We start from the raw sequence: 461,373 nt of genomic DNA on the forward strand, positions 1-461,373 counted from the left end.
GTAGCGGGCGGCGACGTCGGTGCCTTGGCCGGCCTGGTAGGGGACGATGATCTTGACGGGTTTGGAGGGATAGCTGTCGGCGGCCGAGGCAGGTTGCGCGAACAGCAGCGGCGCCGCGAGCGCGGCGATGAGGCGTATGGTCTTCATGGTGGTCTCCTCGTTTTTTATGGTGTGCTGCATGCGGGTGCGGCTAGGGCTTGGGAGGCGGCCATCGCGGCAGGATGCCCTGTTCCTGCAACGCCGCGATTTGTGAGTCGTCGAAGCCGGCCTCCCGCAGGACCTCGACGGTGTGTTGCGCATAGGCGGGCGGCGGGCGCTTGACGCGCGCGGGCGCCTGCGACAGCCGGACTGCCGGACCGATGCCGTGATAGCCATCACGATCCACGCGCATGCCGCGATGCGCGGTGTGCGCCTGCGCAAAGGCTTCGGGCACGCTGTTGACCGGGCCCGCCGGTACGCCCAGCTGCATCAGCTCGGCGCATAGCGCGTCCCGTGAACGCGTCGCCAGCGCGTGTTCGATGGCGTCGCGCAATGCATCGCGGTGCGCCAGCCGCGACCGGTTGGTGGAAAAGCGCGGGTCTTCGGGCAATGCCGTCAGGCCGGCGTAGTCGCAGAAGCGGCGGAACTGGCGGTCGTTCACCACGCCCAGGAAGATCTCGCCATCGCGGCAGGCATAGCGGTCATACGGCGCAATGTTGGGATGCGCGCTGCCCAAGAGGCCGGGCGTTTGCTGCGTGTGCATCCAGTTGGCGGCGTGCGGCACCAGCAGGCTGAGCGCGGTGTCGAACAGCGTGACCTCGACCCGCTGGCCCAGGCCGGTGCGCGCCCGGTGGTAAAGCGCCAGCAGGATGCCGGACTGCGCGGTGTAGCCGGTCAGGTGGTCGACGATGGGTACGCCGATGCGGGTCGGGCCGCTGGCCGGTTCGCCGTTGATGCTCATCAGGCCGCACATGGCCTGCAGCACCGCGTCGTAGCCGGGCAGGCCGCCCAGCGGGCCGTCGTCGCCAAAGCCCGTGATGGCGCAGTAGATCAGCTGGGGAAAGCGGGGTTTGAGGTCCGCCTCAAAGTCCAGCCCCCATTTGGCCATCGTGCCGGGGATGAAGTTTTCGATCAGGACGTCGGCATCGGCCAGTAGCGCAAAAAGCACGTCGCGTCCGGCGGGCCGGGACAGGTCCAGCCCGATGGCCCGTTTGCCGCGATTGACGGCGGTGAAGTAGGCCGCGTCGCCTGCTTCGTTGACCGGCGGCCCCAGGCTGCGGGTCTCGTCGCCGCCGGGCGGCTCGATCTTGATGACGTCCGCGCCCTGGTCCGCCAGCATTTGCGAGCACAGCGGACCGGCCAGGACCCGCGACAGGTCGATGACGCGCAGGCCGTCCAGCGCGCCCCGCGCGCGCGGCGCGGGGCTGGGTGCAGCTTGTTCCGATGAATCAGACATCGCCCACCTCGTCTGGGGGTTGCCGCCGGTCAGGCGCGGGTAGGCAATTCGACCACACCGGAGCCGAGTACGGACAGCTCGTCGTCCTGGTTGCGCGCTTCCTGTTCGATCTCGACCAGGTGCCGGCCATCTTCGACATACTTGCGCACGACCTTGCCCTTGAAGAACAGCATGTCGCCCTCGGGATTGTGGCGGCGGATCTTGCACGTGGACTTGCGCAGGAACCCCGCATCACCCATCCAGTTGGTGAGGTGATGCGTCAGCCACGAATTGCGCTCGGGACCGTAGTCGTAGGCGCCGGGCGCGCCGACTTCCAGCGCGAAGTCTTCTTCCCAGTGGACGCGCTCGGGCACGTCGGGAATGCCGAAGCGGTTGGTGATCCCCACGCCCGGATGCGCGTCGATGAGCTGCCACGCCAGTTTGTTGGCGCGGATGTACAGGCCGCCCCAGCCCTGCGCGAAGGCGATGAAGCCGGTCACCGTCATCGGGCCCTTGAACATCACGGGCAGTTCTTCGCCTTCCTTCACGTCTTCCCAGTAGCGCGGCGTGGCGCCGCGGACTTCTTCCTGGGCGTAGAGCTTGTAGGCTTCCTTGATTTCCTCGGGGCTGTAGCGGCGCGGCTCGCGTGCGCGGACTTCCGCGTACTTGCTGCCCTGTTCGCGCGCGTGGTCGCGTTCGGTGCGAAAGCACCAGCTGTCGGCCTCGGCGACCTTGTCGCCGTCCTGGTTGAAGAAGTCCACGTGATAGATCTGCTGCACGGCGCGGCCGGCAAACCGGGTCTGGTGTTCGATCAGGTTCTTCAGGTGCGCTTCGGTGGAGATGGTGTCGTTGCGCTTGACGGTCTTGTGCCAGGTCCAGTCCGCGCCCGACCACATGGCGTGCACGCCGGGCAGCCCGCCCACGTAGCCGGACACGATGCGGCTGGTGGCAAAAAGGAAGCTGGGCAGCGCGATGATGCCGCCGTGCTGGGTCTTGGCCGCGTATTCCGGGTCCGTCCACAGGGGGTTGTCGTCGCCGATGCCGTGGGCGTAATGGCGGATGTTGTCGCGCGTGGCCTCGTAGCACCACGGTTCGGCGGTGGCGCCGATCTTCACGCCGATGCGTTCGCGCAGCTCGTCCAGCCCGCGTTCGGTGATCTTGGGAAAGCTGCGTTCGGTCTTGGTCTGGGTCAGCATGATGTCTCCTGGTTTTGAAGATGGCCTGTGCCGGACTGCCCTAGGCGTGGGCGGCCCCGGCGGGCGTGGTGTTGGCGGTCGCAAGCTCTTGCTCCCGCAATTTCCTGCGATGGATCTTTCCGGCGGGCGTTTTGGGCAGTTCGGCCACGAACACCACCTGGCGCGGATACTCGTGCTGCGCGAGGCGGCTGCGCACGGCATCCTGGATTTCTTCCACGAAGGTGTCGTCGCCCTGGCGCGCCGACACCACGAAGGCCTTGACGACCTGGCCGCGCAGCGGGTCGGGCACCCCGATGGCGGCGGCCTCGGCCACGTCCCGGTGCTTGAGGATGGCGTCTTCGATCTCGACGGCGCTCATGGTCCAGCCGGCCGAGATGATGACGTCGTCGGCGCGGCCGCCGTGCCAGAAGTAGCCGTCTTCGTCCACGCGGCCCAGGTCCTTGGTGGCGACCCAGGCGTCGCGGCGCCAGAGCTTGAGTTCGCCGGTTTCGCCGGGCGCGCAGGGCTGGCCGTTGGCGTCCTGGACCTCGACGCGCAATCCCGGCACGGGCTTGCCCAGCGAGCCGGCCTTGACGGTGAAGTCCGGCGCGCCGGGGTAATTGACCAGGCATACCCCGATCTCGGTCGTGCCGTACATGCTGCAGACCGGCCGGCCGAAGGTCGCTTCCACGAAGGCGGCGGTCTCGCTGTCGATGGGTTCGCCGGTGAAGGACACCTTGTCCAGGTGATAGCGGTAGCGCCCGGCCGCGCCGCTGTTGCGCATCATCCGGTAATGGGTGGCGGCAGCCGATATGTTGTTGAAGCGGTGTTCCTGCAAGGCCTGCAGCAGGCGCTCGGCGTTGAACTTGCCGGCATACGCGCCGATGGTGACGCCCAAGGCCAGCGGCGCCAGCGTGCCGTGCCACAGCCCATGTCCCCAGGCGGGCGAGGACGGGCACATGTAGCGGTCGCCCGGCCGGATGCCGGTGCCGTACAGCGCGGCCAGCATCAGCGTGACCAGGGCGCGGTGCGTGTGCTTGACGGCGTCGGGCAGCTCGCGGGTCGTGCCGGACGTGTACTGGAAGATGGCCAGATCGTCGGCGCGCGTGCGGCATTCGTAGTGCGACGGGTAGGCGGCCAGCGTGCCGAGGAACGCCTCGTCGGCGATGACGACACGCATGTCCTCGCCGCCCGCGGCCAGCGGCGCTTTTTCCGCGTTGGTCACCAGCATGCGCGGCTGGCAGTCCTGCACGCGCAGCCGGATGCCGTCGGGGCCGAACAACGTGAACAGCGGCACGGCGATCGCGCCCATCTTCATGGCACCGAACATGGCCACGTAGAACGGCAGCGACGGTTCGAGCATGACGGCCACGCGGTCGCCCGGGCGGATGCCCTGTTCGGCCAGGTAGTGCGCAAAGCGCGAGGATTGCTCGGCGATCTGGCGGAACGTGTAGGTCTCGTCCCCGCCCGCCGCACGCACCAGGATGATCGCCGGCTCGGCCTTGTCCGCGTGCCGATCGATGCATTCGTGCGCGATGTTCATGTGTTCACGGTTGCCGTCGAAAAGCTCCCAGAGCTTGTCGGGGGCGCAAAGCGCCTGGGCGTCCGCATAGGAAAGGGTCTCGGTCAGCTTGGTCATTTCGTCGTACCTGTGTGGGTCGGCAACCTGTGGACTCACTATGCGCGCCGCCAAATAAATTGTCAATGGCGTTTATGAATTGTATATATACAATTAAGGTGCGTTGGGGCGGACCCGCGACGTGGTCGCCGCACGGTATGCTTGCCGCAATAAAAACGGAGAAACCGATGAGTGAAATCAGTACCCCGGACCCTGCCGCCGCCGGCCCGCGCGTGCGGCCCGTGCCGGCCGTGACGCGATCGATTGCGATCCTGCGCCTGCTCGGGCGGGGCGGCGAGCCCATGACGCTCAAGGCCATCTCGCAGGAATTGGGCATGGTGACCAGCACCTGCCTGCACATTCTTCGCGTCCTGGTGGAAGAAGGCCTGGTCAAGGTCGATCCCGGCGCCAAGCGCTACAGCCTGGGCGTGGGCATGCTGACGCTGGCGCGCAGCGTGATCGAGAGCAATCCGTTTCCCGCGCTGGCCCAACCCGTGCTGGACCGGATCGCCAACGCGGCCAGCGTCACCGCGATCGGCGTCGAGGTGTCAGGCAGCGATCACATGGTCGTGCTGGCGTTGTCGCGGTCCAATGCGCCGTTCCGGCTGCACGTGGACGTGGGCAGCCGCTTTCCCGCGCTGATCAGCGCAACCGGCCGGCTCGTCGCGGCCTTTGCCGACCTATCGGAGAAGGAACTGGAGCGGCGATTCAAGGCCTTGCGCTGGGATCAGGCGCCCGAGTTTTCGGCCTGGAAAGCCGACGTGGACGCGGTGCGCCGACAAGGCTACAGCGTGGACCGCAACAACTACATCAACGGCGTCGTCGTGATCGCGGTGCCCGTCTTCGACAGCCATCAGCGCCTGACGCATGCGCTGGTGGCCGCGGGATTGGCCGAACAGCTTGATGCGGCGCGCGTCGAATCGCTGGCGCGCGCGCTGCAGGACGAGTCGCGCGCGTTGTCGCAACTGATGGCCGCCAGGAGCTGAGCGCATGACCACGCAACCGGATGTCGAACCGCCCGTGCCGCAAGGGTGGCGCAAAAGAGGGCTTGCGGGCTTTGCGGGCCTGATCGGGCCGTTGTGGGTGCGCAAGGAGGACGAGGGCTGGGCGTACGGCCTCCTGGCCACCGCCGATCATCTGAATCCGGCTGGCGTGGTGCATGGCGGATTGCTGACGGCGTTGCTGGATCACGGCATCAGCGCGATCGCTTGGGAAGCGCTGGGCCGGCGCGCCTGCGTGACCGTGCAACTGGACACGCATTTTCTGGCGGCGGCGCGCGAGGGGCAGTTTCTGGAAGTGCGCGGCCGCGTGGCGCGGGCGACGTCCTCGCTGGTGTTCATGCAAGGAGAGCTGAGCACGGACGGGCAGGTCGTTGCGACGGCCGTTGCCGTGCTCAAGCAGGTGGGGGCAGCGGCGGCGGGCGGTCCCGCGGCGGGCGCTCCCGCGGCGGGCGGTCCCGCGGCGGGGGCCGCGGCGAAGTAAACCCCGCCCCGGATCCCGCCAAGCACGCCCGCGATCAGGCCGGCAGCGCGATCAGCCTGGCCGAACCCGCCGCTTCTTCCTCGCGCAGCTTGAAGCGCGCCACCGCATCGGCCAGCACGCGCGCCTGGTCGCTCAGCATGCCGGATGCCGCCGTGGACTGCTCGACCAGCGCGGCATTTTGCTGCGTGGCCTGGTCCATGTCGGCGACCGAGCGGTCGATCTGACCCAGCCCCGTGCTTTGTTCGGCCATTGCGCCGTGGATCTCGCTCACCATCCGTTGCACGCGGTTGATGCCATCAACGATCTCGGTCATGGTCGAACCCGCGGCCTGCACGCGTTGCGTGCCGCTCTTGACGTTCTGGACGGACGCCTCGATCAGCGTCTTGATCTCCTGCGCGGACGCGGCGCTGCGCTGCGCCAGCGTGCGCACTTCACCGGCCACCACCGCAAAGCCGCGGCCTTGTTCGCCTGCGCGGGCGGCTTCGACCGCCGCGTTCAGCGCCAGGATGTTGGTCTGGAACGCGATGCCGTCGATCACGCGAATGATCTCGGTAATGCGCTGCGACGACTTCGAGATCTCGTCCATCGTGCTGACCGCGTCGTTGACCACCTGGCCGCCACGGGCGGCGACGGCGCTGGCTTCGTCGGCCAGGCGCGTTGCGTGCTCGGCGGTTTCCTCGGTCTGGCGCACGCTGGACGCCAGTTCGGTCAGCGCCGACGAGGTTTCCTCGAGCGAGGCGGCCGACGTTTCCGTGCGCTGCGACAGATCACGGTTGCCCATGTCGATTTCTCGTGTGGCGGCGCTCATCGAATGCACGCCGCTGCGCACTTCGCGCATGACGTGGGTGATCTTCTCCACGAACGCGTTGAACGAGGCGGAGATCTGCGCGACTTCGTCGTGGCCGACCACGGCCAGGCGGTGCGTCATGTCGCCGTCGCCCGAGCCGATGGTGCCCATGGCGTCGCGCACGGCGGACAGGCGCTTGAACGCCCGCGACGTGATCACGCTGGCGATGGTCACGGCGATCAGCGTCAGGACGACCAGCGAGATCAGGGTTGCGTGCAGCACCTGCGTCAGGCCGACCGTGGCTTCGGCCTTGTCCAGCGCCACGACCAGATACCAGTCGGTGCCGGGAACGCGGCGCGCCTTCAGCAGCTTTTGCGCGCCGTCCAGCATGATGTCGGCGGGGGCGGCGCCGTCGCGGGCCAGGGATGCCACGACATCGGCCGTCAACGCCGGGGAAATGTCGGTCGACGGCTTGAGCGCCAGCTTGTCGTTCAGGTGCGAAATCACCTGCCCGTCGGTCGCCACCACGAAGGCGCTGCTGGACGGCGTGGGGTGGATGGCCTTGATGATGTCTTTCACGCCATCGAGCGGCACGGCGCCGCTCAGCACGCCCGTCGTCTGGCCGTTGCGGATCATCGGCGCGGTGAATGCGACGTACAGCACGCCGGTGGTGGAATCGCCGTAAGGCTTGGTGACCGTCAGCTTGCCGGCGGCGACGGCGCTCTTGTACCAGGGCCGGGCGGTAGGATCGTAATCCGCCGCGGTCTTGGTGGTGGAAAAGAAGGTCTTGTCCGACCAGCCGATGGTGGTGATGGGAAAGCCATTGGTCTGGCCCATGAGCTGGGTCAGGCCGCGGGGATCGCCCTTTTCGACCACTTTCGCGGTGGCGTCGACCGCCTGCGCCTTGTCGGCCGACCAGCGCTCGATGGCGCTGGCGTTGCCCGAGGCCACGGCGTCCAACGTGGCGGCGATGGTGGACATCATGTTGTCGCGCACGATCTGGTAGGTGATGAGGCCGGAAAGCGTGAGGGCTCCCACCACCGTAAAGCAGGTAATAAGCAAAATGCGGTTGCGCAGCGACGTTATCTTCATGCTCGTGTACTGGATACGCCGGCGGGGAAGGCCGGCGGGTTGCAAGTCGGCCAGGAAACCCCCGGCCGCAACCCGCTAACGGCAGATGCAGGGGGCGACTTTAGGGGGGCGCGCCAGAACCCGAGCAATATCGTCGCGGCGGTTTCAGCCGGCTTTCACCCCTCGCGCGGCACGTGCACGCGGCCTTCCATCAGCACCCGCGCGCTGCGGCTCATGATGGCCTTGGTCACTTTCCATTCGCCATCCACCAGCTGCGCCTGCGCGCCGACACGCAGCGTGCCGGACGGGTGGCCGAAGCAGACGTTGTCGCGCTCGCCGCCGCCCGCCGCCAGGTTCACCAGCGTGCCGGGCACCGCGGCTGCGGTGGCGATGGCGACGGACGCCGTGCCCATCATGGCGTGGTGCAGCTTGCCCATCGACAGGGCGCGAACCAGCACGTCGATGTCGCCCGTGCCGATCTTCTTGCCGCTGGAGGACACGTATTCCTTCGGGGAGGCAACAAACGCCACCTTGGGCGTGTGCTGGCGGCTGGCCGCCTCGGCGATGTCCTTGATCAGTCCCATGCGAACGGCGCCGTGTGCGCGGATGGTCTCGAAGCGCGCCAGCGCGGCGGCATCGCCGTTGATGGCGTCCTGCAGTTCCGTGCCACTGTAGCCCAGCGCGTCGGCTTCCAGGAAGATCGTGGGAATGCCGGAGTTGATCATCGTGGCCTTGAACGTGCCCACGCCGGGGACTTCCAGGTTGTCCACCAGATTGCCGGTGGGGAACATGGAGCCGCCGTCGCCTTCCTCGGCAGGGTCCATGAATTCCAGGCGCACTTCGGCGGCCGGGAAGGTCACGCCGTCCAGTTCGAAGTCGCCGGTCTCCTGCACCGCGCCGCCGGTGATGGGCACGTGCGCGACGATGGTCTTCTGGATGTTGGCCTGCCAGATGCGCACGATGGCAATCCCGTCCTGCGGGATGCGGGCGGCGTCGACCAGGCCGTTGGTGATGGCAAAGGGCCCGACCGCCGCGGACAGGTTGCCGCAGTTGCCGCTCCAGTCCACGAAGGGCTGGTCGATGGAGACCTGGCCGAAGAGGTAATCCACGTCGTGGCCGGGGCGCGTGCTTTTGGCGACGATGACGGTCTTGCTGGTGCTGGAGGTGGCCGCGCCCATGCCGTCGATCTGCTTGCCGTAGGGGTCGGGGCTGCCGATCACGCGGAGCAGCAGCGCATCGCGCGCCGCGCCCGGCACGCGGGCCGATTCGGGCAGGTCGTCCAGCTTGAAGAACACGCCTTTGCTGGTGCCGCCGCGCATGTAGGTGGCGGCGATCTTGGTTTGGGGAGCATGTGACATGAAACGATCCTGAAGTATCGGAGTAGGGCGGCGGGCGCTGCAACCGCCCGCCGGTCTTTACAGCGCGGGTCAGGCCAGCTTGCCGGCGTCCGACGCGGAGGCGGCTTCCAGGAAATCCTGGGCAAAGCGCTGCAGCACGCCGCCGGCTTCGTAGATGGACACTTCTTCGGCGGTATCCAGGCGGCAGGTCACGGGCACCCGTTCGGTGCTGCCGTTGCGGCGGTGGATGACCAGCGTCAGGTCCGCGCGCGGCTTGCGCTCGCCAATGACGTCGTAACTTTCGGTGCCGTCCAGCGCCAGCGTCTTGCGGTTCACGCCCGGCGTGAATTCCAGCGGCAGCACGCCCATGCCGATGAGGTTGGTGCGGTGGATGCGCTCGAAGCCTTCGGCCACGATGGCTTCCACGCCGGCCAGGCGCACGCCCTTGGCGGCCCAGTCCCGCGACGAGCCCTGGCCGTAATCGGCGCCGGCCACGATGATGAGCGGCTGCTTGCGGTCCATGTAGGTCTCGATGGCTTCCCACATGCGCATGACCTTGCCCTCGGGTTCCACGCGCGCCAGCGAGCCTTGCTTCACGGTGCCGTCGGCGTTCTTCACCATTTCGTTGAAGAGCTTCGGGTTGGCGAAGGTGGCGCGCTGCGCGGTCAGGTGGTCGCCGCGGTGCGTGGCGTACGAGTTGAAGTCCTCTTCGGGCAGACCCATCTTGTGCAGGTATTCGCCCGCGGCGCTGTCCATCAGGATGGCGTTGGACGGCGACAGGTGGTCGGTGGTGATGTTGTCGCCCAGCACAGCCAGCGGCAGCATGCCGCGCAGCGTGCGTTCGCCGGCCAGCGCGCCTTCCCAGTACGGCGGACGGCGGATATACGTGCTTTGAGGACGCCAGTCGTACAGCGGGCTGACGGCGGTCTGGCGGTCGTCCTTGATGCCGAACATGGGGGCGTAGACCTTGCGGAACTGCTCGGGCTTGACCGCCGACTTGACCATCGCGTCGATTTCTTCGTCGCTGGGCCAGATGTCCTTCAGACGGATCTCGCGGCCATCGGCGGCCACGCCCAGCACGTCGCGTTCGATGTCGAAACGGATGGTGCCGGCAATCGCATAGGCCACGACCAGCGGCGGCGAGGCCAGGAAGGCCTGCTTGGCGTACGGGTGGATGCGGCCGTCGAAGTTGCGGTTGCCGGACAGCACGGCGGTGGCATAGAGGTCGCGGTCGATGATTTCCTGCTGGATCTTCGGGTCCAGCGCGCCAGACATGCCGTTGCACGTGGTACAGGCAAACGCCACGACGCCAAAGCCCAGTCGTTCCAGTTCGTGCGTGAGGCCGGCTTCTTCCAGATAAAGCTGGACGGCCTTGGAGCCGGGCGCCAGCGAGCTCTTGACCCAGGGCTTGCGCGCGAGACCCGCGCGGTTGGCGTTGCGCGCCAAGAGGCCCGCGGCGATCACGTTGCGCGGGTTGCTGGTGTTGGTGCAGCTGGTGATGGCGGCGATGATGACGGCGCCGTCGGGCATCAGGCCAGGCTGGTTCTCGACCACGCCGGCGATGCCGCGCTCGGCCAGGTCGGACACCGGCAGGCGGCGGTGCGGGTTGGACGGGCCGGCCAGCGTGCGCACGACGGTAGACAGGTCAAAGCGCAGCACGCGCTCGTACTGCGCGGTCTTCAAGCTGTCGGACCACAGGCCGGCGGTCTTGGCGTAGTTTTCCACCAGCGCAATCTGCTCGTCCTCGCGGCCGGTCAGGCGCAGGTAGTCGATGGTCTGCTGGTCGATGGAAAACATCGCCGCGGTGGCGCCGTACTCGGGCGCCATGTTCGAGATGGTGGCGCGGTCGCCCAGCGTCAGGCTGGAGGCGCCTTCGCCGTAGAACTCCAGATACGCGCCCACCACCTTTTCCTTGCGCAGGAATTCGGTCAGCGCCAGCACGATGTCGGTGGCGGTGATGCCGGGCTGCGCGCGGCCGGACAGTTCGACGCCGACGATGTCGGGCAGGCGCATCCACGACGCGCGGCCCAGCATGACGTTTTCGGCTTCCAGGCCGCCCACGCCGATGGCGATGACGCCCAGTGCGTCCACGTGCGGCGTGTGGCTGTCGGTGCCGACCAGCGTGTCGGGGAAGGCCACGCCGTCCTGCGTGTAGATGACGGGCGACATCCGCTCCAGGTTGATCTGGTGCATGATGCCGTTGCCCGGCGGCACGACTTCGATGTTTTCGAAGGCCTGCTTGGTCCAGTCGATGAAATGGAAGCGGTCTTCGTTGCGGCGGTCTTCGACCGCGCGGTTCTTGGCAAAGGCGTCCGGGTCGTTGCCGTCGTATTCGACGGCCAGCGAGTGGTCCACGATCAGCTGCACCGGCACCACGGGATTGACCTTGGCCGGGTCGCCGCCCTTGTCGGCAATGGCGTCGCGCAGGCCCGCCAGGTCCACCAGCGCGGTCTGGCCCAGGATGTCATGACAGACCACGCGCGCCGGAAACCACGGAAAGTCCAGATCGCGGCGGCGTTCGATCAGCTGCTTGAGCGCGTCGGTCAGCAGCGCGGGATCGCAGCGGCGCACCAGGTTTTCGGCCAGGACGCGGGACGTGTAGGGCAGGCCGTCATACGCGCCGGGCGCAATGGCCTCCACGGCTGCGCGGGCGTCGAAGTAGTCCAGGCGGGTGCCGGGCAGGTTCTTGCGGTACGACTTGTTCATCATGCCTCCGTGCGCTGTTGGGTGCTTTGCGCGATCTGTTGTTCGATGTTGATGCGGGATGCGCGGATGTGCCGGCGCATCAGGAGTTCGGCCAGCTCGCCGTCGCCGTCGGCGATGGCGTCCAGAATGCGGTGATGCTCGGCGTAGGCCTGCCGCGGGCGATTGGGCGTCGTCGAATACTGGATGCGGTACATGCGCGCCAGCTGATAAAGCTCGTCGCACAGCATGCGAAACAGCATCTGGTTGCCGCTGCCCTTGACGATGCGGTAGTGGAAATCGTAATCCCCTTCCTGCTGGTAGTAGCCCAGGCCGGCCTGGAAGGCTTCGTCGCGTTCGTGGGCTTCCAGCACGCCGCGCAGCTCGTCGATTTCCGACGGCGGCATGCGTTCGGCGGCCAGGCGGCAGGCGGTGCCTTCCAGCGATTCACGGATTTCGTAGAGTTCGATCAGTTCCTGGATCGACAGGGACACGACGCGCGCGCCGGCGTGCGGCACGCGCACCAGGAGCCTCTGGCCCTCCAGCCGGTGCAGGGCCTCGCGCAGCGGGCCGCGGCTGACGCCGTGGATGCGCGCCAGCTCGGGCTCGGAGATCTTGCTGCCCGGGGCGATCTCGCCCTTGACGATGGCGGACTGGATCTTGCGGAAGATGTGGTCCGACAGGGTTTCGCCGATGGGTTCGCCAGCGGGGGCGCCATCGGCCGCCTGCGCGCCCGGCAAGGTGAGCACTTTGCTCATGGTGTTGACAATTCGTTCCGTTAAAGGGGTATTTTCGGAAGAAAGCGCGCTTGTCGCGCTGAATTGTCAACAATTTACTCCCGGCAAGGGCGCGGGTGCAAGCGGCCCCCCGGTCCCGGGAGTGGGCGCCGGGCAGGGCGCGGGCGCGGCCGGTTCAGGGCCGCCTGCGCAGGCGGGCCATCACCTTAGAGGTCGACCCGCACCTTGCCCGCCTTCACCAATCCGGCCACGTCCCGGATTTCCGCCAGCAGCGCGTCCTGCAGTTGCGCCGGCGTGCCGCCGGTGGGCTCGAAACCCTGCTCGGCCAGCTTGGTGTGGACGGACTCGGTTTTCAGGGCGCGGTTGATGCCCTGGTTCAGCGCCGCGATGGTGGCCTCGGGCGTGCCCGCCGCGCAGTACGTGCCGAACTGGATCTGCGCCGAAAATCCCGCAAAGCCGCTTTCGGCAACGGTGGGAATGTCCGGGTATTTCGGCAGGCGCTGCGGGCTGGTCACGGCCAGCACCCGCAGCCGGCCGCTCTTCAGATACGGTTCGACCGCGGCCACCGTGGCCACCACCACCTGGATCTGGCCGCCCAGCAGGTCGGTCATCATCGGGCCGGTGCCGCGATATGGCACGTGCAGCATCTCGATGCCGCAGGCGGCTTGCAGCAGTTCGGTGGCCAGGTGCTGGGGCGTGGCGTTGCCGGGCGTGCCAAAGGTCAGCCCCTTGGGCTCGCGCCGCGCCTGCGCGACCAGTTCGGCCAGCGTCTTGGCGGGCAGGTCGCTATTGACCGCCACCATGTAGGGCGAGCGCGCAATGGGGCAGACGGGCGCCAGCTGCTTGAGCACGTCTTCGGGCGGGCGGGCGTAGTAGCGCACCGACGGCACCAGGCCGGCAAACAGCAGCATGCTGCCGTCTTTCGCGCCATTGGCCGTGTAGTCCGCGCCCAGCATGCCGCTGGCGCCGGGTTTGTTTTCCACGACTACGGGGCGATCCATCGCGCCTTCCAGCGAGGCGGCGATGACGCGGCCCAGCACGTCGGTGCCGCCGCCCGGCGGGAACGGCACGATCACGCGCAGGGGCGCTTCGCGCGCGGCGGCCAGGCGCGGGGCGGCGGCGCCCAGCGGGGCCAGCGACATTGCCGCCAGGGTCTTGATGAGGGTTCTGCGGTCCATGTGTCTTGTCTCCGTCCCCGCGTCGTGGCGGGGTTGTCGCGCATCGTCTCTGTCGGCGGACGATGTCAGGGTTCGGGGGAAATCAGTGTGGCGATGCCGTCGGCTAGGCCTTTGCGGCATGCGCCTGCGTCGAGGACGTCTGCGCGGGATTCGCCACCACCGGATGCGCCGACACGAAGCTGCGAAGCGCGGCGGCCACCGTGCCGGGTTCCTCCACCGGCAGCATATGACGCTGGCCGGGGGCGACGCGGGCGCAGGCGCGGGGCAGGGCGCGCGCCAGATCTCGCGTCATCCGCGGGTTCGAGCCGACGTCGTGTTCACCGGTCATGACCAGCACGGGGCAGGCAATGTCCGGCGCGGCCTGCGCCAGCAGCGGGTCGCCCAACGCGAACAGCGCGTACGCGGACAGAAAGCTCTGGCGGTCGTTGCCGAGCAGGCGCTGTTCGATCTGCGCCACGCGCGCGGGGTGCGCGGCCTGAAAGGCCGGCGTGAACCAGCGCGTCAGCGACACCTTGGCGGCAGCTTCGGGGTCTTGCGTGGCCGCGGCATCCAGCCGGGCGCGCACGGCGGCGGCTTCTTCGTCCGTGCGCCGGAACACCGTGTTCAGCAACACCAGCCGGCTGACGCGTTCGGGGTGCGCCGCCGCGTAGGCGCCCGCGATCAGGCCGCCCATGGAATAGCCCAGCACGGTCGCGTGTTGCCAGCCCGCGTGGTCCAGTTCGGCGTCCAGTTGCGCGATGAAGTCCTGGATGTTCGCCGGGCCGCGCAGCGCGGGCGCGGCGCCGTGGCCCAGCAGGTCATATCGCAGCACGTCGAAGTCCGGCTCAAGCAAGGGAGCCAGGTCGTCCCACAGCGTGTGGTCCAGGCCGACGCCGTGCAAGAGGACCAGCGGTTCGCCGCGGCCGGTGCGCCGCCGTTGCATGGTCATTTTGCGCGCGCCTCCTGTGCTTCCTGCTCCAGTTCCTTCATGTCCGAATAGCGGTTGCCGATGCGGTGATGCGGACGGCCCGAGGTGGCCGCGCCCAGCGCGATCACGATCTCGTCGGGCGCCGGCGCGTCGTTGATGGTGGTCTGCACCGTCAGGTAGTGCGAGCGCAGGCCTTCGTCCAGCTTGTGCATCAGCGGCACGGAGATCACGCAGCCCGGGCCGCCGCGCATGTTGGTGAAGCTGAGATAGCTGGTGCCGCCTACCGCGTTGCGGTAGAAGTTGCCGAAACGCAGCGTGTGGATCAGCGCGGACGCATGTTCGACTTCGCCCGCGGTGCCGACCACGGCCGCCTTGCCGTAGGCCTCGATGTTGTCCGCCGAACCGGCCTGGCGCAGGATCTCGCCGACCAGCAGTTCGCCCAGCGGCGGCGCGGCTTCGAGGATGCCGGGCCGCAGGTCTTCCTGAAACGGCAGGCCGGCCCACGGATTGCGGATCACGGCGGCGGCCACGATCATCACTAGCGGGCGCTCGGCCGCGCGGCCGCCTTCAATGAGGGTTTTCTCGACGTAACTGACTACCTTGCGCACTTGCAGCGACATGCACTTGCTCCGAAATCGTGGGGATGAATGACAAATCCATTGTTCGACGCTGCGTGCGATTTTGACAATCCAAATTAACGTGAGCTAATTTCAGAAAATCCGAATTCAAGGCGGCTTTCCCCATGCCTGCGTCCCTGAAGATCCAGCACCTGCGCCAGTTCCTGCTGGCCGCCGACCACGGCAGTTTTCGCATCGCCGCGCAGGGCACGTTCCGGTCGCAGGCGGCGGTGTCGGCCGCCATGCAGGACCTGGAGCAACAACTGGGCGCGCCGCTTTTTGAACCCGGCAAGCGCGCCCAGCTGACGGCGTTGGGCCACGCGGTGGCGCCGCTGTTTCGCGAATTGCTGGCCACGCATGACCGGGTGCTGGACGCGGCGCGGCAGTTCGGCACGGGCAGTCAGGGGCCGGTGGCGATGGCCGTCATGCCGTCGCTGGCCGACGAATGGCTGCCGCGGCTGCTCGCGCGCTTTGCGCGCACCCATCCTGACGTGCGGATCCGCGCGTTGGACGAAACCTCGCCCGAAGTGCACCGGCTGGTGCTGGCCGGCGAGGTTCAGGTGGGCGTGGCCGGGCAGGCCCCGCGCACGGACGAGGTGGCATTCACACCCGTGGCGCGGGACGCCTTCGGGCTGGTCTGCAAGAAAAGCCACCCGCTTGCGCGGCGGCGCGGCCCGGTGTCCTGGGCGGCGCTGGACGATGAGCGGCTGATCGGCAACGCAACCTTTGAAACGTTGAAGAACCGTCAATTGGGCAGCGGCATCGACGACCCGGCGATCGTGGTGTCCAACCGGGCTTCGCTATTGGCCAGCGTGGTGGGCGGCCTGGGCGTGACGGTGCTGCCGGTGCTGGCGCGGCCCGCGGCCGGCAGCGGGCTGGCGTTTGTGCCGCTGGCCGAACCCGTGGTCGAACGCATCGTCGGTGTGCTGACGCGCAAGGACGAGACGCTGCTGCCGTCGGTGGCCGCCATGCACGCGCTGGCGCTGCGGTCGCTGGCGCAGTTCACGCGGCGCAAGGGTGCGGTGCTGGTGTAGGGCCGGTCAGCCTGCGGCGTCGGCTGGCGTCATCCCCCGCACGCGTAGATCATGAACTGCCGGAAGGCTTCGGCCGGCTTGGCCATGGCCGCGCGCGGATGCCACAGCAGGCCGGCCTCCATGGGCGGCACGGCGTCGGTGATGGGCACGGCTTCGATCTTGCGCCCCTCCAGCGACCAGGGCCTGTAAACCATGTCCGACAGCATCGTGACGCCAAAGCCATGCGCGACCAGGCCGCGAAGCGCCTCCATCGACCGCGTGCGAAAGGCGATATCGGGCTGCAGGCCGTGACCGCGCCAATAACCCAGCGTGGATCGCTCGCCTTCGTCCATTTCCAGCAGGATGTAGGGATAGCGCGCGATGTCGGCGAGCGCGGGCGCGGCCGCCTGCGTCAGCGGATGCCCGGCCGCGGTCCAGAGCTGGCGCCTTGATCGCACCAGCACGTGGTGGCCGAAGCGTTCGCGCTTGTCCACGTTGGACAGCAACGCCACGCCCAGCTCCACGTCGCCGCTTGCCACGGCCTGTTCGATCTCCGGGCGGTCAAGGTCCACCAGGTCCAGCACGACGTCCGGATAGCGCCGCCGGAACCGCGCCAGCAGGTCGGGCAGAAAGTACCCCAGCACCGTGTAGGACGCCGCGATCCGCACCGAGCCGCGCAGCGCATAACGCTGAAACCCCGGTTCGCGCAGCGCGTCGTCCAGGGAGTCGAGCACGTCGCGGGTGCGCTGGTGGAAGTTGTGGCCTTCGGGTGTCAACGTCACGCCGTGCGCATGGCGGTCGAACAGGCGCACGCCCAGTTGCGCTTCCAGCGCCAGCACGGCGTTGGTGACCGCCGATTGGGACACGTGCTCGTCGGCCGCCGCCATGGAAAACCGCCCCGTGCGGGCGGCGGCGGCGAAGTACCGGAGTTGGCGGAGCGTGACGTCATTAGCCATGTGTTTTTCACATACCAGCTAGTCGAATATATGAATATACGATGGCTGCACGCGTTCCTACACTGCGGAAAACACGTAAATGCCCGCACCGCAGATTGCAGGAGACAACCCCCATGAACGCCCCTCTACCCCCTGGCGTGGCCGACACCCATGGCCTGTCGCTGGACGACAAATACGCGCAGCCCACCGGCCGCGTCTACCTTAGCGGCACGCAGGCGCTGGTGCGCCTGCCCCTGATGCAAAAGCAGCGCGACCAGGCGGCCGGCCTGAACACCGCCGGCTATGTGTCGGGCTACCGGGGATCGCCGCTGGGCGGCCTGGACCAGGCGCTCTGGAAGGCCAAGCGTCATTTGAAAGACAACGACGTGGTGTTCCAGCCGGGCTTGAACGAGGACCTGGCCGCGACCGCCGTCTGGGGATCGCAGCAGCTCAATCTGTTTCCCGGCGCGCAGCGCGATGGCGTGTTTGGCATGTGGTACGGCAAGGGGCCGGGGGTGGACCGGTCGGTGGACGTGCTCAAGCACGCCAACTCGGCCGGCACGTCCGCGCATGGCGGGGTGCTGATGCTGGCGGGCGACGACCACGCCGCCAAGTCCTCGTCGGTGGCGCATCAGTCCGAACACGTGCTGATCGCCAGCGGCATTCCGGTGCTGTACCCGTCCAACGTGCAGGAGTATCTGGATTACGGCCTGCATGGCTGGGCCATGAGCCGCCACACGGGCCTGTGGGTGGCGATGAAATGCGTGACGGACGTGGTGGAGTCCAGCGCCTCGGTGGACGTTGACCCGTCACGCGTGCGGATCGTGCTGCCCGAGGACAGCCTGCCGCCAGGCGGGCTGAACATCCGCTGGCCGGACTCGCCGCTGGCGCAGGAGGCGCGGCTGCTGGACCACAAATGGTATGCGGCGCTGGCCTATGTGCGCGCCAACAAGCTGAATCGCGTGGTGCTGGACTCGCCCAACGCGCACTTCGGCATCATGACGGCCGGCAAAGCGTATCTGGACGTGCGCCAGGCGCTGAACGACCTGGGGCTGGACGATGCGGCCTGTGCGCAGGCAGGCATCCGCGTGCTGAAGGTGGGCTGCATCTGGCCGCTGGACGCGCAGGACGCGCGCGAATTCGCCACGGGTCTGAAGGAGATCCTGGTTGTCGAGGAAAAGCGCCAGATCCTGGAATACGCGCTCAAGGAAGAGCTATACAACTGGCGCGACGACGTGCGGCCGCGTGTCTTTGGCAAGTTCGACGAACGCGAAAACGGCGGCGGCGAATGGTCCACGCCGCGCGGCGGCTGGCTGCTGCCGGCGCGGTATGAGCTGTCGCCCGCGCTGATCGCCCGCGCCATTGCGGCCCGCCTCGAAAAAGCCAACCTGTCCGACGCGTTGCGCGCGCGCATTGCGGCGCGCCTGGCCGTCATCGACGCGAAAGAGCGTGAGGCCAGCCGCCCCACGCTGGTCGAAGAACGCAAGCCCTGGTTCTGTTCGGGCTGTCCGCACAACACCTCCACGCGCGTGCCGGAAGGATCGCGCGCGGTGGCGGGCATCGGCTGCCATTACATGGCGATGTGGATGGACCGCAATACCGACACCTTCAGCCAGATGGGCGGCGAGGGCGTGGCGTGGCTGGGCCAGAAGGACTTCACGTCCGAGCGCCACATCTTTGCCAATTTGGGCGACGGCACGTATTTTCATTCGGGCCTGCTCGCCATTCGCGCGGCCATCGCGGCGCGCGCGCGCATCACCTACAAGATCCTCTACAACGACGCCGTCGCCATGACGGGCGGACAGCCGGTGGACGGCGTCCTGACCGTGCCGCAGATCGCGGCGCAGATGCTGGCCGAAGGCGTCGTCAAGACGGTGGTCGTGACGGACGAGCCCGACAAGTACACGGGGGCGCAGACCTTGCCGGCAGGGGTGGAGGTTCACCACCGCAAGGCGCTGGACGACGTGCAGCGCGCGCTGCGCGACATTGATGGCGCCACGGTGCTGATCTACGACCAGACCTGCGCGACCGAGAAGCGCCGCCGCAGAAAGCGCGGCGAGTATCCCGATCCGCCCCGGCGCGCCTTCATCAACGAAGCGGTCTGCGAAGGCTGCGGCGATTGCTCGGTGCAGTCGAACTGCCTGTCGGTGGAACCGCTGGATACGCCGCTGGGCACGAAGCGGCGCATCAACCAGTCGTCGTGCAACAAGGATTTTTCGTGCGTGGAGGGGTTTTGTCCCAGCTTCGTGACGGCCGAGGGCGCCACGCCGCGCAAGCCCGGCAAGCAGGGCGGCGTGCCGTCGCTGGCTGAGGTCCCGCTGCCCGGCCAGGCTGTCATTGCACCGGGCGCGGCGTATCGCGTGGTGGTGGCCGGCGTTGGCGGCACGGGCGTGGTGACGGTTGGCGCGCTGATCGGCGCGGCCGCGCACATCGAAGGCAAGGGCGTGACCGTGCTGGACATGGCCGGGCTGGCGCAAAAGGGCGGGGCGGTGCTCAGCCACGTGCAACTGGCCAACCGGCCCGAGGACCTGCACGCGACGCGCGTCGCGCTGGGCGAGGCCGACCTCGTGATCGGCTGCGATGCCCTGGTGTCGGCGTCGCCCGAGGTGCTGTCGCGCCTGCGGCCCGATCATGGCCGTGCGGTGGTCAACAGCAGCGCCGCGCCGACGGCCGCGTTTCTGTCGCAGCCGACGTGGCGTTTTCCGGGGGCGCAGGCGCAGGCCGCGCTGACGCAGAGCACGGGCGGCAACTGCGACTTCCTGGAAGCCGGCCCGCTGGCCGAGGCCTTGCTGGGCGACAGCATCTACGCCAATCCGCTGCTGTTGGGATACGCGTGGCAAAAGGGCGGACTGCCGCTGTCGCTGGACAGCCTGCGCCGTGCGATCCAGATCAACGGCGTGTCGGTGGACAAGAATCTGGCCGCCTTCGAACTGGGCCGCCAGGCCGCGCATCGCGGCGTGGACGCGCTGCGTCCCGCGGCGGCCGAGCGGGTGGTGACCATGCCGGAATCGCTGGACGCGCTGGTCAAGCGCCTGGCGGCGCACGTGCGCGACTATCAGGACGAGGCCTATGCGCGTCGCTTCCTGACGGCGGTAGAGTCCGTGCGCGTGCGTGAAGCCGCGCTGGGCGACAAGCGGCAGGACGTGACGCGCGCGGTGGCGCGCAATCTTGCCAAGCTCATGACGTACAAGGACGAATACGAGGTGGCGCGGCTGCATGCCGATCCGGCATTCAAGGACCGGCTGCGCGCGCAGTTCGAGGGCGAGCCGGGCCGCGACTACACGCTGCGTTACTACCTTGCGCCGCCCATCCTGGCGCGCCGCGATGCGCGCGGGCGGTTGCAGAAGCGCGCGTACGGCGCCTGGATGGAATCGGCATTCCGGCTGCTCGCGCCCTTGAAACGCGTGCGCGGCACGTGGCTGGACGTGTTCGGCAGAACGGCCGAGCGCCGCATGGAACGCCAGCTCGCGGCCGACTATCTGGCGCTGGCGGACGAATTTGCCCGCACGCTGGACGCCGGCAATCGCGACGTGGCGCTGGAACTGGCCAACGTGCCGGATGCGATCCGGGGGTACGGGCATGTAAAGGAAAAGAGCGTCGAGCAGGCCCGGGTCCGGCAAGCCGGCCTGTGGGAGCGGTATCGCGGCGGCGGCGCGGACCGGCTGGCGGCCTGAGTGCGACACCGGGACCTGCCGGCCGCGAGGATGGCCTTCACGGCGCGGCGGGACCTCCCGTCTCATACCGCGAGGGGCGTGGTGTACGATCCCCGGTCGATGCGGGGGCCGTCCCCGCCGCTCTCGTCCGATCCGCCATGGAAAGCATCCTACGCAAACTCGACCTGACCTCGCTGCGCCTTTTTGTGGCGGTGTGCCAGGAGAACAGCATCGCGCGGGCGGCCGAGCGCGAGTTCATCGCGCCGTCTGCCGTCAGCCGCCGCATCGCCGACATGGAAGCGCTGATCGGCCTGCCGCTGATCGCCCGGCACACCCGCGGCGTCTCGGTGACGCCCGCCGGGCAGACCGTCCTGCGCCACGCGCGCCAGATCATCGGCGACGTCGAGGCGATGGGGGCGGAGCTGTCGCGCTTTTATGAAGGCGTGAAAGGGCACGTGCGCGTGGTGGCCAACCTGTCGGCCATCGTGCAGTTCCTGCCCGAGGACGTGGCGGCGTTTCAGCGCCTGTTTCCCGACGTGGATATCGACCTGGAAGAGCAGCACAGCCCCGACGTGCTGCGCCTGGTGCGAGAGCGCGCGGCGGACTTCGGCATCTGCAACCGGATCGCTGGCGCGGACGGGCTGGAACAGCTGGATTACCGCCGCGACCGGCTGGCGGTGATGCTGCCGGCCGGGCACCCCAAGGCGGCGGCGCGGCAGCTCAGCCTGCAGGACATCGCCGGCGAGACCTTTGTCGGCCTGCGCGAGAACAGCGCGTTGACGCAGCTGCTGGCGGCGCGGGCCGCCGAACTGGGCAAGACGCTATCGGTGAAGATCCGCGTGGCCAGCCTGGATGCGCTGTGCCGCATGACGCACGCGGGCCTGGGCATTGCCGTGATGCCCCAGCAGGTGGCCGAGCTCTACCTGCAGGCGTTGGACGTGGTGGTGCGTCCCCTGTCGGACGATTGGGCAAGGCGCCAGCTTTGCATCGTGTTTCCCAGCCAGGCGCAGCTGTCGGCCACCGCCGGGAAGCTGGTCCGGTTTCTGTCGCAGCAGGGCTGACGGGCCGCACCGTCGAAACCCGCCGTCGCAACCAGCCCTCGCCATTCGCGATGGCGGGGCTGCCGAGATGACACTTCTCCGTTTCCGGCGGCGTTCGTATAGTCAAGGCGCGTTCATCGCCGATACGGGGCATCCAGACCCCGCTGCGTCCCATACGGAGACATCATGACCCCCACCAGATTGCTCGCGAGCTGTGCGCTTGCGCTTGGCGTCCTTGGCGCGGCGCCTGCCGCGTCGGCGGCCGGCTACCCCGACCGTCCCATCCGCCTGATCGTGCCCACGTCGCCCGGCTCCACGGCCGACGTGGTGGCGCGCGTCGTGGCCGAGAACTTGGGCAAGACGCTGGCCCAGCCCATGATCGTGGAGAACCTGGCGGGCGCGGCCGGCATTCCGGGCACGCGCCAGCTGGTGTCGGCCAAGCCCGACGGCTACACCCTGGGCATCGTGTCGTCCAACCACGCCATCAATCCCAGCCTGTACAAGAGCCTGCCCTACGACTCGGTCAAGGACATCACGCCGATTTCCGTCATCGGGACGACACCGCTGGTGGTCGTGGTGGCGGAGAACTCGCCGTATAGAACGATGGGCGACCTGCTCAAGGCCGCAAAGGAACAGCCCGGCAAGATCAATTACGGCTCGTCGGGAACGGGCAGCGTGCTGCATCTGGCCGGCGAGCTGCTCAAGTCCAAGGCGGGCGTGGACATGATGCACATCCCGTACAAGGGCGGCAACGCACTGATCACCGACGTCATGTCGGGGCAGATCCAGGTCGCGTTCCTGGCCTCCCCGTCCGTGCTGGCGCAGGTGCAGGCCGGCAAGCTGCGCGCGCTGGCCGTCAGCACGCGCGAGCGCCTGGCCATCCTGCCCAACGTGCCCACGCTGGACGAGGCCGGCGTGAAGGGCTATTCGTACGATGCCTGGATCTCGCTCATCGGGCCGGCCGGGCTGCCCGCCGATATCGTGCAGAAGTTGCAGACCGCCACGCACAAGACCATGCAGGAGCCGGCGGTGTTGAAGGCGCTGTCGCCGCAGGGTTTCGTGTCGCAAGGCACCACGGCGCAGCAGGCGGCGCAGACGCTGGCCGCCGAGATCACCAAGAGCCAGGCGCTGGTCAAGGCTGCCGGCGTCACCATCGAATGACCGGATTGCCATGACTGCCGTATCTGTACTCGACGCCCCGGCCCGCCTGCTGTTTCTGACGCAGGACCCGATCCGCGTGGCCGCACAACTGGGCGGCGCGGCGCTGACGCTGCTTGACGCCGTGCCACTGCGCGACGACATTTCCACCGACGAGATCACGCCGGTGCCGATCCTGACGCACTTCGACGAGAAACTGGGGCGGTATCCGTACACGGGCTATCGGGCGGGCGACTCCCAGCCCATCGGCATCGACGCGATCCGGCAGGCAGGCATCAACGTCGTGGTCGCGGGCAAGCGGTATGGCAAGGGCTCGTCGCGCGAGCACAGCCCGATGGCCGAAAAGTCCGCCGGCGTGCGGCTGGTGATCGCCGAGAGCTTTGAACGCATCTACCGCCAGAACGCCGACAACATCGGGCTCTACACCAGCACCGACATGGGGCTGGTGGCACGTCTGCAGGCGGGCGAATGCATTACGGTCGACGAAATCGTGGCGGGTCGCGACGCGCTGGCTGCGGCCATCGTCAAGGCGGGCGGTCTGCTGGCGTTTGGGCAGGCGCAGTTGCGCGATGTGTCGGTGGCGGCCGGCCCCGTTGCCGGGCATCCCGCAGCCGATCCCGCCGCGCCGGACGTCGGGCCGCCGCGCACCCTGTTTGAAAAGATCATCCTGCGCCATCTGCTGCAAACGCCCGCCACCGCCGCCGACCCCCGGCAAGGCGACGGCGTCTTCCTGCGCGCGGACTGGCGCTTCATCCATGAGTACTACACCGGCATGGCGGCCCATATGCTGCATGCGCGGTTTAGCCGGCCCCTGCGTTTGGTGGACCCGGATCGCATCGTGGTGTTCGAGGACCACACGTCCTACGTCGAGGAAAGCCCCAATCACGTGCGCGCCGGCATCGTGCCCAACGTGCGCGCCATGTGCCAGGCGCAGCGCGACTTCGCCGACGCCTACGGCCTGCGCCAGCACCGGACGCTGACCGAGGCCGAGGCCGCGCGCGACACCGGCGCCAACGTGGCGGGCATCTCGCACGCCATGATGGCCGAACACTACGCGCTGCCGGGGCAGGTCGTCGTGGGCACCGACTCGCACACGCCGCACAGCGGCGCGCTGGGCTGCGTGGCCTTCGGCGTGGGCACCACCGACATGGCCAACGCGTTCGTCACCGGCGCGGTGCGGCTGACGCTGCCCGCGTCCCTGCGCGTCGAGCTGGACGGCGTGCTGCCCGCCGGCGTCACGGCCAAGGACATCGTGCTGCATCTTCTGGCGCTGCCCGAGATCCGCGCGGGCGCGGGCGTGGGCAAGGTGTTCGAGTTTGCGGGCCAGGCCATCGCGGCCCTGTCCATCGACGAACGCGCCACGCTGACCAACATGACCGCCGAATTGGGCGGCCTGACGGGCATCGTCGCGCCCGATGCCGAGACCGCCCGATTCCTGCGGGAACGCCGCGGCGTGGATGCCGGCATCGCGCCGTGGATGCGCAGCGACCCGGGCGCGGTCTACGCGGCCACCCTGCGCGTGGACTGTGCGGCGCTGTCGCCGCTGGTGGCGGCGCCGGGCGACCCGGGCAATGGCGTGCCCCTGTCCAGCCTGACCGCGCGCCCGCGCATCGACATCGCGTATGGCGGCTCCTGCACGGCCGGCAAGCGCGAGGATTTCGACTACTACCATCAGGTGCTGGCGTGGGCGGTGGCGCGCGGCGTGCGGCTGCCGGACGGCGTGACGCTATATCTGCAATACGGCACCACGGCCGTGCGCGACTACTGCGTGGCGCGGGGCTACGACAAGACCTTTGCCGCCGTGGGCGCGCGCATCCTGCAGCCGTCCTGCGGCGCGTGCGCCAACTGCGGACCGGGGTCATCCACCGACGCCGCGCAGGTCACGATCAGCGCCATCAACCGGAATTTTCCCGGCCGCTCGGGCCCCGGCAGCGTCTGGCTGGCCAGCCCGCCCACCGTCATGGCCAGCGCGCTGGCCGGAGAGCTGGCGTCGTTTGCCGAGCTGCAGGCGCGGTACTAGGGTTCCCCCCACTTCGCCCGCCGCGAAGCCCAGCTTCACAAATCCTTAATTGGCAGCCAATCCGGGCTGCGTCAGAGTGCGCAACAGAGAAAACGGCCGCCAGATGCCGTTTCCGGCCACGCGCTGCGCGTGGCCCCGCCGCAAGGCGCCTTCGCACGGAAAACACCTGTCGACGATGTCAACCCGGGACACACCGGGAGCTTGCTGATCGGCCGCGCCGTCCGGGCTGCGGCTTCCCCTGTTGGTCCGAGGAGACAACAATGCGCAAGAGCTGGAAGGCAATGGTTGGGGCGGTGGCGGTCATGGCGGGCGGATGGGCACACGCCGCCGACGCGCCGCCGGTGGACGTGAAGCTGATGCAGCTGTCGGTGGGCAAGATCGAGCTGGACAAGGGCTTCATGACCGCCATGGTGGACGTGGGCACCAAGATCAAGATTCCGGTGCCGGCCTATGTGATCCAGCACCCGCGCGGGCTGGTGCTGTTCGACACCGGCATGAACCAGGCCACGGCCGATGGCAACTGCGCCAATTACTGGGGGCAGGGGCTGTGCGGCGCCTTCAATTCCATCCAGGGCCGCGACGAGGTCATCGACCGCCAGCTCAAGGCCGCCGGCTTTGACGTCAGCGACGTGAAGTACGTCGTGTACTCGCACTTCCATCTGGACCACGCCGGCAACATCAAGATGTTCCCCAAGGCCAAGCACGTCGTGCAGAAGGCCGAGCTGCGCGCCGCCTGGTGGCCAGAAAAATTCCAGCGCGCCGCCTACGTCATGAAGGACTTCGACACCACGCGCGACTACGACTTCATCCAGGTGGAAGGCGACTTCGACCTGTTCGGCGACGGCACCATCGTATTGCTGGACACCAAGGGCCACACGCAGGGCCACCAGTCGCTGCAGGTCAAGCTGCCCAAGACCGGCACGGTGCTGCTGGCCGCGGACGCCATCTACACGGGTGAAAACGAGGCCGGTGTCATTCCCGGCATCACCTGGAACACGGCCGCGTCCATGCAGGCCATCGACCGGCTCAAGCAGATCCGCGATGCGCGCCAGGGCCAACTCTGGTACAGCCACGACGCGGAGCAGCACGCGCAGAACGCCAAGACCAAAGTCTTCGACTGAAGGCCCCATGGAGCCCGCCGTCGCCTTGCATCAGGTCAGCAAGTCGTTCGGATCCCGCCAGGTCCTGGAATCCCTGAGCCTGTCCGTCAGGCCCGGGGAAATCCTGGGCCTTCTGGGACCGAACGGCAGCGGCAAGACCACCACGCTGCGCCTGATGGCGGGCTTTTACACGCCCGACAGTGGGCGCATCGCCATCCGGGGCCGCGAGCCCGTGCCGGGACGCGGCAACGCCGACATCGGCTATCTGCCCGAGCGCGCGCCGCTTTATGACGCGCTGACGGTCACCCAGTATCTGGAGTTCGGCGCCGGCGTGAAGGTGCAGGGCGGCGCCCGCGCCCGCCGCCAGGCCATCGAACGCGCCATCGACGGCTTTGACCTGCAAGGCGTGGCGCGCTCGGTGATCGGGCGGCTGTCCAAGGGGCAGCGCCAGCGCGTGGGACTGGCGCAGGCCGTGCTGAACGACCCGCCGGTGCTGTTGCTGGACGAAGCCACCAACGGGCTGGATCCGGTGCAGATCGTGGAGGCGCGCGACATGATCCGGCGCTGCGCCGAGGGCCGCGCGGTGGTGTTCAGCAGCCATTTGATGCAGGAAGTCGAGGCGCTGTGTTCGCGCATCGCGATCCTGCGGCAGGGCCGGCTGGTCCAGGACCAGCCGCTGGGCGAATCGCAGGCAGCGCTACAAATGCAGCTGTCCCTGCCCACTGCCAAGCATGCCGCCTTGCACGCGGCGTTGTGCGCGTGCCCGGGCGTGAAGGCCGTGGACATCACGCTGCTGGATGCCGGCACCAGCAAGTGGCGGGTTACGTGGGACCCGCCGGGAGCAAGCGCGACGCCCAACCCGACCCCCAACGCCGCCGCGTGCGACGCAGTCATGCGCACGGCGCTGGCGCACGCGGAACTGCGCGCCGTGCTGCCCGCGCAGGAAGCCGTCGAGGCCCGCCTGCTGGCGGCGCTGGCGCCCAACGATCCCCCGTTACGGAGACGCGCATGAAGGGTTTCGCGGCCTTGTACCGCAAGGAACTGCGCACCGACTTCGGCTCGCCCGTGGCGCTGGCCGTGGTGGCGGTGTTCTGGGCCCTGTCGGGCTATCTGTTCAGCTTCAACCTGTTCTTTGTCAGCACCGGGCAGATGGTGACGGCGTTTCACAACATGACCATCCTGCTGATGCTGGTGATGCCGCTGGTCAGCATGCGCGCCTTCGCGGAAGAGGCGCGGCAGGGCACGCTGGAATTGCTGCTGACGCTGCCGTTGTCGGACTTCACGCTGGTCGCGGCCAAGTATGCGGCGGGGCTGACCATGCTGGCGCTGATGCTGGCGGGCACCATGTCGGCGGTGTTGCCGCTGGCCTGGTACGGCGAGCCCGACTACGGCCCCATCGTGGGCGGCTACATCGGCGTGTTCCTGTATGGCGCGCTGTTCCTGGCGATCGGTATTGCCGTGTCCAGCGCCTGCTCGAACCAGATCGTGGCCGCCAGCGCTACGTGGGGCATCCTGGTGCTGTTGTGGTTCATCGACTATCCCGCCGCGCTGGACGCGTTTCCGGCGCTGTCGCCGTTCTTTCAGGCCTTGTCGTTGTCGGCCCAGCATGTGGACTTCATCCGGGGCGTGCTGCCCGGACCGGCCACGGTGACGCTTGCCAGCGTCACCGTGCTGGCCCTGATGGTGGCCTCGGTCAACCTGAAGCGCTGGAGGTTGCGATGAGCCCCGCCGTGCGCCGTGCCGGGCGGCGGTTGTCGCTGTGGCTGCCGGTGCTGGCCGTGGCCGCGCTGCTGCTGGCGCTGAACCTGTGGGCGTCGCGCAATCTGGGACGCATCGACCTGACCGCGCAGCGGGTCTACAGCCTGGCCCCGGAAAGCCTTGAGGTCGCGCGGCAGATCCGTCAGCCCGTCGAGGTGACGTGGTTCTACGACTTGCGCAACAAGAGCATGGTCGACGCGTTGGAACTCCTGCGGCAGTACGAGCGCCAGAATCCGCTGATCCGCGTGCGCGGCGTGGACCCCGCGCTGCGGCCCGCCGAGGCGCGCGCCGCCGGCATCCAGTTTGCGGGCAGTGCGGTGCTGGCCTCGGGCGCGCGGCGCACCACGATCAACGGCGGCACCGAAACGGACTTCACCAATGCGCTCATCCGCATCAGCCAGAATGGGGCGCAAACGGTCTGCTTCACGCAGGGCCATCGCGAGGCGACGCTCGACAGCCTGACGTCGCTGGACGACCTGGAAGATCACAGCAGCGACGAAAACCTGGTGGCGCGCGTCGAGGTGCACGAACAGCACGGCATGGCGATGGCGCGCAACGCCTTGCAGACGCTGGGGTTTTCCACGCGCGCGGTGGGTGCGGGCAGTCTGGCGCAGGCCTTGCCGGGCTGCGCCGTGGTCGTCGCGGCCGGTCCGCGCACGCCGTTCGGCGACGACGACGCGCAGGCGCTGCGCCGCTGGACCGGCGCGGGCGGCAAGACGCTGTTGCTGCTGGAACCCGACACGCGGCATGGGTTGGACGGCCTGCTGGCGGACTTCGGCATCGCGCTCGCGCCGGGCGCGCTGGCCGATCCGGGCAGCCACTACCGCAACGATCCCGGCAGTCCGGCAGTCAGCGACTACACGCGCCACAAGATGACGCGCGGCTTGCCGCTCAGCTTCTTTCCCGGCGCGGCGGGACTTGAGCCGGCGGCAGACGCCTTGCCGCCAGGCGTGGTGGTGACGCCGCTGGCGCAGACGTCAGGCGCAGCGCATCCTCCGGGGCTGCCTGCCTCGCGCTACACGCTGATGGCGCTGGCCACGCGCAACGCGCAGGCCGCCAGCGCGGAAGGCGCGGCCCATCCCACGCTGCTGGTGGCGGGCGACAGCGACTTCGCCATCAACCGGCATTTCGCCACGCTGGGCAATGGCGCCCTGTTCACCAACGCCGTCACCTTGCTGGCGGGTGAAGACGCGCTGCTGACGATCCGGCCCCGGCACTACGAGAACCGCCGCGTGGAACTGACCAACCGCCAGATGCGCGCCGTGTTCTGGACCAGCACGGTGGCCCTGCCGCTGCTTGCGCTGCTGACGGGACTGCTGTTGTGGTGGAGGCGCCGTTGAAGGCCGGGCGCCTGCTGTGGCCCGGGCTGCTCGCCGCTGGCATCGCGCTGTCGGCATGGCAATGGCAAGAGGCCGCGCATGCCCCCGCGCATCATCACGGCCATACCCATCTGCATGACGACAGCGGCAAGCCTGCCAGGCTCTACGCATGGGAGGCCGGCAAGGCCGCGCTGGTCACCCTGGACGGCCCGGGGGGCTCGGTCCGCCTGACACGGCAGGCGCAGGGCTGGGTCGCATCCCCGGAGGGCACGGCGGCAGGCTTTGATGCGGCGGGCTTTGTGGCGCTGTTCTCGCAGGCGCGCAGCGACCGCACGCTCACGCCCGAGGACGGCGAAACCTATGGACTGGCGCCGCCGCAGTTGCGCATCGCCATAAGCGATGCCGCGGGCGCGACGCTTGCCCGGCTGGACGTCGGCGCGCTTGCGCCGGATGGACTAGGCCGTTATGTACGCCTGCCGGACGAGGCGCAGATCCGGATTATCCCGGACTATCAAACGCGGGCGCCACTGGCGGCGTTGGGGCAATCCACACCCACTCCATCGCTTGTTAAACCCGCCTTGCACAAAGATAAATAGCAGGCCGATTCACCCCTACCTATACTTCGCACACATACACAGGCGGACGTGCCCACGCCGTAGCGGGGCGGGCCCCCAGCCTGCAATAAAAGGGCCTTCCGGCGGCTGGCGCTCTGCGCAAGTCAGCACGGAAAGGTTGATAACGAGACATGGGCGCGCCGGGCGCGCCCGGGCGCAAGCCCGCACGCCGCGTGTGGCATTTGGAAATCGCCGCCGCCGTGCTCAGCGTATTGGGAGAAGACGCTTGACCTTGGATCTATTGCCTCTCGCCTTGGTGGATGGCGTGGCATACGCCAGTCTGCTGTTCCTGGTATCGATGGGGTTAACCCTGGTGTTCGGGGTGATGGGCATCCTGAACGTCGCGCACGGCGCGTTCTACGCCTTTGGCGGCTATGCCGCGGCCAGCCTCGTCATGTTCCTGGCGCCCAAGACCGACTCGCCCATCCTCCTGTTCGCGGCCTTGTTCGTGGCCGCCATCGCCATCGGGCTACTGCTGGGCAGCATCATGGAATTCGTCCTGATCCGCCGCGCGCAGAACTACGACCCCATCCTCAAGCTGCTGCTCACCTTCGGCGCCTTCCTGATGCTGGAAGACATCCAGCGCATGCTGTGGGGCGCGCAGCCCTATAGCGCCAGCGAAGTCGTCAACCGCCTGGGCAACATCGAGATCGGCGACATCACCTACACGACATATCAACTGGTGGTCGTGCCCGCCACGGCGCTGCTGGCCTACGTGTGCCTGGAATTCTTCCTGCGTCACACCAAGCTGGGCAAGCAGACGGTGGCCACCACGCACAACCGCGAAGTCGCCACGTCGCTCGGCATCAACGCCAAGAAGATCGGCTACGTCACCTTCGTGATCGCGACCATCCTGGGCGCGCTGGGTGGCGCGCTGGCCTCGCCCACCACCTCGCTGGTGCCGGGGGCGGGCACGGACATGACGGTGCTGTCCTTTGCCGTGGTCGCCACCGCGGGCCTCGGCCAGATCACCGGCGCGCTGATCGCCGCGCTGCTCATCGGCATCATCCGCGCCATCGCCGTGTACGCGGCGCCGGAACTGGAAGTCGCCGTGCCCTACATCATCATGGTGCTGGTGCTGATCATCCGCCCGCACGGCCTGTTCACCGTTGCCCAAGCGAGGACGATCTGATGAAAGTCCCTGTCCTGAGCGTGCTGGCCGCGCTGTTCACGCTGTTTCTTGGCTACACCTATTCCTGGACCATCACGCCCATCGTCATCGGCCTGACCTACGCGATTGCCGCGCTGGGCGTGTCGGTGATGGCGCGCGCCGGCCAGATCTCGTTCGGCCACGCCATGTTTGCCTGCATCTCGGCGTACACGGTGGCGTTCCTGGCCAAAGCCATGCCCGGCCTGGACGCGCTCGTCCTGATCCTGGCCGGCGTCGTCGCCAGCTTTGTCGCCGCCGTCGTCATCGGCCTGTTCGTCGTGCGTTACCGCGGCATCTTCTTCGGCATGTTGAACCTGGCGCTCAGCATGGTGCTGTTCGCGCTCCTGGGCAAGCTCTACACGCTGACCGGCGGCTCGGACGGCATGCGCATCGTGCGCCCGACCATGGCCGGCATCGTGATGGAGCGCGAATCCTTCGAACGCGCGTTGCTGGTGCTGACGCTGGTCCTGTCGCTGGTGCTGGCCTGGTGGGTGCAGCGCTACTTCCGCTCGGGCAGCGGCCAGGCGCTGTCGGCCATCAAGACCAACGAAACCCGCATCGAATACCTGGGCTTTTCCGCCTACTTCATCATGTGGAAGGGCTACCTGCTGTCTGCCGTGGTGGTCGGATTCTCGGGCGCGATCCTGGCGCTGATGCAGGGGCTGGTCACGCCGGAAATCGGTTCGTGGCTGCGTTCCGGCGAGTTCGTCTTCATCACCATCCTGGGCGGCGCGGGCCATGCCGCCGGCGCGTTCCTGGGCGCGGTGGGCTTCGAATCCGTCAAGCTCGTGTCCGCCGCCTACTTCCCCGGCCTGTGGCAATTCCTGCTGGGCCTGACGCTGATCCTGGTCATCTTCATGTTCCCCACCGGCTTCGTCGGCCAGATCACCAAGCGCATCCGGTCGCGGGAACGCGCCCAGCGCCGCGCGCAGGCGCCTCTGCAGGCCGCGGCAAGGAACTGACGATGAAACCGCTCATTCAAACCACCGACCTCTATTTGGCCTTCGGCGGCGTGGTGGCCGCCGACAACATCAACTTCGAACTGCACGAAGGCGAACGGCTAGCCGTGATCGGCCAGAACGGCGCGGGCAAGACGACCTTCATCAATATCTGCACCGGCTACCTCACGCCATCGAAGGGCAAGGTCTATTTCGACGGCAAGGACGTCACCGCGATGGCGCCGCGCAAGATCGTGCGGCTGGGCATGGGGCGCTCGTTCCAGCTTCCGCAGCTTTTTACCGAACACACCGTGCGCCAGTGCGTGCAGATCGCGGCCGCCCGGCGCAACAAGGAACTGAGCTGGTTCCGGTCGCTGGAAAGCACCATCGACGCACGCGAGGTGGACGCGACGCTGGACCTGGTGGGCCTTCTGCCCGACGCCGACGAAGCGTGCATCGAGCTGCCCGAAGGCAAGCGCAAGCTGCTGGACGTGGCGATGGCGCTGGCGTTGCAGCCCAAGCTGCTCATCATGGACGAGCCCACCAGCGGCGTTGCATCGGAAGACAAGTTCGCGCTGATGGAAACCGTCATGCACGCGCTGGACGAGCGCCGCGTCACCAGCTGGTTCGTCGAGCACGACGTGGACATCGTGTCGCGCTACGCCACCCGCGTGGCGGCCTGGATCGCGGGCAAGGTGGCCGCGGACGGCTCGCCCGAGGACGTCTTGAACAATCCGCAGATCAGAAGCGAAGTGCTGGGGGCCTGAACCATGTTGAACCTATCGGCCATCAACGTCGACCTGGCGGGCAATCGCATCCTGCGCGACGTCAGCGCCAACTTTGAAGCGTCCCGCACCATCGGCATCGTGGGCCGCAACGGCGCGGGCAAGACCACGCTCCTGCGCACCATCATGGGCCTGACGCGCATTCGTTCCGGCAAGATTGCGTTCGACGGCACCGACCTGACGTCGCTGCCCGGGCACAAGCGCGCCGCCATGAAGGTGGGCTACGCGCCCGAGGACCGCGTCATCTTCCCAACCATGACGGTCGAGGAAAACCTGCATCTGCCGTGCGAGGTGCAGGGCCAGTCCAAGGCCGAGATCCAGGCCCGCATGGACACGGTGCTGAAAGTGGTGCCGCAGCTGGAACCGATGCTCAAACGCTCGGGCTCCGCGTTGTCGGGCGGGCAGGGCAAGATGGTGGCGCTGGCGCGCGCCGTCATGGTCGGGACCCGGCTCTTGATGCTGGACGAGCCCTTTCAGGGGCTCGCGCCCAAGCTGGCGCGCGATTACACCGAGGCGCTGGGCCGCCTGAAGGAAATGCAGCCCGACCTGTGCGTGGTCATCACCGAATCCAACGTGAAGCTGCTGGGCGACATTCCGGACCAGATATGGACGATCGAGCGCGGCTCGATCACGCTGAACTGATACCCAACGGAGAATTTTCCATGACGCAGATGATTATCGGCGGCCGCCAGGTCGACGCCCAGGACGGGCGCACGATCGAGGTCGTTTCCCCCGTGGACGGCGAGGTCTTCACCACCATCCCGCGCGGGCAGCAGGCCGACGTGAACGCGGCGGTGCAGGCCGCGCGCGACGCGCTGGAAGGCGCATGGGGCGACATGACCGCGCTGGAGCGCGGCCGCCTGCTGATGCGCCTGGGCGAAAGCGTGCTGGCGCACCACGAAGAGCTGGCGCAGCTGGAGTCGCGCGACACCGGCAAGCCCATGTCCACCGCGCGCGGCGACATCACGGTGCTGGCCCGCTACTTCGAGTTCTACGGCGGCGCGGCGGACAAGGTGCATGGCCAGACCATCCCGTTCCAGAAAGACTATTCGGTGCAGCTCATCCGCGAGCCGCTGGGCGTCACCGCTCACATCATTCCGTGGAACTACCCCGCGCAGATGTTCGGCCGCAGCGTGGCGCCGGCGCTTGCCATGGGCAACGCCGCCGTGGTCAAGCCCGCCGAGGACGCCTGCCTGTCGATCGTCCGCGTGGCCGAACTGGCCCTGGAAGTCGGCTTTCCGCCGGGCGCGCTGAACATCGTGACGGGCCTTGGCGAAGAAGCCGGCGCCGCGCTGTCGCGCCATCCCGGCATCAACTTCATCACCTTCACCGGCTCCAACGAAGTCGGCGTGCTGGTCCAGCAGGCGGCCGCCCTCAATGCGGTCAAGTGTGTGTTGGAACTGGGCGGCAAGTCGGCGCACATCGTGTTTGACGACGCCAACTACAAGCTCGCCATTCCGGCCATCGTCAAGGGCATCGTCCACAACACCGGCCAGACCTGCACGGCGGGCAGCCGCCTGCTGGTGCAGAAGGGCATCTACGCGGACTTCATGAAGGCGCTGGGCGAGGAATTTTCCAAGGTGCGCGCCGGCACGCCGGACATGGACCTGACCTGCGGACCCGTCGTCAACAAGGCGCAATACGACCGCGTCAACCGCTACATCGCCAAGGGGCTGTCCGACGGCCTGAAAGTGGCTGCGGAGGGCGGCATTGCGGACGGCGTGCCCAAGGGCGGCTTCTTCGTCAAACCCACGCTCTTTGCCGCTGCCAATCACGACAGCGACCTGCTCACGCAAGAGATCTTCGGGCCCGTGCTGGTTGCGCTGCCCTTCGCGGACGAGGCCGAGGCCATCCGCCTGGCCAACGCCACGGACTACGGCCTGTTGGGCGCGGTCTGGACCGAAAACGGCGGGCGCCAGCAGCGCGTGGCGCGCGGCATCAAGTGCGGCCAGGTCTACATCAACGGGTTTGGCGCCGGTGGCGGCGTGGAGCTGCCCTTCGGCGGCGTGAAGAAAAGCGGTCATGGCCGCGAGAAAGGCTTCATCGCGCTGGAAGAAATGAGCACGACCAAGACCCTGATTCAGTTCTATGGCGAGTGATCGCCGCGCACAATACGGAGACAGAAAATGAGCCAGTTGCAAGGCAAGGTTGCCATCGTCACGGGCGGGGGCAACGGTTTCGGCGAGGGCATCGTCAAGCTTTACGCCAAGGAAGGCGCCAAGGTCGTGATCGCCGACATCAATAAAGAGGCCGCCGACCGCGTGGCTGCTGAAATCGGCGATGCCGCGCTGGCCGTGAAGGCCGACGTGTCGAGCCGCGCCGACATCGACAACGTGGTGCGCGCCGCGCTCGACAAATTCGGTACCGTGGACATCGTGGTCAACAACGCCGCCATCACCCACAAGAACCAGCCGATGCTGGACGTGGACGAGGCCACCTTCGATCGCATGTTCGACATCAACGTCAAGTCGATCTACCACATGGCGCAGGCCGTCGTGCCCGTCATGCGCAAGCAAAAGCGCGGCGTGATCCTGAACATCGGATCGACGGCCGGCATCCGTCCGCGCCCCGGGCTCAGCTGGTACAACGCGTCCAAAGGCGCGGTCAACGTGCTGTCCAAGTCGATGGCCGTGGAGCTGGGCGGCGAAGGCATCCGCGTCAACGCCATCTGCCCGGTCATGGGCGTGACCGGCATGTTCGAACTCTTCATGGGCCTGCCCGACACGCCCGAGAACCGCGCCAAGTTCGTCTCGACCATTCCGCTGGGCCGCTTTTGCCAGCCGTCCGACGTGGCCGCGGCCGCGCTGTTCCTGGCCAGCGACGCCGCCGAGTTCATCACCGGCGTGGAGTTCCCTGTCGACGGCGGGCGCACGGTGTAGGGTTGGGCGCCGGCTTGCCGGGGTCGCAAGGCCCCGCTCGCGCCGGCATGCCGGATGCCGCGACCGCCCGCGGTCCGGATCACTTCTGTGGATGAAGACGCATGAAAATCAAAGCGGCGTTATTGCGGCAAGTGGGGGTCGAAGGACCGTACGCGCAGTCCCGGCCCCTGACCATTGCGGACATCGAGCTGGACCCGCCGGGCGGTGGCGAGGTGCTGGTCAGAATCCGTGCGGCGGGGCTGTGCCATTCGGACCTGTCCGTCATCAACGGCGACCGGCCGCGCGGCGTGCCGATCGTGCTGGGGCATGAATCGTCGGGCGAAGTCGTCGAGACCGGCCCCGGCGTCACGGACCTGAAGGCCGGCGATCACGTCGCCATGGTGTTCGTGCCCAGCTGCGGCTGCTGCAACCCCTGCATGGAAGGCCGGCCCGCGCTGTGCGAACCGGGCGCCGTGGCCAACACCAAGGGAACATTGCTGGGCGGCGAGCGCCGGCTGCACATCGGTGACGAGTACATCAACCATCACACCGGCGTGTCCTGCTTTGCGGAATACGCCGTGGTGTCGCGGCGCTCGTGCGTCAAGGTGAATGTGGAACTCAGCCACCGCGAGGCCGCGCTGTTCGGCTGCGCCGTGCTGACCGGCGCCGGGGCCGTCATCAACCGCGCCCGGATCAAGATGGGCGACACGGCCGCCATCGTGGGCTTGGGTGGCGTGGGCTTGAGCGCGCTGCTGGCCGCGGTGGCAGCGGGCGCGCGCCGCGTGGTGGCGATCGACCTCAGCGACGAGAAGCTGGCGCTGGCGAAAGAACTGGGCGCCACGCACCTCGTCAACCCAAAGCAGGTCAAGACCGACGACGACCTCATGGATATGGCCGGCGGACGCGTGGACTTCGGCTTTGACATGGCCGGCGCCGTGCCCGCCTTCGAAACCGCCTACAAGCTCACGCGCCGCGGCGGGGCGACGGTCACCTCCGGCCTGCCCAATCCCAAGTTCAGTTTTCCGCTGTCGCTGTCGCAGATGGTGGGCGAAGAGCGCGAGATCCGGGGCAGCTACCTGGGCTCGGGCGTACCCGCCATCGACATCAGCCGCTACATCGACCTGTACAAGGCCGGCCGCCTGCCGGTCGACAGGATGATGGGCCAATCGTTTTCGCTGGACCAGATCAACGAGGGGTTCGATCACCTCGCCACCGGCGGCAGCCTGCGCGACGCCATCGTTTTCTAAGGGCACAGACCCGATCAACAACACTGGAGACAACACCATGAAGACCTCAAGACTGGCGTCCCTGCTGGGTGCCACCCTGCTGTCGGGCCTGGCCACGCTGGCCATTGCCGCCGACAAGCCCAAGGAACTGAACGTCGGCATCTCGACCTTCCTGTCGGGTTCGGCGTCCGTGTTCGGCGTGCCGGCGCGCGATGCGGCCGACATCCTGATCGAAGAGATCAACGCGGGCGGCGGCATCGACGGCGTGAAGATCGTGCCCAGCTACATCGACGAAGGCGGCGGCGGCGAAAAGCTCTTGTCCGAGTACCGCCGTCTGGCCGAAGGCGGCACGCGCGTGATGCTGTCGGCCATTTCCAGCGGCCACTGCAACATCGTCGCGCCCGTGGCCGAGGACCTGAAGGTGCTGAACGTGCTGTGGGACTGCGGCACCGAGAAGGCGCTGGAAGGCAAGAAGTACAAGTACGTCGTGCGTACGCAGGCCAACGCCACCACCGAAATGGTCGCGCAGGTGCTGTACCTGATGAAGGTCAAGCCCGACTTCAAGACTATCGCCATCGTGAACCAGGACTACGCCTGGGGCCGCGATTCGCGCGACATCTTCCTGGCCGCGCTCAAGAAGTTCAAGCCCGACGTCAAGGTCGTCGCCGAGATGTTCCCCAAGTTCGGCGCCGCCGACTTCTCCACCGAAATCAGCCGCCTGCAGGCGCTGCGCCCGGATGTCATCGTCTCCACATCGTGGGGCGGCGACCTGGACAACTTCGTGCGCCAGGCCTCGCAACGCAACCTGTTCAAGAACTCCACCTTCGTGCTGTCGCTGGCCGAAAGCTCGCTTGAGCGCCTGGGCAACGCCCTGCCCGAAGGCGTCCTGGTCGGCGCGCGTGGCGATCACTACTTCTTGCACCCGGAAACCAAGGACGATCCCAAGCACCAGGCCTTCGTGAAGAAATTCCACGACAAGACCGGCGCCTATCCGATCTACTCGGTCTATCACATGGTGCAAGGCATCTACGGCCTGAAAGCCGGCTACGAAAAGGCCATCAAGGACAACGGCGGCAACTGGCCGACGCCTGAACAGGTGGCCGCCGCCATGCACGACGTGACCTTCAAGGGCTACGGCCGCGAAGTGAAGATGCACCGCGCCGACGGCCAGGCTTTGGAAGCGCAGTTGTTCGGCGTGACCAAGAAGAGCGACAAGTACCCGTTCAAGGTCCTGTCCGACATCACCATCGTGCCGGCTGAGCTGGTGACGCCCGGGGTGACGGATACGTCGATGGCGTGGATCGAAAAGAGCCTGACGCCTGAGGTATTGAAAAGCGACCAGATCAAGGTGTTCCCGAACTGATCGGGACGGACTGAGCAAGCAGCAGTGTGTGTAGTGCAGGGATGGCCCCGGCGTGAGCGCCGGGGCGTTTTTTTCTACAGCTCCAACACCACCGTCTTCCCCCCGCAAGACCGCGAGCAGCACGCCATCATCTTGTTGTTCGCCTCGCGTTCCGCCCGCGTCAACACCACGTCGCGGTGGTCGATGTCGCCTTCCAGCACGCGCACCTCGCACGACCCGCACAGCCCTTCCTCGCAATCGCTCTGCACATCGATGTTGGCGCCACGCAATGCCGTCAACAGTGTCTGGTCCGCGGGCACGGTGATGACGATGCCCGAATCCTTCAGCACCGCCTCAAACGCCTGTTCCTTCGACGGATCCAGCGTCCCAAGCGTGGAATGGAAGTGCTCCACCCGCAGCGCATCTTCCGGCCACGCCGCGCAGCATCCCGCCAGCGCGTCCAGCAGGCCCTGCGGACCGCACGCATACACCTGTGCGCCCGCGCGCGGTTCGGCAAGCAGGGCCGCATAATCGGCGCGGCTTCCTTCGTCCTTGACGTGCAGATGCAGCCGGTCGCCGTGCAGCGTCGCCAGTTCGTCCGCCAGCGCCATGCAACCGCGCGATCGCCCGCTGTAATGCAATTCATAGTCCAGCCCCAGTTCACGCGCACGCCGCGCCATCGCGCTGATCGGCGTGATGCCGATGCCGCCCGCGATCAGAATGAGCTTGGAAGCCGACTCGTCCATTCGGAAGTGATTGCGCGGGCCACGGATGCGCAGGCGCGCGCCGGGCGTGGCGTTCGCGTGCATCCAGGCCGAGCCGCCACGGCCATCCGCCTCGCGCAGCACGGCAATTTCAAACACGCTGGTCTCGGCCGGGTCACCGCACAGCGAGTACTGGCGCGACAGGCCGGTGTCGCCGCATTCCACGTCGATGTGCGATCCGGGCTTCCAGCGGGGCAGGGGCTTGCCGTCGGGTGACACCAGACGCAGCCGCAGGATGCCGTCCGCGGCCTGCTCTGCGCTTTGCACGACGACGGGCCGTGTGATGGCGTGCGATGAAGGCTCGCCGATGCGTACGGGATGCCTGTTTTCAAGCAGGGATGGGTTCGCGCGCTCCGGGTTCTGCGCCGGATCCCATTCCACCCACAGGTGCTCCGGCCCGCGGAAGGAGGTGTTGGGCACATAGGTGAAGGACTGTTCTGCCAGCTTCAAATGCGGCAGCCGCCGCGTCAGTTCTTCCAGAAAGATCTGCATCTCCATCCGCGCGAGGTTCTTGCCCATGCACTGATGCGAGCCATAACCGAACGTGAGTTGATCGCTGGCGTTTTCGCGGCGGATGTCAAAGAGGTCGGCGTCTTCGAACTGGCCTTCGTCATGGTTGGCCGACGAGGTCACGATCAGCAGCTTGGAGCCGGCCGGAATCGCCACGCCTGCGATTTCCACGTCGCGCGTGGCCAGGCGGCGCCACGCGGCAACCGATCCGTTGTGACGCAGGCATTCCTCGACCGCATTTGGGATCAGGTTCGGATCCTCGCAGATCTCGCGCCAGGCCTGCGGATGCTGCAACAGCAGCTTGATGGCATTGGCCGACGCATTGGCCGTGGTCTCGTGCGCCGCCACGATGCCGGCCATCATCATCGAATGCAGGTATGAATCGGTGACCACCTCCGGGTGCGTCTGCTGCTTGCGCAGGCCGTATTGCATCCAGCCGGGACCCGACGGATCCTGCCGCATCTTGTCCAGGATCTTGCCGGCCAGCTGCCAGAAGTTGCCCACTGCATGCGCGACGGCGACCTGCTCCTCGGGCTTGGGACGGCCCCAGGTGTTCACTGTGTGCGCGATGGAATATTGCCGCAGCAGGTCCATGTCTTCTTCGGGCACGCCCAGAAAGTGCAGCGCCACGGTCAGCGGCACTTCCCACAGCATCTGGTCGACGAGATCGGCGCGCCCGTCGTCGATAAAGCGGTCCACGTATTCGCGCGTCAGGCGACGCACCATGGGTTCATGGTGCTTCAATTCCTCGGGCGTGAACGGGTCCATCAGTACGCGTCGGCGCGGCATGTGCGCGGGCTCGTCCTCGTTTACCAGCGTGCGGTTCATGGCGTAGCCGTACGATGCCAGCACCGCGTTGGCCTCCGGCCCCGTCGGCGTGATCTTCTCCAGCGCGATCGACGGGCTGAAGGTGATGTTGTCCCGGAAGATCGCCTTGATGTCGTCGTAGCGCGTCACGACCCAGTAGCCCAACTGCGGACTGTAGAACACCGGCTCCTGCTCACGCGCCCAGCGCACGTATTCGGGCGGGTCCTGTTGATAGCCGTCGCCAAAGGGGTCGAACGCGGCGGCGCGCGCGCTGACCGGACAGCCCGTCGGGCTTTGCGCGGCGGACAGCGCGGCGTGATCGATGGGACAGCCCGAGGGGCGCGGCGTGGCGGATGCTTGGTTCATGAGGTCGTTCCGTGTGTTCGTCTTGCGGGCCCGCCGCGGGGTGCGGCACATGTTTGCGGCTTTGGATGCGGCGGGCCGGTGGTGCGGGGTTCAACGTGATGCGGTCGAGCGTGATGCCTAGGCCGGCATGACGCGCATTCCCGCGTAATGCTCAATCCAGCGTGATGCCCAGATCTTTGATCAGCTTCTGCCAGCGGGCGCGTTCGGCCGTCAGCATCTCGGCGTACTGCGCGGGCGTGTTGCCAATCGGCTCGATGCCGAACTCCACCAGGCGCTGGCGCGTGGCCGGGTCATTGATGGTCGCGACCACCTGCTTGTTCAGGGCGTCGATCACCGGCTTGGGGGTGGCGGCCGGCACCACCACGCCGACCTGCGCGGCGGCTTCCACGTTCTTCAGGCCGATCTCCGCGAACGTCGGCACGTCGGGCAATTGCGGCAGACGCGTCGGATTGGCGACCGCCAGCGCCTTGACCTTGCCGCCGTTGATGAAGCCGGCGCCGGCGGCCAGGTCCACCATCATCGCGGGCACCTGACCGCCGGCGACATCCGCCAGCGCGGGCGAGGCGCCACGGTACGGCACGTGGGTCATCGTCAGGCCGGCCTCGACCTTCAGCAATTCCATCGCCAGGTGGTGCGGGCTGCCGGCGCCGGCCGAGGCGTAATCCAGGCCTTCCTTGCGTCCCTTGGCTTCGGCCAGGAACTCCTTGGCCGAGTTGACCTTCATGGCCGGGCCGACCACCAGGATCATCGGAAACCGTCCCATCAGCGTGACCGGCGCCAGATCCTTCGCCGGGTCATACGACAGCTTCTTGTAGAGGGCGGGGTTGAACACCAGCGTGCCGTTGTCGGCGGACAACATCGTGTAGCCGTCGGCCGGGGCGCGCGCCGTTTCCGACGCCGCGATTGCCGTGTTGCCGCCCGGCTTGTTCTCGATCACCACCGGCTGGCCCAGGCGTCCGGTCAGGCCTTGCCCGATGCTGCGCGCCAGGAAGTCCGACCCGCCGCCAGCGGCATACGGCACGATCCAGCGCACGGGCTTGGACGGGTAATCGGCAGCCGCCTGCTGCGCGGACGCGCTGGCACAAGCCAAGAGGGGCAGGGCCATCAGGCCGGCCAGGATGTGGTGTTTAACACTGCGCATGGACAAGTCTCCTCGTTGTGGAATGTCAAAAGTGCATTCCTTATTTGCGTAAAGCATATACGCAATGCGTAATTTTTGAAGAAGGGTTAACCTTAGTCCCGCTCCAGGCTTTCGGTCCCTCGGTTGCCGGCGAGCCCGCTGTTACGGAGCCGTATTTCCAATGAGCAAAGCCGCCTTGCCGCCCAAATCCGACCTCGCGTCTGATCTTGAATCCGCCGAAGCCCCGGCCGTCCGGCCTCGCGAACGCCGGCAGCGGGTCCAGGCCGCGGAAACCGGCATGTCCGTCCTGAAAGGGCTTGCCCGCCTGGGCGGCCGCGCCAGCCTCACGGCGCTGGCCGCCCACGTCGGCGAAAGCCCCGCCAAGGTGCACCGCTACCTGATGAGCCTCATCGCCGAGGGCCTGGTCGACCAGGAAGTGGCGACGCAGCAATATCACCTGGGCCTCGAAGCGCTTTATGTAGGGGTAGCCGCCATGCGCCAGGCCGACCCGCTACGCATCGGCGAACCCGCGCTCGTGCGCCTGCGCGAAAGCCTGGCGGTCACGTGCTTCATCGCCGTCATGGGCAACAAGGGGCCGACTATCGTGCGATTCGAGGAACCCGGCTTGCCGGTCACGGTGAACGTACGCGTGGGGTCGGTGCTGTCGATGCTGTGGTCGGCGACGGGGCGGGCCTTTCTGGGTTTGCTGGACGAGGCGCCGGTGCGGGCGCTGGCGGAAGCGGAATTGGCCGGCGCGCCTGCCGATCAGCGAGAACTGCTGGATCGCGACGATCCCATCGGCGTCTTGCGTCGAGACGTGCGGGCGTTGGGGTGCGCCACGGTGAAGGACACGAACCTGCGCGGCATCAGCGCCGTCTCGGCGCCGCTGTATGACCATACTGGACGGGTCTGCGCGGTATTGACGGCGCTGGGCGCGACCGGCGGTTTTGACGTTTCCGAGAGCGGGGCGGTGGTGGCCGCGGTAAAGCGCGAGGCGCTGGCGGCCAGTGTGGCGTTGGGGTATTTGGTGGGATAAATTTATTTCACTGCACCCCCTAAACCGAATTGTGGATAGGTGGATAACTTAGGAATGTAGCGGCGCGGAAGGCGCGCCGCCCAACTCCTTCTGTTTCACCATGTCCCGCGAAATCCAATGGTTATGGCCTACTCCGATAATGCACTACAACCTGCGCGAAAGCGGGCAGGTGGGCGCGGAGCTGCATGAAGCGCTGCAAGCTTTCTCCGAGCAGAATCAGAGTCGGCTTCTAAACGACGAACGTCGGTCCGCCACGATCGAGACGTTGTATACGCGCTACGACACGGGAATTTTCAAACGCTCTCGTAATCCGAATTTGAAGACGATTCGTGAACTGCTATTGTCCGAATGCGACAACTACGCGCACGAAGTCTACGGGGACCAGATTCGCCAAGCGCAACGCCATCACACTATGTGGTTTGTCGTTCAGCGCTCCGGTCAAGCGAAAGATGCCGTGCATGCCCATTATCACGAAGGCTCCGATATGGCGTTCGTCTATTACTTGACGATGCCACGAGACGGAAGTGGCCAACTAGTCCTGATGGACCCTAGAGGGACGGTGGGCCGGGGTGGATTCGTCGTTCCACGTCACGCATTGGTGAACATTATCCAGCCGAAAGAAGGCGATCTGATTTTGTTCCCCCGCTATCTCATGCATTACACAACCCCCAACTCCGACAATGTAACAAGACGGGTTATCGCGGGAAGCGTGAAATATGAACAATCCGCCTGAAACCTGAAAAAAATCGAACTTTTCCTATAGAGGAATGTTTTTTTTGGGTTTCAACTGAAATGTTTGGCTGTGTATGGTTTCTTATTGTAATTTTCAGGGGCCAAACCTACACTCCGCCGAATAATCAAGTTTTTTTGGCTGTTAATTCGGCGCATCCATGTATTACCTGTTCCGCCCGATAAAGCATTTGAAGCCCATTCGTGAATGGGCGCTTGCGCGCGGCGCAGATTTATTGATTGCACCGGAAACATTCGAGCTGACTATTAATTTTTGTGGGCGTCGTACCGTCATGATCCCCCGCTTTGTTCGAGAGCATGAGGGTCGAACCATTTACCAGCGCGATTTTGCCGAGGACGGTGATTTTATTGGCTGGATGCCCTATCCCGTAAAATCGTGGCCCTTGTCTACGGATAAGATGCTGTTTAAGCAATATGCGCTGAACAATGGGTTGAGGGTAACGGCAAGCTGGACAGACGGCGATCCGTTGTCACCGGATTTCATCATCAAGCCGGCCATCGGATCCTTTGGCGTCGGTATTCGGGGGCCTTTCGGGCCCCTCGCCCCGCTGAACGACGGCATAGCACTACGGGAAGGTGAATTCTGCGAACAGTTCATTCGTGGCCGTAGCGCCAAGGCCTGGTTTTGGAACGGGGAGCCCGTGGCGTTGGAAATACTCAGCCCGCCGCAGATAACTGGAGATGGTCGGCGGACGCTGCGCGAAATTGCCACCCAGCCCCGCGGCAATTTCGACTTGGTCATGAATCTGGACGACTCGGTGCAGATCTTGGCTTGGCAAGGGTACCAGCTCGACGATGTCGTCCCGCAAGGTGTCCACGTCATGCTGGATTTTCGCTACCTGACGCCGCATGACCGCGTCACGCTCAAGAATCGGGATGTCTGGGATAAGACATCGCCGCAGATTGCGGCGCAGTTTTGTTATGCAGGGCCTGTTCTGCAGCGGGGCATCAGCGAGAGCGTGCGTCCAAACTCCGTATTCACGCTGGATGCCGTGATTGACGAGGACGACAAGGTATGGCTGCTAGAAATGAACAGCCATCCCATGATTCACCCGAATGTCTACCCCAGAATGCTGGCGTCGATATTCGACGGTGCCGAAACGCCCGACCATGAGTCGAGCGAAATGGCAGAAATCGAGGCGGCGGCCGAGTCTGAACACGAGGTGATGAAAGACCATGCGGCCTGATCTAGCCATTCAGTTGATGAGTGATCTGTTCTGGACAGGTCTTTTGATCTGCGCCCCAGTACTGCTGCTCACGCTGGCCGTAGGCGTGGTCATCAGCATTCTGCAGGTTGTGACGCAGGTTCAGGAAATGTCGCTGACCTTCATTCCCAAGATCGTTGCAGCAGTCATCGCCATGGCGATGTTCGGCCCCTGGATGCTGCGAACGCTCATGCAGTATGCAACGACGCTGCTGCGAGATGTCCCGGGCTTGAGGTGAGGCTTTGACTATAACTCCCGAGCTTTCCGCCCTCACGGTTGTCGTCTTGATTTCGATCCGAATTGGAACGATGTTGGCTTTTACGCCCGTGTTCACCATGTTTCCCATCCCAGCTACCGCGAGGGTCCTCCTCGTGGCGATGCTGTCCGTCGCGACTGCGGCAGCGCTGCCGGCCACAGCTCATTCTGGGCCGTCTTCGGCGGGGACATTCATCCAAAGCGCGGCTTTGGAGTTTTCGTTTGGTCTGTTGCTTGCCTGCGGGATTTTCTGCACATTTTCCGCGATTGCATTTGCGGGCCGAGCCCTGGATATCCAGATTGGCTTCGGCATCGGCCAGGTATTCGACCCTGTCAGCCGTACGCAAGTACCGATCATCACCTCCATCTTCCTTTACGCCAGCGTATTGCTCTTTTTCCTGCTGGACGGGCATCACACCTTGTTGCGAGGAATTGCCTACACGCTAAGTGTGGTCCCCGTCGGAGGGTTCTCATTGCGGGATGTGAATCTTCGCGCCGTGCTGGGCGCTTGGGGCAACGCGTACGCGTTCGGCTTCATGCTGGTCGCACCTGTGGCCGCGATCTTGTTGTTGGTTGAGCTTGGCTTGGGCGTGTTGGCGCGCGGGCTGCCTCAAATGAACGTCTTCGTGATCGCCTTGCCCATCAAGATCATTGTGGGGCTCGCCGCCCTGGGCGTCTGGGTAAAACTCATGCCGTCTGGACTGTCGCGGATTTTCCGGCTGACTTCGGATGTGTGGAATGGGGCGGTGCGCTGATGCAGGAATTCGACAAGAGCGAAGCAGCTACCCCCTACAAGCTGCAGCAGGCGCGCCGACGTGGCCAGGTTGCGCGCAGCCCCGATCTCACGGGCGCCGTAGCACTCCTGACTGCAGCCGCGGCCTTGTACGCATGGGGACGGGAAGCCATGCATGGGATGACTGCCCTCGCGCGCGCAGCCCTGATACAAGGCCTGGCAATGGACCTGAGCGCAGTGTCTGTCGTATCGCTGGTAGGACATGCTGGGGCGGGTGCCCTCCAAATCGTTGCGCCATTTGCATTGACAGTCGGCGCAGCGGCATTGTTGGCCAGCCTGGCGCAAACGGGGCTGGTCTGGAGCTCGTTTCCGCTCAAGCCGGACCTGACGCGCCTCAACCCCGTCACTGGCCTCAAACGACTGTTCTCGATCCGCACAATCTACGATGCGTTCAAGAGCGTCATCAAGGTTTGCATACTAGGCTGGGTGCTGTATGTCGTCGTGCGGGACCTGTTGCCGTCGCTATATCTTCTAGGCGAGCGGGCTCCATTCGACGCCTTGAGCGATCTGATGGCGATGCTGGGTTCGATGGCGTTGAAGCTGGCGTTTGTTGCCTTGCTGTTGGCAATGCTGGATCTGGGTTACACGCGATTCGAGTTCAAACGCAAGATGCGTATGAGCCGCCGCGACGTCAAAGATGAGGTGAAGCATCGCGAGGGCGATCCTCGGGTGCGGTCCCGTCTGCGCGGTCTGCGGGTCGAAATGCTGCAGAAAGCCGCATCTGTGCGCCATGTCGGCCAAGCAGATGTGTTAATCGTCAACCCTACCCATCTGGCCGTCGCGCTGGAGTACAAGCGTGGGGAAATGGCGGCGCCTGTGATGCTTGCGAAGGGCGCCGGATCGTTGGCCGCGCGTATGCGGGCAGAGGCTGCGCGCTGCGGGGTCACGATCGTAAGAAATCCCCCGCTTGCTCGTGCCCTCTACTTTCAAGGAGACATGGGACAAACAATTCCCGCAGCGCTCTATGCGGACGTTGCCCGCGTCATGGTGTGGCTGCTGGCGCAGCGAAACGCCCGGTCTGCACTGCGGGGTGCGCGATGAACCGCCTGTCAGTCTGGCTGGCAAGCAATCGCGACGTCATCATGGTGCTCGTGGTGATGGGCGTATTGATTGTCCTGTTCCTGCCGATCCCTCCTTGGGCGCTCGACTTCCTGATTCTGGCCAACTTCAGTTTCGCATTTCTTATCTTGCTGCTGACGTTCTACATGACGCGTCCGGTGGAATTCTCCACGTTTCCATCGTTGCTACTGATCGCCACGCTGTTTCGCCTGTCGCTGAACGTGGCGGCGACGCGGCTTATCCTTTCCGAGGCGAACGCCGGCAGCGTGATTTCGGCAATTGGCGGCTACGTCGTTGGCGGAAATTATGTGATCGGCCTGATCGTATTCTTGATCTTGATTGTTGTGCAGTTCGTGGTGGTCACCAGCGGCGCACAACGCGTGTCGGAAGTCGCTGCGCGTTTCACGCTGGACAGCATGCCTGGCCAGCAGATGAGCATCGACGCAGATTTGAACATGGGATTCATCACCCAGGAGCAGGCTCAAGTTCGCCGAAAGACTCTCGAGAAAGAGGCCGCATTCTATGGCGCGATGGACGGAGCGTCTAAGTTCGTGAAGGGCGATGCCATTGCTGGCATCCTGATCATGGCCATCAACATTGTCGGTGGCTTGGTGATCGGCGTAATGCAGCTCGGGATTCCCTGGAGCGAAGCGATACGGATCTACACCCTGTTGACGATCGGCGATGGCATTGTGACTCAGGTGCCGGCACTCGTAATCGCGGTTGCCACCGGAATTATCGTGACCCGTTCTGCGTCCGATGGAAACTTCAGCCAGGAAGTCGCGCGCCAGATCACGCTGTTTCCCAAAACCCTGTTCCTCGTTTGCGCCGCACTGTTTGCATTGATGGCGCTGCCCGGCATTCCAGCATTGCCGGCGTTCGTACTCGCCGTCATGGTCCTGGGTCTGGGCTGGGCAGCAAGACGCGCGATGCAATCTGCTGATGACGCAGGCGGCACAGTGGACGGACCTGACGCGCTGCCCGCGGCGCCCGCTTCCGGCGACCCGTATGAGGCCTTGAAGGTGGAGCCCATCGAAATCCAGGCTGGCGCGCACCTGCTGCCGTCGGTGGTGGACCACAGCGGGTTCTCGGATCGCGTAACTGTCTTTCGAAATCAATATGTGCTGGAAATGGGCCTGGTGCTGCCGGCCGTACGCTTCCGTGCCAGCACGCGCCTGGCGCCGGATGAATACGAAATCTTGATTCACGGGGTTCCTGTGGGCAAAGGTCAGGCCATGGCAGATCGCTGGCTCGCCATTCATCCGGCGGGGGTGACCAAAACCGTGCGCGGGATTGAGACTCGCGATCCCACCTATGGCTTGCCGGCAGTCTGGATTGAAGAATCCGAAAAAGCGAATGCCCAACAGGGACGCTATACGCTCATCGACGGGCTTACCGTGTTGATGACGCATCTGACTGAGGTCTTGCGCCGGGAGTCCGCCACACTGCTGACGCGTGGCGAAACAGACAAGTTGCTGGAGAGGGTGCGGCAGACCCAACCGGGCCTGGTCGAAGAGTTGATCCCGGGCATCTTGTCGACGACCGAAGTGCAGAAAGTTCTGCAGTCGCTGGTGCGCGAGAAGGTCAGCGTGCGCAATCTGGAAGCGGTCCTGGAGGTGCTTGCGGACGCAGGCAGACATCAACACGACAGCGGACTCCTGGCGGAGCAGGTGCGGCAGCGTCTTGGCAATGCTATCTGCCGCTCGCTTTCTGGCGATACCAGCACCTTGCATGTAATCACACTGGATCCGCTGACGGAAGCGCACCTAGGCCATGCCTTGAGGGCGTCTTCCGAAACCGGCGGGCGGTTAGCGATTGAGCCGCGCTTCGCGGACCAATTGATCGGTGGTTTGGTGCAGCAGGCTGAAGGGATGATGAAGGCAAATCTGCTTCCCGTGCTGTTGTGCTCGCCGGACTTGCGCCGGCACATGCGTATGTTGACGGAGCGCGTGCTGCCTCATCTGCGCGTGCTGTCGATGTCCGAGGTCCCCAACAGCATCGACCTCAAGGCCTTTTCGGCCGTTTCCGTGGCCGCAGTACACGAAGCCGCAGCTGCGTGACGGGCAATGTCACGAATTAGTCAGTCTGAATCGGAGAGCCAATCTTGGAAATCATGAGTGTGATTGCGCAGGGCATGGGCGTGGACCAGACGCGTTTGAACGCGATCGCCGTCAACCTGGCCAATGTCCGTACCCCTGCCTATAAGCGGGAAATGGTGAATGGGATCGACTTCGACGCTCAAATGAAGGCACTGGAACAGCGTGGCTCAGCGGTAAGTCCGGCTTCCGGGGCGGCTGCGTCCTATTCGGATATGCGCCTGGGCGGAGTTCAGTACACCGGCCGTCCCTTGGACGTGGCGCTGACCGGCGTGAATGTTTTTCTGGAGTTGTCCCGGGATGGAAAGACGCTCTATGGCCGACAGGGTGCGATGCACACGGACAGCCAGGGACGTCTGGTGAATGCACAAGGTGATCTGGTGATGGGGCTAGGGGGAGAAATTCGGCTGGTATCGAGTTCGCCGCGGATCGATCACCTGGGAAACGTCTATGACCAGGGACGCTTCGTGGACAAGCTGAGCATGATGTCGTTCAAACAACCAGAAAAATTGGAGCGACTGGGCGCCGGCGTCTACCGCGCCGAGAGCGAGGGAGGCTCGGCGGCGCAGGAAGGCGAATTCTCGGTGCTGCAAGGATATCTGGAGGGATCCAACGTGGATCCTGCGCGAGAGATGGTCGGAATGATTGACGTGATGCGTCATTTCGAGAGCCTGCAAAAGACTGCCCAGTTCGTGGACGAGATGACGGGCCGCGCGGTGCAGAAGCTCGGCGAATTCTAAAAGGACAGAAATGATCGATTCCCTGTATATCGGCGCAACCGGCATGCACGCCCAGCAGACTGGCGTCGATGTGGTGGCCCAAAACTTGGCCAACATGAACACGACCGGCTACAAAAAATCCTACGTCGTGTTCGAGGACCTGATGACACGCGCGGCGATGCCTGGGCTTCCCGCCGGAGTATTGGGTATGGACCCCTCGGCCAACTTGGGGCTGGGCGTGGCAATTTCGCGCAACGCGAAATCCTTCGTCGCCGGGGAGATCAAACCCACCGGCAAACCTCTCGACCTCGCGATTCGCGGAGAAGGGTTGCTGGAAGTTGCGATGCCGGATGGCAGCGTGGCCTACACGCGGGGCGGCACGTTGAAGGTCGACCCGGATGGTCTGCTCACAACGCAGGCTGGATTGCCCCTGAATGCCATGATCTCGGTCCCCGCGGACAGCGAACAACTCACGATTCTGCCTGACGGCCGCGTCATGGCATGGCGTAATGGCGGCCGCGATTCGGACGAACTAGGCAAGCTGGATATTGTCCGCTTCAACGCGCCCGAAGACCTGGCAGCGCTGGGTGATGGCCTCTATCAAGCGACGGAACGTTCAGGCGATCCCATCCTGGGACGCCCGGGTGAGGACGGCATGGGGCTTTATGCCCAGGGCTATCTTGAAGCGTCCAACGTGCAATTGAACGAAGAGATCGTCAATCTGATGGTCGCGCAGCGTGCGTATGAGGCCAACGCCAAGATTGTCCAGGCGTCGGATGACATGCTCGGCTTGGTCAATAACCTCAGGCGCTAGGCGGCGGACGTGCGAAAGCAGCTTTTCTTCCTTCTTCTCCTGTTGCCGATGACGGTGGCCGCGCACTCTCCTGCCGCCCCTGGGGTGTTTGTCCGCAAAGCGGTTCAGGTGCACAAGGCGACCTTGACGTTGGGCGACGTTGCCGCAATTGAAGGGGCGTCGGATCGGGTGAGCCGCCTGGGTAGGCTGCCGATCGGCCCCGCGCCGACAACCCAATCGGTGCGGGAGATTGGAAGAGAGGAGCTGCAGCGCTGGATAGACACGGCGCCCGGCGAGCTGGGCTCGGTGGTGTGGCGAGGGAATGCGTCTGTGCGCGTCACGCGCAAGCAGGCCGCCCTGGATCAGGACGCCGTTGCCGAAGTCGCACAGGCAACGGCCGCACGAGCGTTACGCCAGAAGTTCCAAAGGTTCGAGGTCGAGCTGGCGGGAAGCCCGTTGCCGGAGCTGATTGCCGCGGGCCAATACGAATTGCGGGCCCGTCCCGTTGAACTTGGCGCGGAAATCCCGTCGCGCTTGGTGGTGTGGATAGAACTCTGGCGGGAAAAGCGCCTGTATCGCGCGTTGCCCGTAGCACTCAATGTTCGCGCGATCGCACCCGTTTTTCGCTTGAACGCGAGTCTTCCCGCGGGAGCATCGCTGTCGCCACAGGACGTGACCATCGAGGAGCGCGATGTCGCGGCGTTGGGAGCCGCATATTGGCCGGCGGAAGAGCCGCTGAGTGCAGTGCGCACCAAACACGCGGTAGCAGCGGGATCCGTCCTGCTGCGATCGCAATTGCAAGCGCTGCCCGACGTTGAGCGCGGCGACCAGGTGGCGTTACGCGTGCGCTCGGGCACCGTCATGATCGAGACCACGGCGCTTGCGATGCAAGATGGTTGGGCCAGCAGGACCGTTCGGGTGCGTCCGGCGCAGGGGACCGAAACCGTGCTGGCGCGCGTGGTACGCAACGGGTTGGTGGAGATACAGGAATGATCAACCCTCGGTTGCTGGGCCGTCACCGTGCGCGTGCGAGTGTGTTCTTGTTGACTATGGTCATCATGGTCGCCGGTGCCGGCGCCGAAAGCCTGTACGACCCTTCTCTGTATCGCTCGCTGGGGACTGACCGCAAGGCCAGCCGTGTCGGCGACGTGTTGACGATTCAGGTGGTGGAAACCTCTTCAGCGACGAGTTCGGCCGATACCTCGACGGGCCGCAGGGCAGGAATCGACGCGGAGTTCAGCTTGTCGCGTCACCCGACGACCGCGGCAAGCGTGAACGTGGACGGAGATTTCGAGGGCGGCGGGAAGACCCAGCGGTCTGGGCGGCTGCTTGCGCAGATGTCTGTCAGCGTGGTCGACATCGCGCCCAACGGCGATTTGTATGTAAAGGGCGACCAGCTGCTGACCGTTAATGATGAACAGCAGAAGATTCATGTCAGAGGTCGGGTGCGTCCGCAGGATATTTCGCCGGCCAATGTGGTGGTATCGACCCGCCTGAGCGATGCAGAGATCACATATGTTGGCGAAGGTGAACTGGCGGGAAGGCAACGACCTGCCTGGTGGAACCGCTTTCTCAATTGGCTGGGATTCTGATGCGTGGATTGATCGCGATTTTGACGCTGAGTATGTTGGCGTGGGCGGGCGAAGGTCTGGCGGCAAGGTCTGCCGCCTCGGACGTAGTCCGTATCAAAGACCTTGGAAAGCTCAAAGGCTGGCGTGAGAACTCGCTCGTGGGCTACGGCATCGTTGCGGGCCTGGCCGGCACGGGTGACTCTCCGTCCAACAAGACCACCCGACAGGCGATGGCGAACGTGTATTCGCAGTTTGATCTGACCGTCGCTCCAGAACAGGTGCAGAGCCGAAACGTGGCGGTTGTGATGGTTAGCGCGATGCTGCCGCCATTCGCCCGCCCGGGCGACGCCGTGGACGTAGTGGTGACTTCTGCAGGTGATGCGCGAAGTCTGGTCGGCGGAAACTTGCTGGTCACTGCGCTAAAGGCTGCCAACGGAAAGATCTATGCGCTGGCGCAAGGGCCATTGTCCGTGGGCGGGTACCGATACGACATGAATGGCAACGTGGTGCAGAAGAATCACCCCACCGCAGGTTCGATTCCCAGCGGTGCGCTGGTCGAGGTGGGAGTCAGTGCGCAAATGATCAACGAAGAAGGCGTGCTCACGTTCCTGCTGGCCAACCCTGACTACACGACCGCGGGCCGGGTGGCGGCGGAGATCAATCGCGCCTTGGGCAGGCAAGTGGCCAGGGCTCGCGACGCGGCCGGGGTCGACATTCACGTGCCGGAATTCGAGCGGAACGACCTGGTGGCGTTTGTCTCGCGAATCGAAGCGCTTTCCGTTGCGCCGGATCAGCGTGCCAGGGTGATTTTGGACGAGCGAACCGGCACGGTCGTGTCCGGCGGCGACGTACGCCTGTCCAAGGTCGCGATTTCGCACGGCGACCTGCGGATTTCGATCGTGACTGACAACCAGGTTTCTCAGCCGATTTTCGTTCGCCAGGCGGGCGGAGGCATTCGCACCGAGGTGGTATCCAATTCCACCGTGGACGTACGCGAGGGCGAGGGCAATGCGTTTGTCATGTCGGAAGGCAGCACCGTTGCCGAGCTGGTGCAAGCCCTGACGAAAATCCGTACCAGTACGCGGGACATTATTTCGATCCTGCGCGCCATCAAGACATCTGGCGCACTGCACGCCGATCTCATCATCCAGTAGTCCGCTATTCCTTTTGTGAGTGTTCATCGACATGATTGATCCGGTCACATTAAGTGCGCTCGGCGCCGCCCTCGACGCAGCCAGTCTTAGGCAACGCGTTGGCGCCGCGAACATTGCCAACGTCCATACGGCGGGTTATGTCCCCGTTCGCGTGCAATTTGAATCGTTGATGCCCTCGGCGGCTACAGCCTTGGATCGAGGCGGGAGGCTTGACCCACGGGCCTTGGCCGCAGCGCGCCTGACCAATTCTCCGTCGGAAACTTCGGTTCCCTACGGCGCAAATGCGGTGTCGATCGACCAGGAAGTCGCGGGCCTTGCGCGCAATGCGCTGCATTTCCAGGCGCTAGTCAAATCTCTGAATGGGCAGGTCGCGCTGATCGATGCTGCGTTGACGGACGGGAGACGCTGACCATGGACTACCAAAGTGCATTTGCCATCAGCGCCGCCGGCATGAGTGCCGAAAGGTTGCGCGTCGATGTCGCAGCCTTGAATCTTGCCAACGCAAACACCCCCTGGGCCGCAAACGGCGCCGGCTATCAGCCGTTGCGCGTGCAGGCTTCGGTTCGAGCCGCACCAGGAGCGCGCAGCTTCGAGACGTTGATGGACCAGGGCATTGAGGCAGCCCGGACCTTGAGCGTGGCGCCATACCGCGCACCGGCGCGCCGCGTCCATGAGCCCGGCCATCCTCAGGCGAACAAGGATGGTTTCGTCTTGTACCCCGGGGTGGACTCTCTGACCGAAATGATGACGTTGATGGTGGCAAGCCGCGCATATGAGGCAGACGTGGCGGCGTTCAATGCCGCCAAAAGCATGGCCATGAAAGCGTTGGAGATCGGAGGCCGCTCATGAGCATTCCGGCGATTGAAGCCGTAGAGGCGATATCGGTACCTATGGCTTCTGCATGGTCGCAGACGCCCAAGGGTTCGCAATTTGATGCATTGGTTAGCGGGGGTCTGGACAACGTCAATCATGCCCTGCTTCGCACAGAGACAGACGCGCAACGCCTGGCAGTAGGGGATGTCCAGAATCTGCACCAGGTCATGATCAACATGGAAGAGGCAAAGGCCAGCTTCCAACTCCTCCTGCAAGTGCGCAACCGTTTGTTGGACGCATATCAGGAAGTTATGCGCATGCAAATCTGAAACAGGATTTATCGCAAATGTCTCTCTCGGAGTTTTGGATGCGCCTGGACAGGCGTCACCGCTATACGCTGGCTTTCGGTGCCGTCGCGATCGTCGCCGCGGTTGCGATTGCGGGCTATTGGCTCACGCGCGGCAATTATCAGGTGCTGTTCTCTAGCGTAAAGCCGCAAGACGCCTCGGTAATGCTCAGTGAACTGGACAAGCAGAAGATCCCCTATCGGCTGGAGGCGGACGGTACTGCCATTCTGGTTCCGCAGGAACTGGTTCACAAGACCCGCATCGGACTGCTCGGTCAGGATCTGCCGCTGCACGGTGCCGTCGGGTTCGAGCTATTCAACAATGCCGACTTTGGCATGACCGAGTTCGCGCAGCGGATCAACTATCAGCGCGCACTGCAGGGGGAAATCACCCGCACCATTCTTTCCCTGTCGAACATCGACTCCGCGCGCGTGCTGATCGCCTTGCCAGAGCAAGGGCTGTTTCATCGCACGGGCGGTGTGCCGACGGCGTCGATTGCCGTCGCGCTGCGGGACGGACGTAGCTTGACGCCGGAGCAGGTGCTAGGGATCCAGCGCCTGGTGTCGGCGTCGATTCCCGACATTGAGTCCCGCAACGTAACCATCGTCAATCAGAACGGGGTCGCGTTGACAGCATCGGGCGACGACGGGGAGGGTGCAAGCGCAGCGGATGCGCGGCTTGCGCTGAAGCGCTCGACCGAGGAGTACCTGACGCGGAAGGTCTCCGGCATGCTGGATCAGACGTTCGGGCCGGGGGCTGTCGTGGCGAGCGTGGACGTGTTGCTGAACATGGATCGGATGCGCACCACGACGGAAGACATCTTGCCCTATTCTCCTGCCGGCAAGGGACAGCCGACAGGCGTTGTCGTGCGCGAGCGGCGCTCAAATCGAGAGGGAGAGTCGGCTTCCGGAAATGGCAACCGAAGGGCCGGGGGCGATACGGAAAGTGAGACCGACTACCAACCAGGCAGAAAGGTGGAGGAAGTGGTCTCGACACCCGGCGTAATCATGAAGATGGGCGTCACGGCCGTTGTGCGCGGTCCGATGGACGGCGGCGCCCTGGACCGGTTGAAAATGCTCGTGGGGAACGCTGCGGGGGCTCAGCCAGAGCGCGGTGACACCGTCGTCGTCTACAGCACCGACCAAATGGCCGCTCGCGGCGGCGATCCCGTGGCCCAAAAGGGTGCTCTGACGGCTGCAGCGGCACCTCCGCCAGCCTTGAGGACGGAGTTCGAGTGGACGCCTCGCTTGGCCATTGCGCTGCTGTTGGCGGCAGGTGGCGTACTGGTCGTGCTGCTGTTGTTGTTGAGCTGCCGGCGTCAGCGGGCGCCACGCTTGTCGGTGGAGCAGCGCGAATTGCTGTTGCAACAGTTGCGCGGCTGGCTCACGCCGTCCCCGTCCGACACGAAGGCGGAAAAGCCATGATGGACGGTTTGCGCCTGAGTGCATTGGCTTTGCATGCGGTCGCGGACCGTGACCGCGCTTGGCTGCTATCGCGGTTGCCTGCGGATCATCGCAGGCAACTATCCTCGCTGTTGAGAGAGCTGCGCGGTACGGGTATCCCCGCCGATCAGGAGCTGCTGAACCAGCTCGTGCTCGAAAAAGAAGCGCTTGCGAGTAATCCGATGCCCGACGCTCCCGCAGCAACGGTGCTGCGCGCGCATGCGCAAGATATCTGGGCGCTGCTGCGCGGTGAGCCTGACATGCTGGTTGCACGTATCGTACGGCTCAACGACTGGCCCTGGAAGGCGGTGTTCCTGGAGCTTTGCGGTGCTGGGCGAGCCAAACGCGTCGAGGAGCTGTCCGCGCGACTGGCCTCTGCCGCAGCGCTGGATAAGGCGCTGATCGAAGAACTCGAACAGCGCTTGGCAGTTCGGCAGTCCTCCGCAGTCCGTATGCAACCGGCGCGATGGCAGTTCCTGCGGCGTGGCAGGAGCCTGACATGAAGACAGCGCCCATTCTGCGGCAAATGCCGGTGGCGCCCTCATCGCGCTTGGTGGGTCAGGCGTCACCGCTGCCGCAGCGAACGTCGACTCTGGCTGCTGGCACTCGCTCGCAACCTGAGCCGGCTGCCAGTGCGCCGGTGTTGCCCCCAGCCGCGTCGAACGCAATGAGCGAGTTGGAAATAGAACAGCGTAGTCTGGCTATCGCTCAGCGCATGATCCAGGCTGAGGCAGAGAAGGTGCGCAAGGCAGCGCATGTAGAGGGGTTCCGATCAGGAATGGAGGAAGGGCTGCGCGCCGCGCAGACGCAGGTGGCTGAACAGTTGCGGGACCAGCAAACCAGATTCGTTGCGGTTGGGGATGCGTTGGTGCAGGCGCTCCAGCGCGAGCGCGGCGCTACGGAGGATGCTGCGTTGGAGCTGACGATGGCTGCCTTGGCCAGAATCCTGGGAGAGCCCCCGGACGCTGAGCGCGTCGCCAACATCATCCGGAAGGCAGGTGAGCAGTTGCGGGATCCCTCGCATGTACGCGTCAGGCTGTCGCCTGCAGACATGGAGCTCTTGCGCGCCGCCAGCGTCGACGTGGCGCTGCTGGTGCCTCAGGCCGCCGACGTTCAATGGGTGTCGGACCCGACGATTGAAGGCGGCTGCGTGCTGCAGACCGCATCGGGCAATCTCGACGCCAGGCTGCAGAAGCAGGTGGTCGTGTTGGCCGAGGCCTTGTCGCGGACTTATCGCTCGCGAGGAGTTCACGCGTGAGCGACGCATCCATGACCGCCTATTTGAAGGCGCTTGACGCCGCTGTGCTTTACGCGCGGGAGGGGTTTGTTCGTCAGGTCGCCGGCTTGGTTGTAACGTGTTCAGGTCCGGACGCCAGCCTGGGCGCGTTGTGCCGCATCACGCCCCAGAATGGTGGCGCGGACATTCTTGCGGAAGTGGTGGGCGTCAAACCTGACGGCGTGGTTCTCATGCCTTACGGCAGGCTGGATGGCGTATCCGCGGGCTGCCGTGTCACCGTTGCCGGAAGTCTTGCTGGCGTGCCCGTCAGCGCTGCGCTGTTGGGCCGGGTGGTCAATGCCTTCTGTGAACCGCTTGATGACGGGCCGCCCGTGGAGTCGGCATCCTGCGCGCCGCTCAAGGCCGCGCCGATCAATCCGCTGCACCGAAAGCCAATCGACACGCCCCTGGAAACCGGTGTCAGAGCTATCGACGCCATGCTGCCGTTGGGGCAGGGCCAGCGTGTGGGGATTTTCGCGGGCAGCGGCGTTGGAAAAAGCACGCTGTTGGGTATGTTGGCGCGAAGCGTAAAAGCGGACGTGAACGTAATAGCGCTGATCGGCGAACGTGGACGGGAAGTCCGTGATTTCATCGAGCAGCAGTTGGGGCGGCATGCGTTTGCGCGATCCGTCGTCGTGGTTGCGACATCCGATGAGCCAGCGCTGATGCGCGCCCGAGCCACCTATGCGGCGTTGGCCATTTCGGAGTACTTCCGAGACCAGGGCAAGAATGTATTTTTGACTATGGATTCGGTTACGCGATACGCAATGGCGCGGCGCGAAATTGGCTTGGCCGCGGGAGAGCCGCCGACCGCGCGAGGATATACGCCGTCAGTCTTTTCGGAGATTCCGGAGTTGTGCGAGCGTTGTGGGCGGCTGGAAGGCGGGGGCTCCATCAGCGCGGTTTTCACTGTGCTGGTAGAAGGCGACGACTTCAACGAGCCGATTGCGGACAGTCTACGCGCCACGCTGGACGGCCACATCATCCTGAGCCGCGATCTGGCGCATCGCGGACATTACCCAGCCATTGATGTGCTGCGCAGTGCCAGCCGTCTAGTTAGCGAACTCACCACAAAGGATGAACGCGCAGCCATGGTTCAGGCGTCGGCGTGCCTCGCATTGCTCGACAGAAACCGGCAGATGGTCGACATCGGCGCGTATCAGCCCGGGTCGAATCCAGCGCTGGACGTCGCTCTAGCTGTTGCGCCCGCGCTCGACAACTGGCTGAGGCAGGACACGGACGCGCCAGACACCCGCGCCGGCGCGTTCGCGGCGCTGGCCGATGTTATTCATCCGCTCCGAAAGGATATGGAATGACGGCCACCCAAGCACGCTATCGATATCCACTGGTGAAATTGGAAGCGCTCTACGCCCATCGGCTGGAGCAGGCCCGGCTGTCGCTCGCTGCCGCGCAGCGGCGCCTCGACCAGCACCAAGAACAAATCGAACAGTTGCGGTCAGCGCTTGGCCGCAGCCTGAAAGATTGGAACGCTGCAAGTGAACGCGCCCCGCGCTTCGACCCCGCGAGCCATGCTGCTGTGCGCGAGTCCCTTGCCGCGCACCATTCGAGGCTGAGAGTTGCCTTGGCACATGAGCGGGAGTTAAGGGCAGAGGTCGAGCGGTCCCAGGAACAGACGGCGCAGGCGTATCGTCGTACGCAGATCGTGGAGCGCCACAAGAATCAGTCGAAGCGCGAGTTCGAACTCGAAGTGGTGCGGTCCGATCAGCGTGAGGCCGATGCGGCGTGGCCATCATGGAGAGAACGGCTGTGACAGCATTTGATGCATTGATGCCCAGTGCGCAAGGGCCCGCAACGGTAGGAGCGAATTCCGGGCGACGCACCGCCTCGGGTGACTGGCGCCAAGCGGTGGAACACGCTCAGTTGCGATCGTGGCTGGAAGGACGAAACACGGAAGGTGGCCCTGGGCCGCAGCCAGGCTTGATCGATCCGCGCATTGCGGACTTGAAGGGTCGCAGAGAGGTTCCGGCACCCATCGTCGGACAGCATGACCGTGGTCAGAATTCGCGACATTCAAGTCGACAGGCGGACGTCGGCAGCGTCGGACCCGCGCCCGAGGCAATCAGAGCCTTGCCCGCTCCTGCACGCATCCCTCTGCCCGTGACTACCGCCTCTGTCGCGGTGTCTTTGGCGACGCCGACGTCCGCCGGTCGAACCTCTTCCGCCCACGGCTTCGATCAGGCTGCCGTGCTGACCCAACTGGCGAGCACGCTGGGCGTGCGAACACGCAAGCAATCGGTGCATATCGAACGCGGTGAACAGGGCGTCTCGGTGTGGGTGCGGGATACCCGCATGAACAGCCAGCAAGTGAACCATCTCGCGGCATCAATTGCCGCCAGCCTGGGCGATGGCTCGCAACGCCTGGCAGCGCTTTACCTGAACGGGCTGCCGGTCTCCGATTCCCGCACGTCTCATTCACACTCGTTGTCTACACCCTCTCTGTCGGAGTAAGAAAAATGGCAATCGATTCGACCGGGGCGGCAGCCTCGACGCAGCTTGGCATGCAGGATCTGCTCAAGGTGCTGTTGGCCCAGCTCACCAACCAAAACCCCCTCAAGCCGATGGAGAACCAGGACTTCATCGGACAGATAGCCCAGTTTTCGTCCCTGGAGCAAAGCCGTCAGACCTACTCCAAGCTGGATGAACTGGTCGGGTTGCAAGCGACCCTGCAATCGGTCGGCTTGATCGGAAAGACTGTCGACGTGACATCGCAGACCGGCAGCCTTACGGGTACGGTGACTGCGCTGAGCTTTGCTTCCGGATCGCCCATGTTGAGTATCCGTACGACGAGCGGCTCGGTCGTCAGCGATCTGAGCCTGGGTGCCGTGACGGCCATACGCTAAGGAGCGAACATGCTGGACAGTATCTGGTTGAGCCTTGCGGGGATGAACGGCTTTTCGAAGGGCCTGCGCACCATCAGCAACAACGTGGCGAACATGAACACGCCGGGATTCAAGAAGTCCCAGGTGCTGTTTGAAGAGCAGTTCAGCGCCAACGTGCCGTACAAGCACGACCGGCAAGGACCCGGCAACAATGGGGCGGGCGGCGGCGTCAATACGTTTGGCACGCGGATAGATTTCAGTCCGGGCGAGGCGCGCCAGACAGGAAGCAGTCTTGATCTTGCGCTGGATGGAGGCGGCTACTTCATGTTGAGGGGGGACGACGGAGAGCTCAGGTACACGCGGGCCGGCCAGTTCGATTTTGGCGACGATGGGATCCTGCGAAACAAAAGTGATGGCTCGTTGGTGTTGGGCTCGGACCGGGACGGAAAGGGGGCGCAGGGAGAGATATCGTTGGCTGGCCTGATGACGTCACCTGCAAGCCCAACGTCGTCGATACAGTTCACCGGATATCTTTCTTCGACCGGCACAGATCATGAGCTGACGGCCGTCAAGATCTACGACAGGACCGGCGCCGAGCATCTGCTTAAGGTGACGTTCGTCAATCAGGGCGCAACCCAGCCGGGCACTTGGAAAGTGACGATCGCCGATGGTCCAACCAACTTGGGCGAAGGAACGCTGGTGTTCAAGGATGGCCGGATAGACCCCAATTCCGCCAGGATTACGGTGAACTATCTGCTGCCGTCTCAAGGAGCCCAGGCCATCACCTTGGACTTCAGCGACGGGGTGACGTCTTTCGCGTCAGGTACGACATCGACGCTGACAGTTCAGAAGCAGGATGGATATGCGGCCGGTAGCGCGACGGGTGTGGCCTTTGACGCGTCGGGTGTGTTGTCCATCAGCTACTCGAATGGGCAGTCGGTCCAGGGCAGACGGATCGCGCTTGCGCGATTCTCATCCGAAGATCTGCTATCGCCGGTCGGCGGAAGCCAGTTTGTGCTGACGAACCCCGACGCGCGCGTCCTGGGCAATCCTCGAGGGGATGGATTCGGGCGGCTGGAAAGTGGCAAGGTTGAGGGATCGAACGTTGACCTGTCGCAGGAATTCAGTGATCTGGTCGTCATGCAGCGAGGATATCAAGCGGCATCTCAGACAATTTCCACGGCGAACGATTTGATCCAGTCGCTGTTCGACATGAAGGGCAGGCGTTGATGACGGTTTGGACGATTGCCTGGTGGACCCATGCGGAAATGGAGCGAACGGCAGACTCCGTAAGGAAGGCTCTCCTCGGTTGGTGTGGACAATGGGGTGTCGCCGCAGACGCTCTGCGTGTGGAACCCGCGTCCTTGCCCGACACGGCCAACTCGGCCAGTTGGCAGTGCGTGACGGGTGATGGTGACGAGGATGGGGTCTGGGTGTCGCATCCTGAAACTGCGGCGCGCGCGCTGGCGGTTGCCGTGTGCGATGACGATCGGAACGCTTCGCCGATGACGCGTGCTGCGGGCCCGATGTCGCTGTCTGTCGCGCGCCAGGCGGGACGCGCAGTGGTGGAGACGTTATGCGCACATTTCGCCTGGATAGCGAGGGACGATGCGCAAGCTTCGTCCCTGCCTCCGAGGCTTGAAAGCGGGAGCCTGAGCGTGTCGGTGAGGATCGGCGATGCGGCATTGTGGATTGTTTTAAGCGCCGGCGTGGCCAGGTCGATTGCCGGCCGCGTGCCGTTCTCTCCTTCCTCGCCGTTGGTCCCCATACAGGATGTCCTGGGCGCGCGAGCGATTGCGCTCGCCGTGGCACTGCGTCCGGTTCGGCTTGAAATCGGCAGCTTATGTTCGCTGGCGGTGGGCGACGTGATCGCGCTCGACCACAAGCTCGATGAACCAACGACCCTGTACGCGGAAGACGCGTCCCCGGTCGCGCAAGCGCATTTGTCTCGGATCGGACCTCAAAAGGCAATTCGTCTGGACCGTGCGGCGTCCTGATACCGCCCACGATTCTTCTTCGACTTCATTAGGAGTACAGCGTTGACCATCAACCATGGCGATCTTGCAGGCGCAATGGCTCAGCCCCTCGATTTCCCGGAAAACGTGGAAGCGTCGGCTGATCTGACCCCCTTGGCCATTCGCAATCTCAACCCAATTCACAGTGTCAAGGCGACGTTGTCTGTGCGCGTAGGCGACGTTGAGTTGACGGTCGGTGACCTGATTAACGCGAAGTCGGCTCAGGTGTTCGCCCTGAACCGCAAGGTGGATGAACCCGTGGATCTGATGCTGGAAGGCAGCATCGTGGCTCGGGGCGAGCTTGTGGCCGTCGGTGATCATTTCGGTATCCGGGTGACCGAACTGCCCTTGGACCTGCGTTCGCTGGCATGAGTCCGGGCACACCGTTGGCATGGGCGCGCGATGGCGCCCTGACGTCCGGGCTGCAGTCATGGTCCTGGGCACTGGCTATCGTGCTTGCGCTGTTGGCTTGCGTGTCGGTGCTTTGGTGCCGCAAGCGCGGCGGTATCCGCAACTGGGCCAAACCAGCCATTCCGCCGGTTCGGAGCCTGGGCGGAACGCGCCTGAACCAGAATGTCAGGCTCGAGGTGGTCGAGTTCGGCGGTCAGCGGATCCTGCTCTCCGTCAGCCAAACTGAAGCTCGTGAGATTGCGCGTGACGCTTTGCCCGGCGACGCCGAGGGGAGCGTTTCATGAGATCCACAGTTCGCACGTTGACAGCGTCGTGCGGCGTGGCGATGCTCGTGTTCGCGGGCGGTGCGCTTGCCGCCACGTCGGGCGGACCGGCGGTGGAACTGAACGCCGCGATGGGCTTGTCGGCCGGCTCCAGTCCGGAAACCGCCACGGCGCTTCGAATCGCTATCGGACTGACTGTCCTGAGCTTGCTGCCCGCCATGCTGGTGTGCATGACGGCGTTCCTGCGCATCATCATTGTGTTGTCGATGTTGCGCCACGCGTTCGGCATGCAAGAGACTCCTCCGAACGCTGCGCTCCTCGGACTCGCCCTGTTCCTGACGCTATTCGTCATGTCGCCGGTGATTCAAGAGGTGAATCAGCACGCGCTGCAGCCCTTCATGCAGGGCACCCTTTCTGCCGAGGACGCATATGACCGCGCGGTGCGCCCTATGCGGGCGTTCATGGTCAAGCAGACTCGGGAAGAAGATCTTGCGCTAATGCTGGATCTTTCAGGGGCCGCAAAGCCAGAAACGCTTGAACAGGTCAGCAACGTGCAGCTCATTCCGGCTTTCATGTTGTCGGAACTCAGAGTGGCGTTTCAGATCGGCTTCGTCATTTTTCTCCCATTCCTGCTGATCGACCTGATTGTCTCCAGCGTGCTCATGGGCCTGGGAATGATGATGATGCCACCAGTAACCGTTTCCTTGCCGATCAAGATTCTGTTGTTTGTGCTAATTGACGGTTGGGGGCTGGTGCTCCGGTCGACGATAGGATCCTTCCATTGAGCGCCGAGGTCACATGACAGCTACCCTTCATGATCCGGAATGGCCTGTTCCTGCGGACGATGATGCGCTTTGGCGGATCTACCGCGCGCAGCCAAATCAAGCGACGCGCGACCGGTTGGTCACCCGCTATCTGCCCTACGCGCGGGCGATCGCGGCGCGCATGTATGCCCGCCGCGGCGGGCAGGATTTCGAGTTCGATGACTATTTGCAGTACGCGTCGCTCGGGCTTATGGAATGCGTGGATCGTTATCAGCCCGGCTTGGGTGCTTCTTTCAAGACCTATGCGACGACACGTATGACCGGCTCCATCCTGAACGGGTTGGAAAAATTGACGGAACGACAGCAGCAGGTGGCCATTCAGCGCCGGCTGGCAAATCACGAAGAGCGCGCGGCGTCACTTGCTGAACTTGATGATGACGTCGCGGCAGGAGAGTCGGCCGAGGACCTGTTCCGGCGGCTCGCCGCCGTAGGCGTTGGCGTGGCGCTTGGCGTGCTGCTGGAGGGTTCCGGCTTGATCGAATGGCAGCAGTCGGAAACTGGAAACGGTTTGGGCGCCTACGAGCAGGTCGAGCTCAAGCAGTTGAGGGACCGCGTCATTGCATTGGTATCCGCCTTACCGGAACGCGAGCGCCACATCGTGCGGGCGCATTACATGCAAGATGTCGCCTTCCAGGATATCGCTGCCGAAATGGGCCTGACGAAGGGAAGAATTTCGCAGTTGCATAAGCGTGCACTGGAAATGCTTCGCCAGGAGCTAGGGCGATATCAGCAATCCTCCGTTGATTTTTAGCGTCGCGGATCGCGTTACGCTTGATCGTTGAATGAACCTTGCTGCATAGGAAGCCGCATCATGTCGAATCCCATTGACCGTCTGGACCGCTACGACGGATACCTACAGCAAGATCCGGACAACACATCGCTGGCTGTAGAAGCCTTTGAACTGGCGTTGACCCTGGGGCTGCACGAACGGGCGGAGGGTTACTTGGACCAAGCGCAGGCTGCAGCGGGCGAAGATCCGTATCTGCAATACCGGCGCGCTTCGCTGCGGGCAGCCCAAGGACGTTGGGATGAGGCTCTGGCGTCGCAGGCGGAGCTTTGCCGGCGGTTTCCACAGGATCCAGACGTGCGTGCGGCGTTTGCCGGCTTACTGCATTACGCGGGGAAACATGATGAGGCCGAGACCATCTGGTCTCAGTTCGAGGGGATAGGCGATCTGCCCGACCATGCCTGGGCGAACCGGCTGCGGACCCTGCACTTTACGGGGCGATTGGAAGCGGCGCTATCGGCGGGGGAGGGAAACGCGGGAACATTGGAGCGTAATCCTGAGGCGGCTGGTGTGCTGAGCCTGATAGCGATCGATTCCGGTCAGTTCGAGGCGGCTCGGCGTTGGTCTGCCGTCGCCTTGGCCTCGCTGCCCGATTCGCCCGAAGCGCTGACTGCCGCCGGGGCGTTGGCGCTTGCGGCGAAGGATGCTTCGGGTGCCATCTCGACGTTGACGCGGGTGGTGCAGCAAAGGCCTCGGGAAGGGCGCGCTTGGTCGTCGCTCGGCATTGCCCATTTGCTCATGCAGGATGGCGCCGCCGCTGCCGCGGATTTCCAGCGTGCGACGATGCTGATGCCGGCGCACATAGGAAGCTGGCACGGGCTAGGGTGGGCAGGCCTGTTGCTCGGCAACGTCGCGCAGGCAAGGGCCGCGTTCGAACAGGCTTTGGCGCTGGACCGGAATTTCGGCGAGAGTCATGGCGCCGTCGCAGTTGCCTATGCGCTCGAGAACAGAGGCGCCGATGCCGCGCGCCATATTGAACTTGCATTGCGGCTCGACCCGGCGGCGTTGTCCGCCAGATTCGCGCAGGCCGTGCTGGCCGGCGCACTGCGTCGACCAGAGGAGTTCCAGGCGATGGCGGACAGGGCTTTGAGAGGCGTGGAAGCCCCAGACGGCCGTTCCCTCATCGACTGGATCAAGCAGTAACGACCTAGGCCTCCGTGGGTATGTCCAGAAGCAGCCGCGCTGCACGCCGGCTAGCCGCCAGCAATTCTGGTTGGGCTTCCATGCGTTGCTGCACGATGTCCACAAGCTGATGAAATTTCGAATCGTTGATGAGATTCGCGCCCAGGTCGGAGACGAGCGCTGCTTCCAGAAAATATCGAAACGCCTTGCGCTCGCGTTCCGGGTCGTCCGGCGCCAGGCTTGCCACCCGCTTTAGCAATTCGGTAAAGGCGGGAGGCTCCGCCGCCTTGGAGGCCGTGACAGACTTGCCCGTCCGGCCGGTGTTTGCAGCGCGCGAACCAGATACCGCGCGCTGCTGGATAAGCTGGGCCAGCCGCCCAATGCCGTCAATCATGATTGGCCCTACAGATTCTGCTTGTAGGATGCCAAGACAAACTGGGTCGCGGCCTCGTCTTGCGGAGCGTCGGACGTATGGGTGCGTAACGCCTCGATCTGCCCAACCAGCATGCGCATGTCATGATTGAGCGGTGCATTTTCCTGATTCGCCGCCATGCCCATATCCAAGAGCCGCAAAGTGTCCTCGAATGCGTCAATTGCTAGCGTAGCGAACGCGCGTTTAAACAGGACTAGATAATGCGATTCGCCCAACGATTCCAGGGGGTGCCAGGTCTGGAACGCGGTTTGCGGGCGGCCACTCGTGTATTGCAGCAACCCGAGCTGAAATCTCGTCGTCGCAAGGTCAGGGGACAGTTGAAGGGCGGCGATGTACGCCGCCTCCGCTGCGTCCGGAGCACCCATTTGCATATGCTGGGCGGCAAGCAGCGCGAGCGTCTCTCCGGAGGCGGGATGATCTTCGCGGGCCTGAAGCAGGATATCGAGCGCACGGTCGGCGTCGCCCTCGTCAAGCGCCCGGGCGTATTGATCTAGAAATGGAAGACTGGGAATCGGGGTAGTCATAGAGGATCAGTGAGGAGGGAAGCCTCAGAGGGGGGCCAGCGACGACAAACGCATGTCACTGACCAGCGATTCCGCAAGTCGGGCGCATTGGGTGGCGTCCTGCCCGGTTACCGCAAACATGGGCCACGCATGACCCAGATCGAAGGGACGGTTTGAATCGTAAGCGACCTCTTCAATCAAAGGGACACATCCGGCGCCGAACCCGACTTTTCGGCGGCCATGCTCCAAGGGTAACACCACGCGGCGAATGCCTACATAGGGGGCGACCCAAGTGAAATCAAGGGAGTCGGCACTTCCCAGCATGTAGGCCAATGCAGCCTGATAGAAAGGCAAGCCCAGGCCATGGAATGCGCGATCGGGCATCGTCCCCGGGCGCAGATTGATGTCTATCGCGCACAGTTGGCCGTCCTTTTCGACGCATTGAATATAGATGACTGAGTGGCGCAGACCGATGTCATAAAGCGCTTGAATCATCTCACCGATTTGGTCGTGGCGAGCATGACGGTCCCCGAGTAGCATCCACTCGCACTGCAGCGCCTCGCCAGTGAACCGTAAACGGCCGCATTCGTATACGGAAACGCCATTCGGACCTGCGACGGCAGCCGCGGTATACACGTCGCTGTCGCCGATATATTCCATCGTGAGATAGCGGCCATACCACGAATTAGGATCGTTCTGATAGGCCAGGAACGCTTCCAGCAACTGCTGCTCGACCAGCCAGTCATGGAAGTGTCGCAGGCTGTCGTAGCGTTGGTAGGCCCACGGGTGTTCGGCAAATGATCCGCTCCCCTTGTCGGGTTTCACAATGATGGCGTACGGGAGGTCCGGCTTCAGGTCTTCTGTCCGAAGCGGGGCGTGTGCCCAAAGTGACGAGAAGCCTCGTTGGGCAAAGAACCGGTAGGCGAGAGACTTCTGCGTGGCAATTGTGGTCGCCAGCACCTCGGGCCCGGGCACGCCGTGAAGTGCAGCCAAATTGGCGGCATCCACGCTGCGGAAGTCGCTGCAGGCAAAGACTCCGAGCGTGTTCGAGTCCGGGTAGCCAGCCACCTCAAGATCCAGCCTGCTGGCGGCAGCCCGATACTGCTTTTCCTTGGCGGCGCTCTCCCGGCTATGGGAAGAGAGAAGAACAATGTTTCTTGTCATGCGGATGCCTTCAAGGCAGGGTGCAGTCTGCCGCTACGCAACAGATCGAACGGGTGAGTCTTGCCAAAGTGCGAATTGGCGACCCAGCTGTCGGTGTCGGCGTCATGTTCGAACCAGGGGGCAAAGCCGAGGACCAGGTGGATGCGTGGCGTACTGCTCGGTTCCTTCACGTACACCCTGTGTGGAATATTGGTATTGAAGGTGTAGGCGCAGCCAGGCGCAAGAAAGTGTTCCGTCATCGTGTCGGATTCGGGCTGTGGTGTGTCCTTGTCGTGCTCGATCTGCAGGCGGTATGCAGGGTCCGACGTAAGCGGAATGTTCAGCCGCAGATTCTCGAATACGGGCTCGTCGCGGTGCCACCCATCCATGAAATCGCCCGTAACTCCTCGCTCCCCGATCAGCACCGATAAGCGCGATCGGATCAGCTTCAGCCCGCACTCATTCAAGAATTTTCCCAGTGCTCCAAGGTTTGACGCGGGGGTACGGACGCGAAAGCCGTAAGAGTCGAAGTAGGTGTTCTTCAAGCCCCGATGGCGCTGCACCGAATTGTAGAAAAACTCGTTGATGGGATTCAGCGACGTCCCCAAGGTCGACTGATGCACATCGTCGACCCACGGGTCTTGCATGTCGGGGTTGTAGACCAGCGACAAGGATTGATAGTTGTGGTCGTGATGCCGCCCTTCCGCCGACAGCCAGCCGTGCAGACCGTGCGTGGCAATGGCCTCATGTGCAGCGGCCTGCAGGCCTTGATAGAGATCCGGCGGGAGCTGTATCTCCAGTAGTTGGGAGGATGACTTTCCATTTAGGGCGGCACTGGCCTCAGCAAACGGGGTCTGCGTTTTCAAGTGCTGAACGATAGTGAGCGCGTCAGGAGCGTCTTTAACGGAGAACATTGACATGGTCGTTGCCTATCAATTGAATGGGTGTGGGAACGGCCGCCCGCGCCCCTGCTCGCCGCCCCGTCGGATCAGGGAGAGATAGGCAGGGTGCCCGGCCGGTTCGTTTCCGTAGCCGAATTTGATGGGGATGAGCCCGGGTATGAAGGCCTTGATGGTGGGCGTACGGCACGGAGCGCCGTCCGTCAGGTCGACGGCAATCAACCGGTGCTCGTCGCCGCGAAGCTGCCGTAAAAGGGTCGGCCAATCGTGCGCCAAGTCGCGCTGCGTCCGCTGTAGGTTGGTAGGTTCTGCTAGGGCGTCGGCGCGCCTGAAGGTCGATCGTTGGCTGTAGAGCGTGGCATGATCGGAAGCGTTTCGCACCTCTGAGGGCCGAATCGGCGGCGGCTTTGGATTGTGGAGCGAGACATAGATCTGCGATTCGAGTTCCATCAGTGCGTGGTCCATCGCGAGTTCGAAGTCGTAGCCTGCGCAGGTGGCGACGCGGGTAAAGTGATGCTCAACTGACTGGGCGAAACAGAAGGCGACGTGGCAGTAAGCGTGACCGATATCGCGCAGAACAACACGCATTCCAGCTTGGCGAAGGCGCCGCAATCTCGCTTGTAGGGACGCCGACAGATCCGCTTCCCGAACTTCGATGGCTGGCTCGCCCAGCCAAAGGCGCATGAATGCATCGCGCTCGATGAGTTCCAGAACAGCGTTCTCCAGCGCTGATGCGATGCTGGTGTGGGAGGCTGTTCCCGAGGTGTTGGCGCTGGTATAGACCGATGCACGGCTATGGTTCGCGAGGCCCTCATCAAGGTAGATCAGGTCTGCCAGCATGTGGCACGGTAAGTCGTCCAGGATGCTATGCGCCGCCTTCCACAAATATTCCTCTCTAGGGTCGAGAGGGCGGTATGGAAAATCAGGGCGTCGGTACTGCGCTGCGCTGTACCGCAATATGTCGCCAGGGTCTACGGCGTTCGCAAGCTCCTGTGCACATGCACTAATAAGGCCTTGCGGTTTGCATAAGGCGGCACGTTCGCGGGATTCCATGGTCGCCTTGGTGCGAGCGCGTCCAGCGTCCACGTCACGGCCCCACGACCAGGGGTGGGTGGAATCCTGGCGAGCACGGCACAGAAAAAATCCCCGCGCTCCTTCGACGTCCCGTACGTCTACCCAGTCGAACTCAGCCGGACCCTCGCTCTCGCGCGCCGCGCCGGGCGAGCCCAGAACTACGGTCGTGATGGGAACGATGTCGGCCGCGCATCCCAACATCTCAGCCAGATCGTCTTCGAGAAACCCGCCAACTTCCACGGCATTGCAATTGCCGGCCGTCGCCGCCAATAATGCGTTCTGCGCAGAATGACCAGCCTCAAGCGGCACGTATGACAAGGCGCGCGGACCGTACTTCATGGCGCTATCAGAAAACTGTGCCGCAATAACGAGTACACCCTGTGCTTGATCCAACAGCTCCGGAGTAGAGAACGCTGCTTGCAACGCGGACAGATCGGACATCAGTGGCACGTAGTGCAGGCTGGTCCCGCTAGCCGCGGACAACGCGTACGCGCCAATTTTCAGGGCGCCGGTTGGTCGGAGATTCAGGTAATAGTGCCGCAGCGGATACAGCGCGCCGGCGGAGGGCGTCACGGTGCGAAATCGGTCGCGGTCTGGTACGACTCCTGCGGCGGCCCAAAGCACGGCGGTCAATACTGAAGGGGGGAGTGGGTCTTGCCCAAACGCGCGATTGGACACGCGCTCGCGCAGCAGCCGATGGAAGTCCTCTGCGCAGTTGCCGCTGTCCAGTGTGATCGCCCCAGCTGCCGGAACGCAAGATAGCCTGATCTGCGCTGCGGCCATCCTTTCCGCCAGCTGAGCCGGAAGAGGGGCCTCGCCCATCGTCCTTGGGTTCGACGCGTGCACCCAGAGTTGACGCGGCACGTCATGGACGCAAACCAATACCTTTTCTTCGATTAGCGCTTGCAGGAGTCCTGACACCGCAGGCATATCCCACTGCCGCTTCTGACAGGCGTCGAGCCAGCGGCGAGGGGTCATGACGCCGTCAAAGTCATACAACGTGCGCAACACCGCATTGGGCGCCCGCACGGCATAGGTACGCGAGACCTGGCGGCATTGCAGGACGGAGCCTTGCAACAGGCTTCCGGGCATCAACACATGGGGAAGATCCAGTTGCATGACAAAGGTCTGCGGGCGGAGGCTTCCGCCCGCATTAGTTCGCATTTACTTGCCGCTGCTGCCCGCCGGCACCGGCATGGCTTGGCTCCGACGCTGTTGGCTGGATGCGCTCCAAGTGAAGCGTTTGGGGTCGTTCTGGCCGGCGACTGGTTGCGGCGTGTTGATGGGGGTCTGGCTCATGGTTTCTCCGGATTGGATACGTTGGCTCGCCTGACGGTCGGCCATAGGTGAAAGATCGGCCATCCGCTGGCTCAGACAACTTGTCCGGTTGGTTTCATGCAGGTTTAGGCCCAGCGAGGAGAGATTGCGAAAGACCAAGCGGACACACTAAACCGCCGATGCGCAAGATGGAGAAGTTGATCACGGACAGTGCGCCCTCGAAATGAGCGGCCGGAAATAACAACTGAAAGGACTTCCGAGATATGGTCGCCATCGTTAGTGGTAATAGCCTGGGTTTGAACCTGACATCGCTGGGCGTATTGGGGGACCGGGGAGCGTTTGGCAACGCCAATCTTGGCCGGAGTTCGGAACAGATTTATGTCAACGTTGCCAATGGAAATCTGGTCTTCCGCAGTAAAGATGATCAGCTTGCTGGCGTAGGTGCTTTGTTCGGATCGGTCCGTACTTACAACAGTCAAGGAAACCTAGGGCATGCGGACGCCTGGTCCATCGGATCAGCGCTTAAGAAAGTGCGCCTAGTGGGGCAACTGAACCAACCCGGCAGCACGATGATTCGCGTCGATGACGACGGATCGGAGCAGACCTATCATTACGACGTGCCCTCCGGCTCCTACTTTTCATTTGAGGGAGGAGGTGCCTACGACCATATGTCAATGGACGCGACGACCGGCCAGTACGTCTGGAAGGACGGGAATAGTGGTCTGGAAGAGCGATACGAAGGCACAGGGTCTGGCAGGGTACTCAGCGCCACGGACACCAGCGGCAATACGCGAACCTACACGTACGCCGCAAATGGCAAGTTGGCCAGCGTGACGGATGCCAGCGGTGGAATCACGTTTTACGACTATTCCGGTGAAAACCTGACTCAAATCCGCACCGTCACCGTCGAAAACGCCGTTGAGGTCGTGCAAACGCGTGTGCGCTATGGATATGACAGCGTTGGCCGACTCTCTGCCGTCGTGGTCGATTTGTCGCCGGAAGATAACTCCATTGCGGACGGAAAGGTTTTCCAGACGTTTTATACCTACGACGGAGCTAGCGACCGGATTGCTTCGGTCTCGCAAAGTGACGGCACTCAGATTTCGTTCGGATATACGCAAGTAGGCAATACGTATAAAGTCGCTTGGTCCGTCGATGCGCTCGGGCGTGTCACCACCTATGGGTACAACCCTGGGCGATCCATGTCCTATATGGTTGACCCGCAGAATGGACAAACTTACTTCGAGTATGACGGAACCGGCAACATAACAAAGGTTCGCGTCGTAGGCGCTGGGCTTAATGGCGACGACCACAACACGCTGTTTTCCTATGACTACGTGGGGAATCTGACAAAAATTACAGAGCCTGGTGGGAAGACAACTACCATGGCCTATGACACGCAGGGCAATCAACTGAGCTGGGTTGATTCGGCTGGGAATGCGATGTCCCGCACCTACGACAGTGCAAATCGAGTCATTACCGAAAACGCCTATGTTGCGCCTAGGCTGAACGGTGGCAGCGCTTATGGCAATCTGACCACGCGTTATGTCTACGATTTGGCGGGACATCTGCGCTTTCAACTCTCCCCCGCAGGAAATGTCACGGAGTATCGGTACAACGGTTTCGGTGAGCGGGTCAGTACGCTGCAGTACGCCGGGAACATCCATTCGCTGACCGGGTTGACGACAGCCACGGCGCCAAGCGAAGCCGAAATGGTGGCCTGGGCAAGTGCGGCGGACATGAGCCGGGTTTCCCGAGTGGACGCGGTATATGACTACCGCGGGATGTTGCAACAGACGATTGCCTATCAGGAAGTCAGCAGCGCCGGCGAAGGTGTGCTGGATGGCAATCAGGTGTTGACGCGTTATGTCTACGACCAAGCGGGCAGGCTTCTCACCACGGTCTCACCTACGGGTGGAGCAACGTCGTATACGTATGACGGTCTGGGACGTTTGTTATCGGTCCAGGATGCGCTTGGCAACATCAGCTACACCCAGTACGACGATGCCGGGAACAGCGTGGAGGTGACGCACGCCAATGGCTTGAAGACCATTTCGACCTACGACAAGGGTGGCCGGAAGGTCAGCGAGGTGGCTCAGGACGCGGGCGGTCAGAACCTGGGCGAAACCAAGTTCGCCTATGACAATAACGATAATCTGATCATGACCACCGACCCCAGCGGGGCGCGGACGTACATGGTCTACGATCGGTTGGGGCGCAAGGTTGGAGATGTGGACGCGACCGGGGCGACCACCGAGTACGTATACAACGCAGCCGGGCAGGTTTGGCGCACGAATGTCTATACCGGAAAGGCATACCTTGAGCGGCTTGTCGATGCGCAAGGCAAGGCCCTCAATCCGCCGATGCGCAGTGTGGTGCCTAACACGGGCGCTGCCACCGTGTGGAACCTGTACGACACGTCGGGCCGACTGGCCAAGACGATTGATGCCACCTATGCGATCACTGAATACCGCTATGACGGAGCGGGCCGGCTGATTGAAGAGATTCGTTATGCGAACCGCATGACGACTTGGTACGTGGCGCAACCGAGCCGTCCAGAGCACGCGGTAGTGACAGCGTCGCCGGCGGACGCCAAGACATCCTATTTCTACACCGCAGATGGCAAGCTGCGCGGCACGGTTGATGCGGAAGGGGGCGCGGTCGAGTACGTCTATGACGGCGCAGGCCGCCAGGTGCAAAAGATCTCGTATGCGACGAAGACGTCGGTTTCCTCCAGGACCGGAACGACGTCCTTTGACAGCGTCAAGCCTGCGACATCCACGGCGGACATTCGTGAGTACTGGTTGTACAACGCGCAAGACAAGGTGGTAGGACACGTTGACGGAGAACGCTACCTGACAGAGTCGGTCTACGACGCCAGCGGCAATCTGACGACCAAGGTCCGCTACGCCAACGCGGTATCGGAAGCGACCCCCGCATCCACGCTCGCGCAATTGCGCCCCACATCGAATCCGAACGACAAGGTCTGGGCATACACCTACACCCGCCTTAATCAGGTGTCGTCCGAGCGCAATGCGGAAGGTTCGCTCACGCTCCATGTTTACGACAATATGGGTCGGCGCACCTCGACCATCAAAGCTGCAGGAACGGCGATCGCGCGTAGTCTGTTGTCGCGCTACGACGTGCAGGGCAGGTTGATCGCCGAGCTCGCCGGAGAGGGCGCAGCCAAGCTTGACGGGAATCTGACCCAGGCCGAGATCGATGAGATCTGGAAGGAGTACGGCACGACCTACACCTACGACGCCGTCGGCCGGCGTACGTCCATGATGGATGGGCTTGGACACAGGACGTTGTACTACTTCGACCAGGCTGGGCGAATCACTCACACCGTCAACGCGCTGGGCTTCGTGGAGGAGCGCGTCTACGACAACGTGGGCCAGCTGGTAGAGACAATCAAGTACGGGTCCGCTATTTCGCTGCAAGGTCTGAATGGCGGACTGGTCAACGATGCTTTGCGTGTGGCCATCTCTTCCAGAAGCAATGCAGATTCGGATGTCCATGCGACCTATGGATATACGGCAGATGGCAAGGTCGCTGTTGAAACCAACGCCGCCGGCCAGTTGATTAAGCACACTTACGACGCGTTCGGCAACGAGATATTCAGGCTGACTCAAATAGCGGGAGCCATCAGTCGCACAGACGCGACGACGTACGACCGACTGGGCCGAGTCACCCAGATCACGGAAGATGCGACGGGCTACGCGCGCAGGACCACGCGCGAGTATGACGCGTTTGGGCGCCTGATTAGGTCGCGCGATGGCTACAACGTCGCGGTCAATCGCGTCTACGACAAACTCGGGCGCGAAGTGATCACGTATGACGCGATCGGCCAGAAGTCTACGATGTACGACGCATTCGGCAATGTGCTGTCGCGCATCGACGAACTCGGGCGGCGAACGAGCTACTCGTATGACCTTGGAAGTCGCAGCGTGACCATGACCACGCCAGACGGCGTTTCGGTCACAACAATTCAAAACGCTTTCGGGCAGAGCGTGGAGGTGCGCGATGGCAACGGCAATACTACAAGGCATGCCTATGACGCCAACGGAAACCTGATTCGTTCCGAGGACGGCGGGGAGGTTTCCACCAATAGCTACGACGCGCTGAGCCGCTTGATCGAAAGTGTCGACGGACGCGGCGTGAAGACGGTGTATGTCTATGATGCCTTGGGGCAACGTCTGAGCCGGGAGGTGGATCCGGGCGGCATGGGCTTGCGGACCGAATATCGCTACGACGGGTTTGGTCGGCAATACCTGACCATAGATCCCGCCGGTCATCAAACACTCGTGACGTTCGACAAGGCCGGACGTGTCGTGTCGTCCACCGTGGATGCGAGCGGCTTGAACTTGGTGACCCGCTATACGTACAACGAGAGCGGTCAGCAGCTCACAGTGACTGCGCCGAACGGCGTGGTGACCCGCTATGCCTACGACAGTCTCGGTCGCAGGAGTTCTGAAACGCTGGATCCAGACGGCTTGGCGCTCACTACCGCCTACGTCTACGATCTGAACGGAAATTTGATTTCCAGAACCGAGCCGGGCGGCGCCCGGACGATATACGCGGTGGATCAACGCGGCCGGCAGGTCTTGACGGTCAACCCCAACGGCTTCGTCGTCGAGGCCCGCTATGATGCGGCGGACCAAGTCACCGGCACTATCGCGTTCGCGACTCCGGTCGCGTGGGGTGCCAGCGCCGCACCACCGAGCGAAGCTCAATTGCGGGCGTTGATTAAGCCGAATTCGGCTGATATATCCGAATACCGCTATTACAACGCCGATGGCCGCATGGCGATTACGGTGAGCGGTACCGGCAATATGGTGTCCTATCGTTACGACGGCAACGGCAACGTCGTCGAACGCATCGCGTACGCAAATCGCCTTCCAGCCTCGAGCATCGGCTCGGCACAGATGCCGGCCGCTCCGCAGGTCAATTCCTTCTACGACGAGCGAGTGCGCACCGTCTACGATGCGCTGGATAGAGCAATCTTCCAGGTCGATGGCGCTGGGGGCGTGGTGCGGCAGCGTTACGACGCTGTTGGTAACGTCGTCGAACGCGTTCAGTACGCCGCTCGTGTTCCGCTCGAAGTTGCGCTTGACGTTGCTGCGCTGGAGGCCGCGCTCGCGACTCTGGCCGACGGGCACCGCGATCAGCGCAGCGTGAATGTCTACAACGGCGCGGGTTGGCTGACCTATTCGATGGATGGTTTGGGCACCGTCACGCACAACGTCTACGACGCCGCAGGGAATGTGTTGAGGCAGACGCGTCATGCCACGCGCATGCCACTTGGCAGCGATCCCGCCAGTGTGCCGTCCAATGCGGCCGACATTACCGTCTCGCACGTTTATGACGGGGCCAATCGTCGCGTGGCGTCGATCGATCCTAATGGCAACGTCACCCGGTATGTGCTGGACGCCGCAGGCCGCGTTGTTCTTCTGATCAATCCCCTGGGCGCGGTGGCGGAAAGCGGCTATGACGCTGCGGGTCGCCTCACGTTCTCCCGCGCGTACGCCTCGCCCATTTCCCTTGCCGGACTCGGACAGCGCGTCGGTGAGGCCGACATTCGTGCCTTGCTGGAACCGCAGTCCAACGATCAGGCTGAATATCGCTATTACGGCGTAGATGGCCGACTGGCGATGACGGTGAATGCGCTGGGTGCCGTAGTGACCTACCTCTACGACGCCAACGGCAACGTCAGCGAACGCACCGCGTACGCCAACCGCCTTCCAGCCGCCAGCATCGGCGCAACGGAGATGCCTTCCACACCCGCAGTGGACATGGCCTACGACCAACGGGAGCGCATGGTCTACGATGCTTTTGGCCGCGTCGTGCTCCAGGTGGACGGAACGGGCGCCGTCGTGCGCCAGCGCTACGACGCCAATGGGAAGGTTACGGAACGCATCGCCTATGCAGTACGGGTGCCAGCCAACATTGCGCTGACTGCCGCGGCAATCGACGCCGCGCTCGCCTCGGTAGCGGATGCGGCGCGTGATGTGCGGACCGTGAATGCCTACGACGGGATCGGACGACTGACCCATGTGATGAACGGCCTCGGCGCCGTCACTGAAAGCATCTACGATGCCGCGGGGAATCTGGTGCGCCAGATCCAGTACGCGACTCCCGTTGCAACGACTGCGGATCCCCGAAGCGTTCAGGGTGGATTGAAGGACCGCGCCAGTGACTGGGCATACGATGGTCTCGGCCGGCAGATTCTTGCTGTGGACGCGACGGGAGCGGCCACTCGGCGGGTGCTGGATGCCAACGGTAATGTTGTGCAGATCATCAGCTATGCCACACGGCTTGGCGCAAATGTGCCGCGCACGGCGGAAGCGATGCTCGGTGCGCTGTCGCCCAACGCACAAGACCGCGCGACCACGACGGCGTACGACGCTGCTGGACGCGCTGTTCTTGTGGTTGATGCGCAGCTGGGTGTCGTGCGTAACACCTACGACGCTGCCGGCAATCTGTTGTCCGTCATGCGATACGCGGAACACCTGTCGGGTGGTAGTCTGGCCGGCGTCGAGCTGGCGGGACTGAGTCTGGACGCATTGAATGCGCGCCTTCCCGCAGCCAGCTTGCAGGATCGCGTCGAGCGCAGCGTATACGGCGCAACCGGTTTGCCGCTGTACAAGATCGATGCAGCGGGCTTCGTTACGCAGTTTGAGTACGATACCCGCGGCAATGTGCTTCGCAGCCGCATGTTTGTGACGGGTGTGCTGTTGGAGGGCAATCCCACCGCCGCTGCCGTGGCAGCGGCTTTGACGCCAGACAACGCACGGGACAGGGTGGACACCTTCGTCTACGACTCCAGCTCCCGTCTGTTGGGTAGCACAGATTCGTTGGGGAAATCCGAATCGTTCACCTATGACGGCGTGGGCAACAAGCTTAGCTTCGTCAACAAGGCGGGCAATCAGTGGCTGTATGAATACGACGCAGCAGGCCGCCTGACCGTCGAGAAGTCGCCATTGATAAACGCCGTGGGGACCGTGCTGGGCGATGCGGGGAACCTGGTGCTGACCGCCGCTCAGGCGGTTTCCATGGTGACTCGCAATGTCTACGACGCACTGGGGAATCTGGTTGCACGCACCGAAGGAGATGGGCGCCCGGAAGCTCGCACGACTCGGTATGTGTTTGATGCGGCAGGCCGCCAGATTCGTACGATCCTGGCACCGGTCAATGTCTACAACGCGCAAGCGGACAACCTGCTGACCAACGGCGCTTCCGGCGTTGCCGGCCGCACTGAAACAGCTGCCGTATCCCTGACTTCGGACGTGCTGTACGACGCATTTGGCAATGCGGTGGTGGGCCGCGATGTTGCAGGCGCAATCAGCTACAAGGTCTACGACAAGAACGGCGCCCTGAAGTATGAAGTCGACGCCGAAGGCTACGTGACGGAGTACGATCGCAACGCCCAAGGTGATGTCACGCTGCGTTTGCGCTACGCGACGAAAACAGGGCTGACGGCGCACGGCTATACCGCATTGTCGGCTGAGACTGTGGCGGCTGCGGTCAACGCCACCGGCATTGATCACAGCGGCGACCGCGGCGTGGTGACCAGCTACGACAAGCTGGGTCGGGCCGTGGAGGTAAGCCAGTCGCAGATCTACGCCTACGATTCGTCGGCGGCCGCCGGGGCGCAATACTTCACCAGCAACAAGCTCACGCGCACCGAGTACGATGCCTTTGGCCAGGCCGTCGCCGTGCGCGAATTGGTTAATCCCGTCTCGCAAGTGTGGGCCACCACCACGCAGTACTTCGATCGGCGCGGAAGCGTGATTGCGAAGGTAGATGCGTTGGGTTATGTCACCACGATGTCTTACGACGGGCTGGGCAACAAGACATCCGTGCGCGAGTACGCCAAGGCGGCCAGCTTTTGGGACGCGAAGTCCTACACATTGCCGGCCACCGACATGAACGACCGGCTACTGACCTATACCTACGATGCGCTAGGCCGAAATACCTCTGAAACCCGAGTTGGCGTCGAATATAGCGCTCAGTCGAATGGCATGGCAGGCCGGGGAGATTTGAAGACCACCTTCGGCTATGACGTGCTGGGCAATCGTACACGCGTCACTGATGCGAACGGGGCGTCCACCTACACGTACTACGACGCGCTGGGTCGGGTTACCGCAATCGCCGAGCCAACGCGGTTGTCTCCGATGTCCGGGGTAGCCCTGACGCCGTTGACGACGTTCCGGCACGATGCGCTGGGCAATGTGATCGCGACCGTCCAACAGGGCGGCGGCGCGGCTAACGCCAACGAGTTGGCCTATACGGTGGTCGCAGGTCACAACCGCGCCACTATCTCGCGTTATGACAGCCGCGGCAACAAGATTCATACGACCGACGCCAATGGTAGCAGCATGTTCGCCTCGTTTAACGCTTCGGGTCAGATGGCCAAGCAGTGGCGTGGCGTGATGGGCAACGACGGCACCGTGAAGACCTGGTTTCAGGCGTTCGAGTATGACCGGCTGGGAAATCAGACTCGGGTGATCGATCCCGCGTCGACATCGGTGTTGAAGAGCGGTATTCAGACAGGATGGGCATCGTCCAATAAGGAGTTCCGTCAGAACGACAAGTACGTCATGACTGGTACTAACACCATCAACTTGAACTGGTCGTCCTTGATCGATGCCGCCGGCGGTTTGGTTCGGGTTCAGGTGTACTACAGCACCGTTAGTACCCTCCACAGCGAGACGGTCACGGACGAAGGCGGCGAGTGGGGCGTATCCCCAGGTGGGACGACTGTCACTTATGGATCGCCTAGCGTTGCTACCAGCCGCACGATGGATTTCGGCGCGGCCGCGGCGGCCTCAGGCATTTCAATCAGTTGGAACGACTACCGTGTACAGCAAGGCGGGATTTCTGAGCTGAGCTATTTACGTGTATGGCAGCAGGATGCAGCCGGAAATTGGGTCAGCAAATGGGAAGGGAGCAATGCGCAGGCCAACGGATCGGGAATTTCCGAGGTGTCGCAACAGGAGGCTGGATGGTCCGACACGGTCACGGAGTACAACGCATTTGGGGAAGTCATCCGCCGCGGCGTAAACGGCGGCCGGCAGGAATATTTCCAGTACGACAATGCCGGAAACTTGATTCGCTCCAACGCGAACTCCGGGAAGGATCAGATCACCCTGTATAACCTGCAGGGCAAAGCCACGGCGAGTATGACCAGCGATGGCGCGGGTGGTAGTAACGTCAACGTTGCGGCTATCGGGTCCATTCAGCAAGCGGCGAGCATGAACAATCTGCGCCGGGAAGACTTGGTGTACGACTTGTTGGGCAATGTTGTACAGAGTCGGGCGCCTGTGCGGACCGTTTTCGAAGGCGGCGTTACCGTAAATCGCGACTTCACCTTTGCCACCATCTCATCCTCGGCCACGCTTTACTACATTCCCAATCCAAATTCGGGCAGCAACGAAGGGGGGGGAGGAGAGGGAGGGGGGCAGGAGGATCCCGGGACGCCTGCCTGGCGCGGAACCAACAGCGTCCACCTCGGTTGGACAAGCCTAGCCGGGTTGGGCGACGGTGATGTCCGAGTCGTGATGACTTACGAAAGCGCGGGCGGGACGCGCCGCGTCCTTTCCCACGACTATCCTTCTAGCGCCTCGACTTCGGGCGTGGTTATTAGTTGGGACGGTACGGCGACCAATACGACGGATGGAGGCGTAAGCCGTGTTGTTGCCATGGCGGTCTACAAGAAGGACGCGAACGGTAGTTGGCAGACCGTCATCAACCAACAGGAGACTTTTGGCAACACGGGCAACTTTATTGATGTCGCTGCGCCGGTAGATCCTTCGACACGGGTTCGGCTGGAGATTCAGGTTCCAAATGGCGGGTGGTCCGAAGTTGGGCTGATCAACTTCGGCAATTCGTATCGCTACGACGCGGCAGGCTTGCCCGTTGGGAACTATGAGTATCGCGTTTCGCAAATTGGACGCGACGGAATTGCAAAGGTCACGGGCTTCGGTACGCTGGCCTTGTCCGCGCCCAATCTGGCCTCCGTCGGTGGGTCAATGGGCTTTGGCGCAGTGGGCAATGATGTGTTTAGCTGGCCATCGTTCGGGGCCGGCGTGGACGCGCAGTTCCGCTATCGTCCGGCGGGGGGCGGGGCCTGGACTCAGCTTCCTGTATCGGCCCGCAACGCAGGCCACGATGGAGTTGATTGGGTTCCGATGAATCCGGGCCAGTTTGAGTACGAGCTGCTGCTTATCGATCGAGGAACTGGCGCGGCATACGCCCACGCGACGGGGATCATCAGTAAGGCCGCCGCCATTCCGGATCGTTGGGTGCCGCCGGTCGGAACTCCGCCCATAGAGCAAAACTTGCATATGGATGCCGTCAACACCGGCATTTCGTGGACGACCTACGATGGTCGTGACCAGAACGGGACGGCCGTATTGAAGTACCGCGTCCAGGGAAGTGCGGCTTGGAACTCGGTGGTACTGAATAAAAGCCCGACATCGCAGCCCTTTGGTCCTGTTGGTAGTGACGGTGTGGGAGAGGGTGGCGAAGGAGGTGAAGCCGGTTCAGGCGTCACGACCTATTGGGTTCGCCTGGGTCGTTTGCCGGTAGGCAATTACGAATTCGACCTTGTCTTCACTCCAGCTGGCGAAGCCGAACCTAGTAAACACCGGATTGGCGTTATCTCCCAGGGTGCCACTACGCCCGGCTACTACTACACGCGCTACTACACGGTAACCGTGCCTTATCAGGTCTGGGTGCCGCTAACCGGCAACGGAGAGGGCGGCGAAGGAGGAGAGAACGGCTCGGCAGGCTACTGGACGACGGAGTACCGGCAGGAGCAGCGTTCCGAACAGGTCTGGGTGAATGCTGTTGTGCCGCTGCCTGGTATGTCCCAGACCACGGCCACTTATGTCCCCGGATACGTCGTCCCCGGACGACCCACCAGCTATTCTCTGATCAGCACTACCGGCCAGAATCCGGCGCCTATCAGCACCCAGACCTCGGGCGCTTTGGGGGTTGCCGCTACTTGGACGCCGGTAGGCGCCAATGGTGGATATCAGTCCACTCGTCCGACCGTTGAGCGGACCTTCGATCGTTGGGGCAACGTTGCGACGGTGACTGATCCCCGGTCTCCGTACTGGATCACGCGATATACCTACAACGCGAACAATCAGATGACTTCTGAAGTCCGTCCGAACTCGGACGGCGCGGTAGGTGCCGGTCCGGCTACCTATCTCTACTACGATGCTGTCGGCAACAATGTCGCTACGCGTGATGCCAACGGCAAGGTAAATGGCGTCGAATACGATGCGGGCGGCAACCGCATTCGCGAGATACATGCCGATGGCGGTATTTATCGGTACGAGTACAACCTGTTGGGTGACAAGGTCGCGTGGGTCGACGCTTTGGGGAACACCACCCGGTATACCTACGACACTATCGGCCGTCTTATCCTGACATCCGTTGACGCGATCGCCAACTACGGCATCGCAGGCAATGCTGTAGACCTTGTTCACACCGGGTACAAGAGCGTCATCGAAAGCGTGACCTACGATGTGCTGGGCAACAAGCTAAGTTCCACCAATGGCGCCGGAGAAACCACCTACTTCCGCTATGACCTGCGTGGCAACGTAACCGGTGTGCGAAAACCCGGGCAGGCGACGGAATTGCGTACAGCGTACGACGCACGCGGCAACAAGACGTTCGAGGCCGATGGCAATGCCAATGCGTCGACCTGGGCCTATGACTATTTTGGCCGTCTGGTCGCGCACACTGACATCGGAGGCGCTAAGTACTTCTACACCTACGACAATGCCCGTCAGCTGCTGGCCCAGACAAACACGCGTGGCCAGAACCTGAACTATAGCTACGATGCCGCGGGCCAGATTACAAAGATCCACGATGCCGCCATTGGACAGGTCACGGACTACGCGTACGACCATGCGGGCAACAAGGTGCGCGAGCGCACTACGCAGGGGGGAAGCGTCTACCAAAACAACATCATGGCGTATGACGCGCTGGGCCGGCTCCGGCAGGTCACGGACAACTACCTGCGCCAGAACATCGATTACGACGCCAATGGCAACCGCACCCGTGTGCAAACCCAATACACCGATGCGACCGATACCTGGCGCAACCGCGATTATTGGTACGGCTATGACTCCATGAACCGGCAAACCACGGTGGAAGCCGTGAATGCCAACATGGAGATCAATGCGGCACAAGGTCACAAGCTGACCTATGACGCCAACGGCAATCGCGTGAGCGACCAGTATTGGGATAAGGTGATCTACGCCGACGGCGGCACCGCCGCCGGCTTCACGACAGAGACCTACAGCTACGACACGCTCAACCGCCTGACGACGCTGCGCCGCGATGGGCTGTTGCTGGATACACGCTATTACGATGGCGCCGACCGTGTCGTCATGAGCGGTATCGATGGGTCGCTGAGCAAGGCGTTCTTTGATAGGTCCGGCCTGGCGAACGAGCAGAAGCGCAACATGTACGACCCGGCAGGTCGCCTCGCGAACGTGCGCGTGATGCACATGTCGGCGGGCGGCCTTGCCAACCGCTACAACAGCGCATACACCGGCTACGACCAGGCCGGCAACGTGACCCAGTACCGCATGGATATGTGGGATGGGACCGCGTACACCAACACCTACACCTACACGCACACGCGTTACGAAGGCTACCGCGAGGCGACGCTGTCGGGGGTGAGCACCGAGCTGGATCCAGGCCAGACGACGTACCAGTACGACGTCAACGGCAACATGGTGGGCGTCGTCGATAGCAAGGACAGCAAGAAGAACCAGACGCTGATCAACGACGTCAACGGCAAGATCCTGATGCGCGTGCAGAACGGCACAACCATGCGATCGCTGGTTGTCAATGGTGAATTGATGGGCACCACTGGGCCCACGGTGGGGGCCGACGATTTTTCACCGTCGTTCCGTCCGATCGACGGCGGCAACCCGTCGGCGAGCCCGGGTTCGTATCGTATTCAGCCAGGCGACACGCTGCAGACCATTGCGCAGCAGGCCTACGGCGACAGCCGCCTGTGGTATCTGGTCGCCGAAGCCAACGGCCTAGCAAGCGATCGAGACCTGCGCGTGGGCGCAACCGTCACGATCCCGAACCGCGTGACGGGCAACCACAACGACTACAAGACCTTCAAGCCGTACGACCCGGGCAAGCTGATCGGCGACACCCAGCCGACGATGCCAGTGCCTGAGGCGGATAGCGGTGGGGGTGGGGGATGCGGCGGGATCGGAAAGATCTTTGTCGCGGTGGTGGCGGTGGTGGCGACGGTGTTTACCGCGGGGGCGTTGGCCGCGCCCGCTGCTGGGCTGGTCGGGATGATGACAACCGGGGTTTCGGTTCTGACCGGAGCGTCTGCGCTCTCTGGTATTGCCGCCGTGGGCATTGGTTTGGCGGCCGGAGCGGTGGGTAGCATCGTTAGCCAAGGCGTCGGCATCGCAATGGGAGTTCAAAGCAAGTTTAGTTGGGGGGGCGTTGCGACGAGTGCGTTGGGGGCGGGTGTGTCGGCAGGAGTCGGCACCGCTTTCAATAGCGGGAATTTCTTTAGTTCAAATGCGAGCTTGGTACCGAGCGGCACTGCACACGCCGGCACGATGATTGCACGGGCCGCCGTCAGTTCTACCGTGAGCCAGGGCATTGCTGTCGCGACAGGCTTGCAGTCCAAATTTAGTTGGACGAATGTGGCTGCTGCCGGGGTAGGGGCTGGAGTGGGATACGCGGTGGGCGCGGCGGTGTTGCCCAACGCCACGGAGTTTGGCGAGAAGCTGACTCGTGGATTTATCTCTGGGGCGGTTGGGGGAGTTGCGGCAACCGTGCTCACTGGGGGCAAGGCGAACTACGTTCAGATTGCCGTCGACGCCTTCGGAAACGCATTGGGAAATTCGATCGTCGATTCGATGGCGCCCCCATCTGTGAAGGCGGTGCCTCAAACTGAGCTGACGGATAGCACCATCCCAGAGGCCGTTAAAGCAAAGTTCCGAGCCGGCACCATGGCTGACATTCGCTTTGCAGCGGGCAGTGAAATCGTCGCCGACATTAATGACGTGAGCATCCTCAAAGAGCTATCGCGGGGAAGCGATGGCAGCATTAACTGGAATATGGGCCCCACGTCATTCCCTGTGAAATCACCGTCCGATTTAGTGGTGGGACTATTGCCCGAGGTTGAGCCTTCCCCGGTCCTGGATACTCCCTCGCTTCAAGGAACAGCACGAACGCTTGCGGATATCGAATATCTCAGGACGCAGGCGATCGCTGGGTTCACGAAGAATATTAACGATCCCAATGCGGGATTTGGGCAGTCGTTATCTAACCGATCTTGGCGTGCGATCACGAATACCGGATATGACTTTGTCTCCTCGGGAGTCGCAACCACTGGACTGATCTTTGACGAAGTATATCGGGGGCAGACGGTCGCCGGCGTGAAGTACGTCGCCGAGCAGGTTGCGAATGACCCGGTTGGTGCTGCCAAGCGCGTTGCCGCGAAGGCGGCCGTCTATTGGAACGAAAACTCGGTTGGCCAGATCGGTGAAGACGTTGGACGAGTGGGCATAGGGTCGCTAGCGGGCAGTGGCACAGCTGCAATCGGCGGGAAGGCGATTGGAATCGTGGGTACAGGAACTGTGGCTGCTGGTCGGCAAATGGCGCCAGTAGCAGCGGAAATGGCTGAGGCGGCACTGCGAAAGCAAGGCTTTGCGCTTGGAGTGATGCCGAGCGACTCCAAGCTGCTTCTGGCGGGTGATATAGTTCCAAGCAGCCGGATGACCTTGCCAAACGATACGCTTGGTTGGAGAGTTGGTGATCCTATAAATAATTTGACATCAAAAGGAAATGTTCCATCTTGGAGTGCGGTGCGCGCACGTATATGGAAAAATGAAGCCTTTCTAAATTCTGAAGGTTATCGTGAGGTAAATCTTTCTAGGATGGAAAGAGGATTGGCTCCGCAGCGTGTTAATCCGCTAACTGGTCGAGTGGAGAGTATGGAGCTGCATCATGTTCCCCCTCAACGTGAAGGTGGTCTTTTTGATGTGCAGAAGGTGTGGCCAGATCAGCATGCGGCAGTGGACCCTTTCAGGAGACTAGGAAAATAAAATGATCAATTTGGAGAGCTTGTTTATTGAGTCTAAAGGCCAGCCTGTTGAGATTTCTGGAAAATTGGTTTACATGGTTGATCGTATTTCTATCTCCAAGTCTCAAAGAGTTACAGTTAGTTTTGAGTCTAAGTCATCAGTCTGGAGGCAAGGAATTCATCTTTCAACTGTAGGTATGTTTGAGGTTAATGGCCAAAAAATAAGAAACGCAATTGTTTTGTGGGAGGACTCTGCGCCGCAGTCAGTTGAATTTTCAATAATATCAAGAGATGGTCTGTGCAATATAAAGAATGTTTGGGATGTCGGGGATGGTGTTATGCATTCTTGGCATGGAGGCGCTGGCATGCAGATTGTGGAGGATGAGTTCGGTCGGCATTATTTCTGTAATGATGGGCATGCAGAATTGCGCTTTGATAATTTGGTATTTTCGGTAAAGCTAGGCGAGGGCGGGGTTGGGAGAGTAGTGACATAAAACCCCGCCCCTTGAACTGACCCCCAGAAGTTGGACGGTCAGAAGAAGCTAAAGCCCGAAGGCCTGACCTTCCCCCACAAATTGGACAGTTCAAAACTGGAAAGTGGCTGCCTCTTTGGGTTGCGCTGACCACTTTTGAACGTACTCACTCGGGGTCAGATGGCCGAGTGAACCGTGAGGACGGTGATGGTTGTAATCGTCCTGCCAAGCTCGCAGTTTTTGCTGCAGGTCGTGCAACGTGATGAATTCATGCACATTCAGGAATTCATCACGCAATCGACCGTTGAACGACTCGATGAGCCCATTATCCGTCGGCTTGCCTGGGCGTGTGTAATCGAGTTTGATGCCGTGTCGGTATGCCCAGTCGTCTAACGCCCGAGACGTAAATTCCGTTCCGTTATCGACGGTGATCGCCTTGGGCCAGCCGCGCAGAACCGCAGACCGGTCCAGTGCCTGACCGACGCCCCGGCCCGTTTGCCGAAAGTTGGCCTCTAGACACACACTCTCGCGACTCCATTGATCGATGACGGTCAAGATGCGAACGCTGCGCCCATCGAGCATCTGATCATGAACGAAATCCATGCTCCAGTGCTGGTTCGGCCCGGTTGGCACCGGTGGCTTGCCCCGAAGTAGCGCAATGCGCTTGCGACGTTTGACCTTCATTCGCAGTTGCAAGCCTTCCAGGCTGTAAAGGCGATACACGCGCTTCTTGCCTACGTTCCAGCCTTCGCGTTGCAGCATCACTAACACGCGCCGGTAGCCGAACCTCGGACGACTCAGGGCAATGTCGCGAATGCGCTGACGCAGCGCGCTTTGGTCCCGCGCATGGCTCTTGGCGTACCAGGTCGACCGTTGCAGCAACGCCAGTGCGCAGGCGCGCTGCACGCTGATCCGGAAGCGCTCGTGCATCCAAGCCGCCAGCTCGCGCCGCTTGGCGGCCTTCAGACTTTTTTTCGCACCACCTCCTGCAGGATCTGCTTGTCCAGTGTCAGATCAGCGACGATGCGCCGCAGCCGTGCGTTCTCATCCTCGAGCTGCTTGAGCTTACGCAGTTCGCTTACACCGAAGTCGGCGTACTTCTTCTTCCAGGTATAGAAGGTCGCCTCGGACACACCAAGCTGCCGACAGACGTCGACCACCGGCGTACCGCTATCTGCCAGTCGCAGCGCATACGTGATCTGCTCTTCGGTAAATCTCGACCGTTTCATGGCTCCTCCTCGCCCCGTTCGGGGCGCTGAGAAGCAACCATACCTCTAGTTTTGACCTGTACGGATATTCCGGGGGCACGTCACCCTGCGGGGTTTTATGTTCCAAAAATTGGAAACTCGGCAAGTCGCAGTCCGGCTCTTAGCGGCTTCCAGTGCGAGTTGCTCAAGCGGGACCCTCTTCGGCAAGGGATTCAATACGCCGAAATTGCGAACTTAACGATTTTGGAGGGTTACATGTCGCCCGCCGGCCCGGTTAGTACACGGGGCGAATGGCGTGCATTGACCGGCACTGCTGCATCTGTGGAGAGAGCGACTGCGAAGGCCATTGACCGATGGTCATGGTCCCTTCACGACGTGGCCCGGAAGGGCTGTCTCGCCTTTCTTGCTGGATAAGGATGCCTCGGTCAACTCAAGTCTGGAGCGTCAAGCGCAGAATTATCCACTTGCCTACAAGCCAACGCGTTTCATTTACGAAAAGGATATAAGTTGGACTGGAAGCGGGAGTTGGTGATAGCGCATTTGGTGAAGCAGAAGGTGTCGGAAGTAGACGTTGACGGCATATGGGAGAACACCCTTCCCGAAGTCGCGGCTTCAGAGGAAGAGTTGCATGAACTTGAAGCAAGGCTTGGCTACTTTGTGGATTTCAAACATAGGGCCTTTTTGTCGCACGCGAACGGATGGCGCGCTTTCAGGCATCGCATCGATGTTTTTGGAACCAGCGATTTTATCGGGGGTCCGCGCGCGGCTCGAGCCTTGGAGCTAGTAGAGTCGCTTGAACCGCTTAAGGAATTATGTGGTTTTGATAAGGCGGATTTGCTTCCAATAGCTGTGTCCTCAGATGATATCGACCTCATGCTCATTACACGACCGCATACGGGTAAACCGGGCCACGTTATTCGGCTCGCTGGGGGAGTTATCGATACTTTTCCCGGATTCGATGAATGGTTCGTTGCGATGGTTGACTACAATCGCCTCGATTATCGGTATCTTGTTGAAAAGCATGGTCGTTGATATCTTCAACCCCGGGGAGAATCCCGCACTGTAATACCCGTCACCCGCCTCGACATGCGCGTCGACAAATTATCCCGTTCGACGCGTAGATGTTTCGAGTATGGCCGAGATCCGGCACGGCGGTGTAGGGGGCAGTAGGGGGCTGCGAGTCGACGATGGAGAAGGCGCGAATGGGATGTGGTCGCTCAGTTCCGTGTATTGGAAATTGAAAGAGCAGTATAAGCTCGCGAACCTGCCGCGGCTGGCGGAATGTCCCAAGGAGCTCCAAGCATCGACGAACTGCTCGTAGGTTCGCGCGAGGTCCACTTGCGAAAGGAGACGGGAACGGTCAGGAGGGCTCACCGTCGTTGCGGTATTTTGCTTAAGCTTGGAGAAGTTTTCGTCATTGACCTCGTCGCATTTGCGCATCATGCGCTTGTCAATGAGAGTCCAATGCGCGCTGCCCGGCTGCGCTCGAGGTGAATCGCTTCTTGAGCGTTGGTACTGGGCGCGTTCATGCCTACATCCTAGATGTTGGTGCGATCGCGGAGACGTTGGTCTGGTCCTTGAAGAATGCGGCGTCGTGTTTCACGATTATTGTTGCTCCCGTTCCCATCGCAGAGAAATGCTTGTCTTATCTATTCGGCCGACTGCTTGCAGAGACAAGCGCGGGGCGGAAAATGAGCAGCGGTCATCCGCTGTGCGATCAATTATCAAAGGTCGTGACCGTTTGCAATGGCATGTCGATGTTGCCGCGGCTAGTGCGAGAAAGGCGCAGGGTAAGCGAGCTGACAACGTGACCAAGAATGTAACCATGTCTACGACATCGCGGGCCATGCGATGTGTATCTATTGCGGCAGTCATCTGTCAGGTCATCCATAACCCCTAAGGGCGTGTGGGAAGATTGTTCGCGAATGCAACGCGAAACGTACAGCGAGCTATTAAAGAAAATTATGGCGCACGACGCGCTGTGCCTCTTGCGGTGGGCTTCTGGCGGGTTAGTTTGCAACTGTCGCCATTGGCGTCGGACGATAACCTTGATTCGGGGCTGTTCCATTCGACTTGAAGCAGTTTGGCTGCTTTTCAACCCTCGCTGTGCGGTAGGATGCCGGCCTCAGTCATAACGACCACAGAGGCCGGTCGTAGCAATCAACTCAGCGCGCAACCGGCGGGTATTCTAACTCGCCAAAAGTGTATTCTCCGTTGCTTTTGGCCTTTTGTAGTTGGGCGCGCACTTCCTGCTCGGTCAGGTAGGACGATTGCGGAGTAACCGCCGGATAGTCCAGCTCACCAAAAGTATATTGGCCGCTGGCCTTGGCTTCTTGTAGTTCCGTTGCGACCTGAGTGCGGGATTTGGCGTGACCGGCTTCAGTGGCTTGCGCGGAACCGAAGACTGCCAGAGAAAAAAACAGGGGGGCAGCGAAAATTTTCATCTGTGAGGAATCCAAATAGATTTAACTTGAGACCGATGTCGGCGGCCGCTCGAGGTGAATCGATAAGCAATCTCGCATCGAACTGCGCGCCGTCTACGTAGGGAAGAATCCCGGTTTCATGAGAGCATTTCTACGAATAGCCCGACAATAGGACTTGTTCGAAAAGATGTTCTTAAAAATCGTTCAGAGCACAGTTTTGACATTTGCTAACTGAGATTTCTCTCTTTGCGTGGCGGCGAAAAATGGCTTTCGTGAAATCGTGTGATGCGTTTTAGCGGTGTTTTGATAGGTAGATGGTTCGTATAAGCGGCGCAACGAAACGCTGGATTGCAAGGCGCCGAAGCGTCCTTGGGTAGTCGATAGGTAAGGGAATGCGCGCCATAATCAGACGACATTACGCAGACAGGCGCGCTGGCATTGTGGTGCCGCGACCACTCAGAGCGAAGAAGGGCGTCTGAGCGTTGGAGGTGGGTGTGCGCCGCGCTGTCCTCAGGCCCGGGCGTCAATATGAGGAAGCGTTCGGATATTTGTTTTCGGGTGGCAGCGTACAGCAGCGTGCATGCAAACCTACCTCCCCACCTCCAACTTCCCCAACGCATCCCGGAAATCCGGATACTCCTTCAGAAACGCCTGATTGCGCTCGAACCGCCGGACCAGCCGATCATCGATCGTCAGATTCAGGACCGTTTCCTTATCCCACACCCGTGGCCGACGTTTCACCGGAATCGGCACCTTCTCCGTGAATTCCTTATACGAATCATGCGGTTCGCACTGTTCGTAGTCCGTCGAGATCCGCTGCACCGTGCCCGCCTCCAACCCCGCCTGCCGCGCTTTTTCCTGTAGCCACGACGCCGGTAGCGTCTGAAGGCTTCCATCCTGATATCCGCCACCCACGTCGGAATGCGCGCCGATGAACCAACGTTGCTCGACGGGCAGGTTTGCGGGTCGTGGCGGCGAGCCCGCGCGGCGGGTCCAGAGCGTGGGGAAGTACGGCTCGCGGTATTCGTTGGTGGCGATGGCGTGGTACGCGTTCAGGACGTGGTTGCTGAGTTCCGTGTCGTGAAAGTTGTAGAAGCTGGAAAAGCCGGGAAACGAGATGCCGCCCACGGGGATGCCCAGGCTGCCCACGGTGTCCCAGACGCCGACGAAGTGCAGGTCGGTGTCGCGCGAGAAGCGGTCGCGGAAGGCGGCGGCTTCCAGGGATGACGGGGTGCAGTCGTCGCGGTACAGCGCGTAGGCCTCGGACACGTTGGCCTCGGTGGCTTCGTTGAGCAGGCCGCATTTGCGCACCATGCCCGCGAGGCTGCGCGCGGAGTAGGCGCCGCGGCTGAAGCCGAAAAGGAAGATGCGGTCGCCGGGCTGTTGACGCTGGCAGAGCCAGCGGTAGCCTTGCCGGATGTTGGCCGACAGGCCTGCACCGAACGCGCCGCCCATGAATTTGTCGATGGCTGCCCACAGGCCCTGGCCCTGCGTGCCCACGCCCTCGATGTAGAGCGTTTCCTGCGTGCTGGTCTCGGGCGCGGCCTTGTAGAGCTCGTAGACGTTGGTGCGGTCGTTGGGTTCGTTCCACGTGCCGTCGAAGAAAACGGCGAGGTTCTTCTTGACCATGATCGTCTCCCCACACACAGATAAAGGCTTGCGATACCTATGCCGCTGGCCGGGACAACGCCTGCGTGAGGCAAGCTAGCATGCGCGGCGATCGCAGCAGGGCGCGGGGTTTCCCTGCTGCATGTCCGTACACCACCTTTTTGCCTAGCCCGATGCGGGGGGCATCCTGAATTGCACGGGAAAACAGCCGATCCGCCGATTGCTGGAGTACGCCGTCACTACCGAATCAGTAGCAATCCAAGATAGGCGAGGTTGGTATCCGATCAGCGCGAAAAGCGGCCCGCAGGCCGCTTTTCGGGGCGCTTGGAACCGGGTCGGACGATCTGGAACTGCAAAGCCCCGTCATTGGCGGGCAAGGCGCCATTGGAGTATGTTGCGCGCTGGCGGCACGGGCCGCGCAACGCAACGATCACGGAAACACCACACATGGGACGTCTCGCCATTCTGGGCGCGCTGCACGAAGAGATCGCCGACCTGCTGGCGGCCATGGACCCCGGCGCGCAAACGCGCCGCATCGCCATGCGCGATTTTCAGGTGGGCACGCTGTGGGGCACGCCGTGCGTCATCGCGCTCAGCCGCATCGGCAAGGTGGCCGCGGCGGCGACGGCGTCCATCGTCATCCAGGAATTTGGCGTGACGCGCGTGCTCTTCACGGGCCTGGCGGGCGGCCTGCATCCGCAGGTGCGCGTGGGCGACGTGGTCGTGGCCGACGCTTTGATGCAGCACGACATGGACGCACGTCCCTTGTTCGGCCGCCATGAAATCCCGCTGTTGGGACGCGAACGCTTCGATACGGATGCCGCGCTGAGCGCGCTGCTGCTGGACAGCGCCCGCGACTTTGCGGGAAAGGGCGGCCTGCCGGCCGCAAGCGCCACGCCGCGCGTCCATCATGGCCTGATTGCGACGGGCGACATTTTCGTGAACGACAACGACCTGGCGCACACGCTGCGCGAGCGTCTGCCCGATGCCCTGTGTCTGGAGATGGAAGGCGCGGCGATGGCGCAGGTGTGCCACGAGTTCGGCGTGCCGTTTGCCGTGATGCGCGTGATTTCCGACAGCGCCGATCACACGGCGAAGACGGATTTCACGGACTTTCTGGTGAATCTGGCGCGGCTGTACACCGCCGGCATCCTGAAGCCGTTGCTGCAATCGGGCGCGCTGCGCGACGCCTGACCGTCAATCCTTGGAAGGCAGCGGCGCGATGCGCACTTCGGCCGACAGGCCGCCGCCATCGCGGTTCGACAGGATCAGCGTGCCGCCAAGCGCCTGCGCCAACTGGTGCGCGATGGCCAGCCCCAGCCCGGTGCCGCCCGTGTCCCGGTTGCGGGAGCCTTCCAGGCGGTAAAAGGGTTGCAGCACGGCGTCCAGCTCCGCCGCCGGGATGCCCGGGCCGCGATCCAAGACAAGGATGGACAGGGTGGCGTCGTCCCGCGCGGCCACCCGCACCTCGGCCGCGCCCGCGAACTTGAGCGCGTTGTCGATGAGATTGCCCAGGATGCGCCGCAGCGCATGCGGGCGCGTCATCAAGGGCGGGACGGAGTCGCTCAGAAGCGTCACGGCCTTGCCCGTGTCCTGGTAATCCCAGACGAGGCTATCCAAAAAAGCGTTCAGATCGATGCGGGCAGGCTGCTCGGCCTTGCCGTGCGCGCTGCGGGCGTAGTCGATGCCTTCGCGTACCAGCCGCTCGACTTCGTTCAGGTCCTGCGCCAGCTTGTCGCGGTCGGCGGACGGGTCCATGAATTCGGTGCGCAGTTTCATGCGGGTGATGGGCGTCTGCAGGTCGTGCGAGATGGCGCCCAGCATCTGCATGCGTTCGGCCAGATGCGCCGCGATGCGGTCCTGCATGGCGTTGAAGGCGACGGCGGCGTGGGCAACCTCGGCGGGGCCGGCCTCGTCGAGCAGCGGGCTTTTCTGGTCGGGGTCCAGTTCCTCGGCGGCGCGCGCCAGGCGCGTCAGCGGCCGCACGGCCAGACGCACCGCCAGCCAGGCGCAGCCGGCCAGCAGCAGCAGTTGCACGGCAAGCACGCCGAAGAGCCACGGCGCCGGTTGCATCCGCGACAGCTCGATGTCCAGGATGGCGGGCTGTCCGTCGGTCAGCACGACGCGCGCCTGGATGTGGCGGGGGTCGTCCGCCATCGCGCGGACGGTGACGGGGCGCGCGGGGCCGAGCGCGGCCTCGATCGACTGCGCGGCGGTGCGCGCGGCATCCAGGGAGAGCGGCTGGTCGGCCTTGCCGTCGCCCAGCAGGTACTGACGGTTGTTGCTGGACAGGCGCGGCAGCCACGCCCGGCGCTCGGCGGCGGGCAGGCGGTCCAGGATGTCCATGGCGATGGCGACGTCGCGCTCCAGGTCGCCCAGCATCATGTTGCGGGTGGCGCTGTAGCGCTCGTAGAACAGCGAGGCGAACGACAGCCCGTAGGCCAGGACCAGTCCGGCGACAAAGATCAGGAACAGCCGCACGACAAGCGTGCGGGGCCAGGCGTGCCGGCGCGCGGACGTGCCGGTCATGGCTCGCCTTCCGAGACGTCGACCGCGGCGGAAAACACATAGCCTTCGCTGCGCACGGTCTTGATGTACCGGGGTTCGCGGGCGTCTTCGCGCAGGCGCTGGCGCAGGCGGCTGACCAGGAGATCGATCGAGCGCCCGAAGAAGTCGGCGTCGCGGCCCTGCGTCAGGTTAAGCAGCTGGTCGCGGTTCAGCACGCGCTGGGGATGGTCCAGGAAGACGCGCAGCAGCCGGTATTCCGCGCCGCTGAGCGCCACGATGGTGCCGTCGGCGTCCAGCAGATGGCGCGCCGTGGTGTCCAGCCGCCAGTCGCCGAAGGCGATCTCGCGGCCCGGCTCGGTCACCTGGAAGTTGGGCGGCAGCATCCGGGTGCGGCGCAGGATGGCCTTGATGCGCGCCAGAAGCTCGCGCGCCACGAAGGGCTTGACCAGGTAGTCGTCCGCGCCCATCTCCAGACCCAGCACGCGGTCCATGTCGTCGCTGCGCGCCGTCAGCATCAGGATCGGAATGCGGCGATGCTTGCCGCTGCGCAGTTCGCGGCACAGCACCAGGCCGTCGTCGCCGGGCATCATGATGTCCAGCACGATCAGGTCGACCGTCAGGCTGTCCAGCAGCGACCGCATCTGCCGCCCGTCGGCCGCCAGCGTGACCGTCAGGCCGTTCTTGCGCAGAAAGCCGCCCGCCAGTTCGCGAATCTCCCGATCGTCGTCCACGATCATGACGTGGTCTATGTGGTCCATTTGCGGATGCCTTCTTGGTGGGTGAGGGCGGCGCGCGCTGCGCGCCGGCGGGGTTCAGGAATTCTATCGGCCTAGCGGTCGCCCGGGGGCAGGGGATCGCGGCGCGGACGGCTGTTGGAAATGAGCTGGCATTGGAAGGGCTTGGCGGCCTCGGCGGTAAAGCCGCCAAAGAGCAGCAGCAGGACGGCAAGCAGGCGCTTCATGAGGGGCTCCGGTGCGGGGTGTGAACGGGTTATAGCGCCGGGCCGCTCGCGGAGTGTGTCGTACTGTATACGCCCGGGCGGCGGATACACGCGCTTGAAAAAATCCGCCGATCCGGCACAAGCCGGATACGTGCGGCGGGTGCAATGGGGTCACTTTCCCAAGGACGACCCCATGGACCTCATCAATACTCCCATCGCGTTGCTTGCCGGCATGCTGACCATTGCGTCGCCCTGCGTGCTGCCTCTGTTGCCCGTGCTGCTGGGCACCTCGCTGGAACGGTCCGGCCGCCTGCGTCCCTTGTTTGTCGTGTCCGGCTTCGTACTGGCCTTTGCGGGCCTGGGCATCGCGCTCAGCCTGATTTCCAACCTGAATGAACACGTGCACGAGGCCGTGCGCTCGACCTCGATCGTCCTGTTGGCGCTGTTCGGCCTGGCGCGGATCTGGCCCGGCCCTTACGACCGCCTGATCGCCCGCATCGGCGGCCCGCTGCAGCGCCTGTCCGCGGTGGGCGGCACGGGCAGCGGCAATGCAGGCGGCTTCGTGCTGGGCCTGTCCCTGGGCGCCGTATGGACGCCGTGCGCAGGCCCCGTGCTGGCTTCCATTCTGGTGCTGGCGGCCAAGGCGCAGGACCTGGTGCAGTCCAGCACGTTGCTGCTGGTGTTCGCCATCGGCGCGGGCGTGCCCATGCTGGTGATCGCCTACGGCGGGCAGGCCATCGCCACTCGCGTGCGTGGCCTGTCGCGCTACACGCACCGGTTGCAGCAAGGCTTCGGCGTGCTGCTGGTCCTGACCGCCATCGCCATCTACTTCCAGTACGACGTCCTGGCCTACGCCTGGATCACCAACCTTTTCGCCTGACCTTCAAGGAGTTCGCCATGTTTGCCATGTTCAAGAAGATAGCCCTGGGCGCGCTGATCGGCGCCTGCCTCATGCAGGGCGCCGCGCAGGCTGCGCCGGCGCAGGCCCCGGAATTCACGGGAATCGAAAAATGGCTCAACAGCGAGCCGCTGACCATGGAATCGCTGCGCGGCAAGGTCGTGCTGGTGGATTTCTGGACGTACACCTGCATCAACTGCATCCGCACGCTGCCCTACGTGACGAGCTGGCATCAGAAGTACAAGGACCAGGGGCTGGTCGTCGTGGGGGTGCACACGCCGGAGTTTCCGTTCGAGCGGTCCACGCCCAATGTCGAAAAGGCGCTGCAACGCTTCGGCATCACCTATCCGGTGGCGCAGGACAACCGCTACGCCACCTGGACCGCCTACCGCAACCAGTACTGGCCCGCGGCCTACCTGATCGACAAGCAGGGCAAGGTGGTCTACACCCACTTCGGCGAGGGCCGGTACAAGGAAACCGAGGCCGAGATCCAGCGGCTGCTGGCCCAACCCGGCTGAGCCGGGGCCAGACCCCGCGCAAACCAGATATGCGATCCCGCGCATAGCCCCAGCCCGGTCCCGCGCCTACCATGCTGCAAACACAAGAACGAAGTTTGGAGACAGCATGAAAATCGCAAGTGCGCTGACCGCGGCCGGGCTTTGCCTTGGCATGGGGCTGATTTCCGCGGCGGGGGCCGCGTCCACCTATCCCGACCGGCCCGTGCGGCTGGTCGTTCCGTTCCCGGCGGGCGGGGCCACCGACCTGATGGCCCGCGCCCTGGCGCAGGGGCTGGGCGAGAAACTGGGCCAATCCGTCGTGGTGGAGAACCGGGGCGGCGCCGGCGGTGCGATTGGCGCCGAGGCGGTGGCCAACGCCGCGCCGGATGGCTACACCTTGCTGTACTCGACCATGGGGGTGCTGACGATCAACCCCACGCTGTACGCCAAGCTGCGCTACGACCCGCAGAAGAGCTTTGCGCCGATCGCGATGACCAACCTGACCGCGAACTTGCTGGTGGTGAATCCGGCGCTGCAGGTGAACTCGGTCGCGGAGCTTGCGGAACTGGCCCGCAAGAAGCCGGGCGAGCTGACCTTCAGTTCCTCGGGCAGCGGCACCACCAGCCATCTGTCGGGCGAGATGTTCAAGTCCACGGCCGGCGTGGATATCCGCCACATCCCGTACAAGGGCACGTCTGGGGCGATCAACGACTTCATGGCCGGTCGCATCTCGATGATGATCGACACCTCGTCCAACTTTGTCGAACAGGTCAAGCAGGGCAAGGTCAAGGCGTTGGGCGTGACCAGCCGCCAGCGTCTGGCGGCGTTGCCCGACGTGCCGGCCATCTCGGAGTCGCCGGGCTTCGAATCCTTCGAAGTCAGCTTGTGGTCAGGCGTGCTGGCGCCCGCGGGCACGCCGCGCCCGATCATCGACCGGCTGAATGCGGACATCAAAAGCGTGATGCTGGCGCCGCAGATGGTCGAGCGCATGGCCGGATACGGCATCCAGACAACCTACAGCACGCCCGAGGCGTTTGCCGAACGCATCCGCGCCGATACGCAGAAATGGGCGCGGATCATCGAGGCCTCCGGCGCACGCGCCGACTGAGCGCCAGCCCGTCTCGCCATCGCCGCTTTCACGAAAGGACCTTCCATGCCCTCGATGCTTCGAATCCTGCTGACGGCGGCGGCCGCGCTGTCCGCCGTCTCGCTGTCCGCGCCGGCCGCGGCGGCATATCCCGACCACCCCATCACGCTCATCAATCCTTACGCCGCCGGCGGTCCGGCCGACGTGGTGGCGCGCAGCCTGGCGCGCGCCCTGGAAAAGCGGCTGGGCCAGCCCGTCGTGGTCGAGAACAAGCCGGGCGGGGGCGCGTCCATCGGCACGGGCTTCGTGGCCCGCGCCAAGCCTGACGGCTACACGCTGCTGCTCGGCACGTCGGCCGGCCACGTCGTGACGCCTCTGATGCAGAAGACCACGTACGACGGCATCCAGGCCTTCGAATTCTGTTCGGTGGTGGCGGTGCAGCCCATCATGCTGGTCGTCAACCCGTCACGCGGCATCAAGACGGTGCAGGCGCTAATCGCCCGCGCCAAGGCCGAACCCGGCAAGCTGAGTTATGGGTCGGCGGGCGTGGGCGGCGCCACGCACCTGGGCGCCGAACTGTTCCAGCAGGCCGCGCACGTGCAGCTCAATCACATCCCCTACGCGGGCGCGTCGCCGGCGATCAATGACGCCGTCGGCGGACAGATCGACCTGGCCATGCTGAACCTGTCGGCCAGCCTGCCGTTCATCCGCCAGGGCCGGCTGGTGCCGCTGGCGTACGCGGCCAGCGAGCGCTCGCCGCTGCTGCCCGATGTGCCGACGCTGGACGAGGCCGGGGTGCCGGGCGCGCAGGCCGCCACTTGGTACAGCCTGGCTGCGCCCGCGGGCACTCCCGCGGACATCGTGCAGACGCTGAGCGATACCGTCCGGCGCGTGAACGACGATCCCGACTACCGGCGCGTGATGCAGGATCAGGCGATATCGTTGATGGCGTTGTCGCCCCAGGACGCCGGCGCTTATGTCCGCAAGGACCGCGCAGACATGCAGCGGCTGCTCGGCACGCTGGGGCTGCTGGCCAAATGACGATGAACCCTCCCGCGCCATGAACTTCGATTTCAGCAAACTGGCCTCGGCCGACGCCTTCAAGCTGCTTTCCAGCGTGGTCGTGCCGCGGCCCATCGCCTGGGTGGTCAGCCAGTCGCCGCAAGGCGCGCGCAACGCCGCGCCGTTCTCGTTCTTTAACGTGGTCAGCAGCGATCCGCCCATCGTCGCGCTGGGCATCGGCCCGCGCGGCGGCCAGTTGAAGGACACCTCGCGCAACATACTGCAGACGGGGCAGTTCGTGATCAACCTGGTGTCGGCGGAGCTGGCCGAGCAGATGAACCACACCAGCCTGGACTACGACGCCGGCATCGATGAATTGGTGCGCGCCGGCCTGTCCACCGAGCCGTCCCTGATGGTGGCGCCGCCGCGCATCGCGCAAAGTCCCGCGGCGCTGGAGTGCGAGGTCTGGCAGGTGCTGGATGCCGCGCCCCAGCGCGTGATCGTGCTGGCGCGCGTGGTGGCGCTGTACCTGCGCGACGACGCCTTGCTCAACGCCGAAAAGTTTTACGTGGACACGCCCGCGCTGCGCCTTCTGGGCCGCATGCACGGCGCGGGCTGGTACGCGCACACCAGCGATCTCTTTCAGATGCGCACGCCCGACGCGGCCAACGATCCCGCCGTGCGGCCCGCGCAGGGGCATTGAATGCGCGAGAAGACCTTGAACCCTTTTGGAGCCTGTCGATGAAACTGCATTGGTCGCCGCGATCGCCCTTCGTGCGCAAGGTGATGATCGTCATTCACGAGGCCGGCATCGAGGACCGCGTGACGCTCGTGCGCACGCCGGTCGCGATGGATAAGCCCAACCTGGACCTGGTGCCCGACAATCCGCTCATCAAGTTGCCGACGCTTGTGCTGGACGATGGCCAGCCGCTGTACGACTCGCGCGTGATCTGCGCCTACCTGGACGCGCTGACGGGCTGCGGCCTGTTGCCGGCCGACCCGCAGGCGCGCCTGACCGCCGAACGGCGCCAGGCGCTGGGCGACGGCTTTCTGGACGCGCTGCTGCTGTTCCGCCAGGAACGCAACAAGCCCGAGGCGCGTCAGACGCCCGCGTGGCTGGACGCCTTTGCGCTGAAGACGCGTGCGGTGCTGGCCGCGCTGGAGGCCGAGGCGCTCGCGCTGCAGGCAAGCCGCTTCGACCTGGGCCTGATCGCCATCGGCTGCGCGCTGTCATACATGGACTATCGTTTCCCGGACATCGCCTGGCGCGACGGCCACCCGGCGCTGGCGGCCTGGCACGCGCGGTTTGCCGCGCGCCCGTCCGTGATGCGCACGCAGCCCGACGAAACCCCGTAACGAGAGGACGAAGATGAGCCGTATCCCGCTGCCCACGCCAGACACCATGACCGACGACCAGAAGCGCGTGTACGAGAAGATCGTCTCCGGTCCGCGCGGACGCCTTGTCGGCCCCTTGCGCGCCGCGCTGCACAGCCCGGAATTGGCCGAGCGCTGGCAGGCGCTGGGCGCGTTGCTGCGCTTTGGCACCAGCCTGGCGCCGCGCGTCAGCGAACTGGCCATTGTGGTGACGGCGCGCCGTTGGAACAGCCAGATCGAATGGCACATCCATGCGCAGGCGGCGCGCGCCGCCGGTATCTCGGACGCCGTGCTGGACGCGATCCAGGCCCGCGAAACGCCCGTGTTCGACAATCCCGACGACGCGGTGGTCTACGAGTTTGCGCGGCAGATCCAGGAGACTGGCCAGGTCGACCCCGACCTGTATGCCCAGGCCGTCGCGCGGTGGGACGCCGTGGGCGTGGTGGAACTGACCGCCGTGATCGGCTACTACACGATGGTGTCCATGACGCTGAACGCGCACGAGATCCCGATGCCCGACGACGCGCCGCCGCCGCTGGATACGCCGCGCCAGGCGGGCGCGCCGGTGCTGAGCCGGCTTGCGCCCCTGACCGGGAGCCAGCCATGAGCGCCGCCGCAAATCCCGCCGCAGGCGGGCAGGCCCGCGCCTATGTGCCGGACAGCGTGGAAACGCCCCGCATGCCGGTGACGCCGCGCCACGCCCTGCCGGCGGGCGCGTGCGACACGCATTGCCATGTCTTTGGTCCCTACGACCGTTTTCCCCTGCAACATCCCTCGTCCTACGCCGCGCCGGACGCGCCGGCGTCGCGCTATCTGCGCATGCTGGACACGCTGGGCGCATCGCGCGGGGTGCTGGTGCAGCCGGCGCCCTATGGCACGAACCCGGATGCCTTGCTGGACGCGCTGCGCGAAGGCGCAGGCCGCCTGCGCGGGATCGCGGTGGCAGACCCGTCCGTCACGGATGCACAGCTGCAAGCCTTGCGTGACGGTGGCGTGCGCGGCCTGCGCTTCGTCGAGGCGCGCGACCCCGCGGGAAACCTGTTTCCCGGCAGCGTGGGATTCGATCAGGTCGCGGCGCTTGCGCCCCGCATGAAGCAGTTCGGCCTGCACGCGCAGCTGTGGGCGCCGTGCGATACCTATTTGCGCCATCTGCCCGAGCTGGCAAAGCTGGACTTGCCGCTGGTCATCGACCACCTGGGCAGCCTGGTCCCGGCGCGCGGCGAGGCCGATCCGGTGTTCCAGCTGCTGCGCGGGCTGCTGGCCGACGGCAGGATCTGGATGAAGCTGACGGTGTGCCGGGTGGGGGCCGCGCCCGATTATGAAAACGCGCGCGGCATCCACGATGCCTTCACTACCGCCAATCCGGATCAGGTGCTCTGGGGATCGGATTGGCCCTTCGTGCGCATGGGGGCGGCGGCGCCGTCGGCCGACGCGCTGGTGGACCTGGCGCACGATTGGCTGGGCAACGACGCGCTGCGTAAGCAGGTCTGGGTGGACAACCCCGAGCGTCTGTACGGCTTTGCATGAATACAAGCGGGGGCTCGCTGAGCCCCCGCGCTGAACCCGCACCCTGAACCCGGTGGTGGACGCCGCTTACGGGCTGGCGTGCCAGACGCCTTCGCCGCCGATCTCGCGCACCAGCGCCTCAATCTGAGTGGCAACTTCCGTGACCGTGCGTCCGGGTCCCTTCGATCGCGAGAACGCCATCGAGATGATGCGGCTCATCGTGGGATCGCGCAGCGCGGCGATGCTCAGGCGTCCCTCCTGCACTTCCTGCCAGACGGCGTGCAGCGGCAGCACGGTGTACATCTTCTCGTGTTCGACGATGGACTTCATGAGCGGAAGCGAGTCGGCCTCGATCAGGGGCGCGATGGTGATCTTGCGCGCCCGCGCCAGGCCGTCCAGCGCGTTGCGCAGGCCATTGGGCGCGCCGGGCAGGATGAACGGCAGCCCGTCCAGCTGATCGAAGGTGACCTCGCCGGCCTGCGTGCGCGCGTCGCCCGCCGCGCCGACCAGGTAAGAGTCCACGGACGCAAGCGCTTGCTCGCCGGGCGGGCATTTGTCGCCGTATCGGTACAGGATGGCGATGTCCACACGGCTGTCGGTCAGCCATTCCTCGATCTGGCCGCTGGAGCCTTCCAGAATCTTCAGATGCACCTTGGGAAACTGCTGGCGCAGCCGCGAAAACAGCCGGCGGATGAGCGGGTGCGCGGTCGATGGCAACAGGCCCAGCGTGACCTCGCCGGCAGGTTCGCGGGCCTCGCCGTTCAGTTCCAGCTCAAGCCGTTCGGCGTCGCCCAGCAGCGTTTGCACCAGCGGGAACAGGCGCTCGCCCACTTCCGACAGGTTCACGCCGCGCCCGGTGCGGTTAAAGAGCCGCGCATTGCACTCGCGTTCCAGCGCATTGATGCGGCGGCTCAGCACCGACTGGTCCTGGTCCAGATACAGCGCCGCCCGCGTGATGCTGCCCAGTTCCGCGATGGCCAGGAAGGCGCGCCATTTGTGAAGGTCGGCGGTCAGGTCCAGGCTCAGGCCCGTGGCTTTTGCGGATGGCATGGTCGATGGCGCAGGTCGGCAGTCGGTGGAATCGGCATAAGCGTACGGCAAAAGCGCGCGGGCATGGCGTTATTGCAGACCCAGCTTGCCGCGCTTGATGACCTCGCCCCATTTCTTGGACTCCGCCTCCATCAGGGCGCGATAGGCGTCCGGCGACGTGGCGACGGGGATGGCGCCCTGGTCGATCATTTTCTGGCGCAGCGCCGGGTCGGCCAGCGACTTGGCGATCGCGTCCGACATCTTGTCCACGATGTCCTTGGGCGTGCCGGCGGGCGCGATGACGCCGTAGTTCGATTCCACGACGATGCCGGGAAAGCCGGCCTCCTTGGTGGTGGGCACGTCGGGCAGGCCCTCGAAGCGTTCGGGGCTGGCCACGGCCAGCGCGCGCAGCTTGCCCGCCTTGATGAAGCCCAGCGCGGCCGAGGCATCGCCGGGGAACATCTGCACTTCGTTGGACAGCAGCGCGGTCACCGCGGGCGCGGCGCCTTTGTAGGGCACGTGCATGATGTCGATGCCGGTCTGCTGCTTGAGCAGTTCGCCGCCCAGGTGCGGGGTGGTGACATTGCCGGCCGAGCCGTAGTTGTATTTGCCGGGGTGCTTCTTGGCGCTGTCGACAAAGGCGGCCAGGGTGGTATCCGGCAACGACGGGTTGACCATGATGACCTGCGGAATGCGCGCGACCAGCGACACGTACTGGATCTTGGACACGTCGTACGGCACCTTCATGACGTGGGGCAGTCCGGTGATGGCGCCCGGCACGCCAAAGCCGAACGTGTTGCCGTCGGGCGTGGCGCGCACGGTGGCGTCCACGCCGATGGTGCCGCTGGCGCCGGCCTTGTTCTCGATCACGATGGTCTGGCCCAGGCGCTCGCCCAGCGACGGCGCAAGCAGGCGCGCCAGGTTGTCCACCGAGCCGCCGGGCGGGTAGGGCACGATCAGCCGGATCGGCTGGCTTGGCCACGGCCCTGCCGCGTGGGCGGCAGGCGCGGCGGCGCCGCCCAGGATCATTGCCGCCACCGCCAGTACGGTTGCTTTTTTCATGTGTCTCTCTCCGGTTGCGCCGGCTCGGGCCGGCGCGTTGTCATTGTCAGGCGCCCTGCAGGCCCAGAACCTGCTTGGCGTAGATGTTGCGCTGGATCTCGTTGGTGCCGCTGAAGATGGTGGCTGCGAGTGCGTTGACGTAGGGCGCCAGCGCCTGCACGCCGCCGTTGCCATAGCCCAGGCGCATCGCCGCGCCGCCGTATTCCTCGGCGATCTGGATCAGCAGGGCGCCCAGCCGCTCGTGCGTCTCGGTGGCCCAGATCTTGAGCAGCGACAGTTCCGGCGGCAGCGGGCGGCCGGCCTTGGCCATGTCCGCAAACACGCGGTACATGGCGGTCAGGTCGGCGCTGTCCAGCCGCAACTCGGCCAGCCGGTCGGTGAACGCCGGGTCGGCCAGCAGGCCGCGCTGGCGCGCCAGGCTGAAGATCTGCTGCAGGGCGTGGCTGGCGTGCTTCGGGCTGCCGCTGAACAGGCGCTCAAACCCCAGCAGCGCCTTGGCGATGCCCCAGCCCGCGTTCAGTTCGCCGACCACATTGCCCCGCGGCACGCGGACCTGGTCGAAGAAGACCTCGCAGAACTCCTCGTGGCCCGACAGCGTGCGGATCGGCCGGCGGCTGACGCCCGGGCTATTCAGGTCCACCAGCAGGAAGCTGATGCCGGCCTGTTTCTTCACGGTCTTGTCGGTGCGCACCAGCATGAACATGTGCGTCGCGTCCTGCGCCAGCGTGGACCAGGTCTTCTGGCCGGTGACCACCAGTTCGTCGCCGTCGATCACCGCCTCGCAGCGCAGCGAGGCCAGATCGGATCCAGCGTCCGGTTCCGAGTAGCCCTGCGCCCACACCGCCTCGCCGGACAGGATGCCCGGCAGAAACCGCGCGCGCTGCGCCTCGGTGCCGTAGCGGATGAGGATGGGACCCAGCATGACCAGGCCCTGGTCCGGCGCGCGCGCCACGCCGTAGCGTTCGGCTTCCTCGATGAACGCGATCTGCCGGGCGGGCGACAGCGCCATGCCGCCATGCTCGCGCGGCCACGACGGCGCAATCCAGCCTTGTCGCGACAAGGTGAAGTACCACGCCTTGATCTCGTCCCAATGCAGCCGCCACGGCACGTGCCGCAGGTGATCGGGGTAATGCGCGCGGAAGAACCGGCGCAGCAGCTTGCGGAACGCCGCTTCCGGCATGGCGTTCCAATCTGCGTCGCGCGGGAAATCGGTGGTGTCGTTGCCGTCGGCGGCATCCTCCGCCGTATCGTCCGTCTCCGGCGCCGGGTCGGCTGCCAGCACGCCATAACGCTGTCGATGCGCCGTGGCGTTGCCCAGCCAGGCGGCCAGGTGCAGGGCGCTGCGGAAATACAGGCTGACGTCGCATTCGTCGGTGTAGCCGATGGCGCCATGCAGCTGGATGGCCAGCCGCGCCGCGTCGACGCCGGCGCGCGCGGCGCGGGCCTTGACCCGGCTGGCCGCCGCCTTGCGCGCCTTGACGTCGCCCGGCGCCGCGGCAAGGGCGTTCAGCGCGTCCAGCAGGCTGTTGGACGCCAGCTCGACCTGCAGGGTCGCGTCCACCAGACGGTGCTGCAGCGCCTGGAACGACGAGAGCGTCTGGCCGAACTGCTTGCGCGTGTTCAGGTAGGCCACCGAATCGGCCAGCACTTGCCGCGCGATGCCCACAAGTTCCGCGGACTGCATCAGGCGGCCGTAGTCCAGCGCCTCGTCAACAGCGTCCAGCACGCCCTCGCGCGCCAGCAACGCCTCGCCGCCAACCACCGCGGACTCGATCGTCAGATGGCAGGCCGGCGAGCCGTCCGCGCGTTCGTGCGTCTGCACCGTGACGCCGGGCGTGCCGGCGGGCAGATGGAACAGCGCAGACCCCGTTTCGCCATCGGCCGTGACAAGCCAGCCGTCCACGTCCGCGCCGGGGACGACGTGGCGCTTTTCGCCGTTCAGCACATAGGCGCCTTCGCGCGCGGTGAACGTGACGCCGAACGCCCCGGCGGATTCGCCGGCTTCGAGCTGCCCTTCGGTTTCCTGCCAAGCCAGGCCCACCACTTTTTCACCGGCGCACAAGGCTTGCAGCATCGCCTCCCGAACGGCGGCATCGCCCGCCGGGGTAATGCGCGCCAGCAGCGCCGTGCTGAGCACGCCCGCTCCGACGAGGGGCTCGGGCAATTGGGCGCGGCCCGCTTCTTCCAGCACGGCGGCCATCGCGTGCCAGCCCAGTCCCAGACCGCCCAACGGCTCGGGCACGCTCATGCCCAGCCAGCCGACTGAGGCAATCTCCTGCCAGTACGCGCGGTCGCCGCCCGGGGTGCGGCGCTTGCGTTGCCGCTGGTCGCGGCGCTGCAGAAAGTCGCGCGCGCTGTCGCGGATTTCCTCGATCAGTTCGTGGTCGGCGGCGCTCATACGATGCCCTCAGCCTGCAGTTGCGCGATCGCCGCGTCGGTCAGACCCAGCTCGGCGCGCAGGACGTCGGCCGTGTGCTCGCCCAGCATGGGGGGCGGCAATCCCAGTGCGATGGGCGTGCCGGAAAAATGGATGGGATTGCGCACAACCGGCATGCGGCCCAGCGCCGGATGCGTCACGCTGCCCAGTACTTCGCGATGCCGAACCTGCGGATCCTCGAACACCTGATCCATGGTGTAGATCGGCCCGCAGGGCACATTGGCGGCTGCCAGCGCCTGGTTCCAGTCCGCCACCGTTCGCGCCAGCATCGCCGGCTCGATCTGACGGGACAGATCGGCCTGCGCCGCGGCGCGCTTGGGGTTCGTGTCAAAGCGCGGATCGGCGGCCAGGTCGGGCAGGCCGATCACGTTGCAGAAGCTGCGGAACTGCGAGTCGTTGCCCACCGCCACCATCAGATGCCCATCGCGGCACTCGAAGGCGCGGAACGGCGCGGTGATCTGCGAGGCCGATCCCATGCGGGCAGGCAGCTGGCCGCTGGCCAGGTAGTTCATGCCGATGTGCGAGATGGCGGCGATCTGGGCGTCCAGCAGCGCCAGGTCGATGTGCTGGCCCACGCCGGAGATCTGGTCGCGGTGCCGCAGCGCGGCAAGAATGGCCGCCACTGCATAAAAGCCCGCGGTCAGGTCCGACACGGAATAACCCGCCTTGACCGGTCCCGCCCCGGGCTCGCCGTCCGGCACGCCGGTCACGCTCATCAGGCCGCTCATCGACTGGAAGATCGGATCGTAGCCCGGCAGATGGCTGTAGGGCCCGGTCTGGCCAAAGCCGGTGATCGAGCAATACACCAGCCGCGGATTCACTTCCGACAGCGACGCATAGTCCAGCCCGTAGCGCTTCAGGTCGCCCGCCTTGAAGTTCTCGATGACGATGTCGGCCTTCTGCGCAAGCTGGCGCACCAGCGCCTGGCCTTCGGGCCGCGAGATATCGAGCGTCACGGATTTCTTGCCGCGGTTCATCGCGACGAACGAAGAGGTCTCCCGGCTGGGCTTGCCGTCGCGGTCCGGCATGGGATAGCCCTGGTGCCGCACGTCGTCGCCGCGGCCGGGGCGCTCCACCTTGATGACCTCGGCGCCGAAGTCGGCCAGCATCTGCGCGGCCCACGGCCCGGAAAACACGCGGCTCAGGTCCAGGACCTTCACGCCTTCCAATGCACTGGTCATGGCGGCTCCCTTATTTGCCCTGGAACACCGGCGCGCGCTTTTCCAGGAAGGCGCGGCGCGCCTCCTGCGCGTCCTCGGTCTTGGCGATGGCCGCCGTCATGTCCTGTTCGTAGCGATAGCCGTCGCGCAGGCTCATGTCTTCGATGGCGTTGAGCGTCTGCTTGGCCAGCACGGACGCCAGCGGGCTCTTGCTGGCCAGCTCGCGCGCCAGTTCCATTGCGCGGTCCATCAGTGCTTCAGCAGGGACGCTGGCCTCGACGATGCCCAGCCGGTAGAGTTCGTCGCCGTCCACGCGCAGACCCGTCAGCATCATGCGGCGCAGACGCGAATGGCCAAAGAGCCGCATGCCGTGGCGGCCGCCGCCCAGCAGTCCGACGTTGATTTCCGGCAGGCCCACGACCGCGGTGGAGGCGGCGATCAGGATGTCGCACGAGGCCACGATGGCCAGGCCTGCGCCCAGCGCCGCGCCGTTGATCGCGCCCACCACCGGCTTGGCGCACTCGCGGATCGCATGAAAGCATTCCCGCGTGCGGCGCGAGTGTTGCGGCAGGTCGCCCGGCCCCTTGATGGTGGCCGCGCGGTTCTTCAGGTCGGCGCCCGCGCAGAACGTCTTGCCCTGGCCCGACAGGACCACCGCGCGCACCTCGGGCGTTTCCGAGATGCGGTCCAGCACCCAGGACAGCTCGTTCATCATCTCGGTGCTGAGCGCGTTGACGGGCGGGTTGGCCAGCAGGATGGTGGCAACGCCGTCGGCGATCGCGACGTCCAGCGCCGTGTAGGGCCCGGCCAGGTTCTCCGGCATGCTCATGTCTCTCTCCTTGGTTGTTCAGATGATCTTGCGGTCGCGATAGTCCTGGATCTGCTCGGCGGACAGGCCCAGCTCGGCCAGCACGTCGGCGGTGTGCTGGCCCAGCAGCGGCGGCGCGGCATCGGCGCGCAGGGCCGAGCTGCCGAATCGCAGCGGGTTCATCACCTGCGGCACCGAGCCGGCGGCCGGATGCGGCAGGCGGCGCAGCATGCCGCGGTGCACGACCTGCGGGTCTTCGAAGACCTCGGGCACGGTATTGATCGACCCCGCCGGCACGCCCGCCTTTTTCAGCGCGGCCAGCCAGTGGGCACGCGGCTGGCTGGCGAAGATGGCGTCCAGCACGGGATCCAGCGTGTCCTGATTGCGCACGCGCTGACTGTTGGTGATGTAGCGCGGGTCCTGCGCCAGTTCGGGCTTGCCCAGCATCTCGCACAGCGTGGCGAACTGCCCGTCGTTGCCCACCACGATGACGATGTCGCCGTCGGCGCAGGCAAACGTGCGCTGCGGCTGGATGTTCGGGTGCGCGGTGCCGGTGCGGCGCGGCACCTTGTTGCCCAGCAGGAAGTTCATGGCCTGGTTGGCCAGCAGGCCCACCTGCACGTCCAGCATGGCGACGTCGATGTACTCGCCCTTGCCGGTCTGCGCGCGGCGCAACAGCGCGGCCACGATGCCCAGCGCGGCGTACACGCCGGTGGTCAGGTCCACGATCGGCACGCCCACCTTCTGGGGGCCGCCGCCGGGGCGGTCGTCGCGTTCGCCCGTGACGCTCATCAGGCCGCCCATCGCCTGGATCAGGAAGTCGTACGCGGGTTCGGCGGCGCGCGGTCCGGTCTGGCCGAAGCCGGTGACCGAGCAGTACACCAGGCGCGGATTGATCTTGGACAGCGACTCGTAGTCCAGCCCCATGCGCGCCAGCGTGCCGACCTTGTAGTTCTCCAGCACCACGTCCGCGTCGCGGCACAGGTCCTTGACCAGCGCCTGGCCTTCGGGCGTCTGCAGGTCCAGCGTGATGGAGCGCTTGCCGCGGTTGGTGGCAATGAAATAGGCGCCGTCCCGGGTGTCCTGGCCGTCTTCATCCTTCAGGAACGGCGGGCCCCAGGTGCGCGTGTCGTCGCCCTGGCCTGGCCGCTCGACCTTGATGACGTCAGCGCCCAGGTCGGCCAGGATCTGGCTGGCCCACGGACCGGCCAGGATGCGGCTCAGGTCCAGCACTTTGAGATTCGATAACAGCGGCTGCAAAGCCTTCTCCTTGACTGCGGTATGTGCAGGCAGTCTAGGATTTGGCGGGCGCCGCGGGAGGGGCCCGCGGGCGCAAAGCTGTTATGCGGTTCGGGCCGTCACTGCGGCGGCAGGGTGCCCTGCACGCCGGGCGGGTACGGCGGCGTCAGCGGCCGGTATCGGGATAGTTGGGCCCCGCGTCACGGAAGCCGCCGGTGCTGTAGGGATTGACCGCGCCGGGGTGGGGCGGTCCGCCGGGGCCAGCGCCGCAGCCGGCCAGGAGCAGGGCGGCGGCAACGAGAGAAAGCAGGCGCGTCGGGAAGGATTTCATAAAGGTCTCCTGCGGCTGCCCCTCAGCAGGCGCGTTACTCGCAGCGTATGGGCAGGATTATAGGCCTGCCGTCTTGGCCTTGATCCGCGGTTTCGCGCAGCGTGCGCGATAGTCGTTCACCGCATCGGAATCCGCGGGCAGGAAGTACGGGTGCGGGTATCCCGCCTCCCGCAAAGCGGCGTGCATGCGCACGCCCCACACGCATTCGCGCTGCGCCTCGTCCCACAACCGCGTGGCCTGGTCCCGTTGCCCGCTACGCCACAGCGCAAGGCCGTAGTCGGCCACCATCTCCTCGTCGCGCGGCAGGTCGCGGTACGCCGTGTGCATCAGGCGCAGGCCATCGGCGGTCTGCCCGCGCAGGGCCAAAATCCACCCCAGCGTGCCCTGGTTGTACGGACGCGGGCCGACGCGGTCGAGCGAGCGGCGGGCCTGCTCCTCGGCTTGCGGCAGGTAGTCCGGGAAGTCCGCCAGGTAGTAGGCCGTGTTGTTCGCCAGGTCCACCGCGCCGGCGGCACGCGCGCCGCGTTTGCCGGCCGCACGGTCCTGCAGGACGTTCGACTCCTGCAACACCAGATCCGGCATGCCCAGCAGGCGCGCCACGTCCAGCCGCTTGCGCCGCTCGCCCGGGTCGACGGGCTTGAACATGTCCGGAAATGGCCGCTGGCGTGCCTGCAGCAGCCAATGGCGCGCCAGGCCAGGCTGGCCGGCAGCCAGCAGCAGCCGCGCCAGGTCCAGCTTCTGGTCGGCGCTGCGGGTGCAGCGCATGCCGTCGATCAGGGCGCGGGCGCCCTCGGCGTCGTTCCGGGCGAACGCGCGGTTGACGGCGTCCAGCTCGGCAAAGCACGGCCCGTCGCGCGTGACCTGCGCGTCGATGTGCAGCGAGATCGCACCGGCCGGCACGTCGTGGCTGAAGTAGGCCGTCGCGCCCTGGCGGTTGGTGTAGCCCAGGTCCACCCAGGCTTCGCCCCAGCGCTGGCGCATGGTCATGATGTACGGCCAGCCGGGCAAGGGCTCGGGGGAGCCGCTGCTGTGCAGCTGAAAGAAGTGGCCCCACGGGCCATCGCCGATGCGGCGGATCAGGGTGAAGTCGTCCTCCGCGTGCGGCAGCGTCGTCCGGATCGGCGCCGTGCGTCCCTCGCCATCGGTGACGCCGTGCAGGATGCCGTCGCCGGAAGGCGTATCGAGGATGGCGTCGTCCTTGCCGGTGACGAAGGCGCGGTACGGCGTGTTGGGCGCGGGGGCGGCGCGCTTGCCGTCCCACAGCGTCAGCGTCAGGCTGCGCGTGGTGCGCAGGGTGTCAGCCGCCGGCGCCGCCGGGGTGTCGGACACCGCTTGCGCGGTGTTCTGACCCGCGGCGTGCGCGGCCGGGCCGGTCAGCCATGCTGCGGCCGCCAGGCATGACGCCGCGGCCCTTATGCGCCAATCTGCGCGGGCCGGGATCAGGCGGCGATGGAAAGTGGCGGGTTGTCCGGAACGTTGCTGCGGGTGCTTCATGGAGACTGCCAGTGGCGCCGGGCGCGGCGGGCGCCACGGCGGTATGGGGTGACCTGCGGGGCAGGGCGCCGCCTTGCGGGCGCGAGGCGGATTGTGCATCACAAACCCGTTCCACGCCCCGGCCAGCGCTCGGCAGGAACGTATGGCATCCTCCCGCCACGCCTTTGCCGCCATCCGCTCATGCCCAAACTCCTAGCGCGAACCCTCGACCTGCTTCTCCTGTCCTTCGCCGCCGCGCTGTTCGGCGCTTGCCTGACCTCCGTGCTGACGACCGGCGCCTATGGATGGGTCGTCCCCGTCGCGCCTTACCTGTACGGCGTGCGCGACTTCTACGCCGAGGCCGTCCTGGCCGGGCTGGCGGGCGTCATCGTACTGATCCTGGCCGAGCGCCCGGCCCGGCTGCGGCGATCCCCCCCCTGGCGCCTGCTGGCGACCTTTGCCGCGGCCCTCGTTGCCCTGTATCTGGCGCCGCCGTCGCCGCAGGTGTTTGGCAACACCTGGGCGCCCGGCGAGGCGACACGCGAGCTGTTCCTGGCGCAATGGCCCATGGTGCTGCCCATTGCGGTGGCGGCAACCGCGCTGCGGTGGGGATTGCACCGGGTTTTGCGCTAGGATTGTCGTCACCCAACCCCGCCTGCCCCGGAGAAACCCCGCATGTCCTCCCTAGACGACTTTGCCATCACCAAGAAGTGGCCCGCCCAGCACCCCGACCGCATCCAGCTTTATTCGCTGCCGACGCCCAACGGCGTGAAGGCGTCGATCATGCTGGAAGAGACGGGTCTGCCCTACGAGGTCCACCGTGTCGCCTTCGATACCAAGGATCAGTTCACGTCCGAGTTCCTGTCGCTCAGCCCGAACAACAAGATTCCGGCCATCCTCGACCCGAACGGGCCGGACGGCAAGCCGCTGGGCCTGTTCGAGTCCGGCGCGATCCTGGTGTACTTGGCCAGCAAGGCCGGCCAGTTCATTCCTGCCGACGCGGCCGGACGCTTTGAAACGCTGCAATGGGTGATGTTCCAGATGGGCGGCATCGGACCGATGTTCGGCCAGCTGGGCTTTTTCCATCGGTTCGCGGGCAAGGACTACGAGGACAAGCGGCCGCGCGACCGTTACGTCGACGAGTCCAAGCGCCTGCTGACGGTGCTGGACCAGCGCCTGCAAGGGCGCGACTGGGTGATGGGCGACCAGTACACCATCGCCGATATCGCGATCTTTCCCTGGGTGCGCAACCTGGTGGGGTTCTACGACGCCGGCGATCTCGTCGGCTTTTCGTCGTTCAAGAACGTCGCGCGCGTGCTGGACGCATTCGTTGCGCGCCCGGCCGTCGCCAAGGGACTGACCATCCCGGGCTGACCCATGGAACTGCGCCAGCTTCGTTACTTTGTGCGGGTGGTCGAGGCAGGCAGCATCGGCCGGGCGGCCATGTCGATCGGCATGGTCACCTCGGCGCTCAGCCAGCAGATCAGCCGCCTCGAAGGCGAGCTGTCCACGCGCCTCTTGCAGCGCAGCGCCAGCGGCGTCGTGCCCACGGACGCGGGGCTGGCGTTCTTCCGGCAGGCGCAACTGGCCCTGCGCCACGCCGACGACGCCGTCCAGGCCGCCCAGCAGGCGCGGCTGGCGGGCCACGTCAGCGTCGGCCTGCCGTCCACCACGGCCGCCGTGCTGGGGGCGCCGTTCCTGCAGGCCATGAACGAGCGCTACCCCGATATCCGGCTGCACCTGGTCGAGGCGCTGTCCGGGCATCTGACCGACATGCTCAACGGCCGCCTGCTGGACCTGGCCATCGTGTTCCACGCCGAATCCGCGCGCCGCTGGAGCGTGATGCCGCTGCTGGACGAACCCCTGTTCCTGTTCGCCCGGCCCGACATGCCCGGCGTGCCGTTTGGTGACACGACGCGGCTGGAGGCAATTGCCGACCTGCCGCTGGTGCTGCCCAGCGGCCGCCACGGCCTGCGGGCGCTGGTCAACAACGCGTTCCAGCAATTGGGGCGCACGCCCCGGGTGGTGGCCGAGGTCGACGGCCTGTCGCTGCTCATGGACGTGGTGCGGCAGGGCGGCGCGGCCACGATCCAGCCCAGCTCGGCCACCGCGCGCATCGCACCCGGCCAGTTGCAGATGGCGCGCATCGACGATGCCCACCTGTTTCGCTCCAACCTGCTGGCCAGCCTGTCGGACGAGGAGCTGTCGCCCGCGGCGCTGGCCGCCCGCCTGGTCATGGCCGATGTCTCCCGCACCCTGGCGCGGGAGGGCAAGTGGGCGGTGGTGACTCTTCACGAATCGTGAACACCCGTTGACGCCCGCCTGATATCGCAGCGTGGCGCCGCTGCGTAGAGTCTTCCCCTTGAACTGGGGAAGATGGCATGGTTGACGTCTTGGTGATTGGTGGGGGCAATGCGGCGCTGTGCGCGGCCCTGATGGCGCGCGAAGCCGGCGCCAGCGTGCTGCTGCTGGAAGCGGCGCCAAAGGAATGGCGGGGCGGAAACTCGCAGCACACGCGCAACCTGCGCTGCATGCATGATGCGCCGCAGGACGTGCTGATCGACGCGTATCCCGAAGAAGAATACTGGCAGGACCTGCTCAAGGTGACGGGCGGGCAGACCAACGAACACCTGGCGCGGCTGGTCATCCGCGAATCCTCCACCTGCCGCGACTGGATGCGCCGCCACGGCGTGAACTTCCAGCCGCCGCTGTCGGGCGCGCTGCACGTGGCCCGCACCAATGCGTTCTTCATGGGCGGCGGCAAGGCGCTGGTCAATGCCTATTACCGCAGCGCCGAAGCGCTGGGCGTACAGGTCCGCTACAACGCGCCGGTCGATTCGCTAGAGCTGGACAACGGCCGCTTCGTGGCCGCGCGCATCGGCGCCGAACGCATCGAGGCCCGCGCCTGTGTGCTGGCCGCGGGCGGCTTCGAGTCCAACCGCGAATGGCTGCGCGAGGCTTGGGGCCAGAACGCGCGCGGCGAATGGCCGGCCGACAACTTCCTGATCCGCGGCACGCGCTTCAACATGGGCGTGCTGCTCAAGTTCATGCTGGACGCCGGCGCCGACGGCATCGGCGACCCCTCGCAATCGCACTGCGTGGCGATCGACGCCCGCGCGCCGCTGTACGACGGCGGCATCTGCACGCGCATCGATTGCGTGTCGCTGGGTGTGGTCGTCAACCGCGACGCCGAGCGCTTCTACGACGAAGGCGAGGACTTCTGGCCCAAGCGCTACGCGATCTGGGGCCGCCTGACCGCCATGCAGCCCGGCCAGATCGCCTATTCCATCATCGACGCCAAGGCGATCGGCCGCTTCATGCCGCCCGTGTTTCCGGGCGTGAAAGCCGACACGCTGCCCGAACTGGCCGAAAAGCTGGGCCTGGATCCGGCCACCTTCGCCAAGACCATCGGCGACTACAACGCCGCGTGCCGCGTGGGCAAGTTCGACCACACGGCGCTGGACGATTGCCATACCGAAGGCGTGACGCCCGCCAAGACGCACTGGGCGCGCCCAATCGACACTGCGCCGTTCTACGGCTACGCGCTGCGTCCCGGCATCACCTTTACGTACCTGGGCCTGAAGGTGGACGACACCGCCGCGGTCCGGTTCAACGACACGCCCAGCGACAACCTCTTTGTCGCCGGCGAAATGATGGCCGGCAACGTGCTGGGCAAGGGCTATACCGCCGGGGTGGGCATGTCCATCGGCACGGCATTTGGCCGCATTGCCGGCACCCGCGCCGCGGCGGCGGCGCTCAGCCAGAAACATGCGGGAGCACACCATGAAGCAGCTTGAAGCCCTGGCCCGCGAGGCGCAGTCCTTTTCCAGCAGTCAGACGGGTTCAACGCCTGCCCAGCCCGCGGCCCCGGCCGAGCAGCCGGTGCGCTTTCATGCCCGGGGCGCCAAGCCGCTGACCGAAACGCTGACCGGTGACGAAACCGAAGTGGCGCGCGTCATGCAGATCTGCAACGCCTGCCGCTACTGCGAAGGCTTCTGCGCGGTGTTTCCCGCCATGACCCGCCGCCTGGAATTCGGCAAGGCGGACCTGAACTACCTGGCCAACCTGTGCCACAACTGCGGCGCCTGTCTGCACGCGTGCCAGTACGCGCCGCCGCACGAGTTCGCCGTCAACGTGCCGCAAGCCATGGCCAAGGTGCGGATGCAGACGTACACCGACTATGCCTGGCCGGCCGCGCTGGGCACGCTGTACAAGCGCAATGGCCTGGCGCTGTCGCTGGCCACGGCCGCAGGTCTGGCGCTGTTCCTGGTGCTGGCGGTGGTGATGGCGGGCGGCCTTTTCCATGAACCGATGGCCGGCAACTTCTACGCCGTCTTTCCGCACAACACGCTGGCGTTGATGTTCGGCGTGGTGTTCGGTTTTTCGATGCTGGCGCTGGCGGTGGGGGTGACCCGCTTCTGGCGCAACGTCAGCCCGGGGGCGGCCTCCGGCGCGGCGGTGGCCGAGGCGGCGCACGACGCGCTGCGGCTGCGCTACCTGGACGGCGGCCACGGCAAGGGCTGCAACAACGCCGACGATGCCTTCACGCTGTGGCGCCGGCGGTTCCACCATTTCACGTTCTACGGTTTCATGCTGTGCTTTGCGGCCACCTGTGTCGCCACGCTGTACCACTATCTGCTGGGCCAGCAGGCGCCGTATCCGATCCTGAGCGCGCCCGTGCTGCTGGGCACCGCGGGCGGCATTGGCCTTCTGATCGGGCCGGCCGGCTTGCTGTGGCTGAACGTCAAGCGCCATCCGCTGCAGGGCGACGCGGCGCAAAAGCCGATGGACCGTGGCTTCATCGTGCTGCTGTTCCTGACCAGCGCGACGGGCCTGGCGCTCTTGGCCGGCCGCGACGGCAGCGCGATGGCGCTGCTGCTGGCGATCCACCTGGGCGTCGTGATGGCGTTGTTCCTGACCTTGCCCTACGGCAAGTTCGCGCATGGCATCTACCGCTCGGCCGCGCTCTTGAAGTGGTCCATCGAGAAACGCCAGCCCAACAAGCTGCAGCTGGGTTCGGACTGACCGGACCGGCCTTATCGCCAGCCTGACGGCGCCCGCACGAGGCGCCGCAGTCGGCCACAACCCTGGAGACATCAATGTTCCGCACTCGTTTGCTGGCGCGCTGCGCGCTGGCCGCCTGTCTGACGCCCGCCCTGCCTGCGGCGATGGCGCAAACCTATCCCGCCAAGCCGATCACGCTGGTCGTGCCCCATTCGGCCGGCGGCACGTCCGATATCCTGGCGCGCACCGTCGCCGCCGAAGCCGCCAAGACGCTGGGCCAGACCATCGTGATCGACAACAAGGGCGGCGCCAACGGCACCATCGCCGCCAAGCAGGTGGCCTCGTCCGCGCCGGACGGCTACACGCTGCTGCTGGCCACCGCCAGCACGCACGGCATCAACCCGTCGCTCTATTCGCGCATTTCCTACGACGCGATCAAGGACTTCACGCCCGTCACGCTGCTGGCCACCGTGCCGAACGTGCTGGTCGTCGGTCCCAACGTCAAGGCCGGCAACGTGCAGGAACTCATTGCCTTCATCCGTTCGCAAGGCGACAAGACCAACATGGGCTCGGCAGGTGCCGGCACGCCGGGGCACCTGGCCGGCGAGATGTTCAAGAGCGAAGCCAAGCTCCAGTTCACGCACGTGCCCTACAAGGGCGGCAGCCCCGCCATCACGGATCTCATCGGCGGGCAGATCGATTTCATGTTCACCACCATTCCGGGCGTGCTGCCGCACGTGAAGGCAGGATCGCTGCGTGCCCTGGCCGTGACCTCGCCGGAGCGCTCGTCCGCGATGCCCGACGTGCCGACGATGGCCGAGTCCGGCCTGCCCGGCTTCCAGGCGGTGTCCTGGCACGGCATCGTCGCGCCGGCCGGCACGCCGGACGCGGTGGTGGCGCGGCTGAACCAGGCGCTGACCGGCGCGCTGGCGGCGCCCGAGGTCAAGCAGCGGTTGATGGAAGAGGGCGCGCGCGCCTCCGGCGTGAACACGGCGGAATTCGGCAAGTTCATCCAGACCGAGATGGCGGCCTGGGCCAAGGCGGTCAAGGATTCGGGCGCCACGGCCAACTGAAGGGCAGGGCGGTCCCCGCGGGCCGCCTTTTTCTGGACGGCGAGCATGCCGATCGGCACGCGGGCGCCATGCTAGGATGCCCCGCATGCTGATCGCCGCCCTGCTCACCTCGCTGGCTCTCACCCCGGGCCACGCCGTTGAATACGACCTCGCGTGCTTCTTTGCGGACAGGCAGGCGCAAGGCTCGCTGGAACACGTCGAGCACTGCGCCCGCGCCACGAAGGACAGCGTCGAGTTCAGGCCCGCCGTGCTGGCGCGCATGGATTTCAGCGACGATGGCCTGTCGCCCGCCACGGCCAACGGCTCGTGGCACTGGGTGCGGCCCGACGGACGCGCCGTGGCCGTGGTCACGTTCGACAACAGCGCCGACGACTTCGAGGAAGGCCTCACCCGCGGTCCTTGGGCCGGCGGCATGGCCTACTACGACAAGCAGCTCAACCGCGTGCTGGCCACGCCCTACGATTGGGTCGACCGCTTCGAAGGCGGCCTGGCCGCGGTCTGCAAGGGCTGCCGCATCGAGCGCACGCGCGACGGCGAACACAGCGTCGTGACGGGCGGAGAATGGGGCGCCATCGACCGCCAGGGCCGGCTGGCGCTGCCCATGCGGCCGGACGCGATCTCGTTGCGGACGCAGATGCAGGCGCAGCGCAAGGCGCCGGGACGCTGAGAGAACGGCCGCATCAATACATATGCTGGCCGCCATTCATGGCCACGTTGCTGCCCGTCATGAAGCCGGCCGCATCGCTGCAGATGAACGCGACGAGCGCGGCGATTTCATCGGGTTCGCCCAGCCGCCCCACCGGGATCTGCGGCAGGATCTTTTCCTGCATGACTTCCGGCGGCACGGCCTGCACCATCCGCGTGGCCAGATAGCCGGGCGACACCGTGTTCACCGTCACGCCCTTGCGGGCCATTTCCAGCGCCAGCGACTTCGTGAACCCATGAATGCCCGCCTTCGACGCAGCGTAGTTGGTCTGCCCGAATGCGCCCTTGCTGCCGTTCACCGACGAGATGTTGACGATGCGGCCCCAGCCCCGATCCGCCATCGGACCGCACAGCGGCTGGGTCATGTTGAACATGGAATCCAGATTGCTGTGCATGACGTCCGCCCAATCCTGCGCGCTCATCTTGCGCAGGCTCGCGTCGCGCGTGATGCCCGCGTTGTTCACCAGGATGTCGATCTGGCGGCCGTCCTCTTCGAGTCGCCGGGCCAGCGCCTGGCAGGCGTCGAAGTCCGCCACGTCCACCTTGTACGAGGAAAAGGTTCGGCCTTTCGCCGCTTCTTCCTTGATCCAGCCGCGCGTGGCGGCCTCGCTGGAATGGTAGGTGACGATGACGTCGTGGCCCGCGTCGTGCAGCGCCACGGCGATGGCGCGGCCCAGGCATCCGGTGCCGCCCGTGATGAGCGCGGTGCGCTTAGAGGTCATGGCGGCCTCCTTGCTGGTTGGCGTCCTGCATGGCGGCGCAGGCGGCCGCCATCTGCTTGGTCATCACGGACCACATCTGCGCGAGCGGTGAATTGTCGGCAGCCGCGCCGTTGGCCTGCTTGAACCATTCGCACATCGCTTCGCCCACGCCGGCGGCCAAGGTGGCCTGCTCCTGCAGCGCCGCGTGCGTGAGGGCCTGGCTGGCTTCCAGCTGGGTCTGCCAGCGCTTGCGCGCGAGTTCGCCCATGGCGGGCATGGCGTCCTGCCAGTTGGCGGTGGGGGGCAAGGGGGAAAGGGCGGCAAGGCCGGAGCTGTCGCTGGCCAGCCGCTGGCCCATTTCGAGCCAGCGCTGCTGGCTTTCCTGCGCAAGCTGGGCCAGGCGCTGGCAGAAGGCGACGTTGGCGCCGGTCAGGCCATCGGGCAGGGAGGCATTTGCTTTCTTCATCATCCGTCCTTTTATGAAAGTGGTAAGGGGAAACGAATACACACGGGCCTCATGCCATCTGGCTGAGGGTCTTGCGAAAACGCGCCAGGGATAACGCAAACAGGACGGCGCCGATCAGCGCCAGCGCCAGGAAGGGTTGCCATACGACGCTGATGCCCGCGCCGCGATAGAGGATGGCTTGGCCGAGTTCCACGAAATGCGTCGTGGGGGCGGCCAGCATGATGTTCTGCACGAACGCCGGCATGCTTTCGCGCGGCGTGGTGCCCCCGGACAGCATCTGCAGGGGCAAGAGCACTAGTACGAGCAACATGCCGAATTGCGGCATGCTGCGTGCAAGCGTAGCCATGAAAATGCCCATCGAGGTCGTGGCGAACAGGTGCAGCGCCACGCCGGCCAGAAACAGCGCGACCGATCCTTCGATCGGCACGTGCAGCAGGCCCCGCACCACGAACGTCAACGATAGCCCAGCGGACGCCAGTACGACCAGCCCCATCGACCAGACCTTCGCGACCATGATTTCGGTGGGCGTGACGGGCATGACCAGCAGGTGCTCGATGGTCCCGTGTTCGCGCTCGCGGATCAGCGCGGCGCCGGTCAGGATGATGGACAGCATCGTGACGTTATTGATGATCTCCATCAGCGCGCCGAACCACGACTGGGTGAGGTTCGGGTTGAATCGCATGCGCACCGCCAGTTCAACCGGCAGCTCGGTGGGCGCGCGATAGCGCCTGACGAACTCGTTGATCTCGTCGGTGATGATCTGCTGGCTGTAGCTGCTGCCCGTGAACGCCTGGCTCATCCGGGTGGCGTCGACATTCAGCTGGATCTGCGCCGGCCGGCCGGCCAGCACGTCGCGCTGGAAGTTGGGCGGGATGTTGACGGTAAACGTTTGGCGGCCCGCGTCCATGTTGGCGTCCGCCTGCGCCGGGGTCACAAGCTGCGGCGGCGTGAAATGCGGCGGATAGAAAGCCGAGACGATGCGCGCGGACAGCGGCGACTGGTCCTCGTCCACGACGGCGATGGGCGCGTTGTGCAGCGTTTCGGGCACGGCGGTGGCCGCCGTGTAGATCATCAACGTGAACGACACGACGATCAGCACCAGCATCATCGGGTCGCGCGCCAGGCTCCAGAGCTCTTTCACGCCAAGGCGGTAGATGTTCGCCAGGTGCCGCATGTCAGGTCTCCTGCTTTTTCAACAGCAGCGCCGACGCGCCCAGGATGATGGGAATGGAGATCAGCAGCGGCCAGAACGAGGGGTAAAGGTCATGCAGCCCCAACGCCTTGCTGAACACGCCGCGGCTGATGATGAGCATGTGGGTGGCGGGATAGACCTGTCCGATCAGCCGGCCCGCGCCTTCCAGCGACGACACGGGGTTGAGCAGCCCGGCAAACTGCACGGCCGGAACCAGGGTGCCGATCATCGTGAAGAACAGCGCGGCGATCTGGCTGCGCGTGAACGTGGAGGCCAACAGGCCAATGGCGGTGGCCACCACGTTGTAGATCAGCGCGGCGAGCAATAGCGTGCCGAAGCTGCCCTTGATGGGCACGCCGAATAGCGTCACGGCAAGCAGGGCCATCAGCAGGAAGTTCAGCATCGCCAGCGCGACATACGGCGCCTGTTTTCCCAGCAGGAATTCCAGCCGCGTCACTGGCGTGACGTAAAGATTGGTGATCGAGCCCAATTCCTTTTCGCGCACGACGGCCAGCGCCGTCAGCATGGCCGGCATCATCAGCAGCAGCAGCGGAATGACGGCAGGCACCATGGCGGGCAGGCTGCGCACATCGGGGTTGTAGCGGAACCGCGTCTCCACGCTGACGGGAAGCTGCGCGCTGGCGCCCAGCCGCTCGCGCGCCTGCTGCGCCAGCCAGCCCTGATGCATGCCCAGCACATAGCCGCGTATGGTCTCGGCCCGTTGCGGCATGGCCCCGTCGATCCAGACGCCGATCTGCACGGGCTTGCCGCGCTCAATGTCGCGCGCGAAGCCCTGCGGAATCTCGATGGCCAGCGACAGCTCGCCGCTGCGCATGCGCGCGTCCAGGTCCGCGTAATCGGCAATGGGCGGATGTTCGATGAAGTAGCGGGACCCCGACAGATTCAGGCTGTAGTTCTGGCTAAGGCCCGTCTGGTCGCGGTCCATGACCGCATAGCGCAGGTCCTCGACGTCCAGGCTGATGCCGTAGCCCATCACGAACATCAGCAAGAGCGAGCCCAGCAGCGCCAGCGTGGCGCGCACGGGGTCGCGCTGCAGTTCCAGCGATTCGCGCCACATGTAGCTGAACGCGCGATGCAGGCTGAACCCGCGCCGGGCCGGCTGGGCGGGCGGGGCGGCGTCCTCGATGGGTGGCGCCGCGCCCGTGTCGGCCGCAGTGCCGGCGCCTGCGTCGATCAGGTAGGCAATGAAGGCGGCTTCCAGCGAGCTTGCGCCGCGCAAGCGAATGATTTCGTCAGGCGCGGCGCTGACCAGCACCTTGCCCGCGTGCATCAGCGAAATGCGGTCGCATCGCTGGGCCTCGTTCATGAAGTGCGTCGAGATGAAGATCGTGACGTGATCCTTGCGGGCCAGTTCGATCAGCAGGTTCCAGAATCCGTCGCGCGCGACCGGATCCACCCCCGACGTTGGCTCGTCCAGGATAAGCAGCTCGGGCTTGTGCACCATCGCCACGGCAAGCGAAAGCCGCTGGCGCACGCCCATGGGCAGGTTCTGCGGCAGCGCGTCCAGCACGCCGTCCAGCCCGAAGCGCGTAACCATCTCCTGGACGCGCGCGGGGATGTCGGCCTCCGGCACGTGGAACAACCGGGCGTGCAGCACCAGGTTCTGCCGCACGGTCAGTTCGCCGTATAGCGAGAAGGCCTGCGACATGTAGCCCACGCGCCGGCGCGTGTCGATGTTGCGCGGATCGACCTCCTGCCCGAATAAAAAGGCCTGGCCTTCGCTGGCGGGCAAGAGGCCCGTCAGCATCTTCATGGTGGTCGACTTGCCGCAGCCGTTCGAGCCCAGGAACCCGAAGATCTCGCCGCGCCGGATGCGGAAGTTGACGTGGTCCACGGCCACGAAGTCGCCAAAGCGCATGGTCAGGTCGCGCGCCTCGATGGCGATGCCGGCGTCCTCGTCCAGGGCCAGCGGCACGATCTCGACGGGTTTGTGGCCGCGCCGCTTTTGCTCGGGCAGCAGCGCAATGAAGGCCGCTTCCAGCGTCTGCGCGCCGGTGCGGTCCTGCAATTCTGCGGGCGTGCCGGTGGCCAGCACGCGGCCGTCGTCCATGGCGATCAGCCAATCGAAACGCTGCGCCTCGTCCATGTAGGCGGTCGCCACGATCACGCTCATGCCGCGCCGCTGCGCACGAATCTCGTTGATCAGATCCCAGAACTGCGCGCGCGCCAGCGGGTCCACGCCGGTCGTGGGCTCGTCAAGGATGAGCAGGTCCGGATCATGGATCAGCGCGCAGCACAGCCCCAGCTTCTGCTTCATGCCGCCCGACAGCTTGCCCGCGGGCCGGGACAGGAAGGCCGACAGGCCGGTGCTGCGGGTCAGGCTGTCGATGCGGCGGCGGCGCTCGGCCGCGTCATGGCCGAACAGGCGGCCAAAGAACTGCAGGTTTTCTTCCACGGACAAGGTGGGGTAGAGATTCTTGCCCAAGCCCTGCGGCATGTAGGCGATGCGCGGGCAGACGGCCTCGCGGTGCCTTCGGCTGGCCATGTCGCCGCCCAACACCATGACCTTGCCCTGCTGCACGGCCCGCGCGCCCGCCACCAGCGCGAGCAGGCTGGACTTGCCCACGCCGTCCGGGCCGATCAGTCCGACCATGCGTCCGGCGGGAATATCCAGCGTGATGCCGTCCAGCGCCTGGGTCTTGCCATAGCGCAGGCCGACATCGGACAGCGAGGCGACGGGCGGGACGGCCGGGGACATCAGGGCACCTTGACGTCAAGATAGCCGGGCCATTGGGCATCCGGGTCCAGTTTCAGCCACGCCACGCCGGGCAGCCCGGTCTTGACCTGCGTCAGGTGGCGGCGCAGCAGGTCGGGGCTGATCTGCGCCTTGACGCGGAACATCAGCTTCTGGCGTTCGCTGGCGGTTTCGACTGTCTTGGGCGTGAATTGCGCGGTGCTGGCCACGAACGACACCGTGGCGGGAATAACGTATTCCGGCGCGGCATCCAGGATGATGCGAACGTCCTGGCCCAGCGCGACGCGGCCCGCGGCCTGCTCGGGCAGGAAGAACGTCATGTAGACGTCGGCCAGGTCGACCATGTTGAGTACCTTGCCGCCCGCGCCCAGGACCTCGCCCGGCTGCGCCACGCGGTATTGCACGCGGCCGGCGCGCGGGGCCCGTAGTTCGCTGTCGGCGATGTCGGCGTCTATGCGCGACACCGTGGCCTGCGCGGCCGCAATTGCCGATTGGGCACCGACCTGCGCGGCCCGGGCCGCGTCGATGGCTGCGGCGGCTGCCGTGACCTGCGCACGGGCGGCGTTCACCGCCGCCTGCATGCTGCGCACGCGGGCGCGGTCATCGTCCAGTTCCTGGATCGACGAGGCGCCCTCCTTGGACAGCGTCTGCGAACGGGCCAGGCGCCGGCGCGCCGCGTCCAGCTCGCTTTCGCGCTGCACCACGACGGCTTCGGCGGCGCGTTTGTCGCTCTCGCGCTGCGCCACCTGCGCCGCCGCGCTGGCCGCGCCATTGACCGCCTGCTGATGCTGCGCCCGCGCTTCCTCGCGCTGCGCCTGCAGCGTGTCGATCTGCATGCGCGCCAGCGGCTGGCCCGCCGCGACGAAGTCGCCCTCCGTGACCAGCACTTCCTGTACGCGGCCCGCCAGCTTGGTGGCCACGTCGATCTCGGTGGCTTCGATCCGGCCGTTGCCGCTGACAAAGCCAGGCCCCGGCCCGTTGTCCGCCAACATGCGCCAGCCGTAGTAGCCGGCGGCTGCGGCAACCACAAGGGCAATCAGCAAGACCAGTTTTCGTTTGGGTAGAGACATGTCGGCGTGTCCTTGATCTTTGGGCTTTTCAGCGTCGGGCCCGTCAGCGTTGGGCCGTGCCGGCGTCAGGCGCTTCAAGCGCCAGCGACCCGCCGCCCAGCGCGGCATACAGGCCGATGCGGCTGGACAGGAGCGCGCGGCGCGTTTCCACTAGCTGCTGCTGCGCGGCCAGCAGATCCCGTTTGGCGTCGAGCACTTCCAGGTACGGAGAGGCGCCATGGTCGTAGCGCAACTGCGCCAGGCGGGTCCGCTCGGCCTGCGCCGCCACGGTGGCGCGCAGCACGTCTACCTGTTCGGCCAGCCAGCGGCGCGACGCCAGCGCGTCGGACACGTCCCTGAATGCGCTTTGTATGGTCTGTTCGTAGCTGGCGACTGCCAGATCCCGGCGCGCTTCGGTCAGGTCCAGCGTGGACTGCCGGCGGCCGGCATCGAAGATCGGCAGGTTGATGCTGGGCGCGAAATTCCAGGCGCGGCTTCCCCCCGCGAACAGTCCGTCCAGTTCGGCGCTGGCGGTGCCGAAGGCCCCGGTCAGCGTGATGCTGGGCAGAAAGGCGGCGCGGGCCGCGCCGATGTTGGCGTTGGCGGCCTTTAGCCGATGCTCCGCGGCCAGGATGTCGGGCCGGTCGGTCAGCAGGTCGGACGGCAGCCCCGCCGGCAGGTCGCGCATCACGGCCTCGTCATTGAGCCGCGCCGGACCGGCGGGCAGATCCAGCGGCGCACCCACCAGCAATTCCAGGGTGTGCGCCTGTGCGGCGCGCGAACGTTCCAGTTCCGTGCCCAATGCCTTGGCCTGCTGCCACAGCGTCTCGACCTGCGTCAGGTCCAGCTTCGAGATGGCGCCTTCCTCGAAGCGGCGGCGGAAGATGCGCAGCGATTCCGCGCGCGAGTCGATGGTCTCGCGGGTGAGCTCCAGGCGTTCGTCCAGTTCGCGCAACCGCAGGTAGCCGTCCGCCACCTGGGCGATGAGGCTCAGCGTGGCCGCCTGCGCCGCCGCCTGCGTCGATAGATAGTTTTCCAGCGCCGCATCGCTAAGACTGCGCACCCGTCCCCAGAAATCCAGTTCCCAGGTCGCCATGCCCAGGCCGACCTGATACTGGCTGGACACCTGCGGCTGGCCGGTCACATTCAGGTCGCCCGGCACGCGCGCCCGCGAGCCTTGCGCCTGCACGCCCACGGTGGGGAACTGGTCGGAACGTTGGATGCCGTACAGCGCCCGCGCTTCCTCGACCCGCAGCAACGCCGCGCGCAGGTCGCGGCTGTTTTCCAGCGCGGTGGCGATCAGGCCTTGCAGCGCGGGGTCGGGAAAGTAGGACTGCCAGGCGATGCGGGCGGCGGCGGGCGCGGCGATGGACGCGGGCGCCGCCGCGGGCTGGGCGGCGTCCAGCTGTCCGGCTGGCGGCTGGCTGTCGCGGGGATATGCCTGCGGCACCGGCAAGGCAGGGCGTTGGTATTCGGGCGCGAGCGAGGTGCAGCCGGCGGCCATCAGCAGCGTCAGGGCGGCGGCGGCTCGACGAGGAGGTATCGAAGCGGAAAACGCGGTTGCTGTCATGCGGCGGGTCTCCGGCTCGGGGGGCGGAAGCGTCTCGCGCGCGGCAGGCTTTTGGCCTTGCGGCACGGACGGTTCCGGCGCCAGGGCGTGTGCCTATTGTGCCCATCCGGCCGCAAAATTCCTTGACGCGAATCAATTTAGCGACTGACTGGTCGGTATGTAATGGGCGCATCGTGACCCTGGAGCAATCAGACATGGACAGGCCGCGCACTCGCCTGCCGCCGCCGGTACGGATCGGCCAGATCCTGGACGCCGCGCTGCGGGAATTCTCGCGGGCGGGCTACTCGGGCACGCGCATGGACGACATCGCGTTGCGCGCCGGCGTGTCCAAGGGCGGGCTGTACGCGCATTTCGCAAGCAAGGAAGCCATCTTCGAGGCGCTGCTCGAACGCCACCTCGCGCCCGCGCCCCTCGATATCCCGGCCATCGTCGACAGCGCCACCTCGGTGCAGGCATTGGCCGAGCGCATTGCTGATCATCTGCATGAAAGCCTCGCCAATCCCGCCATGATCAGCACGCTGCGGCTGCTGCTAGCCGAAAGCGGCAGGGTGCCGCATCTGGCGGCGCGCTGGCGCCACGAAACCGCCGAGGCGCATCTTGCCGACCTGGGCCGTCTGCTGGCGCTGGCCCGCCGGCGGGGGCTGTGCCGCGACAGCGTTGCGCTGCGCGAACCCTGGCTGCTGCTGGCGCCGGTGGTGCACACCGTGGTCATGGCCGCGCTGCTGGGGCCGGACGACGAGCTCGGCCTCGCGGCGCGCCGCGAGGCCCATGTGGCGATGATCGTCGAACTGTTGGCCCCGGCGGCCCGGCAGCGGCGGGCTGCACGCAGTTCTTGACGCCGCGCCGCGCATGGTGTCCCATCGCATCGATGCACCCGCACTAATGGCCCCTTTACTGCCGCGGAGACCCCTTGCCGACACCAGGCCTGATGGAACGCGTACCGTCGTGGCGTTATCTGCCCGTGGCCCTGGCGCTGGTGCTGCCAGTGATCGTCTGCGTGGCCTGGACCTGGTGGCATGCCCAGAAGGAACAGCGCCATGACGCCGAGTCGGCCGCGCGCATCGTTCAAGTCCAGACGCAACTCATCCTGACGCAGTCCTGGGAACTTCTGGACCGCGTGGCGCCGCTGACCGCCCTGTCCTGCGACGAGGCACTGCCCGATCTGCAACGCTGGGGTTCGCTGAACCCATATGTCCGGTCCCTGGTGCTGGTCCGCGGCGAGCGCATGTATTGCTCGTCGGCGGTCGGCAAGGTCGATTACGCGGTGTCGGAATTTCGCAGATGGTCGGTGGGCGGATCCCCGGACCGCTGGCTCATCACGGTGTCCGGAACTCCGCTGGCGCCGGAACGTCCCGCCGTTCTGTTGGGCCGGCCCGGGGTCGAAGGCCACAGCGCGGTCGTGGTGGTCGACGGCAGGTACGTGCAGGATCTGCTGAACGCGCTATCCAATCTGCGCGATTACCAGATCGACGTGCAAGTGGGAGAGGGCGGCGTGCCCATCCACAATGATCTCAAGGGGGCAGCGGGCGCGCCCCGCGAAGTGATCTACACCGAGACGACGAACCCCGACGGCCGCGCACCCGTCACCCTCAGTGTCAGCGCGCCGGCCGAAGCGGTCGTGCAGGCGTGGCAGCAACTGCTGATGACCTACCTGCCCGCCGCGGCGCTGCTCGGCCTCGGCCTGGCCGTGGCGGCGTTTCGCCAGCAGGTCAACCGCCAGTCCTTCAAGGAGCAACTGCGCCGCGCCATTGTCGCTGATGAATTCCGCGTGCATTACCAGCCCGTTTTCGGCCATGCGGTGGGCCAGTGCAGCGGGGTCGAGGCCTTGTTGCGCTGGGACCGGCCGGGCGTGGGCGCCGTGCGGCCCGACGTCTTCATCGCCGCCGCCGAAACCAATGGCATGATCGTCCCGCTGACGCGCCATCTGTTCGCGCTGATTGAGCGGGACATGCGCGACTGGGACACGCCGCCCGGCTTTCATGTGGGCGTCAACATTGCCGCCGCGCATTTGTCCTGCCCCGAATTCACCGGCGACATCGAGCGCTTTGCGGCCAACATCGCCCAGCGTGAACCGACCCTGGTGCTGGAGATCACAGAACGCAGTCTGGTCACCGACGACGGGCAGGCCCGGCGCAATATCGAAGCGTTGCGCGCGCAGGGCGTGCGCGTGGCCATCGACGATTTCGGCACCGGCCATTGTTCGCTGTCGTATCTGCAGCGGTTTCCGGTGGACTACCTGAAGATCGACAAGGGGTTCGTGCATGCCATCGAACCCACGGGCGAAGACGCGCCGGTGCTGGACGTCATCATCACACTCGCGCACCGGCTGGGTCTGGCGGTGCTGGCCGAGGGCGTCGAAACCGACCTGCAGTTCCGCTATCTCAGCGGCCGCGGCGTGGCGTTCATCCAGGGTTACCTGTTTGCGCGGCCCATGCCGTCGGATCAATTCGTGGCGTGGTATGCGCGGCACGCGCCGTTGGGCGAGCCGCAGCTGCGGTCAAGCGGGCTTGGCGTCGGTTGATGGCTTGGCGAAGAACAGGTCGGTGATGGCCTGGCTGTCCATGGGCTCGCCGTTGATCGCGCGGGTCAGCATTTCCGCGCCCAGCAGTTGCACCGAAAACACCAGGTCGGGCTGCACCCGGCGGATCTTTTCGAGGTGCTTGCTGGTGTTGACCAGCGCCACGGTCTTGGCGCCGTCCGCGCCGGTTGCTTCCTTGGCGGCCAGCACGATGAACGCATTCTCGGCGTCGTCGTCGCGCAGCGCCAGCACATAGCGCGCCCGCGCCACGCCCGCTACGTGCAGCACGTCCACGCTCGAGGGGTCGCCTTCGATCAGGTCGGTGGCGGCCGGGTAGTCGTGCGCCACGCCGGTCGGGACGATGACGGTGACTTCTTCGTTGCGGCTGCGCAGGCCCTGGTAGACGCTCAACGCGAGGGGCGTGGCGCCGGCGATGATGATGTGGTTCTTTCTCATGGCCGAGGAAAACCTGCCTTTGACGAGCCGTTTCAGGTTGCCGCCGATCACCGGGCCGGCGATCGCGCTGACGGAGGTTGCGAAGACGGTGATGCCGAGGATGATAATCGACGCGGTGAACAGCCGCGCCGTGCCGCTGTGCGGCGTGATGTCGCCATAGCCCACCGTGGACATCGAGACGATCGAAAAGTAGAGCGCGGTGCCGGCATCCAGGATGGGCGGATTGAATTCGTTGCCCAGGTATAGCGTGCCGAACACGGCGTAGATCATCAGCGACAGCACGCTCACCAGGGCGAAGAGCGACCCGGCCGTCACGCTGGCGCGGTCGAAACGGCGCCAGTAGGCCACCAGCGCGATCACCAGCACCAAGGTATAGATGCCCAGTCCCGCGCGGCCGCCATCGCCCAGGATGGCGAACGTGCCGATGCCGATCAGCAGCACCAGCGAGAACGCCCACGCAATGCGCGCTTTCAGGATCAGACCCAGCGCAATCACCTGCAGGCCCACGCCAAGCACCAGGCGCGGAATCTCCAGCAACCCGACCACGCGCATGATCTCGTGCCAGTTGTCCAGCGCAAGCCAGAACGAATATTCGCGTGCGCGGACTTCGCGCAGCACCGGGTGCATGAAGGCGTATCCGTCCAGCGCCACCAGGAAGGCGAGGCACCAGTTCGGCGGGAAGAACGCCAGTATCTTACGGAGCCGATGGCGCAGGGGAGGCTGGGGCAGGGGCATCGAGGGCACAAGCTTCCTATATCAATATGGTATGGAAGACTATCAACAAAGAATTACTGCAAACGCTTCCGAGGTCATAAACTTTCCTCATCAGGCGGCTATCCGGAAGGAACACCGCCGATATGGCAGTAAAGCCTACCAGCAGTCAGGGTGGACGAATTGCCACGCGTTGATCACGTTGCAGCCAGTGCAGGGACTAGAGACCCGGCGCGGGCCACGGTTGGACCGTGCGTGAGTAGTATGAGGCACGAATGTTGGAATCGCGTGATCCAGGTAGAAGGCATCGGTGCCGGCCGATGACTCCGGGTTCACGTGTTGTTTTAGCGCGGCGTCTTACCCTTCGGGGGCAGCGCCGCGTTTTTTTCGCCCGGCGATTCGCGCCGGGCCACCCTTGCAGCCACGCGTGGCGCGTCCGCTGCTTCGGTTACACGGACGCGTTCGCGTCCGCTTCTTCGCTGCGCCAGGCGTCTCGCCCGTCGGCGCGCGGGGTCGGCGCCGTGACCCGGTATTCCAGATCCAGCGTGATGTCGGCCGCAAACATGTAGCCCCATCCGTGCACCGCGCGGATCGGCAGCGTCATCTGGTTGGCCGCGGCCTTGCGCCGCAATCGGCTGATCATCACATCCACAAAGCGCCGGCGCGTGATGCCGCTGTCGGCTTCGTCTGCCCCATCGGCAAGAAATGCGTCGCGGCTGACCTTGCGGTCCGGCGCGTTGACCAGTCTGGACAGGAAGTCGCGTTCGCCCGTCGTCAGCCCCAGCGTCCTGCCCTTGGGACTGATGAGTGTCCACCCCTTGTTCGCCAGCCGCCAGCCTTCCTGGGCCGATTCCTCGGCCGTGTGCGGATCCGCGCCGGTCTCCAGGCCATCCAGCCCGACCGCGCGACGCACCAGCGCCTGCAGGACGGCTGCGAGTTCCAGGCCCGTGACATGCGGCGGCAGACACGCGTCCGCCCCGCACAGCAGCGTGCGGATGCGGCTTTCGGCGTCGAGGAATGGAGCGATGGCCACGATGCCCAGGCTGCGGTCGATCGCGCGCAGGCGCACGGCGGCGTTGTGCACATCGGGAAGCGGCGCTTCCAGGACCACCAGCGGGCTGGGCCGGCGGGAAAATCTGTCGTAGACGTCCACCAGATCGGCGCAGCGGCGGACGTTGAATCCCAGATGGGACAGGGACTCGACCAGTCTGGCATGCCTGGCGTCGTCGCTGCCAAGAAAAATGACATCCAGCGTGTTGTTCATTGATGCTTCCAATGAGGCGGCGCGGGCAGGCCGTGGGCGCCAGGAAAATGCCGGACGCCTGGCTCATGCCATGCCGTTGCCGGCCGTTGTGGGCGCGAGTCCTCATGGGAGGCACGCCTGTGTTTCATTTAAACACGGGCGTGTTTTTTTGTGAAGATACGTTTCTATGGTTTCGGACAGTAACAGTCCGTCCGGGGAGAAATTCGCCTGCAGCCATTGAAACGGCGTTTGATCCCCAATTTGCATCAGAAAAGTATTATGTATTACCGATACATTATTTTCTCTTCCGCCAGCGGCCGCGCTCATAAACTCATGCGTCTTTTTTGCTCACTGCGCTTGTCGCAGGCCGGCTCGTGGGGCCGGCGCGATGACTGGTGAAGTATTGCAAGCCGATGAAATATATGAATTTTTTAAGGGCGGCTTGCATCGGAAGGGGCGCGTACGCAGCAGCTTGTACGCGGGGCCAGGGGGGCCTCACGGCGATTTATGGATTAGCCCGGAAATAGGGGCCTAATCCGTTTATTTGGCCGCGGAACTGAAATGCTTTAATCAAATAAAACCAAACAATTAATGTCTCGGGTTGATCGATTGGACACGTTTAGCCATCGTCTGCGCAACGCAAGAATGCTTCAGGGATGGACTCAAAAAGACTTGGCGGTCGCAAGCAACCTGTCGCAAAGCGCCATCGGCAACTACGAAAGCGGGCAGCGCCAGCAGCCTTCCAGCGATGCGCTCATCAAGCTGACGCGCGCGCTGCGCGTCAATCCCTTGTGGCTGAGTACCGGCGAAGGCCCCATGGTGGACGCACCGCACGGACACACTGCAGCCGGCTCCGCCGCCGAGACCCCCAACCCCGCCGCCTGGCCCTTCGAGACGATCTCGTATTCGGCCTACGCCCGCCTCAGCCAACAGGAAAAGCGGCAGATCGAGCTGGTGCTCAGCGCCTACATCAAGGCACGCGGTGAATAGTCCCTATTGGCTGCGCGGGCGCTTGCGGGCGCCGCGAGGCGTCCGCGGGCGCGGTGCCGCCCGCCGGATCGGTACGTAGACGGCTGCGCAGGCGCTCCACCGGATCCGCGATCAGGTAGTTCAAGACGGCCGAGAATCCGATGCAACCCGTGATCGACATGGCCGCAAACAGCATGGGCTGGTGTTCCTGCACGTCGTGCATCAGCCAGCTGAACGCCATGATCACCAGCATGTGACAGATGTAGAGCGGATAGCTCAACTCGCCGATTGCCTTGTCCAGCCGGTGGCGCGACTGGAACAGGAACGCCAGCGGCAGCAACGCGGCAAACAGCAGGACAGCCAGGCCATCGCGCACGGTCGGATTGATCCCGATCGAGAAATGCGCCACGACGTAGAGGAACAGGATGCCCGTGCCCAGCTCGGGCAGGCGCTTGACGCGCTGTGTCCACGCCTTCATTCGCGGCAACACCACCTGGTGCGACAGCGAGCCGATCAGGAACAGCGCCAGCTCCGTGGGGAAGAACCGGTAGGTCCAGGGATCGGAACGCCCGACCCCGGTCCAGATCAGGATGGCGCGCAGGGCGAGCGATGCCGCCAGCAACGCCAGCAGCTTGCGCGGCGAACGCAGGATGAACGGCGCCACCAGGTAGAAGCTCATTTCGACGCCCAGCGTCCAGGCCTGCGGCACCAGCAGGCCCTTGTACAGCGGCACGTCGCTATTCGCGAAGCTGCCCGTGAAGGCCAGGGCCGAGTCGCGGATGCCGAAGAACATCAGCCAGTCCTGCCCGAAGATGAAAAGGTTCGACAGGAACAGGAAGACTTCGGCGCTGAAGGGCAGGGCTTCGTAGATGCGGAAGAACGAGCCGCCGCTCACGATGTGGGCCGTGAGCGTCAACGCCGCCACCGACAGGTAGATGGGGAAAAGCCGCAGGAAGCGGTTTGCGTAGAATTTGCCGGTGGCGCCCTGGTAGTGGTCCGTGGCCGTCAGCACGTACGAGATCAGGAAGCCGGAGATGACATAGAAGAGCTGCACGGCAAGCCTGCCGCCGACCAACTGGTCGGCGTAGCCGCCACCCAGATGGTCCAGCACCACTGACAGTGCCAGTAAGGTTCTCAAAAAGCCCATCGCGCATCTCCCCGTTGGATATTGTTCTCAGGCCCGATGGGCCGGACACTGCGCATGCGGTCGTCGCGGGCTCCGCTCCTCTTTCCCTGTATTACTTTTTAGGCCGGAGTCATCAACTGTCATCGATTCTGCGCGTCGGCCTGACCCCCCGCCATGCGGCATTCGATGCAGAACCGGAGATCATCAGCGTTAGAACCTCCGGCTCAATCGTGCATCTTTTGGATACCGCTGTCGGACGGAGAAAATCGCGTCTCTGGGCGAGGCCGGTTACAGTACGACGGTACGAACCATTGGAGTCCCGTCCATGCCCACCCTCCTGTCCCCGCACGGCAGATTGCTCTGCCTCGCGCTGCTTACCGCGGCGTTGGCCGGTTGCGCCGGCACCGGCGGTGCGCGCCCTGAAGGCGCCGCAGCCGCCAGCGCCGCGACCAGCAAGGATTCGCTGGCGCAGACGAGTTGGGAACTGGTCCGTTGGGCGCAGCCCGGCGGCGCGCTGCGCGATATTCCGCACGGCGACAACGGCGAACCCATTCGCCTGACCTTTCTCGCGCAGGGCAAGCAATACCAGGTCAACGGATTCTCCGGCTGCAACCGTTACACCGGCACGTACAAGCTCGAGCGCAACAAGCTCGTCATCGACGCGCCTGCCTCCACGCGCATGGCGTGCGTGCCCGCCGAGCGCGCGAAGCTGGAAGCCGATTACCTGCGCGCGCTGCGTGCCATCGACACGTTCACGCTGGATAGCGGTGGCGCGCCGCGCCACCTGACATTCAATCTGCGTGGCGGCGACGTGCTGGAGTTCGAGCGCCGCCAGGATCCGCCGACACCCTGACCCGACGCCCAGGCGCGATTCGAGAACCTGCATGCGCAACCCAACTTTTCTGCGCCGCCTGGCGCCCGGCCTGCTGTGCGCGAGTCTCGTGGCGTGCTCGTCGCCGCCGATGCGCGCGGCCGATGGCCAGGATCCACGGTTCCAGCCGGCCTCGGCATCCGACGTTCTGGTGCAGACGAACTGGGAGCTGGCGCGCTGGACGCTGCCCGGGGGCGCGCTGCGCCCCGTGCCGCATCCTTCGGCATCGCAACGCCCCATCACGGCCGCGTTCATCCATGACCAGGGCTCGCCGCGCCTCATGGGTTTTGCCGGCTGCAATACCTACAACGCTCCCTACACCATTGCCAACGGACTGTTGATCGTGCGCGCCGATCCCGTATCCACCCGGATGGTCTGCGCCCCAAACGTCATGCAGATCGAGCACGCGTATCTGGCGGCGCTCACTCGCATCACCGCCACGTCGTTCGACAACACCAATAACCCGCAGCGCATGACGTGGAAGCTCAGCACCGGCGACACGCTGGATTTCGGACGGCGCGTGGATCCGGTCGCGGGTGGCCAGCTGGGCGCCGCCAAACTGGTCTATGTGAACGCCGAGCGCGTGCCTTGCCAGACCGGCGCTGGCCGCGCCCTGTGCTATCAGGTCCGCGACAGCGTATCGCAACCCTGGCAGGTCTGGCACGGCGAGATCACCGGTTTCAACTTCCAGCCCGGGGTGCGGTATCGCCTGCGGGTGGTGGAAATCGAGGATCCGAATCCGCCGATGGGGGCGTCCCCGCTGCGCTGGGTGCTGGACGCCGTCGTGGAGCAGCAGGTCGTCAGCCCTTGAGTGCTGCGGCCGGGGCAGCGGCCGGGAAGGCGTGCGCCGCCCAGCGATTACTATTACGGGCTTCATCGCCCATCTTCACTGCTTTGCCATGACTGCCGTCGTCAATATCGCCGCTTACAAATTCGTTTCGCTGGATAACCTGCCCGACCTTCGCGCACGCTTGCTCGCCGAGGCCGCCGCCGCCGGGCTCAAGGGAACGATCCTGCTGGCCGAGGAAGGCATCAACCTGTTCCTCGCGGGGGCGGCCAACGGCATCGACGCCTTTTTGCGGGGTCTGCGTGCCGATCCGCGCTTCGCGGACCTGGAGGTCAAGTTCAGCCACAGCACCGAAGTCCCGTTCCGCAAGCTGCTGGTCAAGATCAAGCGCGAGATCATCCGCATGAACCATCCCGCCATCCGTCCGGCGGCGGGCCGCGCGCCCGGTGTCGACGCCCACACGCTGGCGCGCTGGCTGGCGGCAGGCGTGGACGACGAGGGCCGTCCCGTGGTCATGCTGGACACGCGCAACGCCTTCGAGGTGGACGAGGGCACGTTCAAGAACGCCATCGACTGGCGCATCGACCGCTTCACGCAGTTTCCTGCGGCGGTGCAGGCGAACCGCGCCCAGCTCGAAGGCAAGACCGTCGTCAGTTTCTGCACGGGCGGCATCCGCTGCGAAAAGGCCGCCATCTTCATGAACGAGGCCGGCATCGAAAACGTCTATCAGCTCGACGGCGGCATTCTCAAGTATTTCGAGGAAACGGGCGGGCCCGGCTACGAAGGCAAGTGCTTCGTTTTCGACGAGCGCATCTCGCTGGATCCGGCGCTGGCGCCCAGCAACGCCTGATCCGATCCGGCGCTGCAACGAAAAAGAGCCCGCGTTTGCGGGCTCTTTGCATGGGGGGGCGCCGCTTAGCGCACGCGCATGCCGGGCTTGGCGCCGGGGAACGGTTCCAGCACGTAAATGCCGGCGTCCACGGCTTCATCCGCATGGCTGGCAGCCAGCACCATGCCTTCGGACACGCCGAACTTCATCTTGCGCGGGGCCAGGTTGGCGACCATGACGGTCAGCTTGCCAATCAGGTCTTCGGGCTTGTAGGCCGACTTGATGCCCGAGAACACGTTGCGGTGGCGGCCTTCGCCCACGTCCAGCGTCAGACGCAACAGCTTGGTCGAGCCTTCGACGTGTTCGCAATTGACGATCTGCGCGATGCGCAGGTCGACGCGCGCGAAGTCGTCGATGGAGATGGTCTCGGCCACCGGCGCGCCGCCGGGCACCACGACGGGCGCGGCGGGCGGCTCGAACAGGTCTTCCAGCATCTGCGGCTCGACACGCTGCATCAGATGCTTGAACGGCGCGACGCGCTGCGGCAGCACCGCGGCATCGGCCCACGTGAACGGCGCCTGCGCGCCAAACAATTCCAGGGCGACGCGTTCGGCGAGCTGGGGCAGCACGGGGGCCAGCATCACCGACAGGGCCTTGAAGCCGGCCAGCGAGCGCGAGCAGATGTCCTGCAGCGCGGCCTTCTGCGCGTCTTCGGCCGTGGCCAGACCCTTGGCCAGCACCCACGGCTGCGCCGTGTCGAACGCCTGGTTGATGCGGTCGGCGTAGGCCATGATTTCGCGGATGGCGCGGTTGTATTCGCGGGCCTCGAATGCGGCGCGGATCGACTCGGCCTGTTCGGCGTATTCGGCGGACAGCGCGGCCGTGTCGCCCGAATAACCCAGCACGCCGTCAAAGTGCTTGGTGATGAAGCTGGCGGCGCGGCTGGCGATGTTGACGTACTTGCCGACCAGGTCGCTGTTCACCCGCGCGATGAAGTCCTCGGGATTGAAGTCCACGTCTTCGACGCGCGCGTTCAGCTTGGCGGCGATGTAGTAACGCATCCATTCGGCATTCATGCCGAGTTCCAGGTAGCGCAGCGGCGAAATGCCGGTGCCGCGGCTCTTGGACATCTTTTCGCCGCTGACGGTGATGAAGCCGTGCACGTTGACGGCGTCCGGCGTCTTGCGGCCGGCGAACTTCAGCATGGCGGGCCAGAACAGCGCGTGGAAGTACACGATGTCCTTGCCGATGAAGTGAACCTGTTCGGTGTCGCCGTTGGGGTCGAGCAGGGCGTCGAAGTCCATGCCCTTGACCGCGCAATACGACTTGAGCGACGCCAGGTAGCCCACCGGCGCGTCCAGCCAGACGTAGAAATACTTGCCCGGCGCGTCGGGGATTTCGATGCCGAAGTAGGGCGCATCGCGGGAAATGTCCCAGTCGCCCAGCTTGGCCTCGCCGTCTTCGCCACCCAGCCACTCGCGCGTCTTCGCCAGCATTTCGGGCTGCAGATGCTTGCCGCCGTGCCGGTTCGCGCCCGTGGTCCACTGCTGCAGGAATTCAACGCAGCGCGGGTCGGACAGCTTGAAGAAGAAATGGTCGGACGACTTCAGGACGGGCGTGGCGCCCGTCAGCGCCGAGTACGGGTTGATCAGGTCGGTGGGCGCGTAAACCGCGCCGCAGACCTCGCAGGAGTCGCCGTACTGGTCTTTGGCGTGGCACTTGGGGCATTCGCCCTTGATGTAGCGGTCGGCCAGGAACATGCCCTTGACCGGATCGTAGAACTGCTCGATGGAGCGCGTTTCGATCAGGTCCTGGGCTTTCAGGGCGCGGTAGATGTCCTGCGACAGCGCAACGTTTTCCGCCGAGTCGGTCGAGTGCCAGTGGTCAAAGCGGATGTGAAAGCCGTTCAGATACTGGGGGCGCTCGGCCGCGTAGCGCGCAACCAGCGCCTGCGGCGTGATGCCTTCCTTTTCGGCCTTCAGCATGATCGGCGCGCCGTGCGCGTCGTCAGCGCCCACAAAGTGCACCGTGTGGCCCGCCATTCGCATCGAACGAACCCAGATATCGGCCTGGATGTACTCCATGATGTGGCCGATGTGGAAGGATCCGTTGGCGTAGGGCAGCGCAGTGGTGACAAAGAGGGTGCGAGACATGGTTGTCGACTGAGGTTGAGGGGAAAAGGGATTTGGCGGCCATTTTAGGGCAAGCGCGCAGGCCTGCCCGAAGCCGGCCCCGGAAAGCACACAACCCGCCCATCGCATCGATGCGAATCAGGCGGGTTGAGGGAAAAGTGGCCGTGGCGTCTGGTGCGACCTTGCGCAACACGAAACGGCCAGCTTGCGCGCAGTGACGCGCAAGCCAGTGGAAAACCGCCGTCAGCGGATTTCGCGGGCCTCGACGTCGATCACGTCGCCACGCGGTTGCGTGGCAAACGGAGCGGTGGCGGACTGGAAGGGTCCAGGGCGGGCGCCTTGGCGCTGGCTCCAATAGGCGCGAACGCCGAAGGGCTTGCCGCGCACCTTGGCGACCACATAAAGGATCGCCACGGCGAATGCCGTGGAAAGCATGAACACCAGCGCCATCGCCATGCCGATCAAGGCCAGGGCGGCGAATAGGACGGCACGAAAGAAGCGGATAAGTGTGTTGGTCATGAATGTCGGATGCAAAACGCAGCGAAAGGTTCCCGTGTATCCGCTATCCTTTAGGGGATGGCGGCCCGCAGACGCCGCGCTGCCTACGGAACCATAGTGACATGAGTATAACGATAGAAAACATCCGCGCCGCACTGCGCGCCGCGCAAGACCCGAATACCGGTTTGGATTTGGGCGTTTCTGTAAAAGATCGTGACATTCAATTGGCTGGCGGCCGTGTCGCGTTGACGCTCGAGCTGGGATATCCCGCCGACGCCGTCCGCGAACAGGTCCGCGACATCGCCGTGCGCGCGCTGGCGCAAGCCGGCGCGCCCGATGCGCAGGTCACCGTCACCTGGAAGGTTGCCGCCCATGCGGTGCAGAAGGGCCTGAAGCCGCTGCCCAACGTGCGCAACATTATTGCGGTCGCTTCCGGCAAGGGCGGCGTGGGCAAGAGCACCACCGCCGTCAACCTGGCCCTGGCCCTGGCGGCCGAGGGCGCAAAGGTCGGACTGTTGGACGCCGATATCTACGGCCCCAGCGTGCCGACGATGCTGGGCATCTCCGGGCGTCCCGAAAGCCTGGACAACAAGAGCATGGAGCCCCTGACCGGCCACGGCCTGCAGGCCAACTCCATCGGTTTCCTGATCGACGCCGATTCCCCCGCCATCTGGCGCGGTCCGATGGTCACGCAGGCGCTGGAGCAACTGCTGCGCCAGACTAACTGGCGCGATCTGGATTACCTGATCGTCGACATGCCGCCCGGCACGGGCGACGTGGCCCTGACGCTGGCGCAGAAGGTGCCGGTCGTGGGCGCGGTCATCGTCACCACGCCGCAGGACGTGGCGCTGCTGGACGCGCGCAAGGGCCTGAAGATGTTCCAGAAGGTCGAAGTGCCGATTCTGGGCGTGGTCGAGAACATGGCCATTCACATCTGCTCGCAGTGCGGCCACGCCGAGCACATCTTCGGTGAGGGCGGCGGCCAGCGCATGGCTGAGCAGTATCAGACGCCGTGGCTGGGCAGCCTGCCGCTGACGCTTGCGATTCGCGAGCAGACCGACGCCGGCACGCCGACGGTGGTGTCCGACGCCGGCAGCGAGGCCGCGTCGCTGTACCGCGCGATCGCTCGAAAGCTGGCCGCGGGCGTTGCGGCGCTTCCGCGCGACATGGCCGGAAAGTTTCCTTCCATCGTCGTCCAACAACCGACCTGAAGCATGCGGTGGGCTGCCCGCGCCTTTTTGGCAGGACTGTGCATGCTGGCGGGCGAGGCGTTGGCCAAGCGCCCCGAAGTCATTGTGGACCCGGGGGGCGTGCCCCCGGCCGCGCTACAGGCGATCACCCAGGCGGTCGATGCGATTGCGCGGCTGGCCGAAGACCAGGACGGCGGTGAAATCAACCGCCTGCGCCGGCGCGCGCGCGATGCGACGCTGGCGGCGCTGGCCACCCAGGGCTATTTTTCGCCCAAGGTCACGCTCGAGGCCGGCACCGATATCGGCGGCGAAACCTGGGACATCGCCATCGTGCCCGGCAAGCGCACGACCGTCGAATCCGTGAACCTGGCGTTCACGGGCCGCATCACGCGCCCCGAGTACGCGCAGCGCGTGCAGCGGCTGCGCGACGACTGGAGCTTGCGCAAAGGGCAGCCCTTCATCAATAGCGACTGGAACCGCGCCAAGGCCACGCTGCTGGACGAGATTTCCACGCGCGATTTCCTGCTGGCGCGCATGACGTCCTCGCGCGCCGACATCGACGCCGACAACGCGGTCGCGCATCTGCACGTCACCATCGACAGCGGCCCGCAGGTGCGCATGGGTGAACTCAACACGCAGGGCTTGAAGCGGGTGCCCGAGACGCTGATCGATCGCTACGTCCGCTACAACGTGGGGGCCGCGTTCGACCAGAACCGGCTCGATCAGTGGCAGCAGGACCTGCAATCGACCGCCTTCTTCCGCGGCGCGTTCGTTTCGCTGCAGGAGCCGCCCAGCCAGACCGATCAGCCCACGGACCCGGTTTCTGACCGCGCCCGCGGGCCGGGCGCCGAAGACGCCGCCGCGGCCGCGCCGGCGGGCGATCCCACGGTGTCGGGAGGCCTGCCCCCGCCGCCCGCGCAGTTCGATTCGGACGGCGAAATCACGCTGCCCGTGCAGGTGCGCGTGGTCGAGGCGCCGCCCAAGCGCTTTTCCGCGTCGATCGGCGTGGACGACGAGGCCGGCGTGCGGGTGGAGTCCCTGTATCGCCAAAACGTCGTATTCGGCCAGCCCGTTACGATGGAAACCGGTTTTGGCGTGGACCGGCTGCGCCAGCGCGCCTTCATGGATATCCTGCTGCCGCCGTCCGAGCGCGGCTACCGCGATTCCTTCGGGATCCTGGCGGACCGCTCCGACATCCAGGGGCTGGAGGTGACCCGCTACGCGCTGGGCGCCACGCGAACGCAGGAGCGCAAGGGCGCGGGCGACAGCCGGGTCGAATACGAAACGCGCTACGGCGTGCTGCTGGCGCAGGACCACGTCAAGATCGACGGCGGCGACAGCTACACGCTGCCCACCGTGACCACCACGGCCGAGTGGCTGCGGCGCGACGTGGACAACAAATACGATCCGCGCGAAGGCAACCTGATTGCCGTGGGCGGCGGCGTGGGTATTACGCTGGATACGGGCGAGCCCTACACACGCCTGCGGCTGCGCGGCCAGAAGTGGTGGCCGATCGGCAAGCTGGACGTGCTGACGATCCGCGGCGAAGTCGGCCGCGTGTGGTCCAACGGCGACGTGCAGGTCCCGGACGACTTTGGCTTTCGGACGGGTGGGGCGCGCACCATCCGCGGCTACCGTTACCAGAGCATTGGCGTGCACCGCGACAACGCCGTGGTCGGCGCGCCCACGCTGCTGGTGGGCAGCATTGAATACGACCACTATTTTGACGAGCGCTGGGGCATGGGCGTGTTCGTGGATGCGGGCGATGCCGCCGAATCGTTCGGCGACATGAAGATGTCCGTGGGCTACGGCGTCGGCGCGCGCGTGCGCACGCCGGCCGGCCCGTTGTTCCTGGACGTGGCCTACGGCCAGCGCGAACGCGACCTGCGCCTGCATTTCTCGTTGGGGATCGCGTTTTGAAGTTCGTGCGTAAATTCCTGCGCCATGTGCTGGTGTGGTGGCTGCCCGGGCTTGCCATGCTGGCCGCACTGGCGGCCGGATTCATCTTCTGGCTCGTGGCCTCGCAGAACGGCACGCGCCTCTTGCTGACGACGGCCGCGCAGCAGCTGGACGGCCAGGCGCTGGACGTGAATGGCTCGCTCCTGCGCGGGGTGACCGTGGGCCAGCTGACGCTGACGGCCGGCGGCACGCACATCGATATCCATGATCTGGACCTGGCCGTGCATTGGCGCGCCCTGGGCGACCGGCTGCTGCACGTGCGCAATCTGTCGGCCAGTTCGGTGCGCGTGGACATGGTGTCCTCGCCCGAGGCGCCGCCTGCCGAAGACGACGGCGAACCCTTCACCCTGCCCAAGCTGCCGGTGACCATCGCCGTGGACCGGCTGGCGTTGGGCGATTTCCAGTTCACCCAGGACGGCCAGCCGCTGCCCGTCACCCTGAACGACCTGAACGCCACGTTCGCCGCGGGCCAGCAGGGCGCGCAGTTGCGTATTGCCAGCTTGCGGGTCGGACACGACGTGGGCGAGGCCGATGTGACGGGCCAGGCGCAATTGCAGGACCTGGCCGACCCGTGGCCGTTCGCGGCGCGCCTGGACGTGACGGCGCGCGGCGCGGGCCCCGATTCCCCCTTGTGCCAGGCCGACCGGTTGAGCGGCGTGTTCGGGCCGGTGGCCGGGCAGGCGCAGCCCGGCGCCAAGGCCGGCGAACCGGTGAAAAAGGTGGAAGCGCCCAAAGCCCAGAACGGCGCGAAGCGCGCAGGCGCGCGTGCGGCGGATGCGGGGGGCAAGGGCGCGAAGGGCGCAACTGCCGTCAAGCCGGCAGCGGCGGCCAAGGCCCCTGCCGACGCCGCGGAAGGCGACAAGAGCAACAAGGACAAAACCGAGCCCGCGGCGCCGGCGATGGGCCCGCCCGCGCCCACGTGCCTTGTCGTGCTGCGCGCCGACGCCGCCGGATCGCTCGACGGCATTCAGGCGAAGGTGGACGGCACGGGTTCGAATTTGGTGCTGGATGTGGTGGCCGATCTGGCGCCGCGCACGGCGCTGGTGCTGCGCAGTGCCCGGGCGCGCGCGCAGCTGCCGGACAAGTCCACGCTGGCCGCGCAGTTTGACCTGCAGGCGGGTGATGCGCCCGGGCGCAACCGGATCGTCGGCTCGCTGGACGCGCAGCGGCTGGATCTTGCGCCGTGGACGGGCCCAGCCATTCCGCCGGCGCTGCTTACCGTACGCGCCGATGTACAGGCCGATATCGTAAACCTGAGCGAGCTGCGCCATGCGGCCGTCAGTCTGCGGTTTGAAGAAGGCAGCCGCTGGAACCGGCAAGCGCTGAGCGGGAATCTGAAGGCGCAGGTGGACGTCGCTGCGCCAGCCGGTGCTGCGCCAGCCGGTGCCGCGGCAGCCGACGCTGCGCAACCTGCTGCTGCGACCAATGCCGCTGCAACAGGCGCCCCGCCGGCGCCTGCCCGCAGCGCCGCGCCGGATCCGTCGGTAGACCCGCTGGCCGGCCTGCGGATCCACGACCTGGACGTGGATTTGCGGCTGGGCCGCAACCGCGTGCGCGCGACGGGCGAATTGGGCGCGGCAAACGGCGCGATCACGCTGGACGCCCAGGCCCCGCAGCTAGACGCCTTCTGGCCGGATGTGCCGGGCGGCGCGGAGGTGCGCGCCCGCATCGACGGCACGGTGGCCGCGCACCGCGGCGAGATCACCGCCAGCTACACGCCGCCCCGGCCCCGGCCGGGCATCATCGGGCAATCGCGCGCGCAGGCCAACCTGACCTTCAACGGCGGCTGGGGCAGGGGACCTGCCGGCCAGCCGGATGCGGCGCTGGTGGGCTGGCGCGGCACGTTCTCGCGGCTGGGCGCGGATACCGCCGGGTTCGCCGTCTCCGTGGACCGGCCGGTCACGTTGTCCTTCCTGCCTGCGGCGGTGGCGCCGCAGTGGCAATGGCAGGTGGGCCAGACCGCGCTGAGCCTCGTCCTGCCGGGCAAGGAGCGCCTCACCGTGGCGCACCAGGGTTCGCGCGGCGGCGGCAAGCGCTGGGAAACCGCCGGGCAGTCCGACAATCTGGTCATCACCGCGACCGTGGCGCGCCAGGTGATCGGCGCGTTCGACCCGGAAGCCGCGGCCAAGCTGGGCCGCAATGCCGGCCGCGTGAACGCGGTGGTGCCCGACGGCCAGCGCCGCATTGCGCTCGACCTGCTGTGGGATCTGAAATTCGACGGGCGCCTGGCGGGCCGCGCCCGGATCGCGCGCCGTACGGGCGATCTGCTGATTCCGGGCGACCCGCCCATCCCCTTGGGAGTGAAGACGCTGGTCGTCGACGTGACGGCCACACCCACGTCGGCCAACGCCAGCCGGCTGGATGCCCGCCTGGATCTGTCGACGGACAAGATGGGCTCGATCAACGGCACCGGCACGGCGGTATTGCTGGTGGACGCCCAAGGCGGCATGGCGCTCGATACGCGCCAGCCGCTGCGGGCGCGGCTGAACGCGGATATCGCTGACCTCGCCTGGGTGGGCCTCTTCGTGGGCGACGCCATGGAGGTCGGCGGCACGCTCAAGGCCAACATCGACGTGCAGGGCACGCTGGCGGGCCAATGGGGCGCGACGGGCACCATCCGGGGCGACAAGCTGCGGCTGGTCCGCATCGACGACGGCGTGCGGCTGATCGACGGCACGCTGTCCGCGCGTCTGGACGGCCAGCGGCTGATCCTGGACAGCCTGCGCTTTCCGGCGTCGCTGCGCGTCATGCCGGCCGAATGGCGCACCAAGGAATGGATCACCACGAACCCGGGCGCGAAGGGCGGTTACGCGGAAGCCAAGGGCGACTGGAGCATCATGGACGGCGGCGGCGCAATCCGGCTGACGCTGTTCCGCTTCCCGGCATTGCAGCGCTCGGACCGCTACGCCATGGTGTCCGGCACGGTCGACGTCCGGGCGGCCATGCCGCGCCTGGAAATCGTGGGCGACCTGAGCGCAGACGCCGGCTGGTTCAGCCTGGAAATCCTGCAGGGCGTGCCAACGCTGGACGACGACGTGCGCGTGATCCGCGCGGGCGACGAACCCGGCAAGGTGTCCACGCCCCTGCAGACCAGCATGGACCTGAAGTTCGACATGGGGCCGCGCTTCTACATCACCGGCATGGGGCTGGACGCCGGTCTGCTCGGCTCCATCCAGATCCGCCTGAATGAGGGCCGGCTGACGGGCTGGGGCCAGTTGCGCACGCGCGGCGGCGGCATCGAGGCCTATGGCCAGCGGCTGCGCCTGAGCCGCGGCACGCTGACCTTCCAGGGCCGGCTGGACAATCCCATCCTGGACATCGAGGCCCTGCGCACGGGCGAACTGGTCGAGGCCGGCGTGCGGGTGGTGGGCACGGCCCAGCGGCCGCGCATCGACCTGGTGTCCTATCCCGAAGTCAGCGACGTCGAAAAGCTGTCGTGGCTGCTGCTGGGCCGGGGGCCGGACGAAAGCGGCGGCGACGCGGCCCTGCTCGTGTCGATCGGCACGGCGCTCCTGGGCGGCGGGCAGCCGTTCTACAAGCAGTTCGGCCTGGACGACGTGGCCGTGCGCACCGGCAACATGGGCAGCTCGGGCAGCATCCTGCCCGACCGCACGGTGGCCGGCAACGTGAACCGCGATATCGGCAGCGACCTGTCCACGCAATTCCTGGTGGCCAGCAAGAACTTCGCCAATGGCATCACGCTGAGCGTCGAGCAGGCGCTCTCGGGCAGCGACACCGTGGGCCGGGCAAGTTACCGGCTGGCGCGTGGTCTGTCCCTGGATTTGAAGGGCGGCTCGGTCAACGGGATTTCGCTGGTCTATCGCACGCTGTTCGGCAATTGAGCAGACGCCCAAGCTTGAGGCGGGACAAGCCTGTCCCGCCTCAAATCAAGGCGGCCGGCGCGGTCGGGATAAAATGACGCCCATTCAAATCCCTAGCACCACACCCACCATGAGCATCAAGAGCGACCGCTGGATCCGCCGCCAGGCCGAAGCCGGCATGATCGAACCCTTCGAACCGGGTCAGGTCCGTACGGCCAATGGCGGGCGCATCGTCAGCTACGGCACCAGCAGCTACGGCTACGACGTGCGCTGCGCCGACGAATTCAAGATCTTCACCAACATCAATTCCACGATCGTCGATCCCAAGAATTTCGACGAAGGCTCGTTTGTGGATTTCAAGGGCGACGTCTGCATCATTCCGCCCAACTCGTTCGCGCTGGCGCGCACGGTGGAATACTTCCGCATTCCGCGCAGCGTCCTGACGGTCTGCCTGGGCAAGAGCACCTACGCGCGCTGCGGCATCATCGTCAACGTGACGCCGCTGGAACCCGAATGGGAAGGCCACGTCACGCTCGAGTTCTCCAACACCACGCCGCTGCCTGCCAAGATCTACGCCGGCGAAGGCTGCGCGCAGATGCTGTTCCTGGAAAGCGACGAGGTCTGCGAGACCTCGTACCGCGATCGTGGCGGCAAGTACCAGGGCCAGCGCGGCGTCACGCTGCCGCGCACCTGATCCCTCAGCCTGCGGCCGGCGGCCGCAGGTATTCGATGTCCCATTCCCCTTCGCCGGTCTGCACGAAGCCGTGCCGGCGATAGAAGCGGTTTGAATCGCTGCCCCGCAACGCGCTCAGGGTCACTGCCTGGCGGTCGCGGTCGGCGTCCCGCAAGATCCGGCGCAGCACCTGGCCGCCCACGCCTCGTCCTTGCGCACAGGGATGCACGTACAGATGATCCAGCCGCAACCCTTCGCCGTCCGGGCGCAGGCAATAAAACCCGATGCGATCGCCGTCAGCCTCGATGTGCCAGGTGCACTCGGGGCGGAAGGTGCCGCGCAGCCGCTCACGGGCCCGGTCCGGATCGAAGCGGCCCAGCCGCTCCAGGCTGTCGCGCATGGCGTCGATCCGCAAGGCCAGCAGCGCCTCGAAATCCGCCTGCGTTGCGGGCGTAAAGCGCAGCGGCGCGGCGCCGGCCTGCGCGTCGCTGGCCAGTTCGTCGTAGCCGCGCCCCAGGAATTGCAGGATGCAGATGCCGTGGCCGTAAGGGTCCGCCAGATGCGCGATGCGGCCCCAGGCGTGCGTGGCGGGCGGATCCTCCAGGCGCGCGCCGGCGGTCACCGCGCGGGCGACCGCGCTGTCCACGTCGTCCACCACCACGTCCAGATGCACGGGCGTCCAGTGCCGCGCGTAGTCGCGCGGCTGGCGCACTGCGCCGGCCGCCGGCGTGCCCGCGGCTTTCTCGAGCAGGTAGATGGGGGCGTCGGCGCCCAGCAGTTCGGCGCCCGTCGCGCCCAGCCGGCGGTTCAGCGTCAAACCGAAGGCGGCCTGATAAAAGCCGATGGCGTGTTCGAGATCAGGAACATCGATATTGACCAGGATTCTCATGGAGGCCTTGTGATGGTGGAGCGCCGCGTCGTTACGCGGCCTGCGCTAAAGAACCTCCTGCCGCGTCCGTAAAAAGATTACATGTGTTTGCCGATTTGGCGACGTCATTTCTGCAAGCGTTAGCAAGGCCCAATCCGTGCGTTACCCCCACATCCCCTGGTTGCCCCTGTTGTTCTATCCCGCGTTGCCGGTGGCCGCCGCGATCGGACTGCTGTTCTGGCGGGAATGGCCGCCGGCGTTGAGCCTGATCGTGCCGTTCGTGCCGTGGGTGATGGCGCTGATCGGCTCGGCAATCTGCCTGATGTATCAGCGCTCTCAAACGATGGCGCTGATGCTGTGCGTGCTGGCCGTCACGGCGGCATGGCCCACGCTGGTTCGGGACGCGCCGTGGGCGATGGGGCCTGTGCTGGCCTGGTGGTCGCTCGTCTACACCATCAACGCCATGTGGTCCGAACGGTCCAGCATGCTGATCGACGTGGCGCTGCGCGTCGGCCTGATGGCCGCGGGCGCGGCGATCATCGCGCTGGCCGGCAAGGACGGCGTGGACGAGCTGTTCAGCACCATTGCGCTGCAGGGCACGCTGGCGCGCATGGGCGTGCCGGCCGAGGCGCTGATTGCGCTGCTGGCCACCGGCCTGACATTGACGCTGTTGCTGTTGCGCTATGGACGTCCGCAGCAGGCGGGGCAGTGGCTGGGCTTTGTCTGCATGGCGTGGGCGCTGCCCCGCGGGGCGGCCCAGCCGCTCGAACTGGCCCTCATGTCCGCCGCGGCGCTGACGTCCCTGTGCATCTCGCTGGCGCATGAAGGCTTTCACATGGCGTTTCGCGACGAGCTCACCGGTCTGCCGGGCCGCCGCGCGCTGAACGAACGGCTGCAACGCATGGGCCGCGTCTACACGCTGGCGATGGCCGACGTCGACCATTTCAAGGCGTTCAACGACACGCACGGCCACGACGTGGGCGACCAGGTGCTGCGCATGGTGGCCTCGCAGCTGCGGCGCGTGCCGGGCGGCGGCCAAGCCTATCGTTACGGCGGCGAGGAATTCACGCTGGTGTTTCCCGGCAAGACCGCGGCCGAAGCCATGCCGCATCTGGAAACGGTCCGGCGCGCCATCGAGGCCTACCAGATGCGCCTGCGCGACAAGCCGGCCCGTCCCAAGGCGGACCAGATCGGCCAGCGCCGGCGTGGCGGCCGGGGAGGGCGTGGCGCCCGGCCATTGCGCGTCACGGTCAGCATCGGCGTGGCCGAGCGCAGCGATGCCCTGCGCGCGCCCGACGCCGTCATCAAGGCGGCCGACCAGGCGCTTTATAAGGCCAAGGACGGCGGGCGCAATCAGGTATGCGCGTTCGGCGCGCGGCGCCGGGCTGGCGCGGGCTGACCCGCCGGGTCATCCGTCCGACAACGGCATCGCCATCAGCGTTTCATCGTAGAGCTGTCCGTTCACGCAAAGCGCTTCGGGTTCGTGGCCGTACACCGTGAACCCCAGGTTGGCGTACAGCGCGGACGCCGCGGTGTTGTTGGCGGTCACGCTCAGTTGCACCTGCCGGATGCCGCGCATGGTTGCCGCGTGGTCGATCGCCGCGCGCATGAGCAGCCGGCCCAGCCCCTGTCCGCGATGAGCGGGCGCCACATACATGCTCCAGATATGCGCCTTGTGGCGCAGCTTCAGCTTGCGCTGGCGGCTGACGCCCACGATGCCGGCCAGCGTGCCGCCCAGGAACACGCCATACATGGCGCCGTCGTCGGCCGGCGAGATCCACGCGCGGATGTCCGCCAATGTCAGCGTGTGTTCCTCTTCGTAACTCGATCCGAAGGACTCGGGCGTTTCGACCAACGCGTTCAGACGCAATTGCCGCAGGGCGGCGGCATCGGGGGCGGTCAGGCGGCGGACGGCAGGGGCGTTCATGGCGGAATCAAAGTGTTGGGAATAGGGAACGTTTGGGCAGTATAGGAGGACGGGCTTGCCTATAATGGCCCCATCGCCGCTTGCGGTTTTGAACAAGGAGCCACTGATGTTCGGTTTCCTCAAGACAAACCAGGATGCGACGCGCCATGAGGTGCAGGAAGAGTTCGTGGCACGTGTCGCGGGTGCCGCGCAGGACTTTGTAGAGGCAGCCGGTTCCACCGGCGCCGTGCTGGACTACTCCCCGTCCAGCGTCCATGCGCTGGACGACGCGCTGGAGGCCGCCCATCTGGGCACGCTGCCTCTGACCCCCATGCAGACGGTCGGCGCCGCCGCCTATCTCTACGAAGTCGGCCGCCGTGCGCACGGTGGACTGTACGAGGTCTGCGACGACGAAGATCCGGTGGTTCTCGTCTGCGGAGAACCGGGCTCGGAAGTCTGCTTTGGCGCCATTGCCAAGGTCGAACGGCGCATCCGCTATGGGGCCGCCGAGGCCATCCCCGCCTACTTTGAAATGTTCATGACAGCCCTGCAAACGGGCGAAGCCCGGACCATCAGATAGGCCGATCCGGCGCTTCTGGGGATTTCCCTTAGGGCTGTAAGAAAAACAGCCCTACAATTCCGCAATTCCCGCCGCCGGCGGGTGCTCGCGCCGTCTGACTTCGGACGGTTTTTTACTCGCAGTACATTCGCGCCGCGATACGCGTCCGATTCGCCATGCCCCCAGGAGCGCCTGCATGAAATTCCGCTTCCCCATTTTCATCATCGACGAGGACTACCGTTCCGAGAACGCGTCCGGTTTGGGTATCCGTGCCTTGTCCGCAGCAATCGAGGCCGAGGGCGTCGAGGTGATCGGGGTGACCAGTTACGGCGACCTGAGCTCGTTCGCGCAGCAGCAAAGCCGCGCCAGCGCCTTCATCCTGTCGATCGACGATGAAGAGTTCGACGTGGACTCGCCCGAGGACGTGGCCAGCGCGATCAAGAACCTGCGCGCCTTCATCGGCGAACTGCGCTTTCGCAACGCGGACATTCCCATCTACCTGTACGGCGAAACCCGCACGTCGGAACACATTCCGAACGACATCCTGCGCGAGCTGCACGGCTTCATCCACATGTTCGAGGACACGCCCGAGTTCGTGGCGCGCCACATCATCCGCGAGGCCCGCAGCTACGTCGACAGCCTGCCGCCGCCGTTCTTCCGCGAGCTGGTGAAGTACGCGCAGGACGGTTCGTATTCGTGGCACTGCCCGGGTCACTCGGGCGGGGTGGCGTTCCTGAAGAGCCCGGTGGGCCAGATGTTCCACCAGTTCTTTGGCGAGAACATGCTGCGCGCCGACGTCTGCAACGCCGTGGACGAACTGGGCCAGCTGCTGGACCACACCGGCCCGGTGGCCGAGTCCGAGCTGAACGCCGCGCGCATCTTCCACGCGGACCACTGTTTCTTCGTGACCAACGGCACGTCGACCTCGAACAAGGTCGTGTGGCACGCCAACGTTGCGGCCGGCGACGTGGTGGTGGTGGACCGCAACTGCCACAAGTCGATCCTGCACGCCATCACGATGACGGGCGCGATCCCCGTGTTCCTGCGCCCCACGCGCAACCACCTGGGCATCATCGGGCCGATCCCGCTGGAAGAGTTCCACCCGGACAACATCCGCAAGAAGATCGAAGCCAACCCCTTCGCGCGCGAAGCGGTCAACAAGAATCCGCGCATCCTGACGCTGACGCAAAGCACGTACGACGGCGTCATCTACAACGTCGAAATGATCAAGCAGCAGCTCGGCAGCTACGTCGACACGCTGCACTTTGACGAAGCCTGGCTGCCGCACGCGTCGTTCCACGAGTTCTACCAGGACATGCACGCCATCGGCCAGGATCGCCCGCGCAGCCAGGACGCCATGGTGTTTGCCACGCACTCCACGCACAAGCTGCTGGCCGGCATTTCGCAGGCCTCGCAGATCATCGTGCAGGAGTCCGAGACCCGCAAGCTGGACCGCAACGTCTTCAACGAGGCGTACCTGATGCACACGTCCACCTCGCCCCAGTACGCGATCATCGCGTCCTGCGACGTGGCGGCCGCCATGATGGAGCCGCCGGGCGGCACCGCGCTGGTCGAGGAAAGCATCCGCGAAGCCCTGGACTTCCGCCGCGCCATGCGCAAGGTGGAATCCGAGTTCGGCAAGAACGACTGGTGGTTCAAGGTCTGGGGCCCGAACCGCCTGGTGTCCGAAGGCATCGGCAACCGCGACGAATGGATCCTGGAAGCCAACGACCACTGGCACGGCTTCGGCGAAATGGCCGAAGGCTTCAACATGCTCGACCCGATCAAGGCCACGGTCATCACGCCGGGGCTGGACATGTCGGGCAGCTTCGGCGAAACCGGCATTCCTGCCGCGCTGGTCTCCAAGTACCTGACCGAGCACGGTGTGGTGGTTGAAAAGACCGGCCTGTATTCGTTCTTCATCCTGTTCACCATCGGCATCACCAAGGGCCGCTGGAACACGCTGTTGACCGCCTTGCAGCAGTTCAAGGACGACTACGACCGCAACCAGCCGCTGTGGCGCATCCTGCCGGAGTTCTGCCGCGACCATCGCCGCTACGAGCGCATGGGCCTGCGTGACCTCTGCCAGCAGATCCACGAAGCCTACCGCGAGCGCGACGTCGCCCGCCTGACGACCGAGATGTACCTGAGCGACATGGTGCCCGCGCTCAAGCCGTCGGACGCGTTTGCCCGCATGGCGCACCGCGAGGTCGAGCGCGTCGACATCGACAAGCTGGAAGGCCGCGTGACGGGCGTGCTGCTGACGCCGTATCCCCCGGGCATTCCGCTGCTGATCCCGGGCGAACGCTTTAACCGCACCATCGTGCAATACCTGCAGTTCGCGCGCGAGTTCAACGAACGCTTCCCCGGTTTCGAAACCTACATCCACGGCCTGGCCGACGAAGTGGGTCCGGACGGCGAAAAGCGTTACTACGTTGACTGCCTGATCGAAGAGTAAGCACGGGCGGGCCGGAAATCTTGATGTTCGATGTTGCAGTGCTTGGCGCGGGCGCCGCGGGCATGATGTGCGCGGCGGTCGCTGGTCAACGCGGCCTGCGCGTGGTGCTGGTCGACCACGCGCAGCGCCTGGCCGAGAAGATCCGCATCTCCGGCGGCGGGCGCTGCAACTTCACGAACATCGGCGCCGGCCCCGCCAATTTCCTGTCGGAAAACCCGCATTTCTGCCGTTCGGCGCTGTCGGCCTACACGCCGCAGGACTTCCTGGCGCTCATCAAGCGCCACCGCATCGCCTGGCACGAAAAACATCGCGGCCAGTTGTTCTGCGACGACTCAAGCGAAAACATCATCGACATGCTGCGCGCCGAGTGCGGCGCGGGCAATGTGCAGTGGCGCATGGGCTGTTCGGTGGCCGAGATCGCGCAGGGCGAGGCCGGCTTCGAACTGCGCACCAGCCAGGGTGTCATCCGGGCCGCCAAGCTGGTCGTCGCGACGGGCGGCATGGCGATTCCCCAGTTGGGCGCAACGGACTTCGGGCTGAAGATCGCCCGCCAGTTCGGCCTGAAGGTCGTTGAGCCGCGCCCGGCGCTCGTCCCGCTGACCTTCGACCCCGTGCAATGGCAGCCGCTGTCGGAACTGTCCGGCGTCGCGCTGGAAGTGAACCTGCAAACCGGGCAGGGCAAGGCGCGGGGCGAGTTCCTGGAAGACCTGTTGTTCACGCACCGGGGGCTGTCCGGTCCGGCGATCCTGCAAATCTCCAGCTACTGGAAGCCGGGCGAACCCATCGTGATCGACCTGGCGCCGGGGCGTGACCTGGCGCAGGAACTGCTGGCCTCCAAGTCCGGCAACCGCCAGCAGTTGCACACGGTGCTGGGGGGATTGTGGCCCAAGCGGCTGGCCGACCGCTGGCTGCACCTGGCCGAGCAGGGCGGCAAGCCCGGCCTGGCGGCCCTGCGCCTGGCCGACGCGCCCGACAAGACGCTGCGCGCACTGGCGCAGGATATTCATCAGTGGACGCTCGTGCCCAGCGGCACGGCGGGCTACAAGAAGGCCGAAGTCATGCGCGGCGGCGTGGACACGCGCGGCCTCGATCAGAAATCGATGCAGGCCAAGTCGGTTCCCGGTCTGTACTTCATCGGCGAAGCCGTGGACGTCACCGGCTGGCTGGGCGGCTACAACTTCCAATGGGCGTGGGCGTCGGGCGTCGCCTGCGGGCAGGCGCTTTGATTTCTCGGCGCGGTTAGCGTCAATCTGCAACGCGCATTCCGCTGCGGTGGACACCGCTGCGGCACGCATCGCCAATCCGGCATTGTGATATCAAATAGAAATACATATCATTTATGTTTTGATCTTTATCAAGCTCGTCCCGCCCGGGACGGATCAGCCGGAGACTCGCATGGCCTACACCCTTCCTCCCTTGCCGTACGCCTATGACGCGCTGGAACCCCATATCGACGCGATGACGATGGAGATCCACTACACCAAGCATCACCAGACCTACGTCAACGGCCTGAATGCCGCGCTGGAAGGCGCCGGCATCGACACGGACGAGCCGGTCGAGGCGCTGGTCGCCCGCATCAAGGAATTGCCCGACGCCGTGCGCGGCGCGGTGCGCAACCACGGCGGCGGCCACGCCAACCACAGCCTCTTCTGGTCCGTCATGTCGCCGCAGGGTGGCGGCGAGCCGAACGGCGCGCTGGCCGCGGCCATCGACGCCGACCTGGGCGGACTGCCCGCCTTCAAGGAAGCCTTCACCAAGGCGGCCCTGACGCGCTTTGGCAGCGGTTGGGCCTGGCTGAGCGTGACGCCCGCCGGCAAGCTGGTGGTCGAAAGCAGCGCCAACCAGGACAGCCCGCTGATGGACGACAACACGCCCATTCTGGGGCTGGATGTCTGGGAACACGCTTATTATCTGAAGTACCAGAACCGCCGGCCGGAATACATCGGCGCTTTCTACAACGTGGTGAACTGGCCCGAGGTCTCGCGCCGCTACGCCGCAGCACGGGGCTGAGCGCATCTTCACGAAGGAGCGCAGCCGCCTATGAATACCTTCAGCCGTCATCGCGTACGGCCGGCAGCCACCAGCATCAGCGTCTGGACGCTGGCTGTGATGGTGTCCTGCCTGGCCCTATACCAACTCTGGGTTTACCTGGACGTGCGGGCGCCGCACGTGGCGGACGCGCTGCTTGGCGGGCTTGTCGCGGCCGGCGCCACCGCGCTCGGCACGTTGCCCATTCTCTTTGCCCGCACCATTCCGCAAAAGGCGCAGGACAGCATGTTCGGCTTTGGCGCCGGCGTCATGCTGGCCGCCAGCGCGTTTTCGCTGGTGGTGCCGGGCATCGCCGCGGGCGAGGACCTGGGTTACGGCCCGTGGGGCGCGGGCCTGACCGTGGGCGCCGCGATCCTGCTGGGCGCAGGCGTGCTGCTGCTCATGGACCGGACGCTGCCGCACGAGCATTTCATCAAGGGCAGGGAAGGGATGGAGGCGCACCGTCTGCGCCGCACCTGGCTGTTCGTCTTCGCGATCATGCTGCACAACCTGCCCGAGGGGCTGGCGATCGGCGTGGGCTATGCCGCGGGCGACCCGGTGCGCGGCACGGCGCTGGCCACCGGCATCGCCATCCAGGACATCCCCGAAGGACTGGTGGTGGCGGTCGCCTTGCTGGCCGCCGGCTACAAACGGACCTTCGCGGTGGCGCTGGGCATGCTGTCCGGGCTGATCGAGCCCGTGGGCGCGGTGCTGGGCGCCGCGGTCGTCGGGTGGTCCGCGCCGCTGCTGCCGTGGGGGTTGGGCTTTGCCGCGGGCGCCATGCTGTTCGTCATCAGCCACGAGATCATCCCGGAATCGCACCGCAAGGGGCACGAGGTCTACGCCACCTGCGGGTTGATGCTGGGTTTCGTCCTGATGATGTTGCTGGACACGGCGCTGGGCTAGCGCCGCCCCGCGCGCGACAGGCCTAGGCTTACCCCAGGCTTTCGTTGTATGCTTTCGGCGCTGTCACGCATGCTGCGGGAGAGAGTGGCCGAAGGCATCAAGCCCGGCCGCCGCCGAAGGCGCAATTCGCCCAGAATCGCTCAGGTAACCGATACCGCGCAGGCTTGCCCCGTCCCGCATTTGTTGCCTCATGGCCATGCGGATGCGGCAAAACAGTACTCTGGAGAGACCTGGCGCCGCCCCTGAAACAGGGACATGGCGAGCAGCCCAGGCGCCGAAGGTGCAAACCCGCCACGCGGGGCAACTCTCAGGCAAAAGGACAGAGGGGCGGAAGATTCAGCCGTTGCGCGGGCTCCATCCACCCGCAATCAGCGGCATTCCGTAACCCTGGCATCACGCCGTCCCGGAGTTCCCCGCATGTCCGCACCCCTCAAACGCACCCCGCTGGCCGAAGAACACATCGCCGCCGGCGCCCGCATGGTCGATTTCGGCGGCTGGGACATGCCGCTTGCCTACGGCTCGCAGCTTGAAGAGCATCACGCGGTGCGCCAGGACGCCGGCATGTTCGACGTCTCGCACATGCTCAACGTCGACGTGAAGGGTCCCGACGCGTTCGCCTTCCTGCAGCGCCTGGTCGCCAACGACGTGTCCAAGCTGACGGTGCCGGGCAAGGCGCTCTACAGCTGCATGCTGAACCCGCAGGGCGGCGTCATCGACGACCTCATCATCTATTTCTTCGCCGCCGACGAATGGCGCGTGGTGGTCAACGCCGGCACGGCCGACAAGGACGTGGCCTGGATGCAGCGCGTCAAGCAGGCCGGCGCGTTCGACGTCGCCATCACGCCGCGCCGCGATCTGGCCATGGTGGCCGTGCAAGGCCCCAACGCCCGCGCCAAAGTCTGGGCGGCCCGCCCGGCCTGGCAAGCCGCCACCGAACCGCTGACGCCCTTCGTCGCCGCCCGCCTGGGCGACGACACGCTGGTCGCCCGCACGGGCTATACCGGCGAGGACGGCTTTGAAATCGTCCTGCCCGCCGCCGACGTGGTCCAGCTCTGGCGCGACCTGACCGCCCAGGGCGTGCGTCCGGCAGGCCTGGGCGCGCGCGACACGCTGCGCCTGGAAGCCGGCATGAACCTGTACGGCCAGGACATGGACGAACTGACCCAGCCCGGCCAGGCCGGCCTGACCTGGACCGTGTCCCTCAAGAACGCCGAGCGCAGCTTCATCGGCCGCGATGCGCTCGAGCAATTCGCCACGCCCGCCACGTTCATGGGCTTAAAGCTCAAGGACCGCGGCGTCATGCGCGCGCACATGGCCGTGCGCACCCCGCAAGGCATGGGCGAACTCACCAGCGGCACCATGTCGCCCACGCTGGGCGTGTCGATCGGCTTTGCCCGCCTGCCGCAAGGCGTGGCCCCGGGCGATACGGTCGAGGTCGATATCCGCGGCAAGTGGGTGCCCGCCGTGGCGTGCAAGCTGCCCTTCGTGCGTAACGGCAAAGCCGTCGAACACTCGTAAACTCGAAGCTTCGCGCGTGCGCCGCCCCTGTCTGGGCGACGGCCGCCCGCGCGAGGCGCGCAACACCATTCATCTACCCGCATTCCCTCAGGAGTTCCCATGAGTCTGCCCACCGATCGCAAGTACACCGAGTCCCATGAATGGGTCAAAGCCGAGGGCGACGTGTTCGTCGTCGGCATCACCGACACCGCCCAGGATCAGCTGGGCGATCTGGTCTTCGTCGGCGACGTGAACGTCGGCGCGAAGCTGAACGCGGGCGAAACCGCCGGCGTGGTCGAGTCGGTCAAGGCCGCCTCGGACATCTACGCGCCCGTGTCCGGCGAAATCGTTGCCTTCAACGAAGAACTCGAAAGCAACCCCAACCTGATCAACGAATCGGCCTTCACCGCCTGGATCTTCAAGATCAAGCCGGACAACGCGGCCGACGCCGACAAGCTGCTGGACGCTGCCGGCTACGAAGCCGTCGCCAACGGCTGATGCCGCCCGCGAGGGAGGCGGGCCGCCTTGGCGCCGCCGCCCTCGCCAGACGCAATACCGTCCGTCCCCAGGACGACACCCGTTACCCCGAGATCTCCCCATGTCGCGCGCCCTAGACACCCATACCGACTTCATTCCCCGCCACATCGGCCCCTCCGACGCCGACCAGGCCGCCATGCTTGCCGTGATCGGCAGCGACAGCCTGGACGCCCTGATCGAAGAAGTCGTGCCTCCCAAGATCCGCAGCCAGGCGCCGCTGGCGCTGCCCGCCTCGCGCAGCGAAGCCGACGTGCTGGCCGAACTGAAGCAGGTGGCGGGCCGCAACAAGGTCTACCGCAGCTACATCGGGCAGGGGTACTACGGCACGCAGACGCCCAACGTGGTGTTGCGCAACATTCTTGAAAATCCCGCCTGGTACACGGCCTACACGCCGTACCAGCCCGAGATCTCGCAGGGCCGCCTGGAGGCCCTGCTGAACTACCAGACCATGGTCGCCGACCTGACCGGCCTGGACATCTCCAACGCCTCGCTGCTGGACGAAAGCACGGCCGCCGCCGAAGCGATGACGCTCGCGCGCCGCAGCGCCAAGTCCAAGAGCCCGGTGTTCTTCATCTCGCGCCACGTGCATCCGCAGACCATCGAAGTCGTGCGCACGCGCGCCGAAGGCCTGGACATCGAGATCCGCATCGGCGACGAAGCCGAAGGCCTGCCCGAGTGCTTTGGCGTGCTGCTGCAATACCCGCACAGCACGGGCGCCGTGTCCGACTACCGCAAGCTGGCCGAAGCCGCCCACGCGCAAGGCGCCGTGGTGGCGTGCGCGACGGACCTGCTGGCGCTGGCCGTGCTGGCCGCCCCGGGCGAGTGGGGCGCCGACATCGCCGTCGGTTCGGCTCAGCGCTTCGGCGTGCCGTTCGGCTTTGGCGGCCCGCACGCGGGCTTCATGGCCTGCAAGGACGCCTTCAAGCGCAACATGGCCGGCCGCCTGGTCGGCGTGTCCAAGGACGCGCAGGGCAACCCCGCGCTGCGCCTGGCGCTGCAGACGCGCGAACAGCACATCCGCCGCGAGAAGGCCACCTCCAACATCTGCACGGCGCAGGTGCTGCTGGCAGTGATGGCCGGCATGTACGCCGTGTGGCACGGTCCCACCGGCATCCGCCGCATCGCCGAGCGCGTGCAGCGCGCCACCGCGATCCTGCGCGCCGAACTCATCAAGCTGGACGTCAAGGTCGTCAACGACACCTTCTTCGACACGCTGCTGCTGGAAACCGGCGCCGCGACGCCTGCCATCCTGACGGCCGCCGACTGCGCCCACATCAACCTGCGCCGCGTCGACGGCGCGCGCCTGGCGGTTTCGCTGGACGAAACCGTCACCGTGGACGACCTGCAGTCGCTGGTCAACGTCTTCGCCGCCGGCCTGGAGCGCGATGACGTCGAACTCGACATCGACGCGCTCGACGCCGCAGCCCCCAGTGGCATCCCCGCCTCGGTGGCCCGCGAAAGCGCCATCCTGACGCATCCCATCTTCTCCAGCGTCCAGTCCGAAACCGACATGCTGCGCTACTTGCGCAAGCTGGCCGACAAGGACCTGGCCCTGGACCGCACGATGATCCCGCTGGGTTCGTGCACCATGAAGCTGAACGCCACGGCCGAGATGATCCCCATCACCTGGCCCGAATTCGCGCTGATCCACCCGTTCGCGCCCGCCTCGCAAAGCCAGGGCTACGTCGAACTGATCGACCGCCTGTCGGCCGCGCTGTGCGAAATCACCGGCTACGACAACATCAGCCTGCAGCCCAACTCGGGCGCGCAGGGCGAATACGCGGGCCTGCTCGCCATTCGCGGTTACCACCAGGCCAACGGCCAGCACCAGCGCAACATCTGCCTGATCCCGTCGTCGGCGCACGGCACCAACCCCGCCTCGGCGCAGCTGGCCGGCATGGACGTGGTGGTGGTGGCCTCGGACGCCAATGGCAATGTGGACCTCACGGACCTGCGCGCCAAGATCGCGCAGGTCGGCGACAAGCTGGCCGCGCTGATGATCACGTACCCGTCCACGCACGGCGTGTTCGAAGAAGCCGTGACCGAAATCTGCGATCTGGTGCATCAGGCCGGCGGCCAGGTTTACCTGGACGGCGCCAACATGAACGCAATGGTCGGCGTGGCCAAGCCCGGCAAGTTCGGCTCGGACGTGTCCCACCTGAACCTGCACAAGACCTTCTGCATTCCGCACGGCGGCGGCGGTCCCGGCGTGGGCCCCGTGGCGGTGCGCGCGCACCTGGCGCCGTATCTGCCGGGCGTCGTGAACGAACAGGGCAAGCTGCCCGGCGACGCCAAGGTCGGCCCGGTCTCGGCCGCCCCGTTCGGCTCGGCCGGCATCCTGCCGATTCCGTTTGTGTACATCGCGCTGATGGGCGCGGACGGCCTGCGCCGCGCCACCGAAGTCGCCATCCTGAACGCCAACTACATTGCCACCCGCCTGCGCGACCACTATCCGGTCCTGTACGCGGGCCGCAACGGCCGCGTGGCGCACGAGTGCATCCTGGACGTGCGCCCGCTCAAGGAAACCAGCGGCATCAGCGCCGAAGACATCGCCAAGCGCCTGATGGACTACGGCTTCCATGCGCCCACGATGAGCTTCCCGGTGGCCGGCACGCTGATGGTCGAGCCGACCGAATCCGAAGGCGTGGCCGAACTGGACCGTTTCATCGACGCGATGATCGCCATCCGCGAAGAGATCGCGCAGGTCGAACGCGGCGAACGCGACCGTGACGACAACGTCCTGAAGAACGCGCCGCACACCGCCCAGATGCTGCTGGCCGAGGAATGGCTGCACGACTACCCGCGCCAGCAGGCCGCCTACCCGGTGGCCACGCTGCGCGACGGCAAGTACTGGCCGCCGGTCGCCCGCGTGGACAACGCCTACGGCGATCGCAACCTGGTCTGCGCCTGCCTGCCGATCGAAGCGTACGCATAGTCCTCGGCATTTGAAGGTGTCTGACACCCTGGGGAGAGTCGCTTCAGCCTGCCCCAGCGTCTCATCGGGTGTCAGACACCCTGGCAGCAGGATGAAAAAAGCCCCCGTCCTTCACAGGCGGGGGCTTTTGTCTGGGGCCGGCGCCAGGCCGGCCGCGCATTACTTCGCGGGCGCTTTCGCCGCGGCGCCGAAGTCTTCGGCGATGCTGATGAAGGTGTTGAGCAGGATTTGCAGGTTGTCCTTGCCCAGCCCGCCTTCGGCGTTCATGTCCATCTGCAGCACAGCCTGGTTCTTGTCATCCAGGTAGGCGCGGCTCCAGCGGTATTCCTGGTTCCAGGCGTTGATCGCCTTGAGCGACATCGGCTTCTTGGTGGCATACGTGGCGGTTGCCACGAGGTCCAGGCACTTTTCCGTGAAGTCGTTGCACAGGAACTCCAGGCGCAGATCCGTGGCGCCGGTGGTGCCCGGGTTCAGGACCAGCACGGGGCCGTCGGTGCCATCGGTGCGGGTGACGGTGTAGCCCATGTCGTCCAGCATGTTGGCGACGTCTTCCAGGTTGAAGTCCTGCATGACGCCCGCCACCGGTGCGGCGGCGGTGGATTCCTCGTCGGAATCCATGCCGATGCCCGACAGCTCATCGTCATCGTCCATGCCGTTCATGCCGGTGGCGCCCAGCAGGCCGCTGAACAGTTCATCGGCGGGGATCTTCTGGCCGTTCAGGTCGCCCATGCCATCGGCGAACGTGAACTTGCCGACGATGTTGTCGCCGTCGTTCTTGCCGACGTTCATCATTTCGGCCATGCCGGCCATCTGGCGGATGCTCTCGTCGGCGTCGGCCGCGGCCTTCTCGGCGGTCAGGCCTTCCTTCTTCATGGCGTACTGCACCATCAGGTCCTGCACCATCGGCTTGGAGATCACCAGCGAGGCGTCGATCTTCTTGATCGCCTGCACCGCGATTTCCTGCGGGGTCAGGTCCTTGGCGTTGGCCGGGTTGGCCATTTCAAGCGTGAACGTCAGCTTGCTTTCGCCCTTGGCCGTTTTCCAGCTCAGCGGATCGATGCTGAACGACGGATTGCCGGCCAGCAGCTTGCCGGCGTTGTCCAGCAGGACGTCGAACTGTTCGTCCTTCAGGCCTTCGTCGCTGGCGCCCAGCATGTACTGGCGCATGAGCTGGTTGTAGGTGTCCGACAGTTGCTTGACTGCCTGGCCGTCCAGGCGGGCAAGCTTCACCACGGCCTGGCCGTTGCCCAGCACGACGTCATTCACGGTAAGGTCGCCCGTCTGATAGGCGGCCTGCACGTTGATCGCCTTGTCGTCCTCGGACAGCTTCACGCCATAGCTGAAGTTGTCCAGCGCCACCTTCATGTCGTCGGTGGGGCGCAGGACGTCCACGCGCTTGATCTTCAGGTCCGAATTGCCCATGGAAATGCCGAACTTGCCCATGCGGCTGTCGACGTCCATGGTCAGGCCCGCCACGGTCATCTTCACCGGGTCGCTGCTCTTGGTGCCGTCGACGGCCAGCTTGTCCATCACGCCGTGCGCGGTGACCGCCTGGGTGGCGCGGTCGAAGGTGCCTTCGATGCGCATGCCGCTGAAGTCGAGCGCGTTGCCGTCGTGCGTGACGGTAACGGGAGCGACCGCGGCGGTCGTCACCGCATTGCCGCTATAGCTGACGATCGCGTCGCTCATCAGCGGGGACACGTCCTTGGTCAGCTCGAAGACGGGCTTGATGTTGTCCGTCTTGGCGATTTCGGTGTGGATGAACGCCAGCTTGGGCGCAATGGCGCCGCGCGCCAGGGCGCTCTTGGGGAAGGGGCCGTGCTCGACGTTCGCGTCGAACTCGATCATGCCGCCGGGCAGGTCGTCCAGGCCCTTGTCGTTCTTGATGAACGACACGCCATAGCGCGCCTGCGTGGAGAACAGGCCGCGCTCGTACTTGAGCTGGTCGATGCGCAGACCGAACAGGGGGGTGACCTTGGCCAGCTTCTCGTTGGCTTGCGCCAGGTAACGCTGCGCGTCTTCTTCGATGCGCTTGCCGGTGTACCACGTGGCGCCGACCCAGCTTCCCGCTCCCACTATGACCACGCCCAGGGTGATCGCTACGCTCTTTTTCATCGCTCTGCTTATATCGTTGATTGTCGAGTCATATCCGGCAGCGGCGGCCAACTGCGCCACCCGCGTCCGCGCGAGCGGAACCGTTCCTGGATACGCGTGTTCATCGGCCTGTCAGGCCCGCGGCGGAGTATACCGAGACACGTGTCCCGCCAAGCAGGCGCGCAGTTACCGAAGATTTCAAAATGAAAGCCGGCGCGGGTGCGCCGGCTTTTTTGTCGACAAAGTGCCTGGATTCAGATGGGGTCCAGCGGATAGATCGGTCGCCGAACGTGCTTGAAATCAAGCTGGGCATAGTCGGAGGTCGTGACGCCCACGCCGGTGCATTCGATGATCTCGGTGGCCATGTCCGAGAATCCCGCGCGCCAGTGGATGCGGCTCTTGAGCACCACATACCGCTTTTGCAGCGGATCGATGCCGGCCGACAGCAGGCAGTTGATGTCGAAGGGCTCCTGGTGGCGGGACACCACCACGATCTCCAGCCGTCCGGTGTCGATGACCACCGTCAGGCCCGTGTCGTTGCGCACGCCGCGATACATGGGGCCCCGGTTCAGGTAGACGCCGTCGAACACCAGCTTGACGCGGCCGGTGACCTCCAGCGGTTCACTGGGCTGCTTGATGGCCGGCATGGGCAGCTTGCCGCCCAGCTTGAGCGTGATGGTGTTGCCCACGCCCGCGGCGGCGGCTTCGCGCGCGGCCTGCGGATCGCAGATGGCGTAGAAGACGACGTTGTCGAGTTCCTGGCGCAGCACTTCGGCCAGCACGGCCGTCGTGTCCATCGTGCCGCCCGAGCCGGTGTTGTCGTAGTGGTCCAGCAGCACGGCCGGGCCTTGTTCGATGGCCTTGGCGCGCGCGATCGTGGGGGCCAGCGGCTCGGAATGGAACACCCAGTCAGCGCGGCCGCGCCAGGCGCGGTCCAGCAATTCGTCGCGATGCTGTTCGGCTTCGGCCAGGTTGCCGTCGGTACAGACGACGGCGCTCAGGCCGGCCTCGCGGATGTCCGCGTGGGGAAAGCCCACGAAAACCGAGGCCGCCAGCACGCCGCCGGCCTCCAGTTCCTTGCAGCGCTCCTGCAGCGGCTTGTTGGGCGCGGCATGCGTGCCCTGGCACATGATGTGCGGCAGCATGGGCTTGTTGGCCCAGGTCATCACCGGCTTGATCTCGCCCTTGAGCGTGCGGACGATGACGTTCGCCGCGCGCACGCCCGCATCGCGGATGTCCACGTGCGGATACGTATGAAAGCCGCTGATCACCGTGGCGTTGCGCACGATGTCGTCGTAGATGTTGGCGTGCATGTCCAGCGTCACGGCGACGGGCGTCGTGGGATCGATCTCGCGCAGGCGGCGCAGCAGGTCGCCCTCGGCATCCTCGACGCCCTCGGCGACCATCGCGCCGTGCAGGTCCAGCAGGATGGCGTCGAAACCGCCGCGCTTGACCTCGTCCAGGATCAGCGTGCACAGGCGCTCGTGCGTCTGCGCGCTGGCGGGACCGCTGGGCCAGGACTCGGCCGCGACCGGCACGACCATTTCCGCGCCTTCGCGGCGGGCGACCTCGATGTAGCCGCCCAGGCCGCTGTCGGTGTTCTCGTAGGCCTTGATGGCGCGCTCGCCGGCCAGGATCTCGGGACTGCCGCGAAAGAAGCGCTCAAGGGGGGTGGGCACGGGCGAAAACGTGTTCGTCTCGTGCTTGATCATTGCCAAAAGCCAACGCATGGGATGTTCCTGTGGGTTGCCGTGGAAAGTCAGTGGGCCGACACCGGCTGCGGCCAGGGGCGCTGCGCGGGACGCATCTGTTCCCACGCGCGCGCCACGCGCAGCACGCCCAGATCGTCAAAGCGCGCGCCGGCGATCTGCAGGCCGATCGGCAGGCCCGCCTTCGTGTAGCCGCAATTGACCGAAGCCGCGGGCTGCTCGCTCATGTTGAAGGGCAGCGTGAACCCGATGTGGTGCATCGTGGTGGCGACCTCGTTGGTGGGCGAGGGCCACTCGGCGTTGTAGGCCACCACCGGCGCCACCGGCGACAGCACGTAGTCGAACGGCGCGCAGGCGGCGACCGTGCGTGCCCGCACGTTCAGCGTTTCGTAGTAGCTGCGAAACACGTCTTCGCCGCTGTGGCCGCCGCCGCTTTCGGCCCAGGCGCGGATGAAGGGCAGGATCTTCGCGCGGCGTTCTTCGGACAGCGCGGCCAGGTCGATGGCCGAACGGGTGCGCCAGAAGCGGTCCACGCCGTCCAGCATGCCGGGCGTCATCCAGGGCTGCATGGGCGTGACGATGGCGCCCGCCGCTTCGAAGGCGCGCGCGGCGGCTTCGACCGCATCGCGGGTTTCCGGATCCAGCGGCAGTCCGCAGCCTGCGTCCAGCAAGAGGCCGATGCGCAGGCCGCGCACGTCCTGATCCAGGTTCAGCCAGTCGATCTCCTGGAAGGGCAGGCTCATGTGGTCGCGGGCGTCCGGCTGCGACAGCACGCCCATCATCAGCGCCGTATCGGTGATGGTGCGCGTCATGGGGCCGGCGCAGCGGCCCATGAAGGGCGGATCGATGGGAATGCGGCCCAGGCTGGGCTTGAGCGTGGCGATGCCGCACCAGGCGGCGGGCAGGCGTACCGAGCCGCCGATGTCGGTGCCGATATGCAGGGGGCCATAGCCGGCGGCGGCCGCCGCCCCGGCGCCCGCGCTGGAGCCGCCCGGATTCTTGGTCAGGTCCCAGGGGTTGCGCGTCAGTTCATGAAAGCTCGACAGGCCGGAGGACAGCATGCCGTAGTCGGGCATGGTGGTCTTGCCCAGCAGGACGGCGCCCGCCTCGCGCATGCGCGCCGCCGGCGGGGCGTCGGCCGCCGCCGGGGTGAGGTCGGTGGCCGCGGTGCCCAGCGGCACGGGCACGCCGCGGGTGGCGATGTTTTCCTTGATGGTGGCGGGCACGCCATCGAGCGAAAATCCACCGCAGGACTGCGGCTCGCCCCTCATCCAGCGGGCTTCCGAGGCACGGGCCATGGCCAGCGCGCCTTCCGGATCCAGCGCATAGGTCGCGTGCAGCCGGGGCTCCCAGCGCTCGATGTGATCGAGCACGGCACGCGTGGCCTCGACGGGCGACAGGGTCTTGCTGCGATACGCCTGCAGGAGTTCCTGGGCGGACATTTCATGCGGTTGCGGCATCTCGGTTCCAGTGATGCGAAAAAGGCGTCAGGCGGCCGGGGAGGCGGCGTGGGGAGCGACAGGCAAGAGGCCAGGCGCGATCGGCCGGAAGTTGCGGAAGTCCCAGTCGCGCCCCGGGGCGGCATCGATCAGGGCGCGGGTATACGGGTGGCGGGGTTCGGTCAGCACGGTTTCGGCCGAGCCGGTTTCCACCACCTGCCCGCGCTGCATCACCATGATGGTGTCGCAGATCTGCGCGGCCACGCGCAGGTCGTGCGTGATGAACAGCACGCCCACGCCGGTGCGCTCGCGCACCTGTTCCAGCAGCTCCAGCACCTGGGCCTGCACCGACACGTCCAGCGCCGAGACGGCTTCGTCGGCCACCAGGATTTCCGGATCCATGACCAGGGCGCGTGCGATGCAGATGCGCTGGCGCTGGCCGCCGGAGAACTGGTGGGGATAGCGCCGCATCGCGTCGGGGCTCAGCCCCACCACACTGAGGGTTTCGCTGGCGCGCTTTAGCGCCTCGTCGCGCGGCACGCCGAAATTCAGCAGGCCTTCGATGATGGATTCGCCGACCGTGCGGCGCGGGTTGAGCGACCGGTACGGGTCCTGGAACACGATCTGGATGCGGCGGCGCACGGGACGCAGCGCCGATCCGGACAACGTGCTGAGGTCTTCGCCGCCCATCATCATGTGGCCGGCGGTAGGCTCGATGAGCCGCACGATGCAGCGCGCGACCGTCGACTTTCCCGATCCCGATTCGCCGACGATGCCCAGGATCTCGCCCTTGCGCAATGTCAGGTTGACGTCGGTGGCGGCAATGACGTGCTGCGCCGCCTTGCGCGAGAACAGCGAGCCCTTGGCGCCATAAGTGCGGCCCAGGCCCTTGACGTGCAGCACCGGCGTGCCGCCGGGCGGCTCGCGGCGCGAGGGCACCAGGCTGGGCACCGAGGACACCAGCCGGCGCGTGTAGGACTGCTTGGGCTCGGCCAGGATCTCGTGGCGCGAGCCGCTTTCGATCAAGTCGCCGCGGTTCATGACGACGATGCGGTCCGCGATCTCGGCCACCACGCCGAAGTCGTGCGTGATGAACAGCACTGCCGTCCGGTGCTTGACCTGCAGCTCCTTGATGAGCGCGAGAATCTGCTTTTGCGTGGTGACGTCCAGCGCCGTGGTGGGCTCGTCGGCGATCAGCAGCTTGGGTTCCAGGATCAGCGCCATCGCAATGACGATGCGCTGCCGCTGCCCGCCAGAAAGCTGGTGCGGATAGGCGTCGTAGATGCGTTCGATGTCGGGCAGGTGCACAGACTGGAACATGTCCAGCACCTTGGCGCGGCGCTCGGCCGCCGACATGTTCTTGCGGTGCAGGCGCAGCACCTCGTCGACCTGCTTGCCCACCGTGTGCACGGGATTCAGCGCGGTCATGGGTTCCTGAAAGACCATCGCCATGCGGGTGGCCCGCAGTTCGCGCAGCCGGCGCTGCGTGGCCGTGGCCACGTCCTCGCCCTCGACGCGGATCGAGCCCGCGCTGATGCCCAGGATGCCTTGCGGCAAGAGGCCCATGACGGCCAGCGACGTGACGGACTTGCCCGAACCGGACTCGCCGACCACGCACACCGTTTCGCCGGCGTGAACGTCAAGGCTCAGGTTGCGCACGACGCGGTTGCCCGCGCCGGCGACCTCGACCGACAGGTTGCGGATGGCCAGGATGGCGGACGAGGTATCGCCCGCGGGGGGATTAGGGGAATAGTTCATCGGCATCAGATCCTGCGCACCATTTTCGGGTCCAGCGCGTCGCGCAAGGCGTCGCCCAGGATGTTCACGCTGAGCACGGTCAGCGACAGGAACAGTCCGGGGAACAGGATCAGGCCGGGCAGCATGCGGAAGTACATGCGGCCTTCGGACATGATGTTGCCCCAGGACGCGATCTCGGGCGGGATGCCCGCGCCCAGGAAGCTCAGGATGGCCTCGGTCAGCATGGCGGATGCAAAGACGTAGGTGCCCTGCACCGTCAGCGGCGCGATCGTGCTGGGCACCATGTGCCGCCACAAGAGCAGCGGCAGCGGCGTGCCCAGCGCCAGCGCGGCCTCGACGTAGGGTTCGCCGCGCACGCTGAGGATCTGGCCGCGCACCAGGCGCACCACCCGCGGGATTTCCGGGATGGTGATGGCCACGAGCACGGTCGTGATGCTGGCGCCCGTGACCGACACCAGCGCGATCGCCAGCAGAATGCCGGGGATCGCCATGATGGCGTCCATGGTGCGCATGATCGGACCGTCCAGCGACCGGAACCAGCCGGCGATGACGCCGATGACCAGCCCGATGACCACGCTGACCACGGCGGCGCCCAGGCCCGCGATCAGCGAGATGCGCGCGCCGTAGGCGACACGCGACCACACGTCGCGGCCGAACGCGTCCGTGCCCAGCAGATAGTCGGTAAAGGGCTGCTTCAGGCGCGCGCCCGGATTGAGGAGGGTGGGATCGACCGTGCCCAGGAGCGGCGCGAACACGGCGACGAAGACGATCGCCGCCAGCACCACCAGCGCGAGCATGACGGGCCAGCTCTTGAGCCCCTGGCGGATCTGCCGCCAGGCGGTGATGTGCGGGGTGCCGCCTCCGGGGAGGTCGGCGGCCGCCTGCGCGGCGGCGTCGGTTGGCGTTTGCATGCTCATGGTGTCAGTACCTGATCCGCGGGTCGAACACCGTATAGGCGCAATCGACAACAAGATTGATGAACACGTAGACGAACGCGAAGAAAAGCGTCAGGCCCTGGATGACGGGGTAGTCGCGCGCCAGCACGGCTTCGACCACCAGCCGGCCAAGGCCCGGGATGTTGAACACCGACTCGGTGACGACGACACCGCTGATCAGGAGCGCGATGCCCACGCCCACGACGGTGGCGATGGGCACGGCCGCGTTACGCAGGGCATGGCCCAGCAGCACCCCGGTTTCGCCCAGGCCCTTGGAGCGGGCGGTGCGGATGAAGTCCTCGCCCATGACCTCGATGACGCTGGTGCGCGTGATGCGCGCGATCAGCGCCACGTAGACCGTGGACAGCGCCAGCGAAGGCAGGATGAGCCGGTGCAGGAACGGCCAGAACCCCTTTTCCAGCGGCACATAGCCCTGCACGTTGAACCAACCCAGCTTGATGGCGAAGGCCCAGATCAGCAAGTAGCCGGTCACGAACACCGGCACGGAAAATCCCAGCACCGAGAAGCCCATGACGGCGCGGTCCAGCAGCTTGCCCTGGCGCCATGCCGCCAGCACGCCAAGCGGAATGGCGACGAGCAGCGTGAACACCAGCGTGAGCACGGCCAGGCTGAGCGACGGTTCAAGGCGCTGCGCGATGAGCTTGGTGACCGGCACGCCGGACATCAGCGAGGTGCCCAGGTCACCCTGCAGGAGCTTGCCGCCCCAGATGAAGAACTGCTTGACCACCGGCTGGTCCAGGCCCATCGTCTGCCGTATCTGGACGATACGTTCGGGCGTGGCGCCGTCGCCCGCCATGATGATGGCCGGATCTCCGGGGCTGAAACGCAATATCGCAAAGACCACCACCGCGACCATCACCAGGACTGGGATGGTCGCGAGGAGCCGGCGTGAGACAAATGCCAGCATGTATTTCCCCCTGTACCAATTAGGCCTGCGCGGACTGCTTGCTGCGGCGCGCAGGCCCCGAGCCCATCAAGGGGCCTTTTTGACGTTCCAGAACGCGAAGACCGGCGCGTGCACCAGGCCCGACAGCTTGGTCGAGTAGACGGTGGGCACGGACATCTGGCCCAGCGGCACGTACAGGCCTTCGTCGATGCCGATGCGCTGCACTTCCTCGGAGATCTTCTTTTGTTCCGCCGGGTCCGAGGTCAGGGCCATCTTCGTGCGCAGTTCTTCGATCTGCGGGAAGTCGGGCCAGCCGAACCACGCGTTGTCGCCGTTGGCGGCCGCGGGGGCGGAGCGCACCGGGTCCATCACGTCGGTGGCGTACCAGTTGGTGTTGTGGATGTTCCAGCCGCCTTCGGCCGGTGCGGCCTTCGAGGCGCGGCGCGTGGCCACGCTTTGCCAGTCCATCGCCGCCAGGTTGACGTTGAAGCCCGCCTTGCGCAGCGCCGCGGCCATCACGACCGGTTGCGCCGACAGCGTGCCCACGTCGGTGGCGTGCATGACCAGGATGGGCGTGTTGTCGTAACCCGCTTCCTTGAGCAGCGCCTTGGCCTTCTCGATGTTCGACGGGACGATCATGTCCTTGCCGATATCGCTTTCCAGCGGCGTGCCGCAGCCCCACAGCGAGGCGCAGGTCTTCCAGTATTTGGGATTGCCGACCAGCGCCTTCATCACATCTTCCTGGCCGATCGCGTACATGGCGGCCTGGCGGATCTTCTTGTTGTTGAAGGGCGGGTACTTGAAGTTGAAGCGGTACATCGTGAAGTAGCCGACCGGGCTGAGCGACTCTTCCTTCAGGTCCGGGTTGCCTTCGATCATCGGCAAGAGGTCATACGGGAACTGCTCGACGAAATCGATCTCGCCGCCCAGCAGCGCGTTGGCAGTGGTCAGGGCGTCGGGCATGACGTCCCACTCGACCTTGTCCACGTGCACGACCTTGCCGCCAGCCAGGCCGCTGACGGGCTCCTTGCGCGGCACGTAATCGGTGTTCTTGACGTAGACGGTCTTCACGCCCGGCTTGAATTCGGCGACCTTGAACGGGCCGGAGCCCGTCATGTCGGTGATGGGCTTGCCGATGGCTTGTTCGGCGATGCGCTTGGGCATCATGAACGGCGCGGTGCCGGTGGGCTTGGACAGGGCGCGCAGCGCCAGGTCCGTGGGTTCCTTCATGACGATGCGAAAGCTCTTGTCGTCGATGACTTCGATCTTGTCGGTGAACTTGAGCAGCGTGCGGCCCATGCCGTCGCCGGCGGCCCAGCGCTTGATCGACGCCACGCAGTCCTCGGCGGTCACCGGCTGGCCGTCATGCCATTTCTGGCCGGGGCGCAGCGTCATGGTGTAGGTCTTGCCGTCGGGCGAGACTTCCCACTTCTCAAGCATCTGCGGCTGCACCTTGTTGTCGGCGTCGGTGGCCAGCAAGGTGTCGTAGATCATGTAGCCGTGCCACGTCGTGATGTAGGCGGTGGTGGCGTGCGGATCGGTCAGGCGCAGTGGCGAGTGCATCACCGTCTTGATGACGGTCTCGGCGTAGGCGCCGTGAGCCATCGCGAGAGTGACGCCGGCCAGCGCGGCCGCTCGGACAAACTTGAGCATGTATTTCCCCTTGAAGCGTTGTGAGCGGCGCATGGGCCGCTACGTCGTTGACGCGCCGCACTGAAGCGGCGCGCGAGGGTCAGGCTGTCGCTGCAGACCGGCCGTCGAACACCGGCCCGCAAGGCGCCATTCTGATGCCGGGACGCAACCGTGTCCATGGTTGTTTTGCCGCATCCATCAGCATGGAACCGGGCGCCGCGCACACCAGGATCGTGTGCGCGATCGGGGTGAAATCTGCGCGAAAGTGCGCCGAACTCTTGACCACCAGGATCGCGGCGCGCGTGGGTTCCACGCCAGCGAACCGGAACATCTCCTGGTCGGCCATTTGCACCTTGTTGGAGGCCAGAATGATGCGCACGCCGCCGATGCGCAGGCACGCGCTGGGGCCCAGATCCATGTGAAAGCCGCGATAGAACGCACCATGCGTATCGAAGCGTCCATCGGAAGTTTTCTCGACGATGAACTCGGTGTCCAGGGGTTCGTCGTGGGGAATACCCGAATGTCCACCCAGTGCAATCCGAATGGTATTTCCAGCGCCGGCGCGGTGCGCGGCCAGCGCGGCGGCCGGGTCCACAATCAGACCAATCGCCGTATCGCGCGCATCGTGGCGGATGAGCGCGCGCAGCACGCCGGTGGTGTCGGAACTGCCGCCCGCGCCCGGGTTGTCCTGCGCATCGGCAATGACCACGGGCTTGGACGCATCGCGCGCCAGGCGCAGCGCTTCCTGCACGGCTTCGTCCGGCGTGTAGAGCTTGCCGCCGAAGTCCTGTTCCGCATTCTCGACCGCGCGCGCCATCTCGTCGGCGGCGGCATCGGCTTCGGCTTGCGTCATGCCGTAGGCCCAGACCGTGGGGGCGCATTCGGGAAAGTCCGCGGCCGGAAATCCGGTCGCAAAGGAGATGCTGCTGGCCGCGCCGCGCGCCTCCAGATCGCCCAGCAGCTGGTACAGGCTGCGGGCCGGCTCGATGTCGGTGGACTGCCAGCACAGCGGAATCAGGAAGGGCAGGCTGCGCAGCGCCACGTAATGACGCGGCATGCCGCCCAGCCGCTGCGCCAGCAGGTTTGCGGCGCGCTGGCCGGTCTCGGCCATGTCGATATGGGGATAGGTGCGATAGCAGACCAGCGCATCGGCATGGCGCACCATCGCGCGAGTCACGTTGGCGTGCAGGTCCAGGCTGGCGACGATGGGCACATTGGGGCCGACCAGTTCACGCACGCGCTTGAGCAGTTCGCCTTCGCCGTCGTCCAGATGCTCGGTGACCATCGCGCCGTGCAGGTCCAGATACACGCCGTCCAGCGGCATCGCCTGCGACAGCCCTTGCAGAATCATCGCGCTGATGCGCTCGAACGCATCCCGGGTCACATGCCCGGAGGGACTGGCCGCCGCCCACGTCGTGGGTATCAACGCATGCTCGCCCATCGCCTCGATAAATCCCGCCACCGGAATATTGGCCCCCGCCACCGCCTCGAACATTGCAGGGCCACTGACCAGCTTCGGCCACCCCCCACCCTTGTCCGCAAAATCCTCCCACGCCGCGCGCGACGGCGCGAACGTATTGGTCTCATGCTGAAAGCCGCCGATCCCGATGCGCATCAGGTTTCCCCCTGTCGTACAGATATTCGGAAGGCGCGGCGAGACGCCGCGCAGTGTCAGTGCTTCAAGCGACGCCCCTTAACCCCAAGGCAAGAACGATGCGCCCCAAGTCCGGCAATCCCTGCCAAAGCGGGGTCGCGCGGATCCGGGCTCCGCCGGTCCGCTGCGACGCCCCCTGGGGGGAGGCGCTCCGCGCCTCGGGGGGGGCGTCACTTAGCGACGGGCATCGTGAATTCGGCGCCCTTGGCGATGCTGTCGGGCCAGCGCTGCATCACGCTCTTGTAGCGCGAGTAAAAGCGGATGCCTTCCTCGCCATACGCATGATGGTCGCCGAACAGCGAACGCTTCCAGCCGCCAAACGAATGCCACGCCATGGGCACGGGGATCGGCACGTTGATGCCCACCATCCCGACCTTGATCTGCCGCGCGAACGCGCGCGCCACGCCGCCGTCGGACGTGAAGCAGGCCACGCCGTTGCCGAACTCGTGCGCATTGATGAGGTCCACCGCGCTGGCGAAGTCCGGCACGCGCACGATGCACAGCACCGGCCCGAAAATCTCTTCGCGGTAGATGTTCATGGCCGGCTTGACGTTGTCGAACAGCGTGCCGCCCAGGAAAAAGCCCTTTTCGTTGCCCGGCACCGTGAGGTCGCGGCCGTCCACCACCAGGTCGGCGCCGCAGGCGATGCCGTCCTCGATGTAGCCCATCACCTTCTTGCGGTGCTGCGCGGTGACCAGCGGACCCATCTCGGCGTCCGATTGCATCCCGTCCTTGACCACCAGCGCCTTGACGCGCGGCGTCAGGCGTTCGGCCACCTTGTCGGCCACGTCGCCCACCGCTACGGCCACCGAAATGGCCATGCAGCGCTCGCCCGCGGAACCATAGGCCGCGCCCATCAGCGCGTCGGTCACCTGATCCAGGTCTGCGTCGGGCATGACCACCAGGTGGTTCTTGGCGCCGCCCAGGGCCTGCACGCGCTTGCCGCGCTTGGTGCCTTCGGCGTAGATGTATTCGGCGATCGGCGTGGAGCCGACAAAGGACAGGGCTTCCACGTCGGGATGCACGATCAGCGCGTCGACCGCCTGCTTGTCGCCATGGACCACGTTGAAGACGCCGGGCGGCAGGCCCGCTTCGGTAAGCAGTTCGGCCAGGCGCACGGACGCGGACGGATCGCGCTCGGACGGCTTGAGCACGAACGTGTTGCCGCAGGCGATGGCCACCGGGAACATCCAGCACGGCACCATCATCGGGAAGTTGAACGGCGTGACGCCGGCCACCACGCCCAGCGCCTGGCGCATGCTCCAGTTGTCGATGCCGCCGCCGATCTGGTCGGAGTACTGGCCCTTGAGCAGTTGCGGAATGCCGCAGGCGAACTCGACGATCTCGATGCCGCGCATCACTTCGCCCTTGGCGTCCGAGAACACCTTGCCGTGTTCGCGGGTGATGAGTTCGGCCAGTTCATCCTGGTGCTGGTCCAGCAGCGCCTTGAAGTTGAAGAGGATGCGGGCGCGCTTGAGCGCCGGGGTTTCCGACCAGGCGGGAAAGGCGGCCTTGGCGGCGGCCACGGCCATTGCCACGTCGTCGTTCGATGCCAGCGGGATGGACGAGGCGATCTCGCCGGTGGCCGGGTTGAAGCCGTCGGCGTAGCGGCTGCTGCCGCCATCGTAGGGCTGGCCGTTGATGAAATGCGGAATCTTCTTCATGGGTGCAAGGCTCGATGCGGGAATACGTCAGAAAATGCAGCGGGGCGGCCGGTGGCCGCCCGTGTGCGGATGGCGCGCCGCCAAGGGCGCGCGACAGGATGGCAACTCAGGCAACCTCTTTCAGGATCTTGCCGATCTGCTCGAAGATCTGGCCGATCTGCGCCTCGTCGATGATCAGCGGGGGCGAGACGGCGATGATGTCGCCGGTGTAGCGCACCATCAGGCCGCTGTCGAAGCAGCGCTGGAAGACTTCGGCGGCGCGTGCGCCCGGGGCGCCTGCGCGCGGCGCCAGTTCGATGCCGGACACCAGGCCCAGGTTGCGCACGTCGATGACGTTGGGCGCGCCCTTCAGGCTGTGCGCGGCTTCCTGGAATGCGCCCGACAGTTTGCGGGCACGGCCGAACAGGTCTTCACGGCGGTAGATGTCCAGCGTGGCCAGGATGGCGGCGGCCGCCAGCGGGTGCGCCGAATAGGTGTAGCCGTGGAAGAACTCGATGCCGCCCGCCGGGCCGTTGACGATGGCGTCGTGCACCTCGCGTTTGACGGCGACCGCGCCGGCCGGCACGGCCGCGTTGCTGACGCCCTTGGCCATGGCGATGATGTCGGGCGTCACGCCGAAGAATTCGGATGCCGTGGCGGCGCCCAGGCGGCCGTAGGCGGTGATGACCTCATCGAAAATCAGCAGGATGCCGTGCTTGGCGGTAATTTCGCGCAGCTTTTCCAGATAGCCCTTGGGCGGAATCAGCACGCCCGTGGAGCCGGCCATCGGCTCGACGATCACGGCGGCGATGGTCGAGGCGTCGTGCAGGGCGATGATGCGCTCAAGTTCTTCGGCCAGGTGCGCGCCCCACGCGGGTTGGCCCTTCGAGTAGGCGTTCTGCTCAAGATTATGGGTGTGGGGCAGGTGGTCCACGGCGGGCAGCAGCGCACCCGAGAACGTCTTGCGGTTGGCCGAGATGCCGCCCACCGAGATGCCGCCAAAGCCCACGCCGTGATAGCCGCGTTCACGGCCGATGAGGCGCGTGCGCTGGCCTTCGCCGCGCGCGCGGTGATAGGCCAGGGCGATCTTGAGCGTGGTGTCGACGGATTCGGAGCCGGAATTGGTGAAGAACACGCGGTCCAGGCCCTGCGGCATCAGGCCTGCCACCGCGGTGGCGGCCTCGAAGGCGAGCGGGTGGCCCAGCTGGAAGCCCGGCGCGTAGTCCATGACGCCGGCCTGACGGGCGATGGCCTCGACGATTTCCTCGCGGCCGTGCCCGGCATTGACGCACCACAGTCCGGCCGTGCCGTCCAGGATCTGGCGGCCGTCGGTGGACGTGTAATACATGCCTTTGGCCTTCGCCAGCATGCGCGGCTGGGCCTTAAACTGCTTGTTGGCAGTGAAGGGCATCCAGAGATGGGACAGGTCGGGCAACTGGGCGGGGGCGTTCATGGTGACTCCAGAAGAGGGACGACCGTGGCCGCCGCAACACGCGCGCGGCCAGCGGGATTCGGACGATTCTGGAACGTCCCGCCGGGAATGAAAATATACGATCCGCGCATTTGCCGCTAACTGTATAGTTGTCAGCACCACAACTGTACAGTTTGCTCGTGATCGACTTCCAACCCGTCCGCGGCCGCGGGGCCGCGCCCACCCTCGTCGAACAGCTGGTCGCGGCGATCCTGCGCGCCGTCGAGGCGCAGACCCTGCGTCCGGGTATGTCCCTACCCTCGGTCCGGGAGTTCGCGCGCCAGTACGGCGTCAGCACCTTCACCGTGGCCAGCGCCTACAGCCGGCTGGTGTCGCAGGGCTGGCTGGCCGCGCGGCCCGGCGCGGGCTATCGGGTGGCATCGCCCGACGCGCCCACGCGCCGCGCCGAACCGCTGTCCTGGGAGCCGCCGCGCCTGAACGCGGGGTGGCTGCTGTCGGACATCTTTGCCGACCACTCCATCCCCATCAAATCGGGGTGCGGGTGGCTCCCCGGCGAATGGCTGAACGAAGAAGGCCTGCACATGGCGCTGCGTCACATGGGGCGGGTGCCCGCGATGCGGATCGCCAATTACGGGCATCCCTATGGCTACGCGCCGCTGCGCGAGACCATCGCGGCCAGCCTGAGCGCGCAGGGCATGGAAGTCGAGGCGTCGCAGGTGCTGCTGACGCAGGGCGTGACCCATGGGCTGGACACGGTGATCCGCACGCTGCTGCGGCCGGGCGACACGGTGATCGTCGAGCAGCCGGCCTACGCCAATCTCTTGCAGATGCTGCGCCTGGCCGGCCTGCGCGTCATCGCGGTGCCCCGCACGGCCGACGGCCTGGACTGCGATGCGCTCGAGCAGGCGGCGGCCCAGCACCGGCCGCGGGCGCTCTTCATCAACACCGCGCTGCAGAATCCGTCGGGCGCCAGCATCACCATGGCCAATGCGTTCCGCATCCTGCAAGCGGCCGAGCGGCACGGGCTGTGGGTGGTGGAAGACGACATCTCGCGTGAGCTGGCGCCGGGTGTCACGCCCATGCTGGCGGCGCTGGATGGCGCGCGCAGGGTCGTGTACCTGGGCGGCTACTCAAAGGTCATCAGTCCGTCCGTGCGCGTGGGCTATGTGGTGGCGCACCGCGATCTGGTGCGCGACATCGCCCGCACCAAGATGGCGGTGGGCCTGACCACGCCCGAGATCATGGAGCGCATCGTGCACCAGGTCATCCGGGAGGGCCGTTACCGCGCGCATATCGCGCGTACCCGCGAGCGGCTGGCCGAGGCGCATACCGAAGTGGCCGAGCAGATGCGTCAGCACGGCTTTGAAATCCATGGCAGGCCGCAGGGCGGCCTGTTCCTGTGGGCAAAGGTGGCGGGGCAGTGGCGCGAACGCGGCGCAAACGGCCTGGCGGAACTGGCGCTCAAGGACGGCATCTGGCTGGCGCCCGGCTCCTACTTCGAAGCGGACGAGGCCGACACGGCGTGGGTGCGCTTTAACGTGGCGTATTCGGCGGCGCCCGCGCTGTGGCGCTTCATGCGCAATGCGGGCGCGGCCTAGGAGGAAGTCGTCAGGCGCGTTCGTACGTGACGAAGTCGTAGTCGTAGCCGTTTTCGGCGGGCTGCGGTTCGCGCGCCGTTTCCTTCCATTGGAACGAGGGCAGCAGCGGGAAGAACGCATCGCCCTCGACGTCGGCATGGACTTCCGTGGCCAGAACGCGCCTGGCCAGCGGCAGGGCCTGCGCGTAGATCTGCGCGCCGCCGATCACGAAGGCTTCGTCGATGTCGCCGCACGCGGCCACCGCCGCCTCAAGGGTGGGCGCAAGGATGGCGCCGGCGGCGCTGAAATCGGGATTGCGGCTGATGACGATGTTGCTGCGGCCGGGCAGGGGACGGCCCAGCGAATCCCACGTCTTGCGGCCCATGATGATCGGATGGCCCAGCGTGCTGCGCTTGAAATGCGCCAGGTCGCCCGGCAGTTTCCAGGGCAGGGCGTTGTCGCGGCCGATGGCGCGGTTGGTGGAATAGGCGACGATCAGGGTAAGGCTGGCAGGCATGCGTGCTTTGAACGGGTAAGGATTTGGCCGGAAGAATGCCGTAAGCGTAGCAAATTGCGGCGCCCGCCCCGTCAGTTTTCCGCGTGTTCCAGGAACTCGGTGGCCGGCATGGGCTTGCCCAGCAGGAAGCCCTGCAGCGAGTCGCAGCCCAGCCCGGTCAGGAATTTTTGCTGCGCGGCGGTCTCGACGCCTTCGGCCACGATGCGCAGGTTCAGCTGCTGCGCCAGCGCGATGATGGCGGACACGACGGCCGCATCTTCATTGTCGTTGTCCAGCTGGTTCACGAAGCCCCGATCGATCTTCAGCTCGGTCGCCGGCAGCCGCTTCAGGTAGAGCAGGCTGGAGTAACCCGTGCCGAAGTCGTCGATGGAGATCGTGACGCCCAGTTCGGACAGGCGCTTGAGCACCGTCAGGCTCGTCTCGGCGTCGCGCATGGCGGTCGATTCGGTCACTTCGATGGTCAGGCAGGCAGGCGGCACGCCATGGCGCGCCAGCGCCGACCGCACGGTTTCCACCAGGCTCGAATGCGAGAACTGCAGCGCCGAGATGTTCACGGCGATGGTCCAGTGCCCCTGGCCGACATCGATCCACTCGCGCATCTGGCGGCAGGCCTCGTTGATGACCCATTCGCCGATGGAGAGGATGAGGCCGGTCTTTTCCGCCGTCGGAATGAACTGGTCCGGGCCCACCAGACCGCGCGTGGGATGGTTCCAGCGCAGCAGCGCCTCGGCGCCCATGATCGGGCCAGCCGGCGCCTCGTACTTGGGCTGGTAGTGCAGGACGAACTGGCCGCGCTCCTGCGCCAGGCGCAGGTCGTGCAGCAGCTCGATCTGCTCGTGCGCGTCCGCGTTCATGGACGGCTCGAAGAAGCTGTAGCCGGTGCCGCCCAGCCGCTTGGCGTGGTACATCGCCGCGTCGGCATTGGTCAGCAAGGAGTGGGTGTCCTCGCCATCGTTCGGGAAGACCGCGATGCCCACGCTGGAGGTCACCAGCACGTCGTGGCCGTACACCGTGACCGGACGGCCGATGGCCTCGATCAGCCGGTCCGCCACGTTGGCCGCGTCGGTCGGTTCAATGACTTCGCTCAGCACGATGAACTCGTCGCCGCCCAGCCGGGCGACGGTGTCCTGCGTGCGCAGCGCCTGGCGGATGCGCTGCGCCAGATCGATCAGCAGCGCGTCGCCGGTATGGTGGCCGTAGGCGTCGTTGACGGCCTTGAACCCGTCCAGGTCGAAGAACAGCACCGCGAAATGGCCGCGGCGGCGGGTCGCGCTTTCGATGGCCTGTTCCATCCGGTCTTCGAGCAGGATGCGGTTGGGCAGTTTGGTCAGGGTGTCGTGCAGCGCCAGTTGCACCAGTTCTTCGTTGGCTTCGGCCAGGGACGAGGCCAGGGCGGACGTGCGCGCCTCAAGACGGTTGTCCAGCACCGCCACGACCAGGGCGATGGCCAGCACGCTCAGCGTGACCGCGGTCACGGCGATGGCCAGCCAGCCGGCCGAGATGCCGGCGTCGGCCGCCATGCAGATGCTGCCGGCCGGGAACCCTGCGGCTTCCATGCCCGTGTAGTGCATGCCGACGATCGCCAGCCCCATGACACCCGCGGCCGCCGGGCGCGACAGCGCCACGCGCGGCCCGTCCTGCCGCAGCCGGTACGTGATCCACAAGGCCGCGCCCGACGCGGCGACGGCAATCACCACGGACAGCGCGAACCATGTCGGGTCGTAATCGATGCCGGGCGACATGCGCATGGCCGCCATGCCGACGTAGTGCATCGCCGCGATGCCCGATCCCATCAGCAGCGCGCCGGCCGCCAGCCTGCGCCACGGCAGCTCGTCCTTGCAGACCATCCACAGCGCGAAGGCGGAGCAGGCGATCGCGATGGCGAGCGACAGCACGGTCAGCGGCAGGTCGTACCCCATCGGGATGGGCAGGCTGAAGGCCAGCATGCCCACAAAGTGCATGGACCAGATCCCGATGCCCATCGCGAACGCGCCACCCGCCAGCCAGAACTTCGCGGCAGGCAGGCCGCTCGATGCCTTCACGCGGTTGGCCATGCCCAGCGCCGTATACGACGCCAGGATGGCGACCCCTAAGGATACGAGGACGAGCGAAGGGTTATAAGTTCCAACGAGCATTTGTGGGGTCCTGTCCTAAGCGCATGCGGCGGCGGCGCGGGGCACGATTTTCAATTCAATTGGTAGTCAACAGTTGCATTACGGTCGCAAGGAGGATCCTGCTCTCGTCGCTGGCGATTCTCACACTCTCTTTATAGGGATGGGGGATTGGGCGGGGCAACGCCAGCGGTCGGCGCGGTTCGGGCGTTCGGCATGGCGCGCCGCGAGGGCCGGTCGATAGCGACGGGGCGCGCGGCATGCTGGACGCGCGTCCGAGGCTAAGGGATGGGTTATACCGAAATCACGCTTCCAGAAGCTCACCAATCTTCACCTGCTGCGGGACGTGCAAGGAATGGGGCGCCGGACGGTCGTCCGGCGGGTTGCGGATCAGCCCTGAAAGGCGGGCGCCGGGCCAGGCCGGCGCCGGGGTCAGACGGCCATTGCGGCCGTGAGGGGCGCGTGGTGCGTGTAGCCCGACAATGAGAAATCGCCAGGTTCGACCTTCTCGAGCCACTCGGGCTCGTAGCGGCCGGTCACGGCGAAGTCGGGAATGCGGTCCGACAGCACGAGGCGGGGCGACTCATAAGGCGTTCGCGTCAGTTGCTCGCGCAGCATCGGCAGGTGGTTCTCGTAGATGTGCGCATCGCCGATGAAATAGGTGAACCAGCGCGGGGTATAGCCGGTCAGGCGGCCGACCAGGTGCAGCAGCGCCGCGCCTTCGGTCAGATTGAACGGCGTGCCCAGGCCCACATCGTTGGAGCGGATGTACAGGCACAGCGAGATTTCGCGGGTCGTCGCGTTGGGCAGGAACTGATAGAGCAGGTGACAGGGGGGCAGCGCCATTTCCTCGATCTGCGCCCAGTTCCAGCCATGGAACAGGATGCGCCGGTCGCCCGGGCGTTCGTGGATGGTGTCCAGGCATTGCCGCAATTGGTCGACCGCCTTGTACAGCAGCACCTTCGGCTCGCCGTCCTGAACCAGGTCGGCCACCTTGGCGTAGCCCCGCGACAACGCGTCCTCGATCTGCGCGGGGCGGTTGGCATCCAGCATCTTGTAGGCCGGCCATTGGCGCCACTGCACGCCGTACACGGGCCCCAGGTCGTCCGGGCCTTCGCGATAGGGGTTCGCCAGCCACTGGGCGTTCTCGTTGGCATTCTGGTCCCAGACCTTGCAGCCCAAATCGCGGAATTCCGCCGCGCTGCGCGAGGCGCGCAGAAAACCCACCATTTCGCCAATGGCCGACTTGAACGCCAGCTTTTTGGTGGTGACGGCGGGAAAGCCCTGCTGCAGGTCAAAGCGCAGCGAGGCGCCCGGCATGCTGAGGGTGCGGATGCCGGTCCGGTTTTCCTGCCACGAGCCGGTGTCGAGGATGGATTGAACGAGGTCCAGGTATTGTTTCATGGCGATCCTTGTGCCCGCTGTCCCGGTCCGGGAAGCAAGCGCGCCGCCACGAACGCGTCGCGGCGGCGCCTATATATAGTGAATGCCGAATTACACCACGGCCGCGCGAGGCGGCTCAGGCGGTGGCGGCGGCTTCCTGCGTGTCGACGATGTCGACGGAAAATGTCATGGCGGCCGTCTTTTCCAGCATGGCCGAGGCCGAGCAGTACTTTTCGTGGGAAAGCTGCACGGCGCGCTCGACGGCCGCGCGCGGCAGATTGCGGCCGGTAACGGTGAAGGCGAAGTGGATGCGGGTGAAGACCTTGGGGTCGGTGTCGGCGCGCTCGGCCTGCAGCTTGACGCTGCAACCGGCGACCGCGTGGCGGCCGCGCTTGAGGATCAGCACCACGTCGTAGGCGGTGCAGCCGCCCGTGCCCGCCAGCAGCATTTCCATGGGGCGGGGCGCCAGGTTGTGGCCGCCGCCGTCCACGGCGCCGTCCATCACGGCCACGTGGCCGCTACCCGTGCTGGCGGTAAAGAGCATGCCGCTTGGGCCGCCCCAGTCGATCGTGCATTCCATTTTGGTGAGTCCTTGAGCTTGAGCGCAGTCAATGGCTGATGATACCCGTTGCGTACAATCCCGGGCATGAGAACCCCGCCTCGCATCAGGGGTGCGGGGTGTCCGATTTGCCAGGAGATGCCATGTCCACCACGTTGTCCCAATCCGGTCCCGTTTCCCTGCGCCGCCGCCACGGTCCCCTGGATGCCCTGCTGGCCGAGACCGACCGGGCCTTGCGTGTGCTGACCGGCAACGCCAGCGCCGGCCGGGCCTATCCCGCCACCGCGGAGGAATCGCCGCAAACCCTCTCTGCACAGGAAAAACGCCACGCCGCCGGGCTCATGCGGGTCAACCATGTCGGCGAGGTCTGCGCGCAGGCGCTCTACCGCGGCCAGGCGTCGGTCTGCAAAGAGCCCGCGCCGCGCGCGCTGCTGCTGAACGCCGCCGCCGAGGAAGTCGACCATCTGGTCTGGTGCAACGAGCGCCTGAACGAACTGGGCAGCCGGCCCAGCTTGCTCAATCCCGTCTGGTACGCGGGCTCGTTTGCCTTGGGCGTGATGGCCAGCGTGGCGGGCGTGCCCCGCAATCTGGGCTTCATGGCCGAAACCGAAAAGCAGGTCGAGGCCCATCTGGACGAACACCTGCGCACCTTGCCGGTGCACGATGAGCGCTCGCGCCAGATCGTCCAGAAGATGAAGGACGACGAGGCCCAGCACCGCGCCAGCGCCGAGCAGGCAGGGGGCGTTCCGTTGCCCGCGCCCGTGAAAATGGCCATGCGCGCCATGTCCAAGGTCATGACGACCACCGCCTACTGGATCTGAAACCGCGCCTGCAAAAAATGTTGCAATGCGCAAATTCCGCCGCCTCATGGTGCCTGAGGCACCATTTTGGTGCGGCGGCCAGGGTGGGATTACCCGCGATGATTCAGGGTTATTCCGCAAGGGGTAAACCCGTTTCGCAAAAACCCGGTTTTGGGCAAGGTCGTTGATTGGCGCGGCTTTGCGAGAGGGCCGCAAAAAATTTGCAGCAAAAAAGCAACGCGTCCCGGGCCCTCTAAAATAGATCAAAAAAAATCTTGCAACGCACAAAAAACGTAGGTACTATTCACACATCGGATGTTGAAACGCAGACGGCGCGGTGAAAATCCCGGAAGCGTAGCGAGCAGAAAGCCAGCTCCCAACATGCCACGGTTGTCTCCTCCACCCTCCTCCTTTGGTGGATTTAGCCCGAGATCTCACGATCTCGGGCTTTTTTTTGTCCCGAATCGTTGTGTCCCTATTTGTAAGCGATAGCGGCAATTCCCGCGCGTTGCCACGCCGCGCGGATGCCGTCAGGCCCCCGCGTTTTCCCTCGGATAATTCGCGTGCCCAGAGGCGGAACGCTCTACAATCTCCCACATGAAACCAGTACTGCCGGGCGCTCGCGCGCCAGCGCGTTCCAGTCACATGCGCGGCGGACGGATTGCCCGCCTGCGCGCGTTACGTTCTGTGCCGCGGAATTGCACTTCTTTATCCCTCCCATATATGGGCGTTACACCTGCCTCCGATAATGGCGGGCCTGTCTCGATAGACCAACCAGAGGTGATCCAGTGACCTGGCTGTACATATGCGTGGTCGCGTTCATGGTGGGGGGACTCATCGTGGCGTCCGAGCGCTGGCATGGCGCGTTTACCGGCGATAGCGACCTCAACAAGCCCCAAGCCAATCATTCCCGCGCGACGCCCCGCGTCGGCGGTCTGGCGGTGCTTGCCGGTACGCTGGCTGGCCTGCTGGTCCTCGGACCCAGCAACATGACCCTTACCTGGCTGTGGCCCGCGCTGTTCGTCGCGGCGTTGCCCGTTTTCGTGGCCGGCCTGCTTGAAGACATCACCAAGGACATCGGCGCCAGCAAGCGTTTGCTGGCCGCTTTTCTATCCGCGGCCATCGCGTGGTGGCTGCTGGGCGGCGTCAGCCGTGTCGGCATGGCCCCTGTGGATTACGTGCTTTCGTTCTGGCCTGTTTCGCTGCTGTTCACCATGTTTGCGGTGGGCGGCTGTACCCATGCCTTGAATATCGTGGACGGCATGAACGGCCTGGCCGGCATGGTCGCCACGCTGATGGCGGTGTCGATCAGCCTGGTGGCCCTGCAGGTCGGCGATGTGCCGATCTTCCTGGTCGCCGCGGCGCTGGCGTCGGCCACCCTGGGCTTTCTCGTGTGGAACTTCCCGTTTGGCCGGGTCTTCCTGGGCGATGGCGGCGCGTACTTCCTGGGCTTCATGCTGGCCGAACTGGCCGTGCTGCTGGTTGTGCGCAACCCGTCCGTGTCGCCGTTCTACGCGCTGGCGGTCCTGTTCTACCCCGTCTTCGAAACCGGTTTCTCGATCTGGCGACGCCGCTTCAAGCGCGGCGTGCCGGTGGATCAGCCCGATGCGCTGCACTTGCACCAGCTCGTGTTCCGCCGGCTGGTCCGGGTCACCTTCAGCCGCGGCCGGCGCCACGCCGTCCCCGCGCTTTGCAATGCGCTGGCGTCCCCGTACATGTGGGTCCTGGCGCTGATCGGGCTGGTGCCAGCCACGATCTGGTGGGACAACGCCTGGGCCCTGAGCGCCAGCCTGGTTGTCTTTGCCAGCGTCTATATCTGGCTGTACGCGCGCCTGGTCTCCTGGCGCCGCCCGGGGTGGCTCTTGCTGCCGTCCGTGCTGCGAACCACCGATTAGTTTGAGTGCCCCGGCGATAGCCGCCGGGGGCTCGGTATCCATCACCAGACCATCTTTAAAATGCCGTAAACGTTCTACGGTGAAGGGAGAGTTATGTTGCGAATCCAGGATGTGAAACTCGCTGTCGTCGGCCTTGGCTACGTCGGTCTGCCCCTGGCCGTGGAATTCGGCAAGAAGCGCCCGGTCATTGGCTTTGACATCAACACGCGCCGCATCGACGCGCTGAAGGCGGGCCACGACCACACGCTGGAAGTCAGCGACGCCGAGCTGGCCGAGGCCAAGCAGCTGAGCTACACCGCCGATCGCGCCGAACTGGGCGAGGCCAACGTGTTCATCGTGACCGTGCCCACCCCCATCGACGAATACAAGCAGCCGGACCTGACCCCGCTGGTCAAGGCCAGCGAGACCATCGGCGCGGTGCTCAAGCGCGGCGACATCGTCATCTATGAATCCACCGTCTATCCCGGTGCCACCGAGGAAGACTGCGTGCCGGTGCTGGAGCGCGTGTCGGGCCTGAAGTTCAACGAGGACTTCTTCGCCGGCTACAGCCCCGAGCGCATCAACCCGGGCGACAAGGAACACCGCGTCAGCACGATCAAGAAGGTCACCTCGGGCTCCACGCCGGAAGTCGCCGACCTGGTCGACAAGCTCTACAAGGAAATCATCACCGCCGGCACGCACAAGGCGTCCAGCATCCGCGTGGCCGAAGCCGCCAAGGTGATCGAGAACACCCAGCGCGACGTGAACATCGCGCTCATCAACGAACTGGCCCTGATCTTCAACAAGATGGGCATCGACACCGAAGCCGTGCTGCAGGCCGCCGGCACCAAGTGGAACTTCCTGCCGTTCCGTCCGGGCCTGGTGGGCGGTCACTGCATTGGCGTGGACCCGTACTACCTGACGCACAAGGCGCAGTCGATCGGCTACCACCCCGAGATCATCCTGGCGGGCCGCCGCCTGAACGACTCCATGGGCAGCTACGTGGTGTCGCAGCTGGTCAAGTGCATGACCAAGCGCCGCATTCACGTGCAGGGCGCCCGCGTGCTGGTGATGGGCCTGGCCTTCAAGGAAAACTGCCCCGACCTGCGCAACACGCGCATCGTGGACATCGTCCGTGAACTGGGCGACTACAACGTCGACGTGGACATCTACGATCCGTGGGTGGACGCCGACGAAGCCATGCACGAATACGGCCTGACGCCGGTGGCCAAGCCCGAGGAAGGCAAGTACGACGCCGTGATCCTCGCCGTGGCGCACAACCAGTTCAAGGACATGGGCGCCGAAGGCATCCGCAAGCTCGGCAAGCCGCAACACATCCTGTACGACCTGAAGTACGTGCTGTCGCCCGCTGAATCCGACCTGCGTCTGTAAAGGATTTCGCCATGACCACACGATTCGAGACTGTCACCCAGGAACTGTCCGCCGCGCCGCGCAAGTGGCTGGTGACCGGCTGCGCCGGCTTCATCGGCTCGAACCTGCTGGAAACCTTGCTCAAGCTCGACCAGACCGTGACCGGCCTGGACAACTTCGCGACCGGCCACCAGCGCAATCTGGATGAAGTCCAGGCTTCGGTTTCGCCGCAGCAGTGGGCGCGCTTCACCTTCATCGAAGGCGACATCCGTGACTTGGACGCTTGCCGCCGCGCGGCCGAAGGCGTGGACTACGTGCTGCACCAGGCCGCACTGGGCTCGGTGCCGCGCTCGCTCAATGACCCCATCACGACCAACGAAGTCAACATCGGCGGTTTCCTGAACATGCTGGTCGCGGCGCGCGATGCCAAGGTGAAGTCGTTCGTCTATGCGGCGTCCAGCTCCACTTACGGCGACCATCCGGCGCTGCCCAAGGTCGAGGAAAACATCGGCAAGCCGCTGTCGCCGTACGCCGTGACCAAGTACGTCAACGAGCTCTATGCCGACGTCTTCGCGCGCTCCTACGGCTTCGAGACGGTGGGTCTGCGTTACTTCAACGTGTTCGGCAAGCGGCAGGATCCGGACGGCGCCTACGCCGCCGTGATCCCGAAGTGGACCGCCGCGATGATCCAGGGCAAGGACGTCACCATCAATGGCGACGGCGAGACCAGCCGCGACTTCTGCTTTGTGGAAAACGCGGTGCAGGCCAACATCCTGGGCGCGCTGGCCGCGCCCGAGGCGCGCAACCAGGTCTACAACGTGGCCGTCAGCGGCCGCAGCACCCTGAACCAGCTGTTCAGCTTCCTGGTGCAGGCCCTGGGCAATCAGGGCGTGAACTACACCAAGCAGCCGGTCTACGCTGACTTCCGCGCGGGCGATGTGCGCCACTCGCAGGCCGACATCGGCAAGGCCGGCCGCCTGCTGGGCTATGCGCCCACGCACACGGTGCTGCAAGGCCTGGAAGTCGCCATGCCCTGGTACACGCAGTTCCTGCGTTGAAAGCACTCGTCCGAAAACTCGGCAACATCCACCCGGATCATCAGCGCATCTTCAAAGGCGCGTTCCGGGTGGCGGTGTTTCTGCTGCTGGGCAAGGCTGCCGGCGCCATCAAGGAGATGGCGGTGGCGTACCGCTACGGCGTCAGCGACGCCGTAGACGCCTACCAGTTCACGATGACCATGGGCACCTGGCTGCCCGTCACGATCGTGGGCGTGCTGTCGGTGGTGCTGATCCCGGTGCTGGTGCGCCTGGCGCGCACCGGCGGGGCCGAGAAGGAACTCTTCATTCGCGAACTTCAGGGCTGGGTCGCCGCCGCCGGCGTCGCACTGGCCCTCTTGACGTGGTTCGCCTGGCCGTATGTGGTGGATTGGCTGGGGCAGGGCCTGTCGGCGCAAGTGCGCGCCATGACGGGCGACCTGCTGATCGCCTTTGCCCCCGTGGCGGCGTTGCTGCTGATCGCCGGCATCAGCGCCGCGCGGCTGCGCGCGCAGGAACGCCACGTCAACACGCTGCTGGACAGCGTGCCCGCCGTGGCAACGCTGGCCTGGGTCATGCTGGCCGCCAGCGCCGAGGGCGTGGGACCGCTGCTGTGGGGCACGCTGGTCGGATACGCCATCCAGACCGTCTGGCTGGCCTGGCTGGCCGCGCGCGCCGACGGCGGCTTCTGGGGCGCGCCGTCACTGACACTGAAGTCGCCGCATTGGCCTGAACTGATGGGCGCGGCCGGGGTGATGCTGATCGGCCAGGTCGCCATGAGCTTTGTGGGTCCGCTGGACCAGTACGCGGCCGCCAACCTGGGCGCCAATGCCAACGCCACGCTCGGCTATGCCAGCCGGCTGCTGTCCCTGTTGCTGGGCATCGGGGCCGTGTCCGTGGGCCGCGCCGCGCTCCCCGTGCTGGCCGACGTGCAGGCGCGCGGCGACACGGCGCGCGCGCGCAGCATGGCGCTCAAATGGTCGTTGCTGATGGTGGGCGCTGGCGCCGGCGCCGTGGCGCTGGGCTGGGTTTTGGCGCCCTGGGGCGTGTCGGTGCTGTTCCAGCGCGGCGCCTTTACCGCCGACAACACCGAAGCCGTCGCGCACGTGCTGCGCTGGGGCTTGCTGCAGCTGCCGTTCTACTTCGGCGTGCTGATCCTGGTGCAACTCCTGGCCAGCCAGAACCGCTACCGCATCATGGCCGCCATCGCGGTCGCCAATTTTGCGCTGAAGGCCGTGCTGAACACCGTGCTGGCGCCCCGCATGGGCGCGGCCGGCATCATGCTGGCCACCAGCCTCATGTATGTGCTGTCCTTCGCCTGCTACCTGGCCGTGGCGATGCGCAAGGCCGAACCCAAGGAGGCCGATTGAATGTCCGTAGCCGACCCCGCCCGTCCGGCGCGCGTGTTGCTGTTCATCCATTCCCTGCACGGCGGGGGCGCTGAGCGCGTCGCTGCCGACCTGAGCGCCCACTGGGCGTCCGAGGGCAGCGAGGTCATGGTGGTCACGCAGGCCAGCGCCGACGGCGATGTCTATGCGCTGCATCCCAAGGTGCGCCGCGAAGTCCTGCACACGGCGGGCGAGGGCGGCGGCCTGCGCGGCATTCTCAGCAACCTGCAGCGCGTGCGCGCGCTGCGCCGCGTGATCAAGTCGTTCCGGCCCGACATCGTGCTGGGCATGATGACCACGGCGTCGGTGCTGGCCGTGCTGGCTTCCGCGGGGCTGAACTGCCAGGTCATTGCAACCGAACACACCCATCCGCCGTCCCAGACGTTGTCGGGCTTCTGGCAGCGGCTGCGCCGGCTGACCTATCCGCGCGCCGCGCGCGTGGTCGCGCTGACCCGCGGCACCGCGCAGTGGCTGGAACAGCATGTGCCGGGCTCGCGGCTCGCAGTCATTCCCAACCCGGTACACTTCCCGCTGCCGCGCGCCGAACCGCTGTTGCAGCCGGCTCCCCGGGATGGCCGGAAGCGCCTCCTGGCGGTCGGGCGGCTGCACGGCGACAAGGGTTTCGACCTGCTGATCCAGGCGTTCGCGCAGTTGGCGCCGTCGCATCCCGGCTGGGATCTGGTTATTCTGGGCGAGGGCAGCGAGCGCCAGGCGTTGGAAGCGCAGGTGCGCGAGGCCGGGCTCGAATCGCGCATCTCGATGCCGGGACGTGCCGGCAATGTCGGCGACTGGTACGACAGCGCCGATCTTTACGTGCTGACCTCGCGCTTCGAAGGGCTGTCAAACACGTTGCTCGAGTCCATGGCTAGCGGTCTGGCGGCGGTCTCGTTCGATTGCGACACGGGTCCGCGCGAGATCATCCGCCACGGCATCGATGGCGTGCTGGTGCGGCCCAACGGCGACGTGCCCGCGCTGTGCGAGGCGCTTGGCGTGGTCATGGGCGATGACAATGGCCGCGCGCGCCTGGCGCAGGCGGCCACTGACGTGCGCGACCGATTCTCGGCCGTGCGTGTGCTGCGGAAATGGCAGGAACTTTTTGACGGCGTGCGGGCGAAGGGCCGCTAGGGCCCCGCGCGCGCCGTTGCTACGGTGACCACGAGAATCTCATCATGTGTGGAATAGTCGGAATTTGGGGCCCCCTGGGGAACAAGGATCAGGTGCTGGCGGACAGCTGCCGGCGCATCCGCCACCGTGGGCCCGACAGCAATGGGTTCTGGGAAGATACTGACGCCGGCGTCGCGCTGGCGCACGTGCGCCTGGCGATCCTGGACCTGACCGAAGCCGGCCATCAGCCGATGACGTCCGCGTGCGGGCGCTACGTGATGGTGTTCAACGGCGAGGTCTACAACCATCTGGACATCCGCAAGCAGCTCGAGGACTCGGCGCGGGCGCCGGCCTGGCGCGGCCATTCGGACACCGAGACCCTGCTCGCGGGCTTTTCCGCGCTGGGCATCGAAGCCACGTTGCAGGCCGCGGTCGGCATGTTCGCCATCGCGCTGTGGGACAAGGCCGCGCGCAAGCTCGTGCTGGCGCGCGATCGCATGGGCGAAAAGCCGCTCTACTACGGCTACTCCAATGCCGAACTGGTGTTCGCCTCGGAACTCAAGGGCCTGATGCCGATTCCGGGGTTCGGGCGCAACCTGAACCGCAACGCGCTTGCATCGTTCATGCGGCACAACTACATCCCCGCGCCGCAGTCGATCTACGAAGGCATCGCCAAGCTGCCGCCCGGCACCTGGGTCGAGTTCTCGGCGGACGACACCCGCAGCCGCCGCATGCCGGAGCCGCGTGTGTACTGGTCGGCGCGCGAGGCCGCGGACACGGCCGCGCAGCACCGCCTGTCGTTCGATTCGGACGCGCAAGCCACCGACGCGCTGGAACGCGTGCTGTCCAAGGCCGTGGGCGGACAGATGCTGTCCGACGTGAGCCTGGGCGCCTTCCTGTCCGGCGGCATCGATTCGTCCACCATCGTGGCGTTGATGCAGGCGCAGAGCTCGCAGCCGGTGCGCACCTTTGCCATCGGCTTTCACGAGAAGGGCTACGACGAGGCGCAGCACGCGAAGGCCGTGGCCACGCACCTGGGCACCGATCACACCGAACTCTACGTCACCGCGGACGACGCGTTGGCGGTCGTGCCCACGCTGGCCGACATGTATGACGAACCCTTTGCCGACTCGTCGCAGATCCCGACGTCGCTCGTCACGCGCATGGCGCGCCAGCACGTCACGGTAGCCTTGTCCGGTGACGGCGGCGACGAACTCTTCGGTGGCTATTCGCGTTACTTCCGGGTGGACAATTGGTGGCGCCAGTTCGAACGCGTGCCCGGCCTGCTGCGCAAGCCGGCCGGCGCGATGCTCAGCGCCTCCACCCATCTGCCCGGCCGCGGCGCCTGGCGCGGCAAGGTCGGCAAGCTGGGCGAACTGCTGCGCGCGGACACGCAAGGCGAGTTCTACCGCCTGTTCGTGTCGTATTGGTCAGACCCCGCCCGTGTGGTCAAGGGCGGCGTCGAACCCGAGTCGGTGTTCGAACGCGCCATGCAGGGGTCGTTCTTCGAATCGATGATGAAGCTGGACACGGTGACCTACCTGCCCGACGACATCCTGGTCAAGGTGGACCGCGCGGCGATGGCCGTCAGCCTGGAGACCCGCGTGCCCCTCATCGATCACCGCGTCTATGAATTCGCCTGGAGCCTGCCGCACCAGTACAAGGTGCGCGGCAACACCGGCAAGTGGCTGTTGCGGCAGGTCCTGCATCGCCACGTGCCGCAGGCGCTGGTCGACCGCCCCAAGCGCGGCTTTGCCGTGCCGCTGGCCGCGTGGTTGCGCGGTCCCTTGCGGGAATGGGCCGACGCGCTGCTGAATCCGTCGCGCCTGCGTCAGGAAGGCTGGTTCGAACCCGAGCCCATCCTGCGCAAATGGCGCGAGCACTCGTCGGGGCATCGCAATTGGGACAGCCATCTGTGGGGCGTGCTGATGATGCAGGCCTGGCTGGACCGCTACCGGGCGGGGATGGATCAAGGGGGACCGATTGAGGACCGTTGAGGAATGAAAATACTGATGCTGGTCAGCTCCATGCACGCCGGCGGCGCGGAACGCGTCGCGGCGACCCTGGTCAACGCATGGTCCGAGCGCGGAGACACCGTCATCCTGACGCCCACCTACTCATCCAAGGGCACCTGCTTTTATCCCCTGTCGGACAAGGTCCGGCTCGCGTGGCTGGCGGATCTGGCCGGCACCCGGGCGACGGGCGCGATGGCGGCGTTCAAGCGATTGCTGGTCCTGCGCAAGCACATCCGCGATTCCCGGCCCGACGTGGTCGTGTCCTTTCTCACCAACGTCAACGTGGCCGCCATTCTGGCCACGCGCGGCCTGAATGTGCCGCTCATCGTCTGCGAGCGCACCAATCCGATCGCCGATACCACCACGGGCTCTGTCTGGCGCAAGCTGCGCCGCGTGCTGTATCCGCGCGCCGACATGGTGACCGTGCAGGCGGAAGACACCGCGGGTCCTTTCGCGCGTCAGGTGCCCGGCATCCGGCGTCTGGCCGTCATTCCCAATCCGCTGCCCGCGCCGCTGCTGGATGCGCCGCTGGTGCAGCAGCGCCAGGACGCCGGCCCGCGCGAGCTGATCGCGATGGGACGGCTGGTGCCCGACAAGCAATTCAATCTGCTGATCGACATCTTCGCGCAGCTTGCGCCGGAGTTTCCGGACTGGAACCTGCGCATCTGGGGCGAAGGCCCCGAGCGCGGCGCGCTTGAACAACAGGTGGCGCGCCTGCGCCTGCAGTCGCGCGTCAGCCTGCCCGGCCGCACGGAAGCGCCGTGGGAAGAACTGGCGCGCGGCCAGGCCTTCGTGCTCAGTTCGCTCGTCGAGGGCTTTCCCAATGTGTTGCTGGAAGCCATGTCGCTGGGGCTGCCGTGCGCGGCGTTCGATTGTCCCAGCGGTCCGCGCGAGATGACGCGCGACGGCCAGGATGCGCTGCTGGTGCCGGCGGGCGACCGCGTTGCCATGACCGATGCCTTGCATCGCCTGATGAGCGACGCGTCCTTGCGCGAGCAACTGGGCGCGCGCGCCGCCGCGGCCGTGCGCCAGCGCTACGCGCTTGCCAGTGTGCTGACCGAATGGGATGAACTGTTCGAAGCGGTGCGGGAGGGGCGATGAGCACCCGGCCGCTGCGCATTCTGCACGTCATCACCGGGCTGGGGCAGGGGGGCGCGGAATCCGTGCTGTTCCGCCTGACGACCTGGCCGCAGGCGGACGTCGAGCACACGGTCGTATCGCTGACCGATGAAGGCCTTTACGGCGAACGCCTGCGCGCCGCTGGCGTCGCGGTGCACACGCTGGGCATGAAACGCGGGCGCGTCAGCCTGGGCGGTTTTCTGGCGCTTCGCCGTCTGATCGCCTCGATTCGTCCGGACGCCGTGCAGACCTGGATGTACCACGCAGACCTGATCGGCGGCCTGGCGGCCCGCCTGGCGGGCGTGCGCGCCATCGCCTGGGGCATCCGCAATTCCGGGGCACACCTTGAACGCAGCAGCCGCTCGGCGCGGCTGGTGCTGCGCGCATGCGCCATGCTGTCGGGCAGCGTGCCGCGCGCCATCGTGTGCGCCGCGCAAAATGCCGCGCAGCGCCACGCTGAAAAAGGCTACCGCCGCGACCGCATGGTCGTGATCGCCAACGGCTACGACCTGTCGCGCTACGCGCCGGATCCGCAGGCGCGCTCGCGCGTGCGCGCCGCATGGGGACTGTCCGAGGACGTGCCCGTGATCGGCTGCGTGGCGCGCTGGGATCCGCTTAAGGACCACGCCAATCTGCTGCGCGCCGTGGCCGCGCTGGTGCGCGATGGCCGCGACGCGGGGCTGCGCTGCGTGCTGATCGGGCGAGACATGACCGAAGGCAATGCCCAGCTTGGCGCCTTGCTCGACAAACTGGATCTGCGCGACCGCGTGGTGCTCAATGGCCCCAGCGACGACGTGCCCGCCGTCATGAACGGACTGGACCTGCACGTGCTGTCCAGCTGCGCCGAGGGCTTTCCCAACGTGGTGGCCGAGGCCATGGCGTGCGGCGTGTATTGCGTGGTGACGGACGTGGGCGACGCCGCCTACATCGTTGGCGATACCGGCGTGGTGGTGCCGCCCGAGCAGGCCGAGGCCCTGGCCCGCGGCATCGAGTCCGCGCTGTGCGACGTGGCCGCGCGAGGCCGCGAGCGCGCGGGCGAAGCCGCACGCGCGCGCGTCCTGGAACATTTCGATCTTGCACGCATGGTGCAAAGCTATATCGCCGTCTGGCGCCGCATTTCTGGAGTCCAAGCATGAGCGCCGGACGCTGCCTGCTGTTTGTCGTCAACAACCCGGCGTTCTTCATGTCGCACCGCGTGCCGGTCGCGTTGGCCGCGCAGAAGGCGGGCTACGACGTCCACGTCGCGACGATGGACGGCCCCGCCGTGGCCGACATCCAGGCGCTGGGCATGACCCATCACGCCATTCCCATGACGCGCAGCGGCAAGCGCCCGCTGCAGGAACTGGGCACGTTGCTGGCGCTGGTCCGCCTGTTCCGCCGGCTGCGGCCCGACGTGGTGCACCTGGTCACCATCAAGCCCGTGCTGTATGGCGGCATCGCCGCGCGGCTGGCGCGTGTGCCGGGCATGGTGGCGGCGATTTCCGGATTGGGATTCGTGTTCCTGTCCAATTCGCTGAAGATGCGCCTGGTGCGCGCGGTGGTGGCGCGCCTGTATCGCATCGCGCTGGGCCATCCGAACAGCCGGGTGATCTTCCAGAACGCCAACGACCGCGACCTGCTCAAGTCGCTGGGCGCGGTACGCGATGAGCAGGTGGTCATCATCCGCGGCGCGGGGGTGGACCTTGACGCCTTCCGTCCTACGCCCGAGCCGCCTGCGCCGCCCGTGGTCGTCACGATGGTGGCGCGCCTGCTGCGCGACAAGGGCGTGCAGGAGTTCGTGCAGGCGGCAAGGCTGCTGCGCGAACGTGGCGTGCCGGTGACGATGCAACTGGTGGGCGGCCTGGACGCCGGCAACCCGGCTTCCGCCACGCAGGCCGATGTCGACGCGTGGCAGCAGGACGGCTGCGTGCAGGCGCTGGGCGAGCGATCGGATGTGGCGGCGTTGTATGCGGCCGCGCACATCGCGGTGCTGCCGTCCTACCGCGAAGGCCTGCCCAAATCCTTGATCGAAGCCGCCGCCTGCGGGCGCGCAGTCGTGACGACCGACGTGCCGGGCTGCCGGGACGCGATCGAGCCCAACGTCACCGGCCTCCTGGTGCCGGTGCGCGACGCCGCCGCCCTGGCCGACGCCATTGCCCGCCTGGCCGAGGACGCGGCATTGCGCCAGGCGATGGGCGCGGCGGGCCGGGCGCTCGCCGAGCGCGAGTTCGACATCAACCAGGTCGCGCGCATTCACGTTGCGCTGTACGACGCGCTTAGCGCCTGATCGCGTCGATCCAGAAGCGCGTGGACGGGTCCTGCTGGCTGGGCTGGGGCGCGTCCAGCTCGCGCATGATGTTCTTGGCCAACACCTTGCCAAACTCCACGCCCCACTGATCGAAGGGGTTGATGCCCCAGATCACGCCTTGCGTGAACACCTTGTGCTCGTACAGGGCCAGCAGCGCGCCCAGCGTATAGGCTTCCAGGCGCGGCAGCACGATCAGCGACGACGGCCGTCCGCCCGGGTGCACGCGGTGTTGCGCCAGCAGGCGCGCGCGTGCCGGATCGCGTTCCGTGGCGGAGGTTTCCGCCAGGGCTTCTTCAAAGGTCTTGCCGCGCAAAAGCGCCGAACGCTGCGCCAGGCAGTTGGCAACCAGCAGTTCGTGGTGCCGGGCGTACGCATGGTCCGGCTGTTCGCACAGGATGAAATCCACCGGCGCGCCGGCCGCATCCTGATGCAGCCACTGGAAGAACGTGTGCTGGCAATCGGTGCCCGGCATCCCCCACACCGCGGGACCGGTCGGCACACCGGCCGGACTGCCGTCGGCCGTGGCGACCTTGCCCAGCGATTCCATTTCAAGCTGCTGGGCCCACGGCACGATGTGATGCAGCCGCGAATCGTAGGGCGCGATCACCAGCGAGTCATAGCCCAGCACGCTGCGGTTGGCCACGCCGGCCAGCGCCAGCTGCACGGGCGCGTTCTCGTCCGGCGGCGCATTGCGGAAATGGTCGTCCATGGCCGCCGCGCCCGCCAGCAGCCGGTCGAAGGTGTCGTTGCCGAACGCCAGCGCGACCGGCAGGCCGATCGCGGACCACAGCGAATAGCGCCCGCCGACCCAGTCCCAGATCTGGAAGATGTGGTCGGGCAGGATGCCCAGGTTGAGCGCCGCCTCGACGTTGCAGGTGATCGCCACGACCTGCTTGATCGGATCGGCGACGCCGGCTTCGCGCAGCCAGTTCATCGCGACCTCGGCGTTGGCCAGCGGCTCTGTGGTGGTGAACGACTTGGAGGCGACGATGACCAGCGTGTTGTGCGGATCCAGGTGGCTCATCGCTTCGGCAACCGAATGCGAGTCCACGTTGGACGCAAAGCGCACGTCACGGCGCGCGCCCTCGTGGCGCAGCGCGCGGGTGACCAGGCGCGGTCCCCAATCGCTGCCGCCAATGCCCAGATGCAGCACGCCGCTGTAGCGGCCGGCCGCGTCGGCGGCGCGCACGAATTCGCGCAGGCGTTCGCGCTCGGCAAGCACCGCCTTGGCCACCATTGCAGGCGGCTCGGCCGCGCGCAAGGCGGTGTGCCAGGCGGCGCGTCCTTCCGTCCAATTGGCTTGGCCGCCATCGAACAGGCGCGCGCGCCAGGTATCGAAGTCCTGCTGCGCCAGCAGCGCCCGCGAGGCGGCCAGCAGTTCGGGCGATTGCGCCTGTGCGCTCAGGTCCAGGCGCAGCCCGGGCGCATTGATGACGCGCAGCTTTTGGCCATCCCGGGATGCCGTGCGTGTTGCGGCGGTGAACTGCTGCCACGCGGGGCTGTTGGCTAACGACATGAGCGGATCAGAAAGGCAGTGTGGCGTTCGGGGCGAGCTTGCCCAGTTCGCGGCGGAAGTCGGCCTGGATGCGCGCGAGGGCCGCTTCGCTTTGCGCCTCGAACCGCAGCACGACGACCGGCGTGGTGTTGGACGGCCGCGCCAGACCGAAGCCGTCGGCGTACTCGGCACGCACGCCGTCGATCGTGATCACGCGCTTGGCGTCGGGAAACTGGCCTTGCTCCTGCAAGGACTTGACCAGCGTGAACGGCTGGCCTTCTTCCATTTCCAGCTTGAGCTCCGGCGTGGACACGTCTTGCGGCAGGGCCTCCAGCGGGGCGCAGGCGTCGGCTGCGCGCGACACGATTTCCAGCAGGCGGGCGCCGGTGTACAGACCGTCGTCAAACCCGTACCAACGTTCCTTGAAGAAGATGTGGCCGCTCATTTCGCCGGCCAGCGGCGCGCCGGTTTCGGCCAGCTTGGCCTTGACCAGCGAATGGCCCGTCTTCCACATCAGCGCGGCGCCGCCGGCGGCCTCGACCGACAGGCCCACGTGGCGGCTGCACTTGACGTCATAGATGATGGTCGCGCCGGGATTGCGTTCGAGCACGTCGCGGGCAAAGAGGACGAGCTGGCGGTCGGGCCAGATGATCTGGCCGGATTTGGTGACCACGCCCAGGCGGTCGCCGTCGCCGTCGAAGGCCAGGCCAAGTTCGCAATCGGTCTCGGCGACGTGCTTGATCAGGTCCTGCAGGTTCTTGGGTTCGGCCGGATCGGGGTGATGGTTGGGAAAGTTGCCGTCCACGTCGCAGAACAGTTCGTCGACCTCGCAGCCCAGCGCGCGAAAGAGCTGCGGCGCCACTGCGCCGGCCACGCCGTTGCCGCAATCGATGGCGATCTTCATGGGACGCGCCAGTTTGACGCCCGAAGCCACGCGCGCGATGTAGGTCTGCGCCAGATCGAGCTGGCGGCGCGTGCCGGGTTCGGGGGCGGGGGCCAGGGCTTGCCCGTTCATGGTCTGCGCCAGCTGCTGGACGTCGTCGCCAAACAGCGCGCGGCCGCCCATCATCATCTTGAATCCGTTGTACTTGGGGGGATTGTGGCTGCCGGTAATGGCCACGCCCGATCCGGTCTGCATGATGTTCGCGGCAAAGTAGACGAGCGGCGTGGGCACCATGCCAATGTCCAGCGTATCGACGCCGCCTTCCAGCATGCCTTCCTGCAGGGCCAGCGACAGCATGTCGCTGCTGAGGCGGCCGTCGCGCCCGACCACCAGCGTCTGCACGCCCTGCTCGCGGGCGCGGGCGGCAAGCGCCACGCCGAGCGAACGGGCAAAGGTTGCGTCGATCAGGTCCGGCACGGTGCCGCGAATGTCATATGCCTTGAAAACAGAGGCCGGAAATTGTGTATTGTTGCCCACGACGGTTCCTTGTTGAGGGGGACAGCGCGGCGGCTGCCGGGTAATGGTAAACCCGTACATCCAAGCCGCTATGGCAGGGGTCAAAGTTGGATTATCCCCCATCGGCGCGGGGGGCTTCATCCTTCGGGCGGAGTAGGGCATTTACCCGGTGCCGCCTGCCCCGCCGTGGTGCGGCGCCCGGCGCGCCGCCGCCTGTTTGCGGTGCATGGCGGCGGGCGCAAAGGCCGGCTCCCGGGCTGCCGCGCATGGCACAAAAGTTGCTCGTCATCCGAAGGTGATACGCTTGCCGGGCAAGCAGAAAGACCAGGAGGGGCCATGGGCGCCAAAGTATCCACAGTCATGTCATCGGGCGGCGCCACAAGCAGGCGGGGACCGCCCACGGACTTTGCCGGCCCGGCCGCGGGCCGCGAGCGCCGGCTTGATATCCACGTGTCTGCCGCCGCGACAGGCGAATTGGCCACCGGCCGTGCCTGGGAACGCAGCGTCTGGCGCGACGCGCGCGTCCTCATTGCGGAGTGCCCCGCGCCGCATCTGGCGGCTTCGATCGAAAGCGCGTTGCGCACGGTGGCCGCCAGCGTGGCGCGCGACCGCGGCTGGCAGGCCGCCGGCACCGTGTCGTTTTCGCTGGACGACCGCAGCGGCGTCTTCCGCGTCATCGACGCGCAGACGCAGGCCCGCGGGCACGACATGCCGCTTGCCGAACACGATCCCATTGCGCCGCACGTGCTGGAAATGCGCATCGACGGCTGCGGCGACCGCCGCCTGCCGTGCACCCATTTGATGGTCTGCGGCGCCACCCGCGGCGAGGTCCTGCGCCGCGCCTATCGCGCCCTGTCCGAACTGCCCGGCCCCGCCGGCGTGGACCGCGCCTTCCTGATGGAGCGCATTGCCTCCCGCGCCTTCTGCTCGGGCATGACGGGCACCCGGCTGGATCAGGCGGTCGGCTGACTGGTCCGCCAAGCGGGGCTTCGGCGGGCGCCGTCCAGCCCCTACAATAGTCCGCACATCCGATGAACTGCGCCCGGCCCCAGCGGCCGGGCCGACTTCAAGTGCGGCATCCATGACATTGCTGAGCGATCTACAGGCCCTCCTGGGCGACTCCCACGTGCTGACGGGCGCGGACGCGGATTCCTATGTGCTGGATTGGCGCCGCCGCTATCGCGGCGCGGCGCTGGCGGTGATCCGCCCCGGCTCCACCGCCGAAGTGGCGGCCGCCATCAAGCTGTGCGCCCAGCATGGCGTGCCGGTGGTGCCGCAAGGCGGCAACACGGGCCTGTGCGGCGGCGCCACGCCGGACGATTCCGGCACCGCGATCGTCCTGTCCACCGCCCGGCTCACCGCCGTGCGCGCGCTGGACACCGACAACGACACCATCACCGTGGAGGCCGGGTGCATCCTGCAGGCCGTGCAAGAGGCGGCGGCGGCCGCGAACCGCCTGTTCCCGCTGAGCCTGGCGGCCGAAGGCAGCTGCACCATCGGCGGCAACCTGGCCACCAACGCCGGCGGCACGCAGGTGCTGCGCTATGGCAACACGCGCGACCTCACGCTGGGCTTGGAGGTCGTGACCGCCGAAGGCGAGATCTGGGACGGCCTGCGCGGCCTGCGCAAGGACAACACCGGCTACGACCTTCGCGACCTGTACATCGGCAGCGAAGGCACGCTGGGCATCATCACCGCCGCCACCCTTAAGCTGTACCCGCGCCCGGTGGCTTCCTGCACGGCGCTGCTGACGCTGGACAGCATCGATAACGCCGTGGAAGTCCTGTCGCGCGCCCGCGCGGGGTTCGGCGCCTCGCTGACCGGTTTCGAACTCATGAGCGGCGCCTGCCTGCAAGGCGTGGTGCGCCTTTTTCCGCAGCAGCGCCTGCCCTTCGAAGGCGAATCGGCGGCCTCGCCGTGGTTCGCCCTGCTGGAGCTGTCCGACAGCGAGAGCGAAACCCACGCCCGCGAGCGTTTCGAGGCCGTGCTGGGCGAGGCCATCGAGGCGGGCCTGGTGAACGACGCCGCCATCGCCGCGAACGTCTCGCAGAGCAAGGCGCTGTGGCACCTGCGCGAAAGCATCCCGCTGGCCGAAGCGGAGCTGGGCAAGTCGGTCAAGCATGACGTCTCTATTCCCATCTCGTCCATCGCCGGATTCGTGCACAAGACCAACGCCTTGCTGCAGGCGCGCTTTCCGGGCGTGCGCCATGTGATCTTCGGCCATCTGGGCGACGGCAACCTGCACTACAACGTGGCGCATGCGCCGGGCCAGAGCGAAGCCGAGCTGCTGGCGTTGCAGGGCGAGATCTACGGCGTGGTGCATGACAGCGTGCACGCGCACAACGGCTCCATCAGCGCCGAACACGGCGTGGGCCAGCTCAAGCGTGACGAGCTGCCGCGCTACAAGAATCCCGTGGAGCTCGCGCTGATGCGCCGGATCAAGCGCGCGCTGGATCCGCAGGGGCTCATGAACCCCGGCAAGGTGCTTTCCACGTAACGCGGCCAGGATCGCAGAACATGGCAACCCCTCCCGCAGCGGGCGCGAATCACCGGGTGCTGATCGTCGAGGACGACCACATCATCGCCGGTAACCTGTACAGCTTCCTGGAGGCGCGCGGCTTTCTTCCCGACGTGGCCTACAGCGGACCCGCCGCCTTGCAGCAGTTGCAGGCGCAACGCTTTGACGCCGTGCTGCTGGACATCGGCCTGCCCGGCATGGACGGCAACGCCGTGCTGCATGCCATGCGCACGGAACGGCGGCTGGCCGTGCCGGTGCTGATGCTGACCGCGCGCGACAGTCTCGAAGACAAGCTGGCGGGATTTTCGCACGGCGCCGACGACTACCTGACCAAGCCGTTCGCGCTGCTCGAGGTCGAGGCCCGGCTGCTGGCGCTGATCCAGCGCGCCAAAGGGTCGACGGTGGACGCCGAGCGCACGTTCGGCCCGCTTCAGTTCGACGCGCGCAGCCGTGTCGTGTCGGTCAGCGGCGTGCCGGTCCATCTGACCCGCAAGGCAAGTCTCATCATCGAAGTGCTGCTGCGCGATCCGGGCCGCGTGGTCACGCGCGAGGAACTCGAATCCGTGTTGTGGGGCAACGAGCCGCCCTCGTCCGATGCGCTGCGCAGCCAGGTGCACCTCTTGCGCCGCGCGCTGGCCGACGCGGGCTTTGACGGCATCGAGACCGTGCACGGCACCGGCTGGCGCCTGGCGTTGCCCGGCGCCGCATCATGAGCCGCGCCGCCTCCGGCACCTTGACCCAGCGCGTCGTCTGGGCGCTGACGGGCGCGGTGGCGCTGTTTGTCACGGCGCTTGCGCTGCTGGCCTACCTGACGTTCGACCAGATGGAGGACGATCTGGTCAACGACATCCTCAACACCGAAATGGATCGCCTGGTCCAGCATGCGCGCAGCAGCGACGAATTCCTGCCGCGCCGGGGCGCGCGCGAGCTGGGCGGATCCATGCGCGCGTGGCTCAGCGTGGACGGCCAGCCGCCCGTCGGCATGCCGCCCGAACTGCTCTCGCTGGAAAACGGGCTGCACCTCATCGAACCGGGCGCGTACACGTGGCACGTGATGGTGGCCGAAACCGACCGCGGCAAGGTGTATCTGCTGTACGACGCCACCGACAACGAAGAGCGGGTGCACGACTTCGGCCTGATCGTGCTGGGCGTGGGCGCGCTGTGCGTGGTGTTGGCCTACGCGCTGTCACGCCGCGTGGCGGCAGTGGCGGTCGGGCCGCTGCTGGACCTGACGGACCGGCTGTCGACCTGGGCGCCCGGGTCGCCCGACATGGCGGTCACGCGCGACGACGAGGCCGGGCGGCTCATCGAAGCCTTCAACCGCGTGCAGGGCCAAGTCGACCGGTCGATCGCCCGCGAACGTGAGTTCGCCGGCAATCTCAGCCACGAAGTCCGTACGCCGCTGGCGGCGATCCGGTCCGACAGCGAACTCATGCTGCTGACGCAGGCGCTGACGCCGGACCAGCAGCAGCGCCTGACGCGCGTGGTCGACAACGTGGACCACGTGATCGTCAGCCTGGAAAGCGCGCGCGCGATGGCGCGCGACCAGTTGCGCGAGCCGGAGCCCGTCGACATTGCCGCCTGCATGGAAGACGCCTGGCGCGGCTACGCCGCCCAAGCCGCGCTGGCAGACCTGCGCTTCGATAACCAGATTCCGGCCAGCCAGGTGCTGTCGCTGGACCGCTACGCCCTGCTGACCGTCCTGCGCAATCTCGTGCGCAACGCCATCGAGCACGCCGCGCCGGCCACGCTGACCGCGTCGCTGGATGCGCAGGGCGGGCTGGAACTGCGCGACGACGGCAAGGGCATCGCCGCCAGCGACCTGCCGTTCCTGTTCCGCCGGTATTTCAGCGGCCGCATGCGCGATTCGGGCGAGTCGGGCAGCGACGAGGCGGCGCGCGGGTTGGGACTGGCGATCGCCAAGCGCGTATGCGACATGCAGGGCTGGTCGCTCACGGTCGAGTCCTCGCAAGAGGGGCCTGCGCGCGGCACCCGCTTCCTGTTGCGATTCCGGCAGGCCGAGACGGCAGCGCCTACCACGCGAATTTGACGAATTTTCGACTGTCGGCCCCGTAAAGTGCGCAGGCCCGAACCGTCCGGAAAATCCCGATCATGCCGTCCCCATTACTGCCGGCGCCGCACGCGCCGACGAGAGCCTTTTACCTGCTCACCCATGTCGGGGCCGTGACACTGCTGCTTGCCTGCTTGGCGTGGTGGGCCAAGGAGTCGGGGCTGGACATGTACATCGCGCGTGCGCTCTTTGATCCGGTAATCGACGATTTTCCGCTGCACGGAAGCCGGTGGCTGGAGTTGCTGGGCCACCGCATCGTGCTCGCCCTGCCGATCGGCGTGGGCCTGGCCGCGGCCGGCATCGCGGCCGCCAGCTACCGCATCCCGGCATGGCGCCGCTGGCGCGGCGCGGCGATCGCCGTGGCGGCATCGTGCCTGACCGGGCAAGTGCTCATCAACCAGCTCAAGCATCACACGACGCTGCCGCGTCCCTACGATCTGGAGACGCTGGGCGGCTACACGCCGTATCCGGTGCACTGGTGGACCTGGGCGCGTGCGCGCGCCGGCGGCGCCTTGCCCAGCGGCCATGCCGGCGCGGGCTATGCGCTGCTCAGCCTGTACTTCGCGGGATGGGCGCTGGGCCGGCCTGCGTGGCGCTGGAGCGGGCTGGCGATCGGGGTGGCGGCGGGCGTGGGCTTTTCCGTCGTGCGCATCCTGCAGGGCGCGCACTTTCTCAGCCAGACGCTGTGGTCCGCCGCCCTGATGTGGCTGCTGGCCGCCATCTTCTTCTATCCGGTGATCGTGGGACGGACCGCGCACGGCCCGTCCCGCGCGCCGCGCGTCAGTTGAGCAGCACGCCCGGCAGCCACAGCGAGAACGCCGGCACGTAGGTCACCAGCGCCAGCGCGGCCAGCAGCGCGCCGTAGAACGGCCAGATGGTGCGCATCACTGTTCCCACCGATACCCCGCCGATGGCGCATCCCACGAACTGCGTGGTGCCCACCGGCGGCGTGTTCAGCCCCAGCGCGCAGTTCAGCAGCAGCACCATGCCGAACTGCACGGGCCCCATGCCGTACTGCATGCAGATCGGCAGGAAGATCGGTGTGCAGATCAGGATGGTGGCGGCCATGTCCAGGAACGTGCCCAGCACGAACAGGATGATGTTGACCATCAGGAAGATGGCCCACGGCTCCGTCGAAATCGACGCCATCAGCTGCCCGGTCTTTTCGGCCACGCCATAGAAGCTGATCAGGTAGCCGAACGTGGCGGAGATGCCGATCAGCAGCAGCACCACGCCCGTGGTCTTTACCGCCTTGCTGGCCGCGCGGACGAACTGGTCCCAGGTCAGCGAGCGGTAGACGAAGATCGTCAGCGCCAGCGCATACAGCACCGCCACCGCTGCGGATTCCGTCGCGGTGAAGACGCCGCTCAGGATGCCCGCGATGATCAGCACCACCACGAACAACCCCGGCGCCGCGGCCACCAGCGAGCGGAACACGATGTGCCAGCCCGGGAAGGTGCCTGCCGGGTAGCCCCGGCTGCGCGCCACGAAGTAGGCGGCCGCAAGATTGCACGCGGTCAGGATCAGGGCGGGCACGACGCCTGCCGCGATCAGCGCCGCGATGGACACCTTGCCGCCCGCGGCCAGCGTGTAGATGATGATGTTGTGGCTGGTCGGCATCAGCGCGCCCACCAGCGCCGCGTGGGTCGTGACGTTTACCGCGTAGTCGGCGTGATAACCCTCGCGCTTCATCATCGGGATCATCACCGACCCCATCGCCGACACGTCCGCCACCGGCGATCCCGACACCCCGCCGAACAGCGTGCAGGCCACCACGTTGGACATGCCCAGGCCGCCGCGCACATGGCCCACCAGCGACTTGGCGAACGCCACGATGCGGTCGGCAATGCCGCCGTACAGCATCAGTTCGCCGGTGAAGATGAAGAAGGGGATGGCCAGGAACGAAAACGCGTTCATGCCCGAGGTCATCTGCTGGAAGGCCACTGCCAGCGGCAGGTCTTCGTACATGATGGCCGTGATGGACGACAGCCCGATGGCGAAGGCCACCGGCACGCCGATCACGAGGAACCCCATGAAGGTGAAGGACAGCAGTGTCAGCGCCATGCCGGTACCACCTTCTGGTTGCGCAGGATCGCGATGATGTGCTCGACGGAAAAGAGCGCGATCAAGGTGCCCGACAGGGTTGCAGGAACGTACTTCCACGCGTTGGAGATGCCCAGGTTGGGAATCTTGTAGGCCGCGACAGACTCGGCCAGCACGCCGCAGTTCCAGGCCATCAGCACGCCGAACAGCAGGACGAGCAGATGGATGAAGATGCGCAAGCGCCGTTGCCCGGCGGCGGGCAGGGCGTCGAGCAGGGACTCGAAGCCGATATGCCCGGCGTCGCGCACGCCAACCGCCGCGCCCAGCATGGTGACGTACAGCACCAGCAGGAGCGCCAGGCTTTCCGCCCAGGTCGGCGTGCTGTTCAGCACGTGGCGGCCGAAGATCTGCAGCGAGACGGCGACAATCAGGCAGATCAGCCCGAATACGCTCGTCCACATGCAGATCCGCGCCAATCGGGCGCAGGCGCGGGAGTAGGCATCCAGCGGGGCAGCCAGGGCTTCTTCCCGGCCCCCCGCGGCGACATCTGGTTCATTCGTGGGTGTGGCCAACATGATGTCCTCACTGCACGGCCTGGATCTTGGCGACCAGGTCCTTCATTTCAGGCGTGGTGACGAAGCGTTCGTAAACCGGCTTCATCGCGCCCTGGAACGAGGGTTTGTCGACCTGCGAGATCTGCGAGCCCGCCTTCTCGACCACCGCGCGCGACTTCTGCTCGCGCTCGTCCCACAGCTTGCGCATGTAGGGCACCGATTCGCGCGCCGCTTCGCGCAGGATCTTCTGGTCGTCGGGCGGCAGCTTGTCCCACTGGCGCTTGGAAAAGATCAGGATCTCGGGCGTCATCGTGTGCTCGGTCAGCGAATAGAACTTGGCGACCTCGTAGTGATGCGCGCTTTCGTAGCTGGGGAAGTTGTTCTCGGCCGCATCCACCAGCCCGGTCTTGAGCGATGTGTACACCTCGCCCATCGGCATCGGCGTGGCGTTGCCGCCCATCGCCTCGACCATTGCCACGGACAGGTCCGACTGCTGCACGCGGATCTTCAGGCCCTTGGCGTCGGCCAGGGTCCTGATCGGTTTCTTGGTCGTGTACATCGAGCGCGAACCGCTGTCGTACCAGGCCAGGCCCACGAAGCCGGCTCCCTCGCACGAGCGCAGGATCTGATCGCCGATCTCGCTGTCCAGCACCTTGTGCAGATGCTCCTTGGAACGGAACAGGAACGGCAGCGACGGCACGCGGGTGGTCTGGCAGATGTTGTGCATCGCCGCGCTCGACACGCGGGCCATGGCCAGCGCGCCCAGTTTCACCTGTTCGATCGAATCGTCTTCGTTGCCAAGCGCGCCGCCAGAGAACACCTTCACGGTGATGCGGCCGTTGGTCCGTTGCTTGACCAGATCGCCGAAGTGGCGCACGGCCTGCACAGTGGGGTAGTCGTCGGGATGGATGTCCGCGGAGCGCAGCTCGGCGGCGTGAGTGGCGGGAATCAGCGTCAGCAAGGCGGCCGCGGCCAGAACGGCGCGGCTCAGGTGAGGGTGCAGCATGTCTACCTCCGGATGGGGTACGGCGTTTCGTTGAGGGCCGGGACGGCCCCGAAGCTCTTTGATATGCACTGACCTGCTCGGGGTGGGCGCAAAGGGGCGCGCCCGTCGGGTGCTAACCGGCGCTGGCGGTTTCCTCCAGGCCCTGCACGCCGGGGTGCAGGGCGAACACGGCGCCGTCCAGCGCGCCGGGCGCGGCATTGCCCGGGCGGATCGACGTCACGAAAAGCGTGTCCATGCGGGAGCCGCCGAAGGCGCACATGGCGACCTTGGCGGCGGGCACGTCCAGGGTGCGGTCCAGCCGGCCGTCGGGGGTGTAGCGATACACCTTGCCGGCGTCGTTGCCGCAAATCCAGTAGCAGCCCGCCGCGTCCACCGCGGCGCCGTCGGGACGGCCGGTGGGCAGGGCGTCAATGAAGACGCGGCGGTTGGACGGCACACCCGTCTCGGTGTCGTAGTCGAACGCCCACACGGTGGCGCGCGACGGGTGCGAATCGGACAGGTACATCGTCCGGCCCTGCGGGCTGAACGCCAGTCCATTGGGCACGATCAGGCCGTCGAGCAGGACGGTCACGCCGCGCGCTTCATGGCGGTACAGCGCGCCGGCGGGCGAGGCCAGGGCCATGTCCATCACCATGGTGCCCGCCAGAAACCGGCCTTGCCGGTCGCAGCGGCCGTCGTTGAACCGCATGCCGGGCGCGGCATGGGCAACGGATGCGAGCGGGCGCACAGCGCAGGCCTGGCCTTCACGCAATGCGTCGCAAGCATAGAAGCCATCTTCCATCGCCAGCAGCCAGCCGTCTTCCCGCATGGCGATGCTGCCCGCCATCTGCGGCAGCGCCCACTGCGCGAACGCGCCGGTTTCCGGCGTCCAGCGCCAAAGGGTCTTGCCGGGAATGTCGGTCCAGTAGAACGCCTGGTCGGCCCGGCGCCAGATTGGGCTTTCTCCGACGCCGCACAACACAGTTCCCAGACGTTCGGCGGTGGTGGACATGGGAGGCTTCAGGCGTTCGGGAAAGGGAAGGGGCCGGCCTTGACGAAGGCGCCGCCCTGATACCGCGCGGCGGGGTCGTCCGCGGCCAGCGCGGGCTGCGCTTCGACCTTTGCGCGGAATGGTTCCGATGAATCCTTGGGCGCAAAGCCCAGCACCGCCGCGCCGCTGTTGTCCCACCAGCTGTCGCGGTTGGCCGATGCGCCATACACAATGAGGTGGCCGACGTCCGGCGTGAACAGGGCGCGGACGACGAGGTCGGTCAGGTCGTCATGGCTGAGCCAGGTGACCAGCATGCGCCGGTCCTTGGGTTCGGGAAACGACGAACCGATGCGCAGGCACACGGTCTGGATGCCGTAGCGGTCGAAATAGAAGCGGGAGAGGTTTTCGCCGTAGGCCTTGCTCAGGCCGTAATAGCCGTCGGGCCGCAGGGGTACGCCCGCGTCCAGCGTCTGGCCCTGCTCGTAGAAGCCGATGACGTGGTTGGAACTGGCGAACACCACGCGCTGCACGCCATGCAGGCGGGCGGCTTCGTAGACGTTGTAGACGCCCTGGATGTTGGCGGGAAGGATTTCCTCGAACGGGCGTTCCACCGAGACGCCGCCCAGATGCACGATGGCGTCCACGCCGCGCACCAGTTCCGACACGGCGGCGGCGTCGGCCAGGTTGCAGGGAACGACTTCCTCGCCCGTCTGCGCGGGCGCCATGGCGGCCACGTCCGACACGCGCAGGATGTCCGCATGGGCTTTCAATCGGGGACGCAGTACCAGGCCCAGGTTGCCGGCGGCGCCGGTCAATAACAAACGATGACACCGGGAAGATGCAGGCATGTTGTTGACAGCTCGGCTCATGACGCAACGCTCTGTGATGGCGCGGTGGAGTGGACTTGTCTGGTACGTTATCGTACAACTGTCGCGAAGTATAATGATCGCCATTTTCCAGCGTCAAGCGCTGCGCAACCGTCTTCGGATAATCCCTGATGAACGCTCCTGTCGATACCCCTGTCCTGCCGCAGCGTCGTCCCCGCAACCTGGCGCAAGGCCTGGTCGAGAACATTTCCGAACGCATCCGCAGCGGTGAAATCCGTCCCGGCGACAAGCTTCCCACCGAATCGGCCATCATGCGTCAGTTCGGCGTCAGCCGCACAGTCGTGCGCGAGGCGCTGTCGCGGTTGCAGGCCTCGGGCCTTGTTGAAACGCATCACGGCGTCGGCACGTATGCGCTGGAACCCAGCGGGGGCGGCGATTTCCGCGTGGACCCGGCCGACATCGCCACCGTGCGCGATGTGCTGGTCCTGCTGGAACTGCGTATCTGCCTGGAAAGCGAGGCCGCGGGCCTGGCGGCCATCCGCCGTAGCGAAGACCAGTTGCAGGCGATGCGGCGGGCGCTCGATGCCTTCAAGCTGGCGCTGGACAGCGGCGGCGACACCATCACGCCGGATTTCCAGTTCCATCTGCTGGTGGCCCAGTCCACCGACAATCGCTACTTCGCGGACCTCATGGCGCATCTGGGGTCCGCCATCATTCCCCGCACCCGCATCAACTCGGCAAAGTTTGCCCACGAAGACCGTGCGGCGTATCTGGCGCGCGTGAACCTCGAGCACGAAGACATCTACAGCGCGATCACACGGCAGGACCCCGAGGCCGCGCGCGCGGCCATGCGCACGCACCTGAGCAACAGCCGCGAGCGCCTGCGCCGGGCGCAGTAGTGCGCTCGTGGCCTTGCTTGCTGCAAGTGTGATGTCGTACAACGTTTGAACAGCACGGGCCGCCGTCTATGAATCCAAAGCCGCGTTACTCTTGGCGCGGTTATTTTTTTGATCATCGAAACGGCATGGTTTTGCGCGGCACACACGGCAGTACGCATTCTTCATGGGGGCAGGCATTGCTCCACGCGCGCGAGGGGCTGGCATGCGTCGCCTGACTCTTCGATTCATCATTGCCATCCTGGCGCTCCTGACGCTGTCGCGCTTGGGGCTGGCCTTCTGGATGTGGGACCGCGTCGAAGCGGCCGGAGGCCTCGGCCCGCTCCTTTTTGGCGGACTGCGCATCGACGTGTGCCTCTTGTCGATGGTGATCGCGCTGCCGGCGGTGTTTTCGCCGTGGTTCGGTCACCGGCCGCTTGCCGTGCGCATCACCGCCTGGTGGTTCCGCGTCTGGTGGATGCTGTATGTGCTGCTGGAGGTTTCGACCCCGCAGTTCATCGCCGAATACGACACGCGGCCCAATCGCCTGTACTTCATCTACCTGCTCAATCCGAAGGAAGTGGGCTCGATGCTGTGGCAGGGCTACAAGGGCGTGCTGCTTGCCGCGTTCGTGGTGCTGGTCCTTGCGGCGTGGCTGGCGGTCAAGTTCTTCCCGACGCGCTCGCGCGATTCCTTCATGGCGTGGTGGAAGCGGCCCATCGCGTCCTTCGTGATCCTGGCGCTGGTGTTCCTGGGCGCGCGCGGTACGCTGGAACACCGCCCCATCAATCCGGCCAAGGTGGCGTTCAGCTCGGACGCCATGGTGAACGCGCTGGCGCTCAATTCGTTGTACAGCGTGTTCGATGCGGCGTACCGCATGCGGGACGAGCGCTCGTCGGCCGCGATGTATCCCAAGATGGCCGTGGACGAGATGAACGCCATCGTGCGCGAGAAGGCCGGCATGACCGGCGCGCCCATGGATCCCAAGCTGCCCAGCCTGCATGAACAGAAGGCGACCGTGCGGCGGGACAAGCCGCTGAACGTGGTGATCATCCTGCAGGAAAGCCTGGGCGCGCAGTACGTCGGCAGCCTGGGCGGGCGCGACCTCACCCCGAACATCGACCGCTTGGGCAAGGAAGGCTGGATGTTCCACCGCGCCTACGCCACCGGCACGCGCTCGGTGCGTGGCATCGAAGCCGTGACGGCGGGCTTTTTGCCCAGCGTCGCCGATGCCGTGGTCAAGCTGCCGCGTTCGCAGACGGGCTTTTTCACGCTGGCGCAGTTGCTGGGCAAGCATGGCTATCACTCGCGCTTCGTGTACGGCGGCGAGTCCCACTTCGACAACATGCGCGCCTTCTTCCTGGGCAACGGCTTTGACGAGATCGTGGACCGGCCCAAGTTCGTCGACCCCGTATTCGAAGGATCGTGGGGCGCCTCTGACGAAGACATGTTCAATCAGGTCGACCGTCTGCTGCGCGCCGATGGCGACAAGCCGGTGTTCACGCTGGCGTTCTCGGTGACCAACCATTCGCCCTGGGAATATCCGTCCGGGCGCATCCAGCCCGTGGGCGATCCGGCCACGGTGGACAACACGGTGCGCTATGCGGACTGGGCGCTGGGCCAGTTCTTCGAGAAGGCGCGCAAGGCGCCGTATTGGGACAACACGGTTTTCCTCGTCATCGCCGACCACGATTCGCGCGTGTACGGGTCCATTCCCGTCCCGGTGCGGCACTTCCAGATTCCTGCGCTGATCCTGGGCGCGGGCATCGCGCCGCGGCAGGACGATCGCCTGGTCAGCCAGATCGACATGGCCCCGACGCTGCTGTCGCTGATCGGCCTGGACAACGTGAACCCCATGCTGGGCGTGGACCTGACGCAGCGCGATCCCGACCGCGCGATGATGCAGTACGCGGACAACTTCGGTTATCTGAAGGGCGATCAGCTGCTGGTGCTGGAGCCCGCCAAGGCGCCCCGGCAGTTCAGTTACAAGGCGGCGCCGGTTGGGCAGGATGAAACGTACGCGCCGGTCGAGCCGGCCGACCCGGCCTTGACCCAGGAGGCGCTGGCGCACGCGCTGTGGGCAAGCTGGGCGTACCGCGAAGAGAAGTACCGCCTGCCTTGATCCTACTCAAGCCTCATTCCGCGGGCCGATAGCACACTGGCGGCCATGACAACGCCGAACCCCTCCACGGGAGCCTCCCGCGCCGCATCCCCGGCGCTTTCGCACGCCCAACCCGCGGCGCCGCAATCGCGGCGCCGCCTGGCCATCCCCGTGCCGCGCGGCCGGCTGGCGTGGATAACCGGCGTGCTCAGCACCCTCTGGCTGGCCGTCAACACGCTGTTCTGGTGCCTGCTACTGTTCCCGGTCTCGCTGCTGAAGCTGGCGTTGCCGTTTGCCGCGGTCAGGCGGCGCATCGATCCCATTCTCAACGGCATCGCCACGGCGTGGGTATCGTGCAATACGGGCTGGTTCATGCGCATTCAGCCCCAAGCCTGGGATATCCAGGGCAATCAGGGCCTGCGCTACGCGGACTGGTATCTGGTCAATTGCAACCATCAGTCGTGGGTCGACATCTTTGTGCTGCAGTACGCGCTTAACCGGCGCATCCCGCTGCTCAAGTTCTTCCTCAAGCAGCAGCTCATCTACGTTCCGGTCATCGGACTGGCGTGGTGGGCGCTGGACTTTCCCTTCATGAAGCGGCACGGCAAGGCGGCCCTGCGCAAGAACCCGGATCTGGGGCGCCAGGACCAGGAAGCCGCGCGCCGCGCCTGCGCCAAGTTTTCGCTGGTGCCCACCAGCGTGATGGTATTTGCCGAAGGCACGCGTTTCAGCCCAGCCAAGCGCGCGGCGCAGGGTTCCCCGTACCGCCATCTGCTCAAGCCCAAGGCGGGCGGGCTGGCGGTGTCGTTGAATGCGATGGGCGCGCGGTTCCGCTCGATGATCGACGCGACCATCGCCTATCCGGACGGCGTGCCCAGCTTCTGGGATTTTGCCTGCGGACGCGCTGGCCAGGTGGTGGTGCGGATGCGGCAACTGCCGGTGCCGCCGGCCTTCTGCGAAGCCGATTACTCGCGCGACAAGGCGTTTCGCACCACGTTCCACCAATGGCTCGGCCAGCAGTGGCAGGCCAAGGACGACGAGATCGAGGCGCTTGTCGCGCGGCCAGGATCGCCTGCCGCAGGATCGCCTGCCGCAGGATCGCCTGCCGCCGGTGCGCCGGCCGCCGGACGGCCGGCCCCCGGATCGCCGGCCGCCCCAAACCCTTCCTCCGGCTAGCGGGTTTGCGGCTGGCGCAGCCTTAGACGCGCGCGGGCAGCACGACGCCCGAGCATTCCCCGAAGCCGATGCGCGGATAGCCGGCCTTCACGCATTCGGCGCGGATGATGATCTGGTCACCGTCCTGCAGGAACGTGCGCTTCTCGCCCCACGGCAGTTCGATCGGCGCCTTGCCGCCATTGCTCAATTCCAGCAGCGAACCTGCTTCCGCCGGGCGCGGTCCGGACAACGTGCCGGTGCCCAGCATGTCGCCCGGTTGCAGATTGCAGCCATTGACCGTGTGATGCGTGATGAGCTGCGCCACGTTCCAGTACGCATCGCGGAAGTTGCTGCTGGACAGCTGCACCGGCGGCGTGCTTGCGGCGCGGGATTGCTCGGTGGTCATCAGCACTTGCATCTGCACGTCATAGGCGCCCTTGGCGCGGTTGGCGTCCGACGACAAGTACGGCATCGGCTGGGGTTCGCCCGCGCCGCGGTTCCATTGCGTGCGGAACGGCTCCAGCGCTTCCATCGTGACGATCCACGGCGAGATCGTGGACGCGAAGTTCTTGGACAGGAAGGGGCCGAGCGGCTGGTATTCCCAAGCCTGGATGTCGCGCGCCGACCAGTCGTTCAGGATGCACAGGCCGAACACGTGCGAATCGGCATCGGCCAGTTCGATGCGTTCACCCTGGGCGTTGCCCGTGCCCACGAAAATCCCCAGCTCCAGTTCATAGTCCAGGCGCGCGCAGGGGCCGAACTGCGGCGTTTCGCCTTCGTTGGCGGGGCGGGTCTGGCCGACGGGACGCGGGAATTTCTGATTCACGCCGATGCTGGAGGCGCGGCCGTGATAGCCGATGGGCACCCACTTGTAGTTCGGCAGCAGGGGATTGTCGGGGCGGAACTGCTTGCCCACGGCGGTGGCGTGATGCACCGAGATGTAGAAGTCGGTGTAGTCGCCGATGCGGGCGGGCGTGGTGTATTCGGCGTCGGCCTGCGCGACCAGCAGCGGCTCCACGGTGGCGCGCAGGGCGGCGCCCTCGCGCAGCGCGCGCGACAGGGCCAGGCGAAGCGCGCTCCAGTGCGATTGGCCCAGGGCCATCAACGCATTCAGGCTGTCGGTGGCGCAGGCGGCCAGGGCTTCAGCGGCCAGGCCTTCGAACGGCTGCTTGCCGGCCAGCGCGGCCAGGTCCAGGATCTGGTCGCCGATGGCCACGCCGGGCCGGAAGGATTCTTGCGTGCCCTTGCGGCGGAAAGCGCCGTAGGGCAGGTTCTGCACGGGGAAATCCGACGTGTCCGAATTGGCGCTGGCGACCCAGCTCTTCAAGGACGGGTCGTGGGTTTCGTTGATGGTGGTCATGGCTGCGTGTCTCGGTCAGTGTGGTTATGGGAGCCGGCCGGGCGCACGGGCCTGCCGCGCGCCGGATGCATGAAACGCCAAACGGCGATGCGCTCTTCGCGCATCGCCGCCGGCAATGAAGGCTGACGCGGGCGCGTCACGCCTTCTTGGGATCGAAGTGCTTTGCGATGCCCTGCCAGCACCGGTAGTAATCGCCCTGCAATTCTACCGACGCCAGCGCCTGCTCCGTCGGGCGGATCACGCGGCGGGTCTCGAACATGAACGCCATCGTGTCGCGGATGTAATGCGCCTTGCTGGTGTCCGCATGCGAGGCCTTCTCGAAGGTCTCGGCATCGGGGCCGTGGCCGCTCATGCAGTTGTGCAGGCTGGCGCCGCCCGGCGCGAAGCCATCGGCCTTGGCGTCGTACACGCCCTGGATCAGGCCCATGAATTCGCTGGCGATGTTGCGGTGGAACCAGGGCGGACGGAACGTGTTCTCCATGGCCAGGATGCGCGGCGGGAAGATCGCGAAGTCCATGTTGGCCGTGCCCGGGGTGTCCGACGGCGCCGTGAGCACCGTGAAGATCGACGGATCCGGATGGTCGAAGCTGATCGAACCGACGGTGTTGAAGTTGCGCAGGTCGTATTTGTAGGGGGCGTGCGTGCCATGCCAAGCCACCACGTTCAGCGGCGAGTGATCGATCGAGGCGCGCCAGAAGCCGCCCGTGAACTTGGCGATCAGTTCAAAGTCGCCGTCCACGTCTTCGTACCAGGCCACGGGCGTCTTGAAGTCGCGCGCGTTGGCCAGGCAGTTCGAGCCGATCGGGCCCAGTTCCGGCAGACGCAGCGCCGCGCCAAAGTTCTCGAGCATGTAGCCGCGCGCGGTGCCGTCCAGCAGCTCCACGCGGAACCGCACGCCGCGCGGAATGACGGCAATCTCCAGCGGTTCCAGGTCGATTAGCCCCAACTCTGTGGCCAGGCGCAGCCGGCCCTGTTGCGGCACCAGCAGCAGTTCGCCGTCGGCGTTGTAGAAATAACGGCCCTGCATCGAGCGGTTGGCCGCGTACAGATGGATGCCCACGCCGCCCTGTTCGTCGGGGCCGCCATTGCCGCCCCACGTCTTCACGCCTTCAAGGAAATCCGTGGGCGCGTCCGGAATCGGCATCGGGCTCCAGCGCAGCTGGTTCGGCGTGACCGGGCCGTGGCCAAACGTGCTCAACCAGCCGGTGGCGCCGTCGAAGGCTTCAAAGGGCTTGTGCTGCGCGCCCGGGCGGATCCGGTACAGCCACGAGCGGCGGTTCTCGGCGCGGGGCGCTGTGAAGGCCGTGCCGGAAAGCTGCTCGGCGTACAGGCCGTAGGGACATTGCTGCGGCGAATTGCGGCCGATGGGCAGGGCGCCGGGCAAGGCCTCGGTGGCGCAATCGTTGCCGAAGCCGGTCTGGTATTGCAGTTCCATGGAATCCTCCTGGGGCGGCGGGCGCGGTGCTTGGCCGCGCGGCTTGGTGTGGTGGCCGGCGCGGGCGTTGCCCGAGCCGATGTGCCATTGTCGGAAAAAATCCCTGTTGCGGCTACGGGAATGCAAAAATAGCGACTATAAATTTTGTGAATAGTAGGGGGCCCCGATGGCCGAGCTGCGCGACGTCGACCTAAACCTGTTGCTGCTGTTTCAACATCTGCTCGAAGACCGCAACCTGTCGGCGGTGGCGCGGCGCATGGATCTGTCGCAGCCGGCGGTCAGCAATGCCCTGCGGCGCCTGCGCACGGCGTTCGGCGACGAACTCTTTGTGCGCACGGCGCAGGGCATGCTGCCCACGCCGCAGGCCCAGCGGCTGGCCGGACCCGTCAGCGAAGCGCTGGGCCTGCTGTCGCAGGCGTTGCAGGACCAGGACGTGTTCGATGCGGCCACCAGCAACCGGCGCTTTCGCGTGGCCATGACGGACGTCGGCGAAATCCACTTCATGCCGCGCCTCATGGAAGTCTGTGTCCAGAAGGCGCCGCAGGTCCGGATCGACTCCGTGCGCGTGCTGGGCCCCGACCTGCCGCGCGAGATGGAGTCGGGCCGGGTGGACTTGGCGATCGGGGCGTTCGATGAAATGGGGGCGGGCACGTTGCAGCGGATGCTGTTTCGCCAGGGCTACGCCACGCTCTTTCGCCAGGCGCATCCCACCGCGCATGCGGGCATGGGGATCAAGGCGTTTCGCGCGGAACGTCACCTCATCGTGTCGCGCGCGGCGCCCTATGGGCAGGTCAACCAGTCGATGGAGCGGGCGGGGGTGGACCTGGCCGAGCATTTCAGCGTGCCGCATTTTTCCGCGGTGCCCTACATCGTCAGCGCCACCGACCTCTTGGCGACCGTGCCGGAAAAGCTGGCGGCCAGCGCCGCCGCGCCGTTTGGCTTGCGCTTCATGACGCCGCCGCTCAAGGTGCCGGCGCTGCAGACCAACCTGTACTGGCAGCGCCGGGTGGACCGCGACGGCGGCAATCAGTGGCTGCGCGCCCTGATCGTCAATACCTTCGCGGTCGGTTCCTAGCGGCCCGCGTGGCGCCGCGCCGTGATGGCGGGGTCGGCGGCTCAGGCCGTTTGCGTCACGGAAGCGCGTGCGTGATGCAAGGCTTCCTTCAGCAGCGCCAGATCGCCCAGGTGGTTCGCCAGGAGCAGGATCAGCGCCGCATTGAGCTCCTGGCTCTGCTCGTTGGACAGGTCGCGGTGGGCGTCGATCAGCGCTTCGTAGAAGTCGTCCGGCGCGGCGAGGTTGGTGTCGGTGATAAGCATGGGGATAACCTCTGAAATCACGCGCGGCCGGTCGCACGATGAACGGCGGCGGCGACGGCGTCGGGATCGAAGGCGCGCCAGCGCGCGGCGACGTGCTGATCGGGGCGGATCAGGTAGGCGGTGCCCGCCTGCGCGTCGTAGCGCTTGGCCAGGCAGCCTTCGCTGTCCCGCACCACCGCCACCTCGGCGGGCAGCGCGGTCACGTCGCACTGCGCATCGGCCACCAGCACGGCCTTGACGGGCACCGGCGCCATGCGCAGCGCCTGCAAAGCGGCCAGCGTCTCGCGGGCGGGCAGCGCGGCGCCGCAGAACACCGCCAGCACAAACTCGCCATCCAGCTGCGACAACCACCAGCCCGGTTCACCCTGCATTTGCACCGGCGCATCCAGCGCCACCGCGCCCGGCACCATGCGGCCGGTGAAGGCGCCGGTATCCGGCGTGTTCAGCGGCGATCCGGCGTAGGTGGCCGGCAGCGACAGGCGGCCGCTGTTCACCAGCGATCGCGCGAACGGATGGTCCTTGGCCAGATTCAGCACCGCATTGCGGAAGCTGCGGCTGATCTCGCTCTTGGGCGTGATGAAGTCGGTGGCGCGCGACGAGTTCAGGATGTTTTCGTCGGCGGCGAACTCGCGTTCGGCGCTGTAGCTGTCGATCAGCGTATCGGGCGCAAGCCCCGCCAGCACCAGCTTGAGCTTCCAGGCCAGGTTCTCGGCATCCTGCACGCCGCTGTTGGCGCCGCGCGCGCCGAACGGCGACACGCGATGCGCGGCGTCGCCCGCGAAGACGATGCGGCCGTGGCGGAACTTGTCCATGCGTTCGCACGCAAAGGTGTAGACGCTGACCCATTCCAGGTCGAACTGCGCGTCCGGCCCGAGCAGCGCCCGGATGCGGGGCAGCACGTTCTCCGGCTTGACGGCTTCGACGGGGTCCGCATTCCAGCCCAGCTGAAAGTCGATGCGCCAGACATTGTCGGGCTGCCGGTGCAGCAGCACGGATTGGTTGGGGTGAAAGGGCGGGTCGAACCAGAACCAGCGCTCGGACGGGAAGTCCGCCGTCATCTTGACGTCGGCAATAAGGAACCGGTCGCGGAAGATGCGGCCGTGGCTTTCCTGGCCGATGAGCTTGCGCACGGGCGAGCGCGCGCCGTCGCAGGCGATCAGCCAATCGGCATGCAGCGAGTACGGGCCTTCCGGCGTTTCCACTGTCAGCGTCACGCCATCGTCGCCTTGCATGACGCCGGCGACCTTGTTCTTCCAGCGCAGCTCGATGTTGGGCTGCCGGCGGGCCGCTTCGTACAGATAGCCTTCGGCGTAGTACTGCTGCAGGTTGATGAACGCCGGACGCCGGTGGCCGGGCTCGGGCAGCAGGTCAAAACGCCACACTTCCTGCTCGCGGAAAAACACCTTGCCCACGTTCCACGACACGCCCTTGTCGATCATGCGCTGGCCCACGCCCAGGCGGTCCCAGATTTCCAGCGTGCGCTTGGAAAAGCAGATGGCGCGCGATCCGGTGGACAGCCGGTAGTCGTCGTCCAGCACCACCACGTGCACGCCTTGACGCGCCAGGTCCAGCGCCGTCGTCAGGCCGACGGGGCCGGCGCCCACCACCACGACCTGATGGCGCGCGAGGCTGGCCGCCGTCTGGTCCGCGTGCTTTTCATAGGCGAACTCCATCGCCTGAAAGTCGATGTCTCCCACGGTTGTCTCCTGTGTGGGTCATTTTCTAGTTATGCGGACACGCTGCGCCGCAAGGGGTCGCGCGTGTCCGGTTCTTGCTTGTCGAGGCAGGGTGGGGGGATCAGCCTTCCAGCTGCGCCCACATTTCCAGGTCGCGCTTGTCGGTCCAGATGCGCGGGTGCGTGTAGCCCGTGGCTTCGTCGTAGGCGCGCGACACGTCGAACGGCATGCAGTGGTCGAAGATCACCCAGTCGCTGTAGCGCGGCTTCATGAAGTCGTAGACCTCGCGGTAGATCGTCTTCAGGTCCTTGCCTTCGGCCACGCCGCGGTTCACGGCGCCGTACAGGTCCGTCAGGAAGGCGCGCGTGCCGGCCAGGCCCTGGCGCACTTCGGTGGCGTTCTTGAGGGCGGGGCCGCGGCCCGGCACCATCTTTTCGGCTTCAAAGCCCGCCAGCGCGTCCAGCGTGGTGGGCCAATCGCGGAAGTAGGCGTCGCCGCAGTAGGGCGTGGACTGGTATTCGACCAGGTCGCCGGCGAACAGGATCTTCTGTTCGGGCAGCCAGGCAATGGTGTCGCCCTTGGTGTGGCCGCGGCCGACCTGCAGCAGCTTGACTTCCAGGTTGCCCAGGTTGACCGTCATCTCGCCCTTGAACGTCATGGTCGGCCAGACCAGGCCCGGCGGAATCGACTCGGCGTTGCGGAACAGGCGCGGGAAACGGCCGATCTCGCTGGCCTTGTCCTGCTCGCCGCGTTCGGCGATCAGGTCGTAGGTGTCGCGGCTGGCCAGGATTTCCTGGGCGTTGTAGGCCGAGGCACCAAACACGCGCACGGCGTGATAGTGCGACAGCAGGATGTACTTGATGGGCTTGTCCGTCACTTCGCGGATGCGGCGGATCACGTCTTCGGCCATCACCGGCGTGGCTTGGGTGTCGATCACCATGACGGCCTCGTCGCCGATGATCACGCCCGTGTTGGGGTCGCCTTCGGCCGTGTAGGCATAGGCGTTGTCGGACAGCTTTTCGAACGAGACGACCTTGTCGTCCATGTCCGCGTGCGAGGCAAATTGCTTGCTCATGGAGGCTCCTTCCACTTTTCTAGGAATAGGGTGTGTGGAAGGAAATATAGTCCTGCGTTAGTTTTCGTGCAATACGTTTGCTATAAACGAATTCCCGAGTTGTAACGGCGATTTCGCCAGGCGCGTCGTCACGCCGCCCATCAGTTCCGTTGGCATTTTGGGCAGTAGTAGGTGGCGCGCTGCCCCTGGACAAAGCGGCGGATCGGCGTGCCGCAGACCCGGCAGGGCAGCCCTTCGCGCTCGTACACGGCCGCGTGGATCTCGAAGTAGGCGCCCGGTTCGCCGCTGGCGCCCACGTAGTCGCGCAGGGTGCTGCCGCCGGAGGTGAGGGCGTCGGCCAGCGTGGCCCGCACCATGTCGGCCAGGCGCTCGCAACGGGCCAGCGACAGCTTGTTGGCCGGGGTCTTCGGGTTGATGCGCGCGCGAAAGAGGCTTTCCGACGCGTAGATGTTGCCCACCCCCACGACCGCGATGCCGGCCAGCAGCACCTGCTTGACCGCGGCACCGTGGTTCTTGAAGTGCCGGTGCAGCCAGGCGCCGTCAAAGCGCGGGTCGAAGGGTTCGATGCCCAGCTTGGCCAGCAGCGGGTGGGCTTCGAGGGGGCCGTCGGCATCGTCGTGCCACAGCACGGCGCCGAATCGGCGCGGGTCGTGCAGGCGCAGGACCGCGCCGTCGAAGATCCATTCGACATGGTCGTGCTTGCGCAGGAATTCGCCGGGCGCCACGCTGCGCAGGGAGCCCGACATGCCCAGATGCACGATCTGGGTGCCGTGTTCGAAGCGCAGGAGCAGATACTTGCCGCGCCGCGCGCATGCCAGCACGGTGCGTCCGCCGATCAGGGACGGCAGCTCCGGCGGGATGGGCCAACGCATGCGGGGTTCGTGAACGACCAGTCGCGATAGCGTCCGGCCGGTGATGATGGCGTCGATTCCTCGGCGCGTGGTTTCGACTTCAGGCAGTTCCGGCATGAGCCAGTGTAAGATCATCAATTGCGTGTACGAAGATTGTGCCATCAACCGGACGGGCCGCGTGAAGTCGTCTTTTAAACAAATGAATATCGGGATCGCCGCGTTGGGGCTTGCGCTGGCAGCAATCATGGCCCCGCCGGCCCAGGCCGCCGACGGCCGGACGCGTGACGCGACGGGTCCACGGATGGCTCCCCAGAACCGCCAGCCTGAAACCGAAGTCATCCGCCTGCGCCCAGGTCAATTGCCTTATGTGTCGCTGACCGGCGATATCTTCTACCGCGTACTGGCTTCCGAGATCGCCGCCCAGCGGGGCATGTACGGCACCGCCGCCACCACCATGGTCGGTCTGGCCCGCGACACCGGCGATCCCCGACTTGCCCGCCGCGGCCTCGAGTTCCAGCTTGCCGGGGGCAATCTGCCGGGGGCGCTGGATGCCGCCCGCGTCTGGGCCCGTCTGGCTCCCAACGACATCGAAGCCAGCTCCACCGAACTGGCGCTGGCCGCCGCCAATGGCCAGACCAAGGGCCTGGCCCAAGCGCTGCGCAAACGCATCGATTCCTCGCGCGACAAGCCGGCCGCCATCGGCCAGGCGCTTGCCGTGCTCAGCCGCCTGAACGACCGCCGCCTTGCACTGCGCATCCTGGACGAATCCCTGAGCGACAGCGTGCGCAAGCTGCCCGCCGCGCACCTCGCGCTGGCCGACGTGGCTTCCGCCGCCGGCGACTACGAGCGCGCCGCCCAGGAATCTCGCGCCGCACTGGCCGCCGAGCCCAAATCCGAAGGCGCCGCCCAGCGCGTGCTGGAGTACGGCTCCAAGGTCGATCCCAAGCGCGCGCAGACCGAGGCCCGCGCCTTCATCAACCGCAATCCCGGCGCGCGCAAGGTCCGTCTGATGCTGGCCGGCCAACTGGCCGACAGCGGCGACTACGACGCCGCCCTGGCCGAGCTTCAGGCCATGTCGCGGCGCTCGCCCGAGGATTTCGACCTGCTCTTCATGCAGGCCCAACTGGCCTACAAGTCCGGACAACTCGCGCAGGCCAAGACCCTGCTGCAGCAGTATCTGGACGTCCAGAACCAGCGCCAGCGGGCCACGGTGCCCGGCGCCACTGACGCCGGGGCGGCTGCCGCCGATGCGCACGTGCTGCTCGCGCGCATCGCCGAAGACCAGGGCCGCTACGACGAAGCCATCGCCGAACTCGGCCGTATCGACGACCCCACGCTGCGCTATTCCGTGCGCATGCGCCAGGCCGCGCTGCGCGCCAAGAGCGGCCGCGTGGACGACGCGCTGGCCATGATCGACTCGGCCGGCCCGCAGGACGAAGAAGAACGCGCTCTGGGCTCGCTGACCAAGGCGCAGATCCTGCGCGATGCCGACCGCATCGGTCAGGCGGTCGCTGCCCTGGAAGCCGCGGACCAGGCGCTGCCGGACACGGTCGAGATCAAATACGAACTGGCGATGCTGTACGAACGCCAGAACCGTCTGGCCGACCTGGAGCGCATGCTGCGCCAGGTCATCGCCCTGGATCCGGACCATGCCCACGCGTACAACGCGCTGGGCTACACGCTGGCCGACCACAACCAACGCCTGCCCGAAGCCCTCGATCTCATCACGCAGGCGCTGGAGCTCTCGCCCAACGATCCGTTCATCCTCGATAGCATGGGCTGGGTCAAGTTCCGCATGGGCGACACCATTGCGGCGGCGGACTACCTGCGCCGTGCTTACAGTGTGCGTCCCGAAGCCGACATCGCGGCCCATCTGGCCGAGGTGCTTTGGGCGCAGGGCAAGCGCGATCAGGCCACGGACCTGCTGCGCGCCGCCTTGCAGAAGGATCCCAAGAACAAGACGGTCCAGGACGTCGTGAAGCGCCTGGGGGTCAATCTGTGACGGCAGTCTTTGCAGGATTTCGCGGCGCGGCGTCCGGCCTGCGCTGGGTGGCGCTGGCGCTGCTTGCCTTCACGCTTGCTGCCTGCACGTCCTTGCCCAAGCCCATCGAAGGGGCCAGCGACGACGCGTTCTCGCGCATTGGCCGCTTTGCCATCACCGTCAACGAAGAAGGCGGCAAGCAGAATGCCGTGCAGGGCGGCTTCTCGTGGTCCGACGATGGGCGCCGCTATGTGCTGGACCTGACCAACCCGCTGGGGTCGACCGAAGCCCGCGTGGAAGGCCGCCCCGGCGCCGCCAGCCTCACCAAGGCCGACGGCACGCGCCTGGTCGCCGACAACCCCGATGCGCTCGCAGAGGACGCCCTGGGCAGCAGCATGCCCGTGTCGGGCTTGCGCGACTGGCTGCGCGGCAAGCTGGCGGCAGATCCGCAGGCCTCTGACGTCAAGCGTGACGAATTGGGCCGCCCCATCGCCTTCGAGCAGGGCGGCTGGCGCGCCAACCTCTCCCGCTACGATGAAAAAGGGCCCCAGCTTCTCGTGCTGGAGCGTCTGGAGCCGGGCCGCCGGATCCTCGTCCGGCTGGTCGTCAATCAATCGTGATCCCGTGCGGCTTTACGGCCGCACGGCGCATCCAGCGCCATCGAATGCGGGTTAACCCTTATCACACCGCCGGATTTCCAATCAAGCGAATAAGCGCCGCAAAATGGGGCGTGTTACCGCTTGAAATATATTGCCTTGGCTGAATAATTCTCCCTGCCTTAGCGCGAGGTACTTACGCGCAGCAGCAATCGGGGTCGACGCGAGTCTGCCGCCCACCCTTTTGGAGAATGGCCATGTTCAGGAACACCCGCATCGCGACGGTGCTATTGGGAATCATCGCGATCTTTTTCACCTTCCAGCTGGTGATCGGCGCAATGGGCTTTGCCGCCCTGCGCCAGACCAACCAGGATGTCGCGCAGCTCTATCGCCTGTCGCAGCAGCAGGTCAACGCGGTGAACGCCGCTTCGCTGTCGCTGGTCGCGGCGCGTACCGACCTCAGCCGCTACGCCACCCGCGTCGCGCAAGGCAACACCGACGACAAGACCTCGCTCGTCGCGGCGCGCCAGCGCATCGTGTCGGCCGACCGCGCCTTCCAGGGCTTTTCAAGCGGCCTGACCGCCGAGGAAAAAGCGGAATCGGCCGCCATCATCGACGCCTACACCAAGCTCAGCACCAACCTGCAGAACGTGGGCCGCGTCCTTGAAGCGGGCGACATGGAGGCCTACTTCAAGCAAGGCACGCAGTCGGTGCAAGAGCGCCTGGTGAGCGAGCGCGATGCGTTCATCCAGCGCGCCGAGGCCACCGGCCAGGCGGTCATGGACGAAATCTCCATGTTCAACTCGCTCTTCACCGGGCTGCTCGCCGGTATTCTGGCGCTGGGCCTGCTGGTGGCCGTGGGCGCCCACGTGCTGATCCGCCGCATGATCGTGCGTCCGCTGGTCGAGGCCGGCGAGGTCTTTCGCCGCATCGCCGAAGGCGACCTGACGCGCCGCGTCGCCGACTTCGGCAAGAACGAAATCGGCGCGCTGCTCAGCGCGCTCAAGGGCATGCAGGACAGCCTGGTGCGCACCGTGTCGGCCGTGCGCCGCGGCGTCGACGAAATCAATGTCGGCGCGTGCGAGATCTCCTCGGGCAACACCGATCTTTCCAGCCGCACCGAAGAGCAGGCCGCCTCCCTCGAGGAAACCGCGGCCAGCATGGAAGAGCTGGCCACCACCGTGAAGCAGAACGCCGACACCGCGCGTGAAGCCAACCGAATGGTCGCCGCCTCCGAGGCCGTCGCGCAGCGCGGCGGGCAAGCTGTCTCCAGCGTGGTCGAAACGATGCGCGCCATTTCGGGCAGCTCGTCGCGCATCGCCGACATCGTGGGCGTGATCGATGGCATCGCATTCCAGACCAACATCCTGGCGCTGAACGCGGCGGTGGAAGCCGCACGCGCGGGCGAGCAGGGCAAGGGCTTTGCTGTCGTCGCCAGCGAAGTGCGCACGCTGGCGCAACGCAGCGCCGCGGCCGCCAAGGAAATCAAGCAGCTCATCGAGGACTCCGCGCAGAAGGTCGGGGTGGGATCGGAGCAGGTTGAAAACGCAGGCGCCACGATGCGCGAGATTGTCGAGTCCGTGCAGCGCGTGACCAGCTTGATGGCCGAGATCTCGGCCGCTTCCGAAGAGCAGGCCACCGGCATCGACCAGGTCAACCGCGCCGTGTCGCAGATGGATAGCGTGACGCAGCAGAACGCCGCGCTCGTCGAAGAGGCGGCCGCCGCGGCCGGTGCGCTGGAAGAGCAGGCTCGCCAGCTGGCAGGCGCCGTGTCGGTCTTCAAGCTGCCCGACGGTCAGGTCATCGACGCGCCCGCTGCCAGGCTGGGCGCCAGCATGACGCCGCAACTCGCGTAACGTCACCTCGCAGTTCCGCCATCAGCGCGTGTCCGCACGCGTTCGGCGCACGGGCCGGCCCGCCAATTTTCCTGGCGCGCCGGCCTGTCTGGCTAGAATGGCGGAATCCTTTCGCACCGGTTGTTTTTCGTGACTCTCTACGACGTTCCCGCTCCCGCCAAGCTGAATCTCTTTCTGCACGTCGTGGGCCGCCGCGCCGACGGCTATCACCTGCTGCAGACCGTGTTCCGCTTCATCGATCTGTGCGACACGCTGCACTTCGAGGTGCGAGCCGATGGTGTCATCAGCCGCGCCACCGACCTGCCGGGCGTCCCGGAAGATGAGGACCTCACCGTGCGCGCCGCGCGCGCGCTGCAAAAGGCTACAGGCACGCGCCAGGGCGCGCAGATCAGCCTTGAAAAACGCATCCCGCAAGGCGGCGGCCTGGGCGGCGGCTCCAGCGATGCGGCATCAGTCCTGATCGCATTGAACAGGTTGTGGAACACGGGGCTGACGCGCCGCGAGCTCATGGCGCTGGCGCTGCCGCTAGGCGCGGACGTGCCCGTCTTCGTCTTCGGCCAGTCGGCATTCGCGCAGGGAATTGGCGAAGATCTCACGGCCGTGACGCTGCCCGAGCGCGCCTATCTGGTGGCGCAACCGGATGCCAGCGTGCCGACTGTTGGCATTTTTTCCGCACCCGATTTGACAAGGGATTCTTCTTACATCACAATAGCGGACTTTCTTGCTTCGCAAACATTTTTGCCTAGCGGATCTGGCGGTGAATTTGCCAAAGGATGCGCGCTTTACGGAAGAAATGATTTGGAGCCGGTGGTCTACCGTCTTTATCCTGAAGTACTTGGGGCATCGCGGTGGCTTGCTGAGCGGGGTTTCCCTGTTCGCATGTCGGGATCAGGCGCATGTTTATTCGCCGAATTTTCCGACACATCGCAGGCCGTTTTGGCAGAACAAGAAATAACCGCTATAATGCGCGGCGCTGATAAAACATTCAGCCAAACGCATCCACGGTTTCGGTTAGTGCAGGCATGTACTGGATTAGCTGAACATCCGTTGCGGAATTGGATTGCAAGATAGTTGGGGAGTCGCCAAGCTGGTTAAGGCACCGGATTTTGATTCCGGCATGCGAAGGTTCGAATCCTTCCTCCCCAGCCAACCGAATACATAAAAAAGCTGTTGAACACGCCTGTAAGACACTGGCCCGGGTTCAGCAGCTTTTTTATTTTCCGGATTCGCTGGTGCAAGTTGATTGTGCTGCACTAGGTCTCACCCGCAGGTACCACCCCGCATCACTCGTTAGTGTCTCAAACGACCATCGCATCATCCATCATGGCAAACGATAGCTTCATGATTTTCACGGGCACCGCCAACACTCGGCTGGCCGTGGACGTAGTCAACCACCTCGATATGTCCCTGGGAAAGATGACCGTCGGTCGTTTTTCGGACGGCGAGGTGATGGTCGAGATCAACGAGAACGTGCGCGGCAAGGACGTCTTCGTCCTGCAGCCCACCTGTGCGCCCACCAACGACAACCTGATGGAAATCATGGTGATGGTCGATGCCCTGCGCCGCGCGTCGGCCGGCCGCATCACCGCTGCGATTCCCTACTTCGGCTATGCCCGCCAGGACCGCCGCCCGCGTTCGGCGCGTGTGGCCATCTCGGCCAAGGTCGTGGCCAACATGCTGCAGGTCGCTGGCGTTGACCGCGTCCTGACCATGGACCTGCACGCCGACCAGATCCAGGGTTTCTTCGACATTCCCGTGGACAACATCTACGCCGGTCCGATCCTGCTGGGCGACATCTGGCGCCGCAATTTCTCGAACCTGGTCGTGGTGTCTCCGGACATCGGCGGCGTGGTTCGCGCCCGCGCGCTGGCCAAGCAGCTCGAAGCCGATCTGGCCATCATCGACAAGCGCCGTCCGCGCGCCAACGTGTCGGAAGTGATGAACATCATCGGTGAAGTCGACGGCCGCACCTGCATCATCATGGACGACATGGTCGACACCGCCGGCACGCTGTGCAAGGCGGCCCAGGCCCTGAAAGACCGCGGCGCCGGCGCCGTTTACGCCTATTGCACGCACCCCGTGCTGTCGGGCGGCGCCATCGACCGCATCGAAGCGTCGGAACTCGACGAACTCGTCGTCACCGACACCATTCCGCTCTCCGAGCAAGGCCAAGCCAGCAGCAAGATCCGCCAGCTGTCGTGCGCCGCGCTGCTGGGCGAGACCATCCTGCGTATTTCCAACGCCGAATCGGTCAGCTCGCTGTTTGTCGATTGACGCGTTCGCGTCGATCGGATCACAGCCCGAATTTCCAGTTATTTGCGCCTTGCTGGTCGCGGCAAGGTGCAAACAAGCACGGCGCGCCCTTTGCGCGCCGTGATTTCAACCGGTGAAGTCTCTTCACCTTTATTGTTTCGGAGTTATCCATGAAATTTACTGCCACTGCGCGTAGCGTCCAGGGTTCGAGTGCGAGCCGCCGCCTGCGCCGCGCGGGCCGCGTTCCCGCCATTGTTTATGGTGGTACGGCTGCCCCCCTGAACATCGAACTCGACCACAACGAGATCTACCACGCGCTGCGCAAGGAAGAATTCCACGCATCGATCCTGCAAATGCAGCTCGAAGGCGCCAAGGATGAGCAAGTTCTGCTGCGTTCGGTTCAATGGCACGCCTACAAGCCGCAAGTCCTGCACGTGGACTTCCAGCGCGTCGACGCCAACCAAGCCCTGCGCACCAAGGTGCCGCTGCACTTCGTGAACGCAGAAATCTCGCCGGCCGTGAAGCTGAGCGGTGCGATCATCAGCCACGTGACGACCGAACTGGAAATCACCTGCCTGCCGTCGGCGCTGCCCCAGTTCATCGAAGTCAACCTGGCTGACGTGCTGGCCGGCGGTTCGATCCACCTGGCCGACATCAAGCTGCCCATGGGCGTGACCTACGTCCCCCACGGCGGTGAAGACAACCCCCTGCTGGCCGCCGCTGTCACCAAGGGTGGCGCTGCCGCTGCCGACGAAGCCGAAGAAGCTGCTCCGGCCGCCTAAGTCCTGCGGGAAAGCCCTTGCGGCTTTCCCGCGGCTTACGCCCGAAACCCTGCGTGTGCATTTGCATGCGCAGGGTTTTTTGGTTTAAACACCCCCATCATGTCTACTCCCATACGCCTCATCGTGGGACTGGGTAATCCAGGTCCCGACTACGAAACCACCCGGCACAACGCCGGCTTCTGGCTGGCCGACCATCTGGCGGACGATCTGCGCACTTCTTTTGCGCTCGAGAAGTCTTTTTTCGGCATGGTGGCCAAATCACGCCAGGGCGCGGACAACATCCTGCTGCTCAAGCCCAACACCTACATGAACCGTTCCGGCCAGGCGGTCGGCGCGCTGGCGCGCTTTTACAAGCTGACGCCGGAAGAAGTGCTGGTGCTGCACGACGAACTGGACCTCATGCCCGGACAGGTCAAGCTCAAGCAGGGCGGCGGCCACGCCGGCCACAACGGCCTGAAGGACATCCAGGCCGCGCTGGGCAGCCCCAACTTCTGGCGCCTTCGCATCGGCATCGGCCATCCGCGCACGCTGGGCCTGGCCCAACAGGTTGCCGACTTCGTGCTGCACCCCCCGCGCCGCGAGGAACAAAAGGAAATCGAAGCCGTCATCGACCGCTGCCGCGCCGTCGTGCCCGCCATGCTGGCAGGCGACTTCGCGTTGGCCACGCGCCAGCTGCATAGCGGCAACGAGTCCTGATGAGCCTAGGCCAGCCCACCCGGAAGCTGCGCTTTCGCAGCGAGATCGCCGACTTCTGGCGCTTCATCCGCCATCCGCATCCGGTGTCGCGGCTGCCGCGTCGCGCCTGCGGCAGCGGCCTTGCCGCCGACTGGTGGCCGGGCATCGGGCCGGGGCGCCTTCTGGCCTGGGCCGCCGTGCTGTGGGCGATCAACCTCTTCGCGCTGGGGCCCGTGGCCGTGGCCGCCGCCGGGCTGGGCGGCGTGACGCATCGCCTCGATCCGCACAACATTCCCTGGTTGACCGCGGTGCTGTGGGCGCCGCTGGTCGAGGAAATGCTGTTCCGCTACGGACTGCGCCGGCCGCGCCAGGCCTTGTGGCTCATCCCCGCGCTGGTGCCGGTCGTGCTGTGGGGCCCCAAGCTCTGGACGGGGCTGCTGCTGGCCGCGTTCATTTTGCTGGCGGTGTGGGGGCTGCGCGCACGTCCTGAGCCGCTCAAAGGCTGGGACACCAACTGGCGCAGGTATTACCTGCAGCACTTCGGCGTCGTGTTCCATCTGGTCGCGCTGACGTTTGCCGCGGTGCATCTGACCAATTTTGTCTACAACAAGACGCCATATTGGCTGCTGCCGCTGCTGGTGCTGCCGCAATGGTTGACCGGCCTCGTGCTGGGCTGGATGCGCGTGCGCCGCGGCATCGGAGCCGCGATCCTGCTGCATTCCGTGTTCAACGCCGGCCCCATCCTGATGATCTGGCTGGTGATGCGCTACGCGCCGGCCGCGGCCGGTTAAGGCTTCAGGCCGGGGCGCGCGGTCTGAAGGCAAGGGCGCATGCCCGGTAGCGATGTCAGCGGCGTTTCGCCGGCGGCGTCCTCGGGGCCGCATCACGTCCGCCAGGAAGGCGTCGTTTCACCCCGCCGGGGTAAACTACGCCGTTAACGCTCAATACCGTACTTACACAGGATTCCCATGGCTCTGCAATGCGGCATCGTCGGCCTGCCCAACGTTGGCAAATCGACACTCTTCAACGCTCTGACCCGCGCCGGCATCGCCGCCGAGAACTATCCGTTCTGCACTATCGAGCCCAACGTCGGCGTCGTCGAAGTGCCGGATCCGCGCCTGCAGAAGCTGGCCGAAATCGTCAAGCCCGAACGCATCCTGTCCGCCACCGTCGAATTCGTCGACATCGCGGGCCTGGTCGCCGGCGCGAGCAAGGGCGAAGGCCTGGGCAACCAGTTCCTCTCGCACATCCGCGAAACCGACGCCATCGTCAACGTCGTGCGCTGCTTCGAAGATCCCAACGTGATCCACGTTGCCGGCAAGGTCGATCCGATCGCCGACATCGAAGTCATCGAAACCGAGCTGGCCCTGGCCGACCTGCAGACCGCCGAAAAGGCGCTGCAACGCCACCAGAAGACCGCACGTTCGGGCGACAAGGAATCGCAACGCCTCGTGGCCGTGCTGGAAAAGTGCGTCGCCCAGCTCAACGAAGCCAAGCCTATCCGCTCGCTGGACCTGACGACCGAAGAAAAGGCCGACATCGCCCAGCTCTGCTTCATCACCGCCAAGCGCGCGATGTACGTGGGCAACGTCGCTGACGACGGCTTCACCAACAACCCGTTGCTCGACCGCCTGACCGAATTCGCCGCCGCTCGCAACGCGCCCGTGGTCGCGATTTGCGCCGCCATCGAATCCGAAATCGTCGACCTCGACGACGCCGACCGCGAAGCCTTCCTGAAGGACATGGGCATGGAAGAACCGGGCCTGAACCGCCTGATCCGCGCCGCCTTCAAGCTGCTGGGCCTGCAAACCTACTTCACCGCCGGCGTGAAGGAAGTGCGCGCCTGGACCGTGCCCATCGGCGCCACCGCGCCCCAGGCCGCCGGCGTCATCCACACCGACTTCGAACGCGGCTTCATCCGCGCGCAAACGATCTCGTACGAGGACTACATCACGTACAAGGGCGAGCAGGGCGCCAAGGAAGCGGGCAAGATGCGCGCGGAAGGCAAGGAATACATCGTGCAGGATGGCGATGTGATGAATTTCTTGTTTAACGTGTGATTTACCCGCGAGACCTGGGCAGGCTTCGGCGGTAGCCAAGCATGCTGGGGCGCGCGATGCAACGCGTGCCAACTTGCTTCATCAATGAGTCCACTTCGTGGGCTCATTTTTTTTCCGCGGCGCGATCAGGCCGCAAATAAGAAGCTTCCTATATACGCCTGTCGACGCGACGGGCACGATCCTGACGGTGTGTTATGTCCACTTCCGGCCCCTGTGCCGTGGACTTAGAACCCATCTCGGTCTGCACCCAAGTGGTTGGTGCGAGCCGTAGCCGCAGGAGCGCCCCGTGCCCGTCCAATCTGATCTGCGTTTTACGTTTACTGCTGGTGCCGACGAGTTCGATGTCATCGAGTTTCGTCTAGTTGAAGCGCTGTCCGAGACCTTTCTGCTCGAGGTGGACCTGAGCTGCGCGAGTGCCGAAGTCGACTTTGCCGGGATACTGGACCAGCCCGCCTTGTTCACGATCTGGGCGGGCGGACGTGCCGTCAGGCTTGTCCATGGGCTGGTGTCTTCGTTTCAGCAAGGTGACACCGGCTTTAGGCGGACGCGTTATCGCGCCACGGTGGAACCTCGCCTGGCGCGTCTGAAACTCGCTTCAGACTGGCGCATATTCCAGGCGCTTGCTGTTCCCGACATTGCCAAAGCCGTCCTCGGCAAACACCGCATCACGCAAGCTTACGAGCAATGGAGCACCGAATCCCATCTTCCGCGGGAGTATTGCGTCCAGGCAGGCGACAGCGATTACACCTTTGTCGAACGCATCATGCGCGAAGAAGGATTTTTCTACGGTTTCATGCACTCGGCTGATGGCCACCGCCTGATCCACTGTGACCGCCTATGGGTATTCGGCAGAGCCGACGGTCCACCCGTCGAATACAACCCCATGCCCGGCGGAGACCGCCCAACGCCCGCGCTTCACAGTTTTCTGTACACGGAACAGGTACGCACGGCGCGTCATGCCCAGCGTGATTACGACTTCAAGAACCCGCGCTACGACCAACACACCGAACGAGCAGTAGAAAAAGCACACCAGTCGCTCGACTATGAACGCTACGACTACCCGGGACGCTACAAGAACATCGCGGGTGTGCAGTTCACCCGAGACCGCCTGCGCGGCCTGCGGGGCGGGGCTTGCATGGCGGTCGCCCAAGGCGATGATGCGCGACTGACGCCAGGCGTTTCCTTCGACCTCGTGGGCCACCCGCGCGAGGACATGAATCGCGGTTGGCGGCCGATCCGCCTGGCGCACCACGGCAAGCAGTACACAAGCCAGGCTGAAGACAGCGCAGACGCCGAGCAAGGCACTCACTACCACTGCACTGCCACTCTGGTACCCGACGATGTCGAGTGGCGCGCGGAACCGCTGCCCAAGCCTCGCATCGATGGCCCTCAACAAGCGACAGTGGTGGGGCCGCCGGGCGAGGAGATCTACTGCGACAACTACGGACGCGTGAAAGTGCAGTTTCCCTGGGACAGGGAAGGCAAGCTGGACGAACACAGTTCCTGCTGGATACGCGTGTCGCAGAACGTGGCCGGCGCCCTGTGGGGCCACATCGCCATCCCCCGCATCGGGCAGGAGGTCATCGTCAGCAACTTCGATGGCGATCCGGATCAGCCGGTCATCACGGGAAGGAGCTACAACGCACACCAGTTGCCGCCGTACGATCTTCCGGCGCACAAAACGCGCATGACCATCAAGAGCCAGACCCACAAGGGAGACGGTTTCAATGAAATGCGCTTCGAGGATGAGGCGGGACGAGAGGAGATCTACCTCCATGCGCAGAAGGACCAGAATATCCACGTCAACAACGACGAGAGCACGTTTGTCGGACACGACCGCAGGGAGCGGGTCGAGAACGATGAAGCCATCGTCATCGGCCACGACCGCACGGAAACCGTCGGCAACGACGAGCGGGTCACCATCGCGCGTGACCGGAGCCATGACATCGGCCAGGACGCCTCGCTTGCCGTGGGACGTGACCACACCATCTCTATCGTCAAAGACCGCATCGAAGAGGTTGGCAACCACCGGCGCGACAAGACCGCCGCGAATCACTGGACGGAGATCGGAGGGCACCTGGAGCAGCGCATCGAAGGGCACGCGCATCTGCGGGCGGGCCAGGAAATCCGAAACCTGACCAAGGTCTACAAGGTTCAGGTGGAGGATGAAATTGTGCTGGAGGGGCCGGGTGGGTCGTTGCATATCAACCGGTCTGGCATCACGCTCAGCGGCGTGGCAATACATCTCAAAGCTCCCATAAGCCAGCAAGCAAACGGGGATGGCGCCTTCCTTTCATTGGCAAGCGCGCCCGATCAGGGTGAGCCGATTTGCGTCAGCTGCTGGTTGAAGGCCGCCCGGGAACGCAAGGCATTGATGAGGATGGGCGCATGATCTCCCGCGACTTGATCAGGGCGCTGAACCAAGAGATCCATGACGGCGAGGGTTCACGGTCGTGCCACCTCACGGCATTGATCGACATGGCACTTGTGCCGGAAGACCAGCGGCAAGAAATCGCCGAGCATATCGCCGGTGATGCTCATCCATTACTAATGGACCCGCAGTTGGATGCACTGAAGCCGCTGGGCCCGATCCTCATTGGCGCAAACGGATTCGGACCAGCGCAGTATGAAACCGTGCTGGCGAAAGTCGGAGCCCGCTGCGCCGCGTACGTGAATTCCTGGATCTCAAGCGTTGTTCCGCCGCAGGAGCTTGCGTTGCACTTTAGCGGAGCAACTTACGCCATCGGCGAGTCGAATCAGCAATATTTGCTGCGCTACTACGATCCGGCGATCACGCCGCTTCTGTATGCGCATGCCGACCGCGAATGGGTGTCCCGGTTTTTTGGTCCGGTCCTGTCCTGGTGGTTCCAGGACGCGACGCAAGCGTCCTCGTTGTGGCGCCGGATCCGTGGCAGAGGTCGAAGCGATGGCTCGTCGCCTGCGCAGCCGCTGCACCTGAGCACCGCTCTGTGGCAAGTGTTGGAATCCGACCCCCTCCCTCACCGCCTGCTGCACACCCTGGAGGCGCAATTGCCTCACGTTTTCGATAGCACTTGTGGCGGGGTCAGGCTTGCTCAGGTCGAGGCGCAACTCAACGCTGGACGCCGGTCAGGGCTGACGCGCCACGAAGATCTTACGACCTACGTGATCGTCGGTATGAATCGTTCCTGGAGTCAACGCGTGCTGGACCGTCGATGGCAGAACGCGTTGGATCGCGCCGCGACGGGTGCCGAGACGTTGAACGAATCGCTCGCCGCTCTGGCGCGGGCAAGCGTTAAGGACGTGCAGTCATGAGTCAGGTGTCATTGGAAGAGCTGCTATCGCAGGCAGTCGACGTCGCGCGCAGTACTCGACGGGACGAGGCGCCCAGTCCGTGCGTCGACTGCAAGTCCGAAGTTGCCATTCTTCCGCTGCGCTATGCCGTGGTGACAAGCGAAGATCCGGAAGCGCTTGCCGCGCTGGCGCCGGATCTGCCTCGCAATCTCGGCCTGGGGTTGCCCGCGTTGCGCGCCAAAGGCGTCCGCTACGCCGTGCGCGCCATGCGCCAGGGTTACCTGTACGCGTTCATCAAGCGCCTCGGGAAATGGAATTGCGAAAGCGCGTGGCGAGCGACAGGGACAGGGGTGTTCTCCCCATTCTGGCCTTACTCGCCAGATTCGCAGTACGCGCCCGAACCGCGCCGCCTGCTCGGATATGGCGGCTGGACCATTCTATTCAAGGCCCCGGAAGACATCCAGGAAGCGCGCCTGCTGTTCACTCCGGACGTGCTTACCGAGCGCATGCTCGATAAGTTTCGCGATACCGATTCGTTGCGCAGCAAGCTGCAGGCATTCGACATCAAGGAAATCGCCAGCAGCTGCTCGTTTGCTCCCGACGTGCTCGACATGTCTTCCACGAACAATGGCATTGCCGAGAGCATCGCCGCGGCCCATACCCGCCTGGCGCCCACACTTGCCGATCAGCTCTATTCCGACCCGGATTATCACCACGCCCCGCAATTGGTCGCGTCGGATTTGAGGCCGACGGTCACCCGAGCCCGCGGCGCCGCTATCGTGCTGCGCGACCCCATCGGCATTACTCAGCAACTCAACGCCTGGCGAAACGAGGCCGTCGAGACGCTGAAGGACTACTTGAACAGGGGTGGGGCGAACAACGGCATCAGCAACGAACGCAAGATTCTGGTGGCGCAGGCGTTCGGCGATGTTCGGAATCAGTTTGAAGAAAGGTCTGCTGCCTTGGAGGCGCAGCATTACATCGAGATCGAACGGGACAAGGTGTTCAATCCCGAGATGGCGCGGGGGCGCAACTGGATCCTCGACGAGGCGCAGCAGAAACGCTGGGAAGCGGCAGCCCAGGAGCACGTGCGCAACTACGAAGCCACGATAAGGGCGCGGGTGCAAGCCAAACTGGACAGCGGCGAATACCGCGCCCGCTTCGAAAGCAAGTACGTAACTCCGCCGGACCCGAAAGCGGCGTTGCAGATCTACGCCATGAAACAGGCGCTCGCGGGTTTCGAGACCCAGTGTCGAATTGCGGAACAGGAAGCGGCGCGTCGGGCACTGCCATACGAAGTCTGGTTGCAGAGCGAGCAATTACTGGATGGGTTGGAAGTCTATGACGATGCCGATCTTGCCAGCGGCTGGCGATTTGCGGGTCAGACAGGACTGTGCGTCTTCGGTGCGGAAGGATGCGAAAGCAGTGCCAACGTCATACAGCAGTGGTGGCAGGGTGGGGCGCAAGACCGCAAGAACCTCGCGCTGCGAAGCTTTGGACTGAATCAGGATGCCATCCTGGCGGAAATGGACCGCATTCGCGAATCCGCGAAATCCGAGCCGGCGCTCGCTGCCGGAGACACCATTTACCAGTACACGCGGACGGGCCTCGAAATGGCAAAGACGCTAGGGCAGCTCTTTGACAAGGCCAATAGCGTGTACGAAGCGATGGACAAATCGAGCAATGCGGGACTGTCAGGCGGAGTCCTGGCCTGGTACGCCAGCCTGGGCCGCCAGACCTTGCGCCACGCCTCGCGAGGCAACGAATGGTTCGTCCACAGGGCCACCCGCAGCTGGCTCGCCGCCAGCATCGGCGAGCGCGCCGTCAACCTCAGGCTAGAGGACCTGCAGGCCATCGGCCACAGCGCGGACCGGACGGTCATGCGAGGCCAGATCAAGCAGAACGTCCAATTCGCCTTCGCGACGGAACTGGTGGATGCGCGCTCCAGCGAGTTCTACAAGGTAAGGGCCAGCGGGTGGCTGCTGTTGCTTGAGGCTGGGCTGCTCGGATTAAGAATGCACAGCCTGCCTCAGGACGACAGGCAGAGAGCCGAGCTGGCGGCCGCCGTGCTGACCGCCGGCGCGGCGGGGATCGAAATGCTGGCCTGCGGGACGGAGCTGGTGTTGAGGCACTTCAATCCCGGAAGCACGACCGGGGTGGGGGCGACGGTGTTCTTGGGGAGGCTGCGGCTGTGGGGTGGGGCGTTGGCGACGGCGGGGAGCGTTGTCCTTATCGCTTACGAATTTGAAGATTTAAAGTCAGCGATCAAGGACAAGGAGGCGATCCTTGTAGGGGCGTATAGCGTTCGTCTCGCCGTTGCCATGGCGTTGACTGCGAGTCAAGCCGGTCTGGCTATCGCAGCAGCCGGCCCGATGCTGAAAATCCTGGCCGAACGAGCAGTGGAGAGCAGATTTCACTTCCTCTTCGACATCTTCGTCAAAATTTCGGGTGCTCTTGCCAGGAAACCTGTGATGCTGTTCTTGAGGCGAGTGCTGCTGCGCGGAACGTTGATCACAGCCGCTGTATCGGTAGTTATTGCGATTTTTGACATCGATGCGCTTGAGAAATGGTGCAAGCGGACCATTTATCGCGCGCCGAAGTTCAGGACAGAAGCGTCATTCGCTGACGTGGAAAAGGAATTGGGGGCGCTGTACGGAGCCCTTACGGAGATCATTTGATGTACGTCGCCGAATGGATTGCCTGGTTGGGATGTTTGAAGTCGGATTCGTGGCTGAAGAAGAACTTGGAAGAGCATGGAAGTTCACCGATACCCATAGTGCAGCCGGCCTACGAGGACAGCGTAATAGAAGATCGTGCGCGCCAAGCTGCGAAGCGATTCGCATGCGCCAAATCGCAGGGACCCATCTACACATGCAATGACACGTACCTCGAAATGCGCTGCGGCGGATTGGAAGATAAGCGAGGATTGATATCGCTAGTCACCTTAATCTTCGTGTACTTCGCGGTTGGCGTGTGGATTGATACTGCCGGGCGAATTATGTGGGCAGTCATATCCGGTTCTGGCATCGTATATAGCAGAGAAATCTATATCGGGGATCTGTTCTTTTTTGTGCTATTGACCGGCATGATGGGGGGGGCGCTATGGCTTTACTTCAAGTATGCATTTCGCTTCACGCGCCTTGAAATGCTCACATCACGGCACCTTCTGATCCGCTTCAACCGGATCACCCGTCAAGTTTTTCTTCATCGGCCGGCGAGCTGCGGGGGGATTCTGGTTTTGCCTTGGGAGGGTGTGCATACAGAGGAAATACCTGGATTGAGGCTGGTGATGGGTTGGTACCCCGGAGATAGCACGGACTTGCCTTTTCCGACCATCGTGTTCATCGGAAGGCAAAGCAGCCGTCTATCCGACCTACAGTCTGAATGGGAATTCATCCGCCGGTACATGGACGAGGGGGGTCTGCAAGCGGTCGAGAAGCCGCGCATCAGCTCGCAGCTGCCTTTGCCCTGGCCAGCCTTTACGGCGCAGTTCGAGGCGCTAGGTCCGTTTCTGCGCAATAGCGGCCCGTTGACGTGGTTGGGTTGCGTGCTGATCTCTCCCGCCTTCGTCATTATTGGCTTAGCGCATTGGGCTTCTTTGCTTCTGTGCTGGCGTCCACGTTGGCCGCGCGTGATTCGTGAGGCAGGCCAGCCGGGAAAGCCGGCGCCCGCTTTCACTACCGTCGCTGACTATCCGCCGAACGTTCAGGCACAGTTGCTGGCCAACGCGCACCGCTGGAAATTGCGGCCGGGGAGGGCCCCTGTGAATTCGTCGCGCGTGGGAAAGCGCGGCGGGTGAGGGCGACTCGCCGCTCCTACGCGCCGCCATTTTAAAAATCTCCTCCAACACTCTCAACACGCTTGCTCTGGCTTATCAATTGCGGCCCGCGGTGGTTGTCGCCTTGGCTGCAGGACAGTTCGCTCGCCCATCGCCACCGCCCATCGGATGTTCAAAGTTCTCACTGAGCGCGCAGGGATAACCTACGCGAACCGTTTTCATTGTCCGAAAGTTTCATGGGCTAGAAATAACGAAGATGCTCCTGCCGAGTTAGGAGCGCTTCACAGCGCTTTGGTGGAGATTCTGTAATGTACGTTTCGGAATGGTTGCTATGGCAGGGGTGTCTGAAATCGGATGCCTGGATAGGACAGCATGGCGGAGAGGATAGGAGGACGAACTCTCCCCCGCCTAATCGTATTCGTCGGTCCTGCCTAGAAGAGGATCGTGCGCGCCAAGCGGAGAAGAAGTTTTCGATCGCCAGGACGAGGGGGCCGGTGTACGCATGTAATGACACCTATGTGGAAATGCGCTGCGGAGGCATGGAGGACAAACGAGGATTGATCACACTGACTTCGCTTTTCCTAGTTTGCTTCCTTGGCGGCATGTGGATTGACTTCGACGCGCCGATCTTTTGGGCCATTGCAACAGATGGCGAAGTGGACGGTCGACCATGGGACGGCGGCGATTTGGTATTTGCCCTTCTTGGCACTTTGCTCTGTGGAATCCCACTAGGGCTCTATTTCAAATATGTCTTCCGCTACACGCGTCTCGAAGCGATAACATCCCGCCACTTGCTTATCCGCTTTAACCGAATCACGCGCCAGGTATACCTGCACCGGCCTTCGAATTGTGGCGGAAACTTGGTGCTGCCCTGGCAGGGTGTGTATTCGGACGAGGTCGTGGGGCAACGGCTCGTGCTTGCATGGCTCGCCTTCGACAACACCTCCTTGCCCTTCCCTACGGTGGCCTTTGTCGGAAAGCAAGGCAGTTGCTTATCTGACCTGCAGTCCGAATGGGAATTTATCCGCCGATACATGGACGAAGGCGGACTGCGAGCTGTCGAGAAGCCGCGCATTAGCTCGCAGCTGCCTTTGCCTTGGCCAGCCTTCACGGCGCAGTTCGAGGCGCTAGGTCCGTTTCTGCGCAATAGCGGCCCGTTGACGTGGCTGGGTTGCGTGCTGATCTCGCCTGCATTCGTTATCGTTGGCCTCTCGCATTGGGCCTCGCTGTTGCTGTGCTGGCGGCCCCGATGGCCGCGCATTATTCGTGAGGCAGGCCAGCCGGGAAAGGCGGTGCCCGCTTTCACGACCGTCGCTGACTATCCGCCGAACGTTCAGGCACAGTTGTTGGCCAATGCGCACCGTTGGAAATTGCGTCCGAGCCGTGCCCCTCTTAATTCGTCGTGCGTGGGAAAGCGTTGTGGGTGAGGGGCGAGTACCTGAGTCAGGCGGGCTTGGCCATCGCGACAGCCGGGCCGATGTTCAAGATACTGGCGGAACGAGCAGTCAGTAGCTCCGCTTCTCTTATCTATCGCGCTTCGGCTGAGCTGTCGGCAATTTTGAGCCGAAGGTCCGTGACATTGTTTTTGAAGCGAGTTCTTTTCCGAGGAACGCTAGTCCTTGGCACCGTCACGATGGTGATCGCGATTTTCGAGGATGATGCTTTGGAGAAGTGGAGCAAGCGTACGCTTTATCGCGGCCCTAAATTCGCGAACGAAAAACTGTTTGAGAGCCTGGAAAAAGAGCTTGGGGCGCTCTATGGCGCGGTTCGGGAGGTCCTCTGAATGTACTTCGCGGAATGGGCAATGTGGTTCGTGTGCATCAAGCCCGATTGTTGGATCAGAAAAAACCTCGAAGGCTTCGGGATTCCCGGCACTCCGGTTGGAGATCCTACGTACGAAGATACTCGCAAGGAAGAACTTGTACGCCAAGCCGCCAAGAGATTCGATCACGCCAGAGCCAGGGGGCCAATCTATGCGTGCAATGACACATACCTTGAAATGCGCTGCGGCGGTATGGAGGAAAAGAGGGGAGCGATTTCACTGATCACGATCGTGCTCCTGTACTTTCTCATCGGTCCATTAGTAGACATACCAGGGCGAATTCTATGGGCAGTCGTCTCCGGATCGGGGATGGTATTCAACAGGGATTTGTATATCGGAGACCTTTTCATCTTTGTGCTGTTGACCGCCACGTTAGGTGGCGGACTTTGGTTGTATTTCAAATACGCCTTCCGGTTCAGCCGCCTGGAGTTGCTTACGTCACGCCATTTGCTCATCCGCTTCAATCGGATCACTCGACAGGTCTATCTTCATAGACCGGCGAGCTGTGGCGGCATTCTTGTTTTGCCCTGGGACGGTATGCAGTCGGAAGAGATTGCGGGGTTGAGGCTGGTATTGGCGTGGGCTCCGGGAAAACGTACCGAGTTGCCGTTTCCGACCTCTGTATTTGTCGGCAGGCAGAGCAGTAGACGCTCGGATTTGCAGGCCGAACTGGAGTTCATCCGCCGCTACATGGACGAAGGCGGATTGCAAGCGGTAGAAAAGCCCCGCCTCAGTTCGCAGCTTCCTTTGCCCGGGCCAGCCTTCACCGCTCAATTCGAGGCGTTAGGCCCGTTCTTGCGCAATAGTGGTCCGCTGACGTGGTTCGGTTGTCTGCTAATTTCACCGGCCTTCGTCATTGTCGGCCTATCGCATTGGGCCTCTTTGCTGCTGTGCTGGCGGCCGCGTTGGCCGCGCATCATTTGTGAGGCGGGTCAGCCGGGAAAGCCGGTGCCCGCACTCACAACCGTCGCCGACTATCCGCCGGACGTTCAGGCACAGTTACTGGCCAACGCTCACCGCTGGGATTTGCGGCCGGCTAGCGTGCCTGAGAAACGAGAGCGAGGATCTGATGTACGTCGCTGAATGGATCGCTTGGCTCAGCTGCGTCAAATCTGATGCATGGTTCAAGAAGAACCTGAAAGAGGATGGAAATCAGGTGTACCCGACCGTCCAGCCCGCATACGAGGATAGCGTTGCAGAGGATCGTGCACGGCAAGCCGCAAAGCGTTTCCAGCGCGCATCAACAATGGGGCCGGTCTATGCGTGTAACGACATATTCCTCGAAATGCGATGTGGTGGCATGGAAGACAAGCGCGGCCTTCTAACGCTTTGCTCATTGATTTTCCTGTGCTTTCTCATTGGGACTTGGGTTGACTTCGATGCGCCCGTTTTATGGTTCTTGTTTGGAGGAGGCGAGCCGAGTGCCACCTGGAGCTCTGGCGCTATCCTTCTCTCGTTGCTAACGACGCTGGGTACCGCCATCCTTCTTTGGCTCTACTGTAAGTACGCTCTCCAGTTAACCCGCCTTGAAGCGTTGACTTCTCGGCACATCCTTATCCGCTTCAATCGAATCACGCGCCAAGTCTTCTTGCATCGACCGGCAAGTTGCGGTGGCGTTCTGGTAATGCCTTGGGAGGGGGTTCACACGGACGAAATCGCCGGATTGAATTTGATGATGGGTTGGTATCCCGGTGACAGCACAACATTGCCGTTTCCGACCATCGTGTTCATCGGAAGGCAAAGCAGCCGTCTATCCGACCTACAGTCTGAATGGGAATTCATCCGCCGGTACATGGACGAGGGTGGTCTGCAAGCGGTCGAGAAGCCGCGCATCAGCTCGCAGCTGCCTTTGCCCTGGCCAGCCTTTACGGCGCAGTTCGAGGCGCTAGGTCCGTTTCTGCGCAATAGCGGCCCGTTGACGTGGTTGGGTTGCGTGCTGATCTCTCCCGCCTTCGTCATTATTGGCTTAGCGCATTGGGCTTCTTTGCTTCTGTGCTGGCGCCCGCGTTGGCCGCGCGTGATTCGTGAGGCAGGCCAGCCGGGAAAGCCGGCGCCCGCTTTCACTACCGTCGCTGACTACCCGCCGGACGTTCAGTCACAGTTGCTGGCCAATGCGCACCGCTGGAAGTTGCGGCCGGGGCGCGCCCCGGCGAATTCGTCGCGCGTGGGAAAGCGCCGTGGGTGAGGGGCGACTCGCGGCTCTTAACCGCCCCGATCCCCCGCCGCCCTGACAAAATTCTCTTCCAACACGCTCAACACCCGATTCAGCGTATCCACATCCGCCGCGGACAACCCTTTAAGCGACTCCTCAAAAAACTGCGCCCGTTTCGGCAGCGCCTCATTCACCACCGCCTGCCCTTCAGCCGTCAGCGTCGCATTCGTCAGCCGGTTGTCGTCGGCATCCACCGCCCGCGAAATCCATCCCAGCTTTTGCATCGCCTGCAATTGCCGCGTCAATGACGCCGGATCCAGCCGGCAGCGCTCGGCCAGATGCTTTTGCGAACATTGTCCGTTTTCATGCAGCGCCAGCAGAATCCGCCAGCGCGGCAGCGCGTGGCCTACCTTGCTGCTGAAGGCGCTTTGCATGACGCGGTAGGTTTGGCCCATGTGCTGGATGACTTGCAGGCCTTGTTGTTGTTTGGGCAAAAGCTACTCTCCGACGCCGGCGGGCTCCGGTTTGGATGGCCGGACCAGTTGCACCAGGGGCACGCGCCGCACGCACCAGATTGCGAAGACGGCGACGGCGAGGGCGATGAGTTGCCCTTCGTGGATGGCGCCCACCAGCGCAATGCGCGCGATTTCGATAAGCGACGTTCCGTCCTGGCCTTGATGGGCCAATTGTGCCAGGAACTCGGTCTGGGCCGCGGGGTTGACAAGCATCTGCGGGTCGTTGAGTTTGGGAAGCCATTGGGCGGACGCGCCGCGCAGCGTGGATTCCACACCGTTGAAGTAGCTGTGGCTGACCATGGTGCCCACAACCGCGGTGCCCAGCATGCCGCCGATCATGCGCAGCGATTGCAGCAGCGCCGTGGCGATGCCCAGGTGGCTGCGGCCGGCGGTCTGTTGGGCGAAGACGGTGAGGTTGGGCATGATGAAGCCCATGCCCAGGCCGGCCATCAGCATGTAGCCGGCGATCAAGAGGTGCGAGGTGTAGTTGTGCGTGGTGACGATGCCCAGGCACGAGAACGCCATGAGGATGAAGCCGGCGTACAGCATGCGGTTGGGGTTGCGGATGCGGGTGATGATGCGGCCGTTGACGATGCTGCCGACGGTGATAAAGACCACCATGGGCGTGATGAGCAGGCCCGCCTGCTGGGGCGACAGCCCGAAGCCGCCCTGCAGGAGCAGGGGGGCGTAGAACAGCAGGGAATACATCGTCACGCCGACCAGCAGGGCCAGGGTGAAGAGCGTGGCCAGGCCGCGGTTGCGGAACATGTCCAGGGGCAGAAGGGGATGCGGGCAGCGGCGCTCCCACCAGATCAGGGCGGCGAAGGCGGCGATGCTGCCGGCCCCAAGCATCACGAGGGAGGGGGTGAAGCCGTCCTTGGGCAGGAGTTCCACGAGCAGCTGCATGGTCCCTAGCGCCACGGCAATCAGCAGCGCGCCCTGCCAGTCCAGCCGGACCTTGCCGGGGCTTTGGTTGCGCAGGTGCGGCAGGTAGCGGGCAACGAACCACAGGCCCAGGATGCCGATGGGCAGGTTGACGTAGAAGACGGAGCGCCAGCCGTAATGTTCCGTCAGGGCGCCGCCTAGCGTGGGGCCGACGGCGTTGGCGATGCCGAAGGCGGCGCTGAGCATCACCTGCCAGCGCAGGCGCACGTGGGGATCGGGGAAGAGATCCGGGATACAGGCGAAGGCCGTGCCGACCAGCATGCCGCCGCCAATGCCTTGCAGTGCCCGCGCCAGCACCAGTTCGAGCATCGTGTCAGCCGCGCCGCACAGGACCGAGGCCAGCGTGAACAGCACGATGGCGGCCACGACGAAGGGTTTGCGTCCGTAGTAGTCGCCCAGCCTGCCGAAGATGGGCACGGTGATGACGGAGGTGAGGAGATACGACGTCGCGACCCATGCGTAGAGTTCGAAGCCCCGCAGCTCCGCCACAATGGTGGGCAGCGCGGTGCCCACCACGGTCTGGTCGATGGCGACCAGCATCATCACGAAGCACATGCCCAGCATGGCCAGCAGGGTTTGCCGGAAGGGCAGGATCTGGCCGGGCGAGTGTGGAGAAGTGGGGGCGGGGGCGGTCATTGTTGGACGCATCAATAATTGATCGATCAATCATTCTAGTCCTACAATCCGCCCGACAGGAAGCCGTCAGCTTGGCCGATCCCGCTGACCGGCCTGATTTGTTACGATAGCGGTTATCTGCACGCTGGGTTACCGGCGTCTTCAGCAGGCCTTCCTCGGTAGCACCTTCCTTTGGCGCCCATGCCGCAGGCTCGGCAGGCGCGAGGACACGTCCTGAAAGGCAAACCCTTCGTGGCAAGCCCTGGAATGCAGACAGTTCAATAGGCCGGCGGACTTGCGCCGGCAACGCACCTTCCCCCGCGCTTGGCGCGGAGGTCGGCATCAAGGATTTCCAGTCGAGGTACCGACGGGGCAGCAATGAAAACGTGGTTCAAGCGCATTTTGATAGGCCTGGTAGTGTTGGTTGTCGTGGCCGTCGTCGGCCTGGCCATCTTCTTGCTGACATTCGACCCCAACGCGTACAAGTACAAGCTGGAAGAGCTTGTCCAGGAACGCTATCAGCGCACGTTGACGATCGACGGCGAGATCGAGCTTTCGCTCTTCCCGCGGATCGGCCTGTCGGTGCAGGGCGTGTCCCTGTCCGAACCCAATAGCACGGACACCTTTGCCTCCATCGAAAGCACGCGGCTGGCCGTGGCCGTGTGGCCGCTGCTGTCCAACAGCTTCGTCGTGGACCACGTTGCCATCAGCGGGCTGAAGGCACGCGTGGTGCGCGACAAGCAGGGCCAGTTCAATTTCAGCAATCTGGTGGGCGGCACGCCGCCTGTCACCGATGCCCCCGGCAATCCGGCCGAGGCCCTGGTGGGCGCGGCCCAGACCGCCGCGCAGGCGATTACCGGCGGCCCCCTGCCGACGTCGCGCAACAACATGCAGATCGACATCGCCGGCCTGGATCTGAAGGACGGCGAAGTGCAGATGCAGGACGCGATCACCGGCATGGCGGTCGCGGTGACCCGTATCAACGCCAATACCGGCCGCGTCACGTTCAATCAGCCTTTCGATGTGCGGATGTCGGCCCGAGTCGAAGGCGGTTATCCGCGCGTCGACGCCAACCTGACCGGCCAGGCATTGCTGACGCTGGACCCCTCGGCCAAGCGCTATGCCGCGCAAAAGCTTGATTTGCGCATGGACGGCAAGTTGCCCGGCGCGGAGGCCAAGAGCCTCGTGATGCGCGGCAACCTGGCCTTCAATGGGCAGAAGTCCGCACTGGACGTGGCTGGGCTGGAACTCCTGTTCCAGGGCGACGTGACCGAACCTTCGGCCAAGGCGACCAATGTGGAAGCCAGCGTGGCAATTCCCAAATTGGCGATCGATCCGCACAAGAGCCAGCTCCAGATCGAAAAACTGGCCGTGCGCGCCAAGGGCGGCGTGGCCGATGGTCCGTTTGAACTGGCGGTCGATGCGCCGGCGCTCAATATTTCGCCCGCCTCCGCCACCGGCGAGGCCCTGACCGGCCGCGTGCGCATCAGCGGCCTGGACGCCAGCTTCGGCCTGAACGGCATCAGCGGCAACGCCGGCGAACTGGACATCAAGGAAGCCAAGCTGGACAGCACGTCCAAGAAGGGCGAACGGGTGGTGAAGCTGAATTTCGCGTCGCCGCTCAGCCTGAATCTCTTGATGCGCAGCGGCGCCATGTCGGCGCTGCGCGGCGACGTGAACATCACCGATCCGGGCCTGCCCAAGGGCAGCCTCCAGATCCCGGTGATCGGCAGCCTGACGGTGGACCTGCTCAAGGACCAGGCCACCAGCAAGATCAACGCGGTGCTGGAAGGCGGCAAGTTCGACCTGAGCGCCGACATCACCAAACTGTCTGACACCCCGCAGATGAAGTTTGCACTGGCCGTGGACACGCTGGACCTGGACAAGCTGGTGCCGCCGGTCTTGGCCGCGCCGCCCAAGCCGCCTGCGGACGGCAAGAAAGACGACAGCAAGCCCGCGCCGGCGCCCGCACCGGCCGCGCCCCCCGACGACACGATCAACCTGTCCGCGCTGGTGGGTCCCAGCGTGAACGGCACGCTGAAAGTGGGCAAGCTGGTCGTGCGCGGCCTGAAGGCCGACGAAGTGTCGGCGGCGGTCAAGCTGGACAAGGGCAAGCTCGACATCTCCAACCTCGCGGCAGGGCTTTACGGCGGCAAGCTGGCCGGCGCCCTGTCGGTGGACGCGGCGCAGGGCAATCAGATCGCGACCAAGATGACGCTGGCCGATATCGCCATCGAGCCGCTGCTGATGGACCTGGCCAAACGGAACGTGCTGAGCGGCACGGGCAACCTGATGCTGGACCTGAAAACCGGGGGCGCCAACGTCTATGCCATGAAGAGCGGCCTTACGGGCGCGTTGCAAGTGCGCCTGCGCGATGGCGCGGTCAAGGGCATCGACCTGACGCAGACGCTGCGCGACCTGAAGGCCCGGTTCTCGCCGGACGCGCAGAACGAGACCGTGGCTGCCGACACCAGCAAGCAGACGCAGTTCTCTGAAATGGATGCGGACCTGGCCATCGCCAAGGGCGTGGCGACGGTCAAGCGCCTGAGCTTCGTGTCGCCGCTGTTGCGCGTCACGCAGGGCGATCCGGCCACCATCGACTTCGTCAAGAGCGAGCTGGATCTGGTGGCGCGCGCGCGTGTCATCAACCCGGCGGCCAATCCCGACGGCAAGGAACTGATCGACCTGAAGGACGTGACCATTCCCGTCCATTTCAAGGGCCCGTTCGACAATCCCTCGTATACGCTGCTCTGGAAGGACGCCATCGGCGGCATCCTGAAGCGCAGCCTGGAGAACAAGCTCAAGGAAGCGGTCTCCGGCAAGGGCAAGAGCGGCGCCGCGGTGGACAAGGCCTTGAAGGGACTGTTGGGCAAATGAGCGACGACCAATTCCAGCCCATCGCCGAATGCGGCGTGACGACGCAGGCGCAGGCCGCCGCCTACCATCGCCAGTGGCTGGTCGCCAATGATTCCGGGCAGTGGCTGAACCGCGAACTATGCCCCAGGCTGGCCGACGTGTCGGTGGAACTGCGCCTGGGCTACCTGGTGTTGAAGGCGCCGGGCATGCTGCGCATGGATATTCCGCTGGACGTGATCGAAGACGACGACAGCGTGCGCTACAGCATGCTGGTGGGCGAGCAGACCATCGATGTCGTCGACGAAGGCGAGCTGGCCGCGGCCTGGATTTCGAACTTCGTGCAGGTGCCTTGCCGCATCATGAAGGTCCACCCGGACACACCCGTGACCAACTGGCCGGCCTGAAGGCGGCCAGCGCCGGTTTTCAAGCGCCCGCGCGGGTGCGCTTGTACTCGAAGGCGGTGTGGGCCACGAGGCCCGCCGCCAGGCCCCAGAAGGCCGAACCAATTCCCCAGAAACTGAATCCCGAGGCCGTCGCCAGCAACGTGATAAGCGCGGCCTCGCGTCGTTGCGGGTTGGCCATGGCAGCGGCCATGCCGCCCATGATGGTGCCCAGCAGCGCCAGGCCGGCCAACGCAGCCAGCAGGGCGGCAGGTAGCGCCTGGAAGAAGACGGCGACCGCGCCCGCAACGATGCTGAGCGCGACGTAGCTGACCCCGTAAGTGGCGGCGGCGATGTAGCGCTTGCCCGGATCGGGATGCGCTTCGGGCCCCGTGCAGATGGCCGCGCTGATCGCGCCCATGGTGACGCTGTGCGCGCCGAAGGGGGCGGCCAGGAGGCCCAGCAGGCCCGTGGCGGCCACGAGGCGCGAGGCCGGCGGCCGGTAGCCGGCGGCCTGCAGAATGGCCAGGCCGGGCAGGTTCTGCGAGGCCATGGCGACGACAAAGAGGGGAATGCCCAGGCTGACCGCCGCCTGTGCGCTGAAGGCGGGCGTCGTCCACACGAATTCGGTCAGGCGCCAGTCCAGCTGGTCGACCTGCATGAGGCCCATTGCGGCGGCCATGGCCACTGCCACGGCCATCACCACCAGCACGGCGTAGCGCGGCGCCCAGCGGCGGCACAGCAGGTAGGCGGCGCACATGGCCAGAACCAGCGCGGGCTGTTTGTTGATGTTGCTGAAGATGCCCATGCCGAAATTGAGCAGCACGCCAGCCAGCATGGCAGCGGCGACCTCGCCGGGAATGCGGCGCAGGATGGGATCGATCCAGCCGAACAGTCCGCACGCGAGCGTCAGGCCGGCTGCCAGCACGAAGGCGCCCACGGCTTCATTGAAGGGAACGCCGGCCAGCGCGGTGACCAGCAGCGCCGCGCCGGGCGTGGACCACGCCATGACCACGGGCAGGCCCGTGCGCAGGCTGTAGAACGCGCCGCCCAGGCCCAGGACGAGGCTCAGCGAGCCGATCCAAGAGCCGATGCGCGCCGCGTCCAGGCCGGCTGCGTGGCCCGCCTGCACCATCAGCACGGCGGTGCCGCCGAAACTGACCAGGACGGCGACCAGCCCCGCAGCGACCGCGGACGCGGAGAGGTCGCGTCGGGCGTGGTGTGGGGAGGGGGAAAGGTTGATGCTTGGTGGCGCCGTGTCGCTCATGCGGCACCGGTCAAGCGGCGGTACTTGGCCATGAGTTGCTCCTGGCCTTCATTCCATTGCGGGTGCAGCTCGATGCATTCCACCGGACAGACCACCTTGCACTGAGGCTCGTCGTGGTGGCCGACGCATTCCGTGCATCGGTCCGGGTCGATGACGTAGTAGTCTTCGCCCATGGAAATCGCTTCGTTCGGGCACTGGGGCTCGCAAACGTCGCAATTGATACATTCTTCGGTGATGGTCAGGGCCATGATGGGCTGCGGAAAGGCGAGGGGCCCGGCCATTGTAGCGCCGGGCGGCCGGGGCCCGGAAAGCACGAAAAGGGCGCCTTCGCGCCCCTTCGGGGATGATGCGGACGGGGCGTCTCAGCCCGGCCAGGACTGTTCGCGGCGTTCCTTGGCCTTTTCCTGGAGCCAGCGCTCGACGGAGGGGAACACGAACTTGCTGACGTCGCCGCCCAGTTGCGCGATTTCGCGGACGATGGTGCCCGAGATGAACTGGTACTGGTCGGACGGCGTCATGAACAGCGTCTCGACGTCGGGCAGCAGATGGCGGTTCATGCCGGCCATCTGGAATTCGTATTCGAAGTCGGACACGGCGCGCAGCCCGCGCACGATGACGCGCCCATTCTGTTCGCGAACAAAATCCTTCAACAGGCCGCCGAAGCTTTGCACTTCCACGTTGGGATAGTGCCCCAGCACTTCGCGCGCGATGTCCACGCGCTCGTCGATGCTGAAGAAGGGCTTCTTGTTGCGGCTAATGGCGATTCCCACCACGACTTTGTCGAAAAGCGTGGCTGCACGGCGAACCAGGTCCTCGTGGCCCCTGGTCAGCGGGTCGAAAGTGCCGGGATAAACAGCGATGATCATGCGAGCTCCGTACCGTTATTAGTGGTCTACACCATCCTCCGAAGCCGGATTATTGATCGATTTGCGCATCGCAGCAAATTCCAAAAGATGGAAGTGGACCGCGCCGGCCTTGTCCTGCCGCAGAATCTGGAATCCTTCGGGGGCTTCGATGGCGGATTCCGCCTCGACATAGACTAGCCCGTGATCGGTCAAAATGCCCGGCAGGATCGGCCACAGGCGCGGCAGCCAGCCCTGTCCAAAGGGCGGATCCAGCAGGATGAGGTCGAACCGCGAGGCATCCATCCGTTCGGCGACCTGCATCGCATCGCCCACATGGATGCGTATCATGTCGGCTTTGAGCTTGTCGCGCAGTGTCCGCAGCGCGGACGCGGCGGTCTTGTCCCGCTCGACCATCTGCACATGCGCCACGCCGCGCGAGGCCGCCTCGAAGCCCAGGGCGCCGCTGCCGGCAAAAAGATCCAGCACCTGCTTGTCGGCGAACTCGCCGCCCCACAGGTGCGTAAGCCAGTTGAACAGCGTCTCGCGGACCCGGTCGGGCGTGGGACGCAGCGTCTCCACGTCGGGCACGGCGATGGGGGTGCGCCTGTATTGGCCCCCGACGATACGAATATACTTGTTACCCATGTTTAGCCGCTTCTTCAAGAAAAAATCCCCTCCGCCCGCCACGCCGGCTCAGCCCGCGTCGCCGCCGGAGGTTGCCGACGCGCCAGTCGCGCCCGCGGAGCCGTCTTCTGCCCCGTCCAGCCCGTCGCCGGCGTCGTCTTCGCCGGAGCTTCGGCCGGAACCTGCGGCGCCGGTCGCCGCGCCGGTCAGCGCGCCTGTGACGGTGCCTGTGACCCCGGCGGTGACCCCGGAGGTAACCCCGCCGGTGGCCCCGCCCGCGGCGCCGCCGGTTCCGGCTGCGCATACGTCTACGCCAGCGCCGTCCGTCTCATCCGCGCCTGCCCCAGTGGCGACGCCCGCGCAGCCTGCGCCGTCCCCGGCACCGGCCGCGCCGTCCCTCACGCGCACCGCACCGGCTTCCGCACCGGTCGCGGCGCCTGCAGCAGCCGCTTCCGCCGCGCCAGCGGTTGAGCCATTCCGCGCACCGCAGCCGCCCGCACCCGTCATCGCGCCCGCACCCGTGGTCCCGGCGCCTGCGCCGGTATCAACGCCTGCGCCTCTGCCGGTATCAGCGCCTGCGCCAGTTTCCACGCCTGCCCCTGTCGCAGCACCCGCACCCGTCGTTGCAGCCGTCCCGGAACCCGCACCTGCCGAAGCGCCCAAGAAAGCCTCCTGGCTGTCGCGCCTGAAGCAAGGCCTGTCGCGCACCGGTCAGAGCATTGGCGGCATCTTCGTCGGCGTGAAGGTCGACGAGAACCTGTTCGAGGAACTCGAATCGGCCCTCATTATGGCCGATGCCGGCCTTGAGGCCACCGAGAAGCTCCTGACCGCGCTGCGCGCGCGCGTCAAGAAGGAACGCATCGAGGACCCGGCCAAGGTGAAGACGGCCCTGCGCCAGTTGCTGGCCGATCACCTGCGCCCGCTGGAGCGCGCGTTCGACCTGAAGCGCACGCAACCGCTGGTGGTGATGATTGCCGGCGTCAACGGCGCGGGCAAGACGACTTCCATCGGCAAGCTGGCGCATACGTTCCAGCGCCAGGGCGCCAGCGTGCTGCTGGCCGCCGGCGACACCTTCCGCGCCGCCGCGCGCGAGCAACTGGTGGAATGGGGCAGCCGCAACAACGTCAGCGTGATTTCGCAGGACGGCGGCGACCCGGCCGCGGTGGCGTTCGACTCGGTCAATGCCGGCCGCGCACGCGGCATGGGCGTGGTGATGGTGGATACCGCCGGCCGCCTGCCCACGCAGCTGCACCTGATGGAAGAACTGAAGAAGATCCGCCGCGTCATCGGCAAGGCGGATGCGTCCGCGCCGCATGAGGTGCTGCTGGTGGTGGATGGCAACACGGGTCAGAACGCGCTGGCGCAGATCCGCGCGTTTGACGCTGCCATCAACCTGACCGGTCTGGTCGTGACCAAGCTGGACGGCACGGCCAAGGGCGGCACGCTGGCCGCCGTTGCCGCGGGCAGCCAGGGCGTGCGTCCGGTGCCGGTGTATTGGATTGGCGTGGGCGAGAGCCTGGAAGACCTGCAGCCCTTCGTGGCGGACGAGTTCGCGGCCGCATTGCTGGCGGATTGAAGCCGTTCATTCGGCGGGCTGAAACGCCCCTCTGAAGGCCCCTGGCGGGACGACGCGCAAGCGCCGTCCCGCAGTCGTTTGCGCGCCCGCCACACGGCAGGCGCGCGATGCGTGTCACTTCCAGAATGGCTTGCTGCGCGCCAGATCATCGAAGGCCTGCTGCGCCTCGATGACCAGTTCGTCCAGGCGCGCACTGATCCAGCCCAGCGCAAACCAGGCCTGCGGATGCGTTGCCGTACACGACTGGTAGTAGTCCTTGGCCATCGCCAGGTCGTTGATTTCGCCCAACACGTCCTGCACGCGGGACAGCAGCTTGCGATAGCCGCGCAGCTTGCTGGCGGGCAGCAGCGATTCGGCGAAAGACAGGCCGTAGCGCAGGCGTTTGCCGCGCTTGCGCAGCTCGTGGCGGGTGGGGATGTCCAGCGAGGCGAAGTGAGTGCCCTGGTCGGCCACCTTGCCGTGCCAACGGTGCAGGCGGCGGGCCAGGAGCTTGTGCAGACGCTGCGGCTGCGGCTCCGGCGTCAGCATCGGGATGATGGTGGGCTTGACGACGGGACCGGCCACGCCGCCTTCCAGCCGGATGGCGGGTTCGGGCGCGGCGTCGCTGGGCGTGCCGTTGGCGATGGTCTGGCCATCCGCTTCCGGCTGGACCGCCGGCACGTCGAGCGACCATTCCAGCAGTTCCAGCAGCCATGCCTGAAACGGCTGGCCGCCCGCAATGGTCTGCGCATCCGCCTCGGGCGGCGCGGCTTCCATCGGGATCACGGGCATGCCGGCGCGCAGCAGCGCGGGGGCGACCGTTTCGTTCAGCACGTCCTGGTCGCGGTTGGCGCCGAACGCCGCAAAGTGGGTGCGCACGCCTTGCAGCAGGGAACCGGGCACCGGCGCGATCCAGCCATCGAACAGCTTCCAGGCCGACCGCAGCCGGCGCACGCCCACGCGCAATTGATGCACGTGTTCGGAATTACCCGCGCGGTACACGCCTTCGGTGTCGACTTCGGCCAGCACCGCGGCATTGCGGCAGATCTGGTCCAGGCATTCGGCCGCAATCGCGCCCATTGCCTGGGACGGCGTCATGTCGTTGCGCAGCTTCACGGCGGCGGCGCCGCGCGGTGCCCAGAACTGGGCGATGGCCTGCGCACGCCGCGCTTCGTGATCATCGCCGGCGGCGGCGTCCACCTCGGCCAGGCGCTGCGCAAGCTGGGCCAGGGCGTCGCCGCGTTCTGACTTGCTGCGCGGATCCAGGATCAGCGCATGCCGCTGCTGCCAGCCGCGCGCGGCGGCGAAGATGGCGGCGGGGCGCCCCGACACCAGTTCGAATTCCAGTTCGGAGATCGGCAGCTCCAGCGCGCCCGCGCGCAGGATGCCGGTGTCGTAGGCCAGCTCCACTGTGCCGTGACGCGTGCGGATCTTGCGCAAAAGGCGCTGCACGTCGGTTTCGTAGCGCAGGCCCAGTTCGCCTTTGATGGCGGATAGCGGGCCTTCCACTTCGGTGCCGGCATAGACCGACAGGTCGAGCACGGGACCGGGGCGCGGATGGTTCATCTCGATGCGCGAGATCGCGTCGGCGCCGGGCATCTTCAGCGTCTGCACCCAGTCGGGCCCTTCCTGGCGCAGCCGGATGGCGATGCGCGCCCGCGCAAGCTCACGCTCTGGCGTGTCGAAATACATGGCATGCAGGCGAAGGCGCGTGGCCTCTCGCTGCTTGACTTCACGCAACACGGCCTGGCGCGAAGCCGTGGGCACGTGCAGTTTCAATTCCTGTTCCGACATGGCAGCGGGTGTCCAACGGCAAAAGCCGAGATCTTAATCAAGGCGCGGGTGCGATTTGATGACCGGTCATATTTTGTTCACATGGAGGATAGACGTGATCGCGCCGCAAAAACAAGGCGGCTGATCAAGGACGTTGACGCGCTTTTGCGTTGCTTGCGAACAGAAAGGAACCCGCCAATAGAAAACGCCGCCCCACAGGGGGCGGCGAAGGAGCGCTGTCAGGGGAAACCGACAAGCGTAAAGCAGGCTACAGGATGCGTTTGCGCGCCTGCGTGATGATGACTTCGGCCAGGACAACGACCACGAAGATGGCGGCCAGCACCAGGGCAACGCGGTCCCACTGGAACAGGTTCAGCGCGGTGTCCAGCGCCATGCCGATGCCGCCGGCGCCCACCAGGCCCAGCACCGCGGATTCGCGCACGTTGATGTCCCAGCGCAGCAGCACGATGGACCAGAACGCCGGGCGGATCTGCGGCCAGTAGGCATACCAGATCACCGATGCCTTGCTGGCGCCCGTGGCCGTGACGGCTTCGATGGGGCCGCGCTGCGCTTCTTCGATGGCTTCGCCGACCAGCTTGCCGACAAAGCCGATCGAGCGGAAGGCGATGGCCAGCGTGCCGGCCAGTGCGCCCGGTCCGAAGATGGCGATGAACAGCAGCGCCCAGACCAGCGAATTGACCGACCGGCTGGACACCAGGATCAGGCGGGCCAGCATGTTGATGGTCTTGCTGGGCGTGAGGTTGTTGGCCGCCAGCAGGCCCACCGGCACGGCCATGAACACCGACAGGATGGTGCCAAGCGTGGCGATGTGCAGCGTTTCGATCAGTGCCGCGTGCACGCCATCCGGGTAGTAGGCCCAGTCGATCGGCCACATCCGGCGAAAGAGATCGGCCATCTGCTCCGGCGCGTCATACAGGAACTCCGGAATGATCTCCACGCCGCGGATCGCTTGCACGACGGCTGCCACCAGCAGCAGGTACAGCGCAAAGCGCAGCAGGCGCTGGCCCATGCTGTAGCGTTGCCAGACACGCGGCTGGCCAGCGGGGTTCAAGGGGGAAACGTGGGCGGTCATTCGTCCACCTCCGCCTTGCGCGCCGCTGCCGGCTTGCTGGTGCCCAGGCCCCGCGCGCCGGCGAAGCGGCTTTGCAGGATGCGGTCGAAACCCAGGTTGTCCAGGAACACCGCCCGCACGAAGCCAGCCAGGATTTCGCCCAGCATGATGATCGCGATCAGGGTCAGCAGGATCGCGCTGACGAAGTCGTAATCGAAACGCTGGAAGGCCGAGAACAACGTGCCGCCCACGCCGCCCGCGCCCACGATCCCCACCATGGTGGAGTTGCGCAGGTTGGAGTCGAATTGGTAGGTGGCAAAGCCGATGAAGCGGGCGAACACCTGCGGCAGCACGCCAAAGACGATGACGTTGGAGAACGACGCGCCGGTGGCGCGCACGGCCTCGACCTGCTTGAGCGAGATTTCCTCGATAGCCTCGGTGAAGAGCTTGCCGATGAAGCCGATGGACGCGACGGTCAGCGCCAGGATGCCTGCCAGCGCGCCAAAGCCCACGGCCTTGACGAACAGGATGGCGACGATGACCGGGTGCAGCGCACGGCACAACGCGACGATCGACCGCGCGGGCCACGAGATCCACGCGGGCATCAGGTTGCGTGCGCCCAAAAGGCCCACGGGCAGGGCAAGAAAGATGCCCAGCATTGAGGCCAGGACCGCGATTTCAAGACTTTCCGCGATGCCCTTCCACAAGGTGGCGGGCTTCTCGAAATTGGGCGGGAACATGCGCGCGAGGAACGTCGAGGCGTGCCCCATGCCGGCCTCGAAACGCGACCAGCTGAAGTCGAGCTGCGTGGCCGCATAGACCGTGTAGAGCACCAGCAGCAGCAAGCCCAGCTTGGCGCGTCCGGACATGGCGAAGGGGCGGATGGCGCCCCGGGGTTGCGTCATTCCAGCCAAGACTCGCCTCCGTAGATGGTCTTGAGCATGGTGGCGTCCAGGCCCTGTCCGTTGCCGTCATAGACCACGTGGCCGCCCGACATGCCGACGATGCGCGTGGCATAGCGGCGGGCCAGTTCGACGTCGTGGATGTTGACGATGACGGGGATGCCCGTGGCGCTGCCCTGCGCGGACAGCAGCTCCATGATTTCGACGGAGGTCTTGGGGTCGAGCGACGACGTCGGTTCGTCGGCCAGCAACACCTGCGGGCGCTGCATCAGCGCGCGGGCGATGCCCACGCGTTGGCGCTGGCCGCCCGACAGCGCATCGGCGCGCTGGTCGGCAAACCCGGCAAGGCCCACGGTATCGAGCAGCTTGTAGGCGTGCTCGATGTCCTCGGGCTCGAAGCGGCGCATCCAGGCCTTCATGGCCGAGGTATAGCCCAGCCGGCCGGTCAGCAGGTTTTCCATCACCGTCAGGCGTTCGACCAGGTTGTATTCCTGGAACACCATGCCGATGCGGCGGCGCGCGCGGCGCAGCGACGCGCCGCGCACTTTCGCCAGATCGACGGTGCCGTCTTCGGACTGCAGGATGATCTCGCCCTTGGTGGGTTCGATCAGCCGGTTGATGCAGCGCAGGAGCGTGCTTTTACCGGTGCCCGACGGCCCGATGATGGCGGTAAGCCCCTGTCCGGCGATCTGCAGGTCAATGCCGTTCAGTACCGGCCGGCCGGCCCGGTATTCCTTGACCAGGCCGGAAATGCGTAGCGACGTCGTCATGCTGGATTACTTCTTGCTCTTGGCGGATTCGCGGTCGTAGGCCGCGCGGTTGAAGCTTTCGCCACCGGACTCGGCGACCTGGCGGACGATGGCCCAGTCCTTCTGGTACGTCACCGGATAGAAGCGGTCGGCGTTGTCAAAGGCCTTTGACATCTCCGGCGGGAAGCGGTAGTCGTAGAAGCACTTGAGCATCTGGTCGCGGAACTTCGGCTCCAGGTCGTGCGCGTAGGCGAACGACGAGGTTGGGAATTTCTCGCTGGTGTAGATGATGCGGAAATCGGCTTCCTTGACCTGGCCGCGTTCGACCATGCGCTTGAAGACGTCGGACGCGACGGCCGCGGCGTCGTAGTCGCCGGAGTTCACGCCCATGACCGATTGGTCGTGCTTGCCCGAGAAGATGACCTTGTAGTCCTTGTCGGGCGTCAGGCCTTCCTTGGGGAACAGGGCAACGGGCGCCATGTGGCCGGAGTTCGACGAGGGGGCGGTGTGCGCGAGCTTCTTGCCCTTCAGGTCGGTCAGCTTCTGGTAGGGGCTGTCCTTCTTGACGATGACGATCAGGTTGTAGCCCTGGAAGCCGTCGGCGTAGCCCTTGACCGCGAACGGCACGGCGCCCGCGATGTTCACGGCGAAGGCGGTGGGGCCGGTCGAGAAGCCGCCGACGTGCAGGCGGCCCGAGCGCATGGCTTCGATTTCAGCCGCATTGCTCTGCACTTGATAGAACACGACGCGCTTGCCCGTGCACTCGGACAGGTGCTTGGTGAAGGGCTTGAAGATGTCTTCGTACACGGCCGGGTCTTCCACGGGCGTGTACGTGAACACCAGCGTGGAAGGCGTCTTGAGCTTGGACGGATCGGTCGGCGTGTCGGCCACCAGGTCCTTGTTCGAGTCGCAGTACATCTGGTCCAGGTCGCCGCGGTTGGAGCAGGTGTCGGCGGCCTGGGCGGCGGAAGCTCCAAAAGCGAATGCGGCCAGCGCGGCCGCCTGCATAAGACGCAAGGCTTGCATCGTGTGTCTCCTCGTATGGGTATTAATTGAATGTTTGCTGAATTCAAACACACAACCGGGGACGGCACACTCGGGAAAGTCCCTGCCTTTCTTTTCGTCTTTTGTTCGTTTTGTTCGCTTTGTTTTCGTTTTTGCGCGAAAGCGCGCTCAGCCGCGGAAGCCCAATTTGCGGGAGATTTCCTGCGCGCAGGCCAGCAACGGCCGGGCGATCGCGCCGTCCCACGACACGTCGAACAGGCCCGTGGGGCCTAGGCTGGTCAGCGCCAGCACGATGCTGCCCGTGTTGTCGAAGACCGGCACGGACAGCGCGTCCACGCCCGGCAGCGGATTGCCCAGCGCGCGGGCCATGCCGTGCACGCGAATATCCGCCAATTGCGCGTCGATGTTGGCGCGCGAGGCCTTGCGCGGGGGCGGCACGCTGGCGATGACGGCGGTGTCGCCTTCCTCGCGCGCGATGTAGTGTTCGCTGACCTTCGGGGGCAGCCAGGCCGCAAACACCAACCCGGTGGCGGTGTGCAGCATGGACATCACCGTGCCCTTGCGCATGTTCACGTGGACCGGATAGCTGGCTTCGGTCATGTGGATCATGGTGGGACCGTGCGAGCCCAGCACCGCGATGCCCAGCGTGTGGCCGATCTCGGATTGCAGCTTGGCGATCTCGGGCATGGCCACGCGCACGGGATCCAGGCGCTGCAGGCTGACCAGCCCCATCTGCAGGGCAAAGGGGCCCAGTTCGTACTGGCCGGTGGTGGCGTCCTGCTGCACCAGTCCGACGCGGATGAAGCTGACCAGATAAGGATGCGCCTTGGCGGAGGTCATGCCCGCGCCCGCCGCGAGATCGCGCAGGGTCAGGGGCTTGCCGGCATCGACCAGGGCGGCCAGCAGCGGCACGCCCACTTCGATGGACTGGATGCTGCGGCGGCCGTCATTGGCGGGCGCCGCGGTCTTGGAAGTTGCCACGGTGTGCTGACCTCAGGCCGGCTGGACTTGGGAGGGTTGGCGCGCGGCGAGCAGCCGGTCGGCCATTTCGACGAAACCGCCGCCGCCATGGAAGGCGGCCACGAAGGCGGGGCGGTGCGTCAGGCGATGCAGTTGGGCCTGGATGTTGGCCACGCCGACCGAGATCGGGAAGTAGGCGAACATCGGCTCGTCGTTGGGCGAATCGCCAATGAACAGCGTGCTGTCCAGCGCGTCCGCCACGTCCTCGCCGAACTCGCGCTGGAACATGGTGCGCGTCATCGTGAGCTTGTCGTAGTCGCCGAACCAGCCATTGACGTGGATGGAGCTGACCTTGGCCTGCGCGCCGGCCTCCTGAAAGATCTGGACGATGCGGCTGATGGCGGCGTCGGGCAGGGCGGGCACGTCTTCGCAGAAATCGATGGCCAGGTCGGCCACGCGATAGTCCTGGTCGCTGGCGACGGCGCTGCCGGGCACCTCGGCCAGGACGCGGTCGCGGATGGCGTCCAGCCGCTTGCGGCTTTCCTGGCGTGAGGCTGCGTCGGTCCAGTAATGCGTGGTCATGCGGCGGGCCTTGCGGTCGTAGGCGTAGTAGAACGCGCCGTTCTCGCCGACCACGGCGCGCACGGGCCACATGCGCGCGATGTGGTCGCACCAGCCGGCGGGGCGGCCGGTGATGGGCACGACCTGGATGCCGGCCTGTTCCAGGCGTTCAAGCGCGGCGTACGCGTCGGCCGGCAGGCGGCCTTCGGTGGTCAGCGTGTCGTCGATGTCGGTCAGGACGACGCGGACGGCTGCCGCGACGTTCAAAGGCATGGCCGCAAGGGCTTGCATGAGGTTTTTCCTTCGTTTTTCTGGGGGGATCTCCGGGCGAAAGTTTAACCGGACGGCCCCATCCGGACGGGCCCTCCAGACACGAATAGGGGTTCGGCCCGCAGGGGCGGTAAAATCCGGGCTTTCCCGCCTGGTTTACGCGTCACGCCATGTCCGTCCAGTTGTCCTCCCTGCCCGGCTCCGAGCCGGAATCCTTCGGCATCGCTTCGGTTGCCGAGATCATCGCCGAGCTGCGCGCCGGCCGCATCGTCATCCTGGTTGACGAAGAAGACCGCGAAAACGAGGGCGACCTCGTCATGGCCGCCGAATTCGTCACGCCCGAAGCCATCAACTTCATGGTCACCCACGGCCGCGGCCTGGTGTGCCTGACCCTGACCGAAGAACGCTGCCGCCAGCTCGAGCTGCCCATGATGGCCGCCCGCAACGGCACGCGTTACGGCACCAATTTCACGCAATCGATCGAAGCCGCCGTGGGCGTCGAGACCGGCATCTCGGCCGCCGACCGCGCCCGCACCATCCAGGTGGCGGTGGCGCGCGACGCCAAGCCGGCCGACCTGGTCCAGCCCGGCCACATCTTCCCCGTGCGTGCCGTGCCCGGCGGCGTGCTGGTGCGCGCCGGCCACACCGAGGCCGGCTGCGACCTGACCGCCATGGCGGGCCTGACGCCTGCCGCCGTGATCTGCGAAATTCTCAAGCCCGACGGCACCATGGCCCGCCTGCCGGACCTGGTCGAATTCGCGCGCCAGCACGGCCTGAAGATCGGCACCATCGCCGATCTGATTCAGTACCGCAGCGAGCACGAGTCCATCGTCAAGCGCGTGGGCAAGCGCACCATGCAAACGGCCTGGGGCACGTTCGAGGCCGTGGCCTACGAAGACGCCGCCACCGGCTCCGCCCACTTGGCGCTGGTGCATGGTAATGTGACTCCCGACGCCGAGACGCTGGTGCGCGTGCACGAGCCCGCGTCCGTGCTGGATGTGCTGGATACCGGCGCAAGTCCGCATAGCTGGGGCGTGGCCCAGGCGCTCGAGGCCATCGCCGCCGCCCCGGCCGGCGTGCTGGTGCTGATGAACTGCCAGTCTTCCACGGAACACCTGTTTGGCCAGATTGCAGGCTGGAACGACCCGAAGGCCCAGGCCAATTCCGCCAACGCCGACCGCTTCGGCCTGCGCACTTACGGGATCGGCGCCCAGATTCTGCGCGACCTGAACGTGGGTCAAATGAGGCTCCTGGCCCGGCCGCGCAAGATGCCCAGCATGGCGGGCTTCTCGCTCACCATTACGGGTTACGATTGCGACCCGCAGAACACTCCCGCAACACACTGAAGGCCGACACATGAACCCTTACATCCTTACCCCCGACCTGAACGGCGAAGGGCTGCACATCGGCATCGTACGCGCCCGCTTCAACGAAGAAGTCGGCCAGGCCGAACTCGAAGCGTGCCTGAAGGAACTGGCCGAACTGGGCGTGGACGAGCGCGACGTGATGGTCGCCACCGTGCCCGGCGCGCTGGAACTGGGCGTGGCCCTGTCCCACATGGCCGAAACGTTTGAATTCGACGCCCTGATCGCGCTGGGCGCGGTCATCCGCGGCGAAACCTATCACTTTGAAGTGGTCAGCAATGAAATGGCCACGGCAATCACCCGCATCTCCCTCGAAACCGGCATCCCCGTCGCGAACGGCGTGCTGACCGTCGACACCGACGAGCAGGCGCAAGCCCGCGCCGCCGGCAAGGGTCGCGATTGCGCCCAGGTGGCCGTCGAAATGGCCAACCTGGTGGCAGCGCTGGAACCCGAGGAAGAAGACGAAGACGAAGACGACGAGGACGAAGATTTTGACGACGAAGAAGACGACGACCAGCGCTGATAGCGCGGCGCAGGCCCGCGCCAATGCGCGCAGCGCGCGCCGCCGTGCGCGCGAATTCGCGCTGCAAGGCGTGTACGCGTGGCTGCTGCGCGGCGGCGAAGGCACGCAGGACGCCGGCGAGATCGACGCCCATCTGCGCGACACCGAGGACTTTTCCGAGGCCGATGCGCAGTGGTTCAAGACCTTGCTGCACGGCGTGCTGCGCGAAGCGCCCGCGCTGCGCGAACGCTTCACGCCCTACGTCGACCGTCCGCTGGCCGAGTTGTCGCCCGTTGAGCACGGCATCCTGCTGATCGGCAGCTTCGAGCTGATCCATCACGTCGAAGTGCCGTACAAGGTCGCCATCAACGAAGCCGTGGAACTGGCCAAGTCGTTCGGCGGCACCGATGGCTTCAAGTTCGTCAACGGCGTGCTCGACAAGCTGGCTGCCGATGTCCGCGCGCACGAGGTCCAGGCCGCGGCGCAGCAACGGCGATAGCGAGCCCCCCCGCAGCGCTTTGCGCCTCCTCCCGAGGGGGCGCCGCTGCGGACCGGCGGAGCCCGGATCACGGCCACGCCGCGTGGCACCCGTTAGAGTGCGACGGCGATTCTTGAACGCCGCATAGTGGAGGCGCGGTGGCGTCCGAATTTGATCTGATTGCGCGCTATTTCACGCGTGCCGCGCCTGCCGGCGTCTTGGGCGTTGGCGACGACTGCGCGCTCTTTCCTGTTCCTCCCGGTGAACAGGTGGCCACCAGCACGGATCTGCTGCTGGAAGGCCGGCATTTCTTTCCCGACGTAGACCCGAAATCGCTGGGCCACAAGGCGCTGGCGGTGAACCTATCCGACCTCGCGGCCATGGGCGCGCGCCCGATCGGCTGCGTGCTCGGGCTGGCGTTGCCGCGCCTGGACGAGCCTTGGCTGGCGGCGTTTGCCGAAGGGTTTCACGCACTGGCGGCGGCCCACGGCTGCCCGCTAGTCGGCGGAGACACCACGCGCAGCGCGCACGACCTGGCGATCAGCGTGACCGTGTTTGGTGCGGTGCCCCCCGGTCAGGCGCTGCGCCGCGACGGCGCGCGAAGCGGCGACGATATCTGGGTGTCCGGCGAATTGGGGGCGGCCGACGTGGCCTACCGGCTGCTCGACGGGCAATACCCGGCTAATGCCGCGCTGCTGGCCGCCACGCGCGTCGCGTTAGAGTGGCCCGAGCCGCAAGTGGGGCTGGGCATGGCGCTGCGCGGCATCGCGAATGCAGCCATCGATCTTTCCGACGGCTTGGTGCAGGACCTGGGCCACATCCTGGCCGCCAGCCGCGTCGGCGCCTGCCTGCGGTTCGCAGACCTGCCGATGGCACCCGCGCTGGCGGGCCTGGACGCGGCGCCGCTGCAACGCGCCCTGCTGGGCGGGGGCGATGTCTATCAGCTGTGTTTCACCGCGCCGCCGTCCCGGCGCGACGCTGTGCTGGCGGCAGCCCGCAGGGCCGGCGCCCGCGTGACCCGGGTGGGCGAGATCCTGCCGCAGCCGGGCATCGCCGTTCTGGACTCCCACGGCCAGCCGCTTGCCGAGCTGCCCGCCGGCTTCGATCACTTCCCCGCGGACTGATCCGCGGCTTCCTTTTTACAGACCCTTCCCCCCATGTCTTCCGCTGATAAGCACTCCACCTCCATGCGCGACCGCCGCCGCGCCGCGTATCCGGCGCTCTCCTGGGTCTGCCGCGATCCGGGCCGGCTGATTGCGTTTGGCTTTGGCAGCGGACTGATCCGTCCGGCCTCGGGCACGTGGGGCACGCTGCTTGCTTGGGCCATCTGGCTGGCGGCGGCGCCTGCGGCGTCGGACCTGGCCATCGGCGTGTTCCTGGCGGTGGCATTTCTGTACGGATGCTGGGCCTGCCATCGCGTCGGCCGAGAACTCCAGCAGCCGGATCATGTCGGAATGGTCTGGGACGAGATGGTGGCGTTCTGGCTGGTGCTGTGGCTTACGCCGGCCGGCTGGTTGTCGCAGGCGCTGGCGTTCGTGCTGTTCCGCACGTTCGACATCGTCAAGCCGCCACCCATCAAGTTCTTCGACGCCCATATCAAGGGCGGTTTCGGAGTCATGTGGGACGATATCGTGGCCGCCGGTTATGCCTTGCTGGTAATGGCGCTGGTGGCCCGCACAGGAGTCTTGGGATGAACGATCAGCATGAAGGCGCGCGGACCAACATGACGGCCGCGCAGTTGTCGGAAGCGACGATCCTCGGCCTGTCCGAGCGGCTGGGCGATGTGCTGCGCCAGCAGGGGTGGATGCTTGGCACCGCCGAATCCTGCACGGGCGGCCTGCTGGCAGGCGCCGTCACCGCGGTGGCCGGTTCCAGCGAATGGTTCGAGCGCGGCTTCGTCACTTACAGCAACGACGCCAAGGTTACCGAACTGGAGGTGTCGCCCGAAACGCTGCATCACTTTGGCGCAGTCAGCGAGCCCGTGGCGCTGGAGATGGCAAACGGGGTGCTGCTTGCCGTGCCCAACGCACACGTGGCCATGTCGACCACCGGCATCGCCGGACCGGGCGGCGCCACGCCGGGCAAGCCGGTGGGCATGGTGTGCTTTGGCTTTGCCATGCGGGTGGGCGACGGCATCAGCAGCCGTGCGGTGACGCACGTGTTCCAGGGCGACCGGGGGCAGGTGCGCCAGGCGGCGGTGGAGTTTGCGCTGCGGGCCGTGTTGGAATTCGCGGGTGCGCCGATCAACCGGCGATGAATCCCGACCCGAAACGCCCGCGCTGAACTTGCGGGCGGTGATATGAAAAAAGCCGCTGCACCGCGCGTTTGCGCACGGTGCAGCGGCTTTTGCGCAATGTGGCGTCAGCGCACCGCGTTGATCGCGTCGCGCAGGCCCTTGGCGGCCTCGGCGGCGGCTTGGCGCCAGTCGTCGCCTCCGCTGGCGTAGATGATGGCGCGCGACGAGTTGATCATCATGCCGTTGCGCGCTGCGTTGGCGCCGGCGTTGACCGTTGCCGTGATGTCGCCGCCCTGGGCGCCGATGCCCGGCACCAGCAGCGGCAGGGCGTCGCCGATGCGCTGGCGCACCGCAGCCAGTTCGTTGGGGAACGTGGCGCCCACCACCAGGCCGCACTGGCCATTGGCATTCCATTTGTCAGCCACCAGCCCCGCCACGTGCAGGTACAGGGGCTCGCCGTTGTCCATCTTCAGGAATTGCAGGTCCGAGCCGCCCGGGTTGGAGGTGCGGCACAGGACGATCACGCCGCGGTCGCGCCACGCCAGGTAGGGCTCGACCGAGTCCAGTCCCATGTACGGGCTGACGGTGAGGGCGTGGGCCTGGTAGCGCTCGTAGGCTTCGCGGGCGTAGTTTTCGGCGGTCGAGCCGATGTCGCCGCGCTTGGCGTCCAGCACGATGGGCAGGTCGGGGTGCTTGTCGCGGATGTGCTGGCACAGCGCTTCCAGCTGGTCTTCGGCGCGGTGCGCGGCAAAGTACGCGATCTGCGGCTTGAAGCTGCAGGCGTATGGCGCGGTGGCGTCGACGATGTCGCGGCAGAACTGGAAGATGGCGTCCGGCTTGTCCTGCAATTCGCGCGGGAAGCGCTGCGGGTCGGGATCCAGCCCGACTTGCAGGAGCGAGTTGCTGGTGGTCCAGGCGTGTTCGAGTTTTTGCAGGAAATTCATGGGATTCAGTGCAGTTTGACCCGCGGGCGCGTGCGCCGCATGAGCAGGCGAGCCAGGGCGAGGGAGACGGTACGCGAGGCGCCCAGCACCGCGCGGTGGTGCATCAGGTGCAGGCTCATGTACATCAGGCGCGCCAGTGTACCGCTTACGAACAGTCCCCGTCCGGCAAGCTTGCCCATCAGGCTGCCCACCCCGGCGTCCTGGCCCAGCGACACCAGCGATCCGTGGTCCTGGTAGACGTAGGGGGCGGTGGGCTCGGGGTTATTGCGCAGCCGGGCCGTCAGCTTCTTGGTCAGGTAATCGGCCTGCTGGTGCGCGGCCTGGGCGCGGGCGGGCACGGTACGGCCGTCACGCCACGGCGCCGCGCAGCAGTCGCCCAGCGCCAGAATGTGCGGATCGGGCGTTTCGAGCCGCTCGTTGACTTCGATCTGCCCCAGCTTGTTCAGCGGCAATCCCAGGTCTGCCAAGAGCGCCGGGCCCTTGATGCCGGCGGCCCACATGCACAACTGCGCGGGAAACTCGCGGCCGTCGGCGGTGCGCACGGTGTTGTCCGTCACTTCGGACACACGGCATGAGGTCTCGACGCGGATGCCCAGTTCGGTCAGGCGCTTGGTCGCCGCCACCGAGATCTTCTCGGGCAGCGCGGACAGGATGCGCGGCGCGCCTTCGACCAGCGTGATCGCCAGGTCGCGGTCGGCGCGGAAGTTCGGCAGGCCATAGGCGCTGACGACGTGGCTGGCTTCGGTCAGTTCGACCGCCAGTTCGACGCCGGTGGCGCCGCCGCCCACGATCACCAGATCCAGCCGCGCGGACGGGTTGCGCACCTTGGCCTGGTCCACCAGCGCCATGGCCTTGAGCATGGTCAGGCGGAATTGCTCGGCGTTTTCGGTGGTGTCCAGCGTGACCGCATGTTCAGCCGCGCCCGGCGTGTTGAAGAAGTTGGAGGTGCTGCCCAGCGCCAGCACCAGCGTGTCGTACGCCAGTTCGCGGCGGGGCAGGACTTCCTGGCCCTGCGCGTCATTGACGGCGTCCACGGTGATGAGACGGCGTTCGCGGTCGACGCTTTCAAGCCGGCCCTGGGCGAACGAGAAGCCGTCCATGTGGGCCAGCATCAGGTAGGACAGGCCTTCCTGGTGAATATCCAGCGTGCCCGCCGCCGCTTCATGCAGCGAAGGCTTCCAGATGTGAAAAGGGCGGCTGTCGACCAGGGTGATGTATTGGCGGCCGTGGATCCGGCCCAGTTTGGCGGCCAGTTCAAGGCCGCCTGCGCCACCGCCGACGATGACGATGCGCTTGGAGGGTGCTGACGTCGATTGAGGCATCATGGCTCCCAGTATAAATAGAGTCGCATCCCCGTCGCGATGCGAACCCGTATCAGTGCATGACGAAACGGCTGATGGCCACTCCCATCCAGACCGTTCCGGCAAAAATAAGCAGCAGCATCACCGCCGCGCTGCCCAGGTCCTTGGCTCGCCCCAAGAGGGGGTGGCGTTCGACCGACAACGCATCGGCAAGCGCTTCGATGGCGGAATTGAGCAGTTCCGCCGCCAGCACCATGACCACCACGCCCACCAGGAAGAACACCTCGACCGTGGTGCGGCCCAGAAAGAATGCCGCTGGAATCATCAGCACGGCCAGCGCCAGTTCCTGGCGGAAGGCCGCCTCGTATTTGACGGCCGCCTTCAGGCCCTGCCAGGAATAGCGCAGCGCGTTGAGGATACGGCGCGCGCCGCCGGTGCTCTTGAAGGGCGAGTGTTGCGGATCGTGGGTCATGGAATCGGATGAAAGCCGTGGTGGCCGCTTTTTAACAGATAAGGGTTGCCCGCGTGGCACATCGCACGCGGATGGGCAAACCCTAATTGTGACCCAGCGTCGGGAGGCGCAGGATTCTGGTCAATTGGTAAGGCCACTTTACCTATATGCCGATTCAGACCATTGAACCTCGCCGCCTGTATCGCCAGATCGCCGATCAGCTTCGCCTGCTGATCGAGGCTGGCGAATTTCCGGCCGGCGCGCGCCTGCCGCCCGAGCGCGACCTAGCGCTGAAGCTGGGCGTGTCCCGGCCGTCGGTGCGGGAAGCGCTGATCGCGCTGGAGGTCGAAGGCTGGGTGGAAGTGCGCATGGGTTCGGGCGTGTACGTGCAAGGCCCGGGCGGCGCGCCGCGCGCCAGCCTGACCGCCGAAAGCCCGCTTGAAACCATCCGCGCCCGCCGCACCATCGAGAGCGAGCTGGCCGCGCAGGCGGCGCTCAATCCCGTGCCCGCATTGGTGGAAGGCCTGCGCGAAGCCGTCGATGCGATGGAAGACGAGGCGCGGGCCGGCAGCGTGCCCATCCGCGGCGACCGGCTGTTCCATCTGCGTGTGGCGGAAATGGCCAACAACGCCGTGCTGGTGCGCGTGGTGGGCGAACTCTTTGACGAACGCCACAACCCGCTCTCCGTGAAGCTGGGCGATTACTTCGAAAATTCCGACAGCTGGGCCGTCGCCATCACCGAGCACCGCCGCGTCATCGACGCCATCGCGGCCGGTGACGAACAGGGCGCGCGGGCCGCCATGCGTGAACATCTTTCCTGCTCGTACGACCGCCTGATGGCCAGCTGGCCCGGTGCGGCGGAAGCCTTGCGCGCTGAATAGCAACAGGCTGCCGGTCCCTCCCGGGAGGCCGGCGGCAACTCGCAGTCGCAGTTGGTAGGTGCAGCTCCAGTAGGTGAACTCCATATGTAAAACATGACGCGAGGCCGCCGAGCCCGCCACCTCAAAGAGAGGAGACAACATGAAGCCAGGCAACGCCATCAAAGTGCTCTTTGCCGCCGTCGCGATCGCCGTCAGCGGCTCCGCGCTGGCGCAGACCAAACTGAAGTGGGCGCACGTCTACGAGACGTCCGAACCGTTCCATACCTCGTCGGTGTGGGCCGCTCAGGAGATCGAGAAGCGCACCAACGGCCGCTATCACATCGACGTCTATCCGGCCTCGCAACTGGGCAAGGAAAACGATATCAACCAGGGGCTGACGCTCGGCACGGTCGACATGATCATCTCCGGGTCCAGCTTCGCGGCCAAGAGCTTTCCGCGCATCGGGGTCACGTACTATCCCTACACCTTCCGCAGCCCGGAGCACCTGATCGCCTACACCAAGAGCGATATCTACAAGGAGCTCACCCAGGGCTACGACGAAAAGAGCGGCAACCACATCGTCGCGACCACCTACTACGGCACGCGCCAGACGACGTCCAACAAGCCGTTCACCAAGTGCAGCGAGATGAAGGGCCTGAAGATTCGCGTGCCGGACGTGGCCGCGTATCTGGCCATGCCGCGCGCCTGTGGCGCCAACACCGCGCCCATTGCCTTTGCCGAGGTCTATCTGGCCTTGCAGAACGGCACGGTCGAAGCCCAGGAAAACCCCCTGACCACTATCGAGGCCAAGAAGTTCTACGAGGTGCAGAAGAACATCATCCTCACCGGCCACATCGTCGATCACCTGAACACGGTGATCTCCGGCAAGCTCTGGAAGAGCCTGTCGGACGAGGACAAGAAGATCTTCGCCGAGGTCGCGCAGCAGGCCGCGGAAAAGGCGTCGGCCGAAGTGGCCGCGTCCGAGAAGAAGATGGTCGACGTCTTCAAACAGCGTGGCCTGACGGTGGCCGAGGTCAACATCGACGACTTCCGCAACACCGTGCTGGAGAAGGTGCCGTTCAAGCAATACGGCTACGAGAAGTCGGACTGGGAAAAGATCCAGGCGGTGAAGTGAACGCCGGCGCGGCGGGCCGCCACGTCGGTCCGCCGCGCCCGATCTGATCGCCACACCGATCCCGCACGAGGGGAGATTCCATGCACTCCAACGCGAAGGCCGCGCCGATGGCGGCCGTCAGCCATCCGCCGGACAAGCCGCCCGGCGCCCATCACGTTTCCTCGGTGGACGAGATCGTCCAGAGTTTCGAGGAAGCCGATCATCACCTGGTCAGCCTGGCCGGCTACCAGCCGGAAGACTGGATTTGCCTGGCCATGTTCTGGGCGATGGCGCTGCTGGTGTTCCTGCAGTTCTTTTCCCGCTACGTCCTGAACGACTCGTACGCCTGGACCGAGGAGCTGGCGGTGTATTGCCTGATCGGCGTGGTGTTCTTGGGATCCGCGATGTGCGTGCGCGCGTGCCGCCATATCCAGGTGGACTTCCTGTACCGCTACCTGCCCAAGCCTGCCGGCCGCGTGCTGTCCACGCTGATCGATATCCTGCGCACCGCGTTCTTCGGCTATGCCGTGTGGCTGACGTACCGCTACATCGTGCTGGTCGGCGACGAGCCCATGACGACGCTGTTCTGGAACAAGGCGTACGTCTACTGGGTGGCGTTGGCGGGCTTCGTCATGATGTTCTTGCGGTCTCTGCAGGTGTCCGTGCAGAACTGGCGGCAGGGCTACTCCATCCTGGAGAACCCCGCGGCCTATGAGTCGCTGGACTGAATTCCCGAATCCGCAGTGCCTTTGCCAGGAGCGAACATGGGCACCCTGATTGGAACCTTTCTGCTGTTGATGATCATGGGGCTGCCGGTGGCGGTCTCGATGGCGGGCGCATCCCTGCTGTACATCCTGATTTCCGGCAGCGTGCCGGACGTCGTGATCGCGCAGCGCATGATTGCGGGCGTCGAGTCGTTTCCGCTGCTGGCCGTGCCGTTCTTCATCCTGGCCGGCAACCTGATGAACATCGCGGGCATCACGGGCCGCATCTACAACTTCGCCGTCGCGCTGGTGGGCTGGATGCGCGGCGGGTTGGGGCAGGTGAACATCATCGGCTCAGTGGTGTTTGCCGGCATGTCCGGCACCGCCATCGCCGACGCCGCGGGCCTGGGCACCATCGAGATCAAGGCCATGAAGGACCACGGCTACCAGACCGAGTTCGCGGTCGGGGTGACGGCCGCGTCGGCCACGCTGGGCCCCATCATTCCGCCGTCGCTGCCGTTCGTCATCTACGGCATGATGGCCAACGTGTCGATCGGTTCGCTGTTCCTGGCGGGCCTGATTCCCGGCCTGGTGCTGACCATCCTGATGATGCTCACCGTGGCCTACTACGCGCGCCGCAACAACTGGGGCGGCGACGTTGCCTTCAACTGGAAGCGGCTGGGCGGCGCGGGGCTGGAAGTGCTGATCGTGCTGGCATTTCCGATGTCGATCTGGCTGATGACGCTGGCGGGCGTGTCGCCCAACGTCGCCACCGGCATCTCGTTCGCGGCCTTGCTGCTGCTGGACTGGAAGTTCAACTTTTCGGCCGTGATGGCGCTGATGGCGCCGGTGATCCTGATCGGCGGCATGACGCTGGGCTGGTTCACGCCCACGGAAGCCGCGGTGGCGGCCGTGATCTGGGCGCTCTTTTTGGGACTGGTGCGCTATCGCTCCATGACGTTGCGCACGCTGGCCAAGGCGTCGTTCGACACCATCGAGACCACCGCGTCGGTCCTGTTCATCGTGACGGCAGCCTCGGTGTTCGCCTGGCTGCTGACCACGACGCAGGCCGCGCAGGCGCTCACCGACGCCATCCTGAGCGTCACGCAGAACAAGTGGGTGTTCCTGCTGATGGCGAACGTGCTGATCCTGATCGTCGGCTGCTTTATCGACACCATCGCGGCCATCACCATCCTCGTGCCCATCCTGCTGCCTATCGTCCTGAAGCTGGGCATCGACCCGATCCACTTCGGGCTCATCATGACGCTGAACCTGATGATCGGCCTTCTGCATCCGCCAATGGGCATGGTGCTCTTCGTGCTGGCGCGGGTGGCCAAGCTGTCGGTCGAGCGCACCACGATGGCCATCCTGCCGTGGCTCGTGCCGCTGTTCGTGGCGCTGATCGCCATCACCTACATTCCTTCGATCACCCTGTGGCTGCCCACCGTAATGGGCATGACCGGCAAATAAGGACGCACGCCCATGTCAGCAAGACTGCAAGGCAAGACCGCCATCGTCACCGCCGCAGGGCAGGGCATTGGCCGCGCCGTGGCCCTGGCCTACGCGCACGAGGGCGCCGATGTGCTGGCCGTGGACCTGAACGGCGCCGCGCTGGAGTCGCTGTCCGGCTGCCGCACGCACGTGCTGGACGTAACCGACGCCCGCGCCGTGCGCGCGCTGGCCCAGGATGCGGGCGGGGTGGACGTGCTGTTCAATGGCGCGGGTTTCGTGCACGCGGGCACCATCCTGGATTGCGACGAGGACGCCTGGGATTTCTCGTTCAACCTGAACGTGCGATCCATGTACCTGCTGATCCGTGCCTGCCTGCCGGCCATGCTGGCGCGCGGCGCGGGGTCCATCGTCAACATGGCGTCCGTGGCGGGCAGCATCAAGGGCGCGCCCAACCGCTGCGCCTACGGCGCCACCAAGGCGGCCGTCATCGGCCTGACCAAGGCGGTCGCCGCCGACTACGTGGGGCAGGGCATCCGCTGCAACGCGATCTGCCCCGGCACGGTGGAGTCGCCGTCCCTGCGCCAGCGCATCGACGCGCAGGCGCTGGCCAGCGGCCAGTCCGTCGCGGCGGTCGAAGCCGCCTTCACCGCGCGCCAGCCAATGGGCCGGATCGGCCGCGCCGAAGAGATCGCCGCGCTGGCGGTGTATCTTGCCAGCGACGAATCCGCCTTCACCACCGGCACCGCGCAGGTGATCGACGGCGGCTGGTCCAATTGAATTCTTCTTTTCCAGCAACCAGGAAACCGCTATGAAACTGATGCGCTATGGCGCCAAGGGCTCGGAAAAGCCCGCCTTGATCGACGCAGAGGGCCAGGTCCGCGACCTGTCGTCCGTCATTTCCGACATCACCGCCGAGTCGCTCGTGCCCGCCAAGCTGGCGCAGTTGCGCGCGCTGGATCCGGCGTCGCTGCCGCTTGTTGCGCAGCCCGGCCGCGTGGCGCCGCCGTGGCGCGGCATGGGCAAGTTCATCTGCATCGGCCTGAATTACGCCGACCATGCCGCCGAGTCCGGACTGCCCGTGCCGGCCGAACCGGTCATCTTCATGAAGACGACGTCGGCCGTGGTGGGCTGCAACGATCCGGTCGTGCTGCCGCAGGAATCGGTCAAGACCGACTGGGAAGTCGAGCTGGGCGTGGTGATCGGCGAGAAGGCCCGCTATGTCAGCGAGGCCGACGCCATGAAGCACGTGGCCGGTTACTGCGTGGTGAACGACGTGTCCGAGCGCGAATACCAGATCGAACGCGGCGGCACGTGGGACAAGGGCAAGGGCTGCGATACCTTCGGCCCCATCGGTCCTTGGCTGGTCACGGCCGACGAGATCCCCAATCCGCAGGACCTGGAGATGTGGCTTGAGGTCAACGGCAAGCGCTACCAGAACGGCAGCACCCGCACGATGGTGTTCGGCGTGGCGCAACTGGTGTCGTACGTCAGCCGCTTCATGACGCTGTACCCGGGGGACCTCATCAGCACCGGCACGCCGCCCGGCGTGGGCATGGGCCAGAAGCCGTCGCCCGTTTATCTGAAGGCGGGCGATGAAATGAAACTGGGCATCGCGGGCCTGGGCGAACAGCGCCAGCGCGTCCATGCCTGGGATCCCGCCCTGATCGACGGCTGATCCGCAAGGCCCCCTTGTATTCCGGAGTTCTCATGTCGCAGACCGATACGGCAGTCATCCGCATTCACCCGGCGGACAACGTGGTGATCGCCAGACGCCAGCTTGTCAGCGGCACGAGGCTGGAAGGCGAGGGGGTGACCATCGTGGGGCTGGTGCCGCCGGGCCACAAGGTGGCGGTTCGCGCCATCGCGGCCGGCGAACCGGTGCGCCGCTACAACCAGATCATTGGCGTGGCGCGGCAGGACATTGCGCCCGGCCAGCACGTCCATACCCAGAATCTGGAATTCTCGGATTTCGAGCGCGACTATGCCGTGGGGCAAGATGCGCGGCCCACCGACTACGTGGGGGCGCCGGCCATGTTCGACGGCATCGTGCGCGCTGACGGCCGCATCGCCACCCGCAACTACATCGGCATCCTGACCAGCGTGAACTGTTCGGCGACGGTGGCGCGCGCCATCGCCGATCACTTCCGCCGCGACATCCGGCCCGAGGCCCTGGCAGCCTGTCCGAACGTGGACGGCGTCGTGGCGCTGACGCATGGCGCGGGCTGCGCCACCGGCAGCGACGGCGAACCATTGCGCGTGCTGCGGCGCACGCTGGGCGGTTACGCCCGGCATGCCAACTTTGGCGGGCTGATGGTTGTGGGGCTGGGTTGCGAGACCAACCAGATCGGCGGGCTGATGGAGCAGGAGCATCTGCTCGAAAGCGGCATGCTGCACACCTTCAACATCCAGGACACCGGCGGCACGCGCAAGACGGTGGCGCGCGGCATCGAACTGGTCGAGCGCATGCTGGACCAGGCCAATCGCGTCCAGCGCCAGCCCGTGCCCGCCAGCCACCTGACCGTGGGGTTGCAATGCGGCGGGTCGGACGGCTATTCCGGCATCAGCGCCAATCCGGCGCTGGGCGCCGCGGTGGACCTGCTGGTGCGCCACGGCGGCACGGCCATCCTGTCCGAGACGCCGGAAATCTACGGCGGCGAGCACCTGCTGACGCGCCGCGCGCAATCGCCCGCCGTGGCGGACAAGCTGCTGGCGCGCGTGCGCTGGTGGGAAGACTACTGCGCCCGCAACGACGCCGAGATGGACAACAACCCCTCGGCCGGCAACAAGGCGGGCGGGCTGACCACCATCCTGGAAAAATCGCTGGGCGCCATCGCCAAGAGCGGCACGACCAATCTCACCGACGTCTACGAGTACGCCGAGCCCGTGCATACGCGCGGGCTGGTCTTCATGGACACCCCGGGCTACGACCCGGTCTCGGCCACCGGGCAGGTGGCCGGGGGCGCCAACCTGATCTGCTTCACGACCGGCCGCGGGTCTGCGTATGGCTGCGCGCCAGCGCCGTCGCTCAAGCTGTCCACCAACACGGCGCTTTGGCAGCGCCAGTCCGACGATATCGACATCAATTGCGGCGAAGTCGTCGACGGCGCGCAAAGCGTGGCGCAGATGGGCGAGCGCATTTTCCAGCTCATGCTGCAGACGGCGTCGGGCCGGCGCACCCGCAGCGAGACGCACGGCTACGGACAAAATGAATTCGTCCCGTGGCAACTGGGCGCGGTGATGTAGCGAAGACGGCTCGGGGCATGCTATACCCTGGCGTCTCCCCTTTTAGGCATAGCGCACCCATGCTTGAACGTTTGAATTCGGAGTCATTGCCGCGTCTGCCCGCCGACGTTGAAAAGCCCAGCTACGACCGTAGCCGGCTGACGCCGGGCATCGTCCATCTTGGGCTGGGCGCCTTTCACCGGGCGCATCAGGCGTTTGTCACCGATCAGGCCATGCAAGCCAGCGGCGACCTCACCTGGGGCATTCTGGGCGTCTCGCTGCGCCACCCCGCCACCCGCGATGCGCTCACGCCCCAGGACGGGCTGTACACGCTGGCCGTGCGCGACGCCGGTCCGGACGGCCAGGACCGCGAACACCTGCGTATCGTGGGATCCGTGCTGCGCGTGATGGTGGCCGAGGAAGACCCCAACGCCGTTCTCGAACGCATCGCGTATCCGCAGACCCGCATCGTCAGCCTGACCGTGACGGAAAAGGGCTACAGCCACGAACCGGCCACGGGGCATCTGCGCTGGGACGATCCGGACATCGTGCACGATCTGGAAAACCCCATCCGGCCCCGCAGCACCATCGGCATCCTGGTCTACGGCCTGGCGCTGCGCCGCGAGCGCGACCTGCCGCCGATCACGCTGTTGTCGTGCGACAACCTGCGCGGCAACGGCGACACGCTGCGCAGCCTGGTGCTGGCCTTTGCGCTGCGCGTCGACGTGACCCTGGCCGACTGGATCGACCGCCACTGCACGTTTCCGAATTCCATGGTCGACCGCATCGTGCCGGCCACCGAAGACCAGGACCGCCGGCGGATTGCCGAACGCCTGGGCGTCGAGGATGCCTGGCCCGTGCTGGGCGAGCCCTATCTGAACTGGGTGATCGAAGACCGGTTCGCCGCCGGCCGCCCCGCCTGGGACGCGTACGGGGGCGCCACCTTCGTGCGCAATGCGGCGCCCTACGAGCGTTTGAAACTGCGCATGGTCAGCGGGCCGCATTCGGCCCTGGCCTACCTGGGCGCGGCGCTGGGACTGCATACGGTGGCCGATGCCGCCAACACGCCCGCCCTGCGGGAGTTCGTCGACGCCATGATGCGCGAAGAGATCGCCCCGACTCTGCGCGGCATTCCCGACACGGGGCTGGTGGAATACCGTCTGCGGTTTCTGGAACGGATCTCCAACCCGGCGCTGCCGCATCCGCTGTCGCAGATCGCCATGGACGGATCGCAGAAGCTGCCCCAGCGCCTGCTGGACACCATTCGCGACCGGCTGCGTGCCGGCCACGGCATCGATCGTCTGTGCCTGGCAGTTGCCGCATGGCTGAATTACCTGCGCGGCGAAGACGAGCAGGGCAGCGCCTACCCCATCCAGGACCCGATCGCCGCGCGCCTTGACCGCCTGTTGGCGCGCGCCGAGGTGGCCGCGCATGCCGCCATGCCGTCGCAGGCGGCGCAGCGGCGCGCGACGGTGCTGGCGCGTTTCAAACCGGTGTTCGGCGACCTGGGCAATTCGGCCGAGTTCGTGGGCGCCCTGACCAAGCATCTGGAAGCGCTGCGCGAGCACGGTGTGATCCATGCCGTGCAGGCGGCCACCTAGGAGACAGGACATGAACGCCGACCGCCGCGTGACCGCCACCGACTGGGAACGCTGGGGCACGGCGTGCCTGCTGGCGCAGGATTTTCCGGCCGATGACGCGCGCTGCCTGGCGCAAAGCCTGGCGCAGACCAGCCTGTGGGGCATCGATTCGCACGGCATCGCGCGCCTGCCGCATTACCTGAACCGCGTGGCGCATGGCTCGATCCTGGCGCGTCCCGACATCCGCGTCGACCGGACGGGGCCGGGGGCCGCCCAGGTGCATGGCGGCCGGGGGCAGGGCATCGTGGTGGCCCATCGGGCCAACGCGCTGGCAATCGACCTGGCGCGCGAGGCTGGGGTGGCGGCGGTGGGCGTCAGCGACTCGTCTCACTGCGGGGCGATCGGCCTGTACAGCCGCGCGGCCGCTCGGCAGGGTCTCATCGGCATCGCCTTCACGCATTCCGATTCCATCGCCGCACCCTTCGGCGGCCACGAGCCCTTTTTCGGCACCAATCCCATCTCGCTCGCCTTTCCGCGGGCGGGCGGACAGCCGCTTTGCCTGGATATGGCGACAACCGCCATTCCGTGGAACCGCGTCATGAACGCGCGGCGCGACGGCGCGGCGCTGCCGCCGGGCGTGGCGTTGGACGGGCGGGGCGACGACTCCACCGATGCGCAGGCCGCGCGCGCCCTGCGTCCGCTGGGCGGCGAGGAATACGGCTACAAGGGGTATGGCCTGGCAATGATGATCGAGCTGCTGTGCGGACCGCTGAACGGCAACCCTCACGGCCCGCACATCTCGTCCATGTACGACGCCTTGGACCGGCCGCGCGAACTGGGCGCGTTCTTCATCGTCATCGATCCGGCGCGCTTCGCGGGGGGCGCGGCCCTGGCGTCGGTGGTGGCGGGAATGGCGATGGAGCTATCGGAAGCGCCCGGCAAGCCTCGCATGCCTGGCGACCCGGAGGCCTCGCACGAAGCGGAACGCCAACGCCTCGGCTTGCCCGTGCCGCCGGCGCTTTGGAACGAGATGCACGTCTGGAGCGACCGGCTCGGCGCGGCGCTGCCGCCCTTGCATCAGACGCGGCAGGCGTGAAGCCCCGGCGGTCAGGCGTCGGTCGGGGGCGTCTGCACGGGTGATTGGGCGGGCGGCTGCGTGGGCGATTGCGTGGGCGATTGCGTGGGCGATTGCGTGGGCGTTTGCGCGGGCGATTGAACCGGCGGTTCGGCGGACGGCGTGCGCGGCCGCTCCACCTTGCCAAAGCGCAGCGCAAACTGGCGCGTGAAGACCGCGCCAAAGAAGAAGATCTGCGCCGAATACCAGATCCACAGCAACAGCGCGATCAGCGACCCGGCCGCGCCATAGGCCGACACCGCCGCGCCGCGGCTCAGGTACAGCCCGATCCCCCATTTGCCCAGCAGGAACAGCCCGGCCGTCACGATGGCCCCGGGGATCACGTCCTGCCACGAGATCTTGGCGCTGGGCAGCAGCTTGAAGATCACCGCGAATAGCGCCGCCACCACCGAAAACGAAAACAGATTGGACGCCCATTCCGCCACGATCGAGAACGTCGAGTTGGCCCACAACGAGCCATAGATGCCCCTGGCCGCCGCGAGCGCCGCGTTCACGGTCAGCGACACCAGCAGGAACAGCGCCAGCACCAGCACCAGTCCGAACGACAGCAGACGGCTGCGCACCAGTCCGTGCAGGCCGCTCTTCTGGTTGGCCCTCACGTCCCACAATTCGTCCAGGCTGGCCTGCAATTCCGCGAAGGCCGTGGTCGCGCTGAAGACCAGCACGCAGACCGACACCAGCGCCGCCATCCAGCCGCTGCCCGATTCGTGGGCGCTGGCCAGCACGGTCTGGATCACCTCGGCCCCGCGATCGCCGATCAGGTCGCGCAATTGCGCAAACAGCTCGGATCGAACCGCTTCCTCGCCAAAGAAGGCGCCCGCCACCGCGATCACCAGCAGCAGCATCGGCGCCAACGAAAACACCATGTACAGCGCCAGCGCCGCGCCCTTGCTGGACGCGCGATGACTGGACCACTGCTTGGCCGAGTCCACCAGCAGGCCGCCGATCTGGGAGGGGCGCAGGATACGCAGCACGGTTCGGGGCAGTCGCATGGGCAGGTTCTCGGTGAGACGAACCTTCATTGTAGGGACGCATGCAAGCTCCAGATACGGGCAGATTGTTGGCAAAAGTTTGCCAACCCCGGGAAATCCGGCGCCGCTGAAACAACACGCAAAGATATCCGGCCGGACAAAAGAAAAACCCCCGGGGCGAAGGACCGGGGGTTTTTGGATACTGCATTTCCCGGCCGAAGCCGGGGAGGCCTTGCAAGAACAGCAGGACTTAGAAGTCCATGCCGCCCATGCCGCCCATGCCGCCGGGCATGGCCGGAGCAGCGGGCTTGTCTTCAGCCAGTTCAACAACGGCGGCTTCGGCCGTCAGCAGCAGGCTGGCGACGGAGGCAGCGTTTTGCAGGGCGGTGCGGGTCACCTTGGTGGGATCCAGCACGCCTTGCTCGACCAGGTCGGTGTACTCGCCGGTCGCGGCGTTGTAGCCGTAGTTGCCCTTGCCGTTCAGCACGTTGCTGACCACGACGCTGGCTTCTTCGCCGGCGTTCGTGACGATGGTGCGCAGGGGCTCTTCCACAGCGCGCAGGATCAGCTTGATGCCGGCGTTCTGGTCAGGCGTGTCGCCCTTCAGGTCAGCGATGGCTTGCTTGGCGCGCAGCAGCGCAACGCCGCCACCAGCCACAACGCCTTCTTCCACTGCAGCGCGGGTGGCGTGCAGGGCGTCTTCGACGCGAGCCTTCTTTTCCTTCATTTCGACTTCGGTGGCAGCGCCAACGCGAATCACGGCAACGCCGCCGGCCAGCTTGGCCACGCGTTCTTGCAGCTTTTCACGGTCGTAGTCGGACGTGGCTTCTTCGATCTGCACGCGCACTTGCTTGACGCGGGCTTCGATGGACTTGCTGTCGCCAGCGCCGTCGATGACCGTGGTGTTTTCCTTGCCCACTTCGATGCGCTTGGCTTGGCCCAGCTCAGCCAGCGTGGCCTTTTCCAGCGACATGCCGGTTTCTTCGGAGATCACCGTGCCGCCCGTCAGGATGGCGATGTCTTCCAGCATGGCCTTGCGGCGGTCGCCGAAGCCAGGCGCCTTGACGGCGGTGGTCTTCAGGATGCCACGGATGTTGTTCACAACCAGGGTGGCCAGCGCTTCGCCTTCGACGTCTTCCGCGATGATCAGCAGGGGACGGCTCGACTTGGCGACTTGTTCCAGCACGGGCAGCAGGTCGCGGATGTTGCTGATCTTCTTGTCGAAGATCAGGACATACGGGTCTTCCAGGACGGCGACTTGCTTGTCCGGGTTGTTGATGAAGTAGGGCGACAGGTAGCCGCGGTCGAATTGCATGCCTTCGACGACGTCCAGCTCGTTTTCCAGCGACTTGCCGTCTTCGACGGTGATGACGCCTTCCTTGCCAACCTTGTCCATCGCGTCAGCGATGATCTGGCCGATGGAGGAATCGCTGTTGGCCGAGATGGAACCGACTTGGGCGATTTCCTTGCTGGTCGTGACCGGCTTGGATTGCTTTTGCAGTTCGGCGACGGCAGCGGCGACAGCCTTGTCGATGCCGCGCTTCAGGTCGATGGGGTTGAAACCGGCGGCAACGTACTTCAGACCTTCCTGAACGATGGCCTGGGCCAGCACGGTAGCGGTCGTGGTGCCGTCACCGGCGTTGTCGGAGGTCTTGGACGCGACGTCCTTGACGAGTTGGGCGCCGATGTTTTCGAACTTGTCCTTCAGTTCGATTTCCTTGGCGACGGACACACCGTCCTTGGTCACGGTCGGGGCGCCGAACGAGCGCTCCAGCACGACGTTGCGACCCTTGGGGCCCAGGGTGGTCTTGACAGCGTTGGCGAGAACGTTCACGCCACGGACGATGCGCACACGGGCGTCATCACCGAACAATACTTGCTTGGCAGCCATGTCTTAGCTTCCTTCGAAAATTCGTTTGAGGCAGGGTTTACTGGACCACGGCGAGGATTTCGTCCTCGCGGATGACGAGCAGTTCTTCGCCATCAACCTTCACGGACTGGCCGGCGTACTTGCCGAACAGAACCTTGTCACCAGCCTTCAGGTCAACCGGCAGGATCTTGCCGTCTTCGGTCTTCTTGCCGGGGCCGACGGCCACGACTTCACCCTGGTCGGGCTTTTCAGCGGCGCTGTCCGGGATGACGATGCCCGAGGCAGTCTTGCGCTCGTTTTCGAGGCGTTTGACGATCACGCGATCGCCCAGGGGACGCAAGGCCATGAGGAACTCCTGTTAACTAAAAGTAAGTGAATGGTCGGTTTGCCCCGGGAGGTGTTAGCACTCACCGGTGTCGAGTGCTAATTATAGGGATGATGTTTGGAGGTTCAAGGGGGGGAGGTGCGCTGTTACATATTGGTGTCGCAGACGGCGACGCTTAATCGCTTACCGAGACTGGGCTACCAGCCGGAGGCAAGGACGTTCGTGAGCGCGGCCGGTCCTCAAATGGACCATAGCCGAGTCGCGTCTCGGGCCCGGTCAGTCAAAAGGGCTTCTGCGTGTTCGCAAGCGGCATCCAGCGTCATCGGACCGCTGACCAGGCTAAAGGCCGCAGATACCCCGCAAGCGTAGAGCGCATCGTATCCCTCGCCCAACGCGCCGGCGAGGGCAATCACTGGCACGCCGGCCCTCTGGGCGATTCGCGCAACTCCCGCAGGGGTTTTGCCATGAAGTGTCTGTGCGTCCATACGACCTTCCCCGGTGAAGACCAGGTCAGCGTCGCCTATTTCGGCTTCCAAGCCGCAGATCTCTGCAACGATCTCAACCCCCGGTCGGAAGCTTGCACGCAGAAAAGTCATTGCTGCAAAGCCGAGACCCCCAGCGGCACCCGCGCCTGCGCAATCGCGCTGGTCCGTTCCGAAATGACTGGCGCAGACATTCGCAAGGTTTTCTAAAGAGAGGTCTAACTCCCTGACCTGGTCGAGCGTCGCGCCTTTCTGAGGCCCAAATACATGCGATGCGCCGCTATTTCCGCACAAAGGATTGTCGACATCAGAGGCCACCTCGATCTTGACGAGCGCCAATCTCGGATCTAAATCCGATGTGTCCAGCTTCGCTAGTGTCTTGAGTGCTGCGCCGCCTGGTGGAAGCTGACTGCCTTTCGCGTCCAGAAAGCGCACGCCCAGGGCGGCCAGCATCCCGGCGCCGCCATCGTTGGTGGACGAGCCCCCTAGACCCAAAATAATTCGATCGGCATGAGCGTCAAGCGCGGCTTTAATTAACTGGCCCACGCCAAAGCTGCAGGCGTTCATCGGTCTTCTCTGCGAAGGCGGAATCAGCGCCAGGCCAGCGGCGGCAGCCACCTCAATGACGGCGGTATTCCCAATCAGCCCCCAAGACGCTTCTTGATCTTCGCCTGACGCACCTCGCACTCTGCAGGATTTGCGGTCGCCATGGGTGGCACTCAGGAGTGCGTCTAAAGTGCCTTCGCCACCGTCAGCCATCGGAATGCGAAAAATTCTGGCATCAGGTAGCACCTGGCGAACACCGCGAGCGATCGCTGCGGCGGCAAGTTCCGCTGAGAGACTCTCTTTAAAGGAGTCTGGGGCAATAACGACTTTCAGAATGAAACTCCTGGCGCAGAATGCGTCCGAAGGGAAGGTTGTAGGGTTGAGGCGCTGATGATCGAGTCGAAAGACCTATTCAATTTTCAAGATCTTCATCCCGTTCGTGCCGCCGCTATCGCGATAGAAATCACCTTTGGTCAGGATCACCCAATCGCCGGACTGCACCAATTCCCGTTTCCTAAGTTCCTCAATAGCTGCGTCGCTCAGGTCCGCGGGATCGTGCTCGGCAGGAGAAAACGGAATGGTGTATACGCCTCTGAACATGGCTGCCCGATTCTGCGTGGTGGGATGCGGGCTATAGCAATAGATAGGTACGCTTGATCGGATGCGCGACATGATCAGCGGCGTCAGGCCACTCTCTGTCAATGCGATGATCGCCCGGATCCCCGGGAAATGGTTCGCAGCGTACATCGCTGAAAGAGCAATGGTCTCGTCGCATCTCTGAAACACTTCGTCCAGTCGATGATGAGATTTGCTGGAAGTCGGATGCTTTTCCGCGCCCAGGCACACGCGGGCCATGGCCTGCACGGCCTCGATGGGATACTGTCCGGATGCACTCTCTGCTGACAGCATCACGGCGTCCGTATAGTCCAGCACGGCGTTGGAGACATCGGAAACTTCAGCCCGCGTTGGCATCGGGCTGCTGATCATAGATTCCATCATCTGGGTGGCCGTAATCACAACCTTGTTCAGTTTGCGGGAATGCAAAATGATTCGCTTCTGAATGCCGACGAGTTCGGCGTCTCCGACCTCCACGCCTAGATCACCACGCGCGACCATGACGCCATCGCTGGCTTGGATGAGAGCGTCGAGCGCTTCGTCATCTACGACCGCATCCGCTCGCTCGATCTTCGCGATGATCCACGCTTGGCTGCCCGCAGCGCGAACCAACGCTCGCGCTTCCTCAATGTCTTGGCCATACCGAGGGAAAGAGACGGCAACGTAATCGACGCCTAGTTCGGTTGCCAGCAGTATGTCGGCTCGATCCTTATCGGTCAGACTGGGCGCGGACAAGCCGCCACCGCGCCGATTGATCCCTTTGTTGTTGGATAATGGCCCGCCTACGCTCACTATCGTGTGTACGGCATCTCCTTCGATACTGGTGACCTTCACGACGACACGTCCGTCGTCCAGCAAAAGCTCATCGCCGGCGGCACAGTCGCGAGCCAGTGCCGGATAGTCGATTCCGACTATGGACTCGTTGCCTTCCTCTTTTGGATGCGAGTTAGAGAGGGTAAAAGGCTGCCCCGTCTTTAGCGTGACAGTCTTGTTCGCAAAGCGCGCGATGCGAATCTTTGGGCCCTGGAGGTCGCCCATCAACGCAACGAAACGGCCGTTGCGAGCGGCCAGGTCGCGAACCTTTTGGGCACGCTCCCGGTGGTCGTCGGCACTTCCATGGGAAAAATTGAGGCGAGCTACGTCAAGGCCAGCAAGAATCAGGCCCTCGAGAACTTCATCCTTCGTGGTCGCGGGCCCTAACGTAGCCACGATCTTCGTACGGCGCAATGCGTTCATAGTCTGCTACCCGGCACTCACCACGTTGCGAGGAGAGGAAGCAGCAAAAGACTCAACATTGTCGATCAACTGATCCGCCAGGCCTTGCATTGCCTCCTCCGAGGCCCACGCTACGTGTGGGGTCAGCAGGAAATTTGGTAGCTTCGACAGTTCCATGAAGGGATGACTGGCTTCGGGCGGCTCCACAGTGCAAACGTCGAAGCCGGCACCTGCGATGGCTCCGGACCGAAGTGCGTCCGCAAGTGCCTGCTCTTCGACCAGTCCGCCACGGGCCGTGTTGATGATCAGAGGTTTGCGTAGCATCTTCGCAAATTCAGGCGCCCCAATCATGTTGCGCGTCGCTTTGTTCAGCGGGCAATGCAGCGTGATGATGTCGGATTTGGCCAACACCTCATCAAAGGGGGTGTATAGGCTGCCCATGCCGGAGGAGCCTTTGAAGGCGGAGAACAAGACCTTCATTCCCAGGGCGCGACCGATGTCCGCAACGGCGCGTCCGAGTACGCCATCGCCGATGATTCCCAATGTCGAACCTGCCAGGTCGCGGATGGGGTAGTCGAAGTAGCAGAATTGCCCAGATTCTTGCCAACGGCCTGCCGATACCGAGTTTGCATACGCCAGAATGCTGCGGCGTAAAGCGAATATGAGTGCAAACGTGTGCTCGGGTACCGTGTTGATGGCGTAGTTGCGGATGTTGCTGACGACTATCTGTCGTTTGGCGCACTCGGCCAGATCAACGTTGTCAGTTCCCGTCGCGGCAATTGCGACAAGCTTCAAGTTCTTTGCGCTGCTGATGGCGTCAGCGTCAAGGCGAACCTTGTTCGTAATCACGACGTCCGCGTCGATAATTCGATCCCGAACTTGTGCCGCACCGGTCACGTCGTGGGACACGAGTTCATGTTCGAAGGCAGGGGCACGTAGCACGACGCTGGGGCCTAAGGTAGCCCGATCTAAGATGACAATCTTCATTTTGGAACCATTGAATTTAGAACAGCTATAGGTTTGCGACGTTAAGACTGTGGGCGATGCTGATTGCCGTCAGTCAACAATCGCGCCTGACTCTTTTACGATGGGCGTCCAGCGAGCAATATCTGCTTTAAGCATGGCTGCGAGCTTATCGGGGCCACCCTGGATGCGCTCTACGCCAACGCTCTTCAACTTCTTTAGTGCGTCAGGAGAGCTGGTGGCCATTTCGACAAGCTCTGCCAGCTTTTGAATGACTGGGGCGGGCGTTCCTTTTATCGCGAACAATCCCACCCAAAGCTCGCCTTCATAGCCGGGTACTACTTCGCCGATCGCCTCCACGTCGGGCAGCGCGGGAGACCGTTGCGCGGAACTCACGCCGAGAGCGCGGAGCTTGCCACTTCGAACGAACTCGATGCACGAAGGAAGGCTGGCGAAAGCCATGGGGATCTGCCCGCCCATGACATCGGTCATGGCTTGCGATACACCACGGTAAGGAATGTGCTGCAACGGAATACCTGCACGCTGAGTCAACATGGCGCCCAGCAGGTGATTGAGCGAACCATTACCAGCGGATCCGTACTGAATCGGTGGATTGCTTTCGCGCGCAACCTTGACGAACTCAGCCATGGTTTTGGCTGGAAAGGACGGATGCACCACGAGAACGTTTGGAACCGTGCCGACTGGCGCAACAGGTGGGAAGTCCTGCACAGGATCAAAGCCCACCTTTCGATACAGCACGGGGTTGATCGCCTGTGTACTGCTTACGGTCAGCAGCAACGTATACCCATCGCCATTAGCGCGCGCTGCGTATTCAGTCCCCAGGTTGCCATTCGCGCCGGCTCGGTTCTCTACGATGAAGGGCTGGCCAGACAGGTGAGTCAATTGCTCGGCAAGGATGCGACCGACAACATCGTTGGTTCCTCCGGGAGATTGCGGGATCAGCAAAGTTACGGGGCGGCTAGGATAGGCCGGCTGCGCAAACGTCTTCGTGCTGAGCAGCAGCGCAGCAGTTGCAATGCCGAACTCGCGTCGTGAAAGTTTCATTGTTTTGTCTCCTTGCTCTTAGATTTTTTATCGGCCCGCTTCAAGCAAGCGCTGCCGTGCCCGCTCATAGACAGGTTTGTCCACCATCAGGTCGCCAACTTTGATAGCGCCTTGACCGTTTTGAAGGGCTTGTTCAAACATGGCGATGACCATTCTTGCCTCCTCCAATTGCGCTGGAGTCGGCGTGTAGCAACGGTTGACCACGTCGATGAATTTGGGGTGAACGATGACTGCCCCACGAAACCCAAGAGTCTTTGCGCGCTCCAAGACCGCCTCAAAGTCCTCCGGGCTCCCCAATTGCGCAATTGAGGCAAGAAAGCCGATCGGTTGAATGCCAGCGGCCCGTGCTGCGTTGAGTACCATCAGACTCGGGTAATACAACGCGTCGGGCGTCGGCAAGCACCCGACGTTGAGCGAATAGTCTTCGCTGCCAAGCATGATGCCCATGATTCTTGGGGATGCCGCGGCGATTTCATAAAGACGAGGAAGAGCGGCGGCGCTTTCAATCTGCAGCAGAAACCGCACTGAATTCTGAGGGCTATTGGCCCTACGCTCGAGCTCCGAGACGATGCTGTCAAGGTTTTGGACGTCGCGAGGGTGCTCTACCTTCGGCAGCACGACGATGTCCAGGCCTGGCACCACTGCGGCGGTAAGGTCCTCAACTGCGGTCAGCCAGTCGCCATTTATGCGCACTGCAGCTAGCTTGCTCGCACGCTTTAGCCGGTCGATTGAACTTCTCAGCTTTTCTCTTGCTTCGGGTTTGAGGCAAGGGTGAGTTCCGTCCTCAAGGTCCAAGATGACTGCGTCGCTGGCGCGTCCTATAGCGCTTGCCAATAGCTTTTCATTTGCGGCAGGAACAAACAGCAGCGATCGAATGATGGTCGTATGGGTCATGTCGGTGGGCTCCTTCAGGTCGCCATATCCGGGCGGCTGTTGAGCCAGCGTTCGTTGTCCTGGCCCAGTGTGGGCGCGCTGCGACGAATGGGCGGACGTTCCCCATCGATGCGATATGGCGCAGCATGTACAAGGACTGTTCTGCCGTCCGGAGCCTGCTGCTCAACCAACAGCTCTCGCTCCACGACATACGGATGATCGATAAGATCTTCAATGTCGCATACGGGCCCGGCTGTGATGTCACGGCTAGCGAAGAACTCCAGCGCCTCATCCAGCGTCAATTTGGCTAGATGGCCCTGAATGATGTCGTCCAAGGCGTCAATGTTGGCGAGACGCGCCTCATGCGTAGCAAAGCGGGGGTCTAGCAAGCCTTCCGGGTATCCCACGCCGTCAAAAAGGCGCGCCAACGTGCCTTCCATGCCAGCAGACAATGCAACCCACTTCTCGTCTTTGGTGCGATAGACATTTCGGGGAGCGTGGGTTGGGGAGCGGCTACCGGAACGCGGCGTCGTCTTGCGAGTCAGCTGAAACTCAGCCGCTTGAGGTCCGAGGATTGAGAAAAGCGGCTCGAAGAGGGAAAGGTCGATTTCTTGGAGGGGAGCATTGCTTTGAGCGTTCCGCCGATGGACGGCCGCCAGGGCAAGCGCAGCGCCATAGATGCCCGCGACAGAGTCGGCCATGGCGAAGGGAGGCAGCACCGGCGGGCGATCGCTGTACCCATTCATTGCGGCAAAGCCGCTCATCGCCTCAATCAGGGAACCGAATCCACCTTTTCCTGCATATTGGCCTGTCTGTCCCCAGCCCGAAATGCGCACAACCACAAGCCCAGGGCGAATTGCCTGCAAAGTGGTTCTATCCAGGCCCATTTTTTCAAGCGTTCCGGGCCGGAAGTTCTCTACGAGAACATCGGCTCCGGCAAGCAGCTTTCGAAGATCCTCCATGCCGCCCTCAGTTCTAAGATTGAGTTCGACGCTATCCTTGTTGCGGCTGTAGGCAAGCCAGTAGGTGCTCATCCCTTCGCGTTGCCATGCCCGCAATTCATCGCCCTTGCGTGGTGGCTCGACCTTGACGACTGCTGCGCCCAGATCAGCAAGGACGTGAGTAAGCATGTTGCCGGACACCAGGCGCGAAAGATCCACAACGCGCAGATCCGCGAGAGGCTGGCCGCTAGAAATTTTCCGTGATGAGTCGTTCATTCGTTGCTCCTTGGAGCCAGTGTCAAGCGTTCCTTGGTATAAGTAAAATACATTTGAAATCTAGCCACTATCGATAAAATCAATAGACATGGAACTACGTCAGCTTCGCTACTTGATCGGGATTCACGAAGCAGGAGGAGTGCTGGCTGCGTCGCGTAACCTCCACGTGGCACAGCCCGCCTTGAGTCAAAGCATCGCCGCTTTGGAGTCAGAGCTTGGCGTCAAGCTGTTCAGTCGCTCCAACAAGGGAATGCTGCTCACCGATGCTGGAAAAACGATGCTTGAGCATGCACGCGTCGTTCTGGCGGACGTCGATCGAGCCAAGCAAGCCGTACAGGTTGCCGAGCACGCGGTGCAGGGCGACGTTGTTGTTGGCTTGCCAACCACTGTTGCGCTGGTCGCCACCTTGCCCGTCCTTCAAGAAGTGCGCCTTCGTTATCCGGGGATCAGGCTGAAAATCATCGAAAGCCATAGTGGGTTCTTGGTGGAGTGGCTGCGAGCGGGGCGCCTCGATATATCGGTCACGTTTCTCACCGATAGTGATGCGTCTCTGACGCAAGTGCCATTGCTCGAGGAGAGACTGGTTGTGGTCTCCGCGACGGGGCAGCGCCTGCCCAACCGTGGCGTCAAATTGACGCAGCTATCAAAATTTTCACTTCTGCTTCCGTCCCAAGAGCATGGATTGCGAAGGATCATCGATGACGCCTGCAGGCGAGCGGACGTAAGTCTCGACGTCATGGCGGAGATCGACTCGCTGCCCAACATAAAAAAGGCGGTTCAGGCTGGAGTGGCCAGAACCATTCTGTCGGCGGGCGCTGTGGCCGACGAAGTCGCCGCCGGACAATTGGCGATAGCCCCCTTGCACAGCCCGCACATCTCGCGTCGTGTAGCCTGTACCACCTCAATGACACGGCCGACGACACCCGCAACTACCGCCTTGCGCGACGTCATCATTGAGGTCACTCGTCGGCTATTGGAAAGGGGAACATGGCCCGGGTCGTGGATTGGACCCGAGCGGTCACCGCGTGCAAGGTAGGCCGTTCAGTGCACCGCAGCCTCGTCCATCGTCCCGCGCATTTCGGGGTATTCCTGCGGTTGCACGCAGAAGAAATAGTGTCATGTCGGGATCCTCATTCAGCGCGGATGTTGGATTCCTGGACGACCTTCGCCCAGGCTTGCGTTTCTTGCTCCACGAATCGGCCCAGGTCTGCAGGACCCATGTAAGTTGCGAAAGCACCTTGTTCTTCGATCCGCTTTTTGTAGGCGGGGCTGTCAACGATCGTCTTCAGGGCTTCAGCAAGGCGCGCTTGGACCTGCGGAGGCGTTTTCGCGGGCGCGAACACGGCGAACCAGCTTTCAACTTCGTATCCTGGCAAGCCCGCTTCGGCTGATGTTGGAACGTTAGGCATGGACGGGTGGCGCTTCGGTCCGGTGTATGCCAGCGCCTTGATCTTTCCCGCCTGAATTTGTCCGATCACCGAAGGTGGCGTTGTGATGAACATATCCACCTGGCCGCTTATCAGATCGCTGATCACGGGGCCGGCCCCCTTGTACGCCACGTGCGTCACAGGAACATTCGCCCGCTTGCCAAACATCTCACCTGCGATATGTTGAATCGAGCCATTCCCCGACGAAGCGTAGAAGAGGCCCTTTCCGTTGCTCTGCCCGTGACTGATGAGCTCTTTCAAATTGTTGGCTGCCAGCGTACCCGACACTGCCACGACGTGCGGCGCGCGCATGACCAATGCGATGGGTGCGAAGTCGGATGTCTTCCAACGAATCTGCGGGAACAGCGCAGGATTGCCGACGTGATAGCCCGAGTATTGGACCAACAACGTGTAGCCGTCGGGATTCGCGCGGGCTGCGGCCTCCGTGCCAATGTTCCCGGACGCGCCTGGGCGATTTTCCACAATCGCGGGTTGGCCAAGAACCTTCTGGAATTGTTCGCCGATCAGTCGAGCGACAATGTCCGTCGACCCAGCCGGGGCGCTGGGCACAACCAACGTGATGGGCCTAGTCGGCCAGTCATCCGCAGCATGCGCTGCACTGCTAGCGGCGAGTACGACACCCAGGATGAGATGTTTGCGGTTCATGTATGTCTCCTTTGGTAAAGCTGTTCCCTCCTGGCGTTACGTTGACACCAGGTCGTTTGATGGAAAGGCGGCTCAGGGGGATGCCACCAATTCCGAGATCTCGATCAGGTTCAGGTCGGGATCTCTCAAATAGATGGAGCGGATTTTTGACGTTGCGCCAGTTCGGAGCACTGGTCCTTCGACGATGGGTACGCCGATCGCCTCGAGGTGCGCAATCACTTCGTCCAGGGGACCAGAAGCGATGAAGCAAAGATCCAGCGCGCCAGGAACGGGGGTGTGCGCTTTCGGCTCAAACTCGCGCCCCTTGACGTGCAAGTTGATTTTTTGATTGCCGAACTTGAAGGCCTTGCGTTCAACGGGCGGCGTTCCTCCGATGAAGCGCTCGAGCTTCATTCCGAGTGCTTCGGTGTAAAACGAGACGCACGCTTCTTCGTGATCGGTTGTCAGTACCAGATGGTCAAGGTGGTCAATCATGATGTTTCAGATTTGTCCTTTTGATTGTTCGCGATTCCAAGCTCGCTCTCGAATTTCTTCGAAACCGGCAGGCGGATCGTGTCGAGTCAGTCGTGGGCCAGAACGGCTAACCTGCGCCGGCAGATCATGGCCAATCAAGGCCTCCAGATGATGGGCTGCCGCGATAAGGCCCTCGACCTGCAGACCCGTGTCATATCCCATGCAATTGAGCATGTGTACGACGTCCTCGGTTGCGACGTTTCCTGAAGCCCCCGGGGCATAGGGGCAACCGCCGATGCCGCCGAGCGACATGTCGAACTGGGTCACGCCGGCTTGAAGCGCAGCCAGAACATTGGTCAGGCCCATACCGCGGGTGTTGTGGAAGTGACCCGTCACATTGAGACCGGGATAGGCTTTAAGCACCGCCTCACAGACTTGCGTGACTTGCGTGGGGTACGCCATCCCAGTGGTGTCGCATAGCGTGACGCCCACAGCGCCGAGCTCAGCAAACTTTCCCACCAGATTGATGACCTCGCTTTCGGAAACTTCGCCTTCCATGGGGCAGCCGAAAACGCAGGAAAGAGAGATGTTCACTGGCACTTGCGCGTCGTGGGCAAGTCGGACCACGTCCCCCAACTGCGTCAGCGACTGGCGTCGCGTCATGCGCAAATTTGCCAAATTGTGTGTTTCGCTGGCAGACATAACGAGGTTGAACTCATCTACTCCACACTCGAGCGCTCTGTTTCCGCCCCGCACGTTTGGAATGAGCGCCGTATAGACCACGCCCGGCATTCGTTGGATGCGGTGCATAACCACTTCTGCATCTCGCAGTGCTGGAATTGCAGAAGGCGAGGTAAATGACGTGACCTCGATCTTCGCGTAGCCAAGCCCACTCAATTCGTCTATGAGTGCAATCTTGTCGTCAGTGCCAACGAAAATAGGTTCGTTCTGCAGTCCATCTCGAGTGCCGACTTCGTTGATCTTCAATTTTTGGGGTGTGCTGTCAGGCATGGTCCGTGATCCTTTCATTGCGCTCAGGCCAGCCCGCACGGTTGAGGACTTCGGTGTTGTGCTGACCGAGAGTGGGCGCAGGGTGAGAAATCTGGCCGGGCGTCGCGCTTAGCTTGGGAACAATTCCCGGGACTTTTACCCGGTCCCCTGCGGCCGTCGTCTGCTCAACGATCATTTCGCGCGCGAGATACTGCGGATCCTGCGCAATGTCCTCGATGGAGTACACACGACCAGCCGGAACTCGCGCCTCGTCGAGTACCCGAAGTGCCTCGTCGAGTGAAACGGTGCAGGTCCAAGCTTCGATGGCTTGGTCAAGTTCTTCGACCCTCGCCACGCGTCCATCGTTTTGGGACAAAGACGGATCATCGCCTAGGTCCGGCCGCTTGATAGCGGCCATGAGTCGCTTGAATATGCTGTCGCCGTTGCCAGCGATCAATGCATATCCTCCGTCAGCGCAGCGATACGCGTTCGTCGGTGCAATGCCTGGCAGCGCGCTCCCAGCGCGGCCTCGAACCGCGCCGAACGCGTCGAACTCCGGTAGCAGACTTTCCATCATGTTGAAGACGCTTTCGTACAGGGCAACGTCGATTACCTGGCCTTGTCCGCCGCGAGCATCGCGGTGATAAAGGGCAAGAAGTACGCCAATCACGCCATGCAAGGCGGACAAGCTATCGCCTATCGAAATCCCGCATCGAACGGGCACGCGGCCCGGTTCTCCCGTCAGGTGCCGCAGCCCTCCCATTGCCTCGCCAAGCACCCCGAAGCCGGGCTTTTCGCGATAAGGCCCCGTTTGGCCATAGCCCGAGATGCGCAGCATGATGAGCCTAGGATTAAGCTCGTGTAAGACGTCCCAGCCGAGACCCCACTGTTCCATGGTTCCTGGCTTGAAGTTTTCGATGAGCACGTCCGCGTCCGCGAGTAGAGCCTTGACCGATTCCTGACCCTCGGCGGTACGTAGATCCAGTTCGATCGATCGCTTGTTGCGCGATTGAACCTGCCACCAAACAGAGGTGCCATCCTTGAGGAGTCGCCATTTGCGGAGCGGATCGCCTATGCCGGGCGGTTCGACTTTGATGACGTCGGCGCCAAAATCCGCGAGGGTCTTTCCGGCGAAGGGTCCGGCAATGAGTTGGCCAAGTTCGACGACCTTAATGCTTTGAAGTGCTTGCACGGTGAATCCCCCGATGACGATGCATGAAATTTAAGTCTGCGACAGCCAACGCGGAATTGCTTGTTGATACACTAGCGTTCGCGTTTTGCGAACGCTGACGGAGGGTGTATGGTCAACACGTTGCTTAATCCCGCGCGCATCGACTTCGTCACGCTGCGGCTTTTTTGTGCCGTGGCGCAGATCGGCAGCCTGACGCGCGGCGCGCAGGCATGCGGCCTGGCGGTCTCAGCCGCCAGTCGTCGAATCGCCGATTTTGAGGAAAGCGCTGGAACGAGGTTGCTGGAACGCAGCGCTCGCGGCGTGAGTCTGACCGCTGCGGGCCATCTCGCGCTACAGCACGCGCTACGCTTATTTCAAGGGTTTGAACAGTTCAGCAGCGAGATTCAGGACTACTCGCAGGGCACCCGGGGGCACGTGCACCTGTGGGCAAACATGTCAGCGCTGACGGAATTCCTGCCGGATTGCCTTGCGACGTTCATGGGTCAGTTCCCCGATATCCGAGTGGAGCTCGAAGAGCAGTTGAGCGGTGACATCGTGCGCGCCGTAGTGGATGGCGTCGCGGACATTGGGATCTTTGCGGAAAATACGCCTACAGGTGACCTGGATGTCGAAGCGTTTCAGGAAGACAGATTGGTGGCGGTTTGTTCCCAAGAGCATCCACTAGGACAGCGGACCCACGTACGGTTCTCCGAATGCCTGCAATATGACTTCGTTGGCTTGAACCGCGGAAGCTCCTTGCTTGAGCTGACATCGCGAGCGGCGGAGGAGTGCGGTGAGGTGATGCGCGTTCGAGTTCAGGTTCGTAGCTTCGATGCGATGTGCCAGATGGTTCGGGCAAACCTGGGAATTGCGGTGCTGCCGGTCGCAGTTCTCAGAGCCTACCCAACAAAGCCTTTGAAGGTCGTACGGTTGGAGGAAGCGTGGGCACAACGCAGGCTGCTTTTAGGCGTTTCAAAAACATGCTCATCCGCTGCATTATTGATGCGTGACCATCTTCGGACATTCTCTCGAGCTAACGAGCGCTAAGGACGTCGTTTTCGCACGTATCGAGCAATGGGACAACATGACGACAGCAGTCAACCTTGAGTTCGAGACGCTTGAGCCATGGCGGCCCCCGTGGCGAACCGCGCAGCGGACGACAGAGACATGGGCTGCATATCGATATCCGGTTTCCGAGAATGCGGCGTTGTACGGCGTGAATGCTGGCTTTGCGCTTGGTGAGCGCGTGAAGTCATGACGACATTGCGCATCGGTATTTTGTCCGGTGCGCGGCCCGATCCTAACCTGCCTGCATCACAACCCACCATTGAGGTGCAGCATGGGCAGTCACAACAGTCGCACACAGGAAGCAGGGGTTAGCCCCGCGCTTCTGGACATCCGGCCGCTTTCGGTCTTCACCGGCGCGGAGATACATGGCGTGGATCTGCGCGAGCCGCTCACGCCGGCGCTGGTGGCGGCCATCCGTGCCGCGCTCGACCGCTGGAAGGTCGTTTTTTTTCGCGACCAGCACATCGATCACGCGCAGCACCTCGACTTCGCGCGTCATTTCGGCCAGCCGACGAGCGCGCATCCCTACGACGCCAATCCGCCGGAAGGCTATCCCCAGATCCGCACGATTTCATCGGCATCGACCAGTGGCCGTCGAGGCGAGCGCTGGCACACCGACGTGACCGGCGTGGTCAATCCGCCGTCGGCCTCAATCCTGCGCGCGGGCGACCAGGTGCCCCCTTATGGCGGTGACACGCTGTTCACGAACCTCGTCGCGGCCTACCGCCATCTGTCGCCCGCTCTCCAGGCGCTGGCCGACGGGCTGTGGGCACGCCATCAGTTCGGGGGCTACAACGGCGACTTCGACAACGAGACGGTGTACGCGCAACGCGTTCGTGCCGAGCCGCGCGTCGCGGATCATCCGGTGGTACGGGTGCTGCCCGAGACCGGCGAGCGCGCGCTGTTCGTGAACCCCGGCTTTACGCGACGCATCCTGGGCCTGAGCGAAGTCGAGTCGCGGCACGTATTGAATCTGTTCTTCGAGGCGATCACGCAGCCCGAGTACGTTGCCCGCTTTCGTTGGGCGCCGGGCAGCATCGCCTTCTGGGACAACCGCGCTACCGCGCACCAGGGCCCCGGCGATTTCGCCTATCTCGATCGCGAACGTGTGCTCTATCGCATCACGCTGGCAGGCGATGTGCCGGTCGGCGTGGACGGCCGCGAGTCGGTCGCCGTGGCGGGCGGACGCTTTGCGGCGCACGACGACAGTGGCGCGCCTGCGGCCGACGGCCGTGCCAGGCAAGGTTTGCGTCAGGGCGCCGGCCAGGACGCGATCCAACCCGAATTGGTTTGAAGCAGGAGAAGTCTCATGAACCGCAAGACCTTTTTGAAGAGCGGCCTGGGCGCCGCGATCGCCGTTGCCGCCGGGCTCGCGCTTTGGTCCGGATCGGGCGCCGCGCCCGTGGCCACCGAGGAAGCCGCGCGCTATCCGAACCGCCCCGTCAAGATCATCGTGCCGGTGGCGGCGGGCGGCAGCGCGGACAAGCTGGCGCGCACGGTGGCGCAGCGCCTGGGCGAGAGATGGCAGCAGAGCGTCGTGGTCGAGAACCAGCCAGGCGCCAGCAGCGCGATCGGCAACGCAGCGGTCGCGCATGCCAAGCCCGACGGCTATACCTTGCTGCTCAGCGGCGACGCCCTGTCGCTCAATGCGCTGCAAGGCACGCGGGCATACGATCCCGAGCGCGATCTCGTGGGGGTCACCAAGGCCGTGACCAATCCCCAGTTGCTGGTGGTACGGCCCGGGCTGGGCGTGAAGACGTTCCAGGAGTTCGCGGAGCTCGTGCGCAAGCGCCCCGGCGAGATCACGCTGGCGTTGCCGGGCGGCACGGGCAGCCTGCAGCACCTGGCCGTTGAATTGCTCAACGAGCGGATCGGCGCCAAGACCAACCAGATTCCGTATCCGGGCGGGGGGCCGGCGTCGCTCGATGTGCTGGGCGGACACGTGGACGCGATGCTGATCACACTGGCAGCCGCGACCGAAAACGTGCGAAGCGGAAAGCTCGTGGCCCTGGCGGTCACGACCACCTACCGGTCCAAGGCGCTACCCGACGTGCCGACCTTGCAGGAGGCCGGGTTGAAGGATTACGAGGTGGAGAGCTGGCAGGGCCTGTCCGCGCCGGCCGGCACGCCCAAGACCGTGATCGACCGCATCAACCGCGACGTCGTGGCGGTGCTGCGCGAGCCGGAGACCGCCGCCTTGCTCGAGAACCTGGGCTTCACGCTGGCCGCGACGCCGCCGCAGGACGTCGACCGGACTGTGTCGGAGGATATCGCGACCTATCGGCGTGTGCTCTCCGGCACGGGCGTGGCGCTGAAATAGGGGCCACGCGGCTCACACGGCCCTCGCAGGCCCGTCACTGACGGCGCGAGGCCGTGGGCCGCGCGGTCATCGCCCTCGCGCCGGTTCAGGCGCGTAGACGCTGAGGCGTGGCGTCGGACAGGATGTCGGGGCCGCCGGGTACCGATGCAAGCAGCTCGCGCGTGTATGGGTGGCTTGGCGTTTGCCACAGCGCGTCGGGCGTGCCGCGGTCGACGATGCGGCCGGCCTGCATCACCAGCACGCGGTCGCAGAAGTACCTGATCACCGACAGATCGTGCGAGATGAAGAGATAGCTCAACCCCAACTCGGCCTTGAGGTCGGACAGCAGGTTGAGGATCTGTGCCTGGACCGAGACGTCCAGCGCGGAGACGGGCTCGTCCAGTACGAGCAGGCGTGGGCGGGCGATCAGCGCTCGCGCGATGCCGATGCGCTGGCGCTGTCCGCCAGAGAACTGATTGGGGTAGCGCCGCGCCGCGTCGGCGGGCAGCCCGACCTGGCGCAGTATCGCTTCGGTGCGCGCGGCACGCTCGTGTCGGTCGCGCACGCCATGCGCTTGCTGCACCGCGCCGAGGATACTGCCGACGGTGTGCCGGGGATTGAGCGATGCATACGGATCCTGGAACACCATCTGCACGTGGCGCCGCCACGGTTTGAGCGCGCGGTCGCTCAGGGCCAACAGATCGGTGCCATCGAATCGGACCGTGCCGGCATGCGCCGGCGTCAGGCGCAGCAGCGTGCGCGACAGCGTGGATTTGCCGCAGCCAGATTCGCCCACGAGCCCCAGCGTTTCGCCAGGCAGGATGTCGAAATCCACGCCGTCGACGGCTGTGACCGCGCCGCGCGGACCGGGATAGCGGGTCTGCAGGTCTCGCACCGCGAGCAGGGGCAGGGCATCGGCCGGGATGGTTCGCGAGACGCGCACGGGCTCAGGCCGCACGACCTCGAAATGACGTGCGATGCCTTGCGCATCCCGCTGCACGCGGATCTCAGGCAGGCGGTCGCCGCCGCGCGCGAGCTCGGTGCGCGCAGACGCGCCCGCATGCAGGGAGGTGGCCAGCAGGCCGCGGGTGTAGGGGTGCGCCGGCGCCGCGTAGAGGCGTTCGACAGGCGCGCGTTCCACGGCGATGCCGTCGTGCATCACGATGACCTGATCGGCACGCTCGCGCACCACGCCCAGGTCGTGCGTGATCAGAAGCAGCGCCATGCCGAGTTCCTGCCGCAGGCTGTCGAGCAGGGATAGGACCTGCGCCTGCACCGTCACGTCTAGCGCTGTCGTGGGCTCGTCGGCCACGAGCAGCCGGGGGCCGCACGCGATTGCCATCGCGATCATGACGCGCTGGCGCTGTCCGCCAGAAAACTGGTGCGGATAGTCGTGTACGCGCTGGGCCGCGCGCGGGATGCGCACGCGTTCCAGCAGCGCGATGACCCGCGCGTCGAGTTGCGCCTTGGGCACGTCCTCGTGGCACTGGATGGCCTCGGCAATCTGCTGCCCGATGGTGTGTACGGGGTTCAGCGAGGTCATGGGCTCCTGGAAGATCATGGCGATGTCGCGTCCGCGCAATCGCCGGAACGCGGGCTCCGGCAGGGCCGTGAGTTCCTCGCCGTCGAGGCGCACCGATCCCGCCACTGCGGCGCCCGGCGCGAGCAGTCGCATCAGCGCGAGCGCCGTGGTGGATTTGCCGCAGCCGGACTCGCCGACCAGCGCCAGGGTCTGTCCGGCGGCGAGATCGAGATCCAGGCCGCGCACGGCGTGGTGCACGCCGCCCGGCACGGCAAAGCGCACGTTCAGGTCGCGCACGGAAAGCAGGGGCGTGGACGACGCCAGGGGGGAGGAAAGCGTGGACATGCGGGCAGACTCCGATCAGCGCGCCAGCCGGGGATTGAAGGCGTCGTTCGCCGCGTCGCCCAGCAGATTGAGCGCGAGCACGGTTGTGACGATGGACAGCCCCGGCAGCGCTGCGAGGTACCAGGCGGTGCGCAGCATCTCGCGCGCATCGCCGATCATGCTGCCCCACGAGACCACGTTGGGATCGCCCAGGCTCATGAACGACAGCGCCGACTCCATAAGGATGGCGTTGGCCACCAGCACGGAGGTGGTCACGATGATGGGGGGCAGCGCGTTGGGCAGGATTTCTGCCAGCACGATGCGCAGATGCCCGTAGCCCTGGGCCCGCGCTGCCTGCACGAACTCGGCATGGACCAGGGAACGGAACTCCGCACGCACGAGGCGCGCGACGACGGGCCATGACGAGACGCCGATCGCCAGCGCGATCACGCCCACGGAGGGCTGGGCAATGGCCACGATCACGATCACCAGCAGGAATGACGGAATGGTCTGGAACAGTTCCGTGAGCCGCACAAGCACGCGATCGGCCCAGCCGCCGAAATAGCCCGCCGCGGCGCCGACGCTGACGCCGATCGTCAGCGACAGGGCGGCCGCGGCCAGGCCCACAAGCAGCGAGACGCGCGCCCCATGGGCCAGGCCCGCCGCCACGTCGCGGCCCATCGTGTCCGTGCCGAGCGGGAACGCGGGGTCCTGACCGGGCCACGACAGCGGCGTGCCCACCATGTCCAGCGGGTCGTGGGGAAAGAGCCAGGGCGCACTTAGCGCCGCTGCCGCGATCACCGCGAGAAGCACGAGGCCGGCCAGCGCGGCGGGGTTGGCAAGAAATCGGCCGAGCGTGCTGGCACGCCAGGCGGCGGGATGGGGCAGGGAGGACGTCGTCATGCGGGGGCGGGGTGGGGCAAAGATCGGAGAATCGGAGAAGGTCAAAGCGCGCAGCTCAACGCGCCCGCACGCGGGGGTCGAGCGCGGCCTGGGCCAGGTCGACGACGATGTTCGCCACGATCACCAGCAGCGACGACAGGATCAGGATGCCCATCAGCACCACGTAATCGCGCGCCATCACGGACTCGTAGGCGAGCCGGCCGAGGCCGGGCCAACTGAACACGGTCTCCACCACGACTGCGCCGCCGAGCAGGGTGCCGAAGTTCAGGCCTGCGACGGTGAGTACGGGCATGAGCGCATTGCGCAACACATGGCGCAGCGTGACTCGCAGCGGCGCGGCGCCTTTCGCGCGGGCGGTGCGCACGAAGTCCTGGCGGCTCACTTCGAGCATGGCGGCGCGGGTGAGGCGCGAAAAGATGGCAACGTAGAAGCCGGCAAGCGCCAGCGTCGGCAGGACCAGGTGGCGCGCCACGTCCAGCACGTGCGCGAGTCCAGTCTCAACGGTGCCCAGGGTGCTGACGCCGCCGGGTGGCAGCCAGCCCAGATGCACCGACAGCAGGATGATGGCCATGAGGCCGAGCCAGAACCCGGGCGTCGAATACAGCAACAGCGCGGCGAGCGACAGTACCCGATCCGGCCAACGGCCCACGAACGCGGCCATCACCGTGCCGAGCATGACGCCGGCGATCAGCGCGGCGGCCAGCGCCGTGCTCATGAGCAACGCCGTGTTGCCGATGCGGCTCGCGATCAGGTCCACGACGGGCGTGTTGTAGCGAGGCGAGAGGCCGAGATCGAGCCGCGCGAGGTGCTGCAGATAGTTGCCGAGCTGTTGCAGCACCGGCAGGTCCAGCCCGAAATGCCGGCGTGTGGCGGCCATGCTGTCGGCCGTGGCCGAGCCGGACTCCGCCGCGATGACGTCCGCCGCGTCGCCAGGCACGGCCTGCATCAGGAAGAAGCTCAGGAGGATCACGCCGGCCACCGTGGGAAGCGCGTGCAGCACGGCGCGCGCGGCGGTTCGCCCCAGGGCGGGCAGGCGCGAGAAGCGGGAAGGGGAAGCGGTCGATGACATGGCGGTCGTGAAGCGAGGATGGGCCGATCGTAGTGGCGGCCCGCGTTCACTGGCTACGAAGCAAAGCGCATATGCAAAGTCGGAATCGAAACAGGGGCCGAGCGGCGGGTTGGGTGGCCCAGTCTCATATCCATAGTTGAAAGGCTTCTTTGCCAGCAGGCATGGCGACACGCACGATGACAGCACTTTCCGGCTGGCGAAACGCCGCCTTTCTCTTCTCATCAAGGTGATGGTCCTATGGCACGACAAGAACTCCAACGCCGCGTCTCGCGCCAGGCGCGCCGCCATGCCCTGCGTGCGGGCGCCGCTCTCGGCCTGCTCGTCTGCATGGGTCTTGCCCACGCCGACGTCACGCAGGACAAGATCCGCGAACGTGGCAAGGTGACGATCGGCGTCCTGGCCAACGGGGGCGTGTTCGGCTCGCTCGATCCCGCCACGCAGCAGCTGGTGGGATGGAACCCCGAACTGGCGCGCAAGCTGGGCGAAGATCTTGGCGTACCGGTGGAATTGGTGCAGGTACAGACGCCGACCCGTGTGCAGTTCCTGATCTCGGGCAAGGTCGATCTCCTGATCGCATCGATGGAGCTCAATCCCGAGCGCGCGGATATCCTCGGGTACGCGCCCACGCCGTTCTATCGCGTGGGCGGCGCGGCTGCAACGCGCAAGAACAGCGGCGTGGCGCGGTGGGAAGACCTGCGCGGCAAGCCCGTCTGCGTGTCGCAGGGATCGAGCTACGCCAAGCCGCTGGCCGCCGAATATGGCGCCGACGTGAAGGGCTACAAGACTTCCTCGGATTCGCTTCTGGCGCTCAAAGGCGGCCTGTGCGTGGCGGCGGTGCACGATTCCACGCTCATCCATCCGCTGCTGAAGAACAACCCCGAGTGGACCGACTTCCATGCGCCCATCACGACGGACGTTTTGCCGGCGAACTCGGTGGTCTGGACCCGCAAGGGCGAGACGGACACCATCGCCGCCGTCGACAAGGTGATCCAGGGCTGGCATCGCAGCGGCTGGCTCATCCAGACCGAGCAGCGCCTGGGCATCGCGCCGCCGCAGCCGTTGCTGCAAGAGCTGCACGACAAGGCCGTCAAGGGGAGCTGAGCATGGGCCTGCGTTCTATCCCCTCGAACCGGATGGTGGCCGTGGGGGCCGCCGCGGCAGCCGCAATCTGCATGGTGGCGCCGGTGTACGCCGATGCCACCCTGGACAAATCAAGCCAGAAAGCGCAGCGCGGCGAATTCGAGGCGGCCCCGCCCGAGTCGGCCAAGCCCTGATTCCGCATCGATCCCCGCACCCTGTCCCGGAGCCATTCCATGACTGCCAGCCTGTTTCCTGCCTTGCTGTCGCAACGCGCACGCGCTGCCGACGTGTCGCCCATCGCGGCGGCCAGCGCCCAGGCCGCGCGCCTGCGCGCCGAGGGGCGCTCCATCGTCACGCTCACGTCGGGCGAGCCTGATTTCGACACGCCGCCCGAGCTCAAGCAGGCCGCGGTGGCCGCACTGCAGGCCGGCCAGACCAAGTACACGCCCACCGCCGGTACGTGGGCGCTGCGCGAGGCGGTCGCGCGGGGCTACGGCGCGCGTCACGATCTGCGCTACGAGGCCCGCGACGTGCTGGTCTCCAACGGCGGCAAGCAGGTGATCTATCTTGCGTTCAACGCCACGCTGGACCCGGGCGACGAAGTCATCGTGCCCGCGCCTTACTGGCCCACTTTTCCGGACAGCGTGCGCATCAATGGCGGCACGCCCGTGATCGTGCCGACCCGCGCGCAAGAGGGCTTCAAGCTCACGCCAGCCGGGCTGCGCCAGGCCCTGTCGCCCCGCACGCGCTGGCTGGTGCTGAACTCGCCCGCCAATCCGACGGGCGCGGTCTACAGCGCGGCGGAGCTCGCAGCGCTGGCGGCGGTGTTGAGCCAGCATCCGGACGTGCTGGTGCTGTGGGACGAGCTTTACGAAGAAGTCTGGTTCGGCGAGCCCCCCGCGCACTGGCTAACCGTGGCGCCCGACTTCCAGGGGCGCACGCTGCTGGTCAATGGGGTGTCGAAGGCGTACGCCATGACCGGCTGGCGGATCGGTTGGGGAACGGGCCCGGCCGGCCTTATCGCCGCGCTGGAGGCGGTGCAGTCTCAAGTGTCGTCCGGACCGAGTTCGGTAGGGCAGGCCGCTGCGCTTGCCGCGCTCGAAGGTGCGGCCGATGCGTTCGTGGCCGAGGCGCGCGCGGCCTATGGACGCCGGGCGCGGCTGGTGGCGCAGGGCCTGGCGGCGGTGCCCGGCTTGGACGTGCAGGCGCCGGCGGGCGCCTTCTTTGCCTGGATCGGCGTGCAGGGCGTGATCGGCGCGACCCGTCCCGACGGCAAGGTTATCGCCGACGACGGCGATTTCACCGGCTGGCTGCTGGAGTCCGAGGGCGTGGCCGTGGTGCGCGGCGCAGCGTATGGGCTATCGCCCTATATCCGCCTGTCCTTCGCCACGTCGGACGCGCAACTCGAGCTGGCGGTGGAGCGGATCACGCGGGCCGTGAAGGCGCTGCGGCCAGCGACGGTCGTACGCCAGGTTGCGCCGGAGGCCGCATGACCGAGTCACTGCTCGAAGGATGGGTGGCGTTCGCCCGCCCATTCGGACTGAACTACGCATTCGTGCTGGATGCGGGTGAACGCGTGGCGTTCGTGCGCGGCCTGTGGGTCACCCTGCAGCTATGCGCCGCGTCGATACCCGTGAGCCTCGTGTTCGGCGTGTTGATCGCCGCCGGTCTTACGAGCGGACGGGCGTGGCTCACACGGCCCCTCACTGCCTTCGTCGAACTCACGCGCAACACGCCAACGCTGGTTCAGCTCTACTGCGCGTTTCTCGTGCTCAACATGCTGATCTCGCAGAAGCTCGAGGGCGGCAATCCGGTCACCCCCTTTATGTGGGTGGTTCTGGTGGTGGCGTTGCATAAGGCCGTTTTTCATGCCGAGGCCCTGCGCGCGGGCATCGAAGCGGTTCCAGCAGTAACGCTGGAGGCCGCGCGGTCGCTGGCGTTCTCGCGCGGGGAGATCCTGTGGCGCGTGCAACTGCCGCTCGCCTTGCGGTTTGCCTTGCCTGCCCTGGTGAACAATCTGGTGGACCTGGTCAAGATGACTGCCATCGCGTCGGCGATCGCCGTGGGCGATGTGACGTACGAGTCGATCATGATCTGGTCGCAACGCGACAACGTGCTGGAACTCCTGCTTCTGATCCTGCTGTATTTCGGTCTCCTGACCTGGGGAGTGAGCGTGGCGGGCCGCTGGCTCGAGAACCGGCTGAGGATGCCCGGCTATGGACAATGACCTGACGTTGGCGCCGCCGCGGCGCTCCGGGTGGACGGCAGGGGCCGCGGCCCTGCTGCGTAACGTGGCGCGGGACCCCTGGTTCATCACGCTGATGATCCTCGCTGTGCCAGCCCTGTACTGGACGGCTTCGGGCACCACGCCGGTGGCCGTGGAGCGTCTCTGGTATTGGTGGCCCGCGCTGATGCGCGGACTGGGGATGAACGTGCAGATCAGCCTGCTCGCGATGACGCTGGGCACGATGCTCGGGCTGGTGGTTGGCGCCATCTCGCTCTCGCCGCTCGCGCCGCTGCGTGCGCTGACGCGCGCCTATGTTCTGGCGTTCCGCAACGCGCCGATTCTGGTGCTCGTTTACTTCACCACCTATGTCTTTCCGTTCGAAGTGCCGGTGGCGGGCTGGGTGCTGCCGTTCCCGGACTGGATCAAGGTGGTGATCGGCCTCGCGCTGCCCGCGTCGGCGAACGTGGCGGAGATATTCCGCGGCGCGGTGCAGTCCATCCCGGCCGCGCAATGGGAGGCGGCGCACTCGCTGGGCTTCGCGCGCACGCAGATATTCCGCATGGTGATCCTGCCGCAGTGCCTGCGCCGCATGCTGGCGCCGTGGATGAACCTGTACGCAAGCATCACCATGAGCACGGCGCTCGCATCGCTCGTGGGCGTGCATGACCTCGTCGACACCGCGACCGTGGCCAGCAATACCGTCGCGCGCACCGACTTCACGATTCTCATCTATTTCACGCTGTTGGCGCTGTTTTTCGCCTACTGCTATCCCATTTCGCGCCTGACGCGCTACCTGGAGCGGCGTCATGCCCGACACTGATTCCCTCGTCCGCCTGTCCAACGTGCACTTGGCGTTCGGCGACACGCCCGTCCTGAACGGCATCGACATCTCGGTGCGGCGTGGCGAGGCGGTGTCGATCATCGGCCCGTCCGGGTCGGGAAAGTCCACGATCCTGCGCTGCATTACCGGATTGCTGCGACCGCAACAAGGCGGGATCCGCGTAGGGGATGTCGACGTACAGGCTCTGCGGCGCGAACGCGACCTGATCGCGCTGCGCAAGCGCGTGGGATTCGTGTTCCAGCAGTACAACCTGTTTCCTCACATGAGCGTGCTGGAGAACCTGGTGGCCGCGCCGATCAAGGTGGGCGGGGTGTCCCGTACGCGGGCGCTGGCGCGCGCGCGCGCGCTGCTCGCCCGCGTGCACATGGAACACAAGGCGGGCGCCTACCCCGGGGAGCTCTCGGGCGGCCAGCAGCAGCGCGTGGCGATTGCCCGCGCGCTCGCGCTTGAGCCGGAGCTGATGCTGTTCGACGAGGTGACCTCGGCGCTGGATCCCGAGATGGTGGGGGAGGTGCTGACCGTCATCCGCGACCTGGTGAGCGATGGACTGACCTGCGTGCTGGTGACCCACGAGATGCGCTTTGCCGAGGAAGTGAGCGACACCGTGTATTTCACCGAGGCGGGCCGCATCGTCGAGTCCGGCCCGCCCGCGCAACTCTTCGGCGCCCCGCGCAACGAGCGCACCGGCGCATTCCTGCAACGGGCGGCGGGTGGCGTGCCGGCACGCCGCCGCGGCGACCCTTTCGATTCCCTGTTTTCCTTCGACCCGCTGCGTCTGGCGGTATGACGGCCCGGCGCCGCGCACCCAGACGTTCTCTCACGACGTCCCATTCGAACACCACGAGGAGTCCATGATGACCCTAGCCCGATCCCCCGCGCAGGCCCCCACGGCCCGCCGCGCCAGCGTCGATGCCGCGCTGGCGGACATCCGCCTGATCCTTGCCGCGCGCGCCGCCGGCGGCGAGGCGCTAGACCGCGCCACGCTGGCGCAGGTCTCCCGGCGACTGGAGGCGCTGGCGGCCGAACGCCATCTCTTTCCGCCCGAGGCGTTTCCCGCGCCGGCGCCAGGCGCCCGGGAGTTGTCGACGCGCTACCGTCTCAATCCCGACGATGGCGATGACGATCTCGCGCTCTATCTCAACGCGATCAACCCTGGCAAAACCACGGTGCCGCACAACCACACCACCTGGGCAGTGATCGTGGCGCTGTCCGGCGCCGAACTCAATCGCGTCTACCGGCGCACTGACGATGGCGCAACGGCAGGGGTGGCCCGGCTGGAGCAGGTCCGGGAGGTGCTGGTGGAACCGGGCCAGGCCATCGCCTTCCTGCCCGACGACATCCACAGCATCCACGTGGTTGATGGCGGCCCCACGTTGCACTTCCATCTTTATGGGCGGCCGCTTGAGACCCTAAACGGCCGCATCGGCATCCAGCCGGAAACTGGCGAGATCATCAACTACAACGCCAGTCAGTTGACGCCCAGCGTCGAGGTGCGAGCATGAGCCAAGATTCCCTCTCGCATGACGACGCCGACCTGCGCACGCGCCTGATCCACGTCGGCTCGCCGGCGTTGCGCGACGGGGCAGGCCCGGTGAACGTGCCGGTGGTTCGCACGAGCACCGTCCGGTTTGCGGACAGCGCGGCGCAGCAAACCTTGCAGGCGCGACGCGGCGCGGGTGAGCGCGTGGCGACCTATGGCCGGCATGGCCTGGATACGCACGCCGCTCTGGAGTCCGCGATCACGACGCTCGAGGGAGGCTATCGCACGCTGCTCGCGCCGTCCGGCCTGTCCGCCATCTCGCTGGTCTTTCTCGCGCTGCTCAAGCCCGGAGATCACGTGCTGGTGAGCGACAGTGTCTACGCGCCGGTGCGCAAGGTGGACCAGGTGCTGCTTCAGCGGCAGGGCATCATGGTGGAATACTTCACGCCGGGGCGCGATGCGCTGCCCGACCTGCTGCGGCCCCAGACGCGACTGTTGTATGTCGAATCGCCGGGCTCGCTGCTTTACGAAGTGCTCGACCTGCCGGCGCTGGCTGCCCATGCACGCGAGCGCGGCGTCGTGGTCGCGATCGACAACACGTGGGGCGCGGGCCTGTATCACCAGCCCCTGGCGTTGGGCGCCAACATCTCGATCCAGGCCGCCACCAAGTATCTCGCCGGGCATTCGGACGTGATGATGGGCTCGGTCACCGCCGATACGCCCGACCTCTTTGACCGCCTCGCGGCTACGCACGATGCGCTGGGGCTGTCCGTGGGGGCTGATGACGCGTATCTCACGCTGCGCGGCATCCGCACGCTCGATGTGAGGCTGGCGCGGCACCAAGCCAATGCCACGGCGGTGGCCGCATACCTGTCGGCCCATTCAGACGTTTTCCAGGTGTACTACCCGCCGCTGCCGCAAGACCCGGGCCACGCGTTGTGGAAGCGCGATTTCAGCGGCGCCAACGGCCTCTTGACGTTCGCGTTCGCGCAGAAAGATCCGCGGGCGGCCGGCGTCTTCGTCGATGCGTTGCGCTACTTCTCGATCGGCGCATCGTGGGGCGGTTACGAGAGCCTGGCGCTTGAGGCCGCACCGCAGCGCCTGGCCGAGCATACGGGCTGGCCGGGCGGGCGCAGCGCCGTGCGCCTGCATGTGGGGCTGGAGCATCCGGACGACCTGATCGCCGATCTGGAGCGGGGCTTTGCCGCCGTGCGCGATCGGCTGCGGCTGACCGCTTGAACGCGGGTCGGCGCGGTGCTGGCCACCGCGCCGACCCCGGCTTCAAGCTATATGCAAAGGCCGATTCATCCTTAAGTCTCGCGCTCATGTAGACCGGACTACATCCTCTTTGTTTTTCATTGGCCTGCGTGCCTATCATGTGCCTGATTCATCAGCGGGAATCCAGGCATGTCCTTCATTTTGTCCATCGAATCCGTCCAACTCTCGTTTCTCGATCGGCAGGCCGGCGCGATTCGTGAGTTCTATCGTCACATCCTCGGGCTGAACGAGGTGGCGGGCGAGAGCGGCGCACGTCTCACGTTCGCGCTAGGCAACGCGACCCTGTCGTTGTCGCCCGTGGCCAGCCTCGCGGCGGGCGTCAAGGCCGACTACCTTGCCCTGCGCACCGACGCCTTCGAGGCGGTTCGCGACCGCCTGCACGCGGCCGGCCATCACCCGGTGTGCTCGGCCGACAATGCGCCTGAGCGCGTGATGTACGTGAAGGATCCCAGCGGCAACCAGCTTGCCCTGCTGGGTTGAGACGAGCACCGACGGACGACGGCAATGAACTTTCAGCAACTGCGCTCCGTGCGCGAAGCGGTGCGCCGCGATTTCAACCTCACCGATGTGTCGGAGAGCCTGCATACCTCGCAGCCCGGCGTGAGCCGGCAGATCCGTGAACTTGAGGAAGAGGTGGGCGTCGACATCTTCGTGCGATCCGGCAAGCGCCTGATCGGCCTCACGCCGCCCGGCGAGCTGATCCTGCCGCTCGTCGAGCAGATCCTGCAGGCCGCCGACAACATCCGCCATGCGGGCGCGGAGTATGCCGGTGCGACGACGGGGGTGCTGTCCATCGCGGCGACGCACTCGCAGGCGCGCTACGCGCTCCCGCCCGTCATCAAGGAATTCCGAGCGCGTTATCCGGAAGTGGTATTGCACCTGCACCAGGGCTCGCCCAAGCAGGTCTCCGAGATGCTGCTCGAAGGCGAGGCGGACATTGGCGTGGCCACGGAGGCGGTGGCCGATTACTCGGGCCTGGTGAACCTGCCTTGCTATCGCTGGACGCACAGCGTCATCGTCCCGCCGCACCACCCGCTGGCCGGCACCGTCGCGCCCACGCTGTCGCAGCTCGCGGCCTATCCGATCATCACCTACGGACAGGGCTACACAGGCCGCGCGCATATCGACGAGGCGTTCGCGCGCGCCGGCATTACGCCGGATATCGTCATGACAGCCATGGACGCCGACGTGATCAAGACCTACGTCGAGCTCGAAATGGGCGTGGGCATCGTGGCCTCGGTTGCGTGGGATGCGGAGCGCGATACACGGATCACGGCCATCGACGCGCGGCATCTGTTCGAGATCAACCTGACGCGGCTGGCCGTGCGCCGTGGCGCGTGGCTGCGCGGTTACGCCTATCACTTCATCGAGCTCTTCGTGCCCACGCTGACGCAGCCTATCGTCGAAGCGGCGCTGCGCGGCGAGGACATCGGCGGGTGACGACGCACTCAACCGGGGCGCCGCCGAAGCGGCGGCTCGCGCGTCCCCCAGGCGCATCCCGTCGAGCCAATCTTCTCAGCGCCCGGCCGGCGGATCGAGATATACGTCCGCCAGATTCGACTCCACCCCGTCGGCGGTGAGCGAATGATCGTGAACGCGCTGGTTTGCGATCGTGATGAACTCCGGTTGATACAGGTTCAGATCGGGCACTTCGCGAGCCACGATCTCCTGAAACTCCTTGAACAGCGCCACGCGCCGGGCCGGGTCGTTTTCCACGGCCGCGGCCTCGAGCAGGGCATCGACCTTCGGGTTGCTGTAATGGGTGCCATTGGAGAAAGGCACACCCTTGATGAAGTTTTTCGACCAGTACAAGCGCTGCACGCCCACCGTCGGGTCGAACAGGTTGCTCGCGCCGTTTGTCGTGAACGCGAAGTCGCGGTCGGTGTAGACGCGCTTGATGAACGCCGAGGCGTCCTGGGCGCGCACGTTGACGGCAATACCCACGCGGCCAAGCGTGGTGCGCAGATAGTCCGCCAGCCGCGCGCCGTCGGCGCCGATGGGGTTGAAGTCTAGCGGGACCGAGAAGCGCACGTTGTTCGCGCCGCGCGGGTAGCCTGCTTCGTCGAGCAGGGCGTTGGCGCGCTTCAGGTCGAAGGGATACGGTGTAGGGGCGGGGTCGTTGTAGGCCTTCAGTCCCGGGGCGATTGGCGAGTAGGCCACCTGCCCGACGCCATAGTTCACGACCTTCAGGATCACGTTGCGGTCGATGGCGTGCGCGATCGCCTGGCGCACCTTTTCGTTCTTGAAATAGGGGTTGTCGAGATTGAACTCGAGGCGCGTCACGTTGAACGAATAACTGTTTCCCTTGGTCTCGAAGCGCAGGCTGGGCACCTTGCGCAGGCGTTCCAGGTCGGCGAGCGGCACCGGTGTGCGGTAGCCAAGGTCGACCGTGCCGGTTTCGAAGGCGATTGCCGCAGCGGCCGGATCGGCGACCACGCGCACGATCAGGCGGTCCACGTAAGGCTTGGGCTTGTCCCAGTAGTCGGGATTGCGCTCGTACACGATGTGGCTGCCGCGCACCCATTCCTTGAACTTGAATGGGCCCGTGCCGATCGGGGCGGCCGTCGCCGGGTTGGAGAGCGGGTCGGTTCCCTCGTAGATGTGCCGCGGAACGATCGGCGTTTCGGTGGCTACGAAGGCGCGGATCAGATAGGGCGCCGGCTTGGACAGGCGCAGGACCACCGTGTGGTCGTCCGGCGTCTCGATCGCCGTGACGTTGGCGAATGTGTTGCGTCCGCGCGGGTGGATCTTCTTGAGCAGGTTGAGCGAATAGGCGACGTCCGCCGAGGTGAACGGCTTGCCATCATGCCAGCGCACGCCCTGGCGCAGCGTGAACGTGTACACGGTGCCGTCGGGGCTGATCGTCCAGGCCGTGGCGAGCTGCGGTTGCGGCGTAAGGTCGTAATCGTATTTGAGCAGGCCTTCCGTGACTTTGGCGCTGACGCTCAGGATGGGCGTGGCGACGTTGCCGACGGTCACGAGCGCGGTGGGTTCGGATGGCAGCAACAGGGTCAGGGTGCCGCCTTGGGGCTTGGCGGCGGCTTGGGCTGCGGCGTTGCCGGGCAAGGCGAAGGGTGCGGCCAGCGCTGTGGCGAGGGCGGCGTGTAGAAGCGTACGGCGGGTCAGGGTCATGGCAATGGCTCGTGATTGAGTAGGAAAGCGGTGCGGGCAGGGTTTCAGGAGGTGCGATAGCGGTCGCGCGATTGCTCTGGACTCACCAGGCCCAGCTGCAGGTCTTCCCGCAGCAGCGCGGGCGCGCGGCCGGCCGGATCGCCCAGGCCGCCGCCGCCCGGGGTGTGGACAACCAGGGTCTCGCCGGCAGGGATGAGCTGGCGTCCTTTGGCCCGCAGGACCGCGCCCGAGGCAAGGCCGAGGTGGCCGGGCGCGCCGTCTTGGCCGCCCAGCGCGCCGCGTGCGGGATGCACGACGCGGTCGAAGGCAGCGGCGACGATCATGCCCGCACGCGGATCGGCGTGACGCACGGCGATGGTCTGTCCCAGCCCGCCTCGCAGCGCGCCCGGGCCGCCCGAGTCGGCGCGGAACTCTTTGCGCTCGAACACCAGCGGATTGGCGGCCTCAAGGATTTCTATCGAGACGTTGCGCACGCCGCTCGGGTAGGACGTGACGGACAGTCCGTCCTTGCCCGGGCGGGCGCCGGTGCCGCCTGTCGAGAAACTCACTGCATTGAAGCGCTGGCCCCGGATGAGCGCCTCGTTCTGCTCGGCGCTGGCGCCCGCGAGCGGTTCTCCGCCCACCAGGTGCAGGTTCCACAGCGACGAGCTGCCTTCCGCGGGCACCTGATCGGGCCGCGCCTGGCGCAGCGCGCCAAACACCACGTCGGGCAGCATCTGCCCGATGATGTGGCGCGCAGTGACGGCGGCGGGGAAGCGGGCATTGAGGATTGAGCCTTCGGGCGCGCTCACCTGCACCACGGACAGCGAGCCCGCATTGTTCGGCACGTCGGCGCCGATCAGGCAGCGGATGCCGAATGAGGTGTAGGCGTCGGTGTAGGCCTTCACCACGTTGATGCCACGCGCGACCTGGGCGGACGTGCCGTCGAAGTCAACCAGGATGCGGTCGGGCTCGACCGTGACGCGCGCGGCGAGCTCGATGGGCGCGTCATAGCCGTCGATGGTGAGCCGGTTGGTCCAGCTGCCCTGTGGCCAGGCGGCGATCGCGTGCAGCATCGCGAGACGCGATTGCTCGATGATCGTGTTGCCCAGCGTGACCAGATCGTCGAGTTCGAACTCGCGCAGCAGGTCCTTCAAGCGGCGGCCGCCGACCTCGTTGCACGCCACCAGCGCATACAGGTCCCCCTCGACCTGCTCGGGCTCGCGTACGTTGGCACGAATGATGGCGAACACGCCGGGATCGGCCTGGTGGGCGTGAAAGAGCTTCACGATCGGCAGGAAAAGACCTTCGTGATAGACCTCCAGGCCATCGGCGCTGCTGCCGATTCCGCCGATGTCGATCACGTGCAGCGTCGACGCGAAGAGCGCCACCAGGCGGCCCGCGTGGAAGACGGGCGAGACCATGGTCATGTCGAACAGATGGCCGGTGCCTTTCCAGGGATCGTTGGTGAGCAGCACGTCGCCATCGCGCAGCGTGTCGGCGGGAAAGATGCGAAGGAAGTGCTTCACGGACTCCGCCATGGCGTTGACGTGGCCGGGCGTGCCGGTCACGGCTTGCGCGATCATGCGGCCGTCGGGGAGAAACACGCCCGCGGACAGGTCGCCGGCCTCGCGCGTGGCCGTGCCGAAGGCCGAACGGATCAATACCTGCGCCTGTTCCTCGACGACCGAGAGGAGGCGGTTCCAGGCGAGCTGTTGGCGGATGCGTGCACGCGCGGCGGTGGCGCGCGCCTGCGCGGAGGCGGGGGAAGAGGTCGACGTCATGCCGTGGTCTCCAGGAGCGGGGAAGGCGTGGCGGGAACGCGTTGCTGATCGTGCAGCACCAGCGACCCCTGCGGGCTGCGATGGGCCACGAAGCCATCGGGAACGTGGGTGGTGGTCTCGTCCTCGACGACGAGGGCCGGGCCGCGCACCAACTGGTCGGGCGCAAGGGCGCCGCGCTCGTAGACCGGCACGTCGCGCCAGCTTGCGGTGGCAAGGTCATAAAGCGAGCGCTGCCCGGCTGGGGTGGCGGGTTGGGGCCCGGCCGCGTCGATTACATCCGCGGCGATGTCCCGGCGGGCGCCGGCCTGCGCGGAGACCGACCAGCTCACCGTCTCGGCGGGCACGTGCGGCAGGCTGCGGCCGTAGATCTGCGCATAACGCAGCGCGAACTGTTCTCCCAGCGCCTGGGCGGCGGCCGCGTCGAAGGGGCCGGGCGCAAGATCGATCGCGATTTCATGCCCCTGGCCGGCATAGCGCATATAGACCTGGCGCTTGATCGAGATCGGCTCGTCCGGCGCGGCGCGCCGCACCACGGCCTGGACCTGCACGGTGAGATCCGCGAGCAGACCGGTGGCCAGCGCAAGGTCGATGCGGTCCAGCCGCTGATGCAGGCTACGCACAGCCTGGTAGGCGATGGGCGCCCACAGGAATCCCACCGCCGAACCCACGCCGGCCGATTGGGGGACGATGACCGTGCCGATGCCCAGCTTGCGCGCGAGCAGCGCTGCGTGCAGCGGCGCGGCGCCGCCGAACGCGATCAGCGTGTGTTCGTCGGCCGTCTTGCCCAGCTCGGAGGCGTGCACGCGGGCGGCATTGGCCATGTTCTCGGTCACGACCTCCAGCACGGCCTGGGCTGCCTCCGGATCCGTGAGCTGGGCCGGGCTGGCGAGATGGGCCTGCACGGCGAGCCGCGCGAGCGCGGGATCGAGCGAAACCTTGCCTACGGCGAAGCGCTCCGGCGTGATGGTGCCGAGGACCGCGTGGGCGTCGGTCACGGTGGGATGCTGGCCGCCCAGCCCGTAGGCCGCGGGCCCGGGCGCCGAGCCCGCGCTGTCGGGCCCGACCTGGATCACGCCCAGGTGATTGACCCGGGCGATCGAGCCGCCGCCCGCGCCGATCTCGATCATTTCGATGACGGGTATGCGGATGGGCAGGCCCGAGCCCTTGAGGTGGCGATGCACGCGGCCGAACTCGAAGCTGCGGCTGATCTGCGGCTGGTAGTCGTCGATGTAGCAGATCTTGGCCGTGGTTCCGCCCATGTCGAACGAGAGCGCGCGCGCCGCGCCGACCTGCTCGGCGATGTGCTGGGCCAGGATGGCGCCGCCTGCGGGCCCCGACTCCACGAGCCGCACGGGCTCGTCCACGCCGGTTTGCAGCGTCGCGATGGCGCCGCCCGAAGTCATCAGGAACGGTTCGGCCCGCAGGCCGCGTTCACGCGCGGCCGCTTCGAAGCGCCGCAGGTAACCCGACACCTGGGGCTGCACGTAGGCGTTCGCGCAGACCGTGGACAGGCGCGGATACTCGCGGATCTCGGCGCACACGTCGGAAGACAGGGAGATCCACAGCGTGGGCAGCTCGGCGCGGAGCAGGTCGCGGATGCGGCGCTCGTGTGCGGGATGCGCGTAGCTGTGCAGCAGGCACACCGCGACGCTCTCGATGCGGTCCTCGCGCAGCCGGTCAGCCAGCGCGCGCACACCGTCCTCGTCGAGCGGCGTGAGCACGCGGCCCTGGGCGTCGACCCGTTCGGTCACGCCGTGGCGCCAGTCGCGCGGCACGAGCGGTTGCGGCTTGTCCAGGAAGATGTCGTATTGGGCGTAGCGGTCCTCCAGGCCGATCTCGACCAGATCGCGGAAACCGGCGGTGGTGACGAGGGCCGTGCGCGCGCCCTTGCGCTCGATGAGCGCATTGGTGGCGAGCGTGGTGCCCAGCACCAGGCGATCCACGTCCGGCCAACTCAGTTGCGCTGCGATCAGCAGTTCGTCGATGCCGGCCAGGACGGCCTGTTCTGGCGCGGCAGGCGTCGTGAGCAGCTTGGCGGAGCGCCGCGTCTCGCCCTGTTCGAGGACGATGTCGGTGAATGTGCCGCCGACGTCGACGGCCACCCGGACGGCGGCGCGCCGCGCGGCGGGCGTTTGAGGTATTGCGGGCATGGGGACAATCCTGTTCGTGGTCTGGGAGACGCCGCGCGCCTCGGACGCGACGATGGGGAAGGCCACGATGGTAGGGAGCGGGGTGCGTGCGGGGAAGGTCGTTTTTCGTATGTCCTTATGCGTCGCAGCGGTGCCTGCAGTGCGCATATGGATAGTCGGATTTCTGCGTTGCGCCGCCCGTGGCGGGCACCGTAGTCTGGCTGGCATCCGGCTCGCGGCGATTGCCCGGGCCTCGTACCGAACCCGGAACCGCCATGACACAACTGCCGCCCACCGCAGACCTTTCCCTCCAGACCCAGCGTACGCAAGCCGTCGCCGCGTTCATTCGCGACGTGCGGGCCATCCTGCCCGATCCGCGACGCGCCACGCCGGCGCAGCTGGAGTCGGCGGCGGGCCTGCTGCGCGCACTAGCCGCGCGCGCCGAGCTGTTCGATGCGGAAACTTTCGCATTGCATCCGGAGCGGCCGGCCACGATCTATCGCCTGGCCGAGGACGTGGACGGCGCCTATGCGCTATACCTCTCGCTCGGCGAAGCCGGCAAGGCGCAGCCGCCGCACGACCATACGACGTGGGCGATCATCGCCGGCGTGCGCGGTGAGGAGCGCAACGAGGTGTATGCCCGCAGCCGGAGCTCGGACCCCTTGCGCGACACGCTCACGCACGTGCGCCGCGTGGACGTCGCGCAGGGCTCGTCCATCGTGCTGCAGCCCGACGACGTTCACACCATCGAACTCATCGGTGCGTCGTCCGGCGCGCATCTGCACTTCTACGGACTGGCCCTGGACCGGCTGGCCGGACGTGTGGTGTTCGAAAGCACGGCCGGGGGCACGTACCGGACCTTCGGTCCGCCCGCGGCGATTCTCCATGCGCGTGTGGCGCCGGCCGAACTGGAGCGTGCGCTGCGCGGCCCCGCCGAAATCGCGCTGCTCGACGTGCGCGAGGCGGGCCGATACGCCGAACGCCATCTCCTCGAGGCGGCCAACGCTCCGCTCTGGCGCATTGAGCAACGCATCGACCGCCTCGTGCCGCGCCGCTCGACCCGCATCGTGCTGGTCGACGAGGATGAGTCGCTTGCGCACGACGCCGCCGGCAAGCTGGTGCGGCTGGGCTACGCCGATGTGGCCGTGCTGGCTGGCGGCACGCGCGCCTGGGAGGCGTCGGGTCGCGAGGTCTTCTGGGGCACCAATGTGCCCAGCAAGGCATTTGGCGAAGTGATCGAGCATGAAAAGCACACGCCTTGGATCGACGTGGACGAGCTGTCCGCCCGCGTGGAAGCCGGGGAGGACATCGTCGTGGTCGACAGCCGCACCACGGAGGAATTCCACAACTTCACGCTGCCGTTCTCGCATAGCCTGCCCGGTGCCGAGCTGGTCTACCGCATCGGCGAACTCGCGCCCAATCCCGACACGTTCGTCGTGGTGAATTGCGCGGGCCGCACCCGCTCGATCGTGGGCGCGCAGACGCTGATCGATGCGGGTATCCCGAACAAGGTGGCGTCGCTGCGCAATGGCACGATGGAATGGCTGCTGTCGGGGCGCGAGCTGGCCTATGGCCGCCACGCGGCGTTACCCGAGCCGGGGCCACAGGCCCTGGCCCAGGCGCGCGAGCGCGCTCGGGCCGTGGCCGCAGCGGCGGGCGTGGACCACATCGACGCCGCGCGGCTCGCCAGGTTCGAGGCCGATGCCGCCGCTGGCGAGCGCAGCCTCTATCGCTTCGACGTGCGCACGCGCGAGGAGTACGAAGCCGGCCATCTTCCCGGTTGGCGCTGGGCGCCCGGCGGGCAACTGGTGCAGGCGACCGACGAATATGTCGGCACCCGGCGCGCGCGCGTGGTGCTGGCCGATCACGACGGGGTGCGTGCGCTGACCACCGCGGCCTGGCTTCGCCAGTTGGGCGTCCTCGAGGTCTACCTGTATGCCGCGCCGCTGGCGCCGCACGCAGGCGAGCCTGGCGAACCGGCGCTCCCGGTCATTCTGGAGGGCGGGCCGGAGCGCGTGCGCGTGCTGCGCCATCGCGAACCGGCGCCGGAGGTCCGCGCCGCCGTGCTCGAAGGCTGGCTGGCCAAGCACGGCCCCACGCGGGTGTATGACGTGGATCGCCGCCAGGCTTATGTGCGCCGCCACATCCCGGGCGCGCGCTTCGCCGCGCCGGACCGGCTGCCGGCACTCCTTGCCGAGGAGGGCGCGAACGCCGCGCGCGTGGTCATCGTGTCGGAAGACGGCGTGCTCGCGCAGACCGTTGCCGCCGAACTGCAATGGCGGCTTCGCCGTGAGACACACGCGCCTGAGGTTTACGCGCTGCAGGGCGGCACTGGGGTCTGGCAGGCGGCCGGGCTGCCACTGGAGCGCGGTGACGAAGGTGTGCTGACGGGCGACGACGACCAGGACATCAGCCCGTACCTGCTGGACGATCTGGCGGCGCGCGACGCCGGGTTTCGTGCCTATCTCGATTGGGAGCTGCAACTCGTGGCGCAGCTCGAACGCGCCGCCGCGCAGGATTTCCGCCTCATCGGGGCCGATCGGTGAGTGGTGCCGGATTACCTATCTTCTACTGGAGTCATGCATGGCCATTCAATCCATCAACGCCCGCAATCAGGTCCGCGGCAAGATCCGCGAAATCGTATTGGGATCCGTGGTGTCGGAAGTCGACATCGACACGCCTGCGGGCATCGTGACCTCGGTCATCACGACGCGCTCGGTCAAGGAACTGGATCTGCAGGTCGGCACCGAAGTGCTCGCCTTTGTGAAGGCCACGGAGGTGTCCGTGGCCAAGCTCTGAAACGCCCACCGGGCTGAAGAGGACAAACGGGCTGGTGGTTGCATGCGCAGCTGCCAGCCTGAGCCAGGCGCGCTATTCAAGCTTGATGTTCGCTTTCTGCGCCACGTCGCGCCACCGCTGCAAGTCTTCTTTCAGTTCCGCGCTGAATTGCGCTGGCGTGTCCAGCACCGGTTCCACGCCGCGCGTGACCAGGGCCTGCCGCGCGTCGGGCGCATCCAGTCCTTTCTTGAGTGCCTCGAACAGGCGTTCGGTCAGGGCCGGGTCCAGCCGGGGCGGCGCCAGCACGCCAAACCAGGTGGTGGTCTGGAAGCCCGGCACACCGGCTTCCTGCACGGTTGGAATGTCTCGCGCCGTATCCGAGCGCGTGGGGCTGGTCACCGCGATGGCGCGCAGTTGCCCGCTCTGGATGAGGGGCAGCGACGAGGGCAGGGTGTCGAAGTAGGCGTCGACGCGTCCGCCGATGAGGTCCGTGATCACCTGGCTGCTGCCCTTGTAGGGCACGTGTTGAAAGTTCGACACGCCTGACGATTGCACGAAAAGCTCTGCGGTCATGTGGGTGATGTTGCCGGTGCCCGCCGATCCGTACGGCACGGGCGTGCGGCTGGCCTTGGCGTATTTCAGGAAGTCGCTCAGCGTTTTGGCCGGCAGCTTGGGGTTCACGACCAGCACCAGCGGCGTGTAGCCGACCTGCGTGATCGGCGTGAAGTCGCGCAGCGGATCGTAGGGCAGTCGCGAGGACAGCGCCGGGCTGATGGATTGGGAGGCCGTGACGCCCAGCAGCAGCGTGTAGCCGTCCGCGGGGGCCCGCGCGACTTCGGCCGCGGCGATGGTGCCGTTGGCGCCCGCCTTGTTGTCCACGACGACGCTGGCGTTCAGGGATTGCCCCAGCCGCTGCGCGACCTGCCGCGCCACGAAGTCGGCGCCGCCGCCCGGCGGAAAGCCGACGACCAGCCGGATGGGGCGGTCGGGGTAGCCTGCGGCGGACGCGGTGGCGGCGGCGAACAGCAAGCCGGCGATGGCGGCCTTGAACAGGCCGGACACAACGGGGTTGGTCTGCATCTTCTGTCTCCTCGGTTCTCGCCGGGCGGTCGCGCCGGTTATCGATCCGGCCTGCCATCGGCGCCTTTTATACGCGGATCACGCCTGTTTGCGCACGGGCGCCCATGCGAAATCGCCCGGCCGGCTGGCGCTGGCGGCTCCGCTGCCGATCAGCGCCTCGCATTGCTCGGCCGTCAGTCCCGCCGCTTGCAGCACATCCTGGGTGTGTTCGCCCAGGTCGGGCGGCGGCAGCGTCGCAATGCCATCGTGGGCGGCATCCATGCGCGGAAATTCCGGCACGTCGAACGCCAGGTCGCGGTAGTGCACGCTGCGCAGCTTGCCGGGCTGGTGCGCCTGCTCGGCATCCAGCACGCGTTCCAGCGGCAGGACCTCCGTGCTGCCCACGCCAGCGATCCGCAGCCGCGCGGTGGCGTCGTCGAACGTCCGCGCGCCAATCGCATTCCTGACGATTTCCTCGACGCGCTCGCGCGCCTTCTTTCTGTCCTTCAGCGCGGCCAGCGAGGCGTCGTTGGCTTCGGGCAGCGCCATCGCCTGGCAGAACTTCAGCCAATGCGCGTCGGTCAGCATGAGCAGGTACATCCAGCGGTCGTCGGAGGTCAGGTAGGCGCCGTAGCCCGGCATGCTGAATTCGCCGTGCGGTTCGCGTTCGGGGCGTCCCAACAGCTGCGTCTTGAGTTGCACGCCCACCAGATCGCGCGCGGCGATGTGCAGCCCGGTTTCGTACAGCCCGACCTCGACGTGGCCGCCGTCCTTGGCGGCGTCTGGCTGCAGCATGCGGGCCAGGATGCCGATGACGGCATAAGCGCCGGCGAATTGGTCGTGGTAGGACGGGCCCAGCCTGCTGGGCCGGCCATTGATGCGGTTGGCCTCCATGACGCCAGTGGACGCTTCGGCGACGGGATTGGAGGCAAGGTCGTCGGCTTGCGGGCCGTCCGCGTAGCCGCGGATGTGGCAATAGATGAGGCGGGGATTGATTGCCTGGCATTCGGCCTTGGTGAGCTTTAACTTGCGCGCCGCCTTGGGCGCCAGGTTGTGCACGAAGGCATCGGCCGTTTCCAGCATTTTCAGGAAGGCGGCGTGGCCGTCCGGCCGGGCGAGGTCCAGGCAGACGCTTTTCTTGCCATGGCTGTAGGCGATGAATGTGCCGCTGGGGCCGCCGCGCACCAGACTGCGGGTGGGATCGCCCCGCGGCGGCTCCACCTTGATCACCTCGGCGCCAAGCTGGGCAAGGATGTGCGAGGCAAAAGGGGCGGCGAGCATGGTGCCCAATTCAATGACGCGGCGTCCCGCGAGGGGTGGGGAGTGCATGGTGTCTCCTGGCGTTGGTATTGAAAGAATGCATTCTATATGTTCGAGGTTTGCGCAGCGTTGGGCATTTTGCTAGGGAAAGCCCGTATTTTTCGTCGCTCGTAAATATATAGAATGCATTCTTAGTCGCTCAGCAGACGGCGGCAATCGAAGAACAACCAGGAGACACAACGTGCATCGAAGGACATTTCTTTCCGGTTGTGCCGCGGCAGCCTCGATTTCGCTTCCAGGCTGGGCGCGCGCGCAGTCCGCTTCTCCCGGCATCGATACGGCCAGCAAGACAGTCACGGTCGGCGCCTTCACCCCCATCACGGGCCCGGTGCCGTTCTACGCCATCCTGTCCCGCGCCGCCGACGCCTGCTTCAAGTGGATCAACGAGACCGACGCGCTGAACGGCTGGAAGATCAAGCTGGTCACGTATGACGACGGCTATGAGCCGGCCCGCAGCGTCGCCGTCACGCGCCGTCTGGTCGAAGAGAACAAGATCTTCGCGCTGGCCGCACCGGTCGGCACGGCGCAATCGGTCGCGGTAATTCCCTATGCCAAGGAAGTTGGCCTGCCCATGATCGGGCCCATCGGCGGCGCAAGCGCGCTCTTTGCCGAGCGGCTGGTGTTTCCGCTGCTGCCCGACTACGGCTGGTCCGCGGCCTCGAACCTGGAATACGCCTTCAGCGGTCTTAACGCCGACCGCGTGGCGCTGCTTTGGGAAAACGACGAGCTGGGCCGTTCCGCCAAGCGCGGCTTCGACATGCTCATGGCAGCCAGCAAGAAACAGCCTGCCGAGTCCATTCCCTTCGAGGTCCGCAGCACCGATTTCACGCCCCACGTGCGCCGCATCGCCAACGCAAAGGCGGACGTCGTGATCCTGTTCGGTTCCAACGCCAACCTGGCAGCGGCGCTCAAGACTGCTGACCGGCTGGGCTACCAGGGCAAGTGGATGGCGCCGTTCTTCACTGCGGATCCGACGACGTACAAGCTGGCCGGCAAGCTGCTCGATGGCGCCTACTTCTCGTCTTGGCTGATGCCCGTGGACGCGGACGACGCCAACATCAAGGCCTACCGCGAGACCGTGGCCAAGCTCTATCCCAACGACCCGATCGGCGTCTTTGGCCTGAATGGCTGGAGCAACGCGGCGCTGTTCGCCAAGGGCTTTCAGATGCTGCTGGCCAGCGGCAAGCCGCTGACCCGCGAGAACCTGGTCGACGTCATGGAAACGATGACGAACCAGACCGTGGGCGGCGCGCGCGAAGTGACCTTCAAGCCCGGCGACCATCGGGGCGCGCGTCAGGAAGGCATCATCCAGGCCGTCTCCGGCGGCAGTTTCAAGCTGGTGCGGGACTTCAAGCCCTATCCCGCCGACGTGTTCGACGCAAAGCTGGCCTAGGCCGGCACACAGTAAAGGAGTGCCCGCGTGAGCAACGCATACGAGGAGTGGGTTGGCCGCGAAGAAGCGCACACGCAGCGCATCGACGCGGCGGCCGTGGCGGCAATGGCGGCAACGCTGGATCTGGAACGCGCGCCGGGCGTGGGCGAACCGCTGCCCCCCGGCTGGCAGTGGCTGTTCTTCAACCCGGCCGCGCGCCGTAGCGGGCTGGGCGAAGATGGCCATCCGCAGCGCGGCGGCTTTCTGCCGCCCATCACGCTGCCGCGCCGCATGTGGGCCGGCAGCCGGATCAACTACCTGGCCAACCTGCCCATCGGCGAGCAGGCCACGCGGCGCAGCCGCATCGTGAAGGTCGAGAACAAGACCGGCAAGCGCGGGGCGTTGTGGTTCGTGACGGTCCAGCACACGACCGAGTGCAATGGTACGGACTGCATCGTCGAGGAACAGGACATCGTCTACCGCGAGGCGCCGCCACCCGGCGCGGCCGCTGCGACGCCCGCCCGGCACGAGGGCGAGGCGCGTTGGGGCCGCGAGGTCCGGCCCGACACGACGCTGCTGTTCCGCTATTCGGCGCTGACCTTCAATGGGCATCGCATCCATTACGACCAGGCCTACGCGCGCAATGAAGAAGGCTATCCCGATCTGGTCGTGCATGGGCCCCTGACCGCCACGCTGTTGCAACAGCTTGCGGTCGAACACGGGGACGGACGCGCCCTGGCGCGCTTCGGCTTTCGAGGCGTCAGCCCCTTGTTCGTGTCCCGCGCCTTCCGCATCGAAGGCCACACGCAGGAAGACGGGTCGCTCGCGCTGTGGGCGCGCGGCCCGGACGGCGAATTGGCGATGTCCGCCACGGCGGTGCTGCGGTAAGGCGCGGCGCGGGCCGGATAACAACACTGACAGGAGACAAGAGAAGATGGCACAGCATTTGAGCGGTCCGGCAAATCTTGAGGGCCAGGTCGCGTTCATCACCGGCGGCGCGGGTGCGATGGGGCAGGCGATCGCCAAGGCGTTCCGGCAGGCCGGCGCGCGCGTCATCGCCACGGATCGCGTGGAATCGCAGGCGCTGGGCGGCGGCATCGACTACCGCCGCTACGACGTGACCTCGCGCGCCGAGACTGACCAGGTCATCGACGCGGTGCTGGCCGAATACGGCAGGATCGACATCCTGGTGCTGTGCGCGGGCATCATCGCCCGCACGCCGCTGGGCGACAGCACCGACGACGAATGGGACGCGGTGATGTCCGTCAACGTGCGCGGCGTGGTGAACCCAGCGCGCAAACTGTTTCCGCTGATGTGCAAGCAGGGATTCGGCAAGATCCTGGCGGCCGGTTCCATCGCCGCCAAGAATGGCGGCGTGGCGTCGGGACCGGCCTACGTCGCGTCCAAGGCGGCCGTGCACGGCATGATGCGCTGGATCGCCAAGGCAGGCGCGCCGCACGGCGTCTATGCCAACACCCTTGCCCCCGGACCCGTCGAGACGGCCATGTGGGCCAGCGTCACCAGCGGCGGCGCGCCGTCGGCCAACGGCACCGTGCCATTGGGCCGTTACGGCAATGCCGACGACATCGCGCAGGCCGCGCTGTTCCTGTGTTCGCCGGCTTCGAACTGGATCACGGGCACGTCGCTGGACATCAGCGGCGGCATGTGGATGGACTGACACCCGGCAACGCTGACAGGAGCCTCGCATGACCGCAGATACCTTACCCGTGATCGGCTTTATCGGCCTGGGCGTGATGGGCGGCCCGATGTGCCGCAACATGGCCGTCAAGCACGCCGGCCAGGTCATCGCCTTCGACACGAACCCGCAGGCCCACGCCGTGCTGGAAGGCACCGGCGCCCGCCGCGCCGGCTCGGTGGCCGAGCTGGCCGAGCTTGCCGACGTGGTGTTCCTGTCGCTGCCCGGCGGCCCGCAGGTGGAGCAGGTCTGCCTGGGCGAGGGTGGCCTGGCTGGCGGCGCGCGCCGTCCCGCTGTGATCGTCGACCTCAGCACCACGACGGTCGCGTCGGCCCGCGCCACGTCGCAACGCCTGGCGGCGCTGGGCATCGCATTTGCCGACGCGCCCGTCGCCCGAACCCGCGAAGCCGCCCAGCGCGGCGAACTGAGCATCATGGTGGGGGCGGATGAAGCGCTCTATGCGCGCATCGAGCCGCTGCTGCGCTACATCGGCTCGGACGTGACCCGGTGCGGCGAGGTCGGCTGCGGCCAGGTGGTCAAGCTCATCAACAACGCGCTGGTGTTCGAGAACACCGTGGCGCTGGCCGAAATGATGGTCTTGGGAGAGCGCGCCGGCGTTCAGCCGGCGGTGCTGCTGGATGCGGTATCCAAAGGGTCGGGCGACAGTTTCGTGCTGCGCAACCACGGGCGCAAGGCCATGCTGCCGCGCGAGTTTCCCGAAAAATCGTTTCCGCCCGAGTACGCCCTCAAGGATCTCGGCTACGTGCTGGAGCTTGCCGGGCAGACCGGCCTGACCGCGCGCGTGACGGAGCTGGCGCAGCGGTATTACGCCGCAACCGCCAGCGGCGGCTGGAGCGGCCGGTACTTTCCGTCGGTGATCGAAATCATCGACCGGAGCGACGGGGCCGGCGTCGCGGCGGCGCAGCAGGGGCCGGACCATGGATGATTTCATCGGCCTCATCTGGGCGGGCGTGGTCAGCGGCTGCCTCTATGCCATGGGCGCGATCGGCATCGTGCTGATCTACAAGAGCTCGAATGTCGTGAACTTCGCGCACGGCAACCTGGCGGGGCTCGCGGCATTCCTGGTGTTCGGCTTCACGGCAGGCATCTTTGCGAACCTGGCCTGGGGCGCGGCCGTGGTGCTGACGTTGGCGGTCATGGTGGCGGTGATGACGGTCAGCTACTTCCTGATTGCGCCGCTGGTATTCAAGTCGGACCTGACCAGCACCATCGCGACGCTGGGCGTGGGCCTGATCGCGCAGGGGGCGACGCAATTGCTTTTCGGCTCGAACGTGGTGTCGCTGGACCTGCCGCTGCCGGCGTGGCGCGGCCAGATCGGGCCGATCCACATCACCGCCTATGACCTCGCGGTGCTGGGCGCGACCGCGCTTGCCATCGGGCTGCTGTACCTGCTGATCGAACGCACCCGCATCGGCATCGCATTCCGCGCGGTGTCGGCCAATCCCTTTGCCAGCCGCGTGTGCGGCCTGAACCTGCGCCGGGTGCATCTGTTTTCCTGGATCACGGCGGGCGTGCTGGGGCTGATTGCATCGCTGCTGATCGTGCCGACGACTTTCCTGTCCTCGACCAGCGTGTCCTCCTTCATGCTCCAGGCGTTCGCCGCGGCTGTCGTGGGCGGCTTCAACAGCCTGCCGGGGGCTGTACTGGGCGGCATCCTGATCGGCGCCATCATGAACCTGCTGTCGTTCTACGTGTCCGCCGAGTTCAACAACACCTATCTGCTGCTGACGATCCTGCTGGTGCTCAACGTGTTTCCGAAGGGCGTGCTGGCGATCCGGGGAGGTGCCCGTGTCTAGTGTGATCATGTCAACCGACCGCCTGGCGGCGCAAGTCAAGCCTGCGGCCCAGACCGCGGCGCCTGGGCGCCTGTTGGCGAGCGCCGCCATTGCTGGCGTGCTGGTCCTGGCGCTGCTGCCCCTCGTGGCAGGCGGCTACTGGACCTACACCCTTGGTCTGTGCTTTGCCAACGCCATCGCCATCATCTCGGTGAGCTTCCTGGTGCGCTACGGCGGCGAGGTCTCGATCGGGCATGGCGTGTTCGTCGCGGCGGGCGCCTACACCGTCGCCCTGATGGAAAAGTATCTGGGCGTGTCGCTGTTGGCCAGTCTGCCGTTGGCCGCCATCGCCGGCGCCTTTCTGGGGCTGGTCTTTGCCTACCCGTCGCGCTATCTGTCGGGCATCTACCTGGCCGTGGCTACGATGGCGCTGGCCTTGGCCCTGCCGGAAGTGCTGCTGCATTTCTCGTCGGTGTCGGGGGGCTACGAGGGGCTGTACGTCAAGCTGGACGCGCTGCCCGGCATCGCCAAGGAAACGCAGCGCTATTACCTGCCGCTGGCCGGGCTGGTCGCCGTCGCGCTGCTGCTGCGTCATTTCCGCCGCTCGCGCCAGGCAATGGCGCTGCTGCTGATCCGCGCGTCGCCGCATGCGGCCGAATCGTTCGGCGTGCGCCGCAGCTGGGCGCGGCTTTCGTGCATGGCCCTGAGCGGCGCCATCGCCGCCATCGCCGGCGCGCTGCTGTCGTTCAGCTCGTCGACGGTATCGCCCAACAGCTTTACGTTGTGGACCTCGATCTTCCTGCTGGTCGGCTCGGTGGTCAGCCTGTATTCGATGTCGATCCTGGGCAGCCTGCTGGGAGGCCTGTTCCTGACGCTCATGCCCCTGCTGCTGGCTGGCGCGGGCGATTGGGTGCCCATTCTGTACGGCTCGGCGCTGCTGGCCGTGGTGCTGGGCGTCAATGCGCTGCCCGCCCGGCTGCGCGCCCGGCTGCACGGAGGCAACCCATGAGCGCGCACGCCACGCTTGACCGCGATCCGCTGGTGGTCGAAGACCTGTCCCTGTCGTTCGGCGGCATCCAGGTGTTGCAACACATCGCCCTGCACCTGAAGTCGGGCGAGATCACCGGGCTGATCGGACCGAACGGCGCGGGCAAGACAAGCTTCTTCAATTGCCTGACCGGCCTGTATTCACCCCAGCAGGGCAGCATCCGCCTGGGCAGCCAGCGGCTGGAGGGGGTGCCGCCCACCGGCCGCGCGGCGCTGGGATTCTCGCGCAGCTTTCAGCACGTGGCGCTGTGCCCGGAGCTCACCGTGGCCGAGAACGTCATGATCGGCCTGGACCGGCAGTCCTCGGCCAACTGGCTGGACGCCTTCATGCCCTTGCCCCGCGGCCGCGCGGAGCGGAGCCGCAACCGCGAGCGCGCGCTGGCGGCGCTGGACCGCCTGGGCGTGCTGCACGTGGCCGACGACTATCCCGCCCAGCTTCCGCCCGGCGTGTTGCGCCTGGCGGAGATCGCGCGCGCCATCGCCGGCGATCCCAGGGTGCTGCTGCTGGATGAGCCGGCGGCCGGCCTGAATTCCATCGAGACGGGCGACCTGTCCAGCGCCTTGAAGCGGCTGCGCGCGCCCGGACTGGTGCTGGTGGTGGTGGAACATGACATGGACCTGATCATGGACGTCTGCGACACCATTCACGTGCTGAATGTCGGGCGGCTGCTGGCCTCCGGCAGCCCCGAAGAGGTGCGTGGCAATCCCGACGTCGTTCGGGTCTATCTGGGAGACGAGGATGCATGACGCGGCATCGGCGCTGCTGGCTGTGGAAGGGCTGACGGTGCGCTACGGCGCCGGGCCGGTGGTGCACGGCATTGGCCTGACGGTGGGCGCGTCTTCCGTCGCCGCGTTGCTGGGCGCGAATGGCGCGGGCAAGTCCAGCACACTGCGGGCCATCGCCGGGTTGGAGCCCGCGCAAGGCCGGATCCTTCTCGATGGCCAGGACATCTCCGGCCTGTCGGCGGCGCAGCGTTTCCGGCGCGGCGTCGTCTACGTGCCGGAAGGGCGCGCCATCGTGACGGATCTGACGGTGGGCGAAAACCTCATCCTGGGGTCGTACTTCGTCGACGCGCGCACGCGGGCGCGGCGTGAACAGATGGTGATGGACTTCTTTCCCGAGATCGCGGGACGGCGCAACGCGCCGGCCGGCCTGCTGAGCGGGGGTGAACAGCAGATGCTTGCCATCGGCCGCGGCCTGATGTCCGGCCCGCGCCTGCTTCTGCTGGACGAACCCTCGCTGGGTCTGGCGCCGCTGCTGGTGGCGCGCGTGTACGAACGCCTGGCCACCATTCAGCGCGAGCAGAAGCTGGCGGCGCTGCTGGTGGAACAGAGCTTTCACGTCGCGGCGCGGCTGGCCGAGCGGGCCTGGGTGCTGCGGCACGGCCATATCGTGGGCGAGCTGGACGAGCAGGCGCTGCGCAGCCGCGAAGGGCGCCAGCGCGCGATCGACGCCTACTTGGGCGCGCGAGGGCAGGCCAGCCCGTCCGCGTCGTCCGCAACCCACGCATGAACGGAACCGCAATGGAACATCTGAAACTGCAAGGCGAGGTCCTGGCGAACGGGCTCGAATTTCCGGAGGGGCCCGTGGCCATGCCGGACGGCAGCGTGCTGGTGGTGGAGATCGCCGCGGGACGCCTGACCCAAGTGCTCCCCGATGGCGAGCTGCGCAAGGTAGCCGATCTTGGCGGCGGGCCGAATGGCGCGGCGTTGGGGCCGGACGGGCACGTCTACGTCTGCAACAACGGGGGCTTCAGCTGGCGCACCGACAACGGCTTCACGCGGCCCACGGGCCCCGCGGCCGGCTACACGGGCGGCAGCATCCAGCGCGTGGACGTGGCCACTGGTGCGGTGCAGACGCTGTACACGCATTGCGACGGCGTGGCGCTGCACGGTCCCAATGACATCGTCTTCGATGCTGACGGCGGCTTCTGGTTCACCGATTTCGGCAAGACCTTCGAGGACCGCATATTGCGCGGCGCGGTGTATTACGCACGCGCCGATGGCAGCCATATCCGCCGCGCCGCGCATCCCGTGCTGACGCCCAATGGCGTGGGCCTGTCACCGGACGGCAGTGTGCTCTACGTGTCGGAGACCGAAACGAGCCGGCTGTGGTCATACCCGATCCTTGAAGGCGAGCGCGGCCGGCTTGGCGCCGAACCCTGGCCATCGCCCAACGGCGGGCGCCTGGTGCATGGCCTGCCCGGCTATCAACGCTTCGATTCGCTGGCGCTCGAAGCGGGCGGCAACATCTGCGTCGCCACGCTCGTGCGCGGCGGCATCAGCGTGATCTCGCCCGGCGGCGAGCTTTTGGAGTTCCACGAGGCGCCCGAGGGCTATTGCACCAATATCTGTTTCGGGGGCGCTGGCCGGCGGACCGCCTTCATCACCCTGTCCGGGCACGGCCAGCTCTTCGCCGCGCGCTGGCCGCGCGCCGGCCTGGCGCTCAACGGCTGATTTCCCCCCTGAACCCTTACGCAAGGACGCATCGATGAAGCTTCCGATCAACAGTGCCCGCCGCTCCTTCAACGCGGCGATCATGGCCGCGGCGGCGCTATGTATCCTGCCCCAGGCGGCCGCCGCGCAGGCGTGGCCCGACAAGCCCATCCGCGTCATCGTGCCCTACGCGGCCGGTCAGGGCGCGGACGTGCTAGCCCGGCTGGTGTTCCAGGAAGTCGGCAAGCGCCTGAACCAGCCCATCGTCATCGAAAACCGGGCGGGAGCCGGCGGCAATATTGGCTCGGCCGCGGCGGCGCGGGCGCCGGCGGACGGCTACACCTTTCTCTTTGGCACCAACGCCACCAACGCGGCCAACGAGTTCCTGTATTCCAATCCCGGCTATGACGCCGCGAAGGATTTCGTCGGCGTGGCCATGGTCGGCCTGCTGCCGATGGTGATCGCCACGTCGGACGCGGACTTGCCTGCCAACAGCGTGCCGGCGCTGATCGAGCGCGCCCGCGCCAAGCCGAATGTCTTGAATGTGGGGCTGCCCAGCACGACCGCGCAGGTCGTCTTCGCCGAGTTCGTGAAGTCCGCGCAAGCGCCGCTGTTCGCGGTCAAGTACAAGGCGTCCGGCCAGTCATTGACGGACACGATGGGCGGACAGATTCCACTGGCGATCGACACCGTCACCGCGGCGCGTCCCCATCTGGCGACCGGCAAGTTGCGCGCGGTCGCGATCACCTCGCTCAAGGCCAGCGACATGCTGCCGGGCGTCAAGTCCGTGGCCGAGCAGGGCGTTCAGGGATTCGACGTCGTGGCCTGGGACGCGCTGTTCGCGCCCCGCGGCACGCCGCCCGGCATCGTGCAGGAGCTTGGCGGACACGTCCGTCATGTCCTCGAGCAGCCCGACATGCGCCGCCGCATGCTGGACATTGGCGTCGAACCGCTGGTGATGCCGCCCGCGCAGTTGGACGCCTTCGTCAAGGACGAACGCCAAAAGTGGGGCGACATCATCAAGGCTGCCGGTATCCGCATCGAATGACCCCCAAAGCGCGCCGTCGTGCGCCCCTTTTTTTCATTTCTTGAAGAATGCATTCTGCATTCACGCTGATAGCAAGGAGCATCAAAAGTGAGCAACGTCATGAGTCTTTCCCAAGCCGATGTCGGAAACGCGCCCGCCGAAGGCCGCATCACGGACGAAGCGGTCACCGCCGCCCGCGCAATGATCGGCTTGCACCTGCGCCCCGAAGGCCCGTATCTGCAGGACGCCACCGCGGACACCCTGCGCAACTGGTGCAATGGCATCGGCGACCTCAATCCGCTCTACCGCGATCCGGGCTACGCCGCCGGCACGCGCTACGGCACGCTTCTCGGCCATCCCATGTTCCCCATGGCGTTCGGCTGGCTGGGCCGCACCCGCTGGGGCCTGCCCGGCGTGCACGGCTTCTACGCCGGCAACGATTGGGAACTGTTCCGTCATGTCCGCCCCGGCGACCGCATCACCGCCATCGAACGCGTGGTCGGCGTGGAGGAAAAGGAAAGCAAGTTCTCAGGCCGGCTGGTGCTGCAATACGTGGAGGCCAGCTACTACAACCAGCGTGGCGAACTGGTCGCCCGCGCGCTGGGGACGTGCACCCGCCATGAGCGCAAGGCGGCGCGCGAAACCGGCAAGTACAAGGAGATCGTCCAGCACGAGTACTCCGACGAGGAACGCGACCGCATCGACCAGATGGTGCTGGACGAGCCGAAGAACATCCGCGGCGCCAATGTGCGCTACTGGGAAGACGTGCAGGAAGGCGAGGAGCTGCCGACGATCGCGCGTGGCCCGCTGTCGCTGATGGACACGATGGGCTTTCTGGTAGGTTGCGGCCGCGGGCACACGCACGGCGTCGTGCTGCAGGCGGCCGTGAAGCACCCGGGCCACTTCTTCCGCAACCCGGAGGCGGGAGGCGGCGTGGAATACACCGGTATTGGCCACCACCGCGAGTCCGTGGCCAAGGAGGTCGGCGTGCCCGGCACGTATGACTACGGTCCGCAGCGGTCGTCGTGGATGTGCTCGCTGGTGACCAACTGGATGGGCGACGCAGGCGTCATCAAGCGCGTGCGCACGGAAATGCGCCGCTTCAACATCATGGGCGACACGACCTTCTGCAAGGGCAAGGTGGTGCGCAAGTACGTCAAGGACAAGACCGGCCTGGTGGACATCGAACTGGCGGCCGAGAACCAGCGGGGCGAACTGACCACGCCGGGGATCGCCACCGTGGCGCTGCCGTCGCGCGATGTGCGGCTGCCGGCGTTCCTGGATGGTTCGGGCGTTGACCTCGAACTGCCGGTGACGCGCTGATCCGGCCCGCGGCCGCAACCTTGCGAGACAGCCCATATGCAGTCCAATGAAACGCCACAAACCGCCACGCTGCCGTTGTCCGGGTGCCGGGTCCTGGAGCGTTCGAACACGGTGGCGGCCGCTTATGCCGGACGGATGCTTGCCGCCCTGGGCGCGCGGGTCGTGATGCTGGAGCCGCCAGGCGGCTCCCGCCTGCGGCAGGCGCCGCCGTTGACGGATGACGGCGAAAGCGCGCTCTTTGCATATCTCGCGGTGGGCAAGCGCAGCCTGGCGGCCGACCTCGCGTCCGCGGCCGGCCGGGCCTTGCTCGATCGCGAACTGGCGCGCGCCGACATACTCATCGACGACACGCCGGTGCGCGATCGTGCGGCACAGGGGCTGGACCCGGGCGAGATCGCCCGGCGCTTTTCCGATCTGGTCCACGTCAGCGTCCTGCCGTTCGGCGCCGAAGGGCCCAAGGCCGATTGGGATGGCGAGGAAGTCAACCTGCTGCATGCGGGCGGCGAAGGCTTTCTGCTGCCCAATGGCCTGTCGAACGAACTGTTTCCCGACCGGCCCCCCCTGAAAATCTACGGCCACTTCGGCGGATATCAGGGCGGGGCGATGGCGGCTTTTTGTGCGCTGTCGGCCTTGTGGGCCGTGCCGTTCAGCGGCGGGCAGCATGTGGACGTGTCGGTGCAGGACGCGGTGCTGTCCGTGGGCGCCTTCGCCTTGCAACGCCTGGGCGATGGGTCGCTGGAGCACCGGACCACCCGGCGCTTTCGCTACGGCGGTGTGTTCGAGGCGCAGGATGGCTTCATTGAATTGCTCACGCTGGAGGACCGGCAATGGACCTCGCTCGTCGAGTTGCTGGGCAACCCGGCGTGGGCAGCCGATCCGGGGTTGCGCGATCCGCTGGAGCGCAGCCGCCGCGGCGACGAAATCAACGCTCATGTCCGCGAGTGGATGGCCCGTCATCCTGTCGAAGACATCGTGCGGCGCGCGCAGGAACTGGGCGTGCCGGCGGCCAAGTACCGCCTGCCCGCCGAAGTGGTGGCCGGCGAACAGGAGGCCGCGCGGGGCCTCTTCGCGCCGGCGGTGCTGGCCAGCGGACGCGACGCCGGCATCCTGGTTGCGCCATTCCAATTCCGTTGCACGCCCTTGCCCAGGAAGGGACGCGTGCCCGCCCTGGACGAAATGGCGCAGGAGGCATCCTCATGAATCCACCCGACAACTCCCGCGGCAATCCGGCCCGTGCGCCACGAGCGCCGTTGGCCGGTGTGCGCATCGCCGACTTCACGATCCACGCGGCAGGGCCTTTCTGCACGCATCTGCTGTCGCAATTGGGCGCCGAGTGCATCAAGATCGAGAGCGCAACGCGGCCCGACGCGTTTCGCAAGCCCCATGCCGTCTATGGCCGCATGTCCGCCGCGACGTTCGACCAGGTGTCGGCCAACAAGCTGTCCGTGCGCCTGAACCTGAAGCAGCCCGAGGCCGTCGCGCTCGCCAAGCGGATCGTGGCGCTGTCGGACGTGGCGGCAGAGAGCTTTCGCCCCGGCGTCATGAAGCGGCTGGGCCTGTGCTTTGATGCGCTGCGCGAGGTCAAGCCAGACCTCGTCCTGCTGTCCCTGTCGTCCTGCGGCCAGAGCGGGCCGGACTCGCACTTTGCCGGTTATGCGCCGCTTTTCGGCGCGTGGGGCGGACTGGGCTGGATGAGCGGCTACAGCGATGGCCCGCCCGTGGAGATGCGGCACGTGATGGACCACTCGGCCGGCGTGCATGCCGCGCTGGCCACGGTGGCCGCGCTGAACCAACGCCGGCGTACGGGCCAGGCGCAGCACGTGGACCTGGCCGCGCGCGAAGTCGCGTCGGCCATGATTGGCGACGCCCTGGTCCTGGCCAGCCTGGGCCTGACGCCCGAGCGGCCGGGCAACGCCGACCTGGCCATGTCGCCGCACGGCGTCTATCCCACCGCGCGGCCGGACCGCTGGCTGACGCTGGCGGTGCGCGACGACGCGCAATGGCGCCGGCTGGCGCGTATCCTGGGCCACGAAGACGACGCCGCGCGCTATTCGGACGCGGCCTCGCGTCTGGCGCATCGCGACGAGATCGACGCCTTGGTCACGCGGTGGCTTGCGTCGTGCGACGCCGACGCCACTGCCGACGCGTTGCAGCAGGCGGGCGTGTGCGCGCACGTATCCTGGGACATGCAGGACATCGCATCCGACCCGCATCTGCAGGCACGCGGCGCCGCCACGCCGGTCGAGGCGCCCGGCATTCCGGCCCGCCTGGCGGTGGGTGCGCCCGCCCGCTTCAGCAAGTCGGACGGCATCGGGATCCGCCGCTTGACGCCCGCCTTGGGCCAGGATGAGGATTATGTCTTCGGCGAGCTCCTGGGGCTGGACTCGGCCCAACGCGCGGACCTGCAGGCACGCGAGGTGATCCTGTAAGCCCGCCGCCCCGGCCACTATCCCCATTTTTCCGAACCCCAACCCTGAGGAAAGCCCCCAATGAAAGACGCCATCTACCTGGTGCTGGACATGGAAAACGACCTGGTCCATGCGGACGGACCCAACGGCCGCGCCGGCTACGGCGAACAGGTGCGCAGCCGCGGCATCATCCAACATACGCGGCGCGCGGTGGACAAGGCACGTGCCGCCGGCCTGCCCATCGGCTTCGTGCGCGTCGGATTTTCGCCCGATTACCGCGAATGCCCGCCCAACTCGCCGATCTTCTCGGGCGCGCGCAAGAACGGCATCTTCAAGCTGGGCGAGTGGGGCACCGAAGTGCATCCCGACCTGGGCCGCCAGCCGCAGGACTTCGACATCGTCAAGCATCGCGTCAGTCCGTTCTACAGCACCAGCCTGGAATCCATCCTGCGCGCCCATGGCATCAAGCGTATCTATTGCTCGGGCATTTCCACCAACGCCGTCGTGCAGGCCACGGTGCGCGAAGGCCACGACCGCGATTACGAGATGATCGTCCTGGAGGACTGCTGCTGCGGCCTTACCGCCGAAGAGCACGACAACGCGATCAAGAGCCTGCAGCGGTTCTGCTGCATCACCAATTCCAACGACGTCGTCTTCGAGTGAGCGCCTTGTGAACCGACCCTCTCGCAGCCTGCTCTTCGTTCCGGGCGACCGGCCCGAACGCTACGACCGCGCCGTTGCCAGCGGCGCGCACGAGGTCATTCTGGACCTGGAGGACGCCGTCGCGCCCGCCGCGAAGGACGCCGCCCGTGACCAGGCGGCCAGATGGCTGTCAAACGGCGGTCAGGCGTGCGTGCGCATCAACCCCGCCGACACCGCCTGGCACGCCGAAGACGTGGCCGCGCTACGCGCATTGCCGCAGGCGGCCGTCATGCTGCCCAAGGCCAATGCGGGCACGCTCGCGCAGGTGCTGGCCGCGTTGCCGGGCCGCCGGGTCATTGCGCTGCTCGAAACCGTGGACGGCTACATGGACCTGGCGGCGCTCGCCCGCGTGCCCGGCCTGGCGCGCATCGCGTTCGGCAGCGTCGACTTCGCCATGGATAGCGGCATTGCCGACCAGGGCGACGCCATGACGCCCGTGCGCACGGCCATCGCGCTGGCCTCGCGCCACGCCGGCCTGCCCGCGCCCATCGACGGGGTCAGCCTGGAGTTCAACGATCCGGACGCGATGCGGGCCGACGCGGTCCGTTCCCGGCTGCTTGGCTTCGGCGCAAAACTGTGCATCCACCCCCGTCAGGTGGCGCAGGTCAACGCGGCCTGGCTGCCTTCCGAATCCGAGCAGGCCTGGGCGCGGCGCGTGCTGGAGGCGTTCGACGCAAGCGGCGGCGCCGCCACCGCCGTGGACGGCAAGATGATCGACAAGCCGGTAGTCGAGCAAGCCCGGCGCATCGTCGCGGAAACCGGGGGTGCGGCCGGGGCTTAACGGTTAGAATCGGGCCCATATGGGCTTTGCGGCCTGCAAACAGGTTCATCCGGTTCGTCCGGGCCACTCAGGCTTAATCGATGGAATACCGTACAAAAGAGGAACAGGTCGCGGACTATCTGCGCGAGCGCATCATTTCGGGTGTGTTTCCGCGCGGCTCGCGACTGAAGCAAGCCGAGATCGCCGAGCAACTGCGCCTGAGCATCACGCCCGTGCGCGAGGCGCTCAAGCTGCTGGAGGCCGAAGGCTACATCAGCGGCGATTCCTACCGCGGCGCGCGGGTCGTCCCGTTTGACGCGGGCGCGTCGGCCGAGATCCTGCAACTGCGTCTACTGCTGGAATCGCAGCTTGTGCGTGCCGCGATCGAACGCATCACCACCGAAGACATCGCCGAATTGCGCGTGCTGGCCGATGATTTCGCCAAGTCCTTCGAAAGCGGCGACCGCGCCACCGCGCGCGGCATCAACTACCGCTTCCATCGCCAGCTCTACGACATCGCCCAATTGCCCCAGACCCTGCATTTTGTGCAGATCCTGTGGGCCCGCTATCCGTTCGACCTGATCAACTCCGCCTCGGGCCGCGGCGCGGACGCCGTGCGCGAACACGAAGAAATCCTGCAGGCTTTCGCGTCGGGCGACGCGTCGGCCGCCATGCTGGCCATGCGCAAGCACATCGAGTCCGGATGGACGGTGCTCAAGTCGCTGAGCGAATCGGCCCAGGCTGAGTGACGCGGGCGTTTCGGGCCGCTGCTTTCAGACCGTCGGCACGTGGCTGTACAGCCTGGCGCCACCCTCAAAAGTCATAAAGCCGCGCCGCGTTATCCACCAGGATCGCCTGCTTTTCCGCCTCGCTGACCCAAGCGCAAAACGCCGACAGTTGTTCGCCGTCGTCGATGGGATGCAGCGGTTCGCTGCGATCCCGCGTGCGCGCCACACCCGGCCACGCTCCCGAATGCGGCCAATCGGTGCCCCACAGCATGCGGTCTAGCCGCGTATCGATCAGGGCGCGTGCGATCTCGCGCGCCTCGATGGGCGGGCGGCCGTCCTGCCAGACCGTAAGGCGATACGGCGCGGAGAGCTTTACGTACACATTGCCCGCCGCCACCGTCTCCAGCAGCGCATCGAAGCCTGGCTGGCCCAGGCCGGCGACGGCGCTCGCCAATGCGAAATGATCGATCACGATTGGCACGGGGCAGTTGCGCAGCGCGGGCGCCAGCGCGGCAACCACCGGCAGCGTGGTGTAGATCTGCACATGCCAACCCAGGTCGGCGACTTGCTCGGCGGTGCGCGTCAGCGCATCGCGGGCGATGGCCGGATCCTGCTGGCCGAACGATTGCAGGTTGACGCGCGCGCCTCTTACGCCCGCAGCATGCAGCGCGCGCAGGCCCTCGCGCGAGATATCGGGCGCCAGTACCGCGACGCCGCGCGACGCGTGGCCCGCCGCGTTCAGGGTGGCAAGGGCATCGGTCATGCAGCGGTTGTCGGTGCCTTGCGGGCTGGCCTGCACGACCACTGCCCGGTCAACCCCAAGCGCCGCGTGCAGCGCCAGCAGATCGTCGGTCGAGGCGAGCCCCGGCATGAACACGCGGTTTTCGGCAAGCGGATAGCGGTCGAAGGGGCCGAAGATGTGTACGTGGCAATCGCAGGCGCCGGGCGGGATGTTGCCGGCGACAGGGCTGTGATGGACGCCCAACACGGTGCGCGGGTCGTCGGAAGAAGCGGCGGACTGGGTACGGCTCATGGGATGCTCGAAAGGTTCGGGGGCGGGAAACGCATTCAAACGTCGGCGCTCAGGGGTTCTGCTTGATGCCGGCGGTCTGGATCAGCCGCACCCATTTGTCGCGATCGGCCTGGTAGTAGCGGGTGAACGCCGCCGGGCTGTCGTCCGACAGCGCATAGCCCTGCGCCTGCAGCTTCTCGCGCACATCCGGCAGGCGCAGCACGCGGCGCACTTCCGCGTTCAGGGCGTTGACGACGTCGGGCGGCGTGGCGGCGGGGGCAAGCAGGCCAAGCCAGGTAGCGACCTCGTAGTCCTTGAGGCCCGCTTCGGCCGTTGTAGGTAACTGCGGCGCGAAGCTGACGCGCGCGTTGCTCGTCACGGCCAGGGCGCGCAGGCGCTGGTCCTTCATGTAGGGCAGGGCCGTCGAGGCATTGGCGAACATGAACGGCAGGCGGCCTGCCAGCATTTCAGTGATGCAGGCTTGTTCGCCGGCAAACGGGATGCTGTGCAGTTCGATTCCCGCGGTCTGGGCAAACAGCACGGCCGCCATGTAGGGCGAGGTGCCGATGCCGCCCGAACAGAAATCGATCTCGCCCGGCGCGGCCTTGGCCTGCGCGATAAGCTCCTGGACGGAGTTGGCGCGCAGCTTCGGCCCGGCCAGCAGCACCTGCGGCGCGCTGCCCACCAACGCCACGCCCGTGAAATCCTTCATGGGGTCGAACGTCGTCACGTTCTGCAGCGTGGGCGCGACCGCGACCGTCGTCTGGCTGGCGAGCAAGAGGGTGTTGCCATCGGGCCGCGCGCGGGCCACATAGGCGGCCGCGATCATGGAAGCGGCGCCGTTCTTGTTTTCGACCATCACGGCTCGCCCGCCCACCTGCATGTGCTGCGCCACGATGCGGGCCACGGTGTCGGGCGCGCCACCCGGCGGGGCGCCGACGACGATCCGGATCGTGCCCCCGGCCGGGGTGTCGGACAGGGCGGGGGCCACGAAAGCCAGCAACGCGCTGCCAAGCAGCGGTGCAAGCAATCTGGCCAGCAGCCTGCGTGGGTGAGCGCCAGGTCTCGTCTGCATCGTTGTCTCCTCGCGGTATTGCCGTGCGCCGCATCGAAGCGGCGCCGGCTGTTGTGATGTGGAGCCAGTGTCCGGCAGGCGGATTGATATAGTCAAATATATATATTTAGTCATTTCATACATGAATATGTATGAACAACGGGGGGTGCATGAATAAACGCGAGATGGCGCTGTTTGAAGCGGTGGGGCGAACCGGTTCCGTCACCTTGGCGGCTGCGGCCACCGGGATGTCGCAGCCCGCGGCCAGCGCGATGCTGAAGTCGCTGGAAGACAAGCTGGGCTTTGCGCTGTTCAGCCGCGAGAAACGCCGGCTGGCGCTGACCGCCGAGGCCCGCATGTTGCTGCCGGAGATCGTTCATGCGCTTGCGGCGATGGAGAACGCCGAACGGGTGGCGGCCAGCATGCGGGGCGGGGCGCAGGCGAGGCTGGACGTGGGGGCGGTGGCGGCCGTGGGCGCAAGCATCCTGCCCGGTGCGATGGCGTGGTTGCAAGCCCGCGAGCCCGGTGTGCGCGTCAGCGTGCGTACGGACATGACGCTGGGCGTGGCGGGGCTGGCGGCCGATCAGCGTATCGATATCGGCATCGTGATCGGCTCGGCCGCGCTGCCGAACGTAGGTCAGCGCACGCTGGCACGGTTGACCCTGCAGGCCGTGATGCCGGCCGGCCACGCGCTGGCGGACCGCCGTCGCCTCGCCTTGGCCGACCTGGCGGACATCCCCTATATCTCGCTCAGTCGGCACTTGCAGGTGGGGGCGCTTACGGCGCGGCAGTTCGAGCAGGAGCGGTTGCCGTTTCTGCCCGTGATCGAGGTGAATCAGTACTCGGCCGCCTGCGCCTTCGCGGAGCGGGGCCTGGGCGTGGCCATCCTCGATAGCATGAGCGGCCTGTACGCGCGTCGGCATGGGCTGAGCGTCGTGCCTGTGGATGTGGAAGGCGGTCTTGACCTTTCCATCGTATGGCCCCTGAACCGGGGACTGGGGCGCGTGGCGCGGCAGCTGGAGGCCGGGCTGGAGCACGAACTGTCACAGACCGGCGAATAGGAAAGCCTGGCCTGCCGCCGGCAAGCTAGGGTTATCCGGGATTCTTTATGCTTAAACTTTTGTGAAGAATGAGCGGCACATGCGGGGCCGCCGCCGCGATGCGCAATCAGGGCGGTTCAAGGTGGTGCGGCGCGTGACGCACCGGGCGCATGATCGCGGGGTAGAGCCCCCTTAAGGAGAATTGCATGCTGCTGCGTAGACGTTGTCTGGCCATGATGATGCTGGCGTTGGCGGGTTGGACGACGGGCAGCCATGCACAAACATCGTCTGCGGCGTGGCCCACCAAGCCCGTTCGTCTGGTCGTGGGGCTGGCGCCCGGCGGGCTGGTCGACGTGCTGGCCCGCACCGTGCAGCCGCACTTGGCCGAGGCCTTGAAGCAAACCGTCATCGTGGAAAACCGGGGCGGTGCGGGCGGCAACCTGGCGGGGGCCGAAGTGGTCCGCAACGGCCGCGACAACCATACCTTCCTGCTTAATCCGTCGACGACTGAATCGGTCAACCCGCTGATGTTCGCCAACATGCCGTTCGACCCGCAGCGGGATCTACGGCCGGTTGCCCTGCTGGCCAACAGCCAGTTGTTCCTGTTTGTCCGGTCCTCGCTTGGCGTCAATACGCTCGAAGAGTTCGTGGAATACGCGCGCAAGCGGCCCGATCCTTTGAATTACGGGTCGGCCGGCAACGGCACGACGCCGCATCTGGCCGGCGAGCTGCTCAAGCAGGCCACGGGCATGCAGGCCACCCATGCACCGTATCGCGGCGTGGCGCCGGCGATACAAGACCTGGCCGCGGGCCAGATCGATTTCGCGTTTGGACCCGCCACCGTCTTTCCCATGGTGCAGGCGGGCAAATTGAAGGTGCTGGCGGTGGCAAGCCGGCAACGCGCGGCCGTGGCGCCCGACATCCGGACCTTCACTGAGGCCGGCATTGACGGTGTGTTCGCGGACAGCCTGTTCGGCGTGTATGCGGCCGCCGGCACCCGCGATGATGTGGTCGAACGCATGAACGCCGAGATCAACAAGGTGCTGGCGCGGCCGGATATCAAGGCGCGCTTCCTGGATGCGGGCGCCGAGGCGATTCCGCTGAGCGTGGCCGACTACGCCACGCGCGTGCAGGACGAAAAGAAATTGTTCGCGCCGTTGATGAAATCGTTGGGGCTGAAGGAGCAGTAGACGGCACGGCGATAAAAGCCCCGCCCGCTACGTTTCCCCGGCCCGATTCCCGAGAATTGATTCCACGCGGCGCGCATGCTGCAGCAGTTTGGGATCTTCCTTCTGGAAGCCCACGAGCTGCACGGCAAGGGGCAAACCATCCGGACTGCGTCCGACCGGTAGTGAAATCGAGGGATTGTGCAGCAATGACCACGCGCGGATGAACACCGAACTGCCCGTGCTTTCGGCGGGCGTGGCCACGCCCAACGTGGCAGGCATGATAATGGCGTCCACGTCGCGGGCAATGTCATAGAACGCCCTCCGGCACTTGTCGGCGGCGTCCAATGCGGCTGCATAGTCGGCGTCGGTGTACGTGTCGCCCAGGGCCAGGTAGGCAAGCAGCTCGGGGTCGCATAATGCGGCGTGATCGCGGCGGATATGCGCGTATTCGCGCGCTAAATCGTAGGCCATGATGACATCCTGAATGTCGCCGATTTCTTCATAGGCCGCAGGCATGGACAAGACCTGCAATGAAACGCCCGCAGCCGTCAGCCGGCTCAGGCATTCCTCGAAGACGGCCTGCGCCGCGGGTTCGGCTTCGGGCCAGGCGCGGGGGCGCCACACGCCAAGGCGCAGCGCGTTACCGCTTTCCAGCGACGGTGCAAAACGCGGATCTCCCACGAACGCATGCATGAAGAGCTGCGCATCTTCCACGGACCTGCACAGCGGACCGATCACATCGAGCGGCCGCGAATAGCTTCTGATGCCGACATACGGGATGGCGTCAAGCGTGGGCTTGAATCCGACGGCGCCGCAGAAGGAAGCGGGCCGCAAGATGGAGCCGGCGGTCTGGGTGCCGATGGACAAGGGGGCCATGAAGTCTGCCACGGCCGCGCCCGAACCCGCGGAGGAGGCGGCCGGGCTACGGGTCAGGTCGTGTGGGTTGCGGCACGGACCGGGCAGCATGATCGCGTGGCGTGACACGGTGTTCTTGCCCAGCAGCACGAACCCTTGTTCTCGCGCGCGCTTCACCACCGGCGCGTCCTGCGTAGGTTGACGCCCCGTGAAGATCTCGGGTTCGCCCAGTTCGGTGGGCATGTCCGCGGTGTCGATGGTGTCTTTAATGCCGATCGGGGCACCCTCGTAGCGAGTGCGGCGGCCGCGCCGGTCGATGGCGCGCGCTTGCGCCAACGCGGCTTCGCCCGCCACGTGCACCCACGCCTTGACATCCTGGTTGCGCTGAGCAATTCGTTCCAGGCAAGCCTGCGCCCAGGCTTCGGCGCTGAGCGTGCCCTTGTCCAGGGCGCGCAGCCCCTCTGCCAGGGTTAGGTGGGCGCGCTCCGAGGGAGCAGGGCGTCCGGGCGCCTTGGTTGCGGTCATACGGGTTCTCCTTGGGAGTCGTGACGGTGCCCGATGTAGAGTTCCGCCATTTCTTCATTTGCAAGCAGGTTGGGGCCGGTATCGGTCAGGACAATGCGGCCGGAATCCAGGATGTAGCCGCGGTCACTGAAAGCCAGCGCCTGTCGGGCCCGCTGTTCGACCATCAGCACCGCGATATCCAACTGGGGCAGGCGTTGCACTTCCTCGAACACCTGGGAAGTCAGTGCGGGCGACAATGCCGCGGACGGCTCGTCGAGCAGCACCATGCGAGGGGAAGGCATCAACGCGCGAGCAAACGCCAATTGCTGGCGTTCGCCGCCGGAAAGATTGGCGGCGTGGGTGCGGCGCCGCTGCGCCAACGCTGGGAAGAGTTCAAACATTTCCTCGGTGCGCCGACGGGCATCGCTGACGTGTTCGACGACCTGAAGGTTCTCCAGCACGGTGAGCTCGCCGAACACGTTCTGAACTTGCGGCACGTAAGAGATGCCCAGGCGCACGCGATCTTCCACGGCGGCCCGGCGCAGGTCGTTCCCGTCGAAGGTGATCGACCCCGACAGCCGCGGCAGCAGGCCCATGACGGCTTTGATGACCGTGGACTTGCCGGCCCCGTTCGTGCCAGCGATCGTGACGATCTCGCGCGGCTTCACATGAAGGTCGATGCCACTGACGATATCGACGTCTCCATAGCCTGCGGCCATGTTTTCTATGGTGAGGATCGGTGCGGCGGCATTGGTTACGTTCATATCACACCCCCCATGTAAGCTTCGCGAACCGCGTCCTGGGAGAGCACGTCCCGCGGCTTTCCCTCTGCAATGACCTTGCCGCGGTCCATCACATACATGCGAGGCACGATGCGCGAAAGTTCTTCGAGGTTGTGCTCGATGATCAGCACGCTCATGCCGCGTTCGTTCAACGCCACGATGCGTTCTGACAACTCGCCGATCAGCACCGGATTGACGCCAGCGAAAGGCTCGTCAAGCATGATGCAGCGAGGCTCCAGCATGAGCAGCCGTCCTAGCTCCAGCAGCTTCTTTTGTCCGCCGGAAAGTTTGCCTGCCTGGGTGTCCGCGACCCGCGATAGATTAAGAAATTGCAGCAAGTCGCGGGCACGTTCGGCCACCTGTTCCTCTTCCCGTTGCACTTTCCCCGGATTGAAGAAGATCGACAGCAACTTCTCGCCCTGCGCGTCTGGCGCAGCCGCCATCATGTTGGCCATGACGGTGAGCTGAGAGAATTCCCGCGGCACCTGGAATGTGCGCGCCAGGCCTTGGCGCACGCGGGTGTGCACGGCCATGTGAGAGATGTCGCGGCCGTCGAACTGGACGACGCCAGCCCGGCTGGGGACATACCCCGTGATTACCGAGAAGAGCGTGCTCTTTCCCGCGCCATTCGTGCCGATCAGGCCCAGAAGTTCGCCCTGGTTCAGGTCCAGGCTGACATTGTCCAAGGCGAGCATTCCGCCGAACCCGGCGCTAACGTTTCTGACAGTCAAAAGGCTCATGTCGACTTCCCCGCCTTTGTTCCCAAGATCCCTTGCGGCCGATACAGCACGATAAGAATCAATGCCATGCCGATGACCCAGATTCGCACGCTGGCCATCTGCACTTCGGAGATGCCGCCCACGAAGTCCCGGACGAAGCGAGACCCCTCAAGAAAGCCGACCATGATGACGGTGCCCAAGGCGACACCGAGCAGGCGGTTGGCGCCTCCGACAAAGATGGCGATCCAGATATAGAAGGTAATGAGCGGAACGAACTGCTCGGGGCTCAGGAACGTGAGGTAGTGCGCTTGAAAGGCGCCCGCAAGACCCGCCAGGCCTGCGCCCAGCATGAGCGAGCGGGTCTTGAAGCGAGCCGGGTCCTTGCCCAGCGCCCTTACCGCGACTTCGTTGTCGCGAACCGCTTCAATGACCCGTCCGAACGGGCTTTTGACGACGCGCGTGACCAACCAGAACACCGCCCCGTTGACGGCGAGCAAGGTCAACATGATGGCCAGATCGATCTGGCCGGCGGGGATCCAACCTTCATACATACGGGGTATGCCCGGCAGACCGTGCATGCCTCGAGTCAGCCATTCCTCGCTCTGGAGCATCATCCGGACGGACTCCGAGAACCCGAGCGTCACGATGGCCAGATAATCGCTTCCCAGCCGTAAGGCGACGATCCCCAGCGGCCAGGCCGCCAGTGCGGTGAGCAGCGTTGCGCCCACCATCGCCAAGGGGATGGGTACCCCCTGAAGCGCGAGCAGCGCAGAGGTGTAGGAACCGATGGCAAAAAAGCCGACATGCCCGAAGTTGACCAGGCCCGTGAAGCCATAGTGCAGCGACAGACCCAGAGCCATCAGCATGTAGATAAGAATGCCGATGGAGATTGCAATCAAATAGGATTCCATCTCTCTTTACCTCGCCATGATCGGGCGGCCAAACAGACCCTGCGGCCGGAACAACAACAGCACCAGCAAGACCAGGAAGGCGATGACAATCTTGTAGGAGGGGCCAACGTAAAGGGTGGCGATTTCCTGCGAGATCCCGAATATCAGGGAACCGACGACGGCCCCGATGGGATTGCCAATGCCGCCCAGGATCACTGCTGCGAACATCGGCATCAATAGCTCGAATCCGAGTTCGGGGACGACCACTGCCTTGATGGCCAGCAGAACCCCGCCCAGCCCGCAGAAGAAGCCGCTCAACAGCCACAGATAAAGCATGACCCGCCGTGAGCGGATGCCGCTGGCGGCGGCGAGGTCTGGGTTGTCGGCCACCGCCCGCATGCGCCGTCCCAGTGGCGTGGCATGCAGAATCACAAACGCGATCCCCAACGCACCGATGGCCGTAAGCAGGATGTAGACGTCCATGGGCAGGATGCGAATGCCATGCCAGTTCCACGCACGCATGATCCGGCCCATTTCCAGGTTGTACTGGTCCTGGCCCGCGAAAAAGGTGATCGTCGTGCGTACGACGAACGCCACGCCCAGCGAGGCGATCAGACGCGCCACGTTGGAGCGTTTAGCAAGCGCCCGGAAGACCCACAGATAGAAAAATACGGCGATCAGTGCGGTCACCACGCTGGCGCTTACCACGGCAAGCACGAGTGAGCTGCCGATCCACGCCTGGGTGGCGACGGCTGTGTACGCGCCAAGCGTCATGTAGTCGCCCGTCGCCGCGTTGGGAAAGCGCGATATGCCAAACACCATGGTGATCGCCAGGATTGGCAGTGACAACAAGGTGCCTAGCACGATGCCATTGATGACGGCGTTCAAGATCGGGATGAGTTCCATCGTTGCTCCGCTTCAACGCGTACCCGGCACGGTCTCTTTCAGTACCAGTTTGCCGTTTTCGATTTCCGATACGCCGAAATCCGGCACGGTCTCGCCATGCGCGCCGAACTCCAGGTTTGACGATGCGCCGTCGTAGTCCACCGCCTTGCCGGCGCGGATGAGATCACGGCCCTGCGCAAACGAAGAGATCTTTTCCCCGCCATGCCGGGTGACCGCCTTGACCTGGCCGTTGATGGCGGCGATGTCGGCTGTCGGTCCGGCGGCTTCGATGGCCAGGGCCAGCGCAATGACCATGTCGTAGCTTTGGGCGGCAAACACATCGGGATCGTGCTTGACCTTGGCGCGGAACCGCTCGGAGAAGCTCTTGTAAGCCGGGTTTCCGCTTGCCGCGACGTTGGAAATCGAGATGATGCCCTCGGTGACCTCCTTGCCCAGCGCCTTGACCAGCGCTTCGTTGGCGGTCCAGCCCGGCATGATGAACTTGCAGTCCTGACCGGTCTGGTACCACTCGCGCAGCAAAATCGTTGCGTCGGGGCGATACGAGCCCATTGCGATCACATCCGGTTTCGTTGCAAGGACGCGGTTCAATTCGGTTCGGTAGGTGGTCTGATTGGGTTCGTAGATCACCATGCTGCTGACCTTGCCGCCGTCTTTCTCCCACGTCTCTTTGAAATAGTTGGCCAGCCCAACAAAGGTGGAGTTGTTGAAGGCCATGACTGCCGGGCGCTTGAAGCCGCGCTGGCGTGCCACTTCAGCAAAGGCGCGTCCAAAGACCGCGTTCGATGCCTGGAACATCCAGGCAAGGCCTTTGCGGTTCTCCGTCAGCATTTCAGGGGCGCCGCAGGTGTTCATCATGATGAGACCGGCGTTGTTGGTGATGGGCATGACAGCCAGACCCACCGAGGAGGGCCAAATTCCGACCACCGCCTGGACCTGATTCACCTCGATCAGCTTTTTCGCCGCGAGGACTGCAGCGTCGGGCTTGGTCTGATCATCTTCGGCGAAAAGCTGCAGCTGACGCCCGGCGGCGCCGCCTGCGGCGTTCACCTCGTCGACAGCCAGTCGAATGGCTTCGAGCATCGGCACCCCATACGGGCCGCCCACGCCGGTGATGGAATTGAGCGCGCCGATGCGAAATGGCTGCCCCGCGGGCGCGGCGCGCAGGCTCCAGGGGGCCAGGCTTGCGCCAGCCAGCACCAGGCCAACCGATAAAAAGTCGCGGCGGGACGTGTTCTTGGGTTGCTGCGTTTTCATATTCGTTCCTTGATTTCGCGTGAGACGCGATTCTTCACTTCGAATATGCCGGCTGACTGCCCGGCCCCTTGACTGCTTTTTTTTGTGCTGTGGAGATATCTGCTTCTTTACTGAACGATGCCGTGTTCGCGCCATTGCGCGATAGTTTCTGGCGACGCGCCAAAGCGAAGCAGGACTTCGTCAGTGTGCTCGCCGTGCAGGGGCGCAGCCCGCCTGATCTGGCCCGGTGTACGAGAAAATTTAGTGGGTATGCCGACCGTTTTCATGCGGCCGAGCTTTGGGTGGTCCAGTTCTTGAACCATGCCGCGAGCCGCATAATGCGGATCCTGCATCGCCTGGTGGAAATCGTTGATGGGGCCGCACGGCACTTGGGCCTTTTCGCATCGGGCGATCCAGCTAGCCGCGTCGGCGCGCGCGAATTCGGCTTCCAGCAGTGGCTCCAGTTCGGCGATGTTGTCCAGACGGTCGCTATTGGTCAGGAATCTCGGGTCGTGGATCAGCTCCGGGCGACCCAGGACGTCGGTGCAGAGCTTTTCCCAGGTGCGTTGGTTCGCGGCGCCAATGACGATGTAGCCGTCGCCGGTGCTAAAGGCTTGATAGGGTGCGGACACGCGGTGGCGGCTTCCGGTAGCCTTGGGTACCGTGCCTTCCGAGAAGTAGGCCGCGGCCTCCCAGATAAACCAGGGCAGTCCACATTCCGCGAGCGAGATGTCGATGTGCTGGCCTTCGCCGGTGCGCTGCTGGTGAATGCAGGCGGCAAGGATGGCGTAGGTAGCGGTCAGTCCGGCGCCTACGTCATAGATGGCGATACCCGACTTGAGGGGGCGTCCGTCTGGCTCGCCGGTCATGCTCATGATGCCAGTCATGCCCTGCGCCACCAGGTCAAATCCCCCCTTGCCCGCATACGGCCCGGTCTGCCCATAGCCCGAGATCGAGCAATAGACCAAGCGGGGATTGATGGCGCTGAGCGTTTCGTAGTCAAGCCCCAGCGCGGAGGCGACGCCGACGCGGTAGTTCTCGATCAGCACATCGGCCCACCGCACCATTTCCAGCACGGTTTCGCGAAGTTCCGGTCGCTTGAGGTTGAGGGAAATGCCCAGCTTGTTGCGGTTGATCTGGGCAAAGCAGCTCGATTCTCCGTTTACATAGGGCCCCATTTCTCGGGAATCGTCGCCCGCGCCAGGCTTTTCGATCTTGATGACTTCGGCGCCCAGATCCGCCAGAACCATGGTGCAGTACGGCCCGGCCATGATTTGGGACAGGTCCAGAATTTTGATGCCTTCCAGCGGCATCGCGGCAGTGTTCTGCTTCATGTCTTTCCTTTCAGCGACCTGCAAAGACAGGCTTTTCCTTTTTCAGGAAGGCGCGCTGCCCGTTGCGGTAATCCTCGGTGTCAAAGCAGGCATAGGCCTGAGCCAGTTCGTGTTCGGCCAGTTCGCCGCCAGCTTGCAAGCGACGCACGAATTGTTTGTGCCAGCGGTTGACCAGGGGAGCGCCCGCGGCGATACGCCCGGCAGCTTCGTAAGCTTCATCGCCAACCTTGTCGTCGTCCACCACTCTGGTGACGAGGCCCTTGTTCAGTGCCTCGTCTGCGCCAAAAACGGCGCCTTCGAGCAGTATTTCCAGCGTGCGCGTGCCACCGATGACGGCCAGCAGATCGGCCAGTTCCCGGTAGTCCAGGGTCAATCCGATGCGGTTGATCGGCACGCCAAATCGGGCGCCCCGGCCCGCAATGCGGATATCGCACATGGCCGCGATCTCCAGCCCGCCGCCCACGCACGCGCCTTCGATGCATGCGACCGTGGGATGCGGCGTGAGCTTGAGCCGGTCGGTCATGGCCAGCGTGAACTCGGCGTACTCTCGCGCCTGTTCCGCGCCGCTGCGGGTTTCGTCGAACCCGCCGATATCGCTACCGGCGCAGAAAGCGCCTGCCGCGCCGCGCACCACGATGCACCTGACGCTGTCATCGGCGTTGAGCGTGTCGAATGCATCACCAAACTCACGATACATGTCGAGCGTGAAGGCATTGCGCTTGGCAGGCCTGTCCATCAAGACGGTGACGATTCCGTTCTGGCCGCGGTCCAGTCGAATGCTCATCGCGCGTCCCCAAGGTGCAGCGTGGTGCCGTCGAGGACCAGCTTGCCGTCCAGCCAGAGTTGCGCATCGGTCACGATGGTGTCGTAGTGGGCGGCCGCCTTGACCGTTCCGCCGATGTAGGCGCTGGTGCCGAGCGCCAACTGGATGGACCCGTACACGCTTTCATCGGAAAGCATCGTTCCGTCCAGCTGGCAGCAGGGGTTCATGCCGACACCCAGTTCGCCCAGGTTGTAGACCAGGGGATCGTGGAACCCGGCAAGCAGATCCCGGAATTTGGCAGCCTCGGCCCCGCCCTCGATGGACACGGCCATGCCGCGCTCAAATGTGATGCGAACCGATTCGTCTCGGATCAGTGACACGCCGGGGATACTGGCGTTCACCACGATGACGCCTTCGGCTGTGCCTTCAACGGGGGCCAGACTGGATTCGAGGCAGTAACCCGCCGAGATGTCTTCCGTGTTCGCAAATCCATGCAGCGCACGGCCACGACGACCTGCAATGCTCATCGTTATGTCGGTACCCGCAGCGCTGGTGACCCGTGCCGTATCGGCGTGGGTGAGCGCATCAGCCAACCCCTGGATTTGCGGACGCAAGGCTTGAAAGTCGGCGTTCCAGCCTTCGGCCATAAAGAAATCCGGCAAATCCGATTCGGGCAAGACAATGACCCCGACGCCGGCGCGAGTCGCTTTTTGCCGCGCTTCGGTATGGGCGGCATTGGCGCGCGTCAGCGCAATGACCAGGTCCGCGCCGCACATGGCGTCGGCCACGATGGGCGAAAACGGGCGCCCATGCTGGCGGCTGCCAGGTATCTGCAGCATGTGGGGAATGGCGCCGCATTCGTTGATGGCGATGGCCAGCGGCTGGACATTCTGCTCGGTGTAGTAGTCGTACAGCACCAGCACATTCATGCCGGGGCGCGCGTCTCCCAACAGATGCACGACCTTACGCGCGTTGTCCAACTTCAATAGCGTATTCATGCGCGCACCTCGGCATTGATGGATTTTTCAAGGATGTCCAAACCACGCTGCAACTGCTCGGCACTCATGTTCAGCGGGCCAAGAAAGCGCAGCACGTTTCCATGAAAACCCGCCTTCACGAGGATCAGACCGGCTTCATATGCGCGCCGCACGATGCGCGCGGTGGCCTGGCCGTCCGGACGGTGGGTGGATTTGTCCGTGACGATTTCCACGGCGCGCATCGCGCCCAGCCCGCGCGCGTCCCCCACGATGGGAATGTCGCGTTTCCATGCGTCGAATCGCTCGGCCAATTGACGGCCCAGCGCCTCCGCGCGGCCGGCATAGTCGTCTCGTTCCATGACGGCGATTGCGGCCAGCGCCGCTGCGCAGGCCAGGGGATTGCCCGCGTAGGTCCCGCCCAGGCCGCCGACATCGGGCGCGTCCATGAGTTCGGCGCGGCCGACCACGGCGGCGATCGGCATGCCGCCGCCCATGGATTTGGCCAGGGTGTAGAGATCGGCGGTAATTCCGCTGTGCTCGATGGCGAACCAGCGGCCCGTGCGGCAAAAACCGGACTGGATCTCGTCGGCGATCAGGACGATGCCGTGGCTTGTGCAGAATTCGCGTAGCCGGCGCATGAAGCTGGCCGGCGCAGCATGAAAGCCTCCCTCGCCTTGCACGGGTTCGATGATGACCGCGGCGACTTGTCGTGCGCCGATTTCGGTTTCGACCATGCGTTCGAAACGCTCAAAGGCCTGGCGAGCCGCGGCTTCTTCGTCGGCGCCAGTGCGATACACGTAGGGAAAGGGCGCCCGGTATACCTCGCTGGCAAGGGGGCCAAAGCCGGTTTTATAGGCGGGCGCCTTCGCAGTCAGGGCAAGGGCCATGTTGGTGCGCCCATGGAACGCGCCCTCAAAGGCCACAACCGCCTGACGCCCCGTTGCGCGTCGGGCGATCTTTATCGCGTTCTCGACGGCCTCTGAGCCGGTGCTTTGCAGCATCACCTTCTTGGGCCAGTCGCCGGGCAGCCTTTTGACCAACATTTCGGCGAGGTCGATGTAGCCGGGGTACATGACGATGTTGAAGCAGGTATGCAGATAGTCGTCTGCCTGGCGCTTGACCGCGGCAACGACCTCCGGGTGCGCGTGGCCCACGTTCAACGTGCCGATGCCCCCCGCGAAATCCAGGTAGGTATTGCCGTCGAGGTCGACCACTTCGGGCCCGCTTGCGCGGGCCGCAAAGATGGGCGCTTCATTGGCGACTCCGCGAGCGACAAGCGCGTCCCGCTTTATTTGGTACTGCTGGCAAATCGGGCCCGGCAGGGATGCAAGCACGGCTGAGGACAAGGCACTCTCCTTCGGAAATCGGCGTCGGGTGATGCGATGTGGGGTATCTTGCGCTGGCACAAATCATTGTGTCAATAAGAAAATACGAGCATGAGCGCAAGATTGTGCACAATCGTGAGTGCGATAAGAGTGCTATGATCGACGGCGTCAAAACCTTGCCTCGACCTGCCCAAAACATGGCCACTTCTCCGAAGAAACCAAAAGCGCAATCCGCCCCTGCAAAAGAGCGCAAAAGCATGCCGTCCACCCAGGCAGTCGTATTGGATGTGCGACAGCGGATCGCTTCCCAAGCGTTGCTGCCGGGGTCGCGCCTGCCGGAAGAAGATCTCGTGAAGAACTACGGAATCCCGCGCGCCAAGGCTCGCGAAGTGCTGGCTACGCTGGAAGACCGCGGCCTGATCGAACGGGTTCCGAACAAGGGCGCGGTGGTGGTTCCCGTTGACATGGAAACCACCTATCGCCTCTACCAGGTCCGCGAGACGCTAGACAGCCTGTCCGTTCGCCTGGCCATGGAGAATGCTTCGGCAAGCGACTACGAAGCGCTTCAGCAGATGCTCGGTCAGCAGTTTGAAGACACGTTGAGGGACGGCGACATCGAGTCGCATGTCGACACCATCGTGCGGTTCCGTAATCGCGTGAACGAAATCGCCAACAACCCCGTGCTCAGCGATCTGATTGAACGAATTTACGAACGCATGCAAGTGACGATGCGCCGCGTGGCGTTGTTGCCTGGGCGCGCCGAGATGGGAATCAAGCAATACCGGACGCTGCTTGACGCCATGATTCGCAACGATGTGGACGAGGCGGATCGCTGTGTGCGCGAGCTGAACCAAAGCGCGCGCGAGTACATTCGCCGATACAAAGATTATTTGTAGGAAGTCGACGGGCGTTTGGCGTCCGGGTCGGGCGGCGAGGCCGGAGATCCCGGCGCGCTTTCTGGATGCGGACTTGCCGGTCCAAACGCCCAGCGCATCATGCGGGCTGGCCTTTCCGAATCACCACCGCGTCCAGCGCCACCGCGCCCTGTCCCTCGGGCAGCGCCAGCAAGGGATTGATCTCCACCGAGCTGAAATCCCCCGCTCGCGCATGCGCGAACCGGGATAGGGTGGCCAGCGCGTCGGCCAGGGCATCGACATCGCACGGGGGCGCCCCGCGCGCGCCCTGCAGCAGCGCGTATCCCTTGATCTCGCGAATCATGTCCAGGGCCTCATCGCGGCCAAAGGGCGCCAGCCGGAAGCTGACGTCTTTCAGCACCTCGACGAAAACGCCGCCCAGTCCGAACATGACCACGGGCCCGAACACCGGGTCGCAATGCACGCCAGCGATGCATTCCACGCCCTTGGGCGCCATGGGTGCGACGAGCACCCCCTCGACGCGGGCGTCGGGACGATGCTGGCTTACCGCGGCCATGATGTCCGCATAAGCGCGTCGCACCGCGTCCTCGCCCCGGATGTTGAGCTTGACGCCGCCCACGTCGCTTTTGTGCGTGATGTCTGGCGAGACCACTTTTAGGACGACAGGAATGTCCTGGCCCGCCCCGCGAAGGTCGCCGGCGGCGCGCACGGCCGCGTCGGCATCAACCGCCAGCGTGCTCGGGGAAGCCGGCATGCCGGCGTCGCGCAGCAGTTCCATGGCCTGGATTTCGGTATAGGTTTCGCGCAGCGGCGCACGGTTAGCCGTGTCCGGGGCGGGATCCGCTTGCGTCGTTCCGCGGCCGGAATGGGATGACATCGCGCCCACCGCGGCGATCGTGCGGACGGCGGCGCTGGGATCCGGGAAGACCAGGCAGCCCAGACGCTCCAGTTCGCGCCGCCGCGCAGGCGGGAACAGGGCGCTAATTGCAAGCGGCACGTCGGGATGGCGCGCCTGCATCTGCCGCGCGAAGGCTTCGAAGGTGGGCCACAGCGCTTCGGACGAGCCCGCGGCTGCCAGGAAGACAGCCAGGGCATCGTAGCGGCCATCGGCCAGCATGTCGTCGGCGGTGGCCAGCAGCAGCCCGGGTTCGGAGACGGCTTGGCCAGTGACATCGACGGGATTGCGGCCGCTGGCAAACGGCACGCGTTCCAGCAGCCTGGCCTGCGCGTCCGCGGCCGGTTCGGGCAGCGTCAGTCCGCTGTCGGCGGCGTCGTCGGCCATCAGCGCGCCCACGCCGCCGGAAATGGTGAAGATGCCCAGGCGGCGGCCTTGCGGCGGGCGCTTCCAGGTGTCCAGCGCATAGCCCAGGTTGAAGAATTCCTCGATGGTGCGCGCACGCAGGGCGCCGTACTGGCGGAATAGCGCGTCGTACACGGCGTCGTCGCCGGCAAGTGCCGCGGTGTGCGAGGCCGCGGCCTGCGCGCCGGCCTGGGTGCGGCCGATCTTGGTCACGACCACGGGCTTGCCGGCAGCGCGCGCCGCGGACAGCGCGCGGCGTAGCTTGGCGCCGTCGCGGCAGCCTTCCATGTAGGCCATGATGACGCGGGTGTGCGTATCGCCGGCCAGCCATTCGATGCAGTCGGCAACGTCGATGTCGGCCTCGTTGCCGGTGCTGATCCAGTGTGACAAGCCCAGGCCGCGTTCGCGCGCCATGCTGTAGGCGTAGGCGCCGAACGCGCCGCTTTGCGTCACCATGCCGATGCCGCCGGCGGCGACGACACCGTTGGCGGGCGCGGGCGAGAACGTCGCGTAGACGTTGCGCCGCACATTCATGAAGCCCAGGCAATTCGGTCCCAGCAGGCGGATGCCGCGCTCGCGCGCGATGGCGCATAGCCGATCCTGTTCGGCCGCGCCCTGCGCGCCGGTTTCGGAAAAGCCGGAGGTAAACACCACGGCCGCGCCTACCTGGCCCGGGCGGGCGCGTTCAAGCGCCTGCGCGGCGTGGGCGGCGGGCACCGCCAGAATGGCCAGGTCGATGTCCGCGTCGAGCGCGTCCAGGCCGGGCACGGCACGCAGGCCAGCGATGGTGTCCGCGCGCGGATTCACGGGGACGATGCGGCCGCCATAGCCGTGCTGCAGCAGCAGGCTGACGGGCATCGCGCCGATCTTGCCGGGCGTGGCCGACGCGCCGACGATGGCAATCCCTTGCGGATCGAAGAGGCGGGACAGGGAGGGGAGGGCAGACGGGTTCATGGATATCGGCGTTCAGGAGTAGCGGACGACACTGCGGCCGGTGCTGCCGCGTTCGAGCAGGGCGGCAAGCGCCTGCGGCAGCTGGCGGGGTTCGATGACGCGCGCGATCAGGTCCAGGTGCGCGGGGCGGTATTCACCGGCAAGCTTGTTCCAGACCTCGCGCCGCAACGGCATGGGGCTGTTGGCGTTGATGCCCAGCAGCTTGATGCCGCGAAGGATGAAGGGGATGACCGACGTGGGCAGCTCCGCGCCGCCCGCGTTGCCGAAGGCAGCGGCAACGCCGTCCGGCTTCACGCAGGCCAGCGCGTGGGCCAGCAGCGCGCCGCCCACGGAGTCGATCACGCCCGCCCAGCGCGCGCTCATCAGCGGCTTGATGCCGGCCGACGGATCGGGCGGGGCAATCACTTCGTGCGCGCCGAGCGAGCGCAGATAGTCCGCGGCGTCCGGCTTGCCGGTCATGGCGCAGACGCGGTAGCCGCGCTGGCTCAGGATGTCGATCGCGACGCTGGCCACGCCGCCCGTGGCGCCGGTGACCAGCACGTCGCCGTGCGCGGGCGTCAGTCCGCAGTGTTCCATCCAGTGCAGCGACAGCGCGGCGGTGTAGCCCGCTGCGCCCAGCACGGCCGCGTCGCGCAGGCCGATGCCCGCGGGCAGCGGCAGCACCCAGTCATGGCGCACCCGCGCAAACTCGGCATAGCCGCCGTCGCAATCCACGCCGATGCCGAAGCCGTGCACGACGACCTCCCGGCCCAGCGAAAGCGCGGGGTCGGCGGAATGCACCACGGTGCCGGACAGGTCGATGCCGCCGATGCGGGGGTAGTCGCGCACGATGCCGCCGCGTCCCGCCTGCGCCAGCGCATCCTTGTAGTTCAAGCCCGCATAGGCCACCTTGATGAGCGTGTCGCCCGCGGACAACTGGTCGGCGGTCAGCGTCTCGAAACGGCCCAGCGGCGGCTCGCCCGCCGCGTCGGCGTGCAGCCGGTAGGCCTGGAATCGGGGATTGTCCATCGTTGTCTCCATTGAGGCTCAGGCTCGCGCCATCAGCCGGCGCGCCAGCGTGGCGCGGTGCAGTTCGTTGGCGCCGTCGTAGATGCGGAAAGGGCGCATCTCCTGCCAGATCATCGACACGGGCGTGTCGTCGGACAGGCCCAGGGCGCCCATCATTTGCACGGCGCGGTCGGCCACGCGGTTCACGGCGTCGGACACGAAAACCTTGGTCATGGCGCTGTGCTGCTTTACCGGCAGGCCCGCGTCCATGCGGGCCGCGCAGTCCAGCGTCATGAGGCGGCTGGCGTGCAGGTCGATGTGCGAGTCCGCGATCATCGCCTGCACCTGTTGCAGGTCCGCAAGACGCGCGCCGAAGGACTCGCGCTGCGCGACGTAGGCCTGCGCCGTCTCCAGCGCGCGGCGGGCGCGGCCGATGTATCGCATGCAGTGGGAAAGCCGCGCCGGTTCCAGCCTGAGTTGCGCATGGGCCAGGCCCTGGCCCGGCTCACCCAGCACGGCGTCGTCGCCCACCTCGCAGTCCTGCAGCAGGATCTCGGCATGTCCGCCGATCTGGTAGCCCGTGACCATGCCGATGTCGCGCACCACCCGGTAACCCGGGGTGTCGGAAGGCACCAGAAATAAGGTGGCGCCGGTCTCGCCGCGTGCCAGCACCAGGGCAAAGTCCGCGCCCACGCCGCCGCTGATGAACTGCTTGTGGCCATTGAGCACCCAACGCGAACCGCGCCGCTCGGCCCGTGTGCGCAGCATGGACGGGTCGGAGCCGGCGCCTGGCGCCGGTTCGGTCATGGCGAAGCAGGCCCGCTGCTCTCCCCGCACCAGCGGCGCCAGAAAGCGCTCCAGCTGGGCAGCGTTGCCCAGACGTAGCAGCGTCAGCATGTTGGGCTGGTCGGGCGCGGCGCAGTTCAGCGCCGCGGGGCCCAGGAAGCTCCGGCCGGCTTCTTCCAGCACCTCGGCCAGCGCGCGCCAGCCCAGCCCGAGTCCGCCCCATTGCACGGGCAACTGGGGCGCGTACAGACCGGCCTCTTTTGCCCGTGCGCGCAGTTGGGCGACACAACGGTCGAGTGCGGCCACGTCGCGCGCGATGGCCGGGGACTCGGCGGGTATCGCGACCTCGTCAACGAAGCGGCGCACCCGTGCGCACAGGTCCGGCAGGGCATCGCCCGCGTAGCGATCTTGCGTATCCTGCATGGCTTATTCCTCGATCTTGACGCCCGCCTGCTTGACGACGGCGCGCCATCTGCGGGTTTCGTCGGCGATGTGCTGCCCGAAGGCTTCGGGCGTGCCTCCCGTGGGCTGCATGCCAAGGCCGGTGAAATAGCTGCGCACTTCGGGGTCGGCCAGCACGGCGTTGATCTGGCGGTTGAGCTGGCCGATCACGTCCTTCGGTGTGCCGGCAGGCGCCATCACGCCCCACCACGACGAGGCCGACAGCGGCACGCCCAGTTCGGCCAGCGTGGGCACGTCGGGCAGATCGGGGTTGCGTTTTTGCGCCGCGATGGCAATGGGCCGCAGCCGCTGCGCCTTGACCTGCGCATACACCGGGGGCAGGTTGTCAAAGCTCATCTGGACCTGCCCGCCGACCAGCGCGGTGGCGGCCTCGCTGCTGCCCTTGTACGGAATGTGGCGCAGCGCAATGCCCGTCTCGTGCGCGAACTGCTCGCCGGCCAGATGCGGGATGCTGCCCGTGCCGGCGGTGGCGTAGGTCAGGCCGTGCTGCGCGGTGGCGGCACGCTTGATGTCTTCCAACGTCCGAAGCGGGCTGGCCGCCGGCAGCAGCAGGTACACGGGCACATCCGTGGCCCCGATCACCGGCGTCAGGTCCTTGTTCACGTCGTAGGGCAGCTTGGCGTACAGCACGCTGTTGGTCGCAAGATTGGCCGTGCCCATCAGCAGGGTGTAGCCGTCCGGCTGCGCGCTGGCCACGTAGGCCGTCCCGATCTGCGTGGCGCCGCCAGGTTTGTTTTCAACCACCACCGGCTGCCCGATCAGGGGCGCCAGTTTGCGCGCGATCATTCGCGCGGCGGTGTCGGTGCCGCCGCCGGCGGCGTAGGGCACGATCAGCCGCACCGGTTTATCCGGATAGGCGCCCGCCTGGGCGGCGCCCGCCGCGCTCAGCAGGACGGCGGCGCATAGCGCGCGCAACGTTCGAAAGCAGGGGTGCATGGCGGTCTCCTGGCGTCGGCCTATTGGATGCGGGTGCCTGTGGACTTCACCAGCTTGGCCCACCAGGCGGTTTCGTCGGCGATCTGCTTGGCGAACTCGGCCGGTGTGCTGGCCAGCGGCTCGGCCCCCAGCTCCTGGAAGCGGGCCCGCAATTGCGGATCCTGCAGCGCCTTGACCACGGCTGCATGCAGGCGCTCGATCACCGCCGGGTCGGTGCCGGCGGGCGCCATCAACCCTTTCCAGGCCATCACCACAAAGCCCTTCTGGCCGGCCTCGTCAAAGGTGGGAATGTCGGGCGCGGCGGTGGCGCGCTGGTCGCTGGGCACGGCCAGCGCGCGCAGGCCGCCCGCCTTCACCTGGGGCAAGAGGGCGGGCATGTTGTCGATCATGAAATCGATGTGCCCGGCCACCAGGTCGGTGATGGCGGGACCGCTGCCTTTGTACGGCACGTGCTCGGCCTGGATGCCGGTCTGCTGCTTGAGCAGCTCGCCAGCCAGTTGCGCGGGAGAGCCATTGCCCGGCGAGCCGAACGACAGCTTGCCCGGGTTGGCGCGGGCGTATTGCAGGAACTCCTGCAGCGTCTTCACCGGCATCGACTTGGTCACCACCATCAGGTTGTGCTCGCGCTCCAGGCAGGTGATGGGCGCCAGGTCCTTGGCCGGATTGAACGGCATGTTGGCGTACAGGCTGGGGTTGACGACGGTGGGCCCGGCGGCGGCCAGCAGCAGCGTATAGCCGTCGGGGGCCGCGCGCGCCACGAAGTCGCCGCCGATGTTGCCGCCCGCGCCCGGCTTGTTCTCGACGATGACGGGCTGACCCAGGATGGGGTGCAGGGCCTCGGCCAGCAGGCGGCCCAGGATGTCGGTCGAGCCGCCGGGGGCGAACGGCACGATCAGGCGGATGGGCTTGTCGGGGTAGGCGGCCGCGGCTTGTGGCGGCAACGCCGCGCAGGCGAGGGCGGCAGCCAGCGCGCCGATCCATTTGGGCAGGTGCTTGTGCAGCATGATGGGAGTCTCCTTTGGTTTGGCGGGCCGGCGGCTTCTGGTGGCCGTGGTCCCTGGGTGCCCTAGCGGCCGGGCGTGTAGCCCGCCTGGGTCAGCGTGTGGCGGGCGATGGTCAATTGATGGATCTGGCTGGTGCCCTCGTACAGGCGGAACAGGCGCACGTCGCGGTAGAAGCGCTCGATGCCGTAATCGGCGATGTAGCCATAGCCGCCGTGCATCTGCACGCAGCGGTCGGCCACGCGGCCGCACATTTCAGAGGCGAAGTACTTGCAGATCGAGGCGTTCAGCGTCACGTCCACGCCCGCGTCGCGTTCCCGGGCGGTTTGCAGCACCAGCGCGCGGGCGGCCTGGATCTCGGTCTGGCAGTCCGCCAGCATGGCCTGGATGAGCTGGAAGTCCATCAGGGGCTTGCCGAACTGCTGGCGTTCGGCCACAAAGCGCAGCGTGTCGTCCAGCATGCGGATGGCGGGACCGATGCACAGGGCCGCCAGATGGATGCGTTGCTTGTTCAGCACCTTCATCGCGGTCTTGAAACCCAGGCCTTCCTGGCCGCCGATGATGTTGGCCGCCGGCACCCGGCAGTCCTGGAAATGCACGGCCGACACGGGGGACCCGGCCTGGCCCATCTTGTCGTAAGGCTGGCCGGTGGTCAGGCCTGGCGTGCCGCGCTCCACGATGAAAGCCGTGATGCCCTTGGCGCCGGGCGCGTCGGGATCGGTGCGCGCCATGACCGTGAACAGGCCAGCTAGCGGCGCGTTCGTGATGAAGCACTTCTCGCCGTTCAATACGTAATGGTCGCCGTCGCGCACGGCGGTGGTCCGCAGCGCGGTGGCGTCGGAGCCTGCCTGCGGCTCCGTCAGGGCAAAGCACCCGGTCAGTTCGCCCGCCGCCAGCAGCGGCAGGTAGTGCGCCTTCTGCGCCGGGGTGCCGTCGGCGACCAGCGCCTCGGACCCGATGCCGGTGTTGGTGCCGACGCGGGCGCGCAGCGCCACGGAACACTGGGACAGCTCCATGGCGGCCAGGATCAGCTCTTCGGTCGTCATGCCCGCCCCGCCATACTCCTGCGGAATGGAATAGCCGAACATCCCCTGTTCGGCCATGCTGTCGACCAGATCCTGCGGCACCTCATCCAAACGGGCGATCTCGGCCTCGCGGGGCGCGAGCTGGTCGCGCACGTAGCGGCGCAGTGAATCGAGAAATTGCGGGAAACCTTCGGGGTCCCTGATCATGGCGAGTCTCCGTTTTATCGTGGGCGCTGATGCGTGCCGCGTCTTGTTCGAATCAGGCTAGCAAAAGGCCGCCGGATTTGAGACAAGTGTTTCGATATCTTGAACGGCATGAAGGGGGATCCGCAGGCCGGCTGCTCTATCATCGACGGATACGCGGTGCGCATCCCGAGCGCGCCGGACCAGGATCCCGCCCATGACCGCTCGCTCCGGTGAACACCATGCCGACCCCGCCTTCGCCACCACGCTGGCGCACGGCCTGTCGGTGCTGCAGGCGTTCCGGCATGGCGAGCCCGCACTCAGCAACCGTGAACTCTCGGACCGCACCGGCCTGTCCAAGGCCACGATTTCCCGCCTGACGACGACGCTGATGCAGCGCGGCCTGTTGCGCTACGACGCGGGTCTGCGGCGCTACCGCCTTGGCACGGCCGTGCTCTCACTCAGCTATCCGCTTCTGGCCAGCATCAAGGTGCGTCAATTGGCGCGCCCGTTGATGAAGCGGCTGGCCGATGCGGCGGGCGGCTCCGCTTCGCTGGGCATGCACCACGGCTTGAGCATGGTCTACGTGGAAACTTGCCGCGGGCACGATGCCGTGTCGTTCCGACCGGACATCGGCGCTTTGCTGCCGCTGCTGCCTTCGGCGATGGGGCGCGCTTGGCTGGCGCAGGCGCTGCCCGGCGAGGCCGAACCCGTGCTGGCGGCGTTACGGCGGCACGATCCCGCCATCTGGCGGCGCCACGCGCCGGATCTGGCAGCGGCGCAACGGGATTACGCCGAACACGGGTATTGCGTGGGACAGGGGGACTGGCACTCGGACGTACATGCCGTGGCGGTGCCCATGCGCACGCGCGTGGATGGCCAGACGCTGGTCTTCAATTGCGGGGTGCCGGTGACGCGGCTGCGGCCCGGCGACCTGCGCGGCCGCATTGCGCCGCGCCTGGTGACGCTGGTCAAGCGTGTGGAGAAAATGCTGGAGCAGCGCAATGACGCGTGATCCGGACCGCGAACTGACCACCACGCTGGCGCGCGGGATCGACATCCTTACGTGCTTTCGTGCCGACAGGCCCGTGCTGGCCAACAAGGACTTCGCGCAGCAAACCGGCCTGTCGCGCAGCGCGGTGGCGCGTCTGACGCACACGCTGGTGGAACTGGGATTTCTGCAGCGCGAGGGCGAGCCGGCACGCTACCGCCTGGGCGCCTCGGTGCTGGCGTTGAGTTACCCCTTGCTCGCCAGCATGCAGATCCGGCAGCTGGCCCGGCCGTTGATGAAGCAGCTTGCCGACCACGCGCGCGGCGCGGTGTCGCTCGTTGTGCGAGACCGCTTGCAGATGGTGTACGTGGAAACGGCCCGCTCCAACGAGGCGCTGCAGACGCGGCCCGACATCGGCGCGTCGCTGCCGCTGCTGTCCAGCGCCGCGGGCAAGGCATGGCTTGCACGCGTGCCGGACGAGGAACGCGCCGTCGTGCTGAACCAGCTGCGCGTGGCCGACCCAAGGCATTACGCGGCGCACTTCCCCAATCTGGCCGCGGCGCGGCGCGATCTGGAACGCAAGGGTTTCTGCGGCAACAACCAGGAATGGCGGCCGGACGCCTACGGATTTGCGGCGCCGCTGGGGCGGCCGTATCAATCGCTGCTGTATGTCTTCAATTGCGGCGTGCCCACGCAGGATGGGCCTTACCGCGAACGCGCGGCCGACATCGGGCCGCGGCTGGTCGCGTTGGCCAGAGAAACGGAAAGGCTGCTGGGGCTCGTCTGATTGGTGTGCGCTTGATGTCCTTGGCCCATGCGGTGCACGAATTCTCGCTATCATCAGCGGCACCATGCCGACCAAAAATACTCTCCCAGCCGCCTGCGCCGCCGCCGTGCTGTACGCATTTTCCATCTCCGCCATGGCGGCACCGGACGCATCGCCTTCATTCGACTGCGCCAAGGCGCGCACCGGCGCAGAAAAAGCCATCTGCGCAAACCCTCAACTCGCAGCGCTCGATGCAAGCATCGCCAAGCGCTACAACGAAGCGCGCAAATCTCTGGACACCGTCACGTCCGAGGCCTTGTTGCGCGACCAACGGTATTTCACCCAGGTGCGCGACGACGCCTTCGAGAAGCCGTTCGACAAAGACAAACCCATCGAGGAACTGGCAAGCCGCCTGAAGTATCGGGACGCGTTCCTCGCGTCGCTCGACTTGGCAGAACGCAAGGGCTTCAGCGGCAGATGGCGCAACCTCTCCGGCGAGATCACGCTCTGGAAGAAGCCCGACGGCGATATCCTGTATGAAGGTTCGGCCGCACAACCGCACGACGGGCGCTGGTCGTGCAACGTGGAAGCCACTGGCAAGGCCAAGGGCGAGCGGTTGCGTGTCAAGAGCGTCGACACCAAGGGGTGGGTGCTGAACCTGCAACGGCAGGGTGACGGGCTGATCGTTGAGGAACTGCCGCCGGGTGCGGGTTCATCTGGTCCGCCTTATTGCGGGGTGAATGGGACCTTGGGGGGGACGTTTTTTCCGATACGTTGAGGGGGAGTGGAAGGAGTGCGTGGCGGTGAGGGCGGAATTGCGGGGACGGTAAGAGGTAGGGTAATTCTGGATGCTCTCTAGATTCAGCCAAGCCACTGCCGTTGGAACTGGCCGGTGACTGCCGATATTTGACATGGCGTCCTTCGGCCAAGGTAGCTCTTTCCTCTGACTGCTTTCGACCCTAGACGGGCCGTAAAGCCTGGTTCAAGAACTTCTCACAGAGCTTTTCGGCTCAGCTCGAACTTCGTCAACAGACGCTTGAATTCGGATTGCATCGTAGATGTTCAAATTAAACTGAGCCGCGGAGAGTTGGCATTTGGTCGAGCCACGGCTAATCGAGCGCCTGACCTGCTGCTTGGCAAAGCACCGCTGTTGCTGCCAGCACTGCGCCGATGGAGTTCCACTTTGATTGTGCTGCCAAAGTCTCCCGCACTTCCCATCCATCGAATGTCACGCCAGAAAGGTCCGGATTCGTTCCCTTTTTTCCGCCGCCAGACGGCGCTGCCGTATAGCACGCTCGCGAGATACCTTTACCTGGCTCGCGTAGATCCAAGCCGAGGCTGATGCAAAACCTGAAACGATTGAAATTAATGTCAAGATTCCCATGACTGCTTGTTCTCTTTAGGGAAATGTTGGGTAGGTCATCCACAGTATAGGGATCAGCTTCAGCAAAAACGGTGACCCCTGTCTCCTCCTGGCCGAGAACTGTCCTTGTCGACCGGCCGATGACGACCCGAAACGGTCGGGCGGCCGTGACATAGCCCGGTACCGTTGCGCGGTCGACCTACGTGTGCCACCTCCGGCCTGCTGCGGCGGCCGACATCCAATTAAACCCTGACCGCCCACAGGACTTGCAGCACCGCTTGACCCTCACGTAACGTGATGGCCCAAAGTTTGGCCTGCGTATTCGAAGGAGGAAACATGCAACTGACCGTAGGAGAACTGGCAAAGCGTACCGGGCTGACCGTCCGCACGCTTCACCACTACCACGCGATCGGTTTGTTGACGCCTTCAGCGCGCGCCGAAAACGGCTATCGCCTGTACGGTCGCGACGAGATTGCCCGCCTGCATCAGATCCAGGCATTGAGTCGTTTCGGATTGGCGTTGGCGGAAATTGGCGCTTACCTGGACCAGCCCGGCGCGCGCTTGGCGGACGTGATCTCCCGGCAGCTTGCCATGCTGGACCGCCAGATACAGCAGGCCGCGCACCTGCGCGAACGCTTGGCGCAACTGCACGAGCAGCTGGCGGACGGCACGGAGCCTGAGCTGGCCGATTGGCTGAAAGCTTTGGAGATGATGACTATGTATGATAAATATTTTTCGCGAGAAGAACTGGCGCGTTTGCCCCTATACACCCGTGGGCCGGACGGCGACCCGGACTGGCTTGCGTTGGTCCACGAAGTGGAGCAGCTAATGGAGCAGGGCGTGGCGCCCGAGGAGGCTAAACCGCGCCAACTTGCCCATCGCTGGATGGAACTGCTGCTGCGCGATACCAACGGCGATCCGCGCTTGTTGGTGAAGCTGAACCAAATGCACGAGCAGGAGCCCGACATGCAGACGCACGTCGGCATTTCCAAAGCCATGCGCGATTATGTGCTGCGCGCCTTCTCGGAAAGCAAGCTGCTTATCTACGAAAAATATCTGACGCCGGACGAAGCACGGTTCATGCGCGAGCATTACTGCGACAGGATCTCGGAGTGGCCACCGTTAATCGCAGAGGTCCGGAACGCTATTGATGCGGGCGCGGCGCCCGACTCGGAAACCGGCCGGGCGCTGGCGCGGCAGTGGTTGGAACTGTTCAGTTCGTATGCGGGCAAGAACCCGGCCACCCACGCCAAGTTCCGGCAGGCACTGATGACAGAGCCCGACTTGACCGCTGGCACATGGGCGGACGACGCGACGCTGGCGTTTGTCCGGCAGGCGATGGGGACGCTAGCGAAGTAGCCAGCCCCCTGACTTCCCGGCACCAGCCGGGCAAGGCGAATGGACAAGTGGCGAAACTCATTGCCGCCGCAATACGACAGCGTTGATGCCAGAGCACCCTTGTGGCATCGGTCATGTAAGATTCCGTTCGTGCTGGGGAGCGGTCTTTCGTGGTGGGCGATGAGGGGCTGCCGACGTTCACTGACCCTGCAACATCCGCCAAAGCAAAAGGCCGCACTAGGCGGCCATTGCTTTGGACGCACGGCGGGGCCGCGCGTTCGAATCCGCAAGGCGGCCATCGGTGCGACCCGGCAGCTTTCGACCCACAAGAGACATCCACAATGCGTGTTGCGTTATTCGAAGCTGCCGAAAGCTAGTTCCCGACCGACCGCTGAGAGCCGTGACGGGCTATTGATTCAAAGCTGACTCGACGGTGTCCAGCAGTCATGCGATCTGTGAGACACTCCAGGCCGCGTTGGGAGATCACGGCTGAGCCGTGGCGCCGTCGAGGCACTGTCTTCTCCGGAACCTATACGACGCGTTCCACCCCTGGCGGCTGCCACGTCCCTTCCCCGGCTGGCAGGACCGAGGGTGGTGTGATCTTTGGCCAGTACAGCCGCATTACCAGGTAGACCGGCCCATCGGGAGCGGGGAGCCAGTTGGCTTGCCTGTCGCCGCCCGGCGTCTTGTGCTGGATGTAGAGTGTCAATGACCCGTCCGCGTTAACCTTCATCGCAGGCAGCATGGGCGAGTTGATTAGGTAGCGGTCGATCGGGTTCCTGACCAGTAGCTGCGACTTGCCGTCGTACATAGTCAGCGACCAGAACGAATTAACCGGCGGCAACGCGCCGGCCGGAAACGTGAGGGTGTAATTGTGTTTGCTGCAGTCCAGCGTCTGACCATTTGCGTCTACGCGGGTGAACGGGTAAGTTGCCTCGTCCGGGTCATTTCCATATATGCCTGCCTGAGCCGCGACGGCGCGCTTGAGCCAGTCGCCGTTGTAGTGTTCGCTGTTACCCGGCAGTCCGCTTAGCCGCCAGCCATTGATCGCCTTTCCAGTGCTGGCGACGGCTTCGTCCACTTTGCGCTGGCCTTCTTTCATGCCAAGGCCGATCTCCAGTTTTTGGTCCAGCGGCAAATCTCTGAAGTTGAAAGTCTTGCCTGCCCCCACGCCGATGCGCGCGAGTTCCGCGCGGACTGCAAGCTCGTTGGCTTGTGGAGGCGCGAACTGCAGCGCAAAGTCCAGAAACTCGAAGAAGTTGGTCTTCGCCAACTCTTTGTTGATCATGGGAAAGCTGATGGCTGTTGCGGCCGGTGGCGACGCCTGATTCAGGTACGCCGAGAGCATTCGCACCTGGTAACCAGCCTGGACCGCCTTCACGCTGTCGAGATCGTCTGGACCAAAAAGTTGGGTGCGGTAGCCGGCGAGCGAAAACTGTGTGCTGGACCGAAACACCCGCTTGATGCCCACCGGGACGGCACCTTTCCATTCGGGTCCGACCACCATGTAGTCGCCAGCCTCGTTTCCGGTCGTGCGAGTGCCGATATAGCCGTAATTGTAGGTGTTGCCGTCGCAGAGCATGACCGAGTAATAGCGCTTCGGGTCGATCGCCGGCACGGAAAGCACCACCGGCTCTGCCCGCAAGTCCATCCACACGAAGGAATACGGCGTGTCGCTATTGGGCGTGACAATCGCCGTGTCTTTGTAGGTGAATACGTTGGGTTCGTTCTTGATGTGGTTGAAAGGCGCCTTGAATTGCCCCGAGCCGCGATCCACCGCGTACTCATGCATGACGGCGTAGTTCATCACGATAGGCAGGCCGTAAATGAACCCCGCCTCCGCGATGTCCTTCGCACCGAAGAACCCGGGGCGATCCGCGCTTGTCTGTGCCCGAACCCGGCTCGGACCAAGCGTCGTGCCAGTGAGCGCTACAAGTGCACTGGAGCCTAGAAACTCTCGTCTTGTGATCATTGAACGCCTCACCTGTCAGAGCGAGCTTTCCGACGCCCGCACGAAAAGTACTGGTCCTGGAAACGACACTCTATCGGAATCGCCAACAAGACGATATGAGTAGAAAGCACCCGGTAAAGCGTTCCGGATAAGGTTTCTGATTTCGAGGGGGCAACTAACTTGATTTCGGCACGGGAGGTATGGCGAAGCGCGGCCAGTCGCACGTAATGCAACGTCCTCAGGAAGGTCCAGGAGTCGCCGTCTGGAGAAGTTTTCGCATGCGCGCGCTCAAGGAAGAGTGAAGCTCGCGATTCACGGGGGATTGGTTTGTTTCAATTCAGGCTTAGGTTATCAGGGGTGGCGAGCGTACTGTGAAGGCGGGCGTCGGCCACAACAACCTGTGGCACATGCCCAAGATTGAATCGCTATAAATACTGCCGGGCTTCGTCTGCCGCAGACACCATGGAACCTAAATGCCCTTCCCCTTTATCAATCAGCTCGTCACTAGTCTGCATCAAATAGCCGAGAAACATCTTTCACCGAAGGGCGCCGCACTTCCGGCGCTACAGTCAAACCACAACGCTCGATCCGTCGTGCCCAAGACAGCAACCACCCTGATTGATGACCCTTGGACGCCGGACAACTATCACTACGCCGGTTAAGTGCGTACCTTGAAGTGTACCCAGTGCAGTCGGCTCTGGACGTCTTCGCCTGTGCGTCGGGCATGCGCCGGAGATCGTCCACGTCAGCACAACGGGCGGAGAGGCTCTTACCGCACGAGGTGAGCACTACCCCTCAGATAGAGGCCGCATGATGACACTAGACCATACCAAACGCGTCACTGAGATAGTAGCGGTGGACGCCAACGGGATTACGTATGTCATCCAACGTCGCTACAGGGCTGCTCCGAACCACGACGGGGCCTGGGCTAATTACTACTGCTGCTTACGCGACGGCGAGCCCGTCACATGGCTCGGTGATAATAATTACCGGTTGCCGGACGGGACAGCACTCCTCGCGATTGAATGCCGTCTGCCGGACCTCGAACCGTTAAATTGAAGACACTTGGTTTGAAGTGCAGCCTAGGCTCGCGAGCCGGCGGCTTGCTGGACATTCAGCGGCGGTGGTACGAATCCGTGCTTTCGACGCCCAGGAGCACAGGCATGGAAAATCCCGCAGACGGCAAAATATGCCGAGTCATTCGCACGGACGTCGGTAGACTTACCGGCGCAGCATGCGCGGTGATTGTGCTGTCGAACACCTCCCGCCAGGCGATGTATCGCTAAGTGAACGGACAGACCTTAGGAACTCGGTATGTAAAGCGGTGCGATCAAGGACCGCTCCTGGCCGATTGCGGCCGTTGATTAACGTCCGCATCCGGCCCGGTGGACTCGATGCCACCTCTGAAGGGAAAACTGGTGAGCCGTGTCCGATGCTCGCTGTCTGGAGACGCCAGACCTCTCAGATTCGGCGGACTGCGCCGATCACTTGGGAGCGACAGTGCCCATCAACCCCAGATCCCCAAACACCGCGCGCACGATCTTCATGCGTGCAGCGGCATCCTGTTTTTTCTTGACGTCCACGTTAAGCGCGAAATAGAAAACCTTGCCCTCGCGCTCCAGGTAGCCCACCAGCCATCCCGTCTGCTGCGCACCAGGTTCGCCTAGTCCGGCCCAACCCGTCTTGCCGCTCAAACGGTAGTCAGGTGTCTCTTCCAGGACAAGGATGTCCTTGGTCATCTGCACCGTCCGCTCGGACAGGCCGAATTGATTGACATAGAACCGGCGCAGGAATTCCACCTGCTCGTTCGCGGAGATTCTGAGCCCACCGGTTAGCCAGAATTTGTCTATGCCACCAGAAATGTCTCGATTTCCGTAGTTGAAACGGTCGACATAAGCCTGCATACGTTCGGCGCCGATGCGTCTGGCGATTTCCTGGTAATACCAGACGGCGGAGTTCTGTAGCGCCGATTCAAGCGTATGGTTTTGCGCCCATGCTGCCGGCCACCATGGCTGGCGAGGGTTGCGCTTGCTGTCCCACGCGATTTCGAAGTCCTTGCCTTTCGCTACGCCTGTTTCCAGTGCGATAAGCGAGTTGGGAATCTTGTAGGTGGATGCGGGCAGATACCGCTTGTCGGCCCGGACCTCGTCGTAGCGCTGAAATGCTCCGGTCTGTCCGTCAAGCAGGACGAACGTGCCCTCAACTTGTTCCTCCCGGAATCTCGCGCCGATATCGACTTGCGGTAATTCGGCGTGAGCGCCCGCGGACGCGAGCAACGTCATCAGCAGCGGCAAGGCGGCTTTGGCAAACCGACGAAATTTCGAATTCATGTTATCTCCGTGATTGTCATGCGGGATGCATGCGGCCGCCAGAATATGCGTGCGGTTCATGAGCGCCAATCAAGGTGCCGTAACGCCTGTAACATGGCGGCATGACTCAGAACATCCAAATCGATCTGGACCGTCCACCGCTTGTGGACGGCAAGCCTGCGCGGAATCAGTCGGTTTGGCTGCTGCTAAGGGTCTGGTACGCGCAGCAGACCGGTGAGGGGGCTGTGCCCGGGTCGTCATTGCAGGCCCGATATCCGGGGAACGCCAACTTGCGCATGTTTGTTTCCCGCGCGTTTCGGGATTTCGCGGCGTGGGGCGTAGAGGTGGGGTGGGGAAGCGCCATTGACCTGCCGCCTGCGCTGCTCAATGCTTCACGGCGCAGCCAGGGACCATTCTGGATGACGCAAGCGCAGGCAGATAGGGTGCTGTGCCGCCATGGTGCGGCGCCGGCAAGCCTGGACCTCGTGGCGAACTTTCTCGGATTGAGCGGGCATGTGTCCCCGCGCGCAGATCTGCTGCAATACGTGACCCAGGAGGGGGATTACTGGAATCACCTGACCCAGGCCATGCGGCTGGCTCGAGATGGCATGGCGACAACGGGTATGAATTGGGCGGCGAGTTATAGGGCCGCCGACCGAACGGCGCTGGACGACTTTCAACGAGCGTTGGCCATACTGAAAGAGAGTCTGGCATGGCGTCGTCACGGTAACGTAAGGCGTAGCGAGGCCGCGTTAAACAGGCTGGGAAAAATTCTCCAGTCGGAAGCCGTCGGCCCCTCCATGCCGACCTTGTCGGCAATGGCGTCGGTTGCCACAGCCTGGAATAGCTATGCGCGCGGGGATATCAGGCAATCCCATGCCGGACTGGACCGTCTGGCGGCAGACCAGTTTCTGGCGCCGGTCATTCGCTATAACCCCCGCGTGCGATTTGAGTATCTGAATCTGCGTGCGCTGCTGCACAAAGGCAGCGCTCTGGAAGACAAAAGCGCGGATCGAGTCATGAGAATGAACGAGGCGGAGAAAGCGATTAGCGCCTTGTCGGAAGCGCTGCAGGCCGCTTACGAGGCGGACTCTGTCGAGGCGGCCCAGGATGTGGCGGCAAACATCGGATGGACGTTGTGGCTGTTCTGGCAGCAGCGATTGCTGGCTGTCATCAACGACCAGGACGTTCATTCGGTACAAGGAACTTCACTACGCTGGCTGGGGCTGTCTGAATGGATATGCGACCGCTTCGGGGTTGGCGGCAGTTCTGCCTGGAATACGGTATTCGTGCTGCGCATCGCGCGTGGCGGTTGCGACGACAGAAGCGGGGACGTGAAGCGCTTTCAATCGCAATCGCCCCTTCCAGTGGACAAAATGCTGGAGGCGGTCAAGCCGTTTGAAGCCGCCTTCTCGCGCGCCAAGGGCTACGCAGACTGGTCGAATGTCGCGGCGTTTACGCTTGAGGAGAATGATGCGGGCCGGGTTTTCTACGGGGCTCATCAGGTGGCCAATCTGCTGCTTGAGTTTGTCTGGTTTCGCACGCACAGCAAGGGGCTGAGTCGTGAAGTGTTTGCGGCGGTGGAGCGGCTGGCACACATCGTCCAGGGGTTGGGTCCCGGCCAACGACGCTTTTTCAGGGAAAGCCTCAAGGCCCTGCCGGAGCCGCTGCAGATCGCCGCAAAGGATGCGACGGCTTCGCGCAACGGCAAGAAGCCGGCGTGATTGGCGTTCCTCACATTACTCCTCGCGCAGGCACCCCAGAAATGCCGCCGTCAAACTTGACTCGGCCTGTTGCTGCGCGGCAAGGATATAGCGCGAGAACACGATCGTCGGCGAAAACGGCAAGCTGGTGACGCCGGGAATCTTCAAGGTTCGCATCACAAGCGGATTGACCACGCTTACCCCAAGCCCCATCGCCACCATGCGGCAGATCGTGGCCGCGTAGGGCGTATCCAGGATGAGCTTGCGGCGATCGGGCACAAATGCGGCATCGATCGCGGCGCGCGTGCCGTCACCCTGGGTAAGCGAGACAAACGGCTCATCAACAAGGTCTCCGGCATTTACCCGCCGCTTGCGCGCGAGGCGATGCCCATTGGGAACGATGCACACTCCTTCATCCTCCGCCCAGAGATTGACGGCGACCCCGGGCGTATCGGCCAGATACGAGACCAAGCCCACGTCGCAGTAGCGCGTTGCGGTCCACTTGGCGACGGTGGGTGAGTCGCCCGTGTGAATCGAGACCGGCACGTCGGGGTAGTGTTGCCGGAACTTGCGCATCACTTCCGGCATGACGCTCATGGCGATGGAAGGCACGGCGCCGATACGCAGCGTGCCGGGGCCCACTTGGCGAATCAGACGTGCGGCATCGGCCAGCGCATCCATGCCGAGAAATGCGCGTTGCACTTCCCGGTAGAACGCTTCGGCTTCCGGCGTGGGAATCAGTCCGCCCGGTCGGCGTTCAAACAATCGAAATCCGGTAGCGGCTTCCAGTTGCCCGATAACCCGGCTGATATTGGACTGCGAGGTGTGGAGTTCACCCGCAGCCAGCGTCATGGAACGCGTCAGCATCACCACGCGAAACGTCTCGATGTGTTTGAACTTCATCGTTGAATCCCCTTGTGTGAGTCGCAGCATATCAAAACTGCATGCGTAAGCCGAATACTGTCATTTGACGTAATGCCGGTCGATTTTCATACTCCAGCCATACATCGGATCGGGCGCCTTGCACGGGCCACAGGAGCAGGAAGATCATGGAATCGAAGGTCAGTCGCAGATTGCAGCAAGCCACCGCGCAGGAAGTCTGCGACCACATATATCTGCCGCGGTTGAATCGCGAGTTCGGTAGTGGCTTTGACTACCTGTCGGATATCAATCAAGCGCATCTGCTGATGCTGTTGCGCGCGGGCCTGATGCCGCGAGAGCCGGCCATCAGTCTTGCCCGCGCGCTGCAGCGAATGGAGCGCGATGGCGCCGATGCGGTGCCGCTGGACCCGCAGCGGGAGGATGCGTACTTCAATTACGAAGCCCACCTCATGGGCCTGGCGGGACCGGAAGTGGGCGGCCGCCTGCATGTGGCGCGCAGCCGCAATGACATCCTTGCCACGCATGACCGGTTGCGGGCGCGCGACGCCGGCTTGAACGTGCTTGACGCGCTCAATGCAGTGCGAGAGGTCGCGATATCCCGCGCCGAGCAGTATGCCGGCGTGGTCATGCCCGGCTACACGCATCTGCAATCCGCGCAACCCATCACCTATGGCCACTACCTGGCGGCCGCGGCCGATGCCATCGCCCGCGATGCGGCCCGCATCGAACAGGCGTTGGCGCATATCGACGCATGCCCGTTGGGCGCTGGTGCGCTGGCGGGAACAACGTTTCCCATCCAGCGCGAAGAGACCGCGCGTCTGCTGGGCTTTGACCGCTGCGTCGACAACTCATTGGATGCCGTGGCTTCGCGGGACTTTGCCTGGGAACTGATGTCGGCGATGACCATCGCCTCGTTGACCTGGGGAAGAATCGCGCAGGATTTCTATGTGTGGGCTACCCCTGAGTTCGGGCTGATCAATTTTCCGGATCGCGTGGCCGGCACGTCCAGCATCATGCCGCAGAAGAAGAACCCGGTGGTGGTCGAGTATCTGAAAGGTAAAACCAGCCACCTGATCGCCCTGTTCACCGCGTCGATGACCGCGGTGAAGGGCACGCACTTCACGCATAGCGGCGATGGCAACAGGGAGAGCATGCGCAGCTTCTGGGAATCGGCCGACGAGTGCGTTCGCTGCCTGGCGCTTTTCCGGCTGGTGCTGGACGCGGCAGAGCCCGTCGAACAGACCATGCTGCGCAGAGCAAAGACCGACTTTTCCACGGCGACCGATCTGGCGGATGCGCTGGTGCGTGAATCGGGGCTGTCGTTCCGGGAAGCGCATCATGCGGTGGGCGCCGTGGTGTACCAAGCCATTGAAGCCAAGCTGTGTGCCGATGAAATTACCGTCGAGATGGTGAACGCCGCGGCGTCGGAACAGACGGGACGCGACATTCATCTTGATGCGGCAACCGTGCAACGTTGCCTGGATCCGCAGGCGAGCGTGCACGCCCGTTCCGCCTATGGCGGCCCCGCGCCTGCGCAATTGTCGAAGCGCATTGAAGACCTGCGCCGCGCGCTGGCTGGCTCCCGGTCCCTGGCGGCGTCCCGGCGCGACGCGATTGCCGCGGCAAGGTCCACGTTGAAAAAAGAGATCGCGGTGCTGGCGATGGCGCCGCTGGACTAAGGCCGAGTCGGGATCACGGCTTTCCTATTCTTATTACACAAGGGGTTCCACCATGAAGCTTGCCATCACGATTGCCGCCGCTTCGGCGCTGGCATTTTCTTCCGCTGCGATTGCGGATGCCTATCCGACAAAGCCGATTCGGCTGATCATTCCATTCGCCGTGGGCGGCAGCACGGACAACCTGGGCCGCGTGCTGGCGGCGCGCCTGTCGGAGAAGCTTGGCCAGCAAGTGGTGGCCGACAACCGTCCGGGCGCGGGCGGCAACATTGGCACGGACCTGGTCGCCAAAGCGCCCGCCGACGGGTACACGCTGTTGTTCGCCACCGAGGGCACGTTGGGGATCAATCCTTCTCTCTACAAGAAGCTGCCGTTCGACCCGGAGAAGGACTTCACCCCGATCGCGCAATTTGCCAGTGTGCCCAACATCCTGGTCGTCAATCCCAAGGTGCAGGCCAAGACAGTGCAAGAGCTTGCGGCGTATGCCAAGAGCAAGCCGGCCAGTCTGAACATGGGCTCGGCTGGCAACGGTACGACCAACCATCTGTCGGGTGAGTTGTTCCAGTCGATGACGGGCACGTCTTTCACGCATGTGCCGTACAAAGGAAGCGGCCCCGCGATGGCGGACTTGTTGGCCGATCAGATCCAGTTGATGTTTGACAATCTGCCCGGCTCGTTGCCGCATGTGAAGGCCGGCAGCCTGCGAGCGTTGGCCGTGACCAGCGCCAAGCGGTCGCCGCTGCTGCCGGACGTGCCGACCATGGCCGAAGCGGGCGTGCCGGGCTATGACGTGGAAGTGTGGTTTGGCGTGGCCGCGCCCAAAGGCCTGCCGGCGCAGACGTTGGCGACGCTCTCCAAGGCCATCACCGAGATCTCGCAGGAGCCGGCGACGATAGAAAAGATCCTGAACATTGGCGCCACGCCGCTTACGTCCACGCCCGCTGAGTTCGGCAGCCGGATCCAGGAGGCCCGGATCAAATGGGCGCCGATCGTGGCGCACTCTGGCGCCAAGATCGACTAGGACCCCTTGGCTACATCACCTTTACCGCCCGGCCGATGAACTGAATCGGACCGGTCGGCTTGCCGGTGGGCGAGCCATTCGGCGGTTCCAGCGTCAGTTCAAACAACTGGTTCGCCTCCAGCGGGGGCAGCTTGTCCAGGGGGATGCGCACCGGCTCGCCGGGTTTGATCAGGCCCAGCGACACCGGGCCGGCCCAGCCGTCCGCCTTGGTCCAGAATTCCAGCGCGCGATCGGCCGGCACCTGCATGGCCGCGATCGGCACCAGTTGCACCTCGCGCTGACCCGCGCTGGCCTGCACCACCCAGCCTGGCGTCTGCGATTGTGGCGCTACCAGCACCACCATGTACTGCACGGGACCTGGCGTTTGCGCTGGCCGTAGCGCCAGCGTGCCGGCCAGGACCAATGCGGCGGCAAGGCCGCTGGCGGCTGCGCCGCGCCAGAAGAAGAGGCTATCCCACCAGCCTGGACGCGCGGGCTGGCCGGCTCGCCGGGCCGCATGCTGGCGGTCCAGCGTTTTGGCGATGCGTGGCCACAGGCCGGGCGAGGGCTCGATCGGTTCGGTCAGGCCGGTCAGCGGCAGCAGGCGCGCTTCCCAACGGTCGACGGCGGCGCGCAGGTCGGCATCGTGCGGCAGGCGGGCGTTGACTTCCTGACGGCGCGCGCCGGACAAGGTGCCAAGCACGTACTCGCCGGCCAGTTCGTCCAGGTTTTCGGGGGGGACTGTCGGGGCGCTCATGCCAGGCATTCCTTCAGCGCTTTCAGGCTGCGTTTGATCCAGGCTTTGACGGTGCCCAGCGGCGCGCCCAGGCGCTGGGCGATTTCGCTGTGCGACAGGCCGTCCACGTAGGCGTGCAGCACGCAGTTGCGGCGCACGGGTTCCAGTTGTTCCAGGCAGGGGCCAATGCGGCCGGCGCTGTCGCGCCAGTCGAAGGCCTCGCGTGTGTCGTGCCAGGCGTCGATCGCGTCGCGCGCATCCAGCGCGGCGGCGGTGTCGTCGTCGACGGCGGTTTCATGGCGGCCGTCTCGCACGGCGTTCAGCGCCAGGTTGCGCGCCACACTGTAAAGCCAGCCACGGGCCGAGCCGCGCGTAGCGTCGAAGCTGCCGGCCCGGTTCCAGATATTGACGAAGGCATCGTGCACGATGTCTTCAGCTCGGGCGCGGTCACGCACGATGCGCTGGGCGACGCCCAACAGCCGCGGGCCTTCGTGGCGGTACAGGGCTTCCAGCGCCGAGCGGCGCCCTGCGGCGCACTGCTCGAGGGCTGCTTCGTAATCGAAATCCGGAACAGGTCGGTTTGGCATGCGCGCGGGGGCAGGGGGTGAGGGGCACGGACCGGGCAGGCAAGCCCGGCGGCGGATCCGGGCCATGTTACCGGACTCCCGCCGCCGCAGCCCGCCCGGCGTCAGTTCGCTTTCCAGAAGATGTAGTCGGCCTGGTACGACACCTGGCTGCGTTGGCCGGCCTGGGTGCAAGGCTTCTGAGGCGCCACGCCGCCCTTGAGCGCCGTGCGCTGGATATAAGCGACGCCGGTCATGGCGCCGGCGCCCATGGCGGGATTGGCCTTGACCAGTTGATAGGGCAAATTGCCCGCGCCGGCCGGCGCCACGGCGACCTGCGTGCCGGTCAGCTTGGAGCCGTCCGCGGCCTCCCAGGTGGCGGGCGGGCCGTAATAGGTGCCGACCTGCTTGCCTTGGCGGTCTTTCAGGACTGCCTTCGGCCCGGCGAACACCCATTCCATCTGATCCTTGGCGTCGGCCTTGGCGCGGCATTCATAGGTAATTTCGCCGGTGCCGACGGTTTCCCAGGCCACTTTGTGGCCGGCGGGCACCTGGACGGCGGCGGGCAGGGCGTCTTGCGAGGCAGCCATGGCCGGGGCTTGCAGCATGCCGCAAGCAGCCAGCAGGGCGGCGGTGAAAAGGCCGGTGGCGGGGGTGGGGCGAGTCGTCATGAGCGGTCTCCTGCGCAAAAGGAATTTGCGGATACGGCGCACGGAATGTGCGCCGTTGCAGGTACTACACGCGAGAGACGCGATTGGATGCAGGGCGGCGGAAATTTTTTTCGGCGGGCTTGGGCGTCCATCAAGACCGGATCGCCCAACACGGCGGACCCTGCGCCCGGACTAGCGATCAGCAGCGCCCGGTATTCAAGTCCGCAATCAGGTTGTTGAAATCCTGGCGCAGGCTGTTGGCGTCGGTTTCGATCGTGGGGCGCATCATCTTGAACGCGCCGGTGCGGGCGGCGTCTTCCTTGTAGCGGCCGTTGTTGGTGTGCTCAAGAATCTGGCGGCCGGAGGCGAGGAAGCTGTTGACGTTCATCATCATGCCGCTGCAGCCCTTGGGGTCGGCTTCGCGCGTTTTCTTGTCAAAGCCCAGCGCCATTTCGTTCATCTTGTCCAGCTGCTGCTTGAACGCTTCCTGGTCGGCGCCCAGCCCCTGGCCGTCGAACACGCCCGACGCCTTGTCCATCGTGGCCTTGCCGTAATACACCATGCCGGCGCGGTAGTAGGCGACCGTGTCTTTCTTGGCCTTTTCGAAGGCTTCCTTGGTGTTCGCGGTGTCCTTGACCGAGATGCCGCGGTAGAAATTGTTTTCGGCTTTTGCGACTTCCGTCAGCGCGGCGACATAGGCCGGGCTTTTCTCGCGGGCCAGCGCGCCGTTGTCCGACAGGAAGGTCTTGGCCGCCGAATAGTTTTGCAGTTCGGTGCTCAGCGGCGCCAGCTTGCCCAGCGCGTCCGAGAACGCCTTGGCCGGTGCGTCGATCTCGGCGATGGGCGTCGGCATCGCCAGCGCGCGGTCGAGTTTTTCCTTGGTGCGCAGAATTGCCGTGTCGTTGCTGATGACAAAGTCCTTGAGCGGCTTGCCGCTCTTGAGGGCCGGGACGGCATGGGTCTCGTAGCGGTCCAGCGCCTGCGCGAACGTCGTGGAGAGGCTGTTCGCGGTATCCACGTACAGGTTGTACTTGATGATCTCTGCCTGAGCGGAGGCCGCCTCGGGCGCCTTGGCTTCCTGTTTGGCGCTATCGTCGCCGCACGCGGCAAGCGCCAGCGTGAAGACCAGAACTGCGGACATGCGCAAGGGGCGCGGCATAAACATCTTTGTTTCCTGTTGGGGGTAATTGTGAAGGGGACGGATGATATTCCCTTCGTTTTCCCAACAGGCTACAAAGTCATTCAAAGCTGTCACAAGAGTTTGCAGGGTTTGGCCATCGTCCATTCAACTCCGCCACCTCAGCGCAGATGCACCTGCGCCTTCAGCGGCTGAATCGTTCGGCCGCTTCCACGATGCGTTGCGCGAGCAGCGCGGCCACGGGCTGGCGGATGTCGGAAGGACGTTCAACCAGTCCGATCTCGCGAAAGAAGGTGGCGTCGCCCAATGTCTTGACGACGACTCCCCGTGGCAGCGATAGCGCTTTGCTTAGCGGAAGCAGCGCAACGCCCACGCCCTTGCGCACGAGTTGCGCGATGGCCTGCAGTTCATCCAGTTCAATCGCTTCCTTGGGCGTGATGCGCGAATGCCGCAGGAACTGATCGACGAGTCTGCCGCCGAACGAACCGCGGTCGTACCGAATGAAGGGCTCGTTTTCCAGCAGATCGAGCCACTCGCGCTGCCCGTGCTTGCGGGGAGCCAGCAGCACGAACGGCTCGCTGAACAGCACGCGCCAGCGCAAGTCGGCGGGCAGGGCGAAGGGGGGCTTGATCATCACCGCAATGTCCACTTCGCCCGAGTCGACCTGTCCCAGCAGGTTCAGCGACAGGCCCGGGACCAGCCGGATGCGATAGCCGGGGTTGATGCTCCAGAACTCGGTCAGGGCATCGGTCAAAAACGTTGTTTGCGCCGACGCGATGGAGCCGACCCGGATCAGGCCGGTCTTGGGGCTGCTTACGTTCTTGCCGAACTTGGCGTAGACGGACATCACCTCTTCGGCAATGGCCAAGGCTTCGCGGCCATTGCTATTGAGGTTTGCCGAACGTCCCGTGCGGTCAAAGAGCGGATAGCCCAGTTCTTCTTCCAGGCGCTGGATCTGCGCGCTGACGGCGGACTGCGTCAGACCGATGTGAGCCGCCGCATTGGCGAATGTGCCGTAACGCACAACGGCCATGAAAGTCTGGAGTTCTCGCCGCATGGTGGCCCTTGGTCGCTGTGGGGTCCGGATCAGCGCAGGTTGTCAGGACGCTGAATCGTCTGGACGAAGGCGCGTGCGATCCTCGCGCCCGCCGCATCGGCGTCGTCCGCGTGCAGGGCGCGGTCGGCATCGGCCTGGGATTCAAGCCAGCCGGGCGCGATGCGATCGACGCGTTCCTTGTTGCTGCTGGTCCAGCGCTGCACCACATCACCGCTGGCTTCGAAGTGAAACTGCATGCCGTACGCGGCGCGGCCCACCCGAAAGCATTGATTCTTGACCAGGCGGCTCTCGGCAAGCAGCGCCGCGGAATCCGGCAGCGTGTAGGTGTCCACATGCCATTGAAAGCTGACGAAACCCGGCTGCAACTCGGCAAACAACGGGTCCTTGCGCCCATCTTCCGTCACGGTAAGCGGCGTCCAGGAAAACTCCCGGGCCACCCCGAGCAGGTTGTCGGCCCCGTAAGCGCGGGCCAGCACCTGCGCCCCGAGGCAGATGCCCAGCACGGATTTGCCGGCATCGCCGAACTCGCGCATCAGCGCCGCCAGTTTGGGCAGGTAGGGATGGAGTTCGTCGTCTCGCGCGCTTGGCCAGCCGCCCGGCACGATCAACGCATCGAAGTCGTCCAGACAGATGTCGCCCAGCCCATCGCGGTGCGCGCGGAACCAGGTGATTTCGGCATGGGCGCTTTGCAGCGCGCTCAACAGCAGCCCAAGCTGCGTGTCGTCCATGGTCTCGATGATTGCAACGCGTGGCGCCATAAGGGGGATCGAAGGGTAGAGGTTGGACGCAAGACGCCGGCAGCCCTTGCAGGTCAGACCGGCGAAAAGGAGGATAGTAACGGCACGCCTTGATATCCGGGAGGCCGCGCTGAATGGCTCAAGCCCCGCTTCGGCTCATTTCAGCGCGCTTTCTACGCATGGCAACGCCAAGGGCGGCGACGGACAGCGCCAGCGGAATGAATGACACCCACAGCACGGTGTTCCAACCGAACGCCGACAGCAGGCCCCCGGAAGAGAACGATCCGATCGCCATCAAGCCGAAGACGATGAAGTCGTTCAGGGACTGGACACGCGTTCTCTCCTCGGGCCGATGGCATTCCAGCACCAGCGCGGACGCGCCCAGAAACCCGAAGTTCCATCCCACGCCGAGCAGGACCAGTGACCACCAGAAGTGCGCGACATCGATACCGCCCAGGCCCACCGCGGCCGCGAACCCAATCAACATCAGGCCCATGGTCGCGACCCGTCCCGCACCAAAGCGCGATATCAGTCTGCCGGTGAAAAAGCTTGGCGCGTACATGGCAATGACATGCCACTGCAGTCCCAGATTGGCGGACTCCTGCGAGTGGCCGCAGATGTGCATTGCCAGCGGTGCGGCCGTCATGAGGAAGTTCATGAGCATGTAGGAGACGGCGCCGGCGATCACCGCGGCGATGAAACGCGGCTGCAGCGCAATCTCGGAAAGCGGCCGCCCGCCTGCGACCTCCGCGGCAGTGGGGGCGGGCAACCTGACACCGATAAGAATGAACGCGGAAATTGCTGCAACCGCCGCTTGCGCCAGAAAGGTGGCGGCAAACATGTGCGGCGGCCACAGGTTCATCGTGCCGTTGACGAGCTGTGGCCCGACGATCCCGGCCGCGACGCCGCCCGCCATGACCAGGGATAGCGCGCGCGCCCGTCGCTTGGGCTCCACGCCGTCCGCGGCGGCGAAGCGGAACGACAGGACGACCGCAGCATAGACACCGCCGAAGAACGTGGCCAGGCTGAACAGCCAGAAGCTTCCGATCATGACCGCCAGCATCGCCAGCAGGCCGGTGAGCACGCCAGCGCCGGTGCCCAGCAGAAAGGCCGCGCGCCTGCCGTGGCGCCTGGCGACGGCGCCCATAGGCAGCGTGCACGTCGCCATGCCCACCACAAAGATGGAAATCGGCAGCGTCGCGAGCATGGGCGTCGGGGCAAGCGTATTGCCGACGATGGAGCCCGTTGCATAGACGACCACCGAATTCGCGCCCGCCAGGGCTTGGGCGGCGGTCAGTCGCCAGATGTTGCCCTGTTGAACACCCGCGGGAAGAACAGCGGGGCGGTCATGCGCGGAAGCGGTGCTATTTTTTGTCATTATGGTCAATGGCGTTACGTTGAGGTGGCATTACAACTCAGAGTTACGAAGGCGATCTATCGACAGCCTGCCAAGTTATATAGAATCGGCGACATATGAAAGCGCTCGTGCCGTGGGAAGCGATTACCGCGCCGCCAGATGTCCTGCCGCCTTTGCCAATGACCATGAGGGTGCAGTCCATCGGCGCGCGGAATTATTTCGCCGCGCATACGCATGAATGGAACCAGGTGGTCTACGCGGTATCCGGTGTCCTCATGGTGACGGCAGACGGGCATTCTTTCGCCATATCCCCGAATCAGGCTGCGTGGATTCCGTCAGGTACTGTGCATAGCGTGGGGTCCTTTCTTGGCGCCGAATACCGCAGTCTCTGGCTTGCCGATCACCCCGGTGGGACGCTTTCCGAGGGCGGCGTGGCGGTGTTTGGCGTATCCGCCCTTTTGAAGGCGCTTGTCGTCGAGGGGGCGACGCTTCAAGGCAAATCGGACGCGGATGGGTATTTCGGCCGGATCTACAGACTGGTACTCGACCAGCTCTGTCGTGCGAGCCCGATTTCATTGATCCTGGCATGGCCGACAAGCCCCCCGTTACTGACCCTTTGCGAGACCTTGTACAACAAGCCGGCCGACCCCAGAAGCCCGGACGACTGGGGGCGGGAGCTGGGGATGTCGGGCCGGACACTGGCCCGGAAGTTCTTTGCGGAAACCGGTCTCACGTTGCGCGATTGGCGTCGCCGGCTGAAGCTGTTCAGAGCTATCGAGCTATTGGAAAATGGTCTTGATGTGACGCGGACCGCATTGGAACTTGGCTATGGCTCCACGTCCTCGTTCATCTTTGCGTTCCGGTCTGAAATGCAATGCAGCCCGATGGCCTATGTGCGGTCACGGGCGCCGTGCAAGCGCGAGAGCGGCCACGGAATGTAGGGCGGATGGATTGTGTTCTCCGGCGCAATCCATCGGCCGTGCCGGTTCCGTGATCGCGGCGGGCCAGTGTCCACCACGCCCGCGCCCCGGACTTGCCTGTATCATCCGCTGCAAGACATCCGTCCCCCGAGCGCCGTATTCCGCCGCGCGGCCTGATTGCCAGTGACCCCGGATAGCCGCCATGCCCGACCCGCTACGTCTGCAGGCTTTGATACAGGAGTGCGCCCGCGGCCAGGAGTCCGCGCTGGCGGAACTCTATCGACAGACCTCCCCGCATCTATTTGCGCTTGCCGTACGTATATTGCGGCGAAGCGACTGGGCGGAAGAAGTCCTCCAGGACAGCTTCATCAATATCTGGCGCAATGCCGCCCGCTATTCCTCGGAGCAGAGCCAAGTCATGACCTGGATGACGCGCATCGTGCGCAACCGCTGCATCGACCTGCTACGCAGGCCGGACCTGGAACGCCCCGACGCCGACGGCGCGTTGACGCAGGCCTGGGCCGATGACGCGCCCGGCCCGTTCGAGCGGCTGCAACGCGACCAGGACGGCCAGCGCCTGGCGGACTGCCTGAAACAGCTCGAGGGGCAGCAACGCACCGCCATCGCGCTGTCCTTTTTCGACGACCTCAGCCACAGCGAGATCGCCCGGCGCCTCCAGGCGCCGCTGGGCACGATCAAGAGCTGGGTGCGGCGCGGCATGGACCGGCTCAAGAGGTGCCTGTCATGAACTACAGCAATCCTCAACTGCGCGAGCGGCTTGCCGCCGACTACGTGGCCGGCGCCATGCGCGGTGGCGCGCGCCGCCGTTTCGAAGGCCTGATGGCCGCCGACGCCAACCTGCGCCGCCAGGTGCGCGACTGGGAAAACGATATCTATCCGCTGTTATGGTCGCTGCCGCCGCGGGTTCCCCCGCGCCGCGTGTGGCGCGCCATCGAAGCGCGCCTGAAGCCCGGCGGCAGCCGCGGCTGGCAGGGCCTGGCGTTCTGGCGCGTGCTTAGCGGCGCGCTGGCGGCCATGCTGGTGGCCGGCGTGGTGGTCTACCCGATGCAGGTCGACCGCGCCGCGCGCACCCAATTGATGGCGGTGCTGCAAAGCCCCGAGGCGCAGGCGATGCTGGTGGTGCGCGCCGACGAGCGCGGCGGCCTGCACGTGCATGCCTTGCAGGATCTGGCCTCGCGCGCCGACGGCAAGGCGCTGGAGCTCTGGGTGATTCCCCCGGGGCAGGCGCCGATATCCGTCGGGGTCGTGGCGCCCGATGGCCAGACGGCGCTGCCGCGCGCGCAAGGGCTGGAAGGGGTGCAGACCCTGGCCATCACCCTGGAGCCGCCGGGCGGCTCGCCGTCGGGCAAGCCCACCGGACCGGTCATCATGAAGGGCGACGTGCTCAAGATCTGAGCTGCATCCAAACCGGGCCTGCCCGCGTATAGAGGGGTGTTCCGTTGCGGAGTGCCCCATGTCTTCCTGGATTGCCGCTGGCCCGCGTGGCCTGCTTGCCATCGTGGCCGTGGCCGCGCTGGCCCTGGGCCTGCTGGCCGCCTGTTCGCCATTGACGCTGCTCAGCGGTGCGGTGCCCGAGGACGGCAGCGACGTCACGGCGGGGCTGGCTTACGGCACCTTGCCGCGTCAGCACCTGGACGTCTACCGGCCGACGGACGCCACGGGGGCGCCCGTTGTGGTTTTTTTCTACGGCGGCGGCTGGCGCAGCGGGCTATCCGGACACGCCCGCCGACTCCCAACCCATCCATCACGTCAGCCGCGACGCGCCACCTGGCCTGCTGCTGACGGGCGCCGCCGACACCACGGTCGACCCGCGCCGCAACAGCGTCGGCCTGGCGGACGCCTTGCAGGAGGCGGGGGCGTGCGCGCAGCTGGTGCAGTACCCCGACCTGGGTCACAAGCTGCTGGTGGGCGCGCTGTCGCGGCCGCTGCGCTGGCGTGCGCCCGTGCTCGACGACGTCAGCGCGTTCGTCAGCCGTCCGTGCCCATCCGCCGAAGGAGAGTGACCGTGCGATCGCTGGCGGCAGCCACGCCGCTCGCGGCGCGTTGCGATTAAGGGTTTCCCCCTATGCATCCGATGCCGCGCCGCGCCCGTATATCCCGACACGTTTCACACAGGACAGCATGATGCGCTTCGTTCTTACCGGCTGGACCGCTTCGATACGACGCTGGGTCGATACGCAGGCGCAGGATGCGCCGGGCGGCGACCCCGATCGCATCGACTGGACCCGCGCCTTGCCTTTCGCGTTGTTGCACGCCGGCTGCCTGGGCGTGCTGTGGACCGGCGTGTCCCCGGCCGCGCTGGCGCTTGCGGCGGCGTTGTATGCCGTGCGCATGTTCGCCCTGACCGGCTTCTACCACCGCTACTTCTCGCATCGCACGTTTCGCACCTCGCGCGGCATGCAATTGGTGTTTGCCGTGCTGGGGGCGTCGTGCGCGCAGCGCGGACCGCTTTGGTGGGCGGCCCATCATCGTCATCACCATCGTCATGCCGACGATGCGCAGGACCTGCATTCGCCGCGCCGCCATGGCTTCTGGTGGAGCCACATGGGCTGGTTCCTGACCCGCCGCTCCTTCGCCACCGACATGGCGCGGGTGCCCGACCTGCGCGGCTACCCCGAACTGCGCTGGCTCGACCGCTTCGACGCGGCGGTGCCGCTGGCGCTGGCGGTGGGGTGCTACGGGCTGGGCGCGCTGCTGGCGCGCGTGGCGCCAGGACTGGGCACCGACGGGCCGCAGATGCTGGTGTGGGGCTTTTTCATTTCCACCGTGGCGCTGTTTCACGCCACCGTCACCATCAACTCGCTGGCGCACCGCTACGGCAGGCGGCGCTACGACACCGCCGACGACAGCCGCAACAACGCCTGGCTTGCGCTGCTGACGTTCGGCGAGGGCTGGCACAACAACCATCACTTTTATCCGGGCTCGGCCCGCCAGGGCTTTCGCGCCCGCGAGATCGACATCACCTGGTACGGCCTGCGCCTGCTGGCCGCCGCCGGCCTAATCTGGGACTTGAAGGGCGTACCGGCCTGGGCGCTGGCCGCCGCCAAGGAGTGAACATGCGCATCGCCATCATCGGTTCGGGCATCTCGGGACTGGTCTGCGCCTGGAAGCTGGGCCGCGATCACGAGGTCACGTTGTACGAGGCCAACGACTACCTGGGTGGGCACACGCATACGCACACGGTCGAACAGGACGGGCAACAGTACGCGGTCGATAGCGGATTCATCGTCCATAACCCGCTCAATTACCCGCATTTCACGGCGTTGCTGACGGAACTGGGCGTGGCGTCGCAGCCCACCACCATGAGCTTTTCGGTGCACAAGGAGGCCAATGACCTGGCCTACAACGCCACGTCGCTGGACACGCTGTTCTGCCAGCGGTGCAACCTGGTATCCCCACGCTTCCTGGGCATGGTGCGCGACCTGATGCGCTTTTACCGGGAGTCGCCCGCGTTGTTGCGCGCGCCGGAGCCAGGCCCCACGTTGGGCGAATACTTGGCGCAGCACCGCTATGGCGACGCCTTTCGCACCGATCACCTGATTCCGATGGCCTCGGCGCTGTGGTCGTCGCCGGCCTCGCGCATCCTGGAGTTCCCGGCGCGCTACCTGGTGCGGTTCATGGCCAACCACCAGATGCTGCGCATCAGCGGCCGTCCGCAATGGCGCGTGGTGCAGGGCGGGTCGCGATCCTATATCGACGCGATGCGCCAGAGGTGGACGGTGCGCGAGCGGCTGAACTGCGCCGTGCGCGCGGTCAGGCGTCTGCCGGGGGGCGTGCAGGTGGCGACGCGCGAGGGCCTGGAACATCACGACGAAGTGATCTTCGCCTGCCACAGCGATCAGGCGCTGGCGCTGCTGGCCGACCCGACGCCGCAGGAACGCGAGGTTCTGGGCGCGATCACCTATCAGGACAACGACGTGGTGCTGCACACCGACGCGCGCCTCCTGCCGCGCCAGCGCAAGGCGTGGGCCGCCTGGAACGCCTACGTGCCGGCCGACCCCGAGGCGCCCTGTTCGGTCAGCTACTGCATGAACCTGCTGCAGGGCATCACGTCGCCGTGGCCCTTTATCGTGACGCTGAATCGCAGCGATGCGATCGATCCCGCGGCGGTGCTGGCGCGCATGCGTTATCACCACCCTGTGTACACCCACGAATCGGTGGCCGCGCAGGCGCGCCGCGCCGAGATCTCGGGACAGCGGCGCAGCTGGTATGCGGGCGCCTATTGGGGATGGGGCTTTCACGAAGACGGGGTGGCGAGCGCGCTGGACGTGGTGCGCGGCATCCAGGAACAGCCGGGGGTTTGGGCGCGGGAGGCAGCATGAACCTGCAAAGCGCCGTCTACGAAGGCCGGGTGACCCACCTGCGCCACCACCCGCATGCGCACGGCTTCGGCTATCGCATGGCGCAGCTTTATCTGGACCTGGACGAGATCGACCAGGTATTCCAGGACCGCTGGCTGTGGTCGGTGGAGCGGCCCAACCTGGCGCAGTGGCGCCGGGCCGATTATCTGGACGCCGCCGAGGGCCTGCCGCTGGCGCAGGCGGTGCGGCAGCGCCTGCGCACGCAGTTAGGCGACGTGCCGGCCGGGCCTATCCGGCTGCTCGCGCACCCGCGCTATGCCGGCTACGTCTTCAACCCCGTGAGCTTTTACTACTGCTTTGAAGCCGACGGCCGCACGCTGGCGGCGATCGTGGCGGAGATCACCAATACCCCTTGGAAGCAGCGCCATTGCGTGGTGCTGCCCGCCGCCGCCGCCGAGCGCGAGGGCAGCGCGCTGGCCTGGCGCTTTGACAAGCGCTTTCATGTGTCGCCCTTCATGCCCATGGACTGCGCCTACGACTGGCGCTTCAACCTGCCCGCCGACGACCTGCGTGTGCATATGCAGGTCAGCCGGGAAGGCGTGACGCAGTTCGACGCGCACCTGAGCCTGCAGCGCCGCGCGTTGGACGGCGCGGCGCTGGCGCGCGTGCTGTGGCGCTATCCGCTGATGACACTGCAAGTCGTCGGCGCGATCCATTGGCAGGCGCTGCGCCTGTGGTTCAAGCGCAATCCCGTCTACGACCATCCCCGCACGCCCAACGGAGAACCGCAATGAAACCCATGACGTCCTCGGAACATGCCTCGATCGCGGCCAGCCGCCCCGCCACGGCGCTCGACCGCCTGTTGCGCCAGCGTCTGTTCGCCAGCCTGGCGGCGCTGGACCACGGTCAACTGCTGATCGAGGACTGCCTGGGCAGCGCCACGATGGGCCGCGGCGAGCCGCTGGTGCGCCTGACCGTCAGCGACCTGGGGTTCTACCGGCTGGTGGCCGCGCAAGGCAGCGTCGGCGCGGGCGAGGCCTACGGCGATGGCCTGTGGCGCTGCGACGACCTGGTCGGGCTGGTGCGGCTGCTGGTGCGCAACCGCGACACGCTGGACGCCATGGAGTCGGGACTGGCGCGGCTGGCCGGCTGGGCGCTTCGGCGCTGGCATGCGCGCAATGCCAACACCCGCGAGGGCAGCCGCCGCAACATCGCCGCGCATTACGACCTGGGCAATCCGTTTTTCTCGCTGTTTCTTTCCGGCGACCTGATGTATTCGTCGGCACTGTGGGCCGACGGCGACGACACACTGGAGGCGGCGTCCCATCGCAAGCTGGACACGATCTGCCGCAAGCTGGCGTTGCAGCCGTCGGACCGCGTGGTCGAGATTGGCAGCGGCTGGGGCGGCCTGGCCATCCACGCCGCCCGTCATTACGGCTGCCACGTCACCACCGCCACGCTGTCGCGCGAGCAGCATGATCTGGCGGTCGAGCGGGTGCGGGCCGCCGGGCTGCAGGACCGCATCAGCGTCGTGCTGCGGGACTATCGCGACCTGCAGGGCCAGTACGACAAGGTAGTGTCGGTGGAAATGATCGAGGCTGTCGGCGCCAATTTCCTGGAAGTGTATTTCGCCAAGGTCGCCAGCCTGCTCAGTCCGCATGGCCGCGCGCTGATCCAGGCCATCACCATCGAAGACCACCGCTACGAGCAGGCGCTGGCCTCGGTGGATTTCATCAAGCGCCACATCTTTCCGGGCAGCTTCATTCCGTCCATCGAGGCGATGCTGCGCGCCAAGACCCGCGCCTGCGACCTGGCGCTGGTGCACCTGGAGGACTTCGGCCTGTCGTATGCGCGCACGCTGCAAGCCTGGCGCGAGCGCTTCCTGGCTCGGCAGCCCGAGGTGCGGGCGCAAGGTTTCGATGCGCGCTTCTGCCGATTGTGGGAGTTCTACCTGGCGTACTGCGAAGGCGGTTTTCGCGAGCGCTCCATCGGCGTCGCGCACCTGCTGCTGACGCATCCGCAGGCGCGCCCCGATGGCGAGCGCTGGCTGCGGGAGGATGCATGATGCGCTTCTGGGCCAACCTGATCGGCTACCAGCTCGTCTGGTTCAGCGCCGTCATCGGCGCGGGCTGCGGGCTGGCCTGGCCGGGCGTGGCTGCCGCTGTGGTGTTCGTCGCGGCGCAACTGGCGGTATCGGCGACGGCGCGCGCCGACTTCAGGCTGGCGGCCGCCGCCGTGCTGTGCGGCGTGGTGTTGGAGGGCACGCTGTCCGCGTTGGGATGGGCGCGGTACGCGGCCGACGCCTGGCCCGCGCCGCTGTGGATCCTGGCGTTGTGGGCCGCCTTTGCCCTGACGCTGAACCACTCGCTCGTCTACCTGCGGTCCCGGCCGTGGATGGCCTGCGTGTTCGGCGCGGTGGGCGCGCCGCTGGCATATTGGGGCGCCGCCCGCGGCTGGCAATCGGTGCAGTTCGAACCGCCCGCCTGGCGCGCGACCGCCGCGCTGGCGGCGGGCTGGGCGCTGGCGTTGCCCGCGCTGACGGCAGGGGCGCGGCGATGGACCCGGGAGGCATCATGACGATCTGGCAACAATGGTCCACCATCGCGATCGTGATGATCGCCGCCATGGCGCTGGCTTGGGGCTGGCAGCGCCGCCATGCCAATGCGGGCATCGTGGACGTGGTGTGGGCGCTGGGCATGGGCGCTTCGGCCTGGCTCATCGCGGCCACCGGCGCGGGCAGCGGTGCCGCGAGGCTGGCCCTGGCCGTGATGGCGGGCGTGTGGTCGCTGCGGCTGGCGTGGCACCTGTGGCGCCGCGTGCGCGAAGGCGAAGACGGCCGTTACCGCGCCCTGCGCGAGCATTGGGACGGCCATCAGGGCAAGTTCTTAGGGCTCTTCATGTTCCAGGCCGGGCTGGTGATGCTGTTCTGCCTGCCGTTCCTGGCGGTGGGCGCCAGTCCCGCGCAGGGCTGGCCCGTGGCGCTGGGGCTGCTGATCTGGCTGGCCGCGTTGTCGGGCGAGGTGATCGCCGACCGCCAGCTCGACCGCTTTCGCGACAACCCCGCGAATCGCGGCAACACCTGCCGGCAGGGCCTGTGGCGCTACTCGCGGCATCCGAACTACTTCTTCGAGTGGTGCCATTGGTTCGGCTACGTCGCCCTGGCGTGGGGTTCTCCGCTGGCATGGCTGTCGTGGCTGGGACCGGTGCTGATGTTTGTGTTCCTGCGCTGGATCAGCGGCATTCCGTTCACCGAGCAACAGGCGCTGCGCACGCGCGGCGATGACTATCGCGATTATCAACGCCGCACGCCGGCGTTCTTTCCCTGGTTTCCGAAACGCTGACGAGGCATGCCATGACGACCGCCATCCTGAACGACTCTCCCTTGGCCTCCGACCGTCCGGCGCCAGGCCTGCTTGGCCTGGCCGAGCGCGGCCTGCTGCCCGATGCGCTCCTGCGCCTGGGCATGCGGCGCCTGTGCGCCCAGCGCCTGGCGCAGGAATACGCGGGCGGCATCGAGGCCTGGACCGAACGCGACCGCCAGCTGATCGCCAGCCTGCGCGCCAGCGCCGTGGCCATCCATACCGACGCCGCCAACGCGCAGCACTACGAGTTGCCCACTGCGTTCTTCCAGCTTTGCCTGGGCGCGCGCATGAAGTATTCGAGTTGCTATTACCCGACCGGCGCCGAAACGCTGGACCAGGCCGAAGACGCGATGCTGCGCCTGTATGGCGAGCGCGCCGGGCTGGCCGACGGCCAGGACATCCTGGAGCTGGGTTGCGGCTGGGGCTCGTTGACGCTGTGGATGGCCGAACAGTATCCCAACGCGCGCATCACTGCGGTGTCGAACTCGGCCACGCAACGCCAGCATATCGAGGCGCAATGCCGCGCGCGCGGCTGGACGCATGTGCGCGTGGTGACTTGCGACGTCAATGTCCTGTCACTGCCCGGCGCCGCCTTCGACCGGTGCGTCTCGGTGGAAATGTTCGAGCACATGCGCAACTACCAGGACCTGCTGGCGCGCATCGGGCAGTGGCTTCGGCCCGGCGGAAAGCTCTTCGTGCACATCTTCGCGCACCGCGAGCGCGCCTATCCGTTCGAGACCGACGGGGCCGGCAACTGGATGGGGCGGCACTTCTTCACCGGCGGCATCATGCCGTCGGCCCATACGCTGCTGCATTTCCAGCAAGACCTGACGCTTGAGGAACGCTGGTTTCTCGACGGCACGCATTACGCCCGCACGGCCAATCACTGGCTGGCCAACCAGGACGCCCGAGCCGAACCCGCACGGGCGGCGCTGGCGCAGGCTTACGGCGCACCCTTGGCCGGCTTGTGGCATCAGCGCTGGCGCATGTTCTGGATGGCGTGCGCCGAACTCTTCGGCTACGACGACGGACAGCAATGGGGCGTCGCGCACTATCGCTACACGCGGCCCTGAGGAGAAACGATCATGTTGCGAACCCTGTTTATCGGCGTGACGGCCCTATTGGCCGGTTGCGCATCGCCGCCGCCCATGCCGCCGGTGGCGCAAGTGGACCTGGACCGTTTCATGGGCGACTGGTATGTGATCGCGCACATTCCCAGCTGGCCCGAGCGCAACGCCTATGACGCCGTGGAAAGCTACCGGCTGTTGCCCGACGGCCGGGTGCAGACGGATTTCCGCTATCGCGATGGCAGCTTCGATGCGCCCATCGACACCATGCACCCCGTGGCGACGGTGCGGCCCGGCACCGGCAATGCGGTGTGGGGCATGCAGTTCATCTGGCCCATCAAGGCCGAGTACGTGATCGCCTATCTGGACGAGTCATACCAGACCACCATCATTGGCCGGTCCAAGCGCGACTACGTCTGGATCATGGCCAGGGTGCCGTGCCTGGACGACGCGGTGTACGCCGACCTGCTGCGCAGGGTGACGGCGCTGGGTTATACGGAAGCGCCGCGCAAGGTGCCGCAGCGCTGCGACCGGTAAGGCTGCCCGCCCGGGTCAACCGTATTCCAGCCGATAGAAACTCTGGCTGGCGATGAGCGTGGCGCCGCAGGACGTGCGCATGCCTTCCAGGGCGGTCAGGCGGTCGGAGCCGACGTTCTGCACGCCTTCCACGATGGTGTGGTTGTCGCCGCATTTGGGGCAGGTGACGCGGTCGCCGACCCGCGCCATCGGCTGGCCAAAGATCACGACGGTTTCGTCGCCGGTGACGACGACGCCGCCGTGCGAAGTTTTATCGCCCTTGCGGATGACGGAACGTTGGGACATGGTGCGCGAGAGTCAGGTTTATAGATACGTGCCATCCGGCGCGAGCCGCGCGGGGCCGGCCACGAAGGTGCCGTCCGGCGCCATGCGCACCGGCCCGCCGCCGCCCTTGTAGCTGCCGTCGGGCGCGCGTTGGGGCTTGCCGGCCACATAGGTGCCGTCGGGCGCGCGGGTGATGGGGCCTTCGCCGCCCACGTACGTTCCATCGGGCGCGCGGCGCGGCGTGCCGGCGATGAAGTGTCCGTCGGGCAACATACGAATGGTCTTCGACGTCATGAATGCTCCTTGGGGATGAGGGCAAATCATAACGAAGCATCGTGATGCGCCTTGTAATAGGACGTGTCATCTTTGAACGTTACACGTAAGCGGATGTGGCATGATTTGCGCCTACAACAGCCCTGACGCCTATGACCGACATCAACGCCCTGTTGCAACCCATTCCCGGCGACGCGCCTTGCGGCGTGGACCTGGTGTTCTCGCCCGAGTTCGACGCGATACGCGAGGCCCGCCGGCATGACGACCCCCAGCTCGACCAAGGCGACTGGGTCATCGACCTGAAAGAGGCCGATTGGCCCGAGGTGACGCGCATCTGCACCACCGTGCTGCGCGACCGCAGCAAAGACATCCGCATCGCATCGTGGCTTGCCGAATCCTGGGCCAAGACCCGCGGCTTCGCGGGGCTGCGCGATGGCTACCTGCTGATCGACGGCCTGTGCCGCAACTATTGGGACGGGCTGCACCCGGTGCCCGAAGATGGCGATGTGCAGCAGCGCGTGGGCAATCTGGCGTGGCTGTTGTCGCGGTCGCAGCAATTGATCGGCGAGATCCCGCTGACGCAAGCCGACGGCGCCCGCTATGGCGCGGTGCTCTGGGAGGCGGCAAGCCAATTGGCCAATGCGGTCAAGCGCACGCCCGACAACGCCCACGAACTGACACGCGGCAAGCTCACGCTGGACCGCTTCGATGCCGCACGGCGCGACACGCCGCCGTCTTTCTATTCGGAGCTGGACGCGCAGCTGCAGGGCTGCGCGCAGGCCCTGGATCAACTGGAACGCACCCTGGATGCGCAACTGGGCGACGAAAGCCCCGCGTTCTCGCGGGTGCGCGAGGCGCTGCGCAACGTGACCGAACTGGTGCACCGATTTGCGCGCGATGCGGGCCTTCTGGTCCGTACGGACCTTGCCGCCACACCGGCGCCGGCCGCGCCCGCCGCCCCTGTTCGCGTGGAGCCCACATTGACTGCCGCCGATCACTTCGATGACGCCGCTGCGTCGGGCGCTCCGGGCGCCGCCGCGCCGCTGCACGCCGTACCGCCCGCCACCGCCCGCGGGCCCATCCAGACCCGCGAACAGGCGCTGGCGCAGTTGCGGGACGTGGCCGAGTTCTTCCGCCGCACCGAGCCGCACAGCCCGGTGGCCTACCTGGCCGACAAGGCGGCAAGCTGGGGCGAGATGTCGTTGCACCTGTGGCTGCGCACGGTGGTCAAGAACGACGAGACGCTGTCGGGCCTGGAAGAGTTGCTGGGCATCAAGAAGGCGGGCGACGGCAACTGAGCGGCCGCCGCCGCCACCCCTGACTACCGCGCCGCCCGGAACTCGATACGCCGGTTCTTGGCGCGGCCTTCCGCCGTGGCGTTCGTGGCCACCGGCTGATCCGGGCCCGCGCCCATCGCTTCGAAGCGCGACGCCGGCAACCCCTTGTCCACCAGATAGTCCCGAACCGCGTCCGCACGCGCCTGGCTGAGCGCCAGGTTGGTGCTGCGGCTGCCGGAGCTGTCGGTGTGGCCGATGATCTGGATCTTGTCGGCGCGCAGCTTGGGCACGGTGTCGGCCACGCGATCCAGCAATTCCCGGCCGCGCGTCGTCAAACGGGTGCTGCCGGTCTCAAACTCCACCACGCGGTTGGTCAACAGGTTGTCCAGCACATCCTGCTCATCCTTGCCGGCCGACACGCGCAATCCGTTGACGATCTTGTACGTCGGGTTCAGCGACGTGGCAAAGTTGCTGGCGATCTGTTGGCGCGAGGCTTCGTTGTCGACTTCGCCCCGCAGGCGGATCTGCGTGCCGTCGATTTCCAGCTGGCCGCGGTTGATCTGCTTGAGCGGGCTGTCCAGCAGCTTGCCCACGTGTTGGGACCAGTTCGGGGGGGCCACCACGCCGCCGACGTCGATGCGGTCGATGACGTTGCCCACGCCATAGACCTTTTGCAGCCGCGCCAGCACATCGGCCTTGGTGGCCTCGTCGGGCACCGCGCCGCTGGCCACCACCTGGCCGGGTTGGGGAATGACGTTGGCGGGCACGACCGTGGCGGCGTCCTGGGCGTGGGCCGAGAATGCCAGCGAGGCGGCCAGGACCAGAGTAAGCGTACGCATGTCCTAGGCTCCGATGAAAACTTCGCGGAACGTCTCCAGCGCCTGGCGCAAGGAGAGCCGCGGTTGATCCAGATAGCTCGCCAGCTTGGCCAGCCCGTGGCTGGCGCTGACGTGATCGCGCACCCACGGCGCGTCTTCCAGCACGATGTAATGCTGCGACAGCGCCTGCGGGGTGGATAGCAGCGTTGCCAGCGTGCGCGGCGAGGCGCCGCGAAAGCCCACGACCAGCCGATGCTTGCCGGCGATGCGCCCGATGAAAATGGCGATCTCGAAATCGGCGCGTGTCAGGAACGGCGCGATCAAGGTCATCCAGTAGCTGGCGACCAGATTGATGTAGAGCGGATCGTCCGGCAGCGGCAGCGCAAGCCCGGTGTCCAGTTGCGATGAGCCGCTGGACATCACGGGCGTGAGCAGGATGCCCAGCGCCAGGACGATGTCGTGCATGCTGGCCGCGTGTCCGTTGCCGCGCAGCATGGCCTCGACGCGTTCGATCGTCTGAAGGTCGATGAAGGCATCGAAGCCGTCGTCGGCGGCGGTGCGGATCTCGCCTTCCAGGTCGTTCAGCGTTTGCAGCGCGGGCGCGGGGTCGCCGTCGTGCATGAGCTGCGCCGCTGCCGTGCCCATGCGATTCCACATGCGGCTGAAGGCGAGCGGGCTGCGCGCGATGAAGTCCAGCGGACGGGTCACTTCCACCGACGTGGCGGTAATGAACGGAAAGCGCCGGCCCGATTGGTCGCGGCTGGGCTGAAGATGGCCGGCGATGGCCAGCTTGCCGCGCGAGCCCAGCACGGCGAAGGGAACGGGCTGCGCTTCGTCGTACAGCGTCTTCCAGTGCGGGTCCTGCGCCAGCACCTCCATGGTGTTGGCCACCCACGCATCCAGCGTCGCCATCAGCTGCGGGTGCGAGGTGTTCTTGACGAAATCACCACGGGACGGAATCTTGCCAAAGTAAGCCGTACGGAACATGGGAGACTGCGGATTGCTCATTGCTGCGCTCCGGCAGGCGTCGGGGCGACGGAGGGTTGAGGGGATGTGCCGGCCACCGTGGCGGGCAGGCGCAGGTTGCGCAGGCCCTGGCTGCCGGGCTCGGCGCCGCCGGCGCTGGCGGCTTGCGCGTTGCTGATGATGCGCAGACGGACGGGCACGGTGATGTTGGATTTGCTCCAGCTCATCTCGAAGCTGCCGTCCGGGTTGGGCTTGCGCTGCGCGCCCGAGATCAGGCGTTCCAGGCCGAAGCGGCCGGGTTCGTTGACCACTTCCACCACGGTGCCGTCAAAGGCGGTGGCCGTGATGCGCGCGCCCGGCGCGCCCTGCGCGTTGGGCCATACGAAGTTCACCCATTGCGCCGGCGTGTTGCGGTAGCGCAGCTGCTGGCCGTCGATCTCGATGGTGTATTCGGTCACGCCGCCGGCGGGCCTGGGCTGGATCTGGAACAGCGTCTGCGGCTGGCTTGCCGCGCCCGATCCGGCTGCGCCGCCGGACAGCGGCGCCACCCACTGGGCAAAGTTCGCCGTGAAGGACGGTTGCAGCTCGATGCCCATGTCGCCCCAGGTGCGCGCGGTCAGGATGTCGCCGCGACGCACGGTCAGCGGACCCAGCGTCTCATTGACGTACTTGGCGATGCTGCCCTGCGGGCCGAAGATCTGCCCGATCTCTTCACCGCTGGCCTCGATGCCGGCCTTGGTCGAGAACGGATACTTGTCGGCCAGCGTCTGCGTGAAGGGCTGGTACACCTGCGCGTTCCATACCTTGTTCAGCTCGGTCTGGGCCGGCTGCATTGCGACGGCGTAACCCTGGATCAGCGGGCGCACCAGCAGCGGACGGAGCGTCTCGCGCTGCGCGGGCGTCAATCCCGCCAGCATCTGCTCATCCACCAGTTTCAGCGCATCGGCCAGTTCCGAATCCTTGCCTTCCAGCGTCTGCCGCATCAGGAGCAGCGCGCCGGGGCCCGGATCGCCCTGGTTGTTGATGAGGTTAAAGCGCGTGCGGATCTTGGACAGCGCGTTCATGTAGTTGCCCAGCAGCGACTGGTTGTCGCGCGTGACGACCAGTCGCGCCACGTCGGAGAACTCGCGGCCCACCGGTCCCATCGGCATCTGTTCGCCGCCCGGCGCGACTTCTGTGGGCTTGGGCTGGCCCTGGCGCAGGATCACCCGCTTGAACCACGCGACCACGCCGGTCTGCGCCTGCGAAAGGCCGGTGTTGATCAGCGACGGGTTGTCCCAGGAGGTCTGCTCGTACGTCGTGTTGATGAGCTTGACCAGCGGCGAGTTCTGCGGATCGCCCAGGCGGTTCATGCCTTGCACCGCCTGATCGAAGCTGGAGAAAGGCTTGATCGTGACGCCGCGCAGCATCTTCTGCCACTCCTGCGCGTACTCCGTCTTGTACATCGTGGCCAGGCTTTTCTGGATCTGCTCGGGGCTGCCTTCCAGCGTGAGGTCGTCGCGCGCGTTCACGCCCAGCACCCAATCGCTGGTCTGGACTTCCTTGCGGGCGGCTTCGCCGATGGCCGGCTCAATGTACTGTTCCCACGCTTCCCGCGTGAAGGTGCCCGGCACGGCGTAGCTGCCCGCGACCACGGCGGCGTCGGCTTCGCCCATGATGCGCGCCACCGTCATCGCGGGGAAGCGGGTGGCGGCGCGCGCCTTGAGCGTGGCGTAGGCGCGTTCGCGCGCCGGCATGCCCTGCATGACGCTGCGCAGGTTGCCGCGCGTGCGCTCGACCATGGCCAGGTTGGTTTCGATCTGCGGCCAGTCGCTGTCCGCCGCGCGCGCGACGTAGAACGAGATAAGCCGTTCGGCGCTGCGGATGAGCTGGTCGCGGGGCATCGCGCCCCGGTTGGTTTCCAGCCAGCCGCGCCAGAAACGCGTGATCTGATCCGACAGGTGCGTCGGATCCACGTGTTCGCGATTGGCCATCATCAGGTACGTCTTGAGCGCGTTGTAGGCGTCGTCGACGTTGGTGGGCGAGGCGTCCTGGAACAGCGTGTCGCCCGCGTTCGCGCGCACGGTTTGCGCTTGCGCGGGCGGGGTGGCGGGGCGCTCGCCGGAAGCGGCGGCCTGCGATACGTCCACCCGTCCCAGATAGTCCTCCAGGCTGGCCTTGACGGGCGCCAGCATGAATTGACGCAGGCCGTTGTAGTACTCGGCGAGCAGGCGCTGCTTGAGCACATCGCCCTGATACAGCCCCAGGCCCAGCGACAGCGGCCGGCTGGCGGAATAGCGGTCCAGCTGTTCGATGCGGTCCTGCAGGATCTCCATCGCTTCCAGGCGGCTTTGCAGGTCCGTGCGCTCGCCTTGCAGGCGCACGACCTTGTCCAGGTCGGCCTGCACGTTGGTGGCCAGTTGCCGGTTGCCCAGGTACGACCAGCTCCATCCGCCCAGCACCAGGCCCAGCGCCAGCACCAACCCGAAGAAGGTCAGGTAACGCATGCGGACCTTGTTCGGGCTGGCGTGCTGGCGCACCAGCTTCTTGTCCGCGAAGATCACGTTGGAGAACAGGTCGCGCAGGAAGAAGCCGTTGTGCGAATTGACGCCGCGCGCGGGCTCGCGGTTGGCCGGGCGCAGCGTGAAGCGTTCGGCCAGCTTGTCGGTGGATGTGCTGCGCGATGCGCCTTCCTGCAGCGCGCTGGTGAAGTAAAAGCCGCGGAACACGGGCTTGTACTGAAACGGATTGGTCTCGAACAGCGTCGACAGAAACGTGCGCAGCGCCGGCTTGATGCCCGCGAATTCCAGCGGGAACGTCAGCAGGCCCGGGGGCAGGGCGGCGCTGCGGCGCAGCGACATCTGCGCCGTGCCCATTTCCTTGAGCCCTTCGTATAGTTCGTCGAAGCGCTCGTCGAACAGCGTCAGGACGTCGCGGCTTTCATCGGCGCCATAGGGCAACGTGGCGCCCCAGACTCGATCGCGCTCGCGCGCATCCGCGTCGGCAAAGAACTCCGAGAAGCCGGCGATCAAGTCGGCCTTGGTGAAGATCACATACACCGGCGCAAACACTTCCAGCCGGTCGGTTAGTTCCTGAACGCGCTGGCGCAGGTTCTTGGCCAGGTTGATCGCGAATTCGGGGCCGGCATCCGTCAGTTCACTGATGCTGGCGGCCACGATGATGCCGTTGATGGGCGCCTTGGGACGATGGCGCTTGAGCAGGTCCAGAAAGCTCATCCATTCGTTGCGGTCTTCTTCGTGCACCGAGTAGCGGCCCGCGGTGTCCAGCAGGATGCCTTCCGTGGTGAAGAACCAGTCGCAGTTGCGCGTGCCGCCCACGCCGCGCACCGCTGCGCCGTTCTTGTCTGCAAAGGGGAACTGCAAGCCGGAATTGATCACGGCGCTGCTCTTGCCGGCGGCAGGGTTGCCGATGACGATGTACCAGGGCAGCTCGTACAGCGCTTCGTTGCCGGAGGTCTGGCCGATTTTCGATGTCTTGATGGTGCGTACGGCCTGCGTCAGCCGCGTGCGCAGCGCCTCGATCTCATTGCGGTTGGCGGCGGGGCTGGCGGCCGCGCCCGTCTGCACCTGTTGTTCCAGCATGTCGCCCAGCTTCTGGTTGGCGCGCCGCGCCTTGCGGCGGCGCCACAGGTAGGTGCACAACCACAGAAACAGCAGCACGCCCAGCAAGGCCCCGGCCCACACCATCGCGATCTGCATGGTGTCGGCAAACAGGAACAGGAACACGATCAGCGCAATCAGGCCAATGGCCATGAAGGTGCGCGGGTTGGCGAACACGCGAGCGCTCCAGTAGCGGAAGTCGCTCATGGCGCTGGAAAATCGAGAAAACAATCCTGATGGGCTACGCATGGTTTTCGCTGTTGTTATGGGGTCAGGCGGTAGCGCCGGCGGCGGGCTGGGTAACCAGTGCCGCCGAGCGCAATACGGGGTCTTGCAGGGTAAGGGTCAGGACCGGCTGGGCGTACTGCATGCAGGCTTGCCCGGCCACGGCCAGCGTCAGCAGGGAGGCGGCCACGCCGGTATGTCCACAGGCAACGCCAACCGACTGGCAATCCTTGGCGGCGTCCAGGTGACTTAAAAGTTGTGACGCGATGTTGATCGGTTCTAGCGGGCGGCTGCCCCGGTGGTCGGCATCGCTGATGACGTGGATGACGCTGTCGGGCATGACGTCCGCGCGTTGCAGCAGGTCTTGCACAGCGTCCGCCAGCGGGGCTTCGGCCTGCGCGCCGCGCGCGTCGGCCGGCTTCTGGCGGCGCAGCACGGGCGACAGGGCCACGCGCAGTGGGGCGTCGGTGCCGGCCGGGCCCAGCAGCAGGCCGGCGGCCGCTTCGCCCGGCACACGGCCTTGCGGATTGGCGGGGGTCAGCAGTGTCGACATGCCATCCCACATCGCCACTTGCTCGGGATCGATATAGCCGTCGCCAGCCAGCACGATGCGCCAGGGCTCGGGCGTCTGCGCGTCGTGCGGGGCCGCCGCCAGGTCGCGCAGCAGGCCGTCGGCTGCCATGGTGTCGCGCGCCTGGTGTTGCGCGACGCTGATGCGGCTATCAGGCCAGACGCCGGCCGCGGCCTGAATCTCCTGGCACGCGCGTTCACGCGCCGCGTCGGGCCAATCGGCCGGCAGGACGAGCTCCACGCGCAGCAGGGGCCAGTCCTCATCGCGGGCGGGCACATCCAGCGCGGTGACGTGGCGATGCGCCTCGTTGGTGAGCGTGCGGGCGACGTCGGCCAGCAAGGACGTCACGCGCAGGGTTGCCGTGCCCGTCGCCTCGGGCGGCGCGCCGCGCTCGCGGGCAGCGGCGTACAGCGCAAGGTCGTTCACGCCGGGCACGCGCGCGGCGAAGATGGGATAGCCTTGCGGCGTTTTCAGTTCGGCATCCAGCTCGGGACGCTTTTGCGCCGCCAGCGCCTCGGCGATGGCGGCGGTGTCGTCGCCGGCGGCGGCACGCGCCGCCACGGCGGCCACGCGCAATTGGACAAGTTGCGCAGGCGCGTGCGCCGGCGTTTGCGCCGCCGGCGTGGCGGCGTCCGCGGCAGGCTTGGGGGCGCGTGCGGCACGCACCGCGCGCGCCCCAAGCCACAGGGCCGCCAGCATCGCCAGGGGCAGCGCGAAGAGATACAGCCCGATGTCCACGCCGGTCGGCAGCGTGCGGGATTCCTGCCACCAGATGATGACGGCCAGCCACACCACCGCGAACAGCATCAGGACCAACAGGCCTTTCTTGACTACGCGGGCCATCACTTGGCGCCCTCGCGAGCGCGTTGCATGACCCCGGGACGGCGCAGCTCGACGTGGCCGAAGTCCATCATCTTCCAGCGGCCGCCCCACGTCAGGCCGACCAGTTCGGCGGTTTCGCCGAAGAGTTCATAGCCGCGCATGGCCCAGGGGTCTTTTTCAGAGATGACGATCTTGCCGTCGCGGAAGAATGCGCTGTCGGCGGCCAGGCCATATTGGTGATAGCTCTGGAACGCGCCCGCGTTCGTCACGTGCGTGCCCATGCCCGCCAGTTCTTCCTGCCGCTCGGGGCTGCGATAGCCCTCGATCAGCGCCATTTCGTACCCATGCTGTTCACGCATGATGCGATACGCCAAGAGCAGGCGCTGGCGGAAATCCGCGTCCAGCAAATCCCAGTTCCGGCTTGCGCCGCCCAGCTTCGGACGCACCAATTCCACTTCGCGGGTGGTGAACGCGTCGGGGGGCAGCGGGGCGGGCGGAGCCAGCCTTTCGCCCTCCAGCAAAGCCTGTATCCGGCGGTCCGGACCGGCCGTTTGGGTGCTGTAAACGAATGTGTGATTGTGTCGCATGAAGAAAGCAAAAAGTGACGGAAGCATTACAACTGTCAGCCCGATTGCGACTTGCCAGCGATACCTTCCGACCCAATCCCTCGACGCGTTCATGCCGCTGCGCAGCACGCCCGCCGTCCCGCCAACTGCCCCGCCCGCGTGGGTCACGCCACGCGTCGCACCCCGCGCCACCCCTTGTACGCAGGCGCGCAGACCCCGGGCTGCGCCGTGGCGCAACGCGGGAAAAAAAAGGAGAGCGGAGACGCCCACCGCCAGTAAAAAATACAGGGGCAGTAGCAGCAACAAGATAGGTCCCTCATATGAAGGCGTAATCTTTTGTTCTATTCGCGCACGAGGCAAGTGCTCGGGCGTTGCAAGTAGCGTCCGACCCTTAGGAATCGTAACAAGGAGCGATGATCGAAACGGATCGATCGGGTATTCTCGGCGGGGCTTGGTTACAGGGGGGCTGCACACGCCTCCTGCTGACACGGGAATCCGCATGGCAGAAGACAAACAAGAATCTCGCCCTACGAAGACCGCGCCGAGTTTGCTCAGCGCCACGGCGTCCTCGTCACGCGAGATCGAATCGGCGCGCATTCTGGCGGCGCTAGAGGGGCGCGTACCGCAAGCCGAGGTCAAACATCTTGCGCCGCCGCGCCGCCGCGCGGGGCGGTGGCTGGCGCTGGCGCTGTTGCTGGCCTTGCTGGCTGGCGGCGTCACCTGGTTCATTCATGAAGATGGCGCGGCGCCCATGACGGCGCAAGCGCCGGCGCCCGCCGTGGCGTCGGCCGAGCGCCCCGTCTCCGCGCCGCCGCAAGCGTCTGGCGCGGCCTCCGCGGCAGATACATCGCTACCCTCTGCGTTGGACACGCCGCCGGCGGTTGCCGCCATCGTTGACGAAGCGCCGCCCGCGCGCGATGCGAACATCGGCCGGGGTGATCCGGACCCGCTGGGCGAACCCACCAATCCGCTGTCCGTGCTGGCCATGACGCCGCCGCCCGCGGCCGCGCCTGCGCCTGGACCCACGCGTCAGGCAGCCGAACAGCAACGCGCGCGCCAGTCTGGCGCGCCGCAAGCGGCCAAGCCCGCCAGCAACACACCGCGTACGGCCGCCAAGCAGTCGGATACCGACGCCGCCTTGCTCTCGGCATTGATGAGCTACGGGCTGCCGCCAGCTTCTCCGCCGGGCACACGCGTCTACAAGTCCGACGGCGTGTTCATCCGCGAGATGCCCGGCTCGCCGCTGGCCGACCGGCTGAAGGCGTGCCGCAAACTCAGTTTCATTGAAGGCGAGCAATGCCGCCTGCGCGTGTGCGCGGGGCAGTGGGGCACGGCCCCGGAATGCCCCACGCCGCAAGCCAACGTCGAACCCTGAATTCGCATCGCCCGGAGCGGGCGAATGTCGTCAACGTCTTCGAAGAGGTTTTTGTTCCATGGCTGTCAACGCAAGCAGCGGCAGTTTCAGCGCCGAGACCCGCCTTTTCCGGCTGGACGGCGAAGGGGCGATGTCGTCCTTGCAGGTGGAAGGCTGGGCCGCGCGCGAGGGGCTGTCGACAATTGGTCAGATGCGCGTGGTGGCGCTGGCCGAAGATGCCGGGCTGGACCTGAACGACATGATCTCGCGTCCGGCCACCTTGTGGACCACGTGTGCGGACGGCACAGAAATTGGGCGAAGCGGCGTCGTGCGCGAGGCCGAGATGTTGGGCGGCAATCCGGGCATGGCGCGGTATCGCCTGACCTTGGCGCCGTGGTTGTGGCTGGCGACGCAGCGGCGCGAAAGCCGCATCTATGAAAGCCAGCCCGTATTGGACATCGTGCGGCACGTGCTGGATACCTACCCGGGCTACACGTACAAGGTGTCCGCCGAGGTCGAGACGCATCTGGCCGATCTGCCCGCGCGCCCCTACACCACGCAGTATCGCGAAACCGATTACGACTTTCTGTCGCGGCTGTTGGCCGAGTCCGGCCTGGGCTGGACCACCGTCGAAGACGACAGCGCGCCTGCGCGCCACGCGGTGCTGATCTTTGCCGACAGCCGTACGCTGGCCGAGGACGCGCAGTCCGCCGGCGTGGGCGTGCGCTTTCAGCGCGCGCACGCCACCGAATCGCGGGATGGCGTGCAGGTGTTCGCGCGGCGGCAACGCCGCGGCGTGGAACGCGTCACCGTGCTGGGATGGCATGGCAGCGGCAAGCATGCCATTTCGGGGCAGGCCCTGGCGGGCCCGGCCAGCGGGTCCGATGACGAGAGCGCCGGGCTGGAATGGTTCGAGCCGCTGGGCCACGGCGCCTTGTTGAATCAGGCGCATGCGCAGTTTCAGGCCACGCTGATGATGCAGGCGGTGCAGGCAAGCGCTGAAACGTTCGTGGGGCGCGGCAATGTGCGCACCTTCCGGTCGGGAACCCGGTTCACGCTGCAAGACATGTCGCCATTGGGTCCGTCCGGCGAGGCGGGTTTTGAACCGGTCTTCGCGCTGGATCTGCTGGAGCAGGTGGGTGTGAACAATCTGCCTGGCCAGGCCGATGCCGGCATGGCGGCAATGCGGGGCGCGCTGGATGATTTTCTGCGCTTTGACGACGAGACCGTCGCGCACGCCGCCGACGGGGATGAGCCTGCGCGCAGCGACGCCTTCTTTGGCCAGGCGCAGCCCGATGCCGCCGTGCTGGCACGCGCGCACGACGTGGGCTATGCAAACCGGTTCCGCGCCGTGCGCTGCGACCGGCCCTGGCGCGCCGCCTTCGCTGCGGGGCGAGGCGCACGGCTGGCGGGCGCGCCGTCGGTGGTGGGCGTGCACACGGCCATCGTCACCAACGCTGAAGGGTCCACCGAGGCCCGTGGCGAGGACGAGATCTACCGCAATGCACGCGGCGATGTCCGCGTGCGCTTTCATTGGCAGGCGGAAGGCGCCGGCCTGGCAAAAAGCCGATGGGCGCGCGTGGCGCAGCGCCAGGCAGGCGCGGGGATGGGCATGAGCTTCGTGCCGCGCGTCGGCCAGGAAGTGCTGGTGCGGTTTCTGGATGAAGACATCGACCAGCCCCTGGTGGTGGGCGCGCTGTACAACGGACGTGGTGAGGGCGGCATCCCTTCCACGCCCGGCGGCAGGGCCGGCGAACCGATGAACACCGACGTCTACGCCGCCGCCCTGGACGGCAAGCCCAGTGCGCAGGCCAACCTGGCCAGCGGCAATGCGCCTGCCTGGCATGGCGCGGCCGGTGGCGACGAACAGCATCGCAACGCGGCCGCGCTGAGCGGCTTCAAAAGCAAGGAATTCGGCGGCGACGGCTACAACCAGATCGTGTTCGACGACAGCGATGGCCAGTTGCGCATGCAGATCAAAACGACGCAGGCCGCCACGGAGTTGAACCTGGGCCACTTGATTCACCAAAGCGGCAACTATCGCGGCAACGTGCGCGGCGTGGGCGCAGAGCTGCGCACCGATGCGTTCGGCGCGGTGCGCGGCGCAGGCGGCGTGCTGCTCACGACCTATAACGCGGGCGGCAGCGAGCCGGCGGGCGAGGCCGCGGCGCCTTTGACGCTGGCCGGGCAGGCCGACATCATGGCGCAGTCGTTCGATGGCGTGGTCGGCGCCCACCAGGGCGTGCGGCTGGCGTCCGCGCGCGGCACGACGTCCGAAGGCGCCAGCCGCCTGGATGGCGAACGCGCGCCGCTGGCCGCCATGACGCACGCCGTGTCCGGCACCGTGGCCGGCGAGGCGCTGGGCGGCGCGGCGGGCGATGCCTCGGCCAAACATACGGACGTGGTGGACGGCAAGGTGCCCCACCTGACGGACCCGCTGGTGCTGATGGCGGGCCGGGCGGGCCTGACGCAAGCGGCCGGACGCAACCTGCAGGTGGCGGCGGGCGAACTGGTGCATTGGTCTTCCGGGCAGGACCACAACCTGGCCGTCATCGGGTCGTTGCGCGTGCATACCGGGCAGGCGCTGGGCATCGTGGCCGGGGTGCAGCAGGGCGGCGCGGAATCGGGCCTGGACCTGATTGCGGGCACGGGCGATGTCGAGGTGCTGTCGCAGCACGATGTGCTGACGGTGCAGGCGCAGCAGGATCTGCGCATGGTGAGCGCCAACGCGGGCATCGAGTACGCGTCGCCCACGCGAATCCGCATCGCCAACGCGGCGGGCGCCAGCATCGTGATCGAAGGCGGCAACATCACCGTCACCGCACCGGGCCGTATCGACGTCAAGACCGGCAACAAGCAATTTGCCGGCCCGACGCAGATGCCGTATCCGCTGCCCCAGTTCACCGTCTGCAAGACCTGCATCCTGGACGCCCTGGAGAGCGTGCAGTCCATCACCGACAAGGGATGACGGCGATGCACTATTCCTGGCAGGACGCGCTGCTGTCCACATTCGCCGAATTGCCCCATCACCGCGGCCCGTATGGCGAGGCCGCGCGCGCGTATGTGATCGTCGACTTCCGCGGCCATCCGGATCTGCTGGCGCGGCTGACCGCGACCGAGGACCTGAGTTTCGGCTCGGTGTGGGCGCAGACCGGGCTGGACATCTACGGCGACGTGGCGCCGCTGCTGATCGAAGTGGACGGCGCCTCGCAAGGCGTGCTGCGCGGGCCGCGTCACGGGGATTTCAGCACCGTGCTGGTGCGCGTGCTGGAAGCGCTGCATGAGCGCGCCGCAGGCCGCTACGCGATGATGAGCTTCGCATCGGCGGTGCCGCTGGAGAAGCTCATCGCGCACTTCGGCGCGTTCTGCGACTACGCCTTGCCGGATGCCAGCGAGTTCTTCCTGCATTGGTACGACAGCCGCATCCTCGCGCGCGTGGTCCAGGTCTGGACACCCGAGCAGCGCGCGCGTTTCGCGGCGCCCTTGATCACGCTGCGTTATGCGCTGCGAGATGGTTCGCAGGGCGAGCTGGCTGGCACGGGTCGGCTACCCGCCGCGCGGCCGGACGGCATCGAACGCTTCACGCCCGAACAGCACCAGATGCTGTTCGATCTGGACTACCCGGACAAGCTGGCGGTGCAGTTGCGCCGGCTTTATCCGAACCTGCTGCCCGGCAATCCCGATCAGGACGCCCTGGTGCCGCGCGTGCAGGCGCAATTGGAACGCGCGCGTGCTCACGGCGTGGCAGGAGATAAGGACACGTTCGACTATGTCGCGTGGGGCGTGGCGATCTCGCCGCGCTTCGATGAGCATCCGGCGATCGCCGACGGGCTGCGTGCGTATCGGGCAAACGCAGAAGGCGGGCTGTCGAAAGCGCTGGAAGGCGTGCCGGATGCGGTGTGGGATGCGGTGCATGCAAAGTGGCGCGAGACGATTTCGGAGAAATGAATGCGTAAGGGTTTGATCGGGATACTGCTGTGGCTGGGCCTATTGGCGGGGTGCAATGGCGAACCCATCTATAAGGGGGTGAGCTTTGTCACGTACAACTACACGCCATGGAACCTGGAGCCCGTACGCATCAGTGATGCATCGGGTCGCGTGGCAAGTTCCAGCACGCTCCCATCGGGCGGCGGCGAGGGGAGCGTCTCTTGCTGCTATACGTTTTCCGGTACCGAATTCAAGGTGAAATGGAGCGGAGGTGACCCCGACCTGCTCCGCAAACATCTGTTTGACGGCAAGTTCGACGAGGTACTGTTCAAGAAGGAAACGACGGTGCACTTCCCGGCCACGAAAGTGCCCGAAGGGGATGGAACGCTGATTCTGGAGTTGCACATCTATCCGGATGAACACATGGAGCTCGCCTTGAGCCGCGAGTTGAAAGGGCAAGTCAGAATTCCAATCGTCGATACCACTCGCTGGCTGTATGGGAAGTACCGAGACGAGCTTGCGGGGTACAAGAGTGCAGGCTATTTGGCCAACGAAGTTGCCAGGGTCACAAAACAGGCGTGGATGTCCTATCGACTAGAAGACGCCGAAGACTTGCGCGGATATATGTATCTGCACTTCATTGTGTCTTCCAACTTTGGCAAAGACCCGGATGTGGCATCCGTTCTGAACGACCCTGACCGCAAGCCCGGTGACTTTGGCCGCGCCGTGGCCGCTTTGTCGAAAGAGCAGATCGCACGGATCAAGGCGACCGGCGAGCCGGCGGGAGGAAAGCATGTCCAGTGATCAGCTTCCGGATCAGGATAGAACGCCCGCATCGGTATTGAAGGCGATGGCGGAGAATGAGGCGGCCTATCCAAAGGACTCCTGCACGGAATGCGGCGTCACGTTGCGCCTGGGATTCTTCTTTGACGGGTTCGGGCGGAACAAGGATCTGGATAAGGAAAATCCTACGTTCCTGTCCAACGTCAGCCGGTTGTGGATGGCGCACTACAACGCGGGCAACAAGCCCGTCACGAACAAACAACGCTGGTATGGGTTTTACTATTCCGGCCTTGGCGTCGACCTCAACGAGGGCGCAAAGGAACAAATCCTCGTCAGCGCGCTCACGCTTGCTGGCGGCAAGATGGTAGACAAGGCAGTCTCTAGTGCGCAGGATGCTGCGAAGAACATTACGCGTCTTGATGAAGTGCCCGATGTGGATGCCACCGGGCGTGCCAAGAAGGCTGTCCAGCAATCCATCAAGGACGGGTCCTTCCACCCCATGGTGAAGGCGTACAAGGACGTCGTCAAAGACGTTCAGACGCTTCCGGAGAAGACGGTCAGAATCTGGAATGCCCTGGATCCCGACCGGATCCGCAATCGCGCACAGGCCACCTTGCGGGGCTTCTGGTCGGATTTCAAGAAGAACCCGCTGAAGGTTGCCTGGACTGCGGGAAAGAACGCCGCCAAGGCAACGTTGCTGGAGGGCGTGCCGGTAGTGCGGGACAATGCCGTCGTCGCCGAATTGATGGGAACGGGCGTTGACACGCGCCTGGATGCAGCCAGACGTCAGTTCGAGCAAGCCTATCAGGCTGAGAACGCGGGCACGGAAAAGGTCGTGCGTATCGAGGTCTGCGTTTTTGGAGCGGATCGCGGCGGGGTCATCGCCAAGCAATTCGTCAACGATATCGTCAAGAAGTACAAACGCCGCCACGACACCGACCTGGCCATCATCGGAAAAGACGGTGCGCTGGACGCGAAGATTGTCATTCGATTCCTGGGATTGTTTGACAGTGTCGCTTCCATCATGGAAGAAAGCTGGTTCCTTGAATTCATTCCCTTCACGGATCTGATCAAACAGACCCACAAGGACCGCACGCTGACCATACCCGCAGCTGTGGAGAAGGCCGTGCATTTCGCCGCGGCGCATGAGTTGCGCCGCAATCAGCGGCTGGATTCCCTGGAAAAGACGCGTGGCCTGCAGTATCTCTATCCGGGCTCGAGCGGTGACGTGACCGGCGTGGCCCCAATGGGATCGCTGGGCACTCGCGCGTCGCTGTCCCGGGTTCCATTGCGCGAGATGATGAACCTGGCGCTCGCACACGGCGCCGCAATGCATAGCATGGAAAGCCTGGCGGTCCGTGATCTGGCGCTTTACCGGATGCTGAGCCTGGCCGACGCGATCGAAGACGAAGGGCAGACCTATCACGTCCAGGAACTGGTCGATGCCTACCGCGAGATCGTCAAATACGAACCTGGCTGCGATTTCGTGCCGCACATGGAAGTTTTCCTGCGGTGGCTGGCGGTGCGTTATCAGGACCCCGTATTTCGCGCCGGGATGTCGGATCCCGCGGAGCAGTGGATCAAGGACCGGGACTTCTTCACCCCGGAGCAGGAGCTCATCGAAGAGCGCAGGCGATTGGGCATGGTATCGCGGGAGGAGCTTGCCAAACCCGAGACCACGGCGCGCGTGCGCGAGCTGGAAGCCTTGGCCAATGAGCGCCGCGAGCGCGCCAATGCCAGCCGTGGCGAAGCGCCGCCGCAGCGTTTTCTGCCGCTGTGGGAGCGTCTGGAGGAGGAGTACAAGGGGTTGGAAGAAGCCGAACGCCAGGATGCGGCGACGGAGCAGCGGCGGCAGGACATGGAACGCAATCAACCCGAGCAGCTTCGGGCCATTGAACGGTGGGATCAGGACGCGGTCTTCATGGAAAACATGCGCCTTGGCAGAAAGCCGGGCGACCCAGATTATGTGGAGAAGCTGCCGGACCCCTTCGCCGACATGAAGGCCGATCGCGCCATGCAGCGGCGTCTGCTGACCGCCTGGCGCGATGCGCGCGACGGCAAGACGCAATTGCCGCCCAAGGTGATGACGCTGTTCGACTGGCTGGTGCATGACGCGATGCTGAGCAGCTGGCCAGACCATCTGCTGGCCAGCACCCGCATGTATTTCCGCGTGCGCGACAAGGATGTGTTCGCCAAGACCGACGCGAAGGCCGAGATGGAACAGCGCGCCAAGGATATGCGCAACGCTGAGAAGGTGGAGGCGATGGCCGCGCGCAACGAGCAGAACATCCGGCAGATGACGCCCGCACGGCCCTGAGCGGCCGCGTGGTTGTAATGGAGCGACGGCCCCGCAGAGCGGGGCCGTCTTCATTTGACCGGCCCGTTCGTTTGGCGGCCGGATCTTCTACTGGCCGTCGCTTTCCCTGGCCGGCTTTTACTTCTGGCCGAGTTTCACTTCTGGCCTTCTTCGACCTCGATGGTCACCGTGTTCGACTTCACGTCCTCGGCCTCGATGTAGACCTCATACGTGGCCGGCGTGGCCGGCAGGTGCAGCACGCCGGCCATGTCGGTGGTGAAGCGCGTTTCCACGGTCATGCCCGGCGGCAGGGCAATCTTCGGGGGGCGGGGGCCGCCTTCCCGCGGGTCCACCGAGACATTGGGCAGCTTGGGACGCACGTAGTTGAACGCGACGCCGCGGTAGACCTTGCCGGTGCGCGTATCCTTCGCCACGAAGCGCGGAAGTTGCGGATTGTCGATGACGGGCAGGATGCCGCGTGCGCAGACCGGAATCGTCAGGGTGCTGCCGTCGCGGATCCTTACGCGCGAGGGCGCGGCGATGCGCATCTGCGCGTCGTAGCCTTGCAGCGGCGGCATGCAGGCGTGTTCCTGCTGCGAGTGCGTGGGCACCGAGGCAAAGGAGGCGGGCTCGATCCAGTCGGTAGTCATGATGGGCATGTCGATGTCGTTTCAGAGGGCGAGGGTGATCCGGGGCGCGTCGTCAGAATGAGGTCCAGCCTTCCGAGCAGTCCACCTTGCGCACGGCCTTGCTGCAACTCGGGCAGAAGTGGATGTTGGCGCAGGTGATGCCGTACATCACGCACTGCCCGATCTCATCGCTGTACTGGCCGTTCCGGTTGGGCAGGCCAAAGTAGCAGTGTCCTCCCATGTTGTAGTAGAAGTACTGCGGCGGATCCAGCTTGGAATCGTCGGCCGAGGAGTCTTCGTTGCGCAGGCCGGGCCAATCGGGGCCGCTGGGCACCATGCCGAGCAGGTGGCCCATTTCGTGGGCCAGCGTTTCCGTCAGGTACGCCTGCGAGTTAGGAACGTAGGGATCCAGCGTGGACACGAACAGCAGGTTGGTGCCGGTGATGGCCAGGCCAGCATAGCTGGCGGCGACCGTGTTGAACTGGATGTTGAGCACGCCGTTCAGGGGCGTGGACGAAATCTGGGTCAGGTCGACCTTCACGGAGAAGACGGCGCCGGAGCTTTCGCGCAGCGGCGTCATCAAATGGCGCGGAATGGGAATCGAACGTTCCGCGCCCGACGCGTCGGTGTAGATATACCGGGCGTGGACGAGCCAGTCGTCGCTGTCGTCGAACTCGTACCAGAGGCTGGCAAGGGTTCGGTCGTCGTTGACGATGGGCACCGTCATCACGCGTCCGCCCGGGCCGGCGGGCACGGGCAGGCGCATGTCGCCGCTGGTGCCGGGCGCGGCCAGCCGGTCGACGTGGCACACCACCAGCGTGTAAGGCTCGCGCTGCTTGCCGGGCGAGGTGGCGTATACGCGGCGCACGGCGTCCATGATGGCCTGCTGCGCGTCGACGTTGTCCGCCGCATCCACCGCCGAGCGGCCGCGGAATTGCAGGCGCGGCAGCTGGATCATGTCGATGCCGTGCAGCGCGAATTCCGCGGTGACCGGCGTCACGTCGGCCAGATGGTTCGCCGGGCGGGCGCTCATGCACATCACTTCCTGGATATACAGGCGGCGCGCGGTCTCGACGCGCTCCGTCTTGATGAGCTGGCCGCGTTCGTCGCGCACCTCGAACAGATAGACGTTGCGGCCGGCGGCGGGCAGGTCGATGTCATCGACGATGCGGGTGCCGTCGGCGTCCGTGACGTAGCTGCGCGGGTTGGCGTGCGGCTCCTGGTAGCTGGCGCGGCGGCCGCGCTCGCGGCTGGAGTAGGCGATGTTGCCGGCGTCGGCCTTGACGGTGATGGTGAAGCGGTGCGCGCCCGGACGGTTGAACTCCACGTGGATCCGCGGGCGGCGGGTCTGCCGCTCGGTGGTGGTCAACGCGTTGCCGTCGTTCCAGCGTTCGTCCGCGCGTTCCAGGTTGACGTATTGCAGGCGCGCGCCATCCTGGCGGCCGCGATACGTGGAGACGCTGGGCACCACACGCCCGGAGCCGGACGGGCCGGGCAGGCCGCCAGGCAGATTGGTGCCCTGCGTGCGGGCGACCGGGCCCAGTCCGATCGTGTCCAGCACGTCCCGCGCGATCTGCGGCAGCGGCGAGTCCGCCACGCCCGGGATCTTCATCAACACCTCGGCCACCTTGGGCAGCGTTTCGGTGGCGAGCGTGGGCGATTGCAGGATGGCGCCAATAACGCCCGGCACCGACGAGGACGACAGGCCCGGCATGCTGAGAATGGCGCCGGCCACGGCGGGAATGTTGGCCTGTTTCACGTCGGGCAGCGAGAACAGCGTGTCCACGGCTGAACTCAGCGCAGCGGCGCGGTCGCCCGCCGCGTTCAGCGCTTGCGTCATGACGGGCACGATGGCTGCGCCAACGTTGGCGCTGACGCCGCCGCTGGCGAGCGTGCTGGCGCTAGATAGCACGGTGGAGGCGGTGCTGGCCTGTTGCGCGATGGCCGCCAGGGTGCCTCCGCCAGCCACGGCGGCAATGCCGGACGCCCCGGCGCCGCCACCCCCGCCTGCGGCAGCGCCGGCTGCACCGGCTGCACCGCCTGCGGCCGACAGGTCCGTTGCGCGGGTTGCCGGTGTGCTGTCGGCCATGCCCGCCGCGCGCGCGGTCTCGGCGCCGAGCACGGTGTCCGGCGGGGCGGCGGGGGCTGTGGTTCCGGCCGGCGCAAAGGGCGGCGTGGCGCTTGCCAAGGGCGGCGTTGCGCTGGTGGCATCGGCACCGGTGCTTGCGCTGGCCAGGGGCGGCGTTGCGCCGGTGGTGTTGCCGGCGGCGAGGGGAGGCGTTGGGCTGGCGCCGCCGCCAGCGATGGGGGCGGTGGTATCGGCGGGTTGCGTCGAAGAGACGTCCGCCGGGGAGGGCGCGCCGGGAGTTTGCGTGGTGACGGTTGCCGGTGCGCTGCCATTGGCCGCTGCGGAACCGCCCGGCTCGGCCGCGCCATTCGCGCCGATGGGAGCGGAGGCCGCCGAGGCATTCGTTGAACTTGCGGTCGCGTCGGTGCCGGGGATTGCCCCTGCGCCTGCATCTGCTGCGCCTACGCCCGCACCTGCTGTACCAGCACCAGCTCCAGCACCAGCTCCAGCACCAGCTCCAGCACCTGTGCCAGAACCTGCACCGACACCCGTACCTGCTGCACCAGCAACTGCACCTGCATCGGCACCTGTACCTGCTGCACCGGCAACTGCACCTGCACCAGCACCCGCATCCGCTGAGCCTGTCTCTATTCCGGCGCCTGCCACCGTGCCTTCGCTGACGTCGGCATTTGCCAAACGGGGAGAAGCCCCCGCGGAACCTGCAACCGCGTCTGTTCCTGCGAGCGGACCCGCGCTGGCGATGCCGCCTGTGGCTGCGGGAAGGGTCGAGGTCGCGGCGCCGCTTGTCGCGGCCGCGTCAACCGCCCCTCCCGCGCCCGCCGTGCCGACGGCAACGGACGGGCTGGGAGAGGCTTCGATGTTCGGAAGTCCGAAAGTGCCGTCCCCGGTCGCACCGGGCAGCCCGGTTCCCTGAGGCAGGCTCTCGCCGGACGCAGGCACGAAGCCGGGCGTTTGCGGCGCCGCGCCAGACAAGGGCGGCGTGGTGAAAACGCCGGCCGATTCGGGCAGCGACGGCGCGCCGGCCAGCGTAGCGCCCGGGTCCGTGGCGCCGGAGGAGACCGGCAACCCGCTTATCGCCGCGTCAGACGCGACCGGCACGCTCGGCGCCGCAACGGAGGGCGCGCCAGTCGGCAACGCCAATGCATCGGGCAGACTGCCCGGCGCAGCGGTCGAGCCGGACGCCGCTTGCGTGACGCTGCTTGCTGCGGCAGAGGTGGCGCCCAACAGACTGCCCGCGCCCGCCGCAATGGACGCGAGCAGCGCGGCATTCGCAGCCGGGCTGCGGCCCTTGGTCGTGTCGTCCTGCTGCGCGGCGGCAGCCGCGGCGGCCGAGTCATGAGCGGAGGCGTTCATCGACCCGCGCGCAGCGGCCGCGCCGGTGGCCACGGGGGCATCGGCACGCTGGCTTGCGTGTACGCCGGACGCTGTGTCGCTGCCGCCTTCGCGGTGGGCGGACGTGCCGCGCGCAAGCCAGTCGCGCGCGTCTCGCGCAGTCTGTTCCGCGTGGGTGGTCTGCTCGTCCCGTTCCGCCGTGCGTTCGAGATGCGGGGCTGGGCCGGTCGAGCGATGCGCGTCAGGCGACGCGCCCGGATGCTGCGCTGTCGATCCTTGGGTGAACGCGGGCGCCAGTCCCGCGGCGGCGGCGCCGATGCGTGTCGGGTCGACCTGCGGGTGCTGCGTGTCGTCATCGCCGTCCTGGGCGTGCATACGACGCGACGTCGTCGCGGCCACGGTTCCGGCGACAGCGGCGAGCAGGCCGATGGCGGCTCCCGATCCCACTGTCTGACGGGCTTGGCCCGGCGCGGCCATGGACGCGGACGGCGCTGCATCGTGGGTCGAGCCCGGCGCCGTCCTGGCGTCCGCCTCGATGCGGCCGGGCGCTTCCGTGCCCGCGATGCGGGAGAGATGCGAGCGGGCGGCAGCGTCGGATTGCGTAGCGGCGGTGGACGCGACCGATGAGGACGAGCCGAAAGCGGGCTCGCCTGCCTTGGACGCTTGCGAGTCAAACGCCGATCCGGACCCCGATCCCGACTCCGACCCCGATCCCGATTGGGTCGCGATGGTCATCGCTGCGGACGCCGAACTGCTGCGGCCCGCCAACGAGGCAGCCAGCGAGCCCGTGGCCGGGATGCCGACTCCCGTTGCGCCAGCAGCAAAAGCGGCGGCGCCGCCAGCAGCCGACGCGATGGATGGGACGGCCGTGCCGGAGCTTGAGGTGGCGATGGCAGACGCAACGCCAGCGTCCGCGCCAGCAACAGATGCCGGCGAGGCGATGTTCGCATCCGCGCCAGCGGCCACGGCGCCAGATGCCAGAAGGTCGTCCGCGCTTGCGGAGGACACGGCGGAGGCAACACCGGCGTCTGTGTTTGCGAGCGACGCGGCGGCGGGTGCCCCGGCGTCTGTGTGTGCGGGGAACGCGGCGGAGGTAATACCGGCGTCTGTGTTTGCGAGGAACGCGGCGGGGGCTGTACCGGCGTCCGTGCTTGCGAGGGAAGTGGCGGAGCCAATGCCGGCGTCCGTGTTTGCAAGGGACGTGCCGGAGGCAATACCTGCGTCCGCGCTTGTGAAGGACGTACCGGAGGCAATGCCCGGGCTCGCATCTGCCAGGTGCATGCCGGAGGCGACGCCGGTGTCCGCACTGGCGAGCGACGCATTGGACGCGATGCTTGTGCCTGCCAGGGCTGAGCCCGATGTGACACCCGCGCCAGCGACTGAAGCGATGCCCGCGCCCGCGCCGGCGCCAGAGCTAGTTCCCACGCCGGCGCTGGTGCTTGCTTGGGAAGGAATTGCGGACGCGGCGCCGCTGCCGGCCGCTGCCGTGGCAAGCGTGGGCGTTTGTGTTGCGGCGTCGGATGCGGACGGCGCTTGCAGGGTGCCGTTGGTCGGATGCGCACTGTTGTCAGCCATGGCGCCTGCGGGCGATGCCGCGGCCGCCGCAGCGGCGGGGGCCGCCAAAGACGGAGGCGTTGCGGCCCCCGTGGCCTGCGGGGCAGACGTCGCGGCGGATTCCGCCGTTGCTGCCGATCCCAACGCCGCTTCCGAGGCCGATTGCGAGACCATTTGCGAGGCCGGTGACGAGGCCTGTGCCGACGCGGACGCCGGGGTTCCTGAAACGGCGGAGGGGGCCGCGGATGCCGGTGTTGCCGTGGTCGCGGAAGCCGTGGCCTGCGTCGATGCGCCTGCCGTTGCCGACGCACCTGCCGTTCCCGATGCACCTGCCGATGCCCCTGCAGTAGCCGAGGCACCAGCCGTTGCCGATGTCCCTTCCGTAGCCGATGCGCCTGCGCCTGCCGGGTCGGCGGCCGGCGACGCACTCGCCGCATTCATCGGGCTTGATGCCGACGCTGGCGCCGATCCTGCAGCCGCCGATTGCGCAGGGCCGGTCCCCGTCGGCGCGAAAGACGGCGTCGCGGCCGCGCCCGTCAGTCCGCCGTCGGCGCCGAGCCCCGCGCCCGAACCTGCCTCTGCACCCTTGCCCAGTCCCGCGATCGACGCGGCGCTCGTGATCATCTTGGACGCGCCTTCGGGCGCGGCCGAGGCCAGCATGTCGGTCGCAGCGGGCAGGGCAGCGGTGGGGTCCTTGACCCATTCAGCCGCCTTCGAGACCGTGCCAACCGCTGCTGTCGCGCCGTCGATCATGCCGCCCGCGCCGGGCGCGACGGACTCCAGCATGCCGGAGGCGGCGGGCAGCGCGGACATCGGGTTGGCGATCATGGCTTGCGCCTGCGACACCATGCCCATCGTGTTCTTGGCCGTGTTCAGCAAGCCTCCCACGGCGGAGGGTGTCGAACCCATGCCGCCGAGCAAGCCCGGCGCCTGCGACAACGCGCCCATGGGATTTTTCGCCAGCCCGGCCAATGTGTTGGCCTGGCCGGCAAATTGCGAGAGCTTGGCCGCCGCGCCGGCGGCCGTCTTGCCCAGTTCGCCCAAGCCGCTGGGCGCGAGGTCGCCCAATCCGCCCAGGCCCCCGCCCGCACCGGCCGCACCCGCCGCGCCGCCAAAACCGGCCATCAGGCTGGTTCCGGCCTTTTTGGCGGCCGAGGCCAGGGCGCCGTCCTTGTGGATAAGCTCTGCGCTGACGATCAGCGGGTCGTCGACCGTGGTGCTGGGCAGCGCCGGCAGCGCGGCGGCATCGCTGCCGGGGCCGACGAAGTTGTGCGTGGCGCCCTTGACCGAAAACAGCCCCGGGCCCTTGAAGACGATATCGGCGCCGTCGAGGATGACGCTGCCGCCCGCTGCCTGCAAGGTGACGCGCTGCTGGCCCAGGATCTCGATGCCTTCGGCCGATGACGTGACGGTGATGTCCTGCCCCGCCAGGGCTTCCAGAATGTCGGTGTGGGCGTGCAGCGACACGGGCGCGTGCGCCGAAACCGCGCGTATCGCCCCTTGCTGCGCGAACACGCTGGCCGACCGCGCCGACACCGCCGCATAGGTTTGCGTGGCGGCCACATGCGCATCGGACTGCGCCGTGGCGTGCAGGTGTTCGCCCGCGTGCAACACGGCGCTGGCCGGCGTGGCCAGGTTCAGCGAGTTCGGCGAATCGATCAACAGATGCGGACCGTTGATGCGCTCGACGGCGGCCTCGCCGGTGCGTTGCCCATCGTCGGCCTTGCCCGCGGCCTGCCCATTCACCTGGGCCGCGTAGCGGCCTTCCAGCTTGGGGTCCAGCGCTTTGAGCAGGTCCTCGTAGCCTTCGGACGCCGCCAGCGGGCGCGCCTTGTGCTGGCCCGCGCTGTCGTTCAACCGGCGCGACGCGTCCTGCGCGCCGCGCAGCAGCAGCAAGGCTTCCTCTGCATCGGCTTGCGTCGACTTGCCTTGTTCCCGCGCGGTGGCCGACAACAGCATGCCCTGACCGGAACGCACGACCGTCCACGCATCCGAGCGCAGTTCAAAGCCGGTGCCGCGCCATTGGCCGCGGCTGGCGTCGTCCAGGTCCTGTTCCACCAGATAGCCCAGCCCAAGTTGCGTGGCCGCGGTGGAACTGGCCAGCCGCGTGCGCAGCTTGCCCTTGGTGTCGTCGAACAGCCATTGGTTGCGGCCCGCGCCATCCAGGCCCTGGCTGTGCCACCCGCTCAACACGCCGGCGTGATTGGCGTCGCCGTCTTCGCCGGCGGACCAGGGCGGCAGATCCGCATCGTTGTAGAGCTGCCCCGCGACAACGGGCTGGTTGATATCGCCGTCGATGAATTCAACGATGACCTCGGTGCCGGCGCGCGGCATGTGGTGCGCGCCCCAGTTCGGGCCCGCCTGCGCACTGGCCACGCGCAGCCACGTGCCCGAGCGGTCATCGCCGGGCGCATTGCCGCTGGCATCGCCATGCGTGCGATGCGGCAGGCCGCCCGGCAGCGGCTTTTCGCCGCGCTGCCACGGAAACTGCACCTTGACGCGCAGATCGCGGTCGGCGGTGATGGGCGTATCGGCCGCGCTGACGACCACCGCAGCCAGGCTTTCCGGCGCCGTGGGGCGCGCGCGCCACGCGGGCATCAACGCGGCCGCGTCGGGCTGCGCAACGAAGACATTGCGATACGTGCCGCGCTCCATGTCCGGGGTGTTCAACACCTGCGCGGCCTGGCTGCCCAGGTTGTTCGTGGCTTCGTGCGTCACGTCCAGCACCACGTAACGGTTGCCGCCCAGTTCATCGGCGGCCTGTCCGCCGCCGCCTTCGGCGTAGCGAGCGTGCTGGCTCAGCGCGAACACGTGCCCTGCCGCCAGCGAGCGGGCGGTGCCCGCGCCCTCAAAGCGCACCACCTCGGATTCATGGGCGCGCAGCGCCCGCGCGGCGCTCTGCTCGGCTGCGTCGTCGTCGCCATAGCGGCCATGGCCGGCGTAGTCGTAGTCTTCAAGGACGGGCAGCGATTCCACCTGCACCTGCGACTGGCTCTGCGCGGCGTGCGCGTTCAGCGTGCGCTCGTTCCAGGCGGCGCGCGCCACGCGGTTGGGCCGCACGGCCTGCCGGGCGGCAAACCGGGTGATGCTGTCGCTTGTTTCGGTCGCGTCGCTACGGTGAAAGCGCAAGGGCGAGGCCGGGTCCTGCGGACGCGCGGCGTCGGCGTCGAAGATCACCACGCGGTGGCGCGCGCCGCCGCTGGCGGACTGGCCGTCGTCCTGTTGATGTTCGAAGCGATAGCTCAGCCCCGCCTCGGCCAGGATGCGTTCGACGAACGCCAGGTCCGACTCTCGATACTGCGTGCAGACGGCAAGCGGCTCCAGCGCCTGGCTCAATTCAAAGGCGAACGCGGCCTGGGGATAATCCGAAAACACCTCGCTGACGGTGTCCTGCACCGACAGGTCCTGGTAGATAAAGCTGTCGCGCCGCAACGCCAGCGCGGCCATCCACGGCGCGGCATGCAGGCGGAAACGCGCCAGCCCGCCGTCGGCGCCCAGCGCGTCCACCCCTTCCACCACCGCGTGCCACCGCCGCATCGCGCCATCGGCCTGCAGCAGGCTGACGCTGATCTCCTTGCCCAGCAACGCGCTCACGTCCACTTCGGCGCTGGCCGCCAGGCAGTCCAGCGTCAGCGAGAACAGGCGCGAAACGCCTTCGCGCAGGTTCAGGTGTTCGACCACGAGTTCGGCGTTCAGCGGGGTGTCCAGGCGCAGCAGGCGCGCCTGCTGCGACAGCGTGGCGATGTTCAATGACGAGTAGGCCGGGGCGTTCGAAGGCAAGGCGTTCATAGGACGTGGCGAATGTCGGTCGGCAGAGCCGGGGCGCGGGGCACGCGCCGGGAGGGGACGGGTGAAAGCGGGGCCGGGCATCGGCCCGGACGCTATGGCAGCGAAATCGTCAGGTGCGCGGCGCGCGGACCCAGCTTGACGATGTCGTGGTACGGCGCCATCGCCGTCTGCATCTCGGTGTTCAGGAAGTGGCGCATCCCCAGAAACGCCAGCAGGCCGAGCAGCGCAAAGACCGCCATGATCGACCACAGCGGCACGTCGCGTTTCAGCGTGTGCGCCACCTTGTCGGGCAGCGGCCAGTGCGGCGCGAAGCCGGTGCGCTTGCCGCGCAGCAGCGCGATCTCGTCGCCCAGCCGCGCAGTCAGATAGCCGAGTTTTTCCTGGCCCTCGATCAGGTACTTGCCCTGAAAACCGAGCAACAGGCACATGTAATAGATCTCAAGCGATTGCAGGCGCGGCGCGCCCTGGGCGCGCAGGTCTTCGAGCCGGGCAAAGAAATTCTCGCCAGCCAGTTGTTCGCCGAACAAGGTGAGCTGCAGGGGTTGCAGCATCCACGCGTCGCGAATGGCGAACTGCGAATTCAGCACGGTCTCGTCCACTGCGGCGCAGAATGCATACTTGGTGGCATACACGTCTTCCGCGGGAATATCCATTTTCTTGGCGGCGCGTTCGTAGTCCGCCAGAAACTGCTGCACCCGCGCCGAGAACGCCGCGGCGTCGGTGGGCTCCTGTCCGCTCTTGAGCAGGAAAAGCATCAGGAAACCGTCATACAACAAGTCCAGCAAGGACCTGGCCGGACGGCTGGCGTGGAACTCGGCGGCCCGGGGCGGCAGCGTGGCGCCGGGCATCAGGGAGGGAGCGTCTGCGGTCATGGAAGTACGTGTCCTGTCAGCGGGTGACTGCAATCAAATCCAGCTTGAGCTCAGGGATGCCGGCGGGCGCGTAGATCGCGATGCTGCGCGCTTGCAGCATGCGGTCATAGAGCGAACCCCGCGCCTGTAGCGCGAAATACACCGCCCCGGGCTTGACGGGCACCGCCGGCGGCACCTGCGGCGTGTAGGCCAGCGGCACGCCGGGCATGGCCGACAGCACCAGCTTGTCCACGTCTTCCGGCGCGCCCACCTTGAAACGCATGGGCACGCTTTCGGATAGTTCCGAGGCAGGCATCGCGGCCTGCACGGCCAGATACAGCGACGTGGTTTCGTCGAGCTTTTCCGAATCCAGCCTGCCCATGTGGAACGACGGCCGCAACTCTTCCAGCACGATGGAGAAGTAGCGTGTGGAGATCACCGTTTCCAGCAGGTCGCGCAGGATTTCGTCCATGCGGGCGAACGCCGGGCCGGGCGCGTCATGCCGGTAGACGGGCAGGTCGGCCAGCGTATGCAGCTTGGAGAACGTCATCAGCGCGCCCGCCAGCCGCGCCAGTTCCTGGAACAGGCGTTCTGGGTGGAGTTGCGGGTGGTGAAACAGATGCGACAGCGTGGCGTAGGCCTCGTTGGCCGTGTGCAGCAGCCAGAACGAGGCGACATCGCCCGAGCGGAACTCGATGATGTTCTTGCTGGGTTCGCGGTGAAAGCCATACAGCGCATTCACCTTGGCCTGCAGCGCGTCCAGCAGTCGGCGCAGCTGTTCATGCAGGGCGCCAGAGGCCGTCAACGACAGGCTCGGCGCAACGAAGGTGGTGTCCAGCTCATAGCCCGCGCTGGCGGTGCGGCGCACGCGCGCCACCGGAATGGCCAGCAGCGCGTCGCGCGGTTCGAACTCCGAGATCAGGCGCACGTCTTTGCGCAGGAACGCCAGCTCAGCCGTGGTGGCGCCCGTGTACAGGTCGGGGGCCGGCGCATTGTTGTGCGTGTAGCGTGAGTCGAAGCTGGCTGCCGACTGGCCATCGCGGTAATTGCCGCCAATCGCCTTGAGCGGATGGATGGCCAGATAAAAGACCGCTTCGGTGACGCCATCCAGCGCGGTCAGCGCTACCGGCGGCGGCAGTTCATCGCCATGGGGGGCGTTATAGAGTTCACCGTCCGGAAACACCGCGCTCATTTCTGTGGCGCGCAACATGCCGTTGGCCAGTGCCGATGCATCGAAGCGCGCGGCGCGCAGGCCCCACGCATAGGGATGCAAGGCTCGGGCCATCTCGGCCAGCCGGTCTTCGTGATAGGCATCCTGCCGCTGAAAATGTTGCGGCCGCAGAAACAACCCTTCGCCCCAAAGGACTTTGGCTGAGTGACTCAAGTTGGCGCTCCCTTTGCTTGTCTTTCCATGTCTTCATATAGAAGGCGGGCCTACGCGCAATGCGCGTCAACCGGGACACTGCACGCCGGAAAGGCGTGCCGGGTCGTAGGCTGGCAGGCCCGCCGGCAACGTGGGTTTGCCAGTGGCGACGGTGAGCGCACACGCGTGCGCGCCCAGCACAATCCCACTGTCTTCCACGTCGTCGACCTTGAATACATACTTCCAACGCATCGGCGCGGGCGCGTAGAACAACCCGGCGATCGCGATGTAATCGGCTTGCTTGGGGACCTTTTCGACGGCTTCGAACCGTTGGCCGGGTGTGAGCGTCAGCTCGCGTATTCCCAGCACGGATTCCCCGAGCGTGGCTTTCTCGGCAGCAGTGTCTATCAATTGCGTGAGCGGCGCACGTTGGAATTGCTCAGGATTCTTCAGGTAGTATATTTTTGTAACTACAGCCATCGACTGTCCGCTGCTGGCATTCAAATTTTCTCCGGCATGGATCGTCAAATTCACCTCGACAGGCGCGTTTTCGGGCTTTTTCAGGCCCGCCATCTCCATCGCATTTCCGGTCAAGCCGGCTACCGCGCCGATGGCTGATACGGCCGCACATCCAGTAATGACGGTGCTTGCAAGCGAGCAAGCCGCGACTGCGAAGAAGCGTGATAAATGGATATGTTTGGACATGGCCCTTTATACCGGAAGTGTGTGAAGCAATACAGATCGCAGCACGTTAGGCGCAATTTCGACGCAAGTAACATGAAGACACTTGCTGTAGCGCTGGGCTAACAAAAGGTTGTTGAAATACGGCCCCTAGTTACAACCCCGCTAGGTGCTTAAAAATGCGCTTTCCCCGCCTCGTCGTTCTCGCAGGTGTCGTTGCCGTTATGGCCGGCTGCGCGTCGGTAAAACCGCAGTCGGAATCCGAATACAAACAATCCATGGCCGAAGCGGAAAAGGCGCTTGAGCAAAAGAGCGCCGACCAGGCCGTCGCGCAATTCGAGGAGATTGCGGTCCGCAATCCGTCCAAGGGATTGCCGTGGTCCTACATCGCGAAGATTCGTTTCGACGAACAGAAATATGGTCAAGCCATCGTCGCGGCCGACGAGGCGCTGAGCCGCGACCCGGATGATTTCGTGGCCAAGAGCGTGCGCGCCGTCGGCGGCCTGCGTGTGGCCATGCAGTCGCTGGCGGACCTGCGCGCCGATGCGTTGCTGGCAGGCAATGCGCGCGCAGACGCCGTGGCGCTGGCCGCGGCAATGCGCGAGACGCTGGGGCAGGATGTGCTGTTCCCGGAAGGCCGCCGCCCGCCGCCGCGTCCGCGTCAGCCGCCGCGCAAGGCCGACCCCGCCCCGGCGAGTGCGTCGCCTTCCAGCGCCGCCGCTACGGGTGCCGCACCCGCCGCATCGACGCCTGCCGCACCCAAGGTCACTCCCAGCGCCGCGCCGGGGGCCGCCTCCAATGCGTCGCCCGCCGCAACCCAGCCCGCCCAGCAGCCCAACCGCGCGCCGAACCCGTTCGGCGACCTGCTTACCAAGTGATTCGCCCAGGCAGCGCCGGGTAGCCCGGCGCGCCTGACCGACCGCCACGATCCTTTGCACGGAGCCATCCATGGCCAAGAAAGAAAGCGTTCAGAAACGATTGCAGAAAGTCCGTCCGCCGCGCGTTCAGCTCACGTATGACGTGGAGAAGGGCGACGCCATCGAACAGAAGGAGCTTCCCTTCGTCGTGGGCGTGGTGGGGGACTTTTCGGCGCAATCCGAAGCCGAGCTGCCGCGTCTGAAGGACCGCAAGTTCGTCAACATCGACGTCGACAACTTCGACGACGTGATGCGTGGGCTGGAGCCGCGCGCCGCGTACCGCGTCAAGAATGCGCTGACCGAGGAAGGCGGCACGTTCGGCGTGGACCTGAAGTTCCGTTCGATCGAGGATTTCCGCCCGGAAGCCGTGGTCCAGCAGGTGGATCCGCTGCGCGAATTGCTCGACATACGCACCAAGCTGGCGGACCTGCGCAACAAGCTGGCGGGCAACGACAAGCTGGAAGACCTGCTGGGCGAAGTGTTGTCCAGCACCGAGAAGCTGCAACAGTTGACCAGCGAGACCGACAAGGGAGGCCGCAATGAGTAATTCCGCCGCTGCACAAAACACCGCTGCCGCCCCGGCCGACGCGCAAGGCGGCCTGCTGGACCAGATCGTCGAGCAAAGCCGGGTCGCCAAGTCGACCGCCGAGCACGATCGCGCCAAAGACATCATCGGTGAGCTGGTGCGTGAAGTCATGAAGGGCACCGTGGTCGTGTCCGACAATCTTTCCGCGATGCTGGATGCGCGCGTGGCCGAGTTGGACCGCCTGATCTCCGCGCAACTGAGCGAGGTGATGCACGCGCCGGAATTCCAGAACCTGGAGAGCACGTGGCGCGGCCTGCACTACCTGTGCCAGGAGACCGACACCAGCCCGATGCTGAAGATCAAGGTGTTGAACACCACCAAGCGTGACCTGGTTCGCGACTTCCAGACCGCCATCGACTTCGACCAGAGCCTGATGTTCAAGAAGGTCTACGAAGAAGAGTTCGGCACGTTCGGCGGCGCGCCGTTCGGCGCATTGCTGGGCAACTTCGAGATCACGCGCCAGCCCGAGGACATGTACTTCATCGAGCAGATGTCGCACGTGGCCGCGGCTTCGCACGCGCCCTTCATCGCCTCGGCCTCGCCCGAACTGCTGGGCCTGGACAGCTTTGCCGACCTGGGCCGCCCGCGCGACCTGGCCAAGGTGTTCGACACCGTGGAATACACCAAGTGGCGCAGCTTCCGCGATTCGGAAGACTCCCGCTATGTGGGCCTGACCATGCCGCGCTTTCTGGGCCGCCTGCCCTACGATCCGGTGGAAGGCACCACGGTCGAAGGCTTCAACTTCGTTGAGGACGTGGACGGCACCGACCACTCGAAGTACCTGTGGTGCAACGCTGCGTGGGCGTTCGGCGCCCGTCTGACGGCCGCGTTTGCCGACTTTGGCTGGTGCGCCGCGATCCGCGGCGTGGAAGGCGGCGGTCTGGTCGAGAACCTGCCGACGCACACGTTCAAGACGGACGACGGCGAAATCGCGCTCAAGTGCCCGACCGAAATCGCCATCACGGACCGCCGGGAAAAGGAACTGAGCGATCAGGGCCTGATCCCGCTGGTGCATTGCAAGAATTCGGACTACGCGGCCTTCTTCGGCGCACAGTCGGTGCAGAAGGCCAAGAAATACAACACGGACAGCGCCAACGCCAATGCGGTGTTGTCGGCGCAGCTGCAGTACATCTTCTCGGTGTCGCGCGTGGCGCACTACCTGAAGGCGATGATGCGCGACAAGATCGGCAGCTTCGCGTCGGCGCAGTCCGTTGAGAGTTTCCTGAATCGCTGGGTGTCGCAGTACGTGCTGCTGGACGACAACGCGACGCAGGAACAAAAAGCGCAGTTTCCGCTGCGCGAAGCTTCGGTGCAGGTGGCCGAGGTCCCGGGACGTCCGGGCGTCTTCCGCGCCGTGGCGTTTTTGCGGCCGCATTTCCAGCTTGACGAACTCTCGATCTCGTTGCGCCTGGTTGCCGAACTGCCGGCTCAGGCTCAGAAATCCTGATCGTCATTGCACTGACCACTCATCCATTGAAAGAGGTTATCAACAATGAAGGACATCTACGTCAAGTTCGGCAATCCGGCGCTCAAGGGCGAATCGCAAGACAAGGACCACCCGGATTGGATCGAAGTCAGCTCGTGGCGCCATGAAATCATCCAGCCGCGTTCGGCCACCGCATCGACCTCGGGCGGCCATACCGCCGAGCGCACCGAACACGGCGAAATGGTCTTCACCAAGGATCTGGACGTGGTCAGCCCGCTGCTGTATCAGCACGCGTCCGGCGGCACGACGTTCGATGAAGTCACCATCGATTTTCTGCGCGCGGACGGTGAGGGCAATCGGGTCAAGTACCTGGAAATCAAGCTCAAGTACGTGATCATTGCGCGTGTGGCGCCGGAAGTGGTTGCCGAAGGCCTGCCGCACGAGTCGTTCTCGCTGAAGTACGCCGCCGTGCAGTGGAAGTACACGCAGCAGAAGGTCGGCGGCAACCAGGGCGGCAACGCCCAGGGCGCCTGGAGCCTGACCAAGAACGACAAGACCTACTCGGTCTGATCGCTGCCAGGTTGCCAAGAGACCGCGGCCCGAGCCGGGCCGCTGTCCATTTTTTTGCTGTCTCCGGATTGATCAGGCCCCGATGAAAGGATTCGAACCGAGTCTGTTCGACAAGCTGTTCGAGGCGGAGGGCCAATCGCCCTATGCGCTGCGCCGCCTGTCGATCGAAGAGATGAAGGAAACGGTGGCGCGCGACATCGAGGCCTTGCTGAACACCCGCATGGTGTTCACCGAGGAAGACTTGCTGCGCTTCCCCAACTGCCAGCGGTCGGTGCTGACGTACGGCCTGTCGGACTTTTCCGGATTGAGTCTTGCCAGCCACTACGACCGCGAATTCATCTGCCGGTCGCTGGAGCAGGCGATCGCGCGCCACGAGCCTCGCCTGACGCACGTGCGGGTGATGCTCCAGGTGGACAGCCGCGCGACCTCGGTGCTGTATTTCGCGATCACGGCGATGCTGGACGTGGGACCCGCCCACGAGCCCGTCACCTTCGACGCCACGTTGCAGCCCTCGACGCTGCAGTACTCCGTGACCAAGGGCTGGGCCAAGAGCCCGGCCACGGTCTGAGGCCCCCATTCGTAACGCAGGTGCATTGGCGCGCTGGAAGGAAAGACAACAATGGAAGAATTGCTGCCTTATTACGAGCGCGAACTGGGCTTTCTGCGCACGTCGTCGCGCGACTTCGCCGAACGATACCCGAAGATCGCCGCGCGGCTGGGCCTGTCGGGCGAGACCTGCGAAGATCCGCACGTTGAACGCATGATCGAGTCGTTCGCCTTGTTGAGCGCCCGGATCAACAAGAAGCTGGACGACGACTACCCGGAATTCACCGAAGCGTTGTTCGAGGTGATGTACCCGCATTACCTGCGGCCATTTCCCTCTTGCAGCATCGCGCAGTTCGACCTTGGCGGCGCGGGCGCGCAACTGACCGCGCCGGTCCGGATTGCGCGCGGCACGGAACTGAAGTCGCACCCGGTCCGGGGCGTGTCGTGCCGCTTTCGCACCACTTATGAGGTCACGCTGGCGCCCGTTGAAGTGCTGCGCGCCGGCTTTGAATCCAGCGCCAATGCGCCCGCCACGGCCAAGCTGCCGGCCGGCGTGACCGGACGCTTTTCCGTCACCCTGGGTTGCCAGGGCGAGAACCAGCATTTCGGGGCCCTGGGCGTGGACCGGCTTCGGGTGTACCTGCACGGTGAACCGTCATTCGTGGCGGCATTGCGCGACGCGCTGTTCCTGCGCGCCGCCGCGGCCTACGTCGAGCTGCAACCGGGGCGCTGGGATCGTCTGCCCGCCATTCCGGTCTGGCAGGTGGGGCTGGCGGAAGAAGACGCGCTGATCGACTTTCCGGCCAGTTCGCACCCGGCGTATCGCCTGCTGGCCGAGTACTTCGTGTTCTCGGAAAAATTCAACTTCGTGGACATCGACCTGGCCGCGCTGCGCCCCTATCTGGGCACGGTGCGCCAGTTCACGCTTCACCTGCCGGTCAGCGGCCTGCGCGCGGATTCCAATACCGCGCGGCTGCTGGAATCGACGTCCGCCGACAATCTGCGGCTCGGCTGCACGCCGGTGTCAAACCTGTTTTCGCAGCGTGCGGATCCCATCCGCGTCACGCATGCGTCGGCGTCGTACCCGGTGGTGGCGGACGCGCGGCGGGCCTACGGCTACGAGGTCTATTCGATCGACCGCGTGCGCCAGGTGCGTCAAAACGCGCAGGGCGATGCGGTCGTGGAGTTCAGGCCGTTCTATTCGCTGCACCATGGCGAATCGCCCGACAAGGCGGGCCACTACTGGACGATGCGGCGCGATGCGTCGATGGCGCAGCGCAGCCCGGGCTACGAGACGGAGATTTCGATCGTCGATATCGACTTCGACCCGTCGGTGCCGCAGACCGAAACGCTGAGCCTGGACCTGACCTGCACCAATCGGGACTTGCCGTCGCAGATCGCGGTGGGGCAGGCGGGCGGCGATCTGTTTCTGGAAGGCGGCTCGGTGGCGCGCACGATCCGCATGCTGCGCCGCCCGACGCATTCGCACCGGTTCCAGCAGGGCCGTGCGGCGCATTGGCGCCTGATCTCGCATCTGGCGTTGAACCATCTGTCCCTGGTGCAGAGCGGGTTGCCGGCGCTCAAGGAAACGCTGCGCCTGTACGACCTGTCCGGCTCCGCGGTGGCCGCGCGCCAGATCGAAGGGCTGGTCGGTCTGGACTACAAGCCCGCCACGCACTGGATGCCGGGCGAACCGTTCGCCACCTTCGTGCGCGGCATCGAAATCCGGCTGACCGTCAATGAAGACCACTTCGTGGGCACCAGCCTGCACACGTTCGTGGCGGTCATCAATCGCTTCTTCGGCCTGTATGTGCACGCGAACAGTTTCGTGCAGTTGGTTGTGTTGTCGCGCCGCGGCGCGGAGGAACTTCTACGATGCCCCCCTTGCAACGGCGACGCCATCCTAGCGTGATGGACGCGCTGCTGGCCGAGCCGCAGCGCTTCAAGTTTTTCCAGGCGGTGCGCCTGCTGGAGCAATGCTTTGCGCGGCAGGAGCGCGGGGCGACGCGTCATCCGGTGCCGGTGCACCTGCGCTTTCCCAACGCGCCGGGCCTGGGCTTTCCGCCCAGCGAGATCGTGGATGCGGTGGCGTACGACAAGAACGGCGAAGTGCTGGCGGACGAGGCCGCGCGGCAGGCCGCCGTGGCCGAAGGCCGGCTGGGCCGCGTGGACGTGACGCCCGCGTTCTTTGGCCTCTTGGGCGGGCAGGGCGCATTGCCGCTGCATTACTCGGAAATGCTGGCCAACCGCGAAAGCCTGCGGCGCGACCGGGGCGCCCGCGCGTTCTTCGACATCTTTTCGAACCGGGCGGCGGCGCTGTTCTACGCGGCGTGGAAGAAGTACCGCATGCCGCTGCGGCACGAAACCGAACCGGACCATCATTACCTGCCGCTCTTGCTGGCCTTGGGCGGCATCGGCCATCCGGCGCTGCGGGACCGCCTGCACAACGGCGCGGGCCGCGTCCATGACGAATCGATCGCGCACTACGCGGCGGCGGCGCGTCAGCGTCCGGTGTCGGCGCCGTACCTGCAGCGCGTGCTGCAGGATTACTTTGGCGTGCCGCTGCGCGTGGAACAGTTTGTCGGCCGCTGGTATGACGTGCCGCCGCAGAACCGCACGCAGCTTGGGCATCCTGGCGCCGTGCTGGGCGTGTCGGCGCTTGCTGGCGACCGCATCTGGCAGCGCGACCTGCGCATCCGGCTCTGGATCGGCCCCTTGTCGGGCCAGGCGTTCACCGACTTCCTGCCGGGCGGCGAGCGCGCGCAGGCGCTGGAGAAACTGCTGACGATGTTCGGCGGGATGACGTTCGAATACGAGGTGCGGCTGGTGCTGGCGCGTGAGAGCGTCACCCCCAGCCAGTTGGGCGCAGGCGCCGAGGTGCGCCTGGGCTGGAATTCGTTCCTGTGCACCGAGCCCGCCCGGCAAGACCGCGACGACGCCAGTTACGAACTGCACACCATTCATTGACCCCATCACCCTCAGACACTTATGGCCACACCGCTGAAGACCTTGATCGGAAAGCTCAACCAGACCTGCCGCCAGGCCGCCGAACGCGCCGCCAGCCTGTGCATGGCGCAAGGCCACTACGAAGTGGATCTGGAGCATCTGTTTCTGGCCTTGCTGGAAAAGCCGGCCAGCGACGTGAGCGTCATCGCGCAGCGTTGCCACATCAAGACCGACGCGTTGGAGGCGGACCTGAATGCGGAGATCGGCCGCTTCAAGAACGGCAACACGCGCACGCCGGTGTTTTCGCCGCATCTGCCCAAGCTGTTTGAACACGCGTGGCTGATTGCGTCGCTTGATACCCAGACGACGCGCATCCGGTCCGGCCACCTGTTGCTGGCCCTGCTGACCGAGCCCGATCTGGCGCAACTGGCGCGGCGCGGATCGACGCTGTTCGAATCGTTCCGGCTGGATGCGTTAAAGCATGACTTTGCCGCCTTGACGGCCGGTTCGGAAGAGGCCGGGCAAGCCGTGGGTTTTGCCGATGGCGCGGGGCCGCAGGGCGAAGCTGGCCAGCCGGCGCCGGCGCTGTCGGCCACCCCGGCCCTGGACCAATACACCACGAACCTGACCGAACGCGCCCGCGAGGGCAAGATCGACCCGGTGATCGGACGGGACGCCGAAATCCGCCAGATGATCGACATCCTGACGCGGCGGCGGCAGAACAACCCCATCCTGACCGGCGAGGCGGGCGTGGGCAAGACGGCGGTGGTCGAGGGATTGGCGCTGCGGATTGTGTCGGGCGACGTGCCGCCCGCGCTGGCCGAGGTGACGCTGCGCACGCTGGACATGGGTCTGCTGCAGGCGGGCGCCAGCGTCAAGGGCGAGTTCGAGAACCGCCTGAAGAACGTCATCGACGAGGTCAAGAAGAGCCCGTCGCCCATCATCCTGTTCATCGACGAAGCCCACACCATGATCGGCGCGGGCGGGCAGGCGGGGCAGAACGACGCGGCCAACCTGCTCAAGCCGGCCCTGGCGCGCGGCGAACTGCGCACCATCGCCGCTACCACCTGGAGCGAATACAAAAAGTTCTTCGAGAAGGACGCCGCGCTGGCGCGCCGCTTCCAGGTGATCAAGGTGGAGGAACCGGACGAGACGCTGGCCGCATCGATGTTGCGCGGCATGGCGCCGCTGATGGAGCGCCATTTCGGTGTGCGCATCCTGGACGAAGCGATCAGCGCGGCGGCCAGGCTGTCGCATCGCTACATCACCGGCCGCCAGCTGCCCGACAAGGCGGTCAGTGTGCTGGATACGGCATGCGCGCGCGTGGCATTGGGCCGCAGCGCCACGCCGGCCTTGATCGATGATGCGCGGCATCGCCTGACGCGTCTTGGCGCCGAACAGGCGGCGTTGCAGCGCGAAGCCGCCACGGGCGCGCCGCACGCGCGCCTGGACGAATTGCGCGACGAGATCGCGGCGGTGACGCAAACCTTGGCCGATGCCGAGTCGCGCCATGCGGCGGAAATGGACCTGGTGGAGCGGATACACGCCTTGCGCGCGGAGCTGGAGACCGCGCCGCAGGAAGCGGCCGCCGAGGCGTCCGCGGAGAAGGCGCCGCCGCCGTCCTCGTCGCGCCGCAAGGCCGCGCAAGCGGTGCCGCTGACCCCGGCGCAGCAGCGTCTGGCGGGCTTGATGGACGAGCTGCGGGCGTTGCAAGGCGAACAGCCCCTGGTGCCGGCCTGCGTGGACGCGCAAATCGTGGCCGAGATCATCTCGGCATGGACAGGGATTCCGCTGGGCCGCATGGTCAACGACGAGATCCGCACGGTGCTGCAATTGCAGCCGCTGCTGGCTGAACGGGTGATCGGGCAGGACCACGCGCTGGAGGCCATCGCGCAGCGCGTTCGCACGGCGCGCGCGGGGCTGGAAGACCCGGACAAGCCCAAAGGCGTGTTCCTGTTCGTGGGCCCGTCGGGCGTGGGCAAGACCGAGACCGCGCTGGCGCTGGCAGACATTCTTTATGGCGGCGAACGCAAGCTCGTCACGATCAATATGAGCGAGTACCAGGAGGCCCACAGCATTTCCGGCCTGAAGGGCTCGCCGCCGGGCTATGTGGGCTACGGCGAAGGCGGCGTGCTGACCGAGGCGGTGCGCCGCCAGCCCTATAGCGTGGTCCTGCTGGATGAAATCGAAAAGGCCCACCCCGATGTGCTGGAGCTGTTCTTCCAGGTCTTTGACAAGGGGGTGATGGACGACGCGGAGGGGCGCGAGATCGACTTCCGCAACACACTGATCATCCTGACGTCGAACGTCGGCTCCAGCGCCATCATGCAGGCGTGCCTGAACAAGCCGGCCGCGGAGCGCCCGACGCCGGATGCCTTGTCCGAGCTGTTGATGCCGCAGCTGTACAAGGCCTTCAAGCCGGCCTTCCTGGGCCGCATGAAGACCATTCCTTATTTCCCCGTGGACGATGACGCGCTGGCGCACATCATCGAACTGAAGCTGGGCCGCATCGCACGCCGCGTGGCGGCCACGCACCGCGCGGTATTCGAGTGGGATGAGGCGCTGGTCGAGGCGGTGCTGGCCCGCTGCACCGAAGTGGACACGGGGGCGCGCAATGTCGATCACATCCTCAATGGAACGCTGCTGCCCGAGATTGCCGGGCAGGTCCTCAGCCGCATGGCGCAAGGTGAGGCGATTGCCAAGATCCGTGTCAGTGCGGGCAAGAACGGCGAATTCCGCTTCCGCATGAGCTGATTCAAGACAGAGAGGTTACGCCAACATGGCTCAGACACTTGCCGCCGCCAGCCCATTGGGCGCGGGCTTCACGCAGGCCGACCGCCTGCTCGACCTGTGCACGCCGCTGGGGCCGGACAAGCTGCTGGCCGAGCGTCTTCAGGGCACCGAGCAACTGAGCGATGGCGGCTTTGCGTTGATGGTCGACGCGCTGTCGGACGATGCGCATGTGCCGCTGAAGTCACTGATCGGCCAGCCGGCGCAGGTAAAGCTGCAAACGGCCTTGGGCCGCGACGCGCACCGCGTGTGGTGCGGCCTGGTGACGGAGGCGCGCTTTGAAGGGGCCAATGGCGGCTTCGCGCGCTACCGGCTGCGCATCGAGCCGTGGCTGGCGCTGCTGCGCCAGCGCCGCGACAGCTTCGCCTTCCAGGACTTGTCGGTGATCGACATCGTGGACAGCGTGTTCGGCGACTACAACGGGCAGGGCGCGGTGGCGGCGCAGTGGCGCTGGGAAGTGAAGGACCGGGACGCTTACGCCAAGCGCAGCCTGACGATTCAGTACCGCGAGACCGACTTCGCCTTTGTCGAGCGGCTGCTGGCCGAAGAGGGGCTCTTCTATTGGGTCGAGCACGAAGCCGGTGACGGCGCGCCGGGCGGCCATACCGTGGTCATTGCCGACCACAACGGCGCGTTCAAGGCCGGGCCCCAGGACAGCGTCAAGTTCCAGCGCGCGGACGCGACCGAAACCGAAGACACCATCCAGGCGTGGCGCCAGCGCCGCGCGTGGCGCACCAACGCCGTTCGGCTGGCCACGTGGGATTACCGCGCGATGCAGGCGCGGCGGGTCAGCGCGCAGGTCGAGGACAAGCTGGCCAACGCTGTGGAGCTGGCGGATTCGGACTACCCCGGCCAGTATCTGTTCGAAGACGGCGCCCAGGGCGAGCGGCTTGCGCACAACGCGTTGGCCGCGCAGCGGGTGCGCCAGTCGTTGCATGAAGGCGAGGGCACCGTGCGCACGCTGGCGCCGGGGCAGCGCTTTACGCTGACGGGGCATTTCGGGCCGTCGCAGGGGGCGGGCGCCGAATTTGTGGTGCTGCGCATCGCGCACGAGGCCCGCAACAATTTCGATGAAAGCCTGGGCCGCGCGGTGGCCGACGCCCTGGGCGCGGCCGGGGAAAACCAGGGCCCGGGCAACGCCGTTGACGCCGCGGCGGATTTCTATCGCAACCGCTTCGAGGCGATCGCCGCCACGCTGGAGTACCGCCCCAGCACGGTGGATGGCCACGGCGCACGCCTGCATCCCCGTCCCACCGTGCACGGCGCGCAGACGGCGCTGGTGGTCGGGGCGAACGATCCGGTCCATACGGACCGCGACCACCGCATCAAGATCCAATTCCATTGGCAGCGCGGCAGCGCGTCCAGCAATCGCCAGGATCACCCCGCGGGCGAAGACAACGCACCGGCCAGCGACGCGCTGGGCACGTGGGTGCGCGTGGCCGAACCGGTGGCGGGATCGGACTGGGGCGGTCACTTCGTGCCCCGCCTGGGACAGGAGGTGCTGGTGCAGTTCATGCACGGCGACATCGACCGGCCGGTGGTGGTGGGCGCGCTGTATAACGGCGCGGGCAGCGAGAACGCCGCCAACAACCAGGTGCAGGCCGGCGCCGCAAAGGCCACCGGCAACGCGCCTGCCTGGTTCGCGGGCAGCGAGGCCGGGCACGCGCACAACGTGGTGATGTCGGGCTTCAAGACACAGGCGCTGGCCGATAGCGGGCAGGGCATGGGCGGCTACAACCAGTTGGTGCAGGACGACACGCCGGGACAGTCACGCCTGACGGCATCGACCACGCAGGCCGAGGCGCGGCTGAACCTGGGCCACCTAAAGCAGCAGCGCGACAACGAGCGTCTGTCCGACCTGGGACATGGCGCGGAACTGGCGACCAGCGAGGCCGTGGCGTTGCGCGCGGGCGAGGGCCTGCTGATCAGCGCGGACAAGCGCGAGGGCGCGACGGGCGGCCTGCTGGATAGCGAGCCGGCCATCCAGCAGATGGAAAAGGCCATCGAGCAGGCCAAAGAGCTGTCGGCCACGGCGGCGCGCCAGGAAGCGAAGCTGGACGGCGACGGCGACAAGACGCGTCCGCTGGATGAACTGGACGCCGTGCGCAAGGTCATCGAAGGCACCCGCGCCGAGGAAGGCGTGCAGGTGCCGGCGTACAGCCTGCCGCACATCCAGGTCAGCGCCCCGAAGGGCATTGGCCAATACACGCCGAAGAATGCGTTCGCCGTGGCGGGCGCCACCTTGTGCCAGGTGGCGCCGGACGTGAACTGGGCCGCGGGCGCGCACCTGTCTCTGTGCGTGGCGCAGGGCGTGGTCTTGTTCACCAAAGGCTTGGGCGGCGACGGCCGGGCCGTGCCGGAGAAAGGGATCCGGTTGCACGCGGCAGGCGGGCAGTTGCGGATGCAAAGCCAGAAGGCGCGCATGCGCCTGGCCGCCGAGAAATCGGTGACGCTGGCCTCGGCCCAAGGCGCCGTGGACGTTAACGCATCGAAAAAGGTGCTGGCCACGGCGGCCGGCGCGTACATGCGGATCGAGGGCGGCGGGATTCAATTGCATGCGCCCGGCAAGGTGGAATTGAAGGCGGGTGTGCACAACTGGGTGGGACCGCAAAGCGGGACCGGCCCGGCGCAACCGCCGCAGGGCGATATGGAAGGCTGCGCCGCGGCGCTCGAAGACGCGGCCGGCAGCGGCGCATTGGCGGCATGATGGCATCGTCAACGCCCCGTCTGGCGCAAGCGTCTCAAGCACGTTGGGAACCGCCGCGCGCCGAGGACTGTGTCGAACGCGCCATCGCGGGCTTGCGGGCCGTGCTGGACGGCCGCGCCAGCCGGCGCGTGCTGCTCTTGTGCGATTCCACGTTGGCCGATCCGCTGGCCGACGACATCGCGGCTGCGGGATTGGCGCGGCGCGAGGTCGATCTGATCTCGCAGGGTGCGGCCGCGCCGCCGCTGTATCTGGCAGAGGTGCCGGACGAGATCCGCCATGAGCGGCTGATCAACGCCAGCATCCGCGTGGCGGTGGACGAAGCCTTGCGTCCCGCGCCCGCCGCCAAGCGGCCCCGGTCGATGGCGGCGTGGCTGGCCACGGACCTGCCGCTGGCCGAAGTGGCGCAGCGGCTCGCGTTGCGCGCCCGTTTGCGCGACGCGCAGGCGCGCGTGCGCATCCTGCGATTCTGGGACCCGCGCACCACGCAATACCAGAGCGAGCTGTACGCGGGCACGGCGCCCGCCTCGTGGATACCGGGCGTCACGTGGATGACGGTGGACGGCTTTGCGCGCTGGCAGGTGCTGCCGGATGTGCCGGGTCCGATGCAGACCGTGACGCCTGACTGGCCGCGCCTTGCGCGGCTGGGGCGTATCAACGCGGTGCTGCAGCGCTTGAACGCGAAAGGCCTGTGCGTGGGGCCGTCCGTGCTGGACTCGGTTCGCCGCGCGCTGGACGCGGCCGCGGATTGCGGAATTGACGACGATGAAGACGCGGCGCTGTTCGCCGCCTGGCGAGTGCGCCTGGACGCGCCGCTGGAACGTGCGCCGTCGTTTGCGGCCTTGCTGCGCGAGGTGCAAGAAGAAGGCGGCCGCCTGCGCGGCGCCGCGCAGGACATGGACGACGAGGATTGGCAGCGGTTTGCGCAAGAGGCGCAGGCGCGGGAGGATCTGCAAGCATGACGACTGACTACGACGCGTTGCCCTGCAAGGGCAAGTTCTGCGGCCGGCCGGGGCTGCCCATCCTGCCGATGCGAATTGCGTACGTGCCGGGCGGCAAGAACGATTTGCCCGACGGCGTGTACACGGATCCCGAGCTGTACTACGAGACCATGCGCCAGGGCGCCTACATGCTGCGCGCCATCACGGCTGGCTACGTGTACCTTTGGGATCCGCGCCGCAGCTACGGCTGGCGCGCGTTCGCGGCCACGGCAACGGGGCAGATGAAGGAAGTGCCGGTTGACGACGACAACCGTCCATCCGAGCAACCGACGTTCACGTGCACGCGCGAAGGCCACGGCCTGGAATCCGCGCTGATCAACGTCGAGGCGCCCGCAAACGCGTCGCGCAGCGTGTGGGTCGGCTATTCGCGCGTGTGGTGGACGCAGGATATCCGCCGCGAGCTGGCGCGCAACGATCGCTGGCGCAAGAAGGTCATGGTGGAGCTGGACGCCAAGGCCGTCTGGGCGGGGGGCTACCCCAAGCCCGAAACGGGCTTTCGCGTGGCGGAAGACGGCGCCAATCTGGCCAAGCATTCGATCGAGTTCCGTGACGCCGCCGGCGCGGCGACCTTGTTTGCCAACACGCTGACCCCCGGCGTCACGCTGTTTGGCGGGCAGGCCGCGGCGATGGCCGGCAAGATGCGGCAGATGACGCCCAAGGGCGGCGTGGCGCTGGCGCTGCGCGATCCGGTGGGCGTGCTGGCCGACATTTCCACGTGGCGCAACAAGTGCATGGGCGAGCTGGCCGAGCATCATCTGGAGCCGACGCGGCTGCGCGAAGTGGCGGTGGCGCAGATCATCGACGGGCTGGAAAAGCAGATGGACTCGTCCAGCGACGAACGCCAGCGCTTGCGCGAGCGCATCGACACCGGCAAGGTCACCAGGACGCTCAGCGAAAACAAGGCGGCCATTGCCCGCATGCGCGACAAGATCGAGGGCGCGGGCAAGGACTGGGCCTGGTGGTATGGCCGAGATACGTTCTGGCTGGCGTGCAAGGCGTATTCGCCCAAGGACGCCGCCGCCGGCGAGCGCCTGGAAGACGACATGGCGATGTGCGTCGATGGCGCGGGCGCGGTGGCTAGCGAGCACAAGGCCATCGACGACTCGCTGAAAGACGAGGACATGGTCGACGGCACGTACGAGGCGATATGGCGGTCGCTGGCGGGCAACGATGGCGACTTACTGGCCTTCCTGAACCGGGAAGGCAAAGGCAAGGTGATCTCCAAGCAGGTGTCCAACCTGCGCAAGATGGTCAAGAGCTACAACGATTGGATCAAGTTGCGGGCGGCCGACGGCAAGCTGCCGCCCATGCGGGCGGCGGGCTCGGCGATTGGCCGCTTCATGGCCACGCAGCTTCTGCGCCTGACCCTGTCGGGCGACCCCATCGCAGAACGGGTGGCGGCGCGCGTCACGTTGTCCGTGTCGGCGCGCATGAACATCGTGGTGGCGGTGCGCACGCATACGACGACGCTGCCGCGAATGATCGCGGACATGCACCAGATCGTCTGGGAGCCGAATCTGACGTCGGTCACGGTCGGTGGCGGAGGCGGGATCTACGCGAACAAACACATGCAGTCCGGCTGGATCGGCACGCAGGCCGAACGCTCCACCCCGCTGACCATCAACTACATCATTCCCGAGGAGGTCGACGCGCAGCTGAACGCGGCCGCCAACGCGCCGCCGCCTTCTCGCCCTGCGGCGTCGCCGCAGTTGTCCCTGCCGTCGCCGCCCAGGGTGCTGGCCTTGCCGGCGCCCACGATGTCGCCGCTGGCGGGGCTGGTCAAGTGGGCCAAGACGCGGGACGGCCAGAACGCCAGCGCGACGGGCGTGTTGACGCTGGTGGCCCTGTACACGTCTGTGTCGGACTTGAACAAGGCCGACGCCATCGGCGATGCGAAGGCGGCGCGCAAGGCCTGGTTCGGCATCACGTCGGGCGTGCTGGGCGTGGGCAGCGTGGCGATCGAAGCCACGGCGGGCGCGATCGGCGCGCGCGTGGGCACGAATACCGCGTATTCGATGAACCTGACCCTGAACATGCGTCTGGCTACCGTGCGCACGGCGGGAGCGGTGTTCGCGGCGGCGGCCACGTTCGTCGATGGCGCCAACAACGCGCTCAGCGCGGTGGACCAGTACGACGTCAAGAACTACGAGGCCGGCGGCGCGTATGCGACGTCCTCGATGTTCCTGTTGCTGTCCGGCCTGACCGGCGTGGCGACGGCGCTGGTCAGCCTGGGCGGCGCCTTCAGCGCGGCCGGCGTGGTGGCGGGGGCCGGCGGGTTTGGCAGCGCGATGGTCGGATTGACCAGCGGCGGCACGGTGCTGCTGGGGATTCCGGTCTGGGGCTGGATCGTGCTGGGCCTGTGCCTGCTCGCGGCCGGCCTGTACTTCAAGTTCTGGGGCGATAGCGCCAAGGACAGCGAACTGGAGATCTGGTTCACCCGATGCTGCATGCGCTCGGCGGCGTTTGAAAACGTGGAGGACCGCCCGCTGTACGAGAACCGCGAAGAGGAACTTTACGAGTTCAACCGCGCGGTGTTCGGCGTGCGCGTGACGCTGGACTGGAAGGGCTTGTGGCAAGGCGAAATTTTTGGCCGCGACCGGCTGGTGCTGGAAGTGGTGATGCCCGGCTATACCGAGCACAGCGACTACGCCTACAGCCTGAAGCTGGTGGGCGAGGGCGTGAGCGCCGTGGTGTCCAGCAAGGGGTCAATGCGTTCGAATGACCCCGAATTGCAGCCGCGCGGTCCCTCCAATGCGCAGCTCGTGCAAGGCCGGCCCAAGCCGGAGACTTGGGCCGACCGCATGGACAAGTACGTGGACAACATGGCCTCGCGCCCGGGGTGGGCCGATGCGTGGCGCTGGATACGCAAGGACCGGAGCCAACCCATCGAGTTCACGAGCAAACCGTGGGAAGAGGTCGTGAAGTTCCACGTCAGCAATGGCTGCGCGGTGCTGCGCACCGAGGTGCTGGTCGATGACGACATCTTCCAGGAAGCGATCATCAAGGTCGAGTACTGGCCCGATCCGGACCGCATGCCCGACATCCGCTCGGTGCCGATGGGCGGCAACGGCTCCAATCTGATAAAAGCAAGCAATTGACCCGGCAGTTTGCCGGATGATTTCGTAAACGACAGACCAGCACGGGCGGCAAGCATGAAAAGCAGTGAAGGGATCCAGGCGGCGGTGTACACGCGATGGCATCAGTTGTCGGTGCCGCTGGCGTTCGTGCTGGCAGCGGGCAGCTTCATGCTGGTGGTGCTGAACCGGGGGCCGATCGGGTTGGGCGCGGCGCTGGCCGTGCTGGGCCTGCTGGTGCCGCCGCTGGTGGCATTCAAGGGCTTTCCCACGCGCAACGCCGTCAGGGTGACGCCGGATGGCCTGGAGTTTTCACGCCGGTCGCCAATCGCCTTTGCCGACCTGAGCAGTTGGGGTACGGACGACTACCTGAAACTGGTCCGCCCCGGCCTGCCCACGCTGCTGGTCAGCCCGGCGGACTTGCCCAGCCGCGAAAGGCTGCTGCGCGAATTTGAAGCGGCGTTGGCCGCGTGGCAGGCGCGGCAGCCGGCGGGCACGGCCGCCGCGCGCCGCACGCATTTCTACGGATCGACGGGCGGGCGTCTGGTGGGCGGCGTGATCACGGCCTTGGGCGCCGGTTCGGCCATCATGGCGCTGAACCTGCGCGAACCGTCGATCTCGCTGGCGGTGGTGGGCGGCCTTGGCGCGGTGTTCGGCCTGGCCCTGCTATTCGGCAAGCGGGGCTGAGGGCGGCGGCAGACTGTTACGCGACCTCATGGCAACGACATTCCAGCTGGACACGCTCAAGATTCGGATGAGCGAGGTGGCGCTCCAGCGATTGGACCTGCATCAGCGCATCCAGCGGGCGCTGCGCGCGCTGATCCTGGACGGCGCGCTGGGCCCGGGGGTCAAGCTGCCCGCGACGCGTGGCCTGGCCAAGTCGCTGGGCGTGTCGCGCGACACCGTCGAAAACGCCTATGTGCAACTGCACCGCGACGGCTACATCGTGCGCCGCGAGGGCTCGGGCAGCTATGTGTCCGAGACGGTGGGCATCGAGCTGCGGGGCGCGACGCGCAAGCGGGCAACGCTTGCGCGCCAGCCGGGCGCGGCGCAGCCCGGCACAGGCCTGAGCCTTCGCGGGCGGGCGATCCTGGAGAGCGGCGGCGTTTCCGACCAGCAGGTCATCAAGGCGTTCGCCACCGGACTGCCCGAGACGCGCACGTTTCCCACCGGCGTCTGGGAGCGCCTGCAGCGCCAGGTCATGAAGGACAACCGCGCCCACGTGCTGCTGCATGGCGACCCGCAGGGCGCCGAACCGCTGCGCCGCGCGATCGCGGCCTACCTGAACCTGGAGCGTGGCGCCAAGGTGTTGCCTGAGCAGGTGCTGGTGCTGAGCAGCACCCGGCAAGCGCTCTTTCTGTGCGCGCAACTGCTGGCGGACGCGGACACGCCCATCCTGATGGAGAATCCCGGCTACTTCGGCGCCCGCAAGGCGTTCGAAGCCGCGGAGACGCGGATCGTACCCATCGACGTCGATGCGCAGGGCATACGCACGGATCTCTTGCACGCGGACCGCAGCGGCGCCAGTTGCGTGTACGTGACGCCGTCGCACCAGTATCCGACCGGTGTGACGTTGTCGCTGGAACGCAGGCTGGCGCTGATCGGTTGGGCAGCAAGCCATGGCAAGTGGATCATCGAGGACGACTACGACAGCGAATTCCATTACGACGGGTTGCCGACCGCTTGCGTGCAGGGCCTGGACCGGCATCAACGCACCTTGTACCTGGGCACGTTCAGCAAGACACTGTATCCGGGCCTCAGGATGGGATACATGGCGCTGCCGCTGGAACTGGTCGACGCCTTTTCACGGGCGCGCAGCATCATGGACGGACACACGCCGCAGATACTGCAGCTGACGCTGGCCCGCTTCATGGAAGACGGTCATTACCACACGCACGTGCGGGCGATGCGCAAGCTGTACGCGGGACGCCGCGAGGTGCTGCTGGCGTCGCTGGTAAAGCGGCTGGACGGCGTCGTGCAGGCCGTGCGTCCGCCGGGCGGGTTGCAGATTCCATGCCTGCTCCAGCCAGGCTGGACCGAGGAAAAGACCCTCCGTCTGGCAGAGCGCGCCGGTCTGCGCCTGCCCGGGCTGAGCCGCCTGTATGCGGGCGAGTTCAAGCAACCGGGCTGGCTGTTGGGCTATGCGTCGCTGACGGCCTACGAGATCGAGGACGCCGTGCTGCGTCTGTCGAACGCGTTGTCAAGCGCCTGACCGGCCTTCACTGGGCAGAACGAAGGCCCGGCCGCCATGCATCAGCAGGTGCGCGGTCAGGCCGGCCACCAGCCCCCAGAATGCGCCGCCCACGCCCAGCAGGGTCACGTTCGCGGCGGTGGCCAGGAACGTGATGAGCGCCGTTTCCCGGGTGCGTGCGTCGGCCATGGCGTTGGCCAGGCTGCCGCCGATTGCGCCAAGCAGCGCAAGCCCGGCCAGCGTGGTGATGAAGGCCTTGGGCAGCACCATGAACAGCGTCGCCAACGTGACGCCGAATGTGCCCACCAGGATGTAGAACACGCCGCAGGCCAGACCCGCGATGTATCGCTTGGCGGGATCCTCATGGGCGTCCTTGCCGGTGCAGATGGCGGCGGTGATGGCCGCGACATTGAACGCGTGCGCGCCAAAGGGCGCCATGACGAGCGACCCCAGCCCCGTCACGGTCAGGATCGGATTCGCGCTGGTCCGGTAGCCGTCGTTGCGCAGCACCAGCATGCCGGGCATGTACTGGCCGGTCAGTGTGATGATGAATAGAGGCAGGGCGACGCCCAGCAAGGCCTGCAACGAGAAGCTGGGCATTTCGAACACGGGTACCGCCAGGCGCAGATGGACGGCCGAGAAGTCGATGCGGCCTTGCACGATGAGTAGTCCCAGGCCGATGGCCAGGATGCCGACCACGGCAAAGCGCGAGGTAAAGCGCTTGAGCAGCGCGTAGGAGATCACCAGCACGATCACCAGCAGGGGGTCGGCGCTGGCGCCGCCGAAGGCATTGACGCCGAACTGCAGCAGGATGCCCGCCAGCAGGCCGGCGGCAATGCCGCCCGGGATCCTGCGCACCAGCTTTTCAAAAGCGCCCGACAGCCCCAGCGCGATGAAGCCCAGCGCCGAAAGCATGTACGCGCCGATGACTTCGCCATAAGGCGTGAAAGGCATGACGGTTGCCAGGAACGCGACGCCAGGCGTGGACCACGCCGTGATGATCGGCGCCTTGTAGCGCCAGCTCAGCAGCGCGCCGGTCACGCCCACCCCGACGGATACCGCCCATACCCAGGAGGTGGTTTGCGCCGGCGACAACCGGGCCAGCTCGGCCGCCTGGAACACCAGGACGAAGGTGCCGCCGTAGTTCACCAGGACCGAGATCAGGGCTGCGACGGTGGGGGATAGGAAGTCGGCGGGTCTGAGACCCGCCCGAGGTGCTGTCATGAGTGGCTCCGCATTCAAGAGGCGCCCGGCCTCAGGCCGGACTTGAACGGGGAGTCTATGGGGAACGCGGTATGTTGATACCTGCCACATGCGGCAAGTCGGGCAGACCGCTTTGGGCCGTTCGGTGGCGACTACGCTATTCTCCGGTCAGATTCTGAAGTCCGGTTCAAAGAGGAACGTTGAGCAATGAAACGCGTGGCATCGATCTTCATGCTGTTTTCCTGCGTGACCGTCCAGGCGCAGGATGTCCGTACCTGGCATTTTTCCGGCGCCGATCTGATCGCCGCCATGGAAGGAAAAATGCCCTCGGAGATTCGCGATGCCTCGCTGGCACGCCAGTTTTCTTCGGCTTATGCGCAGGCCTATGTGAGCGGAATTGCCGATCAGACGCAAGGTACGGTCTGGTGCACCCGAACCGGCGTCCTGCCGCATGAATTGAAAGACCGGGTGCACAGCTATCTGACTGCGCTGCCAGGCAGCCGGGTGAACGGGAACGCCGGGCCGCTGGTGGGCGAGGCGCTGGCGCGGTCGTTCCCTTGCCGGTAGGGGCGTCGCTTCAGTAGCGCAAGGCCAGGCTGACCAACGTGGTGCGTCCATCCCCCAGCGCGACGGCGTTGCGCACGCCGCCGGCGTAATACTGTTTGTCGAACAGGTTGTTCATGGTCAGGGCCGCCCGCCAACGCCCCGCGTCATACGCCACGCCTGCATCGGCCACCAGATATCCGGGAATGTCGTAGCCGTAGGTATAGCGGCTTCCTTCTGCGCGAAGGCCGCCCGTCAGCTCCCAGCCGGCCAGGCTGCCCTGCATCCGATAGCGCGCCGTCACGTTGAAGCTGTGCCTCGGCACGCTGTTGAGCCGGGTGTTGTTGGTGGAGGGCACTTGGCCGCCGTCGTCCACGACCACGGCCGATAGATAGGCATAACCGCCCATGAGGCTCAGGCCATTGCCCAGGTCCGACGCCCATCCCAGTTCCGCGCCGCGCGTGCGCTGTTTGCCGACTGCGATGCTGTAGCCGTCATTCACCGGGTCCGCCTGCAGGACGTTGCGCCGCTCCAGGTCGAACGCGGCCACCGTGATGCTGGTGGCGCCGTCGTCAAGATCGATCTTCACGCCGGCTTCCCATTGCCTGCCGCTTTCGGGCTTGAAGGTGTTGCCGTCGACGTTGGTGCCGCTGTTGGGATAGAACGACGTGGCGTAGCTGATATAGGGGCGCACGCCGGGCGCAATCTCGTACATCAGCGCACCTGACCCGGTGATGGCGTTATCGCTGCTGTCCTCGCGGGCTTGCGTGAGATGGTCGGTCGAATAGGTGCTGGCGGTGTCATGGCGCAGGCCGAAGACCGCGTTCCACCGCTCGCCCAGCGCGATCTGATCACGGGCATACACGCCGATCGCGCGCACGGTGGTGCTGCTGTCGGTGCGCGGATTGGCCGGGCAGTTGATGGGGCTGCCGTAAACCGGTTGGTAGACGTCCAGGTCCCGCACCGAGCAGTTGTACGACAGGCTGTTTTCGCGCGTGCGCAGGTAATCTACGCCGACCGTGATGTCGTGGGCGCCGAATCCCGTATCGAATCTGCGCTGCGCGTTGGTGTCCAGCGTGATCGTGTCGCCGTCCCAGTGCTGGTCCGTGGCGGTGCGCCGCAGCGTCCGATTGTCGGCGCGCAGCAAGCCATTGGCGACCAGTTGGCCATTGAGCGTGAACGATTGCCAACGCGCGTTCTGGTTGACCGTCCAGCCATTGTCGAAGCGGTGCGTCAGCGCGTAGCCCACCCGGCTCTGGTAGCCGCGATAGGGGTCCTGGCCGGGCTCGCCGGTGAAGCGGTCACGCGGGATGGCGCCATTGGGGTTGGACTGGACCGTCCCGACGATCGGCAGTCCCTGCTGGCGGATGTACTGGCGTTCCTGGTAGCTGGTCAGGATGGTGAAATCCGTGCGCGGCCCCAGATCCAGCGACAGCGAAGGGGCGATGAACCGATTCTTGAACCACACGTGGTCGGTCTCGTCATTCGAATTCATGGCCAGGGCATTGACGCGAAACGCCGCCTTGCCGTTGTCCGACAGCGGGGTGCCCATGTCCAGGGTGGCCTGCCGGAATTCGTGGCTGCCCAGTGTGGTGGCCGCTTCGGCGAAGGTTTCGGCGCGCGGGCGCTTGCTGACCATGTTGACCAGGCCCCCGGGAAGGACCTGACCGTAAAGCAGCGAGGCCGGCCCCTTCAGCACTTCCACTTGTTCCACGCCGAAGAGTTGTTCGGCGACACGGTTGCTTGCCGCCGTGCGCAGCCCGTCCAGGAACAGGGAATCGGAGGCGACCTGCCCGCGGATGATGAGGTCGTCCCAGCCGCGGCGGCCAAACTGATTGGCGACCACACCGGGCACGTTATGCAGCGCGTCGGCCAGGGTCTGCGCCTGCTGCGCGTCCAGAACCGCTCGCGGCACGACGGTGATCGACTGCGGGGTCTTGGACAGGGGAACGGACGACTTGTTGACGGCGGGCGGCGCGACCGGGTTGAAGAGTCCGTCCTGGCCGGCGTCATCGTCGCCGGTGACGCGCACGGCGGGCAGTTGCACGGGGGAATCGTCAGTCTGAGCGACAGCGGCAAAGGGGCGGCCAGCACGATGGCGGCGGCCAGTGCCGAATAGGAATTCAAGGGCATGGAAGGACGGCGGGCGCAGGAGAAGCGGTGGGTATGCATGCGCGGCGGCACGCTAGATCGATGATCAACGCGCTTTGCGAATGAGAATAACAACGATTAATTATAAGCATTACAATGCGCGTTGGGCGCGCATTGCGCCCGAAAATTTCGTCCTTGCGCCGCTTCACATCACGTTCATGTCTCATGCCGTCTTCGCTTGAATCTTCCGCCGGCACGCTTGCCGCAGCCAAGACGCGTTCGTCCGCCCGCCGGCTTTGGTTCGATCTGCATAGCTGGATTGGCATGAATCTATGCCTCCTGCTCGGCTTCATTTTCTGTACGGGGACGCTGGCGGTGGTGGCGACCGAGATCGATTGGCTGATCGAACCCGCCATGCGCGTGACACCCCAGGACCGCCAGGCCAGTTGGGGAGAAATGCTGGCGGCCGCGGAGCGGGCGCACCCCGGCTTGCGCCTGCGCAGCCTGGCCGCGCCGCACGGCGAGCGCTTTGCCGCCGAAGCGCTGATGCGTCGGGACAATGGTGAATTGCTGCGGGTGTGGGTGAATCCGCATACCGCGCAAGTGACCGGGCAGTCGTCGTGGTGGAGCGCGCAGCGATGGCTGCGGGACACGCATCGCAACCTCATGCTGCCCCCGAAATATGGCGTGCCATTGGTCGCCCTTCTGTCGATCCCGCTCCTGTTGATGGTGACCAGCAGCCTCTACATCTACAAGCGTTGGTGGCGCGGATTCCTGGCCTGGCCACGCAAGGGCAAACCTCGGTTGACGTGGGGCGACGTGCATCGCCTGGCGGGCGTCTGGAGCCTCGGGTTCATGCTGCTCATCGGCGTGACCGCGTTTTGGTATCTGGCCGAGTCACTGGGCGCGAAGGCGCCGCTTCCGCCAACGATCGTGCAGCTCAAGGGCGCGGCCACGCACGCGCCGCTGGCCGCCCAGGACGTGGACCGGGCAATCGCTGCGGCGCAGGCGGCGTGGCCCGATTTGAAGATCTCCAGCGTGCGGCCGAGCCCCAATGGGAAGGCGCTGCTGTTGGAAGGGCAGGCAAACGGATGGCTGTTGCGCGAGCGCGCCAACGTCATCGGCGTGGAGATCGCCTCGGGCGCCATCCTGGGACGCAACGACGGGCAGGACATGCGTGTTCACCAGCGCATCGGCGAGGCGGCCGACCCCCTCCATTTCGGCACGTTTGGCGGTTGGCCGGTGCGGGCGTTGTGGTGCTTTTTCGGAATGTTGTTGACCACGCTATCCCTGACCGGCGCGTATCTCTACGGCATCCGCATCGCCGAGTCGGCGCGCGCCGCGCTCAAGCGCCGCGGTGCGCCAGCGGGCGCACCGCATTCCCGCGAGCCGTCTGCATGGGCGGCCGCGTGGCGGCGCATGGGCCGGTGGCGCTGGCTGGCCGGCGGCCTGCTCGGCATGTGGCTTGCGCTCGTGGTCATCCAGGCGCTGAAATGACGCCGAGGGCCGCGCGGCTGGCCGCTCAGTAGGCGGCGCGGTAGATGGCCAGCGCCTGCGCCTCATCGATGGGCAGCGGGTTGTTCATCAGCAGGCGCTGCTGCGCCATGGCGGCGCTTGCCAGCGTGGGCAAGTCGGCTTCCGAGATGCCTACGGCGCGCAGCCCCTTCGGCAACTCGGCCTGGTGGATCAGGTCTTCCAGGAAGGCGATGAAGGCGGCCGCGCCGCTGGCGTCATCCGCGGCCGCCGGCAAGCCCACGGCCCGCCCCAGTTCGGCGTAGAGAGGTGCCGCGGCCTGCGCATTGAAGTGCAGCACGGCGGGAAGCACCAGCGCGTTCGACAGGCCATGCGGCACATGGAATATGCCGCCGATGGGGTAGGCCAGCGCGTGCACGCCACCCACGGGCGCATTGGCGAATGCCTGGCCGGCCAGCATCGCGCCCAGCAGCATGTCCGAACGCGCCTGCAGATTGGCGCCGTCGCGGCAAACGGTGATCAGGTTGGCGGACAGCAGCTTCAACGCCAGGATGGCCAGATGATCGGACAGCGGATTCTTCAGGCGTTTGCTGGTGTAGGCCTCGATGGCGTGCACCATCGCGTCCACGCCGGTGGCGGCCGTGGCGGCGGGCGGCAGGCCGACCGTCAGTTCGGCATCCAGAAAGGCCGCGTCGGCATAGAGCTGCGGCGCGACCACGCCGCTTTTGGTGGTGGCGCCCGTGGTCACGATCGAGATCGGCGTGACTTCCGAGCCTGTGCCGGCCGTTGTCGGCACCTGAATCAACGGCAAGCGCTGGCCTTGCACCTGGTTGACGCCGTACATGGCGGCCAGCGGCTGATCGCTCTTGCACAACAACGCCACCAGCTTGGCCACGTCCATGGACGAACCGCCGCCAAAGCCGATCACCACGTCGGCGTCGAATGCGCGGGCGCGTTCGGCAGCCGCCTGCACCACGGCTTCGGGCGGGTCGGCGACAACATCGTCGATCACCAACGTCTGCCAGCCGCTGGCCGCCAGGCTGTCGAGCGCCGGTTGCAGCGCGCCGCTGCGGTTCAAGAAGTTGTCGGTGACAAGCACCGCGCGCGCGCCGGCATGGCGCTCGCGCAGCAGGGCGCCGAGGCGGCGGGCCAGGCCCGGTTCGACAAGAATGTGGGGGACGGTCTGAAATGAAAAGGCGGACATGGGATCAGGAGAATTCGTTGATGATGGTTTGCGCCACGTCTTCGAGCGACGATCGCGTGGCCATGGCGCGCCCCTGGATTCGGCGGTGCGCCTCGTTTTCGGTGATGCCTTCGCGCGCGATCAGCAGCGTCTTGGCGGTGGCGACCTTGCTGACCGCGGCGTATCGCCCTTCCAGCTTGCGCATGTGAGCCATCGTGGCGGCCTGCTGGCGCCAGGCGGTGCGCGCCAGCAGCAGCTGTGTCAGCAGGCCAAAAGGGCGGATCGGCCGCTCGATGACGCCGGTGCAGCCGCTATGCAGCACCAGTTGCAACGTGGCGGGGTTTTCGTACTCGACGATGCCGACCAGCGGCGGGCTCAGCGCGTTCAGGCCGTCGGCCAGCTTCTGGATGGCGTCGCGATAGTCTTCTTCGATGGGCAGAACGACCACGTCGGTATCGGTGCAGAGCGTATCGGGCAGCGGCCATTGCTGGGTCGGCACGCAGCCGATGCGTTTCAGATGCGACATCAACAGACGCGATTCGGCATCCTGCGGGTGCAGGACCAGCACGCGCAGGCCGTTCAGTTCGCGCAGCGCCGTGGTGCTGCGGCCGGGCCGGGTCAGAGAGGCGGTCACGGTAGCGCCAGGGCCTCGGGGTCGAGCGCGTGGTCCACGAGGTACGGCACCGGCCGCACCGCGGCCCGCGCGGCGTAGATGATCTTGAACTGGCGTTGCGCGTCGATGCGCGCGATGCGCGGCCAGAGCGAGGTGTGCTGCGTATCGCCATCGATGGTGACCAGGCCTTGGGGCGCTTCGAACTGGGCGCCGTCCAGGGCCTGCACCAGGTCGGGCACGGCCAGACCGCCCGCGCGGCGCGCGGCGTCGGCCACGAGATGGACCTGGGAATAGGCGGCTTCGGCGCCTGCCGTGATCGGGCTGTCTTCGCCGAAGCGCGCATGGTAGGCCTGGGCGAACCGGCGGCTGGGCGCGGTGTTCAGGGACGCGAAGTAGGGCGCGGCCGTGATGTGGCCTTCGGCCTCTTCAGCGGTAAGCGCCGCAACGTCGGTCTCGTTGGTGGCCAGGCTGACGATGGGCATGCGCGCCGGGTCCAGGCCCAGCTCGCGGTAGGCGCGGTACAGCTTGACGATGTCCCGGCCGACCATGGTCGAGTAGATGGCGTCCGGACGTAACGCCACGGCGCGCTTCAGCACATCGGCCAGGTCCTCCTGCGGCGCGTTCAGCGGCAGGTAGACCTCGTCGACGACTTCGCCGCCCGCCTGCTCGTAGAGCTCGCGCATGATGCGGTTGGACTCGCGCGGGTAGACGTACTGGCCGCCAATGAAGAGCACGCGGTTGCCGAAGTGGCGGATCACGTAACTGGCCAGCTGCACCGAGTTCTGGTTGGGCACCGAGCCGCCGTAGAAGCAATAGGGCGAGTACTCGAAACCCTCGTAGAGCGTGGCGTAGAACAGCAGCGCGCGGCGGCTTTCGACGACCGGCAGCACGGCCTTGCGGGTGCTGGACATGTGGGTGCCGAAGATCAGCGGCACGCGCTCGCGGTCGCAGAGCCATTCGGCGGCTTGGCGATAGTCGGCCGGCTGGGCGCCCACGCTTGCGCTGACAGGAACGAGCGGCACGCCGCCGATGCCGCCGGCGGCATTGACTTCGTCGATGGCCAGCAGCGTGGCGTTTTCCTGGGTGATCTCGGTGGCCGCTGTCAGGCTCTCGTGCGAGAACAGCAGGCCGACCCGATGGCCGGTGGTGGCGGTCACAGCGATGTCCAGTCGAGCGATTGCTCGAAAGCATGGGCGGCGCGATACAGCGTTGTTTCGTCGAAATGACGGCCCACCAGCATCATGCCGACGGGCAGGCCGTCGCGCAGGGCGCAGGGCACGGAGATGGCCGGATGGCCGGTGACGTCGAAGGGCGCGGTGTTGGCGTTCATTTCAAGGGCGCGGGTGACGAAGAGGTCCGGGGCCGCGCCGGCATCGATGAGACGGGGCGCGCGCATGGGCACGGTCGGCATCAACAGCAGGTCGACGCGGTCCAAAGCCTGATCATAGGCCTGGCGCAGGCGGCGCGCGAGGTTTTGCGCCTTGCCATAGTACTGGCCGCCGTAGCGCGCGTAGAAGTACTCGCCGGCCAGCAGGCAGGTCTTGACGTCGTGCGGGAACTCGTCGGCGTGGTCGCGCCAGTGGCGTTGCGCCTGCATCAGGCCGGTCACATACAGGCCCTTCCAGTTGGTGCCGTAATTGAAGCCCTTCATCTGCTGGGTGGTGCCCTCGACCGCGATCGGCGTCCAGATGGCATGGCCCTTGCGGTGCAGGGGCACCGGCAGCTCGACGACTTCGGCGCCCAGCGCGGCCATCTCCCGGGCCGCCTTGCGCACCGCTTCGTCCACCTCGCTTTCACTGTTTGCCCAGCCAAAGCCCTCGGGCACGACGCCAACGCGCAACCCCTTGAGCGGCATGTCCAAAGCGTCCCGGTAGGACGGGCGCTCGGCGGGCAGGCCTTGCTGGCGCGGGTCCAGTCCGTCGGCACCGGCGATAGCGTCCAGCAGCAAGGCGTTGTCGGCCACATTGGCGGTCATGATGCCGGCGTGGTCCAGCGTCATTTCGATCGGCATGATGCCGGTATAGGGAATGAGGCCGTGGGTGGGCTTCATGCCGTAGATGCCGGAGTACGCCGCCGGAATGCGCACCGACCCGCCCTGGTCCGTGCCGATGGCCATGTCCGCCTCGCCGGCGCCGACCAGGGCCGCCGCACCCGAGGACGAGCCGCCGGCCGAGTGCTCGGGATTGCGCGGGTTGCGCACCGGGCCCGCGGCATTGGTATGGCTGCTGCCGGACACGCAGAAATACTCGCAATGGGCCTTGCCGACAATGCGGCCGCCGGCATCCAGAATGCGCGTGGCGACGGTGGCGTCCTGATCGGGCACGTAGCCGCGCAGCGTGGCCGCGCCGTTCATCATGGGCACGCCGGCCAGGCAGACGTTGTCCTTGAGCACCACGCGCTTGCCCGCCAGCGGACCGCCCGGGCGGCCGTCGATCTCGGTGCGCACATACCAGGCGTTCAGCGGGTTGTCTTCGGGCTGCACGCCGGGCGTACGCGGATAGCGCACCACCGGCGGCTGATCGATCAGCGCATCGACCTGGTCGTAGTCGGCGAACGTGGCCTCCAGAATGCTGCCGTAGGCGCGCAGCGTGGCATCGTCCAGATTCAGGCCGATGCGGCGCGCGGCCTGGTCCAGCGCTTCCAGGGTGGGACGGGGAAGGGACATCTTGGATTCCGTATCAGGATTGCAGACCGCCGTAACGCCGGGCGATCTCTTGGGCAGTGGTGGTGGCGGTGGGAACGTCGGCGATCAGCTCGCCTTTTTCCAGCACCAGAATGCGGTCGGATAACGCGCACAGGAAGTCGATGTCCTGTTCGACCAGCAGGATCGCGATGCCATGCGAGGCGCGCAGCGTCTGCAAGGCCTCGACGATCTCATCGCAGATAGACGGCTGGATGCCTTCGGTGGGTTCGTCCAGCAGCATCAGCCTGGGCTCGCCGCACAGGCAGCGGGCCAGCGCCAGCAATTGCTGTTCGCCGCCCGACAGGCTGCCGCCGGGGCGATCGAGCAGACGTTGCAGACGCGGAAAGACCTTCAACACCGAGGCGATCATGGCATCGGCGCCGCGCAGGTTCTTCACGCAGCCCATGCGCAGGTTTTCGGCCACGCTCAGCGCTGGGAAGATCTGCCGGCCTTGCGGCACGAAGCCCAGGCCCTGGCGGGCGCGCGCATGCGGGGCAAGCGCGCCGATCTTCCGGTCGGCCAGCGTCAGGTCGCCGCCGGTCAGGGGCAGCTCGCCCATCAAGGTGCGCAGCAACGTGGTCTTGCCCATGCCGTTGCGGCCCAGAATGCCGGTGAATTCCCCGGCGGCCATGCTGAAGCTCACGCCATGCAGCACCGGGATGCGGCCGTACCCGGCCTTCAGGTCACGCGCCTGGAGCATGTGTCTCTCCTTGCTTGCCCAGATAGGCGGCACGCACTTCGGCATGCGCCATGATGTCGTCGAAGCTGCCTTCGGCCAGCACTTCGCCCTGGTTGAATACCGTGATGCGGCCGGCGATCAGCCGGATAAAGGCCATGTCGTGCTCGACCACGACCACGGTGCTGTGGCGGTTGATGGCGCCAATCAGGTCGGCGGTCTTGCGCACCTCCTGGTGCGTCATGCCGGCTGCCGGTTCGTCCAGCAGCACCAGCTCGGGCCGCGACGCCAGGATCATGCCAAGCTCGACCCATTGCCGTTGGCCGTGGGCCAGCGCGTTGACCGGCGTGCCGGCCACAGCGTCCAGGCCGATTTCCGCCAGCACCTGGGCGGCAATCTCGGCCGGCACGCCCTGCGCGCGCCGCGCCGCGGCCAGGCGCAGGTTCTCGCGCACGTCCAGCCCTTCGAAGACGCTGGGCACCTGGGTCTTGATGCCGATGCCCAAACGCGCCACTTCGTGCGTGGCCAGCCCGCGCAGGGGGCGCCCTTTGAAGCGGATCTCGCCGCGGCTGGGCTGCAACTGGCCCGACAGCATCTTGAAGAACGTGCTTTTGCCGGCGCCGTTGGGGCCGATCAGGCAGCGCACTTCACCGCGTTCCAGCCGGAAATCGACCTCCCTGACGGCGTGCACGCCACCGAAGCTCACGCCCAGGCCCTGGGTTTCCAACAGCAGCGTGCTCATGCTTGCTCCTTGGCCGGCCGCACCACGCGGCGGCACGCGTCGAGCACCGTCGGGGCCAGGCCGCGCGGGATCAACAGAACGAAGAGAATCAGGATGACGCCCAGCACCAGTCCGGTGTCGACGGTGTGCTGCGCGCCCAGTTGCGTGACCATGGCTTGCAGCGCCACGCAGGCGATGATGGGGCCGATCAGCGTGCCCCGGCCGCCGACGATCACCCAGATGATGATCTGCGCCGACTGCGACAGGCCGAACACGCCAGGGCTGACGAAGGCGCCCCAGTTGGCGTAGAGCATGCCGGCAAGGCCAGCCAGCGCGCCACCCAGCGTGAACGCGGCCAGCTTGTACAGGCTGGCGTTGTAGCCCAGCAGCAGCGCGCGCTGCTCGTTTTCACGGACGGCGGCGACCACGCGGCCAAAGCGCGAGGCCATGACGGCGCGCAGGCCGAAGTACGCCGCGATCAGGATCAGCGCGGCCAGCGTGAACGTGCCTTCGGGTGACAGGGGTTCGGCCGCGCCCGGCAGCGTCAGCGGCGGGATGGACGGAATGCCGTTGAATCCGCCCAGGAGCGCCTCGCCGATGCGATAGCTGTCGCCCGAGGTGGAATTCATCAAGTTGAACAGGATCAAGGTCACGGCCAGCGTGATGACGCCCAGATAGACGTCGCTGATCTTGCCGTAGAACATGAAGTAGCCCAGCAGGGCGGCAAAGGCCGCCGGCACGGCGACCGCCACGGCCATCGCGGCAAGGCCGGGGCCGAAGTTGAAGGCGCCGATCGCCCAGGCATAGGCGCCCAGGCCAAAGAAGGCGGCCTGCCCGAAGCACAGGATGCCGCCGTGCCCCCAGACGAACGCCAGGCTCAGCGCCAGCAACGCCATGACGAGGTAGACCGTCATGGACAAGAGGCTGAACATGTCGACGACGGTGGGCAACAGGATCGCGGCGGCGACGGCCGCCGCGCCCAGCGCCAGAGAAATCACAGGTACACGCATCAGATCGCTCGCTTGAAGAATCGGCCGGTGATGCCTTGCGGCAGCAGACGGATCAGCACGATGGCGGCCAGCAGCAAGGCCACCTGGCCGTAAACCGGCGTGGCAAGAAAGGTCACGCCCTGGCTGATGGCGCCGAAAAAGCCCGATGCGCTCACCGTGCCGGCGATGACGGCGCTGCCGCCGCTGATGACGGTGATGAAGGCCTTGGCGATATAGGCCGCGCCAATGGTCGGGATGACGCCGGTCAGCGGGGCGAGCACGGCGCCCGCCAGACCGGATAGGGCGGCGCCCAGACCGAAGGTCATCTTGTAGACGCCATTGGGGTTCATGCCCAGGGCATTGGCCATCGCGGCGTTCTGCATGCAGGCGCGGGCGCGCAGGCCGAAATCGGTAAAGCGCAATAGGCACCACAGCGCCACCATGACGCCGGCGGCCAGCGCAATCAGAAATAGCGTGTAGCCGCTTGCCTGGCGCGCGCCGATCGTGATGCCGCCCAGGGGCGACGAAATGCCGACGGTGGTGTTGCCAAAGACCATGGTGGCCAGGCCGATGACGGCCAGCGACAGTCCCCAGGTCGCCAGCATGGTGTCGATCATGCGGCCGTACAGATGGCGCACCAGCAGATGCTCGACCAGCACGCCGAAGACGCCGACGATCAAGGGAGCCAGCACCAGCATGGAGATCCAGATCGGCACGCCCCATTGGTTGGTGGCAAGGATGGCGACGTAGCCGCCCAGCATCATGAACTCGCCGTGAGCGAGGTTGATGATCTTCATCATCCCGAACATCACCGCCAACCCGACGCTCAACAGCGCCAGGATGGCGATCGCACCCAGGATATCGATGGCATAAATGGCAACGAGATCCATGGAACGCTCAGAACTTGATGGCGTATTGACGGTTGTCCGCCGGGTTCTTGATCAGGTCGCACACCGCCGCGGTGTCGCCGGGCTGCTGCTGCGGGAAGCTCTCGACCAGGTTGAGCTTGCGGTCGCGCACTTCGGCGATGTGCACGTCCAGCGTGCAGTGGTGGGTGGCCGGGTCCAGCGACACGCGGCCGCTCGGCGCATCGATGGCGATGCCGGATTCCAGCGCCTCGATGACCTTCATGCGGTCCAGCGAGCCCGCCTTGCGCACACCTTCGGCCCACAGCATGAAGCCCTGATAGGCGCCCATGGCCAGTTCGGTGATGTAGGGATAGTCGGCGCCATAGCGGGCATGGAAGCGCTTGACGAAGTCGGCGTTGGCCGCGCCGGGCAGCTCCTGCAGGTAGTTCTGGCAGACCAGGAAGCCGTTGCATTCCTCGGGCGACAGCACGATGTGTTCATTGCCGCCGGCAAAGGTGGTCGAGGCGAGCGGGATCTTGCCCGTCATGCCAGTGGCCTTCCATTGCCGGTAGAACGACATGTGCGCGCCGCCCACGAGACCCGACCAGATGAAGTCGGGCGAGGCGGCCTGGATCTTGGAGATGGCGGCGCCGAAATCGGTCACATCCAGCGGGAAGAATTCCGTGGCGACGGTCTTGCCGCCCACGTCGGCCGCGTACTTGCGCACCCAGTTGGATACGATCTGGCCGTAGTTGTAGTCGGCGGCCACGATGTACACCTTCTTGCCCCAGTGCTTGACGGCGTAGGGGGCGAGCTTCTGCACGGTCTGCGCAGGCGTCACGCCGGCCGCGAAGTAGTTGCGGTCGCAGACGCCGCCTTCGTACTGGTTGTTGTAGAAGTACAGGGTGCGATAACGGTTGAGCACCGGGCGCACGACCTCGCGCGAGGCCGACGTGATGCCGGCATGGACCACGGCGGCCTTGTCGCGCAGCGCGGCCTGCTGCGCGAACTGCGCATACAGCTGCATGTTCGATTGCGCGTCATAGGCGATGAAGTTGATCTGCCTGTCCAGCAGGCCGCCCTTGGCATTGATTTCCTCGGCCGCGAATCGCAGCGCGTCCATCACCGGCTTGCCGTAGATGTCCAGGCCCCCCGACAGATCGTAGATGGCGGCAACGTTGATTTTTTCCTCGCCGGCCGCAAAGGCGCGCGAGCCCGCCAGCCCCATCAGGGTGGCGGAGGCGGCGGTGGCAGCGGTGGACGAGAGGAACTGGCGGCGGTTCATGCTCATGTTGATGGCCCCTTGAGCGCTCGCGGCGCGCACGGTCTGGCGCCCGGCGCAAAGTGCAGGGACGAGCAGAGGCCGACGCCGAAAGTCGCGTAGACGTGTATAGGTGTGTGGGTATGCCGAGAACCCGGCAGGATGTCGACGCCGTTGTCGACGAGAAAAACTGAGCGGCCTTGCGGGCAGTTGCGCCTTTGGAACTTGCCGAGCCGGCCTTCAATGCGTGAAGGCAGGGCAAATTCTAGGGGAAGGGCAAAGTCCAGGCTAGCCCCGGGATTTCCCTAGGGGCTAGCGCACGTTCGGCGTTTCGCGTTGCGTTGAGCCTGGCGTCAGCGGCGCCCCGGCAACATGCGCGCCAGCGTATTGTCCTGCAGGATGTAGTGGTGAAACAGCGCCGCGGCGGCGTGCATGCCCACCAGAAAGTAGCCGGCCGTCGCCAGGGATTCATGCAGTTCCTTCAGCTGGCTTGCCAGCGCCTTGTCCGCGCCCACCAAGGCGGGCACCTCAAGGCCAAAGAACGGAATGGTTTTACCGCCCGCGCTCAGCGTCAGCCATCCGAGAATCGGCGTGGCAATCATGAAGGCATACAGGGCATAGTGCATCAGCCGGGCAAGCACCTCCTGCCAAGTCGGCATCGGCGGCCTAACGGCAGGCGCGGCGCCAGCGGCCACGCGGATGGCCAGCCGCAAGGCAACCAGCCCGATCACGCACAGCCCCAGCGAGAAATGCAGCGCCTTGACGTTGTTGTAGAGATCGGTGCCTTTCGTGGCCAGTCCGCGCAGTTCCATGCAGGCGTATACGAGCGCCAGCACGATGAGCATGAGCCAGTGCAGCGCGATAACGAGGCCGCCAAACTGTGTATCGGTGTTCTTGATTGCCATGAGGATTCCTTATTTTCAGGACTGCTGCTGAATAGCGGGCGTGATGCCGGACGCACCCTGATCGGAGCTTGCCGGCGCGCCGGTGCGCCGCCAGGGGTCGACGTGGGTCATCAGGTTCAATACACGGTGTCGCTGCATGACGCGGTGGCGGGCCTCGACCGCGATCTTGTGGCCTTCGTCCACGGTCAACGCCGCGTCGATTTCCAGGTGGGCATCGGCCAGGATCATGTCGCCCATTTTTCGGGTCCGCAGGTCATGCACGCCTTGAACGCCGGCGGTATCCAGCAAGGTCCGGCGTATGGCTGCGGTTTCGTCTTCGTCGGCCGCACGGTCCATCAGATCGTGCAGGGCATCCCACCCAAAATTCCAGCCCATTCTTGCCACCATGAACCCCACGATGGCGGCCGCCACGGGATCCAGGATCGGGTAGCCGAGCAGGTTGCCGACGATGCCGATGCCGACCACCAACGAGGAAGCGGCATCCGAGCGCGCATGCCAGGCATTGGCCACCAGCATGCTGGACTTCACGCGCTTGGCCACGGCCAGCATGTAGCGGAACAGAAGTTCCTTTGCGACCAGGGCGATGCCCACCACCCACAGGGCAATGCCATGCACCTGCGGGATCGCGCCGGGCTGCTCCAGTTTGCTGATTGCCGCCCAGAGCATGCCGCCGCCCACGAGCAGCAGCAAGATGCCCAGTGCAAACGACGCCGCGGTCTCGTAGCGGTAATGCCCATAGTGATGACCGGCATCGGCCTCCTTCTGGCTATGCCGGTTGGCAAGCAGCACGATGAAGTCTGCGACCAGATCGGATAGCGAGTGAATGCCGTCGGCTATCAAGCCTTGGGATTTCGAGAATATGCCCAGGATGATCTGGGCGGTCGCAAGCGCCACATTGACGCCCACGCTGACCCATGTGCTGCGGGAGGCGGCGGCAGCGCGCTCTGCCGGCGTGTGTTCGTTATCTTCGGGGGCGTCGGGCGCGGGCCGAAGGGGTGTCATGGGTACAGCTCCGATGCTTGGTGTTTGCGATGGGATATTTGGGCGCCCAGCATAGCGGCCCGACCTTAACGCAGGATGAATGCCGCCGGAATGATTCGCGCTCTGGCGTTAAGCAAGTCTTACAGGCCTTCCAGGCGCGTCAACGTCAGCGCCGCCTGCTTACGCAACGTGGCCTGCGCCTCCTCGGGAAGGTCCTGCCATCGCCGGTACACCATGGCAAGGCGCCGGTTGTCCTCAAGCTGCGATCTGTGGCGAGCAAAAAAATCCCAGTACAAGGCGTTGAACGGACAGGCGCGTTCGCCCGTCTTCTGCTTCCTGTCGTACGGACACGCCCGGCAGTAATCGCTCATCTTGTCGATGTATGACGCGCTGCTGACATAGGGTTTGGTGCCCAGCAAGCCCCCGTCGGCAAACTGGCTCATCCCCACCGTGTTGGGCAGCTCGACCCATTCGAACGCGTCGATGTAGACGCCCAGATACCAACGGTGCACCTCGGCAGGGTCCAGGCCGGCCAACAGCGCGAAGTTGCCGATGACCATCAGGCGCTGGATATGGTGCGCGTAGGCGTTCTCCAGCGAATTGCCGATGGCGTCGCTCATGCAGCGCATGCGGGTCTGCCCGGTCCAGAACCAGGCCGGCAGCGGGCGCGTGTGCCCCAACGCGTTGCGCGTCTCGTACCCCGGCATGTGCGCCCAATACACGCCACGAACATACTCGCGCCATCCCAGAATCTGCCGGATGAAGCCTTCAACGGCTGCCAAGGGAGCGTGTCCCGTTTCGTAGGCGGCCTGCGACTGACGCACCAGCTCGCCAGGGTGCAGCATCTTGGTGTTCAGGGCGAACGACAACTGCGAGTGAAACAGGCGCGGATTGCCCGCGCTCATGGCGTCTTCGTAGGCCCCGAAGTTGGGCAGCGTGTGCTGGATGAAATGGTCCAGCCATGCAAGCGCCTGCGCGCGATTCAGCGGCCAGCGGAACTGATCCGCCTGCGGATTTCCAAAGCTTTGCACGCCTGCCTGCTGCACCGTTTCCCACAGCGCGCGATGGTCATGCACCGGCCGGACGTCGGGCGGCAGCGGCGGGGTGCCGGGCCAGGGCTTGCGGTTGTCGTGATCAAAGTTCCATCGCCCGCCCACTGGCTCGCCAGAGGCATCCATCAATACGCCGTGACGCCGGCGCATATGGCGGTAGAACGTCTCCATGAGCCAGCTCTTGCGGGGGCCGAAGAACGTGGCCACTTCGTCACGCGTCGTATGGAAATGCTCGCTGTCGGCCTGCTGCACGGAGAATGCCTGCGTCGCACTCCAGGCGCCAAGGACTTGGCTGACCCGCCATTCATCGGGTTGCTGGTAGCCCAGTTCGCGGGCGCCGTAGTGCGCCATCAGCGCAGTCAGATTCTGGGTGATGTCCTGCCGGTTGCTGGGGTTGTCGATCGCGACATACCTGACGCGATGTCCCGCCTGGCGCAGATGGCGCGCGAAATCTCGCATGGCGGCGAATATCGCCAGGATTTTTTGCGCGTGGTGCAGCACGTAGTCCGTCTCTTGACGCACTTCCATCAGCACATACACCACGTCCGGGTCGGTCCGGGCGAACCAGCTGTGCAGCGGGTTCAGCTGGTCGCCGAGCATCAAGCGCAGGGTGTGCGCGCCAGCGCCCGTGGCTGTCATGGCGCGCGACGCGGCATCAGGAAGCCGGTTCCAGCGGCGGCTGTTCGCGGTCCTGGCTGACCCAGATGAACGCGTCGGTGTCCAGGCCCAACGCCTTGGCGCGGCTCAGGATGTCGTCGCGCGTCTGCGCATTCAGTGTCTTGTCGCGCGCGAGGATCCAGGCATAGCTGCGATCCGGGCCCACCACCAGGGCCCAGCGATAATCCGGATCCAATGCGGCCACATGGTAGCCGCCATAGAAGGGGCCGAAGAACGACACCTTCAGCGATGCCACGGACGGATCCCCCGTGAAGCGGGCCAGCCCCTCTGCCGAGCGCCAATCGCCATTCGACCCCTTGGCCGGGTCGAATCCGCGGTTCACGACGCGCACGGTGCCGTCGTCCTTAAGCGTGTAGTTCGCGGTGACGTCCGTCATGCCGCGTTCGAAACGGTGGTCCAGCCGCGCGATTTCGAACCAGCGGCCTTCATAACGATGCACGTCGAAGGCACCCACGGGCGTCACGCCTTTGGGCGGCGTCGTCGCGGCACAGCCATACAACGTCAAGCCCAATAGTCCCAACGCCACCCACGGCGCGACGCGCCGCAACGGGTGGGTAAAACGACGACCGGCTTCTACATGGCGCATGGCAAACCTCCGCTGAATTTGAGTCCTGGAAATTATATTTGCGCGGTTTCCGGGCCATGCTTGCGGTTCGGAAAAAATGGAAACAAATCTTGGTGCGCGAGTTTCGGCTCCGCTTCAGTGGGAAAGGTCGCGGCCATCGGCCGCTGAAGTTGAACGTGATTTCAGAACTGATACTCGAACCGCGCATACCCCGCTTGCGCCGACGCGTGACCGGTATTGATCAGCGCGTCGTAGCCCAACGAGATCGACGTGGCCTTTGAGGGGCGAAAACCGATGCTCGCGCCGCCCGTGACGTAGTTGCGCGGCAGCGCGACGCCGGGTGCGGCGAAGCGGGTGCCGTCCTGCGACAGGACGGTGACCTGCCGGCTCGTGCCCATCAGTTCGCGCGCATAGCCCACGCGCAACTGGGCATCGATGGCGCGATCTCCCTCGCCGAACGTCTTGTCCAGCTTGAGCATCAGGTAGGGCTGAAGACTGCGCGCGGTGTCGGAATCGACGTCCAGGTTCTGCGCGGAGGCGCCGCTTTCGGTAAAGCTTGCGCCCCGGAAGAAGGCGTAGCGCAGCCCGGCGGCGGGCGTCAGCGTGACACTGCCGACGCGCATCGGCACGGCGGCCTGGGTGGCGGCCGAGATTTCGTGCCCGATGTGATCGCCTTGCGCGGTGCCAGATGCGCCAAACGGGCGCTTCTGCGACAGGAAGTCGAGGCCATAGCCGAGCGTTGCCGACACGATGACCGGCCCGAAGTCGCGGCCGCCATAGAGCGCCAGGCGTACGGTGTCGGTGGCGCCGGAGCTGCCCGTTTCGTCTTCGTTGATCGACGTGTGCGCATAGCCGCCGGCCAGGCCCACGGTGTAGTCGCCGACCGGCCGGTCGGTGCCCGCCAGAAAGCCGAACTGGTTTGCCTTGAAGCCAGGCTGCCCGTCGTCGGCGTGCAGGCGCGTGCTGGATCCGGTGGCCTCGATCCAGGCGCCGCGCGCGGCCGGCTGCGTCTGCGGCGAGGGCACGAAGCGGCCGAGCAGCGTTGCGTTGACCGATTGCGCGCGCATGATCGCCGCCGTGCCAAGCGCGGTGTAGATGCTGGTGTTGGTGGGAGCGACGATCACGGGGCCAGGGGCGTCGGGGGTGAACAACTGCAGGCCGACCTCGTTTGCGCCGTAGGTGACCGACTGGTCGAGCGTGGAAAGATCCGCGCCGGCGGATGTGGTGCTGGTCACCGTGGCAAAGGTGCCGTTGACGCCGTTGGCGGCCGAAAGCAGGGTATAGCGGCGCGCCGTGTAGGTGCCGGGCGCGTAGACGATGGATAGCCCGCCGTCCAGGGTGGCGGTGCCACCGACGCGCAGCAGCGAGCTTTCCAGCGGATTGACCTCGATGGACAGCGTGGCGTTGCTGGCCTGGGTGTAGTTGCCGCCGACGCTCAACGTGCCGACCGACCCGCCCGGCATGACGATGCCTTGGTTCAAGAGGCTGCCGGCGATCGTGCCGTGACCCTTCAACGTGCCCTGGGCGCCCACGGCCACGTTGCCGCCGAGCAGCGCGGCGTCGTGGTTGGCATCGCCCACGGCCAGCGTGCCGCCGTCCACCCGCGTGAGGCCGGCGAAACCGCTGCTGTTGCCGTTCAGGGTCAGCATGCCGGCGCCTTGTTTGGCGAAGACGCCAGAGCCGTTCAATGAACCGTCAAACGTGCTGTCGGCCGGCGAATCCAGCGTCAACGTGCTTGTGCCGAGTTGCAGGCGCGTGCCTGTCCCGCCAGCCAGCGCGGTCACCCGCTGCGGGCCGGCGCCCGACACATCGAGCGCGGCGCCCGGGCCGGCCAGCACGACGTTCGACGCGGACGACAGGCTGCCCGTGACGGCAAGCGTGCCGCTGTTGATGGTGGTGGCGCCCGTGTAGCTGTTGGCGCCCGCCAGGACCTGCGTGCCGCCGTTAAGCGTCAGGCCGCCCGTGCCGGCAATGGATCCCGAGAAATTGCCGGCGGCGTTGGTCAGCGTAAGCGTGCGCGCGCCGAGGGCCACGTTCCCCGAGCCGCTCAGGCTCGTTACCGACGCGCCCGCCGCCGTGCCCGAGATATCCAGCGTGCCTTGATTCGTGAGCCCATTGGAGGCAGCGATGCTGCCCGCGCCGTTGATGGCGAGGGTGGCGCCCGGGCTGATCGTGGTTGCGCCGGTATAGGTGTTTGCGCCGGTGAGCGTTTGCTTGCCGCCTCCCACCGTCAGGCCGCCCGTGCCGCCAATGTTGCCGCCGAAGGCGCTCGCCGCGTTGCTGATCGTCAGGGTGCGGCTGCCCAGCGTTACCGCGCCGCTGCCCGTTAACCCCGTGACCGATGCGCCCGCCGTGGCGCCGGAAATATCGAACGTGCCGTTGTCGACGACGACATTGGAGGCCGCGACGCTGCCGTTGCCCGTCAGCGCCAGCGTGCCGCCATTGATCGTGGTCGCGCCGCTGTACGTGTTGTTGCCGGTCAGCGTCTGCGTGCCGGCGTTCAGCGTGATTCCGCCCGTCCCGCCGATGGCGCCTGCATAGGTGCCCGCCGCGTTCGTCAGCGTCAGGGTGCGCGAGCCGAGCGTGGTAACGCCTGCGCCAGTCAGGGCTTGGACGGAAGCACCCGCCGTGGTGCCGGAAATATCGAAGGTGCCGTTGTTGATGAGCCCGCTGGAGGCCGCGAGGCTGCCATTGCCGGCAAGCGCGAGGGTCGCGCCATTGCCGATGTCGGTCGCGCCGGTGTAGGTGTTGACGCCCGAAAGCGTCTGCGTGCCGCCCGCCACCGTGAAACCACCGGCGCCGCCGATCACGCCGCCGAAGTCGCCAGCGGCGCTGTTCACGGTCAGCGATTGGGAGCCCAGCTCGACGACGCCGGCGCCGGTCAGCGCCTTGACGGAAGCGCCTGCGGTGGTGGCGGAGATATCGAACCGGCCATTGTTGACCAGCCCCGACGAGGCCGCGATGCTGCCGTTGCCCGTCAGCGCCAGCGTGCCGCCATTGATCGTGGTCGCGCCGCTGTACGTGTTGTTGCCGGTCAGCGTCTGCGTGCCGGCGTTCAGCGTGATTCCGCCCGTCCCGCCGATGGCGCCTGCATAGGTGCCCGCCGCGTTCGTCAGCGTCAGGGTGCGCGAGCCAAGCGTGGTAACGCCTGCGCCAGTCAGGGCTTGGACGGAAGCACCCGCCGTGGTGCCGGAAATATCGAACGTGCCGTTGTTGATGAGCCCGTTGGAAGCCGCGATGCTGCCGTTGCCGGCAAGCGCGAGGGTCGCGCCATTGCCGATGGCGGTCGCGCCGGTATAGGTGTTGACGCCCGAAAGCGTCTGCGTGCCGCCCGCCACCGTGAATCCACCGGCGCCGCCGATCACGCCGCTGAAGGCGCCCGCGGCGCTGTTCACGGTCAGGGACTGGGAGCCCAGCTCGATGACGCCGGTGCCAGACAGCGCCTTGAGCGAAACGCCCGCGGCGGTGGCCGAGATATCGAACCGGCCATTGTTGACCAGCCCCGACGAGGCAGCGATGCTGCCGTTGCCCGTCAGCGCCAGCGTGCCGCTTGTGATTGTCGTGGCGCCCGTGTAGTCGTGGACGGCCGACGTGGACAGCGTGCCGCCCATCGCGGTCACGCCGCCTGATCCGGAAATGGTGCCCGTCAACGTGAGGGGGGCCGTGCTGGTGTTGAAGGAGACGACGGATGCGGCGTCGGTCAGGATTACGGCATTGCCGAGCGATAGACCCTGGTGTGCCGGGTTGATCTCGGCAGAGGCGCCGGCCTCGACGACCAGATCGCCCACCATCGTGGAGCCCGAGAGCAGCGTGAGTGTGTTCCCCGTGCCGCCAAACTGGATGGCAGCCGCGCGCGTGCCGTTGGCGACGCCGCCAACGATGGTGCCGGCATTTGTGATGTAGTTGGAACCGTGCGTGATCACGCCGGCGCCCGCCGCGCCGCCGTTGCTGCTGCCGCCGGTGATGGTTCCGACGTTGGCCAGCGAGCTGAAGGCGCCCACGAGATTGACGCCGGCGCCGCCGTTGCCGCTGCTTCCGTTGCCGCTGGCGCCGGCGCCCCCGTCACCGCCCGCGCCGCCGCCTATCGTGCCGAGGTTGATGACGCTGGAGCTGACGCCAAACACCACCAGCCCATCGCCGCCGCCTCCGCCGCCTCCGCCAAAGCCGCCCGTTCCGCCCGCGCCGCCGGCGCCGCCCTGGATCAACCCGTTCGACGTGATGTTCGTGCCGGTGGTGATCGATATCATCCCGGCGCCGCCACCGCCACCGGCGCCCGCATTGCCGACGACACCATTGGACGTGGCGCCCCCGGCACCTCCGGCGCCGCCGGAGAGGACGGCATTGACACCGATCGTCGCCGCGGTCCCGCCGTAGTACAGCCCGGTGCCCCCACCGCCGCCGCCGCCACCGAAGTTGGTGCCGTCTGCGCCCACGTCGCCCGCGGTTCCGCCGAAGTTTGTATTTACGGAGACGTTGGTGGACGAGAGCGCCAGGCCGGTGGCACCGCCGGAAGCGTTGCCACCCGCGTCGCCCGCGGCGCCGCTGCCGCCGCTGCCGCTGGCGCCGGGCGCGCCGCCCGGAACCTGCACCGTGACGGTATTGGCATCGAGCTCGCTGGAGCCGCCGCCCTGGCCGTTGCCCGCGCCGCCGTTGCCGCTGCGTGCCGGGTAACCCGCGCCGCCGGACGCGCCGCAGGCGCTGGCATCGCTGGCGGCGCACCCGGCGGCCCACGCGGAAGGAAAGGCGCAAGTCAGGCCGAGCATCAAGGCGATCTGCCCGGCCTGGTGTGCGGCGCGGGGAAGGGAGCGCCGTGGTGTCCTGCAATGCGTCGCGCTGCCTGGGACTGAGGATCTGGATGTGGCGATTTCGGGCGCGACCTGCATCATTTGCAAGGTCTGATTCCAGACGAGCCGATAGCTGCGGTTCATCGTTGCTTTCCCTTTGCGCGCCCATTGGCCGGCCGGCCCGGAGCCGGCATTCGCTGACAACTGACGCAGCGCTTATTCAATCGTGGTGGTGGAGCCGGGCGGCGATCCTCCCGAGAGCTCGGGTACGACAGGTCGACATGCCGCCTACGGCATTCGCATGAGGCGGTCGGACTATATCACCGGGCCGCCGGCCGTCATTCGCGGAATTAAGCCAAATTCTTGAGGCAATTCCAGGCTGGCCGGTTCGCGATGGTCGCATGGCGGCGAGGCAACAGGCGGGCGGACTGAAGTGCAACAGCGCTGTGCAAAGGCAAGCGCCACTGGTAAAAAACGTCCGGAGCAGAATAAATCAGAAGACTTATGCGGCCCGTTGTTACGGTTCGCGCCGAGGGGAAGACGATGGGAAAGCCGTCCGCAAAGCGACCTTTGCGAGCCAGGGGCACTGCTGTTGGGACACTGGAACCTCGTCGTTCCCTGCCACGTCCCCCGGACTGGCGCGAGATGCTCTCCGTCACCGCCGTGGGGCTCGTCATGGCGCAGCCCGCCGTCGCGGCATTGAGTTGTCCTTCGGTCGACACCAATCCTTCCAATTCCACCACCTGCACCATTTCGTCCAGCCAGGGCGGATCGGGTGCACAGGTCAGTGTCGTCAACACCGCCAGCGCCGGCACCGGCGACAACATCGGCGGCTATGGCGGCAACTACACGGTGGTCAACAACGGCGCCGTGCTGCAGCCGAGCGTCCCGCAGGGCGGCATTTTCGTTCGCCTGACCGGCGGCATGGGGTCCAGCGACACCAGCAACAATGCGACGAACGGCGGCAACGGCGGCACCATCACGATCAACAACAACGGCGGGACGATCACCGTTCAGAACGCGCCGACCTCCAGCACCCAAGGCAGCGGTCCTGGCATCTGGGCGGATTCGGGCGCGCAGTTCGGGATCTACGGCGTGTCGGTCGGGGGCATCGGCGCCAATGCCAACGAGACGGTGATTGGCGGGGGCAACGGGGGCCAGGGGGGCGATGGCTCTGCCGTCACCATCACCAATAGCGGCAACGTCAGCGTCTTGAACCTGCCCTATGGCGGCGTGGGCCTCTATGGCGCCAGCATCGGCGCGACGGGCGGAAATCAGGACAACGCGGCGACGGGCGACCAGGTCGGCGGTAATGGCGGCGGAAGCAATATCGTCAATATCTCGAATGCCGGGGCCGTGTCGGTCACGGGTTCCACATCGCGCTATGCATGGGGCATCGGCGCGGAATCCATCAGCGGCAGTGGCGGGCTGGACAACGGCAGCGGTTCCAGTGGCGGCGCGGTCAATTACTCGAATCCGACGATCATCACCAATACGGGCTCCGTGACGGTGAACGTCAGCGGGACAGCCTTGAGCAGCGTGCGCGGCCTGTATGTCTTGAGCCAGGGCGGCAACGGCACGACGTCCGAGGACGGCAGCGACAACGGCGGCACCGGCGGCCAGTTTGGCGCGATGACGGTGGTGAACTCGGGTCAGGTGTCCGTGTCCAGCACCTCGACCGTGCAGCCCGCGAGCCTGTCGAAGGTGTCCGGCGGGATCGTCGTGATCGGGCTGGGCGGCAATGGCGGCATGGGTCCGCAGACGATCACCAACACCAGCGGCGAAATCGGCGGCTACGGCGGCGGCAACGGCAATACGACCACCACGGTCACCCTGAACAGCGGGTCGTCGGTCACGACCTCGGGCGACTACCTGCCGGGCGTCAACGTGATCACGCAGGGCGGCAATGGCGGCGCGGGGCGCGAGGACAGCAACGGGGCGGCGGGCGGCAATGGCGGCACGGTGAACGTCACCCTGAGCGGCAATGCCACCATCCGCACCAATGGCGTGCAGTCCACCGGCATCTCGGCCAGCAGCCTGGGCGGCGTGGGCGGGGGGGTGGAGACCAGCAGCGGCATCATCGACTTCACGCCCGAAAACGCCGGCAGCGGCGGGGCCGGCGGCGCGGTGACGGTGACGACCACCGGCGGTTCCATCCAGACTTCCAACAACTATTCCATTGGCATCCTCGGCCAGTCGATGGGCGGCATTGGCGGCACGACCACGTCCAACTTCGAACTGTTCGGCAATGCCGGCGCGGATGCGGGGATTGGCGGGGCCAGCGGCTCGGTTTCCATCAACAGCCAGTCCTCGATCACGACCACCGGACAGTCCTCGCACGGCATATCGGCGCAGGCCATCGGCGGTGGCGGCGGCACGGCGGGCGTCAGCAGCGGCATCGTTGCATTGGGCGGGGCGGGCGGCACGGCGGTCTCCGGCGGCACGGTCACGATCAACCAGTCCGGCACGCTGACCACGGGCGGGACGTCTGCCATCGGCATGCTGGGCCAGTCCATCGGCGGCGGCGGCGGGGATGGCGGCGCGGCAAGCGGGGTTGCCGTGATTGGCGGGCAGGGGGGCGGCGGTGGCAACGGCGGCTCGTCCACTGTCGGCATGAACGGCTACACCTTGACCACGGGCGGCGACCATGCGTACGGCATCGTGTCCCAGTCCATTGGGGGCGGCGGGGGAACCGGCGGGGCAGCCTCTTCCTACGACGCCGGCGTCGGCTTTGCCATGTCCGTCGCGGTGGGCGGCACGGGCGGCAACGGCGGCGCGGGTGGCAGCGCTGCGGGCAACGTGTCCAACGCCACCTTGACGACCGGTTCCTCGGGCACCACGAACGGCGATGCGCACGGCGTGGTCGTGCAATCCATTGGCGGCGGCGGCGGAGCGGGTGGCGCGTCCGTCGCCAAGGCGCTGGCGATCGCGGTGCCAGACGAGGACGCGTCCTTTGGCGTCGCGGTCACGTTTGCCATGGGCGGGTCCGGGGCCTCGGGCGGCGCGGGCGGCACCGCGTCGTCGGCCATCAACAATTCCATCCTGACCACGTATGGTCCCAATTCGCAAGGCGTCCTGGTGCAATCGATCGGTGGCGGCGGCGGGCTGGGCGGCAGCGCATCGGCCCTCTCGACGGTGGTCGGCACCGGCGATTCCGTCGGCGGCACGGTTCAGTCGTCGGTGGGGGGCAGCGGCGGATCGGGCAGCTACGGCGGCAACGCCACGCTCAGCCTGGCGGGCAGTTCCATCACCACGTGGGGAGACTCCGCGAATGCGCTGGTGCTGCAAAGCATTGGCGGCGGCGGCGGGGCGGGCGGCGTGGGTTCCGCCACGGGACGCAGCCCCAATGTGGATGCCAACGTGTCGATCACGGCCAACGTGGGCGGGATCGGCGGATCGGGCGGACAGGGCGGCACGGCGTCGCTGACCGTCGATCCGGCCAGCACCATCATCACGCACGGCGATGGCGCGCGCGCCGTGCTGGTGCAGTCCATCGGCGGCGGCGGCGGGGCGTCGCAAGGCGGCCAGGTCGGGCTGGCCGTCAACAGCGAAAGCGAAGACAGCACGACCGACGTCAGGGGCACCGTGTCGGTTGGCCGCGGCGGCACCGGCGGGGGCTACGGCGGCGCCATCAACCTGAACAGCGATGGCAATGTCACCACCTATGGCGCCGATGCCGACGGGCTGCTGGTGCAGAGCATCGGCGGTTCGGGCGGGCTGGGCGGCGCGGTCGGCGGCAGCAGCCAGAACAATTCCTCCGACGCGCTGGATGACTCCGGCACGACCTACCAGTTCAACATCTCGGTGGGCGGCAATGGCGGCGCGGGCGGCAATGGCGGCCCGATCGGAACGACGTCCAATGCCGCGAGCGTCGGGGCGTCCACGAACACGTACGGGGATTACGCGGACGCAGCCGTCCTGCAATCCATCGGCGGCGGCGGCGGCGCGGGCGGCGCATCGACCGCCTCGTCCAGCATTTCGTCGTCCAACGTGTCGATTTCGGTGGGCGGCTCGGGCGGAAGCGGCGGGGCGGGCAACAGCATCGTCGCCTTCCTGAACGGCAACGGCACCAACAGCTTCAACACGGCCGGCTATGGCGCGATGGGCATCGTCTTGCAGTCGATCGGCGGGGGCGGCGGCATGGGCGCCACGGGATCGCCGCTGGCAAACGGCTCGCTGCGGGCCGGCGCGACCGGCGGCAGCGGTGGCGCGGGCGGCAGCATCACGGTCACGAGCGGCAGCTACGCGGCCATCCAGACCACCGGCGACAGCGCCTACGGCCTGGTGGCGCAGTCCATCGGCGGGGGCGGCGGCATTGCGATGGCAGGCAGCACGGCGTCGGCCGCGAATCCTGGCAGCCAGCGATTCAACCTGCATGCGGGCGGCGCGGGCGTGGCCGGCGCGGGCGGCACGGTCAATCTGTCCACCGGCCTCAATCTGAACACCCATGGCGATCGGGCCATTGGCGTCATCGCGCAATCGATCGGCGGGGGCGGCGGCATCGTGACGTCCGGCACGGCGACCGGCGTCGGCACGACGGTGCTGGGCGGCGGGAACGCCAATGCCAGCGCCGTGAACGTGGATCTGCGCTCCACGCTGGCCACGCATGGCGCGGGCGCGCACGGGATCGTGGCGCAGTCCATCGCGGACGGCGGGGGCATCCTGGGCGACACGACCAAGCTGATCACCACCAACGCGGCCGGATTCCTGCCGACCGCGTTCAGTTCGGGCACCGCCGGCAATGTGACGGTTTCCTTTGACGGCAATCTGTCGACCGCGGGCGCCAACGCCTACGGCATCATCGCGCAGTCGATCGGCGGCGGCGGCGGGCTGGCTGGCGGGCCGCAGGCCGGCTTTGCCGGGTCGGTCAGCAGCGCCACGGGCAATGCCGGCAGCGTCACCGTGAACCAGAGCGGGACGCTCAGTGTGACGGGTTCGGATGCGACGGGCATCATGGCGCAAAGCCAGGGCGGACAAAGCGAGCAGGGCGTCACGGTCAACATCAACGGCAGCGTGTCGGGCGGCTCCAACTCCGGCAAAGGCGTGTGGATACTGAGCGGCCGGGACAACGTGGTCAACGTCAACGCAGGCGGTTCGCTCAGCGCGCTGTCCAGCACGGCGTTGACGTTCAACGGCGATTCGACCACGGCGGCGGGGTCTTTCCTCACCATCAACGACTACGGCACCATCTCCGGCAACGTCTATTGCGGCAACGGCGATTCCACCAATGCCTGCAACTACTACGTGCAGTCGGGCGGCGTGGCCAACGCGGCCACTGCGTATCAGGCCAACGTCATCAACTCGGGGCTGGTCGTGATCGGCTCGCCGGGCCAGTTCCAGACCCTGACCGTCAGCGGCAATTTCAGGCAGTCCGCCAGCGGCGTCCTGCGCGCCGACGTGGACTTCGACCAGATGCGCGCCTCGCAGATGGTGGTGCAAGGCAATGGCGACCTGAATGGCAATGTCGACGTGCTGGCCGCGACGCTGATGCCGAACCGCGAGCTGACGGTCCTGACGGTGCAGGGCGATTCGCAAGGCAGCGTGGGCGCCGTCGACAGTCCGGTCTTCGATTACGCCACGCGCCAGGTCGGCCAGTCCACGCGCATCCGCGTGGCGGGCGCCGACTTCAATGCGCCGTCGATGCAACTGAAGGCCAACCAGCGTCAGGTCGCCGATCAGCTCCAGCGTATCTGGGATGCAGGCGGCAATTCCGCCCTGGCACCGCTTTTCGGGCAGCTGGATCAGGCTTCGCGCCAGGGGGCGGGCACGTATCGCGACCGCGTGTCCAGCCTGTCGCCGGGCGTGACGAGCGCGCCGGCGGCGCAATCGGCCGCAAACCTGGGGCATTTCACGGGCGCGATGATGTCCTGCCCCACGTTCACCGGAGTCGATGCCTTCTCGGGCGAGCAGAACTGCTACTGGGGCCAGGTCACGGGCCGCGCGACCAGCCAGGACGGCAGCAAAGGCACGGCTGGCTTTGACTACGACACGGTGACCTACCAGATTGGCGGGCAGCGCGAAGTCAGTCCGGGCTGGTTCGTCGGCGGCTCGGTGGCCTACGAAAGCAGCAAGGTGCGCGCCAACGACGGCAGCGTGCGCGGCGATGGCGACAGCGGCTACGCCGGCATGGTCGTCAAGCGCCAGGAAGGGCCGTGGGTGTTCTCTGCCGCGGTCGGCGGCGGCTATGGCGGTTATCGCATGGACCGCAACATCGACATCGCGGGATACCAGGACACCTTGACCAGCCGCCCCGACGTCTATGGCTTTAATGCACGTTTGCGCGCCGCCCGCACCTTCGCCTTCGAGAGCGTGTACGTGAAGCCGTACCTGGACTTCGACGCCAGCTATACCCGCATGCCGGGCTACAAGGAATCGGGCGCGAACCCGCTGGCCTTGTCGGTGGACGG

General features: G+C 65.8%; 385 protein-coding genes, 1 tRNA gene and 2 riboswitches (2 of these 388 cut by a window edge). Of the genes, 219 read left to right on the forward strand and 167 right to left on the reverse strand.

The window, feature by feature from the left end:
* The 4 genes in view from FBY20_RS14405 to FBY20_RS14420 are tightly spaced (at most 43 nt apart) and all read right to left on the reverse strand, a layout consistent with a single transcriptional unit that may run on beyond the window.
* A protein-coding gene (locus tag FBY20_RS14405) for a tripartite tricarboxylate transporter substrate binding protein (RefSeq protein ID WP_056325024.1) crosses the window boundary here: on the reverse strand, window positions 1-147 show its beginning. Its footprint begins 819 nt before the window's first position; only the first 147 of its 966 coding nucleotides appear in the window; the start codon lies at window positions 145-147; the stop codon falls past the left edge of the window.
* 43 nt (window positions 148-190) lie between these two features.
* Window positions 191-1,435, reverse strand: coding sequence for a CaiB/BaiF CoA-transferase family protein (locus FBY20_RS14410; RefSeq protein ID WP_142052975.1), 1,245 nt, complete (start codon window positions 1,433-1,435; stop codon window positions 191-193).
* 29 nt (window positions 1,436-1,464) lie between these two features.
* The gene (locus FBY20_RS14415; RefSeq protein WP_056325026.1) at window positions 1,465-2,610 is read right to left on the reverse strand and encodes a MaoC family dehydratase N-terminal domain-containing protein; all 1,146 of its coding nucleotides are present in this window, start codon (window positions 2,608-2,610) and stop codon (window positions 1,465-1,467) included.
* Window positions 2,611-2,650: 40 nt separating this feature from the next.
* Entirely contained in the window at window positions 2,651-4,228 is a 1,578-nt protein-coding gene (locus FBY20_RS14420; RefSeq protein WP_142052977.1) for an acyl-CoA synthetase, read from the reverse strand.
* Window positions 4,229-4,395: 167 nt separating this feature from the next.
* Between FBY20_RS14420 and FBY20_RS14425 the strand changes: the two genes are divergently transcribed.
* Together FBY20_RS14425 and FBY20_RS14430 are read left to right on the forward strand one after the other, a co-directional pair.
* The gene (locus tag FBY20_RS14425; RefSeq protein ID WP_082586356.1) at window positions 4,396-5,193 is read left to right on the forward strand and encodes an IclR family transcriptional regulator; all 798 of its coding nucleotides are present in this window, start codon (window positions 4,396-4,398) and stop codon (window positions 5,191-5,193) included.
* Between the two features lie 4 nt (window positions 5,194-5,197).
* On the forward strand, window positions 5,198-5,689 hold the full coding sequence (locus FBY20_RS14430) for a PaaI family thioesterase (protein ID WP_142052979.1): 492 nt from the start codon (window positions 5,198-5,200) through the stop codon (window positions 5,687-5,689).
* Between the two features lie 34 nt (window positions 5,690-5,723).
* On the opposite strand, the gene FBY20_RS14435 is transcribed toward FBY20_RS14430, so the two are convergent.
* The 7 genes from FBY20_RS14435 to FBY20_RS14465 all read right to left on the reverse strand — a co-directional run bounded on the left by FBY20_RS14435 (window position 5,724) and on the right by FBY20_RS14465 (window position 15,008).
* On the reverse strand, window positions 5,724-7,568 hold the full coding sequence (locus tag FBY20_RS14435; protein ID WP_142052981.1) for a methyl-accepting chemotaxis protein: 1,845 nt from the start codon (window positions 7,566-7,568) through the stop codon (window positions 5,724-5,726).
* A gap of 155 nt (window positions 7,569-7,723) precedes the next feature.
* Window positions 7,724-8,905, reverse strand: a complete 1,182-nt coding sequence (prpF, locus tag FBY20_RS14440) for a 2-methylaconitate cis-trans isomerase PrpF (protein WP_056325034.1) — start codon at window positions 8,903-8,905, stop codon at window positions 7,724-7,726.
* Window positions 8,906-8,974: 69 nt separating this feature from the next.
* Window positions 8,975-11,590: a Fe/S-dependent 2-methylisocitrate dehydratase AcnD gene (acnD, locus tag FBY20_RS14445; protein ID WP_142052983.1), complete on the reverse strand. Its 2,616-nt coding sequence runs from the start codon at window positions 11,588-11,590 to the stop codon at window positions 8,975-8,977.
* Window positions 11,590-12,324, reverse strand: a complete 735-nt coding sequence (locus tag FBY20_RS14450) for a GntR family transcriptional regulator (protein ID WP_142052985.1) — start codon at window positions 12,322-12,324, stop codon at window positions 11,590-11,592. Before FBY20_RS14450 ends, acnD begins: the two co-directional genes overlap by 1 nt.
* Window positions 12,325-12,509: 185 nt before the next feature.
* Window positions 12,510-13,481 (reverse strand): tripartite tricarboxylate transporter substrate binding protein, encoded by a 972-nt coding sequence (locus FBY20_RS14455; RefSeq protein WP_142052987.1) that lies wholly within the window; start codon window positions 13,479-13,481, stop codon window positions 12,510-12,512.
* A 103-nt stretch (window positions 13,482-13,584) separates the two neighbouring features.
* Complete coding sequence (locus tag FBY20_RS14460) at window positions 13,585-14,409, reverse strand: alpha/beta fold hydrolase (protein ID WP_142052989.1); 825 nt, start codon at window positions 14,407-14,409, stop codon at window positions 13,585-13,587.
* Window positions 14,406-15,008 (reverse strand): amino acid synthesis family protein, encoded by a 603-nt coding sequence (locus FBY20_RS14465; protein WP_056325045.1) that lies wholly within the window; start codon window positions 15,006-15,008, stop codon window positions 14,406-14,408. Before FBY20_RS14465 ends, FBY20_RS14460 begins: the two co-directional genes overlap by 4 nt.
* 122 nt (window positions 15,009-15,130) lie before the next feature.
* On the opposite strand from FBY20_RS14465, the gene FBY20_RS14470 reads away from it, so the two are divergent.
* The gene (locus FBY20_RS14470; protein WP_142052991.1) at window positions 15,131-16,039 is read left to right on the forward strand and encodes a LysR family transcriptional regulator; all 909 of its coding nucleotides are present in this window, start codon (window positions 15,131-15,133) and stop codon (window positions 16,037-16,039) included.
* A gap of 29 nt (window positions 16,040-16,068) precedes the next feature.
* Here FBY20_RS14470 and FBY20_RS14475 read toward each other — a convergent pair whose 3' ends face one another.
* Window positions 16,069-16,974 carry a LysR family transcriptional regulator gene (locus FBY20_RS14475; RefSeq protein ID WP_142052993.1) on the reverse strand — a complete coding sequence of 302 codons (906 nt, stop codon included), beginning with the start codon at window positions 16,972-16,974 and terminating at the stop codon, window positions 16,069-16,071.
* A 113-nt stretch (window positions 16,975-17,087) separates the two neighbouring features.
* On the opposite strand from FBY20_RS14475, the gene FBY20_RS14480 reads away from it, so the two are divergent.
* The 17 genes from FBY20_RS14480 to FBY20_RS14560 all read left to right on the forward strand — a co-directional run bounded on the left by FBY20_RS14480 (window position 17,088) and on the right by FBY20_RS14560 (window position 37,935).
* Window positions 17,088-20,627 (forward strand): indolepyruvate ferredoxin oxidoreductase family protein, encoded by a 3,540-nt coding sequence (locus tag FBY20_RS14480; RefSeq protein ID WP_142052995.1) that lies wholly within the window; start codon window positions 17,088-17,090, stop codon window positions 20,625-20,627.
* 137 nt (window positions 20,628-20,764) lie between these two features.
* Window positions 20,765-21,667 (forward strand): LysR substrate-binding domain-containing protein, encoded by a 903-nt coding sequence (locus FBY20_RS14485; protein WP_062839924.1) that lies wholly within the window; start codon window positions 20,765-20,767, stop codon window positions 21,665-21,667.
* Window positions 21,668-21,832: 165 nt separating this feature from the next.
* Window positions 21,833-22,807 carry a tripartite tricarboxylate transporter substrate binding protein gene (locus FBY20_RS14490; protein ID WP_255452344.1) on the forward strand — a complete coding sequence of 325 codons (975 nt, stop codon included), beginning with the start codon at window positions 21,833-21,835 and terminating at the stop codon, window positions 22,805-22,807.
* A 10-nt stretch (window positions 22,808-22,817) separates the two neighbouring features.
* The gene (locus tag FBY20_RS14495) at window positions 22,818-24,824 is read left to right on the forward strand and encodes an aconitase family protein (RefSeq protein WP_142052997.1); all 2,007 of its coding nucleotides are present in this window, start codon (window positions 22,818-22,820) and stop codon (window positions 24,822-24,824) included.
* Between the two features lie 260 nt (window positions 24,825-25,084).
* The gene (locus FBY20_RS14500; protein WP_056325066.1) at window positions 25,085-25,945 is read left to right on the forward strand and encodes an N-acyl homoserine lactonase family protein; all 861 of its coding nucleotides are present in this window, start codon (window positions 25,085-25,087) and stop codon (window positions 25,943-25,945) included.
* A gap of 7 nt (window positions 25,946-25,952) precedes the next feature.
* Entirely contained in the window at window positions 25,953-26,936 is a 984-nt protein-coding gene (locus tag FBY20_RS14505) for an ABC transporter ATP-binding protein (RefSeq protein ID WP_142052999.1), read from the forward strand.
* Entirely contained in the window at window positions 26,933-27,646 is a 714-nt protein-coding gene (locus FBY20_RS14510; protein WP_056325070.1) for an ABC transporter permease, read from the forward strand. Before FBY20_RS14505 ends, FBY20_RS14510 begins: the two co-directional genes overlap by 4 nt.
* Window positions 27,643-29,022, forward strand: coding sequence for a GldG family protein (locus FBY20_RS14515; protein ID WP_142053001.1), 1,380 nt, complete (start codon window positions 27,643-27,645; stop codon window positions 29,020-29,022). The genes FBY20_RS14510 and FBY20_RS14515 overlap by 4 nt, the downstream gene beginning before the upstream one ends.
* A complete protein-coding gene (locus FBY20_RS14520; protein WP_235512754.1) occupies window positions 29,019-29,597 on the forward strand; it encodes a DUF4340 domain-containing protein in 579 nt (192 codons plus the stop codon). Before FBY20_RS14515 ends, FBY20_RS14520 begins: the two co-directional genes overlap by 4 nt.
* Window positions 29,598-29,841: 244 nt before the next feature.
* On the forward strand, window positions 29,842-30,747 hold the full coding sequence (locus FBY20_RS14525) for a branched-chain amino acid ABC transporter permease (protein WP_056325078.1): 906 nt from the start codon (window positions 29,842-29,844) through the stop codon (window positions 30,745-30,747).
* The gene (locus tag FBY20_RS14530) at window positions 30,747-31,727 is read left to right on the forward strand and encodes a branched-chain amino acid ABC transporter permease (protein ID WP_056325080.1); all 981 of its coding nucleotides are present in this window, start codon (window positions 30,747-30,749) and stop codon (window positions 31,725-31,727) included. The genes FBY20_RS14525 and FBY20_RS14530 overlap by 1 nt, the downstream gene beginning before the upstream one ends.
* Window positions 31,728-31,729: 2 nt before the next feature.
* Window positions 31,730-32,470: an ABC transporter ATP-binding protein gene (locus FBY20_RS14535; protein ID WP_056325083.1), complete on the forward strand. Its 741-nt coding sequence runs from the start codon at window positions 31,730-31,732 to the stop codon at window positions 32,468-32,470.
* 3 nt (window positions 32,471-32,473) lie between these two features.
* Window positions 32,474-33,130, forward strand: a complete 657-nt coding sequence (locus FBY20_RS14540; protein ID WP_063956832.1) for an ABC transporter ATP-binding protein — start codon at window positions 32,474-32,476, stop codon at window positions 33,128-33,130.
* A 20-nt stretch (window positions 33,131-33,150) separates the two neighbouring features.
* Window positions 33,151-34,587 (forward strand): aldehyde dehydrogenase family protein, encoded by a 1,437-nt coding sequence (locus FBY20_RS14545; protein ID WP_063956829.1) that lies wholly within the window; start codon window positions 33,151-33,153, stop codon window positions 34,585-34,587.
* Between the two features lie 27 nt (window positions 34,588-34,614).
* A complete protein-coding gene (locus tag FBY20_RS14550; RefSeq protein WP_056559207.1) occupies window positions 34,615-35,367 on the forward strand; it encodes a glucose 1-dehydrogenase in 753 nt (250 codons plus the stop codon).
* A gap of 101 nt (window positions 35,368-35,468) precedes the next feature.
* Entirely contained in the window at window positions 35,469-36,593 is a 1,125-nt protein-coding gene (locus tag FBY20_RS14555; RefSeq protein WP_142053003.1) for a zinc-dependent alcohol dehydrogenase family protein, read from the forward strand.
* A 37-nt stretch (window positions 36,594-36,630) separates the two neighbouring features.
* A complete protein-coding gene (locus FBY20_RS14560; protein ID WP_142053005.1) occupies window positions 36,631-37,935 on the forward strand; it encodes an ABC transporter substrate-binding protein in 1,305 nt (434 codons plus the stop codon).
* A gap of 74 nt (window positions 37,936-38,009) precedes the next feature.
* On the opposite strand, the gene FBY20_RS14565 is transcribed toward FBY20_RS14560, so the two are convergent.
* A complete protein-coding gene (locus tag FBY20_RS14565) occupies window positions 38,010-40,361 on the reverse strand; it encodes a cytochrome P450/oxidoreductase (protein WP_142053007.1) in 2,352 nt (783 codons plus the stop codon).
* 151 nt (window positions 40,362-40,512) lie between these two features.
* On the reverse strand, window positions 40,513-41,502 hold the full coding sequence (locus FBY20_RS14570; protein WP_056325097.1) for a tripartite tricarboxylate transporter substrate binding protein: 990 nt from the start codon (window positions 41,500-41,502) through the stop codon (window positions 40,513-40,515).
* A gap of 160 nt (window positions 41,503-41,662) precedes the next feature.
* Between FBY20_RS14570 and FBY20_RS14575 the strand changes: the two genes are divergently transcribed.
* From FBY20_RS14575 to FBY20_RS14715, 29 genes are all read left to right on the forward strand, one after another.
* Window positions 41,663-42,517 (forward strand): IclR family transcriptional regulator, encoded by an 855-nt coding sequence (locus FBY20_RS14575; protein WP_142053009.1) that lies wholly within the window; start codon window positions 41,663-41,665, stop codon window positions 42,515-42,517.
* Between the two features lie 139 nt (window positions 42,518-42,656).
* Window positions 42,657-43,250 carry a putative 2OG-Fe(II) oxygenase gene (locus FBY20_RS14580; protein ID WP_160144408.1) on the forward strand — a complete coding sequence of 198 codons (594 nt, stop codon included), beginning with the start codon at window positions 42,657-42,659 and terminating at the stop codon, window positions 43,248-43,250.
* A gap of 157 nt (window positions 43,251-43,407) precedes the next feature.
* Window positions 43,408-44,454, forward strand: coding sequence for a hypothetical protein (locus FBY20_RS14585; RefSeq protein WP_142053013.1), 1,047 nt, complete (start codon window positions 43,408-43,410; stop codon window positions 44,452-44,454).
* A 16-nt stretch (window positions 44,455-44,470) separates the two neighbouring features.
* Window positions 44,471-44,710: a flagellar biosynthetic protein FliQ gene (locus FBY20_RS14590; RefSeq protein WP_255452347.1), complete on the forward strand. Its 240-nt coding sequence runs from the start codon at window positions 44,471-44,473 to the stop codon at window positions 44,708-44,710.
* A gap of 4 nt (window positions 44,711-44,714) precedes the next feature.
* On the forward strand, window positions 44,715-45,482 hold the full coding sequence (locus tag FBY20_RS14595) for a flagellar biosynthetic protein FliR (protein WP_142053017.1): 768 nt from the start codon (window positions 44,715-44,717) through the stop codon (window positions 45,480-45,482).
* Entirely contained in the window at window positions 45,482-46,561 is a 1,080-nt protein-coding gene (locus FBY20_RS14600) for a flagellar biosynthesis protein FlhB (protein ID WP_142053019.1), read from the forward strand. Before FBY20_RS14595 ends, FBY20_RS14600 begins: the two co-directional genes overlap by 1 nt.
* A complete protein-coding gene (locus FBY20_RS14605; protein WP_142053021.1) occupies window positions 46,558-48,639 on the forward strand; it encodes a flagellar biosynthesis protein FlhA in 2,082 nt (693 codons plus the stop codon). Before FBY20_RS14600 ends, FBY20_RS14605 begins: the two co-directional genes overlap by 4 nt.
* A gap of 53 nt (window positions 48,640-48,692) precedes the next feature.
* On the forward strand, window positions 48,693-49,415 hold the full coding sequence (locus FBY20_RS14610; RefSeq protein WP_255452525.1) for a flagellar hook-basal body protein: 723 nt from the start codon (window positions 48,693-48,695) through the stop codon (window positions 49,413-49,415).
* Between the two features lie 10 nt (window positions 49,416-49,425).
* Window positions 49,426-50,208, forward strand: coding sequence for a flagellar basal-body rod protein FlgG (gene flgG, locus FBY20_RS14615; RefSeq protein WP_142053025.1), 783 nt, complete (start codon window positions 49,426-49,428; stop codon window positions 50,206-50,208).
* A 9-nt stretch (window positions 50,209-50,217) separates the two neighbouring features.
* Window positions 50,218-51,180 (forward strand): flagellar basal body P-ring formation chaperone FlgA, encoded by a 963-nt coding sequence (flgA, locus tag FBY20_RS14620; protein ID WP_142053027.1) that lies wholly within the window; start codon window positions 50,218-50,220, stop codon window positions 51,178-51,180.
* Entirely contained in the window at window positions 51,177-51,779 is a 603-nt protein-coding gene (locus FBY20_RS14625; protein WP_255452349.1) for a flagellar basal body L-ring protein FlgH, read from the forward strand. The genes flgA and FBY20_RS14625 overlap by 4 nt, the downstream gene beginning before the upstream one ends.
* Entirely contained in the window at window positions 51,746-52,912 is a 1,167-nt protein-coding gene (locus FBY20_RS14630; protein ID WP_255452350.1) for a flagellar basal body P-ring protein FlgI, read from the forward strand. The genes FBY20_RS14625 and FBY20_RS14630 overlap by 34 nt, the downstream gene beginning before the upstream one ends.
* Window positions 52,913-52,943: 31 nt before the next feature.
* On the forward strand, window positions 52,944-53,321 hold the full coding sequence (gene flgB / locus FBY20_RS14635; protein WP_142053029.1) for a flagellar basal body rod protein FlgB: 378 nt from the start codon (window positions 52,944-52,946) through the stop codon (window positions 53,319-53,321).
* Between the two features lie 2 nt (window positions 53,322-53,323).
* Entirely contained in the window at window positions 53,324-53,761 is a 438-nt protein-coding gene (flgC, locus tag FBY20_RS14640) for a flagellar basal body rod protein FlgC (RefSeq protein ID WP_142053031.1), read from the forward strand.
* On the forward strand, window positions 53,758-54,054 hold the full coding sequence (gene fliE, locus FBY20_RS14645) for a flagellar hook-basal body complex protein FliE (protein WP_142053033.1): 297 nt from the start codon (window positions 53,758-53,760) through the stop codon (window positions 54,052-54,054). Before flgC ends, fliE begins: the two co-directional genes overlap by 4 nt.
* A gap of 17 nt (window positions 54,055-54,071) precedes the next feature.
* Window positions 54,072-55,496 (forward strand): flagellar basal-body MS-ring/collar protein FliF, encoded by a 1,425-nt coding sequence (gene fliF, locus FBY20_RS14650; protein ID WP_142053035.1) that lies wholly within the window; start codon window positions 54,072-54,074, stop codon window positions 55,494-55,496.
* Complete coding sequence (locus FBY20_RS14655) at window positions 55,493-56,017, forward strand: hypothetical protein (protein WP_142053037.1); 525 nt, start codon at window positions 55,493-55,495, stop codon at window positions 56,015-56,017. The genes fliF and FBY20_RS14655 overlap by 4 nt, the downstream gene beginning before the upstream one ends.
* Window positions 56,018-56,181: 164 nt before the next feature.
* The gene (locus FBY20_RS14660; RefSeq protein WP_160144409.1) at window positions 56,182-56,772 is read left to right on the forward strand and encodes a FliH/SctL family protein; all 591 of its coding nucleotides are present in this window, start codon (window positions 56,182-56,184) and stop codon (window positions 56,770-56,772) included.
* Window positions 56,769-58,106 (forward strand): FliI/YscN family ATPase, encoded by a 1,338-nt coding sequence (locus tag FBY20_RS14665; protein WP_255452352.1) that lies wholly within the window; start codon window positions 56,769-56,771, stop codon window positions 58,104-58,106. Before FBY20_RS14660 ends, FBY20_RS14665 begins: the two co-directional genes overlap by 4 nt.
* Complete coding sequence (locus FBY20_RS14670) at window positions 58,103-58,561, forward strand: hypothetical protein (protein ID WP_142053041.1); 459 nt, start codon at window positions 58,103-58,105, stop codon at window positions 58,559-58,561. Before FBY20_RS14665 ends, FBY20_RS14670 begins: the two co-directional genes overlap by 4 nt.
* 347 nt (window positions 58,562-58,908) lie before the next feature.
* Window positions 58,909-59,259: a hypothetical protein gene (locus tag FBY20_RS14675; RefSeq protein WP_142053043.1), complete on the forward strand. Its 351-nt coding sequence runs from the start codon at window positions 58,909-58,911 to the stop codon at window positions 59,257-59,259.
* A 5-nt stretch (window positions 59,260-59,264) separates the two neighbouring features.
* Complete coding sequence (locus FBY20_RS14680) at window positions 59,265-59,651, forward strand: flagellar hook assembly protein FlgD (protein ID WP_142053045.1); 387 nt, start codon at window positions 59,265-59,267, stop codon at window positions 59,649-59,651.
* 9 nt (window positions 59,652-59,660) lie between these two features.
* On the forward strand, window positions 59,661-60,860 hold the full coding sequence (locus FBY20_RS14685) for a flagellar hook protein FlgE (RefSeq protein WP_142053047.1): 1,200 nt from the start codon (window positions 59,661-59,663) through the stop codon (window positions 60,858-60,860).
* Between the two features lie 134 nt (window positions 60,861-60,994).
* Window positions 60,995-61,627, forward strand: a complete 633-nt coding sequence (locus tag FBY20_RS14690; RefSeq protein ID WP_160144410.1) for a FliM/FliN family flagellar motor C-terminal domain-containing protein — start codon at window positions 60,995-60,997, stop codon at window positions 61,625-61,627.
* Between the two features lie 42 nt (window positions 61,628-61,669).
* Window positions 61,670-62,017, forward strand: a complete 348-nt coding sequence (locus tag FBY20_RS14695) for a FliM/FliN family flagellar motor switch protein (RefSeq protein WP_255452353.1) — start codon at window positions 61,670-61,672, stop codon at window positions 62,015-62,017.
* Window positions 62,014-62,340, forward strand: a complete 327-nt coding sequence (locus FBY20_RS14700) for a flagellar biosynthetic protein FliO (protein ID WP_142053051.1) — start codon at window positions 62,014-62,016, stop codon at window positions 62,338-62,340. The genes FBY20_RS14695 and FBY20_RS14700 overlap by 4 nt, the downstream gene beginning before the upstream one ends.
* On the forward strand, window positions 62,337-63,104 hold the full coding sequence (gene fliP, locus FBY20_RS14705) for a flagellar type III secretion system pore protein FliP (RefSeq protein WP_142053053.1): 768 nt from the start codon (window positions 62,337-62,339) through the stop codon (window positions 63,102-63,104). Before FBY20_RS14700 ends, fliP begins: the two co-directional genes overlap by 4 nt.
* Window positions 63,105-63,117: 13 nt before the next feature.
* Window positions 63,118-63,894 (forward strand): sigma-70 family RNA polymerase sigma factor, encoded by a 777-nt coding sequence (locus FBY20_RS14710; protein WP_142053055.1) that lies wholly within the window; start codon window positions 63,118-63,120, stop codon window positions 63,892-63,894.
* A 60-nt stretch (window positions 63,895-63,954) separates the two neighbouring features.
* Window positions 63,955-65,073 (forward strand): tetratricopeptide repeat protein, encoded by a 1,119-nt coding sequence (locus FBY20_RS14715; RefSeq protein ID WP_142053057.1) that lies wholly within the window; start codon window positions 63,955-63,957, stop codon window positions 65,071-65,073.
* Between the two features lie 4 nt (window positions 65,074-65,077).
* Here the strand turns inward: FBY20_RS14715 and FBY20_RS14720 are convergent, their stop codons facing one another.
* Genes FBY20_RS14720 through FBY20_RS27975 form a run of 6 tightly spaced genes read right to left on the reverse strand, consistent with a single transcriptional unit; the run spans window position 65,078 to window position 70,403 of the window.
* Window positions 65,078-65,446 (reverse strand): hypothetical protein, encoded by a 369-nt coding sequence (locus tag FBY20_RS14720; protein ID WP_142053059.1) that lies wholly within the window; start codon window positions 65,444-65,446, stop codon window positions 65,078-65,080.
* Window positions 65,447-65,454: 8 nt separating this feature from the next.
* A complete protein-coding gene (locus tag FBY20_RS14725; protein ID WP_142053061.1) occupies window positions 65,455-66,009 on the reverse strand; it encodes a tetratricopeptide repeat protein in 555 nt (184 codons plus the stop codon).
* A 24-nt stretch (window positions 66,010-66,033) separates the two neighbouring features.
* Complete coding sequence (locus FBY20_RS14730; RefSeq protein ID WP_142053063.1) at window positions 66,034-67,152, reverse strand: hypothetical protein; 1,119 nt, start codon at window positions 67,150-67,152, stop codon at window positions 66,034-66,036.
* Window positions 67,149-68,051 carry a hypothetical protein gene (locus FBY20_RS14735; protein ID WP_142053065.1) on the reverse strand — a complete coding sequence of 301 codons (903 nt, stop codon included), beginning with the start codon at window positions 68,049-68,051 and terminating at the stop codon, window positions 67,149-67,151. The genes FBY20_RS14730 and FBY20_RS14735 overlap by 4 nt, the downstream gene beginning before the upstream one ends.
* A gap of 12 nt (window positions 68,052-68,063) precedes the next feature.
* On the reverse strand, window positions 68,064-70,223 hold the full coding sequence (locus tag FBY20_RS14740; RefSeq protein WP_160144411.1) for a YcaO-like family protein: 2,160 nt from the start codon (window positions 70,221-70,223) through the stop codon (window positions 68,064-68,066).
* A gap of 45 nt (window positions 70,224-70,268) precedes the next feature.
* The gene (locus tag FBY20_RS27975; protein WP_255452354.1) at window positions 70,269-70,403 is read right to left on the reverse strand and encodes a hypothetical protein; all 135 of its coding nucleotides are present in this window, start codon (window positions 70,401-70,403) and stop codon (window positions 70,269-70,271) included.
* 242 nt (window positions 70,404-70,645) lie between these two features.
* Here FBY20_RS27975 and FBY20_RS14745 point away from each other — a divergent pair, with 242 nt between their 5' ends.
* A complete protein-coding gene (locus tag FBY20_RS14745; RefSeq protein ID WP_142053069.1) occupies window positions 70,646-85,495 on the forward strand; it encodes a LysM peptidoglycan-binding domain-containing protein in 14,850 nt (4,949 codons plus the stop codon).
* Window position 85,496: 1 nt separating this feature from the next.
* Window positions 85,497-85,967 (forward strand): hypothetical protein, encoded by a 471-nt coding sequence (locus FBY20_RS14750; RefSeq protein ID WP_142053071.1) that lies wholly within the window; start codon window positions 85,497-85,499, stop codon window positions 85,965-85,967.
* 90 nt (window positions 85,968-86,057) lie between these two features.
* Here the strand turns inward: FBY20_RS14750 and FBY20_RS14755 are convergent.
* A protein-coding gene (locus FBY20_RS14755) for an IS3 family transposase (RefSeq protein WP_255452355.1) occupies window positions 86,058-87,175 on the reverse strand; the annotation gives its coding sequence in 2 pieces (ribosomal slippage) (window positions 86,058-86,914 and window positions 86,914-87,175; 1,119 coding nt in all).
* Between the two features lie 486 nt (window positions 87,176-87,661).
* Between FBY20_RS14755 and FBY20_RS14760 the strand changes: the two genes are divergently transcribed.
* On the forward strand, window positions 87,662-88,186 hold the full coding sequence (locus tag FBY20_RS14760; protein WP_142053075.1) for an SMI1/KNR4 family protein: 525 nt from the start codon (window positions 87,662-87,664) through the stop codon (window positions 88,184-88,186).
* A gap of 1,133 nt (window positions 88,187-89,319) precedes the next feature.
* Here the strand turns inward: FBY20_RS14760 and FBY20_RS14765 are convergent.
* Complete coding sequence (locus FBY20_RS14765; protein ID WP_142053077.1) at window positions 89,320-89,598, reverse strand: DUF4148 domain-containing protein; 279 nt, start codon at window positions 89,596-89,598, stop codon at window positions 89,320-89,322.
* A 567-nt stretch (window positions 89,599-90,165) separates the two neighbouring features.
* Window positions 90,166-91,206, reverse strand: a complete 1,041-nt coding sequence (locus FBY20_RS14770; RefSeq protein ID WP_108005952.1) for a DUF2235 domain-containing protein — start codon at window positions 91,204-91,206, stop codon at window positions 90,166-90,168.
* Window positions 91,207-91,632: 426 nt separating this feature from the next.
* On the opposite strand from FBY20_RS14770, the gene FBY20_RS14775 reads away from it, so the two are divergent.
* The gene (locus tag FBY20_RS14775; protein WP_063956815.1) at window positions 91,633-92,379 is read left to right on the forward strand and encodes a 5'-methylthioadenosine/adenosylhomocysteine nucleosidase; all 747 of its coding nucleotides are present in this window, start codon (window positions 91,633-91,635) and stop codon (window positions 92,377-92,379) included.
* A 3-nt stretch (window positions 92,380-92,382) separates the two neighbouring features.
* Here the strand turns inward: FBY20_RS14775 and FBY20_RS14780 are convergent, their stop codons facing one another.
* The 3 genes from FBY20_RS14780 to FBY20_RS27980 form a co-directional block, all read right to left on the reverse strand.
* A complete protein-coding gene (locus FBY20_RS14780; RefSeq protein WP_142053079.1) occupies window positions 92,383-93,714 on the reverse strand; it encodes a HAMP domain-containing sensor histidine kinase in 1,332 nt (443 codons plus the stop codon).
* Window positions 93,711-94,451: a response regulator gene (locus FBY20_RS14785; RefSeq protein ID WP_142053081.1), complete on the reverse strand. Its 741-nt coding sequence runs from the start codon at window positions 94,449-94,451 to the stop codon at window positions 93,711-93,713. Before FBY20_RS14785 ends, FBY20_RS14780 begins: the two co-directional genes overlap by 4 nt.
* 71 nt (window positions 94,452-94,522) lie before the next feature.
* Window positions 94,523-94,654 carry a hypothetical protein gene (locus FBY20_RS27980; protein ID WP_255357275.1) on the reverse strand — a complete coding sequence of 44 codons (132 nt, stop codon included), beginning with the start codon at window positions 94,652-94,654 and terminating at the stop codon, window positions 94,523-94,525.
* Between the two features lie 172 nt (window positions 94,655-94,826).
* Between FBY20_RS27980 and FBY20_RS14790 the strand changes: the two genes are divergently transcribed.
* From FBY20_RS14790 to FBY20_RS14825, 8 genes are all read left to right on the forward strand, one after another.
* Window positions 94,827-95,513: a cytochrome c biogenesis CcdA family protein gene (locus FBY20_RS14790; protein ID WP_142055959.1), complete on the forward strand. Its 687-nt coding sequence runs from the start codon at window positions 94,827-94,829 to the stop codon at window positions 95,511-95,513.
* 17 nt (window positions 95,514-95,530) lie between these two features.
* On the forward strand, window positions 95,531-96,049 hold the full coding sequence (locus tag FBY20_RS14795; RefSeq protein ID WP_142053084.1) for a thioredoxin family protein: 519 nt from the start codon (window positions 95,531-95,533) through the stop codon (window positions 96,047-96,049).
* A gap of 106 nt (window positions 96,050-96,155) precedes the next feature.
* Window positions 96,156-97,136 carry a tripartite tricarboxylate transporter substrate binding protein gene (locus FBY20_RS14800; RefSeq protein ID WP_056325121.1) on the forward strand — a complete coding sequence of 327 codons (981 nt, stop codon included), beginning with the start codon at window positions 96,156-96,158 and terminating at the stop codon, window positions 97,134-97,136.
* A gap of 54 nt (window positions 97,137-97,190) precedes the next feature.
* Complete coding sequence (locus FBY20_RS14805; protein WP_142055961.1) at window positions 97,191-98,156, forward strand: tripartite tricarboxylate transporter substrate binding protein; 966 nt, start codon at window positions 97,191-97,193, stop codon at window positions 98,154-98,156.
* Between the two features lie 19 nt (window positions 98,157-98,175).
* Window positions 98,176-98,820: a flavin reductase family protein gene (locus FBY20_RS14810; protein ID WP_142053086.1), complete on the forward strand. Its 645-nt coding sequence runs from the start codon at window positions 98,176-98,178 to the stop codon at window positions 98,818-98,820.
* A gap of 38 nt (window positions 98,821-98,858) precedes the next feature.
* Window positions 98,859-99,473: a glutathione S-transferase family protein gene (locus FBY20_RS14815; RefSeq protein WP_142053088.1), complete on the forward strand. Its 615-nt coding sequence runs from the start codon at window positions 98,859-98,861 to the stop codon at window positions 99,471-99,473.
* A 13-nt stretch (window positions 99,474-99,486) separates the two neighbouring features.
* Window positions 99,487-100,098: a carboxymuconolactone decarboxylase family protein gene (locus FBY20_RS14820; protein ID WP_142053090.1), complete on the forward strand. Its 612-nt coding sequence runs from the start codon at window positions 99,487-99,489 to the stop codon at window positions 100,096-100,098.
* Window positions 100,095-101,018, forward strand: a complete 924-nt coding sequence (locus FBY20_RS14825) for an amidohydrolase (RefSeq protein WP_142053092.1) — start codon at window positions 100,095-100,097, stop codon at window positions 101,016-101,018. Before FBY20_RS14820 ends, FBY20_RS14825 begins: the two co-directional genes overlap by 4 nt.
* Before the next feature lie 66 nt (window positions 101,019-101,084).
* Here FBY20_RS14825 and FBY20_RS14830 read toward each other — a convergent pair whose 3' ends face one another.
* The 8 genes from FBY20_RS14830 to FBY20_RS14865 form a co-directional block, all read right to left on the reverse strand.
* Window positions 101,085-102,047, reverse strand: a complete 963-nt coding sequence (locus tag FBY20_RS14830) for a LysR family transcriptional regulator (RefSeq protein WP_056325137.1) — start codon at window positions 102,045-102,047, stop codon at window positions 101,085-101,087.
* 69 nt (window positions 102,048-102,116) lie between these two features.
* The gene (locus FBY20_RS14835) at window positions 102,117-103,088 is read right to left on the reverse strand and encodes a tripartite tricarboxylate transporter substrate binding protein (RefSeq protein ID WP_142053094.1); all 972 of its coding nucleotides are present in this window, start codon (window positions 103,086-103,088) and stop codon (window positions 102,117-102,119) included.
* Window positions 103,089-103,134: 46 nt separating this feature from the next.
* Window positions 103,135-105,486: an acyl-CoA dehydrogenase gene (locus tag FBY20_RS14840; protein WP_142053096.1), complete on the reverse strand. Its 2,352-nt coding sequence runs from the start codon at window positions 105,484-105,486 to the stop codon at window positions 103,135-103,137.
* Window positions 105,483-106,706: a CaiB/BaiF CoA-transferase family protein gene (locus FBY20_RS14845; RefSeq protein ID WP_142053098.1), complete on the reverse strand. Its 1,224-nt coding sequence runs from the start codon at window positions 106,704-106,706 to the stop codon at window positions 105,483-105,485. Before FBY20_RS14845 ends, FBY20_RS14840 begins: the two co-directional genes overlap by 4 nt.
* A 10-nt stretch (window positions 106,707-106,716) precedes the next feature.
* A complete protein-coding gene (locus FBY20_RS14850) occupies window positions 106,717-107,514 on the reverse strand; it encodes an enoyl-CoA hydratase/isomerase family protein (protein WP_370458339.1) in 798 nt (265 codons plus the stop codon).
* Between the two features lie 18 nt (window positions 107,515-107,532).
* The gene (locus tag FBY20_RS14855) at window positions 107,533-108,753 is read right to left on the reverse strand and encodes a CaiB/BaiF CoA-transferase family protein (RefSeq protein WP_056325146.1); all 1,221 of its coding nucleotides are present in this window, start codon (window positions 108,751-108,753) and stop codon (window positions 107,533-107,535) included.
* Between the two features lie 145 nt (window positions 108,754-108,898).
* A complete protein-coding gene (locus FBY20_RS14860; protein WP_142053099.1) occupies window positions 108,899-109,063 on the reverse strand; it encodes a hypothetical protein in 165 nt (54 codons plus the stop codon).
* Between the two features lie 57 nt (window positions 109,064-109,120).
* Window positions 109,121-110,557 carry a hypothetical protein gene (locus FBY20_RS14865; protein ID WP_255452357.1) on the reverse strand — a complete coding sequence of 479 codons (1,437 nt, stop codon included), beginning with the start codon at window positions 110,555-110,557 and terminating at the stop codon, window positions 109,121-109,123.
* Window positions 110,558-110,737: 180 nt separating this feature from the next.
* Between FBY20_RS14865 and FBY20_RS14870 the strand changes: the two genes are divergently transcribed.
* The 7 genes from FBY20_RS14870 to FBY20_RS14900 all read left to right on the forward strand — a co-directional run bounded on the left by FBY20_RS14870 (window position 110,738) and on the right by FBY20_RS14900 (window position 117,280).
* Window positions 110,738-111,169 (forward strand): hypothetical protein, encoded by a 432-nt coding sequence (locus FBY20_RS14870; RefSeq protein ID WP_056325150.1) that lies wholly within the window; start codon window positions 110,738-110,740, stop codon window positions 111,167-111,169.
* A 42-nt stretch (window positions 111,170-111,211) separates the two neighbouring features.
* The gene (locus tag FBY20_RS14875; protein ID WP_142053101.1) at window positions 111,212-111,910 is read left to right on the forward strand and encodes a glutathione binding-like protein; all 699 of its coding nucleotides are present in this window, start codon (window positions 111,212-111,214) and stop codon (window positions 111,908-111,910) included.
* A gap of 3 nt (window positions 111,911-111,913) precedes the next feature.
* Window positions 111,914-112,840: a LysR substrate-binding domain-containing protein gene (locus FBY20_RS14880; protein WP_142053103.1), complete on the forward strand. Its 927-nt coding sequence runs from the start codon at window positions 111,914-111,916 to the stop codon at window positions 112,838-112,840.
* Between the two features lie 77 nt (window positions 112,841-112,917).
* Window positions 112,918-114,333, forward strand: a complete 1,416-nt coding sequence (gene tcuA, locus FBY20_RS14885) for an FAD-dependent tricarballylate dehydrogenase TcuA (RefSeq protein ID WP_063956791.1) — start codon at window positions 112,918-112,920, stop codon at window positions 114,331-114,333.
* Window positions 114,320-115,561, forward strand: a complete 1,242-nt coding sequence (gene tcuB, locus FBY20_RS14890; protein ID WP_063956789.1) for a tricarballylate utilization 4Fe-4S protein TcuB — start codon at window positions 114,320-114,322, stop codon at window positions 115,559-115,561. Before tcuA ends, tcuB begins: the two co-directional genes overlap by 14 nt.
* Before the next feature lie 74 nt (window positions 115,562-115,635).
* Window positions 115,636-116,613, forward strand: a complete 978-nt coding sequence (locus FBY20_RS14895) for a tripartite tricarboxylate transporter substrate binding protein (protein WP_142053105.1) — start codon at window positions 115,636-115,638, stop codon at window positions 116,611-116,613.
* An 85-nt stretch (window positions 116,614-116,698) separates the two neighbouring features.
* Window positions 116,699-117,280 carry a WG repeat-containing protein gene (locus FBY20_RS14900; protein ID WP_142053107.1) on the forward strand — a complete coding sequence of 194 codons (582 nt, stop codon included), beginning with the start codon at window positions 116,699-116,701 and terminating at the stop codon, window positions 117,278-117,280.
* A gap of 13 nt (window positions 117,281-117,293) precedes the next feature.
* On the opposite strand, the gene phbB is transcribed toward FBY20_RS14900, so the two are convergent.
* From phbB to FBY20_RS14930, 6 genes are read right to left on the reverse strand one after another with little or no spacing between them, the layout of a single operon-like run.
* The gene (phbB, locus tag FBY20_RS14905; RefSeq protein WP_056325172.1) at window positions 117,294-118,040 is read right to left on the reverse strand and encodes an acetoacetyl-CoA reductase; all 747 of its coding nucleotides are present in this window, start codon (window positions 118,038-118,040) and stop codon (window positions 117,294-117,296) included.
* A complete protein-coding gene (locus FBY20_RS14910; protein WP_338128449.1) occupies window positions 118,030-118,485 on the reverse strand; it encodes a hypothetical protein in 456 nt (151 codons plus the stop codon). The genes phbB and FBY20_RS14910 overlap by 11 nt, the downstream gene beginning before the upstream one ends.
* A 49-nt stretch (window positions 118,486-118,534) precedes the next feature.
* Window positions 118,535-119,659 carry an ABC transporter permease gene (locus FBY20_RS14915; RefSeq protein WP_142053109.1) on the reverse strand — a complete coding sequence of 375 codons (1,125 nt, stop codon included), beginning with the start codon at window positions 119,657-119,659 and terminating at the stop codon, window positions 118,535-118,537.
* Between the two features lies 1 nt (window position 119,660).
* A complete protein-coding gene (gene rbbA, locus FBY20_RS14920) occupies window positions 119,661-122,396 on the reverse strand; it encodes a ribosome-associated ATPase/putative transporter RbbA (RefSeq protein WP_142053111.1) in 2,736 nt (911 codons plus the stop codon).
* Window positions 122,396-123,463, reverse strand: coding sequence for an HlyD family secretion protein (locus FBY20_RS14925; RefSeq protein WP_142053113.1), 1,068 nt, complete (start codon window positions 123,461-123,463; stop codon window positions 122,396-122,398). Before FBY20_RS14925 ends, rbbA begins: the two co-directional genes overlap by 1 nt.
* A 43-nt stretch (window positions 123,464-123,506) precedes the next feature.
* On the reverse strand, window positions 123,507-125,012 hold the full coding sequence (locus FBY20_RS14930; protein ID WP_142053115.1) for an efflux transporter outer membrane subunit: 1,506 nt from the start codon (window positions 125,010-125,012) through the stop codon (window positions 123,507-123,509).
* Between the two features lie 194 nt (window positions 125,013-125,206).
* Here FBY20_RS14930 and FBY20_RS14935 point away from each other — a divergent pair, with 194 nt between their 5' ends.
* Window positions 125,207-125,848, forward strand: coding sequence for a TetR/AcrR family transcriptional regulator (locus FBY20_RS14935; protein WP_142053117.1), 642 nt, complete (start codon window positions 125,207-125,209; stop codon window positions 125,846-125,848).
* A 74-nt stretch (window positions 125,849-125,922) separates the two neighbouring features.
* Complete coding sequence (locus FBY20_RS14940; RefSeq protein WP_370458340.1) at window positions 125,923-127,533, forward strand: EAL domain-containing protein; 1,611 nt, start codon at window positions 125,923-125,925, stop codon at window positions 127,531-127,533.
* Here the strand turns inward: FBY20_RS14940 and kch are convergent.
* Window positions 127,510-128,721, reverse strand: a complete 1,212-nt coding sequence (kch, locus tag FBY20_RS14945) for a voltage-gated potassium channel protein (protein WP_056325187.1) — start codon at window positions 128,719-128,721, stop codon at window positions 127,510-127,512. The genes FBY20_RS14940 and kch overlap by 24 nt on opposite strands.
* A gap of 424 nt (window positions 128,722-129,145) precedes the next feature.
* Window positions 129,146-129,961: a response regulator transcription factor gene (locus FBY20_RS14950; protein WP_142053119.1), complete on the reverse strand. Its 816-nt coding sequence runs from the start codon at window positions 129,959-129,961 to the stop codon at window positions 129,146-129,148.
* 570 nt (window positions 129,962-130,531) lie between these two features.
* On the opposite strand from FBY20_RS14950, the gene FBY20_RS14955 reads away from it, so the two are divergent.
* Window positions 130,532-130,930: a helix-turn-helix domain-containing protein gene (locus FBY20_RS14955; RefSeq protein WP_142053121.1), complete on the forward strand. Its 399-nt coding sequence runs from the start codon at window positions 130,532-130,534 to the stop codon at window positions 130,928-130,930.
* Here FBY20_RS14955 and FBY20_RS14960 read toward each other — a convergent pair.
* The gene (locus tag FBY20_RS14960; protein ID WP_056325194.1) at window positions 130,911-132,056 is read right to left on the reverse strand and encodes an acyltransferase; all 1,146 of its coding nucleotides are present in this window, start codon (window positions 132,054-132,056) and stop codon (window positions 130,911-130,913) included. The genes FBY20_RS14955 and FBY20_RS14960 overlap by 20 nt on opposite strands.
* A gap of 304 nt (window positions 132,057-132,360) precedes the next feature.
* On the opposite strand from FBY20_RS14960, the gene FBY20_RS14965 reads away from it, so the two are divergent.
* The 3 genes from FBY20_RS14965 (at window position 132,361) to FBY20_RS14975 (ending at window position 134,543) form a co-directional block, all read left to right on the forward strand.
* The gene (locus tag FBY20_RS14965; protein WP_142053123.1) at window positions 132,361-132,888 is read left to right on the forward strand and encodes an META domain-containing protein; all 528 of its coding nucleotides are present in this window, start codon (window positions 132,361-132,363) and stop codon (window positions 132,886-132,888) included.
* 31 nt (window positions 132,889-132,919) lie between these two features.
* Window positions 132,920-133,717, forward strand: a complete 798-nt coding sequence (locus FBY20_RS14970; RefSeq protein WP_142053125.1) for an META and DUF4377 domain-containing protein — start codon at window positions 132,920-132,922, stop codon at window positions 133,715-133,717.
* Between the two features lie 88 nt (window positions 133,718-133,805).
* Window positions 133,806-134,543: a sulfurtransferase gene (locus FBY20_RS14975; protein ID WP_056325201.1), complete on the forward strand. Its 738-nt coding sequence runs from the start codon at window positions 133,806-133,808 to the stop codon at window positions 134,541-134,543.
* Window positions 134,544-134,608: 65 nt separating this feature from the next.
* Here FBY20_RS14975 and metG read toward each other — a convergent pair whose 3' ends face one another.
* Window positions 134,609-136,765: a methionine--tRNA ligase gene (metG, locus tag FBY20_RS14980; protein WP_255452362.1), complete on the reverse strand. Its 2,157-nt coding sequence runs from the start codon at window positions 136,763-136,765 to the stop codon at window positions 134,609-134,611.
* Between the two features lie 132 nt (window positions 136,766-136,897).
* Window positions 136,898-137,173, reverse strand: a complete 276-nt coding sequence (locus tag FBY20_RS14985) for a hypothetical protein (RefSeq protein WP_056325207.1) — start codon at window positions 137,171-137,173, stop codon at window positions 136,898-136,900.
* 101 nt (window positions 137,174-137,274) lie between these two features.
* Here FBY20_RS14985 and apbC point away from each other — a divergent pair, with 101 nt between their 5' ends.
* From apbC to dcd, 4 genes are all read left to right on the forward strand, one after another.
* Window positions 137,275-138,363, forward strand: coding sequence for an iron-sulfur cluster carrier protein ApbC (gene apbC / locus FBY20_RS14990; RefSeq protein ID WP_142053129.1), 1,089 nt, complete (start codon window positions 137,275-137,277; stop codon window positions 138,361-138,363).
* Between the two features lie 3 nt (window positions 138,364-138,366).
* Entirely contained in the window at window positions 138,367-140,262 is a 1,896-nt protein-coding gene (locus FBY20_RS14995; RefSeq protein ID WP_142053131.1) for an autotransporter assembly complex family protein, read from the forward strand.
* Complete coding sequence (locus FBY20_RS15000) at window positions 140,259-144,143, forward strand: translocation/assembly module TamB domain-containing protein (protein WP_142053133.1); 3,885 nt, start codon at window positions 140,259-140,261, stop codon at window positions 144,141-144,143. The genes FBY20_RS14995 and FBY20_RS15000 overlap by 4 nt, the downstream gene beginning before the upstream one ends.
* A 109-nt stretch (window positions 144,144-144,252) precedes the next feature.
* On the forward strand, window positions 144,253-144,816 hold the full coding sequence (gene dcd, locus FBY20_RS15005; protein WP_008166733.1) for a dCTP deaminase: 564 nt from the start codon (window positions 144,253-144,255) through the stop codon (window positions 144,814-144,816).
* A gap of 4 nt (window positions 144,817-144,820) precedes the next feature.
* On the opposite strand, the gene FBY20_RS15010 is transcribed toward dcd, so the two are convergent.
* Window positions 144,821-145,684: a GNAT family N-acetyltransferase gene (locus tag FBY20_RS15010; protein WP_142053135.1), complete on the reverse strand. Its 864-nt coding sequence runs from the start codon at window positions 145,682-145,684 to the stop codon at window positions 144,821-144,823.
* 136 nt (window positions 145,685-145,820) lie between these two features.
* Between FBY20_RS15010 and FBY20_RS15015 the strand changes: the two genes are divergently transcribed.
* A complete protein-coding gene (locus FBY20_RS15015) occupies window positions 145,821-147,062 on the forward strand; it encodes a diguanylate cyclase (RefSeq protein WP_142053137.1) in 1,242 nt (413 codons plus the stop codon).
* A 9-nt stretch (window positions 147,063-147,071) separates the two neighbouring features.
* Here the strand turns inward: FBY20_RS15015 and FBY20_RS15020 are convergent, their stop codons facing one another.
* The gene (locus FBY20_RS15020) at window positions 147,072-147,590 is read right to left on the reverse strand and encodes a GNAT family N-acetyltransferase (RefSeq protein ID WP_142053139.1); all 519 of its coding nucleotides are present in this window, start codon (window positions 147,588-147,590) and stop codon (window positions 147,072-147,074) included.
* Window positions 147,591-147,696: 106 nt separating this feature from the next.
* Here FBY20_RS15020 and FBY20_RS15025 point away from each other — a divergent pair, with 106 nt between their 5' ends.
* From FBY20_RS15025 to gcvP, 8 genes are all read left to right on the forward strand, one after another.
* Window positions 147,697-148,149, forward strand: a complete 453-nt coding sequence (locus tag FBY20_RS15025; protein WP_142053141.1) for a hypothetical protein — start codon at window positions 147,697-147,699, stop codon at window positions 148,147-148,149.
* Window positions 148,150-148,324: 175 nt separating this feature from the next.
* On the forward strand, window positions 148,325-150,586 hold the full coding sequence (locus FBY20_RS15030) for an arginine/lysine/ornithine decarboxylase (protein ID WP_056325225.1): 2,262 nt from the start codon (window positions 148,325-148,327) through the stop codon (window positions 150,584-150,586).
* A gap of 23 nt (window positions 150,587-150,609) precedes the next feature.
* The gene (locus FBY20_RS15035) at window positions 150,610-151,812 is read left to right on the forward strand and encodes an NAD(P)/FAD-dependent oxidoreductase (RefSeq protein ID WP_142053142.1); all 1,203 of its coding nucleotides are present in this window, start codon (window positions 150,610-150,612) and stop codon (window positions 151,810-151,812) included.
* Between the two features lie 169 nt (window positions 151,813-151,981).
* Complete coding sequence (locus FBY20_RS15040; protein ID WP_142053145.1) at window positions 151,982-152,596, forward strand: superoxide dismutase; 615 nt, start codon at window positions 151,982-151,984, stop codon at window positions 152,594-152,596.
* Window positions 152,597-152,626: 30 nt separating this feature from the next.
* Window positions 152,627-153,520, forward strand: coding sequence for a ZIP family metal transporter (locus FBY20_RS15045; RefSeq protein WP_142053147.1), 894 nt, complete (start codon window positions 152,627-152,629; stop codon window positions 153,518-153,520).
* A 65-nt stretch (window positions 153,521-153,585) separates the two neighbouring features.
* A riboswitch (glycine riboswitch) is annotated at window positions 153,586-153,687 on the forward strand.
* 43 nt (window positions 153,688-153,730) lie between these two features.
* Window positions 153,731-153,853, forward strand: a riboswitch (glycine riboswitch).
* Between the two features lie 84 nt (window positions 153,854-153,937).
* Window positions 153,938-155,038 carry a glycine cleavage system aminomethyltransferase GcvT gene (gene gcvT / locus FBY20_RS15050; RefSeq protein WP_142053149.1) on the forward strand — a complete coding sequence of 367 codons (1,101 nt, stop codon included), beginning with the start codon at window positions 153,938-153,940 and terminating at the stop codon, window positions 155,036-155,038.
* A gap of 99 nt (window positions 155,039-155,137) precedes the next feature.
* Complete coding sequence (gcvH, locus tag FBY20_RS15055) at window positions 155,138-155,515, forward strand: glycine cleavage system protein GcvH (RefSeq protein ID WP_056325238.1); 378 nt, start codon at window positions 155,138-155,140, stop codon at window positions 155,513-155,515.
* Window positions 155,516-155,615: 100 nt separating this feature from the next.
* Entirely contained in the window at window positions 155,616-158,489 is a 2,874-nt protein-coding gene (gcvP, locus tag FBY20_RS15060; protein ID WP_142053151.1) for an aminomethyl-transferring glycine dehydrogenase, read from the forward strand.
* Window positions 158,490-158,648: 159 nt separating this feature from the next.
* Here gcvP and FBY20_RS15065 read toward each other — a convergent pair whose 3' ends face one another.
* The 10 genes from FBY20_RS15065 to FBY20_RS15110 form a co-directional block, all read right to left on the reverse strand.
* Window positions 158,649-160,604: a DUF945 family protein gene (locus FBY20_RS15065; RefSeq protein ID WP_056325244.1), complete on the reverse strand. Its 1,956-nt coding sequence runs from the start codon at window positions 160,602-160,604 to the stop codon at window positions 158,649-158,651.
* 233 nt (window positions 160,605-160,837) lie between these two features.
* Window positions 160,838-162,313: a M81 family metallopeptidase gene (locus FBY20_RS15070; RefSeq protein ID WP_142053153.1), complete on the reverse strand. Its 1,476-nt coding sequence runs from the start codon at window positions 162,311-162,313 to the stop codon at window positions 160,838-160,840.
* Between the two features lie 29 nt (window positions 162,314-162,342).
* Window positions 162,343-163,752: an amidase gene (locus FBY20_RS15075; protein WP_142053155.1), complete on the reverse strand. Its 1,410-nt coding sequence runs from the start codon at window positions 163,750-163,752 to the stop codon at window positions 162,343-162,345.
* 27 nt (window positions 163,753-163,779) lie between these two features.
* Entirely contained in the window at window positions 163,780-165,489 is a 1,710-nt protein-coding gene (locus FBY20_RS15080) for an ABC transporter ATP-binding protein (RefSeq protein ID WP_142053157.1), read from the reverse strand.
* A 5-nt stretch (window positions 165,490-165,494) separates the two neighbouring features.
* Window positions 165,495-166,400, reverse strand: a complete 906-nt coding sequence (locus tag FBY20_RS15085) for an ABC transporter permease (RefSeq protein ID WP_056325963.1) — start codon at window positions 166,398-166,400, stop codon at window positions 165,495-165,497.
* Window positions 166,401-166,410: 10 nt separating this feature from the next.
* On the reverse strand, window positions 166,411-167,352 hold the full coding sequence (locus tag FBY20_RS15090; protein ID WP_056325255.1) for an ABC transporter permease: 942 nt from the start codon (window positions 167,350-167,352) through the stop codon (window positions 166,411-166,413).
* A 66-nt stretch (window positions 167,353-167,418) separates the two neighbouring features.
* Window positions 167,419-168,984, reverse strand: a complete 1,566-nt coding sequence (locus FBY20_RS15095) for an ABC transporter substrate-binding protein (RefSeq protein ID WP_056325258.1) — start codon at window positions 168,982-168,984, stop codon at window positions 167,419-167,421.
* Between the two features lie 79 nt (window positions 168,985-169,063).
* The gene (locus FBY20_RS15100) at window positions 169,064-170,578 is read right to left on the reverse strand and encodes a M81 family metallopeptidase (RefSeq protein WP_056325261.1); all 1,515 of its coding nucleotides are present in this window, start codon (window positions 170,576-170,578) and stop codon (window positions 169,064-169,066) included.
* Window positions 170,579-170,787: 209 nt separating this feature from the next.
* Window positions 170,788-172,281: a CoA-acylating methylmalonate-semialdehyde dehydrogenase gene (locus tag FBY20_RS15105; RefSeq protein ID WP_142053158.1), complete on the reverse strand. Its 1,494-nt coding sequence runs from the start codon at window positions 172,279-172,281 to the stop codon at window positions 170,788-170,790.
* Between the two features lie 106 nt (window positions 172,282-172,387).
* Window positions 172,388-173,713, reverse strand: coding sequence for an aspartate aminotransferase family protein (locus FBY20_RS15110; RefSeq protein ID WP_056325267.1), 1,326 nt, complete (start codon window positions 173,711-173,713; stop codon window positions 172,388-172,390).
* Window positions 173,714-173,871: 158 nt separating this feature from the next.
* On the opposite strand from FBY20_RS15110, the gene FBY20_RS15115 reads away from it, so the two are divergent.
* Entirely contained in the window at window positions 173,872-175,290 is a 1,419-nt protein-coding gene (locus FBY20_RS15115) for a PLP-dependent aminotransferase family protein (protein WP_142053160.1), read from the forward strand.
* A 10-nt stretch (window positions 175,291-175,300) separates the two neighbouring features.
* Here the strand turns inward: FBY20_RS15115 and FBY20_RS15120 are convergent, their stop codons facing one another.
* From FBY20_RS15120 to FBY20_RS15135, 4 genes are all read right to left on the reverse strand, one after another.
* Entirely contained in the window at window positions 175,301-175,786 is a 486-nt protein-coding gene (locus FBY20_RS15120) for a dihydrofolate reductase (RefSeq protein WP_062839986.1), read from the reverse strand.
* Between the two features lie 71 nt (window positions 175,787-175,857).
* The gene (locus FBY20_RS15125) at window positions 175,858-177,921 is read right to left on the reverse strand and encodes a bifunctional diguanylate cyclase/phosphodiesterase (RefSeq protein WP_056325274.1); all 2,064 of its coding nucleotides are present in this window, start codon (window positions 177,919-177,921) and stop codon (window positions 175,858-175,860) included.
* A 408-nt stretch (window positions 177,922-178,329) separates the two neighbouring features.
* Window positions 178,330-179,301 (reverse strand): thymidylate synthase, encoded by a 972-nt coding sequence (locus FBY20_RS15130; RefSeq protein WP_056325276.1) that lies wholly within the window; start codon window positions 179,299-179,301, stop codon window positions 178,330-178,332.
* 115 nt (window positions 179,302-179,416) lie between these two features.
* The gene (locus tag FBY20_RS15135) at window positions 179,417-179,860 is read right to left on the reverse strand and encodes an OsmC family protein (RefSeq protein WP_142053162.1); all 444 of its coding nucleotides are present in this window, start codon (window positions 179,858-179,860) and stop codon (window positions 179,417-179,419) included.
* 122 nt (window positions 179,861-179,982) lie between these two features.
* On the opposite strand from FBY20_RS15135, the gene coq7 reads away from it, so the two are divergent.
* The 10 genes from coq7 (at window position 179,983) to FBY20_RS15185 (ending at window position 192,810) form a co-directional block, all read left to right on the forward strand.
* Complete coding sequence (gene coq7 / locus FBY20_RS15140; RefSeq protein WP_142053164.1) at window positions 179,983-180,660, forward strand: 2-polyprenyl-3-methyl-6-methoxy-1,4-benzoquinone monooxygenase; 678 nt, start codon at window positions 179,983-179,985, stop codon at window positions 180,658-180,660.
* 767 nt (window positions 180,661-181,427) lie between these two features.
* Window positions 181,428-182,534 carry a glycosyltransferase gene (locus FBY20_RS15145; RefSeq protein WP_056325286.1) on the forward strand — a complete coding sequence of 369 codons (1,107 nt, stop codon included), beginning with the start codon at window positions 181,428-181,430 and terminating at the stop codon, window positions 182,532-182,534.
* Window positions 182,535-182,627: 93 nt separating this feature from the next.
* Window positions 182,628-183,905: a Vi polysaccharide biosynthesis UDP-N-acetylglucosamine C-6 dehydrogenase TviB gene (tviB, locus tag FBY20_RS15150; RefSeq protein ID WP_128828976.1), complete on the forward strand. Its 1,278-nt coding sequence runs from the start codon at window positions 182,628-182,630 to the stop codon at window positions 183,903-183,905.
* Window positions 183,906-183,916: 11 nt separating this feature from the next.
* Window positions 183,917-184,942 (forward strand): SDR family oxidoreductase, encoded by a 1,026-nt coding sequence (locus tag FBY20_RS15155; RefSeq protein WP_062839990.1) that lies wholly within the window; start codon window positions 183,917-183,919, stop codon window positions 184,940-184,942.
* Window positions 184,939-186,288, forward strand: a complete 1,350-nt coding sequence (gene murJ, locus FBY20_RS15160; protein WP_142053166.1) for a murein biosynthesis integral membrane protein MurJ — start codon at window positions 184,939-184,941, stop codon at window positions 186,286-186,288. Before FBY20_RS15155 ends, murJ begins: the two co-directional genes overlap by 4 nt.
* Window positions 186,289-187,431: a glycosyltransferase family 4 protein gene (locus FBY20_RS15165; protein ID WP_062839992.1), complete on the forward strand. Its 1,143-nt coding sequence runs from the start codon at window positions 186,289-186,291 to the stop codon at window positions 187,429-187,431.
* Window positions 187,432-187,475: 44 nt separating this feature from the next.
* Window positions 187,476-189,407: an asparagine synthase (glutamine-hydrolyzing) gene (asnB, locus tag FBY20_RS15170; RefSeq protein ID WP_142053168.1), complete on the forward strand. Its 1,932-nt coding sequence runs from the start codon at window positions 187,476-187,478 to the stop codon at window positions 189,405-189,407.
* 3 nt (window positions 189,408-189,410) lie between these two features.
* The gene (locus FBY20_RS15175) at window positions 189,411-190,526 is read left to right on the forward strand and encodes a glycosyltransferase family 4 protein (protein ID WP_142053170.1); all 1,116 of its coding nucleotides are present in this window, start codon (window positions 189,411-189,413) and stop codon (window positions 190,524-190,526) included.
* Window positions 190,523-191,680, forward strand: a complete 1,158-nt coding sequence (locus FBY20_RS15180) for a glycosyltransferase (RefSeq protein WP_174245414.1) — start codon at window positions 190,523-190,525, stop codon at window positions 191,678-191,680. The genes FBY20_RS15175 and FBY20_RS15180 overlap by 4 nt, the downstream gene beginning before the upstream one ends.
* Window positions 191,677-192,810 (forward strand): glycosyltransferase family 4 protein, encoded by a 1,134-nt coding sequence (locus FBY20_RS15185; RefSeq protein WP_142053172.1) that lies wholly within the window; start codon window positions 191,677-191,679, stop codon window positions 192,808-192,810. The genes FBY20_RS15180 and FBY20_RS15185 overlap by 4 nt, the downstream gene beginning before the upstream one ends.
* On the opposite strand, the gene pgi is transcribed toward FBY20_RS15185, so the two are convergent.
* Both pgi and FBY20_RS15195 read right to left on the reverse strand, forming a co-directional pair.
* Window positions 192,800-194,347 carry a glucose-6-phosphate isomerase gene (gene pgi / locus FBY20_RS15190; RefSeq protein ID WP_056325309.1) on the reverse strand — a complete coding sequence of 516 codons (1,548 nt, stop codon included), beginning with the start codon at window positions 194,345-194,347 and terminating at the stop codon, window positions 192,800-192,802. The two genes, FBY20_RS15185 and pgi, sit on opposite strands and share 11 nt — an antisense overlap.
* 7 nt (window positions 194,348-194,354) lie before the next feature.
* Complete coding sequence (locus FBY20_RS15195) at window positions 194,355-195,746, reverse strand: phosphomannomutase/phosphoglucomutase (protein WP_142053174.1); 1,392 nt, start codon at window positions 195,744-195,746, stop codon at window positions 194,355-194,357.
* Between the two features lie 315 nt (window positions 195,747-196,061).
* Here FBY20_RS15195 and FBY20_RS15200 point away from each other — a divergent pair, with 315 nt between their 5' ends.
* The 5 genes from FBY20_RS15200 (at window position 196,062) to FBY20_RS15220 (ending at window position 201,102) form a co-directional block, all read left to right on the forward strand.
* Window positions 196,062-196,694, forward strand: coding sequence for a BPTD_3102 family carboxylase-like protein (locus FBY20_RS15200; RefSeq protein WP_081100967.1), 633 nt, complete (start codon window positions 196,062-196,064; stop codon window positions 196,692-196,694).
* Between the two features lie 112 nt (window positions 196,695-196,806).
* Window positions 196,807-198,222 carry an FAD-binding oxidoreductase gene (locus FBY20_RS15205; protein WP_142053176.1) on the forward strand — a complete coding sequence of 472 codons (1,416 nt, stop codon included), beginning with the start codon at window positions 196,807-196,809 and terminating at the stop codon, window positions 198,220-198,222.
* Between the two features lie 20 nt (window positions 198,223-198,242).
* Window positions 198,243-198,956, forward strand: coding sequence for a response regulator transcription factor (locus FBY20_RS15210; RefSeq protein WP_142053178.1), 714 nt, complete (start codon window positions 198,243-198,245; stop codon window positions 198,954-198,956).
* Window positions 198,953-200,293 (forward strand): HAMP domain-containing sensor histidine kinase, encoded by a 1,341-nt coding sequence (locus FBY20_RS15215; RefSeq protein ID WP_142053180.1) that lies wholly within the window; start codon window positions 198,953-198,955, stop codon window positions 200,291-200,293. The genes FBY20_RS15210 and FBY20_RS15215 overlap by 4 nt, the downstream gene beginning before the upstream one ends.
* Window positions 200,294-200,355: 62 nt before the next feature.
* Complete coding sequence (locus tag FBY20_RS15220; protein WP_082586359.1) at window positions 200,356-201,102, forward strand: phosphatase PAP2 family protein; 747 nt, start codon at window positions 200,356-200,358, stop codon at window positions 201,100-201,102.
* Here FBY20_RS15220 and FBY20_RS15225 read toward each other — a convergent pair.
* The 5 genes from FBY20_RS15225 to FBY20_RS15245 all read right to left on the reverse strand — a co-directional run bounded on the left by FBY20_RS15225 (window position 201,095) and on the right by FBY20_RS15245 (window position 205,735).
* The gene (locus FBY20_RS15225; protein ID WP_056325325.1) at window positions 201,095-202,378 is read right to left on the reverse strand and encodes a TRAP transporter large permease; all 1,284 of its coding nucleotides are present in this window, start codon (window positions 202,376-202,378) and stop codon (window positions 201,095-201,097) included. The genes FBY20_RS15220 and FBY20_RS15225 overlap by 8 nt on opposite strands.
* Window positions 202,369-202,932, reverse strand: a complete 564-nt coding sequence (locus FBY20_RS15230; protein WP_082586360.1) for a TRAP transporter small permease — start codon at window positions 202,930-202,932, stop codon at window positions 202,369-202,371. Before FBY20_RS15230 ends, FBY20_RS15225 begins: the two co-directional genes overlap by 10 nt.
* Before the next feature lie 7 nt (window positions 202,933-202,939).
* Window positions 202,940-203,917 carry a TRAP transporter substrate-binding protein gene (locus FBY20_RS15235; protein WP_142053182.1) on the reverse strand — a complete coding sequence of 326 codons (978 nt, stop codon included), beginning with the start codon at window positions 203,915-203,917 and terminating at the stop codon, window positions 202,940-202,942.
* A gap of 112 nt (window positions 203,918-204,029) precedes the next feature.
* Window positions 204,030-204,908 carry an SMP-30/gluconolactonase/LRE family protein gene (locus FBY20_RS15240; protein ID WP_142053184.1) on the reverse strand — a complete coding sequence of 293 codons (879 nt, stop codon included), beginning with the start codon at window positions 204,906-204,908 and terminating at the stop codon, window positions 204,030-204,032.
* A gap of 8 nt (window positions 204,909-204,916) precedes the next feature.
* Window positions 204,917-205,735 (reverse strand): NAD(P)-dependent oxidoreductase, encoded by an 819-nt coding sequence (locus FBY20_RS15245; RefSeq protein WP_082586361.1) that lies wholly within the window; start codon window positions 205,733-205,735, stop codon window positions 204,917-204,919.
* Window positions 205,736-205,884: 149 nt separating this feature from the next.
* Here FBY20_RS15245 and FBY20_RS15250 point away from each other — a divergent pair, with 149 nt between their 5' ends.
* The 3 genes from FBY20_RS15250 (at window position 205,885) to FBY20_RS15260 (ending at window position 209,866) form a co-directional block, all read left to right on the forward strand.
* Window positions 205,885-206,613, forward strand: coding sequence for a FadR/GntR family transcriptional regulator (locus FBY20_RS15250; protein ID WP_056325338.1), 729 nt, complete (start codon window positions 205,885-205,887; stop codon window positions 206,611-206,613).
* Window positions 206,614-206,815: 202 nt separating this feature from the next.
* On the forward strand, window positions 206,816-208,711 hold the full coding sequence (locus tag FBY20_RS15255; RefSeq protein WP_056325340.1) for an LTA synthase family protein: 1,896 nt from the start codon (window positions 206,816-206,818) through the stop codon (window positions 208,709-208,711).
* A gap of 150 nt (window positions 208,712-208,861) precedes the next feature.
* Window positions 208,862-209,866 carry an acyltransferase gene (locus FBY20_RS15260; RefSeq protein WP_142055970.1) on the forward strand — a complete coding sequence of 335 codons (1,005 nt, stop codon included), beginning with the start codon at window positions 208,862-208,864 and terminating at the stop codon, window positions 209,864-209,866.
* A 22-nt stretch (window positions 209,867-209,888) separates the two neighbouring features.
* Here FBY20_RS15260 and fahA read toward each other — a convergent pair whose 3' ends face one another.
* Entirely contained in the window at window positions 209,889-211,205 is a 1,317-nt protein-coding gene (fahA, locus tag FBY20_RS15265; protein ID WP_142053186.1) for a fumarylacetoacetase, read from the reverse strand.
* Between the two features lie 136 nt (window positions 211,206-211,341).
* Entirely contained in the window at window positions 211,342-212,640 is a 1,299-nt protein-coding gene (gene hmgA, locus FBY20_RS15270; RefSeq protein ID WP_056325347.1) for a homogentisate 1,2-dioxygenase, read from the reverse strand.
* Between the two features lie 166 nt (window positions 212,641-212,806).
* Here hmgA and FBY20_RS15275 point away from each other — a divergent pair, with 166 nt between their 5' ends.
* Window positions 212,807-213,715, forward strand: coding sequence for a LysR family transcriptional regulator (locus FBY20_RS15275; RefSeq protein WP_142053187.1), 909 nt, complete (start codon window positions 212,807-212,809; stop codon window positions 213,713-213,715).
* Window positions 213,716-213,756: 41 nt separating this feature from the next.
* On the opposite strand, the gene FBY20_RS15280 is transcribed toward FBY20_RS15275, so the two are convergent.
* The 4 genes from FBY20_RS15280 to mutM all read right to left on the reverse strand — a co-directional run bounded on the left by FBY20_RS15280 (window position 213,757) and on the right by mutM (window position 217,676).
* On the reverse strand, window positions 213,757-213,957 hold the full coding sequence (locus tag FBY20_RS15280; protein WP_056325352.1) for a DUF2783 domain-containing protein: 201 nt from the start codon (window positions 213,955-213,957) through the stop codon (window positions 213,757-213,759).
* Window positions 213,958-213,974: 17 nt separating this feature from the next.
* A complete protein-coding gene (locus FBY20_RS15285) occupies window positions 213,975-215,654 on the reverse strand; it encodes an FAD-dependent oxidoreductase (RefSeq protein WP_142053189.1) in 1,680 nt (559 codons plus the stop codon).
* Between the two features lie 100 nt (window positions 215,655-215,754).
* A complete protein-coding gene (locus tag FBY20_RS15290; RefSeq protein WP_056325358.1) occupies window positions 215,755-216,708 on the reverse strand; it encodes an MBL fold metallo-hydrolase in 954 nt (317 codons plus the stop codon).
* A gap of 140 nt (window positions 216,709-216,848) precedes the next feature.
* Window positions 216,849-217,676, reverse strand: a complete 828-nt coding sequence (gene mutM, locus FBY20_RS15295; RefSeq protein WP_142053192.1) for a bifunctional DNA-formamidopyrimidine glycosylase/DNA-(apurinic or apyrimidinic site) lyase — start codon at window positions 217,674-217,676, stop codon at window positions 216,849-216,851.
* On the opposite strand from mutM, the gene FBY20_RS15300 reads away from it, so the two are divergent.
* From FBY20_RS15300 to FBY20_RS15385, 18 genes are all read left to right on the forward strand, one after another.
* Window positions 217,675-219,561 carry a lipopolysaccharide assembly protein LapB gene (locus tag FBY20_RS15300; RefSeq protein ID WP_142053194.1) on the forward strand — a complete coding sequence of 629 codons (1,887 nt, stop codon included), beginning with the start codon at window positions 217,675-217,677 and terminating at the stop codon, window positions 219,559-219,561. The two genes, mutM and FBY20_RS15300, sit on opposite strands and share 2 nt — an antisense overlap.
* Window positions 219,558-220,160, forward strand: coding sequence for a lipoprotein insertase outer membrane protein LolB (gene lolB / locus FBY20_RS15305; protein WP_128828958.1), 603 nt, complete (start codon window positions 219,558-219,560; stop codon window positions 220,158-220,160). The genes FBY20_RS15300 and lolB overlap by 4 nt, the downstream gene beginning before the upstream one ends.
* Window positions 220,161-220,393: 233 nt before the next feature.
* Window positions 220,394-221,992 carry a methyl-accepting chemotaxis protein gene (locus FBY20_RS15310; RefSeq protein WP_142053196.1) on the forward strand — a complete coding sequence of 533 codons (1,599 nt, stop codon included), beginning with the start codon at window positions 220,394-220,396 and terminating at the stop codon, window positions 221,990-221,992.
* 129 nt (window positions 221,993-222,121) lie between these two features.
* Window positions 222,122-223,063 carry a 4-(cytidine 5'-diphospho)-2-C-methyl-D-erythritol kinase gene (gene ispE, locus FBY20_RS15315; RefSeq protein ID WP_056325971.1) on the forward strand — a complete coding sequence of 314 codons (942 nt, stop codon included), beginning with the start codon at window positions 222,122-222,124 and terminating at the stop codon, window positions 223,061-223,063.
* A 1-nt stretch (window position 223,064) separates the two neighbouring features.
* Window positions 223,065-223,141, forward strand: a tRNA-Gln gene (locus tag FBY20_RS15320).
* Between the two features lie 174 nt (window positions 223,142-223,315).
* Window positions 223,316-224,266, forward strand: coding sequence for a ribose-phosphate pyrophosphokinase (locus tag FBY20_RS15325; RefSeq protein ID WP_056325372.1), 951 nt, complete (start codon window positions 223,316-223,318; stop codon window positions 224,264-224,266).
* Window positions 224,267-224,415: 149 nt separating this feature from the next.
* Entirely contained in the window at window positions 224,416-225,027 is a 612-nt protein-coding gene (locus FBY20_RS15330; RefSeq protein ID WP_056325375.1) for a 50S ribosomal protein L25/general stress protein Ctc, read from the forward strand.
* Between the two features lie 99 nt (window positions 225,028-225,126).
* On the forward strand, window positions 225,127-225,723 hold the full coding sequence (gene pth / locus FBY20_RS15335) for an aminoacyl-tRNA hydrolase (protein WP_142053198.1): 597 nt from the start codon (window positions 225,127-225,129) through the stop codon (window positions 225,721-225,723).
* Window positions 225,723-226,493 carry a type II CAAX prenyl endopeptidase Rce1 family protein gene (locus FBY20_RS15340; RefSeq protein WP_142053200.1) on the forward strand — a complete coding sequence of 257 codons (771 nt, stop codon included), beginning with the start codon at window positions 225,723-225,725 and terminating at the stop codon, window positions 226,491-226,493. Before pth ends, FBY20_RS15340 begins: the two co-directional genes overlap by 1 nt.
* 177 nt (window positions 226,494-226,670) lie before the next feature.
* The gene (gene ychF / locus FBY20_RS15345; protein WP_128828955.1) at window positions 226,671-227,762 is read left to right on the forward strand and encodes a redox-regulated ATPase YchF; all 1,092 of its coding nucleotides are present in this window, start codon (window positions 226,671-226,673) and stop codon (window positions 227,760-227,762) included.
* A 286-nt stretch (window positions 227,763-228,048) separates the two neighbouring features.
* Window positions 228,049-230,154 carry a type VI secretion system Vgr family protein gene (locus FBY20_RS15350; protein WP_142053202.1) on the forward strand — a complete coding sequence of 702 codons (2,106 nt, stop codon included), beginning with the start codon at window positions 228,049-228,051 and terminating at the stop codon, window positions 230,152-230,154.
* Window positions 230,151-231,056 carry a DUF4123 domain-containing protein gene (locus FBY20_RS15355; RefSeq protein ID WP_142053204.1) on the forward strand — a complete coding sequence of 302 codons (906 nt, stop codon included), beginning with the start codon at window positions 230,151-230,153 and terminating at the stop codon, window positions 231,054-231,056. Before FBY20_RS15350 ends, FBY20_RS15355 begins: the two co-directional genes overlap by 4 nt.
* Window positions 231,053-233,713, forward strand: a complete 2,661-nt coding sequence (locus tag FBY20_RS15360) for a T6SS effector BTH_I2691 family protein (protein WP_142053206.1) — start codon at window positions 231,053-231,055, stop codon at window positions 233,711-233,713. Before FBY20_RS15355 ends, FBY20_RS15360 begins: the two co-directional genes overlap by 4 nt.
* Complete coding sequence (locus FBY20_RS15365) at window positions 233,713-234,834, forward strand: hypothetical protein (RefSeq protein ID WP_142053208.1); 1,122 nt, start codon at window positions 233,713-233,715, stop codon at window positions 234,832-234,834. The genes FBY20_RS15360 and FBY20_RS15365 overlap by 1 nt, the downstream gene beginning before the upstream one ends.
* A gap of 536 nt (window positions 234,835-235,370) precedes the next feature.
* Window positions 235,371-236,240, forward strand: a complete 870-nt coding sequence (locus tag FBY20_RS15370) for a hypothetical protein (RefSeq protein WP_222119269.1) — start codon at window positions 235,371-235,373, stop codon at window positions 236,238-236,240.
* A 26-nt stretch (window positions 236,241-236,266) separates the two neighbouring features.
* Window positions 236,267-236,596, forward strand: coding sequence for a hypothetical protein (locus FBY20_RS15375; RefSeq protein ID WP_142053211.1), 330 nt, complete (start codon window positions 236,267-236,269; stop codon window positions 236,594-236,596).
* Entirely contained in the window at window positions 236,597-237,718 is a 1,122-nt protein-coding gene (locus FBY20_RS15380) for a hypothetical protein (protein WP_142053213.1), read from the forward strand. It begins immediately after the preceding gene.
* On the forward strand, window positions 237,705-238,820 hold the full coding sequence (locus FBY20_RS15385) for a hypothetical protein (protein WP_142053215.1): 1,116 nt from the start codon (window positions 237,705-237,707) through the stop codon (window positions 238,818-238,820). The genes FBY20_RS15380 and FBY20_RS15385 overlap by 14 nt, the downstream gene beginning before the upstream one ends.
* 17 nt (window positions 238,821-238,837) lie before the next feature.
* Here FBY20_RS15385 and FBY20_RS15390 read toward each other — a convergent pair whose 3' ends face one another.
* Together FBY20_RS15390 and FBY20_RS15395 are read right to left on the reverse strand one after the other, a co-directional pair.
* Entirely contained in the window at window positions 238,838-239,281 is a 444-nt protein-coding gene (locus FBY20_RS15390; protein ID WP_056325394.1) for a MarR family winged helix-turn-helix transcriptional regulator, read from the reverse strand.
* Between the two features lie 3 nt (window positions 239,282-239,284).
* On the reverse strand, window positions 239,285-240,883 hold the full coding sequence (locus FBY20_RS15395; RefSeq protein ID WP_142053217.1) for an MDR family MFS transporter: 1,599 nt from the start codon (window positions 240,881-240,883) through the stop codon (window positions 239,285-239,287).
* Between the two features lie 357 nt (window positions 240,884-241,240).
* On the opposite strand from FBY20_RS15395, the gene FBY20_RS15400 reads away from it, so the two are divergent.
* Both FBY20_RS15400 and FBY20_RS15405 read left to right on the forward strand, forming a co-directional pair.
* Window positions 241,241-243,739: an AsmA family protein gene (locus FBY20_RS15400; RefSeq protein ID WP_142053219.1), complete on the forward strand. Its 2,499-nt coding sequence runs from the start codon at window positions 241,241-241,243 to the stop codon at window positions 243,737-243,739.
* Entirely contained in the window at window positions 243,736-244,122 is a 387-nt protein-coding gene (locus FBY20_RS15405) for an MOSC N-terminal beta barrel domain-containing protein (protein WP_056325402.1), read from the forward strand. The genes FBY20_RS15400 and FBY20_RS15405 overlap by 4 nt, the downstream gene beginning before the upstream one ends.
* Before the next feature lie 19 nt (window positions 244,123-244,141).
* Here the strand turns inward: FBY20_RS15405 and FBY20_RS15410 are convergent, their stop codons facing one another.
* The 4 genes from FBY20_RS15410 to rsmD all read right to left on the reverse strand — a co-directional run bounded on the left by FBY20_RS15410 (window position 244,142) and on the right by rsmD (window position 246,855).
* Entirely contained in the window at window positions 244,142-245,365 is a 1,224-nt protein-coding gene (locus tag FBY20_RS15410; RefSeq protein ID WP_062839585.1) for a benzoate/H(+) symporter BenE family transporter, read from the reverse strand.
* The gene (locus tag FBY20_RS15415) at window positions 245,362-245,613 is read right to left on the reverse strand and encodes a YfhL family 4Fe-4S dicluster ferredoxin (protein WP_042795127.1); all 252 of its coding nucleotides are present in this window, start codon (window positions 245,611-245,613) and stop codon (window positions 245,362-245,364) included. Before FBY20_RS15415 ends, FBY20_RS15410 begins: the two co-directional genes overlap by 4 nt.
* Window positions 245,614-245,727: 114 nt before the next feature.
* Entirely contained in the window at window positions 245,728-246,231 is a 504-nt protein-coding gene (gene coaD / locus FBY20_RS15420; RefSeq protein WP_056558877.1) for a pantetheine-phosphate adenylyltransferase, read from the reverse strand.
* Between the two features lie 18 nt (window positions 246,232-246,249).
* Entirely contained in the window at window positions 246,250-246,855 is a 606-nt protein-coding gene (gene rsmD / locus FBY20_RS15425) for a 16S rRNA (guanine(966)-N(2))-methyltransferase RsmD (RefSeq protein WP_056325409.1), read from the reverse strand.
* Between the two features lie 325 nt (window positions 246,856-247,180).
* Here rsmD and ftsY point away from each other — a divergent pair, with 325 nt between their 5' ends.
* A complete protein-coding gene (gene ftsY, locus FBY20_RS15430; protein ID WP_370458341.1) occupies window positions 247,181-248,410 on the forward strand; it encodes a signal recognition particle-docking protein FtsY in 1,230 nt (409 codons plus the stop codon).
* Window positions 248,411-248,524: 114 nt separating this feature from the next.
* On the opposite strand, the gene FBY20_RS15435 is transcribed toward ftsY, so the two are convergent.
* The 7 genes from FBY20_RS15435 to FBY20_RS15465 form a co-directional block, all read right to left on the reverse strand.
* Complete coding sequence (locus FBY20_RS15435) at window positions 248,525-250,183, reverse strand: CYTH and CHAD domain-containing protein (RefSeq protein WP_142053221.1); 1,659 nt, start codon at window positions 250,181-250,183, stop codon at window positions 248,525-248,527.
* A gap of 247 nt (window positions 250,184-250,430) precedes the next feature.
* Window positions 250,431-251,255, reverse strand: coding sequence for a phosphonate ABC transporter, permease protein PhnE (gene phnE, locus FBY20_RS15440; RefSeq protein WP_142053223.1), 825 nt, complete (start codon window positions 251,253-251,255; stop codon window positions 250,431-250,433).
* Window positions 251,252-252,139 carry a phosphonate ABC transporter, permease protein PhnE gene (gene phnE, locus FBY20_RS15445; protein WP_142053225.1) on the reverse strand — a complete coding sequence of 296 codons (888 nt, stop codon included), beginning with the start codon at window positions 252,137-252,139 and terminating at the stop codon, window positions 251,252-251,254. The genes phnE (FBY20_RS15440) and phnE (FBY20_RS15445) overlap by 4 nt, the downstream gene beginning before the upstream one ends.
* Window positions 252,136-252,906 (reverse strand): phosphonate ABC transporter ATP-binding protein, encoded by a 771-nt coding sequence (gene phnC, locus FBY20_RS15450; RefSeq protein ID WP_142053227.1) that lies wholly within the window; start codon window positions 252,904-252,906, stop codon window positions 252,136-252,138. Before phnC ends, phnE (FBY20_RS15445) begins: the two co-directional genes overlap by 4 nt.
* A gap of 6 nt (window positions 252,907-252,912) precedes the next feature.
* Window positions 252,913-253,911 carry a phosphate/phosphite/phosphonate ABC transporter substrate-binding protein gene (gene phnD / locus FBY20_RS15455; RefSeq protein ID WP_056325424.1) on the reverse strand — a complete coding sequence of 333 codons (999 nt, stop codon included), beginning with the start codon at window positions 253,909-253,911 and terminating at the stop codon, window positions 252,913-252,915.
* Between the two features lie 147 nt (window positions 253,912-254,058).
* Window positions 254,059-254,871 (reverse strand): IclR family transcriptional regulator, encoded by an 813-nt coding sequence (locus FBY20_RS15460; protein WP_056325427.1) that lies wholly within the window; start codon window positions 254,869-254,871, stop codon window positions 254,059-254,061.
* 12 nt (window positions 254,872-254,883) lie between these two features.
* Complete coding sequence (locus FBY20_RS15465; protein ID WP_142053229.1) at window positions 254,884-255,702, reverse strand: HAD-IIB family hydrolase; 819 nt, start codon at window positions 255,700-255,702, stop codon at window positions 254,884-254,886.
* Window positions 255,703-255,851: 149 nt separating this feature from the next.
* Between FBY20_RS15465 and ribBA the strand changes: the two genes are divergently transcribed.
* From ribBA to FBY20_RS15495, 6 genes are all read left to right on the forward strand, one after another.
* Window positions 255,852-257,027 carry a bifunctional 3,4-dihydroxy-2-butanone-4-phosphate synthase/GTP cyclohydrolase II gene (gene ribBA / locus FBY20_RS15470; RefSeq protein ID WP_056325432.1) on the forward strand — a complete coding sequence of 392 codons (1,176 nt, stop codon included), beginning with the start codon at window positions 255,852-255,854 and terminating at the stop codon, window positions 257,025-257,027.
* 10 nt (window positions 257,028-257,037) lie between these two features.
* Window positions 257,038-257,568, forward strand: a complete 531-nt coding sequence (gene ribH, locus FBY20_RS15475) for a 6,7-dimethyl-8-ribityllumazine synthase (protein ID WP_056325435.1) — start codon at window positions 257,038-257,040, stop codon at window positions 257,566-257,568.
* Complete coding sequence (gene nusB, locus FBY20_RS15480; protein WP_056325438.1) at window positions 257,537-258,046, forward strand: transcription antitermination factor NusB; 510 nt, start codon at window positions 257,537-257,539, stop codon at window positions 258,044-258,046. The genes ribH and nusB overlap by 32 nt, the downstream gene beginning before the upstream one ends.
* Before the next feature lie 137 nt (window positions 258,047-258,183).
* On the forward strand, window positions 258,184-259,149 hold the full coding sequence (gene thiL, locus FBY20_RS15485) for a thiamine-phosphate kinase (protein WP_142053231.1): 966 nt from the start codon (window positions 258,184-258,186) through the stop codon (window positions 259,147-259,149).
* Between the two features lie 63 nt (window positions 259,150-259,212).
* The gene (locus tag FBY20_RS15490; RefSeq protein WP_142055976.1) at window positions 259,213-259,719 is read left to right on the forward strand and encodes a phosphatidylglycerophosphatase A; all 507 of its coding nucleotides are present in this window, start codon (window positions 259,213-259,215) and stop codon (window positions 259,717-259,719) included.
* Window positions 259,716-260,282, forward strand: a complete 567-nt coding sequence (locus tag FBY20_RS15495) for a CinA family protein (RefSeq protein WP_056325445.1) — start codon at window positions 259,716-259,718, stop codon at window positions 260,280-260,282. Before FBY20_RS15490 ends, FBY20_RS15495 begins: the two co-directional genes overlap by 4 nt.
* Before the next feature lie 104 nt (window positions 260,283-260,386).
* Here the strand turns inward: FBY20_RS15495 and pyrF are convergent, their stop codons facing one another.
* From pyrF to FBY20_RS15510, 3 genes are read right to left on the reverse strand one after another with little or no spacing between them, the layout of a single operon-like run.
* Window positions 260,387-261,205: an orotidine-5'-phosphate decarboxylase gene (gene pyrF / locus FBY20_RS15500; RefSeq protein WP_056325448.1), complete on the reverse strand. Its 819-nt coding sequence runs from the start codon at window positions 261,203-261,205 to the stop codon at window positions 260,387-260,389.
* A gap of 5 nt (window positions 261,206-261,210) precedes the next feature.
* Window positions 261,211-262,530: an NAD(P)/FAD-dependent oxidoreductase gene (locus FBY20_RS15505; RefSeq protein ID WP_056325451.1), complete on the reverse strand. Its 1,320-nt coding sequence runs from the start codon at window positions 262,528-262,530 to the stop codon at window positions 261,211-261,213.
* Between the two features lie 49 nt (window positions 262,531-262,579).
* Window positions 262,580-262,978, reverse strand: coding sequence for a diacylglycerol kinase (locus FBY20_RS15510; protein ID WP_142053233.1), 399 nt, complete (start codon window positions 262,976-262,978; stop codon window positions 262,580-262,582).
* A 146-nt stretch (window positions 262,979-263,124) separates the two neighbouring features.
* Between FBY20_RS15510 and FBY20_RS15515 the strand changes: the two genes are divergently transcribed.
* The 9 genes from FBY20_RS15515 (at window position 263,125) to FBY20_RS15555 (ending at window position 272,985) form a co-directional block, all read left to right on the forward strand.
* On the forward strand, window positions 263,125-263,838 hold the full coding sequence (locus FBY20_RS15515; protein WP_142053235.1) for a FadR/GntR family transcriptional regulator: 714 nt from the start codon (window positions 263,125-263,127) through the stop codon (window positions 263,836-263,838).
* 139 nt (window positions 263,839-263,977) lie between these two features.
* Window positions 263,978-264,952, forward strand: a complete 975-nt coding sequence (locus FBY20_RS15520) for a sialic acid TRAP transporter substrate-binding protein SiaP (protein WP_056325459.1) — start codon at window positions 263,978-263,980, stop codon at window positions 264,950-264,952.
* Between the two features lie 80 nt (window positions 264,953-265,032).
* A complete protein-coding gene (locus FBY20_RS15525) occupies window positions 265,033-265,659 on the forward strand; it encodes a TRAP transporter small permease (protein ID WP_142053237.1) in 627 nt (208 codons plus the stop codon).
* Window positions 265,660-265,695: 36 nt separating this feature from the next.
* Complete coding sequence (locus tag FBY20_RS15530) at window positions 265,696-267,105, forward strand: TRAP transporter large permease (RefSeq protein ID WP_056325462.1); 1,410 nt, start codon at window positions 265,696-265,698, stop codon at window positions 267,103-267,105.
* 12 nt (window positions 267,106-267,117) lie between these two features.
* Window positions 267,118-267,864, forward strand: a complete 747-nt coding sequence (locus tag FBY20_RS15535) for an SDR family oxidoreductase (RefSeq protein ID WP_062839595.1) — start codon at window positions 267,118-267,120, stop codon at window positions 267,862-267,864.
* 31 nt (window positions 267,865-267,895) lie between these two features.
* The gene (locus FBY20_RS15540) at window positions 267,896-268,762 is read left to right on the forward strand and encodes a fumarylacetoacetate hydrolase family protein (RefSeq protein ID WP_062839596.1); all 867 of its coding nucleotides are present in this window, start codon (window positions 267,896-267,898) and stop codon (window positions 268,760-268,762) included.
* A gap of 32 nt (window positions 268,763-268,794) precedes the next feature.
* Window positions 268,795-270,330 (forward strand): UxaA family hydrolase, encoded by a 1,536-nt coding sequence (locus FBY20_RS15545; RefSeq protein WP_142053239.1) that lies wholly within the window; start codon window positions 268,795-268,797, stop codon window positions 270,328-270,330.
* Window positions 270,331-270,389: 59 nt separating this feature from the next.
* Window positions 270,390-271,910 (forward strand): mannitol dehydrogenase family protein, encoded by a 1,521-nt coding sequence (locus FBY20_RS15550; protein WP_142053240.1) that lies wholly within the window; start codon window positions 270,390-270,392, stop codon window positions 271,908-271,910.
* A gap of 10 nt (window positions 271,911-271,920) precedes the next feature.
* Complete coding sequence (locus FBY20_RS15555) at window positions 271,921-272,985, forward strand: Ldh family oxidoreductase (protein WP_142053242.1); 1,065 nt, start codon at window positions 271,921-271,923, stop codon at window positions 272,983-272,985.
* 11 nt (window positions 272,986-272,996) lie between these two features.
* On the opposite strand, the gene FBY20_RS15560 is transcribed toward FBY20_RS15555, so the two are convergent.
* The 9 genes from FBY20_RS15560 to FBY20_RS15600 all read right to left on the reverse strand — a co-directional run bounded on the left by FBY20_RS15560 (window position 272,997) and on the right by FBY20_RS15600 (window position 283,166).
* On the reverse strand, window positions 272,997-274,016 hold the full coding sequence (locus FBY20_RS15560; protein ID WP_142055978.1) for a YihY/virulence factor BrkB family protein: 1,020 nt from the start codon (window positions 274,014-274,016) through the stop codon (window positions 272,997-272,999).
* A 229-nt stretch (window positions 274,017-274,245) separates the two neighbouring features.
* Window positions 274,246-275,886, reverse strand: coding sequence for a chaperonin GroEL (groL, locus tag FBY20_RS15565; RefSeq protein WP_056325479.1), 1,641 nt, complete (start codon window positions 275,884-275,886; stop codon window positions 274,246-274,248).
* Between the two features lie 37 nt (window positions 275,887-275,923).
* Window positions 275,924-276,211, reverse strand: a complete 288-nt coding sequence (gene groES / locus FBY20_RS15570; RefSeq protein WP_006221616.1) for a co-chaperone GroES — start codon at window positions 276,209-276,211, stop codon at window positions 275,924-275,926.
* A 218-nt stretch (window positions 276,212-276,429) separates the two neighbouring features.
* On the reverse strand, window positions 276,430-277,551 hold the full coding sequence (locus FBY20_RS15575) for a glycerate kinase (RefSeq protein WP_142053244.1): 1,122 nt from the start codon (window positions 277,549-277,551) through the stop codon (window positions 276,430-276,432).
* A gap of 75 nt (window positions 277,552-277,626) precedes the next feature.
* The gene (gene pyk / locus FBY20_RS15580; protein WP_142053247.1) at window positions 277,627-279,069 is read right to left on the reverse strand and encodes a pyruvate kinase; all 1,443 of its coding nucleotides are present in this window, start codon (window positions 279,067-279,069) and stop codon (window positions 277,627-277,629) included.
* A 6-nt stretch (window positions 279,070-279,075) separates the two neighbouring features.
* A complete protein-coding gene (locus tag FBY20_RS15585) occupies window positions 279,076-280,035 on the reverse strand; it encodes a D-2-hydroxyacid dehydrogenase (RefSeq protein WP_142053249.1) in 960 nt (319 codons plus the stop codon).
* 69 nt (window positions 280,036-280,104) lie between these two features.
* Window positions 280,105-281,076: a tripartite tricarboxylate transporter substrate binding protein gene (locus FBY20_RS15590; RefSeq protein WP_142053251.1), complete on the reverse strand. Its 972-nt coding sequence runs from the start codon at window positions 281,074-281,076 to the stop codon at window positions 280,105-280,107.
* Between the two features lie 27 nt (window positions 281,077-281,103).
* Window positions 281,104-281,970 carry a CoA ester lyase gene (locus FBY20_RS15595; protein WP_142053253.1) on the reverse strand — a complete coding sequence of 289 codons (867 nt, stop codon included), beginning with the start codon at window positions 281,968-281,970 and terminating at the stop codon, window positions 281,104-281,106.
* A 14-nt stretch (window positions 281,971-281,984) separates the two neighbouring features.
* Window positions 281,985-283,166 (reverse strand): CaiB/BaiF CoA-transferase family protein, encoded by a 1,182-nt coding sequence (locus FBY20_RS15600; RefSeq protein WP_142053255.1) that lies wholly within the window; start codon window positions 283,164-283,166, stop codon window positions 281,985-281,987.
* Window positions 283,167-283,254: 88 nt separating this feature from the next.
* Between FBY20_RS15600 and FBY20_RS15605 the strand changes: the two genes are divergently transcribed.
* Window positions 283,255-284,202 (forward strand): LysR family transcriptional regulator, encoded by a 948-nt coding sequence (locus tag FBY20_RS15605; RefSeq protein WP_142053257.1) that lies wholly within the window; start codon window positions 283,255-283,257, stop codon window positions 284,200-284,202.
* Between the two features lie 94 nt (window positions 284,203-284,296).
* Here FBY20_RS15605 and FBY20_RS15610 read toward each other — a convergent pair whose 3' ends face one another.
* From FBY20_RS15610 to FBY20_RS15625, 4 genes are all read right to left on the reverse strand, one after another.
* Complete coding sequence (locus tag FBY20_RS15610) at window positions 284,297-285,259, reverse strand: tripartite tricarboxylate transporter substrate binding protein (RefSeq protein WP_142053259.1); 963 nt, start codon at window positions 285,257-285,259, stop codon at window positions 284,297-284,299.
* Window positions 285,260-285,331: 72 nt separating this feature from the next.
* Complete coding sequence (locus FBY20_RS15615) at window positions 285,332-285,733, reverse strand: VOC family protein (RefSeq protein WP_142053261.1); 402 nt, start codon at window positions 285,731-285,733, stop codon at window positions 285,332-285,334.
* A gap of 6 nt (window positions 285,734-285,739) precedes the next feature.
* Window positions 285,740-286,723 carry a hydroxymethylglutaryl-CoA lyase gene (locus FBY20_RS15620; RefSeq protein ID WP_142053263.1) on the reverse strand — a complete coding sequence of 328 codons (984 nt, stop codon included), beginning with the start codon at window positions 286,721-286,723 and terminating at the stop codon, window positions 285,740-285,742.
* Window positions 286,716-287,894 (reverse strand): CaiB/BaiF CoA-transferase family protein, encoded by a 1,179-nt coding sequence (locus FBY20_RS15625; protein WP_142053265.1) that lies wholly within the window; start codon window positions 287,892-287,894, stop codon window positions 286,716-286,718. The genes FBY20_RS15620 and FBY20_RS15625 overlap by 8 nt, the downstream gene beginning before the upstream one ends.
* A gap of 108 nt (window positions 287,895-288,002) precedes the next feature.
* Between FBY20_RS15625 and FBY20_RS15630 the strand changes: the two genes are divergently transcribed.
* The 3 genes from FBY20_RS15630 (at window position 288,003) to FBY20_RS15640 (ending at window position 291,261) form a co-directional block, all read left to right on the forward strand.
* A complete protein-coding gene (locus FBY20_RS15630; RefSeq protein WP_142053267.1) occupies window positions 288,003-288,920 on the forward strand; it encodes a LysR substrate-binding domain-containing protein in 918 nt (305 codons plus the stop codon).
* A gap of 292 nt (window positions 288,921-289,212) precedes the next feature.
* A complete protein-coding gene (locus FBY20_RS15635; RefSeq protein ID WP_142053269.1) occupies window positions 289,213-290,235 on the forward strand; it encodes a TauD/TfdA family dioxygenase in 1,023 nt (340 codons plus the stop codon).
* A gap of 15 nt (window positions 290,236-290,250) precedes the next feature.
* Window positions 290,251-291,261 (forward strand): tripartite tricarboxylate transporter substrate binding protein, encoded by a 1,011-nt coding sequence (locus tag FBY20_RS15640; protein WP_142053271.1) that lies wholly within the window; start codon window positions 290,251-290,253, stop codon window positions 291,259-291,261.
* An 85-nt stretch (window positions 291,262-291,346) separates the two neighbouring features.
* Here the strand turns inward: FBY20_RS15640 and FBY20_RS15645 are convergent, their stop codons facing one another.
* The 3 genes from FBY20_RS15645 to FBY20_RS15655 are packed head-to-tail and all read right to left on the reverse strand — an operon-like array spanning window position 291,347 to window position 295,058.
* Window positions 291,347-293,107 carry an ABC transporter ATP-binding protein gene (locus FBY20_RS15645; RefSeq protein WP_142053273.1) on the reverse strand — a complete coding sequence of 587 codons (1,761 nt, stop codon included), beginning with the start codon at window positions 293,105-293,107 and terminating at the stop codon, window positions 291,347-291,349.
* A gap of 15 nt (window positions 293,108-293,122) precedes the next feature.
* Window positions 293,123-293,989 (reverse strand): ABC transporter permease, encoded by an 867-nt coding sequence (locus FBY20_RS15650; RefSeq protein ID WP_142053275.1) that lies wholly within the window; start codon window positions 293,987-293,989, stop codon window positions 293,123-293,125.
* Window positions 293,990-294,044: 55 nt separating this feature from the next.
* A complete protein-coding gene (locus FBY20_RS15655) occupies window positions 294,045-295,058 on the reverse strand; it encodes an ABC transporter permease (RefSeq protein ID WP_142053277.1) in 1,014 nt (337 codons plus the stop codon).
* Window positions 295,059-295,295: 237 nt separating this feature from the next.
* On the opposite strand from FBY20_RS15655, the gene FBY20_RS15660 reads away from it, so the two are divergent.
* From FBY20_RS15660 to FBY20_RS15700, 10 genes are all read left to right on the forward strand, one after another.
* Window positions 295,296-296,159 (forward strand): transporter substrate-binding domain-containing protein, encoded by an 864-nt coding sequence (locus FBY20_RS15660; RefSeq protein ID WP_370458342.1) that lies wholly within the window; start codon window positions 295,296-295,298, stop codon window positions 296,157-296,159.
* Window positions 296,160-296,161: 2 nt separating this feature from the next.
* Window positions 296,162-296,332 (forward strand): hypothetical protein, encoded by a 171-nt coding sequence (locus FBY20_RS27710; protein WP_160144412.1) that lies wholly within the window; start codon window positions 296,162-296,164, stop codon window positions 296,330-296,332.
* Between the two features lie 39 nt (window positions 296,333-296,371).
* Complete coding sequence (locus FBY20_RS15665; protein WP_142053279.1) at window positions 296,372-297,631, forward strand: aminotransferase class I/II-fold pyridoxal phosphate-dependent enzyme; 1,260 nt, start codon at window positions 296,372-296,374, stop codon at window positions 297,629-297,631.
* Window positions 297,628-298,365: an amino acid ABC transporter permease gene (locus tag FBY20_RS15670; protein ID WP_142053281.1), complete on the forward strand. Its 738-nt coding sequence runs from the start codon at window positions 297,628-297,630 to the stop codon at window positions 298,363-298,365. Before FBY20_RS15665 ends, FBY20_RS15670 begins: the two co-directional genes overlap by 4 nt.
* Window positions 298,355-299,185 carry an amino acid ABC transporter permease gene (locus FBY20_RS15675; protein WP_142053283.1) on the forward strand — a complete coding sequence of 277 codons (831 nt, stop codon included), beginning with the start codon at window positions 298,355-298,357 and terminating at the stop codon, window positions 299,183-299,185. Before FBY20_RS15670 ends, FBY20_RS15675 begins: the two co-directional genes overlap by 11 nt.
* Complete coding sequence (locus FBY20_RS15680; RefSeq protein ID WP_142053285.1) at window positions 299,172-299,993, forward strand: amino acid ABC transporter ATP-binding protein; 822 nt, start codon at window positions 299,172-299,174, stop codon at window positions 299,991-299,993. Before FBY20_RS15675 ends, FBY20_RS15680 begins: the two co-directional genes overlap by 14 nt.
* Window positions 299,994-300,060: 67 nt before the next feature.
* Window positions 300,061-300,708: a cysteine dioxygenase family protein gene (locus FBY20_RS15685; RefSeq protein ID WP_142055982.1), complete on the forward strand. Its 648-nt coding sequence runs from the start codon at window positions 300,061-300,063 to the stop codon at window positions 300,706-300,708.
* The gene (metC, locus tag FBY20_RS15690) at window positions 300,705-301,925 is read left to right on the forward strand and encodes a cystathionine beta-lyase (protein ID WP_142053287.1); all 1,221 of its coding nucleotides are present in this window, start codon (window positions 300,705-300,707) and stop codon (window positions 301,923-301,925) included. The genes FBY20_RS15685 and metC overlap by 4 nt, the downstream gene beginning before the upstream one ends.
* Before the next feature lie 168 nt (window positions 301,926-302,093).
* Entirely contained in the window at window positions 302,094-302,444 is a 351-nt protein-coding gene (locus tag FBY20_RS15695; RefSeq protein WP_142053289.1) for a VOC family protein, read from the forward strand.
* 24 nt (window positions 302,445-302,468) lie between these two features.
* Window positions 302,469-303,404 (forward strand): CysB family HTH-type transcriptional regulator, encoded by a 936-nt coding sequence (locus FBY20_RS15700; RefSeq protein WP_056325520.1) that lies wholly within the window; start codon window positions 302,469-302,471, stop codon window positions 303,402-303,404.
* Window positions 303,405-303,479: 75 nt separating this feature from the next.
* On the opposite strand, the gene FBY20_RS15705 is transcribed toward FBY20_RS15700, so the two are convergent.
* The 3 genes from FBY20_RS15705 to FBY20_RS15715 are packed head-to-tail and all read right to left on the reverse strand — an operon-like array spanning window position 303,480 to window position 309,009.
* On the reverse strand, window positions 303,480-305,096 hold the full coding sequence (locus FBY20_RS15705; protein ID WP_142053291.1) for an ABC transporter substrate-binding protein: 1,617 nt from the start codon (window positions 305,094-305,096) through the stop codon (window positions 303,480-303,482).
* A gap of 44 nt (window positions 305,097-305,140) precedes the next feature.
* Entirely contained in the window at window positions 305,141-306,859 is a 1,719-nt protein-coding gene (locus tag FBY20_RS15710; protein WP_142053293.1) for a hydantoinase B/oxoprolinase family protein, read from the reverse strand.
* Complete coding sequence (locus FBY20_RS15715) at window positions 306,856-309,009, reverse strand: hydantoinase/oxoprolinase family protein (protein WP_142053295.1); 2,154 nt, start codon at window positions 309,007-309,009, stop codon at window positions 306,856-306,858. Before FBY20_RS15715 ends, FBY20_RS15710 begins: the two co-directional genes overlap by 4 nt.
* 254 nt (window positions 309,010-309,263) lie before the next feature.
* Here FBY20_RS15715 and FBY20_RS15720 point away from each other — a divergent pair, with 254 nt between their 5' ends.
* Together FBY20_RS15720 and FBY20_RS15725 are read left to right on the forward strand one after the other, a co-directional pair.
* The gene (locus FBY20_RS15720; protein WP_142053297.1) at window positions 309,264-311,534 is read left to right on the forward strand and encodes a rhodanese-like domain-containing protein; all 2,271 of its coding nucleotides are present in this window, start codon (window positions 309,264-309,266) and stop codon (window positions 311,532-311,534) included.
* A 37-nt stretch (window positions 311,535-311,571) separates the two neighbouring features.
* Entirely contained in the window at window positions 311,572-311,787 is a 216-nt protein-coding gene (locus tag FBY20_RS15725) for a molybdopterin-binding protein (protein WP_142053299.1), read from the forward strand.
* Between the two features lie 72 nt (window positions 311,788-311,859).
* Here the strand turns inward: FBY20_RS15725 and FBY20_RS15730 are convergent, their stop codons facing one another.
* Together FBY20_RS15730 and FBY20_RS15735 are read right to left on the reverse strand one after the other, a co-directional pair.
* Window positions 311,860-312,846 carry a tripartite tricarboxylate transporter substrate binding protein gene (locus FBY20_RS15730; RefSeq protein ID WP_142053301.1) on the reverse strand — a complete coding sequence of 329 codons (987 nt, stop codon included), beginning with the start codon at window positions 312,844-312,846 and terminating at the stop codon, window positions 311,860-311,862.
* Window positions 312,847-312,924: 78 nt separating this feature from the next.
* Window positions 312,925-314,154, reverse strand: a complete 1,230-nt coding sequence (locus FBY20_RS15735; protein ID WP_142053303.1) for a CaiB/BaiF CoA-transferase family protein — start codon at window positions 314,152-314,154, stop codon at window positions 312,925-312,927.
* A 172-nt stretch (window positions 314,155-314,326) separates the two neighbouring features.
* Here FBY20_RS15735 and FBY20_RS15740 point away from each other — a divergent pair, with 172 nt between their 5' ends.
* The 16 genes from FBY20_RS15740 (at window position 314,327) to FBY20_RS15815 (ending at window position 329,461) form a co-directional block, all read left to right on the forward strand.
* Complete coding sequence (locus tag FBY20_RS15740) at window positions 314,327-315,538, forward strand: ABC transporter substrate-binding protein (protein WP_056325539.1); 1,212 nt, start codon at window positions 314,327-314,329, stop codon at window positions 315,536-315,538.
* 27 nt (window positions 315,539-315,565) lie between these two features.
* Entirely contained in the window at window positions 315,566-316,405 is an 840-nt protein-coding gene (locus FBY20_RS15745) for a MaoC family dehydratase N-terminal domain-containing protein (RefSeq protein ID WP_142053305.1), read from the forward strand.
* A 46-nt stretch (window positions 316,406-316,451) separates the two neighbouring features.
* Complete coding sequence (locus tag FBY20_RS15750; RefSeq protein WP_142053307.1) at window positions 316,452-317,195, forward strand: SDR family NAD(P)-dependent oxidoreductase; 744 nt, start codon at window positions 316,452-316,454, stop codon at window positions 317,193-317,195.
* Window positions 317,196-317,223: 28 nt separating this feature from the next.
* Entirely contained in the window at window positions 317,224-318,159 is a 936-nt protein-coding gene (locus FBY20_RS15755) for an NAD(P)-dependent oxidoreductase (protein ID WP_174245417.1), read from the forward strand.
* Complete coding sequence (locus FBY20_RS15760; protein WP_056325545.1) at window positions 318,152-319,030, forward strand: branched-chain amino acid ABC transporter permease; 879 nt, start codon at window positions 318,152-318,154, stop codon at window positions 319,028-319,030. The genes FBY20_RS15755 and FBY20_RS15760 overlap by 8 nt, the downstream gene beginning before the upstream one ends.
* A 7-nt stretch (window positions 319,031-319,037) precedes the next feature.
* Window positions 319,038-320,018, forward strand: a complete 981-nt coding sequence (locus tag FBY20_RS15765) for a branched-chain amino acid ABC transporter permease (RefSeq protein WP_056325989.1) — start codon at window positions 319,038-319,040, stop codon at window positions 320,016-320,018.
* On the forward strand, window positions 320,015-320,803 hold the full coding sequence (locus FBY20_RS15770; RefSeq protein WP_142053309.1) for an ABC transporter ATP-binding protein: 789 nt from the start codon (window positions 320,015-320,017) through the stop codon (window positions 320,801-320,803). Before FBY20_RS15765 ends, FBY20_RS15770 begins: the two co-directional genes overlap by 4 nt.
* Window positions 320,796-321,569, forward strand: a complete 774-nt coding sequence (locus FBY20_RS15775; RefSeq protein ID WP_142053311.1) for an ABC transporter ATP-binding protein — start codon at window positions 320,796-320,798, stop codon at window positions 321,567-321,569. Before FBY20_RS15770 ends, FBY20_RS15775 begins: the two co-directional genes overlap by 8 nt.
* A gap of 11 nt (window positions 321,570-321,580) precedes the next feature.
* Entirely contained in the window at window positions 321,581-322,513 is a 933-nt protein-coding gene (locus FBY20_RS15780) for an SMP-30/gluconolactonase/LRE family protein (protein ID WP_142053313.1), read from the forward strand.
* A 34-nt stretch (window positions 322,514-322,547) separates the two neighbouring features.
* The gene (locus FBY20_RS15785; protein WP_056325555.1) at window positions 322,548-323,540 is read left to right on the forward strand and encodes a tripartite tricarboxylate transporter substrate binding protein; all 993 of its coding nucleotides are present in this window, start codon (window positions 322,548-322,550) and stop codon (window positions 323,538-323,540) included.
* Between the two features lie 99 nt (window positions 323,541-323,639).
* Window positions 323,640-324,842, forward strand: coding sequence for a MaoC family dehydratase N-terminal domain-containing protein (locus FBY20_RS15790; protein WP_056325558.1), 1,203 nt, complete (start codon window positions 323,640-323,642; stop codon window positions 324,840-324,842).
* Window positions 324,843-324,878: 36 nt separating this feature from the next.
* Complete coding sequence (locus FBY20_RS15795; RefSeq protein WP_142053315.1) at window positions 324,879-326,042, forward strand: CoA transferase; 1,164 nt, start codon at window positions 324,879-324,881, stop codon at window positions 326,040-326,042.
* Window positions 326,039-327,271 (forward strand): CaiB/BaiF CoA-transferase family protein, encoded by a 1,233-nt coding sequence (locus FBY20_RS15800; RefSeq protein WP_142053317.1) that lies wholly within the window; start codon window positions 326,039-326,041, stop codon window positions 327,269-327,271. Before FBY20_RS15795 ends, FBY20_RS15800 begins: the two co-directional genes overlap by 4 nt.
* Window positions 327,272-327,331: 60 nt before the next feature.
* The gene (locus tag FBY20_RS15805; RefSeq protein ID WP_142053319.1) at window positions 327,332-327,913 is read left to right on the forward strand and encodes a cysteine hydrolase; all 582 of its coding nucleotides are present in this window, start codon (window positions 327,332-327,334) and stop codon (window positions 327,911-327,913) included.
* Between the two features lie 7 nt (window positions 327,914-327,920).
* Entirely contained in the window at window positions 327,921-328,733 is an 813-nt protein-coding gene (locus FBY20_RS15810; protein ID WP_174245418.1) for a CoA ester lyase, read from the forward strand.
* Between the two features lie 80 nt (window positions 328,734-328,813).
* Window positions 328,814-329,461 carry a GntR family transcriptional regulator gene (locus FBY20_RS15815; RefSeq protein ID WP_056325572.1) on the forward strand — a complete coding sequence of 216 codons (648 nt, stop codon included), beginning with the start codon at window positions 328,814-328,816 and terminating at the stop codon, window positions 329,459-329,461.
* A gap of 64 nt (window positions 329,462-329,525) precedes the next feature.
* Here FBY20_RS15815 and FBY20_RS15820 read toward each other — a convergent pair whose 3' ends face one another.
* Both FBY20_RS15820 and FBY20_RS15825 read right to left on the reverse strand, forming a co-directional pair.
* The gene (locus tag FBY20_RS15820) at window positions 329,526-330,473 is read right to left on the reverse strand and encodes an amidohydrolase (protein WP_142053321.1); all 948 of its coding nucleotides are present in this window, start codon (window positions 330,471-330,473) and stop codon (window positions 329,526-329,528) included.
* Between the two features lie 49 nt (window positions 330,474-330,522).
* Complete coding sequence (locus FBY20_RS15825; RefSeq protein WP_160144413.1) at window positions 330,523-331,527, reverse strand: tripartite tricarboxylate transporter substrate-binding protein; 1,005 nt, start codon at window positions 331,525-331,527, stop codon at window positions 330,523-330,525.
* A gap of 149 nt (window positions 331,528-331,676) precedes the next feature.
* Here FBY20_RS15825 and FBY20_RS15830 point away from each other — a divergent pair, with 149 nt between their 5' ends.
* Entirely contained in the window at window positions 331,677-332,567 is an 891-nt protein-coding gene (locus FBY20_RS15830) for a LysR family transcriptional regulator (RefSeq protein WP_160144414.1), read from the forward strand.
* 185 nt (window positions 332,568-332,752) lie between these two features.
* Complete coding sequence (locus FBY20_RS15835; protein WP_142053325.1) at window positions 332,753-333,736, forward strand: tripartite tricarboxylate transporter substrate binding protein; 984 nt, start codon at window positions 332,753-332,755, stop codon at window positions 333,734-333,736.
* A gap of 27 nt (window positions 333,737-333,763) precedes the next feature.
* On the opposite strand, the gene FBY20_RS15840 is transcribed toward FBY20_RS15835, so the two are convergent.
* The 10 genes from FBY20_RS15840 to gabT form a co-directional block, all read right to left on the reverse strand.
* The gene (locus FBY20_RS15840) at window positions 333,764-335,095 is read right to left on the reverse strand and encodes an amidase (protein ID WP_142053327.1); all 1,332 of its coding nucleotides are present in this window, start codon (window positions 335,093-335,095) and stop codon (window positions 333,764-333,766) included.
* The gene (locus tag FBY20_RS15845; RefSeq protein WP_056325584.1) at window positions 335,092-335,838 is read right to left on the reverse strand and encodes an ABC transporter ATP-binding protein; all 747 of its coding nucleotides are present in this window, start codon (window positions 335,836-335,838) and stop codon (window positions 335,092-335,094) included. Before FBY20_RS15845 ends, FBY20_RS15840 begins: the two co-directional genes overlap by 4 nt.
* A complete protein-coding gene (locus FBY20_RS15850; protein ID WP_056325586.1) occupies window positions 335,835-336,596 on the reverse strand; it encodes an ABC transporter ATP-binding protein in 762 nt (253 codons plus the stop codon). Before FBY20_RS15850 ends, FBY20_RS15845 begins: the two co-directional genes overlap by 4 nt.
* A complete protein-coding gene (locus FBY20_RS15855; protein WP_056325589.1) occupies window positions 336,593-337,486 on the reverse strand; it encodes a branched-chain amino acid ABC transporter permease in 894 nt (297 codons plus the stop codon). The genes FBY20_RS15850 and FBY20_RS15855 overlap by 4 nt, the downstream gene beginning before the upstream one ends.
* Window positions 337,487-337,492: 6 nt before the next feature.
* Window positions 337,493-338,371 (reverse strand): branched-chain amino acid ABC transporter permease, encoded by an 879-nt coding sequence (locus FBY20_RS15860; protein ID WP_056325591.1) that lies wholly within the window; start codon window positions 338,369-338,371, stop codon window positions 337,493-337,495.
* A gap of 12 nt (window positions 338,372-338,383) precedes the next feature.
* Window positions 338,384-339,625, reverse strand: coding sequence for an ABC transporter substrate-binding protein (locus tag FBY20_RS15865; protein ID WP_056325593.1), 1,242 nt, complete (start codon window positions 339,623-339,625; stop codon window positions 338,384-338,386).
* A 107-nt stretch (window positions 339,626-339,732) separates the two neighbouring features.
* The gene (locus tag FBY20_RS15870) at window positions 339,733-340,938 is read right to left on the reverse strand and encodes a CaiB/BaiF CoA-transferase family protein (protein WP_056325596.1); all 1,206 of its coding nucleotides are present in this window, start codon (window positions 340,936-340,938) and stop codon (window positions 339,733-339,735) included.
* 10 nt (window positions 340,939-340,948) lie between these two features.
* Window positions 340,949-341,722, reverse strand: coding sequence for an enoyl-CoA hydratase/isomerase family protein (locus tag FBY20_RS15875; RefSeq protein ID WP_056325598.1), 774 nt, complete (start codon window positions 341,720-341,722; stop codon window positions 340,949-340,951).
* Window positions 341,719-342,699 carry an aminopeptidase gene (locus FBY20_RS15880; RefSeq protein ID WP_056325601.1) on the reverse strand — a complete coding sequence of 327 codons (981 nt, stop codon included), beginning with the start codon at window positions 342,697-342,699 and terminating at the stop codon, window positions 341,719-341,721. Before FBY20_RS15880 ends, FBY20_RS15875 begins: the two co-directional genes overlap by 4 nt.
* On the reverse strand, window positions 342,696-344,024 hold the full coding sequence (gabT, locus tag FBY20_RS15885) for a 4-aminobutyrate--2-oxoglutarate transaminase (protein WP_142053329.1): 1,329 nt from the start codon (window positions 344,022-344,024) through the stop codon (window positions 342,696-342,698). Before gabT ends, FBY20_RS15880 begins: the two co-directional genes overlap by 4 nt.
* A gap of 134 nt (window positions 344,025-344,158) precedes the next feature.
* On the opposite strand from gabT, the gene FBY20_RS15890 reads away from it, so the two are divergent.
* Window positions 344,159-344,899, forward strand: coding sequence for a GntR family transcriptional regulator (locus tag FBY20_RS15890; RefSeq protein ID WP_255452371.1), 741 nt, complete (start codon window positions 344,159-344,161; stop codon window positions 344,897-344,899).
* Between the two features lie 97 nt (window positions 344,900-344,996).
* Here FBY20_RS15890 and FBY20_RS15895 read toward each other — a convergent pair whose 3' ends face one another.
* The 6 genes from FBY20_RS15895 to FBY20_RS15920 all read right to left on the reverse strand — a co-directional run bounded on the left by FBY20_RS15895 (window position 344,997) and on the right by FBY20_RS15920 (window position 352,536).
* The gene (locus FBY20_RS15895; RefSeq protein WP_142053331.1) at window positions 344,997-347,132 is read right to left on the reverse strand and encodes an acetate--CoA ligase family protein; all 2,136 of its coding nucleotides are present in this window, start codon (window positions 347,130-347,132) and stop codon (window positions 344,997-344,999) included.
* Window positions 347,133-347,144: 12 nt separating this feature from the next.
* Entirely contained in the window at window positions 347,145-348,140 is a 996-nt protein-coding gene (locus tag FBY20_RS15900; protein WP_142053333.1) for an acryloyl-CoA reductase, read from the reverse strand.
* Between the two features lie 18 nt (window positions 348,141-348,158).
* Window positions 348,159-349,328, reverse strand: coding sequence for an acyl-CoA dehydrogenase family protein (locus FBY20_RS15905; protein ID WP_142053335.1), 1,170 nt, complete (start codon window positions 349,326-349,328; stop codon window positions 348,159-348,161).
* Window positions 349,329-349,331: 3 nt separating this feature from the next.
* Window positions 349,332-350,303 (reverse strand): tripartite tricarboxylate transporter substrate binding protein, encoded by a 972-nt coding sequence (locus FBY20_RS15910; RefSeq protein WP_142053337.1) that lies wholly within the window; start codon window positions 350,301-350,303, stop codon window positions 349,332-349,334.
* Window positions 350,304-350,323: 20 nt separating this feature from the next.
* Window positions 350,324-351,307, reverse strand: a complete 984-nt coding sequence (locus FBY20_RS15915) for a tripartite tricarboxylate transporter substrate binding protein (RefSeq protein ID WP_062839609.1) — start codon at window positions 351,305-351,307, stop codon at window positions 350,324-350,326.
* A 62-nt stretch (window positions 351,308-351,369) separates the two neighbouring features.
* Window positions 351,370-352,536 carry an acyl-CoA dehydrogenase family protein gene (locus tag FBY20_RS15920; protein ID WP_056325619.1) on the reverse strand — a complete coding sequence of 389 codons (1,167 nt, stop codon included), beginning with the start codon at window positions 352,534-352,536 and terminating at the stop codon, window positions 351,370-351,372.
* 193 nt (window positions 352,537-352,729) lie between these two features.
* On the opposite strand from FBY20_RS15920, the gene FBY20_RS15925 reads away from it, so the two are divergent.
* From FBY20_RS15925 to FBY20_RS15940, 4 genes are all read left to right on the forward strand, one after another.
* Complete coding sequence (locus FBY20_RS15925) at window positions 352,730-353,527, forward strand: IclR family transcriptional regulator (protein WP_142053339.1); 798 nt, start codon at window positions 352,730-352,732, stop codon at window positions 353,525-353,527.
* Window positions 353,517-354,290, forward strand: coding sequence for an IclR family transcriptional regulator (locus FBY20_RS15930; protein WP_056325624.1), 774 nt, complete (start codon window positions 353,517-353,519; stop codon window positions 354,288-354,290). The genes FBY20_RS15925 and FBY20_RS15930 overlap by 11 nt, the downstream gene beginning before the upstream one ends.
* A gap of 64 nt (window positions 354,291-354,354) precedes the next feature.
* Window positions 354,355-355,047: a lysozyme inhibitor LprI family protein gene (locus FBY20_RS15935; protein WP_142053341.1), complete on the forward strand. Its 693-nt coding sequence runs from the start codon at window positions 354,355-354,357 to the stop codon at window positions 355,045-355,047.
* A gap of 921 nt (window positions 355,048-355,968) precedes the next feature.
* A complete protein-coding gene (locus tag FBY20_RS15940) occupies window positions 355,969-356,991 on the forward strand; it encodes a MerR family transcriptional regulator (protein ID WP_056325629.1) in 1,023 nt (340 codons plus the stop codon).
* Window positions 356,992-357,499: 508 nt separating this feature from the next.
* On the opposite strand, the gene FBY20_RS15945 is transcribed toward FBY20_RS15940, so the two are convergent.
* Window positions 357,500-358,942, reverse strand: a complete 1,443-nt coding sequence (locus FBY20_RS15945) for a DUF1254 domain-containing protein (RefSeq protein ID WP_056325631.1) — start codon at window positions 358,940-358,942, stop codon at window positions 357,500-357,502.
* A gap of 1,463 nt (window positions 358,943-360,405) precedes the next feature.
* Window positions 360,406-361,311: a class D beta-lactamase gene (gene blaOXA, locus FBY20_RS15950; RefSeq protein ID WP_255452372.1), complete on the reverse strand. Its 906-nt coding sequence runs from the start codon at window positions 361,309-361,311 to the stop codon at window positions 360,406-360,408.
* Window positions 361,312-361,352: 41 nt separating this feature from the next.
* On the opposite strand from blaOXA, the gene FBY20_RS15955 reads away from it, so the two are divergent.
* Window positions 361,353-362,954: a hypothetical protein gene (locus tag FBY20_RS15955; protein ID WP_142053343.1), complete on the forward strand. Its 1,602-nt coding sequence runs from the start codon at window positions 361,353-361,355 to the stop codon at window positions 362,952-362,954.
* A 15-nt stretch (window positions 362,955-362,969) separates the two neighbouring features.
* Here the strand turns inward: FBY20_RS15955 and FBY20_RS15960 are convergent, their stop codons facing one another.
* Window positions 362,970-363,836: a LysR family transcriptional regulator gene (locus tag FBY20_RS15960; protein WP_142053345.1), complete on the reverse strand. Its 867-nt coding sequence runs from the start codon at window positions 363,834-363,836 to the stop codon at window positions 362,970-362,972.
* Window positions 363,837-363,982: 146 nt separating this feature from the next.
* Here FBY20_RS15960 and argH point away from each other — a divergent pair, with 146 nt between their 5' ends.
* Complete coding sequence (gene argH, locus FBY20_RS15965) at window positions 363,983-365,494, forward strand: argininosuccinate lyase (protein WP_142053347.1); 1,512 nt, start codon at window positions 363,983-363,985, stop codon at window positions 365,492-365,494.
* A 52-nt stretch (window positions 365,495-365,546) separates the two neighbouring features.
* Window positions 365,547-366,512, forward strand: coding sequence for a tripartite tricarboxylate transporter substrate binding protein (locus tag FBY20_RS15970; RefSeq protein WP_056325639.1), 966 nt, complete (start codon window positions 365,547-365,549; stop codon window positions 366,510-366,512).
* A 10-nt stretch (window positions 366,513-366,522) separates the two neighbouring features.
* On the opposite strand, the gene FBY20_RS15975 is transcribed toward FBY20_RS15970, so the two are convergent.
* The 7 genes from FBY20_RS15975 to FBY20_RS16005 all read right to left on the reverse strand — a co-directional run bounded on the left by FBY20_RS15975 (window position 366,523) and on the right by FBY20_RS16005 (window position 372,750).
* Complete coding sequence (locus tag FBY20_RS15975) at window positions 366,523-367,248, reverse strand: anti-sigma factor domain-containing protein (RefSeq protein WP_142053349.1); 726 nt, start codon at window positions 367,246-367,248, stop codon at window positions 366,523-366,525.
* Window positions 367,245-367,814: a sigma-70 family RNA polymerase sigma factor gene (locus FBY20_RS15980; protein WP_056325645.1), complete on the reverse strand. Its 570-nt coding sequence runs from the start codon at window positions 367,812-367,814 to the stop codon at window positions 367,245-367,247. Before FBY20_RS15980 ends, FBY20_RS15975 begins: the two co-directional genes overlap by 4 nt.
* Window positions 367,815-367,915: 101 nt before the next feature.
* The gene (locus FBY20_RS15985) at window positions 367,916-368,461 is read right to left on the reverse strand and encodes a DUF3455 domain-containing protein (RefSeq protein WP_056325648.1); all 546 of its coding nucleotides are present in this window, start codon (window positions 368,459-368,461) and stop codon (window positions 367,916-367,918) included.
* A gap of 178 nt (window positions 368,462-368,639) precedes the next feature.
* Window positions 368,640-369,605, reverse strand: coding sequence for a DUF3829 domain-containing protein (locus tag FBY20_RS15990; protein ID WP_056325651.1), 966 nt, complete (start codon window positions 369,603-369,605; stop codon window positions 368,640-368,642).
* Between the two features lie 157 nt (window positions 369,606-369,762).
* Window positions 369,763-370,635 (reverse strand): LysR family transcriptional regulator, encoded by an 873-nt coding sequence (locus FBY20_RS15995; protein ID WP_056325653.1) that lies wholly within the window; start codon window positions 370,633-370,635, stop codon window positions 369,763-369,765.
* A 29-nt stretch (window positions 370,636-370,664) separates the two neighbouring features.
* Complete coding sequence (locus FBY20_RS16000; RefSeq protein WP_056325656.1) at window positions 370,665-371,393, reverse strand: type 1 glutamine amidotransferase; 729 nt, start codon at window positions 371,391-371,393, stop codon at window positions 370,665-370,667.
* Window positions 371,394-371,511: 118 nt separating this feature from the next.
* Window positions 371,512-372,750 (reverse strand): MFS transporter, encoded by a 1,239-nt coding sequence (locus FBY20_RS16005; RefSeq protein WP_142053351.1) that lies wholly within the window; start codon window positions 372,748-372,750, stop codon window positions 371,512-371,514.
* Between the two features lie 95 nt (window positions 372,751-372,845).
* On the opposite strand from FBY20_RS16005, the gene FBY20_RS16010 reads away from it, so the two are divergent.
* The 12 genes from FBY20_RS16010 to FBY20_RS16065 all read left to right on the forward strand — a co-directional run bounded on the left by FBY20_RS16010 (window position 372,846) and on the right by FBY20_RS16065 (window position 382,937).
* Window positions 372,846-373,670: a helix-turn-helix domain-containing protein gene (locus tag FBY20_RS16010; RefSeq protein WP_142053353.1), complete on the forward strand. Its 825-nt coding sequence runs from the start codon at window positions 372,846-372,848 to the stop codon at window positions 373,668-373,670.
* A 181-nt stretch (window positions 373,671-373,851) separates the two neighbouring features.
* The gene (locus FBY20_RS16015; RefSeq protein ID WP_056325661.1) at window positions 373,852-374,397 is read left to right on the forward strand and encodes an RNA polymerase sigma factor; all 546 of its coding nucleotides are present in this window, start codon (window positions 373,852-373,854) and stop codon (window positions 374,395-374,397) included.
* Complete coding sequence (locus FBY20_RS16020) at window positions 374,394-375,065, forward strand: anti-sigma factor domain-containing protein (protein ID WP_056325664.1); 672 nt, start codon at window positions 374,394-374,396, stop codon at window positions 375,063-375,065. Before FBY20_RS16015 ends, FBY20_RS16020 begins: the two co-directional genes overlap by 4 nt.
* A gap of 275 nt (window positions 375,066-375,340) precedes the next feature.
* Window positions 375,341-375,673, forward strand: a complete 333-nt coding sequence (locus FBY20_RS28120; protein ID WP_056325666.1) for an alpha/beta hydrolase — start codon at window positions 375,341-375,343, stop codon at window positions 375,671-375,673.
* Between the two features lie 118 nt (window positions 375,674-375,791).
* A complete protein-coding gene (locus FBY20_RS16030; RefSeq protein ID WP_142053355.1) occupies window positions 375,792-376,724 on the forward strand; it encodes an acyl-CoA desaturase in 933 nt (310 codons plus the stop codon).
* Between the two features lie 2 nt (window positions 376,725-376,726).
* The gene (locus FBY20_RS16035; protein WP_142053357.1) at window positions 376,727-377,992 is read left to right on the forward strand and encodes an NAD(P)/FAD-dependent oxidoreductase; all 1,266 of its coding nucleotides are present in this window, start codon (window positions 376,727-376,729) and stop codon (window positions 377,990-377,992) included.
* Window positions 377,989-378,765 (forward strand): DUF1365 domain-containing protein, encoded by a 777-nt coding sequence (locus FBY20_RS16040; RefSeq protein WP_142053359.1) that lies wholly within the window; start codon window positions 377,989-377,991, stop codon window positions 378,763-378,765. The genes FBY20_RS16035 and FBY20_RS16040 overlap by 4 nt, the downstream gene beginning before the upstream one ends.
* Entirely contained in the window at window positions 378,762-380,036 is a 1,275-nt protein-coding gene (locus tag FBY20_RS16045; protein ID WP_142053361.1) for a cyclopropane-fatty-acyl-phospholipid synthase family protein, read from the forward strand. Before FBY20_RS16040 ends, FBY20_RS16045 begins: the two co-directional genes overlap by 4 nt.
* Window positions 380,033-380,548 carry a DUF2878 domain-containing protein gene (locus tag FBY20_RS16050; RefSeq protein WP_255452375.1) on the forward strand — a complete coding sequence of 172 codons (516 nt, stop codon included), beginning with the start codon at window positions 380,033-380,035 and terminating at the stop codon, window positions 380,546-380,548. The genes FBY20_RS16045 and FBY20_RS16050 overlap by 4 nt, the downstream gene beginning before the upstream one ends.
* Entirely contained in the window at window positions 380,545-381,312 is a 768-nt protein-coding gene (locus FBY20_RS16055; RefSeq protein ID WP_142053363.1) for a DUF1295 domain-containing protein, read from the forward strand. The genes FBY20_RS16050 and FBY20_RS16055 overlap by 4 nt, the downstream gene beginning before the upstream one ends.
* A gap of 11 nt (window positions 381,313-381,323) precedes the next feature.
* The gene (locus FBY20_RS16060) at window positions 381,324-382,406 is read left to right on the forward strand and encodes a cyclopropane-fatty-acyl-phospholipid synthase family protein (RefSeq protein WP_062839631.1); all 1,083 of its coding nucleotides are present in this window, start codon (window positions 381,324-381,326) and stop codon (window positions 382,404-382,406) included.
* Between the two features lie 12 nt (window positions 382,407-382,418).
* A complete protein-coding gene (locus tag FBY20_RS16065) occupies window positions 382,419-382,937 on the forward strand; it encodes a lipocalin family protein (RefSeq protein ID WP_128827562.1) in 519 nt (172 codons plus the stop codon).
* A 15-nt stretch (window positions 382,938-382,952) separates the two neighbouring features.
* Here FBY20_RS16065 and FBY20_RS16070 read toward each other — a convergent pair whose 3' ends face one another.
* Together FBY20_RS16070 and FBY20_RS16075 are read right to left on the reverse strand one after the other, a co-directional pair.
* The gene (locus tag FBY20_RS16070; RefSeq protein ID WP_142053365.1) at window positions 382,953-383,222 is read right to left on the reverse strand and encodes a PAAR domain-containing protein; all 270 of its coding nucleotides are present in this window, start codon (window positions 383,220-383,222) and stop codon (window positions 382,953-382,955) included.
* Between the two features lie 18 nt (window positions 383,223-383,240).
* Entirely contained in the window at window positions 383,241-383,495 is a 255-nt protein-coding gene (locus FBY20_RS16075) for a hypothetical protein (RefSeq protein WP_056325688.1), read from the reverse strand.
* 131 nt (window positions 383,496-383,626) lie between these two features.
* Between FBY20_RS16075 and tssA the strand changes: the two genes are divergently transcribed.
* Window positions 383,627-384,772: a type VI secretion system protein TssA gene (gene tssA, locus FBY20_RS16080; protein WP_142053367.1), complete on the forward strand. Its 1,146-nt coding sequence runs from the start codon at window positions 383,627-383,629 to the stop codon at window positions 384,770-384,772.
* 23 nt (window positions 384,773-384,795) lie between these two features.
* On the opposite strand, the gene FBY20_RS16085 is transcribed toward tssA, so the two are convergent.
* The 5 genes from FBY20_RS16085 to FBY20_RS16105 all read right to left on the reverse strand — a co-directional run bounded on the left by FBY20_RS16085 (window position 384,796) and on the right by FBY20_RS16105 (window position 392,624).
* Window positions 384,796-385,590, reverse strand: coding sequence for an OmpA family protein (locus FBY20_RS16085; protein ID WP_056325693.1), 795 nt, complete (start codon window positions 385,588-385,590; stop codon window positions 384,796-384,798).
* Between the two features lie 3 nt (window positions 385,591-385,593).
* Complete coding sequence (gene tagF, locus FBY20_RS16090; RefSeq protein ID WP_056325695.1) at window positions 385,594-386,577, reverse strand: type VI secretion system-associated protein TagF; 984 nt, start codon at window positions 386,575-386,577, stop codon at window positions 385,594-385,596.
* Window positions 386,574-390,341: a type VI secretion system membrane subunit TssM gene (tssM, locus tag FBY20_RS16095; RefSeq protein WP_255452376.1), complete on the reverse strand. Its 3,768-nt coding sequence runs from the start codon at window positions 390,339-390,341 to the stop codon at window positions 386,574-386,576. Before tssM ends, tagF begins: the two co-directional genes overlap by 4 nt.
* A 64-nt stretch (window positions 390,342-390,405) precedes the next feature.
* Complete coding sequence (locus FBY20_RS16100; RefSeq protein ID WP_142053369.1) at window positions 390,406-391,773, reverse strand: hypothetical protein; 1,368 nt, start codon at window positions 391,771-391,773, stop codon at window positions 390,406-390,408.
* The gene (locus FBY20_RS16105) at window positions 391,773-392,624 is read right to left on the reverse strand and encodes a M15 family metallopeptidase (RefSeq protein WP_218895215.1); all 852 of its coding nucleotides are present in this window, start codon (window positions 392,622-392,624) and stop codon (window positions 391,773-391,775) included. The genes FBY20_RS16100 and FBY20_RS16105 overlap by 1 nt, the downstream gene beginning before the upstream one ends.
* A gap of 193 nt (window positions 392,625-392,817) precedes the next feature.
* On the opposite strand from FBY20_RS16105, the gene FBY20_RS16110 reads away from it, so the two are divergent.
* Genes FBY20_RS16110 through FBY20_RS16130 form a run of 5 tightly spaced genes read left to right on the forward strand, consistent with a single transcriptional unit; the run spans window position 392,818 to window position 400,699 of the window.
* On the forward strand, window positions 392,818-393,693 hold the full coding sequence (locus FBY20_RS16110; RefSeq protein WP_142053371.1) for a hypothetical protein: 876 nt from the start codon (window positions 392,818-392,820) through the stop codon (window positions 393,691-393,693).
* A 58-nt stretch (window positions 393,694-393,751) separates the two neighbouring features.
* Window positions 393,752-396,640, forward strand: a complete 2,889-nt coding sequence (locus FBY20_RS16115) for a type VI secretion system Vgr family protein (protein ID WP_142053373.1) — start codon at window positions 393,752-393,754, stop codon at window positions 396,638-396,640.
* 5 nt (window positions 396,641-396,645) lie between these two features.
* Window positions 396,646-397,620: a DUF4123 domain-containing protein gene (locus tag FBY20_RS16120; RefSeq protein ID WP_142053375.1), complete on the forward strand. Its 975-nt coding sequence runs from the start codon at window positions 396,646-396,648 to the stop codon at window positions 397,618-397,620.
* A complete protein-coding gene (locus FBY20_RS16125) occupies window positions 397,621-398,403 on the forward strand; it encodes a DUF3304 domain-containing protein (RefSeq protein WP_056325705.1) in 783 nt (260 codons plus the stop codon). It begins immediately after the preceding gene.
* Window positions 398,393-400,699: a phospholipase effector Tle1 domain-containing protein gene (locus tag FBY20_RS16130; RefSeq protein ID WP_142053377.1), complete on the forward strand. Its 2,307-nt coding sequence runs from the start codon at window positions 398,393-398,395 to the stop codon at window positions 400,697-400,699. The genes FBY20_RS16125 and FBY20_RS16130 overlap by 11 nt, the downstream gene beginning before the upstream one ends.
* Window positions 400,700-400,833: 134 nt before the next feature.
* On the opposite strand, the gene FBY20_RS16135 is transcribed toward FBY20_RS16130, so the two are convergent.
* The 5 genes from FBY20_RS16135 to tssJ form a co-directional block, all read right to left on the reverse strand.
* Window positions 400,834-401,337: a hypothetical protein gene (locus tag FBY20_RS16135; RefSeq protein WP_056325710.1), complete on the reverse strand. Its 504-nt coding sequence runs from the start codon at window positions 401,335-401,337 to the stop codon at window positions 400,834-400,836.
* Between the two features lie 43 nt (window positions 401,338-401,380).
* A complete protein-coding gene (tssI, locus tag FBY20_RS16140) occupies window positions 401,381-410,071 on the reverse strand; it encodes a type VI secretion system tip protein TssI/VgrG (RefSeq protein ID WP_160144415.1) in 8,691 nt (2,896 codons plus the stop codon).
* A 92-nt stretch (window positions 410,072-410,163) separates the two neighbouring features.
* Entirely contained in the window at window positions 410,164-410,943 is a 780-nt protein-coding gene (icmH, locus tag FBY20_RS16145) for a type IVB secretion system protein IcmH/DotU (protein WP_056325715.1), read from the reverse strand.
* A gap of 16 nt (window positions 410,944-410,959) precedes the next feature.
* Complete coding sequence (tssK, locus tag FBY20_RS16150) at window positions 410,960-412,306, reverse strand: type VI secretion system baseplate subunit TssK (RefSeq protein ID WP_056325717.1); 1,347 nt, start codon at window positions 412,304-412,306, stop codon at window positions 410,960-410,962.
* Between the two features lie 66 nt (window positions 412,307-412,372).
* Window positions 412,373-412,990: a type VI secretion system lipoprotein TssJ gene (gene tssJ, locus FBY20_RS16155; RefSeq protein WP_081100935.1), complete on the reverse strand. Its 618-nt coding sequence runs from the start codon at window positions 412,988-412,990 to the stop codon at window positions 412,373-412,375.
* A gap of 155 nt (window positions 412,991-413,145) precedes the next feature.
* Between tssJ and FBY20_RS16160 the strand changes: the two genes are divergently transcribed.
* The 13 genes from FBY20_RS16160 (at window position 413,146) to FBY20_RS16220 (ending at window position 431,738) form a co-directional block, all read left to right on the forward strand.
* Complete coding sequence (locus FBY20_RS16160) at window positions 413,146-413,844, forward strand: M48 family metallopeptidase (RefSeq protein WP_223572839.1); 699 nt, start codon at window positions 413,146-413,148, stop codon at window positions 413,842-413,844.
* Window positions 413,845-413,914: 70 nt separating this feature from the next.
* Window positions 413,915-414,430 (forward strand): type VI secretion system contractile sheath small subunit, encoded by a 516-nt coding sequence (tssB, locus tag FBY20_RS16165; RefSeq protein ID WP_056325727.1) that lies wholly within the window; start codon window positions 413,915-413,917, stop codon window positions 414,428-414,430.
* Window positions 414,423-415,916 (forward strand): type VI secretion system contractile sheath large subunit, encoded by a 1,494-nt coding sequence (tssC, locus tag FBY20_RS16170; protein WP_056325730.1) that lies wholly within the window; start codon window positions 414,423-414,425, stop codon window positions 415,914-415,916. Before tssB ends, tssC begins: the two co-directional genes overlap by 8 nt.
* 45 nt (window positions 415,917-415,961) lie before the next feature.
* Window positions 415,962-416,465 (forward strand): Hcp family type VI secretion system effector, encoded by a 504-nt coding sequence (locus FBY20_RS16175; protein ID WP_006226591.1) that lies wholly within the window; start codon window positions 415,962-415,964, stop codon window positions 416,463-416,465.
* An 82-nt stretch (window positions 416,466-416,547) separates the two neighbouring features.
* Window positions 416,548-417,033 (forward strand): type VI secretion system baseplate subunit TssE, encoded by a 486-nt coding sequence (tssE, locus tag FBY20_RS16180; protein WP_142053381.1) that lies wholly within the window; start codon window positions 416,548-416,550, stop codon window positions 417,031-417,033.
* A gap of 51 nt (window positions 417,034-417,084) precedes the next feature.
* Complete coding sequence (tssF, locus tag FBY20_RS16185) at window positions 417,085-418,923, forward strand: type VI secretion system baseplate subunit TssF (protein WP_142053383.1); 1,839 nt, start codon at window positions 417,085-417,087, stop codon at window positions 418,921-418,923.
* Window positions 418,887-419,978, forward strand: coding sequence for a type VI secretion system baseplate subunit TssG (gene tssG / locus FBY20_RS16190; protein WP_174245419.1), 1,092 nt, complete (start codon window positions 418,887-418,889; stop codon window positions 419,976-419,978). Before tssF ends, tssG begins: the two co-directional genes overlap by 37 nt.
* A gap of 21 nt (window positions 419,979-419,999) precedes the next feature.
* Window positions 420,000-422,711 (forward strand): type VI secretion system ATPase TssH, encoded by a 2,712-nt coding sequence (gene tssH, locus FBY20_RS16195; RefSeq protein WP_142053384.1) that lies wholly within the window; start codon window positions 420,000-420,002, stop codon window positions 422,709-422,711.
* 25 nt (window positions 422,712-422,736) lie between these two features.
* On the forward strand, window positions 422,737-425,454 hold the full coding sequence (locus FBY20_RS16200; RefSeq protein ID WP_142053386.1) for a type VI secretion system Vgr family protein: 2,718 nt from the start codon (window positions 422,737-422,739) through the stop codon (window positions 425,452-425,454).
* A complete protein-coding gene (locus FBY20_RS16205) occupies window positions 425,451-426,413 on the forward strand; it encodes a DUF4123 domain-containing protein (RefSeq protein WP_255452377.1) in 963 nt (320 codons plus the stop codon). The genes FBY20_RS16200 and FBY20_RS16205 overlap by 4 nt, the downstream gene beginning before the upstream one ends.
* Entirely contained in the window at window positions 426,410-429,550 is a 3,141-nt protein-coding gene (locus FBY20_RS16210; RefSeq protein WP_142053388.1) for a T6SS effector BTH_I2691 family protein, read from the forward strand. The genes FBY20_RS16205 and FBY20_RS16210 overlap by 4 nt, the downstream gene beginning before the upstream one ends.
* A 54-nt stretch (window positions 429,551-429,604) precedes the next feature.
* Window positions 429,605-430,213, forward strand: coding sequence for a hypothetical protein (locus FBY20_RS16215; RefSeq protein WP_142053390.1), 609 nt, complete (start codon window positions 429,605-429,607; stop codon window positions 430,211-430,213).
* A gap of 28 nt (window positions 430,214-430,241) precedes the next feature.
* Window positions 430,242-431,738, forward strand: a complete 1,497-nt coding sequence (locus tag FBY20_RS16220; protein WP_142053392.1) for a PLP-dependent aminotransferase family protein — start codon at window positions 430,242-430,244, stop codon at window positions 431,736-431,738.
* Here FBY20_RS16220 and FBY20_RS16225 read toward each other — a convergent pair.
* Window positions 431,727-432,941, reverse strand: a complete 1,215-nt coding sequence (locus tag FBY20_RS16225; protein WP_142053393.1) for a benzoate/H(+) symporter BenE family transporter — start codon at window positions 432,939-432,941, stop codon at window positions 431,727-431,729. The two genes, FBY20_RS16220 and FBY20_RS16225, sit on opposite strands and share 12 nt — an antisense overlap.
* A 186-nt stretch (window positions 432,942-433,127) precedes the next feature.
* Between FBY20_RS16225 and FBY20_RS16230 the strand changes: the two genes are divergently transcribed.
* Window positions 433,128-433,487, forward strand: coding sequence for a Rap1a/Tai family immunity protein (locus tag FBY20_RS16230; protein WP_056325755.1), 360 nt, complete (start codon window positions 433,128-433,130; stop codon window positions 433,485-433,487).
* 10 nt (window positions 433,488-433,497) lie between these two features.
* Here the strand turns inward: FBY20_RS16230 and FBY20_RS16235 are convergent, their stop codons facing one another.
* Complete coding sequence (locus FBY20_RS16235; RefSeq protein ID WP_142053395.1) at window positions 433,498-435,510, reverse strand: TonB-dependent siderophore receptor; 2,013 nt, start codon at window positions 435,508-435,510, stop codon at window positions 433,498-433,500.
* A gap of 269 nt (window positions 435,511-435,779) precedes the next feature.
* Between FBY20_RS16235 and FBY20_RS16240 the strand changes: the two genes are divergently transcribed.
* Window positions 435,780-437,051, forward strand: coding sequence for a PepSY domain-containing protein (locus FBY20_RS16240; RefSeq protein WP_142053397.1), 1,272 nt, complete (start codon window positions 435,780-435,782; stop codon window positions 437,049-437,051).
* Between the two features lie 25 nt (window positions 437,052-437,076).
* On the opposite strand, the gene FBY20_RS16245 is transcribed toward FBY20_RS16240, so the two are convergent.
* The 14 genes from FBY20_RS16245 to FBY20_RS16310 form a co-directional block, all read right to left on the reverse strand.
* Window positions 437,077-438,231 (reverse strand): iron-containing alcohol dehydrogenase, encoded by a 1,155-nt coding sequence (locus tag FBY20_RS16245; protein ID WP_056325763.1) that lies wholly within the window; start codon window positions 438,229-438,231, stop codon window positions 437,077-437,079.
* 4 nt (window positions 438,232-438,235) lie between these two features.
* Window positions 438,236-438,844: an ANTAR domain-containing response regulator gene (locus FBY20_RS16250; protein ID WP_056325766.1), complete on the reverse strand. Its 609-nt coding sequence runs from the start codon at window positions 438,842-438,844 to the stop codon at window positions 438,236-438,238.
* The gene (locus FBY20_RS16255) at window positions 438,841-439,980 is read right to left on the reverse strand and encodes a transporter substrate-binding domain-containing protein (protein WP_142053398.1); all 1,140 of its coding nucleotides are present in this window, start codon (window positions 439,978-439,980) and stop codon (window positions 438,841-438,843) included. Before FBY20_RS16255 ends, FBY20_RS16250 begins: the two co-directional genes overlap by 4 nt.
* Window positions 439,977-441,488 carry an amidase gene (locus tag FBY20_RS16260; protein ID WP_142053400.1) on the reverse strand — a complete coding sequence of 504 codons (1,512 nt, stop codon included), beginning with the start codon at window positions 441,486-441,488 and terminating at the stop codon, window positions 439,977-439,979. The genes FBY20_RS16255 and FBY20_RS16260 overlap by 4 nt, the downstream gene beginning before the upstream one ends.
* 13 nt (window positions 441,489-441,501) lie before the next feature.
* On the reverse strand, window positions 441,502-442,206 hold the full coding sequence (locus tag FBY20_RS16265) for an ABC transporter ATP-binding protein (protein ID WP_056325774.1): 705 nt from the start codon (window positions 442,204-442,206) through the stop codon (window positions 441,502-441,504).
* A complete protein-coding gene (locus tag FBY20_RS16270; protein WP_056325776.1) occupies window positions 442,190-442,924 on the reverse strand; it encodes an ATP-binding cassette domain-containing protein in 735 nt (244 codons plus the stop codon). Before FBY20_RS16270 ends, FBY20_RS16265 begins: the two co-directional genes overlap by 17 nt.
* Entirely contained in the window at window positions 442,921-443,913 is a 993-nt protein-coding gene (locus FBY20_RS16275; protein WP_142053402.1) for a branched-chain amino acid ABC transporter permease, read from the reverse strand. The genes FBY20_RS16270 and FBY20_RS16275 overlap by 4 nt, the downstream gene beginning before the upstream one ends.
* Window positions 443,913-444,782: a branched-chain amino acid ABC transporter permease gene (locus FBY20_RS16280; RefSeq protein WP_142053404.1), complete on the reverse strand. Its 870-nt coding sequence runs from the start codon at window positions 444,780-444,782 to the stop codon at window positions 443,913-443,915. Before FBY20_RS16280 ends, FBY20_RS16275 begins: the two co-directional genes overlap by 1 nt.
* A 7-nt stretch (window positions 444,783-444,789) precedes the next feature.
* Window positions 444,790-446,031: an ABC transporter substrate-binding protein gene (locus FBY20_RS16285; protein ID WP_142053405.1), complete on the reverse strand. Its 1,242-nt coding sequence runs from the start codon at window positions 446,029-446,031 to the stop codon at window positions 444,790-444,792.
* A gap of 323 nt (window positions 446,032-446,354) precedes the next feature.
* Complete coding sequence (locus tag FBY20_RS16290; protein WP_142053407.1) at window positions 446,355-446,906, reverse strand: cytochrome b; 552 nt, start codon at window positions 446,904-446,906, stop codon at window positions 446,355-446,357.
* A 15-nt stretch (window positions 446,907-446,921) separates the two neighbouring features.
* Complete coding sequence (locus FBY20_RS16295) at window positions 446,922-447,908, reverse strand: cation diffusion facilitator family transporter (protein WP_063955135.1); 987 nt, start codon at window positions 447,906-447,908, stop codon at window positions 446,922-446,924.
* A 119-nt stretch (window positions 447,909-448,027) separates the two neighbouring features.
* On the reverse strand, window positions 448,028-449,578 hold the full coding sequence (locus FBY20_RS16300; protein ID WP_142053409.1) for a cryptochrome/photolyase family protein: 1,551 nt from the start codon (window positions 449,576-449,578) through the stop codon (window positions 448,028-448,030).
* A 16-nt stretch (window positions 449,579-449,594) separates the two neighbouring features.
* On the reverse strand, window positions 449,595-450,203 hold the full coding sequence (locus tag FBY20_RS16305; protein ID WP_142053411.1) for a lipocalin family protein: 609 nt from the start codon (window positions 450,201-450,203) through the stop codon (window positions 449,595-449,597).
* Between the two features lie 161 nt (window positions 450,204-450,364).
* A complete protein-coding gene (locus FBY20_RS16310; protein ID WP_142053413.1) occupies window positions 450,365-455,110 on the reverse strand; it encodes an autotransporter domain-containing protein in 4,746 nt (1,581 codons plus the stop codon).
* Between the two features lie 501 nt (window positions 455,111-455,611).
* Here FBY20_RS16310 and FBY20_RS27715 point away from each other — a divergent pair.
* Window positions 455,612-461,373 carry the 5' portion of an autotransporter outer membrane beta-barrel domain-containing protein gene (locus FBY20_RS27715; RefSeq protein WP_160144416.1) on the forward strand. The gene runs 334 nt beyond the window's last position, so the window shows 5,762 of its 6,096 coding nt (coding positions 1-5,762); the start codon lies at window positions 455,612-455,614; its stop codon lies off the right edge, out of view.

Origin of the sequence: Achromobacter sp. SLBN-14 (genome assembly GCF_006715415.1) — a bacterium.
Lineage (GTDB): Bacteria > Pseudomonadota > Gammaproteobacteria > Burkholderiales > Burkholderiaceae_B > Achromobacter > Achromobacter mucicolens.

Excerpts from the sequence above, each read along its gene's own strand:
- FBY20_RS15110 (WP_056325267.1), bottom strand. The coding sequence starts at position 173,713 with ATGAACGCCCCCGCCCAGTTGCCCGACCTGTCCCATCTCTGGATGCCC.
- FBY20_RS15935 (WP_142053341.1), top strand. The coding sequence starts at position 354,355 with ATGCCGACCAAAAATACTCTCCCAGCCGCCTGCGCCGCCGCCGTGCTG.
- FBY20_RS16220 (WP_142053392.1), top strand. The coding sequence starts at position 430,242 with ATGGCAACGACATTCCAGCTGGACACGCTCAAGATTCGGATGAGCGAG.
- FBY20_RS14470 (WP_142052991.1), top strand. The coding sequence starts at position 15,131 with ATGCCTGCGTCCCTGAAGATCCAGCACCTGCGCCAGTTCCTGCTGGCC.
- FBY20_RS15230 (WP_082586360.1), bottom strand. The coding sequence starts at position 202,932 with ATGTTGGCCACACCCACGAATGAACCAGATGTCGCCGCGGGGGGCCGG.
- FBY20_RS14655 (WP_142053037.1), top strand. The coding sequence starts at position 55,493 with ATGATGGACGGTTTGCGCCTGAGTGCATTGGCTTTGCATGCGGTCGCG.
- FBY20_RS16240 (WP_142053397.1), top strand. The coding sequence starts at position 435,780 with ATGCCGTCTTCGCTTGAATCTTCCGCCGGCACGCTTGCCGCAGCCAAG.
- pgi (WP_056325309.1), bottom strand. The coding sequence starts at position 194,347 with ATGTCGTTAGCCAACAGCCCCGCGTGGCAGCAGTTCACCGCCGCAACA.
- FBY20_RS15255 (WP_056325340.1), top strand. The coding sequence starts at position 206,816 with ATGCGTCGCCTGACTCTTCGATTCATCATTGCCATCCTGGCGCTCCTG.
- FBY20_RS14825 (WP_142053092.1), top strand. The coding sequence starts at position 100,095 with ATGAGCGCCGCCGCAAATCCCGCCGCAGGCGGGCAGGCCCGCGCCTAT.
- FBY20_RS14535 (WP_056325083.1), top strand. The coding sequence starts at position 31,730 with ATGAAACCGCTCATTCAAACCACCGACCTCTATTTGGCCTTCGGCGGC.
- FBY20_RS14965 (WP_142053123.1), top strand. The coding sequence starts at position 132,361 with ATGCCCACCCTCCTGTCCCCGCACGGCAGATTGCTCTGCCTCGCGCTG.
- FBY20_RS16125 (WP_056325705.1), top strand. The coding sequence starts at position 397,621 with ATGCGTAAGGGTTTGATCGGGATACTGCTGTGGCTGGGCCTATTGGCG.
- FBY20_RS14845 (WP_142053098.1), bottom strand. The coding sequence starts at position 106,706 with ATGACCAGTGCATTGGAAGGCGTGAAGGTCCTGGACCTGAGCCGCGTG.
- FBY20_RS16055 (WP_142053363.1), top strand. The coding sequence starts at position 380,545 with ATGACGATCTGGCAACAATGGTCCACCATCGCGATCGTGATGATCGCC.
- FBY20_RS15995 (WP_056325653.1), bottom strand. The coding sequence starts at position 370,635 with ATGCGGCGAGAACTCCAGACTTTCATGGCCGTTGTGCGTTACGGCACA.
- FBY20_RS15665 (WP_142053279.1), top strand. The coding sequence starts at position 296,372 with ATGACTGCCAGCCTGTTTCCTGCCTTGCTGTCGCAACGCGCACGCGCT.
- FBY20_RS15835 (WP_142053325.1), top strand. The coding sequence starts at position 332,753 with ATGCTGCTGCGTAGACGTTGTCTGGCCATGATGATGCTGGCGTTGGCG.
- phbB (WP_056325172.1), bottom strand. The coding sequence starts at position 118,040 with ATGACCTCTAAGCGCACCGCGCTCATCACGGGCGGCACCGGATGCCTG.
- FBY20_RS15620 (WP_142053263.1), bottom strand. The coding sequence starts at position 286,723 with ATGCCTGACAGCACACCCCAAAAATTGAAGATCAACGAAGTCGGCACT.
- FBY20_RS14515 (WP_142053001.1), top strand. The coding sequence starts at position 27,643 with ATGAGCCCCGCCGTGCGCCGTGCCGGGCGGCGGTTGTCGCTGTGGCTG.
- FBY20_RS16070 (WP_142053365.1), bottom strand. The coding sequence starts at position 383,222 with ATGTCCCAACGTTCCGTCATCCGCAAGGGCGATAAAACTTCGCACGGC.
- FBY20_RS15210 (WP_142053178.1), top strand. The coding sequence starts at position 198,243 with ATGGCAACCCCTCCCGCAGCGGGCGCGAATCACCGGGTGCTGATCGTC.
- phnE (WP_142053225.1), bottom strand. The coding sequence starts at position 252,139 with ATGACGCAACCCCGGGGCGCCATCCGCCCCTTCGCCATGTCCGGACGC.
- FBY20_RS14550 (WP_056559207.1), top strand. The coding sequence starts at position 34,615 with ATGAGCCAGTTGCAAGGCAAGGTTGCCATCGTCACGGGCGGGGGCAAC.
- FBY20_RS16215 (WP_142053390.1), top strand. The coding sequence starts at position 429,605 with ATGAAAAGCAGTGAAGGGATCCAGGCGGCGGTGTACACGCGATGGCAT.
- FBY20_RS15765 (WP_056325989.1), top strand. The coding sequence starts at position 319,038 with ATGTCAACCGACCGCCTGGCGGCGCAAGTCAAGCCTGCGGCCCAGACC.
- FBY20_RS15360 (WP_142053206.1), top strand. The coding sequence starts at position 231,053 with ATGAGTCAGGTGTCATTGGAAGAGCTGCTATCGCAGGCAGTCGACGTC.
- FBY20_RS14480 (WP_142052995.1), top strand. The coding sequence starts at position 17,088 with ATGAACGCCCCTCTACCCCCTGGCGTGGCCGACACCCATGGCCTGTCG.
- FBY20_RS16205 (WP_255452377.1), top strand. The coding sequence starts at position 425,451 with ATGATGGCATCGTCAACGCCCCGTCTGGCGCAAGCGTCTCAAGCACGT.
- FBY20_RS27710 (WP_160144412.1), top strand. The coding sequence starts at position 296,162 with ATGGGCCTGCGTTCTATCCCCTCGAACCGGATGGTGGCCGTGGGGGCC.
- tssC (WP_056325730.1), top strand. The coding sequence starts at position 414,423 with ATGAGTAATTCCGCCGCTGCACAAAACACCGCTGCCGCCCCGGCCGAC.
- FBY20_RS16260 (WP_142053400.1), bottom strand. The coding sequence starts at position 441,488 with ATGTCCCTTCCCCGTCCCACCCTGGAAGCGCTGGACCAGGCCGCGCGC.
- FBY20_RS15860 (WP_056325591.1), bottom strand. The coding sequence starts at position 338,371 with ATGGAACTCATCCCGATCTTGAACGCCGTCATCAATGGCATCGTGCTA.
- FBY20_RS15540 (WP_062839596.1), top strand. The coding sequence starts at position 267,896 with ATGAAACTGATGCGCTATGGCGCCAAGGGCTCGGAAAAGCCCGCCTTG.
- mutM (WP_142053192.1), bottom strand. The coding sequence starts at position 217,676 with ATGCCGGAACTGCCTGAAGTCGAAACCACGCGCCGAGGAATCGACGCC.
- FBY20_RS15680 (WP_142053285.1), top strand. The coding sequence starts at position 299,172 with ATGCCCGACACTGATTCCCTCGTCCGCCTGTCCAACGTGCACTTGGCG.
- FBY20_RS15595 (WP_142053253.1), bottom strand. The coding sequence starts at position 281,970 with ATGACCCATACGACCATCATTCGATCGCTGCTGTTTGTTCCTGCCGCA.
- FBY20_RS16225 (WP_142053393.1), bottom strand. The coding sequence starts at position 432,941 with ATGACAGCACCTCGGGCGGGTCTCAGACCCGCCGACTTCCTATCCCCC.
- FBY20_RS14955 (WP_142053121.1), top strand. The coding sequence starts at position 130,532 with ATGTCTCGGGTTGATCGATTGGACACGTTTAGCCATCGTCTGCGCAAC.
- FBY20_RS16010 (WP_142053353.1), top strand. The coding sequence starts at position 372,846 with ATGAAAGCGCTCGTGCCGTGGGAAGCGATTACCGCGCCGCCAGATGTC.
- FBY20_RS16265 (WP_056325774.1), bottom strand. The coding sequence starts at position 442,206 with ATGCTCCAGGCGCGTGACCTGAAGGCCGGGTACGGCCGCATCCCGGTG.
- FBY20_RS16085 (WP_056325693.1), bottom strand. The coding sequence starts at position 385,590 with ATGCGTACGCTTACTCTGGTCCTGGCCGCCTCGCTGGCATTCTCGGCC.
- FBY20_RS15800 (WP_142053317.1), top strand. The coding sequence starts at position 326,039 with ATGAATCCACCCGACAACTCCCGCGGCAATCCGGCCCGTGCGCCACGA.
- tssG (WP_174245419.1), top strand. The coding sequence starts at position 418,887 with ATGCCCCCCTTGCAACGGCGACGCCATCCTAGCGTGATGGACGCGCTG.
- fliF (WP_142053035.1), top strand. The coding sequence starts at position 54,072 with ATGTCTCTCTCGGAGTTTTGGATGCGCCTGGACAGGCGTCACCGCTAT.
- FBY20_RS14600 (WP_142053019.1), top strand. The coding sequence starts at position 45,482 with ATGCAGGAATTCGACAAGAGCGAAGCAGCTACCCCCTACAAGCTGCAG.
- FBY20_RS14935 (WP_142053117.1), top strand. The coding sequence starts at position 125,207 with ATGGACAGGCCGCGCACTCGCCTGCCGCCGCCGGTACGGATCGGCCAG.
- FBY20_RS15340 (WP_142053200.1), top strand. The coding sequence starts at position 225,723 with ATGAGCCTAGGCCAGCCCACCCGGAAGCTGCGCTTTCGCAGCGAGATC.
- FBY20_RS15930 (WP_056325624.1), top strand. The coding sequence starts at position 353,517 with ATGACGCGTGATCCGGACCGCGAACTGACCACCACGCTGGCGCGCGGG.
- FBY20_RS15065 (WP_056325244.1), bottom strand. The coding sequence starts at position 160,604 with ATGAAAAAGAGCGTAGCGATCACCCTGGGCGTGGTCATAGTGGGAGCG.
- FBY20_RS14910 (WP_338128449.1), bottom strand. The coding sequence starts at position 118,485 with ATGAAGAAAGCAAATGCCTCCCTGCCCGATGGCCTGACCGGCGCCAAC.
- FBY20_RS15510 (WP_142053233.1), bottom strand. The coding sequence starts at position 262,978 with ATGACCCACGATCCGCAACACTCGCCCTTCAAGAGCACCGGCGGCGCG.
- fliE (WP_142053033.1), top strand. The coding sequence starts at position 53,758 with ATGAGCATTCCGGCGATTGAAGCCGTAGAGGCGATATCGGTACCTATG.
- ribBA (WP_056325432.1), top strand. The coding sequence starts at position 255,852 with ATGTCCGTCCAGTTGTCCTCCCTGCCCGGCTCCGAGCCGGAATCCTTC.
- FBY20_RS16200 (WP_142053386.1), top strand. The coding sequence starts at position 422,737 with ATGGCTCAGACACTTGCCGCCGCCAGCCCATTGGGCGCGGGCTTCACG.
- FBY20_RS14455 (WP_142052987.1), bottom strand. The coding sequence starts at position 13,481 with ATGGACCGCAGAACCCTCATCAAGACCCTGGCGGCAATGTCGCTGGCC.
- FBY20_RS16045 (WP_142053361.1), top strand. The coding sequence starts at position 378,762 with ATGAAACCCATGACGTCCTCGGAACATGCCTCGATCGCGGCCAGCCGC.
- FBY20_RS14555 (WP_142053003.1), top strand. The coding sequence starts at position 35,469 with ATGAAAATCAAAGCGGCGTTATTGCGGCAAGTGGGGGTCGAAGGACCG.
- FBY20_RS14625 (WP_255452349.1), top strand. The coding sequence starts at position 51,177 with ATGATCAACCCTCGGTTGCTGGGCCGTCACCGTGCGCGTGCGAGTGTG.
- FBY20_RS15010 (WP_142053135.1), bottom strand. The coding sequence starts at position 145,684 with ATGAGAATCCTGGTCAATATCGATGTTCCTGATCTCGAACACGCCATC.
- FBY20_RS16210 (WP_142053388.1), top strand. The coding sequence starts at position 426,410 with ATGACGACTGACTACGACGCGTTGCCCTGCAAGGGCAAGTTCTGCGGC.
- FBY20_RS15250 (WP_056325338.1), top strand. The coding sequence starts at position 205,885 with ATGAACGCTCCTGTCGATACCCCTGTCCTGCCGCAGCGTCGTCCCCGC.
- groL (WP_056325479.1), bottom strand. The coding sequence starts at position 275,886 with ATGGCTGCCAAGCAAGTATTGTTCGGTGATGACGCCCGTGTGCGCATC.
- FBY20_RS15875 (WP_056325598.1), bottom strand. The coding sequence starts at position 341,722 with ATGAGCATTCGACTGGACCGCGGCCAGAACGGAATCGTCACCGTCTTG.
- FBY20_RS15550 (WP_142053240.1), top strand. The coding sequence starts at position 270,390 with ATGCTTGAACGTTTGAATTCGGAGTCATTGCCGCGTCTGCCCGCCGAC.
- gcvH (WP_056325238.1), top strand. The coding sequence starts at position 155,138 with ATGAGTCTGCCCACCGATCGCAAGTACACCGAGTCCCATGAATGGGTC.
- FBY20_RS14835 (WP_142053094.1), bottom strand. The coding sequence starts at position 103,088 with ATGAAAAAAGCAACCGTACTGGCGGTGGCGGCAATGATCCTGGGCGGC.
- FBY20_RS15915 (WP_062839609.1), bottom strand. The coding sequence starts at position 351,307 with ATGCTGCACAAGCACCTGCCCAAATGGATCGGCGCGCTGGCTGCCGCC.
- dcd (WP_008166733.1), top strand. The coding sequence starts at position 144,253 with ATGAGCATCAAGAGCGACCGCTGGATCCGCCGCCAGGCCGAAGCCGGC.
- FBY20_RS14775 (WP_063956815.1), top strand. The coding sequence starts at position 91,633 with ATGGGACGTCTCGCCATTCTGGGCGCGCTGCACGAAGAGATCGCCGAC.
- FBY20_RS15525 (WP_142053237.1), top strand. The coding sequence starts at position 265,033 with ATGCACTCCAACGCGAAGGCCGCGCCGATGGCGGCCGTCAGCCATCCG.
- FBY20_RS15650 (WP_142053275.1), bottom strand. The coding sequence starts at position 293,989 with ATGACGACGTCCTCCCTGCCCCATCCCGCCGCCTGGCGTGCCAGCACG.
- FBY20_RS15730 (WP_142053301.1), bottom strand. The coding sequence starts at position 312,846 with ATGCAGACCAACCCCGTTGTGTCCGGCCTGTTCAAGGCCGCCATCGCC.
- FBY20_RS14660 (WP_160144409.1), top strand. The coding sequence starts at position 56,182 with ATGAGCGAGTTGGAAATAGAACAGCGTAGTCTGGCTATCGCTCAGCGC.
- FBY20_RS15640 (WP_142053271.1), top strand. The coding sequence starts at position 290,251 with ATGAACCGCAAGACCTTTTTGAAGAGCGGCCTGGGCGCCGCGATCGCC.
- FBY20_RS16305 (WP_142053411.1), bottom strand. The coding sequence starts at position 450,203 with ATGCGCCATGTAGAAGCCGGTCGTCGTTTTACCCACCCGTTGCGGCGC.
- FBY20_RS16020 (WP_056325664.1), top strand. The coding sequence starts at position 374,394 with ATGAACTACAGCAATCCTCAACTGCGCGAGCGGCTTGCCGCCGACTAC.
- FBY20_RS15710 (WP_142053293.1), bottom strand. The coding sequence starts at position 306,859 with ATGACGTCGACCTCTTCCCCCGCCTCCGCGCAGGCGCGCGCCACCGCC.
- FBY20_RS15135 (WP_142053162.1), bottom strand. The coding sequence starts at position 179,860 with ATGGAATGCACGATCGACTGGGGCGGCCCAAGCGGCATGCTCTTTACC.
- FBY20_RS15040 (WP_142053145.1), top strand. The coding sequence starts at position 151,982 with ATGGCCTACACCCTTCCTCCCTTGCCGTACGCCTATGACGCGCTGGAA.
- FBY20_RS15880 (WP_056325601.1), bottom strand. The coding sequence starts at position 342,699 with ATGAATACGCTATTGAAGTTGGACAACGCGCGTAAGGTCGTGCATCTG.
- FBY20_RS15080 (WP_142053157.1), bottom strand. The coding sequence starts at position 165,489 with ATGAACTATTCCCCTAATCCCCCCGCGGGCGATACCTCGTCCGCCATC.
- FBY20_RS15615 (WP_142053261.1), bottom strand. The coding sequence starts at position 285,733 with ATGATTGACCACCTTGACCATCTGGTACTGACAACCGATCACGAAGAA.
- FBY20_RS15655 (WP_142053277.1), bottom strand. The coding sequence starts at position 295,058 with ATGTCATCGACCGCTTCCCCTTCCCGCTTCTCGCGCCTGCCCGCCCTG.
- FBY20_RS14505 (WP_142052999.1), top strand. The coding sequence starts at position 25,953 with ATGGAGCCCGCCGTCGCCTTGCATCAGGTCAGCAAGTCGTTCGGATCC.
- FBY20_RS16050 (WP_255452375.1), top strand. The coding sequence starts at position 380,033 with ATGATGCGCTTCTGGGCCAACCTGATCGGCTACCAGCTCGTCTGGTTC.
- FBY20_RS14810 (WP_142053086.1), top strand. The coding sequence starts at position 98,176 with ATGAACTTCGATTTCAGCAAACTGGCCTCGGCCGACGCCTTCAAGCTG.
- FBY20_RS15985 (WP_056325648.1), bottom strand. The coding sequence starts at position 368,461 with ATGACGACTCGCCCCACCCCCGCCACCGGCCTTTTCACCGCCGCCCTG.
- FBY20_RS15130 (WP_056325276.1), bottom strand. The coding sequence starts at position 179,301 with ATGAAACAATACCTGGACCTCGTTCAATCCATCCTCGACACCGGCTCG.
- flgC (WP_142053031.1), top strand. The coding sequence starts at position 53,324 with ATGGACTACCAAAGTGCATTTGCCATCAGCGCCGCCGGCATGAGTGCC.
- FBY20_RS14590 (WP_255452347.1), top strand. The coding sequence starts at position 44,471 with ATGAGTGATCTGTTCTGGACAGGTCTTTTGATCTGCGCCCCAGTACTG.
- phnE (WP_142053223.1), bottom strand. The coding sequence starts at position 251,255 with ATGACCGCCCACGTTTCCCCCTTGAACCCCGCTGGCCAGCCGCGTGTC.
- FBY20_RS15465 (WP_142053229.1), bottom strand. The coding sequence starts at position 255,702 with ATGCAAGCCCTTGCGGCCATGCCTTTGAACGTCGCGGCAGCCGTCCGC.
- blaOXA (WP_255452372.1), bottom strand. The coding sequence starts at position 361,311 with ATGAACCGCACGCATATTCTGGCGGCCGCATGCATCCCGCATGACAAT.
- FBY20_RS27975 (WP_255452354.1), bottom strand. The coding sequence starts at position 70,403 with ATGAGCCAGACCCCCATCAACACGCCGCAACCAGTCGCCGGCCAGAAC.
- FBY20_RS15280 (WP_056325352.1), bottom strand. The coding sequence starts at position 213,957 with ATGCTTATCACCGACACCAACCTCGCCGCGCCGGACGACTTCTACGAA.
- FBY20_RS15365 (WP_142053208.1), top strand. The coding sequence starts at position 233,713 with ATGTACGTCGCCGAATGGATTGCCTGGTTGGGATGTTTGAAGTCGGAT.
- FBY20_RS14765 (WP_142053077.1), bottom strand. The coding sequence starts at position 89,598 with ATGAAAATTTTCGCTGCCCCCCTGTTTTTTTCTCTGGCAGTCTTCGGT.
- FBY20_RS16135 (WP_056325710.1), bottom strand. The coding sequence starts at position 401,337 with ATGCCCATCATGACTACCGACTGGATCGAGCCCGCCTCCTTTGCCTCG.
- FBY20_RS16295 (WP_063955135.1), bottom strand. The coding sequence starts at position 447,908 with ATGACACCCCTTCGGCCCGCGCCCGACGCCCCCGAAGATAACGAACAC.
- FBY20_RS14860 (WP_142053099.1), bottom strand. The coding sequence starts at position 109,063 with ATGAAATCCTTCCCGACGCGCCTGCTTTCTCTCGTTGCCGCCGCCCTG.
- FBY20_RS15980 (WP_056325645.1), bottom strand. The coding sequence starts at position 367,814 with ATGCCAAACCGACCTGTTCCGGATTTCGATTACGAAGCAGCCCTCGAG.
- FBY20_RS15215 (WP_142053180.1), top strand. The coding sequence starts at position 198,953 with ATGAGCCGCGCCGCCTCCGGCACCTTGACCCAGCGCGTCGTCTGGGCG.
- FBY20_RS15955 (WP_142053343.1), top strand. The coding sequence starts at position 361,353 with ATGACTCAGAACATCCAAATCGATCTGGACCGTCCACCGCTTGTGGAC.
- FBY20_RS14970 (WP_142053125.1), top strand. The coding sequence starts at position 132,920 with ATGCGCAACCCAACTTTTCTGCGCCGCCTGGCGCCCGGCCTGCTGTGC.
- FBY20_RS15780 (WP_142053313.1), top strand. The coding sequence starts at position 321,581 with ATGGAACATCTGAAACTGCAAGGCGAGGTCCTGGCGAACGGGCTCGAA.
- FBY20_RS14785 (WP_142053081.1), bottom strand. The coding sequence starts at position 94,451 with ATGGACCACATAGACCACGTCATGATCGTGGACGACGATCGGGAGATT.
- FBY20_RS16075 (WP_056325688.1), bottom strand. The coding sequence starts at position 383,495 with ATGACGTCGAAGACCATTCGTATGTTGCCCGACGGACACTTCATCGCC.
- FBY20_RS15310 (WP_142053196.1), top strand. The coding sequence starts at position 220,394 with ATGTTCAGGAACACCCGCATCGCGACGGTGCTATTGGGAATCATCGCG.
- FBY20_RS15590 (WP_142053251.1), bottom strand. The coding sequence starts at position 281,076 with ATGAAACTTTCACGACGCGAGTTCGGCATTGCAACTGCTGCGCTGCTG.
- FBY20_RS15630 (WP_142053267.1), top strand. The coding sequence starts at position 288,003 with ATGGTCAACACGTTGCTTAATCCCGCGCGCATCGACTTCGTCACGCTG.
- FBY20_RS14495 (WP_142052997.1), top strand. The coding sequence starts at position 22,818 with ATGACTGCCGTATCTGTACTCGACGCCCCGGCCCGCCTGCTGTTTCTG.
- tviB (WP_128828976.1), top strand. The coding sequence starts at position 182,628 with ATGTTGCGAATCCAGGATGTGAAACTCGCTGTCGTCGGCCTTGGCTAC.
- FBY20_RS16005 (WP_142053351.1), bottom strand. The coding sequence starts at position 372,750 with ATGACAAAAAATAGCACCGCTTCCGCGCATGACCGCCCCGCTGTTCTT.
- FBY20_RS15975 (WP_142053349.1), bottom strand. The coding sequence starts at position 367,248 with ATGAGCGCCCCGACAGTCCCCCCCGAAAACCTGGACGAACTGGCCGGC.
- FBY20_RS14800 (WP_056325121.1), top strand. The coding sequence starts at position 96,156 with ATGAAAATCGCAAGTGCGCTGACCGCGGCCGGGCTTTGCCTTGGCATG.
- FBY20_RS14870 (WP_056325150.1), top strand. The coding sequence starts at position 110,738 with ATGCCCAAACTCCTAGCGCGAACCCTCGACCTGCTTCTCCTGTCCTTC.
- FBY20_RS15385 (WP_142053215.1), top strand. The coding sequence starts at position 237,705 with ATGTACGTCGCTGAATGGATCGCTTGGCTCAGCTGCGTCAAATCTGAT.
- FBY20_RS16310 (WP_142053413.1), bottom strand. The coding sequence starts at position 455,110 with ATGAACCGCAGCTATCGGCTCGTCTGGAATCAGACCTTGCAAATGATG.
- FBY20_RS15795 (WP_142053315.1), top strand. The coding sequence starts at position 324,879 with ATGCAGTCCAATGAAACGCCACAAACCGCCACGCTGCCGTTGTCCGGG.
- flgG (WP_142053025.1), top strand. The coding sequence starts at position 49,426 with ATGATCGATTCCCTGTATATCGGCGCAACCGGCATGCACGCCCAGCAG.
- pth (WP_142053198.1), top strand. The coding sequence starts at position 225,127 with ATGTCTACTCCCATACGCCTCATCGTGGGACTGGGTAATCCAGGTCCC.
- FBY20_RS14950 (WP_142053119.1), bottom strand. The coding sequence starts at position 129,961 with ATGAACAACACGCTGGATGTCATTTTTCTTGGCAGCGACGACGCCAGG.
- tssE (WP_142053381.1), top strand. The coding sequence starts at position 416,548 with ATGAAAGGATTCGAACCGAGTCTGTTCGACAAGCTGTTCGAGGCGGAG.
- FBY20_RS15105 (WP_142053158.1), bottom strand. The coding sequence starts at position 172,281 with ATGAAGAAGATTCCGCATTTCATCAACGGCCAGCCCTACGATGGCGGC.
- FBY20_RS15735 (WP_142053303.1), bottom strand. The coding sequence starts at position 314,154 with ATGCACTCCCCACCCCTCGCGGGACGCCGCGTCATTGAATTGGGCACC.
- FBY20_RS14425 (WP_082586356.1), top strand. The coding sequence starts at position 4,396 with ATGAGTGAAATCAGTACCCCGGACCCTGCCGCCGCCGGCCCGCGCGTG.
- FBY20_RS15535 (WP_062839595.1), top strand. The coding sequence starts at position 267,118 with ATGTCAGCAAGACTGCAAGGCAAGACCGCCATCGTCACCGCCGCAGGG.
- FBY20_RS15845 (WP_056325584.1), bottom strand. The coding sequence starts at position 335,838 with ATGAACGTAACCAATGCCGCCGCACCGATCCTCACCATAGAAAACATG.
- FBY20_RS14735 (WP_142053065.1), bottom strand. The coding sequence starts at position 68,051 with ATGTCAATGTTCTCCGTTAAAGACGCTCCTGACGCGCTCACTATCGTT.
- FBY20_RS15560 (WP_142055978.1), bottom strand. The coding sequence starts at position 274,016 with ATGCGACTGCCCCGAACCGTGCTGCGTATCCTGCGCCCCTCCCAGATC.
- FBY20_RS14510 (WP_056325070.1), top strand. The coding sequence starts at position 26,933 with ATGAAGGGTTTCGCGGCCTTGTACCGCAAGGAACTGCGCACCGACTTC.
- FBY20_RS15770 (WP_142053309.1), top strand. The coding sequence starts at position 320,015 with ATGAGCGCGCACGCCACGCTTGACCGCGATCCGCTGGTGGTCGAAGAC.
- FBY20_RS14610 (WP_255452525.1), top strand. The coding sequence starts at position 48,693 with ATGAGTGTGATTGCGCAGGGCATGGGCGTGGACCAGACGCGTTTGAAC.
- FBY20_RS15840 (WP_142053327.1), bottom strand. The coding sequence starts at position 335,095 with ATGACCGCAACCAAGGCGCCCGGACGCCCTGCTCCCTCGGAGCGCGCC.
- FBY20_RS15785 (WP_056325555.1), top strand. The coding sequence starts at position 322,548 with ATGAAGCTTCCGATCAACAGTGCCCGCCGCTCCTTCAACGCGGCGATC.
- FBY20_RS15405 (WP_056325402.1), top strand. The coding sequence starts at position 243,736 with ATGAGCGACGACCAATTCCAGCCCATCGCCGAATGCGGCGTGACGACG.
- coaD (WP_056558877.1), bottom strand. The coding sequence starts at position 246,231 with ATGATCATCGCTGTTTATCCCGGCACTTTCGACCCGCTGACCAGGGGC.
- coq7 (WP_142053164.1), top strand. The coding sequence starts at position 179,983 with ATGTCCACCACGTTGTCCCAATCCGGTCCCGTTTCCCTGCGCCGCCGC.
- FBY20_RS15695 (WP_142053289.1), top strand. The coding sequence starts at position 302,094 with ATGTCCTTCATTTTGTCCATCGAATCCGTCCAACTCTCGTTTCTCGAT.
- tagF (WP_056325695.1), bottom strand. The coding sequence starts at position 386,577 with ATGAGCAATCCGCAGTCTCCCATGTTCCGTACGGCTTACTTTGGCAAG.
- FBY20_RS15325 (WP_056325372.1), top strand. The coding sequence starts at position 223,316 with ATGGCAAACGATAGCTTCATGATTTTCACGGGCACCGCCAACACTCGG.
- FBY20_RS15495 (WP_056325445.1), top strand. The coding sequence starts at position 259,716 with ATGAACGATCAGCATGAAGGCGCGCGGACCAACATGACGGCCGCGCAG.
- FBY20_RS14465 (WP_056325045.1), bottom strand. The coding sequence starts at position 15,008 with ATGTCGCTGCAAGTGCGCAAGGTAGTCAGTTACGTCGAGAAAACCCTC.
- FBY20_RS16230 (WP_056325755.1), top strand. The coding sequence starts at position 433,128 with ATGAAACGCGTGGCATCGATCTTCATGCTGTTTTCCTGCGTGACCGTC.
- FBY20_RS15555 (WP_142053242.1), top strand. The coding sequence starts at position 271,921 with ATGAACGCCGACCGCCGCGTGACCGCCACCGACTGGGAACGCTGGGGC.
- FBY20_RS14670 (WP_142053041.1), top strand. The coding sequence starts at position 58,103 with ATGACGGCCACCCAAGCACGCTATCGATATCCACTGGTGAAATTGGAA.
- FBY20_RS16245 (WP_056325763.1), bottom strand. The coding sequence starts at position 438,231 with ATGTCCGCCTTTTCATTTCAGACCGTCCCCCACATTCTTGTCGAACCG.
- asnB (WP_142053168.1), top strand. The coding sequence starts at position 187,476 with ATGTGTGGAATAGTCGGAATTTGGGGCCCCCTGGGGAACAAGGATCAG.
- FBY20_RS14795 (WP_142053084.1), top strand. The coding sequence starts at position 95,531 with ATGTTTGCCATGTTCAAGAAGATAGCCCTGGGCGCGCTGATCGGCGCC.
- FBY20_RS15900 (WP_142053333.1), bottom strand. The coding sequence starts at position 348,140 with ATGGACAATCCCCGATTCCAGGCCTACCGGCTGCACGCCGACGCGGCG.
- flgB (WP_142053029.1), top strand. The coding sequence starts at position 52,944 with ATGATTGATCCGGTCACATTAAGTGCGCTCGGCGCCGCCCTCGACGCA.
- FBY20_RS15120 (WP_062839986.1), bottom strand. The coding sequence starts at position 175,786 with ATGCCTGCCAGCCTTACCCTGATCGTCGCCTATTCCACCAACCGCGCC.
- FBY20_RS14770 (WP_108005952.1), bottom strand. The coding sequence starts at position 91,206 with ATGGTCAAGAAGAACCTCGCCGTTTTCTTCGACGGCACGTGGAACGAA.
- FBY20_RS14750 (WP_142053071.1), top strand. The coding sequence starts at position 85,497 with ATGATCAATTTGGAGAGCTTGTTTATTGAGTCTAAAGGCCAGCCTGTT.
- FBY20_RS16115 (WP_142053373.1), top strand. The coding sequence starts at position 393,752 with ATGGCTGTCAACGCAAGCAGCGGCAGTTTCAGCGCCGAGACCCGCCTT.
- FBY20_RS14540 (WP_063956832.1), top strand. The coding sequence starts at position 32,474 with ATGTTGAACCTATCGGCCATCAACGTCGACCTGGCGGGCAATCGCATC.
- FBY20_RS15605 (WP_142053257.1), top strand. The coding sequence starts at position 283,255 with ATGGAACTACGTCAGCTTCGCTACTTGATCGGGATTCACGAAGCAGGA.
- FBY20_RS14850 (WP_370458339.1), bottom strand. The coding sequence starts at position 107,514 with ATGAGCATGCCGGAGAACCTGGCCGGGCCCTACACGGCGCTGGACGTC.
- FBY20_RS15610 (WP_142053259.1), bottom strand. The coding sequence starts at position 285,259 with ATGAACCGCAAACATCTCATCCTGGGTGTCGTACTCGCCGCTAGCAGT.
- FBY20_RS15020 (WP_142053139.1), bottom strand. The coding sequence starts at position 147,590 with ATGAACGCCCCTGCCGTCCGCCGCCTGACCGCCCCCGATGCCGCCGCC.
- FBY20_RS15755 (WP_174245417.1), top strand. The coding sequence starts at position 317,224 with ATGACCGCAGATACCTTACCCGTGATCGGCTTTATCGGCCTGGGCGTG.
- FBY20_RS16285 (WP_142053405.1), bottom strand. The coding sequence starts at position 446,031 with ATGAGCATGAACCGCCGCCAGTTCCTCTCGTCCACCGCTGCCACCGCC.
- FBY20_RS14730 (WP_142053063.1), bottom strand. The coding sequence starts at position 67,152 with ATGACAAGAAACATTGTTCTTCTCTCTTCCCATAGCCGGGAGAGCGCC.
- FBY20_RS15175 (WP_142053170.1), top strand. The coding sequence starts at position 189,411 with ATGAAAATACTGATGCTGGTCAGCTCCATGCACGCCGGCGGCGCGGAA.
- FBY20_RS15395 (WP_142053217.1), bottom strand. The coding sequence starts at position 240,883 with ATGACCGCCCCCGCCCCCACTTCTCCACACTCGCCCGGCCAGATCCTG.
- FBY20_RS14570 (WP_056325097.1), bottom strand. The coding sequence starts at position 41,502 with ATGCGCAGTGTTAAACACCACATCCTGGCCGGCCTGATGGCCCTGCCC.
- FBY20_RS15855 (WP_056325589.1), bottom strand. The coding sequence starts at position 337,486 with ATGGAATCCTATTTGATTGCAATCTCCATCGGCATTCTTATCTACATG.
- FBY20_RS14880 (WP_142053103.1), top strand. The coding sequence starts at position 111,914 with ATGGAACTGCGCCAGCTTCGTTACTTTGTGCGGGTGGTCGAGGCAGGC.
- FBY20_RS15895 (WP_142053331.1), bottom strand. The coding sequence starts at position 347,132 with ATGAACCCGTCTGCCCTCCCCTCCCTGTCCCGCCTCTTCGATCCGCAA.
- fliP (WP_142053053.1), top strand. The coding sequence starts at position 62,337 with ATGAGATCCACAGTTCGCACGTTGACAGCGTCGTGCGGCGTGGCGATG.
- FBY20_RS15920 (WP_056325619.1), bottom strand. The coding sequence starts at position 352,536 with ATGATCAGGGACCCCGAAGGTTTCCCGCAATTTCTCGATTCACTGCGC.
- FBY20_RS15670 (WP_142053281.1), top strand. The coding sequence starts at position 297,628 with ATGACCGAGTCACTGCTCGAAGGATGGGTGGCGTTCGCCCGCCCATTC.
- FBY20_RS15075 (WP_142053155.1), bottom strand. The coding sequence starts at position 163,752 with ATGCCGCAACCGCATGAAATGTCCGCCCAGGAACTCCTGCAGGCGTAT.
- FBY20_RS15585 (WP_142053249.1), bottom strand. The coding sequence starts at position 280,035 with ATGAAGATTGTCATCTTAGATCGGGCTACCTTAGGCCCCAGCGTCGTG.
- FBY20_RS15165 (WP_062839992.1), top strand. The coding sequence starts at position 186,289 with ATGTCCGTAGCCGACCCCGCCCGTCCGGCGCGCGTGTTGCTGTTCATC.
- FBY20_RS14415 (WP_056325026.1), bottom strand. The coding sequence starts at position 2,610 with ATGCTGACCCAGACCAAGACCGAACGCAGCTTTCCCAAGATCACCGAA.
- FBY20_RS15410 (WP_062839585.1), bottom strand. The coding sequence starts at position 245,365 with ATGAGCGACACGGCGCCACCAAGCATCAACCTTTCCCCCTCCCCACAC.
- groES (WP_006221616.1), bottom strand. The coding sequence starts at position 276,211 with ATGGCCTTGCGTCCCCTGGGCGATCGCGTGATCGTCAAACGCCTCGAA.
- FBY20_RS15505 (WP_056325451.1), bottom strand. The coding sequence starts at position 262,530 with ATGATGCCTCAATCGACGTCAGCACCCTCCAAGCGCATCGTCATCGTC.
- FBY20_RS15030 (WP_056325225.1), top strand. The coding sequence starts at position 148,325 with ATGAAATTCCGCTTCCCCATTTTCATCATCGACGAGGACTACCGTTCC.
- FBY20_RS15660 (WP_370458342.1), top strand. The coding sequence starts at position 295,296 with ATGGCACGACAAGAACTCCAACGCCGCGTCTCGCGCCAGGCGCGCCGC.
- FBY20_RS15275 (WP_142053187.1), top strand. The coding sequence starts at position 212,807 with ATGGCCGAGCTGCGCGACGTCGACCTAAACCTGTTGCTGCTGTTTCAA.
- FBY20_RS15085 (WP_056325963.1), bottom strand. The coding sequence starts at position 166,400 with ATGCAAACGCCAACCGACGCCGCCGCGCAGGCGGCCGCCGACCTCCCC.
- tssA (WP_142053367.1), top strand. The coding sequence starts at position 383,627 with ATGACCGACATCAACGCCCTGTTGCAACCCATTCCCGGCGACGCGCCT.
- FBY20_RS15675 (WP_142053283.1), top strand. The coding sequence starts at position 298,355 with ATGGACAATGACCTGACGTTGGCGCCGCCGCGGCGCTCCGGGTGGACG.
- FBY20_RS15380 (WP_142053213.1), top strand. The coding sequence starts at position 236,597 with ATGTACTTCGCGGAATGGGCAATGTGGTTCGTGTGCATCAAGCCCGAT.
- FBY20_RS15750 (WP_142053307.1), top strand. The coding sequence starts at position 316,452 with ATGGCACAGCATTTGAGCGGTCCGGCAAATCTTGAGGGCCAGGTCGCG.
- FBY20_RS15805 (WP_142053319.1), top strand. The coding sequence starts at position 327,332 with ATGAAAGACGCCATCTACCTGGTGCTGGACATGGAAAACGACCTGGTC.
- FBY20_RS15045 (WP_142053147.1), top strand. The coding sequence starts at position 152,627 with ATGAATACCTTCAGCCGTCATCGCGTACGGCCGGCAGCCACCAGCATC.
- FBY20_RS15155 (WP_062839990.1), top strand. The coding sequence starts at position 183,917 with ATGACCACACGATTCGAGACTGTCACCCAGGAACTGTCCGCCGCGCCG.
- FBY20_RS16160 (WP_223572839.1), top strand. The coding sequence starts at position 413,146 with ATGCGCTTTCCCCGCCTCGTCGTTCTCGCAGGTGTCGTTGCCGTTATG.
- FBY20_RS14430 (WP_142052979.1), top strand. The coding sequence starts at position 5,198 with ATGACCACGCAACCGGATGTCGAACCGCCCGTGCCGCAAGGGTGGCGC.
- FBY20_RS15645 (WP_142053273.1), bottom strand. The coding sequence starts at position 293,107 with ATGTCCACGCTTTCCTCCCCCCTGGCGTCGTCCACGCCCCTGCTTTCC.
- FBY20_RS14930 (WP_142053115.1), bottom strand. The coding sequence starts at position 125,012 with ATGACAGCAACCGCGTTTTCCGCTTCGATACCTCCTCGTCGAGCCGCC.
- FBY20_RS15245 (WP_082586361.1), bottom strand. The coding sequence starts at position 205,735 with ATGCCTGCATCTTCCCGGTGTCATCGTTTGTTATTGACCGGCGCCGCC.
- FBY20_RS15850 (WP_056325586.1), bottom strand. The coding sequence starts at position 336,596 with ATGAGCCTTTTGACTGTCAGAAACGTTAGCGCCGGGTTCGGCGGAATG.
- FBY20_RS15235 (WP_142053182.1), bottom strand. The coding sequence starts at position 203,917 with ATGCTGCACCCTCACCTGAGCCGCGCCGTTCTGGCCGCGGCCGCCTTG.
- FBY20_RS14780 (WP_142053079.1), bottom strand. The coding sequence starts at position 93,714 with ATGACCGGCACGTCCGCGCGCCGGCACGCCTGGCCCCGCACGCTTGTC.
- FBY20_RS15685 (WP_142055982.1), top strand. The coding sequence starts at position 300,061 with ATGACCCTAGCCCGATCCCCCGCGCAGGCCCCCACGGCCCGCCGCGCC.
- FBY20_RS16100 (WP_142053369.1), bottom strand. The coding sequence starts at position 391,773 with ATGGCCCGCGTAGTCAAGAAAGGCCTGTTGGTCCTGATGCTGTTCGCG.
- FBY20_RS15070 (WP_142053153.1), bottom strand. The coding sequence starts at position 162,313 with ATGCGTTGGCTTTTGGCAATGATCAAGCACGAGACGAACACGTTTTCG.
- FBY20_RS15125 (WP_056325274.1), bottom strand. The coding sequence starts at position 177,921 with ATGCTCGTTGGAACTTATAACCCTTCGCTCGTCCTCGTATCCTTAGGG.
- FBY20_RS16120 (WP_142053375.1), top strand. The coding sequence starts at position 396,646 with ATGCACTATTCCTGGCAGGACGCGCTGCTGTCCACATTCGCCGAATTG.
- FBY20_RS15870 (WP_056325596.1), bottom strand. The coding sequence starts at position 340,938 with ATGAAGCAGAACACTGCCGCGATGCCGCTGGAAGGCATCAAAATTCTG.
- FBY20_RS16030 (WP_142053355.1), top strand. The coding sequence starts at position 375,792 with ATGATGCGCTTCGTTCTTACCGGCTGGACCGCTTCGATACGACGCTGG.
- FBY20_RS14435 (WP_142052981.1), bottom strand. The coding sequence starts at position 7,568 with ATGAAGATAACGTCGCTGCGCAACCGCATTTTGCTTATTACCTGCTTT.
- FBY20_RS16280 (WP_142053404.1), bottom strand. The coding sequence starts at position 444,782 with ATGGATCTCGTTGCCATTTATGCCATCGATATCCTGGGTGCGATCGCC.
- hmgA (WP_056325347.1), bottom strand. The coding sequence starts at position 212,640 with ATGGAACTGCAATACCAGACCGGCTTCGGCAACGATTGCGCCACCGAG.
- FBY20_RS16275 (WP_142053402.1), bottom strand. The coding sequence starts at position 443,913 with ATGCGTGTACCTGTGATTTCTCTGGCGCTGGGCGCGGCGGCCGTCGCC.
- FBY20_RS15925 (WP_142053339.1), top strand. The coding sequence starts at position 352,730 with ATGACCGCTCGCTCCGGTGAACACCATGCCGACCCCGCCTTCGCCACC.
- FBY20_RS15240 (WP_142053184.1), bottom strand. The coding sequence starts at position 204,908 with ATGTCCACCACCGCCGAACGTCTGGGAACTGTGTTGTGCGGCGTCGGA.
- ychF (WP_128828955.1), top strand. The coding sequence starts at position 226,671 with ATGGCTCTGCAATGCGGCATCGTCGGCCTGCCCAACGTTGGCAAATCG.
- FBY20_RS14685 (WP_142053047.1), top strand. The coding sequence starts at position 59,661 with ATGCTGGACAGTATCTGGTTGAGCCTTGCGGGGATGAACGGCTTTTCG.
- FBY20_RS14700 (WP_142053051.1), top strand. The coding sequence starts at position 62,014 with ATGAGTCCGGGCACACCGTTGGCATGGGCGCGCGATGGCGCCCTGACG.
- FBY20_RS14960 (WP_056325194.1), bottom strand. The coding sequence starts at position 132,056 with ATGGGCTTTTTGAGAACCTTACTGGCACTGTCAGTGGTGCTGGACCAT.
- FBY20_RS14680 (WP_142053045.1), top strand. The coding sequence starts at position 59,265 with ATGGCAATCGATTCGACCGGGGCGGCAGCCTCGACGCAGCTTGGCATG.
- FBY20_RS14725 (WP_142053061.1), bottom strand. The coding sequence starts at position 66,009 with ATGACTACCCCGATTCCCAGTCTTCCATTTCTAGATCAATACGCCCGG.
- FBY20_RS15945 (WP_056325631.1), bottom strand. The coding sequence starts at position 358,942 with ATGATCACAAGACGAGAGTTTCTAGGCTCCAGTGCACTTGTAGCGCTC.
- FBY20_RS15355 (WP_142053204.1), top strand. The coding sequence starts at position 230,151 with ATGATCTCCCGCGACTTGATCAGGGCGCTGAACCAAGAGATCCATGAC.
- tssF (WP_142053383.1), top strand. The coding sequence starts at position 417,085 with ATGGAAGAATTGCTGCCTTATTACGAGCGCGAACTGGGCTTTCTGCGC.
- FBY20_RS15205 (WP_142053176.1), top strand. The coding sequence starts at position 196,807 with ATGACATTGCTGAGCGATCTACAGGCCCTCCTGGGCGACTCCCACGTG.
- FBY20_RS15330 (WP_056325375.1), top strand. The coding sequence starts at position 224,416 with ATGAAATTTACTGCCACTGCGCGTAGCGTCCAGGGTTCGAGTGCGAGC.
- pyk (WP_142053247.1), bottom strand. The coding sequence starts at position 279,069 with ATGAACGCATTGCGCCGTACGAAGATCGTGGCTACGTTAGGGCCCGCG.
- FBY20_RS15715 (WP_142053295.1), bottom strand. The coding sequence starts at position 309,009 with ATGCCCGCAATACCTCAAACGCCCGCCGCGCGGCGCGCCGCCGTCCGG.
- FBY20_RS14790 (WP_142055959.1), top strand. The coding sequence starts at position 94,827 with ATGGACCTCATCAATACTCCCATCGCGTTGCTTGCCGGCATGCTGACC.
- FBY20_RS15910 (WP_142053337.1), bottom strand. The coding sequence starts at position 350,303 with ATGCACCCCTGCTTTCGAACGTTGCGCGCGCTATGCGCCGCCGTCCTG.
- FBY20_RS15905 (WP_142053335.1), bottom strand. The coding sequence starts at position 349,328 with ATGCAGGATACGCAAGATCGCTACGCGGGCGATGCCCTGCCGGACCTG.
- FBY20_RS14915 (WP_142053109.1), bottom strand. The coding sequence starts at position 119,659 with ATGCGGCACCTGGCGAACATCTACCGCCTTGGCGTGAAAGAGCTCTGG.
- FBY20_RS15720 (WP_142053297.1), top strand. The coding sequence starts at position 309,264 with ATGACACAACTGCCGCCCACCGCAGACCTTTCCCTCCAGACCCAGCGT.
- FBY20_RS16065 (WP_128827562.1), top strand. The coding sequence starts at position 382,419 with ATGTTGCGAACCCTGTTTATCGGCGTGACGGCCCTATTGGCCGGTTGC.
- FBY20_RS14740 (WP_160144411.1), bottom strand. The coding sequence starts at position 70,223 with ATGCAACTGGATCTTCCCCATGTGTTGATGCCCGGAAGCCTGTTGCAA.
- metC (WP_142053287.1), top strand. The coding sequence starts at position 300,705 with ATGAGCCAAGATTCCCTCTCGCATGACGACGCCGACCTGCGCACGCGC.
- FBY20_RS14420 (WP_142052977.1), bottom strand. The coding sequence starts at position 4,228 with ATGACCAAGCTGACCGAGACCCTTTCCTATGCGGACGCCCAGGCGCTT.
- FBY20_RS14830 (WP_056325137.1), bottom strand. The coding sequence starts at position 102,047 with ATGCCATCCGCAAAAGCCACGGGCCTGAGCCTGGACCTGACCGCCGAC.
- FBY20_RS14840 (WP_142053096.1), bottom strand. The coding sequence starts at position 105,486 with ATGAGCGCCGCCGACCACGAACTGATCGAGGAAATCCGCGACAGCGCG.
- FBY20_RS14500 (WP_056325066.1), top strand. The coding sequence starts at position 25,085 with ATGCGCAAGAGCTGGAAGGCAATGGTTGGGGCGGTGGCGGTCATGGCG.
- pyrF (WP_056325448.1), bottom strand. The coding sequence starts at position 261,205 with ATGAATTTCCTGCAAAAACTCGAACACGCCTGGACCACCAGCAACTCG.
- FBY20_RS15820 (WP_142053321.1), bottom strand. The coding sequence starts at position 330,473 with ATGAGCCGTACCCAGTCCGCCGCTTCTTCCGACGACCCGCGCACCGTG.
- FBY20_RS15725 (WP_142053299.1), top strand. The coding sequence starts at position 311,572 with ATGGCCATTCAATCCATCAACGCCCGCAATCAGGTCCGCGGCAAGATC.
- gcvT (WP_142053149.1), top strand. The coding sequence starts at position 153,938 with ATGTCCGCACCCCTCAAACGCACCCCGCTGGCCGAAGAACACATCGCC.
- FBY20_RS14975 (WP_056325201.1), top strand. The coding sequence starts at position 133,806 with ATGACTGCCGTCGTCAATATCGCCGCTTACAAATTCGTTTCGCTGGAT.
- rbbA (WP_142053111.1), bottom strand. The coding sequence starts at position 122,396 with ATGTCCCCGGCCGTCCCGCCCGTCGCCTCGCTGTCCGATGTCGGCCTG.
- FBY20_RS16035 (WP_142053357.1), top strand. The coding sequence starts at position 376,727 with ATGCGCATCGCCATCATCGGTTCGGGCATCTCGGGACTGGTCTGCGCC.
- FBY20_RS14545 (WP_063956829.1), top strand. The coding sequence starts at position 33,151 with ATGACGCAGATGATTATCGGCGGCCGCCAGGTCGACGCCCAGGACGGG.
- FBY20_RS15825 (WP_160144413.1), bottom strand. The coding sequence starts at position 331,527 with ATGCAGACGAGACCTGGCGCTCACCCACGCAGGCTGCTGGCCAGATTG.
- FBY20_RS14410 (WP_142052975.1), bottom strand. The coding sequence starts at position 1,435 with ATGTCTGATTCATCGGAACAAGCTGCACCCAGCCCCGCGCCGCGCGCG.
- FBY20_RS15095 (WP_056325258.1), bottom strand. The coding sequence starts at position 168,984 with ATGCTCAAGTTTGTCCGAGCGGCCGCGCTGGCCGGCGTCACTCTCGCG.
- FBY20_RS15490 (WP_142055976.1), top strand. The coding sequence starts at position 259,213 with ATGCGCGACCGCCGCCGCGCCGCGTATCCGGCGCTCTCCTGGGTCTGC.
- FBY20_RS27980 (WP_255357275.1), bottom strand. The coding sequence starts at position 94,654 with ATGAAGCGCCTGCTTGCCGTCCTGCTGCTGCTCTTTGGCGGCTTTACC.
- FBY20_RS15400 (WP_142053219.1), top strand. The coding sequence starts at position 241,241 with ATGAAAACGTGGTTCAAGCGCATTTTGATAGGCCTGGTAGTGTTGGTT.
- FBY20_RS15700 (WP_056325520.1), top strand. The coding sequence starts at position 302,469 with ATGAACTTTCAGCAACTGCGCTCCGTGCGCGAAGCGGTGCGCCGCGAT.
- acnD (WP_142052983.1), bottom strand. The coding sequence starts at position 11,590 with ATGAACAAGTCGTACCGCAAGAACCTGCCCGGCACCCGCCTGGACTAC.
- tssH (WP_142053384.1), top strand. The coding sequence starts at position 420,000 with ATGGCCACACCGCTGAAGACCTTGATCGGAAAGCTCAACCAGACCTGC.
- tssJ (WP_081100935.1), bottom strand. The coding sequence starts at position 412,990 with ATGTCCAAACATATCCATTTATCACGCTTCTTCGCAGTCGCGGCTTGC.
- FBY20_RS15790 (WP_056325558.1), top strand. The coding sequence starts at position 323,640 with ATGAGTCTTTCCCAAGCCGATGTCGGAAACGCGCCCGCCGAAGGCCGC.
- FBY20_RS14460 (WP_142052989.1), bottom strand. The coding sequence starts at position 14,409 with ATGACCATGCAACGGCGGCGCACCGGCCGCGGCGAACCGCTGGTCCTC.
- FBY20_RS15705 (WP_142053291.1), bottom strand. The coding sequence starts at position 305,096 with ATGACCCTGACCCGCCGTACGCTTCTACACGCCGCCCTCGCCACAGCG.
- FBY20_RS15815 (WP_056325572.1), top strand. The coding sequence starts at position 328,814 with ATGGAATACCGTACAAAAGAGGAACAGGTCGCGGACTATCTGCGCGAG.
- FBY20_RS15890 (WP_255452371.1), top strand. The coding sequence starts at position 344,159 with ATGATCGACGGCGTCAAAACCTTGCCTCGACCTGCCCAAAACATGGCC.
- FBY20_RS16040 (WP_142053359.1), top strand. The coding sequence starts at position 377,989 with ATGAACCTGCAAAGCGCCGTCTACGAAGGCCGGGTGACCCACCTGCGC.
- tcuB (WP_063956789.1), top strand. The coding sequence starts at position 114,320 with ATGAAGCAGCTTGAAGCCCTGGCCCGCGAGGCGCAGTCCTTTTCCAGC.
- FBY20_RS15990 (WP_056325651.1), bottom strand. The coding sequence starts at position 369,605 with ATGTTTATGCCGCGCCCCTTGCGCATGTCCGCAGTTCTGGTCTTCACG.
- FBY20_RS16290 (WP_142053407.1), bottom strand. The coding sequence starts at position 446,906 with ATGGCAATCAAGAACACCGATACACAGTTTGGCGGCCTCGTTATCGCG.
- FBY20_RS14745 (WP_142053069.1), top strand. The coding sequence starts at position 70,646 with ATGGTCGCCATCGTTAGTGGTAATAGCCTGGGTTTGAACCTGACATCG.
- FBY20_RS14710 (WP_142053055.1), top strand. The coding sequence starts at position 63,118 with ATGACAGCTACCCTTCATGATCCGGAATGGCCTGTTCCTGCGGACGAT.
- FBY20_RS14815 (WP_142053088.1), top strand. The coding sequence starts at position 98,859 with ATGAAACTGCATTGGTCGCCGCGATCGCCCTTCGTGCGCAAGGTGATG.
- FBY20_RS14820 (WP_142053090.1), top strand. The coding sequence starts at position 99,487 with ATGAGCCGTATCCCGCTGCCCACGCCAGACACCATGACCGACGACCAG.
- FBY20_RS15530 (WP_056325462.1), top strand. The coding sequence starts at position 265,696 with ATGGGCACCCTGATTGGAACCTTTCTGCTGTTGATGATCATGGGGCTG.
- tssB (WP_056325727.1), top strand. The coding sequence starts at position 413,915 with ATGGCCAAGAAAGAAAGCGTTCAGAAACGATTGCAGAAAGTCCGTCCG.
- phnD (WP_056325424.1), bottom strand. The coding sequence starts at position 253,911 with ATGCAAGCCTTGCGTCTTATGCAGGCGGCCGCGCTGGCCGCATTCGCT.
- FBY20_RS14875 (WP_142053101.1), top strand. The coding sequence starts at position 111,212 with ATGTCCTCCCTAGACGACTTTGCCATCACCAAGAAGTGGCCCGCCCAG.
- FBY20_RS14805 (WP_142055961.1), top strand. The coding sequence starts at position 97,191 with ATGCTTCGAATCCTGCTGACGGCGGCGGCCGCGCTGTCCGCCGTCTCG.
- FBY20_RS15220 (WP_082586359.1), top strand. The coding sequence starts at position 200,356 with ATGCCGTCCCCATTACTGCCGGCGCCGCACGCGCCGACGAGAGCCTTT.
- FBY20_RS14605 (WP_142053021.1), top strand. The coding sequence starts at position 46,558 with ATGAACCGCCTGTCAGTCTGGCTGGCAAGCAATCGCGACGTCATCATG.
- rsmD (WP_056325409.1), bottom strand. The coding sequence starts at position 246,855 with ATGGGTAACAAGTATATTCGTATCGTCGGGGGCCAATACAGGCGCACC.
- FBY20_RS14490 (WP_255452344.1), top strand. The coding sequence starts at position 21,833 with ATGACCCCCACCAGATTGCTCGCGAGCTGTGCGCTTGCGCTTGGCGTC.
- FBY20_RS15180 (WP_174245414.1), top strand. The coding sequence starts at position 190,523 with ATGAGCACCCGGCCGCTGCGCATTCTGCACGTCATCACCGGGCTGGGG.
- argH (WP_142053347.1), top strand. The coding sequence starts at position 363,983 with ATGGAATCGAAGGTCAGTCGCAGATTGCAGCAAGCCACCGCGCAGGAA.
- FBY20_RS16060 (WP_062839631.1), top strand. The coding sequence starts at position 381,324 with ATGACGACCGCCATCCTGAACGACTCTCCCTTGGCCTCCGACCGTCCG.
- ribH (WP_056325435.1), top strand. The coding sequence starts at position 257,038 with ATGAACCCTTACATCCTTACCCCCGACCTGAACGGCGAAGGGCTGCAC.
- FBY20_RS14995 (WP_142053131.1), top strand. The coding sequence starts at position 138,367 with ATGCGGTGGGCTGCCCGCGCCTTTTTGGCAGGACTGTGCATGCTGGCG.
- icmH (WP_056325715.1), bottom strand. The coding sequence starts at position 410,943 with ATGACCGCAGACGCTCCCTCCCTGATGCCCGGCGCCACGCTGCCGCCC.
- FBY20_RS16270 (WP_056325776.1), bottom strand. The coding sequence starts at position 442,924 with ATGAGCACGCTGCTGTTGGAAACCCAGGGCCTGGGCGTGAGCTTCGGT.
- phnC (WP_142053227.1), bottom strand. The coding sequence starts at position 252,906 with ATGACGACGTCGCTACGCATTTCCGGCCTGGTCAAGGAATACCGGGCC.
- FBY20_RS14895 (WP_142053105.1), top strand. The coding sequence starts at position 115,636 with ATGTTCCGCACTCGTTTGCTGGCGCGCTGCGCGCTGGCCGCCTGTCTG.
- gcvP (WP_142053151.1), top strand. The coding sequence starts at position 155,616 with ATGTCGCGCGCCCTAGACACCCATACCGACTTCATTCCCCGCCACATC.
- FBY20_RS15960 (WP_142053345.1), bottom strand. The coding sequence starts at position 363,836 with ATGAAGTTCAAACACATCGAGACGTTTCGCGTGGTGATGCTGACGCGT.
- FBY20_RS15760 (WP_056325545.1), top strand. The coding sequence starts at position 318,152 with ATGGATGATTTCATCGGCCTCATCTGGGCGGGCGTGGTCAGCGGCTGC.
- FBY20_RS15290 (WP_056325358.1), bottom strand. The coding sequence starts at position 216,708 with ATGAGCAAGCAATTTGCCTCGCACGCGGACATGGACGACAAGGTCGTC.
- FBY20_RS14565 (WP_142053007.1), bottom strand. The coding sequence starts at position 40,361 with ATGAACCAAGCATCCGCCACGCCGCGCCCCTCGGGCTGTCCCATCGAT.
- FBY20_RS15775 (WP_142053311.1), top strand. The coding sequence starts at position 320,796 with ATGCATGACGCGGCATCGGCGCTGCTGGCTGTGGAAGGGCTGACGGTG.
- tcuA (WP_063956791.1), top strand. The coding sequence starts at position 112,918 with ATGGTTGACGTCTTGGTGATTGGTGGGGGCAATGCGGCGCTGTGCGCG.
- FBY20_RS16110 (WP_142053371.1), top strand. The coding sequence starts at position 392,818 with ATGGCAGAAGACAAACAAGAATCTCGCCCTACGAAGACCGCGCCGAGT.
- prpF (WP_056325034.1), bottom strand. The coding sequence starts at position 8,905 with ATGTCACATGCTCCCCAAACCAAGATCGCCGCCACCTACATGCGCGGC.
- FBY20_RS15635 (WP_142053269.1), top strand. The coding sequence starts at position 289,213 with ATGGGCAGTCACAACAGTCGCACACAGGAAGCAGGGGTTAGCCCCGCG.
- FBY20_RS16130 (WP_142053377.1), top strand. The coding sequence starts at position 398,393 with ATGTCCAGTGATCAGCTTCCGGATCAGGATAGAACGCCCGCATCGGTA.
- FBY20_RS15940 (WP_056325629.1), top strand. The coding sequence starts at position 355,969 with ATGCAACTGACCGTAGGAGAACTGGCAAAGCGTACCGGGCTGACCGTC.
- apbC (WP_142053129.1), top strand. The coding sequence starts at position 137,275 with ATGAGTATAACGATAGAAAACATCCGCGCCGCACTGCGCGCCGCGCAA.
- FBY20_RS15970 (WP_056325639.1), top strand. The coding sequence starts at position 365,547 with ATGAAGCTTGCCATCACGATTGCCGCCGCTTCGGCGCTGGCATTTTCT.
- FBY20_RS15545 (WP_142053239.1), top strand. The coding sequence starts at position 268,795 with ATGTCGCAGACCGATACGGCAGTCATCCGCATTCACCCGGCGGACAAC.
- FBY20_RS14450 (WP_142052985.1), bottom strand. The coding sequence starts at position 12,324 with ATGAGCAAAGTGCTCACCTTGCCGGGCGCGCAGGCGGCCGATGGCGCC.
- FBY20_RS15865 (WP_056325593.1), bottom strand. The coding sequence starts at position 339,625 with ATGAAAACGCAGCAACCCAAGAACACGTCCCGCCGCGACTTTTTATCG.
- fahA (WP_142053186.1), bottom strand. The coding sequence starts at position 211,205 with ATGACCACCATCAACGAAACCCACGACCCGTCCTTGAAGAGCTGGGTC.
- FBY20_RS15600 (WP_142053255.1), bottom strand. The coding sequence starts at position 283,166 with ATGAACGACTCATCACGGAAAATTTCTAGCGGCCAGCCTCTCGCGGAT.
- FBY20_RS15100 (WP_056325261.1), bottom strand. The coding sequence starts at position 170,578 with ATGCGCATCGGGATCGGCGGCTTTCAGCATGAGACCAATACGTTCGCG.
- FBY20_RS15300 (WP_142053194.1), top strand. The coding sequence starts at position 217,675 with ATGAGCCAGTGTAAGATCATCAATTGCGTGTACGAAGATTGTGCCATC.
- FBY20_RS15035 (WP_142053142.1), top strand. The coding sequence starts at position 150,610 with ATGTTCGATGTTGCAGTGCTTGGCGCGGGCGCCGCGGGCATGATGTGC.
- FBY20_RS14580 (WP_160144408.1), top strand. The coding sequence starts at position 42,657 with ATGCACTACAACCTGCGCGAAAGCGGGCAGGTGGGCGCGGAGCTGCAT.
- FBY20_RS16015 (WP_056325661.1), top strand. The coding sequence starts at position 373,852 with ATGCCCGACCCGCTACGTCTGCAGGCTTTGATACAGGAGTGCGCCCGC.
- FBY20_RS14715 (WP_142053057.1), top strand. The coding sequence starts at position 63,955 with ATGTCGAATCCCATTGACCGTCTGGACCGCTACGACGGATACCTACAG.
- tssI (WP_160144415.1), bottom strand. The coding sequence starts at position 410,071 with ATGAACGCCTTGCCTTCGAACGCCCCGGCCTACTCGTCATTGAACATC.
- FBY20_RS15025 (WP_142053141.1), top strand. The coding sequence starts at position 147,697 with ATGTTCGGTTTCCTCAAGACAAACCAGGATGCGACGCGCCATGAGGTG.
- FBY20_RS15415 (WP_042795127.1), bottom strand. The coding sequence starts at position 245,613 with ATGGCCCTGACCATCACCGAAGAATGTATCAATTGCGACGTTTGCGAG.
- FBY20_RS14925 (WP_142053113.1), bottom strand. The coding sequence starts at position 123,463 with ATGTCTCTACCCAAACGAAAACTGGTCTTGCTGATTGCCCTTGTGGTT.
- FBY20_RS15090 (WP_056325255.1), bottom strand. The coding sequence starts at position 167,352 with ATGCTGGCATTTGTCTCACGCCGGCTCCTCGCGACCATCCCAGTCCTG.
- FBY20_RS16175 (WP_006226591.1), top strand. The coding sequence starts at position 415,962 with ATGAAGGACATCTACGTCAAGTTCGGCAATCCGGCGCTCAAGGGCGAA.
- FBY20_RS14485 (WP_062839924.1), top strand. The coding sequence starts at position 20,765 with ATGGAAAGCATCCTACGCAAACTCGACCTGACCTCGCTGCGCCTTTTT.
- FBY20_RS14530 (WP_056325080.1), top strand. The coding sequence starts at position 30,747 with ATGAAAGTCCCTGTCCTGAGCGTGCTGGCCGCGCTGTTCACGCTGTTT.
- FBY20_RS15185 (WP_142053172.1), top strand. The coding sequence starts at position 191,677 with ATGAGCGCCGGACGCTGCCTGCTGTTTGTCGTCAACAACCCGGCGTTC.
- FBY20_RS16000 (WP_056325656.1), bottom strand. The coding sequence starts at position 371,393 with ATGGCGCCACGCGTTGCAATCATCGAGACCATGGACGACACGCAGCTT.
- FBY20_RS14720 (WP_142053059.1), bottom strand. The coding sequence starts at position 65,446 with ATGATTGACGGCATTGGGCGGCTGGCCCAGCTTATCCAGCAGCGCGCG.
- FBY20_RS14575 (WP_142053009.1), top strand. The coding sequence starts at position 41,663 with ATGAGCAAAGCCGCCTTGCCGCCCAAATCCGACCTCGCGTCTGATCTT.
- FBY20_RS14475 (WP_142052993.1), bottom strand. The coding sequence starts at position 16,974 with ATGGCTAATGACGTCACGCTCCGCCAACTCCGGTACTTCGCCGCCGCC.
- FBY20_RS14585 (WP_142053013.1), top strand. The coding sequence starts at position 43,408 with ATGTATTACCTGTTCCGCCCGATAAAGCATTTGAAGCCCATTCGTGAA.
- FBY20_RS15435 (WP_142053221.1), bottom strand. The coding sequence starts at position 250,183 with ATGTCGGAACAGGAATTGAAACTGCACGTGCCCACGGCTTCGCGCCAG.
- kch (WP_056325187.1), bottom strand. The coding sequence starts at position 128,721 with ATGCCCCTGCCCCAGCCTCCCCTGCGCCATCGGCTCCGTAAGATACTG.
- FBY20_RS14865 (WP_255452357.1), bottom strand. The coding sequence starts at position 110,557 with ATGAAGCACCCGCAGCAACGTTCCGGACAACCCGCCACTTTCCATCGC.
- FBY20_RS14985 (WP_056325207.1), bottom strand. The coding sequence starts at position 137,173 with ATGACCAACACACTTATCCGCTTCTTTCGTGCCGTCCTATTCGCCGCC.
- FBY20_RS14560 (WP_142053005.1), top strand. The coding sequence starts at position 36,631 with ATGAAGACCTCAAGACTGGCGTCCCTGCTGGGTGCCACCCTGCTGTCG.
- FBY20_RS15200 (WP_081100967.1), top strand. The coding sequence starts at position 196,062 with ATGGGCGCCAAAGTATCCACAGTCATGTCATCGGGCGGCGCCACAAGC.
- FBY20_RS14900 (WP_142053107.1), top strand. The coding sequence starts at position 116,699 with ATGCTGATCGCCGCCCTGCTCACCTCGCTGGCTCTCACCCCGGGCCAC.
- tssM (WP_255452376.1), bottom strand. The coding sequence starts at position 390,341 with ATGAGCGACTTCCGCTACTGGAGCGCTCGCGTGTTCGCCAACCCGCGC.
- FBY20_RS15515 (WP_142053235.1), top strand. The coding sequence starts at position 263,125 with ATGCCGATTCAGACCATTGAACCTCGCCGCCTGTATCGCCAGATCGCC.
- FBY20_RS16300 (WP_142053409.1), bottom strand. The coding sequence starts at position 449,578 with ATGACAGCCACGGGCGCTGGCGCGCACACCCTGCGCTTGATGCTCGGC.
- FBY20_RS15830 (WP_160144414.1), top strand. The coding sequence starts at position 331,677 with ATGAATAAACGCGAGATGGCGCTGTTTGAAGCGGTGGGGCGAACCGGT.
- FBY20_RS15520 (WP_056325459.1), top strand. The coding sequence starts at position 263,978 with ATGAAGCCAGGCAACGCCATCAAAGTGCTCTTTGCCGCCGTCGCGATC.
- FBY20_RS15225 (WP_056325325.1), bottom strand. The coding sequence starts at position 202,378 with ATGGCGCTGACACTGCTGTCCTTCACCTTCATGGGGTTCCTCGTGATC.